The sequence below is a fragment of the Lentzea sp. NPDC092896 genome (assembly GCF_044754905.1).
Classification (GTDB): domain Bacteria; phylum Actinomycetota; class Actinomycetes; order Mycobacteriales; family Pseudonocardiaceae; genus Lentzea.
Genome location: NZ_JBIVPX010000002.1, coordinates 550,459 through 1,011,831 on the forward strand (window position 1 = coordinate 550,459; position 461,373 = coordinate 1,011,831).

General features: G+C 70.2%; 365 protein-coding genes and 2 pseudogenes (2 of these 367 cut by a window edge). 205 read left to right on the forward strand and 162 right to left on the reverse strand.

The window, feature by feature from the left end:
- The 3 genes in view from ACIQF0_RS13780 to kstD are tightly spaced (each overlapping or abutting the next) and all read left to right on the forward strand, a layout consistent with a single transcriptional unit that may run on beyond the window.
- Window positions 1-259, forward strand: the 3' end of a protein-coding gene (locus ACIQF0_RS13780; RefSeq protein ID WP_401028934.1) for an acyl-CoA synthetase. The gene continues 1,256 nt to the left of window position 1, outside the view; the window shows 259 of its 1,515 coding nt (coding positions 1,257-1,515); the start codon falls outside the window, past its left edge; the stop codon is at window positions 257-259.
- Window positions 252-704, forward strand: a complete 453-nt coding sequence (locus tag ACIQF0_RS13785) for a pyridoxamine 5'-phosphate oxidase family protein (protein WP_401028937.1) — start codon at window positions 252-254, stop codon at window positions 702-704. The genes ACIQF0_RS13780 and ACIQF0_RS13785 overlap by 8 nt, the downstream gene beginning before the upstream one ends.
- Window positions 701-2,407, forward strand: coding sequence for a 3-oxosteroid 1-dehydrogenase (kstD, locus tag ACIQF0_RS13790; RefSeq protein WP_401028940.1), 1,707 nt, complete (start codon window positions 701-703; stop codon window positions 2,405-2,407). The genes ACIQF0_RS13785 and kstD overlap by 4 nt, the downstream gene beginning before the upstream one ends.
- Here kstD and ACIQF0_RS13795 read toward each other — a convergent pair.
- The 3 genes from ACIQF0_RS13795 to ACIQF0_RS13805 all read right to left on the reverse strand — a co-directional run bounded on the left by ACIQF0_RS13795 (window position 2,404) and on the right by ACIQF0_RS13805 (window position 4,981).
- On the reverse strand, window positions 2,404-3,126 hold the full coding sequence (locus tag ACIQF0_RS13795; protein ID WP_401028943.1) for an HAD family hydrolase: 723 nt from the start codon (window positions 3,124-3,126) through the stop codon (window positions 2,404-2,406). The two genes, kstD and ACIQF0_RS13795, sit on opposite strands and share 4 nt — an antisense overlap.
- A gap of 204 nt (window positions 3,127-3,330) precedes the next feature.
- The gene (locus ACIQF0_RS13800; protein WP_401028946.1) at window positions 3,331-4,095 is read right to left on the reverse strand and encodes a hypothetical protein; all 765 of its coding nucleotides are present in this window, start codon (window positions 4,093-4,095) and stop codon (window positions 3,331-3,333) included.
- A 94-nt stretch (window positions 4,096-4,189) separates the two neighbouring features.
- Window positions 4,190-4,981 carry a crotonase/enoyl-CoA hydratase family protein gene (locus tag ACIQF0_RS13805; protein ID WP_330275067.1) on the reverse strand — a complete coding sequence of 264 codons (792 nt, stop codon included), beginning with the start codon at window positions 4,979-4,981 and terminating at the stop codon, window positions 4,190-4,192.
- A 74-nt stretch (window positions 4,982-5,055) separates the two neighbouring features.
- Here ACIQF0_RS13805 and ACIQF0_RS13810 point away from each other — a divergent pair, with 74 nt between their 5' ends.
- The 3 genes from ACIQF0_RS13810 to ACIQF0_RS13820 are packed head-to-tail and all read left to right on the forward strand — an operon-like array spanning window position 5,056 to window position 8,727.
- Window positions 5,056-6,642, forward strand: coding sequence for an acyl-CoA synthetase (locus ACIQF0_RS13810; RefSeq protein ID WP_401028950.1), 1,587 nt, complete (start codon window positions 5,056-5,058; stop codon window positions 6,640-6,642).
- Window positions 6,623-7,714: an NAD(P)H-dependent flavin oxidoreductase gene (locus ACIQF0_RS13815; RefSeq protein WP_401028953.1), complete on the forward strand. Its 1,092-nt coding sequence runs from the start codon at window positions 6,623-6,625 to the stop codon at window positions 7,712-7,714. The genes ACIQF0_RS13810 and ACIQF0_RS13815 overlap by 20 nt, the downstream gene beginning before the upstream one ends.
- A 47-nt stretch (window positions 7,715-7,761) precedes the next feature.
- Window positions 7,762-8,727 carry a hypothetical protein gene (locus ACIQF0_RS13820; protein ID WP_401028956.1) on the forward strand — a complete coding sequence of 322 codons (966 nt, stop codon included), beginning with the start codon at window positions 7,762-7,764 and terminating at the stop codon, window positions 8,725-8,727.
- On the opposite strand, the gene ACIQF0_RS13825 is transcribed toward ACIQF0_RS13820, so the two are convergent.
- Both ACIQF0_RS13825 and ACIQF0_RS13830 read right to left on the reverse strand, forming a co-directional pair.
- A complete protein-coding gene (locus tag ACIQF0_RS13825; protein WP_401028959.1) occupies window positions 8,728-9,639 on the reverse strand; it encodes an acyl-CoA dehydrogenase family protein in 912 nt (303 codons plus the stop codon).
- Between the two features lie 22 nt (window positions 9,640-9,661).
- Window positions 9,662-10,822, reverse strand: coding sequence for an acyl-CoA dehydrogenase family protein (locus ACIQF0_RS13830; protein WP_401028962.1), 1,161 nt, complete (start codon window positions 10,820-10,822; stop codon window positions 9,662-9,664).
- A 45-nt stretch (window positions 10,823-10,867) separates the two neighbouring features.
- Here ACIQF0_RS13830 and ACIQF0_RS13835 point away from each other — a divergent pair, with 45 nt between their 5' ends.
- The 12 genes from ACIQF0_RS13835 to ACIQF0_RS13890 all read left to right on the forward strand — a co-directional run bounded on the left by ACIQF0_RS13835 (window position 10,868) and on the right by ACIQF0_RS13890 (window position 22,430).
- On the forward strand, window positions 10,868-11,059 hold the full coding sequence (locus ACIQF0_RS13835; RefSeq protein WP_191295569.1) for a ferredoxin: 192 nt from the start codon (window positions 10,868-10,870) through the stop codon (window positions 11,057-11,059).
- 80 nt (window positions 11,060-11,139) lie between these two features.
- A complete protein-coding gene (locus ACIQF0_RS13840) occupies window positions 11,140-12,225 on the forward strand; it encodes a Zn-dependent alcohol dehydrogenase (RefSeq protein ID WP_401028965.1) in 1,086 nt (361 codons plus the stop codon).
- Window positions 12,226-12,249: 24 nt separating this feature from the next.
- Window positions 12,250-13,098, forward strand: a complete 849-nt coding sequence (locus ACIQF0_RS13845) for an SDR family NAD(P)-dependent oxidoreductase (protein ID WP_401028968.1) — start codon at window positions 12,250-12,252, stop codon at window positions 13,096-13,098.
- A gap of 8 nt (window positions 13,099-13,106) precedes the next feature.
- A complete protein-coding gene (locus ACIQF0_RS13850; RefSeq protein ID WP_401028971.1) occupies window positions 13,107-14,612 on the forward strand; it encodes an aldehyde dehydrogenase family protein in 1,506 nt (501 codons plus the stop codon).
- Complete coding sequence (locus tag ACIQF0_RS13855) at window positions 14,613-15,362, forward strand: glucose 1-dehydrogenase (protein WP_401028973.1); 750 nt, start codon at window positions 14,613-14,615, stop codon at window positions 15,360-15,362.
- A gap of 82 nt (window positions 15,363-15,444) precedes the next feature.
- Window positions 15,445-16,917 carry an alpha/beta hydrolase gene (locus tag ACIQF0_RS13860; protein ID WP_401028976.1) on the forward strand — a complete coding sequence of 491 codons (1,473 nt, stop codon included), beginning with the start codon at window positions 15,445-15,447 and terminating at the stop codon, window positions 16,915-16,917.
- Window positions 16,918-16,995: 78 nt separating this feature from the next.
- Window positions 16,996-18,093 (forward strand): acyl-CoA dehydrogenase family protein, encoded by a 1,098-nt coding sequence (locus ACIQF0_RS13865; protein WP_401028979.1) that lies wholly within the window; start codon window positions 16,996-16,998, stop codon window positions 18,091-18,093.
- Window positions 18,090-19,064, forward strand: coding sequence for an LLM class F420-dependent oxidoreductase (locus ACIQF0_RS13870; RefSeq protein ID WP_401028982.1), 975 nt, complete (start codon window positions 18,090-18,092; stop codon window positions 19,062-19,064). The genes ACIQF0_RS13865 and ACIQF0_RS13870 overlap by 4 nt, the downstream gene beginning before the upstream one ends.
- Window positions 19,061-19,504: a winged helix-turn-helix transcriptional regulator gene (locus ACIQF0_RS13875; protein ID WP_401028988.1), complete on the forward strand. Its 444-nt coding sequence runs from the start codon at window positions 19,061-19,063 to the stop codon at window positions 19,502-19,504. The genes ACIQF0_RS13870 and ACIQF0_RS13875 overlap by 4 nt, the downstream gene beginning before the upstream one ends.
- A 15-nt stretch (window positions 19,505-19,519) precedes the next feature.
- Window positions 19,520-20,641, forward strand: coding sequence for a MalY/PatB family protein (locus tag ACIQF0_RS13880; RefSeq protein ID WP_401028991.1), 1,122 nt, complete (start codon window positions 19,520-19,522; stop codon window positions 20,639-20,641).
- A gap of 68 nt (window positions 20,642-20,709) precedes the next feature.
- Window positions 20,710-21,660, forward strand: coding sequence for an ATP-binding cassette domain-containing protein (locus ACIQF0_RS13885; RefSeq protein WP_401028994.1), 951 nt, complete (start codon window positions 20,710-20,712; stop codon window positions 21,658-21,660).
- Window positions 21,657-22,430, forward strand: coding sequence for an ABC transporter permease (locus tag ACIQF0_RS13890; RefSeq protein ID WP_401028997.1), 774 nt, complete (start codon window positions 21,657-21,659; stop codon window positions 22,428-22,430). Before ACIQF0_RS13885 ends, ACIQF0_RS13890 begins: the two co-directional genes overlap by 4 nt.
- A 24-nt stretch (window positions 22,431-22,454) precedes the next feature.
- On the opposite strand, the gene ACIQF0_RS13895 is transcribed toward ACIQF0_RS13890, so the two are convergent.
- Window positions 22,455-25,493: a BTAD domain-containing putative transcriptional regulator gene (locus ACIQF0_RS13895; RefSeq protein WP_401029000.1), complete on the reverse strand. Its 3,039-nt coding sequence runs from the start codon at window positions 25,491-25,493 to the stop codon at window positions 22,455-22,457.
- 30 nt (window positions 25,494-25,523) lie between these two features.
- Window positions 25,524-26,375: an aminoglycoside phosphotransferase family protein gene (locus ACIQF0_RS13900; RefSeq protein ID WP_401029003.1), complete on the reverse strand. Its 852-nt coding sequence runs from the start codon at window positions 26,373-26,375 to the stop codon at window positions 25,524-25,526.
- Window positions 26,376-26,398: 23 nt separating this feature from the next.
- Between ACIQF0_RS13900 and ACIQF0_RS13905 the strand changes: the two genes are divergently transcribed.
- On the forward strand, window positions 26,399-27,664 hold the full coding sequence (locus ACIQF0_RS13905) for a lanthionine synthetase LanC family protein (RefSeq protein ID WP_401029006.1): 1,266 nt from the start codon (window positions 26,399-26,401) through the stop codon (window positions 27,662-27,664).
- Between the two features lie 145 nt (window positions 27,665-27,809).
- Here the strand turns inward: ACIQF0_RS13905 and ACIQF0_RS13910 are convergent, their stop codons facing one another.
- The 7 genes from ACIQF0_RS13910 to ACIQF0_RS13940 form a co-directional block, all read right to left on the reverse strand.
- Window positions 27,810-28,814, reverse strand: coding sequence for an LLM class flavin-dependent oxidoreductase (locus ACIQF0_RS13910; RefSeq protein ID WP_401029009.1), 1,005 nt, complete (start codon window positions 28,812-28,814; stop codon window positions 27,810-27,812).
- A 45-nt stretch (window positions 28,815-28,859) separates the two neighbouring features.
- Window positions 28,860-31,673: a glycoside hydrolase family 2 TIM barrel-domain containing protein gene (locus ACIQF0_RS13915; protein ID WP_401029012.1), complete on the reverse strand. Its 2,814-nt coding sequence runs from the start codon at window positions 31,671-31,673 to the stop codon at window positions 28,860-28,862.
- A 5-nt stretch (window positions 31,674-31,678) separates the two neighbouring features.
- Window positions 31,679-32,506 carry a carbohydrate ABC transporter permease gene (locus tag ACIQF0_RS13920; protein ID WP_360039114.1) on the reverse strand — a complete coding sequence of 276 codons (828 nt, stop codon included), beginning with the start codon at window positions 32,504-32,506 and terminating at the stop codon, window positions 31,679-31,681.
- A complete protein-coding gene (locus ACIQF0_RS13925) occupies window positions 32,503-33,393 on the reverse strand; it encodes a carbohydrate ABC transporter permease (protein ID WP_401029016.1) in 891 nt (296 codons plus the stop codon). Before ACIQF0_RS13925 ends, ACIQF0_RS13920 begins: the two co-directional genes overlap by 4 nt.
- On the reverse strand, window positions 33,390-34,673 hold the full coding sequence (locus ACIQF0_RS13930; RefSeq protein WP_401029019.1) for an extracellular solute-binding protein: 1,284 nt from the start codon (window positions 34,671-34,673) through the stop codon (window positions 33,390-33,392). Before ACIQF0_RS13930 ends, ACIQF0_RS13925 begins: the two co-directional genes overlap by 4 nt.
- Window positions 34,674-34,762: 89 nt before the next feature.
- Window positions 34,763-35,746: a LacI family DNA-binding transcriptional regulator gene (locus ACIQF0_RS13935; RefSeq protein WP_401029022.1), complete on the reverse strand. Its 984-nt coding sequence runs from the start codon at window positions 35,744-35,746 to the stop codon at window positions 34,763-34,765.
- Between the two features lie 2 nt (window positions 35,747-35,748).
- On the reverse strand, window positions 35,749-36,618 hold the full coding sequence (locus tag ACIQF0_RS13940; RefSeq protein ID WP_401029025.1) for a LysR family transcriptional regulator: 870 nt from the start codon (window positions 36,616-36,618) through the stop codon (window positions 35,749-35,751).
- Window positions 36,619-36,696: 78 nt separating this feature from the next.
- Here ACIQF0_RS13940 and ACIQF0_RS13945 point away from each other — a divergent pair, with 78 nt between their 5' ends.
- The 4 genes from ACIQF0_RS13945 (at window position 36,697) to ACIQF0_RS13960 (ending at window position 40,902) form a co-directional block, all read left to right on the forward strand.
- Window positions 36,697-37,923: an aspartate aminotransferase family protein gene (locus tag ACIQF0_RS13945; protein WP_401029028.1), complete on the forward strand. Its 1,227-nt coding sequence runs from the start codon at window positions 36,697-36,699 to the stop codon at window positions 37,921-37,923.
- Window positions 37,924-37,991: 68 nt separating this feature from the next.
- On the forward strand, window positions 37,992-39,008 hold the full coding sequence (locus ACIQF0_RS13950; protein WP_401029031.1) for a sensor histidine kinase: 1,017 nt from the start codon (window positions 37,992-37,994) through the stop codon (window positions 39,006-39,008).
- On the forward strand, window positions 39,005-39,631 hold the full coding sequence (locus ACIQF0_RS13955; protein ID WP_401029034.1) for a response regulator: 627 nt from the start codon (window positions 39,005-39,007) through the stop codon (window positions 39,629-39,631). Before ACIQF0_RS13950 ends, ACIQF0_RS13955 begins: the two co-directional genes overlap by 4 nt.
- A gap of 140 nt (window positions 39,632-39,771) precedes the next feature.
- The gene (locus ACIQF0_RS13960) at window positions 39,772-40,902 is read left to right on the forward strand and encodes a glycosyltransferase 87 family protein (protein WP_401029037.1); all 1,131 of its coding nucleotides are present in this window, start codon (window positions 39,772-39,774) and stop codon (window positions 40,900-40,902) included.
- Here ACIQF0_RS13960 and ACIQF0_RS13965 read toward each other — a convergent pair.
- On the reverse strand, window positions 40,821-42,026 hold the full coding sequence (locus ACIQF0_RS13965; RefSeq protein ID WP_401029040.1) for a S8/S53 family peptidase: 1,206 nt from the start codon (window positions 42,024-42,026) through the stop codon (window positions 40,821-40,823). The two genes, ACIQF0_RS13960 and ACIQF0_RS13965, sit on opposite strands and share 82 nt — an antisense overlap.
- A 94-nt stretch (window positions 42,027-42,120) precedes the next feature.
- Here ACIQF0_RS13965 and ACIQF0_RS13970 point away from each other — a divergent pair, with 94 nt between their 5' ends.
- On the forward strand, window positions 42,121-44,586 hold the full coding sequence (locus ACIQF0_RS13970; protein ID WP_401029043.1) for a CHAT domain-containing protein: 2,466 nt from the start codon (window positions 42,121-42,123) through the stop codon (window positions 44,584-44,586).
- Between the two features lie 112 nt (window positions 44,587-44,698).
- Window positions 44,699-49,138: a fibronectin type III domain-containing protein gene (locus ACIQF0_RS13975; protein WP_401029045.1), complete on the forward strand. Its 4,440-nt coding sequence runs from the start codon at window positions 44,699-44,701 to the stop codon at window positions 49,136-49,138.
- A gap of 46 nt (window positions 49,139-49,184) precedes the next feature.
- On the opposite strand, the gene ACIQF0_RS13980 is transcribed toward ACIQF0_RS13975, so the two are convergent.
- The 3 genes and pseudogenes from ACIQF0_RS13980 to ACIQF0_RS13990 form a co-directional block, all read right to left on the reverse strand.
- The gene (locus ACIQF0_RS13980) at window positions 49,185-49,574 is read right to left on the reverse strand and encodes a carbohydrate-binding protein (protein WP_360039552.1); all 390 of its coding nucleotides are present in this window, start codon (window positions 49,572-49,574) and stop codon (window positions 49,185-49,187) included.
- Between the two features lie 24 nt (window positions 49,575-49,598).
- Window positions 49,599-51,407, reverse strand: a pseudogene (locus ACIQF0_RS13985) (glycoside hydrolase family 3 protein); the annotation flags it as partial.
- A gap of 131 nt (window positions 51,408-51,538) precedes the next feature.
- Complete coding sequence (locus ACIQF0_RS13990; RefSeq protein ID WP_401029048.1) at window positions 51,539-52,081, reverse strand: SMI1/KNR4 family protein; 543 nt, start codon at window positions 52,079-52,081, stop codon at window positions 51,539-51,541.
- A 64-nt stretch (window positions 52,082-52,145) separates the two neighbouring features.
- On the opposite strand from ACIQF0_RS13990, the gene ACIQF0_RS13995 reads away from it, so the two are divergent.
- Together ACIQF0_RS13995 and ACIQF0_RS14000 are read left to right on the forward strand one after the other, a co-directional pair.
- Complete coding sequence (locus ACIQF0_RS13995) at window positions 52,146-52,520, forward strand: nitroreductase family deazaflavin-dependent oxidoreductase (protein WP_401029050.1); 375 nt, start codon at window positions 52,146-52,148, stop codon at window positions 52,518-52,520.
- Between the two features lie 76 nt (window positions 52,521-52,596).
- Complete coding sequence (locus ACIQF0_RS14000; RefSeq protein WP_401029053.1) at window positions 52,597-54,630, forward strand: ATP-binding protein; 2,034 nt, start codon at window positions 52,597-52,599, stop codon at window positions 54,628-54,630.
- 97 nt (window positions 54,631-54,727) lie between these two features.
- On the opposite strand, the gene ACIQF0_RS14005 is transcribed toward ACIQF0_RS14000, so the two are convergent.
- Both ACIQF0_RS14005 and ACIQF0_RS14010 read right to left on the reverse strand, forming a co-directional pair.
- The gene (locus ACIQF0_RS14005; RefSeq protein WP_401029056.1) at window positions 54,728-55,822 is read right to left on the reverse strand and encodes a hypothetical protein; all 1,095 of its coding nucleotides are present in this window, start codon (window positions 55,820-55,822) and stop codon (window positions 54,728-54,730) included.
- Window positions 55,822-57,063 (reverse strand): nucleotide sugar dehydrogenase, encoded by a 1,242-nt coding sequence (locus tag ACIQF0_RS14010; RefSeq protein ID WP_401029059.1) that lies wholly within the window; start codon window positions 57,061-57,063, stop codon window positions 55,822-55,824. The genes ACIQF0_RS14005 and ACIQF0_RS14010 overlap by 1 nt, the downstream gene beginning before the upstream one ends.
- A 270-nt stretch (window positions 57,064-57,333) precedes the next feature.
- Between ACIQF0_RS14010 and ACIQF0_RS14015 the strand changes: the two genes are divergently transcribed.
- The gene (locus ACIQF0_RS14015; RefSeq protein WP_401029062.1) at window positions 57,334-60,297 is read left to right on the forward strand and encodes an AfsR/SARP family transcriptional regulator; all 2,964 of its coding nucleotides are present in this window, start codon (window positions 57,334-57,336) and stop codon (window positions 60,295-60,297) included.
- Window positions 60,298-60,898: 601 nt separating this feature from the next.
- On the opposite strand, the gene ACIQF0_RS14020 is transcribed toward ACIQF0_RS14015, so the two are convergent.
- The 3 genes from ACIQF0_RS14020 to ACIQF0_RS14030 are packed head-to-tail and all read right to left on the reverse strand — an operon-like array spanning window position 60,899 to window position 66,504.
- Window positions 60,899-63,772: an ATP-binding protein gene (locus tag ACIQF0_RS14020; RefSeq protein WP_401029064.1), complete on the reverse strand. Its 2,874-nt coding sequence runs from the start codon at window positions 63,770-63,772 to the stop codon at window positions 60,899-60,901.
- A gap of 51 nt (window positions 63,773-63,823) precedes the next feature.
- Window positions 63,824-64,045, reverse strand: coding sequence for a hypothetical protein (locus ACIQF0_RS14025; RefSeq protein WP_401029067.1), 222 nt, complete (start codon window positions 64,043-64,045; stop codon window positions 63,824-63,826).
- A gap of 56 nt (window positions 64,046-64,101) precedes the next feature.
- The gene (locus ACIQF0_RS14030; protein ID WP_401029070.1) at window positions 64,102-66,504 is read right to left on the reverse strand and encodes a type 2 lanthipeptide synthetase LanM family protein; all 2,403 of its coding nucleotides are present in this window, start codon (window positions 66,502-66,504) and stop codon (window positions 64,102-64,104) included.
- 467 nt (window positions 66,505-66,971) lie between these two features.
- On the opposite strand from ACIQF0_RS14030, the gene ACIQF0_RS14035 reads away from it, so the two are divergent.
- From ACIQF0_RS14035 to ACIQF0_RS14095, 13 genes are read left to right on the forward strand one after another with little or no spacing between them, the layout of a single operon-like run.
- On the forward strand, window positions 66,972-69,548 hold the full coding sequence (locus tag ACIQF0_RS14035) for a lanthionine synthetase LanC family protein (RefSeq protein ID WP_401029072.1): 2,577 nt from the start codon (window positions 66,972-66,974) through the stop codon (window positions 69,546-69,548).
- On the forward strand, window positions 69,545-70,273 hold the full coding sequence (locus ACIQF0_RS14040; protein ID WP_401029075.1) for a GNAT family N-acetyltransferase: 729 nt from the start codon (window positions 69,545-69,547) through the stop codon (window positions 70,271-70,273). Before ACIQF0_RS14035 ends, ACIQF0_RS14040 begins: the two co-directional genes overlap by 4 nt.
- Entirely contained in the window at window positions 70,270-71,850 is a 1,581-nt protein-coding gene (locus ACIQF0_RS14045; RefSeq protein WP_401029078.1) for a hypothetical protein, read from the forward strand. Before ACIQF0_RS14040 ends, ACIQF0_RS14045 begins: the two co-directional genes overlap by 4 nt.
- A complete protein-coding gene (locus ACIQF0_RS14050; RefSeq protein ID WP_401029081.1) occupies window positions 71,847-73,403 on the forward strand; it encodes an alpha/beta hydrolase family protein in 1,557 nt (518 codons plus the stop codon). Before ACIQF0_RS14045 ends, ACIQF0_RS14050 begins: the two co-directional genes overlap by 4 nt.
- Complete coding sequence (locus ACIQF0_RS14055) at window positions 73,400-75,058, forward strand: ATP-binding cassette domain-containing protein (protein ID WP_401029084.1); 1,659 nt, start codon at window positions 73,400-73,402, stop codon at window positions 75,056-75,058. The genes ACIQF0_RS14050 and ACIQF0_RS14055 overlap by 4 nt, the downstream gene beginning before the upstream one ends.
- A complete protein-coding gene (locus ACIQF0_RS14060) occupies window positions 75,051-76,775 on the forward strand; it encodes an ATP-binding cassette domain-containing protein (protein ID WP_401029087.1) in 1,725 nt (574 codons plus the stop codon). The genes ACIQF0_RS14055 and ACIQF0_RS14060 overlap by 8 nt, the downstream gene beginning before the upstream one ends.
- A gap of 9 nt (window positions 76,776-76,784) precedes the next feature.
- Window positions 76,785-77,666: a LysR family transcriptional regulator gene (locus tag ACIQF0_RS14065; protein WP_401029090.1), complete on the forward strand. Its 882-nt coding sequence runs from the start codon at window positions 76,785-76,787 to the stop codon at window positions 77,664-77,666.
- 57 nt (window positions 77,667-77,723) lie between these two features.
- Window positions 77,724-78,773: a tartrate dehydrogenase gene (locus ACIQF0_RS14070; protein WP_401029093.1), complete on the forward strand. Its 1,050-nt coding sequence runs from the start codon at window positions 77,724-77,726 to the stop codon at window positions 78,771-78,773.
- The gene (locus tag ACIQF0_RS14075) at window positions 78,766-79,722 is read left to right on the forward strand and encodes a glycerate kinase (protein ID WP_401029095.1); all 957 of its coding nucleotides are present in this window, start codon (window positions 78,766-78,768) and stop codon (window positions 79,720-79,722) included. Before ACIQF0_RS14070 ends, ACIQF0_RS14075 begins: the two co-directional genes overlap by 8 nt.
- Window positions 79,719-80,591, forward strand: coding sequence for an alpha/beta fold hydrolase (locus tag ACIQF0_RS14080; RefSeq protein WP_401029098.1), 873 nt, complete (start codon window positions 79,719-79,721; stop codon window positions 80,589-80,591). The genes ACIQF0_RS14075 and ACIQF0_RS14080 overlap by 4 nt, the downstream gene beginning before the upstream one ends.
- 39 nt (window positions 80,592-80,630) lie before the next feature.
- On the forward strand, window positions 80,631-80,933 hold the full coding sequence (locus ACIQF0_RS14085) for a hypothetical protein (protein WP_401029101.1): 303 nt from the start codon (window positions 80,631-80,633) through the stop codon (window positions 80,931-80,933).
- Entirely contained in the window at window positions 80,930-81,337 is a 408-nt protein-coding gene (locus tag ACIQF0_RS14090; protein WP_401029104.1) for a MerR family transcriptional regulator, read from the forward strand. Before ACIQF0_RS14085 ends, ACIQF0_RS14090 begins: the two co-directional genes overlap by 4 nt.
- A 42-nt stretch (window positions 81,338-81,379) precedes the next feature.
- Window positions 81,380-82,285, forward strand: a complete 906-nt coding sequence (locus ACIQF0_RS14095) for an arsenic resistance protein (RefSeq protein WP_401029956.1) — start codon at window positions 81,380-81,382, stop codon at window positions 82,283-82,285.
- Here the strand turns inward: ACIQF0_RS14095 and ACIQF0_RS14100 are convergent.
- Window positions 82,215-82,877: a TetR/AcrR family transcriptional regulator gene (locus ACIQF0_RS14100; RefSeq protein ID WP_401029107.1), complete on the reverse strand. Its 663-nt coding sequence runs from the start codon at window positions 82,875-82,877 to the stop codon at window positions 82,215-82,217. The two genes, ACIQF0_RS14095 and ACIQF0_RS14100, sit on opposite strands and share 71 nt — an antisense overlap.
- A 6-nt stretch (window positions 82,878-82,883) precedes the next feature.
- The gene (locus ACIQF0_RS14105) at window positions 82,884-83,465 is read right to left on the reverse strand and encodes an NAD(P)H-dependent oxidoreductase (RefSeq protein ID WP_360039037.1); all 582 of its coding nucleotides are present in this window, start codon (window positions 83,463-83,465) and stop codon (window positions 82,884-82,886) included.
- 134 nt (window positions 83,466-83,599) lie between these two features.
- Here ACIQF0_RS14105 and ACIQF0_RS14110 point away from each other — a divergent pair, with 134 nt between their 5' ends.
- The 5 genes from ACIQF0_RS14110 to ACIQF0_RS14130 all read left to right on the forward strand — a co-directional run bounded on the left by ACIQF0_RS14110 (window position 83,600) and on the right by ACIQF0_RS14130 (window position 88,186).
- A complete protein-coding gene (locus tag ACIQF0_RS14110) occupies window positions 83,600-85,057 on the forward strand; it encodes a sensor histidine kinase (protein WP_401029111.1) in 1,458 nt (485 codons plus the stop codon).
- Window positions 85,054-85,710, forward strand: a complete 657-nt coding sequence (locus ACIQF0_RS14115) for a response regulator (RefSeq protein ID WP_401029114.1) — start codon at window positions 85,054-85,056, stop codon at window positions 85,708-85,710. Before ACIQF0_RS14110 ends, ACIQF0_RS14115 begins: the two co-directional genes overlap by 4 nt.
- Window positions 85,711-85,786: 76 nt before the next feature.
- Complete coding sequence (locus ACIQF0_RS14120; RefSeq protein WP_401029117.1) at window positions 85,787-86,926, forward strand: alpha/beta hydrolase family protein; 1,140 nt, start codon at window positions 85,787-85,789, stop codon at window positions 86,924-86,926.
- Window positions 86,923-87,549 carry a DedA family protein gene (locus ACIQF0_RS14125; RefSeq protein WP_401029120.1) on the forward strand — a complete coding sequence of 209 codons (627 nt, stop codon included), beginning with the start codon at window positions 86,923-86,925 and terminating at the stop codon, window positions 87,547-87,549. The genes ACIQF0_RS14120 and ACIQF0_RS14125 overlap by 4 nt, the downstream gene beginning before the upstream one ends.
- A 10-nt stretch (window positions 87,550-87,559) precedes the next feature.
- Entirely contained in the window at window positions 87,560-88,186 is a 627-nt protein-coding gene (locus ACIQF0_RS14130) for a glyoxalase (protein ID WP_401029123.1), read from the forward strand.
- Here ACIQF0_RS14130 and ACIQF0_RS14135 read toward each other — a convergent pair.
- Window positions 88,154-90,808 carry a helix-turn-helix transcriptional regulator gene (locus ACIQF0_RS14135; protein ID WP_401029959.1) on the reverse strand — a complete coding sequence of 885 codons (2,655 nt, stop codon included), beginning with the start codon at window positions 90,806-90,808 and terminating at the stop codon, window positions 88,154-88,156. The two genes, ACIQF0_RS14130 and ACIQF0_RS14135, sit on opposite strands and share 33 nt — an antisense overlap.
- Before the next feature lie 107 nt (window positions 90,809-90,915).
- On the opposite strand from ACIQF0_RS14135, the gene ACIQF0_RS14140 reads away from it, so the two are divergent.
- Together ACIQF0_RS14140 and ACIQF0_RS14145 are read left to right on the forward strand one after the other, a co-directional pair.
- Window positions 90,916-91,989, forward strand: a complete 1,074-nt coding sequence (locus tag ACIQF0_RS14140; RefSeq protein ID WP_401029126.1) for a class I SAM-dependent methyltransferase — start codon at window positions 90,916-90,918, stop codon at window positions 91,987-91,989.
- Window positions 91,986-94,094: an alpha/beta fold hydrolase gene (locus ACIQF0_RS14145; protein ID WP_401029129.1), complete on the forward strand. Its 2,109-nt coding sequence runs from the start codon at window positions 91,986-91,988 to the stop codon at window positions 94,092-94,094. Before ACIQF0_RS14140 ends, ACIQF0_RS14145 begins: the two co-directional genes overlap by 4 nt.
- Here ACIQF0_RS14145 and ACIQF0_RS14150 read toward each other — a convergent pair.
- From ACIQF0_RS14150 to ACIQF0_RS14170, 5 genes are all read right to left on the reverse strand, one after another.
- Window positions 94,031-95,173 (reverse strand): VanZ family protein, encoded by a 1,143-nt coding sequence (locus ACIQF0_RS14150; RefSeq protein WP_401029131.1) that lies wholly within the window; start codon window positions 95,171-95,173, stop codon window positions 94,031-94,033. The two genes, ACIQF0_RS14145 and ACIQF0_RS14150, sit on opposite strands and share 64 nt — an antisense overlap.
- 30 nt (window positions 95,174-95,203) lie before the next feature.
- Complete coding sequence (locus ACIQF0_RS14155) at window positions 95,204-95,920, reverse strand: spermidine synthase (RefSeq protein WP_401029134.1); 717 nt, start codon at window positions 95,918-95,920, stop codon at window positions 95,204-95,206.
- A gap of 89 nt (window positions 95,921-96,009) precedes the next feature.
- Entirely contained in the window at window positions 96,010-97,047 is a 1,038-nt protein-coding gene (locus ACIQF0_RS14160; protein WP_401029137.1) for a right-handed parallel beta-helix repeat-containing protein, read from the reverse strand.
- Between the two features lie 32 nt (window positions 97,048-97,079).
- Window positions 97,080-98,303, reverse strand: coding sequence for a glycosyl hydrolase family 8 (locus ACIQF0_RS14165; RefSeq protein ID WP_401029140.1), 1,224 nt, complete (start codon window positions 98,301-98,303; stop codon window positions 97,080-97,082).
- A 154-nt stretch (window positions 98,304-98,457) separates the two neighbouring features.
- The gene (locus tag ACIQF0_RS14170; RefSeq protein WP_401029142.1) at window positions 98,458-98,826 is read right to left on the reverse strand and encodes a DoxX family protein; all 369 of its coding nucleotides are present in this window, start codon (window positions 98,824-98,826) and stop codon (window positions 98,458-98,460) included.
- A 110-nt stretch (window positions 98,827-98,936) separates the two neighbouring features.
- Between ACIQF0_RS14170 and ACIQF0_RS14175 the strand changes: the two genes are divergently transcribed.
- Window positions 98,937-99,299 carry a helix-turn-helix domain-containing protein gene (locus ACIQF0_RS14175; protein WP_360039002.1) on the forward strand — a complete coding sequence of 121 codons (363 nt, stop codon included), beginning with the start codon at window positions 98,937-98,939 and terminating at the stop codon, window positions 99,297-99,299.
- Between the two features lie 3 nt (window positions 99,300-99,302).
- Here the strand turns inward: ACIQF0_RS14175 and ACIQF0_RS14180 are convergent, their stop codons facing one another.
- Window positions 99,303-99,737 (reverse strand): cupin, encoded by a 435-nt coding sequence (locus ACIQF0_RS14180; RefSeq protein WP_401029146.1) that lies wholly within the window; start codon window positions 99,735-99,737, stop codon window positions 99,303-99,305.
- A 124-nt stretch (window positions 99,738-99,861) separates the two neighbouring features.
- Here ACIQF0_RS14180 and ACIQF0_RS14185 point away from each other — a divergent pair, with 124 nt between their 5' ends.
- A complete protein-coding gene (locus tag ACIQF0_RS14185) occupies window positions 99,862-100,539 on the forward strand; it encodes an alpha/beta fold hydrolase (RefSeq protein ID WP_401029149.1) in 678 nt (225 codons plus the stop codon).
- Here ACIQF0_RS14185 and ACIQF0_RS14190 read toward each other — a convergent pair.
- The gene (locus ACIQF0_RS14190) at window positions 100,518-101,102 is read right to left on the reverse strand and encodes a CGNR zinc finger domain-containing protein (protein ID WP_401029152.1); all 585 of its coding nucleotides are present in this window, start codon (window positions 101,100-101,102) and stop codon (window positions 100,518-100,520) included. The genes ACIQF0_RS14185 and ACIQF0_RS14190 overlap by 22 nt on opposite strands.
- 124 nt (window positions 101,103-101,226) lie before the next feature.
- On the opposite strand from ACIQF0_RS14190, the gene ACIQF0_RS14195 reads away from it, so the two are divergent.
- The 6 genes from ACIQF0_RS14195 to ACIQF0_RS14220 all read left to right on the forward strand — a co-directional run bounded on the left by ACIQF0_RS14195 (window position 101,227) and on the right by ACIQF0_RS14220 (window position 106,230).
- Entirely contained in the window at window positions 101,227-102,078 is an 852-nt protein-coding gene (locus tag ACIQF0_RS14195) for an alpha/beta fold hydrolase (RefSeq protein WP_401029155.1), read from the forward strand.
- A gap of 82 nt (window positions 102,079-102,160) precedes the next feature.
- Complete coding sequence (locus ACIQF0_RS14200; RefSeq protein ID WP_401029158.1) at window positions 102,161-103,600, forward strand: 2-hydroxymuconic semialdehyde dehydrogenase; 1,440 nt, start codon at window positions 102,161-102,163, stop codon at window positions 103,598-103,600.
- Window positions 103,597-104,313 carry a 2-keto-4-pentenoate hydratase gene (locus tag ACIQF0_RS14205; RefSeq protein WP_401029161.1) on the forward strand — a complete coding sequence of 239 codons (717 nt, stop codon included), beginning with the start codon at window positions 103,597-103,599 and terminating at the stop codon, window positions 104,311-104,313. Before ACIQF0_RS14200 ends, ACIQF0_RS14205 begins: the two co-directional genes overlap by 4 nt.
- A complete protein-coding gene (locus ACIQF0_RS14210) occupies window positions 104,310-104,735 on the forward strand; it encodes a RidA family protein (RefSeq protein WP_401029163.1) in 426 nt (141 codons plus the stop codon). The genes ACIQF0_RS14205 and ACIQF0_RS14210 overlap by 4 nt, the downstream gene beginning before the upstream one ends.
- Window positions 104,732-105,250 carry a 3-hydroxyanthranilate 3,4-dioxygenase gene (locus ACIQF0_RS14215; RefSeq protein WP_401029165.1) on the forward strand — a complete coding sequence of 173 codons (519 nt, stop codon included), beginning with the start codon at window positions 104,732-104,734 and terminating at the stop codon, window positions 105,248-105,250. Before ACIQF0_RS14210 ends, ACIQF0_RS14215 begins: the two co-directional genes overlap by 4 nt.
- Window positions 105,251-105,252: 2 nt before the next feature.
- Window positions 105,253-106,230: an amidohydrolase family protein gene (locus ACIQF0_RS14220; RefSeq protein WP_401029168.1), complete on the forward strand. Its 978-nt coding sequence runs from the start codon at window positions 105,253-105,255 to the stop codon at window positions 106,228-106,230.
- Here the strand turns inward: ACIQF0_RS14220 and ACIQF0_RS14225 are convergent.
- Window positions 106,227-107,147 (reverse strand): LysR substrate-binding domain-containing protein, encoded by a 921-nt coding sequence (locus tag ACIQF0_RS14225; RefSeq protein ID WP_401029171.1) that lies wholly within the window; start codon window positions 107,145-107,147, stop codon window positions 106,227-106,229. The two genes, ACIQF0_RS14220 and ACIQF0_RS14225, sit on opposite strands and share 4 nt — an antisense overlap.
- A gap of 111 nt (window positions 107,148-107,258) precedes the next feature.
- Here ACIQF0_RS14225 and ACIQF0_RS14230 point away from each other — a divergent pair, with 111 nt between their 5' ends.
- The 4 genes from ACIQF0_RS14230 to ACIQF0_RS14245 all read left to right on the forward strand — a co-directional run bounded on the left by ACIQF0_RS14230 (window position 107,259) and on the right by ACIQF0_RS14245 (window position 111,861).
- Entirely contained in the window at window positions 107,259-107,729 is a 471-nt protein-coding gene (locus tag ACIQF0_RS14230; protein WP_401029174.1) for a hypothetical protein, read from the forward strand.
- Between the two features lie 302 nt (window positions 107,730-108,031).
- Window positions 108,032-109,237 (forward strand): hypothetical protein, encoded by a 1,206-nt coding sequence (locus tag ACIQF0_RS14235; RefSeq protein WP_401029176.1) that lies wholly within the window; start codon window positions 108,032-108,034, stop codon window positions 109,235-109,237.
- Window positions 109,238-109,248: 11 nt separating this feature from the next.
- Entirely contained in the window at window positions 109,249-111,333 is a 2,085-nt protein-coding gene (locus ACIQF0_RS14240; RefSeq protein ID WP_401029179.1) for a tetratricopeptide repeat protein, read from the forward strand.
- A 9-nt stretch (window positions 111,334-111,342) separates the two neighbouring features.
- Complete coding sequence (locus tag ACIQF0_RS14245) at window positions 111,343-111,861, forward strand: flavin reductase family protein (RefSeq protein ID WP_401029182.1); 519 nt, start codon at window positions 111,343-111,345, stop codon at window positions 111,859-111,861.
- On the opposite strand, the gene ACIQF0_RS14250 is transcribed toward ACIQF0_RS14245, so the two are convergent.
- Window positions 111,832-112,680 (reverse strand): BTAD domain-containing putative transcriptional regulator, encoded by an 849-nt coding sequence (locus ACIQF0_RS14250; RefSeq protein ID WP_401029185.1) that lies wholly within the window; start codon window positions 112,678-112,680, stop codon window positions 111,832-111,834. The two genes, ACIQF0_RS14245 and ACIQF0_RS14250, sit on opposite strands and share 30 nt — an antisense overlap.
- 92 nt (window positions 112,681-112,772) lie before the next feature.
- On the reverse strand, window positions 112,773-113,891 hold the full coding sequence (locus tag ACIQF0_RS14255) for a carboxylesterase family protein (RefSeq protein ID WP_401029187.1): 1,119 nt from the start codon (window positions 113,889-113,891) through the stop codon (window positions 112,773-112,775).
- A 159-nt stretch (window positions 113,892-114,050) separates the two neighbouring features.
- Here ACIQF0_RS14255 and ACIQF0_RS14260 point away from each other — a divergent pair, with 159 nt between their 5' ends.
- Together ACIQF0_RS14260 and ACIQF0_RS14265 are read left to right on the forward strand one after the other, a co-directional pair.
- A complete protein-coding gene (locus tag ACIQF0_RS14260; RefSeq protein WP_401029189.1) occupies window positions 114,051-115,358 on the forward strand; it encodes an MFS transporter in 1,308 nt (435 codons plus the stop codon).
- A 24-nt stretch (window positions 115,359-115,382) separates the two neighbouring features.
- Window positions 115,383-116,285, forward strand: a complete 903-nt coding sequence (locus ACIQF0_RS14265) for a DUF1963 domain-containing protein (protein WP_401029192.1) — start codon at window positions 115,383-115,385, stop codon at window positions 116,283-116,285.
- 4 nt (window positions 116,286-116,289) lie between these two features.
- Here ACIQF0_RS14265 and ACIQF0_RS14270 read toward each other — a convergent pair whose 3' ends face one another.
- Entirely contained in the window at window positions 116,290-116,775 is a 486-nt protein-coding gene (locus tag ACIQF0_RS14270; RefSeq protein ID WP_401029962.1) for a glutathione peroxidase, read from the reverse strand.
- Window positions 116,776-116,789: 14 nt separating this feature from the next.
- Window positions 116,790-117,134, reverse strand: a complete 345-nt coding sequence (locus tag ACIQF0_RS14275) for a hypothetical protein (protein WP_360038948.1) — start codon at window positions 117,132-117,134, stop codon at window positions 116,790-116,792.
- A gap of 89 nt (window positions 117,135-117,223) precedes the next feature.
- Here ACIQF0_RS14275 and ACIQF0_RS14280 point away from each other — a divergent pair, with 89 nt between their 5' ends.
- On the forward strand, window positions 117,224-117,745 hold the full coding sequence (locus ACIQF0_RS14280; protein WP_401029195.1) for a M15 family metallopeptidase: 522 nt from the start codon (window positions 117,224-117,226) through the stop codon (window positions 117,743-117,745).
- Here the strand turns inward: ACIQF0_RS14280 and ACIQF0_RS14285 are convergent.
- Genes ACIQF0_RS14285 through ACIQF0_RS14295 form a run of 3 tightly spaced genes read right to left on the reverse strand, consistent with a single transcriptional unit; the run spans window position 117,742 to window position 119,939 of the window.
- The gene (locus tag ACIQF0_RS14285) at window positions 117,742-118,596 is read right to left on the reverse strand and encodes a PaaX family transcriptional regulator C-terminal domain-containing protein (protein ID WP_401029198.1); all 855 of its coding nucleotides are present in this window, start codon (window positions 118,594-118,596) and stop codon (window positions 117,742-117,744) included. The genes ACIQF0_RS14280 and ACIQF0_RS14285 overlap by 4 nt on opposite strands.
- A 15-nt stretch (window positions 118,597-118,611) precedes the next feature.
- Window positions 118,612-119,463 (reverse strand): fumarylacetoacetate hydrolase family protein, encoded by an 852-nt coding sequence (locus ACIQF0_RS14290; protein WP_401029201.1) that lies wholly within the window; start codon window positions 119,461-119,463, stop codon window positions 118,612-118,614.
- A 59-nt stretch (window positions 119,464-119,522) separates the two neighbouring features.
- Complete coding sequence (locus ACIQF0_RS14295) at window positions 119,523-119,939, reverse strand: RidA family protein (RefSeq protein ID WP_401029204.1); 417 nt, start codon at window positions 119,937-119,939, stop codon at window positions 119,523-119,525.
- Window positions 119,940-119,979: 40 nt separating this feature from the next.
- Between ACIQF0_RS14295 and ACIQF0_RS14300 the strand changes: the two genes are divergently transcribed.
- The 5 genes from ACIQF0_RS14300 to ACIQF0_RS14320 all read left to right on the forward strand — a co-directional run bounded on the left by ACIQF0_RS14300 (window position 119,980) and on the right by ACIQF0_RS14320 (window position 127,833).
- Window positions 119,980-120,462: a cupin domain-containing protein gene (locus tag ACIQF0_RS14300; RefSeq protein ID WP_401029206.1), complete on the forward strand. Its 483-nt coding sequence runs from the start codon at window positions 119,980-119,982 to the stop codon at window positions 120,460-120,462.
- Entirely contained in the window at window positions 120,459-121,358 is a 900-nt protein-coding gene (locus ACIQF0_RS14305) for an acyl-CoA thioesterase (protein ID WP_401029208.1), read from the forward strand. Before ACIQF0_RS14300 ends, ACIQF0_RS14305 begins: the two co-directional genes overlap by 4 nt.
- Before the next feature lie 25 nt (window positions 121,359-121,383).
- Window positions 121,384-122,970: an AMP-binding protein gene (locus ACIQF0_RS14310; protein WP_401029211.1), complete on the forward strand. Its 1,587-nt coding sequence runs from the start codon at window positions 121,384-121,386 to the stop codon at window positions 122,968-122,970.
- Window positions 122,967-125,312, forward strand: coding sequence for a bifunctional salicylyl-CoA 5-hydroxylase/oxidoreductase (locus tag ACIQF0_RS14315; protein ID WP_401029213.1), 2,346 nt, complete (start codon window positions 122,967-122,969; stop codon window positions 125,310-125,312). Before ACIQF0_RS14310 ends, ACIQF0_RS14315 begins: the two co-directional genes overlap by 4 nt.
- A gap of 199 nt (window positions 125,313-125,511) precedes the next feature.
- A complete protein-coding gene (locus tag ACIQF0_RS14320; protein ID WP_401029216.1) occupies window positions 125,512-127,833 on the forward strand; it encodes a hypothetical protein in 2,322 nt (773 codons plus the stop codon).
- A gap of 18 nt (window positions 127,834-127,851) precedes the next feature.
- Here the strand turns inward: ACIQF0_RS14320 and ACIQF0_RS14325 are convergent, their stop codons facing one another.
- From ACIQF0_RS14325 to ACIQF0_RS14335, 3 genes are all read right to left on the reverse strand, one after another.
- Window positions 127,852-128,484, reverse strand: a complete 633-nt coding sequence (locus ACIQF0_RS14325) for a LuxR C-terminal-related transcriptional regulator (protein ID WP_401029219.1) — start codon at window positions 128,482-128,484, stop codon at window positions 127,852-127,854.
- The gene (locus ACIQF0_RS14330) at window positions 128,472-130,436 is read right to left on the reverse strand and encodes a sensor histidine kinase (RefSeq protein ID WP_401029222.1); all 1,965 of its coding nucleotides are present in this window, start codon (window positions 130,434-130,436) and stop codon (window positions 128,472-128,474) included. Before ACIQF0_RS14330 ends, ACIQF0_RS14325 begins: the two co-directional genes overlap by 13 nt.
- A 768-nt stretch (window positions 130,437-131,204) precedes the next feature.
- Entirely contained in the window at window positions 131,205-132,548 is a 1,344-nt protein-coding gene (locus ACIQF0_RS14335) for an APC family permease (RefSeq protein ID WP_401029225.1), read from the reverse strand.
- A 111-nt stretch (window positions 132,549-132,659) separates the two neighbouring features.
- Here ACIQF0_RS14335 and ACIQF0_RS14340 point away from each other — a divergent pair, with 111 nt between their 5' ends.
- The gene (locus ACIQF0_RS14340; RefSeq protein WP_401029228.1) at window positions 132,660-133,133 is read left to right on the forward strand and encodes an Lrp/AsnC family transcriptional regulator; all 474 of its coding nucleotides are present in this window, start codon (window positions 132,660-132,662) and stop codon (window positions 133,131-133,133) included.
- Window position 133,134: 1 nt separating this feature from the next.
- Here the strand turns inward: ACIQF0_RS14340 and ACIQF0_RS14345 are convergent, their stop codons facing one another.
- Together ACIQF0_RS14345 and ACIQF0_RS14350 are read right to left on the reverse strand one after the other, a co-directional pair.
- Entirely contained in the window at window positions 133,135-133,872 is a 738-nt protein-coding gene (locus ACIQF0_RS14345) for an NAD-dependent epimerase/dehydratase family protein (protein ID WP_401029230.1), read from the reverse strand.
- The gene (locus ACIQF0_RS14350) at window positions 133,853-134,158 is read right to left on the reverse strand and encodes an NAD-dependent epimerase/dehydratase family protein (protein WP_401029233.1); all 306 of its coding nucleotides are present in this window, start codon (window positions 134,156-134,158) and stop codon (window positions 133,853-133,855) included. Before ACIQF0_RS14350 ends, ACIQF0_RS14345 begins: the two co-directional genes overlap by 20 nt.
- Window positions 134,159-134,258: 100 nt before the next feature.
- Between ACIQF0_RS14350 and ACIQF0_RS14355 the strand changes: the two genes are divergently transcribed.
- A complete protein-coding gene (locus ACIQF0_RS14355) occupies window positions 134,259-134,843 on the forward strand; it encodes a TetR/AcrR family transcriptional regulator (protein WP_360038905.1) in 585 nt (194 codons plus the stop codon).
- 1 nt (window position 134,844) lies between these two features.
- On the opposite strand, the gene ACIQF0_RS14360 is transcribed toward ACIQF0_RS14355, so the two are convergent.
- Window positions 134,845-135,702, reverse strand: a complete 858-nt coding sequence (locus ACIQF0_RS14360) for an NAD-dependent epimerase/dehydratase family protein (protein WP_401029238.1) — start codon at window positions 135,700-135,702, stop codon at window positions 134,845-134,847.
- 158 nt (window positions 135,703-135,860) lie between these two features.
- Here ACIQF0_RS14360 and ACIQF0_RS14365 point away from each other — a divergent pair, with 158 nt between their 5' ends.
- The 3 genes from ACIQF0_RS14365 to ACIQF0_RS14375 are packed head-to-tail and all read left to right on the forward strand — an operon-like array spanning window position 135,861 to window position 138,867.
- On the forward strand, window positions 135,861-136,937 hold the full coding sequence (locus tag ACIQF0_RS14365; protein ID WP_401029241.1) for a TetR/AcrR family transcriptional regulator: 1,077 nt from the start codon (window positions 135,861-135,863) through the stop codon (window positions 136,935-136,937).
- The gene (locus ACIQF0_RS14370) at window positions 136,934-137,536 is read left to right on the forward strand and encodes a transcriptional regulator (protein ID WP_401029244.1); all 603 of its coding nucleotides are present in this window, start codon (window positions 136,934-136,936) and stop codon (window positions 137,534-137,536) included. Before ACIQF0_RS14365 ends, ACIQF0_RS14370 begins: the two co-directional genes overlap by 4 nt.
- The gene (locus tag ACIQF0_RS14375) at window positions 137,524-138,867 is read left to right on the forward strand and encodes a PEP/pyruvate-binding domain-containing protein (protein ID WP_401029247.1); all 1,344 of its coding nucleotides are present in this window, start codon (window positions 137,524-137,526) and stop codon (window positions 138,865-138,867) included. The genes ACIQF0_RS14370 and ACIQF0_RS14375 overlap by 13 nt, the downstream gene beginning before the upstream one ends.
- A gap of 497 nt (window positions 138,868-139,364) precedes the next feature.
- On the opposite strand, the gene ACIQF0_RS14380 is transcribed toward ACIQF0_RS14375, so the two are convergent.
- Window positions 139,365-139,976 carry a histidine phosphatase family protein gene (locus tag ACIQF0_RS14380; protein WP_401029250.1) on the reverse strand — a complete coding sequence of 204 codons (612 nt, stop codon included), beginning with the start codon at window positions 139,974-139,976 and terminating at the stop codon, window positions 139,365-139,367.
- 193 nt (window positions 139,977-140,169) lie between these two features.
- Between ACIQF0_RS14380 and ACIQF0_RS14385 the strand changes: the two genes are divergently transcribed.
- The 3 genes from ACIQF0_RS14385 to ACIQF0_RS14395 are packed head-to-tail and all read left to right on the forward strand — an operon-like array spanning window position 140,170 to window position 143,439.
- Window positions 140,170-140,631 carry a hypothetical protein gene (locus ACIQF0_RS14385; protein ID WP_401029253.1) on the forward strand — a complete coding sequence of 154 codons (462 nt, stop codon included), beginning with the start codon at window positions 140,170-140,172 and terminating at the stop codon, window positions 140,629-140,631.
- A 46-nt stretch (window positions 140,632-140,677) separates the two neighbouring features.
- On the forward strand, window positions 140,678-141,997 hold the full coding sequence (locus ACIQF0_RS14390) for an NAD(P)/FAD-dependent oxidoreductase (protein ID WP_401029256.1): 1,320 nt from the start codon (window positions 140,678-140,680) through the stop codon (window positions 141,995-141,997).
- Window positions 141,994-143,439, forward strand: a complete 1,446-nt coding sequence (locus tag ACIQF0_RS14395; protein WP_401029259.1) for a cryptochrome/photolyase family protein — start codon at window positions 141,994-141,996, stop codon at window positions 143,437-143,439. The genes ACIQF0_RS14390 and ACIQF0_RS14395 overlap by 4 nt, the downstream gene beginning before the upstream one ends.
- On the opposite strand, the gene ACIQF0_RS14400 is transcribed toward ACIQF0_RS14395, so the two are convergent.
- Together ACIQF0_RS14400 and ACIQF0_RS14405 are read right to left on the reverse strand one after the other, a co-directional pair.
- Window positions 143,436-144,302, reverse strand: a complete 867-nt coding sequence (locus ACIQF0_RS14400; protein ID WP_401029262.1) for a MerR family transcriptional regulator — start codon at window positions 144,300-144,302, stop codon at window positions 143,436-143,438. The genes ACIQF0_RS14395 and ACIQF0_RS14400 overlap by 4 nt on opposite strands.
- Window positions 144,299-144,586 carry a WhiB family transcriptional regulator gene (locus tag ACIQF0_RS14405; RefSeq protein ID WP_360038877.1) on the reverse strand — a complete coding sequence of 96 codons (288 nt, stop codon included), beginning with the start codon at window positions 144,584-144,586 and terminating at the stop codon, window positions 144,299-144,301. Before ACIQF0_RS14405 ends, ACIQF0_RS14400 begins: the two co-directional genes overlap by 4 nt.
- A 146-nt stretch (window positions 144,587-144,732) precedes the next feature.
- Between ACIQF0_RS14405 and ACIQF0_RS14410 the strand changes: the two genes are divergently transcribed.
- Window positions 144,733-146,100, forward strand: a complete 1,368-nt coding sequence (locus ACIQF0_RS14410) for an alpha/beta hydrolase (RefSeq protein ID WP_401029266.1) — start codon at window positions 144,733-144,735, stop codon at window positions 146,098-146,100.
- Here the strand turns inward: ACIQF0_RS14410 and ACIQF0_RS14415 are convergent.
- From ACIQF0_RS14415 to ACIQF0_RS14430, 4 genes are read right to left on the reverse strand one after another with little or no spacing between them, the layout of a single operon-like run.
- A complete protein-coding gene (locus ACIQF0_RS14415) occupies window positions 146,078-147,427 on the reverse strand; it encodes a GH1 family beta-glucosidase (RefSeq protein ID WP_401029269.1) in 1,350 nt (449 codons plus the stop codon). The two genes, ACIQF0_RS14410 and ACIQF0_RS14415, sit on opposite strands and share 23 nt — an antisense overlap.
- Window positions 147,428-147,445: 18 nt before the next feature.
- Complete coding sequence (locus tag ACIQF0_RS14420) at window positions 147,446-148,333, reverse strand: carbohydrate ABC transporter permease (RefSeq protein WP_401029272.1); 888 nt, start codon at window positions 148,331-148,333, stop codon at window positions 147,446-147,448.
- A gap of 4 nt (window positions 148,334-148,337) precedes the next feature.
- Window positions 148,338-149,258, reverse strand: a complete 921-nt coding sequence (locus tag ACIQF0_RS14425; RefSeq protein ID WP_360038865.1) for a sugar ABC transporter permease — start codon at window positions 149,256-149,258, stop codon at window positions 148,338-148,340.
- Between the two features lie 9 nt (window positions 149,259-149,267).
- A complete protein-coding gene (locus ACIQF0_RS14430; RefSeq protein ID WP_360038862.1) occupies window positions 149,268-150,524 on the reverse strand; it encodes an extracellular solute-binding protein in 1,257 nt (418 codons plus the stop codon).
- A 203-nt stretch (window positions 150,525-150,727) separates the two neighbouring features.
- Here ACIQF0_RS14430 and ACIQF0_RS14435 point away from each other — a divergent pair, with 203 nt between their 5' ends.
- Window positions 150,728-151,762, forward strand: coding sequence for a LacI family DNA-binding transcriptional regulator (locus tag ACIQF0_RS14435; RefSeq protein WP_401029277.1), 1,035 nt, complete (start codon window positions 150,728-150,730; stop codon window positions 151,760-151,762).
- Between the two features lie 171 nt (window positions 151,763-151,933).
- Here ACIQF0_RS14435 and ACIQF0_RS14440 read toward each other — a convergent pair whose 3' ends face one another.
- Genes ACIQF0_RS14440 through ACIQF0_RS14450 form a run of 3 tightly spaced genes read right to left on the reverse strand, consistent with a single transcriptional unit; the run spans window position 151,934 to window position 154,922 of the window.
- Complete coding sequence (locus tag ACIQF0_RS14440) at window positions 151,934-152,401, reverse strand: MarR family winged helix-turn-helix transcriptional regulator (protein WP_360038856.1); 468 nt, start codon at window positions 152,399-152,401, stop codon at window positions 151,934-151,936.
- Between the two features lie 26 nt (window positions 152,402-152,427).
- Entirely contained in the window at window positions 152,428-154,455 is a 2,028-nt protein-coding gene (locus ACIQF0_RS14445; RefSeq protein WP_401029281.1) for a molybdopterin cofactor-binding domain-containing protein, read from the reverse strand.
- Window positions 154,452-154,922 (reverse strand): (2Fe-2S)-binding protein, encoded by a 471-nt coding sequence (locus tag ACIQF0_RS14450; protein ID WP_401029284.1) that lies wholly within the window; start codon window positions 154,920-154,922, stop codon window positions 154,452-154,454. Before ACIQF0_RS14450 ends, ACIQF0_RS14445 begins: the two co-directional genes overlap by 4 nt.
- 65 nt (window positions 154,923-154,987) lie before the next feature.
- On the opposite strand from ACIQF0_RS14450, the gene ACIQF0_RS14455 reads away from it, so the two are divergent.
- On the forward strand, window positions 154,988-156,013 hold the full coding sequence (locus ACIQF0_RS14455) for a hypothetical protein (RefSeq protein ID WP_360038847.1): 1,026 nt from the start codon (window positions 154,988-154,990) through the stop codon (window positions 156,011-156,013).
- Here ACIQF0_RS14455 and ACIQF0_RS14460 read toward each other — a convergent pair.
- Complete coding sequence (locus ACIQF0_RS14460) at window positions 155,949-156,713, reverse strand: GAF and ANTAR domain-containing protein (protein WP_401029287.1); 765 nt, start codon at window positions 156,711-156,713, stop codon at window positions 155,949-155,951. The two genes, ACIQF0_RS14455 and ACIQF0_RS14460, sit on opposite strands and share 65 nt — an antisense overlap.
- A 432-nt stretch (window positions 156,714-157,145) precedes the next feature.
- Between ACIQF0_RS14460 and ACIQF0_RS14465 the strand changes: the two genes are divergently transcribed.
- Complete coding sequence (locus tag ACIQF0_RS14465) at window positions 157,146-158,429, forward strand: RICIN domain-containing protein (protein WP_401029290.1); 1,284 nt, start codon at window positions 157,146-157,148, stop codon at window positions 158,427-158,429.
- Window positions 158,430-158,470: 41 nt separating this feature from the next.
- On the opposite strand, the gene ACIQF0_RS14470 is transcribed toward ACIQF0_RS14465, so the two are convergent.
- Genes ACIQF0_RS14470 through ACIQF0_RS14480 form a run of 3 tightly spaced genes read right to left on the reverse strand, consistent with a single transcriptional unit; the run spans window position 158,471 to window position 160,606 of the window.
- Window positions 158,471-159,490, reverse strand: a complete 1,020-nt coding sequence (locus ACIQF0_RS14470) for an NAD(P)-dependent alcohol dehydrogenase (protein WP_401029293.1) — start codon at window positions 159,488-159,490, stop codon at window positions 158,471-158,473.
- Window positions 159,491-159,496: 6 nt separating this feature from the next.
- Window positions 159,497-160,117, reverse strand: a complete 621-nt coding sequence (locus ACIQF0_RS14475; protein ID WP_401029295.1) for a TetR/AcrR family transcriptional regulator — start codon at window positions 160,115-160,117, stop codon at window positions 159,497-159,499.
- Window positions 160,118-160,150: 33 nt separating this feature from the next.
- Window positions 160,151-160,606: a nuclear transport factor 2 family protein gene (locus ACIQF0_RS14480; protein ID WP_401029296.1), complete on the reverse strand. Its 456-nt coding sequence runs from the start codon at window positions 160,604-160,606 to the stop codon at window positions 160,151-160,153.
- A gap of 186 nt (window positions 160,607-160,792) precedes the next feature.
- Between ACIQF0_RS14480 and ACIQF0_RS14485 the strand changes: the two genes are divergently transcribed.
- The 3 genes from ACIQF0_RS14485 to ACIQF0_RS14495 all read left to right on the forward strand — a co-directional run bounded on the left by ACIQF0_RS14485 (window position 160,793) and on the right by ACIQF0_RS14495 (window position 163,838).
- The gene (locus ACIQF0_RS14485; RefSeq protein WP_401029299.1) at window positions 160,793-161,620 is read left to right on the forward strand and encodes a hypothetical protein; all 828 of its coding nucleotides are present in this window, start codon (window positions 160,793-160,795) and stop codon (window positions 161,618-161,620) included.
- A gap of 80 nt (window positions 161,621-161,700) precedes the next feature.
- Window positions 161,701-163,197, forward strand: a complete 1,497-nt coding sequence (locus tag ACIQF0_RS14490) for a molybdopterin-dependent oxidoreductase (RefSeq protein ID WP_401029302.1) — start codon at window positions 161,701-161,703, stop codon at window positions 163,195-163,197.
- Between the two features lie 80 nt (window positions 163,198-163,277).
- Window positions 163,278-163,838, forward strand: coding sequence for a dihydrofolate reductase family protein (locus ACIQF0_RS14495; protein WP_401029304.1), 561 nt, complete (start codon window positions 163,278-163,280; stop codon window positions 163,836-163,838).
- A gap of 54 nt (window positions 163,839-163,892) precedes the next feature.
- Here the strand turns inward: ACIQF0_RS14495 and ACIQF0_RS14500 are convergent, their stop codons facing one another.
- The 3 genes from ACIQF0_RS14500 to ACIQF0_RS14510 form a co-directional block, all read right to left on the reverse strand.
- On the reverse strand, window positions 163,893-164,357 hold the full coding sequence (locus ACIQF0_RS14500; RefSeq protein ID WP_401029306.1) for a peroxiredoxin: 465 nt from the start codon (window positions 164,355-164,357) through the stop codon (window positions 163,893-163,895).
- Window positions 164,358-164,456: 99 nt separating this feature from the next.
- Window positions 164,457-164,777 (reverse strand): thioredoxin, encoded by a 321-nt coding sequence (gene trxA / locus ACIQF0_RS14505; protein WP_401029309.1) that lies wholly within the window; start codon window positions 164,775-164,777, stop codon window positions 164,457-164,459.
- Between the two features lie 14 nt (window positions 164,778-164,791).
- A complete protein-coding gene (locus tag ACIQF0_RS14510; RefSeq protein WP_401029312.1) occupies window positions 164,792-166,519 on the reverse strand; it encodes a cytochrome c biogenesis protein DipZ in 1,728 nt (575 codons plus the stop codon).
- Window positions 166,520-166,745: 226 nt separating this feature from the next.
- On the opposite strand from ACIQF0_RS14510, the gene ACIQF0_RS14515 reads away from it, so the two are divergent.
- Window positions 166,746-167,396, forward strand: coding sequence for a fasciclin domain-containing protein (locus ACIQF0_RS14515; protein WP_401029314.1), 651 nt, complete (start codon window positions 166,746-166,748; stop codon window positions 167,394-167,396).
- A 54-nt stretch (window positions 167,397-167,450) separates the two neighbouring features.
- Here ACIQF0_RS14515 and ACIQF0_RS14520 read toward each other — a convergent pair whose 3' ends face one another.
- From ACIQF0_RS14520 to ACIQF0_RS14540, 5 genes are all read right to left on the reverse strand, one after another.
- Entirely contained in the window at window positions 167,451-167,837 is a 387-nt protein-coding gene (locus tag ACIQF0_RS14520; RefSeq protein ID WP_401029317.1) for an NAD(P)-binding protein, read from the reverse strand.
- A gap of 44 nt (window positions 167,838-167,881) precedes the next feature.
- On the reverse strand, window positions 167,882-168,607 hold the full coding sequence (locus ACIQF0_RS14525; protein WP_401029320.1) for an anti-sigma factor domain-containing protein: 726 nt from the start codon (window positions 168,605-168,607) through the stop codon (window positions 167,882-167,884).
- A gap of 225 nt (window positions 168,608-168,832) precedes the next feature.
- Window positions 168,833-169,537, reverse strand: coding sequence for an ankyrin repeat domain-containing protein (locus ACIQF0_RS14530; RefSeq protein WP_401029322.1), 705 nt, complete (start codon window positions 169,535-169,537; stop codon window positions 168,833-168,835).
- A gap of 4 nt (window positions 169,538-169,541) precedes the next feature.
- A complete protein-coding gene (locus ACIQF0_RS14535; RefSeq protein ID WP_401029325.1) occupies window positions 169,542-170,498 on the reverse strand; it encodes a threonine/serine dehydratase in 957 nt (318 codons plus the stop codon).
- A gap of 20 nt (window positions 170,499-170,518) precedes the next feature.
- Entirely contained in the window at window positions 170,519-170,989 is a 471-nt protein-coding gene (locus ACIQF0_RS14540) for a molybdopterin-binding protein (protein ID WP_360038766.1), read from the reverse strand.
- 88 nt (window positions 170,990-171,077) lie between these two features.
- Between ACIQF0_RS14540 and modA the strand changes: the two genes are divergently transcribed.
- The 7 genes from modA (at window position 171,078) to ACIQF0_RS14575 (ending at window position 177,309) form a co-directional block, all read left to right on the forward strand.
- Window positions 171,078-171,884, forward strand: a complete 807-nt coding sequence (modA, locus tag ACIQF0_RS14545; protein ID WP_401029328.1) for a molybdate ABC transporter substrate-binding protein — start codon at window positions 171,078-171,080, stop codon at window positions 171,882-171,884.
- The gene (gene modB / locus ACIQF0_RS14550; protein ID WP_401029330.1) at window positions 171,881-172,678 is read left to right on the forward strand and encodes a molybdate ABC transporter permease subunit; all 798 of its coding nucleotides are present in this window, start codon (window positions 171,881-171,883) and stop codon (window positions 172,676-172,678) included. The genes modA and modB overlap by 4 nt, the downstream gene beginning before the upstream one ends.
- Window positions 172,675-173,718 carry an ABC transporter ATP-binding protein gene (locus ACIQF0_RS14555; RefSeq protein WP_360038760.1) on the forward strand — a complete coding sequence of 348 codons (1,044 nt, stop codon included), beginning with the start codon at window positions 172,675-172,677 and terminating at the stop codon, window positions 173,716-173,718. The genes modB and ACIQF0_RS14555 overlap by 4 nt, the downstream gene beginning before the upstream one ends.
- A gap of 102 nt (window positions 173,719-173,820) precedes the next feature.
- Complete coding sequence (locus ACIQF0_RS14560) at window positions 173,821-174,981, forward strand: NAD-dependent formate dehydrogenase (RefSeq protein WP_401029334.1); 1,161 nt, start codon at window positions 173,821-173,823, stop codon at window positions 174,979-174,981.
- Between the two features lie 11 nt (window positions 174,982-174,992).
- A complete protein-coding gene (gene cynS, locus ACIQF0_RS14565) occupies window positions 174,993-175,436 on the forward strand; it encodes a cyanase (RefSeq protein ID WP_401029337.1) in 444 nt (147 codons plus the stop codon).
- Between the two features lie 59 nt (window positions 175,437-175,495).
- Window positions 175,496-176,110, forward strand: coding sequence for a cysteine hydrolase (locus tag ACIQF0_RS14570; protein ID WP_401029340.1), 615 nt, complete (start codon window positions 175,496-175,498; stop codon window positions 176,108-176,110).
- A 59-nt stretch (window positions 176,111-176,169) separates the two neighbouring features.
- Window positions 176,170-177,309, forward strand: coding sequence for a molybdopterin molybdotransferase MoeA (locus ACIQF0_RS14575; RefSeq protein ID WP_401029343.1), 1,140 nt, complete (start codon window positions 176,170-176,172; stop codon window positions 177,307-177,309).
- Here ACIQF0_RS14575 and phzG read toward each other — a convergent pair.
- Window positions 177,298-177,924: a phenazine biosynthesis FMN-dependent oxidase PhzG gene (gene phzG, locus ACIQF0_RS14580; protein WP_401029346.1), complete on the reverse strand. Its 627-nt coding sequence runs from the start codon at window positions 177,922-177,924 to the stop codon at window positions 177,298-177,300. The genes ACIQF0_RS14575 and phzG overlap by 12 nt on opposite strands.
- Before the next feature lie 113 nt (window positions 177,925-178,037).
- On the opposite strand from phzG, the gene ACIQF0_RS14585 reads away from it, so the two are divergent.
- Genes ACIQF0_RS14585 through ACIQF0_RS14600 form a run of 4 tightly spaced genes read left to right on the forward strand, consistent with a single transcriptional unit; the run spans window position 178,038 to window position 181,719 of the window.
- Window positions 178,038-178,667, forward strand: coding sequence for a hypothetical protein (locus ACIQF0_RS14585; protein WP_401029349.1), 630 nt, complete (start codon window positions 178,038-178,040; stop codon window positions 178,665-178,667).
- A complete protein-coding gene (locus ACIQF0_RS14590) occupies window positions 178,664-179,821 on the forward strand; it encodes a PrsW family intramembrane metalloprotease (protein WP_401029352.1) in 1,158 nt (385 codons plus the stop codon). The genes ACIQF0_RS14585 and ACIQF0_RS14590 overlap by 4 nt, the downstream gene beginning before the upstream one ends.
- Window positions 179,822-179,874: 53 nt before the next feature.
- Window positions 179,875-180,648 carry an HD domain-containing protein gene (locus tag ACIQF0_RS14595; protein WP_401029355.1) on the forward strand — a complete coding sequence of 258 codons (774 nt, stop codon included), beginning with the start codon at window positions 179,875-179,877 and terminating at the stop codon, window positions 180,646-180,648.
- 48 nt (window positions 180,649-180,696) lie between these two features.
- The gene (locus tag ACIQF0_RS14600; RefSeq protein ID WP_401029358.1) at window positions 180,697-181,719 is read left to right on the forward strand and encodes an LLM class flavin-dependent oxidoreductase; all 1,023 of its coding nucleotides are present in this window, start codon (window positions 180,697-180,699) and stop codon (window positions 181,717-181,719) included.
- A gap of 10 nt (window positions 181,720-181,729) precedes the next feature.
- Here the strand turns inward: ACIQF0_RS14600 and ACIQF0_RS14605 are convergent, their stop codons facing one another.
- Window positions 181,730-182,491: an NYN domain-containing protein gene (locus tag ACIQF0_RS14605; RefSeq protein WP_093589054.1), complete on the reverse strand. Its 762-nt coding sequence runs from the start codon at window positions 182,489-182,491 to the stop codon at window positions 181,730-181,732.
- Between the two features lie 21 nt (window positions 182,492-182,512).
- Window positions 182,513-183,085 (reverse strand): TetR/AcrR family transcriptional regulator, encoded by a 573-nt coding sequence (locus tag ACIQF0_RS14610; protein ID WP_401029965.1) that lies wholly within the window; start codon window positions 183,083-183,085, stop codon window positions 182,513-182,515.
- Window positions 183,086-183,186: 101 nt separating this feature from the next.
- Between ACIQF0_RS14610 and ACIQF0_RS14615 the strand changes: the two genes are divergently transcribed.
- Window positions 183,187-184,074 (forward strand): DMT family transporter, encoded by an 888-nt coding sequence (locus ACIQF0_RS14615; RefSeq protein WP_401029362.1) that lies wholly within the window; start codon window positions 183,187-183,189, stop codon window positions 184,072-184,074.
- 2 nt (window positions 184,075-184,076) lie between these two features.
- Here the strand turns inward: ACIQF0_RS14615 and ACIQF0_RS14620 are convergent, their stop codons facing one another.
- Window positions 184,077-184,331, reverse strand: a complete 255-nt coding sequence (locus tag ACIQF0_RS14620) for a hypothetical protein (RefSeq protein WP_401029365.1) — start codon at window positions 184,329-184,331, stop codon at window positions 184,077-184,079.
- A gap of 149 nt (window positions 184,332-184,480) precedes the next feature.
- Here ACIQF0_RS14620 and ACIQF0_RS14625 point away from each other — a divergent pair, with 149 nt between their 5' ends.
- The 4 genes from ACIQF0_RS14625 to ACIQF0_RS14640 all read left to right on the forward strand — a co-directional run bounded on the left by ACIQF0_RS14625 (window position 184,481) and on the right by ACIQF0_RS14640 (window position 188,012).
- Complete coding sequence (locus ACIQF0_RS14625; protein WP_360038809.1) at window positions 184,481-184,873, forward strand: hypothetical protein; 393 nt, start codon at window positions 184,481-184,483, stop codon at window positions 184,871-184,873.
- 4 nt (window positions 184,874-184,877) lie between these two features.
- The gene (locus ACIQF0_RS14630; RefSeq protein ID WP_401029368.1) at window positions 184,878-185,735 is read left to right on the forward strand and encodes a hypothetical protein; all 858 of its coding nucleotides are present in this window, start codon (window positions 184,878-184,880) and stop codon (window positions 185,733-185,735) included.
- 67 nt (window positions 185,736-185,802) lie between these two features.
- A complete protein-coding gene (locus ACIQF0_RS14635; RefSeq protein ID WP_401029371.1) occupies window positions 185,803-187,182 on the forward strand; it encodes a flavin monoamine oxidase family protein in 1,380 nt (459 codons plus the stop codon).
- Window positions 187,179-188,012 carry a TetR family transcriptional regulator C-terminal domain-containing protein gene (locus ACIQF0_RS14640; RefSeq protein WP_401029374.1) on the forward strand — a complete coding sequence of 278 codons (834 nt, stop codon included), beginning with the start codon at window positions 187,179-187,181 and terminating at the stop codon, window positions 188,010-188,012. Before ACIQF0_RS14635 ends, ACIQF0_RS14640 begins: the two co-directional genes overlap by 4 nt.
- A 15-nt stretch (window positions 188,013-188,027) precedes the next feature.
- Here ACIQF0_RS14640 and ACIQF0_RS14645 read toward each other — a convergent pair whose 3' ends face one another.
- Entirely contained in the window at window positions 188,028-188,687 is a 660-nt protein-coding gene (locus tag ACIQF0_RS14645; RefSeq protein WP_401029377.1) for an epimerase, read from the reverse strand.
- 89 nt (window positions 188,688-188,776) lie between these two features.
- On the opposite strand from ACIQF0_RS14645, the gene ACIQF0_RS14650 reads away from it, so the two are divergent.
- On the forward strand, window positions 188,777-189,373 hold the full coding sequence (locus ACIQF0_RS14650) for a DedA family protein (protein WP_401029380.1): 597 nt from the start codon (window positions 188,777-188,779) through the stop codon (window positions 189,371-189,373).
- A 4-nt stretch (window positions 189,374-189,377) separates the two neighbouring features.
- Here the strand turns inward: ACIQF0_RS14650 and ACIQF0_RS14655 are convergent, their stop codons facing one another.
- The 6 genes from ACIQF0_RS14655 to ACIQF0_RS14680 are packed head-to-tail and all read right to left on the reverse strand — an operon-like array spanning window position 189,378 to window position 194,815.
- Complete coding sequence (locus ACIQF0_RS14655) at window positions 189,378-190,775, reverse strand: alpha/beta hydrolase (RefSeq protein ID WP_401029383.1); 1,398 nt, start codon at window positions 190,773-190,775, stop codon at window positions 189,378-189,380.
- Between the two features lie 54 nt (window positions 190,776-190,829).
- Entirely contained in the window at window positions 190,830-191,345 is a 516-nt protein-coding gene (locus ACIQF0_RS14660) for a hypothetical protein (protein WP_401029386.1), read from the reverse strand.
- Window positions 191,342-192,700: a hypothetical protein gene (locus ACIQF0_RS14665; RefSeq protein WP_401029388.1), complete on the reverse strand. Its 1,359-nt coding sequence runs from the start codon at window positions 192,698-192,700 to the stop codon at window positions 191,342-191,344. Before ACIQF0_RS14665 ends, ACIQF0_RS14660 begins: the two co-directional genes overlap by 4 nt.
- Window positions 192,697-193,464 carry an ABC transporter ATP-binding protein gene (locus ACIQF0_RS14670; RefSeq protein ID WP_401029390.1) on the reverse strand — a complete coding sequence of 256 codons (768 nt, stop codon included), beginning with the start codon at window positions 193,462-193,464 and terminating at the stop codon, window positions 192,697-192,699. The genes ACIQF0_RS14665 and ACIQF0_RS14670 overlap by 4 nt, the downstream gene beginning before the upstream one ends.
- An 8-nt stretch (window positions 193,465-193,472) precedes the next feature.
- Window positions 193,473-194,267, reverse strand: coding sequence for a zf-HC2 domain-containing protein (locus tag ACIQF0_RS14675; protein ID WP_401029393.1), 795 nt, complete (start codon window positions 194,265-194,267; stop codon window positions 193,473-193,475).
- On the reverse strand, window positions 194,264-194,815 hold the full coding sequence (locus ACIQF0_RS14680; RefSeq protein WP_401029969.1) for an RNA polymerase sigma factor: 552 nt from the start codon (window positions 194,813-194,815) through the stop codon (window positions 194,264-194,266). Before ACIQF0_RS14680 ends, ACIQF0_RS14675 begins: the two co-directional genes overlap by 4 nt.
- Window positions 194,816-194,960: 145 nt before the next feature.
- Here ACIQF0_RS14680 and ACIQF0_RS14685 point away from each other — a divergent pair, with 145 nt between their 5' ends.
- The 3 genes from ACIQF0_RS14685 (at window position 194,961) to ACIQF0_RS14695 (ending at window position 200,196) form a co-directional block, all read left to right on the forward strand.
- Window positions 194,961-195,707, forward strand: coding sequence for an ABC transporter ATP-binding protein (locus tag ACIQF0_RS14685; RefSeq protein WP_401029396.1), 747 nt, complete (start codon window positions 194,961-194,963; stop codon window positions 195,705-195,707).
- Window positions 195,707-198,169 (forward strand): ABC transporter permease, encoded by a 2,463-nt coding sequence (locus tag ACIQF0_RS14690; RefSeq protein ID WP_401029399.1) that lies wholly within the window; start codon window positions 195,707-195,709, stop codon window positions 198,167-198,169. The genes ACIQF0_RS14685 and ACIQF0_RS14690 overlap by 1 nt, the downstream gene beginning before the upstream one ends.
- A gap of 83 nt (window positions 198,170-198,252) precedes the next feature.
- Window positions 198,253-200,196: a tachylectin-related carbohydrate-binding protein gene (locus tag ACIQF0_RS14695; protein ID WP_401029402.1), complete on the forward strand. Its 1,944-nt coding sequence runs from the start codon at window positions 198,253-198,255 to the stop codon at window positions 200,194-200,196.
- Between the two features lie 38 nt (window positions 200,197-200,234).
- On the opposite strand, the gene ACIQF0_RS14700 is transcribed toward ACIQF0_RS14695, so the two are convergent.
- From ACIQF0_RS14700 to ACIQF0_RS14715, 4 genes are read right to left on the reverse strand one after another with little or no spacing between them, the layout of a single operon-like run.
- Complete coding sequence (locus ACIQF0_RS14700) at window positions 200,235-201,131, reverse strand: alpha/beta hydrolase family protein (protein WP_401029405.1); 897 nt, start codon at window positions 201,129-201,131, stop codon at window positions 200,235-200,237.
- Between the two features lie 50 nt (window positions 201,132-201,181).
- A complete protein-coding gene (locus tag ACIQF0_RS14705; protein WP_401029408.1) occupies window positions 201,182-201,784 on the reverse strand; it encodes an acetoacetate decarboxylase family protein in 603 nt (200 codons plus the stop codon).
- Window positions 201,774-203,417, reverse strand: a complete 1,644-nt coding sequence (locus ACIQF0_RS14710; RefSeq protein WP_401029411.1) for a GMC oxidoreductase — start codon at window positions 203,415-203,417, stop codon at window positions 201,774-201,776. The genes ACIQF0_RS14705 and ACIQF0_RS14710 overlap by 11 nt, the downstream gene beginning before the upstream one ends.
- A gap of 3 nt (window positions 203,418-203,420) precedes the next feature.
- Window positions 203,421-204,863: a flavin-containing monooxygenase gene (locus ACIQF0_RS14715; protein ID WP_401029414.1), complete on the reverse strand. Its 1,443-nt coding sequence runs from the start codon at window positions 204,861-204,863 to the stop codon at window positions 203,421-203,423.
- Between the two features lie 71 nt (window positions 204,864-204,934).
- On the opposite strand from ACIQF0_RS14715, the gene ACIQF0_RS14720 reads away from it, so the two are divergent.
- Complete coding sequence (locus tag ACIQF0_RS14720) at window positions 204,935-205,963, forward strand: AraC family transcriptional regulator (RefSeq protein WP_401029417.1); 1,029 nt, start codon at window positions 204,935-204,937, stop codon at window positions 205,961-205,963.
- On the opposite strand, the gene ACIQF0_RS14725 is transcribed toward ACIQF0_RS14720, so the two are convergent.
- The gene (locus ACIQF0_RS14725) at window positions 205,960-206,898 is read right to left on the reverse strand and encodes an EamA family transporter (RefSeq protein WP_360038674.1); all 939 of its coding nucleotides are present in this window, start codon (window positions 206,896-206,898) and stop codon (window positions 205,960-205,962) included. The genes ACIQF0_RS14720 and ACIQF0_RS14725 overlap by 4 nt on opposite strands.
- An 83-nt stretch (window positions 206,899-206,981) precedes the next feature.
- Here ACIQF0_RS14725 and ACIQF0_RS14730 point away from each other — a divergent pair, with 83 nt between their 5' ends.
- The gene (locus ACIQF0_RS14730; protein WP_401029421.1) at window positions 206,982-207,536 is read left to right on the forward strand and encodes a CGNR zinc finger domain-containing protein; all 555 of its coding nucleotides are present in this window, start codon (window positions 206,982-206,984) and stop codon (window positions 207,534-207,536) included.
- The gene (locus ACIQF0_RS14735; protein WP_401029424.1) at window positions 207,536-208,108 is read left to right on the forward strand and encodes a GNAT family N-acetyltransferase; all 573 of its coding nucleotides are present in this window, start codon (window positions 207,536-207,538) and stop codon (window positions 208,106-208,108) included. The genes ACIQF0_RS14730 and ACIQF0_RS14735 overlap by 1 nt, the downstream gene beginning before the upstream one ends.
- On the opposite strand, the gene ACIQF0_RS14740 is transcribed toward ACIQF0_RS14735, so the two are convergent.
- Window positions 208,059-209,462, reverse strand: a complete 1,404-nt coding sequence (locus ACIQF0_RS14740) for an aldehyde dehydrogenase family protein (RefSeq protein ID WP_401029427.1) — start codon at window positions 209,460-209,462, stop codon at window positions 208,059-208,061. The genes ACIQF0_RS14735 and ACIQF0_RS14740 overlap by 50 nt on opposite strands.
- A gap of 63 nt (window positions 209,463-209,525) precedes the next feature.
- Between ACIQF0_RS14740 and ACIQF0_RS14745 the strand changes: the two genes are divergently transcribed.
- Window positions 209,526-210,116 (forward strand): TetR/AcrR family transcriptional regulator, encoded by a 591-nt coding sequence (locus ACIQF0_RS14745; protein WP_401029430.1) that lies wholly within the window; start codon window positions 209,526-209,528, stop codon window positions 210,114-210,116.
- A gap of 2 nt (window positions 210,117-210,118) precedes the next feature.
- On the opposite strand, the gene ACIQF0_RS14750 is transcribed toward ACIQF0_RS14745, so the two are convergent.
- The 8 genes from ACIQF0_RS14750 to ACIQF0_RS14785 all read right to left on the reverse strand — a co-directional run bounded on the left by ACIQF0_RS14750 (window position 210,119) and on the right by ACIQF0_RS14785 (window position 217,980).
- The gene (locus ACIQF0_RS14750; RefSeq protein ID WP_401029433.1) at window positions 210,119-211,291 is read right to left on the reverse strand and encodes a putative glycoside hydrolase; all 1,173 of its coding nucleotides are present in this window, start codon (window positions 211,289-211,291) and stop codon (window positions 210,119-210,121) included.
- Between the two features lie 187 nt (window positions 211,292-211,478).
- The gene (locus ACIQF0_RS14755) at window positions 211,479-212,189 is read right to left on the reverse strand and encodes a type 1 glutamine amidotransferase domain-containing protein (protein ID WP_401029436.1); all 711 of its coding nucleotides are present in this window, start codon (window positions 212,187-212,189) and stop codon (window positions 211,479-211,481) included.
- Between the two features lie 24 nt (window positions 212,190-212,213).
- Window positions 212,214-212,579 carry a hypothetical protein gene (locus ACIQF0_RS14760; protein WP_401029439.1) on the reverse strand — a complete coding sequence of 122 codons (366 nt, stop codon included), beginning with the start codon at window positions 212,577-212,579 and terminating at the stop codon, window positions 212,214-212,216.
- Window positions 212,580-212,898: 319 nt separating this feature from the next.
- Entirely contained in the window at window positions 212,899-213,504 is a 606-nt protein-coding gene (locus ACIQF0_RS14765) for a hypothetical protein (RefSeq protein WP_401029442.1), read from the reverse strand.
- Between the two features lie 74 nt (window positions 213,505-213,578).
- On the reverse strand, window positions 213,579-214,529 hold the full coding sequence (ppk2, locus tag ACIQF0_RS14770) for a polyphosphate kinase 2 (RefSeq protein ID WP_401029445.1): 951 nt from the start codon (window positions 214,527-214,529) through the stop codon (window positions 213,579-213,581).
- A 34-nt stretch (window positions 214,530-214,563) separates the two neighbouring features.
- Window positions 214,564-215,340: a polyprenyl diphosphate synthase gene (gene uppS, locus ACIQF0_RS14775; protein WP_401029448.1), complete on the reverse strand. Its 777-nt coding sequence runs from the start codon at window positions 215,338-215,340 to the stop codon at window positions 214,564-214,566.
- A 5-nt stretch (window positions 215,341-215,345) separates the two neighbouring features.
- Complete coding sequence (locus tag ACIQF0_RS14780) at window positions 215,346-216,137, reverse strand: lipoyl protein ligase domain-containing protein (RefSeq protein ID WP_401029451.1); 792 nt, start codon at window positions 216,135-216,137, stop codon at window positions 215,346-215,348.
- Window positions 216,138-216,162: 25 nt separating this feature from the next.
- On the reverse strand, window positions 216,163-217,980 hold the full coding sequence (locus ACIQF0_RS14785; protein ID WP_401029454.1) for a sigma-70 family RNA polymerase sigma factor: 1,818 nt from the start codon (window positions 217,978-217,980) through the stop codon (window positions 216,163-216,165).
- Between the two features lie 212 nt (window positions 217,981-218,192).
- On the opposite strand from ACIQF0_RS14785, the gene ACIQF0_RS14790 reads away from it, so the two are divergent.
- Window positions 218,193-220,976: a BTAD domain-containing putative transcriptional regulator gene (locus ACIQF0_RS14790; protein ID WP_401029457.1), complete on the forward strand. Its 2,784-nt coding sequence runs from the start codon at window positions 218,193-218,195 to the stop codon at window positions 220,974-220,976.
- Here ACIQF0_RS14790 and ACIQF0_RS14795 read toward each other — a convergent pair.
- The 3 genes from ACIQF0_RS14795 to ACIQF0_RS14805 all read right to left on the reverse strand — a co-directional run bounded on the left by ACIQF0_RS14795 (window position 220,954) and on the right by ACIQF0_RS14805 (window position 223,372).
- A complete protein-coding gene (locus ACIQF0_RS14795) occupies window positions 220,954-221,364 on the reverse strand; it encodes a Calx-beta domain-containing protein (protein WP_401029460.1) in 411 nt (136 codons plus the stop codon). The two genes, ACIQF0_RS14790 and ACIQF0_RS14795, sit on opposite strands and share 23 nt — an antisense overlap.
- Window positions 221,365-221,425: 61 nt before the next feature.
- The gene (locus ACIQF0_RS14800) at window positions 221,426-222,367 is read right to left on the reverse strand and encodes a hypothetical protein (RefSeq protein WP_401029463.1); all 942 of its coding nucleotides are present in this window, start codon (window positions 222,365-222,367) and stop codon (window positions 221,426-221,428) included.
- Between the two features lie 84 nt (window positions 222,368-222,451).
- Entirely contained in the window at window positions 222,452-223,372 is a 921-nt protein-coding gene (locus ACIQF0_RS14805) for a DUF6891 domain-containing protein (protein WP_401029466.1), read from the reverse strand.
- Window positions 223,373-223,911: 539 nt separating this feature from the next.
- On the opposite strand from ACIQF0_RS14805, the gene ACIQF0_RS14810 reads away from it, so the two are divergent.
- The 11 genes from ACIQF0_RS14810 (at window position 223,912) to lnt (ending at window position 274,146) form a co-directional block, all read left to right on the forward strand.
- Window positions 223,912-250,422 (forward strand): non-ribosomal peptide synthase/polyketide synthase, encoded by a 26,511-nt coding sequence (locus ACIQF0_RS14810; protein ID WP_401029469.1) that lies wholly within the window; start codon window positions 223,912-223,914, stop codon window positions 250,420-250,422.
- 229 nt (window positions 250,423-250,651) lie between these two features.
- Window positions 250,652-262,369: an amino acid adenylation domain-containing protein gene (locus ACIQF0_RS14815; RefSeq protein ID WP_401029972.1), complete on the forward strand. Its 11,718-nt coding sequence runs from the start codon at window positions 250,652-250,654 to the stop codon at window positions 262,367-262,369.
- 12 nt (window positions 262,370-262,381) lie between these two features.
- Window positions 262,382-263,392: a guanitoxin biosynthesis L-enduracididine beta-hydroxylase GntD gene (gene gntD / locus ACIQF0_RS14820; protein ID WP_360038621.1), complete on the forward strand. Its 1,011-nt coding sequence runs from the start codon at window positions 262,382-262,384 to the stop codon at window positions 263,390-263,392.
- A 14-nt stretch (window positions 263,393-263,406) separates the two neighbouring features.
- A complete protein-coding gene (locus tag ACIQF0_RS14825) occupies window positions 263,407-265,251 on the forward strand; it encodes an ABC transporter ATP-binding protein (RefSeq protein WP_401029473.1) in 1,845 nt (614 codons plus the stop codon).
- Complete coding sequence (locus ACIQF0_RS14830) at window positions 265,244-267,028, forward strand: ABC transporter ATP-binding protein (protein WP_401029476.1); 1,785 nt, start codon at window positions 265,244-265,246, stop codon at window positions 267,026-267,028. Before ACIQF0_RS14825 ends, ACIQF0_RS14830 begins: the two co-directional genes overlap by 8 nt.
- Before the next feature lie 14 nt (window positions 267,029-267,042).
- Window positions 267,043-268,161 (forward strand): capreomycidine synthase, encoded by a 1,119-nt coding sequence (vioD, locus tag ACIQF0_RS14835; RefSeq protein WP_401029479.1) that lies wholly within the window; start codon window positions 267,043-267,045, stop codon window positions 268,159-268,161.
- Window positions 268,148-269,179, forward strand: a complete 1,032-nt coding sequence (gene gntD, locus ACIQF0_RS14840) for a guanitoxin biosynthesis L-enduracididine beta-hydroxylase GntD (protein WP_401029482.1) — start codon at window positions 268,148-268,150, stop codon at window positions 269,177-269,179. The genes vioD and gntD (ACIQF0_RS14840) overlap by 14 nt, the downstream gene beginning before the upstream one ends.
- Window positions 269,180-269,192: 13 nt before the next feature.
- Window positions 269,193-269,423, forward strand: a complete 231-nt coding sequence (locus ACIQF0_RS14845; RefSeq protein ID WP_360038608.1) for an MbtH family protein — start codon at window positions 269,193-269,195, stop codon at window positions 269,421-269,423.
- A gap of 152 nt (window positions 269,424-269,575) precedes the next feature.
- A complete protein-coding gene (locus tag ACIQF0_RS14850) occupies window positions 269,576-271,174 on the forward strand; it encodes a sigma-70 family RNA polymerase sigma factor (RefSeq protein WP_401029486.1) in 1,599 nt (532 codons plus the stop codon).
- A 67-nt stretch (window positions 271,175-271,241) separates the two neighbouring features.
- Window positions 271,242-272,690: a polyprenol phosphomannose-dependent alpha 1,6 mannosyltransferase MptB gene (gene mptB, locus ACIQF0_RS14855; protein ID WP_401029489.1), complete on the forward strand. Its 1,449-nt coding sequence runs from the start codon at window positions 271,242-271,244 to the stop codon at window positions 272,688-272,690.
- On the forward strand, window positions 272,677-274,146 hold the full coding sequence (gene lnt, locus ACIQF0_RS14860; protein WP_401029492.1) for an apolipoprotein N-acyltransferase: 1,470 nt from the start codon (window positions 272,677-272,679) through the stop codon (window positions 274,144-274,146). Before mptB ends, lnt begins: the two co-directional genes overlap by 14 nt.
- On the opposite strand, the gene ACIQF0_RS14865 is transcribed toward lnt, so the two are convergent.
- The 3 genes from ACIQF0_RS14865 to ACIQF0_RS14875 all read right to left on the reverse strand — a co-directional run bounded on the left by ACIQF0_RS14865 (window position 274,123) and on the right by ACIQF0_RS14875 (window position 277,231).
- A complete protein-coding gene (locus ACIQF0_RS14865) occupies window positions 274,123-275,028 on the reverse strand; it encodes a helix-turn-helix domain-containing protein (protein WP_360038597.1) in 906 nt (301 codons plus the stop codon). The genes lnt and ACIQF0_RS14865 overlap by 24 nt on opposite strands.
- Window positions 275,029-275,227: 199 nt before the next feature.
- A complete protein-coding gene (locus ACIQF0_RS14870) occupies window positions 275,228-275,686 on the reverse strand; it encodes a peptidase inhibitor family I36 protein (RefSeq protein ID WP_360038595.1) in 459 nt (152 codons plus the stop codon).
- 99 nt (window positions 275,687-275,785) lie between these two features.
- On the reverse strand, window positions 275,786-277,231 hold the full coding sequence (locus ACIQF0_RS14875; protein ID WP_401029496.1) for a phenylacetate--CoA ligase family protein: 1,446 nt from the start codon (window positions 277,229-277,231) through the stop codon (window positions 275,786-275,788).
- 134 nt (window positions 277,232-277,365) lie between these two features.
- Between ACIQF0_RS14875 and ACIQF0_RS14880 the strand changes: the two genes are divergently transcribed.
- The gene (locus ACIQF0_RS14880; RefSeq protein ID WP_401029499.1) at window positions 277,366-279,018 is read left to right on the forward strand and encodes a choice-of-anchor B family protein; all 1,653 of its coding nucleotides are present in this window, start codon (window positions 277,366-277,368) and stop codon (window positions 279,016-279,018) included.
- 50 nt (window positions 279,019-279,068) lie between these two features.
- Window positions 279,069-279,935 carry a hypothetical protein gene (locus tag ACIQF0_RS14885; RefSeq protein ID WP_401029502.1) on the forward strand — a complete coding sequence of 289 codons (867 nt, stop codon included), beginning with the start codon at window positions 279,069-279,071 and terminating at the stop codon, window positions 279,933-279,935.
- A gap of 20 nt (window positions 279,936-279,955) precedes the next feature.
- On the opposite strand, the gene ACIQF0_RS14890 is transcribed toward ACIQF0_RS14885, so the two are convergent.
- Together ACIQF0_RS14890 and ACIQF0_RS14895 are read right to left on the reverse strand one after the other, a co-directional pair.
- Entirely contained in the window at window positions 279,956-280,342 is a 387-nt protein-coding gene (locus ACIQF0_RS14890) for a peptidase inhibitor family I36 protein (protein ID WP_401029505.1), read from the reverse strand.
- A 79-nt stretch (window positions 280,343-280,421) separates the two neighbouring features.
- Window positions 280,422-281,624, reverse strand: coding sequence for an MFS transporter (locus ACIQF0_RS14895; RefSeq protein WP_401029508.1), 1,203 nt, complete (start codon window positions 281,622-281,624; stop codon window positions 280,422-280,424).
- A gap of 86 nt (window positions 281,625-281,710) precedes the next feature.
- Between ACIQF0_RS14895 and ACIQF0_RS14900 the strand changes: the two genes are divergently transcribed.
- Window positions 281,711-282,283, forward strand: a complete 573-nt coding sequence (locus ACIQF0_RS14900) for a TetR family transcriptional regulator (RefSeq protein ID WP_360038580.1) — start codon at window positions 281,711-281,713, stop codon at window positions 282,281-282,283.
- 26 nt (window positions 282,284-282,309) lie between these two features.
- On the opposite strand, the gene ACIQF0_RS14905 is transcribed toward ACIQF0_RS14900, so the two are convergent.
- From ACIQF0_RS14905 to ACIQF0_RS14920, 4 genes are all read right to left on the reverse strand, one after another.
- The gene (locus ACIQF0_RS14905) at window positions 282,310-291,237 is read right to left on the reverse strand and encodes an amino acid adenylation domain-containing protein (protein ID WP_401029512.1); all 8,928 of its coding nucleotides are present in this window, start codon (window positions 291,235-291,237) and stop codon (window positions 282,310-282,312) included.
- Window positions 291,230-293,173 carry a beta-ketoacyl synthase N-terminal-like domain-containing protein gene (locus tag ACIQF0_RS14910; protein ID WP_401029515.1) on the reverse strand — a complete coding sequence of 648 codons (1,944 nt, stop codon included), beginning with the start codon at window positions 293,171-293,173 and terminating at the stop codon, window positions 291,230-291,232. Before ACIQF0_RS14910 ends, ACIQF0_RS14905 begins: the two co-directional genes overlap by 8 nt.
- Complete coding sequence (locus ACIQF0_RS14915; protein WP_401029518.1) at window positions 293,170-294,387, reverse strand: cytochrome P450; 1,218 nt, start codon at window positions 294,385-294,387, stop codon at window positions 293,170-293,172. Before ACIQF0_RS14915 ends, ACIQF0_RS14910 begins: the two co-directional genes overlap by 4 nt.
- Window positions 294,388-294,652: 265 nt before the next feature.
- Window positions 294,653-295,876 (reverse strand): beta-ketoacyl-[acyl-carrier-protein] synthase family protein, encoded by a 1,224-nt coding sequence (locus ACIQF0_RS14920; RefSeq protein ID WP_401029520.1) that lies wholly within the window; start codon window positions 295,874-295,876, stop codon window positions 294,653-294,655.
- 407 nt (window positions 295,877-296,283) lie between these two features.
- On the opposite strand from ACIQF0_RS14920, the gene ACIQF0_RS14925 reads away from it, so the two are divergent.
- The 4 genes from ACIQF0_RS14925 to ACIQF0_RS14940 all read left to right on the forward strand — a co-directional run bounded on the left by ACIQF0_RS14925 (window position 296,284) and on the right by ACIQF0_RS14940 (window position 299,728).
- A complete protein-coding gene (locus ACIQF0_RS14925; RefSeq protein ID WP_401029522.1) occupies window positions 296,284-297,450 on the forward strand; it encodes a hypothetical protein in 1,167 nt (388 codons plus the stop codon).
- Window positions 297,451-297,531: 81 nt separating this feature from the next.
- Window positions 297,532-298,029, forward strand: a complete 498-nt coding sequence (locus ACIQF0_RS14930) for a SigE family RNA polymerase sigma factor (RefSeq protein WP_401029525.1) — start codon at window positions 297,532-297,534, stop codon at window positions 298,027-298,029.
- Window positions 298,026-298,658, forward strand: a complete 633-nt coding sequence (locus tag ACIQF0_RS14935; RefSeq protein ID WP_401029528.1) for a hypothetical protein — start codon at window positions 298,026-298,028, stop codon at window positions 298,656-298,658. Before ACIQF0_RS14930 ends, ACIQF0_RS14935 begins: the two co-directional genes overlap by 4 nt.
- Window positions 298,659-298,714: 56 nt before the next feature.
- On the forward strand, window positions 298,715-299,728 hold the full coding sequence (locus ACIQF0_RS14940) for an ADP-ribosylglycohydrolase family protein (RefSeq protein ID WP_401029531.1): 1,014 nt from the start codon (window positions 298,715-298,717) through the stop codon (window positions 299,726-299,728).
- Here the strand turns inward: ACIQF0_RS14940 and ACIQF0_RS14945 are convergent.
- From ACIQF0_RS14945 to ACIQF0_RS14960, 4 genes are read right to left on the reverse strand one after another with little or no spacing between them, the layout of a single operon-like run.
- Window positions 299,685-300,278: a hypothetical protein gene (locus ACIQF0_RS14945; RefSeq protein WP_401029534.1), complete on the reverse strand. Its 594-nt coding sequence runs from the start codon at window positions 300,276-300,278 to the stop codon at window positions 299,685-299,687. The two genes, ACIQF0_RS14940 and ACIQF0_RS14945, sit on opposite strands and share 44 nt — an antisense overlap.
- A gap of 15 nt (window positions 300,279-300,293) precedes the next feature.
- Entirely contained in the window at window positions 300,294-300,680 is a 387-nt protein-coding gene (locus tag ACIQF0_RS14950) for a hypothetical protein (RefSeq protein ID WP_401029537.1), read from the reverse strand.
- A 20-nt stretch (window positions 300,681-300,700) separates the two neighbouring features.
- Entirely contained in the window at window positions 300,701-303,259 is a 2,559-nt protein-coding gene (locus ACIQF0_RS14955; RefSeq protein WP_401029540.1) for a CHAT domain-containing protein, read from the reverse strand.
- Window positions 303,256-303,720, reverse strand: a complete 465-nt coding sequence (locus ACIQF0_RS14960; RefSeq protein WP_401029543.1) for a hypothetical protein — start codon at window positions 303,718-303,720, stop codon at window positions 303,256-303,258. The genes ACIQF0_RS14955 and ACIQF0_RS14960 overlap by 4 nt, the downstream gene beginning before the upstream one ends.
- A gap of 120 nt (window positions 303,721-303,840) precedes the next feature.
- On the opposite strand from ACIQF0_RS14960, the gene ACIQF0_RS14965 reads away from it, so the two are divergent.
- Entirely contained in the window at window positions 303,841-304,284 is a 444-nt protein-coding gene (locus ACIQF0_RS14965; RefSeq protein ID WP_360038551.1) for a YdeI/OmpD-associated family protein, read from the forward strand.
- A 6-nt stretch (window positions 304,285-304,290) separates the two neighbouring features.
- On the opposite strand, the gene ACIQF0_RS14970 is transcribed toward ACIQF0_RS14965, so the two are convergent.
- From ACIQF0_RS14970 to ACIQF0_RS14985, 4 genes are read right to left on the reverse strand one after another with little or no spacing between them, the layout of a single operon-like run.
- Window positions 304,291-304,734 carry a hypothetical protein gene (locus ACIQF0_RS14970; RefSeq protein WP_401029546.1) on the reverse strand — a complete coding sequence of 148 codons (444 nt, stop codon included), beginning with the start codon at window positions 304,732-304,734 and terminating at the stop codon, window positions 304,291-304,293.
- Complete coding sequence (locus ACIQF0_RS14975) at window positions 304,731-305,618, reverse strand: WXG100 family type VII secretion target (protein WP_401029549.1); 888 nt, start codon at window positions 305,616-305,618, stop codon at window positions 304,731-304,733. The genes ACIQF0_RS14970 and ACIQF0_RS14975 overlap by 4 nt, the downstream gene beginning before the upstream one ends.
- On the reverse strand, window positions 305,615-305,971 hold the full coding sequence (locus tag ACIQF0_RS14980) for a hypothetical protein (protein WP_401029552.1): 357 nt from the start codon (window positions 305,969-305,971) through the stop codon (window positions 305,615-305,617). Before ACIQF0_RS14980 ends, ACIQF0_RS14975 begins: the two co-directional genes overlap by 4 nt.
- 59 nt (window positions 305,972-306,030) lie before the next feature.
- Window positions 306,031-307,677, reverse strand: coding sequence for a hypothetical protein (locus ACIQF0_RS14985; protein ID WP_401029554.1), 1,647 nt, complete (start codon window positions 307,675-307,677; stop codon window positions 306,031-306,033).
- Window positions 307,678-307,834: 157 nt separating this feature from the next.
- Here ACIQF0_RS14985 and ACIQF0_RS14990 point away from each other — a divergent pair, with 157 nt between their 5' ends.
- Window positions 307,835-308,389, forward strand: coding sequence for an RNA polymerase sigma factor (locus ACIQF0_RS14990; RefSeq protein WP_401029557.1), 555 nt, complete (start codon window positions 307,835-307,837; stop codon window positions 308,387-308,389).
- Between the two features lie 28 nt (window positions 308,390-308,417).
- Window positions 308,418-309,440: a hypothetical protein gene (locus tag ACIQF0_RS14995; RefSeq protein WP_401029560.1), complete on the forward strand. Its 1,023-nt coding sequence runs from the start codon at window positions 308,418-308,420 to the stop codon at window positions 309,438-309,440.
- Window positions 309,441-309,501: 61 nt separating this feature from the next.
- Here ACIQF0_RS14995 and pip read toward each other — a convergent pair whose 3' ends face one another.
- From pip to ACIQF0_RS15030, 7 genes are all read right to left on the reverse strand, one after another.
- Window positions 309,502-310,464, reverse strand: coding sequence for a prolyl aminopeptidase (gene pip / locus ACIQF0_RS15000; RefSeq protein ID WP_401029563.1), 963 nt, complete (start codon window positions 310,462-310,464; stop codon window positions 309,502-309,504).
- A gap of 32 nt (window positions 310,465-310,496) precedes the next feature.
- Window positions 310,497-311,669: a hypothetical protein gene (locus ACIQF0_RS15005; RefSeq protein ID WP_401029566.1), complete on the reverse strand. Its 1,173-nt coding sequence runs from the start codon at window positions 311,667-311,669 to the stop codon at window positions 310,497-310,499.
- Between the two features lie 321 nt (window positions 311,670-311,990).
- Window positions 311,991-313,454 (reverse strand): family 43 glycosylhydrolase, encoded by a 1,464-nt coding sequence (locus ACIQF0_RS15010; protein WP_401029569.1) that lies wholly within the window; start codon window positions 313,452-313,454, stop codon window positions 311,991-311,993.
- Between the two features lie 10 nt (window positions 313,455-313,464).
- Complete coding sequence (locus ACIQF0_RS15015; protein ID WP_401029572.1) at window positions 313,465-314,439, reverse strand: arabinan endo-1,5-alpha-L-arabinosidase; 975 nt, start codon at window positions 314,437-314,439, stop codon at window positions 313,465-313,467.
- Between the two features lies 1 nt (window position 314,440).
- Window positions 314,441-315,880 carry a family 43 glycosylhydrolase gene (locus ACIQF0_RS15020; protein ID WP_401029575.1) on the reverse strand — a complete coding sequence of 480 codons (1,440 nt, stop codon included), beginning with the start codon at window positions 315,878-315,880 and terminating at the stop codon, window positions 314,441-314,443.
- Between the two features lie 11 nt (window positions 315,881-315,891).
- On the reverse strand, window positions 315,892-317,226 hold the full coding sequence (locus ACIQF0_RS15025; RefSeq protein WP_401029578.1) for an AbfB domain-containing protein: 1,335 nt from the start codon (window positions 317,224-317,226) through the stop codon (window positions 315,892-315,894).
- 20 nt (window positions 317,227-317,246) lie between these two features.
- On the reverse strand, window positions 317,247-318,929 hold the full coding sequence (locus ACIQF0_RS15030; protein ID WP_401029581.1) for an RICIN domain-containing protein: 1,683 nt from the start codon (window positions 318,927-318,929) through the stop codon (window positions 317,247-317,249).
- 525 nt (window positions 318,930-319,454) lie between these two features.
- On the opposite strand from ACIQF0_RS15030, the gene ACIQF0_RS15035 reads away from it, so the two are divergent.
- The 7 genes from ACIQF0_RS15035 (at window position 319,455) to ACIQF0_RS15065 (ending at window position 327,875) form a co-directional block, all read left to right on the forward strand.
- Window positions 319,455-320,312 (forward strand): hypothetical protein, encoded by an 858-nt coding sequence (locus ACIQF0_RS15035; RefSeq protein ID WP_401029584.1) that lies wholly within the window; start codon window positions 319,455-319,457, stop codon window positions 320,310-320,312.
- A 4-nt stretch (window positions 320,313-320,316) separates the two neighbouring features.
- Window positions 320,317-320,952, forward strand: a complete 636-nt coding sequence (locus ACIQF0_RS15040) for a TetR/AcrR family transcriptional regulator (RefSeq protein WP_401029587.1) — start codon at window positions 320,317-320,319, stop codon at window positions 320,950-320,952.
- Window positions 320,953-321,024: 72 nt separating this feature from the next.
- Window positions 321,025-321,732 (forward strand): hypothetical protein, encoded by a 708-nt coding sequence (locus tag ACIQF0_RS15045; protein ID WP_401029590.1) that lies wholly within the window; start codon window positions 321,025-321,027, stop codon window positions 321,730-321,732.
- Window positions 321,729-322,400: a DUF4166 domain-containing protein gene (locus ACIQF0_RS15050; RefSeq protein ID WP_401029593.1), complete on the forward strand. Its 672-nt coding sequence runs from the start codon at window positions 321,729-321,731 to the stop codon at window positions 322,398-322,400. The genes ACIQF0_RS15045 and ACIQF0_RS15050 overlap by 4 nt, the downstream gene beginning before the upstream one ends.
- A 101-nt stretch (window positions 322,401-322,501) precedes the next feature.
- Window positions 322,502-325,669: a S8 family serine peptidase gene (locus ACIQF0_RS15055; protein WP_401029596.1), complete on the forward strand. Its 3,168-nt coding sequence runs from the start codon at window positions 322,502-322,504 to the stop codon at window positions 325,667-325,669.
- Window positions 325,670-325,802: 133 nt separating this feature from the next.
- The gene (locus ACIQF0_RS15060) at window positions 325,803-326,966 is read left to right on the forward strand and encodes an LLM class flavin-dependent oxidoreductase (RefSeq protein WP_401029599.1); all 1,164 of its coding nucleotides are present in this window, start codon (window positions 325,803-325,805) and stop codon (window positions 326,964-326,966) included.
- 99 nt (window positions 326,967-327,065) lie between these two features.
- On the forward strand, window positions 327,066-327,875 hold the full coding sequence (locus ACIQF0_RS15065; protein WP_401029602.1) for an SDR family NAD(P)-dependent oxidoreductase: 810 nt from the start codon (window positions 327,066-327,068) through the stop codon (window positions 327,873-327,875).
- A gap of 4 nt (window positions 327,876-327,879) precedes the next feature.
- On the opposite strand, the gene ACIQF0_RS15070 is transcribed toward ACIQF0_RS15065, so the two are convergent.
- Together ACIQF0_RS15070 and ACIQF0_RS15075 are read right to left on the reverse strand one after the other, a co-directional pair.
- The gene (locus ACIQF0_RS15070) at window positions 327,880-329,292 is read right to left on the reverse strand and encodes an ATP-binding protein (RefSeq protein ID WP_401029605.1); all 1,413 of its coding nucleotides are present in this window, start codon (window positions 329,290-329,292) and stop codon (window positions 327,880-327,882) included.
- Window positions 329,292-330,959 carry an FAD-dependent oxidoreductase gene (locus ACIQF0_RS15075; protein WP_401029608.1) on the reverse strand — a complete coding sequence of 556 codons (1,668 nt, stop codon included), beginning with the start codon at window positions 330,957-330,959 and terminating at the stop codon, window positions 329,292-329,294. The genes ACIQF0_RS15070 and ACIQF0_RS15075 overlap by 1 nt, the downstream gene beginning before the upstream one ends.
- A 56-nt stretch (window positions 330,960-331,015) precedes the next feature.
- On the opposite strand from ACIQF0_RS15075, the gene ACIQF0_RS15080 reads away from it, so the two are divergent.
- Window positions 331,016-331,279: a UBP-type zinc finger domain-containing protein gene (locus ACIQF0_RS15080; protein ID WP_360038487.1), complete on the forward strand. Its 264-nt coding sequence runs from the start codon at window positions 331,016-331,018 to the stop codon at window positions 331,277-331,279.
- Between the two features lie 3 nt (window positions 331,280-331,282).
- On the opposite strand, the gene ACIQF0_RS15085 is transcribed toward ACIQF0_RS15080, so the two are convergent.
- Entirely contained in the window at window positions 331,283-333,229 is a 1,947-nt protein-coding gene (locus ACIQF0_RS15085) for an ABC transporter ATP-binding protein (RefSeq protein ID WP_401029976.1), read from the reverse strand.
- Between the two features lie 20 nt (window positions 333,230-333,249).
- Complete coding sequence (locus ACIQF0_RS15090) at window positions 333,250-333,840, reverse strand: TetR/AcrR family transcriptional regulator (RefSeq protein ID WP_401029978.1); 591 nt, start codon at window positions 333,838-333,840, stop codon at window positions 333,250-333,252.
- 311 nt (window positions 333,841-334,151) lie between these two features.
- On the opposite strand from ACIQF0_RS15090, the gene ACIQF0_RS15095 reads away from it, so the two are divergent.
- A complete protein-coding gene (locus ACIQF0_RS15095; protein ID WP_401029612.1) occupies window positions 334,152-335,621 on the forward strand; it encodes an amidase in 1,470 nt (489 codons plus the stop codon).
- On the opposite strand, the gene ACIQF0_RS15100 is transcribed toward ACIQF0_RS15095, so the two are convergent.
- Window positions 335,593-335,967 (reverse strand): peptidase inhibitor family I36 protein, encoded by a 375-nt coding sequence (locus tag ACIQF0_RS15100; protein WP_401029615.1) that lies wholly within the window; start codon window positions 335,965-335,967, stop codon window positions 335,593-335,595. The two genes, ACIQF0_RS15095 and ACIQF0_RS15100, sit on opposite strands and share 29 nt — an antisense overlap.
- A gap of 130 nt (window positions 335,968-336,097) precedes the next feature.
- Between ACIQF0_RS15100 and ACIQF0_RS15105 the strand changes: the two genes are divergently transcribed.
- The 4 genes from ACIQF0_RS15105 (at window position 336,098) to ACIQF0_RS15120 (ending at window position 340,627) form a co-directional block, all read left to right on the forward strand.
- Entirely contained in the window at window positions 336,098-338,845 is a 2,748-nt protein-coding gene (locus tag ACIQF0_RS15105; RefSeq protein WP_401029618.1) for a BTAD domain-containing putative transcriptional regulator, read from the forward strand.
- A 71-nt stretch (window positions 338,846-338,916) separates the two neighbouring features.
- Window positions 338,917-339,198: a DUF3040 domain-containing protein gene (locus ACIQF0_RS15110; RefSeq protein ID WP_401029621.1), complete on the forward strand. Its 282-nt coding sequence runs from the start codon at window positions 338,917-338,919 to the stop codon at window positions 339,196-339,198.
- Window positions 339,199-339,206: 8 nt separating this feature from the next.
- Window positions 339,207-340,109 (forward strand): class I SAM-dependent methyltransferase, encoded by a 903-nt coding sequence (locus tag ACIQF0_RS15115; RefSeq protein ID WP_401029624.1) that lies wholly within the window; start codon window positions 339,207-339,209, stop codon window positions 340,107-340,109.
- Window positions 340,109-340,627, forward strand: coding sequence for an oxidoreductase (locus ACIQF0_RS15120; protein ID WP_401029627.1), 519 nt, complete (start codon window positions 340,109-340,111; stop codon window positions 340,625-340,627). The genes ACIQF0_RS15115 and ACIQF0_RS15120 overlap by 1 nt, the downstream gene beginning before the upstream one ends.
- Window positions 340,628-340,636: 9 nt before the next feature.
- Here ACIQF0_RS15120 and ACIQF0_RS15125 read toward each other — a convergent pair whose 3' ends face one another.
- Window positions 340,637-341,569 (reverse strand): DUF1295 domain-containing protein, encoded by a 933-nt coding sequence (locus ACIQF0_RS15125; protein WP_401029630.1) that lies wholly within the window; start codon window positions 341,567-341,569, stop codon window positions 340,637-340,639.
- Window positions 341,570-341,630: 61 nt separating this feature from the next.
- On the opposite strand from ACIQF0_RS15125, the gene ACIQF0_RS15130 reads away from it, so the two are divergent.
- Window positions 341,631-342,206: a QsdR family transcriptional regulator gene (locus ACIQF0_RS15130; protein ID WP_401029633.1), complete on the forward strand. Its 576-nt coding sequence runs from the start codon at window positions 341,631-341,633 to the stop codon at window positions 342,204-342,206.
- A gap of 21 nt (window positions 342,207-342,227) precedes the next feature.
- Here the strand turns inward: ACIQF0_RS15130 and ACIQF0_RS15135 are convergent, their stop codons facing one another.
- The 3 genes from ACIQF0_RS15135 to ACIQF0_RS15145 are packed head-to-tail and all read right to left on the reverse strand — an operon-like array spanning window position 342,228 to window position 344,817.
- Window positions 342,228-343,397, reverse strand: coding sequence for an NAD(P)/FAD-dependent oxidoreductase (locus ACIQF0_RS15135; RefSeq protein ID WP_401029635.1), 1,170 nt, complete (start codon window positions 343,395-343,397; stop codon window positions 342,228-342,230).
- The gene (locus ACIQF0_RS15140) at window positions 343,397-343,591 is read right to left on the reverse strand and encodes a ferredoxin (protein WP_360038463.1); all 195 of its coding nucleotides are present in this window, start codon (window positions 343,589-343,591) and stop codon (window positions 343,397-343,399) included. The genes ACIQF0_RS15135 and ACIQF0_RS15140 overlap by 1 nt, the downstream gene beginning before the upstream one ends.
- Window positions 343,588-344,817: a cytochrome P450 gene (locus tag ACIQF0_RS15145; RefSeq protein ID WP_401029638.1), complete on the reverse strand. Its 1,230-nt coding sequence runs from the start codon at window positions 344,815-344,817 to the stop codon at window positions 343,588-343,590. Before ACIQF0_RS15145 ends, ACIQF0_RS15140 begins: the two co-directional genes overlap by 4 nt.
- Window positions 344,818-344,926: 109 nt before the next feature.
- Here ACIQF0_RS15145 and ACIQF0_RS15150 point away from each other — a divergent pair, with 109 nt between their 5' ends.
- Window positions 344,927-345,529 (forward strand): TetR/AcrR family transcriptional regulator, encoded by a 603-nt coding sequence (locus ACIQF0_RS15150; protein WP_401029642.1) that lies wholly within the window; start codon window positions 344,927-344,929, stop codon window positions 345,527-345,529.
- Here the strand turns inward: ACIQF0_RS15150 and rph are convergent.
- Window positions 345,526-348,048: a rifamycin-inactivating phosphotransferase gene (gene rph / locus ACIQF0_RS15155; RefSeq protein WP_401029645.1), complete on the reverse strand. Its 2,523-nt coding sequence runs from the start codon at window positions 348,046-348,048 to the stop codon at window positions 345,526-345,528. The two genes, ACIQF0_RS15150 and rph, sit on opposite strands and share 4 nt — an antisense overlap.
- 236 nt (window positions 348,049-348,284) lie before the next feature.
- Between rph and ACIQF0_RS15160 the strand changes: the two genes are divergently transcribed.
- From ACIQF0_RS15160 to ACIQF0_RS15205, 10 genes are all read left to right on the forward strand, one after another.
- Complete coding sequence (locus ACIQF0_RS15160) at window positions 348,285-349,322, forward strand: lysyl oxidase family protein (protein WP_401029648.1); 1,038 nt, start codon at window positions 348,285-348,287, stop codon at window positions 349,320-349,322.
- Window positions 349,323-349,375: 53 nt separating this feature from the next.
- Window positions 349,376-350,476 (forward strand): DUF5937 family protein, encoded by a 1,101-nt coding sequence (locus ACIQF0_RS15165; RefSeq protein WP_401029651.1) that lies wholly within the window; start codon window positions 349,376-349,378, stop codon window positions 350,474-350,476.
- Between the two features lie 93 nt (window positions 350,477-350,569).
- On the forward strand, window positions 350,570-352,117 hold the full coding sequence (locus ACIQF0_RS15170; protein ID WP_401029654.1) for an ABC transporter substrate-binding protein: 1,548 nt from the start codon (window positions 350,570-350,572) through the stop codon (window positions 352,115-352,117).
- Between the two features lie 21 nt (window positions 352,118-352,138).
- Window positions 352,139-352,969 (forward strand): ABC transporter permease, encoded by an 831-nt coding sequence (locus ACIQF0_RS15175; RefSeq protein ID WP_401029657.1) that lies wholly within the window; start codon window positions 352,139-352,141, stop codon window positions 352,967-352,969.
- A gap of 7 nt (window positions 352,970-352,976) precedes the next feature.
- Entirely contained in the window at window positions 352,977-353,918 is a 942-nt protein-coding gene (locus ACIQF0_RS15180; protein WP_401029660.1) for an ABC transporter permease, read from the forward strand.
- Window positions 353,919-353,927: 9 nt separating this feature from the next.
- Entirely contained in the window at window positions 353,928-354,785 is an 858-nt protein-coding gene (locus ACIQF0_RS15185) for an ABC transporter ATP-binding protein (protein WP_401029663.1), read from the forward strand.
- The gene (locus ACIQF0_RS15190; protein ID WP_401029666.1) at window positions 354,785-355,561 is read left to right on the forward strand and encodes an ATP-binding cassette domain-containing protein; all 777 of its coding nucleotides are present in this window, start codon (window positions 354,785-354,787) and stop codon (window positions 355,559-355,561) included. The genes ACIQF0_RS15185 and ACIQF0_RS15190 overlap by 1 nt, the downstream gene beginning before the upstream one ends.
- A gap of 22 nt (window positions 355,562-355,583) precedes the next feature.
- Complete coding sequence (locus tag ACIQF0_RS15195) at window positions 355,584-356,909, forward strand: alpha/beta hydrolase domain-containing protein (protein ID WP_401029669.1); 1,326 nt, start codon at window positions 355,584-355,586, stop codon at window positions 356,907-356,909.
- 98 nt (window positions 356,910-357,007) lie between these two features.
- The gene (locus tag ACIQF0_RS15200) at window positions 357,008-359,221 is read left to right on the forward strand and encodes a glycoside hydrolase domain-containing protein (protein WP_401029981.1); all 2,214 of its coding nucleotides are present in this window, start codon (window positions 357,008-357,010) and stop codon (window positions 359,219-359,221) included.
- Window positions 359,218-360,495, forward strand: a complete 1,278-nt coding sequence (locus ACIQF0_RS15205) for a glycosyltransferase (RefSeq protein ID WP_401029672.1) — start codon at window positions 359,218-359,220, stop codon at window positions 360,493-360,495. Before ACIQF0_RS15200 ends, ACIQF0_RS15205 begins: the two co-directional genes overlap by 4 nt.
- A gap of 24 nt (window positions 360,496-360,519) precedes the next feature.
- Here the strand turns inward: ACIQF0_RS15205 and ACIQF0_RS15210 are convergent, their stop codons facing one another.
- Window positions 360,520-360,855: a hypothetical protein gene (locus ACIQF0_RS15210; protein WP_401029675.1), complete on the reverse strand. Its 336-nt coding sequence runs from the start codon at window positions 360,853-360,855 to the stop codon at window positions 360,520-360,522.
- A gap of 247 nt (window positions 360,856-361,102) precedes the next feature.
- On the opposite strand from ACIQF0_RS15210, the gene ACIQF0_RS15215 reads away from it, so the two are divergent.
- On the forward strand, window positions 361,103-362,230 hold the full coding sequence (locus ACIQF0_RS15215; RefSeq protein ID WP_401029678.1) for a cellulose binding domain-containing protein: 1,128 nt from the start codon (window positions 361,103-361,105) through the stop codon (window positions 362,228-362,230).
- Here the strand turns inward: ACIQF0_RS15215 and ACIQF0_RS15220 are convergent.
- Window positions 362,211-362,903, reverse strand: coding sequence for an ABC transporter ATP-binding protein (locus ACIQF0_RS15220; RefSeq protein WP_401029681.1), 693 nt, complete (start codon window positions 362,901-362,903; stop codon window positions 362,211-362,213). The genes ACIQF0_RS15215 and ACIQF0_RS15220 overlap by 20 nt on opposite strands.
- Window positions 362,900-363,980, reverse strand: a pseudogene (locus tag ACIQF0_RS15225) (ABC transporter permease). The gene ACIQF0_RS15220 and the pseudogene ACIQF0_RS15225 overlap by 4 nt, the downstream one beginning before the upstream one ends.
- A 165-nt stretch (window positions 363,981-364,145) precedes the next feature.
- Between ACIQF0_RS15225 and ACIQF0_RS15230 the strand changes: the two are divergent.
- Window positions 364,146-365,339: a sensor histidine kinase gene (locus tag ACIQF0_RS15230; RefSeq protein ID WP_401029684.1), complete on the forward strand. Its 1,194-nt coding sequence runs from the start codon at window positions 364,146-364,148 to the stop codon at window positions 365,337-365,339.
- Window positions 365,336-365,974 carry a response regulator transcription factor gene (locus ACIQF0_RS15235; RefSeq protein ID WP_360038412.1) on the forward strand — a complete coding sequence of 213 codons (639 nt, stop codon included), beginning with the start codon at window positions 365,336-365,338 and terminating at the stop codon, window positions 365,972-365,974. Before ACIQF0_RS15230 ends, ACIQF0_RS15235 begins: the two co-directional genes overlap by 4 nt.
- On the opposite strand, the gene ACIQF0_RS15240 is transcribed toward ACIQF0_RS15235, so the two are convergent.
- Window positions 365,918-366,544, reverse strand: coding sequence for a TetR/AcrR family transcriptional regulator (locus tag ACIQF0_RS15240; RefSeq protein ID WP_401029688.1), 627 nt, complete (start codon window positions 366,542-366,544; stop codon window positions 365,918-365,920). The genes ACIQF0_RS15235 and ACIQF0_RS15240 overlap by 57 nt on opposite strands.
- Window positions 366,545-366,635: 91 nt before the next feature.
- On the opposite strand from ACIQF0_RS15240, the gene ACIQF0_RS15245 reads away from it, so the two are divergent.
- Genes ACIQF0_RS15245 through ACIQF0_RS15255 form a run of 3 tightly spaced genes read left to right on the forward strand, consistent with a single transcriptional unit; the run spans window position 366,636 to window position 368,967 of the window.
- Window positions 366,636-367,235 (forward strand): NAD(P)-dependent oxidoreductase, encoded by a 600-nt coding sequence (locus tag ACIQF0_RS15245; protein ID WP_401029983.1) that lies wholly within the window; start codon window positions 366,636-366,638, stop codon window positions 367,233-367,235.
- Complete coding sequence (locus ACIQF0_RS15250; RefSeq protein ID WP_401029691.1) at window positions 367,232-368,146, forward strand: SDR family NAD(P)-dependent oxidoreductase; 915 nt, start codon at window positions 367,232-367,234, stop codon at window positions 368,144-368,146. Before ACIQF0_RS15245 ends, ACIQF0_RS15250 begins: the two co-directional genes overlap by 4 nt.
- 35 nt (window positions 368,147-368,181) lie before the next feature.
- The gene (locus tag ACIQF0_RS15255) at window positions 368,182-368,967 is read left to right on the forward strand and encodes a hypothetical protein (protein WP_401029694.1); all 786 of its coding nucleotides are present in this window, start codon (window positions 368,182-368,184) and stop codon (window positions 368,965-368,967) included.
- A 49-nt stretch (window positions 368,968-369,016) separates the two neighbouring features.
- Here ACIQF0_RS15255 and ACIQF0_RS15260 read toward each other — a convergent pair whose 3' ends face one another.
- Entirely contained in the window at window positions 369,017-369,439 is a 423-nt protein-coding gene (locus tag ACIQF0_RS15260) for a PLAT/LH2 domain-containing protein (protein WP_401029697.1), read from the reverse strand.
- A 97-nt stretch (window positions 369,440-369,536) separates the two neighbouring features.
- On the opposite strand from ACIQF0_RS15260, the gene ACIQF0_RS15265 reads away from it, so the two are divergent.
- Window positions 369,537-370,433 carry an oxidoreductase gene (locus tag ACIQF0_RS15265; protein WP_401029699.1) on the forward strand — a complete coding sequence of 299 codons (897 nt, stop codon included), beginning with the start codon at window positions 369,537-369,539 and terminating at the stop codon, window positions 370,431-370,433.
- 79 nt (window positions 370,434-370,512) lie between these two features.
- Entirely contained in the window at window positions 370,513-370,977 is a 465-nt protein-coding gene (locus tag ACIQF0_RS15270) for a YybH family protein (protein WP_401029702.1), read from the forward strand.
- Here the strand turns inward: ACIQF0_RS15270 and ACIQF0_RS15275 are convergent.
- A complete protein-coding gene (locus ACIQF0_RS15275; RefSeq protein ID WP_401029705.1) occupies window positions 370,974-373,517 on the reverse strand; it encodes an NACHT domain-containing protein in 2,544 nt (847 codons plus the stop codon). The two genes, ACIQF0_RS15270 and ACIQF0_RS15275, sit on opposite strands and share 4 nt — an antisense overlap.
- A gap of 119 nt (window positions 373,518-373,636) precedes the next feature.
- Window positions 373,637-374,428 carry an alpha/beta fold hydrolase gene (locus tag ACIQF0_RS15280; protein ID WP_401029708.1) on the reverse strand — a complete coding sequence of 264 codons (792 nt, stop codon included), beginning with the start codon at window positions 374,426-374,428 and terminating at the stop codon, window positions 373,637-373,639.
- Window positions 374,429-374,522: 94 nt separating this feature from the next.
- Here ACIQF0_RS15280 and ACIQF0_RS15285 point away from each other — a divergent pair, with 94 nt between their 5' ends.
- Window positions 374,523-375,197, forward strand: coding sequence for a GntR family transcriptional regulator (locus ACIQF0_RS15285; RefSeq protein WP_401029711.1), 675 nt, complete (start codon window positions 374,523-374,525; stop codon window positions 375,195-375,197).
- 14 nt (window positions 375,198-375,211) lie between these two features.
- Here ACIQF0_RS15285 and ACIQF0_RS15290 read toward each other — a convergent pair whose 3' ends face one another.
- Window positions 375,212-376,276, reverse strand: coding sequence for an epoxide hydrolase family protein (locus tag ACIQF0_RS15290; protein ID WP_401029714.1), 1,065 nt, complete (start codon window positions 376,274-376,276; stop codon window positions 375,212-375,214).
- Window positions 376,277-376,364: 88 nt separating this feature from the next.
- Between ACIQF0_RS15290 and ACIQF0_RS15295 the strand changes: the two genes are divergently transcribed.
- On the forward strand, window positions 376,365-376,886 hold the full coding sequence (locus tag ACIQF0_RS15295; RefSeq protein WP_401029716.1) for a CGNR zinc finger domain-containing protein: 522 nt from the start codon (window positions 376,365-376,367) through the stop codon (window positions 376,884-376,886).
- Between the two features lie 51 nt (window positions 376,887-376,937).
- Here the strand turns inward: ACIQF0_RS15295 and ACIQF0_RS15300 are convergent, their stop codons facing one another.
- From ACIQF0_RS15300 to ACIQF0_RS15310, 3 genes are all read right to left on the reverse strand, one after another.
- Window positions 376,938-378,152, reverse strand: a complete 1,215-nt coding sequence (locus ACIQF0_RS15300) for an FAD-dependent monooxygenase (protein ID WP_401029719.1) — start codon at window positions 378,150-378,152, stop codon at window positions 376,938-376,940.
- A gap of 40 nt (window positions 378,153-378,192) precedes the next feature.
- A complete protein-coding gene (locus tag ACIQF0_RS15305) occupies window positions 378,193-379,623 on the reverse strand; it encodes an MFS transporter (RefSeq protein WP_401029722.1) in 1,431 nt (476 codons plus the stop codon).
- A gap of 168 nt (window positions 379,624-379,791) precedes the next feature.
- Complete coding sequence (locus ACIQF0_RS15310) at window positions 379,792-380,421, reverse strand: TetR/AcrR family transcriptional regulator C-terminal domain-containing protein (RefSeq protein ID WP_401029725.1); 630 nt, start codon at window positions 380,419-380,421, stop codon at window positions 379,792-379,794.
- A 68-nt stretch (window positions 380,422-380,489) separates the two neighbouring features.
- Between ACIQF0_RS15310 and ACIQF0_RS15315 the strand changes: the two genes are divergently transcribed.
- On the forward strand, window positions 380,490-381,614 hold the full coding sequence (locus tag ACIQF0_RS15315; protein WP_401029728.1) for a hypothetical protein: 1,125 nt from the start codon (window positions 380,490-380,492) through the stop codon (window positions 381,612-381,614).
- Window positions 381,615-381,635: 21 nt separating this feature from the next.
- Entirely contained in the window at window positions 381,636-382,817 is a 1,182-nt protein-coding gene (locus ACIQF0_RS15320; RefSeq protein ID WP_401029731.1) for a DUF5624 domain-containing protein, read from the forward strand.
- A gap of 7 nt (window positions 382,818-382,824) precedes the next feature.
- Here ACIQF0_RS15320 and ACIQF0_RS15325 read toward each other — a convergent pair whose 3' ends face one another.
- The 7 genes from ACIQF0_RS15325 to ACIQF0_RS15355 form a co-directional block, all read right to left on the reverse strand.
- Window positions 382,825-383,736, reverse strand: coding sequence for an NADP-dependent oxidoreductase (locus ACIQF0_RS15325; RefSeq protein ID WP_401029734.1), 912 nt, complete (start codon window positions 383,734-383,736; stop codon window positions 382,825-382,827).
- A gap of 67 nt (window positions 383,737-383,803) precedes the next feature.
- A complete protein-coding gene (locus ACIQF0_RS15330) occupies window positions 383,804-385,198 on the reverse strand; it encodes a PLP-dependent aminotransferase family protein (RefSeq protein WP_401029737.1) in 1,395 nt (464 codons plus the stop codon).
- A 38-nt stretch (window positions 385,199-385,236) separates the two neighbouring features.
- Window positions 385,237-386,394: a 4-hydroxybenzoate 3-monooxygenase gene (locus tag ACIQF0_RS15335; RefSeq protein ID WP_401029740.1), complete on the reverse strand. Its 1,158-nt coding sequence runs from the start codon at window positions 386,392-386,394 to the stop codon at window positions 385,237-385,239.
- 78 nt (window positions 386,395-386,472) lie between these two features.
- Window positions 386,473-387,243: an AraC family transcriptional regulator gene (locus tag ACIQF0_RS15340; protein WP_401029742.1), complete on the reverse strand. Its 771-nt coding sequence runs from the start codon at window positions 387,241-387,243 to the stop codon at window positions 386,473-386,475.
- Window positions 387,240-388,013: an SDR family NAD(P)-dependent oxidoreductase gene (locus tag ACIQF0_RS15345; RefSeq protein ID WP_401029745.1), complete on the reverse strand. Its 774-nt coding sequence runs from the start codon at window positions 388,011-388,013 to the stop codon at window positions 387,240-387,242. Before ACIQF0_RS15345 ends, ACIQF0_RS15340 begins: the two co-directional genes overlap by 4 nt.
- Window positions 388,014-388,119: 106 nt before the next feature.
- Window positions 388,120-388,935, reverse strand: coding sequence for an endo alpha-1,4 polygalactosaminidase (locus tag ACIQF0_RS15350; protein WP_401029748.1), 816 nt, complete (start codon window positions 388,933-388,935; stop codon window positions 388,120-388,122).
- Between the two features lie 140 nt (window positions 388,936-389,075).
- Window positions 389,076-389,906, reverse strand: a complete 831-nt coding sequence (locus tag ACIQF0_RS15355) for a DeoR/GlpR family DNA-binding transcription regulator (protein ID WP_360038366.1) — start codon at window positions 389,904-389,906, stop codon at window positions 389,076-389,078.
- A 265-nt stretch (window positions 389,907-390,171) separates the two neighbouring features.
- Between ACIQF0_RS15355 and ACIQF0_RS15360 the strand changes: the two genes are divergently transcribed.
- Genes ACIQF0_RS15360 through ACIQF0_RS15380 form a run of 5 tightly spaced genes read left to right on the forward strand, consistent with a single transcriptional unit; the run spans window position 390,172 to window position 394,977 of the window.
- Window positions 390,172-391,311 (forward strand): SIS domain-containing protein, encoded by a 1,140-nt coding sequence (locus ACIQF0_RS15360; RefSeq protein ID WP_401029751.1) that lies wholly within the window; start codon window positions 390,172-390,174, stop codon window positions 391,309-391,311.
- 1 nt (window position 391,312) lies between these two features.
- Entirely contained in the window at window positions 391,313-392,269 is a 957-nt protein-coding gene (locus ACIQF0_RS15365; protein WP_401029754.1) for an N-acetylglucosamine kinase, read from the forward strand.
- Between the two features lie 10 nt (window positions 392,270-392,279).
- Window positions 392,280-393,218, forward strand: coding sequence for a DMT family transporter (locus ACIQF0_RS15370; protein ID WP_401029757.1), 939 nt, complete (start codon window positions 392,280-392,282; stop codon window positions 393,216-393,218).
- Window positions 393,215-394,150: a 1-phosphofructokinase family hexose kinase gene (locus tag ACIQF0_RS15375; RefSeq protein ID WP_401029760.1), complete on the forward strand. Its 936-nt coding sequence runs from the start codon at window positions 393,215-393,217 to the stop codon at window positions 394,148-394,150. The genes ACIQF0_RS15370 and ACIQF0_RS15375 overlap by 4 nt, the downstream gene beginning before the upstream one ends.
- Window positions 394,147-394,977, forward strand: coding sequence for a class II fructose-bisphosphate aldolase (locus tag ACIQF0_RS15380; RefSeq protein WP_401029763.1), 831 nt, complete (start codon window positions 394,147-394,149; stop codon window positions 394,975-394,977). Before ACIQF0_RS15375 ends, ACIQF0_RS15380 begins: the two co-directional genes overlap by 4 nt.
- Window position 394,978: 1 nt before the next feature.
- On the opposite strand, the gene ACIQF0_RS15385 is transcribed toward ACIQF0_RS15380, so the two are convergent.
- Complete coding sequence (locus ACIQF0_RS15385) at window positions 394,979-396,103, reverse strand: FAD-dependent oxidoreductase (RefSeq protein ID WP_401029766.1); 1,125 nt, start codon at window positions 396,101-396,103, stop codon at window positions 394,979-394,981.
- A 73-nt stretch (window positions 396,104-396,176) separates the two neighbouring features.
- Between ACIQF0_RS15385 and ACIQF0_RS15390 the strand changes: the two genes are divergently transcribed.
- On the forward strand, window positions 396,177-396,866 hold the full coding sequence (locus ACIQF0_RS15390) for a TetR/AcrR family transcriptional regulator (protein ID WP_401029768.1): 690 nt from the start codon (window positions 396,177-396,179) through the stop codon (window positions 396,864-396,866).
- Window positions 396,867-396,875: 9 nt separating this feature from the next.
- Here the strand turns inward: ACIQF0_RS15390 and ACIQF0_RS15395 are convergent, their stop codons facing one another.
- On the reverse strand, window positions 396,876-397,466 hold the full coding sequence (locus ACIQF0_RS15395) for a TetR/AcrR family transcriptional regulator (protein WP_401029771.1): 591 nt from the start codon (window positions 397,464-397,466) through the stop codon (window positions 396,876-396,878).
- A 93-nt stretch (window positions 397,467-397,559) separates the two neighbouring features.
- On the opposite strand from ACIQF0_RS15395, the gene ACIQF0_RS15400 reads away from it, so the two are divergent.
- The 4 genes from ACIQF0_RS15400 to ACIQF0_RS15415 are packed head-to-tail and all read left to right on the forward strand — an operon-like array spanning window position 397,560 to window position 401,336.
- Entirely contained in the window at window positions 397,560-398,348 is a 789-nt protein-coding gene (locus ACIQF0_RS15400) for an SDR family NAD(P)-dependent oxidoreductase (protein ID WP_401029773.1), read from the forward strand.
- Between the two features lie 54 nt (window positions 398,349-398,402).
- Complete coding sequence (locus tag ACIQF0_RS15405) at window positions 398,403-399,128, forward strand: GntR family transcriptional regulator (RefSeq protein ID WP_401029776.1); 726 nt, start codon at window positions 398,403-398,405, stop codon at window positions 399,126-399,128.
- A 58-nt stretch (window positions 399,129-399,186) separates the two neighbouring features.
- On the forward strand, window positions 399,187-400,626 hold the full coding sequence (locus tag ACIQF0_RS15410; protein WP_401029779.1) for an NCS1 family nucleobase:cation symporter-1: 1,440 nt from the start codon (window positions 399,187-399,189) through the stop codon (window positions 400,624-400,626).
- Window positions 400,623-401,336 carry an aspartate/glutamate racemase family protein gene (locus ACIQF0_RS15415; protein WP_401029782.1) on the forward strand — a complete coding sequence of 238 codons (714 nt, stop codon included), beginning with the start codon at window positions 400,623-400,625 and terminating at the stop codon, window positions 401,334-401,336. The genes ACIQF0_RS15410 and ACIQF0_RS15415 overlap by 4 nt, the downstream gene beginning before the upstream one ends.
- A gap of 8 nt (window positions 401,337-401,344) precedes the next feature.
- On the opposite strand, the gene ACIQF0_RS15420 is transcribed toward ACIQF0_RS15415, so the two are convergent.
- From ACIQF0_RS15420 to ACIQF0_RS15430, 3 genes are read right to left on the reverse strand one after another with little or no spacing between them, the layout of a single operon-like run.
- The gene (locus tag ACIQF0_RS15420) at window positions 401,345-401,872 is read right to left on the reverse strand and encodes an SRPBCC family protein (protein ID WP_401029785.1); all 528 of its coding nucleotides are present in this window, start codon (window positions 401,870-401,872) and stop codon (window positions 401,345-401,347) included.
- Between the two features lie 34 nt (window positions 401,873-401,906).
- Window positions 401,907-402,566 (reverse strand): response regulator, encoded by a 660-nt coding sequence (locus ACIQF0_RS15425; protein WP_401029788.1) that lies wholly within the window; start codon window positions 402,564-402,566, stop codon window positions 401,907-401,909.
- Entirely contained in the window at window positions 402,563-403,714 is a 1,152-nt protein-coding gene (locus ACIQF0_RS15430; protein WP_401029791.1) for a sensor histidine kinase, read from the reverse strand. Before ACIQF0_RS15430 ends, ACIQF0_RS15425 begins: the two co-directional genes overlap by 4 nt.
- A 149-nt stretch (window positions 403,715-403,863) precedes the next feature.
- On the opposite strand from ACIQF0_RS15430, the gene ACIQF0_RS15435 reads away from it, so the two are divergent.
- From ACIQF0_RS15435 to ACIQF0_RS15445, 3 genes are read left to right on the forward strand one after another with little or no spacing between them, the layout of a single operon-like run.
- Entirely contained in the window at window positions 403,864-404,607 is a 744-nt protein-coding gene (locus ACIQF0_RS15435; protein WP_401029793.1) for an ABC transporter ATP-binding protein, read from the forward strand.
- A complete protein-coding gene (locus ACIQF0_RS15440; RefSeq protein ID WP_401029796.1) occupies window positions 404,607-407,018 on the forward strand; it encodes an ABC transporter permease in 2,412 nt (803 codons plus the stop codon). The genes ACIQF0_RS15435 and ACIQF0_RS15440 overlap by 1 nt, the downstream gene beginning before the upstream one ends.
- Before the next feature lie 38 nt (window positions 407,019-407,056).
- Window positions 407,057-408,481 (forward strand): alpha/beta fold hydrolase, encoded by a 1,425-nt coding sequence (locus tag ACIQF0_RS15445; protein ID WP_401029987.1) that lies wholly within the window; start codon window positions 407,057-407,059, stop codon window positions 408,479-408,481.
- Window positions 408,482-408,889: 408 nt separating this feature from the next.
- On the opposite strand, the gene ACIQF0_RS15450 is transcribed toward ACIQF0_RS15445, so the two are convergent.
- Complete coding sequence (locus ACIQF0_RS15450; RefSeq protein WP_401029799.1) at window positions 408,890-410,311, reverse strand: MFS transporter; 1,422 nt, start codon at window positions 410,309-410,311, stop codon at window positions 408,890-408,892.
- A 105-nt stretch (window positions 410,312-410,416) separates the two neighbouring features.
- Here ACIQF0_RS15450 and ACIQF0_RS15455 point away from each other — a divergent pair, with 105 nt between their 5' ends.
- Both ACIQF0_RS15455 and ACIQF0_RS15460 read left to right on the forward strand, forming a co-directional pair.
- On the forward strand, window positions 410,417-411,007 hold the full coding sequence (locus tag ACIQF0_RS15455) for a TetR/AcrR family transcriptional regulator (protein ID WP_401029801.1): 591 nt from the start codon (window positions 410,417-410,419) through the stop codon (window positions 411,005-411,007).
- Complete coding sequence (locus ACIQF0_RS15460; RefSeq protein WP_401029804.1) at window positions 411,004-411,909, forward strand: SDR family NAD(P)-dependent oxidoreductase; 906 nt, start codon at window positions 411,004-411,006, stop codon at window positions 411,907-411,909. The genes ACIQF0_RS15455 and ACIQF0_RS15460 overlap by 4 nt, the downstream gene beginning before the upstream one ends.
- Window position 411,910: 1 nt before the next feature.
- Here the strand turns inward: ACIQF0_RS15460 and ACIQF0_RS15465 are convergent, their stop codons facing one another.
- Window positions 411,911-413,041, reverse strand: a complete 1,131-nt coding sequence (locus ACIQF0_RS15465; protein WP_401029807.1) for a serine hydrolase domain-containing protein — start codon at window positions 413,039-413,041, stop codon at window positions 411,911-411,913.
- A 224-nt stretch (window positions 413,042-413,265) separates the two neighbouring features.
- On the opposite strand from ACIQF0_RS15465, the gene chvE reads away from it, so the two are divergent.
- Window positions 413,266-414,360, forward strand: a complete 1,095-nt coding sequence (gene chvE / locus ACIQF0_RS15470; protein ID WP_401029810.1) for a multiple monosaccharide ABC transporter substrate-binding protein — start codon at window positions 413,266-413,268, stop codon at window positions 414,358-414,360.
- Between the two features lie 43 nt (window positions 414,361-414,403).
- Here the strand turns inward: chvE and ACIQF0_RS15475 are convergent, their stop codons facing one another.
- Both ACIQF0_RS15475 and ACIQF0_RS15480 read right to left on the reverse strand, forming a co-directional pair.
- Complete coding sequence (locus ACIQF0_RS15475) at window positions 414,404-415,171, reverse strand: DUF1963 domain-containing protein (RefSeq protein WP_401029813.1); 768 nt, start codon at window positions 415,169-415,171, stop codon at window positions 414,404-414,406.
- Window positions 415,172-415,300: 129 nt separating this feature from the next.
- Entirely contained in the window at window positions 415,301-416,458 is a 1,158-nt protein-coding gene (locus ACIQF0_RS15480) for a mandelate racemase/muconate lactonizing enzyme family protein (RefSeq protein WP_401029816.1), read from the reverse strand.
- Between the two features lie 74 nt (window positions 416,459-416,532).
- On the opposite strand from ACIQF0_RS15480, the gene ACIQF0_RS15485 reads away from it, so the two are divergent.
- The 4 genes from ACIQF0_RS15485 (at window position 416,533) to ACIQF0_RS15500 (ending at window position 422,139) form a co-directional block, all read left to right on the forward strand.
- Window positions 416,533-417,273: an FCD domain-containing protein gene (locus ACIQF0_RS15485; protein WP_360038297.1), complete on the forward strand. Its 741-nt coding sequence runs from the start codon at window positions 416,533-416,535 to the stop codon at window positions 417,271-417,273.
- A gap of 203 nt (window positions 417,274-417,476) precedes the next feature.
- Complete coding sequence (locus ACIQF0_RS15490) at window positions 417,477-418,859, forward strand: extracellular solute-binding protein (RefSeq protein ID WP_401029820.1); 1,383 nt, start codon at window positions 417,477-417,479, stop codon at window positions 418,857-418,859.
- On the forward strand, window positions 418,856-420,865 hold the full coding sequence (locus ACIQF0_RS15495; RefSeq protein ID WP_401029823.1) for an ABC transporter permease subunit: 2,010 nt from the start codon (window positions 418,856-418,858) through the stop codon (window positions 420,863-420,865). Before ACIQF0_RS15490 ends, ACIQF0_RS15495 begins: the two co-directional genes overlap by 4 nt.
- On the forward strand, window positions 420,862-422,139 hold the full coding sequence (locus ACIQF0_RS15500) for a mandelate racemase/muconate lactonizing enzyme family protein (RefSeq protein WP_401029826.1): 1,278 nt from the start codon (window positions 420,862-420,864) through the stop codon (window positions 422,137-422,139). The genes ACIQF0_RS15495 and ACIQF0_RS15500 overlap by 4 nt, the downstream gene beginning before the upstream one ends.
- 1 nt (window position 422,140) lies before the next feature.
- On the opposite strand, the gene ACIQF0_RS15505 is transcribed toward ACIQF0_RS15500, so the two are convergent.
- Window positions 422,141-422,881, reverse strand: coding sequence for a ribonuclease activity regulator RraA (locus ACIQF0_RS15505; protein ID WP_401029829.1), 741 nt, complete (start codon window positions 422,879-422,881; stop codon window positions 422,141-422,143).
- Between the two features lie 448 nt (window positions 422,882-423,329).
- Window positions 423,330-424,472, reverse strand: a complete 1,143-nt coding sequence (locus ACIQF0_RS15510) for an epoxide hydrolase family protein (protein WP_401029832.1) — start codon at window positions 424,470-424,472, stop codon at window positions 423,330-423,332.
- Window positions 424,473-424,535: 63 nt separating this feature from the next.
- On the opposite strand from ACIQF0_RS15510, the gene ACIQF0_RS15515 reads away from it, so the two are divergent.
- The 4 genes from ACIQF0_RS15515 to ACIQF0_RS15530 are packed head-to-tail and all read left to right on the forward strand — an operon-like array spanning window position 424,536 to window position 427,185.
- Window positions 424,536-425,492, forward strand: coding sequence for a helix-turn-helix transcriptional regulator (locus ACIQF0_RS15515; RefSeq protein ID WP_401029835.1), 957 nt, complete (start codon window positions 424,536-424,538; stop codon window positions 425,490-425,492).
- Between the two features lie 58 nt (window positions 425,493-425,550).
- Entirely contained in the window at window positions 425,551-425,841 is a 291-nt protein-coding gene (locus ACIQF0_RS15520) for a metalloregulator ArsR/SmtB family transcription factor (protein WP_360038278.1), read from the forward strand.
- On the forward strand, window positions 425,838-426,230 hold the full coding sequence (locus ACIQF0_RS15525) for a VOC family protein (RefSeq protein WP_401029839.1): 393 nt from the start codon (window positions 425,838-425,840) through the stop codon (window positions 426,228-426,230). Before ACIQF0_RS15520 ends, ACIQF0_RS15525 begins: the two co-directional genes overlap by 4 nt.
- Before the next feature lie 52 nt (window positions 426,231-426,282).
- Window positions 426,283-427,185: a DUF1963 domain-containing protein gene (locus ACIQF0_RS15530; RefSeq protein ID WP_401029842.1), complete on the forward strand. Its 903-nt coding sequence runs from the start codon at window positions 426,283-426,285 to the stop codon at window positions 427,183-427,185.
- 12 nt (window positions 427,186-427,197) lie between these two features.
- On the opposite strand, the gene ACIQF0_RS15535 is transcribed toward ACIQF0_RS15530, so the two are convergent.
- Window positions 427,198-428,334 (reverse strand): serine hydrolase domain-containing protein, encoded by a 1,137-nt coding sequence (locus ACIQF0_RS15535; RefSeq protein ID WP_401029845.1) that lies wholly within the window; start codon window positions 428,332-428,334, stop codon window positions 427,198-427,200.
- A gap of 137 nt (window positions 428,335-428,471) precedes the next feature.
- Between ACIQF0_RS15535 and ACIQF0_RS15540 the strand changes: the two genes are divergently transcribed.
- Together ACIQF0_RS15540 and ACIQF0_RS15545 are read left to right on the forward strand one after the other, a co-directional pair.
- On the forward strand, window positions 428,472-429,698 hold the full coding sequence (locus ACIQF0_RS15540; protein WP_401029848.1) for a sensor histidine kinase: 1,227 nt from the start codon (window positions 428,472-428,474) through the stop codon (window positions 429,696-429,698).
- On the forward strand, window positions 429,695-430,378 hold the full coding sequence (locus ACIQF0_RS15545) for a response regulator (RefSeq protein WP_401029851.1): 684 nt from the start codon (window positions 429,695-429,697) through the stop codon (window positions 430,376-430,378). Before ACIQF0_RS15540 ends, ACIQF0_RS15545 begins: the two co-directional genes overlap by 4 nt.
- Window positions 430,379-430,382: 4 nt before the next feature.
- Here the strand turns inward: ACIQF0_RS15545 and ACIQF0_RS15550 are convergent, their stop codons facing one another.
- On the reverse strand, window positions 430,383-430,955 hold the full coding sequence (locus ACIQF0_RS15550) for a helix-turn-helix domain-containing protein (protein WP_401029854.1): 573 nt from the start codon (window positions 430,953-430,955) through the stop codon (window positions 430,383-430,385).
- Window positions 430,956-431,003: 48 nt separating this feature from the next.
- On the opposite strand from ACIQF0_RS15550, the gene ACIQF0_RS15555 reads away from it, so the two are divergent.
- The 12 genes from ACIQF0_RS15555 to ACIQF0_RS15610 all read left to right on the forward strand — a co-directional run.
- A complete protein-coding gene (locus ACIQF0_RS15555) occupies window positions 431,004-431,861 on the forward strand; it encodes a class I SAM-dependent methyltransferase (RefSeq protein WP_401029857.1) in 858 nt (285 codons plus the stop codon).
- A 26-nt stretch (window positions 431,862-431,887) separates the two neighbouring features.
- Window positions 431,888-433,345, forward strand: a complete 1,458-nt coding sequence (locus ACIQF0_RS15560) for an MFS transporter (protein ID WP_401029860.1) — start codon at window positions 431,888-431,890, stop codon at window positions 433,343-433,345.
- Window positions 433,338-434,516 carry a serine hydrolase domain-containing protein gene (locus tag ACIQF0_RS15565; protein ID WP_401029863.1) on the forward strand — a complete coding sequence of 393 codons (1,179 nt, stop codon included), beginning with the start codon at window positions 433,338-433,340 and terminating at the stop codon, window positions 434,514-434,516. Before ACIQF0_RS15560 ends, ACIQF0_RS15565 begins: the two co-directional genes overlap by 8 nt.
- Before the next feature lie 119 nt (window positions 434,517-434,635).
- Window positions 434,636-435,826 (forward strand): cytochrome P450, encoded by a 1,191-nt coding sequence (locus ACIQF0_RS15570; protein WP_401029865.1) that lies wholly within the window; start codon window positions 434,636-434,638, stop codon window positions 435,824-435,826.
- Between the two features lie 304 nt (window positions 435,827-436,130).
- The gene (locus ACIQF0_RS15575; protein WP_401029868.1) at window positions 436,131-439,220 is read left to right on the forward strand and encodes a BTAD domain-containing putative transcriptional regulator; all 3,090 of its coding nucleotides are present in this window, start codon (window positions 436,131-436,133) and stop codon (window positions 439,218-439,220) included.
- A gap of 190 nt (window positions 439,221-439,410) precedes the next feature.
- Window positions 439,411-440,451 carry a hypothetical protein gene (locus ACIQF0_RS15580; RefSeq protein WP_401029871.1) on the forward strand — a complete coding sequence of 347 codons (1,041 nt, stop codon included), beginning with the start codon at window positions 439,411-439,413 and terminating at the stop codon, window positions 440,449-440,451.
- Between the two features lie 84 nt (window positions 440,452-440,535).
- Complete coding sequence (locus ACIQF0_RS15585; RefSeq protein ID WP_401029874.1) at window positions 440,536-440,727, forward strand: hypothetical protein; 192 nt, start codon at window positions 440,536-440,538, stop codon at window positions 440,725-440,727.
- 186 nt (window positions 440,728-440,913) lie between these two features.
- Window positions 440,914-442,491, forward strand: coding sequence for a thioesterase domain-containing protein (locus ACIQF0_RS15590; protein WP_401029877.1), 1,578 nt, complete (start codon window positions 440,914-440,916; stop codon window positions 442,489-442,491).
- A complete protein-coding gene (locus ACIQF0_RS15595; protein WP_401029880.1) occupies window positions 442,488-442,751 on the forward strand; it encodes an acyl carrier protein in 264 nt (87 codons plus the stop codon). Before ACIQF0_RS15590 ends, ACIQF0_RS15595 begins: the two co-directional genes overlap by 4 nt.
- A 6-nt stretch (window positions 442,752-442,757) precedes the next feature.
- On the forward strand, window positions 442,758-444,743 hold the full coding sequence (asnB, locus tag ACIQF0_RS15600; protein ID WP_401029883.1) for an asparagine synthase (glutamine-hydrolyzing): 1,986 nt from the start codon (window positions 442,758-442,760) through the stop codon (window positions 444,741-444,743).
- A gap of 13 nt (window positions 444,744-444,756) precedes the next feature.
- A complete protein-coding gene (locus ACIQF0_RS15605) occupies window positions 444,757-453,927 on the forward strand; it encodes an SDR family NAD(P)-dependent oxidoreductase (protein WP_401029886.1) in 9,171 nt (3,056 codons plus the stop codon).
- 31 nt (window positions 453,928-453,958) lie between these two features.
- Window positions 453,959-461,373: the beginning of an SDR family NAD(P)-dependent oxidoreductase gene (locus ACIQF0_RS15610; RefSeq protein ID WP_401029889.1), read on the forward strand. It continues 15,859 nt past the right edge of the window; 7,415 of the gene's 23,274 nt are visible here — the first part of the coding sequence; the start codon lies at window positions 453,959-453,961; its stop codon lies off the right edge, out of view.

Sequence of the window (461,373 nt, forward strand, 5' to 3'; positions counted from 1 at the left end):
CGAGCTCATCTGCCATCCCAAGGTCGCGGACGTGGCCGTGTTCGGTGTGCCGCATCCGGACTGGGGCGAGGCGATCAAGGCCGTCGTGCAGCCCGCCGATGGCGTTGAGGCTTCGGAGGCGTTGACGGAGGAGATCCTGGAGTTCGCGCGTTCGAGGCTCGCGAAGTTCAAGCTGCCGCGCACGATCGAGTACATGGCTGAGTTGCCGCGCGACCCGAACGGCAAGCTGTACAAGCGAAAGCTGCGCGACCGTGCGTGACGCGATCAAGATGTCGGCCGAAGAGGTCGAGGCTTTTCTGGGTGAGCAGAAGACGTTGATCGTGGCCACCATCGGCCGCAACGGGTTGCCGCACCTCGCACCGATGTGGTTCGCGTGGGTGGACGGCGCACTCGTGTTCTGCACCGACCGCAAGTCGCAGAAGATCGTGAACCTGCAACGGGATCCGCGGTGCAGCGTGCTGGCCGAGGCGGGGAAGACCTACGACCAGTTGCGCGGCGTGCACATGGAGGGCGTCACCGAGTTCACCGAGCTCGGCCCTGTCGTGGACGCCGTGGTGGCGCGCAACTTCGGCGAGGTCGGCGACGATCCCGATGCTCGTGAGGCGTTGCGCAAGGCCATGTCGAGGCGCGCCGCCGTGATCTTCCGTCCGACCAAGACCGCCAGCTGGGACCACCGGAAGACGATGTCTGGAGTGAACCCGTGAACCTGAACCGCCGTCAGGTGCTCGCCGGAGCCGGTCTCGCACTGGCCTCCGGACTCGTCAAACCGTCGCCGGCCTCCGCCGACCTCGGCGAGTTCGACGTCGTGGTGGTCGGCGCCGGCGCGGCCGGCATGACCGCCGCGCTCACCGCGGCCAAGCGCGGACTGAGCTGCGTGGTCGTGGAGAAGGCGCCGACCTACGGCGGTTCCGCCGCCCGGTCCGGTGCCGGCATCTGGATCCCCAACAACGAGGTCATCCTCGCGGCCGGCATCCCGGACACGCCCGCGAAGGCCGCGCAGTACATGGCGGCGGTCGTCGGCGACATCCCGTTGGTGCGGCAACAGGCTTACCTGTCCCACGGGCCGCAGATGATCTCGTTCGTCATGCGCAACAGTCCACTGAGGTTCCGGCACATGGACGGCTACAGCGACTACTACCCGGAATACCCAGGTGGCATCGCGAAGGGCCGCTCGATCGAGCCCGAGATGATCGACGGCCGGATCCTCGGTGCCGAACTCGCGAACCTGAACGCGCCCTACCTCGCCACCCCGGCGGGCATGGTCATCTACGGCGCCGACTACAAGTGGCTGGCGCTGGCCCTGGTCAACGCGAAGGGCGCAGCCACGGCCGCGGCGGCCTTGGCGCGAGGCACGGCAGCCGCTCTCGCCGGCCAGAAACCTCTGACGATGGGTCAGGCGCTGGCCGGTGGTCTGCGGGCGGGGCTGCAGCAGGCGAACGTCCCGGTGTGGCTCAACACCGGCCTCGAAGACCTGGTCGTGGAGAACGGCGCCGTCAAGGGAGTGCTGACGTCACGGGGCGTGGTGCGTGCCCGCCGAGGCGTGATCATGGGCTCCGGCGGCTTCGAGCACAACGCGGCGATGCGTGCCCAGTACCAGCGCCAGCCGATCGGTACGCAGTGGACGGTCGGCGCGAAGGAGAACACCGGCGACGGCCACCGCGCCGGCCAACGCGCAGGCGCCGCGCTCGACCTGATGGACGACGCCTGGTGGGGCCCTGCCATCCCGACGCCGGGTTCCCCGTACTTCTGCCTCGCCGAACGCACGCTCCCCGGCGGTCTGATGATCAACGCGGCGGGCAAGCGGTTCGTCAACGAGGCCGCGCCCTACAGCGACGTCGTGCACGTCATGTACGACAAGAACGCCGCCGACCCGTGCATCCCGGCCTGGCTCGTCGTGGACCAGAACTACCGCAACAGGTACCTGTTCGCCGACGTGGCACCGACCCTGCCGCTGCCCGACGGCTGGTACCAGTCCGGCGCTGTCGTGAAGAACTGGTCCCTGGACGGCCTGGCCTCGGCCATCGGCGTCCCGGGGACGAACCTGAAGTCGACCGTCAGCCGGTTCAACGGCCAGGCCATGACGGGCCGCGACCCCGACTTCAAGCGCGGCGACAGCGCCTACGACCACTACTACACGGACCCCGCGGTCTTCCCGAACTCGTGCCTCGCGCCGTTGTGGGCGCCGCCGTTCTACGCCTTCAAGATCGTGCCCGGCGACCTCGGCACGAAGGGCGGCCTGGTCACCGACGCGCGGGCGCGCGTGCTGCGGCCGGACGGTTCGGTGATTCCCGGGCTGTACGCGGCGGGCAACGTCAGTTCGGCCGTGATGGGGCACAGCTACGCCGGGGCGGGGTCGACGATCGGGCCCGCCATGACGTTCGGGTACATCGCGGCCAACGACGTCTAGGAACAGCGGCAGAGGGCGGGCACGTCCGCGAACCGCACCTCGTCGGTGATCTGCACGAACGGCCAGCCACCGGTCTCCGCGAGCAGGAGATCGGTGGTCGTGCTGTCGCCCGCGACAAGACATACCGTCCGGCCGTCCGTCAGCGCGGTGCGGACGGCCGCGGTGAACTCGGCGGTGCCCTTCGGGTGCCCGACCTCACCGGAGACGAACACCCGCTCGAACCGGTCGCCCAGCCCGGACAGCTGTATCTTCGCGCGCTGGAGCGACCGGCAGCCGTCCGTGGCGAGCCACAGCTCGTGGCGTTCGCGCAGCGAGTCCAATGCGGACTCCACACCGGGGAACGGTCGCACCAAAGCCCTGCGCAGCCTGCGGAACGCCAACGCGGCTTCTGCGGCGTCGGCGGCACTTCCCAGGTCGTCCAGAGCGAGCCGCCACGCCCGCACGTCGTTGCCCACCAACGCCCGCACGGTCTCGGGCGGCATCGGCAGTTCGTGGAAGTCCGCCCAGAGCGCCTCCCAGGACGCGACCCGTTCGACCTCGCGATGGGTGATCTGCCGGTTCTCGCGCCACTCCCGGCGGGCGGCGGCCAGCACCGCGTCGACGGCCTGCTCGGTCGCGGTGATCGCGAACTCGTCCAGCACGGCGGCGATGGCGGCACGCGCGGCGGCGCCGTCCGGGATCAGGCAGTCGTCGAGGTCGACGATGACGACAGGTCTCACGAATCCGATGCTAGTGGCGTGACTCAGAACGTTGCCGGGGGAATTCGCGCTCAGCAGGGCGCCTCGCGGCACCGCCCCCACGCCCCCGTACAACCATTACGAGAACGTGGGGGCGGCACCACGATGCACCCGTCTGACCGCGAATTCCCCCGGCAATGTTCTGAGCCACACCACTAACCACGTCCGTCCCGTGCCGGGCGAGGTTCAGGCCGACTCCCACACGGTGACCTGGCCGGTGATCGCGCTGCCGTCCAACGCGGTGACGTCGATCCGGAAGATCCGGCCCTCGGGGGTCTTCCCGCAGACCCGGCTGCCCACGACCACGTTGTCCGCGTCCAGCGTGGCGTTCGTCCCGAGGTGGGCCACGCACTCCTGGTGCCCCGGCACGCCGTCGCTGTGCCACTCCGCCAGCCAGTAGCCGGGATCGCCGTGCAGGCGGGTCGGGGTGAGTGCCCAGACGTTCGACTCCGGCACGTCGCGCGGGGTGGCGGGGTCCAGGTGGAAGCTGCCGAACCGCAGCTCGCCGCTGAACCGCACGCCGGTGCTCAGTGGTGCGGCCACGGCGGCCTTGCTCGTCGTCGTGGGCGCGGCGGTGACCGCGGTGCCGCCGGCCGTGCGTGGAGTCGAAGCGGACGGCACCGGCCGGTTCGCACCGGCCATGGGGGTGGGAGCCTGCGCGACGGCTGCGGAAGGCGGTGGCGTTGTCGCGCCGTTCTCCACCGGGACGGAGCTCGCCTCGGCCACCGGTGTCTCGGTGATCGGTTCGTTCGGCGACACCAGCTGGACGACCGTCAGCGTGGCACCCGCGACGACCGCCACCGCGGGCGCGGCCAGGTACTGCACCGCCTTGAGCCAGCGGGGCCTGGCCGGCTCGCCGAGGTACACGTCACCCATCGACGTGGCCTGCAACGACGTGCCGTGGACATCCCCGCTGATGTCGTTCTCGGCCGACTGATCGGAGTGTTTCAAGACCTGCACCTGCCCCGGACCGCGGATGTTGATACGCAGATCGGAGCAGTCCCGCGAAGTGTTACGGGCACGAACGAATTGGTTCGGGAGCTGTCTACCGGCCCTTGAACTCCGGCTTGCGCTTCTCGGAGAAGGCGCGGGGTCCTTCCTTGGCGTCCTCGCTGGAGAACACCTCCATGCCCAGTCGAGCGTCCACTTTGAACCCGTCGTTCTCGTGCATGGCCTCGGTCTCCCGCATGGTCTGCAGGATCTTCTGGACCGCGATCGGCCCGTTGGCCGTGATCAACGCGGCGAGTTCCATGGCCTTGTCCAGCGCCTGACCGTCCGGCACCACGTGGCCGATCAGCCCGATCTCCTTGGCCTCGGCCGCGCGAATGTGCCGTCCTGTCAACAAAAGGTCGGCCGCCACCGTGTACGGGATCTGGCGCGGCAGCCGGACCGCCGAGCCGCCCAGCGGGAACAGGCCCCAGCGCGCCTCGGAGACGCCGAACCGCGCGCTCTCGCCGGCCACGCGGATGTCCGTCGCCTGCAGGATTTCCGTGCCGCCCGCTACGGCGGGTCCTTCCACCGCCGCGATGAGCGGTTTCGTCAATCGACGACCTTTCAGCAGTGGTTCGATGACGGAGAAGTCGAACTTGCCGGCGTTCTCGCTGGGGTGGTTGGACGTCATGGCTTTCAGGTCCGCGCCCGCGCAGAACGAGCCGCCCGCGCCGGTGAGGATGCAGACTCGCACGTCCGGATCGGAGTCCACCCGGTCCCACGCCTCGCGCATGATGGCCAGCATCGGGCCGGACAACGCGTTGCGAACCTCCGGGCGGTTCATCGTGACGACCAGGACGTTGCCGACCAAGTCCACCAACGCATGTGGTTCCGTCGTGGTCGTCATTCACGCGCCTCCTGGATCGAGTCTGACCGCACGGGGGATTGTCGAGAACAGTAACACGTTCTACTTTGCTCACCATGGCCCTCAACGTCGCAGACCTCGTTGAACACGCCGCCGACACCGTGCCCGACCGGACCGCGCTCGTGTGCGGGTCCAAGAGGGTCACCTACGCCGAACTTGAGGCGCGAGCCAACAAACTGGCTCACCACCTGGCAAAGAACGGCGTGACACAGGGTGCGCACGTGGGGCTCTACGCGCGCAACTCGATCGAGCTCGTCGAGGCCATGCTCGCGGTCTTCAAGCTGCGCGCCGTGGCCATCAACGTGAACTACCGCTACACCAAGAACGAGTTGCAGTACTTGTTCGGGGAAGCGGATCTGAAGGCACTCGTACACGATCGGCGGTACTCGCCGTTGGTCGCGGAGGTCGGCGTCCCCGGCCACTCGGTCGTGATCGACGACGAGACGGAGGAATCCTTCGCCGGCGCCGACTACGAGACCGCGCTGGCCGAGGAGTCACCCGAGCGGGACTTCGAGCCGCGCAGCCCGGACGACCTCTACATCCTGTTCACCGGCGGCACGACCGGCATGCCCAAGGGCGTGATGTGGCGGCACGAGGACGTGTGGCGCACGCTCGGCGGCGGCATCGACTTCGTGACCGGCGAGCGGTTGACGGACGAGTGGCAGCAGGCCAAGTCCGGCAAGGACTACGGGCTGGTGCGACTGTGCCTGCCGCCGTTGATCCACGGCGCGGCGCAGTGGGCCGTGCTCGGCGCGTTGTTCAGCGGCAGCACGGTGGTGCTGGTGCCCAAGTTCGATCCCGTCGAGATCTGGCAGGTGATCGAAAGGGAAAAGGTTCAGGTCGCCGCCATCACCGGCGACGCGATGGGCCGGCCGTTGATCGAGGAGTTCCAGCGCGGCTCCTACGACGGCTCGTCGTTGTTCATCCTCAACAGCAGCGCCGCCCTGTTCTCCTACACCGTCAAGAGGCAGTACCAGGAGCTCCTGCCGCATACGACACTGCTGGAGTCGATCGGGTCGAGCGAGACCGGGTCCACCGGCATCGGCGCGGTGCCCAAGGAGATCGTGAAGACCGACGGCACCAAGGTGAAGCTCAACGAGGACACCATCGTCATCGACGAGGACGGCAACAAGCTCGAACCGGTGCCCGGCGTCATCGGCAAGCTGGCGCGCGGCGGGCACATCCCGATCGGCTACTACAAGGACCCCGAGAAGACCGCGCGGATGTTCGTCGAGGTCGACGGCAAGCGGTTCACGGTGCCCGGCGACTTCGCCCGGTTCGAGGAGGACGGCGACATCACGTTGCTGGGGCGCGGCAACACCTGCGTCAACACCGGCGGCGAAAAGGTGTTCCCGGAAGAGGTCGAGGGAGTGCTGAAGTCGCATCCGGACGTGTTCGACGCGCTCGTGATCGGCATCCCGGACGACCTGCTCGGCCAACGGGTCGGCGCGATCATCCAGCCACGCGACGGCGCGACGCCGACACTGTCCGAACTGGACGCTCACGTGCGCGAGACCCTGGCGGGCTACAAGGTGCCGCGGTCGTTGTGGCTCGTCGGCGAGATCGGCCGCACCCCGAGCGGCAAACCCGACTACCAGTGGGCGAAGCGCCACGTGGAGGACCATGCGCACCAGCCTGTGTGACGAGCTGGGCATCGAGCACCCCGTCTTCGGCTTCACGCCGTCCGAGCACGTCGCGGCGGCGATCAGCAGGGCGGGTGGGCTCGGAGTCCTCGGATGCGTGCGGTTCAACGACGCGGAAGACCTCGACCGCGCGTTGACGTGGATGGACGAGAACACCGACGGCAAGCCGTACGGCGTCGACATCGTCATGCCCGCCACCGTGCCGAAGGAAGGCACGCAGATCGACCTGGCCGGACTCATTCCGCAGAGCCACAAGGAGTTCGTGCAACAGACGCTGCTCAAGCTCGGCGTGCCCCCGCTGCCCGAAGGCGAGGGCGGCGAGGGCGTGCTCGGCTGGCTGCACTCGGTCGCTCGATCGCACGTCGACGTGGCGCTGGAACACCCGATCCGGCTCATTGCGAACGCCCTGGGCTCACCACCCACCGACGTCATCGAACGGGTGCACGCGGCCGGAGTTCCGGTCGCCGCGCTGGCGGGCAAGGCGGAGCACGCGCGCCGGCACGTGGCCAACGGCGTCGACATCGTGGTGGCGCAGGGCTACGAGGCCGGCGGCCACACCGGTGAGGTCGCGTCGATGGTGCTCGTGCCGGAGATCGTGGACGCGGTGGACGTCCCGGTGCTCGCCGCCGGTGGGATCGGCTCAGGACGCCAGGCCGCCGCGGCGATGGCGTTGGGCGCCTCCGGCGTGTGGATGGGTTCGTACTGGCTCACCACGACCGAGTACACGCTGGGGAACACCAGCACGAAGGAGGCGTTGCTCGCCGCCGGTTCCAGTGACACCGTCCGCACCCGCGTCTACACCGGCAAACCCGCTCGGCTGCTGAAGACGCGGTGGACCGAGGCGTGGGCCGAGCCGGGCGCCCCGGACCCGTTGCCGATGCCGTTGCAGAACATCCTGGTGAGCGAGGCGCACCTGCGGATCGCCCGGTCCGACGACCCGTCCGTGGTGTCGATGCCGGTCGGGCAGATCGTCGGGCGGATGAACGACGTGCGCCCGGTCGCGGACGTGATGGCGGATCTGCTTCGCGAGTACGGGGAGACGGTCGAGAGGCTGACGAAGCTGTCCCGCTGAGCCGTATGGTTTCTCCCATGCCTGGGGGCTGGGCTAGGGGGAACATGATGCGGAGACGTGCTTTTGGCGTGCTCTTCAGCGGGTTGGTGCTCGGGGCCACGATCGTGGCCCCGCACGCGTCGGCCGAGCCGTGCCGGTGGGTCGCGCGCGACCTGCCGGTGCCGGAGGGCTCGGAGTTCGCGAGGACCAGTGGGAGCAGTGACAGCAACCGATTCATCGTCGGCGAGGCGAAGGTCGGTGAGGACTTCGGCGAGAGCGGGCTGCTCTGGGACGACGGCGCGTTGACCCGGCTGGCTTCCGCGGGATCGGACCTGATCGCGGTCCGTCCCAGGGACGTGAACGACAGCGGGCTCGTCGTGGGCCGCCAGAACCTCCTGCTCGAGCAGCGGTCGCTGGCCTTCCTCTACCGCGACGGTGCCTACGAGATCCTGGAGACCCCTGCCGGTCACAGTTCTCAGGCGAAGGCCGTCAACAACGTCGGTGACGTGGCCGGTGAGGTGTGGAAGAGCGACACGCCGAACGACCGCCAGGTCGTGGTGTGGCCTCACAACGGACCCGCGAAGGGCTTCCTGTCCGGGCCGGCCGTCGGCATCAGCGACGACGGCAAGCTCGTGCAGGTCGCGGGCACGTCGGTCTTCGTGACCGACGTCGTGAGCGGCCGGCAGGCGGAACTGCCCGACATGAGTCCACCGGTGGTCTTCGACAACGATCGGGTGCTGTACCCCACCTCGTCCGGCCTCGGGGAGTGGAACCTCGCCGGCGAGCAGGTCATGACCTGGGAGGGCGGCACGTGGCCGTCCGGCAGGTCCGCCAGCGGTCACCTGGTGTTCGGTTACGCGAGCGGCGTCGCGAGTCTGTGGCAGGAAGGCATCCGGTTCGCGTTCGACTCGGAGAAGCAGCCCGTGTTCGCGCAGGCCTACCACGGCGACGTCACCGACGAGGGCGTGCTGATCGGTACCTACGAGGGTTTCAGAGGGAGCTCGCACCCCGCGCGGTGGTTCCGGTGCGGCTGATCACCACGTCGCACTGAGTTTGAGGAGCTGGGCGGTCGCCCCGCCCAGCTCGAACTCGTTGCGCTTGGCCGCGGTGAAGTACCTGTGCACCTCGTGGCTCATGTCGATGCCCGTTCCGCCGTGCACGTGCACGGCGGTGTGTGCGACGCGGTGCCCGGCGTCGGCGGCCCAGAACTTCGCGGTGGCCACCTCTTCGGAAGCGTCCAGGCCTTCGGAGAGACGCCAGGCCGCTTGCCAGAGCGTCAAACGGATGGCCGCGACGTCGATGTACGCATCAGCGAGCCGTTGCGCCACGGCCTGGAAGCTGCCGATCGACCGGTCGAACTGCACGCGGGTCCGCGCGTACTCGGCCGTCAACTCCAGCGCGCGTTCGGTCACGCCGAGTTGCAGGGCGCACAACCCCAGCGTGTACCTCGTGATCAGCCAGCCAGGGGAGAGGCCGGGCACCAGCTCCCCGCCGGAATGCGCGAACGATCCCGCGTCCGAGCCGTCGACCAGTTCCTGCGGGGTGATCTCCAGCTGGTCCGCCTCGACGAGGAACACCTGTTCGCCTTGTGTCACCAGGAAAGCGGCCGCCGTGCTCGCGAACGGAACTGTGGTCTTCACACCGTCGGCCTCCGAAAGCGCCACGGACAGCACGGTTCCGGGTGTCAGCCAGCGTTCGCGTTGCGCGGTCGTGCCGAACTCTGCGAGCGCCGACGCCGCGATCGTCGCCGGCAGGTAGGGCACGGGGGAGACGGCGCGGCCCAGTTCGATCAGCACCGAGCACTGCTCCAGCACGCCGAACTCGTCGGGCTGCTCCGGCACGACCCCGGACTTCACCAGGTCGAGCCACGGCGAGTCCGACGAATCGAGGATCTTGCGGGTCAACGCGGCGAGTTCGCGTTGCGCCTCGGTCAAGGTGAAGTCCACGTCGTCTCCCTACCGAAGCGATTTATCGGGGCACCGCGGGCAAGCCGAGGCCCACGCGCGCGATGATGTCCCGCTGGATCTCGTTGGTGCCGCCGCCGAACGTCAGGATCAGCGACGACCGGTGCATGCGCTCGACCCTGCCGTGCAGCAGCGCTCCAGGTGAGCCGGTGCGCACGATTCCGTTGGCGCCCAGCACCTCCATCAGCAGCCGGTAGCCCTCGGTGGCGAACTCGGTGCCGAACACCTTGGTGGCGGACGCCTCCGCGGGCGACGGGGCCTCGTCGCCGCCGGACGCGATCCGCCAGTTGATGAGCTTGAGGAACTCGGTCTTGGCGTGCACGCGGGCGAGGTGCAGGCGCACCCACTCCTGCTGCGCGGCACCGGTTTCGTCCGCCCATTGACGAACTTCGCGCAGCGCGGTCTGCAGGGGCGCGGCCGAACACAGGGCGACGCGTTCGTGGTTGAGCTGGTTGGTGATGAGCTTCCAGCCCTTGTGCTCCTCGCCGATGAGGTTCGCCGCCGGCACGCGCACGTTGTCGTAGAACGTGGCGCTCGTGGTCGGGCCGGACATCGTCGGCACCGGCGTCCAGGAGAAACCGGGCGCGGTGGTCGGCACCATGATGATGCTCAGACCCCTGTGCCGCTGCGACTCCTGGTCCGTGCGGCAGGCCAGCCACACGTAGTCCGCGTACTGGATGAGGCTCGTCCACATCTTCTGGCCGTTGATCACGTACTCGTCGCCGTCGCGGACGGCCCGCGTGCGCAGGCCGGCGAGGTCGGTGCCCGCCTCCGGTTCGGAGTAGCCGATCGCGAAGTGCAGCTCGCCGGACGCGATCTTCGGCAGGTAGAACGCCTTCTGCTCGGGCGTCCCCATGGACATGATCGTCGGCCCGATGGAGTTCAGCGTCAGGAACGGCACGGGCGCGCCGGCCGCCGACGCCTCGTCGAGGAAGATCAGCTGCTCGATCATCGGACGGTCGCGGCCGCCGTACTCCCGCGGCCAGCCGATGGTCAGCCAGCCGTCGAGCCCCATCTGGCGGACGGTGTCCTTGTAGGCCTCGCCGTCCCCGTAGTCACCGCCACCGGCGAGGCCGGCCTTGCGTTCGGGCGTCATGAGCGCGGCGAAGTACGCCCGCAGCTCCTGGCGCAACTGCTCCTGTTCGGGCGTGAAACCGATGCGCATGACCGCTACTCTAGAACAAGTTCTACTTGATGTCAGGAGGCCGCGATGAAGGTCGGCGTCGACCCTTCGCTGTGCGAGGCGCACGGGGAGTGCATGTCAATCCTGCCCGAGGTGTTTGACCTTGACGACGATGAGGTTCTGCAGATCCGGGACGGTGAGCTGGCCTCGGGTGAGGAGGCTCCGGCGGAACGCGCCGTGGCGTCGTGCCCCAAGGGCGCACTGAGGCTCTCACGCTGATGGGCCTTGTCACGAAAGAGAACAGATTCTAGTGTGCGACGGGTAGTTCGACCGTGTGAGCTCAGCGAGGAGTGATACCGGTGAAGGCTGCCGTGCTCAACCAGGTAGGCGACGACAAGCTGGAGCTCCGCGACGACGTGACCACCACCCCGGTGGGGCCGCAGGAGATCCGCATCAAGATCAAGGCCTGCGGGGTGTGCCACAGCGATCTGTCCGCAATGGACGGAACGTTGCCGGCCCTCGCGCCGGGCGTCGTGGGCCACGAGGGCGCCGGTGAGATCGCCGAGATCGGGAGCGCCGTGACGTCGCTCGCGGTCGGCGACCACGTGGCGATCACGTTCGTGCCGCCGTGCGGGAAGTGCGCCCAGTGCGTCACGGGCCAATCGCATCTGTGCCTCGTGCACACCATTTCGGCGTTCACGTCACCGAGGTTCGTCGTCGGTGGCAACCCTGCCTTCGGCTACGCGGGCCTCGGCGCGTTCGCCGAGGAGATGGTCGTGCCCGCCGACGCCGCGGTGAAGATCGACGACGACGTTCCGTGGGACGTCGCCGCGCTGTTGTCGTGCGGCATCCTGACCGGTGTCGGAGCCGTGCTCAACACCGCGAAGGTCGAAGCGGGCGCCAGTGTCGCCGTGATCGGCTGCGGTGGTGTCGGTGTCGCGGTGATCCAGGGTGCGCGGCTCGCTGCCGCCGCACGGATCGTCGCGGTCGACCCGGTGCTGGAGAAGCACGAGGTGGCGCGGAAGTTCGGTGCCACGCACGCGACGACGCCCGACGGCGTCGCGGACCTGAACAACCAGCTCAACTTCGGCATGGGCTTCGACTACGTGTTCGACGTCGTCGGCCTGCCCGCGACCATCCGGCAGGCGTGGGACCTGACCCGCCGCGGTGGCCACACGGTCGTCGTCGGCGCCGGCCGGGCGGACGCGATGGTGTCGTTCAGCGCCCAGGAGCTCTTCCTGCACGACAAGACCCTGCACGGCTCGTTCTACGGGACGGCGAACTTCCGCCGGGACATCCCGCGCATGATCGCGCTGTGGCGGCAGGGCCGGCTGGACCTCGAAGGCATGATCAGCAAGAGGATCCGGCTGGAGGACGTGAACGAAGGCCTGCAAGCGCTCAAGGGCGGCGGATCCCTGATCCGCCAAGTGATCCTCTTCGACTGACACACCTCTTTCTGGGAGTCTTCTGTGGACCTTGCGGGGAAGGTCGCCGTGGTCACCGGCGCCGGTGCCGGGCTCGGCCGCGCGGAAGCGCTGGAGCTCGCGAGAGCCGGTGCGTCGATCGTGCTCAACGACCTGCCGGGATCGGCCGACGCCGCTGCGGCCGAGATCGAGGAGCTGGGCGCGAAGTGCGTCGTCGTCGAAGGCGACGTGGGCGAGCGGAGTACCGCCGATGCCCTCGTCACCGCCGCGATAGAGCAGTTTGGCGGGCTGCACGTCGTCGTGAACAACGCGGGTGTGCTGCGCGACCGGATGCTGTTCAACATGTCCGACGAGGAGTGGGACCTGGTCGTGCGAGTGCATCTGCGCGGCCACTTCCTGTTGTCGCGCAACGCCGTCTCGCTGTGGAAGCAGCAGTCGAAGGCGGCGGGCGCACCCGTTTACGCGCGGATCGTGAACACCTCCTCAGAGGCGTTCCTGCTCGGCTCGGAAGGCCAGGCCAACTACGCGGCGGCCAAGGCCGGCATCGCGGCGCTGACGGTGGCGACCGCCCGTGGCACGAGTCGCTACGGCGTGCGCGCCAATGCGATCTGCCCGCGCGCCCGCACGCAGATGACAGCGCACGTGTTCGGCGACGCGCCGGAGGGCGACGACTCGCTGGCGCCCGAGCACGTCGCGAAGTTCGTGGCGCACCTGGCCGGACCGTCCGGCGACAAGATCAACGGACAGGTCTTCGTCGTGCACGGCGGCATGGTCGCGCTGATGGCACCACCGACGGTCGAGCAGAAGTTCGGCGCGTTCACCGATCTCGACGGCCACTTCGCCGATCGCGATCCACAAAGGACTTTCGCCTGCACGGAAACGATGGATCTGTAGGAGGAGCTGTGCCGCTCACCGTCCAACCGCATCGCGAGACGCTGGGCCTCAAGGACGGCCGGCTCCTCATCGGAGGCGAGTTCCGCGAGGCGGACGAGACCTGGACCCACCACCACCCCGCCACCGGTGAGGAGATCGGCAGCTTCGCGGTCGCGTCGGCCAAGGACGTGGACGCGGCCGTGCTCGCCGCCCGCAAAGCGTTCGACGAGGGCCCGTGGCCGCGAAGCCGGGCCGGCGAGCGCATCAAGATCCTGCGCAGGTACGGCGACCTGATCCGCGAGCACGCGGACGAGCTGCGCGGCCTGCAGGCGCTGGACAACGGCGTACCGCTGTCGTTCGGCCAGATCTACGCCACCTCGGTCGGCATCGCGGCGGACATCTTCGACCACCACGCGGGCTGGATCGACAAGGTCGGCGGCCAGACCCTGCCGCCGTACCAGGGCGGCGACCACCTCGCGATGACGTTCCGCGAACCGGTCGGCGTCGTCGCGGCGATCCTGCCGTGGAACGCGCCGTTCGTCCTCTTCGCGCAAAAGCTCGCACCCGCGCTGGCCGCGGGCTGCACGGTCGTGGTGAAACCGTCGGAGTTCGCGTCGTTCTGCGTGATCCGCATGGTCGAGCTGCTGATCGAGGCGGGGCTCCCGGAGGGCGTGGTCAACCTCGTCACCGGCCCCGGCAACCCGACCGGTGAAGCGCTGATCACCCACCCCGGGGTCGACAAGATCAGCTTCACCGGCAGCCGCACCGTCGGCCGCCGGATCGTCGAGGCCTCCGCCGGCACGATGAAGCGCGTGTCCCTGGAACTGGGCGGGAAGTCGCCGGCGATCGTGTTCGCGGACGCCCCGAACGTCGGCCTGGCCGCGATGACCTGCATGGGCATGGTCACCATGGGCCTGTCCGGCCAGGCGTGCGTCGCGCACACCCGTGCGTTGGTGCAACGGGACGCACAGGACGAGTTCATCTCGATGGCGCAGATGCTCGCCGGCGCGGTGACGTTCGGCGACCCGTTCGACCCCGCCGTGCTGGCCAGCCCGCTGATCAACGCCAAGCAGCTCGAACGCGTGCTCGGGTACATCGAACGCGGCCAGGAGGACGGCGCCCGCCTCGTCACCGGCGGCACGCGGCTCGACGGCGACTACGCGTCCGGGAACTTCGTGGCACCAACGATCTTCGCCGACGCCACCAACGACATGGCGATCGCGCGGGACGAGATCTTCGGCCCGGTGCTGACCGTCGTTCCGTTCGACGACGAAGCAGAAGCCGTCCGCATCGCGAACGACACCGAGTACGGCCTGGGCGCCGGCGTCTACACCAACGACGTGCGCCGCGCGTTCCGCGTCTCGAAGGCCTTGCGCGTCGGAATGGTCGGGATCAACGGGTTCCAGCTCGAACCGCACATCCCGTTCGGCGGCTACAAGCAGTCGGGCCTCGGCCGGGAGGGCGGGCAGAGCGCCTACGAGGCCTACACCGAGCTCAAGACCGTGATGATGCCGCTGACCGACGAGATGATGTAGATGCGGCTGGAAGGAAAGGTGGCCCTGATCACCGGCGCGGCCCGGGGTCAGGGCGCGGCCGCGGCCCGCAGGTTCGTCGCCGAGGGCGCACGGGTGATGATCACCGACGTCCTCGACGACCAGGGCAAGGAACTCGCGGCCGAACTCGGCGCCGAGTACTGCCACCTGGACGTGTCGTCGGAGGACGAGTGGGCCGAGGCCGTCGCGTTCACCGTGCAGACGTTCGGCGACATCACGGTTCTCGTGAACAACGCCGGAATCCTGCACTTCTCCGCGTTGGCCGAGACGAAGCTCGCCGACTACCAGCGGGTGATCGGCATCAACCAGGTCGGCACGTTCCTCGGCATGCGCACGGTCGTCTCGTCGATGCGGGCCGCCGGCGGTGGTTCGATCGTGAACGTGTCGTCGGTCGAAGGTCTGGGCGGTATGCCGTATCTGGTGGCGTACACGGCGTCCAAGTTCGCGATCCGCGGCATGACCAAGGTCGCCGCGATGGAGTTGGGGCAGCACGGGATCCGGGTGAACTCCGTGCATCCCGGCGCCATCGACACCCCGATGGTCAGCGAGGCGCTGGGCCGGTCGATCGACGTCTCGCCGATCGGCAAGAAACTGGCGTTGCGGCGGATCGGGCAGCCCGAGGACGTCGCGAACGTGGTGTTGTTCCTGGCCAGCGATGAAAGCGCTTACTGCACGGGCGGTGAGTTCGTGGTGGACGGAGGGGCGACGGCGACGCACGCGCTGAGCGGCTGACTTCCGTACGCAGGCAACCCGGTTGATCTCCCTGGCGTCTTCATGACCGAGAGATCGAACCTGGGGAGCACATTTGAGATCAATGCTGTTGACGGCCGCGCTGCTCATCGGGCTGGCGCCGGTCGCGCTCGCCGCGGAAGAGGCGCAGACGCCCGTGTTGTCCTGGCAGGACTGCCAGGACGGGTTCCAGTGCTCGACCGCGAAGGTCCCGCTGGACTACGACCAGCCGTACGGTTCGAAGATCGACCTGGCGCTGATCAGACTGCCCGCGACGGATCCGTCGAAGCGGATCGGCTCGCTGTTCGTGAACTTCGGCGGGCCCGGGGCGTCCGGTGTGGACAGGCTGCGGGGTCGCGGCAAGTGGGAGTGGCTGTTCTCGCCCGAGCTGCGGGCGCGGTTCGACGTGGTGTCGTGGGATCCGCGCGGCATCGGCCGTTCGGCGACCGTGCGCTGCTTCGACAGCGTCGAGGAACAGCAGTCGTTCCTCAACTCCATCCCGGTGTATCCGGACACCGCGGCGGAGGAACCCGCCTTCTACGACAGCTACCGCGAGTTCGTCCGGCGCTGCGAGGAGAAGTCCGGCGACCTGCTGGACCACGTCTCGTCGGCGAACACGGCTCGCGATCTCGACCTGCTGCGCAAGGCGGTGGGCGACCAGAAGCTGACGTACCACGGCATCTCGTACGGCACGCACCTCGGCGCGATCTACGCGAACATGTTCCCGGACAAGGTTCGCGCGCTCGCGTTCGACGGCTCGCTCGACTTCATCGGCAACGCCACCGGGCACGGTGACCAGGGCACGACCGTGCCGCTGGACACCCGCCAGGACGTGCCGCGCGGTGTGGCCGAGACGTTCGACCAGTTCCTGAAGCTGTGTGCCGCTCCAGGAGCCCAGTGCGCGTTCGCGGGCGGAGACCTGAAGCAGAAGTGGGCGGACCTCGTCGGGAAGGTGACGGCGTCTCCGGTGACCACGCCGGACGGGCGGTTCGACCGCGTGTCGCTGATCAGTCTCGTGTGGGACGCGCTGGCGCAGCCGGACACCTGGCAGGACACGGCTCGCGTGCTGCAGGGGGTCTGGGAGGCGCCTGCTTCGTTGACGGCGTCGGCGGACTACGTCACGAACCGGTTCGAGGGCTTCAACGCCGTCCAGTGCTCGGACAGCGACTTCCCGCGCGACCCGGCCGCGTACTCGAAGTACGGCAAGAGCGAGGACGCACGGGTGCCGTACTGGGGTCGTGCGGTGGTGTTCGACATGATGGCCTGCGCGTTCTGGCAGGGCCGTGACGACGACCGCTACACCGGTCCGTGGAACCGCAGGACCTCGGCGCCGATCCTGTTCATCAACAGCAGGTACGACCCGTCGACGCCGCTGCACGGTGCTCGTGACGGTGCGGCGGAGATGGCCCGCACCGGGTTCCTGACCGTCGAGGGGTACGGGCACACCTCCATGTACGTGCGCAGCGCGTGCGCGGAGAAGGTGAAGCGGGAGTACCTGTTCACCGGTGTGCTGCCTGCTCAGAAGACGTGCGGCATCGACAAGTCGCCGTTCGCCTGAGAGATCCTTGCGCCTCCCGTTCTGATCTGACTACGGTAAGGAAACTGAACCGGTAAGAAATCTGAACTGGGAGGCGTCGTGGCCGACGTGCGGACCGTCACCGACCTGGCGCGAGAGGTCGCGCCGAAGACGGAGGCGGGCCGCACGCTGGCTCCCGAACTGGTGGAGGCGATCCGCGAGCAGGGCCTGTTCCGGCTGGGCGTCCCGCGTTCGCTGGGCGGGGCAGAACTCGCACCGGCCGAGACGTTGGCCGTCGCCGAGACCATCGCCCGGGGTGACGCCTCTGCCGGGTGGTGCGTGTCGATCGCGGCGACCTCCGGCCTGCTGGCCGCCTACCTGCCGGAATCGGGCGCCGAGGAGGTGTTCGGCGATCCTCGGTCGGTCCCGGCGGGGGTGTGGGCTCCGAAGGGGCGTGGTGTCGCGGCCGACGGCGGTGTCGTGGTGTCCGGGCAGTGGTCGTTCTGCTCCGGGATCGGGCACGCCGACTGGTTGTTCGCCGGGTTCGTGCTCGACGGCGCGCTGAGGGTCGCCGCGCTGCCGAAGGCGTCGCTGGAGGTGCTCGACACCTGGCACACCACCGGGTTGCGCGGCACCGGCAGCCACGACTGCGTGGCACGAGACGTGTTCGTACCGCACTCGCGGATCCTGTCCGTTTTGGACGGACCGCTGCGGGATGGCGCGCTGTACCGCTTCCCGGTGTTCGGTTTCTTCGCCGCGTCGGTCGCGGTCGCGGCTCTGGGCAACGCTCTCGGCGCCTTGGACGACTTCGTCGCGCTGGCAGGCCGCAAGCCGCTCGGGTCGAGCCGCACCCTGGCCGAACGTGGCTCGACCCAGTCCGCCGTGGCGTCGGCTTCGGCGTCGTTGAAGGCTGCTCGTGCGTACTTCTACGAGGCGATCTCGGAGGCCTGGGAAGCCGCGCAGAGCGGTGAGCCGGTGCCGGTCGAGGCACGGGCCGGGGTGCGGCTGGCCGCCACGCACGCGACTCGGACGGCTCGCGAGGTCGTCTCCACGCTGTACGACCTCGCCGGTGGCGGCGCGATCTACGACGGGGCGGCGATTCAGCGGCGGTTCCGGGACGCGCACACGGCTTCCGCGCACTTCCAGGTCAACACCGCGTCCTTCGAGTTGCCGGGCAAGGTGCTGCTCGGGGTGCCCGCGCGGACGGAGCAGCTGTGACGTCGGTCGGGGTGGTCACGCCGTTCTGGCTCGACCGGCCGCCCGCGGAGGCCTTGGACATCGCTGTCGTCGCCGATGAGACCGGGTTCGGGACGTTGTGGATCGGAGAGATGGCGACGTTCGACGCGTTCGCTCTGGCCACGGCTGTCGGGCTGCGCACGTCGACCATCTCGGTGAAGATCGGGCCGCTCGCGGTCGGCGTGCGGAGCCCGGTCGCGCTGGCGCTGGGACTGTCCACCGTGGTCGCGATGACCGGGCGGCGGGCCGGGCTGGCGCTGGGGGCTTCGAGTCCGCGGATCGTGACCGAGTGGCACGGCCGGGACTGGGAACCGGTGCGGCGGACGCGGGAGACGGTCCGGGACGTGCGGGCGATCCTGGACGGGAACCGGGTCGCCGGTTTCCGCTTGCAGCAGCCGGTTCCCGGGACGCCGATCTCGGTGGCGGCGTTCGGGCCCGCCATGACTCGGGTGGCGGCCGAGGCAGGGGACGAGGTGGTGCTCAACCTGGTGAGCGCCGACCACGTCGCCCACGTCCACCAGCGCCTCGCCCGGCCTGCCCGCGCAGGCATCGAAGAAGGGTCAGGGATCCCGCTTGCCCCTCCGCCTCTGGCCGTCTGGATCCCCGCCGCCCTCGACCCCGGCCCCGCCACCCTGCACCAACTCCGCGCCCAGCTCTCCGTCTACATCTCCCCGCCCGGCTACGGCGAGATGTTCACCGCCCTCGGCCACGGCACCCTGGTCGAGCAGGCCAGAGCCGGCAGGCCGCGTGCCGAACTGGCCCAGGCCATCCCCACGGAGCTCATCGAGGCGGTGGGCGCGATCGGCTCGGCCAGCGACATCGCCCGCCGCGTGGACGAGTACTTCGACGCGGGCGCCGAGCACGTGGGCCTGGTCCCGGCGACGGCAGAGGATCCGGCGGGCCGCGGGCTGCTGACCACGCTCTCCCCACTGCTGACGAAGGGACGCCGATGATCGACTCCGACGCACTCGACCGCCGGTTCCGCGGCGAATCGGTCGGGCGGGCGCTCGATCTCGTGGGGGAGAAGTGGACGCTGCTGATCCTGCGCGAGGCGTTCTTCGGCGTTCGCAGGTACGGGCAGTTCGTCCGCAACCTCAACGTGCCGCGGCCCACGTTGTCCGCTCGGCTGAAGACGCTGGTCGAGGCCGGGTTGCTGCACCGCGTGCCGTACGCGGAGGACCGCGAGGAGTACCGGCTCACCGACGCGGGGCTGGAGTTGTTCCCCGCCATCGTGATCCTCATGAAGTGGGGCGACAGGCACGTGCCGGACCCGGACGGCCCGCCGGTCGTGCTGGAGCACAGCAGTTGCGGGAAGCCCGCCGACGCGTTCCTCGCGTGCCGGTGCTGCGGCGAGGAGATCACCGCGCACAACGTGACGGCACATCCCGGGTGACCTACGTTGGGGCACATGCTGAACCCGCTGAGCCAGGTGTCCTTGGAACGGTTGCGGCGGCGCAAGAGCGTCAAGTGGCGGGAGTACCCGGACGACGTGCTGCCGCTGTGGGTGGCCGAGATGGACGTCGACCCGGCTGAGCCGATCAAGCAGGCCATCGTCGACGCTCTCGAGCTCGGCGACACCGGCTACCCTGCCGGCACGGACTACCCCGAGGCGCTCGCGGCGTTCGCGCACGAACGCTGGGGCTGGGACGGGATCGCCGTGGAACGCACGGCGCTCGTGTCCGACGTGATGCTCGGCATCGTCGAGCTGATCAAGCTGGTGTCCGGGCCCGGCGACCCCGTGATCGTCAGCCCGCCGGTGTACCCGCCGTTCTACCTGTTCGTCAGGAGCACGGGCCGGGCCGTCATCGAGGCGCCGCTCACGAACGGACGCCTCGACCCGGCCGTGCTGGAGCGGACGTTCCAGCACGTCAAGGCCGACCACCCGGTGTACCTGCTGTGCAACCCGCAGAACCCGACCGGCACCGTCCACACCCGTGACGAGTTGACGGCGCTCGCAGGACTGGCGAAGAGGTACGGCGTCCGCGTGATCGCCGACGAGATCCACGCGCCGCTCGTGTCCCAGAGCACGAAGTTCGTGCCGTACCTGAGCGTCGACGACCAGGGGATGTCGCTCATGTCCGCGTCGAAGGGCTGGAACCTGGCGGCGATGCGCGCGGCGGTCGCGGTCGCGAACACCGACGAGCTGACAAAGCTGCCGGAAGAGGTCAGCCACGGGCCGAGCCACTTCGGCACGATCGCGCACACGGCCGCGTTGCGCCACGGCGGCGAGTGGCTCGACGCGCTGCTGGCAGGCCTCGACGAGAACCGGACACTGCTGAAGAACCTGCTCACCGAGCACCTGCCCGAGATCGGCTACGAGCCCTCCGAGGCGACCTTCCTGGCGTGGCTGGACTGCCGGGCCATCAGCGACGACCCGGCCGCCTTCTTCGTCGAACGGGGACGGGTCGCCCTCATGTCCGGCGCCGGGTTCGGCAGCGGCGGGGAGGGCCACGTCCGGCTCAACATCGGCACCTCGCCCGAGATCATCACCGAGGCGGTCACGCGGATGGCGGCCGCCGTCAGACGCTGACAGCGGTCTGACAGCGGTCTGCCAGCGCGGTGGCGCACAGTTCCTCCCGACACAGGGAGGGACCAACGATGGCGCTGGCGATCAGGGCAGAAGGCCTGGTCAAGCACTACGGGGAGACGAAAGCGCTGGACGGCGTCGACCTCGAGGTGCCTGAGGGGAAGGTCGTGGGGGTGCTCGGGCCGAACGGCGCGGGCAAGACCACGGCGGTGCGGGTGCTGGCGACGTTGCTGCGCCCGGACGCGGGGCACGCCACGGTCCACGGGCACGACGTGCTCAAGGACCCGAGGGCGGTCCGGTCGCTGATCGGACTGACCGGGCAGTACGCGTCGGTGGACGAGGACCTGTCCGGCACGGAGAACCTCGTGCTGCTGGCCCGGCTGCTGGACTTCTCCCGTGCGGGGGCACGGGCGAAGGCGGCGGAGCTGCTGGAGCAGTTCGAGCTCACCGACGCCGCGGGGCGCGCGGCCAAGACGTACTCGGGAGGTATGCGCCGGCGGCTCGACCTCGCGGCCAGCCTGGTCGGCAACCCGTCCGTGCTGTACCTGGACGAGCCGACCACCGGGCTGGACCCGCACGCCCGCAACGAGGTGTGGGCGGTGGTGCGCAAGCTCGTCGCGAACGGCGTGACGGTCCTGCTCACCACGCAGTACCTGGAAGAGGCCGACCAGCTCGCGGACTCGATCACCGTGTTCGACCACGGCAAGGTCGTGGCCGAGGGCAGGCCGGACGAGCTGAAGCGGCGCGTGGGCGGGCAGACGCTGCAGGTGCGGCCGACGTCGTTGCGCGATCTCGACGTGGTGTACCGGATTCTCGGTGACCTGACGGGGGTCCGGCCGACCCGCGACGACGACACGGGGCTGCTGACGGCGCCGGTGAAGGACCCGGTGCTGCTGTCCACTTTGGTCCGCAAGCTCGACGACGCCGGCATCACCGCCGACGAACTGGCGTTGCGGCTGCCGTCGCTCGACGAGGTCTTCCTCGCACTCACCGGCAAGCAGAACGAGGGGAGCCTGGTATGAGCACGATCGCGTTGGACAGGGGAGTGCGCCACGGCTTCTCGCTGGCCTGGCGGGGAATCCTCAAGATCCGCAAGAACCCCGAGCAGCTGGCGGACGTCACGCTCGCACCGATCATCTTCCTGGTGATGTTCACGTACCTGTTCGGTGGCGCGCTCGCCGGCAACACGGACGCCTACCTGCAGATGCTCGTGCCGGGCATCATGGTGATGAACATCCTGCAGGCCAGCATGACCGCGGGCGTGCAGATGAACACGGACGTCTCCAAGGGCGTGTTCGACCGGTTCCGCTCGATGCCGATCGCGCGTTCGGCGCCGTTGGTCGGGGCGGTGCTCGCGGACATCGTCCGGTACGTCGTGTGCATCGTCGTGCTGCTGGTGGTCGCGACGGTCATGGGCTTCCGGGTGCAGACCGGCCCGGCGGAACTGCTGATCGCGGCGGCGCTGACGATCCTCTTCGGACTGTGCTTCTGCTGGGCGTCGGTGTTCGTGGGCATGCTGCTCAAGACCCCGCAGGCCGTGCAGGGCATCATGTTCGTGCTGATCATGCCGTTGACGTTCGGCAGCAACGTGTTCGTCGGCACCTCGACGATGCCGGGCTGGCTCAAGGCGTGGGCGGACATCAGCCCCGTCAGTCTACTCTCGGACGCGCTGCGCGGACTGCTCAACGGCGGCGCGATCGCCGGGCCGCTCACCGGTTCGCTGATCTGGATGGCCGCCGCGGTCGCGGTGTTCTTCCCGCTGGCGATGTGGGCCTACCGCAAGCGCGTGTGATCTCTTCGAAGGAACGGGCGGGTGTCAGCTTTCGCTGATGCCCGCCTCTTCGCGCACCTGGTGCAGCGCCTCGGTCTTGGTGATCGTCAGCGGCTCGGGCTCACCCAGTTCGGCGACCATCCGCCGCACGTCCGGGTCGCCCATGTCGAGCCGGCCGCGGATGACCTGGGCGAGGGCGAGCAACCGCGCCGCCGCGTCCGCACGGCCCTGCGCCTGCCGGATGCGCGCCAGCAGTTCGGTCACCCCGGCGAGATCCGGCATGTCGCCGCGGTCCGACGTGGTGCCGACCGCGATCGCCGCGGACGCCTCGGCCACGTCCGGCCTGCCCTCGGCGAGCGAGATGCGCGCGTCCAGGATCGCCGACCACTCCGTCACGAACGGGCCGAGCGAGGCCGAGATCGTGGCGGCGTCCTTGAACCGCTCACTGAGCTCGCGTGCCTCCCGCGGCCGGTCCGAACGCAACATGACCTCGGCCTTCGCATAGCCGATCATCAGGTTCAGCTGGTCGTTGCCGGCGTCGTGGACGTACTGCTCGGCCTTGGCGACCTCGCGCGCGGCCGCCTCGTTGTCGCCGAAGCGCGCGTACTCCACCGCGAGCCGCCATCGTTGCTGCACGGTGTCTTCCACCGATCCCAGCTCCCGCGCCACCTCCAGCCCCTGCTGGTACAGCGCGATCGCGGCCAGGTTGTCGCCGGTGTGCGAGATGAACGCGGCCTTCATGCCGAGCGTCATCGCCGAGCCCCAGCGGTCGCCGACGGCCACGAACTGGTCGTACGCCCGGTCACGAGCCCGTTCGGCACCGGCGAGATCGCCGTCCTCGGTGAGGATGAAGCTCATCGCCCAGTCCGCGCCCGCCCGCGCCCACGCGTCCTCGTTGGCCGCGGCGCGCCGCACCTCGCGGCGGGCCAGTTCCTTGTTCTGGCTCAGGAACGCGAGCATCGGCAGCGCGATCGCGAGCGACGGGTACTTCTGGGTGGCGCCGGTGTTCACGCAGTCCTCGATGACCTGCGAGGCCTCCATCGGTTCCGGCAGGCCGGGGATCGCGGACATGATCATCCGCATCGCCCGGAAGGTGGCGACGACGTCGGCCGGTAGATCGTCGGCCAGTGCCAGCACCTCGCGCACCGACCGTTCCGAACGCTCGTTGTCGCCCTTGATCAGCCAGTACCAGAACACCCCGCCGAGCAGGTCCGCCGCCAGACCGGCGTCGCGATCGTCGATCGCCCCGCGCAGCGCGGCCACGACGTTGTCCTGCTCGGCCTGGTAGACCTTGATCGCCTCGATCTGCCGCGCGGTGCGGACGAACGGTTCCCAGCGCACCGTCAGGTCCCGGTAGTAGCGCCGGAACCTGCCGACGAACTCCAGCTTCTCCCCGGACGCGTCGAGCTGCTCGTCGGCGTACACCCGGATCGTTTCCAGCATCCGGTACCGCGCCTCGCCGTCGAGCTCGATCACGTCCACAATGGACTTCTCGACCAGCGACGTCAGCACGTACAGCGCGTCCTCGCCGCAGACCGCCTCGATCGCCGCGAGGTCGGCGCCCGCCGGGAACACCGCGAGCCTGCGGGCGAGCACGAGTTCGTCCTCGGTCAGCAGGTCCCAGCTCCACTCCACGACCGCGCGCAACGTGCGCTGGCGGGGCAGCGCGGTGCGGCTGCCCGAGGTGAGCAGCCGGAACCGGTCGTCCAGGCGCTGGGTGATCTGCCGGATCGTCATGGACCGCAACCGGGCCGCCGCCAGTTCCAGCGCCAGCGGCATGCCGTCGAGCCTCCGGCAGACCATCCGGACGTCGTCCACAGTGGACTCGTCGAGCCGGAATCCCGGCTTCACCGCCTCCGCCCGGTCGAGGAACAGCCGCACCGAGCCGAATCCGGCCACGTCCGCCTGCCCGTTCGGCACCGCCAGCGGGCCGATCGGGCACAGCGACTCGCCGTCGATCGCGAGCGGTTCCCGGCTGGTCGCGACGACCTTGAGGTTCGGCACCCGGCGCAGCAGCTGGGTGGTGAACTCCGCGGCCGCCCCGATCAGGTGCTCGCAGTTGTCCAGCACCAGCAACGACTCGCCGGCGCCGAGCACCTCGGCGATGCGGTCCATGCCCTCGTTGGGCCGGCGCATCGGGTCGCCGCCCATCCGCAGCTCGAACGCCTTGAGCACCACACCCGGCAGGTCCTCCGCCTCCCGGATGCCGGCGAGCGCCGCGAACCACACGCGTCCCTTGCCGTGCAACGGATGCCGCGCCGCGATCTCCGTGGCGAGCCGCGTCTTGCCCGCGCCGCCCGGCCCTACCAGCGTGACCAGCCGGACCTGACCGAGCAGCCCGGAGATCTCCGCGAGTTCGTCGTCGCGCCCGACGAAGCTGGTGAGCCGCACCGGCAACCGGTCGACGACCGCCCGCGGCCCGAGTTCGCCGCGCAGTGCGGCGAGATGGACGTCCTGCAACTCCTGCGACGGGTCCACACCCAGTTCGTCGGCGAGCCGCCCGCGAACCTCCGCGTAGACGTGCAGAGCGTCGGACTGCCTGCCCTGCGCGCACAACGCCCGCATCAACAGCCCGGCCAGCCGTTCCCGCAACGGGTGCTTCTCGTGCATCGCCGTCAGCGCGGCGACGTCCAGCTCGCCGGTCTTGAACCGGTCTTCCTCCGCGGAGAGGCGCGCTTCCTCGAGCCGGGCGGCGGTGGGTGCGGCGAACGGAGCGTCCCGCACGTCGGCCAGCGCGTCACCACGCCACAGCCCGAGCGCCTCGTCCAGCCGTCCGGCGGCGCGCAGCCGTTCGAACCGGAAGACGTCGACGTCCTCGGTCGCGACGCCCAGCCGGTACCCACCCGGCTCCAGCGCGACGGGACAGACCTTGCGCAGCCTCGACACGAGCGACTGCAGGGCGTTCACGGCGTCGGCGGGCGGCTGCTCGCCCCACAGGTCGTCGATCAGCGTCGTCGTCGGCACGGCACGGCCGGGGTCGAGCGCGAGGCGGGCCACGAGCATGCGAACGCGGGCACCACCGATGTCGACCGGTGTGCCGTCCTCGGCCTCGACACTCGTCGGCCCCAGCAATGCCACACGCACAGGTCAAGCTTCCCAGATCACGTGCGGCGATCAGGCGAGAACACCGAGTGCGCGCCTCAGCGCGCCGGTGATCATGCTCTCCATCGCCTCGTCGGTGCTGCCGCGCGGCACCCGTTCGACGAGCATGATCGAGTAGAGATAGGCCTGGTAGGCGGCCAGCCGCAGGCGTGCGGAGCCGGTGAACTCGAAGCCGTAGCCCCGCAGGAGGTCCTCGTCGTCCTCGATGGACCCGAACAGCGCGAGCGACACGAACTCCGCGACCGGGTCGCCCCAGAAAGCGCGCTCGCCGTCGACGAGTCCGGTGAGTCCGGTGTCGGCGAGGACGTTGCCGTCCCAGAGGTCGAAGTGCACCAGCGCGGGCCGTTCCACCTCGTCGAAAGCCTTGGCGTGCCGGTGCAGATCAGCGGCCGGGAGCGGCACGCCGTAGCGCTGGGCGTCGGCTCGCACCGCGTCGAACATTCCGAAGAACGCCTCGGTCCACGTCGCGTGCAGGCCCAGTTGCGGATAGCCGAAGCCGGGGCCCGTCACCTCGTGCAGCGCTCTCACGGTTCGTCCCAGCTGACGGCGGAGCAGCGGGCGGTCGACGTCGGACCGGCCGAACACCGGCTCGCCCGGCAGGCAGGTGGCCAGCAGCGCCGTGTCGTCCGCGTAGACGACCTCCGGTACCGGCGCGACCTTGGAACCGAGCGTGCAGAACATCGCCTCGGTCCGCGTCAGGTGCCGCTCGTAGGTCAGTCCCGGCTGGTCGCCCGGCGACACCTTCAGCACGAAGTCGCCCTCGCGCGCCGAGACGCGGAACACCGAGTTGTAGGTGCCACCGCCCAACGGTCTGGTCGTCGCGCCGGTGAGCCCGGCGGCCTCGAGGATTCGCTGCACGATCACCTCCGCCAATGTAATGATCGAGCATGGGGACGTACCGGGGGACCGCCGAGGCCGCTTGGCGATGGGTGCTGGATCAGGTGCGCTACGACGACGTCGTGTCGATTCCGGCGGCCGTGGGCGAGGAACTGGATCCGGAAGACCGCGACGGCATGTACGCCGGTGTCGGCGGGCTGGCGCACACGCTGGCGGAGATCCGTCAGGTCCGCGAGTGGACCGCCGAGGAACGGCGGCTCGCCGACGCCGTCGCGGAGCAGGTGCGTGCGGGCGTCGACGCGGCGACGGACTGGTCGTTCTTCGGCGGACTGGTCAGCGCGATCGGGGTGCTGACCGCGCTGGACGCTCCCGGCTCCGGAGCGGCCGTCACCAAGCTGCTCGAACTGTCCACACCGGACGGCTGGGCGCACGAGTACTACAGCCCGCCGCGATACCAGGAGGGCGCGCGCCCTCACGACCTGACGCTGGGAACGGCCGGGGTGCTGCTCGGCGCGGTGTGGGCACGGCGTCACCGGGTGGAGGGCGCGGAGAAGCTCGCCGGCGTCGCGGCCGAGATCCTGCTGGCCGAACGCGAGGAGGCGCCCGGCGGGCTGAACTGGCGTGCGGTGCCGGTGCGGTTCTGCGTCGTGCAAAGGGAGATGCCGAACTTCTCGCACGGCCTGTCGGGCATCGCGGCGGCGTTCGCCCTGGCCGGTGCGGAGTTCGAGCGCCCGGACCTGGTCGAGGCCGCCACCGCCGGCGCCGCGCACCTGGTGACTCTGGCGGACACCTCGGACGGCGGTTTCCGCGTCCCGATGCGCCTTCCGCAGCTCGAGGAACTCGAACGGTTCTCCTACGGCTGGTGCCAAGGCCCGACCGGCACCTCGCTGCTGTGGCCGGCGTTGCGGCACGCGGGTGTGCCCGAGGTGGCCGGCGTGGACGTCGGCGAGTGGCGTCGCCGGTGCCTGCACAGCGTTCGCGTCTCCGGCCTGCCCGAACGGAAGTACCCGGGCTTCTGGGACAACGACGGCCTGTGCTGCGGCACAGCGGGCGTCGGCGACGTGTTGCTCGACTCGGGACAGCACACGGACTTCGCGCTCCACCTGGCGGACGTGATCGTGGAGCGCGCGATCCCGGACGGCGCGGGCGTGTGCTGGCGGTTCACCGAGCACCGCAACGAGGACCCGCTGTTGCCACCTGGCATCGGCTGGATGCAGGGCGCGGCGGGCATCGCCGGGTTCCTGTTCCACGCGGCCCGCGTGGCAGAGGGCGACACCAGGTCCGTGCCCCGCATGGACACCTGGTGGGCGCGCTAGGGCCTGTGTCGAAATCTGATCCGTGATAGCCGGGCCCGAGGCGGCCCCTGGCGGCACGGCCAACACCGGTACGCGGGCCATTCGGCCGCACCACCAGGAACCACCTCAAGCGCAGTTCTCATCGAGACAGACTTCGACACAGGCCCTAGGCGGCTGACCAGCCCAGTTCCGGGCCCAGCTTCGTGGCGATGTCGGTGAGGATCTGCACGTAGTCCTCGTGCGCGAAGCTGAACGGCAGCGCGAACGCCACCTCGTCGACCTCCTGGAACCCGAGGTGCGCGTACAGCTGCTCGGCGATCTCGGCGGACGTGCCGATGATGTCGGGGGCGAACATGTACTTGCGCGGACCGAACGTCTTGCCGGCGCGCGCCGCGCGTCCCTCGACGTAGGCCTCGTACTTCGCGCGCTGCTCGGCGGTGGCCGAGTCGGTCGGGATCACCACCAGGCCCTGCGACACCCGGTTGCCGCCGTGCTCGCGGAACGTCCTGATGTGCGACAGCTGGGTCTCGGCGAAGTCCTCGGACAGTTCGGACTGGGCCACGTTGCTGGTCAGCAGGTTCAGGCCGTGCTCGCCCGCCCACTTCGCCGAGCGCAGGCTGCCGCCGCCGTACCAGATCCGGTCGCGCAGGCCCTGGGCGTGCGGCTGGACGCGGTCCGACCAGACCTCGATGCCCTCGACGCCGCTGAACGACGCGACCTTCTCGCCGCCCACGAAGTCCAGCAGCCGTTGCACGCGGTCGTAGCTGAAGTTCTCGACGTCCGCGGTCTCCGGGTAGAGCGCGTGCTTGACGTCGTCGTAGTGCATCGGAGGCCCGACGCTGATGCCGGGATTCAGCCTGCCGCCGGACAGCACGTCGACCGTGGCCAGGTCCTCGGCGAGCCGCAGCGGGTTCTCCCATCCCAGCGGGATGACCGCGGTGCCGAGCTGGATCCGGCTGGTCCGCTGGGTGGCGGCGGCCAGCACCGCGACCGGCGACGAGATGCCGAACTGCAGGTGCCGGTGCCGCACCCACGCGCTGTCGAACCCGAGCTCCTCGCCGAGCACGATGACGTCGAGCGTGGATCGGTGGCCCGCTCCAGGGTCCTTCTCGTCGAACAGGCCGATGGTGAGAAAACCCAGCTTTCGCAACGGCTCTGACTTCCGCGGCACGGAACCCTCCTCGATCCAGGTCTCCTTCCCAGTTTAGGTGACGTCTCAACTACGTCCAGATGCTGGAACGAACGTGACCGCGAACGACGCCTTCCGCGCGTGCAGCCGGTACTGCGGCAGCACGCCCGGCCCGCACGACGCCGTGCCCAGGCCGTGCTGGGCGAGGTCGAGGTTCAGGTGCACGCGGTCGCTGGGCTTCAGGTCGGACGTGTGCCGTGCGGCGTCGAGGTCCTCGCTGGTCCAGCGGCGGGCGGTGAAGTCGAACACCGGCTCGCCCTCGACCCTCAGCGCGCCGATGCGCAGCCAGCGGGCGTCGGCGCGGTTGCCGTTCTCCTGCGGGAACACGTACGGCGTCTGGAGCGCGTCCACGGTGGAGGAGAACCGGCCGACGCGGGCGGCCTGGCGGCTGTCCGCGTACGCCTCGCCGGGGCCCGTGCCGAACCACTCGACGGCGTCCGCGCCCGGTAGTGACAGGCGCAGGCCGAGACGGGGGAGCGTGCACGGCCACTCGCCGTCCGGGGTGACGTCGACCTGGAGCCGCAGACGGTCGCCGTCCGCGGTCCAGTGGTAGTCGGCGAGCATGCCGAAACCCCAGGCCGGAGGCGCGACACGGGTGCGCACGAGCAACCCGGGCCCGTGGACGATCTCCACGACCCGGTGCTGGAGCCGGTGCAGGCCCGCCGCGCGCCACGCCCGTTCCTCGGGGTGGCCGGAACCGCGGTCGTTGTCGGTGGGGGCACGCCAGAGGTCCAGGCGGGGGCCGTCGAGGGTGAGGTCGCCGAGTTCGGTCAGCCGGCCGGTGACCGGGTCGAACTCGCCGGGGCCGAGTGTGAGGGTGCCGCCGAGGTGGAGGGGTTCGGTGCCGGTGGCCGGGGAGGAGGGGGCGGCCGGGGAGGAGGGGGCGGCCAGGGAGACGGCGATCTGGCCCCAGGCGATGACGTGGCCCGCGTCGGCCCAGGTGGTGGGGGCGGCCAGGGAGGCGCGGACGGTCAGCCAGCCCTCGCCCGACACCAGGGGGAGTGGCGGGAGTGGCAGGTCGAGGTGGTGGCCGGGGGCCGTGTCCGCGGGGGCGCGGGTGAGCGAGGCGTCGGCCGGCGCGGGGCCCGTCGAGTTTCCCTCGGCCACCCCCAGCGCGCCTGAGGCGACCTCCACCCCGTCGTCCTCGTACACCCAGTCGAACCGCAGGTGGCCCAGCCCGACGTGGTCGTAGAGGCTCTCGACCCGGATCCCGGCGTCGCTGCCCGTGATCCGCACCGGCTCGAAGACCTTGGCGAACTCCAGCAGCCCCGGCGACGGCGTCCGGTCGGGGAACACCAGCCCGTCGATCACGAAGTTGCCGTCGTGCAGCGGTTCGCCGAAGTCGCCGCCGTACGCGAAGTGCCCGTCGCGTTCAATCCCGTGGTCGATCCACTCCCAGATGAACCCGCCCTGAACGTGCTGGTAGCGCTCGAAGAGCTCGCGATATTCGAGCATTCCGCCCGGCCCGTTGCCCATGGCGTGCGCGAACTCGCACAGCACGAACGGGAGGCCGTGCGGGTGCTCGCGCCCGATCTGGTCAACCTCCTCGTGCGAGGCGTACATGCGGCTGTAGACGTCGACGTACTCGCAGGCGAGGTCGCCCTCGTAGTGCACCGGCCGGGACGGGTCCCGGTCGCGAGTCCACGACGCCATCGCCGCCAGGTTGCGACCGGTGTGCGACTCGTTGCCCAGCGACCACAGCACGATCGACGGGTGGTTCTTGTCCCGCTCCACCATCCGGCGCATCCGGTCCACATAGGACTTGGCCCAGCGCGGATCGTCGCTGGGATTGCCGGCCCAGTCCAGCTCGCCGAACCCGTGCGTCTCCAGGTCGCACTCGTCGATCACCCACAGCCCGTACTCGTCGCACAACGACAGGAAGTACGGGTCCGGCGGGTAGTGGCTGGTGCGCACGGCGTTGACGTTGTGCCGCTTCATGAGCAGCACGTCCTGCAACGCGACCTCCCGTGGCACGGCGCGGCCGGACCGGGGGTGGTGCTCGTGCCGGTTGACGCCCCGGAACACGATCCTGGTGCCGTTGACCTTCAGCACACCGTCCTCGATCACGACCGTCCGGAACCCGATCCGCACCGGCACGCGTTCGACCTCGGTGTGCACGACCCCGTCGTACAGCCGGGGGCTCTCCGCGCTCCACGGTTCGACGGGCAGCGAGAACGACTGTCCCGGCAGGAGGTTGCTCACCTCCAGCTCCGGCACGGAGAGCAGGCCGCCCTCGACCGACAGCGTCCCCGACCCGGTGACGTGGTCGTAGGAGGCGTGGATCTCGTAGTCGGCGACACCACCGCGTGGCCGCGACAGCAGCGCGACCGAACGGAAGATCCCGGACATCCACCACATGTCCTGGTCTTCGAGGTAGCTGCCGGCCGACCACTGGTGCACGCGCACGGTCAGCACGTTCCCCGAAGGGCGGAGCAGGTGTCCTACCTCGAACTCCGAGGGCAACCTGCTGCCGCGGGTGACCCCCAGTTCGACGTCGTTGAGGCAGACCAGCCCGCACGAGTCGATACCGTCGAAGCGCAGCGCCGCCGGTTCGTCCGGCCAGTCCGTCGGCAGGTCGAACGTCAGCCGGTAGTCGCCCGCGGGGTTGTCGGAGGGCACGAACGGCGGCTCGACCGGGAACGGGTAGCGCACGTTCGTGTACGCGGGCGAACCGTGTCCCTGCAACTGCCAGTGCCCTGGCACGGTGATGGTGCCCCAGTCGCCTTCGTCGAGACGGAAGCTCCAGGTCCCGTCCAGCGACAACGAGGCCGCGTCCGAGGTGAAGAACGCACGCGGCGGCAGAGAACCGGTGCCGGGACCCATTTCCCCGAGGTAGGACAAGTGTTTCAGCCCTTCACTGCGCCGGCGGCGATGTTGCGGATGAAGTGGCGTGCGCCGATCAGGAACACGATCACCAGCGGCACGATCGCCACCAGCGTCCCGGCCATCACGACGGCGTAGTCCTGCAGGTACAGGCCGTTGAGCTGCGCCAGCGCCACCTGGAGCGTCACGTGGTTCGAGTCGATCAGCACGACCAGCGGCCACAGGTAGTCGTTCCACGCGTTGACGAACGTGAAGATCCCGAGGAACGCCAGCGCGGGCCGCAGCACCGGCAGGCCGACCGACAGGTAGGTGCGGAAGAAGCCCGCGCCGTCGACCCGCGCGGCCTCCAGCAACTCGTCCGCGATGGCACCGCGGGCGTACTGGCGCATCCAGAAGATGCCGAACGCGTTGGCCGCCGCCGGGATGATCAGCGCGTTCAGGCTGCCGACGAGCCCGAACTTCGCCATCAGGTCGAACTGCGGGATCGCCGAGAGCTGCGTCGGCACCACGAACGTCGCCAGCAGGATTCCGAAGAGGACGTTGCTGCCGGGGAAGTCGTACTTGGCGAACGTGAAGGCCGCCAGCGAGTCGAAGAACAGCACCAGCACCGTGATCGCGATCGCCACGACCAGGGTGTTCAGCACCGACCCGAAGAAGTCGACCTTCGCGAACACCTCGCCGATGTTCTCGGCGAGATGCCCTCCGAACCAGAACTTCGGCGGCGACGAGTAGATGTCCGCGGTGGTGTTCGAGGCCATCACCGCGAGCTGGTAGTAGGGGAACAGCGTGATCAGCGCACCGACCACCAACGCGCCGTAGGTGAGGAGGGTGCCGGGTTTCGTCCGGTTCACTTGTCGCCTCCGTTCACACGGGCCGGGCGCTGCACGAGCCGCCAGTTGAGGATCGAGAACAGCACCACGACCACGAAGATGCCCCACGCGATGGCGGCGCCGTAGCCGAAGTCGTTGTCCGCGAACGCGGTGTTGTAGAAGTAGAGGACCATCGTCATGCCCGCGCCCTCGGGCCCGCCGCGGTCGCCGAGCAGGATCTGCGACTCGGTGAAGATCTGCAGGCCGCCGATCGCCGACATCACGACCGAGAAGAGGATCACCGGGCGCAGCAACGGAAGCGTGACGCGGAAGAACGTCTGCACCGGGCCGGCGCCGTCGAGCTTCGCGGCCTCGTAGACGTCCTGGGGGAGTGCCTGCAGGCCCGCCAGCAGGATGATCGCGTTGTAGCCCGTCCAGCGCCAGATGATCATCACCGAGATGGCGGTCCTGATCGCCCAGGGATCGGTGAGCCACTGCACCGGATCCACGCCGATCAGACCCAGGAACCAGTTCAGGACACCGAACTCGCTGGAGAAGAACGAGCCGAACACCAGCGACATCGCCACGATCGACGTGACGTTGGGCAGGAAGTACGCCACCCGCAGAAAACCCTTGTGGCGCACCGAGGAGTTGAGCCCCAAGGCGACGAGCATCGACAGCACCAGCATCGGGATCGTCGACATCACCCAGATGATCAGGGTGTTGCCGATCGCGTCCCAGAACGCGGTGTCGGTGAGGAGGAACGCGAAGTTCTCCAGCCCGACGAACTTCATCTCGCTGACGCCGTTCCAGCGCTGCAACGACAGCCACAGCGAGTACACCACCGGGTAGACGCCGAAGATCGCGAACAGCACGAAGAACGGCGCGATGGCCAGGTACTGCGGAAGGTACTTCCACTTGCGGTTCACGCGAGCACCCCCTGCCGGCGCAGCAGCCGTTCGACCGCGGTCCGGGCGTCCTGCCAGGCCTGTTCCGGGTCTTTGCCGGCGCTCTCGACGTTGGTCAGCTCGTCGGTGTAGGTGTCGGAGATCGTGATGTCCCACGGCGAGAAGTAGACGGGCTGCACCTTCTCCGCGATCTCGCCGAACACCTGGATCGTGGCCTGCCCGCCGAAGAACTCCTCCGCCGCCAGGACTTTCGGGTCGGAGTAGACGGCCGGACTGGACGGGAACAGGCCGAGTTCCAGGTAGGTCGTCGCCTGGTTCTCCGGCGACATCAGCCACTTCACGACCTCGTAGGCGCCTTGCGGATCGGGGCAGTACCTCGTGATCGCGAGGAACGACCCGCCCTGGTTGCCGGGACCGCCGGGCGCCTGGCACACGTGCCACTGGCCGGACGTGCTCGGCGCGGACTGCTTGAGGTTGCCGGTGATCCAGGAGGCGTTGACGAACGCGACCTCCTTGCCGTTGGTCCAGGCCGCGCGCCGGTCGACGCCCTCACCGGTGGCCGAACCCGCGTAACCCGCCGTGAGTCCCAGCTGGAACGCCTTGACCGCGCGGTCCCAGGCCCGCCGCACCTGCGACTGGTCCTCGAGGTAGCGGTTCTGCCGGTCGAGGTACTTCTGCTTCTCCTGCGCGAGCGAGTACGTGAACACCATCTTCGTGTCGGTGATCAGGTACCGGCCGGGCAGCTTCTCCTTGACCCGCTTCGCGAAGTCGAAGTAGTCGTCCCAAGAGGACAGTGCGGCGGCCACCGCGTCCGGTTCGCTCGGCAGGCCGGCCTCGGCGAACAGGTCGTGCCGGTAGTAGAGCGCGGCCGGGCCGGTGTCGATCGGGAAACCGAGCTGGAACCCGTCGGGGCTGCGGCCCGCCTGCCACTTCCACGGCAGGTAGCGCGCCTCGTCCTGCTTCGCGCCGAGCGCGTTGAGGTCGGCGAACCGGTCCGTGGCGGAGAAGTAGGTGGAGATGCCGTCGCCGAGCATCGTGATGTCCGGCAGGTAGGCCTCGCCGGACAGCGCGGCGAGCAGCCGCCGGTTCAGTTCGCCGCTCACCTTGGACGGCGTGAGGTTCTGGGCGGGGAATCGCCGCACGGCCTCGCCGAGCACCTTCTCCGACAGGCCGTTCGTGGAGTACCAGAGCGTGATCTTGCCCGGGTTGGCCGTGGTCGGGCTGGTGCAGGCGGTCGCGCCCAGTGCGGTGGCGCCGAGTGCGGCCGCGCCGGTCAGGAACCTGCGTCGAGTCAACGTCATCGGGGACCCTCCGGAGAGCCCGTGAACGCTCCCGTGAGCGTTCACGGATTGCCGCGAATGATGAGCTGAACGGGTGACCCTGTCAAGGGTCAGGCAGATTCGCGCACTAACAGAACGGCGCTGACCAGCAGTTCTTCATCGGGCAGCGAGGGTTCGCCCGCGACCAGCCGCCCGGCCTGCGCTATCGCGAGCGCGCCGATCCGGCGGGTGTCGAGAGCGACGCTCGTGAGGGCCGGATCGACGACGGTGCCGAGCTGCAGCCCGTCGAACCCGATCACCGCGAGGTCGCCGGGCACCGCCTTGCCGAGCCTGCGGGCCGCCTTGAGCGCGCCCATGGCGATGATGTCGTTGTAGGTGAACACCGCGGTGAGGTCGGGATGCTGCCCGAGCAGTTCGTTCAACGCCTCGGCGCCACCGTCGGCCGACTGCACGGCGTTGCCGACCACGGGAGCGTGCAGCCCATGCTCGTCCATCGCGTCGGTGAACCAGTCACGGCGCAGGCTCGGTTCGGCGCGGCCCGCGTGGTCGAGCATGCCGATCCTGCGGTGACCTGCGGCGACGAGGTGGTCGACGGCCTCGTGCACGCCCTTCTCGCCGTCGATGCGGATCGAGCTGAAGCGCGGCGAGCGGTGGTCACGGCCGATCAGCACCGCGGGCATGCCGCCGAGGTGCCGGTCGAGTTCGGCTTCGTCCAGGCTGAAGTAGCCGACCACGGCGTCCACCTGCGCCACGACGACTTCGAGCGTGCCGCGTTCCTCGGTGATGCTGTCGGCCGTGTCGTAGACGATCACGTGCCAGCCGCGGGCGCGTGCGGCCTCCAGCGCCCCGGCCGCGACCTCGGTGAAGAACGGGTTGAGCAGGTCGGGGATGACCAGGCCGATCGTCGTGCTGTCCTGCCGCACCAGGCCACGGGCGAACCGGCTCGGCCGATAGCCCAGCTCCCGCGCCGCGTCGAGAACGCGTTGCTTGGTGCCGGCGTCGATCTCGCCCTTGTCGTTGAGCGCCCGCGACACCGTCTGGCGCGAGACCCCGGCGACCCGCGCGACGTCGTTGATCGTGACGCGCTTGCTCATGATCACCTCTCGTCCGACTGCGACCGAGTATGCAGGGCGTCGAGCACCACGGTGATCGCGGCGCGCGAGTCGCGGCGGACCGCAGCGGTGATCCTCCGCGTCACCGGGAGCTCCCTGGTGACCACGTCGAACCGCCGGTCGACGGCCAGCGCGGGCAGCACCGCGACCGCCAGCCCCGCCTCGACGTGCTTGAGCGTGAGCATGTAGTTGCTGAACCGCCCGACCACCCTCGGCTCGAACCCCGCCTGCCGGCACAGCCGCGTCGCGAGCTTCGCCATGTACGAGCCGGGGATGTCGAACGCCCACGGCTCGTCCTTGCACGCCGAGATGTCCGCCGCGGGGTGGTTCGGTGGCGTGACCAGCACGATCGGGTCCTCGCCGAGCGGCACCACGTCGATGTCCCGCGGCACGGGCAGCTCGACGAAGTCGGTGGTCGTGATGATCACGTCCACCTCGCCGGCGAGCAGCGCGGGCATGCTCGCGTGCGGTTCCAGTTCCACGATCTCGACGTCGAGGTGCGGGTGGTCGAGTCGTTGGATCGCGGGCACGGCCAGGGTGTGGATCGAACTCTGGAACGCGCCCAGCCTGATGAGACCGGACGGCTCCTGGCTGAGGCCTCTGAGCTCGGCCTCGACGGCGTCCATCTGGTCGAGGATCGACCGTGCCCGCCTCGCCAGGATGTGCCCGGCCGAGGTGAGCCGGACGCGCCGCCCGGTCCGTTCGATCAGCTGGGTGCGCGTCTCGCTCTCGAGCACCGCGAGCTGCTGCGACACGCTCGAAGCGCTCAGGTTCGCGGCCTGCGCCACGGCCCGCACGGTGCCCAGCGCGTCGAGTTGGCTGAGCAGGCGCAGGCGCCACGGGTTCAGCGTCATGTTGTGCAGTATTTCCGAACAGCGAGCGTGGAATTGTGAGATGGACCTGATGCTCACCCGCTCGTAGCGTTTTCTCCCATGGACACCTTCTGGGACGACGTCGACCGCCACCTCGTCCGCTACGGCGGCACGTTCACGCGCGAGATCATCGACAGCGCGTCGGGGAGTTTCCTGTTCACCGAGGACGGCCGCCGGATCCTGGACTTCACGTCCGGGCAGATGAGCGCGATCCTCGGCCACTCACATCCGCGCATCGTCGAGACCGTGCAGCGGCAGATCGCGAACCTCGACCACCTGTTCAGCGGCATGCTCAGCCGCCCGGTGGTCGACCTGGCCCGCAGGCTCTCCGACACGCTGCCGGAGTCGTTGTCCAAGGTGCAGTTGCTGACCACCGGCGCCGAGTCGAACGAGGCCGCGCTGCGCATGGCCAAGCTCGTCACCGGCAAGCACGAGGTGGTGGCGTTCGCGCGCTCCTGGCACGGCATGACCGCCGCCGCGGCCGCCGCGACCTACAGCGCGGGCCGCAAGGGCTACGGCCCCGCCACGCCCGGCAACTTCGCGATCCCGGCGCCGTCCGGCGACTGGCAGGCGCAGCTCGACCTGGCGTTCGACCTGATCGATGCCCAGTCCGTGGGCTCGCTGGCGGCGTGCATCGTCGAGCCGATCCTGAGCTCGGGCGGGATCCTCGAACCGCCGCCGGGCTACTTCGCCGCGTTGTCCGCGAAGTGCCGTGAGCGCGGGATGCTGCTGATCATGGACGAGGCGCAGACCGGCCTGTGCCGCACCGGCAACTGGTACGCGTTCGAGCGCGACGGCGTGGTGCCGGACATCCTGACGTTGTCGAAGACCCTGGGCGCCGGGCTGCCGCTGGCCGCCGTGATCACCTCGGCGGAGATCGAGGCCGAGGCGCACGCCCGCGACTACCTGTTCTTCACCACGCACGTCTCGGACCCGCTGGTGGCCGCTGTCGGCAACACCGTGCTGGACGTGCTGATCGAGGAACGGCTGGACGAAAGGGCGGCCAAGCTCGGGGCGTTCCTGCGCAACGGGCTCGACGACATCGCCTCGCGCCACTCGCTCGTGTCGGACGTGCGCGGGCGTGGGCTGCTGGTCGGGCTGGAGATCGCGGACGAGTCGCTTTCAGCGCCGATCACGCAGAAGTGCCTGGATCTGGGGCTGCACATGAACATCGTGCAGATCCCGGGGATGGGCGGGGTGTTCCGGATCGCGCCCGCGCTGACGGCGTCGGAGGAGGAGCTGGCGATGGGCCTGGGCATCCTGGACGAGGCCATCGGCTCGGCCTGACCACTTGGCCACCTGCCTCGGCTGGAAGGTCGAGGCAGGTGACAGGCCCTGCTCGTACGATCGCGGGCGTGGGGGAACAACGCAGCCGGCCGATGATCATCGCCACCGTCGTCGTGTGCGCCGCCGTGGTCGCGGTCACCGGCCGGATCATCGGTTTCGACCGGGCACTGCTCCTGGTCAGCGGCCCCGGCGTCGGCGAGACGCGGTTCGACGACCCGTCGTACACGATCGTCGAGACGGCGGTCGTACTGGTCCTCGTGTTCGTGCACGCGTGGCGGACACGCCTGCTCGTGGCCATACCGTCGATCGTGGCGCTCGCGCTCGTCCTCGAACACGCCGCGTTCTACCGTCCCCACATCTCGTTCTCCCGCGCGGACGCCGTTCAGCTGATGCTGATGCTGATGATCGTCACCGTCGCCGCCGGGCTCCTGTTGCGGATGCGGGAACGATCGCGGGCGGCGCTCACGGCGGCGGCCGAGGACCAGGCGCGGCGCGACGAACGCCTGGACATGGCGCGTGAGTTGCACGACGTGGTGGCGCACCACGTCACGGGCATGCTGGTGCAGGCGCAGGCCGCGCTCGTGGTGGCGGCGCAGGACAAGGACAAGGCGTGCGCGATGCTGCCCGGCATCGTCGAGGGCGGCACGGACGCGTTGGGGGCGATGAGCGCGATGGTCAGGACGTTGCGGGACAACGGCGCCGCGACTGCGACCAGCGATCTCACCGCCGACCTGCACCGGCTCGCGGAGCGGTCGGGACTGCCGGTGCGCACGACCATCGAGCTGGCCGAGGACGTGCGGCCGGAGCTGGGGCGGTCGGTGCTGCGGCTGGTGCAGGAGGCGTTGACCAACGTCCGCAAGCACGCCTTCGACGCCACGAGCGTGCAGGTGGAGGTACGCCTCACCGGCGAGGCCGTGCTGCTGTCCGTTGTGGACAATGGAACGGTGAGACCGGCGCAGTCGGGCGGGTTCGGGCTGGTGGGCATGCGGGAACGGGTGCAGGAGCTCGGCGGGCGGTTCTTCGCGGGTTCCACCGGGGAGGGCTGGCTGGTCACCGCCGAACTGCCGCGCGAGGTGCGCGCGTGATCTCCGTGCTCATCGCCGAGGACCAGGACATGGTGCGGGCCGGGTTCCGGCTGATCCTGGAGGCGCAGCCCGACATCACCGTGGTCGCGGACGTGGCGGACGGGATCAGCGCCGTTCAGCGCGCCCGTGAGCTGGAGCCGCGGGTGTGCCTGGTGGACGTGCGGATGCCCGGTCTCGACGGGCTGGAGGTGACGCGCCAGCTCGCGCCGCACACCCGTGTCGTGGTCGTCACGACGTTCGACAGCGACGAGGTGCTGAACAAGGCGCTGGACCTCGGCGCGTGCGGGTTCCTCACCAAGGACGCGAGCCCCGGGCTGCTGGCCGAGGCGGTCAGGTCGGCGGCGCGCGGCGACGTGCTCGTGTCGCCCCAGGTCGTGCTGCGGGTGTTGCGACGGTCGGTGCCGCCGGTCGCGAGCGCCGACGCGGGCGTGCTGAACGAACGTGAGCTCGACGTCGTGCGGCGCGTCGCGCAGGGCCTGAGCAACAACGAGATCGCCGCCGCGATGAAGGTCTCCGTGTCGTCGGTCAAGGCGTATCTGGCGTCCGTGCAGACGAAGGTCGGTGCGCGCAACCGCGTCGAGATCGTCGCGTGGGCGTTCCGCGCGCACGTGGTGGCCAGCTGACCATGGCCGGATGGCCAGTCTCCGGTCAGTGGCTGTCCGGACGGCCATGATCTCGCGGCTTCGCGGCCGATCCTGAGGCACCCGCTCCGCCAGCAGGCTCGTCCACAACGGATTTCGTTGCGGACGAAGGGTTCTGAACTGTGCTGGATCAGGTGCGGTGGGCTCGTGGCCGGCGGATCTGGGCCGTCGTGGTCGCCGGGCTGCTCGCGTGGGTGTTCGTGCGGAGCTTTGGTTCCGGTCTGCTGGACCTGCGGGTCTACCTGGCGGGCGGCGAGGCGTGGCAGGCGGGTACGGATCTCTACAGCGCGGATTTCCAGGCCCCCAAAGGTCTTCCGTTCACCTACCCGCCGTTCGCGGCGCTGCTGTTCAGCGGCCTCAGCATCTTTCCGTTGCCGCTCAACGCCGTGCTGTTCACCGCGGCGGGCATCGCGCTCTTCACCGCCGCGTGTGTCGTGGCGGCGCCGAGTCTGCGGACGGGCTTGGGCCTGGCCGCGCTGGGGCTGCTGCTCGAACCGTTGCGCGGCGGCCTGGACCTCGGCCAGGTGAACATGATCCTGATCGGCCTGGTCGCCGCCGACTGCCTGCTGCCGCGCACGCCGTGGCCGCGCGGTCTGCTCGTCGGGCTCGCCGCCGCGATCAAGCTGACCCCGGCGATCTTCGTGCTGCTCTTCCTGTCCCGCAGGCGATGGCGGCCCGCGCTGACCGCCGTGGCGACGTTCGCGGCGTGCAGTCTGCTCGCCTGGGTGCTCGCGCCGGGCCAGTCGAAGCAGTTCTGGTTCCACGCGATGTTCGACCCGGAACGCGTCGGCGGCCTCTCCTACAGCGCGAACCAGTCGTTGCGCGGCCTGCTGTTCCGGCTCGGCGCGCCCGAGCCGGCGTGGTTCGCCGCGGTCCTGGCAGTGCTCGCCCTGACCGTCTGGTTGCTGCCGCGACTGCGCGACGACCTCACGGCCCTCGTCGCCGTCGCGGCAGCGGGTCTGCTCATCTCGCCGGTGTCCTGGTCACACCACTGGGTGTGGATCGCGCCCGCACTGCTGTTGCTGCACGGCTGGGTGAGGATCGCGGTCGTGGCGGTGTTCGCGGTCGGCCCGCACTGGCTGCTGCCGACCGCGGGCGACCGTGAACTGGAGTGGACGTGGTGGCAGCACCTCGTCGGCAACACCTACGTCTGGCTGGGTCTCGCGTTCCTCTACTGGTGCGCCGCCTCGGTGTCACGCGGCCAGACGAAGTCGTCGACCAGGGGACCGGCGACCACGCGGGCCAGCGCCTGAGCGGTGTCCATGCCGGACTCGGGCATCCGCGCGGCGATGAGGCCGCCGAGGTACGCGGCGGCGCAGGACGTACCTCGCCACGTCGCGTACCCCGTGGTGAGGTCTTTGGCGGGGTCCCCCTTGAGCATCGTCACCGTCGCGGAGTCGAGATAGGTGCTCGTGAACGTGTCGCCCTCTTCCGGCTGAACGATGTGCGTCACCCACGGCAGGTCAGGGCTGTAGTGCGTGGTCGGGTCCGGGTCGGACGAGACGGGCACGCCGGCGGCGATGACGCCGGGCAGCGCGGCGGGCCACGTCGCGGAGTTGCGGGTGATCAGCGTGGACGAGGTCATGCCGAGAAAGCCCCCGTGGTTGCCGGCCGCCGCGACGATGGCGATGTGCGGGCTGAGCCGTTCGACGGCCCGTTCGAGGATCAGCGGCGGCCGGCCGTCGTGCGTGCGGCAGCCGTTGGCCATCACGATCAGGTGGACGCGGTCCTCCGGTTTGTCCGCGAGGAACGTCGCGAGCTTCTTGACCACCTCCCACGCCTCGGCCTTGCCGTCGGGACGCAGCGCGGCGCGCGCGACGACCGTGGCGCCGGGTGCCTTCTTGAGGATCAGCCCGGCGACGAAGGCACCGTGACCCTCCTCGAAGTAACTGGTTCCCAGCCGATCTTTGGTGAACCAGTCGTCCTCAGCGGCGAGGACGGAGTCCGTGAGCTGCGCGTGCTTGTAGATCTTGGTGTCCACCATGCCGACGCGCACGCCCTGGCCCGCGTCGCCCTCGAGCCACGGACCGTCGTGGTCGGCGGCCATCGGGTTCCAGAACGCCTGGCTCTTGGTCTGCGGGTAGGCGCCGAAGACGCTGCCCATCTTCCGGTTCTTGCCGATCACCGGTGTCCAGCCGCCGCTGCTTCCCGCGATCCGTGCGCGCACCTCGGTGAGCACCGGGTCGAGATCGGTGACCGGGTCCTGCGTGTCCCCGTGTTTCAGGGTGAGCAGTGTCAGGTCGAACTCGGGTATGGCGTCTTTGACGGCGTCCTCGACGTGCAGTTCGCCGAGCACGTGCCGCACGGCGCCGAGGTGGTGGGTGTCGACGACGAGCTCGTCGAGGACGGCGGTCGTGTTGTCCTGTTCGGGGTTCATCTCAGCCTCCGATAGGGGTCTCCGGTGAACCGATGCCGGAACGCCTCGCCGTGATACCTGGCGGAGTACGTCCTCGCCGTGCACATTGGTCATCATGCTGGCGGGATCGGTGTTGCGCGCGGCGCGCGAAGCGATGCGGCTCGCCGACGTGGACCCGATCAGGGCGATCCCGCTGGCAGCACAGGTCGTGGGGAACGCCCGCGCCGACGTACCCGCCCTGGCGCTGGCCGAGCAGGCGTGGGGCCACGCGCTGGGGCAGACCGGCCAGGTCGGTGAGGCGGTCACGCACCTGCGCCGCGCGGTGCGGCTGGGGACGGGCAGGGCGGCGGCCGAGAGCCGGATGAAGCTCGCGTTCGCGCTCGTGCAGCAGGGAAGACCCACGGCCGCGCTGCGTGAGGTGGACTTGGCCGTTCCTCTGCTGGGTGCGCGCGCTCGGAGCCAGCGCGCCGTGATCCTCTACCACCTCGGCAGGCTCGACGACGCCTTCGCCGACTACCAGGCGGCCGACCGCGCACTGCGCCGGGGCGGCGAGAAGCTGGCCGTGCAACGGAATCTCGTCAACCGGGGCATCGTGCAGGCCGAGCGCCTGAACTTCGCCCACGCCGTGAAGGACCTGCTGGAGGCCGAACGGCTGGCGCGCGACCTCGGCCGTGACCTCGTGGTCGGGATCATCGCCGAGAACCTGGGCTTCGTGGAGAGCCGCCGTGGTGACGTCCCGGCCGCGCTCGCGCACTTCGACCGGGCCGAGGAGATCATCAGCCGGCACGGCGGCCGGCTCGCGCCCGTTCTGTTCGACCGTGCCGAGTTGCTGCTGTCGGTCGGGTTGGCCGGCGAAGCGCGGGAGCACGCTTCGCAAGCGGTCGCGGCGTTCCGTGCAGAGGGACGGCGGCTCATGGTCCCCGAGACGTTGTTGCTGCTGGCCGACGCGGCGTTGCTCGGCCGCGACTGGGCCGCCGCCGGCCGGCACGCTCGCGCGGCGCTCGCGCAGTTCGTCCGCCAGGGCCGCGACCAGCACGCCGCCTTCGCGCGGGCAACGGTGCTGCGCGCCACGCTGAGCGCCGGAAAGCCGTGCCGGATCAGCGATCCCGACGCGATGGTGACCGCTCTGCACGGCAGGCTCGCCGTGCAGGCGCACATAGACCTCGCCGTGGTCGCCGGGCGCCGAAGGCAACCGGCTCGCGTGGTCGCGCACCTGACCACCGCGAGCCAGGCGCGGGCTCGTGGCCCGGCAACGTTGCGGGCGCGTGGCTGGTACGCCGAAGCGCTGCTGCACGAACGCACCTCCCCGCACCGCGCCACGGCCGCCGCCAGGCGAGGCCTGCGCGTCCTCGACGAGAACCACGCGGCCCTCGGTGCCGGCGACCTCCGCGCCCACTCGGCCACCCACCGCGCGGACCTGGCCGAACTGGGACTGCGCGTGGCACTGAGGTCCGGCGACCTCGCCGACGTCTTCGAGTGGGCGGAACGCGGCCGCGCGAGCCGCTTCCTGCACCGCCCGGTCCGTCCACCGGACGATCCCGAACTCGCGGCCCTGCTGCAGTCGTTGCGCGCCACGAAGCTCGCCCACCGCCAGGTGGAACTGGAACGCCGGATCAAGAACCGCAGCCGCCTGCTCCGCGCGACCGGCCCCGGCCCGTCCGAACCGGTGCGCCCAGCCGACCTGGATCTCGGCGGCCGGGTGCTCGTCCAGTACGTCGAGGCCGACGGCGACCTGCTCGCGTTGACCCTCACCGACCGGCGCCTGGACCTGCGCGTCGTGGGCCCGGTGCGCGAGGTCGCCGATCTGCTCGAACGCGTGCCGTTCGCGTTGCGGCACCTGGCCCGCCGCCCGAGCCCGGGGGTCCTGCAGCTGCTGCGCACCACGACGTCCACATTGGACTCACTGCTGCTGCCGCGCTGCGACAGGCCGCTGGTGGTCGTGCCGACGGGCCTGCTGCACAACGTCCCGTGGTCGACTTTGCCGTCGTGCCGCGGAAAACCGGTCGTCGTCGCACCCTCGGCGACGTCGTGGCGCAGCGCCGCGTCCCGGCCTGCTCGCCCGCGCACGTTCGCTGTAGCCAGTGGCCCAGGACTCCCCGGCGCCGAGGAGGAAGCGCAGGCCGTCGCGGACCTCCACGCCGTCGCGAGTCCGTCGAACGCGACCGTCGACGACGTCCTGAAAGCGCTGGCCACGGCCAGCACCGTGCACCTGGCCGCGCACGGCCGCCTGAACCCGGACAACCCGCTGTTCTCCGCGCTGTCCCTGCACGACGGCCCACTCGTGGTCTACGACGTCCAGCGCCTGGAACAGGTACCGGACACCGTGATCATGGCCGCGTGCGACGTCGGCCGCTCGGTCGTCGTGTCCGGCAACGAACTCCTCGGCCTCGCCGCCACGTTCCTCGAACGCGGGACCGCGCAGCTGATCGCCCCGGTCGTGCCGGTGCCGGACGCCGAGACCAAGGACCTGATGCTCGGGGTGCACCGCCGGTTGCGCGAGGGCCGTTCGCCGGCCCAGGCGCTCGCCGAGGCGCAGGAGGAACTGGACCGGCCCAACGGGTTCGTGTGCGTGGGGGCGTGAGCTGAACGGGGCTCCCACCTGGGGATGATGGGCCGAACGGCTCCGTGTGCGCCGACTCCGGGAGCCGTAGCATCCCCACTCACTGCGCGGATCTGCCAACTGGGGGCGTGAGATGCTGCGAGTTCATCGTGCTGTGTTCGTGATGGTGTTGATGGCCGGGCTGGTCCCGGAGGTGGTGTCCGTCGCGACCGCGGCACCACCACCGACGACCGTGCCGAACGCGGCGCTGAACGCCAAGTGGAACACGTACGGCAACCAGGGCGGCCATTGGACCGGCGGCGACCGCACCGCGTCCGTGCCACTGCCCGACGGGCGCACCGCGTGGCTGTTCTCGGACACCTTCCTCGGCACGGTGAACGCCGACGGCAGCCGCCCGGCGAACTCGCCGATGGTCCACAACACGATCGTCGTCGAGCAGAACGGCCAGCTCGGCCCGACACTGCACGGCGGCACGCCCGCGGCACCGTCCTCACTGGTCGAGATCGCGGGCTCGTCGCTGTCGCACTGGGTCGCGGACGGCATCGTCGAGGGCAACACCCTCAAGGTGCTCTACATGCAGATCGAGTCGACCGGCGGCGGTGTGCTCGACCTGAAGCTGAAGGGCACCGCACTGGCCACCTTCAGCCTGCCGTCCCTGAGCCTCACGGGTGTACGCACCCTCCCACTGGGCGACAAGATCGCATGGGGCCAGGACGTCATCACCGAGGGCGGCCGCACCTACGTCTACGGTTCGGAGTCCAACGGCGACGAACCCAAGCGTCTGCACCTGGCCCGCACGACCGGCCTCGACGGCACCTGGGAGTTCTGGACCGGCTCGGCGTGGTCGGCCCGCGAGGCGGACTCCGCGCGGCTGTTGACGGGCACCGGCACGGCGTTCTCGGTCACGAAGGTGGGCGCTGAGTACGTGCTGATGACGATCGACGGCAACCTGACGTTCAACCCGACCCTGGTGGCGTACACGGCTTCCGCGCCGACCGGCCCGTTCGTCAACCCCCGCCCGCTGTACGAGGCACCGGAGGCGGGCGCCGACGGCAGGCCGGTCATCGTCTACGACGCGACCGTTCATCCACAGCTCGGTCAGAACGGCACACTGGTCGTCTCCTACAACGTCAACAGCCTGGACGCCGCCGACACCAAGGCGGACGCCCGGATCTACCGGCCCCGGTTCGTCGACGTGACGTGGCCACCGCCGGCGCCGGACCCGTCCGGACTGCCCGGTGCGCCGGGAGGGCTCGGGGTGCGTGACGACAACGACGGGGGAGCCACGCTGTCCTGGCAGCCGGTGTCCGGTGCGAGCTACCGGGTGTACCAGCGGGACGTCACGAACGGCCAGGAGTTCTTCTCCCGCCATCCCAAGGCGTACACGGGGACGACCGCCGCGGTGCCGTTCCTGCGTGACGGTCACACCTACGAGTTCCGCGTCACCGCTCAGAACGCGAACGGCGAAGGCCCGACGTCGGCCACCCTCAGCCTCACGGTGAGGGTCAAAGCGCCCGAACCTCCGGCGAACCTGCGTGCCGCGGCGAACGACTCGGGCGGTGTCGCGCTGTCGTGGGATCGCAGCACCAGCCCGGGTCTGCTGTGGTACCAGGTGTTCCGCACGGACGTGACGAACGGCCCCGGCACCGGCGCGCCGGTGTACTTCCCGGACTCCGGGTCGGCCGCGGTGACGGACGTCGACCTCGAACACGACCACGTCTACGAGTACGTGGTGGTGACGAACCGTTCCGGTCAGGCGAGCGCGCCGAGCGCCGCCGTGCGCGCGACCGCCCGCTACGCCAAACCCGGTGTGCCGGCCAACCTCCGCGCCACGCCCCGGTCCGACGGCAAGATCAGCCTGAGCTGGGACGCGCCCGCGCCCGGCGTCTGGTACTGGGTCTACCAGCGCGACATCTCCGACAACCCCGCGAACGCGTTCACGAAGTGGCCGTTGCCGATCGCCGGCGAGACCACGATCGACGCGGACTACCTGACGCACACGCACACCTACGAGTTCAAGGTCGCCGCCACCAACCGCGGCGGCGAGGGTGCGCAGTCGGCGCCGGTCCAGGCCACCTCGCGGATGGCCGCGCCACCCGCGCCCACCGGCCTGACCGCGGTCAGCAACGGCGACGGCACGGTGAAGCTCAGCTGGACCCGGCCGCCGAACACCTGGACGTGGATCCTCCAGCGCGACGTGACCGAGGGCGACACCGAGTTCTACCGCTGGGATCTGCCGGTCGCCGACAGCGACACCGCGACCGCCGGCTACCTCGTGCCCGGTCACACCTACGAGTTCAAGGTGGCCGCGACGAACCAGGCCGGTGACAGCGCGGCCTTCTCCAACGCCGTTCAGGTGGTCGCCGACGTGGCCGCCCCGCCGCCGCCGGTCGATCTGATCGCGACCGCGGCCGCCGACGGCACGATCAGTCTCAAGTGGACGGCGCCGCGCGACCAACTCTGGTACTTCGTGTACCAGCGCGACGTCACCAAGGGGCAGAACGAGTTCACGAAGTGGCCCTACCCGGTGACGTCCGGTACGACGGCGACCGCGGCCTGGCTCGACCACCTGAACGTCTACGAGTTCAAGGTGACCTCCGCCTTCGCGGGCAAGGAATCCGCGTTCTCCGCCCCGGCCCGCGCGACGTCGCGGGTCCAAGCACCCTCCGTCGCACCCACGGGCCTGAGCGCTCTCGCCCGACCGAACGGCAGTGCGTTCCTGCACTGGGACAGCGTCGGCCAGAACATCGGCTACTTCGTCTACCAGCGCGACGTCACCGCCGGCCAGGCCTTCTTCCGCTGGGGTCTGCCGTTGAGCGCGACCCAGGGGGTGGCCGATCCGCTGATCAGCGGCCACGTCTACGAGTTCAGGGTCGCCGCCGCGAACGCTGGAGGTGAGGGTCCGCAGTCCGCGCCGATCCAGATCACCGCGCACGGCGGCACGCCGGCCGCCCCGTCGCTCTCGGTCGCGCCCGGTGACGGCAAGGCGACGCTGACGTGGAACTCCGTGCAGGCGGGCGCCTACTACTTCGTGCACCGCAGGAACGTCAGCGCGGGGGAGGGCTTCACCAAGTTCCCCCTCCCGATCCAGGAGACCTCGTTCGCGGATGCGTTCCTGATCAACGGAGACACCTACGAGTACGTCGTGTCCGCGTCCAACGAACACGGCGAAGGCCCCTGGTCCAACTCGGTTCAGGTGCGCCCGCTGCCACCCGCTCCCGCCGCGCCCGCGTGGCTGACGGCGGCCGCGGGCGACGGGAAGGTGACGCTGAACTGGGCGGCGGTGCCTGGGGCCTGGTACGTCGTCGAGCACCGCGATGTCACCGCGGGCCAGCAGTTCCGTTCCGCGCAGACGCTCAGCCCCGCCACGTCGTGGGTGCACACGTACCTGACCAACGGCCACACCTACGAGTACCGGGTGCGCGCCACGAACATCGCCGGTGACGGTCCTCCCACGGCCGCCCAGCGGGCGAGGCCGATGCCGCCGTTCCCGTCCGCGCCCAGCGGCCTGGTCGTCCAGTCCGTCGGTGACGGCACGGTGAACATCGCCTGGCAGGCCAGCCCCACCCCGTGGGTCGGTTATGTGGTGGAGACCAAGGAGACGAGCGCGTCGTCGTGGCGGCAGTTGCCCGCGAACTGCTGTTCCCACCAGAGCATGTGGCTGACGAACGCGGTCGGCTACCAGTTCCGCGTGCGAGCCACGAACATGAGCGGTACCAGCGCCTCGACCAACACCGTCGAGGCGACCCCGATGCCGCCGTTCCCCGCCGCGCCGTGGGGTGTGAGCGCGAGCAAGGGATCCGCCGCGGGCCAGATCAACCTCTCGTGGAGCCCGAGTTCGACCCCGAACGCCTGGTACTGGGTCTCCTACCGGCAGGCGGGCCCGCCCACGACACCGCAGCAGCCCTGGTACGAGGAGTGGACGACACTGCCGTACCCGTTGCCGCAGACGTCGATCACCGTGACCGGGCTGGCGTGGCAGGAGGTCTACGAGTTCCAGGTGCGGGCCACGAACGCGGCCGGCACGAGCGGCCGCACCTCGGTGCCGTGGGCCATCGCGCAGACGGCCGGGACGGCGACCTGGCGCCCGGCGAACGAGGCCAACGGGTCCAACGCGAGAGCCAGGGAGCTCACCGCGGGCAAGGACTGCGGCTACACCAGGTACCAGCGGGTCTGCTACAACGCGCGCGGATTCTTCAGCCCCGACAACCCGATGACGGTCGGGGACTACCTGCTCTACAACCGCAGCCGCAGTGTCCTCGAGACCCAGCTCAGGTGCGAGTCGATCAAACGTGCGGACATCCGCAAGACCGCGTGGCCGATGCCGGCCCAGCACCTCGAGTCCGGGTTCCCGCGGTTCGAGGAGCACGAGAAGATTCACTCCGACCAGTGGGCCCAGTACCAAAGCGTGCACGCGTTCCTCGTGGCCTACGGCGCCGCCGAAATCGAGCCGCCGAACGATTTCGAGGTCGGCGCGAACCTGTGGTGGGGCGGGTATCGGGTGACCTGGAGCGAATCGCCGACCGCGGGGGTGCAGCCGGGGTGCGAATGGCTGTACAAGGAGCAGAGGTAGAGCTGAGCGGCCCGTCCGGTCTGGACGGGCCGCTCAGCCACATCGCCTAACGGGCGAACTGGAACCAGTTCACGTTCGCCAGGTCACCACCCGTGCCGCCGGTCGCCACCAGGTACAACCGGTGCACCCCGGTCGCGCCGGACGCCGTGGCCGTGCGGCTGGCCCACGTCTGCCACCCACCCGTGCCCGCCGCCGAGACGGTCGCGACCAGCGGGCCGGTCGGGCTGTCCAGGCGGTACTGCAGCGTGCCGTTCGCCGTGGAGCCGGAGGCGAGCCGCGTGGTCACCGAGGTCGGGGGAGTGGCGCCGAAGTCGACGTCCGCGTAGGCCACGTAGTCGCCCGGCGTCAGGTAGCCGACGTTCTGCCCGCAGCCCGAGTCGGTGCACCGCTCGACCTGCGTGCCGCTCTGCTCGTCGTAGTACGAGGCCCCGATCAACGCGTACGCGTTCTGCGTGGCCGGGAACTGGGCGCCGAAGCCGTACGGGAACAGCGGTGCCTTGCCGTCGCCGACGTTGATCGGCTGCTGCGAGGCGCTCTGCATCCACGTGAACGGCAGCGTGCCGGTCGGCTTGTAGTCGCCGAACAGGACGTCCGCGACGCCGTTGCCCTCGGTGCCGGGCAGCCAGGCCGCGACCAGCGAGTGCCACTGCGGCAGCTGGGCCGCGATGTCCAGCGGGCGGCCCGAGACGAGCACCACCACGACCGGGACACCGGTGGCGCGCAACGTGTTCAGTGTCGCGATGTCCTCGGCGTCGAGGCCGAGGCCGCCGGGCCGGTCGCCCGCTCCCTCGGTGTACGGGGTCTCGCCGACGACGGCGATCGCGGCCTGGTACGTGCCGTCGATGCCGGTGCCGTTGCGGTTGTACGTCACCGTGGTCGAGGTCGACACGGCCGAGCGGATGCCTTGCAGCACAGTGGTTCCCGGCGTCACCGCGCCACTGCCGCCCTGCCAGGAGATCGTCCAGCCACCGCTCTGGTAGCCGATGTTGTCCGCGCTCTTGCCCGCCACGAAGATCTTCGACGCGGTCTTGGGCAGCGGCAGCACGCCGTTCTGGTTCTTCAGCAGCACCTGCGACTTGCGCACGGCCTCACGGGCCAGTGCGCGGTGCGCGGCGTTGCCGACGGTCGGCGTGTAGGCGCGGTCGGTCAGCGGCTTCTCGAACAGGCCGAGCTCGAACTTCTTGGTGAGGATGCGGCGGTTGGCGTCGTCGATGCGCGACATCGGCACGCGGCCCGCCTGCACCTCCTGCTTGAGGTAGGTGATGAACTGACGCCACGCGGTCGGCACCATGATCATGTCGAGGCCGGCGTTGATCGAGTCGCGCACCTCGGCGGCGGTGAACCCCGCCTGGCCGTCGATCTGGTCGATCGCGTTCCAGTCCGACACGACGAGGCCGCTGAAACCGAGCTCGTTCTTCAGCACGTCGGTGATCAGGTACTTGTGGCCGTGCAGTTTCGTGCCGTTCCAGCTGCTGTAGGTGATCATCACCGAACCGACGCCCTTGGCGATGGCCTCGCGGAACGGCGGCAGGTGCGTCGCGCGCAGCTCGGCCTCGCTGACCTGCGTGTTGCCCTGGTCGGTGCCGTTGGTCGTGCCGCCGTCGCCGATGTAGTGCTTGGCCGTGGCGAGCACAGAGCCGGAGTCCGACAGCTTCGAGCCCTGCAGGCCGGTGATCATCGTCGTCATCGACGTGGCGTCCTGGGGCGTCTCACCGAACGACTCGTAGGTGCGGCCCCAGCGGTCGTTGCGCGCGACGCACAGGCACGGCGCGAAGTCCCAGTCGATGCCGGTGCCCGACACCTCCTCGGCCGTGGCGCGCCCGATCCGCTGCGCCAGCGCCGGGTCGCGCGTCGCGCCCAGGCCGATGTTGTGCGGGAAGATCGTGGCGCCGACGACGTTGTTGTGGCCGTGCACGGCGTCCACGCCGTAGATCATGGGAATGCCCAGCGGTGTCGCGATCGCCGCGCGCTGGAAGTTGTCGTACATGTTCGCCCACGACGTGGCGTTGTTCGGCGACGGCGCGGAACCGCCACCGGACAGCAGCGACCCGATCCGGAAGTTCGTCAGGTCGGCGTTGCTGACCGCGTTGCGCTCGGCCTGCGTCATCTGCCCGACCTTCTCGTCGAGCGACATGCGGCCGAGCAGGTCGGCTACCCGCGCCGGAATCGGCTGCGTCGGGTCCTTGTAGATCGGGTCGGCCGCGGCGGCCGTACCGGTGGGGATGACGGCGGCACTGATCAGTAGTGCGGCCGCGAGGAGCTTTCTCACAGGGCAGACCTCCGGGGGACGAGGTCCTGTTTACCTTGCGGCACAACAGGGTTCGCCGAGCGTAACCTGCGTTCACAAAGTGGTATAGACCATCGGGGAACCGGAACGAGGACCGGTTCCCCTGCCCGCCCCTAACGGCACCAGGACTGCACGGTCTCCGCGAAGTCGGGGAACTCGGCCCGCGCCGCGGCCAGCACCTCGGCGGGCGTGTGCGGCTCGACCCCGGAGTACTTCTCCGCGACGGCACGCAGTTCCGCGTGCGGCACACCGGTGTCCGACCCGAACTCGACGGCCTCCTGCGGCCCCACCCCACCCGCGAGCAACCACAGGAACTCGCCCAGGCTCGTCGCCACGGGCCCGACCTCGCCCTCCGACCCGAAGAACACGACGGGCTGCGCGGTCAGCGGCCCCTCCCGCACCAGCCACAGCACGGCCAGCCCGCCGGTGCCGTCCTGCCCGAACGGCCGGAACGCGTCGCCGTCCAGTTCCTTGTTGCCGGTCCACGACCTGATCCAGTCGGTCGTCTCCTCGGCGGAGTCGAACTCCTGGTAGGGCTCGTAGTCCATGTTGCCGGGCGAGGGCTCGTCGGCCTTCTCGTCGTACTCCCAGGGGAAGTCGATGCCGCTCAGCGCGGCCAGTGCGGCGGGGAAGTCCCGGTCGTCAGTGATCTCCACGCGCGCACGCTACTTCAACAGATCGTCCGCGAACGGCGTCTTGGGACGAGGAGAGGAGTCCGACATGCCGATGCCCAGATGGTGGGGCCACATCAACAAACGCGTGTTCAACCCGCGCGCGATCAAGAGCGGCAAGTGGGCGGTGCTCACGCACGTGGGCCGAAGCTCGGGAATGCCCTACCGCACCCCGATGGAGGCGCACCCGGTCGACGGCGGCTACCTGGTCGTCCTGGTCTACGGATCGAACTCGGACTGGGTCCGCAACGTCATGGCGGCCGGCCGTGCGCGGCTGACGGTCGACGGCGAGGAGCTCGAACTGACCACACCGCGCGTGGTCGGCGAGGCGGAGGCGTTCGCGGCACTCGCCGACGAGGTGAAGCGGCCTCCCAAGGCGCTGCGCATCAAGGAGTACCTGAGGATGGACCTCGCCGCGACGTGACGCGCCGCAACCCGAGTGATGGCTGATTTGGCAGCCCTCCTGGCCGTAGCTTGGACGGACGGGGAGGTCGGGACCAGTGCGAAATGTGATGTCGGGCAGTGCGGGCAGGGTGGTGCAGGCGTCGTCGATCGGCACGGTGCACCTGCACAACCAGGAGCCGATACCCGTGCCGTTCCAGCTGCCGCCCGCGCCGCGCTGCTTCGTCAGCAGGCAGGACGAGCTGGCGGCGCTGGAAGGCTGGCCGTTGCTGGTGATCAGCGGCCCGGGCGGGGTGGGCAAGACGTCGCTGGCGTTGCGGTGGCTGCACGATCGGCATGAGGAGTTCCCGGACGGCCAGCTCTACGTCGACCTGGGCGCGCACTCGCCGGACGGGCCGATTGCGCCGGAAGACGTGCTGGAGTGGTTCCTGCACGCGTTCGGGATGCGGGACGTGCCGGTGTCGCTCGCGGCCAGGCAGGCGCTGTTCCGCTCGGTCACCGCGGGCCTCGCGTTCTCGGTGCTGCTGGACAACGCCGTGTCGTCCGCGCAGGTCAGGCCCCTGCTGCCGGCTTCGGGCACGGTCGTTGTCACCAGTCGCTGGCGGCTGAGCCCGCTCGGCACCGACGGCGCGCGGTTCGTGGAGGTGGAGCCGCTCGGCCAGCGGGATTCCGTGCGACTGCTCGAACAGCTCGTCCAGGACCACCGGCTCGCGGCCGAACCCGACGCCGCAGGCGAACTGGCCAGGCTCTGCGGCGGCCTCCCGGTCGCGCTGTCGGTGGTGGGCGCGCGGCTGTCGGCCCGGCCGCGCCGGTCGGTGGGACGGGAGTTGACCGAGTTGCGCGACGACCGGCTGCCTGAACTGGACGAGGACGCGTCGGTCGCCGCCGTGCTCGACCTGTCCTATGTGGACCTGCCGGTCCGGCAGGCGCGGCTGTACCGGCTGTGCGCCTGGCTGCCGGGGACCGGGTTCGGTGCCGAGCCGGCCGCGGCGATGGCGGGCGAGCAGGTGGACGACGTCGCGGAGGCGCTGGAAGAGCTGGTGGAGAAGAACCTGCTGACCGAGACCGCCGACAACCGGTTCCGCTTCCACGACATGCTCCGGACCCACGCGCGCACCAAGGCCGACCCCGCCATCGAGGAGGGACTCCGGCGGCTGATCGAATGGTGTGTCGCCACCGCGGTTTCCGCTGATCTGGCCGTGATGCCGGGGCGTCAGCGGATCGGTCCCGCCTACCGCGAGGCCGTGCCGATGGCGGCCGGCGCCGCCGAGTGGCTGGAGCTGGAACGGGCGAACCTCGTCGCGGCGATCAGGTGCGCGTACGACCACGACTGGCCTGACCTGGTCTGGCAGCTGTGCGAGGCGATGTGGCACCTCTTCCTCAAGGGCCACCACTACGCCGACTGGGTCGAGACCCACCGGCTCGCCATCCCGGCGGCACGGGAGTCGGGCAACCCGGTGGCCGCGGCGAGGCTGGGCACCCGGCTCGCGATGGCCTACCTCAACCTCGGCCGCCACGACGAGGCCGTGACCGAACTCGACGCCGTGCTGGCTGCGGGCCTCACGGATCCGGTGAGCGGGCCGTCGGCGCTGTCGTTGCTCGGCAGGGTTCATCTCGAACGCGGGGACCCCGCGGCCGCGCTCGACTGCTATCGGCGGGTGCTCGAAGCGCGGTCCGGACCTGGTCGTGAGCGCGGCGTCGCCATGGCGCGCAGACGGATCGGCCAGGCGTTGATCGAACTGGGCCGCGCGGACGAGGCGGTCGTGGAGCTCGAACTGGCCGAGTCGCTGCTCACCGACCCGGTCGAACGGGCGCGCGTGCGGACGTTCCTCGCAAGGGCCTGTGCCGACGCCGGCCTGCACGACCGCGCTCGGTCGTTGCTCGACTCGGCGAGCAACGACCTGCGCACGTCACCGTTCGACCGCGCGGACGCCCTGGTGCTGCTGGGCACGCTCGCGGACGACCACGACCAGGCACGGGAGCACTACCTGGCCGCGCTCGCGTGCTTCCACGATCGGGCCGATCCCGCCGCCGTCCGCGTCCGGGACCTGCTGGAGCGGCACGAGCACCGCCTCGCAGCCGACGTGATCCCGGAGCAGCCGACGGGCGAGCAGCAGCGCGACCCCCGCTGACGGCATCGGCGGGCACACCAGGACGTCCGCGACGGCGACCCACCGCGCTCGGGCGCCGGTGTGGACCACGAGCAGGTCGCCGGACCGCGTGACGCCGTCAGGCACGGTGCACCGGAACCGGTTCGGCGAGGCACTCCCGTCCGGGCTCCGCCAGACCGAGCAACCGGTACATCGTGCGGCGGAGCACAGCCGCCGCCTCGCCGGGCCGTGAGCTGATGGTCAGCGGAACGCGCTGTGCCTGCTCCGCAACGGGTCTGCTCTCGTCGAGTCGCGGTGCCCGCCGGGCGAGCAGATCGGCGAGGCTGTCCGCGCGGACCTGCGGCGTGCCCGCGAGGACGATCGGCACGCCGGCGGCCGCGGCGTACTGCGTCACCGAACCGGCGTCCCCGACGACGGCATCGCTCGCGACGACCATCGCCCGCCAGCCTTCCTCCGGCGGCACGATGATCAGTCCCGGGCAGTCGGCCAGCCACGCGCGGACCTGCCACGCGCCGTGCACCTGCCAGATGTTGGGGTGCAGGATCGCCGCCGTCCGGCTCTGTCGCGCCAGCCCGCGGTACAGGGCGATCCGGCTGCCGAACGTCGACCGCGCCGACCAGGTCGAGGTGATCGTCACGAGCGTCTCGTCCGGCGCGATGCCCGCGGCGGCCCGGTACTCGTCGCGCAACGGCAGGCTCGCGCGCAGCCGGTCGAAGCAGATGTCGCCCGCCACCACGGCGTGCGGCAGTGCCTCAGGACAGGCGTCCGCCAGCAACGCGAGTTCGTCGTCCAGTGCCAGCACGATCGCCGCCGGCACCACCCGGCCGCCGCGGGTGAGCGAGGCCCGGTCGAGACCGTGCCCGTGCAGCCGCTTCGACTTCGCCGCGCTCGCGCCGTGCGGCAACGTCATCACCGGGCCGTGCACCAGGTCGGTGCCCTGGCGACTGGCGGCGACGACCAGGTCGAACCGGTGCCGCAGCGCGTTGTCCCACGGCGTCATCGAAACGCCTTGTCCCGCAACGAACTCTGCAGTGCCCGGCGGCGATCCGGTGGGCACCGTGCACACGACCTGCACCCGTGGATCGCCCGCGAGGAGCGGCAGCACGTCCATCAACCGGGTGCCCGCGACCAGATGCGGCACGAGCACGAGCACCTGGCGGCATTCCGGCACGGTCACCCGCCGTGCGGCGCCCAGCCCGAACGGCTCCCACATCACGCCACCTCCACAGGGGCGCCCGACGAGCAGTCGAAGACCGGCACGTCGTCGCGTCGCACCGGCTCGTGCGCCGCGTGCTTCGTCATGATCAGCACGATGTCGGCCGGTGCGTCGACGGGCTGGGAGAGGAGCGTGGCCCCGTTGTCGAGCACGAGGCTCGGCACGTACGGGTCGTGGTAGGTCACGTCCGCCTCGGCGGCCAGTTCGTTGATCACCCGCACCGCCGCGGACTGCCGGACGTTCGCGGTGTCCGGCTTGTAGGTCACGCCCGCGACGAGCACCCTGCTGCGCCGCAACGGAGGCAGCCCGCGCGCGGCGAGCGCCTCCCGCACCCGGTGCACGGTGTGCGCGGGCATCGCGTTGTTCACCGCGATCGCCGCGTCGACCACCGGCGAGTGCAGCCCGTGCCGGCGCGCGCTGGCCGTGAAGAACCCCGCCGACACGGGAATGCAGTCGCCGCCCGCGCCCGGCCCTGGCCGGTGCCGCAGAAACCCGTACGGCTTGCTGCCCGCGGCCTCCAGCACCTCCTCGACGTCGACCCGCTGCGCCCGGCACAGCGCCGCGAGTTCGTTCGCGAGGGAGATGTTGACCATCCGGAACGTGTTCTCGAAGATCTTCACCAGTTCGGCGGCGCGCGTCGAGCTGACGGCCACGACCCGGTGCGCCACCCGGCTCACGAAGCGCACCGCGAGTTCCGTGCAGCGCGGCGTGTAGCCCGCGACGACCCTCGGGACCGTGTCGACGGCGACGTTGCCGGGATCCGTGCGCACGGGGGAGTGGGCGAGGTGGAAGTCGAGCCCGGCGCACAACCCCGACACGGCCGCGATGCGCGGCAACACCACCTCCTCGACCGTGCCCGGCGCACAGGTGCTCTGCACGATCACCAGAGCCCCCGGCCGCATGGCCTTCGCGACGTCGTCGGCCGCCTGCGCCAGCAACGACACGTCGAGCCTGCCGTGCCGATCCGCCGGCGTCGGCACGCACAACACGTAGACGTTCGAGTGTGGAATTCCTTTTGTGTTGTTCCGCAACAAAAGCCGTCCGCTCGCCATAGCGGAATTCAGCTCGTGGTCCGCGACCGTGGTGAGCCCGCAACCGGGCCGTTGCTCGCTGATCTCCCGGACCCGTTCCGCACTAGCGTCCACTCCGAGAACGGTCAGTCCCGACCGAGCGGCGGCGACGGCGGTCGGCAATCCGGTGAAGCCGAGTCCGATGACGGTGATGTCGATGATGTCCACAACACACCTCCCAATGGGTTTGTGGACACCAAGGTGCGCCGCGACTCTGCCCGAATTGCTTTCCGTGCACCGCTCATGCGCTGAACGCGCAGGTGAAACGGCATGGCGCCGCAATCGGGGAAGCGTTTTCCATGCGCGCTGGACTGCCTGCGGTTTCAGAGTGCTTTCAGTACGCCGATCGGGCTTCGAATTCGCAACATCGCTGGAAAGCCCCCGGCGTTGGGAGCACACTGCTCACGGGAGAGATGCACCTGGCGAGGGGTGGCGCGGGTGGAGATCGCATTCAGGATTCTCGGGCGCACAGGCCTGAGGACGGCAGACGGCTTCGTCCTGGACTGGGGGAAGCCAAAGGAGCGTGCCGTTCTCGCGGTTCTGCTGTTCCACGCGGGCAAACCGGTAACGGTGCGCGCGCTGGAAAAATGGGTGTGGTCGGCCGACGACCTCCCGAGCAAGCCGTACCCGACCCTGCAGACCTACATCGCCCGCATCAAAGCGGCCCTGCGCGACGCCGGCCTGCCCGCGGTGATCTCCAACGTGGAACGCGCCTACCAACTGGACGTGGACCGCTCCCTGATCGACTTCTACGCCTCTGCGGAGCTGTCGCGAAAAGCGAAGACGGCCGCGCACGAGTCGCCGCCGGATCACGACAAGGCGTGCACACTCGCCGAGGAGGCCATCGAACTGTGGTCCGGCGAGCCGCTGGCCGATCTCGACAGCGATCTCGCGTCCGACCGGCGCCGGGTGCTCGTGCGTGACCACTACCTGACGACCTTGAACGGTCTGCTCTACAGCCTCGGCAGGCTGGGCAGGTTCGAGCGGATGCTCACCCATCTCAACGAAATCCAGCCCGAGCATGATCTCGACGTCATGCTGGCCCGGCACCGGTTACGTGCGTTGTACGGCCTTCGCAAACGAGTGGAGGCCGTGAGCTACTACCTCGATGCCCGGCGCCGCATCCAGGCCGAGATCGCCGACGGCTCCGAGGAGGAACTTCGCACGTTGCACGAGGAGCTTCGCGAGCAGCACGCCCGGCAGACCGCGCCGTCCTCCGCGCCGCCGGGGCCGCAGTACCTGCCGCACAACGTCGATGTGTTCACCGGTCAGTCGGATCTGCTGGCACAGCTGAACAACCTGATCCTCCCGCATCCGCAACCTCGCTTGATCTCATTGGACGGTCCGCCGGGAGTCGGCAAGACCACCCTGGCCGTCCACTGGGCGTGGTCGGTGCGCGAACGGTTCCCGGACGGCCATTGGTTCGCGTCGATGGATGGTGTGGCGCACGGCCCGAGGGTCGAGGCGGCCCAGGTGGTGAAGGAACTGCTCGCCGAGTTCGGTGTCGCGGCCGACTCGATGCCATCGCTGGAGGCCCGAACAGCACGCCTGCGGGAGCTTCTCGCCAACCGGCGCATGCTCGTGGTCTTGGACAACGTGGCGGACACGGACCACGTTCGCCCGCTGCTGCCCGCCCTGTCGAACTGCGTGGTGCTCGTGACCAGCCGTTCGCGCTTGAGCGAGCTCGCACTGCGCGACCGCGCCCGATGTCTGACCGTCGATCCGCTGGGACAGGATGAAACCGTTGACTGGCTTCGGAATCGGCTGGGTTCCAGGGCTTCGTCCGATCCCTCGGCGGTGGTGAGGCTGGCCGAGCTGGTCTACGGCATGCCGCTCGCCATGGGACTCGTCGCGGAGCAGGTTGCGGCACAACCTCGTCGCTCACTCGACGACTTCGTGCGAGTGTTCGCCGCGGACCGCGCGTTGCTGTCATTGGGAAGCGGGTCAACGGGAAGCATTCGTGCTGCCTTCCAGCTTTCCTACAGCAGCCTTTCGGACGAGCAGGCGAGGCTTTTCAGGCTGCTGGGTCTGCACCCGGTGCGCGAGGTGTCGCTCGACATCGTCGCGGCGCTCATCGGGGCCGAACGTGAGGAGGCGCGGCAGCTCGTCGAGTCGCTGGCGTGGACGCGGCTGGTCGAGCCGACGGACGGTGATCGCTTCAGCATGCACGACCTCCTGCGCCAGTATGCGACAGAACGCGCTGAGCAGGACGAAGATCCGGCTGCACGGGACGCGGCGATGGCCAGGATGACCGCGTGGTACACGCACACCGTGCATCACGCGGATCGTTGTGTGGTCGGCTTCCGGGAGGAAGTACCGATGTTGTCGTTGCCTCCTGGTGTGACACCACGTGACTTCGCTCATCAGGACGAGGTGCGGCGGTGGTGTCTTGAAGAGGAGGGCGCGCTCGTCGCGGTCGTGCGCGGGGTGGCTGACCCGGAACACGTCTGGCGCATGGCCAACGGTGTGGGGGAGCTGCTGCTTCGCTACTGCCGTCATGACTCCGTCGTCGCGGTGATGCGGGCTGGTGCGGCGGCTGCACGGAAGTTCGGTGGCACCGGAGTCGTGGTCGACACGCTGCAGAATCTGGGCTTCGTCCACATGGCCGGGCGCGACTTCGAGTCGGCGGACCGGTGTATCCGGGAGGCTCGCGAGATCTTCGGCGACCGGGACGACCCGGAAACGCTCGCTGTGCTCCTGCGCAACCAGGCGGAGTGCCTTCGTGGGGTGCACAACGCGACTCGCGCGATCGAGACGTACCAGGAGGCTCTCGCGCTCGCCGTCACCGACGACACGAGAGCGGGAATCCTGCACAGGCTTGGCAAGGTGTGCGCCAGAGTCAATCGGATCGACGAGGCGACGTCGCACCTCTACCAGGCCCTGCATCTGAGGGAGAAGATCGGCGACGTGAAGGGTCAGGCCGACAGTCGCAGGCAGCTCGCCCAGCTCTCATTCGACCTCGGCAAGCCGCTCGGCGCACTGGGCGACTGCCACCTTGCGATCGGCCTGTACCAGCAGGCGCACTTCGTTCCCGGCGAAGCTCGGACCCTCGTCCTGCTGGCGGCGATCGTCAAAGCCGACAACCTCGACCTGGGTCGGCACTACGTGACCCGTGCGATCGAGCTGTCCAGGGGACTGGATCGCCAGGCGGAAGCCATGGCCCTGGACGTTTTGGGACAGATCGAGTGGCGAGCAGGGGAGCTGGAGCCGGCCGTCGAGCGGTGGGAGGCCTCCTTCGCCGCGTTCGTGGACGTCGGAGATCGCCGCGCGGACGTGATAGCCGCCCACCTGGAGGAGCTCGCGCAATTCACGCAGCCCGCGGTTCCGCATTCGCGTGATCAATCCGAGGCCGCGGAACCTCTCGGCGGCGAATCGCGCACCAACCTCTTCGAGGTGGAATAGACGCGCTCGTCACCACAATGGGTGTCCGTCATTGGGCAACTCGTCCTACGGTGAGTTGCCCAAATTGCCTCGAAATGACGGCATGTCGTTGCCGGAAGGGCGATGTGGATCTTGGAGGGCGGCCCGCTCCGTGTGCTGGTGTCGCGCTGGGTAGGGGCGGTGTGAAGCAGCTCACGCGACTGAATAAGATCATCTGGTCGGGGGTCCGTCCCACGAACAGAGGATAAATTGAACAGACGTTCAAGGACCGCGTTGATGGTCGCGTTGGGCCTGCTCGGGGCCGTGCTTGTAGGCACGACCGCCGAGTGGCCGACCGTCGGCTACAGCGTGTTGGCTACCGTCTACAGCGTTTGGTCCATGAAGTTCGGCTGAGGTCCAGTCGTCGCGTAGCAGGCGGCAACTCTCGGCTCGGCTTCAAGCCCGGCTCGCGTCAAGCGGGCCGGGTTTTCCATGTTACGGGTCGTGCCGCGACACTTGGTCACTTCTCGTGGCAATTCAGCAATTTGTGTCTGATTAACTATTTTGATCACTGTCTAAGCCTTCGGTGCCCGGTAAACGGTTATCCACAGGCCTGCGGTGATAGTGCATTCACATGGCCGCGTCAGTCGGAATGCTCCGTCGCGAGCTTCCCCAGCGCCAGCCGGTTGGTCAGCCCCGTCTTCGTCAGCAGGCTCGACACGTGCTTCTCCACGGTCCGCCGCGACAGGTGCAACTGCGCCGCGATCTCGTTGTTGGCCAGCCGCACCCCGAGCAGCCGCAGCACCTCGTACTCGCGCACGGTCACGCCGGCCAGCCGCAGCTCGTCCGGCACCTCGTCGACCCCGGACCGGCGCTGCGTCACCCGCACGCCCATCAGGCGCAGCTGGGCGCGGCAGGCTCCGGCCACGGCCGCGATGCCGGCGTCGTGGAAGTGGTGTTCTGCGCTGCGCAGCCAGGTCTCCGGGTCGCCCCAGCCGTCGCGGACCGCGGCCTCGGCTACCAGGCGCAGGCCCAGGTGGCGGGCCATCGGGTAGGGGTGGCCGACGTCGCCGCTCTCCTGGACCTGGGCCAGGGCGGCGTCCTTGTCGCCTTCGGCGCCGGCCAGGACGGCGGCGGCCAGCAGTGCGAAGTGGTGGTCCCAGCGGAGACCGGCGGCGGGATCGGCTACGACGGAGTCGTACTCGGCGCGGGTCAGGTCGCCGTCCACGGCCCTGAGCAACAGGGAGAGGCCCAGGCGGCCGGTCAGGTGGTAGGTGGTCGGGGTGGCGCGTTCGGCGGCCAGCGCGAGTGCGAGATCGGCTCGCGCCCTCGGTCTGTCCTCTTCGAGGAGCGAGCAGAACGTCGCCGCCAGGCCGTGCAGGCGGGCGGTGTGTTGCTCGCCGCCCGGTTCGGACAGCACTGACCAGGCCTCGGTCAACGTCGTCCGGTCGCCGCGGTGGCCTGCCAGGACGGCTCGCAGTACCGCCATGAACTGGCTGATCTCCTGCAGTCCCAGGCGTTTCGCGGCGGAGGAGACGTCGTCGACGACCAGGGAGGCCGCCGCGAAGTCGGCGCGCAGGACCAGTTGCAGGCCGATGTTGACCTCGGACTGGTAGCGGGCGATCACCGCGCCGATCCGGGACGCCAGGTCGCGGGCCTGTTCGAGACGGCCGAGGTCGCCGGAGCGCAGGGCGTCGTCCAGGCCCAGCCTCACCAGAGCGTGGATCTCCCAGATCGGCAGGTCGTGCGCGATGGCGAAGGCCCGGCTGCGTTCCAGGTACGCCGTGGCGCGGGCCGGGTCGCGGCGGCGGGTCAGGGCTCCGAGCAGTTGCCACGCCTGGCAGGCGACGACGGGCAGCGGGACGCGTTCGGCGACGGTCGCGGCTCGCAGCGCGGTCTCCTCGGCGCGTTCGAGGCTGCCCGGTTCGGAGCGGTCCAGTTCCAGGTGCGCGGCCACGACGTCCACGGGCGCGCACTCCTCGGGTGGGGCGTCGCCCAGCAACGCCCGCGCGATCTCCACCTGGGCCAGGCCGTCGGACGTGCGGCCGGCCAGGTTCGCGGCCCACGCCAGCTGCGTGTGCAGGCGGGCGCGGTGCGGGCGGTCGAGGCCCGAGCTGTCGAAGCTCATGGCCAGCGCGCGGTCGACCTGGCCGGCCTCGGTCAGTGCCAGCAGCTGGGCTTCGAGCGCCTCGAAGCGTTGGACGGGGTCCTCGACCAGTTCCAGCGAGCGTTCCAGCAACGTGACGGCCGACTGCGCGGCGCCCTGGGCCAGTGCTCGCCGCCCGGCCTCCGCGTAGAGCGCACCGGCGGCGGCGGTCTGGCCGGCCGCCTCGCGCAGCGTCGCGCAGAGGTGGCACCAGTCGCCGGGCACGCCGGGGTAGCGCTTCTCGACTGCGTCGGCCGCGCGCCGGGCCAGGGACGACTGGACGTCCTCGGGGATCAGGGTCAGGACCGCGTCGGCGACCAGCGCGTGCGTGAAGAGGTACCAGTCGGGGGTGTGGTCGTCGGGGCCGATCAGGTGCGCCACGGGTTCGCTCTGCAGGTGGCGCAGCAACGTCCGGTAGTCGAGGCCCGTGACCTCGCGGACGACGGTGAGCGGGAACCTGAGGCCGATCACGGCCGCGACCGACACGAACTCGCGCGCCTGGTCGTTCAGCCGGCCGAACCGGCCCGCCACGCTGTGCACCAACGCGGACGGCGGCACGCCCGCCTCGCCCATGCTCCAGACGTCCCCGGTCCGCACGAGGTGTCCGTCCGAGACGATCTCGTCGAGCAGTTCCTCCACGAACAGCGGAAGCCCGCCGCTGCCCGCCCACAGCAGATCCAGTGCGGGCGCGGGCAAAGCGCCCTCCAGACACGCACCCGCAAGCACGGAAACCTGCTCGTGCTTGAAACGCCGGAGCTCGATGAGCGTGGCGGAGTCGCGTTTGCTGGTGGCGCGGGCGAACTCCAGCGCCGCGCTGTCGTCGTCGCGCATCGTCGCGAGCAGCAACGTCGGCTGGTGCGAGATGTTGTCGATGACGTATTCGAGCACTGCCAACGTATCGGGGTCGGCGTACTGCAGATCGTCGATGACGACGGCACATCCGCCTTCACGGCCCACGAGTTCGGTCAGCCGCAGCACACCCTCGGCGAGCACGATCAGCGAGCTGCTCGACGCGTCGTCGGAAGCAGAACCCCAGTCGGGGTTGAGCCGGGCGAGTGCCGGACGGTAGGGGCCCAGCTCGTCGATGTCGACGGTGGTGCCCAGGCGCTGCAACGACAGCAACGCCTCGCTCAGACAGCGGAACGGGATCGTGCGGCTCATGGCGCTGCCCCGGCCGCGCATGATGCTCATTCCGCTCTGGTAGGCGAGGTCGGTCGCGGCGGTGGCGAGCCGGGACTTGCCGATCCCGGCTTCACCGGTCAGGAAAACGACCTGACCCCTCCCCGCAGCGACTTTCGCCAACGTCGTCCTGATCAGTCCCAGCTCATGGTCTCGACCGACGACGACTGGTGCACGTAATGCCACTCGCACATGAGATCACGACCTGCCACGAAACGGTGACATACGGTCAGAAATCGGGCGTCAGTTTTCCGGACGGCAACACGTGGAACCGTTCCCACCGCCGTTGACGGACACGACCGAGTCGAGCACGACGTCGGCGCTGGTCGGCGCCGCGGCGCTCGGACCTGCGGCGATGACGCCTGCGGAGAGGACGACGCCCGTCAGCGCGGCGATCCGCAGGCCGATCTTCCTGGTGGTGGCCCGAGTCGAGGCGGACTGGTCGTGGGTCTCCGAGAGTCTCATTGCTTCTCCTGTTGGTGAGTAACGGTTTCTTGCACGACCCCGGTGAACGGGGAAGATCAGTTTCCCGGCTCGAAGCGCAGGACCGACGGCGTCCGCTCCGGGAATCCCAGGCGCAGCAGGCCGATCCCGAGTCCGGCGAGTCCGGTGAGGAGTCCGGGGGTGGGCACGCGGTCCGGGGTGACGCAGCGGGGACCGTCGCGGCGCAACGTCGCCAGCACTTCGCCCGTACGGCGGTGCCGGGTCGCGGCGGACCAGCCGCCGACCGACACGTCCGCATGGCCGAGTTCCCCGTGGCACAAGGACAAGTCGTCGTCCGTCCATTTGGAAGCATCGTGCTGGCACCACCGGTCGGGTCCGGCCGGTCCGTCCGGGTACCGCTCGGCCAGCTCACGTGCGTCGGAGCAGCCGATTTCCGCGTCCAGCGCCCGCATCGCCGCCGCCAGGCCGTGTTCCGGTTCGAACTCCGCCGCGGCACTTGCCAACCGAACGGTCGCGCGGGCCCAGCGAGCGACCTCGTCGTCGTCGAGCAGCGTGGCGATTCTGGCGAGCCCGTAACCGATTCCGGCGAACCCGGTCAGGCCGCCGGAACCGACCGCGGCGATGAGGTCGTCGTTGCCCCTGAGCGCGGCCAGCAGGTCCGGCACCGTCGCGAGTGCACGGCGGGCGACGTCGGTGTAGCGGCAGACCTCGCTGATCCGGCCGAGCTGGGCCAGGAACAGCGCCACTCCCGTGTAGCCGTGCGCGAGTCCGGCGCCCATCGGCAGCACGAGCCACCGCGTGTCGCCCACGGGTTCGAGACCGATCCAGTTGATCCGCTCGGTGCCGTAGCTGGTCGTGACGATCCGGTCGGCGATCGTGCAGGCCGCGGACAGCACCTCGTCCGTGCCGACGGCGTGCTGCCGCACCTTGCCCGGCCCGGCTCCGGTGACCGCGACGCGGCGGGTGGCCAGTGAAGCGGCGATCACCCATTCCTGGTCGTCGCGGTCGAACTCGTCGAACGCGGACAGACACGCGAGCGCGTCCTCCAGCCCGGACGTGGCGAGCACTCCGGGAAGCTTTCCCTTGGCGGACACCAGGTCGTGGCCGTCCGCGCGGGTCGTGAACAGCGGGACGTCGCCCGTATCGAGTTCGGCGGCCTCGAGCTCGGCCAGGCCGGGCAGGAAGTCCGTCGCGCAGGCCGTGGTGAACGCGGCGAGCCGGACGTCGGCGTCGCGCAGGAACTCCGGTCCGCGGGCGGCGGCGAGGAGACCCGCGTACTGGGCCGTCGGCCGGGGCACGATCCGCACCGGCACCGAGGCGCACCCGGCCAGCAGGGCGGCGAACTCCGCGCTGTGCAAGGAGATCGCGTCGTAGGTCTGCCGGAACCCGGACAGCACGGCGTCCGCGTGGTCGGCGGCCTCGACGGGCCGGCCCTGCCACGTCGGGCGGTTCGCGGCGCCGATCACGAACTCCGGCCTGAGGACGGCGCGCATCCGGTCGGTGCCGGCGTCGAGCCATTCCGTTGTGGCGCTGGAGGTCTCCTGGCCGGCGTCGCCGCCGACGCCGGAGATGTCGACGAGCCCGTGCCGTCCGGCGACGGCGGGCAGCAGACCGGTGCGCGCGACCGAACGGCCGAGCGCGACGACGGCGGGATCGGGCCGTTCTCCTGGCAGCTGGGCCTGGAAGAGGGTCTCCACGTCGATCAGCAACGGCTGGTCGGCGCGGGTGATCACGTTCTGGTGGTGCATGTCCGTGGCGCGCAGCAGGTGCAGCACCGCGAGCAGTCCGCCGAGCCGCAGGAAGTACGTCGTGGCGTCGTCGCGGGGCAGCGGGGCCGGCTCGACGTGTTCGGTCCAGCCGTACCCGTCACCCGGTACCGCCCTGACGGTCGCGAGACCGAGGTCGACCAGGTCGTTCACCAGCTCGACCACGTGCGCGAGCGCGAGGTGGGCGTCGACGCCGCGCGGCTTGTAGACCAGCCGCTGCCCGTCCGCGAGCTCCAGGACCGTCGTCGCCCGTCCTCCCCGGTGCCGATCTCCGCCGGGACGGGCGGCGACGAGCGCGGACTTCGTGTCGAGCAGCGTGCCGGTCAGACGGTCCTGGTCGGCCGCGTAGCGCGTGGCGAGCTCGGTGATGATCTCGACCGCGGTGTCGCGTTCGCCGTCCAGCTCCCGGACGAGCACCGGGTAGTGCTCGACGTGGGCACGGGTGAGGAAGTCCTGGAACCGCTCGTGCTCGTCCGCGCCCTTGAGGCCGTCGGCCTGCCCCAGCTCGTGCACGAGAACCGGCGCCGCGAGGCGGGTGAGCCGGCTGGTGAGGAGCTGGGCGCACGAGGCGACCAGTGCGGACGGGTCAACGGCGGTCTCGGGCAGTGCGGCCAGTGCGGCGTGCAGACGGGCGCTCGCCGCGGCCACCCAAGGCTCCACGACGTGCGCGAACACGTCCGTGGGAGCGGGTGTGACGCGGCAGGCGATCTCCATGAGACGAAGCGTGCCAGGGCTCTACCGACGGGTCATGGGTGTAGAACACCACCATTGGCCCGCCGCTGCGCATGGGCCATTACGCATGCTCACCCATGCCGCTCGCGAATCGCTTGAGCGCACGCCGGTCGCACCCCTGCCCGCAGTGGCCTCGAGCTGCGTTTTCCGAATGGTGGTGGCCGCCACGGATGAGGTTTTCGCTGGTGGAGGGCAGATTTTGGGCCAGGCCGCAACGGGGCCTGAAACACCGAGAACCACTACACGGAGGTGCTTTCCGATGGAGAAGATCGTCGACGCGACCGACCTGCTGACCATGGGCTTCGAGGACGACGCGCTGCTGATGGAGGACAACTCCCTCTGCACGCTCTGCTCCTGGACCTCGAGCCAGAACTGACCGGATCTCCGGTAATGCGGTGGGCCGCCTTCGGGCGGCCCACCGCAAGTCCCCTCTCAGGCAGGTGAGTGTCATGCGACGACGCGTTGCCCCGGACCCGATCCGGCGCGAGGCCGGCGAGATCGCCGCCGCCTGCGCCGACACCTACACCGTGCGCGGTGAGCCGTTCTGGTGGCACTTCGACCCGGTGGCCGACCGTCCGGCCCGCCGCCAGGGCTGGAAGATCCACGTGAGCGCCTCGCCCCTGCACGCCGCCGAGGTGTTGCGCCGGGTGGCCGCCGTCGTCGTTCCGCTGTCACTGCGCTGGAAGGCCGCGCGGTCCGTCGACAAGCTCATGGACCTCAGCTCGCCGCCCTCCCCGCTGACCCAGTCCGGCAAGTTCATCACCATCTACCCGGAGTCGGACGTCGAGTCGCTCGCGGCGGCGTTGGACGCGGTCACCCGCGAGTTCGACGCGCCCGTCGTCCCGTCCGACCGCCGGTTCCGGCCGCACAGCAACGTCTACCTCCGCTACGGCGCGTTCGTCGGGCAGAGCGTCTTCGATCCTGCCGAGCAGAGCCTGAAGTACGTGCTCGTCGACCCGTCCGGCCGCCGAGTGGAAGATCGGCGCGCGCCGGGCGTGGCCGCGCCGGACTGGATCGACGACCTGGTGCCCGCGCGGACGCGGGCGTTCCTGGCCAGGCCCGGCAGCGGGCTGTTCGGGCGCGAGATCGTCGTGCAGGGGGTGCTGCGGCAGTCGGTGAAGGGTGGCGTGTTCCGCGTCCTGCACCGAGGCGTGCCGGCGGTGCTGAAGGAAGCCCGGATCGGGACCACGCCCGACCGGCTCGGCCGGGATTCGCGCACCGCTCTGCGCAACGAGTGGCAGCTGCTGCGGGCGTTGAGCGGGTCGGGGCTGGCGCCTGAGCCGCTGGCGTTCTTCCACCAGGAGGACAACGCGTACCTCGTGCAGGAGTTCCTGCCGGGACGGACGTTGCGGGCCGAGGTGGAGCGCCGGAACTACCGTTCGGAGGTGTCGCCGGCCTCGCTGCTGGAGCTGCTGGACGGGGTGCGGCGGCTGGTCTCCGCGGTCGAGGCGCGCGGGATCCGGCTGCTCGACCTGACGCCGAACAACATCATGGTCGACGGGGACCGGCTGGCCGTGATCGATCTGGAGCACGCCGGGCTCGTCGACTCGCCGGAGCCGCCGTTCGTCGCGCACACGCCTGGATACGTGCCGGCTTCCGCGCCTTGGGCCGCGGACACGGAGTACGCGCTCGCGGCTGTCGGGCATTACGTGCTGACCGGCATCGATCCGTTTCTGGGGCGGGACGTCGACTACGCCTCGCACCTGCCGGCTGTGCTGGACGCCTTCGCCCCGGCTGGGGTGGACGCGGCGCTGGACGAGATTCGCACCAGGTTGGGTGACGGAGCGGAATCGATTCACCCTCGCCCCCTCCGGGGGGTGCGTGAGGCCCCCACTCCCATCATCTCAAGCGGGTCTGACAGTTCTGGCGACGCCGATTCGACGGTCGAGGAAGCCGTCGAGGCCGGTGAGGAGCTCGTCCGCCTCGCCGAGTGGGATCGGCATCCCTGGCCGTGGCCCCAGCGCTGGGCTCCCGGCTCGATGCACCCCGCCTCGTTCATGGCGGGCACGGCCGGCATCGCGCGCTTCTACCTCGACCTGGCGGAAGCCACCGGCGACAGGACGTGGCTCAAGCACGCCGACAAGCTCCTGACCTGGACCGTCGAGAACACCCCCGTGGTCCCCGGCCAGACTCCGCCCGGCCTGTACTTCGGCCTCGGCTCACTCCCGTGGCTCATGACCGACCTGGCGCGGGCCGGCCACGAACCCGAGCTGTGGCACCAGGAAGCGCTCAGGTTCGCCGACGAACTCGCGGCGATCGACGTCCACGGCTGGGACATCACCCACGGCTGGGCGGGCGTCGGGCTGGCGCGAACGGCGTTGCTGCGCGCCACCGGCGAAGGAGCGGACGAGGTCTCGAGGATCATCGTCAAGATCCTCGCCGGGGTGTCGACGAAGGACGGCATTCCCGCCTGGCCGAACAACGGCTCGGCGTTCCACGGGTTCGCGCACGGCAGCGCGGGCGTCGCGTACTTCCTGCTGCACGCCGGACGAGCCGTGGACGATCCGGTCGCGGTCGATCTGGCCGTCGCCACCGGGCGTGCGCTGCTCGCGAACGCGGTGCCCGCCGCGCGAGGCCTGTCCTGGCCGCACAAGCCGAACAGCGACACCGTCTGGTCGCACTGGTGCAACGGCGCTGCGGGCGTCGGCATCCTGTTGCACGCGCTGGCACGGCACACCGGGGACGACGACCTGACCCAGGGCGCGATCGAGGCGGGCCGGGCGATCACGACCGCGCGGCCGTTCGGGAGCACGTGCCGGTGTCACGGGCTGGCGGGGGACGGGGACTTCCTGCTCGACCTGGCGGCGGACCACGAGGAGTTCCACGAGGGCGCCGTCCACATCGGACGCAAGCTCGACGCGCTGCGGTTCCGGCACGGGTTCGCCGTCAAGTGGGCGCCGGAAGGTCTCGGCGTGCCCCGCCCCGACTACATGCGCGGCTACACCGGCGTGCACGCGTTCCGGCTTCGGCTCGCGGGCCACGTCGCCCGTTCGCCACTGACCCTGCGACTCGAGGAGCGACCGTGAACCTCACCGACCTCCTGGTCCACGAGATGGTCGTGGACTGGGGACCCAACCGGCGCGTCATCACCAAGCGCAACGGCGAGACCGTGTTCGAGTGCGTCGTGCGGCCGGCCCCCGGCCTCACGTACGTCACGGAATGCCTGCCGCAGCGCGACGACCCGGCGACCGTGGCGCACCTGGCCGAGGTGCTCGCCCACCTCCAGGGCCTCGGGATGAACGACATCGTCGCGGTCCACCCGGAGTTCTGGGACGTCGGCGGCACCGACTGCGGCCGCATCGTGCCGATGTGGCTCAAGCTCGACAGCGAGATGATCGCGTCATTCGAGCGGGCGCTGCCGGTCGGATACCGGGTCGCGCCGTTCACGGACGAGCTGCCGGGCGACGACCGCGACCGCGGCGTGTTCGAGGAGATCGTGTCCGGCCAGTACGGGCCGCTCATCGAGGACGCCAGCCTGCGGATCGTCGCGGACGGCACCCGGGGCGCGATCGCCGTGTCGGAGGACCGGGGCGTGCCGCTGATCGGGCACCTCGTGGTCGACTCCGGGCAACGGGGAGCGGGCCTCGGCAAGACGTTGCTGGTGCGCAGCATGCTCGCGCTCGCGTCCGCCGGTTACGCGGACTGCCGCCTCAACGTCATGGCGGAGAACTTCACCGCGCGCCGGCTGTACCGGTCGATCGGCTTCGTGCAGGACCGCGCGACGCTCAAGGCGAGCCGGGTGACGTCATGAGCGTGACGGTGCTGTCGGTCGAGTCCGCGTGGATTCCCGGCGTGCTGGCCGACCTGCGCGCGCGGCACGGGAAGGTCCGCTACTACCTGTCCGCTGGACGGCCGTTGTGGCTGAAGGAAGACGGACCCGCTGACCTGACCACGGCGTTGCTCAGGTGCCACGACGAACGGGAGGCCCGGCTGCGTGCCGAGGTCAGGGCCGTGCGTGAGTGGTTGGCCGAGGGCGGCAAGCGGGCCGTGGTCGTAGAGCTGTTCGGTGCGCCGACGCACGACGACGTGAGGTTCCTGCAGGAGTGCCGCATGCGACTGATGCGCGGGGAAGCGCAATCGGTCACCGTGCTCCGGCACATCCGCAGCGCGCTGCCGGTCGAAGGCGACGAGATCCTGGCGATGCTGCGCCTGGCCGGGGGAGCGGTGCCGGAGAACGAGTTCCGCGCCTGGCAGGCCGCCCACGGCTGGGACGACTCGCTCGTCCACGCCGTGACATCCACGAGGGACGGTCTGCGCACCTGCGCCACCCCGGTCGCGCGCCCGTTGCCGATCACTCCGGAACTGGCCGCGGAGGTCGTCACGACCTCGTCCGCGCCGCTCTCGACGGCCGCGCTCCTCACCGACCCGGTGCTGGCGTTGAAAGCCTTCACCGCCGGTGCCGCCGCCGAAGCCGCCGGTCAGGGGCGCGTCCTCTCGCGCTACGCGGGCAACCTCTACCGGCGCGCGCTCCGATCCGACGACATCCCGCACGGCACGGCCGCGAGCGCCTACCTGGCGGCACTGGTCGCGGACCGCCGCCGGGTCTCCGGCGCGCTGGCCGGCCTGATCCTCGGTCAGGCCGCGAAGTGGGACGTCGCGCCGGCGCAGCAGGCGATGCTCGCCTACAGCCTCGGCCAGTTGCTCGCCAAGGACCCCGACCCGGCCGAGCGCGCGTCGGCCGCGCGGTGCTTCGCCCGCGCCCGTGAACTGGATGTTCCGGCCACCCAGGTCGCCGCGTCGTTCAACGGCGCCGCCCTCGCCCTCTACCGCGACCGCGACTTCGACGGCGCCGTCACCAGCATGCGGTCCGCGCTGAAGCTGCTGGAAGGCCACGACACCGTTGCCGACCAACAGGTCCAGCTCCTGACGAACCTGGCCAAACTGCGCCGTGGCACCCCCGAGGCGATGGGCCTGTACCGGCAGGCGTGGGGCATCGCGGACGACGTCGCCAACGCCACCTACGTCGCGTCCGACCTCGTGCGGGTGCTGCTGGACGCGGGGGAGGAGGCCGAGGCGGAGACCGTCGCCACGCGCCTGCTCGACCTGTTCGACCGCGCGGCCGACACGAACCAGGCGAGCGAGAAGGCCGTCTCCGCGGTCTGCTTCCGGCTGGCCGACCTGCGACTGGCCGCGGGCGCGACCACCGAGGCGGCCCGCTGGTACCTCGCCGCGGTCAGCCGGATGCGCCGCGGCGCGCCGGACGTCGTCGACGCGGTCCTGCGCAACCTCGGCGAACAGCCCGAAGCACTGCTGCGGGAACGCGCCGCGCACGCCGTCGTCGCTGAGGACCTCCTGGCACTGCGAGGTTTGCTGGCCGGTGCGGCATGACGCTGCTCTCGCCGGGCGGCGACCTCCTCGCCCTGACGCGACCGGGCGAGGTGGGCCTGGTCGCGGTCGCCCCGGACGGCAACGCGGACCTGGCCGCGACGGACTGGATCGCGGCCGGCGACTGGCACCTCGCCGGCTGGGCCGCCCCGACCCTGGTCGCGTTGCGCCGCCGCGGCGAACTGGGCCTCCTGGACACCGACCGCCGGATGCTGACGTCATCGCATCCGGTGGTCGGGCGCACCCTGCGGTACGACGGCGAGGAAGCGCTGATCGCGGTCGTGCGCGACGGCCGCCCGATGCTGTGCGTGCACCGCCCCGACGACGGTGGCTACCGGCTTCTCGACGGCACCGAGGGAGTGCGCTCGGTCGCCGCGTGGGACCGGAACACCCTGGTCTTCACCAGCGACCGGGGCGTGACGCTGATCCAGGACGGCGAGCGGATCGACCTCGACGCGGTGTCGGCGGCAGGGGAGGGTCCGCTCGTCGCGTTGACGGGAGAGGGCGAAGTGCCGGGCGTACTGGATCTCGCCACCGGCCGGACTCGTTGGTGCGAAAAGGGAAGCGGGGGCATCGCGGTCTCGCCGTCCGGCCTGCTGCTCACGATGGCCTGGACCGACCACCGGTACGTCTACCGCGTGCTGGATCCGGATGGTCACATCATCGGAACGCCGGTGCCCGACCACGGCATCGCCACCGATCTGACCTTCACCGCCGACGAACGCCACCTGCTCGGCCGCCACCAGTCCCCGGCCGCCTCACCCGCGCTCGTCCGCTGGGACATCCACAGTGGACGAATGGAGCCGTTGCCCGGCCAACAGCGCGAAGAGATCACCGTCCGATGGCGTCACCGCGAATCGGCGCAGTCGCCGGAATGGCTCTACGAACCGGAGAACGGGCACGGCGGCGTGGTGCTGCACCTGCACGGCGGCCCGCGCAGCCAGCTCAGGCAGATCCACGAACCGATGATCGCCGCGCTGGTCGACGCGGGCTGGACCGTCATCGGCATGAACTACCCCGGCAGCTCCGGCTACGCGGACTCGTTCCGCGACGTCGTGGTCGGCGACTGGGGCGGCGCCGACGTCGCGGCCGTGGTCGCCCGGCTGCGCGAACTGCGCGGCGACCGGCCGTTGTGCCTGTACGGCCAGAGCTACGGCGCCTACCTCGCTCTGCTCGCCGCCGCACCCGGCCTGGTGGACGCCGTCGCGGTGTGGGCACCGGTCACGGACCTGAACGCCTTGCTGGAGTCCGCTACCGGACTGCACCGCCAGTGGCTCAGGACCGAGCTCGGCGCGCTGGCGGAGGAGCCGGACGAGCTGCGTGAACGCAGTCCGATCCACCGGCCGTTCAGCGCGCCACGGCTGCTGGTCGGGCACAGCGAAGGCGACGACCGGGTTCCGGTGGGTCAGTCCCGGGCTTTCGTGGAGCGACTGGGGGCTGAGCGCTACGTGGAGCAGCAGGGGAACGGCCACGAACCGGCGGACATGGCCGCGTGGACCGCTGCCGTCGTGGCGCACCTGGTGGCCCACACCGTGCGTGAGGAGGTGTCGGTGTGAAGACGTTGCTCTGGCAGGCAGGCCGCTGGCGGTTCGCCCTGTTCTGCGTGCTGGCGGTGCTGCAGGGCCTCGCCCCGGCCGCCGCCATCGCCGCGTCGGGCGTGCTCGTCGCCGGACTCCCGGACGACCCCGCGCAAGCCGCTCTCGGGCTCGCCCTGTTCGGCACCGCACTCCTCGTCGGCACCGTGCTCTCCGCGGTCCTGGACCACGAAGCAGCCGTTCTCGACGGCCGGTTCGCCCGCACGATCCACGACACGGTCGCCGGCGCCACCCTTCGCACGAGCGCCGCGAACCTGGCCGACCCCACGACGACGAAAGAACTGGGCGCGCTGGCCGAGTTCGAACGGGTCGACGGCTTCGTCGGCACCGTCACCGCCCTCAAGGAACTGCTCAGGCAACGCGCGACCGGCGTCGGCGCGGCCGTGGTGCTGGCGACGTTCGCCTGGTGGGCGCCGATCGTCATGTTCCTGGGCTGGCGTGGCCTGAGCTTCGGCGTGCGGAAGTGGCTCGACCACGGCATGACGCTCGGCGCACAGCAAGGCGAGAACGCGATGCGCCGCGCCCGCTACCTGCGTGGCCTCGCCGTGGACAGCCCCGCCGCCAAGGAGATCCGCGTGTTCGGCCTGGCCGGGTGGCTGGTGCCGCTGTACCGCGACTCCTATCTCGGCGCGTTGGAGGTCGTGTGGGCGGGACGGAAGCTGGGCATGCGCACGGTGTTCGCCGCGACCGGCGGTGTGCTGCTCGCCCATCTCGTCGTCCTCACCGCGATCGCCCGGACCACCACCACACCGGCGGAGATCGTCGTCTACGCCCAGGCCGTGCTGTCCACGAGCGCGCTCGGTTACGTGTTCGGTGCCGAGATCCCGCTGGCTCGCGCCCGCAAGGTCGCGGAACTGGCCAGGACACTCGCCCGGCGCCTCACCGCGGCTCCCGCGCGACCGCAGGTGACCGCGCACGCCATCCAGCTCACGAACGTCCACTTCGGATATCCCGGAAAGCCCGTCCTGAAGGGAATCGACCTCACTGTTCCGAAAGGACAGTCGCTGGCCATCGTCGGCGAGAACGGCGCGGGCAAGAGCACGCTCGTCAACCTGCTGTGCGGCATCTACCAGCCGGACAGCGGCGAGATCGTCATGCCCGGCAGGGTGAGCGCGATCGTGCAACGGTTCACCCGCTTCGAACTCTCGCTGAAGGACAACATCGGGTTCGGCGAGGGAGGCGCCGAAGAGGCACTGGAACGGGCCGGCGGCAGCGGCCTGCTCGACGACCTCCCGCACGGCTGGGACACGGTCCTGTCGTCCTCGCACCCGGACGGCCGCGACCTCTCCGGCGGCCAGTGGCAGAAGGTCGCGCTGGCCAGGGCGCTGCGGGCGGTGGAGTCCGGCACCCTGATCATGGACGAGCCCAGCGCCAACCTGGACGTGCTGGCGGAGGAGGAACTCTTCGCCCGCTTCAGCGAACTGGCCGGCGAGATCACCACCATCCTCGTGTCGCACCGGCTGGCGTCGGTGAAGCACGCCGACCGCATCGTCGTCATCGCGGACGGCCGCATCGCCGAGGACGGCACCCACGCCGAACTGATGGCGGCGAACGGGCAGTACGCCGCGATGTACTCCCTGCAGGCAGAACGGTTCGCGGAGGTGAGCCATGCGTGAGATCCGCGTCCTGGTCGCGATGGCGTGGCGGGTGGACCGCGGGCTGACCCTCGCGATGATCGCCGAGCCGTTCGGCAACACCCTCGTGCTGCTGTCCGGGCTGTGGCTGGCGATGCTCACCAACGGCGTGACCCAGAACGACACCCGCCAGGTCGTCACCGGCGTCGCCGCGCTCGTGCTCGGCGCCGGACTAGGCTGGCAGCTCGACCTGTCGGCCAGCCAGTGGCGGATGGTGCTGGGGGAGAAGGTCGCGCACGCCTTCGACACCGAGATCGCGCGGCTGTCCGCCGAACTGCCCACCCTCGAACACTTCGAACGCGCCGAGTACCAGGACCAGCTCGAGATCCTGCGGCAGCGCCAAGGTCAGCTCGGCAACTCGATGAGCGCCCTCGCCGTCACGATCAAGGCGATCTGCGCCGGGCTCACGGTCCTCGTCCTGCTGGTCGTCGCGCACCCGGCGATGCTCCTGCTGGTGCTGCTCGCGTTGCCCGCCCTGCTGATCACCAGAGTCCAGCAGCGGTGGCGGGCACGGGCGGAGGACGAGTCGGCGTTGCCCGGCCGCACCGCCCGGCACCTGCGAACCGTTGCCCAGGACCGGGATGCCGCCGTGGAGATCCGGCTCTTCGGGCTCGCGGACGACCTCGAACGCCGCATCGGCACGCTCTGGAGCGCCCAGCGCCGGCCGATCGAGCACGCCGAACGCAAGGTCGCGCTCCTCTCGCTCGCCCAGCAGGTCCTCTACGTGATCGGCGTGATCGCCGCTGTCGGATTCGTGCTGCACCAGGCGATCCAGGGCAGGTCCGCGCCCGGTGACGTCGTGCTGGCGATCTACCTCGGGCAGCAGGTGCAGACCGCGGTGATCTGGCCGATCCAGGCCGTCGCGGGTTTCGGCCGCACCCTGCACACCGTCAGCCGCTTCCTCTGGCTCGCCGACCACGCCCACACGGCGTCCGGGACCGAACGCGCGCCCGAACAGATCGTCCAGGGCATCCGGCTGGAGAACGTGTCCTTCCGCTATCCCGGCACCGAGAAGTGGGTGCTGCGCGACGTCTCGCTGACCATCCCGGCGGGCGCGGCGCTGGCCGTCGTCGGGGCGAACGGCGCCGGCAAGACCACCCTCGTCAAGCTCCTGACCAGGATGTACGAGCCGACCGAAGGCCGGATCACGGTCGACGGCGTGAACCTCGCCGACCTGGACGTCCACGAGTGGCGCGCCCGGCTCGCCGCGGCGTTCCAGGACTTCGCCCGCTTCGAGTTCACCGTCCAGCACGCGGTGGGCGTCGGCGACCTGGACCACCTCGACGACACCGGGCACGTCCGCAGCGCCATCACCAGGGCCGGCGCCGACGTGCTGGACCAGGACGCCCAGCTCGGCACGTCGTGGGGCGGCACCGACCTCTCCACCGGCCAGTGGCAACGGATCGCGCTCGCCCGCGGCCTGGCCAGAACCGGGCCGCTGGTGCGGTTCTTCGACGAACCGACCGCGTCGCTGGACGCGTTCACCGAGGACGCCCTGTTCAACAGCATGACCAGTGCCACCGACGGCGTGATCACCATCCTCGTCACGCACCGCTTCTCCACCGTCAGATCGGCGGATCTGATCGTGGTGCTGGCCGACGGAGGCGTCGCGGAACTCGGCTCCCACCGGGCACTGCTGGCCGAGAACGGCCGCTACGCGCGGCTCTACCGGTCGCAGGCCAACGCGTTTGCCGATTAACCTGCGGGAATGGACGTCCGGCAGCTGCGTTACTTCCTCGCCGTCGTGGACCACGGCAGCGTGAACAAGGCCGCCGCCGCCCTGTACGTGGCGCAACCGTCGCTGTCCCAGGCGATCCGGGCGCTCGAACGGGACCTCGGCATCGACCTGTTCCGCCGCGTCGGCCGCCGCCTGGTGCTCACCGACGCCGGCGAGGCGTTGATCGCGCCCGCACGGCAGGTCGTCCGCGTGCTCGCCACCGCACGGGCGAGCGTCGCCGAGGTCGTGGACCTGCGGGTCGGACGGGTCGAGATCGCGGCGATGCCGTCGCAGTCCGTCGAACCGCTCGCCCGGATCATCAAGGCCGTCACCGAGAAGCACCCCGGCCTGTCCCTGTCGGTGCGCGCCGCCTTCACCGCCGAGGACGTCATCGACGAGGTCCGAAGTGGACGGACCGAGCTCGGCCTGCTCGGCGCCGGCGAACCGCTCGCGGACGCGCGAGTCCACGTGCGACAGTTCGGGCGGCAGCGGTTCGTGCTGGTCTGCCCGGCTGACGGCCCGTTCGCGCCGGACACCGTCGTGCGCCACGAGGACCTGGCAGGGCAACGGCTGATCGTCGGCCAGCCCGGCACCGGCATGCGGCGGGTCGTGGACGAGATCCGCGCGGGCGGCGTGGAGCTCACCGAGGTCGTGGAGACCGAGCACCGGGAGGCCATCCTGCCGCTCGTGCTCGGCGGCGTCGGAATCGCCGTGCTCGCCGAGTCGTGGGCGCCGCTCGCGAGCCAGGCCGGAGCCCTCGTGCTGGCCCTCGAACCCGCCCGCTATCTGCACCTGGCGCTGGTCACGGGACTGGGCGAGCTGACTCCGGCGGCGAGCGCGTTCCTCGACGTCGCTCATAGCCTGAGCCTCTAACGCTGGGTGGACCTGCGTCTTGGACGCGGTCCGGGCGGCGGTGGTGTAGTCGGGTTCATGGTCACTCATCGCATCGCGCTCATCCCGGGGGACGGCATCGGCCAGGAGGTCACGCCGGCGGCCTGCCGGGTGCTCGACGCCGTCGGCAGGCGGCACGGCATCGCGTTCGCCTACGACGAGTTCGACTGGTCCTGCGCGCGGTACGTCGAGCAGGGCGCGATGATGCCCGCCGACGGGCTCGACCGGATTCGGCACCACGACGCGGTGCTGCTCGGAGCGGTCGGCGATCCCGCGGTGCCGGACCACGTCTCGTTGTGGGGCCTGCTGATCCCGATCCGGCGGAGCTTCCGGCAGTACGTGAACCTGCGGCCGGTCAAGGTGTTCGAGGGCGTGGAGAGCCCGGTGCGCGGGGCGGGCGCGATGGACCTGGTCGTGGTCAGGGAGAACGTCGAGGGCGAGTACAGCGAGGTCGGCGGCCGGTTCGGGCGGGGGTTCCCGGAGGAGATGGCCGTGCAGGAGTCGGTCTTCACGCGGGCCGGGGTCGAGCGGATCGCCGAGTACGCGTTCCGGCTGGCGGGGCAGCGGCGCGGGCACGTGACGTCGGCGACCAAGTCGAACGGCATCGTGCACACCATGCCGTTCTGGGACGAGGTGGTCGCCCGGACCGCACTGTCCTTTCCGGACGTCGTGGTGCGCTCCGAGCACATCGACGCCTTGTGTGCCAAGGTGGTTCTCGATCCGGCGCGGTTCGACGTCATCGTCGGCTCGAACCTCTTCGGCGACATCCTCAGCGACCTCACCGCCGCCGTCGCGGGCAGCATCGGCATCGCGCCGTCCGCGAACATCAACCCGGAGCGCGACTTCCCGTCGATGTTCGAACCGGTGCACGGCTCCGCGCCGGACATCGCGGGCAAGGGCGTGGCCAACCCGTTGGGCGCGATCTGGACCGCCGCGCTGATGCTCGACCACCTCGGCCATCCCGAGGCCGCCGCCGAGGTCGAGCGCGCGATCGCGGACGTGCTGGCGTCGACTCCCGTCCGCACGCCGGACCTGGGCGGCACCGCCTCGACCGACGAGTTCACGAAGGCGGTGCTCGACTGTGTCTGAGCGCCGCGTCGTCATCGCGCCGGACAAGTTCAAGGGCACGCTGACCGCGCTGGAGGTCGCGCAGGCGCTGGCTGCCGGCATCGGGAACGCCCGGCTCGCACCACTGGCGGACGGCGGTGACGGCAGCGTCGACGCCGCGGTGCGGGCCGGGTTCGAACGCCGGACCGTCACCGTGCGGGGTTCGTTCGGCGAGCCGGTGATCGCCCCGCTGGCGGTGAAGGACGACACGGTTCTGGTCGAGGCCGCGGCGATCTGCGGGCTCGGCGAACGTCGTGATCCGCTCGCCGCCAGCACGTTCGGCGTGGGCGAGGCGATCCTGCACGCGCTCGACTGGAACCCGAAGGCCATCGTTCTCGCGGCCGGGGGCACCGGGACGGTCGACGGCGGCGCCGGCATGCTCGCGGCACTCGGCGGCCGGGTGCCGGAGGTGGAACTCGTGCTCGCGAGCGACGTCGACAACCCGTTGATCGACGCCGCCACCGTCTACGGCCCGCAGAAGGGTGCCGGCCCGGCCGAGGTCGCGGTGCTCGTGGAGCGGCTCACCCGGCTCGCGCAGGAGCATCCGGAGCTGGCGTCGCGACCGGGCGCCGGTGCGGCGGGTGGACTCGGCTTCGCGGCGTTCCAGTTGGGCGCCCGCTACCGTCCCGGCGCGGAGTTCTTCCTCGAGCTGGCAGATCTCGACCTCTCGGCCGACTTGGTGATCACTGGTGAGGGCAGCCTCGACGCGCAGACGTTGTCCGGCAAGCTCCCTCTCGCCGTGGCCAGGCGCTCGAATGCCCCGGTCATCGCCGTCACGGGCCGGTGCCTCCTCACCCCGGCCGAGACGAGGGCCGCCGGTTTCGCCGCGGTGTACGCCCTTGCCGACCGCGATCCTCGCTGTGCCACCGATCCCGACCTCAGCCGCCGCCTCCTCACCGAGATCGGCCGTGAACTGGAGCTGTCGTCATGAGCGTCCCGCTGCCCTTCGACCACCGCACGATCGACGCGGATGGCGTGAACATCCGGTGCGCCGTCGCGGGTGACGGTCCGCCCCTCCTGCTCCTGCACGGCTATCCGCAGACGCACGTGATCTGGCACCACGTCGCGCCGAAGCTCACCGCGGACTTCACCGTCGTGCTCACCGACCTGCGCGGCTACGGCGACAGCGACAAGCCGGCCCCCGGCCCCCGCGATCTGGAGTACTCCAAGCGAGCCATGGCCCGTGACCAGTTGCTGGTGATGAACGCGCTCGGCTTCGACCGGTTCGGCGTGGCCGGTCACGACCGCGGCGGCCGGGTAGGGCACCGGCTCGCCCTGGACGCGCCCGAGGCCGTGTCCGCGCTGGCGGTGCTGGACATCGTGCCCACCCGCCACACGTTCGAACACGCGGACAAGGACTTCGGCCTCGGCTACTTCCACTGGTTCTTCCTGGCGGCGGGCAACGGCATCCCCGAACACCTCATCGGCGCCGACCCGCGGTTCTGGATCACCACCCGCATGAACGCGCGCCACCACGGTGGCGCGCCCTTCGACCCGGCCGCCGTCGAGGAGTACGTCCGCTGCTTCTCCGACCCGGCCGCGATCGCCGCGTCCTGCTCCGACTACCGCGCCGCCGCGGGCATCGACCTGGAGCACGACAACGAGGGCGGTGTGATCGAGGCACCACTTCTCGCGTTGTGGGGCTCACACGGCTTCGTGGGGCGCCACTACGACGTTCTGGACGTCTGGCGGGAGTACGCGCGGGCCGTGCGCGGCTTCGCGTTGCCGTGCGACCACTACCTACCCGAGGAACGGCCCGACGAGGTGGCGGCCGCGTTGAGGGACTTCTTCCGGTCCTGACTTGCATCCGGTGCCCAGGTACGGGTTTACCTTCGAGGTATGAGCGAGAGTTGGGCGCCCGAGGCGTGCACGTTGCCGACGGCGGAGAGACCGTTCCGCGTGGCCGAGTTCGACGAGCTGCTCGCTACCGCCGTGCGGCACCGTCCAGAGAGGACGCGGCTGGTGCTGACCCTGCAACCACGGCCGGAAGTCGCGGCCCGCGCGGCGGATCTGGCGGTGCGGGAGACGGGGTGCTGCTCGTTCTTCACGTTCGAGCTCACGGCGACTGGAGGCGGCCTGAGCCTGGCCATCTCGGTGCCGGACGCGCAGGCCGAGGTGCTCGACGCGCTGGCGGCGAGGTGAACGCGCTGCGCACCGGCGAGGTGGCCGCGGCGGCCGGGGTGAACCGGGAGACGCTGCGCTACTACGAGCGGGTGGGCCTGCTGGCGCGGCCGGACCGTTCACCGGGCGGGCATCGGCTGTACCCGCGCGAGACCGTGACGGTCATCCGGGTGATCAAGGCGGCGCAGCGGCTCGGGTTCACCCTGGACGAGGTGGCCGAACTCCTCGCCGTCGGCTCCCGCCGCCCTGGCCTGCGGGACCGTGCAGAGGTGAAGCTCGGCGAGGTGGAAGCGAAGATCGCGGACCTGGCGGTCGTCCGCGACACGTTGCGCGCGGCGATCTCCGCCGGTTGCGACGACCTGGTCGCCTGCTCGCACACGCCGTCGTGCCCGCTGCCGTTCGCCGGTCTGGCGCTATCGTCCTGATCAACTGATCGGGAGGGCGATGTGCCGGGGCTCGTCGCGGGCATGGAACGCCATCAGATCGCCGTCTACCTGGGCGCACTGGCCGCGGGTGGGGCGGCCGGGTGGGCCGCTCCTGGCGCCGGGCCGGTGCTCGAACACGCCATCAACCCCGTGCTGGCGGCCCTGCTGTACGTGACGTTCCTGCAGGTGCCCGTGGCCGAGCTCGGGCGTTCGCTGCGCGCGGGACGGTTCCTCGGCGCCGCACTCCTCGTGAACTTCGCGGTGGTGCCGTTGGTGGTCGCGGCCTTCTTCACGTTCCTGCCCGCTGATCAGGCGATCAGGCTGGGCGTGCTGTTGGTGCTGCTCACGCCGTGCGTCGACTACGTGATCGTGTTCAGCGGTCTGGCGGGCGGCGACAGTCAGCGCCTGCTTGCCGCCACACCGCTCCTGCTGATCGCGCAGATGGTGTTGTTGCCCGGTTATCTGCTGCTGTTCCTCGGTACCGGCCTGGTGGTCGAGCCCGGGCCGTTCGTCGAGGCCTTCGTGGTGTTGATCGCGATTCCGCTGGCGCTGGCGTGGCTCACTCAGGCAGTGGCGGGGGAGCGGGTCGGCGCGATCAGCACCACGATGGTGCCGTTGATGGCCGCGACTCTGTTCGCCGTGGTGGCGTCGCAGGTGCCGAAGCTCGGCGACGACCTCGGGCAGGTCGTCGGCGTGGTGCCGTTCTACGTGGCGTTCCTGGTGGTCATGGCGTTCGCCGGGGTGGCCGTCGCGCGGGTGTTCCGGCTGGACGTGGCCGCCGGGCGGGCGATCGTGTTCACCGGGGCCACGCGCAACTCGCTGGTCGTGCTGCCATTGGCACTGGCGTTGCCGGACGACCTCGCCGCCGTCGTGGTGGTCACGCAGACGTTGGTGGAGGTGGTCGGCATGGTCGTCTACGTGCGGGTGGTGCCGCGCCTGCTGCCGTGACGCGCTCGGCCAGGACCTGCCAACCGGCGCCGAGGGTGTGCACCAGCCGGGTCGGGTCGGGCGTGTCGTCCGGGGCCTGCAGGTAGAGCAGGATCGGGCCTTCCAGCGCGGCCACGAGCTGTAGCGCGAGGATGCCGCTGCGCGCGTCCACCGGGCAGGCCTCCGCCAGGAGCATCTGGACGTGGAACAACGACGGGCTCTCGCTGGGGATCGGCTGGGCGGTGTCCAGCGAGGCGCGGGCCAGCGCGGCGTGCTGGACGAGGAACTCGAGCCGCGCCCGGCCGTACGCGACCAGCCGCTCGACCGCCGGTGCGCCGGGCCCCAGCGGTGGCGGCCCGGTCATCACGCGGTGCTGGAAGCGCTTCTCCTCCTCGTCGAACAGGGCGAGGAAGATGCCCGCACGAGTGCGGAAGCGGCGGAACACCGTGCCCTTGCCGAGGCCGGCGCGTTCGGCGAGGCCGTCCATGGTGACGTTGCAGGCACCGAGTTCGGCGACCATCTCGCGGGCGACCTCGAGCAGATGGGCGCGGTTGCGCGCGGCGTCGGCCCGAACCTCGCGGGGCCGGGCCAACGACAGCGCGACGGGTTCCACGGAACGTCAGGCCTGCTGCGCGGCGAGCTGACGGTCGCGCAGCGGGGCGAGAGCGCTGCTCCAGGCCACGAGCTCGTCGAACATCGTGGACAGCGTCGCCACTTGGAAGTCGGACGGGTGGAACTCGGTGAAGTTCGTGAACTCGGTGAACATCGACAGCGACACGCTCGTGCGCACGTCGGCCAGCTTGAGCTCGCCCGCGACGAGACGGAGGTGCTCCACGGCCCTGGCGCCACCCACGCCGCCGTAGGAGACGAAGCCGACCGCCTTGTTGTTCCACTCGGCGAACAGGTAGTCGATCGCGTTCTTCAGCACGCCGGACGTGGAGTGGTTGTACTCGGGCGTGACCATGACGAACCCGTCGAACTCGGCGATCTTCGCCGACCACGCCTTGGTGTGGTCGTGCTGGTACTGGCCCATCATCGGGGGCATCGGCTCGTCGAGGTGGGGCAGCGGGAAGTCCTTGAGGTCGACCAGTTCGAACGTCGCGTCGTCGCGCTGCTCCGCGTGCTCGAGGACCCACCTGGCGACCTGCTCGCCGTTCCGGCCGGGGCGGGTGCTGCCGATGATGATTCCGATGTGCGTCATGTCCTGAAGTCCTTTGCCGAGACCATCTTGGGGTTAAGCGGACTACACCCCGTTTCTGTAAATGGACTCTACCCCGCTTCCTGTCGTCCAGCTCGGTGCCGTAGGTCACAACGGCCGTCTTCTACGATGAACAGATGAGGGGCGGCTGGGGGCTGCGGTGGCGGGAAGCCGCGTTGTGGGTGGTCCTGGCGGTGCCGCTGGTGGCGGAAGCGTGGGACGGGCTGATCGCCGGTCTGGTCCTGCTGACCGCCGCGGTGCTGCTCTTCCGCCGGTTTCCGGTGTGGACGCTGTGCGCGCTCGTCACCGCCGCGGCGATACCCGCGCTGGTCCTGGCGCCGACCGTGACGAACCCGCCGTGGGTCTGGCCGTTCCTCGCGGCCGGGGTGTTCGGGTTCCGGGCCGGGCGGTGGGTGCCGGAACCGGTACTGGTGCCGCTGGCGGCCGTGGTGCTCGCCGGACTGCCGGTCAGCGTGCTGGCGGACGGCTCGGTGCGCGGCGGGTTCGGCGTGCTGTTCGGGGTCTACGACTGGTTCCTGCTGGTGCTGATCGTGCTGGTCGTGGTGCTGGGACCGTGGCTCGCTGGCCGGTACCTGCGGTCGCGCGCCGCACTCGTGGCGGCGGGGCAGGAGCGGGCCGCGTTGCTGGAACGGGCTCGGATCGCCAGGGAGATGCACGACTCGCTCGGCCACGAGTGGGGGCTCATCGCGTTGCGCGCCGCGGCTCTCGAGGTGGCCCCGGACCTGGCCGAACGGCATCAGGTCGCGGCCGGCGAGATCCGGGCGGGGGTCGCGGCGGCGACCGAGCGGCTCCAGGAGATCATCGGTGTGCTGGGTCCGCGGGACGAACGGACCGGCGTCGGCGAACTGGTCGAACGCGCGGCAGCGGCGGGCATGGACGTCACCTGGAGCCCGGCCGAGCCGTCACCGGAAGCCGTCGAACGCGCCGTGTGCCGGATCGTCCAGGAAGGACTGACCAACGCCGCCAAACACGCGCCCGGAGCACCGGTCAGCGTGCGGGTCGAACGCTCGTACAACAGCACGACCGTCACCGTCGCAAATGGACCGGCGACGAGGAGTTCCGTTGCGACGAGCGGAGGTGCCGGACTGGCAGGCCTGACCGAACAGGCCACGCTGCTGGGCGGCACGCTCACCGCCGAACCGCACGAAGGCGGGTTCGCACTGGTGGCGGAACTACCGCACGACGCACGGCCGGCGACCGTCAGCGCACCGGCTCGCCGGAGCCTGATCCGCGTGGCCAGGAAACCACTCCTGATCGGCACCTCGGTCGCCGTGCTCGCGATGGCGCTCTACGCGGTGGTCGGCGCGAACAACAGCCTCGATCCCGAGGTGTTCGACCAGATCCAGCTCGGCGCGCCGCGCGCGGACGTCGAGGCCGTGCTGCCACCGTTCCAGATCCTGGGGGACTCCGAACGCATGCTGTCCGACCCGCCGAAGGGCGCCGACTGCCGCTACCACTGGTCCGCCGTGCAGACCGACGACCGGCTGTTCTTCCGCCTGTGCTTCGCAGAGAACCGGTTGGTGCTCAAGGAAACCGTGCCGCGCAGCGCCATCTCGGCGGAGGTGACGGGGTGATCAGGGTCCTGCTCGCCGACGACGAGCCGCTGACCAGAGCCGGTGTCCGGGCCGTGCTCGGCGCCGACCCGGAGTTCGAGGTGGTGGGCGAGGCGGCCGACGGGCGCGCGGCCGTGGAACTCGCTCAGGCGCACCGGCCGGACGTCGTGCTGCTCGACATCATGATGCCGGGCATGGACGGCCTCGCCGCCGCAGCGGAGATCCGCCGCACCGTCCCGTCCACCGGCGTGATCATGCTGACGACGTTCTCCGAGGACGAGCACATCGCCCGCGCGTTCGACGGCGGTGCCAGCGGATTCCTGCTCAAGACAGGCGATCCGAGGGAACTCTTCGCGGGCATCAGGGCCGTGGCGGAGGGGGCGGCGTACCTGTCGCCGAAGATCGCGCACTGGGCGATCCGGCGGCTGGGCGGTGAACGGGAGACCGGCGCGGCCCGTGCGCGAGACCTCGTCGCGAGGCTCACCGATCGCGAACGGGAGGTGCTCGCGCTGGTCGGCGCCGGGCTGCCGAACGCCGAGATCGCCCGGCGCCTGCACGTCGTGGAGGGCACGGTGAAGGTGTTCGTCGGCTCCATCCTGCGCCGCCTGGAGGTGCCGAACCGGGTGCGGGCGGCGATCATCGCCTTCGAGGCGGGGCTCGTCGCTCAGGGGTGATCTATGCCTTTCGGCCAGTCCCCACGACAGCCTTCGGCAGATGCCGGTCGGTGGTGGTGATCGACAGGCTGGCCGCATGAGAACCAGGTACAAGGCCGTCGTCGGGGCGGTGGGGCTGACGGCGGTGATGGCGGTTCCCGCCGCGGCCGAACCCGTCGCGCTGGCACTGCCGAGGCCGTCCGGGCCGTTCCCCGTGGGCACCACCGAACTTCACCTCGTCGACCACTCGCGCACCGATCCGTGGGCGCCGGGCCGGTCACGGGAACTGATGATCTCCCTGTGGTACCCGGCGATGCCCGCGCTCAAGGCCCCGTCCCGCCACCTCAGCGCGGGGATCGCGGCGTTCTACGACCAGACCGCCGGTCCCTCGGCCGGGCTCGACCCCGGTGTCGCCGACTTCGCGCGTACCCGCACTCACGCGCGGACCGCCATCGCCCTGCCCGGCCGTCGCCCCGTGATCCTGTACTCGCCGGGAGGCGGGCAGTCCCGCTCGTTCGGCACCACGCTGGTCGAGGACCTCGCCAGCCGCGGCTACGTCGTCGTGACCGTCGACCACACCTTCGCCGGACCCGTGGAGTTCCCGGACCGCGTGGAACTCCCGGTGAGCCGCGCGGACACGGCGTTGATGATGCGGGAACGGGTGCGCGACACCAGCTTCGTGCTGGACCGGCTCGGCTCCACGGCCCTCGCCGGCGCGATGGACTTGGAGAGGGTCGGCATGGTCGGCCACTCGATGGGCGGGTTCACCGCCGCCGAGGCCATGCTCACCGAACCGCGCATCGACGCGGGCGCCAACCTCGACGGCAGCATGGACCCGAACTCCGGCCAGGCCAGCGCGCGGGGCGCTGATCGGCCGTTCCTGCTCATGGGTGGTGGGACCAGCGGCTCGGACAAGCACCCGCACAACCACGCGCACGCACCGGACTGGGCGTCGTTCTGGGCGAACTCGACCGGCTGGAAGCGGGACGTCTACCTGCCAGAGGCGGAACACGCGAGCTTCACCGACGCCCAGGTGCTGCTGCCGCAGATCGATCAGAAACACCCGCTGCCCGCTGACAAACTCGCGGCGGCCATCGGCACCGTCGACCCGCGCCGGAGCCTGACCGCCCAACGCGACTACCTCGCCGCGTTCTTCGGCCTGCACCTGCGCGGGCAGCACACGACCCTGTTCGACGGCGACTCGCCCGCCCACCCGGACGTGAGGCTCGTCCCGTGACCGCGTTCCTCGACTGGCTCGCGCAGCTGCCGCCTGCCTGGGTGGTCGTCGCCGCCGGACTGCTCGTCTTCGGCGAGTGCACGCTCGGCCTGGGGTTCATCGCTCCCGGCGAGACCGGTCTCTTCGTGCTCGGCACGACCGCCACCAGCCCGTCCGCGTTCGTGGTGATGTGGCTGGTGACCACGGTGTGCGCGGTGGGAGGCGACTCGGTGGGGTTCCTGATCGGCCGGCGCTACGGCGCACGGCTGCGCGAGACGCGGATCGTGCGGCGGCACGGCGCGCGGCACTGGGACCGTGCAACGGACTTCCTGCGCAGACGGGGAGCGGTCGCGGTGCTGATCGCGATCTTCCTCCCGGTGCTGCGCACCCTGCTGCCCGCCGCGGCAGGAGCGGCCGGGCTGCCGTACCGGACGTTCCTGCCCGCCGTTCTCGCCGGCGCCACGGGCTGGTGCGCGCTGCACATCGGACTCGGCGCGGCGGCGGGGGAGACCGCCCGGCGGATCGAGAAGCTCATCGGCACCGGGAGCACGGTCGCGGCCGTCGCCGTGGTCGTCGTGGTGGCGGTGGTGCTGCTGCGCAGGCGGTCAGGAATCGAGAAGCAACGGTCGCGGGGTGGCGCCTAGCGTTGCCGGCATGACCTCATTCGACGCGATCACCCTCGAAGTGGCCGACCTCGCGGCCGCCGAACGCTTCTACGCCAACGCTTTCGGGCTCGGCTCCCGGCTGCGGCTGCGCGAGAGCCAGGAACCGGCCACCGGCTTCCGCGGCTTCACCCTGTCCCTCACGGTGGCGCAGCCCGCCGACGTCGACGTGCTGATCGGCGGCGCGATCGACGCCGGCGCGACCGTGCTGAAGCCCGCCGCGAAGTCGATGTGGGGCTACGGCGGGGTCGTGCAGGCGCCGGACGGCACCATCTGGAAGGTCGCGACCTCGCAGAAGAAGAACACCGGCCCGGCCACCGGGCAGATCGAGGACGTCGTGCTCCTGCTCGGCGCCAACGACATCGTCGCGAGCAAGCAGTGCTACCTCGACCAGGGCTTCACCGTCGAGAAGAGCTTCGGCCGCATGTACGTCCAGTTCGCCTCGGCCGGTGCCGTGAAGCTCGGGCTGTACCGGCGGCGTGCCCTCGCGAAGGACGCCGGGGTGTCGCCGGAGGGTTCCGGCTCGCACCGGATCGAGATGGTCGGCGCCGGTCGCTTCGTCGACCCGGACGGGTTCGCGTGGGCGTCAGGGCAGACGGCCGGCCAGCTCGGCGCGTGAGCGGATGCCGAGCTTCGTGTAGACCTTGCGCAGGTGGTACTCGATGGTCTTGGGGCTCAGGAACAACGCGGCGGCGACCTCGCGGGTGGTTCTGCCCTCCGCGAGCAGCAGTGACACCTGCAACTCCTGGGGCGTCAGGGTTTCGCCCGGTGTGCGGCGCTTGATCGTCTCGCCCGTCGCGCCGAGTTCGACCGCGGCGAGATCCGCCCACCGGGCCGCGCGGAGGTTCTCGAACGTCTCCAGCGCGGCGTGCAGGTGCGGCCGGGCGTCGACCCGGCGCCGGGCCCGCCGCAGGCGAGCACCGTAGGCGAGACGGGTGCGCGCGGTCTCGAAGTCGTCCAAAGTCCTTTCGTGGAACCGCAAAGACGCCTCGAAGTGCGTGTCGAAGGCGGGACTGAGCATGCCGATCGTGCGTTCGGCGCGTCCCATCGCCCACGGCTGGCCCTTCGCGGCGGCTTCGGCACGGTAGCGCCGCGCGACCTGCCAGGCGTCCTCGTGCCTGCCCAGCCGCACCAACGCGTCGGCGCGTTCGGGCGCGGGGGACAGGTCCGGGTCGGTGAGCTTGAGGTCGTCGAGGAGGGTCGCGAGTTCTTCCAGGTGTGCCAGTGCCTTCTGCGGATCGCCGAGCCCCAGTTCGAGCTCTCCCAAGGCGAACAGCGACCAGACCCGTCCGATGTGGATGTCGCGGGAGCGGCAGAGGGGCAGCGCCTCCGCGACGAGCGTGCGGCACCGCGCCTCGTCGCCCAGTCGTGCCCGCAGCCACGCCAGGCCCGCCAGGCACATCGCGAGGTCGGTCTCCTGCCCGGTCTCCCGCGCCAGCCGGGTCGCCTCGTCGTAGGTGGCCTCAGCCCGCACCCACTGGTTGGTGGTCGCCTCGTCCCTCGCGACGTGGAACAGCAGCGACGGCAGGGTTCCCACAGCCGCCTCCGCACGTGCCCGGCCGACGATGCGCCGGAGTTCGGCGCCGGAGTCGGCGTCGCGCAGGAACAACGGCCCGATCATCAGCCACCACAGCCTGCGCCGGTCGTCTCGCCACTCGTCGGAGGCGGCGAGAAGGCCGGTGGCGGACCGGATCTGGCCGGCGCCGCCCTGGTTGGCGAGGATCCGCGCCACGCCCGCCGCCATCTGACCCAGCCCGAGTGCCCGCGGTGTCGTCACCTGCCCGAGCAACTCCTCGATCTCGTGGGCCAGCGCGATCGCGGACGTGGTGTCGCCGAGGTAGAAGCAGGCGTTCACGGCGTCGGCCAAGAACACGACGCCTTCCTCCGGGTCACCGGACTGACGGGCGGCGGTCCAGCAGAGGTCGCGGGCCTCGGTCAGCGAACCGGTGCGCGCCGCGATCGCCCCGCGCAGCTCCAAGGCTCTCTGCTCGTTCGACCCGCTCTCGTCGAGCAACGCGACGGCGCGCGGCGTGGTGCCGGCGAGCCAGGCCGACTCCGCCGCCGTCACGCACAGCAGGGCGTGCCGTTCGACGTCCGGGCTCAGGCGCGCGGCCCGTTCGTACGCGGCCGCGGCGACGTCGTGCGCACCGCGTTCGTGGGCCCGCTCCGCCGCCCGTTCGAGGAGATCCGCGACGTCCGCGTCCGGTCCGACGGACGCCTCGGCCAGGTGCCAGGCCTGCCGATCGGCGTCGTGCGGCCCCACGGCTTCCGCCACCGCGCGGTGGATCGACCGGCGCCGCTGCGGATCGCAGTCCCCGTACACGGCGGAGCGGATCAATGGATGACGGAACTCGACGTGCCCGTCGGTGATCCGGACCAGTCCGGCGCTCTCGGCCTCGGCCAGCGAGCCGACGGTGACACCGAGCGACCGGCACGCGTTCGCGACCACCCGCAGGTCGTTGCCCGCCACCGCGGCGACGGTCACCGCCGCACGCCCGTCCTCACCGAGCGACCGGGCCTGCGCCGCGAACTCGTGGGCCAGCGCCGCCGACACCGGCAGCGGAGCCTCGGGAGAGACGTGCTCCAGCCGGTGCGCGGCCAGTTCGATCAACGCCAGCGGGTTCCCGGCCGTCGCGCGGTGCAGCCGCGCGATCAACTCGGGTGACAGGGCTGTGCCGGAACGGCTCGACACCAGCTCACCCGCGGCGGCGAGATCGATGCCGGACAACGGCAGCGCGGGCAGTCCGGGATCAGGGGAGCGCGTGGTGGCCAGCAGCACGATCGGGTCGGCCTCGAGCCTGCGTGCCGCGAACGCCAGCGCGTCCGCCGACGGCCGGTCGACCAGGTGCAGGTCGTCCAGCAGCACCGCGACCGGCCGTTGTTCGGCGAACCGGCACAGCAGGCTCAGCGTGGCGGCCCCGACCGCGAACCGATCGATCGCGGGCCCGGGACTCAGTGCGAGCGCGACGGACAACGCCTGCGCCTGAGGTGCCGGGATCTCGTTGAGACGGTCGAGCGCGGGCCGCAGCACCTGGTGCAGGGCGCCGAACGGGATCTCCCGCTCCGGCTCGCTCCCGGCGGCCTGCAGGACGGTCATGCCGGTGGCGCACTCGGCGGCGAACCGCAGCAACGCGGTCTTGCCGACACCGGGCTCGCCGGTGATCGCCAGGACGCCGCCGTGCCCGAGCCGGGCGCTCGCGACGAGCCGCTCGACCTGTCGACGCTCGGACTCGCGTCCCATCAGCACACGGGGGAGTGTAAGCAGACTCCACGCCACTAGGTGGGGCACCTGATGCGACCGTCCCGTTGGCGCTCATAGGTTCCGACCCTCACCGGAGGGAAGAGCAGATGACGACGACAAGACCCGAGGTAGACACCGACAAGCTCATGCAGTTCGTGTTCCGCGCCGTCGACGAGGTGGGCGCCACGCTGAACGCCGCGCTCGTCGTCATGGGCGACAAGCTCGGCTACTACCGCGCGATGGCGTCCGGCGACCCGATCAGCCCCGCCGAACTCGCCGACCGCACCGGCACCGCCGAGCCCTACGCGCGGGAGTGGCTCAACGCCCAGGCCGCCGGGAGTTATGTCACCTACGACCCCGCTACCAGCCGATACACGCTGCCGATCGAGCACGCGGTGGCGTTGACGGTCGAGGACAGCCCCGCGTTCCTGCCCGGCATGTTCCAGATCGCGCTGGGCACCGTGCACGACGCCGGACGGGTGCTGGACGCGGCCCGCAGCGGTTCCGGGGTCGGCTGGCACGAGCACAACACCGACGTGCACCTCGGCTGCGAGCGGTTCTTCCGGCCGAACTACGCGGCGAACCTGATCGAGGGCTGGCTGCCCGCGCTCGACGGCGTGACGGCGAAGCTGCAGGCCGGTGCGAGGGTCGCGGACGTCGGCTGCGGCCACGGCGCATCAACGATCCTGATGGCACAGGCGTTCCCGAAGTCGTTCTTCACCGGGTCGGACTACCACCCCGAGTCGATCGCGATCGCCCGCGAACGGGCGGCGGCCGCCGGAGTCGGCGATCGGGTGACGTTCGAGGTCGCCTCCGCGAAGGACTTCAGCGGCAGGGACTACGACCTCGTGACCATGTTCGACTGCCTGCATGACATGGGCGACCCGGTCGGGGCGGCACGGCACGTCCGGGACGCGGTGGCGTCCGACGGCACGTGGATGATCGTCGAACCCATGGCGGGCGACCACGTCGAGGACAACCTCAACCCCGTCGGCCGCACCTACTACGGCTTCTCCGCGCTGCTGTGCACGCCGGCCTCGCTGTCGCAGGACGTCGGACTCGCGCTCGGCACCCAGGCCGGGCCCGCGCGCATCCGCGACGTGGCGGTGGCCGGCGGGTTCACCCGGTTCGCCGGGGTGGCCCAGACCCCGTTCAACCAGGTCCTCGAAGTCCGGCCGTGAAAGCCGAGCCGCGCCCGGTGCGCGAGGCAGACCAGGCGGGGTTCGCCGAACGCGCCGGGGTGCGGCTCGCGTTCCGGGTCTACGACAACCCCGGCAGGCCGACGGTGCTGATGATGCCGACGTGGTCGATCGTGCCGTCGAGGTTCTGGAAGGCCCAGGTTCCCTACCTGGCCAGGCACTTCCGGGTGGTCACCTTCGACGGACGGGGGTCCGGCGACTCGGACCGCCCGGCCGGCGGTGAGTCCTATGTGGACGCCGAGTGCGCGGCGGACGCGATCGCCGTCCTGGACGCGACGAACACCGAACGGGCCGTGCTGGTGGCGTTGTCGCGCGGGGACGCCTGGTCGGTGCTCGCGGCCGCGCACCACCCGGACCGGGTCTCCGGCATCGTCGTGATCGGCCCGGCCAGCGGTTCGCTCATCGGCGCGCAGGCGCAGGAGAAGGCGGCCTGGGAGGCGGTGGAAGGCGGCACCAAGTACAACCGGCACCACTGGCTGAACGGCGGCTACGACGACTTCGCCGACTGGTTCTTCGCGCGGATGTTCCCCGAACCGCACTCCACCAAGCAGATCGAGGACGCCGTGCGGTGGGCGCACGAGGTCGAGCCCGCCACGCTGGTCGACACGACGATCGGCCGGAACAGCTCCGCGTCCATCGAGGACGACTGCCGCAGGGTCCGCTGCCCGGTGCTGGTGATCCACGGAACCGACGACCGCATCCGCCCGCACGCCATCGGGGAACGCCTTGCCGAGCTCACCGGCGGTTCGCTGGTGCTGCTCGACGACTCCGGGCACGGCGTGCACGCCCGCGACCCGGTGCGGATCAACCTGCTGATCAAGGAGTTCGTCGAGCGCGTGCACCCCGTGGCCCGGCGCACGAGGTCGTCCAGGGCGATCACCAGGCCACCGCGAGCGCTCTACCTGAGCTCGCCGATCGGCCTCGGCCACGCCCGCCGCGACCTCGCCATAGCGTCCGAACTGCGCAAACTGCATCCCCGCCTGCAGATCGACTGGCTCGCGCAGCACCCGGTCACGGAGGTGCTCGGCCCGGCGGGGGAGCGGATCCACCCGGCGTCCGCGTGGCTCGCGAACGAGTCGGCCCACGTCGAGGACGACGCGGGCGAGCACGACCTGCACGTGTTCGAGGCGTTCCGCCGCCTGGACGCGGTGCTGGTCAACAACTTCATGGTCTTCAACGACGTCCTCGACGCCGAGCCGTACGACCTGGTGATCGGCGACGAGGCCTGGGACGTCGACTACTTCCTGCACGAGAACCCCGCCCTGAAGCGGTTCTCCTTCGCCTGGCTGACGGACTTCGTCGGCTGGCTTCCGATGCCCGACGGCGGCGCCCGCGAGCAACGCCTGACCGCCGACTACAACCTCGACATGATCGAGCAACGAGCCCGCCTGCGTCGCGTACGTGACCGGTCGGTGTTCGTCGGCAACCCGGACGACGTGATCTCCCTGCCGTTCGGCGAGGGCCTGCCCGCGATTCGCGAGTGGACGGAGCAGAACTTCGACTTCTCCGGCTACGTCACGGGATTCGACCCGCCGGACGAACGCGAGCGCGCCGCGTTGCGCAGGCAGCTCCGCGTCCGCGACGACGAGAAGCTGTGCGTGGTCACGGTCGGCGGCTCAGGAGTGGGGGAGTCGTTGCTGCGGCGAGTGCTGGACGCCGTGCCCGCCGCAACTCGACGGGTACCGGGTTTGAGGTTCCTCGTCGTCACCGGACCGCGCATCGATCCGGCCTCGCTGCCGAGCCACCCCGGCGTCGAGATCCGCGGCTACCTGCCGGATCTGCCGCGGCACCTCGCCGCGTGCGACCTGTCGGTGGTGCAGGGCGGCCTGACCACGTGCATGGAACTGACCGCCGCCCGGCGCCCGTTCATCTTCGTCCCGCTGCGCCACCACTTCGAGCAGAACTTCCACGTCCGGCACCGGCTCGATCGCTACGGAGCGGGCCGGTGCATGACCTACGAGGAGGTCGTCGATCGCGAGGTGCTGGCCACGGCCATCGCCGAGGAGGTCGGACGCGAGACCGCCTACCGCGCGGTCGAGTCCAACGGGGCCTCGGTCGCCGCCTCCCTGCTCGCCGAACTGTTGTGAACAGCGGGCAGGTCGCGCGTCCGTGCGGCGTGCTCGTGCCAGCCGCGCTGGTCCCGCCGGAAGACCGGGAAGACGAACGCCCCGCCGACGTACAACGCCACGACGACCAGGTCCCACCAGCCGATGTCGATCAGCGGCGACACGACTGTCGCGTAGGCCATGAAACCGGTGAACCCGAGGAGTTCGCGCAGCGCGAGCTGGGCCGGGTTGGCCCGCGACCCGTCCTGGGAGCGGATCCGGTAGTGCAGCAGGATTCCGCCGATCGTCATCCCGTTCGCCGCGGCCGGCAGCACGACGCGGAACGCCACGAGCACGCAGACGGCCCACAGCGGGTCCGAGTGCAGCACCAGCTTCGCGATCACGATCACCAGGACGAGCTCGGAGACCAGCCCGATCAGCCTGCGCGGCAAGGTGACGGTGCCGATCGGCGCCGCCGCCTCGTCCGACGAGGGCACCCTCGGCACCACGATCGCGGCCGGTGCCAACATCCACCCCAGCAGACCGCCGAAGGTGTTGGAGATCAGGTCGTCGACGTCGGCGATCCGGTACGGGCACGGGTAGAAGCCGAGGTTGCCGGTGTACTGCACGACCTCGATGGCCAGCGACAGGCCCATGGCGATGGCGATCACGGCGAGCGGCCCCTTGCCGTACGCCTTGCGCAGCACCACACCCAGCGGGACGAACAACGCGACGTTGAACAGCTGTTGCAGGAACGCCTGCGACCGCACCATCGCCCCGATGCCGGAACGTCCGTACGCCGCCATGTTGTTGTTCATGTCGGTCACCCACTGGAACGGGACGGTGGACAGCATCTGGTCGCCCGTGCACAGCTTCGCCACGTCCGACGGGAACGGCAGGAAGATCAACGCCAGCGCGACGAGCCCGTAGGCCAGCAGGCCGTACAGCACGAAGGCCCTGCGCGGCTCCACCCGCCGGAATCGGAAGTAGTGCAGCAGCACTAGCGGAACCAGAACCAGCAACCCGACACCCACGAACGCCAGGAAACCGGTCCGGGCGGTCTCCCAGTACGACGCCATCATGAGCGATCCAATGCCCGCGAACGGCTGCGGCCAAACCAAGATTCTCGAAGATAGGGCGAATGGACGCGGTCAGCCGCGCTTCGCCAGGTAGACCGTGTTCGTCGAGTCACGGCCCTGGATCGGGTTGGGGAAGCTGACGACCTCGGCCCGCACGTCGGTGAAGACCGTCGCGAGAGTGGCGACGTACTCGTCCTCGGGCGGGTCGTTGGACCACAGCGCGAACACCCCGCCGGGGCTGAGCAGGTCGCTGATCCGCCGCACGCCTTCCGGTTCGTAGAAGTCGGCGTTGCTGGGGTGCAGCAGGTGGCGCGGGGAGTGGTCGATGTCGACGACGATGGCGTCGAACAGCCTGCCGGGCGCTTCCGGGTCGTAGCCCTGCCCGGATCGGGTCAGGTCGAAGAAGTCACCGTGGACGAGCCGGCAGCGCTCGTCGGCCGCCAGCGTCTTCCCGGCGGGGATGAGGCCCTGCTGGTGCCATTCGATGACCTCGCCGAGGGCGTCGACGACCAGCAGCGCGCCGACCCGCGGGTCTTCGAGCACGGTCTGCGCGGTGTAGCCGAGTCCGAGGCCGCCCACGACCACGTTCAGGCCGTCCCCGGACAGTTCCGCGAGTGCCAGCCGGGCCAGTTCGACCTCGGCGACGACGAAGAGGCTGGACATCAGGAACTCTTCGTTGAGCTTGATCTCGTGGATCTCCCTGCCGGTGCCGGGTTCGAGCCGGCGGCGGAGGGTGAGCTCACCGAGCGGGGTCTGGCGGTAGTCGAGTTCCTGGAACCGAGCACTCATGCGACGGCACGGTACCCCGTGGACCTGGACCCGATCGGGTGAGCACTGTCCTGCGGGTTCGACGAACCCGCAGGACAGCCGCGTAGCACCTACGGAGTGACCTTCGCGTTGGTCAGGCCCTTCTTGGCGCCTGCCACGGTGTTGGACGCGTGGACCACGTTGGGATTGCTCGCGCACTGCGACAGCGTGGTGATCTTGATGGCGTACTCGCCGGAGCCGCCGACGTCCGACCTGTTGTTCTTCCAGGTGTTGCCGCACCCGCTCGCGCCGCCGGTGATCTGGTGCGTCTCGTAGCCGTTGGCCAGGGTGCCGGGCTTGCTGAACGTGCCGGTGTTGTTCTCCAGCAGGTAGCCGGAGCCCTTCACGTCCACCCACGAGTCGGCGGAGTGCTGGCCCGAGATCCCCTTGCCGTTGAACGTGTTCCCGCGGATGACGCCCTTCTGGGTGCCCTCCTTGACGTCGACGTGCTCGGCGGTGACGTTCGGGCCGATGGTGTTGTTCAGCACCTGGACCCGGTCGCTCCTGTCGACGCCGCCGCTGTTGCCGTGACACTCCCAGTTGGACTCGGCGGATCCGATGTAGACACCTTCGCCGAACCCGATCTGGACCAGTCCGGTGTCGGTGACCGTCGAGTTGCGGATGATGCTGTCGGCGGAGGACTTCCGGAAGTGGACGCCCTCCTCGTCGGTCTTGCGGACGGTCACGCGGTCGATCACCGTGTGGTGCGAGTTGTCCGCGACGATGCCCTTCTTGGACTCCACGACCGTGAACCCGGTGAGGTTCCAATAAGGCGCGTCGACCAGCCAGAGCCCGTAACCGGAGTCGTAGCCCGGCGCGGGGGCCGGGCAGTCCGGCGGGTCGCCGGCTGGACCGTCGTTGATCAGCACCGCGCCGGCCGGACCGGTGAGCGTGATCGGTTGCGCCGACGTTCCGGCCTTCTGCGTGACGAACGAGCCGCGGTACGTGCCGGCCGCGAGCGAGATGGTCGTGCCGGGCGTCGCGCTCGCGAGCGCTGCCTTCAGCTGAGCCGCGGTCGTGACGTTGACCGTCGCGGCCTGAGCGGCGGGCGTCCACTGCGACGCGATCACCAGTGCGATGGCCGCGGCGCAGGTCTTTTTGGGGGACAAGGGGAACCTCCGGTGGGGGCGGCGGAGGGTGATCAGGGAGCGATGAAGTTGCCGGACAGGATGATCAGCACCTGAAGGTTGATACCGGTGCCGTAGTAGTCGTTCTTGTCCGGGCTGAACTTGGTGATCTGGGTGAACAGCTTGTCGAGCCACACCTGGCTGCCCGGGTCGTTCATCGCGGCCACGGCGAACGGCGCGGTGAAGCAGGGGTGCTCGCCCGACTCGGTCGCGGTGCCGTCGAGCTTGAAGCCCGAACCGATCTTGGCGGGGTCACCGCCGGTCTTGGTCTGGATCCAGGTGTTCATCTTGCGGACCTGGGCCTGCGCGGCGCTGCCGGACGCGGTGATCGCGTCGGCGCCGAGCCGCCACGGGTCGCGGCAGGCGTTCCAGCTGTAGGCGCCGTCGTACTCGCCCTCGAGGAAGTTCGCCGGCGCGGGCTTGATGCTGCTGTTCGTGTTCACCACGAAGTCGGGCAGCAGCCCGGTCTTGCTCGAGTACTGCGACTGGATCTTGGTGACCGCGCTCTCGTGCGTGGTGCGGATCGTGGTCCAGGTCGAGTCGCCGGTCGCCTTGGCGAACGCGCGGAAGTGGCCGGGCATCCAGTCCGACGAGCGCGAGCTGTTCTTGTACTCGGCGTCGTTGCCCCAGTCGCCCAGGAGCACGTACTTCGAGCTGGAGTTGACCTCGGACTTCTTGATGGCGTTGATGACCCGCTTGGCCTCGGCCAGGTAGTTCACCGACCCCGTGCTGCCCCACACCTTGTCCGCGACGAGCAGGCCGTACGCGATCTCCAGGTCGCCGTCGGTGGCGGAGTCGCTGCCGTTGACGCTCTTGCAGTTCGCGTCCTGCTCGGCCGCGTGCAGGTCCTTGTTGTTGACCGACGGGTGCGCCTTGACGAACTTGAGGATGCCGTCGAAGATCGCCCGCGCCTGGGTGTCCTTGCCGCCCATCATCGCGGCGATCGTCATGCCGTAGCCCTCGCCCTCGGCGACGTAGGCGTGGTCGGCGTCCTTGGACAGCACGGCATAGGTACCGGAACCGCACTTGGTGCTCAGGAAGTTGGTCTTCCAGAAGTTCCAGTACTTCATCAACGCGGCGTCCTGGGTCGCCTGGTCAGCCGACGGGCGCAGCGTTCCCGGGACGTACGGGGAGGCCGCGGCCTTCGCCGCCACCGGAGCGGCGATCGCCGAGTGCGCGGAGATCAGACTGGTGGCGGCGACAGCGGTCAAAGCCAGTGCTTGCAGGGTTTTGCGCATGTGTCCCTCGCTCGAAGTGGCCGTTTTCTCTTGGAGGGCGGCGATTTTCGTGAGCGTGACACACGTCTAGACCTCTGGTCAATATGATAGGAAACTTTACATACTATAATGCGAAATGTCTGCTCTGAGCGCTTTCGCGGCGATTGCGGTGAGTTCAGCCGGCGAAACGGCCGATCGCGACAAATGCGGCCAACAGCAGCAGGATCACGTTGACGGGCAACGACTTCGTGTCGCCGATCTTGACGTGCGCCCGTGCGGCGAAGACCTGCACGATGACCAGTCCGACCGCCGCGATGGGCGTCAGGATCGGGGCGATGCCGGTCAGCCACGGCAGGATCAGGCCGAGCGCGCCGAGCACCTCGACGGCACCGATTCCCTTCAGGCCCGTGTCGGTGACGTCCTTCGCCCAGTCGAAGTTGCCGGACGCGATCATCTGCTCGCGCGGCCGCACCAGCTTCATGACCCCGGCGCCCAGGTACAGCGCCGCCAACAGGCCCTGGACCACCCACAGTGCGATGTTCATTCGAACTCTCCAATCCTTACCTCTTGTGCGTAGCCTCATGATGTGTCTGCAATGAGGGCGTCGCAAAAGGCACACCGATGTATGTGTCCAGGACGGGAGGTCCGGCTGTGATGGGGTTCACTCCCGGCGGCAGCTGTCCGCCGCCGATGAACGACGGGGGCGCGGTCCGCGAGGTCCTCGACCGCATCAGCGACAAGTGGAGCCTGCTGGTCGTCGGCGCGTTGTTCTCCGGCCCGCTGCGCTTCGGCGAGCTGGAGAAGACGGTCACCGGCATCTCGCAGCGCATGCTCACGCTGACGTTGAAGCACCTCGCCGAGGACGGCCTGATCAGCCGCACGGCCTACGCGGAGGTACCGCCACGGGTCGAGTACGAGCTGACCGAGCTCGGGAAGACGTTGGTGCCGCTGGTGATCGCGCTCGCCGAGTGGGCGCTGGAGCACCGCGACGAGATCAACGCGAACCGCCGCCGGTAGTCCTCACTCGAAGGAGCAGCCGGGGTTCGGCGTGCTGACGGCCAGCGGGTTGCCGGCCGGGTTCTCGTAGAACACGGTCAGCACCAGCGGGGTGGCCGCGAGGTTTCGTCCGATGTGGACGTACCCGGTACCGCTGCGTTCGCTGATGAACTGACCCGGCCGGTACACGCCGTCCACCGCGCAGTCGGAGTCGTGGTGGGTCAGCACGCCCTTGGTGACCACGCCGCGCACCGGGCCGGGGTGGTAGTGCCAGCCCGTGGCCCCTCCCGGCTCGATGGTGATCTCCCTGATCACGTACTGGGTGTCGCCCACGGTCTGGTCGAAGATCGTGACGGCGCTGACCCCGTGACCCGGCGTCGCACCCGCGACGGCCGGTGCCGCGGTGGCCGCGAGACCGACGAGCGCCGTGACCAGAGCGAGCCGGCTGATCGTCCGCATGGGCGTCTCCTCAGACGTGCGGGGGTGGCGGCACTCCGGCCGCCGGCGTGATCGATCTTAGCCGGGTCCGGTTCGGCGCGAGGCGTGCCCGTGAGACGATTCCGGCTTCCTGGTGGGAGAACAGATGCACTTACCCGACATCCTTCTCGTTCACGGCGCGTGGCACGGTTCGTGGTGCTGGGAGCTCGTGGTCGAGGAGCTGCGCCACCTCGGCCGCACCGCGCACACCGTCGACCTGCCCAGTTCGGGCTCGCCCGCCGGGCTGCACGAGGACGCGGAGGCCATCCGGCACGCGATCGCGGCGATCGACCGGCCGGTCGCGGTGGTCGGGCACTCCTACGGTGGCTTCCCGGTCACCGAGGCGACGGCGGGGTCGGCCTTCGTGACGCGGCTGGTCTACCTGGCGGCGTGGATGCTCGAAGCGGGCACGTCGATCGGTGAGGCGGCGGGCATGCCGCCGTTCGAGACCGAGTTCGTCGCTCCGCCGCCTGATGCCGTCGCCCAGTTCTACGGCGACGTCGATCCCGTGCTGGCCGAGCGTGCCGTCGCGATGCTGCGGCCGCAGAGCGCCCGTTCCGCCTCTGACCGGCTCAGGGCCGCCGGCTGGCTCACGATCCCGTCCACGTACCTGGTGTGCGACAACGACAAGACGATGCCGCCGGCGTTGCAGGAGGAGCTGGCCACCCGCGCGTCGGTGGTGCACCACCTGCCGACGTCGCACTCGCCGTTCCTGTCCACGCCCGCCCCGCTCGCCGTGCTGCTGCACGAGGCCACGAAGGATCAGGCGCGCGTGCGTTCGTAGTGCCGCGCGACCCGGGCCCGGTTACCGCACACGTTGGCGGCGCACCAGACCCGGCGCTTGTTCTCCGCCAGGAAGACCATGGAGCAGGCCGGGTTGCCGCACGCGCGCAGCTTCTCCATCTGCACGGGGTCGGCCAGCAGCCGGATCGCCTCTCCCGCGATCGCGGCCAGTGCCGGATGGCCGTTGTAGTCGTCGTGCCACCGGATCCCTGCCTTCGCCGCGGCTCCCCAGCCGTCGAGCCGAGGGCTGGTCGGAACCGCGGCGGCGACGGCGTTGAGGTCCGCGATCAGCGCCGGATCCGGCGCGCGCCCGGTCAGGTGAGCGTCGAACAGTTCCTGGAGCACTGAGCGCAACCGGCGGGTGGCGCTCATCGCCGGTGGTGGTGCGGCGGGCAGCCGGTCCGCCTGCAGCGCCCACCACTTCGCGTGCTCGGCCTCATCCGCGAGGAAGTCCCTGACGGGGTCGAGGCACAACGCCTGCGTGTCCACCAGGTCGAGCGCCACGAGCGGCTCGGCACCCATCGGGAAGCCCGCCGCCTGGAACTCGGACAGGGTTGTGGCCACACCGTCTCCTAATGGTTGAACTGATGAGTGAGACGTTAGCAGATTCTCCTCAGGAACTCTTGCAGCGGCGAACCTAACGTGTATACGGTCGTTCTACCCATTAGAACGAACCGAGGAGAACGAGATGCCCGCGATCCGCCACCACCACGTCGAGGTCGACGGCCTGAAGGTGTTCGTCCGCGAGGCGGGTGACGCGAGCAGGCCCACCCTGGTGCTGCTGCCCGGTTACCCGTCGAGCACTCGTGCCTACGTGCGGCTGATCGACCGGCTCGCCGCCGACTGGCACCTGGTCGCGATCGACTACCCCGGCTTCGGCTCGTCCGACCCGCTGCCGGAGAGCCCGACCTTCGACCGGCTGGCCGAGGTCACCGGCAAGGTCATCGATCTGCTCGGCGTCGGCGACTACGCGGTCTACGTGTTCGACTTCGGCTCCCCGGTCGGCTTCCGGATCGCGCTGGAGCACGACCAGCGGGTCAGGGCCGTGATCACGCAGAACGGCAACGCCTACGAGGAGGGCTTCGGCCCTGATGTCGAGGGCTTGAACGGCTGGTGGAGCGACAGGGCCGAGCACCAGGACACCGTCGACTGGGTCGTCAGCCTCGCGGGCACTCAGCACCAGTGGCTCACCGGCGCGAAGAACCCCGAGCACATCGACCCGGAGCAGGCGCTGGCCGACCAGGCCGTCATCGACCTGCCGGGCCGCGCCGAGTACATGAAGGCGCTGCTGTGGGACTACCAGACCAACCCCGGCCGCTACCCGTCCTGGCAGGCCTGGCTGCGCGAACGGCAGCCGAATGTTCTCGCCATCTGGGGACGCAACGACACGTTCTTCATCGCTCCCGGTGCCGAGGCCTACCGCCGGGACGTGCCCTCCGCCGAGGTCGTGCTGCTCGACACCGGCCACTTCGCGCTGGAGGAGGCGGCCGACGAGATCGCCGCGCACGTGAACACGGTGCTGGCGAAGACTTTCGCCTGACCTGACGCTATAGCCGGGCGGGCATGACCGGCCGCGAGAACGGCATTGGCGGAGCATGGCGGCGCTGCCCACAGTGGTGGTCATGGAAATGATCCGCAACTTCGTCGGTGGCGCGTTCGCCGAGCGGGACGCGGCCTTCGGTGACGTCGACCCGGCCACCGGCAGGACGCACGCGACGGTGCAGGCCGCCGACGCGCCGCTGGTCGACCGGGCGGTGGCCGCCGCGCGCACGTCCGGCTGGGACCGGGTGCCGGTGCGGGAGCGGGCGGCCGTGCTGCGACGGTGCGCCGACGGCATCGAGGCGCGGTTCGAGGAGTTCGTCGCCGCCGAGGTCGCTGACACCGGCAAACCGGTGGCACTCGCGCGGGAACTCGACGTGGCGAGGGCGGTGCACAACTTCCGGACCTTCGCGGACGTGGTGTCCGCGGCCGGTCAGGAGTCGTTCCTCACCGATCTCGCGGACGGCAGGCAGGCGCTGAACTACGCCGTCCGCAAACCGCTCGGCGTGGTCGCGGTGATCGTGCCGTGGAACCTCCCGCTGCTGTTGCTGACGTGGAAGGTGTCGGCCGCGCTCGCGTGCGGCAACAGCGTCGTGGTGAAGCCGAGCGAGCTGACCCCGGCCACGGCGACGTTGCTCGCCGAGGTGCTGCGCGACGCGGGACTGCCCGCGGGCGCCTACAACGTGGTGCACGGTCACGGTGACATCGGTGAGCTTCTGGCCGGACACCCCGGCATCGACGGGGTGACGTTCACCGGTTCCACCGCGACCGGCACTCGTGTCATGCGGACGGTCGCGCCGCGCGTCCGCCCGGTGTCGTTCGAACTCGGCGGCAAGAACGCGGCGATCGTGTTCGACGACGTGCACCTGGACGAGGCGCTCACCGGGCTGGGCCGGGCGATCTTCACCAACACCGGCCAGGTCTGCCTGTGCACCGAACGCGTCTACGTGCAGCGGGCGATCTTCGCCGACGTCGCGGACGGGCTGGCCGAACGCGCGCGAGCGCTCAAGCTCGGTGATCCGTCCGATCCGGACACGACCACCGGCCCGTTGATCTCCCAGCAGCACCGGCGCAAGGTGCTCGACCACCTCGCGCTGGCGGAGGAGGCCGGCGCGAAGGCGATCACCGGTGGCGGGATTCCCGAGATGCCAGAGGGTTTGCGGGACGGTTCGTGGATCGAACCGACGCTGTGGACCGGGCTGACCAACGCCGACCGCGTGGTGCGCGACGAGATCTTCGGCCCGGTCGCGGCGCTGATCCCGTTCGACACGGAGGAAGAGGCGATCGCGCTCGCCAACGACACCGACTACGGCCTGGCAGCCTCGGTCTGGACGAACGACCTGCGCCGCGGCCATCGCGTCGCGCAGGCGATGAACGTCGGCATGTCGTGGGTCAACACCTGGTTCCTGCGCGACCTGCGGTCACCGTTCGGCGGCATGGGCATGTCCGGGATCGGCCGCGAGGGCGGCGAGTCGTCGTTGCACTTCTACACCGAGCCGACGAACGTGTGCGTGCAGTTGTGAACCACGCCGAGACCCTCCACAAAGCACAGACGACCGCGACGGCGATCTCCAGCTTCGGAGATCTCACGGTGGAGGACGCCTACGCGGTCCAGCACGCGCTCATCGCCCTGCGGGAACGCGACGGCGAGTTCATCACCGGCGTGAAGCTCGGCTTCACCAGCGAGGCGAAGATGAGGCAGATGGGCGTGTCCGAGGTGATCGTCGGCCGGCTGACGAGCGGGATGTCCGGCCGGACGAGCGAGAACCTCATCCACCCCAAGGCCGAACCGGAGATCGCCTACCGGTTGTCCCGCGACGTCGACGGCACCGTCCCGATCCTGGAGTGCGTGGACGCGGTCGCCGCCGCGATCGAGATCATCGACTCGCGGTACGAGCACTTCCGCTTCACCTACACCGACGTCATCGCCGACAACACCTCCGCCGCCGGGTACGTCATCGGACCGTGGCAGGCCATGACCGACGTCGGCGACCGCGCCGTGCGGCTGACCGCGGGATCGTCCATTGTGGAAGGCTCCACCAGCGCGATTCTGGGCGACCCGGCCAACGCGCTGGTAGCCCTCGAAGAGGTGGCACGGAAGCGGAACATCCCGTTGAAGGCCGGGTACGTGGTGCTGGCAGGCGCGGCGACCGTCGCCCTGCCGCTGACCGGGGGACAAGTCGAGTGTTTCATCGACGGGCTCGGTCCCGTCTCGTTCGAAGGACGGCCGCGATGACCGCACGCACGATCACCGGACTCGCCCGCCCGCGTGGCCGGTTCCCGCACGTCAAGGTCTCCGGCGACCTGGTGTTCGTCTCCGGCACCAGCTCCCGGCGCCCCGACGACACGTTCGCCGGCGTCGAGGTGGACGAACTGGGCACCACGAACTTGAACGTCCGCGCCCAGACCAGGGCCGTGATCGAGAACATCGCCACCATCCTCGGCGAGGTCGGCTGCACGCTCGCCGACGTCACCCAGGTCACCACGTTCCTGGTCTCCATGAACGACTTCGGCGGCTACAACGAGGTCTACGCCGAGTTCTTCGACGAGACCGGACCGGCCCGCACGACCGTCGCCGTGCACCAGCTTCCCCATCCGCACCTGCTGATCGAGATCCAGGCGATCGCCCGCCTGCCGCGTACCGAGGAGACTCGATGACTCTGCCGCCCGTGATCAACTTCCAGGCCTGGATCGCCGAGAACCGGCACCTGCTCAAGCCGCCGGTCGCGAACAGGACCATGGCGCTGGGCGACGACTTCATCGTGCAGATCGTCGGCGGCCCCAACAGCCGCACCGACTTCCACCACGATCCCTACGAGGAGTGGTTCTTCCAGATCAAGGGAGACATGCACGTCGACGTCATGACCAAGGAGGGTCCGCAGACCGTGCACATCCGCGAGGGCGAGACGTGGCTGCTGCCCGGCAACACCCCGCACTCGCCGCAGCGCCCCGACCCGGACTCGATCGGCCTCGTGATCGAACGCGTCCGCGAGGAGGGCACGCTCGAACGGTTCCAGTGGTACTGCCCGAGTTGCTCGCACCTCATCCACGAGATCGAACTGCAGGTGCGCGACATCGTGGCCGACCTGCCGCCGGTGTTCGAGAAGTTCTACGCCTCCACCGACAGCCGCACCTGCGAGAACTGCGGCGCCCTGCATCCCGGCAAGGGCTGACCATGGGCCTGATCGACGTCCACACGCACTACGTTCCGCAGGGCTGGCCGGAACTCCCCGGCGCCGGAGCACCCTGGCTGCGGCTGGAATCGGCGTCCGACGCCATGATCATGATGGGCACCCGCGAGTTCCGGCGGGTCCAGTCGAACTGCTGGGACGCCGAACTGCGACTGGCCGACATGGACGCGGACGGCGTGGACACCCAGGTCGTCTCGCCCACGCCGGCGTTCTTCTCCTACGGCGCACCGGCACCGCGGGCCGCCGGGATCGCCCGGATCTTCAACGACCTCGCGCTGGACATCTGCGCACCGGCGCCCGATCGGCTGATCCCGTTCTGCCAGGTGCCGTTGCAGGACCCGGACGAGGCCTGCCGGGAGCTGGAACGCTGTCTGGCGAACGGACATCGCGGCGTCGAGATCGGCAACCACGTCGGCGACGACGATCTCGACAGCGAGGGCGTGGTGACGTTCCTGCAGCACGCGGCGTCGCTCGGCGCGCCGGTGTTCGTGCACCCGTGGGACATGGCCAGCACGCCGCGCAACGACCGGTGGATGGCCCAGTGGCTGACCGGCATGCCCGCCGAGACGCACCTGTCCGTGCTCGCGCTGATCCTCGGCGGCGTGTTCGACCGCATCGACTCGCGGCTGCGCATCTGCTTCGCGCACGGCGGCGGCTCGTTCGCGTTCTGGCTCGGCCGCACCGAGAACGCCTGGCACCAGCGCCACGACGTGATCGGCACCTCGCAGTACCCGCCGTCGCACTACCTGGACCGGTTCTACGTCGACTCGGTGGTGTTCGACGAACGCGCGCTGCGGCTGCTCGTGGACACGGTCGGTGTGGAACGGGTGGTGGTCGGCAGCGACTACCCGTACCCGCTGGGAGAGCGCCCGGCCGGCGGGGTCGTGGCGAAGAGCGGGTTCCTGACCGACGAGCAGCGCGCGTTGATCGAACGTGGCAACGCCGAACGGTTCCTCGGCTAGCTTCTGTCCATTTCGGACGCGATCTCGGTCAGACAGTCGATGAACGCCTCGGCGGACGGGCTCAGCGTGCGGGACGGCAGGGTGAGCCCGACGCTGTGCCCGACCTGGTCGAGCTTGACCGGCAACCGGGAGAGCCGGGCGTCGTCGACCGTGATCAGGCTGGGCAAAGCGGCGATGAAGTCGTTCTCCAGCAACAGTTCCCGCACGATCAGGAACGACGTCGTCTCCACTCGGTTGACCGGCAGCGCGATCTCGTGGCGCGCGAAGAACTGCTCCAGCTCCCGCCGCAGCACCGTCTCCGCGCCCGGCATGATCCACGGGTACTCGCCCAGCTCGGCGGGCCCGACCTCGCGGCCCGCCAGCGGATGCGTCGCCCGGACGACCAGGTGCACGGCCTCGTCGTAGAGCTTGCGCCGTTCGAGCTGCTCGTCCGACGGGGCCGTCAGCCGTCCCACGATCATGTCCACGCGCCCGGCCGCCAGCTCGACGAGCAGCGGCTCGGGCGCGGCCTCGCGCACGACGACGGTCAGGTTCGGCCGCCGCCGCTTCATCGCGGTGATCGCGCGCGGCAGCAACACGTTCGTGCCGGCGAGGTGCGTGCCGACGACCACCGTGCCTCGTTCGGCCTGCGCCAGTTCGACCAGGTGCCGGCCCGCCTCGTTGAGCTGCGCGAGCACGGCCCTGGCGTGGTCGCCGAACGCCGACCCGTACACCGTCGGCGTGATGCCGCGCGGGCCGCGGTCGAACAGCGTGACGCCGAGGATCTCCTCCAGCTCGTGCAACCCGCGCGTGACGACCGGCTGGGTGACGTGCAGTGCCGCCGCCGCGCCCACGACCGTGCCCTGCCTGAGCAACGCGTCCAGCAGCACGAGGTGGCGCAGCTTCAGCCTGCCGTCGAGCAGCTTCGGCGTTTTCATGATCCGACCCTACGCCTCTGACCTCGCGATTCAAGAAAATCCGCAAGGAGTCCGCAGCACCGGCTCTCCATCGTGATGACACGGCATTTCGCCGTGCGACGAGGAGGGGACATGTTCAAGAAGATCACTGCGGCTCTCGCCGTGGCGGGGGCTGTTCTGGTGGGCCTGGCGGCACCGGCGTCGGCGGGAATCGAGGCGAACCCGGACTGCCAGAACGACAACGGCTTCCAGACCGTCGTCGGCACCGGGCCGATCAAGTCCATCTCGACCGGCGACCGCATCGGCACGATCTACCTCTGCCGGCAGGGAAGCCTGTACTTCGCGTTCGCCCTGTACGAGCAGACCTTCGTCACGAACCAGACGGCGCAGGTCTGGCTCCAGCGCTACGACAACGGGAACTGGGTCGGCGAGGTCAACTGCGACACCGAGCCCGGCGGCAACCAGCACATCAAGGCGGGTGAGCGTCGCTGCTGGACCCCGAACCTGAACGGTGACGCCGCCAGGTACACGTTCCGCGCGCTGTCCGAGAAGTACATCGGCAACAACCTGATCGCCAAGGGCGCGACGGCAACCCGGCGCTGATTCGAGCAATACTGCCCATTCGATTTTCATTGCTCAGGCACGGCTAAACGATTTTGGAGCGCTCTTGGTGCTTTCTTGGAGTGCGCGGGCAGACTCCTCGATGTCAGTTGCACATCGGAGGGAGGAGCACTCATGGAGAAGACCAAGGCCAAGATGAAGCGAATCACCATTCGCAAGGTGGGTCCGGTTCGCCTCACGGCGGCCGCCTGCTCGCAGTACAACGTCAAGCCGGTCTAAGGCGCGACGCGGATGCGCTGGGTCCCGAGCCCAGCGCATCCGGCCTGACGCCGGGGAGGAACGTCGTGAGCGAGATCGATCTGGACCGGTCGGTGCCATTGCACCCGCTGGTGTTCCTGGAGGACGGCGACGAGGTGACGATCGGTCGCCCCGACGTCGATTCGTACGGCATTTTCCCCGGTGAGGGCGCCGCGCTCGTGCGCAGGCTGGTCGACGGCGACACCCCGCGCGAGGCCGCTGAATGGTTCGAGCGCGAATACGGGGAAGAAGTCGACATCGAGGACGTCGTCGCGGGCCTGGACGAACTCGACCTCATTCGCAAATCCGGGGAAATCGCCACCGAGACGGCGCCGGTGCGTTTCAGCGGTCTGGGTGCCGCGTTGTTCTCGCCGCTGGCCTGGTTCGGGTACGCGGGTGTGGCCGTCTGGGGATTGTTCGCGATGGTGTTCAACGCGGACCTGCGGCCGACTTATCACAACATCTTCTTCTCCGACTACTACATGGTCATCCAGGTCGGGCTGTTCCTCGCCGCGATTCCGCTTCTTTTCCTGCACGAGTCCTTTCACGCGCTGGCCGGACGCCGGCTCGGCGTCCGTTCGAGGCTGCGAATCGGGCGACGGCTCTACTTCATCGTGCTGGAGACCTCGCTCGACGGGCTCGTGGCGGTACCGCGCCGCCAGCGCTACCTGCCGATCGTCGCGGGACTGCTGGCCGACGTGCTCGGGATCGCCGCGTGCACCATCGCCGCCGACCTGACGCGGCACGCCGACGGCACGCTGTCAGGGCCAGGGCGGTTCCTGCTGGCCGTCGCGTTCGCCGCGCTGCTCCGGGTCATCTGGCAGTTCTTCCTCTACCTGCGCACCGACATCTACGTGCTCGTGAGCACGGTGCTCGGCTGCGTCGACCTGCACGGGGCCGCGCTCCTGATGGTCCGCAACAGGGTCCGGCGGCCGTTCGGCAAACCGGAGACGGACGAGTCGGCGCTGCACCCGGTCGACCGCAAGGTGGCGCGCTGGTACTCGTGGCTCGTCGTCGTCGGCTACACGGCCAGCCTCACGACGTTCGTGCTCGCCGGCGCTCCCGTGCTCTACCGGTTCGTCACCGGCGTCATCGGGCGGCTCACGGGGGACGGGGTGCCCACAGCCCAGTTGCTCGACTCGATCGTCTTCGGCGGCGTGGCGATCGCGCAGTGCGCAGTGCTCGGCTGGCTCATGGTCCGGGAACGCGTGCGGGCACGCCGGGACCGTCGTCTGCACCACGTCATTCACTGAAAGGACGCACCATGGACAGCCGCTACTGGATCCGCGCCGACCGGCGGCGCGACCGGGCACACGCCCTCGCCGCACTGGAACTGCCGCCGATCTGGGCGGTCCTCGACGCCCACCGGCGGCTGCGCGGACCGTACACGGCGGCAGGGTCGTTGCTGCGCCAGATCGCCGACGACCTGCTGGAACGGTGCCCTGAGCTGGGGGTGCGGCACAACATCGAGCTCCTCACGACCACGCCGGAACTCGCCGGCAAGGTGCCGAGCGCCTGGCACACCCTCGAATGGGCCGTGCAGGACAGCGAACGCACCCGCTACTACTCGCGGCTGCACACCCGCAACATCGCGAACGGCCTGGCCGAACTGCTGCGCGACTACCTCACCGCCCTGGGCGGCGGTCCGCGCACCCTCGTGATCGAGAACGCGCACGAGGCGGACGCGTCCGACCAGGAGTTCATCGCGGTCCTGTTGCGCCGCAGCGACATCCCGGACCTCACCGTGGTCGTCGGCACCAGCCGCGCGCCGCTGACCGACCCGCTCGGCGAGATCGACGTGTCGCTGGCGCAGACGATCGCCGCACACGCTCAGGTCGTCGACGCCGAGCCGGTCGCGGAGAAGGCTCTCGAAGGTGACCTGGCACAGGCCTATGTGGACAGTGACGGCACCGCTGACGACCCGCGCGTGCTCGCCGCCTACCTGGAACTGCCTGCCGAAGCCCGTGCCGCGCTGCATGACGCCCGTGCCGAGAAGCTCGTGGCGTCCGAGGAGTTCTCGTTGCACCTCGGCGCGATCCCGTACCACCTGGAGCACGGCGGCGATCCGGCCGGAGCGGGCGCGAAGGCGTTGCGCGTCGCGTTGGACCACTGTCACAAGGTCGGGCTCTACCAGGCCGCGGCGGACCACGGCCTGCGCGGGCGGGCGGCAGCGGATCGGGAGGCCGACCCCGACCTCTGGTGGCACCTCACGTTCCAGACGGGCATCGTGCTGGCGGCCGTCGGGCGGGCCGCCGAGGCCGAGACGCTCTACGTCGAGGGACGCGCCGCCTCCACGGACGCGGCCATCCACCTCGAACTGGCCTACTCCACGGCCATGCTGCACGCGCGGCACTACTCGGAGGCCGAGCGCGACTACGTTCGCGCACGGGCGTGGATGAACCTGGCGATCGCGATCGCGTCCCAGCTCACCGACCCGAAGAAGGAAGCCTTCCAGTCGGTCTTCACCCGCAACGGACTGGCGCTGGTCGAGGTGCGCGAGCAGAAGCCCGAGGTGGCGCTCGCCCTGGTCAACGACGGAATGGCGAGGCTCGACCGCGACCTGGAGCCGGACGAGCACGTGCTGCACCGCCTGGTGCTGCGCTACAACCGGGCGCAGGTCTACGGCGCGATGGGCCGCCTGGACGACGCGCTCGCCGACTACAGCTACGTCCTCGAACGGGATCCGAACTTCCCCGAGCACCACTTCAACGTCGGCAACGTGCTGCGCAGGCTCGGCCGCGACGAGGAGGCGATCGAGGCCTACCGCGAGGCACTGCGCCTCTCGCCGCCGTTCCCCGAGGCGTACTACAACATCGGCGACGCACGGCTCGCGCTCGGCGATGTCGAGGGCGCCATGACCGACTTCGGTTACGTCATCGAGCTGGACCCGCGGCACGTCGACGCCAGGATCAACCGCGCCGGGTACCTGCTCGAGGCCGGCGACGTCGAAGGGGCGTGGCGGGATGTCGCCGCCGCTCTCGAACTGGCGCCGAACAACGCACTCCTGTTGTGCCTCAAGGGCCAGCTGCTGGTCGAGCGGGACGAGTACACGGCGGCGTCCGAGGCGTTGGCGGAAGCGGTGCGGCGCAACGACCGGCTCGCGGAGGCGTGGGCGATCCGCGGCACGATCGCCGTGGCGTCCGGTGAACTCACCGACGCGATCAGCTACCTGAGCCGCGCCATCACGCTCGACGACAACCCGGAGGCCCGCTACAACCGCGCTGTCGCCTACGAGGAGTCCGGCGAACTGGACGCGGCGATCCTGGACTACGACGCGGTGCTCGCGGTGACCGACGACGAGGACGCCCGGCAGCGCAGGGAACTGTGCGCCGCGGCGTCGGCCAGGTAGGAGAACGCCGTGACAGCAACGGAGAACGTGGCCACCGCAGTACCGGCGGCCACGTTCACCGACGCCATGAGCCGGCTGGTCTCCGGACTCGCCGTGGTCACCACGCGCCAGGTGACCGGCCGTCCGTGCGGGCTGCTCGTGTCCTCGATCTGTTCGTACAGCGTGGATCCACCGTCCGTGCTGGTGGTGGTCGACCACGCATCTCGTTGCTGTGAGCCGTTGACGCGCTGTGCGGAGTTCGGTGTGCACGTGCTCGGCAGCGCCCAGGAGCGCACCGCGCGGACGTTCGCGAGTCGTGGTGCGGACAAGTTCGCGGACATCGCCTGGGAGTGGGACGGAGCCGTGCCCCGGCTGTGTGCGGCGCCGATCTACCTGCGCTGCACCGTGACCGCCGTGTTCGATCACGGTGACCACACCGTCCTGATCGGCGAGGTCACCCGCACCGAGGTGAGGGAGGCCGAGCCGCTCGTCTTCTACCGCCGCCTGTTCGACTGGCGGCTAAGGGGAAACGGTGTGCGCCAGCTGTAGTCCGGTGAGCACCCGTTCGTGCCGGTGTCCCCGGTCGAACGGGTCCTCCCCGTTGAGGATGAGCTGGTGCATGGCGCGTAGCCGGGGCCCTGGCTCGATTCCTGCCTGGTTCGACAGCAGCCGGTACGCCCTGGCGTAGGCCGTCAACGCGTCGGCGCGGCGTTCGGCCTGGCACAGTGCGAGCATCAGCTGCTCGTGGAATCGCTCCCACAGCGGGTATGTCCGGCACAGCTCTTCGAGGTCGAACACCGCCAGATGCCCGTCGCCGTTGCAGAGCATGACGTCGAACCTGTTGCGCAGCACCTCCAGGTACTCCCGTTCCAGCCGCGAGATGTCGTGGTCGAACATCCCGGTTTCGCGCAGGTCCGCCAGCGGGGCACCCCGCCACAGGCCCACCGCCACCGCGAACGTTTCCCGTGCCCGCGCGCAGTCGCCGGCCGCCATCGCCGCCTGGCCCTGTTTCGCCAGCTCCCGGAACCTGGTCAGGTCGAGCTGATGCGGTTCCAGGCAAAGGACGTAACCGGACGGTCGGGTGTTCAGGATGGGATGCGACGTTCGCGAACTCACCCAGCTCGGCATGAGCACTCGGCGTACCGCCGTCACGTACCCGTGCAGCGCGGCGACGGCCGACCTGGGCGCACCCCGCGACCACAGTTGGTCCACGATGCGGCTGGTCGGCACGAACTCGTTGGCGTGCAAGGCGAGCAGCGCGAGCAATGCCCGTTGCTTCGGTGCCGACGGCGTGCAACGGCGGTTGCCTCGCGACACTTCGAACGTGCCCAGGACCCGGAACTGCGGCGGTTCGTCTCCCGGTGCCACGTGAACGCCACCTCCCGGTATGTCCGACTCCGAGAGTGTTCACCAGCCGACGGTCTTTGAGGTAGTGGTGGCACCGAAACTGCCGGTTCGACCTATGTCGTGGTGGACCAGGTGACGGGTAGCGAGTCGACAGCGCGGGGGATCCCCTTCCTGGCAAAGGAGATCCAGGACTGCCGCAACCGCCGTCCCAGCCGATCCACGTCCTCCCAAGGCATGTCACCGAGCAGGGGCGAGCCGGCCCACGCCCGTGCGCACCCCAGCAGGAGCGGCAACTCGACGCAGTGCGTCGCCCCGTAGGCGGAACCGGCTGGGCGCCAAGCGTTGTAATACGTGAACACCTTCGCTCCACGCGATTTGAGACGGCGCGTGAAGTCGTGGCCCGCGAACAGACCTTCCTCGCGTGCTCCGCCGAATGCCGTCATCTCGTCGGCGTTCCACCCGTGCACGATCTCGACATCGGTCAAGTCCGATTGTGTCCACGGTGTTTTGACCGGCCGGAACGGCATGGCCACACCGGTGTGGCGCCGTACTACGGCGGCCTGGGCCGCCAGGATCTCGGCGGGGGAGCAGGAGAACAGGTCACCTCCCAGCAGGTCGGAGAACGCCGTGCCGGTCGCGGAAGCCTCGGCGCGGGTGAGCGGCGCGACGCCGTGCGGTGCGCTCTGCAGGACGGCACGCCGGAAGAGTAGTTCGGGGTGGTCCAGCAGCAGCTGGACGGACATCGCGCCCGCGGACTGCCCGAACACCGTGATGGCGTCCGGATCACCGCCGAACCGGGCGATGTTGTCGCGGACCCACCTCAGGGCCTCCACCTGGTCGAGCAGGCCGAGGTTGCCGTCGCTCACGCCGTCCGCGACGAGAAAACCCAGTGCGCCCAAACGATAGTTGACGCTGACCACCACGACGTCGCCCTCTTCGGACAGGGCTGACCCGTCGTACCAGTCCAGCAGGCCCGCCCCGCTGCTGAAACCGCCACCGTGCAGCCACACCAGCACCGGCCGTCCGCCGTCGTCCGGCGCCGGGGTCGTGATCGAGAGGTTCAGGCAGTCCTCGCCCTGCGGCGGGGTGTCGAGCGGCGGGCCCATGACGGCGTCCAGGCGTGAGCGCGGCTGGGGGCAGATCTGGCCGCTCGACTCCGCGGACGGCGCCCTGGAGGGTGCGCCGAAACGAGAGGCGGTGGCGTAGCGGATCGGGCCGATGCGGACTGTCACCCGTCCACGGTCAGGCCAGTCGCCATGCATCGCAAATGCGGATTCAGGCTGCCGGTATAGCCGTGCGGGCATGGCTGGTGAGCCGATCGGCATTTGTGCGGCACTGCGGCCCAGGTCACGCTTCCGTCCAACACCGTCAACCGACCTGGGCAGGCCAACATGGGTGAACGAGCCGCCACGTCGCAACGGAAGGTCGCGCTCGCGACACTCACCGGCGCGACCCTGGAGTGGTACGACTTCTTCTTGTACGGCACGGCTTCCGCGTTGATCTTCAACAAGCAGTTCTTCCCGTCGCTCTCACCCGCCGCGGGCACGCTCGCCGCGTTCAGCACGTTCGCCGTCGGGTTCATCGCCCGGCCACTGGGCGGGCTGGTCTTCGGCCACTACGGCGACCGCATCGGCCGCAAGATGACACTCGTGGTGTCCCTGGTGCTGATGGGCATCGGCTCGACCCTGATCGGCGTGCTACCGGGCTTCGCCACCATCGGCGTGTGGGCACCGATCCTGCTGGTCGCGCTGCGCGTGGTGCAGGGCATCGGCCTGGGCGGCGAGAACGCCGGCGCGAACCTGATGGCCCTCGAACACGCGCCGTCCGACCAGCGCAACCGCTACGCGGGCTTCCCGCAGATGGGCACGCCGGCCGGCCTGGTGCTGGCCAACACCGTCTTCCTGGTCACCAGCACCGTGCTGCCCGCCGCCGCCTTCACGTCGTGGGGCTGGCGAATCCCGTTCCTGCTCAGTGCCGCGCTCGTGGTCGTCGGCCTGGTCATCCGCATGCGCGTGACCGAGACACCATCGTTCGCGAAGGCCGTGCAGCGCAACGAGATCGTGCGCTTCCCGCTGAAGGAGGCCCTGTCCGTCGGCGCCGTTCGGCTGGTGCTGACCCTGGTGCTCAGCATCGCGAACTCCGCGGTGGCGTACCTGTTCCTGGTGTTCAGTCTTTCCTACGGCACCGCGCAGCTGGGCCTGAACCGGCAGTTCCTGCTCATCACCGTGACGGTGTCGGCGGTGCTCTGGCTCGGCACCATTCCACTGTGGACGTCCATAGCGGACCGACGAGGCCGGCGCGGCATGTTCGTGTGGGGCTCGGTGGCGCTGCTGGTGTGGGCGGCCGCGTTCTTCCCGTTGCTCAACACGAAGAGCCCGGCCGTGATCGTCGTCGCCCTGCTCGGCATGGGCCTGATCATCCCCGTCACCCACTGCGTGCAGGGAGCGATCGTCGCCGACACGTTCCCCGCCAACGTGCGCTACTCCGGTTCGTCGCTCCTGCTGCAGTTCGCGGCCCTGCTCGGCGGTGGTCTCGCGCCGCTGATCTCGACCGCGATCCTGAACGGGACCGGCGCCACGACCGGCGTCAGCGCTTACATCACCGCGGTGTGCGCCCTGAGCCTGCTCGCCGCGGTGCTCGCGTTCCGCACGGCGCCGGTCCCCACGAGGATCGACGCTCCTGTGTCCGCCCGGCTGTGACGCGGTCTGCGATCATGCTCCGCCATGGACCGCTACGAACAGTTCCGGCACGCGGCGATCGACCGGGGTCTGCCGGAGGACGAGGCCGCCGAGTTCGCCGCTCACCTCCGCTTCGAGATCCGGCTGGGCGCCGGCCCCGACGAGAAGGTCGTCGCGCAGTCAGGAGGACTTCCGCGGTTACCGGTCGGCGTGGAGTGGCCGGCTTCCGGCAACGGCTCCCCGCTGCCGTTCATCGCCTCGATCGACTGCGGGCTCCTCCCGCGGGCGGAGGGGCTGCCCCTGCCGGTGGACGGATCGCTGCTCCTGTTCCTGCACCACGAGGAGGACGTGGAAGCGGAAGCCCACACGAGTGAACCTGACCACGCACGCGCCCTGTACGTCCCGGCCGGTGCGGACACGGCGGTCGCGTCCCCGCCGCCCGACCACGCGACCAGGGCGTTGTTCTACGAGGACGACACTCCGTTCCTCCTGCCGGAGGGCCAGATGTCCGCCTGGATCCAGCCGGTCCTGCCGGACTGGATCGAGGCCGAGGACCCGGAGTCCGAACCGGAAGCGGTGAAGCAGCTGCTCGACGAGCTGAAGCACGTCGACGAACTGTGTGAACTGGTCGACGAGCTGTGGCCGGAGCCGGACGGGAGCTGCTTCCTGCGCCTCGGCGGCTACTGCGAGGAGATAGGCGGCCAGAACCCGCCGTGGACGCAGATGGCGGACGCCCACCTCAGGAACAGCGCCGCCGCCGGCCTCCGGGGGCCGGAGCGGTTCCGCCTGCTCCACGAGGAGGAGCACCGGCTGATCCGGGAATGGGTGCCGCTCGCCCAGTTCTACACGACGAGCGACCTCTACTACGGGTGCTTCCTGATCAGCTTCGACGACCTCGCGGCCGGGCGCTTCGACCAGATGCGCTCGTTCACGATGTTCACCGAGTAGGCGGCTAGCGCAGAGCGGCCTCGATCGCCTCGGTGATCGAGGCGTCCTCGGGCTCGGTGCGCGGGCGGAACCGGTGGAGCACCTGCCCGTCGCGCGAGACGAGGAACTTCTCGAAGTTCCACTGCACGTCACCGGCGGTGCCGTCGGCGTCGGCGTGCTTCGTGAGCTCCTGGTAGACGGCGTGCTGACCGGGGCCGTTGACCTCGATCTTCTCGTACAGGGGGAACGACACCCCGTAGGTGGCCGAGCAGAACGTGGCGATCTCCTCGGACGTGCCCGGCTCCTGGCCCATGAACTGGTTGCACGGGAAGCCGACCACGGAGAAACCTTCGGTCCCGTACTTCTCCTGCAGCCGCTCCAGACCCGCGTACTGCGGGGTGAGGCCGCACTTCGACGCGACGTTGACGACGAGCGTCACCTTGCCCCGCAACGCGCTCAGGTCGCCGGGCTCACCCGCGAGCGTCTGGACCGGGATGTCGTAGATCTCCATGCCACCAACGTAGTTCATGTCTTCTTGGGCCCGGGAGTGGGCACGATCCGCGCGCTGATCGAGGGCGGGGGAGCGGCGAGCCCAGGTCCGCCCGCGTCGACCCAGTCGATCACGCCCCGCACCGCGTCGTCGTCGAGCACGGACCCGACCCACACCGGCTTGGCCCCGGCTGCGCGCGCGGTGCGGCTGGGCTGCACGACGACCACGTTCGACACCTCGCACGCGTCCAGGCAGTCGGCGACCCGGACGTCCGCGAGCTTCTCGCGCAGCGCCTGGAGCTGGCGGTCGTGGTCGACCTCGGGGTGCTTGCGCTCGGTGCCGCAGCAGCACCCTCGGCAGACCGTGATCCGTGACGTCATGATCACCGTTCTACCCAGTCGACGGTTCGTTGCACAACGATCACGTTCCGCTGGCAGTCCGGGGACATGGCTGCGTCAAAGTCGAAGTCGTGGCTGGTAAAGGAAGTTGGACGGCGCTCCTGCTCGTGATGGTGACGGCTTGCACACCCGCGGGACCGCAGTCGAAGAGCGCGCCGCCGCGGGTGACCGAGGACGGCGGCATCCCGAAGAACGAGAGCATCTCGCTGGACGACGACAGGCACGCCGCCATCGCGAACCTCGACCCCGCGCTGCTCACCGCGATGCGCAAGGCGGCGGTGGACGCGAAGGCGGCCGGGGTCGAGCTGCGGGTGACGTCCGGCTGGCGCAGCGCCGAGTACCAGCAGCGGCTGCTGGACGAGGCCGTCGAGCTCTACCGCAGCGAGGAGGAGGCCCGGCGGTGGGTGCTCCCGCCGGAGAAGTCGGCGCACGTCACGGGCAAGGCGATCGACATCGGGCCGACGAACGCCGACGACTGGCTCATCCAGCACGGCGCGGACTACGGGCTGTGCCAGGCCTACGCCAACGAGATGTGGCACTTCGAGCTGCTGACCACTCCGGGCGGTCAGTGCCCGCAGCCGCAGTCCACCTAACGGCCGTGGATCACGGCCAGGGCGTGCTCCCGCGCTGGTGCGCTCAAAGTGGTGTTGAGCTGCTCGAACAACGCTTCCGCGGTCACGCCGTTCCATCCCGGAGGCAGCAGTGACAGGGGAAGGCCGGGGTCGCTGTAGGGCAGCCGCCGCCACGCGGTCAGCATCGGCACGTACGTCTGGAAGGCCTGCTCCGGTGACAGCACTCCGGCGTCGAGGACGGGGCGGTGGCGGCGCAGGAAGTCCGCGTACAGGTCGGTCAGCTCATCGAGGTCCCACCAGGCGCGGACCTTCGAGCGCAGGTCGCCGAACGCGAAGTGCCGGCCGCTGAAGATGTCCACGTACTCGGACAGGCCTCGGCGCTCGAGGGTGCGGCGGGTCTCGGTGGCGAGGTTGCCGGGCGCGATCCACACGCCGGGTGCCGTGGTGCCGAAGCCGAGCTGGGTCAGGCTGGTGCGCAGGGCGTGGCGCTTCTCGCGTTCGGACTCGGGCACGGAGAACACGACCACGAGCCAGCCGTCCTCCGCGGTGGCGCGGCGGCGTTCGAAGATCCGGGTGTCGCCCTCGGCCAGTGTCTCCAGGGTGGTTTCGGCCAGGGCGTAGCCGGCGCCGGCGCGGCGTTCGGCGCGCACCACGCCGCGGCGCTTCAGGCGGGAGATCGACGAGCGCGCGGCCTGGCCCTCGACGCCCAGGTCTGCCATGAGCTGCACGACGGACGCCACGGACAGCCAGTTGTGCTCGCCGCGCGCGTAGAGGCCGAAGATCGTGATGATGAGCGGGCCGAGCCGGTCGCGGCCGGCGGGAGCCGCGGCTTCCACGGTCATGTCCGCGACGTTCAGTGCCCTCTCCCTCACCTTGATCAGCCGAGCTTAACTCGTGCCGAGATCGGTCAGCGTGACGGTGTTGCGCAGTTCGCCGAGGCCGCTGACCCGCGTCACGACGACGTCGCCGTCGCGCAGGAAGAGCTGCGGCTCGCGGGCGTTGCCGACACCGCTGGGCGTGCCGGTCAGGATCACGTCGCCGGCGCGCAGGGTCATGCCGTGGCTGAGCTCGGCGATGATCTGCGCGAACGAGAACGCCATCTGCGCGCTGGTCGCGTCCTGCAGCAGCACGCCGTTGACCTCGCACTGCACCCGCATCGCGGTGAGATCATCGACGGAGTCGATCGTGGTCAGCCACGGGCCGAGCGGCATGGTGGCGTCGAGGCTCTTGCCCTTGAGCCACTGTCCGCCGTGCGCGCGTTGCAGGTCGCGCTGCGAGACGTCGTTGGCGACGAGGAAGCCGAACACGTGGTCCAGCGCCTTCTCCTCCGGGATCGACCGGCCGTCGCGCCCGATGACCATGGCGATCTCGGCCTCGTAGTCCCACTTCTGGGACAACGACGGGTCGTAGGCGATGCCGTCGGACGGCCCGATGACGGTGTCCGGGCCCTTGGTGAAGAAGGTGGGGCGCAGCGGCCGTTCCACCGGATCCTGGCCCTCGCGCCTGCCCGCGGACTCCTCGAAGTGGTCCCAGTAGTTCCAGCCCGTGCACAGGATGTCGCGGTTGAAGCGGTGCAACGGCGACTCCAGCCGGACCGACGCCAACGGCAGCACCTCGGCGGTCTCGATCGGCGCGCCCCGCACGACGTCGTCGACCGTGCACGACAGCAGCGCGATCGACTCACCGTCCACGACACCGCCACGGCGCACGCCGTCGACGGTCACTGAAGCCAGCTTCACCCGTGAACCCTCCCCGAATATGGCGTTCATGTTTCGTAGATCATGAAAACGCTATCGATTCAGCTGGGCCTGACCAGCCGCTCCTCCGGGATCACGGCGACGCCGAGGATCTCGATGAGGGCCTCCGGCTGCCACAACGCCGTGCAGCCGATGCCGGCCATGGCCGGGTAGATGGCTCCGGCGAGCTCGCGCCACACCTTGCCGATCTCCCGGCCGTGGGCCTGGTAGTCGGGGATGTCGGTGAGGTAGATCGTGATGCTGACCAGGTCTTCCGGCTCGCCGCCTGCCTCGCGCAACGTCGTCAGCACGTTGCCGAACGCCTGGCGGAACTGCTCGACGATGCCGCCGGGAACGATCTTCATGTCGGCGTCCAGGGCGGTCTGCCCGCCCAGGTGGAGGGTGTTTCCGGCGAGCGTTCCGTGGGAGTACCCGCTTGGGGCGGGCAGGCTGGCCGGGTTCACTGCTACAGGCCTCATGCGTATTGACAATATCTGACGGCGGTGAAGAATGCGATATATGGAGCCCGACCTCAGCAAGTACCGGCTCGAAGGCGACAACTCGATGTACCGGCTGCCAAGCGGACTGGTCGCGCCGGTCGTGACGCGCGGCGGTGCCGAGAACCCGGACACCGCGAACTCCGGTGGCGCGATCCGGATCTCGGGCGTGAGCATCCAGCACACCCCGGCCACACGGCTGTGGTTCGGCAAGGTCACCAACGAGCCCGGCTACCGCTCGGTCTCCCACCACCACGGCGAGGCCGAGACCGGCGGGTACGTGCTGTCGGGCCGGGCGCGGATCTACTTCGGCGAGAAGTTCGAGGACTACCTCGACTTGGAGGAGGGCGACTGGGTGTTCGTCCCGCCGTTCATGCCGCACATCGAGTGCAACCTCGACCGCAACAACCCGCTCACGTGGATGACCACGCGGACGCCGGAGAACATCGTCGTGAACCTCGACGACGTCCCGGACGACGAGCTGCGCGACTGGCTGACCCGATGACCGCCGGGACGACTTCCGCGATCTTCACCGAGGCCATCACGCTGGAGAAGGCCGAGCCGGAGCACTTCGACCTCGCCTTCACCGCGGTCACCCAGCCCTGCCCGTGGCCCAAGGCCTACGGCGGGGACCTGGTCGCCGCCGCCGCGGCCGCCGCCATGCGTTCGGTCACCGACGGCAAGACGCTGCACTCGATGCACAGCTACTTCCTGCGCCCGGCCGACATCGGCGCGCAGGTCCGCTACGAGGTCGAACTGCTGCGCGACGGCCGCGGGTACAGCACCCGGCAGGTCCGCGGCTACCAGAACGGCAAGCCCCTCTACGTCTGCCTGGCCAACTTCGCCGCGGGCGAGCCGAGCGGCAGTTTCCAGGCCGGGTTCACCGACGACCTGCCCGGTCCCGAGGAGTTGCCGAGCTCGGCGGACTTCCTCGCCGAACGCTCCGGCGGCTCGATGACCGAGGAGTCGAAGGCGTACTGGGCGGGGGGCCGCAGCTTCGACATGCGGCACGTGCCCGGCCCCGTCTACCTCGCGGTCGAGGGCGAGAAGGTGCCGCACCAGGCCGTGTGGATCAAGCCGTTCGACCCGCTGCGCCCGGTCGACGGACTCACCGACGCCCAACGGGACCTGGCCGCGCTGGCCTACGTCTGCGACTACACGATCCTGGAACCCGTCCTGCGCGTGCTCGATCTGCCGTGGGCCCAGCCGGGCCTCGTCACCGCGAGCCTCGACCACGCCATGTGGTTCCACCGCGAGGGCCCGATCGGCGACTGGCTGCTCTACGTGCAGGAAGCCGTCGCCGCCGACGCGGGCAGGGGCCTGGGCTACGGCCGCTTCTTCACCCGCGATCAGCAGCACCTCGCCACCGTTGCCCAGGAGGGCATGATCCGCGCTTCCTGACCCGCCGCCCGCGGAAGGACTCACCATGGACACCTTCGCTCGCGACCACCTCCCACCTGCGGCGTTATGGCCGACGATCGAGTTCACGACGCCGGAGCTCCAGTACCCGGACCGTCTCAACGCCGCCACGGAACTGATCGACGTCCCGGCGGCGAGGTACGGCGACGACCGCCCTGCGTTGCGCACGCCCGCCGGTGAGGTCTGGTCCTACGGCGAGCTGCGGACGCGTGCCAACCAGATCGCGCAGGTGCTGATCGAGGACTTCCGTCTCGTCGCAGGGCAACGGGTTCTGCTGCGCTCACCCAACAACCCGTGGACCGTGGCCGCGTGGCTCGGCGTCCTCAAGGCGGGTGGCGTGGTCGTCACGACCATGGCCGCGCTGCGCACCCGCGAACTCGCGCCGATCGTCGAGCGGACCCGTCCGTCGATCGCCCTGGTGGACCAGCGGTTCGCGGAGGACGTGCAAGCCCTGCCCTCGCTGACCGTGGTGGCGTACGACGACCTCCAGGTGCTCGCCGCGGTCAAGCCGGGGGAGTTCACGGCCGTGGACACCGCCGCCGACGACGTGGCGCTGCTGGCGCCGACGTCCGGCAGCACCGGGTCACCCAAGATCACCGCGCACTTCCACCGCGACATCCTGTCCATCGACAACACCTTCGGCCGGCACGTGCTGCGGCTGGCCGAGAACGACCTCGTCGCCTGCACCGCGCCGTTCGCCTTCACGTTCGGCCTGGGCATGCTCGTCGTCTTCCCGTTGCGGGCCGGTGCCTGCGCGTTCCTGACCGAGGCGGCCACGCCGGTCCAGGTCGCGGATCTGGTGCAGGAGCACGGAGTCACGGTGCTCGCGACGGCCCCGACGGCGTACAAGGCGATCCTGCGTGATGGCACGGAGGGAAAACTCGCCGGACTGCGGATCGCGGTGTCGGCAGGCGAACACATCCCGCAGGAGACCTGGCGACGGCTGCGGGACCGGCTCGGGCTGCGGGTGATCGACGGCATCGGTGCCACGGAGTTGTTGCACATCTTCATCTCCGCGGCCGGCGACGACATCCGGCCCGGTTCCACCGGCAGGCCGGTGCCGGGCTACCGCGCCACCGTGCTCGGCCCCGACGGCGAGGAACTGGGCCCTGGCGTGCCTGGACGGCTGGGCGTCATCGGCCCGGTCGGCTGCCGCTACCTCGACGACGAACGGCAGAAGGACTACGTGGTGGGCGGCTGGAACGTCACCGGCGACGTCTTCCACCGCGACGAGGACGGCTACTTCCACTACCACGCCAGAAGCGACCACATGATCGTGTCATCCGGTTACAACATCGGCGGCCCAGAGGTCGAGGAGGCCATCGACACCCACCCGGACGTGCTGGAGTCCGCCGTCGTCGCCAAGCCCGACGACGAACGCGGCTCGGTCGTGTGCGCGTTCGTGGTGCTGCGCGACGGCACTCTGGGCGATGACGCGAAGGCGCGGGAGATCCAGGACCACGTGAAGCGGACCATCGCGCCCTACAAGTACCCGCGCGAGGTGCGGTTCCGCACGTCGTTGCCCCGCAACGCGAGTGGAAAGCTGCAGCGCTTCACGCTCCGCAAGATCGTCGAGGACGAGGTGCCGTCATGAAGATCGCCATCGTCGGCGGTGGGCCCGGTGGCCTCTACTTCGCCGCGCTGATGAAGCAGCTCGACCCCGCGCATGACGTCACCATCTGGGAACGCGACGCAGCCGACGTGACGTTCGGCTTCGGCGTGGTGTTCTCCGACGAGACGCTGGGCGGGATCGAGAACGCCGACCCGGAGTTCGCCGACGCCATGGCACGCCGGTTCGCCCGGTGGACGGACATCGACATCCACTACCGCGGCGAGAGCCACACGGTCGGCGGGCAGGGGTTCGCCGCGATGAGCCGCAAGGAGCTGCTCGGCCTGCTCCAGCGACGGTGCCGCGATCTCGGCGTGGTCGTGCACTTCTCGACCCCCGCGCCCGCAGTCGGCGTCCTGCGGTCGGAGTACGACCTCGTGGTCGGCGCGGACGGCGTCAACTCGTTGGTGCGGCGGTCCTCCGACGTCTTCAACTCCACTGTGGACCAGCGGCACAACAAGTACATGTGGCTCGGCACGGACCTGGTCTTCGAGGCGTTCCAGTTCTTCATCAAGGACACCCCGTGGGGGACCATGCAGGTCCACGGGTATCCCTACTCCGACACCGGTTCCACGTTCATCGTCGAGATGCACGAGGACGTGTGGCGCCGCGCCGGTTTCGACACCGGCCAGGAGTTCCCGCCGGGCGCCTCGGACGAGCCCGCCGTCGACCGGATCCGCGACCTGTTCGCCGAGGAACTCGACGGACACCAGGTGTTCGCCAACAACTCGAAGTGGCTCAGCTTCACCACCGTGCGCAACGAGCGCTGGCACGACGGGAACCTCGTCCTGGTCGGCGACGCCGCGCACACCGCGCACTTCTCGATCGGCTCGGGCACCAAGCTCGCGATGGAGGACTCGCTCGCCCTCGCCGCGTGCCTGCACGAACACCGCGACGTCGAGACCGCGCTGACGGCCTACGAGACCGAACGCCGACCCGTCGTGGAGTCCACCCAGCGCGCCGCCCAGGCGTCCCTGGAGTGGTTCGAGAACATCGGCATGTACGCGGACCAGGAACCGACCCGGTTCTGCTTCAACCTGCTCACCCGGTCCCGCCGCATCACCTACGACAACCTCCGCACCCGCGACTCGGAGTTCGCCGACCGCGTCGACGCCGCTTTCGCCGCCTCCCAGGGACTCCAGACCACGGCGCCCGCGATGTTCCAGCCATTTCGGCTGGGGCGGCTGGAGCTCAAGAACCGCGTGATCGTCTCGGCGATGGACATGTACTCGGCCGTCGACGGCGTGCCGGGCGACTTCCACCTCGTCCACCTGGGCTCGAAGGCCATGGGCGGGGCGGGCCTGGTGATGACCGAGATGGTCTGCGTCTCCCCGGATGGTCGCATCACGCCGGGCTGCACCGGTCTGTGGACCGACGAGCAACGCGACTCGTGGGCGCGGATCGTCTCGTTCGCGCACGAGCGGAGCACCGCCCGGATCGGCCTCCAGCTCGGCCATTCCGGCCGCAAGGGCTCGACCCGCCTGATGTGGGAGGGCATGGACGAACCGCTGCCTGAGGGCAACTGGGACGTCGTCGGCCCGTCACCGCTGCCGTACGGCCCTGGGAACGCCGTTCCGGGCGAAGTCGACCGCGAGCGGATCACCGCCGAGTTCGTGGCGGCGGCACAACGAGGTGCCGAAGCGGGCTTCGACCTGCTTGAACTGCACTGCGCGCACGGCTACCTGCTGTCCTCGTTCCTCTCGCCGATCGCGAACCAGCGCACCGACGAGTATGGCGGCACCCTCGCCAACCGCCTGCGGTTCCCCCTGGAGGTGTTCGACGCCGTCCGCGCGGTCTGGCCCGCCGAACGACCGATGATCGTGCGCATCTCCGCGACCGACTGGATCGACGGCGGCAACACCGAGCACGACGCCGTGGAGATCGCCCGTGCGTTCATCGCCCACGGTGCCGACGCGATCGACGTCTCCACCGGCCAGGTCACGGCGGACGAGCGCCCGGCGTACGGCCGCAGCTACCAAACGCCGTTCGCCGACCGGATCCGGCACGAGGTCACCGGTGCGGCGGTCATCGCGGTCGGCGCCATCGCCTCCTACGACGACGTCAACTCCATCCTCCTGGCGGGCCGCGCCGACCTGTGCGCGCTCGGCCGCACGCACCTCTACGACCCGCACTGGACCCTGCACGCGGCCGCGGAGCAGGAGTACCGGGCCGAGTGGCCGGTGCAGTACCGGGCGGGCAGCCGCAAGCCGCCGTCCGCGCGCACCGACGCCGTCCGGCCGAGGTTGTCGCTGCTGCGGGCCGACCCTCCAGATCGGAACGTGCACCTGCGCTGGACCCCGCACCGCGAGCATTCGGTTCTCGGATAGGCACTTCAGGCGCGTTCAGGTGAAACTTCATTCGGCTATGAATTGGAATCTGTTGTCCGGTCACATGGTGCGCGCGTCCGCATTGGTCTGATGGGGCAGACCTCCCACGCACGCGGGTGAGGGGGTGTTTGGAGCAGTGGCGCGGTCCCTAGCGTCGGCGGAGTTTCCCGAACTCCGCCACCGCTGAAGGGACCTGCTCGTGCGAAGACGTTTGCCGGCAATGCTGCTAGCGGGCGTGCTCGCTGGCAGCACGCTCACGGCCGCCGTGCCCGTGGCCGCCCAGCCACCCGTGTCCACACTCACCAAGTCCGTGCAGGGCGTGTCCGATCCCGCCTCCCACGGCGACAACGCCACCTGGGTCGTGTCCTATGCGAACGGCGCCAACGGTGCCGCCACGATCACCGACCCCATCGGCCCCGGCCAGACCCTCGTGTCCGGCTCGCTGCAGGTGCCACCGGGCTGGACCGGCACCGAGGGCAACCCCGTCACCGCCACGAACCCCAACGTGCGCAACGGTGGCAAGGCGCTGTCCAACCTGCTCACCCCTCCCGTGCAGGCCAGCGCGAGCAGCACCGGTGGTGACGGCTTCATCCCGATCCTGCAGCGCACGCCGGACGGCCGCCTGCAGGCGTGGAACGTCTACCACCACGTGGGCCCCGCCGCCCCGAAGCTCGTGTGCACCGATCTCACGACCAGTTCGCTCTGTGCGGGCGGTCCGTGGCCGAAGCCGCTCAACACGGCGCCCGGTCCGTTCGGCACGGGCAACACCGGTGACATCGGCAGTCCACTCGAACCGCAGTACGTCCGCGACGAGGCGAATCCCGCTCGCGTGTACTACTCGGCCGTCACGGCGTCCTCGATCGGCGTCGCCTGCCTCGATCTCGCCGCGCCCGGAAACTGCGGGTTCTGGCCCCTGATGCCACGGGCGGGGCAGAACGTCGAGATGGCGGGACTCGTCCAGGTCGGCGGAAACCTCTACGGCGTCGCGACTTCCGGCAGCGTGGTGTGCTGGACGATCGCCACGCAGAGCGCGTGCGGAGGCCAGCCCTACGCGTCGATCGTGCCGTTCACCAGCAGCAACAACTACTATCTCGGCGCGCTCACCGTCGCCGGGGGCAAGATCTTCGCCTCGTCGTCGCCGTTCGGCGGCGGCATCCCCAGGATGGGCTGCTTCGACCCCGGCACCAACGCCGCGTGCGCGGGCTGGGCCTCCCCGAAGCAGATCGGCCCGTCCGGCAACTACACCTACAACGCCTACACCGCTTACAGCACAACAGGTGCGGAGATCGGCGCGTGCTCCAGCACGACGGGCCAGAACGGCACCACCTGCTACGCGATCGACGGCTCGTCCCTGCCCACGCCGTCGGCGTTCGCGGGGCTGGAGAGCGGCGTCATCTCGTTCAACCCCGAGGTGGTGCGCACCGGCAACCGCGTCCGCAGCTTCCTCGCCATCTGGGGTGGCCCGTACGTGGGCGCCTCGGTGTGCCACGACTGGAGCACCGGGACCTCGTGCGCCGGCGTGCCCGCGCGCATCACCCATCCGACCGCCAACAACGGCGTGACGAGGGACTACGGCTACGCCTATGACGCTCCCACCGGTTGCATGATCGGGCTGGGAGACGCGGGCGTGCTGTTCTCGATGGATCCTGACACGGGGGCGTCGCCGTGCGTACGCAGCGGCGCCTCCGTGTCGCTCACCCCCTCGCAGTTCTACTGCGACGGCAAACCGCACACCACCACCTACACCAAGGCGCGGCTCGTCGGCGTGACACCGGCGAACGTGAACCTCGGCGCGTCCACCGTGAAGGCCGTGGACGGCGGCGGAAACCCCGTCACCGTGCCGAGTTTCGCCCCTGACGGCACGGTCGACCTGACCGGTGTCACGGCCTCTTCGCTGACGCTGACGGCGTCGCTCGTGCTGAACAACGCCGCGGACTTCGGCGGCGGCAACCAGCCGTCACTGGCCGTGGAGTTCAGCGGCGACGCGCCGCAGGTGTGCTTCCGCACCACGATTTCCGCGGACTGCCCGGTGACGTCCGTCGCGAACACCGCGAACGGGACCGACCCGACCGGCGCGTTCTCGTCCAACACGGTGACCCGTCAGGTCGCTCCGGGTTCGGCGTGCATGCCGAACGTGGTGGTGAACAAGGAGATCTGCGGTTCGTACACACCCGCCCACTGCAAGGCGGGCGGCGCCGGTCCGTGGGCCAAGCAAGCACCCGTGGGCGTTCTCGGCCTGCTGAACGCCACCGCGTACTGGCGGATCACCGTGACGAACAACGGCCCGATCCCGGTCGTCGACGCGTACGTGGTCGACGACGTGGAACCGGCCTGCCAGACCGGGCCGTTCACGCTGCAGCCCGGTGAGTCGAAACAGGTCCACTGCTCGACCTACGCGCTGCTGTCGCTGTTCCCCTTGACCAACAAGGCGAAGGCGAAGTACACGCCGGTCAACTCGACCCGCGTGTACAGCGACTGGTCGTCCGCGAAGGCCTGTTCGCTGCTCTGCGTGCTGAACTGAGTCGCCAGTGGAGGAGCATCAGCCGTACTCGGCCAGATAGGTCAGGACGGCCAGCACCCGGCGGTGCTCCTCCACGTTGGCGGCCAGCCCCAGCTTGGCCATGATGCTGCCGACGTGGGTCTCGACGGTGCGTTCGGTGAGCCAGAGCCGCCGCGCGATCGCGACGTTCGTGCAACCCTCGGCCATCAGGCCGAGGACCTCGCGTTCGCGCGGGGTGAGTGACCCGGTGGCGGGCCGGCCGAGCAGCCTGCCCACCACCTCGGGGTCGAGCGCCGAGCCACCGGCGGCGACCCGCGTGATCGACTCCAGGAAGTCGTCGACCTCCAGCACGCGATCCTTGAGCAGGTAACCGAATCCGCCCTGGCTGACCAGGTCGACGGAGTGCCGCGTCTCGACGTGCTGGGAGAGCAGCAGAATCCCGACACCGGGCTGGGCGGAGCGGATCCGCCGGGCGGCCCGTGCGCCGTCGTCGGTCAGGTCGGGTGGCATCCGAACGTCCACAATGGCCAGATCGGGCTCCGCCCGCGCCACCACGGCGACGAGGGTGTCCGCGTCGGCGGCGCGGCCCACGATGTCGTGGCCCGCGTGGGAGAGCAGGCTCGCGAGCCCTTCCCGGAACAGCGTCGAGTCCTCGCCGATCACGATGCGCATGGCAGCACCGCCTGGATCGTCGTGCCGGTACCGGGTGTGCTGTTGAGCCGCAGCGATCCGCCCAGCGCGGCGACGCGGTCGGCCAGCCCGGCCAGTCCGGAACCGCCGCGCGGATCGGCGCCGCCGCACCCGTCGTCCTTCACCCACACGTTCACCTCGTCCGCCTGCTGCGTGACGCGGACGGTGATGGCGCTGGCGTGCGCGTGCTTGGCGGCGTTGGTGATCGCCTCGGCGGCGACGAAGTAGGCGGTGATCGCGATGTCGTCGGCCAGTGGTTCCTGCATGATCTCCAACTCCACCGGGACCGGCAGCTTGTTCGTGAGCGCGGCGAGCGCGGAGTGCAGCCCGTCGTCGAGGCTGGTGGGACGCAGGCCGTGGGCGATCTGCCGGAGTTCGGCGATGGCGGTGGCCAGTTCGGCGACGCCCTGGTCGAGCAGCGCGTGCACGTCGACCGAACCGGTGGGCAGCTGCCGTTGCGCGAGCCGCATCGCCATGCCCAGCGACACCAGCCTTTGCTGGGCGCCGTCGTGCAGGTCGCGTTCGAGCCGGTGCCGTTCGGCGTCCCCGGCCTGGATGATCCGGGTGCGGCTCGCCTCGACCTCGCGCAGGGCGGTGGCGAGCTCACCGCGCAGCCGGGCGACCTCGACCAGGCTCGCGGCGGCGGTCGCGACGACCTTCAGCACGGCCGGGGTGGTGCCGGACGCCGCGAGCACGCCGATCTGGGTGCCGCCCAGGGTGATCGGCACGAGTCCGGTGTCGGTCACCGGCGCGCCGCTCGTGTCGATGAAGCACGTCGACGCCGGCAGCAGCAGCCCGACCTTGAGCGTGGGATCTCGCAACGCCGTGCGCAGCGTCGCTTCGAGCTCTTCCGGTTGGGCGGCTTGCGTGTGCACGCGGTGTTGCAGGTCCTCGATGGCGAGCAGAGCGGCCCTGGTGCGGGGGAAGAGCCGCCGGTCGACCTCCCGTTGCAGACGCCTCCGGACGGGAGTGAGCAGCACCGCGCAGACCGCGGTGGCGCCCGCCGCCGCGGCGGGGGAGTCCTGGCCCACCACGAGGCCGAGGGTGAGGGCCGACAGCGCGTACGCACCGATGAGGACGAGCAGGACGATCGTGTAGCTGATGGTGTCGGCCAGCACGCGGTCCACGTCGTAGAGGTCGTGGCGCAGCATGGCCACTCCGACCGAGCAGAACAGCGCGAAGATCGTGACGATGCCGAACACCGTTGCCACGACACCACTTCGACTGGTCACGACGATCTCGGCGAGGCACACGACCGGGTAGGCGGTCACGGCCAGCCCGGCGAACGCGAGCCACTTCAGCTGTGCCCGGACGATTCCCCGGGACGCGCGGAACCGCACCACCAGCGAGACACCGGCCGCGAGCAACGTCAGGATCAGCCCGATGTTCACGACATAGCTGAGGACGTGGACCACATCGGACGGTGGACCCCAGGGCTTGGCCAGCCCTTCCATCGGTTCGGTGAACGGCTCTCGTGGCGTCGCGCCGAACGCCTGCTGGGCCAGCGCCAGCACGACGATCAGCGGCGGCAGGAACGACCATCGTTTCGCAGGCAGCGTGCCGTCCGGGAAGTGCAGGAGCAGCAACGCGACGGCGGCGAGCAGCCACCAGCCGCTCTCGTTGAGCACCGCTACCACGCGGGAGTCCAGCGGCACCGAGGCCGAATCGGCGAGCCAGGCGCCGTAGTAGACGTTTCGCGCGGCCAGGAAGACCACGATCGCCCCGACCCAGGCGAGGAGCGGGCCCACGGGGTTGGCGCGCACCCGGAACTCGATCGTCACGCCGAGCGCCGCCATCGCCAGGCCGAGTGTCGCGAAGCCGGCGAACGGGCCGGCCAGGTCGCTCGGCGTGCGGAACAGCAGCCAGCCCGCACCCGCCGTCATCAGGACGGCGATGCCCAGAAGCGCCAGTCCTGCCGGCCTCGGCCACGTCATCGCCCCAGGGTAAGGCCGGTGTGACGGCCTGGCTTCAGTGCTGGCACGGAGAACGTGTCCGGGGTCGGTACCGATGTGTCCGGTGCCCCTCCGCCGGTTGCATGGCACCACCGAATCCGGTGCGGGGCGAGGACTGACGTGGTCGGCGCCCTCCGCCGGTTGGCACCACCGAATCCGGTGCAGGGGCGAGGACCGACGTGTCCGGTGTCCTTAGCCGGTCGCGTCGAGCCACCCGATCTCCTTGGAAGGGCAGGGACCATGTCCGTCGACATCACCGCGGCGCCCGACACCGCCGCGAGCTCCACGCGGGGACGCGTCGCCGTCCTCGCGGTCGTCCTGGGTGTCACGTCCGTCGCCGCCGTCGCGGGCGGACTGCTCTGGCCGGAACCGGCGGGCGGCGGCGAGACCTACTCCTACGCCGACATCGCGGCCCATCGCGACCTGTGGTGGACGCTGCTCACCGGTCTCGCGGCCATGCAGGTCCTCAACATCCCGTTGCAGGCGCTGGCGACGCTGTTCCTGGTCCGGCGCCGCGGCGGCGCCTGGGCGACCTGGGGTGCCGCGCTCATGTGGATCGGCGGCGGGCTGCAGGGTGCCGGGGTCGCGGGCTGGGCGGCGGCCTACTTCTTCCCGACCGATCCCGGACTCGACGCTGCTGTCGGCGGCGCGGTGATCCAGGCGGCCAACAACGACACCGCGCACCTCTTCGCGTTCATGATCCCCGGTGCCGCACTGGTGTTGCTGGGCACCGTTCTTCAGTGCGTGGGTCTATTCCGCTCGCACGCCGTCCCGAAGTGGGTGCCCATCTCGTTGCTGTTCGTCGTCATCACCTTCGTGGTGCCCGGCAACGGCCTGGCGGGCCTCCTGACCAGCATCCCGATGGCGGCCGGCGCGATCGGTCTCGGCTACCACGCCTGGCGTGCGGCGGAGTGAGGCCAGCCAGGCGACCACCGCGACCGCGACCGCCGGAACGGCCGCGGTCGCGGTGAACGCCAGGATGGCGAGGACGATCACGAACGCGGCCGCCGCGGCGACGCGCACCCCGCCGGACAACAGCTTCCACGCGGCGGCCGTGCACCCGAGGTACACCACCAGGAACATCGCGCTCGGCACGGCCACCAGCGACTCCAGTTCCAGGACACCGGCGCCGAGCAGGCTGATCAGCACGCCACCGGACCCGAGGATCGCGACGTTCAGCCAGCGCGGCGGAGTGTCCAGGTCCTCGTCGTGCGACGTCAGCGTGCGTGCCAGGGTCGCGGCGCCGGAGACGTAGGCGTTGATCGTGCCGATGGTGAGGACGACCGCCGAGACCGAAGCCAGCACCACGCCAGCCGGTCCGACGGCGAGCACCAGGAGTTTCGCGACGGGAGTGGAGCTTCCGGCGTCCGGGCCCAGCGCGGCGACGGTCACGGCGGCCAGCGACAGGTACAGCAGGCTGGTCACGGCGAGCGTGATCGCGACGATGCGCGGTAACTGGCGACGCGGGTTCGTCAGTCGCGCGGTCAGCGGTGCGGCGGCCTCCCAGCCGACGAACGACAGCATGAGCGGCGCGGCGGCCGAACCGGCGGCGGCCCATCCGTGCGGTGCGAAGGGCGTCCAGTTCTCGGCGTGTGCCGCGAACGCGCCGCCCACGACGCTGATGGCCACGACCGCGAGAAGCAGCAGCACGAGTCCGAACTGGACGGTGGACGACGTGCGCAGCCCGCGGGACGTGATCACCAGAACCGCCACCAGGATCACGGCCGCGATCAGGCACGCCGTCACCCGGCCCGCACCGGCGAGTTCCGCGACGTAACCGCCGCCGATCACGCAGACGATCGGGGCACCGGCGATGATCCCGGCCAGGAACGACCACGACGTCGCCACCGAGGCCCTGCGGCCGAGCCCGAGCGCGACGTAGCCCTGCACTCCGGATGCTGAGGGCATCCGGATGCCGAGTGCGGCGAAGACCCAGCCCAGCAGGCCGGAGAGCACGAGCAGGGCGGCCCAGGTCAGGACGGACGCCGGGCCGGCGACGGCCGCGGTCAGGCCGGGCAGCATCAGCAGACCGGGGCCCAGCAGGGCGCCGACGTACATCGCCGACCCGCGCGACACGGTGAGTGGTGAGGACATGCCTGAATTCTGAAGCGCGGAACGAGACAGCCGCTGCGAACTTGAAGCGTCTGAGGCTTGGTACACGCAACTGAATTGCGCAGATTCGAACTATCCCCGAATACTGTGCGCATGGACCAGTTCGACGCTGTCGACCGGGCGATCCTGCGCCGGCTCCAGATCGACGGCCGGGTGCCCAACAACGAACTCGCCGAAGCGGTGCGCCTGTCACCCTCCGCGTGTCTGCGCCGGGTTCGCGCGCTGGAGAGCGCCGGGATCATCGCGGGCTACCGGGCCGAGCTGGACCGCGCGAAGGCGGGCCTGGGCCTCACGGTCTTCCTGGAGCTGAAGGTCAACGGCCACTCCGCGGAGACGGCCCGTGAGGTCGAGGAGGCCCTGCTGGCGATCCCGGCCGTGGTGGCGTGCCACCTGGTGACGGGATCGGCCGACTTCTTCGCCGAGGGCGTGCTGCCGGACCTGCCTTCGTACGAACCGCTGCTGCTGAACCACGTGCTGGCCATCTCGGCGGTGGTCGACGTGCGCAGCTCGTTCGCCATCCGGACGATGCGGTCCCGGGGTCCGCTGCCCGTCGACCACCTGAGGTGAGCTAAGCGGTGACCGCGCCGTGGGCCAGGAGGCTCTCGGCCGTCTCGGCGATGCTGTCCTCGATCGGACGCGGCTTCCAGCCCAGCACTCGTTCCGCCTTGGCGCTGGTCGCGTTGAAGTCCTGCCCCAGCTGAGGGCGCAACGCCCGCATCTGCGGGTTGACCACGGCCATCGCGCGGGCGACCGCCAGCGGGATCTCCTTGGTGGGAGCCTTGGCGGCACGCTCGCCGAGCCGTGCGCGCAGGATCCGGGACACCTCCACCATCCGGAGGCTGGGCCCCGCGGTGGCCAGGAAGCGCTCGCCGTCGGCGGCCGGGTCGGTCATGGCACGCAGGTGCAGGTCGGCGACGTCCCGCACGTCGACCCAGCCGATGCCGAACGGGGGACAGGCGGGCAGGGCGCCGTCGAGCATGCCGCGGATGGTGCGCAGCGAGGGCGGGTCGTCCGGACCCAGGACCGGGCCGATGACCGCGACCGGGTGCACGGCCACCAGTTCCAGGCCATCGCCCTCGGTCTCGACGAACTTCCAGGCCGCGCGCTCGGCCAGCGTCTTCGACTTCTGGTAGGGCGGGATGCCGCCGTCGACGTTCGTCCAGTCCTCCTCGGTGAACGGCGTCGAGCGCTTCGGATGTCCGTACGCGATGGCGCCGAGCGCGCTCGTGAGCACGACCCGCTTCACGCCCGCGTCGCGGGATGCCTGCAACACCCGCAGCACGCCGTCACGAGCGGCCGAGATCATCTCCTCCTCGGTCGGTCCCGTGGCGCAGCGTGGGCGACGCGACGTGCAGGACGTGGTCACAGCCCGCGACCGCCTCCGTCCAGCCCTCGTCACTGCTGAGGTCGGCGCGCACGACGGTCAGGCGCGAGTCCTCGAAGTCGGTCGCCCCGTGCAGCAGGGCTCGCAACCCGGGTTCCCGTTCCAGGTCGCGGACCGTGGTGCGGACGTCGTGACCGGCCTGCAGCAGCGCGAGCGCGCACCAGCTGCCGATGAACCCGGTTCCGCCGGTGACCAGCACGTTCGACATGGATTCCTCCTCGAAGCCAACTTGCGGAGAATCCTCCGCAAGTGCTTCCGAAACTAGCGGAGGATTGTCCGCGAGTCAATCGCAGGGCATCATCGACGGCATGGACGACCAGGCGCCGGGCACGTACGGCACGCAACGCAAGGCCGCCGCGCGCAACCGCGTCGCGATCATCGAGGCCGCCCACGAGCTGTTCGCGGAGAACCCGCTCGTGACGCTCAGCGAGGTCGCCAAGCGCGCGGGGGTCGGCGCGGGCACGCTGTACCGGCACTTCCCGACCCGCGAGGACCTGATCCTGGCGGCCTACCAGCACGACATCGAACGCATGACCACCGCTGCCGACGAGGTGCTGACCCGCAACCCGTCGGCGAAGGCGGCGTTCGTGGAGTGGTTCGAGATGCTGTCGGCCTACATCCGCCTCAAGCACGGCCTCGGCGACGCGCTGCACAGCGAGGCGGCCCAGGAGATGGTCCGCGCGTCCTGGGGGCCGGCCACCGCCGCGGTCACGAAGCTCGTCGGCGCCTGCGTGGCCGAGGGCACGATCGCCCCTGGTCACGACCCCGCGGACATCATCATGCTGATGAGCTTCCTGTGGCGGGTCCCGAACAACGACGCCGGTGTGGCCCAGGGACGGCGCCTGATCGCCGCCGTGTTCTCTGGCTTGGAGAACGCGCCCAAGCCGCTCTGACTCAGCCCTGCGCGAAGATCGCCAGGGGGTCGGTGTGCCGGGGCGTCCAGCCGAGTTCGGCCTGGGCGCGTGCCGGGGTGAACCGCTGGTCCAGTGCGAACGCGTCCGCGATCGGGCCCATCTGTGCGCGGGCGTCGTTCAGCGAGAGTGAGATGGTCTTGCCATCCAGGCCGGCGCCGTGACTGATCGCCGTGGCGATCTCGTGCGTCGTCGGGTCCACTCCGCCGACGCCGTTGTACACCGATCCGGCCTTGGCGTTCAGTGCCGCGACGTACAGCTCCGCCAGGTCGTCGACGTGCACGAGCGACCAGTGGTTCGTGCCGTCGCCGAGGTAGGGGATCGCGCCGGATTCCTTGCCCGGCTTGGTGAAGAAGACGTCGATCAGGCGGTTCTCCCCGCCGTACAGCAGGCCGGGCCTGATCACGACCGGCCGGCCGCCGTTGTGCGCGCGTGAGAGGACCTTCTCCTCGACCTCCTCGCGCCACGCGACGATCGACGGCGGGTTCCAGGCGGCGTCCTCGTCGGCGATGCCGTCGGTGTCGCCGTAGACCCAGGTTCCGCCGGTGTGGACGTAGGTGCCCGCGCCGACGCCGTCCTGCATCGCGGTGGCGGCGGCGAGGTCGGCCTCCGCGCTGTCGGCCTGCGCGAGGTGGATGACCGCGTCCGCGCGGCTCGCGGCGGTGGTGAGGACGTCCAGATCGGACAGTCCGCCGCTCACCGGCGTCGCGCCCGCCTCGCTCATGGCCGCCGCTGACCTGGCGGAGCGGGCGAGTGCCTCGACGACGTGCCCGTGGCGCAGGAGAGCCGCGACCGTGGCCTTGCCGATGTAGCCGGAGGCCCCGGTGATGAACACCTTCATGGCGATTTCCTTCCTTCGTGGTGCCTCCAGCCTCTGCGGACTTCGTCGGGCCGTCCAAGACTTGCTGAGTCGTCCTCAATGCCCACAGGGCATCGCGCTCAGAGGTTCGGGTAATCTGGATGATGAGAACATCCCAAATGTGATCGGCGGGAGTGGCGATGGTTCGGCTGACTCGGGTGGAGCAGCAGGCGCGCACGCGTGCCGCGGTGCTGGCGGCGGCGCGGGAGGAGTTCGCGGAGCACGGCTTCGTGCCGGCCAAGGTCGACCGGATCGCCGAGCGGGCGGAGCTCACCCGCGGTGCGGTGTACTCGAACTTCCCGAGCAAACGGGCCCTGTACCTGGCCGTGCTGATCGACCAGATCGAGAAGGGCGCATCCGGCGAACCGCAGGCGTCCGTGTCGCCGTCGTCGAGGGTCGACGCGCTGGGCGTGTTCGCGAGGGTCTGGCTCGAACGCCTGCCGCTGGTGGGCGACTCGGCGCCGGGCGGGCGGCTGCAGTCGCGTTCGCTGGACGGCGTGTTCGAGGACGAGCACGGTCCGGCGGTGCTGGCGCAGGTGGCGCGGCTGGAGGCGTTGCTGCTGGCCATCGCCCTGGAACGCGGCGCGCCGGAGCGGCGGGTACGGCTGGCCGAACTGGTGCTGACGGTGCTCGACGGCGCGGGGCACCGGGCCGAGACGTCGCCGGGGTTCGGCGACCCGTTCGACGTGGCGCACGCGTGCAGGCACCTGGGCACCATCGACCTGAAGGACACCTGGGCTCCTCCGCACCTGCCCTACGTCGCCCCGGCGCGGACGTGCGCGGACGCCTGGACCGCTCCCGAAGGCCTCGTCGACCGGATCAGCGGTGATCCGGTCGACCTCTCGGACGGTCTCGTGGTGGTGCTGGGCGCGGCGCGGCTCGGTGCGGCCGAGGAAGCGGTCCGGTCCGGGAAGCCCGGTGAGCAGGTCACGGTGGTCGTCGTCACCGGCGACGCGGAGGAGACCGGCCGTCTCGTCCGGCTCCGGGTGACCGATGCCGTCGGCTGCCTGCGCAGGGTGTTCGCGCCCGATGTCTGGCCGCACGTCCGGCTGGTGCTCGACGACGCCGCGCTGGTGGCGTCGTCGATCGGCCTCACGAATCCCGGCGACGACACCGAGTCCGCGGTCAGCGTGCGCGACGGCGTGATCGTCGCCCGCGCTGACGGCCGCGGTGCCGGCTATGCCGCCGGTGCGCGCAGGCGGGAGGCGACGGCGTGAGCGCGAACCTGTTGGTGCTGCACGCGTTGCGTTGTGTCGGCACCACCGGACTCACCAGGGTGGCTTCGTTCACGGGGCTGGAGGAGTCCGAAGTGGAGTCCGAGCTGATCGACCTCGCGGTCGCCGGTCTCGTGACGCACCACAGGGGCTTCGGAGGGTGGGCGTTGACCGAGTCCGGCCGGGCCGCCGACGCGTCCGGCGTCAAGGCCGAACTGGAGTCGGCCGGCACCCGCCCAGCGCTGACCGAGGCGTTCGACGCGTTCCTCGTGCTCAACCCGGAACTGCTCGACCTCTGCACGGCGTGGCAGGTTCGTTCCGCGGACGGTGTCGTCAACGACCACACCGACGAGGTCTACGACGCCCGAGTCCTGGCCTTGTTCACCGACTTCCACGCGCGCGCCGTCGTGGTCATCGCCGCACTGGCCGCCGCCGTGCCGCGGTTCGCCCGCTACGACCCGCGCCTGACCGAAGCCCTTGCTCGCGCGCAAGCGGGGGAGCTTGACCACCTGGCCGACACCATCGACTCGTTCCACACGGTGTGGGCGGAACTGCACGAGGACCTGCTCGCGACGCTGGGAATCGCCCGATGGGCTGGGTGAGGCACCTCGACGCCGAGCTGGCCGAACCGCCGGAAGTGCTGGGAGGCAAGGCTCACGGCCTGGTGCTGCTGCACCGTCTGGGCCTGCCGGTGCCCGCGGGTGTAGTCGTCACCACCGAGGCCTGCCGCGCCTTCCTCCGCGACGGCCGGCTTCCCCGCGGGTTGCGCGAAGAGCTGGCGACCGCCGTCGAACCGCTCGGAACGTCGGTCTCGGTGCGCTCCGGCGCAGCGGTGTCGATGCCGGGCATGATGGACACGATCCTCAACCTGCAGCCCACCTCCGAGGTCCTCGACGACGCGGTGAAGTCGGTGTTCGCGTCATGGGACACGCCCCGCGCCCGCACCTACCGCACCCTGCACGGCATTCCGCACGACCTCGGCACCGCCGTGATCGTGCAACGGATGGTGTTCGGCGACCGCGACGACCACAGCGGCTCCGGAGTCGCCTTCAGCCGCGATCCGGACACCGGCGCCAACGTCCCGTTCGGCGAGGTCCTCTTCGGCCACCAGGGCTCCGACGTCGTCTCCGGCCGCTCCCTGACCCGTCCCCTGCACGACCTGGCCGACCGCGAACCTCTGGTGTGGCAAGGCCTTCGGGCCGCACTGCACCGCCTCGAACAGCACTACCGCGACGCCTGCTACGTCGAGTTCACCTATGAGTCGGGCGAGCTGTGGCTGCTGCAGGTGCGGCCGGGCGGGTTCACCGGAGCCGCCGCCGTCCGCCTCGCCACTGACCTGGCCGACGAAGAGGTGATCAACCGCGACGAGGCACTGCTGCGCGTCTCGCCCCAGCACCTCCGCCACGTGCGCACGTCCCGCATCGCCCCAGATGCCGACGTCATCGCACGCGGGCTGGGCGTGTGCCCGGGAGTGGCGTCGGGCCGGGTCGCGGTCACGGCCGACGAGGCGGTCCGGATGGCGGCAGGCGGCCCGGTCGTCCTGGTGAGGCCGGAGACGTCGCCGGACGACATCCGCGGCCTGGCGGCGGCCACCGGCATCGTCACCGCGCGGGGAGGCCCGGCCAGCCACGCCGCGGTCGTCGCGCGCTCGATGGGCAAGCCCGCTGTCGTGGGGGTCGCCGACCTCGGGGTCGGCACCGGCTCGGTGACGGTGGGCGGGCGTGTTGCCGGCGTGGGGGAGCTGATCACCATCGACGGGACCGGGGGCGAGGTCGCTCTCGGCCGGCCTCACCTCATGACGGCGGCCGAAGACCCTCACCTGCACCGGCTGCTCGACTGGGCGGACGAGGTGTCGGGGGACCGGTCGGGCCGCGGTGAGGCAGAACGCCTCGCCGCTGCGCACGCCGCGCTCCGGAGCTGTCGGCCGGATTGATCGTGTGCTGTTGTGGCAGGCCGGTGACGTTTTCGGTGCGGCGGGCGGGCGGTGACGTGTGCCGGTCGACCTCGATGAGGAGGAACGCCTCGCCGCTGCGCACGCCGCGCTCCGGAGCTGTCGGCCGGATTGATCGTGTGCTGTTGTGGCAGGCCGGTGACGTTTTCGGTGCCGCGGCGGGCGGTGACGTGTGCCGGTCGACCTCGATGAGGCGGGACGTCTCACCGGTGCGGGCGGCAGCCGGGCTGGTCGCTGCCGCGGCGGGCAATGGGAGCCTCGGCGCCGGCCCAGGTGCGCCGGGTTCGAACGAGCCTCGCCGTCGCGCAGGCCGTGCTCCCGTGCCGGCAGCCGGGCGGGTCGGTGGCGGCTCCGCCCCGCACCTCGATGCCGCGGTGCGCTCGACTACCTCGGCGAAGCCGGCGCTGAGGTCGTCGCGCGAGGCGGGCATCCGGTCTCGCCGAGGTGAGCCGGGCGGCTTCAGCGCTGCGGCGGGGTGGTCACGGCCGTGGTCCCGGGCCGAAACCCGTCCAGCGCAGTTCCTCCGGCAGGTGACTCATGTCGTTGTACAGCACCAGGGTCGGCGGAGTGCCGGTGCGCTGCTGGATCACCGTGAGCGCGGTGTTGCCGCAACTCATCGCCAGCCAGCGGGCGGGCGGGGCGTCGAGGGCGTCCCGCACCAGCCAGGCCACCTGGTAGGCGTGCGTCACCAGGACCTCGTGCGACTCGGTCTCGGCAGGGCGGGCGAACCGCTCCACCAGTGCCTGTGAGAGGCGTGCGCCGGCGGCGGCTTCCGCCGCGTCGAAGCCGTCGAAGAAACCGGCCCACGTCGCGGGCATCACCTCCGGCACGTGCGGTACGTGGTCCACCAGTTCGGCCGCCTCGGCGACCGCGGCGTTCGGCAGGTGTTCGGCCAGGATGCGCGCGGTGCCTGCGGCCCTGGCCAGGGGTGAGTGCCACACGGCGTCGATCGGCAGGTGGGCCAGGCGCTCGCCGAGCAGGTGCGCCTGCCGGGAGCCGGTGCCGGTCAGTTCGCCGAACGGGTCCGCCGCGCCGTGCCGCACGACGTAGAGGTGCCGAGTCGCCATGTTCGCCCACTCCCAGGTTGTCAACATCCGGATGTTAGCAACATCTGAAACTCCGGTGAGGCGTCCCCAATGCGCTGCTGCGGACGGGTGAACTGCGAGCTGCTCGTCATGCAGCGTGTTTGAGGCCGTTCGACCATGTCTCACATGGAACGGCACTGAAGTCGTGCGCGGGGGCGCATTCCAGTCGGGGCCGACTGTGTGAGGAGGCAGTGAGTCGATGCAGCGGCTCGACGACGTCCAGGCCAGGGAAGTGACCCTGGCCGCGGTGGGCGCGGTCAACAGACGTGATCAGCTGTGGTCCATCGAGGCCGTGCGGTGCCTGGCATCGGAGGAGCGGACGAGGATGGTCGCGATCGACACGTGCGCGGCGATCCTGTTGCGCGGCGTCCCGCGCGGATCGCTCGATCCGTCCGTCCGCATTCCGATTTCCGTGCCCGCGACGCGAGGAGACGAGAACCAGGCGCAGGCCACTGAGGCCGCCGAAGCGGTGCTGAGCGGCCTGGCGTGCGGTGACGACGGACGTGTCGCGGTGGTGCTGGGGGTGTTGACGGAGGAACAGCGGTTCGACGCGGTGCTGGTGCTGGTGCGCGCCGCGGCGGCGTGGATCGACACCTACGTGGGCATCGACGGCGACACCGTGGACGCCTACTACGCGATTTCCAAGGCGGAGATGACCTGATCGCAGCCAGCCAACGAGCGCGGTCCGTCTGTTGTGCGGACTCGCCGTGGCGCCCATACGGTCGTTGCGTGAGATCGGTGATGCGAAGCCCGTACGAGCGCACGATTCCGTCCGATGTGGACGAACAGACGCGCGCCCGGCGCTGGAGGACGCTGTGATCGTCGTGGTGGGAGCCGGACTGGCGGGCCTGAACGCCGCGCTGGAGCTGGCCGCGGCCGGCGTCGAGGTCACCGTGCTGGAAGCGGGTGACGAGGTCGGCGGTCGCGTGCGGACCGACGTCGAGGACGGCGTGCGGTTCGACCGGGGCTTCCAGATCATGCTGCCCGCGTATCCGGAACTGGAGCGGCTCGGGCTCGATCCGTTGCCCCTCAGGCACTTCAGGCCCGGCGCGTTCGTGCACGACGACGGCAGGCACGACCTGCTCGCCGATCCGCGCAGCGGGCCGTCCGCGTGGGACGGCTTCCTGCGCCAGCACGTCCTGGGCGTGCGGGACGTGGCGGCCGTCGCCCGGTTCTCCGGCCCGGACGCCTTCGGACCGGCGCGGCCGTTGCTCACCGCCCAGGACCGCACGACGAGCGAGGAACTGCGGCGGCTGGGGGTGTCCACGCGAGCGGTGGAGGCGGTGTTCCGGCCGTTCCTGTCCGGTGTGTTCCTGGAACGGGAGCTCAGCACGTCGTCGAGGTTCTTCCACCTGGTGTGGCGCAGTTTCGCCCGAGGCGGCGCGGCTGTGCCCGCACTCGGCATGGGAGAACTGCCGAAGGCGATGGCGGAACGCCTGCCCAGCGACGCCGTCAGGCTGGAGACCGCTGTGAGGGCCGTGCACGACAACGGCGTGGACCTCGAGGAAGGCAGCCGGATCGCCGCCGACGCCGTGGTGGTGGCGACGGACGGCACGACCGCGGCCCGACTGCTGCCGGGACTGGCCGAACCTCGCTGGAACGGCGTGACCACGTGGTACTTCCGCCCGCCGAGGTCACCGCTGCGCGACGGCTGCCTGGTCGTCGACGCCGGCGGTGGCCCGGTCGTGAACACCGCGGTGATGTCGGAGGTGTCGCGCCCGTACTCGCCGCACGCTCCACTGGTGCAGGCCTCGGTGCTCGGCGAAGCCGGCGAGCAGGCCGTCCGGGCGCACCTGGATCGCCTGTACGGCACGGACACCAGCCGGTGGGAGGTGCTGAAGCGGTACGACATCCCGCAGGCGATCCCCGCGATGACGGCGCCGCATCGCCTGAAGCAGTCCGTCCGCGCGGGTGGCCGTCGATACGTGTGCGGCGATCATCGCGACACCAGCTCGATCCAGGGTGCCCTCCACTCGGGACGCAGAGCCGCGCACGCCGTGCTGGCCGACCTGCGCGGTGATCAGTGACGACGTTGTTGCTGTTCGGCGACCAGCTCGGACCGCAGTTCCACACCGGCCACGACGAGATCGTGCTGATCGAGTCGGCCGCGGCGTTGCGCCGCAGGCCGTACCACCGGCAGAAGCTGCACCTGGTGCTGTCCGGCATGCGTCACCTCGCCGCCGAGCACCCGGACCGCGTCACGCTTCTGCGCGCGAACACCTACGGCGAGGCCATCCGCGACCTGAACCGCCCGCTGGTCGCCTACCAGCCGGGTTCGGCCGCCGCGCAGAGGATGCTGACCGAACTCGGCGTGGAAGTGCTGCCCACCCCCGCGTTCGCGTTGTCCCGCGACGAGTTCACCGCGTGGGCAGGGCCACGCGAGCGGTTCCTGATGGAGGACTTCTACCACTACCAGCGCACCCGGTTCGACGTGCTGATGGAGGGCGACGTCCCGGTGGGCGGCCGCTGGAACTTCGACACCGAGAACCGCGAACCGCCGCCGAAACGCGGACGGCTCGGCGTTCCGGCACCGTGGTGGCCGCAAGAGGACGACATCGACGCGCAGGTGCGTGCCGACCTCGACGCGATGGACCTGCCCGCGGTGGGCAGGGACGGCCCGCGCCGCTTCGCCATCACACGAGAAGAAGCGCTCACGGCGTTGGAGGTCTTCCTGCGCGACCGCCTCCCGCACTTCGGCCCGCACGAGGACGCCGTCCTGACCAAGGACTGGACGATGGCGCACTCGCTGCTGTCGGTGCCGCTCAACCACGGACTCCTGCACCCGCTGGAGGTCGTCTACGCGGCGGAGGACGCCTACCGCGACGGTGCCGCGCCACTCGCGAGCGTCGAGGGGTTCGTCCGGCAGGTGCTCGGCTGGCGCGAGTACGTGTGGCACCTGTACTGGCACCTCGGTCCGGAGTACCAACAGCGCAACGGTTTCCGCGCCACCGCCGGGCTGCCGTCGTGGTGGGCGGAGCTGCGGCCGGCCATGGTGCGCGCGGCGTGTCTGCGCACCGCTCTGGAAGGCGTCCGCGACCACGGCTGGGTGCATCACATCCAACGGCTGATGGTGCTGGGAAACCATGCGCTGCAACGAGGTTACGACCCCGCCGCGCTCAACGACTGGTTCGTCACGTCCTTCGTGGACGGCTTCCCGTGGGTGATGCCGGTCAACGTCATCGGGATGAGCCAGCACGCGGACGGCGGCGTGATCGCGACCAAGCCGTACCTCAGCGGCGGCGCCTACCTCAACCGGATGACGGACCACTGCGGCACGTGCTGGTTCGACCCGAAGCGGCGCACGGGCGAGCGCGCGTGCCCGTTCACCGCCGGGTACTGGGCGTGGCTCGACCGGCACGAGGACCAGGTGAGCGGAAACCACCGCATGGCGCGGGCCGTGCAGGGGCTGCGTCGCATCGCGGAACTGGACGAGGTGCGCGTGCGGGAACGCGACCGCGAGATCTTCTAGGAACCGGTGCGGTCCACGACCAGCCGGATCGCCTCGGTGAGGGTCGCCGGCCGGTGGACGTACGACGGCAGCTCCAGGCCGTCCCACCCGGCCCCCGCGACCGCGAGCACCGTGCCCGGTCGCGCGCCGAACTCCTCCAGCGGTACCCGCAACGCCAGCTCACGCCGGTGCGCCCAGACCAACGCGACGGCGGGCCGCAGCCTGGTCACCGCGTCGTACAAAGCATCGGCCGGCACGCGGGCTCCGAGATTGCGCCACGTGCGGCCCTGTTCGGACAGCGCCGCGCCGAGTGCCTCCAGCGGCAGCCAGTGCTGCTCGTCCGGTGCGCACGACAGCAGCGCCGAGAGCACCCCGGGGCCGCTCGCGCGAGGGATCCCGCGCAGGGCGAACAGCACGCTGCCGCTGGCCAGGTGCTCGATCTCCACGCCCTGGCCGGTGTCGGCGACCAGTTCGCCGAGTTCCACGAGCGCGGGGACGAACACGGCCTCCCAGGCGGAGACGACGCCGTGGTCGGTGATGAGCTGGTCGGCGAGGTCGGACATCGTCGGTTCGTCGAGACGTTTCGCCGCGGCCAGCAAACTCCGCTGCGCCGAGATCGCGTTCTGCCAGGTCAGCGGGGAGCGTGCGACGCTCGGCCGGGTCTGGGGTTCGTGCCGTGCCAGCACGGCGGCGGACGACGCTGCGACACCCTGACCGGTCAGCACGACCATTCTGCGCAGCACTTCGACGTCCGCGTCCTCGTAACGGCGGTGGCCGCCGTCGGTGCGGAGGGAAGGGCCCAGCCCGTAGCGCTGGTCCCACGTCCTGAGCGTGGTCGGGGCGACGCCGAGCATCCCCGCCACCGCGCGCGGTGTGTAGGTCACGTCCTACGGGCGCGTTTCGCGAGCATCGCCCTCAACTCACTTTCCCCGAGTCCACCCCAGATGCCGAAGGTCTCTTGTACCTCCAGCGCGTGCGCACGGCATTTTTCCATGACCGGGCAGCGCTGGCAGATGGCCTTCGCCGCGGCCTCGCGACGGTCTCGCGCCAGGCCCCGTTCGTTGGGCGTGTGGAAGAAGGAGGCGCTGTCCATGCCGCGGCACAGGCCTTCGAGCTGCCAGTCCCACGACTCCGCGACCGGCAGGGGCAACCGTGACAGTTCGGGCATGGCGCACGTCCTCTGAGTTCGGCCCGGGGTGGGAGGTCAGCCTAAAATCGACTCAGAAACGACGCAAGTCGAGAGGTCACCATGTCGGGTGAATCTCGTAAGGTGGGCCGCTCCACTGCAACGCCGGAGGGGGCATCGTGCGGTCGGTGAGGCGGGCACTGGCGACATCGGTCGCAGCCGTGGTTCTGGTGCAATCAGCAGTAACGGCACATGCCGAACCTGAGCGGCCCATCGTGTGGGCGGCGTGCCAGGACAACCCCGAAGGCGAGTGCGGGACGTTGAACGTCCCGTTGGACTGGAACAAGCCGAACGGCCGGCGCATCGACATCGCGATCGCACGGCACGCCGCCACCGATCCGGCACGGCGGGTGGGCGTGCTGATGGTCGACCCCGGTGGGCCTGGAGGATCGGCGGCCGAGTTCGCACTCTCCGGCCTGTTCAGCCCGGAGGTCCGGGCCAGGTTCGACATCGTCGGCATCGACTCGCGCGGCACCGGGAACAGCCTCGCGTTGCGCTGCGCCGACCTCATGGACGGGCAGCCGTCGACCTACCCGCAGGACGAGGCCGGGTTCGCCGCGCTGCTCACGCACAACAAGAACGTGCTCGAGAAGTGCCGTGCGCGCAGCGGGCCGATCTTCGACCACGCCGACAGCGCCGCGATCGCGCGGGACATGGACGCGGCGCGGCGGGCGCTGGGTGAGCGGAAGATCAGCTACTTCGGGCTGTCGTACGGCACGGTGTTCGGGCAGATGTACGCCGAGAGGTTCGGCGGCAAGGTCCGCGCGATGGTCCTCGACAGCGTGGTCGACCACAGCGTCGACGCCCGGCGGTTCGTCGGGGACCGGGCGGCCGCCGCGGACGACTCGTTCCGCGAGTTCGCGAACTGGTGCCAGAGCTCGACCGACTGCGTGCTGCACGGACAGGACGTGAGAGCGGCCTGGGAGGCGGCACTCGTCCGCGCCGACGGCGAGCCGGGAGGGCGGCAGGGGCTGATCGACTCCACGTACTTCGCGCTGCGCGGCCCTGACTGGCTCTGGGCCGCCGACCTGATCGCCGGGCGGACGCTGCGGACCCAGGCCTTCGAACCCAACTACGAGTCCGTCCGGCTCGCCACCGTCTGCCAGGACTTCTCGCTGCGCGTCAGGAACTTCCGGGACTACGAACGGCTGCGGGCCGAGGAGCTGCGCCGTTCACCGATCATGCGCGGCAACCTCCTCGGCCACGACGAGACCGCCGCCTGCATCGGCGTCCCCGGACCGCCCGCCAGCCCGCCCCACCGCCTCGACATCGGTGACGCGCCGAAGATCATGGTCCTCAGCGCGAAACACGACCCGACGACGCCGTACGAATGGGCCGTCAACATCCAACGGCAGGCGCCGCGCAACACCGCGTTGCTGACCTACGAGGGCTGGGGCCACATCGCCTACCCCCGCAGCGCCTGCACGCGGGCCAACGTCGACGCCTACCTGCTCGATCTGACGACGCCGGCGGTCAGCTGTCCTGCCGTGCCGTAGAGATGAACGAGCGGTACCAGTGGTAGCTGGCACGCGGAGTGCGCTGCAACGTCTGGTAATCGACGTGGATCAGGCCGAACCGGTGCTTGTAGCCGTGCGCCCACTCGAAGTTGTCGAGCAGTGACCAGCAGAAGTAGCCGCGCAGATCCACCTCCGCGGCTTGTGCTGCCGCGATGTGGTCACGCAGGTAGGAGATGCGTTCGGTGTCCTCGAAGCCCTCCGAATCCGGGTAGACGCAGCCGTTCTCCGTGACGTAGACCGGCGGCAGGCCGGGGTGCCGTGCCTTGAGGTCGGTCAGCGCGAACGTGAGCCCGGCGGGTTCGACGGGCCAGCCCATGCCGGTGCGCGGGACGTCCGGGAGCTGGGTCGTGTCGACGCCGATGTCGTGGGCCGTGCGCTTGGCCGGGTCGGGCTCGCGGTGCGGCGCGTCGGCGACGTGCAGCCGGTAGTAGTAGTTGAGGCCGACGTAGTCCAGCGGCTGGCCGATGATCGCCAGGTCGCCGTCGTGCCGGAACGAGAAGTCGCTGATCTCGCCGAACATCGACGTCATCTCGTCCGGGTACGCCGAACCGAACAGCGGGTCGGTGAACTGTCGCCGCAGCAGGCAGTCCTGCCGGCTCGCCGCGGCGACGTCGGCGGGGGAGTCGCTGACCGGCACGGTGGGGGACTGGTTCAGCACGATGCCGAACTCGCCACCGGTGCCGTTGGCGCGCATGGCCTGCACCGCGAGCCCGTGCCCCAGCAACAGGTGATGCGCCGCCGCCAGTGAGCCGTGGCCTTCGCGGGCGCCAGGTGCGTGGCGTCCTTCGCCGTAGCCCACGACCGAGGAGCAGTAGGGCTCGTTCAGCGTGGTCCACTTGGTGACGACGTCACCGAGCGCCTCGTGCACCAGGGCGGCGTAGTCGGCGAACCGGTGCGCGACGTCGCGGTTGCGCCACCCGCCCTGGTCCTCCAGCGCCTGCGGCAGATCCCAGTGGTACAGGGTCAGGAACGGCTCGATCCCGTTGTCCTGCAACGTCTCCACGAGTCGTCGGTAGAAGTCGAGGCCGCGCTGCTCGATCCGTCCGGTGCCCTCCGGCAGGATCCGCGACCACGACACCGAGAACCGGTACGCGTCGACGCCGAGGTCGACGAGCAGCCGCACGTCCTCGGCCCAGCGGTGGTAGTGGTCCGCCGCCACGTCCCCGGTGTCGCCGGACGCGACGGCACCGGGCACCTGCGCGAAGGTGTCCCAGATGGACGGACCGCGGCCGTCGAGCCTGGCCGCCCCTTCGATCTGAAAGGCCGAGGTCGCCACGCCCCAGCGGAAGCCGGCCGGAAAACTCACAACAGTCTCCAAAGAAGGTCAGCCCTTGACGGCACCCGACATGATGCCGCCGACGATCTGGCGGCCGAACAACAGGAACACGAGCAACACCGGCACCGTGCCGATCGTCGCGGCGGTCAGCACGAGCGTGTAGTCGGTGGTGTAGCCGCTGGCCAAAGTGGACAGAGCGGTCTGCACGGTCGGGTTCTCCGGCACCAGCACCACGAGCGGCCAGAAGAAGTCGTTCCACGCCTGCATGAACGTGAACAGCCCGAGCACCGCCGCGGCAGGACGTGCCGCGGGCAGTGCGACGTGCCAGAACAGCCGCAGCGAGTGACACCCGTCCATCCGGCCTGCCTCCAGCAGCTCGTCCGGGATCGCCCGCTCGAAGTACTGCCGCATGAAGAACACGCCGAACGCGGTCACGAGTCCCGGCACGATCACGGCGTGGATCTCGCCGGCCCAGCCGAACTCGCTCATCATCATGTAGAGCGGGATGATGCCGAGCTCGGTCGGGATCGCCTGCGTGCCGATGATGAGCAGCAGCAACACGTTGCGGCCGCGGAACTTCAGCTTGGCGAACGCGAAGCCGGCCAGCGTGGAGAACAGCACCACCGAGATGGTCACCGTGCCCGCCACCACGATCGAGTTCATCAGCGCCAGCGCGAAGTCGGTGGTGTCGAAGACGCGCGCGATGTTCGCGAAGAGGTGGCCGCCCGGCACGAGGACGGGCGGCACGCTGTCGATCGCGTCCGGTGTCTGCGAGGACACCACGAACGACCAGTACACCGGGAAGGCCGACCCGGCCAGGATCGCGATCAGCCCGGCGTACGTCCACGGCCCGGCCACGCGACGGGCCAGTCTGCGCGCCCGCCCCGCGGGGCCGGTGGGCCGCACCGGCGCGGGACGTTCCAGCACAGCGGTCATGGGGTCACTCCGTCCGGATCCGTTTGGTCACCAGGTAGCCGAGACCGGCGACGATCACCGTGGCGATGGCCAGCACGACGGCGATCGCCGAGCTGTAGCCGAAGTCGTAGTTCGTGAAGCCCTGCTCGTACAGGTACAGCGCGGCGGTCTGGAACTGCCGGTCGGAGCCGCCGGTCGCGGCCGCGGCGCCGGGGTTGAACAGCAGCGGTTCGGCGAGCAGCCGCATGTTGCCGGTGGTCGCGATGATCGTGGAGAAGATGATCTGCGGCCGCAGCAACGGCACGGTGATCCGCCAGAACTGCTGCCGCCCGTTCGCACCGTCCAATGTGGCCGCTTCGTACAACGTCGACGGGATCGCCTGCATGGAGGCCAGGAAGATCAGCGCGTGGTAGCCGGTCCAGCGCCACACCACCATCACGGCGATCGCGATGTGCGAGGACGCCGTGCCCGCCTGCCAGTCGATGTGGCCCACGCCGAACAGTTCCAGTACCCAGTTGATCAGGCCGAAGTCCCGGCCGAACAGCTGCGCGAAGATGATCGTCACGGCTGCCACCGAGGTGATGTTCGGCAGGATGACGCCCATCCGGAACAGCGTGCGCGTGCGGACCTTGCGGTTGAGCAGCTGCGCGATGAAGAGCGCGAACAGGATCTGCGGCACCGTCGTCAGGAGCCACAGGCTGAGCGTGTTGCCCATGGCGTTCCAGAAGTACGGGTCCGCCATGAGCGCCGCGTAGTTGTCGAACCAGACGAGGCTCGCCGCGTCGGACTCGAGCAGGTTGCGGTCCTGCAACGAGACCCAGACGGTGTAGAGCAGGGGGAACAGCCCGAAGACACCGAAGATCAGGAAGTAGGGCGCCACGTACCCGTACGGTGCGAACTTCGTGTCCCAGCGGTGCCTTCTGGCCGTCTTGTCGATCAGGACCATGTCAGCTCGTCACTTCTGGACGTCGCCGACGAACTGGCGCCACGAGTCCTCGCCGTTCTGCTTGCCCTGTTCGACGCGCTGCATGGCGTTGCCGATCGCGGTCTGGATGTCGCCGGCCTTCGGCCCCTGGTACTGCGGGTTGAGCTTCTTGGCCGCGTCGGTGAAGAGCTTGCCGATCGGCGCGTCGTTGAAGTACGGGTTCTTGTAGTCGACGATCGACGGGTCGTCGTACAGCTTCGGGATCGACGGCAGCAGCCCGGCGCTCTTGAACACCTTGGCCTGCTGCTCGGGCGCGGTCAGCCACGCCGCCAGTTCCACGGCCTTGTCGACGTTCTTGCCCGCCTTGGGAACCGTGAGGTACGAGCCGCCCCAGTTGCCGCCACCGCCGGGCACGGAGGTGACGTCCCACTTGCCGGCCGCCTCCGGCCCGGCCTGGTCCTTGATCTTGGCCATCTGCCAGGCAGGGCAGGTCACGGTCGCGAACTGGCCCTGCTTGAAGCCCGTGTTCCAGACCGGCGTGGAGTACAGGAGCTTCGAGGACAGGCCGGACTGCACGCCGTCGACGACGAGGTCCCAGCCCGCCTTGATCTCCTTGTTGTCACCCACGACGATCTTGTCGGTCTTGTCGTAGTAGCCGGTGGAGGCCTGGCCGACGATCGCGTTGAGGACGGTCGGGCCGCCGTCGAACCACTTGACGCCCTCGGGGGCCTTGGCCTGGAACGTCTTGCCCGCGGCCATGAAGTCCTGCCAGGTCGGCCACAGCGCCGCGACCTGGTCGCGGTCGGCGGGCAGCCCGGCGTTCTGCAGCAGGTCGCGGCGGTAGCAGATGGCCAGGCCGCCGATGTCGGTGCCGTACCCGATCTGCTTGCCGTCCTTGCTCAGCGACGCCTCCCACTTCCAGGCCAGCCAACGGTCCTTGAGCTCGCCGCCGCCCTTCGTGTTGAGGTCGACGAACTTGTCCGGCGTGGCCTTGAACTGGTTGACGTATCCCGTGTCGACCGCCTCGATGTCCGCCGCACCGCTGTTGGTCGCGAGGTGCGCGGCGAGGTTCTTGTGGTGGTCGGAGTAGGAGGCGGTGCGGTCGGTGATCTCGACGTCCGGGTGCGTGCTCGCGTACTCCTTGAGCAGCTCGGCGTAGCCGAAGTTGCCGAACAGGCCGATGGTCAGCTTCGTCTTGCCACCGGACGCGGTGTCGCTGCCGCAACCGCTGAGCACCATGGCGGTCGCCAGCGCGACGCAGCCGATGGCGAGTGCTTTGGGGCGCATTTTCCAGGCCTCCGTTGGTTTTTGGGCGCGCTGAAGCAGAAGAAGTGCTTCGTGGAGAAGGTGTGTGGCGCCAATGACAGCGGTGTTACGCGGTGTCCGTCAAGTAACGAGATGATAAACAGATCAACTTCGGCACCCGTTTGACTAGGGGAAGTGCTGCTCGTAGGGTCTATGTAACCGCTTACGGTAAATCGGGAGGTCCGATGGCGACCGGGCGAGAGATCGCCCAGCTCTGCGGCGTGTCCGTGGCGACGGTGTCGCGCGTCTTCAACCAGCCGGAAACGGTGAACGAGGAAACGCGTGAACGCGTGCTGCGCGTCGCGAAGGAGCTGGACTACCGGCCCAACGAGTCCGCGCGGGCGTTGTCGACGAAGCAGTCGACGATGATCGGCCTGGTCTGGGACACCGACCACCGCAGGCCCGGCTGGCGGCACCCGTACCTGCAGGACCTGCTGATAGGGCTGAAGTCCGCGCTCAGCGCGCACGGCTACCACCTGCTGATGCTCGCGACCAGCGGCGACTCCCGCGAGGTCGGCGCGTCGCTCGCGGACCCGGTCGGTTACGTGAACATGACCCGCCGCCACCACCTCGGCGGGCTGGTCCTGATCGACAGCGGTTCGGACGCAGCCGCGTTCGAAGCCTTCGCGCAGTCCGGATTTCCGTGCGTCGCGCTGGACGTGGCCGTCGACGGACCCCGCGCCACGTACGTGACGTCGGACAACGAGGGCGGCGCGCGGTCGGCCGTCCAGCACCTCGTCGGTCTCGGCCACTCCCGAATCGCCACGATCACCGGCCCGCCGGGCAACCAGCCCTCCGAGGCCCGTGTTTCTGGCTACCGCAAGGCGTTGCGGGAGGCGGGCGTCGAGCCGCGCGACGACTACGTGGTCGCGGGCGACTTCTACCGGGCGAGCGGAACCGCGGCCCTGCAGCGGCTTCTGGCGCTCGACGAGCCGCCCACCGCGGTCTTCGCGGCCAGCGACGAGATGGCGGTCGGCGCGCTGCTCGGCGCCCGTGCCGCCGGCCTGCGCGTGCCCCAGGACCTCGCGCTCGTCGGGTTCGACGACATCGAGATCGCCTCGGTGGTCGACCCGGCGCTGACGACGGTGGCGCAGGACAAGCCGGGGTTCGGGGTGGCGGCAGCGAAGACGATCATGGCCATGATCACCGGTGCCGGGCGCGAGGAGCCCGTGGTGCTGCCGACCCAGCTGGTCGTCAGGGATTCCTGCGGAGCGCGTTAGGTCGCGACGTGCGGGACGTGGTTCCGGTCGTGTTCCGCAGGTTGGTTCGGTGATGGGCGCGGGCCAGGGGCCCGAAGGCGGTGGCGCCGCAGCGCCCTCGTACCGGGCGTGTTCGGGTGCTGCCTCCGGGGCCCTTGGCTGCCACTGTCGCCGGACGCGACCTGCGGGGTTCTAGTCCCTGGTGGACGTCGCGGCCGCGATGAGGGCGATCAGCTGCTGCCGGAAGTGCTCGTAGTCGTCCACGGCGCCGAGCAGCGTGTCGGACTCGCGTTCCTCGCGGCGGGCGGCGGCGAGGGCCCGGCGGCCTGCCGGGGTGATCTTCACCGACGTGCGCCTGCGGTCCTGCAGGTCCTGGCTGCGCACGACGTGGCCGCCGCGGTCGAGGTGTTCGATGGTGCGGCTCATGGTCTGGTCCGTGACCCGGCACAGCACGGCGAGCTCGCGCTGGGAACGTGGTCCGTCGGCGAGGTGGTGCAGGGTGATCATGCCCGCGTGGGTGAGGCCGCGGCCCGCCAGGAAGTCCTCGAAGCGCTTCTCGACCACGCGCGCCGCGACCGACAGGAGCCTGCCGGTCGGCCAGGAGTCGACGTCCACCTGGTCCGGGCGGTCTGGCACCGCCGGCTCGTCTCCTTCGGCCACGGCGCCATCATCCCAGACCCACCCGATCACCCCACGTCGGTCCCGAACGGCATGCCCGTCACCGGCGTGTCGCCCGCGAGTGCCGCCGCGATGGCCGCGGCCGCCGGCGGGTAGGCGAGTTCGCCGAGGCCGCCCAGCGGAGCGGTCGACGGCACGATCGTCACGTCGATGTCGGGTGTCTGGTTGATCCGCGCCCACCGGTAGTCACCGAACGACGACTCCGCGACGTGTCCTTCCCGGACGGTGATCTGGGCGCCGAGCACAGTGGACAGTGCGTCGGCCACACATCCCTCGACCTGGGCGCGGACCCCGGACGGGTGCAGTGCCACGCCGACGTCCACGGCCGCGTGCACGCGCAGCACCCGGCGCGACGCCGGTTCGGCGACGGCGATCACGGCGATCGCGGAACCGTACTCCTCCAGGCAGGCCACGCCCCGTGAGGTGCCGGGCGCGGGCGGTGTGCTCCAGCGGGCGCGGTCGGCGACGGTGTCGAGCACCTTGTGCAGCCGGGAGCCCGCGGGCAGCAGCGTCCGGCGCAGCGCGACCTGGTCGAGGCCGGACCTCGTGCCGATCTCGCTCAGGAAGTTCTCCTCCGCGTAGAGGAACTGGCCCGCGTAGACGGACCGCCAGAACCCGGTGCGCAGCGGCGCGGGCCGCACGGTCACCGTGACGTCGCCCGGCACGGTGTAGGGGAAGTGGTCGCCGCTCGCCTTGATCAGGGCGGGGTTGGAGAAGATGGGCAGGACGGTCAGCGGCCAGGTGGCGACCTCGTGCGCCCTGCGGACGGGAAGGCCGTCGGCGCCGATCTCCGCGGACATCCTGTGCACCGACATCGGCCGGTAGGAGTCGTTGCGCATGTCGTCGGCACGCGTCCACAGCACTTGGACAGGGGCGCCCGCGCGTCGTGAGCAGGCCACCGCCTCCAGCACCGGATCAGGCTCGATGCGCCGCCCGAACGCACCGCCGGACGCCGCCGTCTCCACCCGCACGGCCGTCGCGGGCAGGCCGAGCTGGCGCGCCAGCTGGGTGCGCAGGCTGCCGGGGTCCTGCGTCGGCGCCCAGATGGTCACGCCATCTGGACGAACGTGGGCGGTGGCGTTCATCGGTTCCATCGGCGCGTGCGCGAGCAACGGCATCTGATAGACCCGCTGCAGGCCGTTGATCGGACTCTGCGCGGGCAACGCGGAGTGCAGATCGGCGAGCCACGCGCGGCTGTCCGCACCGGGTGTGCCGCCGCGCCAGGTGATCCGCAGCGCGTCACGTCCCCGCAACGCCTGGTGGGTCGACCTGGCGATCACCGCGACGCCACCCTGCCCCTCCGCGGGCGAGGTGAGCGTCAGGACGTCGACCACGCCGGGCAGGGCTCGGGTCGCGGTGTCGTCGATCGTGTCGGGAACCGCGCCGATCCACGGCGGCCGCGCCACGACCGCGACCATGCCACCGGGAGGCCGGGAGTCGATGCCGTAGCGGACGCGGCCGGTGACGACGTCGCGCGCGTCCACCCGGCCGCCACGGGTCTTGCCCAGCAACCGCCACTTCTCCGGCGGAGTGAGCTCGACGGGCACGGTCGCGGGATCGAGGGCCGCGGCGCCGCGCACGAGCGCCCGGTACGGCAGCCGGCCCCGGCGCGGATGGCACACGGCGCCGTCCTTCGCCGTGCACTCGCTGACCGGCACGCGCCAGCGTTGCGCGGCGGCGGTGACGAGCAGGCAGCGCGCGGTCGCGGCGGCCGTGCGGATCGGGGTGGAGAGCTGGCGCACGGACGTCGAGTTGGCGACACCCTGCGAGCCGAAGCGCTCGGTGTCACCGTGCGCCTGTTCCAGCGTGATGTCGCCGGCCTCGACCGCCAGTTCCTCGGCGACCATCAGCGCGACCACGGTCCGCACGCCCTGACCGGTGTCCGGCCGGGGCACGGTCGCGGTGATCCGGCCCGCGTCGTCCAGCCGCACGAACACGTTCGGCACGAGGCTCCCGGCGGCGAGCGCGGGCACCGGCACCGCGACGACCAGCGCGCCGACTCCCGCGCCGCGCAGCAACGTCCGCCTGCTGATCATCGTCCCTCCCGCATGATCCGGCTCGCACGGCGCACGGCGTCACGGATGCGGGGATAGGTGCCGCACCGGCACACGTTGTCGCGCAGGGCCTCGTCGATGGCCGCGTCGTCCGGGTCCGGATCACGGGCGAGCAGCGCCGCGGCGGCCATGACCTGGCCGGGCTGGCAGTAGCCGCACTGCGCCACGTCGAGCTCCCGCCACGCCCGCTGCACCGGGTGGTCCCCGTCGCGCGACAGCCCCTCGATCGTCGTGATCCGGGACTTCGCGCTGTCCGCGGCGGTGCGCACGCAGGGCCGCGCGGCCTGACCGTCCACATGGGACGTGCAGGCACCGCACAGGCCGACCCCGCACCCGTACTTGACCCCCGTCAGCCCCAGCTCGTCCCGCAACACCCACAACAGGGGAGTGTCGCCCTCGACGTCCACCTCGTGCCGTTCACCGTTGACGCGCAACAGATATCGGGCCACCGCGCTGCCTCCTGATTTGCTCAGTGCGCTGAACGTATCACGACAGACCGTGCATAATGCTCAGCATGCTGAACGATCTGCGGCGGCCCGGTCGGGGTGTTCTGGTGTGGGGTGTGGTGGCGAGCGCGCTGCTCACCGGCCTGGTGTGGGTGCTGGGTCAACGGCTGCACGGCATCGCGTTGCTGCCCGACCAAGGAGCCTCCTGGTACTACTGGAAGCTGCCGGATCCGACCTTCTGGACCAGGGCGTCCGCCTGGTTGGGCTACGCGGCGCACCAGCTCGTGTCGTGGGGCCTGATCTACTACGCGCAGACCAGGGTCCGGCGCTACACCACCGGCCTGCACCGCCTCAACGTCGTCGCCCTCGCCGCGAACGGCGCGTTCGTCGGCCTGCACGCCCTGCAGACGCAGGTGTTCTACGACGGCCTCGCCCAGGACGTCTCCATCTTCAGCTCGCAGGGCTCCGTCGTCCTGCTGCTCGTGGTCGTCCTGCTGATGGAGAACCGCCGCCGCGGCCTCGTGCTGACCTGGTCCGCGCCGATCTCCGCGCAGGTGGTCGGGTTCGCCCGCCGCTACCACGGCTACCTGTTCAGCTGGGCCGCGATCTACACGTTCTGGTACCACCCGATGGAGTCCTCGAGTGGGCACCTCATCGGGTTCTTCTACATGTTCCTGCTGCTCGTGCAGAGCAGTCTGATGTTCACGACATCCCACACGAACCGCTGGTGGACGCTGACCCTGGAGCTGCTCGTGGCCGCGCACGGCACGCTCGTCGCGGTGATGAACTCCGGCCCGAACGGGATGTGGCCGATGTTCTTCTTCGGGTTCGTGGCGATCTTCGTGCTCACCCAGATGCACGGCGTCGGGCTCAGCAGGGGAGTGAGGTGGTGGATCGGCGGCACGTACGTGGTCGCCGCCCTCGCCGTCTACTCCTGGCGAGGGCTCGGCAGGATCGACGAGGTCGTGCGGATCCCGCTGATCGAGTACCTGCTGGTCGCGGTGCTCGCCCTGCTGATCTGGGCGGGCGTCAGGCTGGCTCGTCCGGCTGCGACACCGACTCCAGAAGCTTCGCCGCCACGTCGCGGAGCTTGACGTTCAGCCGCTGCGACTCCGCCACGAGCAGCGCGAACGCGTCGTCGGCGGTGCACGTGTGCACCGCCATCAGCACACCTTTCGCCTGGTCGATCACGGCACGCGACCCCAGGGCCCGCTCCAGTTGCCGGACCTGGCCCTGCGAGTGCCGCCACCGCTGGGAGCTGGTGATCGTGGCGGACGCGGCCGTGGTGAACAGCCGCATGAGGCCTTCGTCGAACGGGTCGAAGGCCGCCGCCGTGTAGCTGTAGATGTTGAGCGTGCCGATGTGCCGCGCCTCGGCGTCGTCCGAGGCCGGCAGCACGACCGGCACCGACAGGTACGCGCGCACACCGGCGGCCTCGGCGGCGGCCTCGAACTCGGGCCACGAATCGCGGTGCTCACCGATCACCGCGCGCACGGGCGTCAGGTTGAGCGCCGACTCCAGGCACGGCCCGCGCCCGGAGTCGTACTGCTTCTGGTCGAGCTCGACGAGCCGCTGGTCCGTGGCCGCCGCCGTGTGCGGCTTGTCGTCCGTGACCACGGAGACGGTCACCGCGTCGGCGTCGGGCACGGCCCTGGCCGCGGTCTCCGCGACCCGCTGCAACGCGTCCTCGATCGACTCCTCGCCGGTGAAGGCGTCGTGCAGCTGTGTCAGCGCCTCGGTGGTCTCGTCGAGGCGCACGACCGGATCGGGGCGTTCGCCGTCGACCGATCTCACCGATCCTGATTGCACGTAGTCCGCCATGCCGCGGCGCCCCTTCGTCGCTCTGTGGAGTGTCCACGGGCGCCAGCTGCTTGACGCGCGTTCAGCGCATCGTACGGCCACGGGCAACGCGCGGTCCGGAACGGACGCACTGGAACCGGCGCCGGCGGCGGGTCGCTGCAAGGTCTCAACTTCCCGTGCCGACGCCGGCCGGACCACCCGAGGGCGGTCCTCCGGTGCGAACACGCGCGTGTTCGACGATGTGTCAGTACCCCGCCGCGGCCCTGCTCACACGGGTGCCGGTCCGCCGGTTCGCGAGTCCGGCGCGGTCGCGTTCCCGGTCGCGGTATCGGCACGCAGAGGTCTGGACCACCTGGCTCCCGCTGTGCCTTAATCCGAGTGTCGGTCGCCCGGTGCCCTCCCTGCAGTACCGGAAAGGAACCCCCTATGCCCAGAGGCTTCTTCACGCGTGCCTGGAAAGCGCTTGCCGCCGCCGTCGCGGCGGCCGCGCTGGTCGCCGGTCCCACGGCCGTCACGCCGCAGGCCGAGGCCGCCGCGCCGTTCAAGGTCCTCGCCTTCTACAGCGAGGCGCAGGACCAGGCGCACCGCAGTTTCCAGCGCGAGGCCAACGTGTGGTTCCCGCAGCAGTCCGCGGCCAACGGGTTCACCTACACCGCGACCAAGGACTGGAACCTGCTCACCACGATCACGCCCGGCCAGTACCAGGTCGTGATGTTCCTCGACGACAAGCCGCACACGCAGCAGCAGTACGAGGGCTTCAAGCGCTACCTCGACGCCGGCGGCGCGTTCTTCGGCTTCCACGTCTCGGCCTACTCCGACTCCGGTGACCAGGCCTACACCCGTTGGTACCACTACGACTTCCTCGGTTCCGGCCACCTCGCCGACAACAGCTGGGCGCCGACCGCCGAGACGTTGCGGATCGAGAACAAGGGCAACCCGGCCACCGCGAACCTGCCGGACACCATCCTGTCGTCGGCCAGCGAGTGGTACGCGTGGGAGAAGAACATCCGGCAGAACCCGAACATCACGGTGCTGGCGTCGCTGGACCAGTCGACGTTCCCGGTCGGCGACAACCCCGGCGAGATCTGGTACTCCGGGGATTATCCGATCATCTGGACGAACAAGAACTACCGGATGCTGTACGCGAACTTCGGCCACAACAAGATGAACTACGCCACGGACACCGCGCTGTCGTCGACATTTGAGAGCGCACAGCAGAACAAGCTGATCCTCGACGGGCTGCGCGGCCTCGGAGGTGGCGGCACGGGTGATCCCGGTGGCATCGACCCCGCCGCCTGGTACCCCGTGGTCAGCAAGGCGAACGGCAAGTGCGTCGACGCGAAGGCGGCGGGGTCGAGCAACGGCACGGTGATCCAGCAGTACTCCTGCAACGGGACCACCGCGCAGCAGTTCCAGTTCCAGGCGACCAGCGGCGGCTACGCGCGTGTCAACAACCGCACGAACGCCGCGCTGGTGCTCGACGTGTCCGGGGTGTCGCTCGCCGACAACGCGGGCGTGCAGCTGTGGACGTACGGCGGCGGGAACAACCAGCAGTGGCAGGCCGTCTCCGAAGGCGGCGGCTACTACCACCTGGTCGCCCGGCACAGCGGGAAGTGCCTGACCGTTCCCGGTGGTTCGGCCGCGGACGAGGTGCAGCTGGTGCAGGCGGCGTGCAACGGCGGCGCCGCGCAGTCGTTCCGCGTCGCCTGACCCGCACGACCGTGCTCCGGGCCGGCGAGGCCCGGAGCACGTCAGGCGAACTCGACGACCGCCCGGTACCGCAGGCTGCCGTCGCGGACGCGGTCGAGTGCCCGCTCGAAGTCCGCGGCCGCGAACGTCTCCACCTCGGGCCGGATGTCGTGACGGGCGGCGAAGCCGAGCATCTGCCGGGTCTCGGTCACCGTTCCGACGATGCCGCCGACGACCGCCTTCGCCTCGGACACCAGGCCCAGGGCGGACAGGGTGATGGGGTGCGTGGGCATGCCCGCGACGCACAGCCGGCCCTGAGGGCTCAGGATCGCGAGGTAGTCGTCCCACGGCAGGTCGGCGGAGACGGTGGACAGGACGAAGTCGAACGAGCCGGCCGCCGCTCGCAGCGCTCCCGGCTCGCGGGAGGCGATGAAGTCCGTGGCGCCGAAGCGTTCGGCGTCGGCTCGCTTGTCCGATGTCGTCGAGATCGCGGTGACGGCGCAGCCCCACCTGGACAGGAACTGGAGGGCCAGGTGGCCCAGGCCGCCGATGCCGACCACCGCGACGCGCTGCGTGGGCAGGACCCCGTTGGCCAGCAGCGGTGAGAACACCGTGGTGCCCGCGCAGAGCAGTGGCGCGGCGTGCTCGGACCGCATCCCGTCGGGGATCGGGTGGACGTGCCGCCAGTCGCTCGCCCGGACGTGGTCGGCGAACCCGCCGCGGTCGCCGCGCAGGACGAGGGCGTCGCGGCGGGGACACAGGTTGGTCCGGCCGCTGAGGCACCAGTCGCAGTGGAAGCAGGACCCCGCGAGGGCGCCGACGCCGACCCGTTGCCCGATGGGCAGGGCATCGGGATTCACGGCGTCACCGACGGCCACCGCTTCACCGACCACCTCGTGTCCGGCCACGGCGGGGAACCGGCCGAGTCCCCACTCGTCGTCGATCGCGGCCAGGTCGGTGTGGCAGATGCCGCCGTGCGTCACGCGGACGTCGACCTCGTTGGGCCCCAGCGGTTCCGCGGTGTACTCGTAGGGCAGCAGAGGTGCGCCGGCTTCGTGTGCCGCGAACGCGTGGACCTTCATGCGACGTCAGGTTCCTTTCGATGGGCCGAGGGTCATGGAGGCGAGGACGATCTCCTGCGCCGCGCGGATCGTGGCCGGGAGGGCGGCCGGATCCCGGCTGATGCGGTCGATGCCCGCGCGCATCGCCCCGGACAGCAGTTCCACGGTGAGCCGCACGTCTTCGACGCCGTGGAACTCACCGCTGGAGAGACCGTCCTCGACGACGTTCTCCACCTGGACCACGAGCGCGGTGAACGGGTTGTCCGGCCCGTCCGGCAGTTCGGCCACCAGCGAGCCGGAGTTCGGGAGGAACATCAGCCGCATGGCGTGGTTCGTGGACGCCGACAGGATCGCCTCGACGATCTCCCGCAGCCGGTTCGCGGCCGGTTCCGGTGAGCGCGCGGCGATCGAGGCCACCTGCTCGGCCAGGGGACGGCTCGCCCGGCGGGCGAGTTCCAGGACCAGCGTGCGCTTGTCGGCGGCGTAGTTGTAGAGGGTGTTGCGCGCGAGTCCCGCCCGGGTCGCGATGTGGCCCATGGTGATCGACTCGTAGTCGCGTTCGAGCAGCAGGTGCCGCAGCGCCTCGGTGAGGTCCGCCCACACCATCTCGTGGTGTTCCTCGATGGTGGCGGCGCGAATCCGCGGCATCTGATCGTTCTCCTCGGTCGTGGGAACCGTCCGCTACCGCGCGGGCGCGACGTCCGGCATCGTCGGCTGGTTCTCCTGGTGGATCGCGGTCAGCTTGACACGGTTGAGCCGCCAGCCCTCCGGCGTGCGGACCGCCTCGTTGTCGTAGAAGCCGACGACCAGCCAGGGAGCGGCCGCGAGTCCGTCCGGCAGCCAGTGCTCGGCGCGGACGTGCGCGTGGATCTTCGCGGTGTCGCCGTCGAGGTCGACCACGTGACCGGTGATGGCGTGGTGCGTCGCCTTGAACGGCGCGAAGCTGGCGCGGAGGGCCTCGACGTAGTCGCTCAGCGGGACCGTCATCACCGGCATGCCCGTCACGGACTCGAAGTCGAGCGTGAGCACGTCGGTGAAGACCCGGCCGGGCAGGGTCGTGAACTCCTTCAGGTCCGCGATGTCGGCGTAGTGGCTGATCAGTTCGACGAGTTCGGCGCGATCTTCGAGCGTGCTCACGGTGACTCCTGACTTTTACGACAACCTGTCGCAAAAGATTACGACAGGTTGTCGTAAACGGCAACCGGGAACGCCCGATCCGGCTCCGGGCGGCACCCGCGCCGTGTAGAACGACGGTGGCGGATCGCTGCGGGGATGGGCCGGAGCGGGACGCCACGTGTGGGGGACTCCATCAACGGAGGACGAATGAGTCGACGAAGTGCGGCGGTTCTGGCGATCGCGGCGGCGTTCGGGCTGGGGATGCTGGTCCCCTCGGCGGCGCCCGCCGCGGCGGCGGAACGGTTCTGGGAGCTCCAGCTGAACCTGTGCAACAGCGGCGTTGCGGGGGTGAGCTGCTACGCGCAGGGCCGATCGATCATCGAGGGCGGCGACCTGATCGCGCGGCTGCGCCCGAACATGGTGACGCTGAACGAGATCTGCGCCAACGATCTGCCCGGCTACCTGGTGCCGTCGCTCGAGAGGGCGTGGCCGGGAGACCGGGTGTACTCGTTCTTCGCGCCGGCCCTGCGGCGGGACACCGGTGCACCGGTGAAGTGCGCCAACGGTCAGGACTACGGCAACGCCGTGATCGGTCGCGTGGCGGCGGCGAACTACCAGGGCGTGAAGACGTACAGCGGCAGGTACGCAAGCCAGGACGGCGGCAACGAGCAGCGGACGTACGCGTGTGTGTACGCGATCGGTGACCACCTGGGATGCGCGACGCATCTGTCGGCCAGCAGCGAACCGGTCGCCCTCGCGCAGTGCCGGTCCCTGCTGTTCGACGCCATCCCGCAGATCCGGGCGGCGGAGGGCGTGACGGGGAAGACGATCGTCGGCGGTGACTTCAACCTGGAGTACGACACCTCCGATCCGGAGAACGCGCAGAACTGCGTCCCTCCCGGCCACATCCGCAAGGGGGACAACGACGTGCAGCACGTGGTGTTCTCCAACGACATCGCGTTCGTCAGCACCTCCAAGTACGGCATGAGCCACACCGACCACGACGGATTCCTGGTGCGCCTGACCAAGCCGTGACGGCGTGAGCGTCGCCCGCCGTTCCTGGTGGGCGGCGCTCGTTCCCCAATCCGGTGCGCGGTCGGCTCCGAACCACTCGCGTGAAGGCAACACGAACGATCCTCATCGGCCTGGTGTCGGTGGCCGCGGCGCTGGCGGCCGGGCACCTCGTCGCGGGACTGGTGAGCCCATTGGCCTCGCCGTTCCTCGCGGTCGGGAACACCGCGATCGACCTGACGCCCCACCCGGTCAAGGACTTCGCCGTCCGCACGTTCGGCGAGAACGACAAGCTGGTGCTGCTCGGCGGCATGGCGGTCGTGCTGGCGGCACTGGGCGTGGTGGCGGGGCTGCTGTCCCGCCGCAGTCCCTGGCCCGGCACCGCCCTCGCCGGTGTGCTGGGACTGCTCGGGGTCGCCGCCGTGCTGGCCAGGCCGACCACGACCGCGTGGTCGGTGATCGCACCGCTGGCCAGTCTCGTCGTCGGGGTCGCGGCGTTCCGCTGGTTGTGGTCCCAGGCGCCGGTGGTGGTGCAGGGGAGAAGGAAGTTCCTGTTGTCGACGGCGGCGATCGCGGCGGGTGCCGGTCTCGCGGGGCTGGGCGGGCAGTTGCTCGCCGGACGCGTGGACGTCGAGGCCTCCCGGCGCGGCATCACGCTGCGACCTCGGGAGAAGGCACCGGAGATCCCGTTCGACGCCGACTTCTCCCGCGAGGGCACACCGACCTTCCTGACGCCGAACGACAAGTTCTACCGGGTCGACACCGCGCTCACCGTGCCTCGTCTGCGAGCGGAGGACTGGCGCATGCGGGTGCACGGCATGGTGGACAACGAGATGGTGCTCACCTACGACGACCTGCTGCGGCGTCCGATGGTGGAGAAGACCATCACGCTGGTGTGCGTGTCCAACGAGGTCGGCGGGCCGTACATCTCCACGTCGAACTTCATCGGCGTCTCCCTGCCCGACCTGCTGCGGGACGCCGGCGTGCGGTCCGGTGCCGACCAGCTCGCGACGCGCAGCGTGGACGGCTGGACGTGCGGCACCCCGGTCGAGTCGATCATGGCGCCCGGATCGAACGCGATGCTGGCACTCGGGATGAACGGTGAGCCGCTGCCGCTCGAGCGCGGCTTCCCGGTGCGCATGGTCGTGCCGGGTCTCTACGGGTACGTCTCCGCCACGAAGTGGCTGGTGGACATGGAACTCACCACCTTCGACGCGTTCGACCCGTACTGGGCGCAGCGCGGCTGGGGGAAGAAGGCGCCGGTCAAGGTCATGTCCAGAGTGGACCGGCCGAAGTCCTTCGAGCGGGTGCCGGCGGGCAGGTTCGTCGTGGCGGGCATCGCCTGGGCCCAGCACACCGGCATCGACGGCGTCGAGGTCCGCGTCGACGGCGGGCCGTGGCAGAAGACCACGCTGAGCACCGAGGTCAACGTCGACACCTGGCGGATGTGGCGCATCGAGCTGGATCTGAAGCCGGGCAACCACACCGTGGAATGCCGCGCCACCGACCGCAAGGGCTACACCCAGACCAACGAGCGCGCCGCCCCCATTCCGGACGGCGCGACCGGCTGGCACTCGATGGTCTTCACCTCGGTCGGCTGACGCGGGTGAGCTCGCACCGATGAGTTTCGCGCGGCGCGCCTGTCCACACGTCTCAGACCGACTGACGGAAGGATGGCGCCATGCGCAAACTGATCTACGGCATGAACCTGAGCGTGGACGGCTACGTCGCCGCCGCCGACGGCGACATCAACTGGGGCGTGTCGAGTGACGAGCTGTTCCAGTGGTGGCTCGAGCAGGAACAGGCGATCGACCTGTTCCTGTACGGGCGCGGGCTCTGGGAGATGATGAGTTCCCACTGGCCGACAGGTGACCAGAGGCCGGGCGCCACCGCGGCGGAGATCGAGTTCGCGCGGAACTGGCGGGACACGCCGAAGGTGGTGTTCTCCTCGACGATCGGCGAGGCCGACTGGAACACCCGCGTGGTGGCCGGCGACGCGATCGCCGAGATCACCCGGCTCAAGGCCGGGGACGGCGGTCCGATGAGGGTCGGTGGTGCGACGCTGGCCGGGGCGGCCATGCGGGCCGGCCTGGTCGACGAGTACGAGATCGTCACCCATCCGGTCCTGGTGGGCGGCGGCAAGTCGTTCTTCGGCACGCTGGACGGCGGGGTGAACCTGAACCTGGTGGAGACGCGGACGTTTCCCGGTGGGACGGTCCTCACCAGGTACGAGAGGCGCTGAGCGCGCTGGCCGCGGTCGTCCGCGGTCAGCGCCACACTCGTCTGCCGAGCGCGTTCAGACGCCTTTCGCCGCACGCTCTCGCAGCACTGCGAGAGCGGTGTCGGCGTGCACGGTGAACTTCAGCTCGCTCTTGATCACTTCGAGGATCCGGTGGTCGGTGTCGATGACGAACGTGTGCCGCTTCGCGTGCAGTGGGCTGAAGCGCCGCCAGACACCGAACCGCCTCGCCACGGCACCGTCCACGTCGGACAGCAGCGGGTAGCCGAAGCCGTTGGTGGCAGCGAACTCGCGCTGTCTGCGCACGGAGTCCGGGCTGATCCCGACCCGGTGGGCGCCGACTTCGCCGAACTCCTTCGCCAGGTCGCGGAAGTGGCAGCTCTCCGCGGTGCAGCCGCCCGTCATCGCGGCCGGGTAGAAGAACAGCACGACCGGGCCGGAGTCCAGGAAGCCGGACAGCGTGCGGGGATCGCCGTTGTCGTCGGGCAGGATGAAGTCCGGGGCGGTGTCTCCTCGTTTCACACCCGTTCTTCGAGGCCGGGAGCACTGCGGATTGGTCTCCCGGCACGACTCGACCCCGATGCCGCGAGGCCATCGGGGTCGAGTCGTCTCTGCTGGTGTTCAGAGCCAGGTGGAGAGCGCCTTGACGATGTCGGCGCGCTTGCGCGGTGCGGTGAGGGTCGCGACGGGCTGTCCGCCGGAGAACAGCATGAGCGTCGGGATGCTGAGAACGCTGTAGCGGACGGCGATGTCGGGATGGGCGTCGATGTCGACCTTCACGACGGAGATCTTGTCCTGGTGTTCCTCGGCGATGCCGGTGACGACCGGGCTCAGTTGCTTGCAGGGACCGCACCAGGGTGCCCAGAAGTCGACCAGTACGGGCTTGTCCGCGCCGAGGACGTCGGTGTCGAAGGAGTCGGTGGTGACGTCAGCGAGTGTCATGGTGGTGTTCCTGATCATCCGAAGGTGAAGGAGAAGGCCTGGACGCCGGGGCCGACGGTCGCGGTGAGCGAGCCGCCCTGGATCGTCGTCGTGGCGAGGAGCTGGTAGGAGTTGGGGGTGCCGTCGACCTGGACGGTCGTGGTCTGGCCGCCGTTCTGGACGGTGACGGTTCCCTTGCCGGACAACACCATCCGGACTTCCTTGGCGCGGTAGTTGAGCTTGATCTGCCCGGAGTCACCGGTGGGGGTGATGGACTGGGTGTCGAGTTTCCAGTCGCCGGCCAGCGCGAAGCTGTCGGTGCTCTGCTTGTCGGGGAACTGGAAGGCCTTCTCGCCGCTGGTGTACTCCTCGGTGCCGGCGAAGTTGACGCGTTTGGTCGAGCCGAGGTAGGTCTCAGGGGTGATGTCCCCGACGACGGGTGTGTCGTCCTGCAGTTCGGTGGCTGCCGGAAGTTTCGTCTCGGGGTTGGCGTCGGTGAGCAGTTGCCTGATCAGCTTTTCCGTCACCTGGTAGTCGCCTTCACCGAACTTGATGTGCCGCACGGTGCCCTGGGTGTCGATGAGGTAGTGCGCGGGCCAGTAGCGGTTGCGGTAGTTGGTCCAGGTGCCGAGGTTGTTGTCCAGGGCGACCGGGTAGGTGATGCCGAAGTTCTTCGCGGCGGCGGTGACGTTGCCGGGTTCTTTCTCGAAGGCGTATTCGGGGGAGTGGACGCCGATGACCTGCAGGCCGGCGTCGCGATAGGCCTTGTCCCAGGCGGCGACGTGCGGGATGGAGCGCTGGCAGTTGATGCAGGAGTAGGCCCAGAAGTCGAGCATGACGACCTTGCCCCGCAACGCGTTCAGTTCCAGCGGCTGGGAGTTGATCCACTGTTGGATGCCGGTGATGTCCGGCGCGGTGCCACAGCTCTCCAGCTCTGGTGCGCCGTCGGAGCACTTGTCGAGGTCCTTGTTCTGGTCGTTGACCAGTCCGCCGAGGTTGAGCGCCCGCTTGACCTGCTCGGAGTTGTTCACCTTGTCCTGCAAAGAGCTGGTGTAGTCCGGGATCACCCTCTGAAGCAGCTGAGGCAGGTTGAACACCAGCCCGAACGCCAGCGCGATCATGACAACGCCCGCGGTGATGCGGATACCGCGCTGACGCTTGCGGAACGACCGCACCCGCTCGGCGACCCGGCGCCCGGCGAGCGCGAAGATCAGCAGCGGGATCGCCGCACCGACGGCGAACGTGAGCGTCAGCACCACGGTCTCAGTGCCGATCCGGCCGGTGGAACCGGCGACGGTGATGGCGGCCAGTACAGGGCCCGCGCAGGGCACGTAGACGGCGCCGAGGGCGAGGCCGAGGGTGAAGCCGCCGCGGGTCGCGTCCGGGTTGCGTTGCGGGATCCAGCTGAACGGCTTTTCCAGCAGTTGTTCGAAGCGCGGCACGATGAGGCCGATGCCGATCAGGATGAGCACGACGATGCCGCCCCAGCGCAGGACGTCCTGCGGCAGGTTGAGCACGGTGAGCAGCAGCGACCCGAACAGGGTGACGAGGCTGAAGCTGACGACGAGTCCGGCGATGACGAGGTAGGGCCTGGTGCGGGAGGCCGGTTTGGTCGCCACGGCCACCGCGCCTGTGCCGGAGTCCGTCGCACGGGCGCTCTGGGTGCCGCCGGAGAAGAAGATGACGGGAAGGACGGGCAGGATGCACGGTGAGATACCGGTGACCAGGCCGCCGATCAGACCGATCAGTGCGAGGGTCGACATGTGGGGCCCTACTCGGGTTGACGGAACTGCGTGATGCCGCTGATTCGGCGCCGGCACGCGGCCGGATTGGCCACCGCTGCTGTCCACTGTGGATGATCGGGCTGTTTTGCCTGGTGGAGCGTGATTTCCGGATTGTTCGGTAACGGATCGATAACCACACCCATCCGTTCCCCCCGGGGTGGCGAATCACCGGCAACCGACCGAACACCCTTGGAGATGTCCTGTCATGAACAAGACCGTCCGCAACACCGTCCTGGCCGTCGGCGCCGCCTCGCTCGCCCTGTTCGGCGCGGCGTGCGGCTCGGGTGACATGGCCAGCAGTGGTACCTCGTCCAGTGCCGCGCCCACCTCGACCGCGACCTCGTCCGCCGCGATGGCCGACCCGGCCAAGGACCTCGTCGGCCCGGGCTGTGCCGACTACGCGAAGCAGGTTCCGTCCGGCGCGGGTTCCGTCTCGGGCATGGCCGCTGACCCGGTCGCCGTCGCCGCGTCGAACAACCCGCTGCTCAAGACGCTGGTCGACGCCGTGTCCGGCAAGCTCAACCCGAAGGTCAACCTGGTCTCGACGCTCAACGGCGCCGAGTTCACCGTGTTCGCGCCGGTCGACTCGGCGTTCGCGAAGATCGACGCCGCGACGATCGAGAAGCTCAAGACCGACGACGCGCTGCTGACCAAGATCCTGACCTACCACGTCGTCCCCGGCCAGATCTCGCCCGACAAGATCGTCGGCGACCAGAAGACCGTCGAGACCGGCACCGTGAAGGTCAGCGGTTCCAAGGACGCGCTGAAGGTCAACGACGCCAACGTGATCTGTGGTGGCGTGCACACCGCCAACGCCACCGTCTACCTCATCGACTCGGTCCTGCTGCCTGCGTAAGCAGTTCGGCAACACCACGAACTCCGGAAACAGCGATGCTGTTTCCGGAGTTCTTCACGTCCGCTCGTCGGGAGGTCTGATGTGGACGGACGTCGCGTCGGAGGACAGGAACAGCGAGTGGTTCTCCTGATCGCGGATGACGACGACGATCACGGCGTCGGGGTTGTACGGCCGCACGGCGCGCGTGATCAGGAAGGCGGCGAGGTCGTCCGGCACCGCGACGATGACCCGGTCGGCGGCGTCGATCGCGGCTTCGTCGAGCGCGCGTCTGTCCCGTCCGTCGCCGAGGATCGCGGTGGCGCCGTTGGCCATCGCCTCGACGACCGCGAACAGGTCGATGTCCAGCACGGTCAGCCGGGCGTCAGGCTGGGAGGCCAGCACCGAGTTCACGGCGCAGCGCCCGGTGTCGCCGTATCCGATGACGAGAATGTGATCGGTCACGACAGGACATTCGGTGCGCGGGTCGAACCGGATTGGCGTCCGGCTCAGTGAAGGTCGAGGGTGAGGACCGGTCCGCTCGTCGGACTCGGTGACCCGCCCAGCGGCTCGACCGTGAGGAGGGCCTCGCCGGCCCCCGCGATCCCGGTCACGAGCAACGACATCGCCGTGCCCGCCGGTCGCAGGGTTCCCGCTGATCGCGGGCCGTGGTCGTCCACCAGCCACAGTTGGTAGACACGGCCGCGCGGCACCGTGCGCAGGCCCTCCGCCAGGAACAGCAGCTCGTCGCGGGTGCGCGACATGGCCGCGGTGCCGGCGGACGTGGTGACGAGCCGCAGGTCCGGTGCCGCCAGGAGATCGCCGGTCCGGGTGTGCGGAGAGATGGCGACGGGGGCGATCCTCGACGCGGTCAACGCGCCGTGCACACCGGCCACCGCCGCGGCGGCCACACAGGCGGCCGAGATGAGCGCCGCCGCGTGCCGAAAGCCTTGCCGCCGCGAGAAAACAGTCCTGATCTCGGACTCCGGCGGAACTTGCCGCACCTGCCGGACCGCGCTCAGCAGCAGTGGCCGGAGGGCGCTCGGCACGACGTGCTCGACAGCGCTGCCCAGCCGGGCCGCGGTCTCGCTCAGCTCGGCCACCTCGTCCGCGCAGTTCGGGCACGCGCCCAGGTGTGCTTCGAACTCGACGCGCTCGGCGGCGGGGAGCGCGCCGAGCACGTGGGCACCGGTCAGCAGGTGCGGGTCGATCGCACGCGTTCTTCCCGGTTTCACGCCTCTGCTTCGAAGCCGTCCGATGAACGGATTGCTCGCGAAGATCAACCCAGGACCAGGTGGTCACTCCATCGGGTGGATCGGGCCGTCGCACCGATCCGATGTGGTGCCGCGGTGCGGATGTAGGACGCGCGGATCCGCCAGATGCGGTTCAGCCGGCTCGGGACGGCGCCACGCACGTCCCTGTGCGTCCGCAGACCGTGAAATCGGACGCACAGGGACGCGTCACCCCGCCTGCCTGCCGCCCTGACCCCGCAACCATTCCGCGACGTCCTCGAACTCGTTGCGCACGGCGGCGTCGAGCGGTGTGAAGCGCTCCCACGGCGGAAGCCAGTTCACGTCCGCGCCCAACGCCAGCAAGCGTTCCGCGCACTCCCGTCGACCACCGTGGCACGCGCCCCAGAACGCCGCGTTGACGTCTTCTTCCGCGGCACCGACCAGAAGGCGCTCAAGTCGATCGGACAACCCGAGCGTGGCGGCATCGGTCAACGTGACCGTCGCGCCGCGCTCCACGAGCCGGTGAGCCGCGTTCCACTGCGCGAACGCCCGTGCGTCGGCCAGGGGAGTGCCACCGCCGATCACCGCCCCGTCGGCGTCGATGTCCGCGCCGGCGTCGAGAAGCGCGTCGAGCACCACGACGTCATCGGCGCTCGCGGCCCAATGAAGTGGCGTCTCGTCGTGCGAACCCTGGAACCGCGCGTTGACGTCGGCGCCCGCGGCCACGAGCACCGCCACGGTCTCGGCACCGTGAGGGCATCGGGCGGGCCAGTCCGTCAGCACGTGCAACAGGGTCCGCGCGTTCCCGCCGTCATCGACGATCCGCGCGGTCGCCAGGTCGGCGTGGTCGGCCAGCAGTTGCCGCAACGTGGCCAGGTCGCCGCCGCGGACGGCGAGGACAACAGTCTGCGCGAGTGGATCGTCGTGTCGCATTCGTTCAGCCCTGCGTCCAGCGGACGACGTCCGCGAAGGTCGTGTTCCCGCCGCACACCACGACGCCCAGGCGCGCGTCCGGTCCGACCCGGTCGAGCACCGTGCGGGCCGCCGCCACGAGACACCCGGCAGCGGGCTCGGCCCACACCTTCTGCGTTTCCGCCAGCGTGATCGACCCCCGCACGGCGTCCGCGTCGGACACCACGAGGACGTCCTCGACCAGCGCGACGGCGTGGTCGTAGGTCAGCTGCGACACGTGCGGCGCCGAGAGGGTCGAGACGATCGACGTCGGCGCGATCTCGACGGGTCCGCCCGCGGCCAGCGCCCGGTGCATCGCGTCGGCACCCTCGACCTCGACACCCCACACCCGGACGCCGGGCACGAGCGCGTGGAACGCCGTCGCGACACCCGCGATGAACCCTCCGCCACCGATGCTCACCAGCACGTCGGTGACGTCCGGGGCGTCGGTCGCGAACTCCAGCCCCACGGTGCCCTGGCCGGCGACCACGATCGGGTCGTCGTAGGGGTGCACGAGCGTCGCGCCCGTCGTCACCAGGTCGTTGAGCAGCGCGAACGCCGCCGCCAGGCCGTCGGTGAGCCGAACGTCCGCGCCGGACGCCCGAGCGAGTTCGACGGAACGAGCGGGCGCGGAGGAAGGCATCACGACGGTCGCGGCCACGCCGAGTTCGTGCGCGGCGTCGGCCAGCGCGATCCCGTGGTTACCGCCGCTGACGCCGACCACGCCCGCCGCCCGTGCCTCGCTGGACAGCGAGAGGATCTTGGCGAACGCGCCGCGCGTCTTGAACGAACCGCCGCGCTGCAACAGTTCCAGCTTCACCGTCGTCGGAACGCCGAACAGCGCGGACAGGCCGGGGGAGCGCAGCGTCGGGGTGCGCAGCACGCGCCCGTCGAGCACCTCGGCCGCGGCCCGCACGTCTTCGATGGTCAGCAGATCCGCCATGCCGCCCACCCTAAGGGTCGTCAGGCGCTGAACCGGGAGATCTCCAGGCGGGCGACGTCGCGCACGTACCGGCTGGCCCGCCCGTCCCGCGGCGTGACGAGGGTCGGCCTGGTGAGCTGCCTGCCGTTGTACCGGGTGGCGAGCATCGCCGAGCACGCGCCGAACTCGGGGTCCACCTCCGCCCACGACAGCAGCACGCGGTAACCGTCGGCCGACGAGGCCACGACGACGAAGCTGAGCTTGTCCATCTTGCTGCCGCCGGACGTGCGCAGCGTGACCTTCGCGAGCACCTCGTGCAGCGGGACGCCCCGCACCTGGTGGACCTCGCGGACGCGGGTCGTCCGGTACTGGACGTTGACCGGCTCGCGGGCGTGCGCGTCGAGGTGGGACGTCTGGAAGATCCAGTCGTCGGTGATGTCTCCGGTGACCAGGACCTGGTCCTCGGACAGCGGCGTGCGCGGCGTTGGTATGCCTGCAAACGATGACGTCACACCCTCCACGGTACGACGAAGCAGCGATCCGCAGAAGCCTCTTCAGTCGAGGGATTGCATCCGTGAAAGCGGCATCTAAGATGTGTCAGTGCCGAATCTGCGGAAGAGCAAGTCCATCAGGGTCACCCTCGCGGTCGTCTCGGCCGCGCTGGTGCTCGCGGGGTGTGGGTCCGGCGGGCAGGCCGCCGCGCCCGCGTCGGGTTCGGAGGCGCCGAAGGTCACCGGTGACGTCACGGTGTTCGCGGCGGCGTCGCTGACGGAGACGTTCACCCAGCTGGGCAAGGACTTCGAGGCCGCCAACCCCGGCACGAAGGTCAAGTTCAACTTCGGCGGCAGCTCGGCGCTGGCCCAGCAGCTCAACCAGGGCGCTCCCGCCGACGTGTTCGCTTCGGCCGCCCCTGCGAACATGAAGCAGGTGACCGACACCAAGACGATCACGGACGCGCCGAAGACGTTCGTGAGGAACAAGCTCGCGATCGCGGTGCCGAAGGGCAACCCCGGCAAGATCGCCGGACTCGCGGACTTCGCGAACGCCGGGAAGAAGATCGCCCTCTGCGCGGAGCAGGTGCCGTGCGGCGCCGCGTCGAAGAAGGTCTTCGAGCTCGCCAAGATCACGCCCGCGCCGGACACCCTGGAACAGGACGTCAAGGCCGTGCTCACCAAGGTCTCGCTCGGCGAGGTCGACGGCGCGCTGGTCTACAAGACGGATGTGAAGGCCGCGGGCGACAAGGTCGAGGGCATCGACTTCACCGAGTCGGCGCAGGCGGTCAACGACTACCCGATCGCCTCGCTGGCGAAGGCGCCCCACGCCGCCGCGGCCAAGGCGTTCGTGGACTTCGTGCTGTCCGACAAGGGGCGCACGGTGCTGAGCGCGGCGGGCTTCGACAGCCCGTGACGCGCGACCGGGTGCGGGGACGGCTGCCCGTCGTCCTCGTCCTGCCCGCGGTGCTGGGGCTCGCGTTCCTGCTGGTGCCGCTCGCCGGGCTGCTGATCAAGACACCGTGGACCTCGCTGTCCACGCTGCTCAGCGCCGAGGTCGGGGAGGCGCTGCGGCTGTCGCTGATCTGCGCCTCGCTGGCGACGGTGCTGTGCCTGTTCCTCGGCATCCCGCTCGCCTGGCTGCTGGCGCGCTCCGGCCTGCCGGGACGCGGGTTCCTGCGCGCGCTCGTCACCGTGCCGCTCGTGCTGCCGCCGGTGGTCGGCGGTGTCGCGTTGCTGCTCGTGCTCGGCCGCCGCGGACTGATCGGGGAGCACCTCGACGCGTGGTTCGGCATCTCGTTGCCGTTCACTACGGCCGGAGTCGTCGTCGCCGAGGCGTTCGTGGCGATGCCGTTCCTGGTGATCTCGGTCGAGGGCGCGCTGCGGGCCGCCGATCCGCGCTACGAGGAGGCCGCGGCGACCCTGGGCGCCTCGAAGTGGCTGACGTTCCGGCGGGTGACGTTGCCGTCGGTGCTGCCGGGCGTGGTGGCGGGCGCGGTGTTGTGCTGGGCGCGGGCGCTGGGGGAGTTCGGAGCGACGATCACGTTCGCGGGCAACTTCCCCGGCGAGACGACGACCATGCCGCTGGCGGTCTACCTCGCCCTGGAAACGGATCCGGACGCGGCCATCGTGCTGAGCATCGTGCTGCTGCTGGTGTCCGTCGGAGTGCTGGCCGGTCTGCGCGACCGGTGGATCAGCGGGCCGACGTGACCCTGAACGCGGAGCTGCGCGTCACACGTGGCACCTTCTCCCTCGACCTCGACGTGACCATCGCGCCGGGCGAGGTCGTCGCGCTGCTCGGCCCGAACGGCGCGGGCAAGTCCACCGCGCTGCGTGCTCTCGCCGGGTTGCTTCCGTTGGACTCCGGGCACATCACGGTCGGCGAGTCCACTTGGGACGGCGAGGACTTCGTGCCTGCCGAGAAACGACCGATCGGCGTGGTGTTCCAGGACTACCTGCTCTTCGCGCACATGTCCGCGCTGGAGAACGTCGCTTTTGGACTCAGAGCCCGTGGCACTCGCCGGGCCGAAGCACGGGCCGAGGCGGCGCGCTGGCTCGATCGGGTCGGGCTGAACGGCCACGCGCAGGCGAAACCCCGTTCCCTGTCGGGAGGCCAAGCTCAACGGGTCGCGCTGGCCAGGGCGTTGGCGACCGGCCCCAGCCTGCTGCTGCTCGACGAACCACTCGCCGCGCTGGACGCGAGCACCCGCCTGCAGGTCCGTTCGGAACTGGGCCGGCACCTCGCCGACTTCGGCGGCCACACGCTGCTGGTGACGCACGATCCGCTGGACGCCATGGTGCTCGCGGACCGGTTGGTGATCCTGGAAGGCGGCCGTGCCGTGCAGTCCGGCCCGCCCGCCGAGGTGGCCCGCCAACCGCGCACCGACTACGTCGCCAACCTCGTCGGCCTGAACTTCTACCGCGGCAAGGCGTCGAGCACCGACGTCGACCTGGACGGAGGTGGCCGGCTCACGATTCCCATGCCTGTCAACGGTCCGGTGCACGTCGTGTTCCCGCCCAACGCCGTGAGCCTGCACGCTCAGAAGCCGGAGGGCAGTCCGCGCAACGTCTGGCCGGTCACGGTCGCCGCGATCGAACAGCACGCGCACACGACCCGGGTCCGCCTGGACGGCGCGCCGAACGTGCTCGCGGACATCACCACGGCCACGCTCGCCGACCTGCGGCTGCGTCCCGGCGACGAGTTGTGGGCGGCGGTGAAGGCGACCGAGACCCACGTCTATCCGGTGTGATAGCCGGCGGCTATCAGGCGATAGGAACGTTCGCTTGGACAGCGCGCCGATCCCGGGAGGAAGGTCGAGGCACCACAACGACTTCCGAACGGGAGACCTGCAATGGCGAAGGTCCTGTGCGTGCTCTACGACGACCCGGTCACCGGCTACCCCCAGACCTACGCGCGGAACGACCTGCCGCACCTCGACGGCTATCCGGGTGGTCAGACGCTGCCGACGCCGTCCGCCGTCGATTTCACGCCGGGCCACCTGCTCGGCAGCGTGTCCGGTGAGCTGGGGCTGCGCCAGTTCCTGGAGAGCCAGGGGCACACCCTCGTCGTCACGTCCGACAAGGAAGGCCCCGACTCGGCGTTCGATCGCGAGCTCGTGGACGCGGACGTCGTGATCTCGCAACCGTTCTGGCCCGCCTACCTCACGAAGGAGCGGCTCGCCCGTGCGCCGAAGCTGAAGCTGGCGCTGACGGCGGGCATCGGGTCGGACCACGTCGACCTGGACGCGGCGATCGAGCACGGTGTCACGGTGGCGGAGGTGACGTACTGCAACAGCATCAGCGTCGCCGAGCACGTGGTGATGTCGATCCTGAACCTGGTGCGCAACTTCGTTCCCTCGCACCAGATCGTGCTGGACGGCGGCTGGAACATCGCCGACGCCGTGGCCCGCTCCTACGACGTCGAAGGCATGCACGTCGGCACGGTCGCGGCCGGACGCATCGGTCTGGCGGTGCTGAAGAGGCTGGCGCCGTTCGACATGCACCTGCACTACACCGACCGGCACCGCCTGCCCGAGAACGTCGAGCGCGAGTACAACCTGACGTTCCACGAGTCGGCGGCGGCCATGGTGCCGCACTGCGACGTCGTGACGATCAACGCGCCGCTGCACCCGGAGACCGAGGGCCTGTTCGACGACGACCTGATCGCGACGATGAAGCGCGGCGCCTACCTGATCAACACCGCCCGAGCCCGCATCGCCGACCGCGACGCCGTCGTGCGCGCCCTGGAAAGCGGTCAGCTCGCCGGATACGCCGGCGACGTGTGGTTCCCGCAGCCCGCGCCCGCCGACCACCCGTGGCGCACCATGCCGCACCACGGCATGACGCCGCACATCTCCGGCAGTTCGCTGTCCGCGCAGGCCCGGTACGCGGCCGGCACCAGGGAGATCCTGGAGTCGTTCTTCGCGGGCACGCCGATCCGCGACGAGTACCTGATCGTCGAGGCCGGCAAGCTCGCGGGCACGGGCGCGCACTCGTACTCCACGAACAGCTGACCACCAGCCTCATGAACGCGAAAAGTGAGGCAGGGCAGGCGGTTCTGGCGGCGAAGGCCCGGCTCGGGCTGACCTGGTCCGCGATCGCGGAGGCGCTCGACCGGCCACTGGTGTGGACGACCTCGGCGTTGCTGGGGCAGCACCCGGTGCCGGCCGAGGTCGCGGGGATTGCGGGTGAGCTGCTGGAACTGACGGACGAGCAGGTCCAGGCATTGACGTCGCAGCCGAGCCGGGGTGCGCTGGAGACCGCGGTGCCGGTCGATCCCACGATCTACCGGTTCTACGAGGTCCTGCAGGTCTACGGGCCGACGATCAAGGAACTGATCCACGAGCAGTTCGGCGACGGGATCATGAGCGCCATCAACTTCCGGATGAACGTCGAACGCGTCGCCGACCCGGCCGGCGACCGGGTGGTGGTCACCCTCGACGGGAAGTTCCTGCCCTACCAGTGGTGACGCGCGAACACCCGGTTCGGTGATTGCCGCAGGACGGCGGCCGGACGTTCGATGAGGGCATGAGCGAACTGACGCTGGACCCCAGTACGACCGCCGTGGTCCTGATCGAGTACCAGAACGACTTCACCAGCGAGGGCGGCGTGCTGCACGGCGCGGTGTCCGAGGTGATGGACAAGACGGGGATGCTCGACAAGACCATCGCGGTCGTCTCGGCGGCCCGCGCCGCCGGTGCGACGATCATGCACGCGCCCATCACGTTCGCGCAGGGCTACCACGAGATCTCCGCGCACCCGTACGGGATTCTCAAGGGAGTCGTGGACGGCAACGCGTTCGTCAAGGACAGCTGGGGCGCCGCGATCACCGACGAGCTCGCGCCGCAGGCCGGGGACATCGTGGTGGAGGGCAAGCGCGGGCTGGACACGTTCGCCAGCACCAACCTCGACTTCATCCTGCGCAGCAAGGGCATCACGACGATCGTGCTCGGCGGGTTCCTCACCAACTGCTGCGTCGAGTCGACCATGCGCACCGGCTACGAGAACGGCTACCGCGTCATCACGCTGACCGACTGCGTGGCGGCCACGTCGGTCGCCGAGCACGACAACGCGATCACGTTCGACTACCCGATGTTCTCGCTCCCGGTCAGCTCCGACCAGGTCATCGCCGCGCTGGCCTGACCGGCGCCGGGTGAGGACCCGGTAACCGGACGGACATCCGCTTCAGGCACCGTGTGTGCATGCGTGTTCTGCAGGCGGATGTCCGTGAGGTGACATGGGAACGTGCGCGTGAGCTCGCGCACCAGGCGCCCGTCCCGCTGACGCCACGCCTGGTGAGCCTCGCCGAGGCCGCCGGACTGACCCTGGCCGCGGACCTGTGCGCCCGCACGCCGTTGCCCGCTTTCGACACCTCGGCGATGGACGGCTACGCGGTGGGCGGGCCCGGACCGTGGCAGCTGGTGGGACGTGTTCGCGCAGGTGAGCGCGGCGCCGACCTCCGTTCCGGAGAAGCGGTGGAGATCTCGACCGGCGCCCAGGTCCCGGTGGGTGCGACCGCCGTGCTGCCGGTCGAGGACGCCACCGTCGAGGGCTCGGCGGTCCACGGTCTCGCGGGCGGGCACATCCGCCGGACGGGCGAGGACTGCGTCGCCGGAGCCGTGCTCGCGGCGGCGGGAACCCGCGCCGGACCCGCGCTGCTCGGACTGGCCGCGACCGGCGGCCACGACGAACTGCTGGTCCGCCCGCGTCCGCACGTGCACGTGCTGGTCACCGGCAGCGAACTGGTGCACTACGGCACCAGTGGCGACGGCCGGGTGCGGGACGCGCTCGGCCCGATGCTGCCGTCGCTGATCACCTCGCTCGGCGCCGACCTCGCCGGCTTCGCGCACGTGCCGGACGAACCGGGCCTGCTCGCCGAAGTGCTCGCGGGCGTGACGGCGGACGTGGTCGTCGTGACCGGCTCCACCTCGGTCGGCACCACGGACCAGCTGCGCGGCCTCGTCGACGCGTCCGGCCGCTGGGTCGTGGACACCGTGGCGTGCAAGCCGGGACACCCGCAGCTCGTGGCGGAACTGGGCGGGCGGTGGCTCGTCGGGCTGCCCGGCAACCCGTTCGCCGCGCTCGTCGCCGCTCACACGGTGCTGGACTCGGTGCTGCGCGGCCTGACCGGTGCGCCGCTGCCGGTCCTCCCGCTCGTACCGGTCACGGGTGACGTGCGCGCGCCGGCCCAGGGCGTGCGGATCGTGCCGGTCACCTGGGACGGCCAGGTGCTCGCCGGTCACCGGGCCGCGTTCCTCGGGGGAGCGGCGGGCGGTGCCGCCCTGGCGATCCTCCCGGCCGGGTGGCGGTCCGGTGATCCCGCGCCGTTGCTAGGGCTGTAGCCGCTGCGGCGACCATCCGACGTCGGTGCGGGTGTAGCGCAGCCGTCGGTGCAGGCGGCTCGGTTTTCCTTGCCAGAACTCGATTTCCTCTGGGACGAGCCGGTAGCCGGTCCAGGTGTCCGGCCGCGTCAACGGATCGCCGCTCTCGACCAGGCGCCGCGCCCGTTCGTGCAGGGCGGCCTCGTCGTTCATGGGCGCGCTCTGCTCCGACGCGATCACTGCGGCCTGAGCGGCACGCGGCCGGTCGGCGAACAGCGCGTCGGACACCTCGGCGGGCAGGCGCTCGACCGAGCCGGTGACGCTGATCTGCTGCAAGGTCTCCCGCCAGTGGAACGTCGCCGCCGCACAGGGGTTTGCCGCGAGATCGCGTCCCTTGCGGCCGGCGCCTGACCCGGCGAAGACCAGCCCGCCGTCCGCGATCTCCTTGAACAGCACGACCCTGCTGGACGGACGGCCGCGGTCGTCGGCGGTGGCGAGCACCATGGCGAACGGTTCCCGCACCTCGCGCCGGACCGCCAGGTCGAACCACTCGCCCAGCAGGGCGATCGGGTCGGCGGGCGGCGCGTCGAACTCGGGCAGGACCAGCGTGTCGTCGCCGCTCAATGTCGCGCTCATGCTCCAACGCCAGCCAAAGCCGATCATGTGCCGGAAGCAACACGATCACGCCGTGCCGAGCCAGGCCATCTGTGGTCAAGTGATGCCGGGAACGGCCGTGAGAGGGGCTCTGGATGACGGACACAACACCGCGGGGGTGGGTGCCGGTCGAGCACCGGTTCCTCGGACTGGATCGGCGGACGTTCGCACCTGCCCTGAGCGTCCTGGTGATCGCGCTGCTGCTCCTCTACGGCCTGCCCGCCCTGAACGCGGCCATCCCGTGGCACAACGAGATCCGCGCCGGTGACGTGCTGGACCTCGGTGACGGCGCGACCGCCGTGCCGCCGGTGGGCTGGCAGCTGGAGAGCGGCACCCTGACCGGTGCCGGCTCGGCGTCGCCGTCCAGCCTTCAGGTGCAGCTGGCGGCGGGTGGCGCGACGATCTCCCTGCGGGGCACGTCGTTCACCGGGACCGCGGACGCGTTCCTCGACCAGGTCCAGCGGTCGGAGGGCAGCCCACCGGGGGTGGACGGGTCGCGCGGCACGGTGACGACTGCGAGTGGGCTGGTCGGCGTCGCGCAGGGCAGCAGCTCGCCGAACGGGGACGCGCTCGACGTCGCGTTCAAGATGGCCGCCGCATCCGGTGAGGCCGAGGCGGCGCCGGCGCTGCTGGTCAGGGTTCGCACGGCGCCGGGTCAGTTCGAGCGTCTGCAGGACACCGTGGCCACGTTCCTGCGCGGCATCACCCCTGGAGCGTCCCGATGACCACGACATCCGAAGCGAAGACCGCGCAGCTCGCCGCGATCGAGCAGTCGGGCTGGGGGGAGCCGTTCCGGTTCGTCCAGCCGCGCAACCTCGCGTTCTGGGTCTACCTGGTGGGAGTCGGCGGGGGTGCGCTGGCGGTGCTGCGCTACTTCGGTCCCGGCGCCCACTTCTACAGCCCGGCCCTGACCGGCGGTGTGGTGTTGTTCGGCCTGTACCTGGTGCCGTGGCTGCTGCTCCTTCGCCACCAGAACCGCTACACCGCGCAACCCGCCGCCCTCCTCGCGACGGCGTTCGTGTGGGGTGGGCTCGCGGCGCCGTTCTGGATCGCGCTGCCGGCGAACAACGCGCTGCTGGAGATCTGGACGAAGGTCGGGGGCACGGCCTTCGCCGCCGACTGGTCCGCCGGCCTCACCGCGCCGATCAACGAGGAGTTCGGCAAGGCGCTGGGGCTGGTCCTGCTGATCGGCCTCGCCCCGCGGCTGGTGCGCGGCGCCTACGACGGCTTCATCATCGGCGCGTTCATCGGCCTGGGCTTCCAGGTCTTCGAGGACGTGCTCTACGTCTACAACGGCGCGGCGCAGACGTTCGGCGCCGACCAGATCGCCTCCTCGTTCCAGATGTTCCTGATCCGCGGTGCGGCCGGCATCGTGTCGCACGCGTTGTTCAGCGCCATCTTCTGCGCCGGTCTGATGTGGGTCCTCGGCCGCACACCGGGCGAGCGCAACGTGCCGCGCGGCGTCCTGACCATGCTCACCGCCATGGTGTTCCACTTCGCGTGGGACGACATGGGCGGCCTGAGCGGCGGCAACGCGCTTCTCGCGGTCCTGCTCCCGTTCGTGATCGCGATCGTCGAGCTGCTCACCCTGTTCTACGTCGCGCGGCACGCGGCCAGGCAGGAGCGGATCTGGGTTCGCCAGTTGCTGCAGCCGGAGTCGGATGCGGGCGTCATCGATCCCGCGCTGCTCGCGGCGGTCAGTGGCGCCGGGAAGGATCGCAAGGCGTTCCGGAAGCTGGTGCACAGCCGGAGCAGGGCGCGGCACCTGCTGGACGCGGCGGCCGACCTCGCCCGCGACCTCGCCCACGCGCGGGGGAGCGAGACGAACGAGGTCGTCCACGCCCGCGCCGAACTGCTCCGCCTGCGCGCCGGACACTAGAACCCTTCGATGGGCCCTCTCACCATCCGATGGGAGGGCTTACCGTGGACGGCGTGACGACCACGGCGGAGGTTGTGAGCCAGGCGGACGACCGGATCCGACGCCTGGAGTCCCAGTTGGTCCGCGAGTTCCACGACGTGCCACCGAGCATCGTGCACGAGTGGATCGAACGGGCGCGGGCGCGGTTCGGCGGTGCCCGGCTGCAGGACTACGTGCCGTTGTTCGTGGCCCGTGAGGTGCGAGCCTCCGCACGGGCGTTCCCGACGCAGGAGACGCCGGGGACGTTCCTGTCGAGCTGGGCGCGGAACACGGCACGCCGCCTGCTCGCCGCGGAGCTGCCACGCCGTTGGGCGCACACGGCCGGTGTGGCGCGTCGTGCCGAACACGTGGCACGGGTGCTGCCCGAGGAGGAACGCGAGCTGCTCGTGGCGGCGGCGTGGGTGCACGACATCGGCTACGCGGCCGAGCTGACCGACACGGGTCTGCACTCGCTCGACGGGGCGCGCTACCTGCGCCGGGCCGGCGTCTCGGACCGGATCTGCGGCCTGGTGGCGCACCACTCCGGCGCGGCCGCGGTCGCCGGGCTGGTCGGGCTCGCCGACGGCCTGGGCGAGTTCCCGGACAACCGCGGCCGGCTCCGCGACGCGCTCTGGTACTGCGACATGAGCACCGGTCCGGACGGCCAGCCGACGACGGTGCACGGCAGGCTGGCCGAGATCCGGCAGCGCAGGGGCCCCGACGACCCGGTGGTCCGGGCGCTCGCGATCAACGGCGACGAACGTCTGGCGGCGGTCCGGCGCACGCATCGGCTGCTCCGCCGGGCGTGACGCACGCGTCATGGGCATTTACTTGAAGATTGAACTATCTTGTACGGCATGAAGAAGATCGGTTTTCTGTCGTTCGGGCACTGGACGGACAGCCCGCACTCGCAGACGAGGTCGGCGGCGGACACGTTGCTGCAGTCGATCGACCTCGCGGTGGCCGCGGAGGAGCTCGGCGCGGACGGCGCCTATTTCCGCGTGCACCACTTCGCACGGCAGCTCGCCTCGCCGTTCCCGCTGCTCGCCGCGATCGGCGCGAAGACCGACCGCATCGAGATCGGCACCGGCGTGATCGACATGCGCTACGAGAACCCGATGTACATGGTCGAGGACGCCGGCTCGGCCGACCTCATCGCCGGCGGAAGGCTCCAGCTCGGCATCTCCCGGGGATCGCCCGAGCAGGTCGTCGACGGGTGGCGGCACTTCGGCTACCAGCCCGCCGAGGGCCAGACCGACGCCGACATGGCCCGCATGCACACCGAGCTGTTCCTGAAGGTGCTGGAAGGCAGCGGTTTCGCGGAGCCCGCGCCCCGCCCGATGTTCCCGAACCCGCCCGGTCTGCTGCGCGTCGAACCGCACGCGCCGGGCCTGCGCGACCGGATCTGGTGGGGCGCAGGCTCCAACGGCACCGCCGTGTGGGCGGCGAAGCAGGGCATGAACCTGATGAGCTCGACGCTGAAGTTCGACGAGGGCGGCGCGCCGTTCCACGTCCAGCAGGCCGATCAGATCAGGGCGTTCCGCAAGGCGTGGACCGAGGCCGGCCACCAGCACGAGCCGCGGGTCTCGGTGTCGCGCAGCATCTTCGCGCTCACCACGGACCTCGACCGCGCGTACTTCGGCGCCGACGGCAGGAGCACCGACTCCATCGGCTTCATCGACGGGCCGAACAAGGCGATCTTCGGCCGGTCCTACGCCGCCGAGCCGGACGTGCTGGTCGAGGAGCTCGCGGGGGACGAGGCGATCGCGGAGGCCGACACGCTCCTGCTGACCGTGCCCAACCAGCTCGGCGTCGAGTTCAACGTGCACGTGCTGGAGAACATCCTCACGCACGTGGCGCCGGCGCTCGGCTGGCGTTGATCGAAGCAGGTCACCGTCGGCGGTCGCGCACGTAGACCGCCGACTGCTTGCCCTCGCGCGGCCCGCGGCGGTCGACCTCGAACAGCGTGGTCGCGGTGATCAGGTCGCTGAGCTTCGAGTAGCCGTAGGTGCGGGAGTCGAACTCGGGGCGCTGCTTGGTGATGATGCTGCCGACGGCGGAGAGCGTCGCCCACCCGTCGTCGTCCGACGCCGCCTCGACGGCGTTGCGCAGCAGCTTGACCAGGGTGGTGTCGCCCTTGAGCTGGGCGGCGGAGGTCGTCGACTTCGGCAGCAACGGGGTCTCGGCCGGGGTAGCGGCCTCGGGGTAGGCGAGGTTCTCGACGTAGATGAACTTGTCGCAGGCCGCGACGAACGGCTTCGGCGTCTTGCGTTCGCCGAAGCCGTAGACGGTGAGGCCGGACTCGCGCAGCCGGGCGGCGAGGCGGGTGAAGTCCGAGTCGCTGGAGACGATGCAGAAGCCGTCGAAGCGGTCGGAGTAGAGCAGGTCCATCGCGTCGATGACCATCGCCGCGTCGGTCGCGTTCTTGCCGGTGGTGTACGCGAACTGCTGGATGGGCTGGATCGACTGGGCCAGCAGGTGGTCCTTCCAGCCCTTCAGGCTCGTGCCGGTCCAGTCGCCGTACGCGCGCTTGACGTGCGCGGTCCCGTACTTGGCGATCTCGGCCAGCAGCGCCTCGGTGATCGAGGGCTGGGCGTTGTCCGCGTCGATGAGCACCGCGAGTTTCACGGCGCTCTCATTGGCAGTGGCCACGCTTTTGGTCCGCCTTCGTTCTCAGGTGTTCAGCAGCCGGCTCAGCCACGTCAGCGAGTCCGTGATCTGGTGCGGGGACAGGCCGCGCCGTCGTTGTTCCTGGTAGAGCTCGGGGGCCAGCGGCGCGAGCAGCACCTCGACCAGGCCGTTCGGGTCCGGCACGGCGGCCTCGGTCAGGAGCGCCAGCACGTGCAGCCGCCAGAAACCATAGGCGCCGGTGCGGAAGCGGGCGTCGCCGGTCTCCGCTCCGAGCGCGAGGTGCAGGTGTCGTTCGAGCAGACCCGTCATGGCCGTGTAGAACGCCGCGAGCCGTTCGGCCGGTGGTGCGCCGGGGCCCAGCGGCGGGGGACCACCCATCAGTTGTTCCTGCAGCACGCGTTCGTGCTCGTCCAGCAGGGCCGCGGCGACGGAGGCCGGGTCCGGGTAGCGCCGGTACAGGGTGGCGCGGCCGACGCCGGCGGCGCGCGCGATCTCGTCCATCGTGACCTGGCGGGCGTCCTTGGTCGCGAACAGCTCCTCGGCGGCGGCCAGCACGCGCGCCCGGTTGCGCGCGGCGTCGGCGCGTTCCCTGGCCGGTGGCTGCCCGATGACCATGAACGGATCGTACGCGATCACCGAACAAGTGGACAGAGCGTCCACTTCGTGCCTACCCTGGCTTAGCGGACACTGTGTCCACTTGTTTGGGGGTTGTTGTCGTGTACTTCGCGTTATTGGGGTCAGCGCTGCTCGCCGGGTGTCTGCTCGCCGTGCAGGCGTCGGCGAACCTGCAGCTGACCAAAGCGGTCGGCACGCCGTACGGGGCGTCGACGCTGCAACTGGGCCTCGCCGCGGCCGTGCTCGCCGTGCTCGCGGTGGCGACCGGCACGATCGGCGCGGTGGCGCTGGTGCCCGACGTCGAGCCGTGGCACCTGCTGGGCGGACTGGCCAGTCCGCTCTACATCACCAGCGGCATCCTGCTGTTCCCGCGGCTGGGCGCGCTCGCCGCCGTCGGGCTCTTCGTGACGGGTCAGATGTTCGCGTCGGTGGTGCTGGACCTGTTCGGACTGTTCGGCCTGCACCAGAAACCGCTCTCCGCGGGCATCGTGATCGGCGCGGTGGCCGTGCTCGCGGGGATCACCGTGATCGCCCGGCCGAAGACCAGGCACGTGGGCTGGATCGGACTCGGCGTCGTGGCGGGTGCCGTGCTCCCGGTGCAGGGGGCGATCAACGCCCGGCTGCGCGCCGACCTGCACGCGCCGATCGCTGTCGCCCTGATCAGCTTCGCCGTGGCGACGCTCGCCATCGCGGTGGTGCTGCTGTTCAACCGCACACCGTCGCCGGCCCTGGCGCCCCTCAGGGACATGCCGTGGTGGGGCTGGCTCGGCGGCGGGTGCGCGGCGGCCTACGTCACCGCGACGTTCCTGCTCATCCCGGAGATCGGCGCCGCGACCACCGTGGTGCTCACCGTCACCGGGCAGCAGCTCGCCTCGGCGTTGATCGACCACCGCGGGCTGTTCCGGATGCCGCGCAGGCCGTTCACGTCCGGTCGCGTGACAGGGCTTTCACTGCTCGTCGCCGGCTCGTTGCTCGTCCAGTTCGGCTGAGGTCAGCAGCTGGTCATGTAGTAGTAGCAGTGGACCTTGGCGACGATCGTGTGATCGATGTCCCGCACGGTGATGCGGACGTTGGTGATCCCGCCCGCGACGTTCGTCGTCAGCGTGAACGGCTTGTAGCCGACCGTCCGGCCGCCGAGGCCTCGCTGGTCCAGCTCCTTCCAGGTACCGGAGTCGACCAGCGTTCCAGCGGTACCGGGGAACAGTGCGGTGAGGGCCTTGACGGACGGCTCGCGGGTTTTCTGCAATCCGCAGGTCAGGCCAGGTTCCTGTGGGGCAGGACGCCGTACGTTTCGGTTGTGACACCGTCTCGACACGATCGTCCAAAGCAACACGAACGCCCGGTGCCCGCATTACGGTGGTGATGGGAAAAGCCGTGAGAGAGGCGGAACCGGGCGTGACGTCCTGGGTCGAAGTGATCAACTATGTTCGGCTGCGGTACGAGGTGCTGGAGGAGTCCGACGCCTGGCTGCGCTTCCGGCTCGCCACGGACGGCGAGCGGACGCAGCAGGTCTCCGTGCACCACCTGCCGGACCTCGACGGCACGGCGTGGGTGGAGATCTCCTCGCCGGTCGGTCGTGCCGCCGACCTCGACCTGAACCGGTTCCTCGAACTGGCGGGCGAGCCGCAGGTCGGTGGAGCTGCCGTGGTGGACGGACTCGCGTTGCTCAAGCACGTGGTGCCGCTGGAGGACCTGAGCGTCCGCGAGGAGTTCGAACGCCCGCTCGCGCTGCTGGTCGGCCGTGCGGACGCGATGGAACACCAGCTGACGAGCGGCGACCAGTTCTGACGTGATGGCGGAGGCCGCGGCCTGGGCCGGGCAGCGGGTGGCGATGGTCCGCGACGACCCCGCCGGCCGGCTGGCGTTGATGGAACGCTGCTACTACGGCCCGTTCGGCCAGGCGCCCCAGCACCTGCCGTTCCGGCGGGCGGCGCGGTCGTTCATGCGCTGGCAACTGGGGCGTGGCGTGCTGCAACCGGCGTTCCACGCGCGGCCGGGCAGTCCGTGGTGGCGTGCGGTGAACGAACGCATCCTGCGCGACGGGTGTGAGGCGGTCGGTCTGAGCGGTGGGCTGGGTGGCCCGCCGTCGTCGCACTCGGCCGCCCAGTGGCTGGCGTTCGCGCTCAACCCCACCGCGGAGGCCTGGTACCGCGCGCACAACGGGAGCGTGGTCGCGGCCTACCTGGAGCACCGCGGGCTCGCGGAGGCCGAGAGCGAGCCCGAGCGGTTCTTCATGAACGTCATCCTGTGCCGGGTGCTCTACACGCACGCCCTGGTGGCAGCGCCGCGGATGTCATTGGGCTGGTTGCGCGCGCTCGCGCCGTTGCTCGGCGACCCCAGGCTGGGCATGACGGGGATCTTCCTGCAGCTCTCCCGCGTGCTCCCGGAGGAGTACCCGCTGCGCGACGACGTCCGGTACTACCTCGCCCAGGAACACGGGTTCGCGCGGCTCGTCGACTTCGGCATGATCGTGCCGAGGATGCAGCGGCTCTACGAGTGGTCGGCGCGCGAACTCGCGGAGCCCGGGCTGCTCGACTGCGTTCGCGACGGCGCCCTGACCTACGCGTGGCCGTTCGAGGACCGGCACGTCTGGGATCCGCCCAGATCGCTCGTGCTGCCCGTGATCCACCGAATGCTCCCGCCCCGTTAGTCAGCCGAATCGCAATTTTCCCGGCGGAGCTTGACTGCCGGGTCAGCGTTGCCCAATCGTGTGCGGCGTGACTGGACTGGAGCAGCGTTCTGCCGACGTCGTGATCGTCGGTGCCGGCTACGCGGGGCTGGCCGCCGCGTCCCGGCTCACGGCCGCCGGACTCACCGTCGTCGTGCTGGAGGCCGCTGATCGTGTGGGCGGCCGGGTGTTCAGCGAGGTGTTGTCGTCCGGGGTGCGCGTGGACCACGGTGGACAGTGGATCGGCCCGTCGCAGAAGCGTTTTCACGAGCTCGCGGCCAAGTTCGGCTGCGCGACGTTCCCGACGTGGGAGACCGGCGAGCACGTCGAGATCTGGCACGACGACACCCGCTCCGACTACTCCGGCGCCGTGCCGAGGTCCGGTCCCGGCATCGACGACTACCACCGCGTCGTCAAGTCGCTCGACGATCTCGCGCTGACCGTCGACCTGCAACGGCCGTGGCTCACACCGCGGTTCGCCGAGCTCGACGCGTTGTCCGCAGAGGAGTTCTTCGGTACGCAGACCAGCGACGAGGACGCGTTGCGCAGACTGGCTCTCACCGTGCAGGGCGTGTGGTGCTGCGAGCCGCGGGAGATCTCGTTCTTCCACGTGTTGTTCTACGTCGCTTCGGCCGGCGGGTTCGGGCAGCTGATGGACACCGCAGGAAGCGCGCAGGAGTCCCGTTTCTCCGATGGCGCGGACGCGCTCGCGCTGGCGTTGGCCAAGTCGATGCCCGGTGTCGTGCGGCTGGACGAGCCGGTGCGGGAGATCCGGCACGTTCCGGACGGCGTCGAAGCGGTGACCGGCAAGGGAGTGGTCCGCGCACGGCGTGCGATCGTCACCGTGCCGCCGGCGGCGTTGGGGCGGATCTCCTTCGAACCCGCACTCCCGCAGGCGCGTCGCGGCTGGACCGGGCACACGCCGATGGGACGGGTCGCGAAGATCCACGCGGTGTACGAGGAACCGTTCTGGCGCAAGAAGGACCGCTCCGGCATCGCGACCCTCTACAGCCGCAACCCGGTGGGCGTCGTGTTCGACAACTCGCCCGAGGACGCGTCACGGGGCGTACTCGTCGCGTTCGTCTACGGCGACCGAGTGGACCGCTGGGCCGCCGCGCCCGACACCGTCCGGCGTGCCGACGTCCTCTCGGCGCTGGCCGAGGTCGCCGGACCGCGAGCGCGCATGCCCATCGACTACGCCGAGATGGCCTGGTCCGAGGACGGCTGGACCATCGGCGGCTACGCGTGCTTCGTGTATCCCGGTGGCTGGACCGAATACGGTGAGCACGGCTGGCGTGCCCCTACCGGCAACGTGCACTGGGCCGGCACCGAGACCGCGTCGGTCTGGAACGGCTACGTCGACGGCGCGATCACCTCCGGCGAGCGGGCCGCCGATGAGGTGATGACGGCGTTGAAGAATCCCAGATGACCGGCTTGTCCTCGCGCGTGCGGACGGCGCTGCGGGCGGTCACGCTGTCGCAGCGCGAACTGGCCGTGCGCATCGGGATGGACCCGACGGCGTTGTCCAAGGCCCTGCGCGGCACGAGGCGGCTGCGCGACGAGGAGATCGCGGCCATCGCCCAGGCCTGTTCCGTGACGGTCGCCTACCTGACGCGGGGCGTCGGCCCGGAACCCGTTGTCGCCGATGGTGTCCGCGAGCGCGCGGAGGCCGTGACGGCGCAGCAGCGCCGCGACCAGATCCTCGCCGCCGCCACCGTGTTGATCGCCCGGCGCGGCTACCACAACGTGCGCGTGTCCGACATCGCGCGCCACTGCGGCACCAGCAGCGCGACCGTGCACTACCACTTCCCGACCAAGGAAGCGGTCCTGCACGCCGCGATGGAGCACTACGCCCGGAGCTTCCGCGCCCGCGTGGAACGGGAGTTCGGCCAGGCGACCTCGGCGCGCGACAAGCTCCGCCGCCTGGTCGAGGTGCAGCTCCCGCTCGCCACCGACGACGTGGACGAGTGGTCGGTGTGGGTCCAGTTCTGGAGCCAGGCGATGCTCGAACCGCGCCTGCGCCCGGTCCAGCGACTGGTCTACGCGGACTGGCGCCGCATCGTCGTGGACCTGCTGGGGGAGTGCCGCGAGGACGGCCTGTGCGGTGGCGCCGACGTCGAGGCCCTCGCCGATCGCTTCATCGCGATGGCCGACGGGCTGGCGGTCCAGATCCTCGCGTCGTCGACCGAGATGCGGTCGGACCGCATGCGCGACCTGCTGCTGCGGGCGTTCGAGCCGGATCTCGTCCTCTGCGGCTGAGATCTGACGTGAGGCTCACTCTCCCGCGAGCCGGTTGATGGCGCCGCTGGTCAACGTTCGCGGCCCGGCACCGTCCATTCGGGACACCGCGATCATCGCCTTGCCGATCGCGCCCGTCGAGGTCGTCGTCTCCGGGAACATCTTCTTGAGCAGGGGGTAGAGCCAGGCCGTCGCCGCGTAGACGGCGCGCACGGCCTTCACACGCGGATGGGCCCCGTACATCGGCTTGATGTAACCCGGCCGGAAAACGTAGGTGTGGAACGGATACGCCAGCAGCGCTTCCTCCGCGCGTGCCTTCACCCGCGCCCACATGAGGCGCGAGCCGGGCGAGGCGCTCGCGCCGGACACGTAGACGTAGGTCAGTCCGGGGTTGAGGAACGCGTCAGCCGCCGCGACGGCGTAGTCGACGGTCACCTTCGCGTACTCGGCCTCCTCGACCCCGGCGGACGGCACGCCGATGCAGTAGAAGCACGCGTCGACCTGACCGAGACGGGCCGCGACGGGCCGGAAATCGGTGAAGTCGTCGTGCAGGACCACCTCGAGCTTCGGGTGGGTGATCTCCAGCGGGCGGCGGGAGATCACGGTCACCCGCGTCACCGAGGAGTCGTTCAGGCAGCTGTGCAGCACGCCGTGGCCGACCAGTCCGGTGGCGCCGAGCAGTACGACGTTCGTCAACGGATCCCTCTCCCGAAGTTTGGTTAGCCATTCGGCTAATGAACAAGCTACCGTAGTGCGCATCGACCGGCCACTTGAGGGAGTTCGGGATGCAGGCGTGGTTGTCCGAAGTGCCGGTGGCGGTGGTGTACGTCGCCGTGTTCCTCCTGATCGGCGGCCAGTTCCTGTGCCTGCCCCTGCCCGGCGGCGTGGTCCTGACGACGGCGGCCCTGCTCGCGGTCCAGGGCTCGGCCGACCCGGTGGCGGTGAGCGTGGCCGCGACGGCCGGGGTGCTGGCCGGCAGCGCCGCGGGCTACCGGCTGGGACGCCGCGGCGGCCGCGCGGTGCTGGAGAAGCTCGTGCGGCGGTTCCCCCGCGTGCTGTCCCAGAACCGCGTCGCCGCAACGGAAGGGCTGTTCGAGCGCTGGGGTGCCTGGGTGGTCGTGGTCAGCTGCTTCTCGGCGGTGCTGCGGATGATCGCGGCTCCGTTGGCGGGCACCCTGGCCGTCCCGGCGCGGCGGTTCGCGCTCGCCATCTCGGTGAGCGCTCTGCTGTGGTCGTTCGGCACGACGCTGGGGATCTACTACGCCGGGCGCGTGGCGGAGGAGTGGATCAACGGGTTCTCCGCGGCCGGCCTCGTGATGCTGGGCGTGGTGGCGCTGGCCTCGGTGCCGTCGTGGTTCCGCCGCCGCGCACGTACTCCTTGAGTCGTCAGATCGCCGGGCAGCGCAGGCCGTCGCGCGGCACGGTGCGGTCGAGCAGGTAGGCGTCGGTGACCGCGCGGGTGCACGAGGTACGGGTGTAGACGCCGTGGCCGGTGCCCTCGTAGGTCACGAGCGTCGCCTTGCCGCGGGCTTGCCGGTGCACGCTCACCGCGCTCTCGTAGCCGGTCGCGGGGTCGTGCAGCGAGTTCAGCATCAGGACCTGCTGGGCGGTGGCTGGACGCCAGGGGCGGGCGGGGTTGAGGGTCGGTCCCTGCCAGCCGGCGCACCAGGTGAGTGCCTGGTTCCAGATCGGTGAGGCCTGGACGTTCGGGGCGGCGGCACGGACGCGGGAGTCCATGGCGGCCACGTCGGCGGCACTGGCCGGGTGGCCGGTGAAGTCCTGGCACAGCACGGCTTGGGTGCGGCGGGTCGCGGTGCCGAAGCTCGCTTCCGGCTGGGCGGCGAGGTCGGTGAAGTACTGGCCCATGCGCGGGAAGTCCGGTCCGTAGCCGAAGCGGACGGTGCGGTTGGCCAGTTCGGTGGGCGTCAGCGGCTGGTCCGGGGCGCCTGGGACGTGCAGTTCGCCGCGGGTGGCTCGGGATCGCAGGTCGGCGTAGAGGGTGGGGATGTCCTTGCCGTGCAACGCACACGTCGGTGTGGCGCCGCACCAGCGGACGAACTCGGTGAAGATGTCCTCGCCCGCGCGGGCGCCGGCGGCCAGGAGGCCGTCCAGTGGGAGACTGGCGTCCACGACGCTGTCGATCACCATGGCGCGCACGTGTTTGCCGTACCGCTCGGCGTACTTTTGGCCGTACAGCGTGCCGTAGGACATGCCGTAGTAGGTGATCTGCTTTTCTCCCAACGACTTGCGCAGGTCGTCCATGTCACGCACTGCGCTCTGTGCGTCTACGCGGTCGAACACGGGGCCGGTGCGTGTGCGGCAGTCCTCGGCGAGGCGGTGGTTGTATGCGGTGAGCTGGGCGAAGCGTTCCGGGGTGTCCGGGCGGCCGATGGGGTAGGGGAGACCCACGGCGGAGGTGTCGCAGTAGATCGGATTGCTGTCGCCGACGCCACGTGGGTCGTAGCCGACGACGTCGAACCGGGCGAGCACCTCCTCGCTGAAGACCTTCGGCGCGTCCTTGGCGTACTGGGCGGCGGATCCGCCGGGGCCGCCGGGATTGACCATCAGCACCCCGATGCGGCGTGCCGGGTCGGTCGCCTTGCGGCGCGCGACGGCCAGTGCGACCTGCGGGCCGCCTGGGTCGTCGCGGTCGACGGGCACGGTGAGCGTGGCGCAGTCGGCTTCGGGAACGTCCGGGCACGGCTGGAACCGCAACGCGGGAGTGGCTGACGCCGGGGTGATCGGTATCAGCGCCAGGGCGAGGGCCATCGCGAGAATCTTCATGTCCCGCAAGACGATCCGGGTCCCACTAGAGGTTCTGAGATGTGACTCTAGTCACTATTGCTTCAGTGGTGACCGAATCAAAGCGTAAGCGGTCGTACCTGCCATGCCGAACGCCACGGCTGACCACATCGCCGCGACGGAACCGGTCGGGGCGAGCAGCCAGCTGTCGGCGAAGAACGTGACGGTGAACCACGCGAACGGCAGCGTCCACGCCAGGTAGCCGCCGAACAACGCGGCACCCAGCGCCGCAAGTCCGGCCAGGCCAACAGATCCGCGCAGCACGAACGACAACGGCGAGATGGAGCTGACGAGCGCGGTCGTGACGGCGACGATCGCGACGACGTGGGCCGTGCGGTACACCGGCCACGGCCAGGCGGACGTGGCGTCGAGGTCGGCGTCCTGCCCGCTGAGTCCGACGGCGAAGGCGGAGACGGCGGTGGTGATCGCCAGCGCCGACCACCGGGCGTCCGCGACCGGAGCCACGGCGTGCACCAGCAGGCAGCAGAGTGCCGCGACCGCAAGGGATGCCGGGATCTGGCGAGATCGCGCGAACAGCACCAGCGCTCTCACCCCGTGCCGCCCGTGAGCACCGCGAGTTGGTCGCCCTGGCAGGACAGGCCGACTTGGCGGGCCGTGGTCACCCGCACCAGCTGCTCGTCGGCGGGCAGGGAGCGCAAGGCCGTCAACGCACGGCCGGCGGGTTCGGCCGCGCCTTCGCGGATGAAGCGGAAGTCGGGCAGCGGCTTGAGCTCGCCGGTGAACCAGGCGGCGACGGCCGTGCGCGCGGCGGCCTCGCGGATGACCTTCTCGTCGCCGTCGAGGTCGCTGAAGCAGGTGGGGGTACCGGCGCCGGCCACGAGCGCGGCGAGCCAGTCGCTTGGCGTGGCGAACCTGAACGGGTCGCCGTTGAAGTGCACCGGCACGACGTCGGCGGTGCGCGGGATGCCGCCCTGGTTCTGTGCGGGGTAAGGGACTTCACGAACGGACGTCGGTGCGTCCGGCAGTTTCGCCAGCAGTCGCAGCGCTTCCTCGGCCACCGGTGCGAACGAGTCCAGTGTGGACTCGTGCATGCGGCTCAGGCACACGTTCTCCCGGCACACCGAGGCTGAGGCGGCCTCGTTGAGCACGAACGTCCTGGCAGGGAGAAGCGGGAGCGCGATGGCGGCGGAGACGAGCACCGGAGCCAACGCGAGCACTCGCAGGCGCGTCGTGGCGGCGGCGTACAGGCCGAAGCCGGTGAGCGCGATGCCGGTGAGCCAGATCGCCTGGCCGGTGTTCGCGGCCGTGGCGACCGTGTCGTAGACGTTCCGCATCGCGCCGAGCGCGGGGGAGAGCAGCGTGATCTGGTTCGGCACCACGACTTCCGGCTCGCTGACCGGGTCCTGGGAGACGGTCAGGAACACGAGTGCGATCAGTGAGCTCAGGGCGAGCAGTGGCGGTGTGAGCACCGAGGGGAAGACGCGTGCGACACCCATGCCGAGCCAGCCGCCGGCGACGACGGCGAGTGCGCCGACCGCGGTGATCGGGAGCCAGGCGAGGTGGAAGTAGCCGCCGTGCGCCACGACGAGGGTGGCGCCGAGCGCGAACACCAGCAGGTACGCGGCGACGAGGCAGAACGCGAGCGCGCCCGCGGTGGCGGCGGCGCGCTGCCAGGCGGGGCGCGCGGTGGTGGCGAGGAGGTCCTCGGTGCCGGCGCGGTGGTCGCGCAGGCCCGCGATCGCGCCCGCTCCGACGACCATCGGCCACAGGAACACCAGCAGGAAGCGCACCCACTGGGCGGCCGAGTGCCACTGCTCGTCCCACGCCTCCAGGCCTTTCCACCACGGCGCACTCAGCGAGTAGAGCAACGTCACCGCGGCGCCGACCAGGACCAGGCCCGCCCACGGCGCGATTGAGCGGCGCAGTTCGACGCGCAGTGCCTTCACCACGATCCCTGTCGCTTCGGGGCGGCGAGGAGCGCTGTGTAGCCGCGTTCGATGGCGCTGGCACCCGCGTGGTCGTCGGTTCCTGCGGCGGCGAGCTTGGTGGGCGTGCCCTGGAAGACGAGTTTGCCGTCGGCGAGCAGCACGACGTCGGTGCACGCGGTGGCGACGTCCTCGACGAGGTGGGTGGACACGATCACGCAGGCGTCGGTGCCGAGTTCGACGAGCAGTTCGCGGAACCGCATGCGCTGCGCGGGGTCGAGCCCGGCGGTCGGTTCGTCCAGCAGCAGGATCTCGGGGTCGTTGACGATGGCCTGGGCGATGCCGGCGCGCCGCACCATGCCGCCGGACAACGTCTTCAGGCGGTCGTCGGCGCGGTCGGCGAGCCCCACGCGTTCGACGGCGCGCTGGACGGCGGCCGGGATGTCGCGGGCAGGCATCTCCTTGAGCCAGGCCATGTACTCGACGAACTCGCGCACGGTGAACCGCCGGTAGTAGCCGAACTCCTGGGGCAGGTAGCCGATGCGGCGGCGCAGTTCGCGCAGGTCGAGGCCGCCGAGCAGGGTGAGCGTGCCGGACGTGGGGCGCAGCACGGTGGCGAGGGTGCGGATCAGCGTCGTCTTGCCCGCGCCGTTGGGGCCGAGCAGGCCGTGCACGCCGCGGCCCATGGTGAGGGTGACGCCGTCGACGGCCATGCGCCTGCGCCCGACCCTGACCGCGAGGTCGTGGGCGGCGATCTCCCAGGCGTACGTGGTGGGGGTGGTCATGTCGTTCCTCATCGGTTGGCCCGCAGGCGGGTGAAGTCGGTCCTGCGCAGGGCGATCACGAGCAGGCCGAGCGCGAGCGCCGCGGCCCACACCGGGACGGCCGCGGGCGCGAACGCGACGGACGTGCGGCTCAGCACCACGGTCGGGGCGACGATCGCGACGGCCCACAGCGCGATCAGGGCGATCGCCGCGCGGGTCACGCCGACCAGCCCGCCGAGCGCGAGGGTGCCCGCGGTGAACGCCAGGCACGGCAGCAGCCATTGCGCGAGCGAGGCACCGCTGGACCATCCGGCCGCCAACAGACCCGGCACCATCACGGCGAGCACGGCGGCGGTGCGGCGCAAGACCAGCGGCAGTCCGGCGCGGGGCGTGGCGGTGGCGAGTTCGTACGCCGGATCCAGCGCCCTGCTCCAGGACGCGGCGACGCCCAGCACCGGCAGCACCGGGGCGACGAGCAGCACCAATGAGACGCGGTCGGGCGAGAGAGAGGTGAGCCGGTCGAGCAGCACGGCGATGAAGGTGACGACGAGGATCATCGCGAGCCACGGTCCGGCGGCGGGCGACACCCACCCGGCGAGGCGGCGGCGCCAAGGCCGTGTGGGGGCCATCTGCGGGGTGTGGTCGAGCAACGGCGCCAGGTCCAGCCACACCGCGTCGGCCACCGGTTCGGGTGCCAGCCGGCCTCGGCACGGCGCACAGGTCTCCAGGTGCGACTCGACGGCCCACAGCTCGTCGGCGGGGATGTCCTCGTCGCCCCGCGCGTAACGGAGCAGCAGCTGCTCTCCTGGGTGGTGCGCGGTCATGACAGGGCCTCCCGCATCGCGATCCTCGCCCGCCTGGCGCGGGTCTTGACGGTGCCTTCCGGCACCCCGAGCAGCACCGACGTCTCGCGGACGGTCAGTCCGTCGAGCACCATCGCCTGCAACACCTGCCGCAGTTCCGGGGCGAGCCTGCGCAACGCGTCGCCCACCTCGTCGCCGACCACGCCTTCGAGCACCTCGTCCTCGGCGGCACGGGTGGCGGGCTCGGCCGCGGCGGCGCTCGGCGGCTGGGCGTGGTGCGCGCGTCTGCGGAACGCGTCGATGAGCCTGCGGGCGGCGATGGTCCACAACCAGCCGACCGCGGTGCCGTCGGTCGCGCTGCCCGCGAAGGCACTGGCCGCCCGCCACACCGCGAGGTAGGTCTCCTGAAGCACCTCGGCGACGATCTGCTCGTCGGAGCACCGCCGCCGCAGCCGCACCGTCAACCAGGGTGCGCTGCGGCGGTAGAGCTCCTCGAACGCAGCGCGGTCACCTCGTGCGACACGGCGCACGAGCTGCTCCTCGTCGAGGTCGGCGGGCTTTCCCCGGATCGCTCTCACACTCCGCAAGACGTCGGTGTCGCGCGCGAGGTTCTCACCTCGCTGTGGCGTGCGTCACAAATCCGCTCCCGGAGAACCCAGCCGGGCGGCGTCGCCGTCTGGCCGCTCGAATCCCGGAGAGAGCGGAGCCTGTGCGATGACAGTGTCCCCAGTGGAGGTTCGCGGGGCGGTTTCGTCCCACGAACTGGTGAAGGTGTACGGCAACGGACCGGCCGCGGTGCGGGCGTTGAACGGGGTGAGCGCGGAGTTCCGCGCCGGGGAGCTCACCGCGATCATGGGCCCGTCCGGGTCGGGGAAGTCGACGCTGCTGCACTGCCTGGCAGGCCTGGACACCGCCGACTCCGGGACCGTCCACCTCGGCCGCACCGAGCTGACGTCGCTGGGCGACAAGGCGCTCACCCGGCTGCGGCGGGACCGGATCGGCTTCGTGTTCCAGTCGTTCAACCTGCTGCCGACGCTCACGGCCGAGGACAACATCCTGCTCGCGCTGAGGCTGGCCGGCCGCACCGCCGACTGCGAGTGGTTCGCACGGGTCGTCGACATGCTCGGCCTGCGGGACCGGCTGCGGCACAAGCCGAGTGAGCTGTCCGGCGGCCAGCAGCAACGCGTGGCGTGCGCACGGGCGTTGGTCGGCAGGCCGGACGTGGTGTTCGCCGACGAACCGACCGGCAACCTCGACTCCCGCACCGGCGCGGACGTGCTGGCGTTCCTGCGCGCCTCGGTGAGCGAACTGGGGCAGACCGTGGTGATGGTGACCCACGACCCGATCGCCGCGTCCTACGCCGACCGCGTGGTGCTGCTCGCCGACGGCGGGGTGGCGGGCGAGATCTACTGGCCCACGCAGGAGTCCGTGCTGGCCGCTCTCTCGACGTTGGGGGCGTGATGCTGCGAACGACACTGGCCGGAATCCGGGCGCGGTTCCTGCGCCTGGTGCTGTCGTCGATCGCCATCGTGGTCGGCGTGGCGTTCGTGTCCGGCACGATGGTGCTGGCCGACGCCCTGCAGGCCACCCTGCGCGATGAGTTCGCGCGGTCGGCGCGCGGCGTCGACGCGGTGGTCGAGCCGGAACGCGAGGCGGTCCTGGACGTCGCGGCGATCGCGCGCGTCGAGGGGGTCGCGGCCGCTGCTTTGCGGCAGACCGTCGCGGTGCCGATCGTGGGCGCGCAGGGCCGTGCCGACGAGGCCGACCTGGTGGAACTGGCGGCCGACCCGTCGTTGCGCGCGCAGGAGGTGGTGCGGGGCGCGTTCCCCGCCGCCGGGCAGATCGCGGTGAGCGAGCAGACCGCCCGCGATCGGAACCTGAGCGTGGGCGCGGAGGTCGTGCTGCTCGGCCGGGACTCGGCGCCGGAGCGGTTCACGGTGAGCGGCGTCTACGACACGGGCACGGCGGAACGACCCGGCACGGCAGAGCTGCTGCTGCCCGGCATCGCACGGTTCGTCGACCCGGCCGAACCCCCGTACGGCGCGCACGTGGTCGTGCGTTCGTCCGGAGTGGACCAGTCCGTGCTGGTCGAACGCCTGCAAACGGCGCTGGGACAAGACTTCTACGTGAGCACCGGTGCGACGTACACGGGGATGCTGCTCGCTGCACAGGGCGGAGACGACATCGCGATGGCGATGAGCCTGTTCGCCGTGGTCGCGCTGGTGGTGGCGGCGATGGTCGTGATGAACACCTTCACGATCCTGATCGCCCAGCGCACCCGTGAGCTGGGGCTGCTGCGCAGCATCGGCGCGGGACGCGGGCAGGTCTTCCGCTCGGTGCTGCTCGAGGCGGCGGTCATCGGGATGGTCGCGTCCGTGCTCGGCCTGGCCGTGGGCGTGGGGCTGGCGGCCGCGCTGCAGTCGGTGCTGGGGTCGTCGCCCGTGCGGCTGCCGGTGAGCGGCCTGGCGGTGGCCGCCGCGTTCGCCGTCGGTCTCGGCGTCACGCTGCTGGCGGCGTTGCTGCCGGCGCGCCGGGCGACGAGGGTCGCGCCGATGGAGGTGCTGCGGACGCAGGTCGACAGCCGCGAGGAGGTGTCGCGCACCGGACGCGCCCGCGTCGTCGTGACCGGGGTCCTCGGCTCGATCGCCACGCTGTTCACCGTGCTGGCGCTGACCCAGTCGTCGGGGCCGAAGCTCGCGATGGCGTTCGCGATCGGCGCGGGCCTGTTCCTGCTCGGTGCCGTGGTGACGGCGGGCCCGTTGCTGGTCGGACCCCTGATCCGCGGGCTGGGCGCGGTGCCCCGTGCGTTGTTCGGGGTCCCCGCCGCACTGGCCGCGGGCAACGCCGGGCGCAACCCCCGCCGCACCGCCGCCACCATGTCGGCGCTGCTGGTCGGCGTCGCGGTGGTGTCCATGCTGACGGTGCTGGCGACCTCCGTGAGGGACACCAGGGACAGCACGTTCGCCGAGCAGTTCCCCGCCGACTACGAGGTGAGCAGCGCGGTGCACGACCGGCCGCTGCCCGCGTCGCTGCTCGACCGCGTCACGGCGCGTCCAGGCGTCGAGGCGGCCGGTGCGGAACGGACGGAGCACTTGGTCGTCGCGGTGGGGGACAGGAAGCTCACGATCGGACTGGCCGCGGTGACGCCGTCCTCGCTGGGCACGCTGATCCGCCCGGAGGTGGTGCGCGGGGACCTGGCCGCGGTGCGCGGCGACGGCATCGCGCTGACCGAGGAGGTCGCGCGCTCGCTCCGCGCCGACGTGGGCACGGTGGTCACCTCGACCGTCGGCACGGTCTCGCACGACCTGCGCGTGGTGGCGCTCACGAAGTCCGGACCGGGCCTGGACGCCTACGCCGACCTGGCGACGTGGCCGGGACAGGGCGTGCAGACGATCTCGGTGAAGATGGCTCCCGGCGTGGACGGCAGGACGGTGCTGAACTCGGTCGTCGAGTCCGTGCCGACCGCGAAGATCACCAGTTTCGCCGACACCCGCGCCGAGTTCACCGCCCAGATCGACCGGCTGCTCGCGTTCGTGTGGGCGATGATCGGGCTCGCGATGCTGACCGCGTTGCTCGGCATCGCCAGCACCATGACGTTGTCCGTGTTCGAACGCACCAGGGAATCGTCCTTGTTGCGCGCCTTGGGTTTCACGCGCGCGCAGCTGCGGCGGATGCTCGTCGTCGAGTCGATCCTGATCGCGTTGTCGGGCGCCGTGCTGGGTGCGGTGGCCGGAGCGGCGTCGGCGGCGTTGCTCGTCGTGGCGGTGTCGCGTGACGACGACCTGCGGATGACGGTGTCCGTGCCGTATGGACAGTTGGCGGCGTTGTTCGTGGCCGTCGCGGTCGCCGGGGTGCTCGCGGCGGTGCTGCCGGCTCGGCGGGCGGCCTCGGTGTCGATCGTCGCGGGCATGTCCGATCGTTGACGCCGATCACGACTTGTCGGAATTGTCGGTGCCGCGTCGTATGCTCCCTGCCGTTCGCAAAGGACCGCCTGGGGGAGTTCACCGTGCGCAAGAAGCTGAGACCGTTCGTGCTGTCCGTGGCGTTGGCGGCGAGCGTCGCCACGGCGGTGACCTCCGGCGCGGGCACGGCGTCCGCCGGGCTCTGCGGTGCGGTGTCGAACGTCTTCACCATGCAGGCCGACGGTGACCTGTGGCTCTACCAGCACTCCGGACCGAGCACCGGGGCCGCCACCTGGGCCGGTGCCAGGCAGGTCGGCTGGGGCTGGGGCGGTAAGACGTTCGCCGGGCCGAACGGCTGGCTGTTCAACATCACCACAGGTGGTGAGCTGCGCCGGTTGAGGTACAACGGCAGCGGCTGGGACACGTTCCCCGGCGGCGGCCAGTACGACACCATCGGCTGGGGCTGGCAGAAGTTCGTCGAGACGGCGAACCGCGGCAAGATCACGATCGACTCGGACGGCTCCCTCTACACACTCGAGGGCGACCAGTTGCGCTGGTGGTTCTTCGACCAGCAGCAGCGGGCGTGGACGCCGGACAGCGGCCGCGTGATCGACAAGGGCTGGAGCCGGTTCACCGCCATCGCCGCCAGTGGTCAGGGCGGCCTCAAGGGGCGCGACGCTTCCGGCGTGCTGCACCACTTCCGCTACGACCGGGTGAGCGAGCGGTTCGCGCTCTACGAGACGTGGCAGCACAACCTGACGTGGCAGACGGGCACCAAGCTCTTCTCTCCCGGTGGCGACATCTACTACACCGTGCGCCCCGGCTCCGGTGAGCTGATGTGGAACGACTACTCGGAGTACTCCAGCGACGGCTGGCGGACCTCGACCGGTGCGGTGATCGGCTACGACTGGGGCACCGACGTCGACATCACGGCGACCACCTCGGACTGCCGGCAGAACGGCTACTGGTTCCCGCGGAACCCGGTGGTCGAGGACCAGAGCGCCATGCCGGTCGCGTACGTGAGCCCGAGGGGCGCCGCACACCTGGTGCGGGTGCTGCCCGACAACCAGCTCACCGACCTGCGCGACACCGGCTTCGGTTACTGGGCGTTCGAGCCGTTCAGCGGCGAGTACACCGGCACCTCGAACGTCGTGCCCGGCGCCGAGTCCGGCACCGAGGTGTTCGGCAGCACCCGGCGGCCGGGCGGTGACGTCGTGCTGACGACGCTGGGCAACGACGGCCGGTGGCGGGTCCAGTCGCTCAAGGGCGCGATGAGGGTCGCTCCCTCTCTGGTACGGCGCCCTGACGGCACCCTGGTCGTCTACGCGATGGGCGACAAGGCGAGCGACGGCGGCCCGTGGGAGGGCCAGCTCTACTACCGCGAGCAGCTCGCCAACGGTGACTTCCTGGCGTGGAAGCGGTTCAGCGACGGGCTCCACACGGAGACGGTGAGCGTGATCAACCGGGGCGACGAGGTGACGATCGTCGGACGGACCGTCGGCGGCTTCACCAGCTGGTACCGGACCGGGGCAGACGGCGTGCCCGTCGATCAGGGGCGGCTGCCCCACTACGTGAGCCCGAGGCCGAAGCTCGTGGCGACCCCGCAGAGCCGCATCCTGCTCGTCGACGTCAGCTGGGCACCGGGTGAAGGCGTCTTCGTGCTGCCGGAGTGGCCTGACCACGCCGGTTTCGAGCCGACCAGGACGAATTTGCCGGCACTGCCCGGCTCGCCTGCCTTGGAGGGCAGCCAGGTCGACGCGGTGGTGTTGCCGAACGGAGGGCTCGCCGTGTCGCTGACGGCCGCCGGCAAGGTCTACGTGACCACGTCGAAGGGCGCCGCGGACGGCACCGAGTTCCACCCGTGGCAGCAGGTGAGCGCCGAGGGGCTGAACATCGAGTTCACCGAGCCGACCAGCATGCGGATGGACACCGGGTACCTGTCGGTGGTGGCCGTGACCGGCACGGGCTCGTACTGGCGGTTCGCCGCCGGGGTCCCGCAGGATCCGGCCACACCACTGTCGTGGTTCACCGGCAGGCAGCTGGCCTGACCGGAGGAGGCCCCCAGGTCTGGGGGCCTCCTTCTCGGTTACTCGGTTCCCTCGAAGGTCACCGCCGCGTCGGTGCGGGCGGGCTGGCCCCAGACGAAGTCACGGGCCGCCGCGTCGCCCGCCAGGTAGTGGCGGAACCACGAGGTGAGCACCCGCTTGGCGGCGACGAGCTGAGCCGCCCTGGTGACGGAACCGTTGTCGCAGAACAGTCCCGAGGAGTCCATGAAGCCGCAGTGGAACCCGCCGGTGACGGTGCGGAGCTGCTTCGACGGTGCCTTCGCCGCGAACATCGGCTGCTGGTGTTCGCCGACCGGCGTGATGGTGTCCTGCGAACCGGCGAGGAACTGCGCGGGTGCCTTCAGGGTGGCCGCCGCCGCCTTCGCGGACGGGTTCGTCTCCGCCGCCGCGTAGGTCGAGATCGCCGTGATCTTCGGGTTGCGCGCGGCCGCGAGAACGGCGGCGCCTCCGCCCATGGAATGCCCCGAGACACCCAACGCCGTTGTGGTGATGTGGTTCTGGAAGCGGGAACCCGCGGTGCCGTCCTGCGCGACGAGCCAGGTGAGTCCGGTGTTGAGGTCGTCGGCGAAGGCGCTGTGGCTGGGGCTCAGGCCGCCCTGGGTGGTGGGCACCACGACGACGAAGCCCCACGACGCCAGGTGGTTGCTCGTGCTGGTGTACTTCGACGTGGCCTGGAAGAAGCCGTGCCCGAACGCGATCGCGGGGAACCTGCCGGTGGCGACCGGCTGGTTCACGCCCGCCGCCGTCGCCGGGTAGTGCACCCGCGCCGGGACGGACCTGCCGCCCGCGACGGCCGTGACATCGCTGTACGCCACCGGAAGCGAGCCGGGCAGGCCGTAGTCCGGTGGCGCGGCTAACGCTGCCGGCGTGGCCAGGGTGGAGGCCATCAGGGCGAGCGTGATCGCGAGAACTCGCATGAGCTGCTCCTCGTGATATCGGTCCGCGCGGCACTTGTGGTGCCGCGTCGTCAGGGTGAGCCGAATCGCATGTGCAGGTCGGTGACGTACAGGTGCAGCCGCGGCTTGGCCGCGTTCAGCCAGCCGAGTCCGCTGCCCGGCGTGATCCGCCACCGCAACCGGGTCAGGCCGGCCCTGGCGGAGGTGCGCAGTTCGGTGCGCTTGCCGCCGGACTGCCAGACCGAGGTGGTCAGCCGGACGGGAAACCTTCGTGACGACCGGCGGGTCTCGTCCGCGGCGGCGATGAGCTCGTCGTCGTGCGCTGTCGCGGCGAGCGGTTCGGTGGAGAAGGTGAAGTCCGCCAGCAGCTTCGGGATCGCCCACATCGCCCGCGCGCCCCGCTGGGACGTGGTGTCGTCCACCCAGATGTCCAGAATGGACAGACCGGGACGAGCCTTGCGGCGCACCAGGACCGCGGCCATCAGCTCGTGGTAGGCCAGCACACCGGGCGGCTGGTAGTCGACGAACGCCGACACCACGACGACGCGGCCGAACAGGGTCAACGGCACCACGTCCGGAGATGGCAGGGAGATCGCCGAACGTGGTGCCGTCCACACGGTGAGCCAGCCCCGCCCGTGCAGGTCCCACGGTTCAGCGGGCCACTCACTCGACATCGGACACCTCCTGGCGCAGCGCACCGGGCGCGGTGTGCGGAACGGCCGGGCTCCGCGGTGCCACGGCGGCCACGCGCCGGTACGCGGCACCGGGCTCCGGGCGTGGATCGGGCTCGCCCTTGTTGGGCCACAACGACATCGCCCGTTCCGCCAGCGCGGTGATGGTCAGCGCCGGGTTCACACCGAGGTTGGCGGGAATCGCCGACCCGTCCACGACGTGCAGGCCGGGGCAGCCGTACACCCGCTGGTACGGGTCGACCACGCCGGTCGCGGGGGAGTCGCCGATCACGCAGCCGCCGATGAGGTGGCCGGTCAGCGGGATGTTCACGAGGTCGGTCCACGCTCCTCTGGCGGCGCCGCCCGCCTTGGCCGCGAGCCGCCGCGCCACGTCGTGCCCTGGTGGGATCCAGGACGGGTTCGGCGCGCCCTCACCCTGTCTCGTGGTCATCCGCCCGCGTCGCCACACGGTCGTGAGCGAGTTGTCGAGGCTTTGCATCACCAGCAACGCGATCGTCTCCTCCGACCACGCGCGGGGAGTGTGCATCCGCAGCACCGAGCCGCGTTCCCGCACCAGCTGGGCGAGGCCGCGGCGCAACCTCGCCGGGCCACCGTCGACGAGCGTCGTCATGAGCAACCCCATCAGGTTGCTGCCCCTGCCGTACCGGACCACCTCGACGTGCGTGTCCGCGTCCGGGTGGATCGACGAGGTGATGGCGAGGCCGCGGGAGTTGTCCACCTGCCCGCCGGGCACCCTCACCGCCACCACGGCCTCGGAGTTGGTGCGGCACAGGAAACCGAGCCGGGACGACAGGTTCGGCAGCCCGCCGCGATCGCGGATGCGGTGCAGCAGGCGTTGCGTGCCCAGCGACGCCGCCGCGAACACGACCTGACTGCTGGTGAACGTGCGCGTCGCCCTTCCTCCGGTGCGCCGCGCCACGACCCGATATCCGTGCAGGTGAGGCCGCACGTCGACGACCGTGGTCAACGGCCACACCTGCGCACCGGCCCATTCGGCCAGGTGCAGGTAGTTCTTCGGCAGCGTGTTCTTCGCGTTGTGCCGGCACCCGGTCATGCACGCGCCACAACCGACGCAGGTGCCCCGCCGCGGACCGGCGCCGCCGAAGTAGGGGTCCGCGCCGCTCGGTCCGAAGTGGACTCCCACGCGGGAGGACCGGAACGTCGCCCCGACACCGAGATCCGTCGCCACGTCGCGCAGGAGCCGGTCGCCGGCGGTCCGGCACGGGTTGTCGACCACACCTAGCATTCTGGCCGCCTGGTCGTAGTGCGGTGCCAGTTCGTCCTCCCAGTCGGTGATGTGGCCCCACCGGGGGTCGCGGAAGAAGGGCGGCGGTGGCCGGTACAGGGTGTTGGCGTACACCAGTGATCCGCCACCGACGCCCGCGCCGCTGAGCACGGCGACGTCGCGCAGCGGGGTGATCCGCTGGATGCCGGTGCAGCCGAGGCGTGGGGCGAACAGGTAGTCGCGCACCTGCCAGGACGTCTCCGGGAACTCGTCGTCCGCGAAGCGCCGCCCGGCCTCCAGCACGCCGACGCGGTAGCCCTTCTCGGTCAGCCGCAACGCGGTCACCGCGCCGCCGAACCCCGACCCGATCACCAGCACGTCGTAGTCCACGGGTCACACCTCCGCGGCCGTGCGGGCCGGTTCGTGGTCCGACGGCCGCAGACGGGTGCGGCGCAGGTACTCCAGGGTGCCGCCGGGCCAGTTGGTCGTGATCGTGCCGTCGTCCGTCCGGTACCACGACGAGCACGTGCTCCACACGCTCTTGGTCAGCCTGGCGGTCATCTCCTCGTCGAACGCCGCCGCGACGTCGCGCCGCACCTCCAGCGTCGCCGCACCGGTCTCCGCGAGGTGGCGCACCGCGGACACCACGTACCGGCACTGCGCCTCGATCATGGTGATCACCGAGTTGCCCCCGAGGTTGGTGTTCGGGCCGTAGATCAGGAAGAGGTTCGGGAAACCAGGCACGGTGAGGCCCAGGTGGGCCCGCGGGCGTCCGCCCCACGCCTCGGTGAGGCTCCTGCCGTTCCTGCCGGTGATCCGCACCGCCGTCCCGAAGCCGGAGACCGCGAACCCGGTGCCCCAGATCAGCACGTCCGCGGGGTGGTCGCGGCCGTCGGCGGTGCGCAGGCCGTGCTCGGTGACCTCGGTGACCCGCTCGGCCACCACGCCGACGTTCTGCCTGGTGAGAGCCGGGTACCAGTCGTTGCTGAACAGCACCCGCTTGCAGCCGGGCTGAGTGTCCGGCCGCAGTGCCGCCCTCAGTGCGGTGTCGCGAACCTGGAACCGCCGGTGCGTCGCCGCGACGGCCGAGACCAGGTGGCGCGAGAGCCGTCCGGCGGTGAGCAGGCCGGTCAGGAGTTCGCCGGTCAGCCACACACCGGCTCGGGCGGCCCGCAGTCGCGTGGGGTGCGATCGGCCGGACAACCGGGCGTCGGGTTTCGGCAGCACGTGCGGGGCCGACCGCTGGAAGACCGTCAGGTGCCCGGCGAGAGGCGCGATCTCCGGCACGAACTGCGCCGCGCTCGCACCCGTGCCGACCACGGCCACCCGCCTGCCCCGCAGGTCGACGTCGTGCCGCCAGCGGGCGCTGTGGAACACCTCCCCGGCGAAGCGGCCGAGTCCGGGCAGCGCCGGGATCGACGGCGTGGTGAGCTGCCCGGACGCGCAGACCAGCACGTCGGCCTCGACGACATCGCCGTCCGCCAGAGCGACGCTCCACCGGTGTCGCGACTCGTCGAACGTCGCGGCCACCACCTCCGCGCCGAACCTGATCCGGTCGCGCACCACGGCCGCGGTGTCGCGCAGGTAGCGCAGGATGTCGGGCTGCGTCGCGTACCGGCGCGGCCACGAGGTGCTGGGAGCGAAGGAGTACGAGTAGAGCGACGACGGCACGTCGCACGCCGCGCCCGGATAGGTGTTGTCCCGCCACACCCCGCCGACCTCGGTCGCCCGCTCCAGCACGGTGAACCGCTCGAACCCGGCTCTGCGCAAGGACAACGCCACGCCCAGCCCGCCGAATCCGGCACCGATGACGACCACCTCGGGGTTCGCTGTCACCTCACCGAAGCTAGGAACAACCACCCGTTCGCACCAGGACAACACCGGCCGCGAAGTTGACAATCGCGGCCATGACGTCGTTGGCCGAGCCGGTCGTCCGGCACTGGGACTTCCCGCGCGGCATCGCGAGCGTCGCGCTCCTGGTGCGCTTCGGCGCCGAGCACGGGGTGCCGCTGGACGGCCTGCTCCAGGGCAGCGACATCGACCCGGCCCTGCTCGCCGACCCGGTCGCCGAGATCGAGGCGCACCAGGAGCTCACGGTCGTGCGCAACCTCGCCACCCGGCTGCCGCACGCGGGCGTGGCCGTCGGACGGCGTTATCACGCCACGACGTTCGGCGTGCTGGGCTACGCGTTCCTCAGCGCGGCGACCCTGCAGGACGCGATCACCACCGCCCTGCGTTACCTCGATCTCAGCTTCGCGTTCACCGCGCCGTCCGCCGTGATCGACGGCGACCGGCTGGTGCTGGCGCTCGACGCCGGCGCGGTGCCGGGCGACGTGGCCGCATTCCTCGTCGAACGGGACCTCGCCGCGATCCACACGGTCGTGGGGGAGCTGATGACCGGTGCCGTGCCGGTGCTGGGCGTCGACTTCACGCACGCACCACCCGAGGACGTGCGCGAGCACCAGGAGGTCTTCGGTGTCCGCCCGCGGTTCGGGGCGGACACCGACCAGTCCGTTGTGGACGTCGCCGTGCTGACCGAGGCGCTCCGGCTGGCGAGTCCGGAGACGACGGCGGCGTGCGAGGAGCAGTGCCGCACGCTCGCCACCCGCCGCCGGGAAAGCCCCGGGGTCTCCCAGGAAGTGCGGCGGCTGCTCGAGTCCTCGGTGAGGTTCCAGGAGACGATGCCCGTCGTGGCCCGTGCGCTGGGCATCAGTCCGCGCACCCTGCGCCGCCGGCTGGCGACGTCCGGCACGAGCTACCAGGCGCTGCTGGACGAGGTCCGGGCGAAGCGGGCGGTCCGGCTTCTCGCGCGCGGCGAGATGTCGGTCGAGGCGGTCGCCGACCAGCTCGGTTTCGCCGAGGCCGCGAGCTTCATCCACGCGTTCCGGCGCTGGTTCGGGGTGACGCCGAGCAGGTACGGCCGGCCACGTCGTTAGACCATCGCCGGTGCGACGACGGGCTCCACCTTCTGCCGTTCGGCCCGGACCGACGCGATGCCGCCGAGGATCAGCAGGCCACCGAGCAGCTGCAACGGCGCGAGCCCCTCACCCAGCAGGAGCCAGGCGAACAGCGAGGCCGAGACGACCTCCAGCAGGGCGATGAACGACGCGAGCCGCGACCCGAGGATTCCCGAGGCGGTGATGCCGCTCGCGTAGGCCAGCGCCGTGCCGACGACCGCGACGACGAGCAGCGGCACCCACCAGGCCGTGGGAGTGCCGAACAGGGGCACGTCGCCGAACGTGGCGGTGAACGGCAGCAGACCCGTCGCGCCCACGATGGCCAGTACGGGCGCGGCCAGCAGCAGTCCGGCCCCGGCCAGCGCCACCGGCGGCAGGCCGTTGTTGGGGCGTGCGGCGACCACGAAGTAGACAGAGCAGCCGATCGCGGCACCGAACGCGGCCGCGAGGCCGATCGGGTCCACGGCCTGGATCGCGCCGGGGCCGATCACGAGCACGAGACCGCCGACCGCGAGCACGGAGCCGACCAGGACGACGGGCGCGGGCGTCTTCCTGCTGACCGCCCAGGTGAAGCCGACCAGGATGAGCGGCGCGAGGAACTCGATGAGCAGCGCCGTCGCGACCGGGATCCGCTGGATGGCAGCGAAGTAGAGGACCTGGGTGATCGCGACGCCGACCAGGCCCATGCCCAGCACCGGCCACCGGGCCTGCCACAACAGGGCCCATCTGCCGCGCATCAGGACGATCACGAACGGCAGCAGCACCAGCCCGGCGGTGAGCGCACGGGCCGTGACGGCGGCGGCGGGGGACCAGCCGGCCTCCAGCAGGGGTTTGACGAACGCGCCAGAGGTGCCGAACGAGATGAACGAGACCGCGGCCGCGATCAGGCCGGTGGACTTCGACGGACTCCCCATGGTTGCCTCCCGGCGCCGAACGATGTCATGGCCTAATCTGGCTGATACCCCTGACGCTAGGCCGGTCTTGGTAAGGAGTCAATTTGCGTTTTGCCCCTGACACGGAGGAGTCGCTGGCGTTCGTCGTAGCGCTGTGCAACACCGACCCGTCAGCGTCGCGGACCAGCGAGGACGAGCTCGGCACCGTCGCGCAGTTGCAGGTGCTGCTCGGCCAGTTCCACTACACGGGCCGCATCGACGGCGACGAGGTGGAGTTGAAGGACGTCCATCGGACCCGTGCGCTGCTCAGGCGCGTGTGGTCACTCGAGCGCGACGACGCTGTCGAAGCCGTCAACAAGATGCTGCGCGACGCCAAGGCACTGCCCCACCTCGTGCGGCACGACGATCTCGACTGGCACATGCACGCCACCGAGCCCAGCTCGCCGCTCGCCGAACGGATGCGGGTGGAGGCCGCGCTCGCCCTCATCGACGTGATCCGAATGAACGAGACGGACCGCCTGCGGGTCTGCGCGGCAGACGACTGCGAAGGCCTCCTGCTCGACCTGTCCCGCAACGGCCTCAAGCGGTTCTGCAGCGTGCGGTGCGGCAACCGGATGAACATGATCGCGTTCCGCGAGCGCAAGGCGGATGGTCGCTGATGCAACCGGACATCGACGTCGGCGACAGGCTGATTTTGCGGCCGTGGCGGGAAAGCGACGCCGACGCCGTGCTGAAAGCCTTCAGCTGCCCCGAAATCCAACGGTGGCACGTGCGGCGCATGGACACGCGCGACGAAGCCCGTGACTGGATCGCGGGCTGGCCGGCGCGCTGGGACGACGGGACGGCCGCCAGCTGGGCGATCAGCCGCGACGACGAACCGGTCGGCCAGGCCGGTCTGCGGAACCTCTCGCTGCACGAAGCGTCGGCGGCCCTGTCCTACTGGGTGTTGCTGGAAGCCCGCGGCGCCGGGATCGCCGCTCGCGCCGCACGGGCCCTGACCGACTGGGCGTTCGAAACCCTTGGCCTGCACCGGGTTTCGCTGGAGCACTCGACGGCCAACGCGGCGTCGTGCCGCGTGGCCGCCAAGCTCGGGTTCCCGGCCGAGGGGACGTTGCGGGGCTCCGGACGGCACGCGGACGGCTGGCACGACATGCACCTGCACGCCCGCCTGCGGACCGACGTCAGCCCCGGCGCATCAGGCGTTGGGCGAGGCGCGCGCCCAGGCCGGTGAACGGTGGCTGGGCCAGGCGGAGCGTGTCGAGCGCGAGCGGCTTGCGCAGCACAGGCTTGAGGTGCGAGAAGGCACGCCACGAGTAGGGCCCGTGGTAGGCGCCGATCCCGCTGGCGCCGACCCCGCCGAACGGCAGGCCGGTCGCGGCCACGTGGATCAGGCCCGCGTCGTGGACCACCGCGCCCGACGACGTTCGCTGCTCGAACAGGCGGCGGGTGCGGGCCGACGAGCTGAACACGTACAGCGCGAGCGGCTTGTCCCAGTCGTTGACGACGTCGATCGCCCGCTCGGCCGACTCGACCGCGACGATCGGCAGGATCGGGCCGAAGATCTCCTCCCGCAGCACCGGATGAGTCGCGTCCGGACCGACGGCACGGCCTTCGGTGACGACGACCGTGGGTGCGATGTACCGCTCGGAACGGTCGTGCTCGCCGCCGACCACGACGTCCGTGCCGTCCAGGAGGGACACGAGACGATCGAACTGCCGCTCGTTGACGATGCGGCCGTAGTTCTCGCTCGTCCGCGGATCGGAGCCCCACAGGTCCTCGATCGCCCTGCGGAACGCCTCGACGAGCGCGGGGACGCGGTCCGGCGTGGTCATCACGTAGTCGGGGGCGACGCAGGTCTGGCCGGCGTTGGTGAACTTCGCCCACATCAGGCGGCGTGCGGCCTGGTCGAGGTGGGCGTCGTCGTCGAACCAGGCCGGCGACTTGCCGCCCAGTTCCAGCGTCACCGGAGTCAGGTGCTCGGCCGCGGCCCGCATCACGATCCGGCCCACCGCGCCACTGCCGGTGAAGACGATGTGGTCGAACCGCTGGGCCAGGAGTTCGGTTGTCTCCTCGACGCCGCCCTCGACCACGCGCACGGCGCCGTCGGGGAAGTACGCGGGTACGAGCCTCGCGATCAGCGCGGACGTAGCCGGTGCCAGCTCGCTCGGCTTGAGGACGGCCGTGTTGCCCGCGGCCAGGATGCCGACGAGCGGGTCGAGCAGGAGTTGCATCGGGTAGTTCCACGGAGCGATCACCAGCACCACGCCGAGCGGTTCGGACACCAGCCGCGCCCGCGCCGGCCACAGCGCGAGTGGCACCGGGCCGCGCCGGGAACGGGTCCACCTCCGCAGGTGGCGCAGTGTGTGGTTGATCTCCGCCAGCACCACGCCGATCTCGGTCAGCTGCGCCTCGCCGGCGCCCTTGTGCAGGTCGCTCCACAGGGCGGCCTCGAACTCCTGCTGGTTCTCGGTGACCAGCGCGCGCAACGCCTGGAGAGCGGCGGCCGGGGAGCGGGTGGCGCCGGACTCGAAGACCTTGCGTGCGTCGGACACGAGCGCGGGGATGGCACCTGTCGTCGTGGGCATGCCCCCACCCTAGCGCATTCCGAAACAGATCCTTTTCGTTTCTCGACCGGTACAGTGGACCGGGTGACGACGAAGGCCGCGCAGGGGCGCCCGAAGGACCCGAGGGTGGACGCGGCCCTGATCACCGCGGCGATCGAGGTCCTGAACGAGTCGGGCTGGGCCGCGTTCACGACCACCGAGGTCGCCCGGCGGGCCGGCGCCTCCACCGCGTCCCTCTACCGCCGCTGGCCGTCCAAGCAGGCACTCGCCGGAGCCGTGGCCCGGCACATCACCCAGGCCGAACTGAGCGGGATCGACACCGGTGCCCTCGAAGGCGACGTCCGGGAGCTCCTGGCGCGCAAGCGCAGGATTCTCGAAGCGGCCACCGGCCCCGCGCTGCTGTCGCTGATGGGCCAGGCCGCGCACGACCCGGAACTGCGGCAGATCCTGCACGACGACGTCTACCTCGCGGTTCGCGAGCAGCTGACCGCCCTCATCGCCGCAGCCGCCCGCCGAGGGGAGGTGGCCGGGAGCATCGACGCCGCGCAGATCGACGTCCTCACGCTCGTGCTGATCGGCACCGCCCTGGCCCGATCGGTCTTCATCCAGACCGACGCCCCGCACGCCGCCGAAGCCGAGCTCCGCATGCTGCTCGCCGTGATCACCGGGGCCTGACCTCAGCAGTTCGCCCGCAGCAGCACGCCGGTGGTGCCGGGCAGGCTGACCGAGGTGACGGACTTGCCGTCGTGGTCCTGGTAGGTGCGGTTGAGCGAGACCGCGGTCTCGGGGCTTCCGGTCGGGTTGGCGTTGACCAGTGCCATGCCGCAGGTGAAGTCCCTGCGGTAGACCTTGTCCGCGATCGCCCGGTAGGCGCCGGCCGGGTGCCCGAGGTTCCAGTCGTACTCGGGGTGCCACGGCGCCGGGCCCGCGTAGCCGTCGGTCTTGGCGATCTCGGCGATCGAGGCGTGCCCGTTGGTGGTCATGAACAGGCTGGCCAGCGCGTACCGGAAGGCCTTCGTGTCGCCCGCGTCGAAGTGCGGCTGCACCCAGGTCATCTTGCCGCTCGTCTCGTTGGCGGCGATCTCGGCGACCTGCCTGCGCCAGCCCTCCGGGTAGTCCTCCAGCAGCCTGTCGCTGGAGAACGTCAGCCACCACTCGTCGAACCCGCCGTCGAGGTAGGCGCCGTACGCCTCCCAGCCGCCCGCGTGCAGGCGCGCGTTGGTCAGGTTGGCGACCGAGAGCAGTCCCGCGGCCGTGAAGCCGGTCCGGATCTCGGCGAGCATGCCCTTGTAGGCCTCCTGGAACGACGCGTTGTCCGGATACTTCGCCGGGCACACGCCGGGATGGTGGGCGTCGCACGTGTACAGAGCGTTGTCGAGGAACACGCCGTCGAACCCCGTGGATTTGGCGCTCGTCACGACGCTGCTGACCCAGGCTTTGCGGTAGCCGGGACTTCCGACGTCCATCTGTTCGTGGCCCTCGTAGCCGGCGTAGGAGAGTTCCTCTCCGTCCGGTCCTTTGAGGAACCAGTCCGGATTGGACGCGCGGACGGCGCAATAACCCAGTCCGGTGGGCAGTTCGGCGTCGTCCCTGCCCTGCTTGCACGCGTAGGAGCGGGTGGACGAGAGGTCTTTGTAGACGTACACCCTGACCTTGGGGTTCGCGGCTTTGAGCTTGCGCAGGAGATCGCCCTCCCACGCGTTCAGCACGACGTGCGCGCGGCGTTTGGCCTCGGTGGCGATCGTGGCGTCGTCCACCGGCGTGCTGTTGAGGTGCAGCCAGAACGACTGGGTGCGTGCCACGGGTGCGGCCTCGCCCGTGGGGGCGGTGAGACCGAAGAGCAGTGCCACTATCGGCAGAATTCCCCGTACTTTGCCTGCTTTCTCCAGCATTGTTCCTCCCGCTCGGAAGATCTGCGGGTGGAGTACCCGTTCCGAGACGCGGGGGTGTCGCTGAAGCTGGAAATCACCTGTTGCGGTGCGAAGTGGTGAAGAAATGACACCGTGCGTACGACCGTCCGACCTGGACGGGTGACCGTCAGCCGAGGAGTTCGGCGAACGTCCTCGCGAACAGGTACGCGTCGCCCGGCCAGCGCGCCGACACGTAGTCGCCGTCCCGCACCACGAACGCGGGCCCGTCGTCGGTGGCGGTGCCGCGCCTGCTCAGCTCGACCGGCCCGCGCTCGAACACCGCGCCCGACGCCACGACCTCGTCCTGCACGTACGCGGGATAGGTCCGGTAGTACCGCCCGCGCAGCCACGCCGTCGAGAAGTACGCGGCCCGTTCCATGTACTTCGGCAGGCAGGTGGTGCGGCGCCCTGCCAGCACCCCGGCGCGGGCGAGCACGAGCACGCCGTGACAGATCGCGCCGACCGGCCGTCGCAACGCCCAGAACCGCGCGACGACCTTCTGGAGTTCCACGGACCCGAGGTACTGGCGCATGCCGGGCGCGTGCCCGCCGGGCAGCACCAGCCCGTCGAACTCCTCCGGCACCACCGACCCCCACGCGAGCGGCGCGCGGTAGGCAGGCGAGTCGAGCAGGTCGCGGTAGAACGCCTTCGGCTCGGGCTCGGCGCCGAGCTTGCCGAACACGACACCGCTCAGCAGCAACGGATCGGCCCGCGGCGCGGTGCCACCGCGTTCGGTCGCGAAGACGACCTCGTGCCCGGCGTCGGTGAGCACCCGCCACGGCACCGCCACCTCGGTGACGTCGAAGTCCTGGTCGGGCAAGGGAAGCAGCACGCGCATGGGCTGATCCTGCCACCCGCCGGTTCAGGCCTCGGGGTTCACCTTCGTCGCGAGGAAGCCGAGGCCGGCCGTGGCCGCCAGAAACCCTCCGGCCAGTTCGTTGCTGCCCCGGAAGTAGATGACGACGGTCGCGACGAAGCAGGCGACGGCGAGCACCGTCAGGACGACGCCGCCGATCCGCCGGATCCGTTGGGACGGCGGCAGCGGAACCGTTCCCTCGGGAAACCCCCGGTAGGGGAACGGTCCTGGCCGGAACCGCCAGCCGTCCTCCCGGTGCCGCACGACGTCCGGGTGCTGCCGGGCGTACCGCAGGCGGCGAGGTGCGAGCCTGCCGAACGGCAACCAGGCCTGCCGGATCGCGATCCACCCGGCGGCGGGCAGCAACGCCACCGCCGCTCAGATCGCCATCGCCGCGCTTCTCGCCGGACGTGATTCCCAGCAGGTCGTCCAGTTGACCGCTGGCGGCGTAGGCGATCACCGCGGCGATGGCGAGCACCAGGGCGAGCTGTTCGATCATGTGGCCGGTGTGGCAGCGGGCGCAGCGCGGCACGAGCACGACGTCGCTCTGCCACCTCGTGCGGATCACCACGACCCAGCGGGTGAGGCCGGTGTCGACGTTCTTGTGGAACCCGATGGCGCGGTCGTGCCCCCGGTGGTGGGCGGTCCGCCCGCAGAACCAGCACTCCGGCGTCACCCGCCTCACCCTGGGTCAGGGCAGGCTGGTGATCACGGCGCCGTGGTCGTCCAGCACGCGAATGCTCGGGACGTCCTGTGCGTCGACCGAGATCACGATGCGAGGCCGGCCCTTCGAGTCGTTGAGCGCGAGCACCGCTCCGTCCGCCGTGGACCAGACCAGCTCGACCCTGGTCGGCATCGGCGGGGTCTGCTCGACGGGCGACCGGGGGTCCGGCATCTGCTTGAAGAACAACGCGGTCGCGCCGTGCTCGCCCTGCCACGTGGTGCCGAGCGTGAGTGCCTGCGCGTTGACGTAGTCCAGCGAGAAGCTGGCCGCCGAGGCCCCGGCGACGACGCCGCCGCGTTCGTCGCCGTTCTCGTCGTTGAAGATCAGGTAGGTGCCGCGCTCGGGTCCCTGGCGCTGCTCGGCCGGGATCACCTTGCCGCCGATGAGCACGGGCGGGCGCCTCGTGTCCGCGAGCAGCCGTTGCCGGCCCCGGTTGTCGCGCACGGTGAAAGAGTCGCGGACTTCCTCGCCTCGAGAATCGGCGGCCTGCGAGGCGGCCGGAGTGACGACGGTGGCCGCGGCGGCGATGGCGGCGCCGCGCAGGGCGGTGCGCCTGGACAACGGTGAGGTCATGCGGGCAGTCAACCGGCGCCGGCGCTGATGATCACTGGGGCGGACCCGAGTCGTCGTGGTGGGGCTGCCCCCAGTCAGGGATGAAGTCCCGGGCCGTGCTCCGCGTGGGGGGCGATGGGGGTGGGGCTGAGCGCGGTGTCGTCCTCGCCCTCCTCCAGCAACGTCGCGGCGGCGCCGACGACGCGCACGTCCGGGGTGCCGATCACGCCGGAGTCCTTGTCGGCGTAGTCGAAGCGGGCGAGAACGCTGCGCATGGCCTCGACGCGGGCCCGTTTCTTGTCGTTGCTCTTGACCACCGTCCACGGCGCGATCTCGGTGTCCGTGGAGCGGAACATGGCGACCTTGGCCTCGGTGTAGTCGTCCCAGCGGTCCAGCGACTTGATGTCGTTGGGGCTGAGCTTCCACTGCCGCACCGGGTCGATCTGGCGGATGACGAACCGGGTCCGTTGTTCCTGGCGCGACACCGAGAACCACAGCTTCACCAGCAGCACGCCGTCCTCGACGAGCATGCGTTCGAACTCCGGCGCCTGCTGCATGAACAGGTCGTACTCGGCCTTGGTGCAGTACCCCATGACGTGCTCGACGACGGCGCGGTTGTACCAGGACCGGTCGAACAGAACGATCTCTCCGGCGGTGGGCAGCTCACGGACGTAGCGCTGGAAGTACCACTCGCCGCGTTCCCGTTCGCCCGGCTTGTCGAGGGCGACCGTGCGCGCGCCGCGAGGGTCGAGGTGTTCGGTGAACCGCTTGATGGTGCCGCCCTTGCCGGCGGCGTCGCGCCCCTCGAAGAGGATGACGAGGCGCTGCCCGGTCTCGGCGACCCAGTGCTGCAGCTTCAGCAACTCGATCTGCAGCAGCCGCTTGAGCCGCTCGTACTCGGGGCGGGGCATCCGTTCGGTGAACGGGTAGTTCTCCCGCCAGGTGAGCACCTCGCGTCCGTGCGCGTCGCGCAGGACGGGCTCGTCGGCGTCCGGGAACTCGGCGGTGTAGCCCTCGGCGAGCAGTTCTGCGGAATCGACAGTCACGAATTCGTACATACCCGACGTAACGCCGGTGAAACTACGCGGCGCGGCGGCGGTGCCTGGCGGCGTACGAGCGCAGCGCGCGCAGGAAGTCGAGGTGGCGGAAGCCGGGCCAGTGGACGTCGCAGAAGTACAGCTCCGCGTAGGCCGCCTGCCACAGCAGGAAACCGGACATGCGCACCTCGCCGCTGGTGCGGATCACCAGGTCGGGATCGGGCCGCCCGGTGCCGTGCAGGTGCCGCGAGATGTCGTCCGCGGTCAGTGTCGAGGCCAGTTCCTCGAGGCTCGTCCCGGTGGTGGCCTTGTCGTCGAGCAGGGAGCGCACCGCGTCGACCAGTTCGTGACGGCCGTCGTAGCCCACGGCCATGGTCAGGTGGAACTCCGCGTCACGGTCCCGGGTGTCCTCGACGGCGAGCTTGAGCGCGTTCCTGGTGGAGTCCGGGAGCAGGTCCAGGCGGCCGGCGACGTGGACCTGCCAGCGGTCCGACTCGACGGCCCTGCGGACCACGATCCGCTCGATGACGTCCAGGAGGAACCGGGTCTCGTCGTCGTCGCGTTTGTGCAGGTTGTCGGCCGACGCGAGGTACACGGTCATGTGGTGGACGCCGATGTCCTCGCACCAGCCCATGACGTCCTGCACGTGCTCGGCGCCGTGCTGATGGCCCAGGCTCGCGTGGGCCAGGCCTGCCTGCCTGGCCCAGCGCCGGTTGCCGTCCATGATCATTCCGACGTGTCGTGGCAGCGGCGCGTGTCGCAGCTGCCTGCGGAGCCGGCGGGTGTAGAGATCCTGCAGCACGTCGCGAATGATCTTCACCCAACTCAAGCTAGCACTGGGTGCGCCCGCGTCCAGTCGTCGACGTGGAAGGGCGACGTGCCGTCCGGCGTGGCGGTCGACGCGTGCGCCACGATCTCGGCGGGCAGCTGTCCGTCTGTCATGTCGAGCCGGTCGCGGTAGTCCGTCACGAACGCCGCGGCGACCTCGTCGGCGGTCAGCGCGGGGGCGTAGTCGGCCAGGCCCGCGATGGAGCTCTGCCGCAGGTCGTAGCCGAGCGCCTCCGACACGTCCGTGATCACCGCGCGCACCCGGTCCGAGACGGCGACCTGCACGACCGTGCTGAACAGGGAACCGGTGGCGGTGACGCGCTGCGCCGACCCCACGACCTTCGTGTCGCCCTCGACGTTGATGCTGAACTCGCCGGGGCAGTACTCGCCGTCCACCTCACCGATGCGCGCGTCGACGTCGCCGAGTTCGCGCAGCACCCGGACGTGGCTGTCGGCGTTCGCGGCGAAGGTCGAGCGGCCGGCCTGGCGGATGTCCGTGGTGGCGTCGAGGTGGTCGATCACGACGGCGCCGCTGTCGTAGGCGACCATCCGCCCGCCCGGCGACCGGACCACCGGCTCGAAACCGGCTTCAAGGGCCAGCTCGGTGGCTTTGGTGATGCCGGGCGAGCGGAGGTCACGGCCGCTGAACGCGACGGTCGGGCTTTGCGGCACGTAGATGTGGACGAGCTGCGACCACGCCGCGTTGGGTGTGCGCAGCAGCAGTGCCGGGATCACCAGTTCGGTGACGGCGCCTCCGGTGCTCCCGGAGACCAGCAGACGTGAGGTCACGCCGTGATTCTCGACCACGACCTGCTCAGCCCGCCTCGCGGTACGCCTTGCCTGCCTCGTTCGGGGTGCCGCCAGGGGCGTAGAGGCCGGTGCCGGGCTTCTCTGCGGGCAGCGCGAACCAGGCGTAGCGCTCGACGTACGGGAGGCCCTCCATCATTGCGCTGGAGCCGCGGGCGAACGCCGCGAGCTGGGCCTGGGTGGGAAAGCGCGCCGTGCCGCCCGAGAAGTCGATGAGCGCGTACTCGGTGAGCCACACGGGTTTGCCGTACCGCGCGTGCACCGCCTCGAGGTAGTTCTTCAGGTGACCGACGGCGGCGTCGCTGAAGTCCGAGCCGTACCAGTGCACCGCGATGAAGTCGACGCGCAGTCCGCGCTGGGCGGCGCCGGTCATGAACCGGTCGAGCCAGCCGCCCGCCTTGTCCCCGCTGTGCGCGACGGCGGGGCTGCCGAGCCGCAGACCGGTCGCCGCGAGCTTCGGCCACAGGTCCAGTGCCTGTTCCGGGGTCATGTTCGCCTGCTCGGGGAAGTCGGGCTCGTTGAACCCGAGCAGCACCTTGCCGTTCGCCTTGGCGCGGGCGAGGGTCGCGTCGTCGGTGAACTTCGTGCCCCAGATCATCGGCACGAACTCGACGTTCGGCGGCGTCGCGATGCCGTCGGTCTGCGCCGCCCAGTTGTAGTACCAGCCCGCGCGGACGTCCGTGAGCGCCTTGCCGACGCCGTCGAAGTTCCAGGTGCTGACGCCCTTCTTCACCGACGCCGTGACGGGAACGGCGGGCGGTGGGGGCTGCACGGCCGTCGACGTCGAGGGTGGCGCGGAGGAGGAGGTCGACGACGGGGGAGCGCTGGTGGGAGGCGGTGGTGTGGACGTGGTCTGGGTGACGGCCGGGATCGCCCGTGCGACCGGTTCCTCGCCGGACGGCAGCACGGCGACCACAACCCCTGCGATCAGAACCGTGGCCGCCGCGGCCGCGATCGACTTGGCCAGCGTGCCCTTGAGGAACAGGCCGATCTTGCCGCCGGTGGCCGGGGTCGCACTGACCGGGGAGACGACGAGCGTGGACGGCTCGAACCCGAAACCGAACGCGGCGGGCAGCGGTACCAGCGGCAGCCGGGCGAGCAGCCCTTCGACCGCAGCCAGGTCGTACCCGCACCGCTCACAGCGGACGCACTCCCGGCTGTGCCGGGCGATCCGCTTGCGCCACAACGGGCTGGCGGCGCCGTCCCACTCGGCGACGACCTCGGCCAGGTCGGGACAGCGCGGCGTGCGTTCCAGCGTCCGCACGACGATGCGCGCGGCGTCGAGCTGGGCCTTGACCCGCTGCACCCGCACGGCGGTGTGCTGCGGGGTCAGTTCCAGCGCGTCGGCTACCTCCGTGCGGGTCAGCCGCCCGGCCGCCTCCAGCCACCACAGCGACAGCAGCTCGCGCTCGTCCTCGCTGAGCCACCGCGTGGCCGCGACGACCTCGCGGCGCTGCCCGGACAGCTGCAGGCGCATGATCGTGAGGTCGACGAAGTCCGCGCCGGGGTCGGCGACGTCCTGCGGGACCGGACCGGTGACCGGCACGCGCTGACTTTCGCGGTGCCGCAGGCGGATCTGGTTCATCGCGATCACGACGAGCCACGACCGGAACCCGGCGGGATCGCGCAGCCCTGGCAGCCCGTGCACGGCGCGCAACATGGTCTCCTGGACCACGTCGTCGGTGTCCGCGTGACCGCCGAGCGCGTGCCCGACGATGTTGTAGACCAGGGGCAGGTACCCGCTCACCAGGTCGTCCAACGCGCGCTGGTCGCCGTCGCGCGCGGCCACCACCGTCGCGACGCCGGGTTCCTCCGGTGCTGCCATGCCCACCTCACTTGCCGGTCCGGGGTCCTCTGACCAGGAGATGTCCCCTGCGTCCGGCGATAACAGAAACTTCCTGGGCTTTCTAGCCGACGGCGGTGGTTCGGACCAGTGCCGGGTCGCGGACGCCACCTCGCGCGGCCGCGGCGAATTGCCGGTTCCGTCCCACGATCAGCGCTGCCACCAGGCAATTGAGCGGGCTAACGTAACGCGATGTGCGGCGAACAGGTGGCGAGGTAAGGATCCTTGGGCCGGTCGAGGTGTGCGGCCCGCACGGCCGCGCGGTGCTGACCGGTGCCCGGCAGCGCAGCATCGTCGCGGTGCTCGCCCTGCACGCGGGCACGCCGGTCGCCGTCGACCGTCTCGTGGACGTGCTGTGGGGAGACGATCCGCCGCGCACGGCCGTGAGGTCGTTGCACAGCCATGTGGCGCGTGTGCGGCAGGCGCTCGCCGACTGCGGGATGCCCGGCGCGCTGATGACCAAGCCGGGCGGGTACCAGCTCGACGCGTCGGTCGACGCGGCGGCGTTCGACCGGACCAGGGACCTGAGCCTGTGGCGCGGTGAGCCGCTCGCGGGCACCGAGCTGTTCGGGTGGGGGCGTGCGGAGATCGATCGGTTGCGGGAGCAGCGGATCGCCGCGCTGGAGGCGTACTGGGGTGATCGGCTCGACCGGCCGAACGCGATCGAGGAGCTGGAACGGCTGGTGGTCGGCCATCCGACCAGGGAACGGCTCGTCGGCCTGCTGATGCGGGCGTTGCACCGCGACGGCAGGCACGCCGACGCGCTGGAGGTGTTCCGAAGACTCAGAGACCGGCTCGCCGACGAACTGGGCGTCGATCCCGGGCCTGACCTCCTCGCGCTGCACACCGCGATCCTGCGCCGCGATCCCGTGCTGCACAGCGCGAAACCCGCCCAGCTGCCGGCCCGCGCCGGGCACTTCACCGGCCGCGCGGCCGAGTTCGCCGCCCTCGCCGGCCTGCCACCGATCGTCGTGGTCTCCGGTGTCGCCGGGGTCGGCAAGACCACGTTCGCCGTCGAGTGGGCACGACGGGTCGCCGACCGCTTCCCGGACGGGCAGGTGTTCCTGGACCTGCAACGCCTCACGCCCGCCCAGGCGTTGACCGAGATGCTGCACAGCCTCGGCGTTCCCGCGGACCGGGTCCCCGCCGACCCGGCCGCGCTGTACCGGACCCTGTTGCACGGCAAGCGAGTCCTCATCCTGCTCGACGACGTCCGCCGCGCGCGGGACGTGCTGCCGCTCGTGCCCGGCGACCAGGGGAACCTGCTGCTGATCACGAGCCGCGACGCGCTCTCCGCGCTCGGCACGCGCCACGCCGTGCACACGGTGAGCCTCGACCTGCTCAGCGAACCGGAGGCGCGTGACCTGCTGGCCGACATCCTCGGCGAGCCCAGGGTGAGCGCGGAGTCCGCAGCGACCGCGGACCTGGTTGTCCACTGTGGACGGCTGCCGCTGGCGTTGCGCATCGCGGCCGCGCGGCTCGCGATCCGGCCCGGCAGGCGGATCGCCGATCTCGTGCGCGAGCTGACCCGCAACGACCCGCTGGACGTGCTGACGGTCGACGGGGACGACCGCACGGTCCGCACCGTGTTCGCCAGCGCGCACCGCACGCTCAGTTCGCAGGCGGCCCGGCTGTTCCGCGTGCTCGGCGAACATCCCGGGGCGAACTTTCCCGCGGACCTCGCCGACGCGATGGGGCCGGGTCTCGACGAACTCGTCGCGTCGCACCTCGTCAGCGAGATGGGCAACGGCCGGTACGCGCTGCACGACCTGATCCGGCTGTTCGCCCGGCAGAGCGGCGACCTCGGTGACGGGGTGGAGCGCCTGCTCGACCGCTACCTCACGATCGCCCACGCCGCGGGCGAGGTCCTCAACCCGCGCCACGACCTCGTGACCCGGCCGCACTGCGACGACCTCCCGTTCGCCGCCGACCGCGTCGAGGTGCTCGCCTACCTCGACGCCGAACGCGACAACGTGCTGCACGTGATCCGGATGGCGGCACGGCTGGGTCTGCACCGCGAGACGTGGCAACTGGCGTACCTGCTGACGAGTTACTTCGAGGCACGCGGCAACTGGGCGGCGCGCGTGGAACAGTGCGAGCACGCCGTGACGGCAGCCCGCGCGATCGGTGACCAACGAGCCGAGGCCGAGATGCTGCGGGGACAGGGCATCGCGCTGCAGATGACCTCCCGCATCGCCGAAGCCATGGTGGTGCAACGGCAGGCGCTCGTCCTGGTGCGCGAAGCCGGTGACCTGCGCGGGGAAGCACGGCTGCACAACAACATCGCCAACGCGCACTCCGAACTGCGGCAGTTCGACCTGGCGCTGGAGTCCTACCGCGCGGCGATGGAGGTGCACGGCGCGGCGGGGGACGAGGTGGGCGTGGCGCTGGCGCGCCGCAACCTCGGCTACACCTACGTCCGGATGGGCAAGGCGGACCTGGCGGCCTCACCGTTGTTCGCGGCCCTGGAAACGTTCCGCGCCAAGGAGAACCCGCGGCTGGAGGCGGCGACGCTGATGTCGCTCGGCAACGCCTTCCACCAGCTCGCCGACCTCGAACCGGCGCTGCGCTTCTTCGGCGACGCGCTGCGGATCAGCCGCGAGATCACCGACCACCGCTTCGAAGCCGACGCGCTGACCGGCCTCGGCGTGACCCAGCTGGCGCTCGGAGATCCCGCCGTGGCAAGGGAATGCCTTGCTGGCGCGTTGGTGGTGTGCCGCGCTCTCGGTGACGGGCACCGCGAGGCGTCGACGTTGCGCGAACTGGCCGAGGCCGACCTCGCGCTCGGCGACCTCACCGCCGCCCGCGACCACCTCGCGGCCGCGCTGACGGCCAGGACCCAGGCGCCGGACGAGTTCGAGCTGGCCCAGGTCCACCGCACGTTCGCCGGCCTGGAGGGCCGGAGTGGGCGGTGGACCGAGGCCGCACGGCACTGGGCTCAGGCCGTCACCCTGTTCACTTCCTGCCGGCGATCGTGAACACGGCCACGCGCTTGCCGATCTGGCCAGGCTGCACCGACGTGATCTCCAGCGTGAACTTCTTCTGCTGCTCCGTCACGCGCAGCACCTTGTACGGCACACCGGCCTGGCTCTCGCCCGCCTTGATGGTGACCGTTCCGCGTGGCTCGGCCTGGTAGTCCTCACCCAGCTTCGCGGTGCCGTCGACGAACCTGTACGTCACCTGGATGTTCTGCTTCGCCTTGCCGTCGCGCAGTTTCAGGACCGCCGTGTACGAGTCCGCCGACTCGTGCACGGGCCCGTCTATCGCGTCCACGACGTCGGGGCAGTTCGGCGGCTCGCAGTCCGCTGCTCCGTGTGCGGGCACGATCCCCAGCAGAAGCAGCAACAGCACCATGATGGTCTTCATTGACAACCCTTTCGGTGGGTCCGTCTCCGAACAACGGAGACGGACCCACCGGGGTTGATACTCAGTCCTTCTCGTTGATCAGGTATTGCGCTCCGCCGAGATCCGTGCCCTGGACGTCGACCTGGCGCACGTGCAGCTCGGCCGGACCGGCCTCCTTGTCGGTCGCGAACGTCAGCGCCGTCTCGATCCGCTCGTCGCCCTTGAGCACCAGCCCGTCGATGCTCGCCTTGGTGTCGACGAGCTGGAACTGCGTCTCACCGACCTGCTTCACGCCGGTGAGCCGTCCGCCGGCGGCCTTCCACCGCGCCGTGAGCTCCTGGCCGAGGTCGATCGTCGCGGTGCCGGCGAACGGCCGGGGCTGCTCGAAGATCAGGTTCTGCCTGGCGTCGGTGCGCTCCGGGTTGCCGATCGTGTACGGCACGCGGATGGGTTCGAACGGGCGGACCCGCACGGAGTCGACGTTGCGCCACGCGATGTTGTTGTTCCGCTGCGCGTTGAGCTGGGTGTTGGCGCCCTCGGCGAACGTCATCGGGTCCGCGTTCGACACCCAGCGGGCGAGCAGGCAGAAGTGCGCGGGGCCGGGCACGTTCCAGCCGGGCCAGGTGATCATGACGGTGGTGCCGCCGACCGGCACGGACGAGCCCGCGGTGCCGATGTAGGTCCAGCCGCCCGGCCACGCCGTGCCGCCGCCGAGGTTGCTGCGGTACAGGTGGAGGTTGCCGTCCACGAAGCCGATGCCGCCCGGCTTGCGTCTCAACGTGACGAACACGTAGTTGTTGACGCCCACGACCGGGTTCTGCGACACCGCACACAGCACCGGCGTCGAGCACACCTTGATGTCGGGGCTGTAGTAGATGCTGCCGGCGCTGGGCTCGTTGCCGACGTCGCTGACGTTGTCGCGCACGAAGACGTCACGTTGGAACGGCGTGGCGCTCGCGGCCGGTGCGATCAACGCCGCGGCCGCCAGCAAGCCCGCCAGCACCGTTGCCAGTTTGGCTTTCACCATGTCCTCCATCGGTTGTGGTCTGCCGATGAAGGAGTACCGCCGTGCTGTTGTGGCGAGGTTGTCGTGCTGTTGTCCGCGGATTCAGCCGACCAGGCGGCGGCGCCAGTCCAGCGGCGTGACCGTGATCGACCGGCCTGGGTCGCGGTCCCACCGGGTGTGCAGGCCGGCCGCTTCGAGGGCGGCCACGACCTCGTCGCCGATGGCCGTGGTGGTCTCGGACGATCCGTCGAAGCCGCCGTAGAGGAGCGTCAGCCCGTGACCGGCCGCGGCGGACTCCGTGCACTGCGAGTGGAAGTAGACGAACCCGCGGGCGCCCGGCCTCGCCTCGGCGCCGATCTCCGCCTGGCCGCAGCCGCGGCAGCAGGTGAAGTTCTCGCGGGCGGTGATGCCGTTGTGCTGCAGGGCGGTGAACGCGCGGGTGAGCCGTTCGGGGTCGGTCTCGCCCTGCCACGACCGCTGTTCCGCGACCCGTTCCAGCCACAACCGGTCGGCCAGCGCCTGTGCCTGTTCGCGCGACACCGGCCGGCGGTCCTCGGTGACCAGGTACTCCTCCGCGAGCTCGGCCAGTTCGGCACGGGAGCAGTAGCCACCGGCCAGTGCCTCGCGGACGCGGGTCTCCAGCTCCTCGTGCTCCTTGTCGCCGAGGTCGAGTGGCGGCGCCTCCTGTGCGGGCGGCAGGCCCAGCGGCGACCAGGACAGACCGCTGTCCCACCCGGCTTCCCGGCGGGCCCAGCCGGTGAGCGCCGCGATCACGGTGGCGGGCTGTCCGACCGTCGTCTCGAAGTGCCGGTCGGCGCTGCCGTCGCGGTGCTCCACCGAGTAGTCGCCGCCGGCCGCGTGCCAGATCTGGGCGAAGACGTCGGGCAGGTCCGGCAGCCGCTGGATCACCAGGAACCGGTCCCCGTCGCCGCCGATGCGCCCGACCAGTCCCGCCAGTTCCTCGGCGGACACGCGGACGTGCCGTTCCCCGGTCTCCGTCCGCACCACGATCTCCAGCAGCATGCGGAGACTCTAACGTGATCGGCTTTTCTTATCGGTCCGATTGGAAGTATTTATTTTAAGGCTATAGCACATTGCGGTGGCCATGCGGCGTTCGGTGAGCGGCCATCTCATTTGGCCTTGAGTGGTGCAAAGCCCTGCGAAATGGAGTTGTCGTCGTGTAGTGGCCAAAAGTCGATGTATTTTTCTCCGGTGATCACTACGAGTGTTGGGTCGAGTGCGGGACGTGACGAAATGCGCCTGTGGTGACGCGTGCGTGTATGTGTGGGTCGATGAAATTTGTATGATCAAAATTGGACTGTTCGGCGGATTCGTGCTGGTTCTGGCCCTGGTTAATCTGCGTCAGTCCACTTCAGGTGGCACGGGGGTTCTTCGGGGTGGGTGCTTGCTGCGGTTGAACGAAAATGGTGCCTGGAATTCGCGGTAGGGCATCGCGTTGTTCAAGTCCGTGTTTCGGAGTGCTCCTCCGTTCGCTGTATCTACGACCTCAGTCCGTGCTCCGTGGTAGCGGGGCGGGTTCTTACTTCGGAGGAGCGGTTTCAGTGGTCGAGGGGGGTGCGCCTGGCGTTCGGCACTCGCTGACCGCGGCGCAGGTGGACATGTGGTTGTCGGCGGAGCTGTCGGGGGACGCTCCGGAGTTCAACCCTGCTCAGTACGTGGTGCTTCGCGGTCCTCTCGACGAGGAACTCCTGCGCGCGAGCGCCCGCGTCGTGGCCGGGGAGACCGATGCCTATCGGCTGTTCTTCGGCGAGCACGCGGACGGTGCGCCGTGGCAGGCGTTCGCGGACGAACTGCCCGTCGACGTGCTGCCGGTGGTGGATCTCCGCGGGCAGGACGATCCGGCGGCCGCGGCGCGGGCGTGGATGCACGCCGACGGCGCCCGGCAGGTCGACCACCGCACGGCACCGCTCTGGCGGTGGACGCTGCTGCGCGTCTCCGACGGCGAGAACTGGTGGTACCACCGGGCGCACCACCTGATCTCCGACATCTTCTCGTTCAACCTGCTCACGCAACGCGTGGCCGAGGTTTACTCCGGCGAGCACCGGCCGCGTTACTTCGGTGCCTGGGCCGACGTCGTGGCCGAGGACCAGGCGTACCGGCGGTCCGCGGACCGGGCCGCTGACGAGCGGTACTGGCTGGACTCGGTCGCGGACGTGATCGGTGACCGCCAGGACGAACGCCGCCCCGAACGGCAGCGGCCCTCACGGCGGCGCACGGTCGCGGTCGACGCGGCGCTGCGCGGTGCCGTTCTCGCACGCTGCGCCGAACTGGGTCTGCGCGTCCCGCACTTCCTCGTGTCGGCGTTCGCCGCCTACCAGCGGCAGCTGACCGATCGCGACGACGTGGTGTTCAGCCTCCCCACGGCCGCCCGCCGCACCCCGCTGGCCCGCGCGACTCCTGGGTTGCTGGCCGGCGTCGCACCCGTGGTGCTGCATCTGCCGGACGGCACGACGATCCGGCGGCTCGCCGACGCGACCACCGCGCGGCTGGCCGAGATCACCGCCCACTCCCGCTACCGGGGCGAGGACCTCGCCCGGCAGCTCGGGGTCACCGGCACCGGCGCCTGGTTCGGTCCCACGCTCAACGTGGTCGACTTCAACCGGCCGCGTTCTTTCGGTCCCTCGGTGCACGCCGACGCGCCTCGCAACCTGGCGGTCGGTCCCATCCGGGACCTGACCGTCACGACCTACGGCTGGTCTCGCGGAGACCAGGCGTGGCTGGACGTCGACGTCGAGGACGGCGTGGCCGCCGACGCCGAACTGGCCCTGCACGAGGAACGGTTCCTGGACGTGCTCGACCGGCTCGCCCGCGGGCCGGTGGACAGCGCGGTGTCTTCGTCCACTGTGGACCTGCGCCGCACCGGGCGTTGGGGAGCGGGGGCCGCTGCGGACAGCACCCCGAGCGTTCCCGACCTCGTCGCGGGCCACGTCGCGGCACAGCCTGAGCAGCCCGCGGTCGTGTGCGGCGAAGACCAGATCTCCTTCGGCGAGCTCGGAGAACGATCCGGCGCGCTCGCCGCGCGGCTCCAGCAGGCCGGAGTGACGGTCGCGTCGCCGGTTGCCGTGCTGGTGCCGCGGGGGCTTGAGCTGGCTGTGGCGTTCCACGGCGTGCTGCGTTCCGGGGGCGTGTACGTGCCGGTGAACCCTGGGCTTCCCGCTGAACGGCTGGCGTTCCTGCTGGCTGATGCCGGTGTGGTCGCTGTGGTCACGACGTCGGCCCTGGCGGGGGAGTTGACCGGGTTCGCCGGCGAGGTGCTGGTGCTGGACGACCTGGCTCCGGCAGATGCCTTGCCGGTACCCATCGACTCCTCTGCGTTGGCATACGTGGCTTACACCTCTGGATCGACGGGGCGGCCCAAGGGCGTGGCGGTCACGCACGCCGCGTTGTCGTCGTACGTCGCCGGCTGGCGCCACGCGCTCGAACCGTTGGGTGGACCCGGCACCGTTCTGTCGATGTCGGGCCCTGGGTTCGACGTGTCCATCGGCGACATGACGCGGGCGTTGGCGTTCGGTCAGACGGTGGTGTTCCTGCCGCACGACGAGGTCGTGTCGGTCGAGTCCCTGCACCGGACGTTGCTCGGCCACGAGGTCGAGGTCGCCGAGATCGTGCCCGGCATGCTCCTGCGCGACCTCGCCGCCCACTGTCGGGAGGCGGGGCCGGTCGAGTCGCTGCGCCTGGTCATCTCCGGCACCGACATGTGGACGTACGACGCACTCGTGTCCGCCGTCGCGGACGTGGCGCCCAATGCCCTGCCGGGCAACGTGTTCGGTGTGACCGAGGCCGCGATCGACTCGATCTTCCACCCCGTGACGGCCCGGCCGGAGCACGAGGGCGAGATCGTGCCGATCGGCGGGCCACTGGCCGGTGTCGACGCTTTCGTCGTGGACGGCTTGCTGCGGCCGGTGCCCGTCGGCGTCGAGGGCGAGTTGCTGGTCGGCGGCGCCGGTCTGGCGCAGGGGTATGTGGGCCGCCCGGATCTGACCGCGGAACGTTTCCTTCCCGACGTGTTCGGCGGGTCCGGCGGACGGTTGTACCGCACCGGTGACCGGGCGCGGTGGCGTGCCGACGGAGTGCTGGAGTTCCTCGGCCGGGTGGACGAGCAGGTGAAGATCCGTGGTTATCGGGTCGAGCCGGGCGAGGTCGAGGTCGTGATCGGCGATCACCCCGGTGTGCGTGATGTCGTTGTGGTGGCGCGTGATGGCGGGCCGCACGGCGGTAAGCGGCTGGTCGCCTACGTGGTGGCGGAGGACGCCAGTGGGCTGGAACTGCGGGCCTGGCTGCGGGAGCGGGTGCCGGATTACCTCGTGCCGTCTGTGTTCGTGTCGTTGGAGCGGTTGCCGCTGACGCCGAACGGGAAGGTCGACCGCCGGGGTCTGCCCGACCCCGAACCCGAGACGAGCGAGGCCTACGAGGCGCCGCGGACGTCCATTGAGGACATCCTGGCGGCCGTGTGGTCGCAGGTGCTGGGTGTCAGGCGCGTCGGCGTGCACGACAACTTCTTCGAACTGGGCGGCGACTCGATCCTGAGCCTGCAGATCGTGGCGCGCGCCCGTGCCGCCGGTCTGGGGCTCGGCGTCGCCGAAGTGCTGTCCCACCAGACGGTCGCCGAACTGGCGGCCGTCGTGCGCGAGACCCCTGTGGTGACGCTGGCGGAGCAGGGCGTGGTCACCGGACCGGTGCCACTGACGCCGATCCAGCACTGGTTCCTGGCGCAGGACGTCCAGGACCGGGACCACTGGAACTGGTCGGGCGTGTTCGAGCTGGCGCCCGGCACCGACCCGGATCGACTGAGCCGGGCACTCGATGCCGTTGTGGCGCACCACGACGCGCTGCGGATACGGTTCGCGCCGGAGAGCCAGTACAACGCGCCGGTGAGCAGCGGTTTCCTGCGTGTCGTCCAAGGTGACGTGGTCGCGGAGATGACCGTGGCGCAGAAGTCGTTGCGGCTGGCCGATGGTCAGCTGGTGGCGGCGGTGTTCTTCGATCGTGGTTCGGAGCCCGCGTGGCTGGGGCTCGTCGTTCACCACCTGGTGATGGACGGCGTGTCGTGGAACGTGCTGCTGGAGGATCTCGGCACCGCTTACAACGGTGGCAAGCTCGAGCCGAAGACGACTTCGTTCCAGCAGTGGGCCGAGCGGCTTCAGACGTTCGACCCCAGCGGTGAACGGGACCACTGGGTCGCTGCGACATCGGACGTGGTCGCGCTGCCGATCGACGGCGACGGGCCCAACGACGAGTCATCCGCGCGGATCCACACGACGGTGCTGGACGCCGGGACGACCGCCGCGTTGCTGGGCGACGCGCACAAGGCGTATCGCACGCAGGGCAACGATCTGCTGCTGGCGGCCCTGGTGCGCACGCTGGGCCCGTGGGCGGGCACTGACGAGCTCACCATCGACCTGGAGAGCCACGGTCGCGAGGCGATCGCCGACGGGATGGACCTGTCGCGCACGGTCGGCTGGTTCACGTCGATCTTCCCGGTGCGGCTGAGCCGGCACGAGGATCTTGGTGAGACGGTGAAGGTCGTCAAGGAACAGCTGCGCGCTGTACCGCGCCGTGGTGTGGGCTATGGCGCTTTGCGTTGGCTGCACGGTGAGCTGGTCGATGCGCCGGAACGGCCGGTGCTGTTCAACTACCTGGGATCGGCCGCGGGCACCGGGGATCTGCTGCGCCGTGAGCTGCCCGCGAACTTGCGAGGCGCCGCGACCGCCGGGCGTGGCACCCGGTCCCACGTGCTGAACCTCGAGGTGACGCGCACCGCCGACGGGCAGCTTCAGGTCGAGTGGCACTACAGCGCCGGCCTGCACGAGGCGGCGACGGTCGAGCGGCTGGCCTCGGCGTACCAGCGGGAACTGGAGGCGCTGGTCGCGCACTGCCGGTCCGGGGTCTCCGGTGTCACGCCGTCGGACTTCCCGCTGGCGTCGTTGGCGCAACACGAGATCGACCGGCTGGCGACGCGGTTCCCAGGACTGGCGGACGTGTACCGGTTGGCACCGGTGCAGTCGGGCATGCTGTTCGGGGTCGTGGGTGCGCCGGTCGAGGAGGACGGGCTCTATTGGGGCCAAGGGATCTACGAGCTCACCGGCACCGTCGACGCCGACCGGCTGGCCGGCGCGTGGCGTTCGGTCATCGCCCGGCAGGCGGCGTTGCGCAGCGGGTTCGTGTGGGAGGGCGTCAGCGAACCGGTGCAGGTCGTGCTGGCCGATGTCGGCGTTCCGGTGGAACTGCGCGACTTCTCCGGGCTGGACTCGGACACCCAGCACGTCCGGCTGCGCGAGTTGCTGGCCGAGGATCGGGCGCTGGGCTTCGACCTGGCCGCGCCGCCGTTGACGCGCCTGTACCTCGTCGATCGGGGTCTCGGGCAGTACTGGCTCGTCTGGGGGCTGTACCAGGGTTTGTGCGACGGGTGGAGTCTGCCCGTCGTCCTGGACGAGGTGCTCGCCGCGTACGACGGCTCACCGCTCGCTCCGGCGCGGTCGTACCGGGAGTTCATCTCGTGGCTGGACCGGCGTGATCCGGGCGAGTCCGAGGCGTTCTGGCGGTCCTGTTTGGACGGTTTCGAAGCGCCGACGCCGTTGCCGGTGGATCGCTTGGCGGCCAACCACTACGCACAGGACCGGCGGCGGACCGCGCTGACCGCGGACGTCACAGCCAAGATCGTCGACCTGGCCCGTCGTGAGCGCGTGACCCTGTCCGCGGTGGTGCAGGCGGCGTGGGCGAAGGTGCTGTCGGCGACCTCGGGTGAGGACGACGTGGTCTTCGGCCTCACGGTGTCGGGCCGACCGCCTGAGCTGGCCGGGGTCGAGTCGACCGTGGGCCTGTTCATCAACACGTTGCCGGTACGGGTCGTGGTGCCCTCGGACGTGCCGTTCACGTCGTGGCTGCGTGCGTTGCGGGACAACCAGGGTGCCCTGCAACGGTTCGAGTACACGCCGCTGGTCGACGCGCAGCGCTGGTCGTCCGTGCCGGGCGGCCGCGCGTTGTTCGACAGCATCGTCGTGCTGCGCAACTATCCCGGCGGCCAGACCCGCGTGGCCGACTTCGAGCTGTCGCCGTTGCTCGACTCGGTGGAGCAGGGCAACTACCCGCTCACCTTCGCGGTCGACGTGGACACCACGCTCAAGATCGAGGCCGAGTTCTCCACCGCCGCCTTCGACGCCGCGACCGTTGAACGCGTCCTCGACCAGCTGATGGTCGTGCTCACGGCCGTGGCGGAGCGGCCTGACCTGGCGGTGCGGGACGTCCCGTTGCAGCGTCCGGAGCAGGCCGCCGAGTTGGTGGCGTGGGGAGAGACTCCCGAGCCCGCCGTCGAACGGCCGGTGCCGGACCTGATCGACGACTGGGCCCGCATCTCGCCCGAGGTCGCCGTGGTGTGCGGTGCGGAGAGCCTGACGTTCTCCGACCTGGGTTTCCGGGCTGAAGCACTGGCCGGTCGGCTCCAGGACGCCGGAGTGACGGTCGGTTCGAAGGTCGCCGTGCTGGTGCCGCGGGGGATCGAGCTGGCGGTCGCCTTCCAGGGCGTGCTGCGCAGTGGTGGCGTGTACGTGCCGATCAACCCCGGGCTTCCCGCCGAACGTCTGGCGTTCCTGCTGGCTGACGTCGGCGCGACGGTAGCGGTCACCACTTCGGCCCTGGCCGGTGAGCTGGCCGGGTTCGCTCGGGTGCTGTTGCTGGACGACGAGTCTCCCGGTTTCGGTGCGTTGCCCGTGCGGATCGATCCCGATGCGTTGGCGTACGTGGCTTACACGTCGGGCTCCACGGGCCGGCCCAAGGGTGTGGCGGTGACGCACGCCGCGTTGTCGTCTTACGTGGCGGGCTGGCGGGAAGGGCTCGCCGACCTGGGCGGTCCGGGCACGGTGCTGTCGATGTCCGGTCCTGGGTTCGACGTGTCGATCGGGGACATGACGCGGGCGCTGGCGTTCGGCCGGACGTTGGTGTTCTTGCCGCACGACTCGCACGTGACGGTGGAGTCGCTGCACGAGACCTTGGTGGATCACGAGGTCGAGGTCGCGGAGATCGTGCCGGGCATGCTGTTGCGCGACCTGGCAGCGCATTGCCGGGAGGCCGGGCCGGTCAAGTCGCTGCGCCTGGTGATCTCGGGTACGGACATGTGGACGCATGACGCGTTGACGAGCGCCGTTGCGGAGGTGGCGCCGAATGCGGTGCCGGGCAACGTGTTCGGGGTGACCGAGGCGGCCATCGACTCGATCTTCCACGCCGTCACGGAGGACCATCCTGCCGCCGTCGTGCCGATCGGTACGCCGCTGGCCGGGGCTCGGGCCGTCGTGGTCGATTCCACGATGCGGCCGGTGCCGGTGGGCGTTCCCGGTGAGCTGCTGGTCGGTGGTTCCGGTGTGGCGCAGGGGTATGTGGGCCGGCCGGATCTGACCGCGGAGCGGTTCGTGCCCGATGTGTTCGGTGCGTCGGGTGGGCGGCTTTATCGGACGGGTGACCGGGCTCGGTGGCGTGCGGACGGGACGATCGAGTTCCTGGGTCGTGTGGACGAGCAGGTGAAGATCCGTGGTTATCGGGTCGAGCCGGGCGAGGTCGAAGTCGTCATCGGTGATCACCCTGACGTGCGTGATGTCGTTGTGGTGGCTCGTGATGGCGGGCCGCACGGCGGTAAGCGTCTTGTCGCTTATGTCGTTGCCGAGGGTGAGTTCAGCGGTTCGGTTCTGCGGTCGTGGTTGCGGGAGCGGGTGCCGGACTACCTGGTGCCGTCGGTGTTCGTGGCCCTGGAACGGTTGCCGCTGACGCCGAACGGGAAGGTCGACCGTCGAGGTCTGCCCGACCCCGAACCCGAGACTCCCGCTGAGACGTATGTCGCGCCTCGGAACGTTGTCGAGGAGACGCTCGCGGCGGTGTGGAGTGGCGTGCTGGGTGTCGACCGTGTTGGCGTGCAGGACAACTTCTTCGAGCTCGGTGGCGACTCGATCCTGAGCCTGCAGATCGTGGCTCGTGTTCGCGCGGCTGGTTTGGGTGTCGACGTGGCGGACGTGTTCGCCCACCAGACGGTCGCCGAACTCGCTCTCGCCGTGCGTGAGACGCCTGTGGACTCGTTGGCGGAGCAGGGGGTGGTCACCGGTCCGGTGCCGCTGACGCCGATCCAGCACTGGTTCCTGGCGCAGGACATCCCTGATCGCGACCACTGGAACTGGTCGGGCATGTTCGAACTGGCTCCTGGCACCGATCCTGGCCGGGTGGAGCAGGCGCTCGACGTTCTCGTCGCGCACCACGACGCGCTGCGGATCCGGTTCGGTGCCGACCAGCACAACGCTCCCGTCGGCGGCGGTGGGTTCCTGCGTGTCGTTGCCGGAGACGAAGACGTGGTCGCGGAGATGACCGCGGCGCAGAAGTCGTTGCGGTTGGCCGATGGTCCGCTTCTGGCCGCCGTGTTCTTCGATCGCGGCTCGGAGCCAGCGTGGCTTGGTTTGACCGTGCATCACCTGGTGATGGACGGCGTGTCGTGGAACGTGTTGCTGGAGGACCTCGACACCGCGTACCGCTCGGAAGCGTTGGGGCCCAAGACGACCTCGTTCCAGCAGTGGGCCGAACACCTGCTGGAGCTGGAGGCCGGCGGGGAACGGGACCACTGGGTCGCGGCGACGTCGGACGTGGTCGTGCTGCCGGTCGACGGCGACGGCCCGAACACCGAGGCGTCCGGTGCCGTGGTGAGCACCTGGCTGGACGCCGACACCACCGCCGCGCTGTTCGGCGAGGCGCACAAGGCTTATCGGACGCAGGCCAACGACCTGCTGCTCGCCGCCCTGGCGAACGTGCTGGGGGAGTGGGCGGGCACCGATCACGTCACGGTCGACCTGGAAAGCCACGGCCGTGAGGACTTGGACCTGTCCCGCACGGTCGGCTGGTTCACGTCGATCTTCCCGGTGCGGCTGAGCCGGTACGCGGACGTCGGTGCGACCGTGAAGGCCGTCAAGGAGCAGCTGCGTGCGGTGCCGCGTCGTGGTGTGGGTTACGGCGCTTTGCGGTGGTTGCAGGGGGAGTTGGCCGATGCTGTAGATCGGCCGGTGTTGTTCAACTACCTGGGCGCGTTCGACGCGGTCGACTCGGTCGGGCTGATCCGCCGCGAGCTTCCCGCCGAACTGGCCGGCCCGATGCAGGGGCCTGGTGGATCGCGGGCCTACCCGCTGCAGTTGGAGGTCGTCCGCGCGGACGACGGCCGGTTGCGGATCGACTGGCTGCACAGCACGAACCTGCACGACTCGGGCACCGTGGAGCGGGTCGCTGCCCGGTACGTCGAGGCGTTGCGCACGTTGGTGGCGCACTGCCAGTCCGGGGTTTCCGGATTCACTCCGTCGGACTTCCCGTTGGCTTCGTTGACGCAGAACGAGTTCGACGGACTGGCCGGGCGTTATCCGCTGACGGACGTCTACCGGTTGTCGCCCGTGCAGTCGGGCATGTTGTTCGGCGTCGTGGGCTCTCCTGTCGACGGCCTCTACTGGGGGCAGAGCGTCTACGACCTGGCCGGTCCTGTCGATGCCGAGCGATTGGCGCAGGCGTGGCGTTCGGTGGTCGGCCGGCATGCGGCTCTGCGCAGCGGGTTCGTCTGGGAGGGCGTCAGCGAACCGGTGCAGGTCGTGCTGGCCGACGTCGACGTTCCGGTGGAACTGCGCGACTTCTCCGGGGTGGATCCAGACACTCAGCACGTCCGGCTGCGTGAGTTGCTGGCCGAGGATCGGGCGTTGGGCTTCGATCTGGCCGCTCCGCCGTTGACGCGGTTGTACCTGGTGGATCGCGGCGAGGGCCGGTCGTGGCTGGTCTGGGGGCTGTACCAGGGTTTGTGCGACGGGTGGAGTCTGCCCGTCGTCATGGACGAGGTGCTCGCCGCGTACGACGGTGCGTCGCTCGCTCCGGTGCGGTCCTACCGCGAGTTCATCGCGTGGCTCGACGGACGCGATCCGGACGAGTCCGAGGGGTTCTGGCGGAAGAACCTGGACGGGTTCGAGGCGCCGACGCCGTTGCCGGTGGATCGGCTGGCGGCCAGCCACTACGCGCAGGACCGCCGCAAGACCGTGCTGGACGAGGGCGTCACCACCAAGCTGGTGGAGTTGGCACGGCGTGAGCGCGTGACGTTGTCGACGGTCGTGCAGGCGGCGTGGGCCAAGGTCCTGTCCGCGTCGTCCGGCGAGGACGACGTGCTGTTCGGCCTGACCGTCTCGGGTCGTCCCGGTGAGCTGGCCGGCGTGGAGTCGATCGTCGGGTTGTTCATCAACACGCTGCCGGTGCGGACCGTGGTGCCTTCGGACGTGCCGTTCACGTCGTGGCTGCGCGAGCTTCGGGACAACCAGGTCGCGCTGCAGCGCTTCGAGTACACGCCACTGGTGGACGTGCAGCGCTGGTCTGCGGTGCCGGGTGGCCGCGCGCTGTTCGACTCGATCGTCGTGTTCGGCAACTACCCCCACCGGGAACTGCCGGACGACCTGTCCGCCGTGCCCGACGGGTACGCCAGCGTCGACTCGGTGGAGCAGGGCAACTACCCGCTGACCTTCGCGGTCGACCTGGAGCGCACGTTGCGGGTCGAGGCGGAGTTCTCGACGGCCGCTTTCGACGCCGTGACGGTGGAACGGATCCTCGACCAGTTGGTGGTCGTGCTCACGGCGGTCGCGGAACGGCCCGATCTGGCGGTCGCGGACGTGCCGCTTCAGCGTCCGACGCAGGCCGCGGAGTTGGTGGCGTGGGGTGAGACCCCGGTCCCGGTCGCTGAGGCGCCCGTGCCCGAGCTGATCGCCGGATGGGCCTCGGACGAGGTCGCGGTGGTCTGCGGCTCGGAGAGCTTGACGTTCGCCGAGCTGAGCACGCGGGCCGATGCGTTGGCCGCTCGGCTTCAGCAGGCCGGTGTTGCGGTGGAGTCGCCGGTCGCCGTGCTGGTGCCGCGCGGGCTTGAGTTGGCTGTCGCGTTCCAGGGCGTGTTGCGTTCTGGTGGTGTGTACGTGCCGGTGAATCCTGGGCTTCCTGCTGAACGGCTGGAGTTCCTGCTGGATGATGCCGGGGTGGTGGCGGTGGTCACCACCCCGGCTCTGGTGGGGGAGCTGGCCGGGTTCGGCGGGGAAGTCCTGCTGGTGGACGGTGCGGCCGCGGACTCCGACTGGCCACCTACCCCGATTGATCCCTCCGCACTGGCGTACATCGCCTACACCTCCGGCTCGACCGGCCGTCCCAAGGGCGTGGCCGTCACCCATGCCGCTCTTTCCTCCTACGTGGCGGGGTGGCGCGATGGTCTGGCCGCGTTGGGCGGGCCTGGACCGGTGTTGTCGATGTCCGGTCCTGGGTTCGACGTGTCCATTGGGGACATGACGCGTGCCTTGGCGTTCGGTCAGCGGGTGGTGTTCCTGCCGCACGACGAGCACGTGTCGGTGGAGTCGCTGCACGCGACGCTGCTGGAGCACCGGATCGAGGTCGCCGAGATCGTGCCGGGCATGCTCCTGCGTGACCTGGCTGCGTACTGCCGGACCGCGGGTGCGGTGGAGAGCCTGCGTCTGGTGATCTCGGGTACGGACATGTGGACGCACGACGCGTTGACGAGCGCCGTTGCGGAGGTGGCGCCGAATGCGGTGCCGGGCAACGTGTTCGGTGTGACCGAGGCGGCCATCGACTCGATCTTCCACGCCGTCACGGAGGACCACCCTGCCGCCGTCGTGCCGATCGGTACGCCGCTGGCCGGCGCTCGCGCGGTCGTGGTCGACTCCGCGCTGCGGCCGGTTCCCGTCGGGGTTCCTGGCGAACTGCTGGTCGGTGGCGCCGGTGTCGCGCGTGGCTACCTGGGACGTCCTGACCTCACGGCCGCGCGTTTCGTGCCCGACGTGTTCGGCGCGGGCGGCCGGTTGTACCGGACCGGTGACCGGGCTCGGTGGCGCGCGGACGGGACGATCGAGTTCCTCGGCCGTGTCGACGAGCAGGTGAAGATCCGTGGTTATCGGGTCGAGCCGGGCGAGGTCGAAGTTGTCATCGGTGACCATCCCGGTGTGCGTGATGTCGTTGTGGTAGCGAGGGATGGTGGACCGCACGGCGGTAAACGCCTGGTGGCGTACGTGGTGGCTGAGGACGCTAGTGGTCTGGAGCTGCGCTCGTGGTTGCGTGAGCGGGTGCCGGACTACTTGGTGCCGTCGGTGTTCGTGTCGTTGGACCGGTTGCCGCTGACGCCGAACGGGAAGGTCGATCGGCGTGGCCTGCCCGACCCGGAACCTGACGTGACGGGGGAGGCTTATGTCGCGCCCCGGACCGCCGCTGAGGAAACTCTGGCGGCCGTGTGGAGCGGCGTGCTGGGCGTCGACCGTGTCGGCGTGCACGACAACTTCTTCGAGCTCGGTGGCGACTCGATCCTGAGCTTGCAGATCGTGGCCCGTGTTCGTGCGGCTGGTCTGGGTGTCGAGGTGGCGGACGTGTTCGCGCACCAGACGGTCGCCGCGCTGGCGGGCGTCGTGCGTGACACGCCCGTGGTGACCCTGGCCGAACAGGGTGTGGTCACCGGTCCGGTTCCGCTGACGCCGATCCAGCACTGGTTCCTGGCGCAGGACATCCCTGACCGCGACCACTGGAACTGGTCGGGCATCTTCGAACTGGCCCCCGGCACGGATCCTGTGCGGCTTGGCCGGGCGCTCGATGCCGTTGTCTCCCATCACGACGCGTTGCGGATCCGGTTCGGTGCCGGCCAGTACAACGCGCCGGTCGGCGGCGGCGGGCTCCTGCGAGTCGTCCAAGGGGACGTGGTCGCGGAGATGACCGCGGCCCAGAAGTCGTTGCGGCTGGCTGACGGACCGCTCCTCGCTGCCGTGTTCTTCGATCGCGGGCCGGAGCCCGCGTGGTTCGGGTTGACCGTGCATCACCTGGTGATGGACGGCGTGTCGTGGAACGTGGTGCTGGAGGACCTCGACACCGCTTACAACGGCGGCAAGCTCGGGCCGAAGACGACGTCGTTCCAGCAGTGGGCCGAGGTCCTGCAGGACCTGGACGCACGGGCCGAGCGGGAGATCTGGCAGGCCCAGACCGCTGACGTCGTGGAACTGCCCCAGGACCACCAGGGACTCAACACTGAGACGTCGGCCGGTGTCGTGCGGACGTGGCTGGACGCCGGCACCACCGCGGCTTTGCTGAGCGACGCCCACCGCGCCTACCGCACCCAGGGCAACGACCTGCTGCTGACCGCTCTCGCCCAGGCGTTGGGGGAGTGGACGGGCACCGGCCACGTGACGGTGGATCTGGAGAGCCACGGCCGTGAGGCGGTGGCGGACGGGGTGGACCTGTCGCGCACCGTCGGGTACTTCACGTCGATCTTCCCGGTCCGCCTCACGCACGAGAGCACTCCGTCGGCGGCGATCAAGGCCGTGAAGGAGGAGCTGCGTGCGGTGCCGCGTCGTGGTGTGGGTTACGGCGCTTTGCGGTGGTTGCAGGGGGAGTTGGCCGATGCCGTGGATCGGCCGGTGTTGTTCAACTACCTGGGCGCGTTCGACGCGGTCGACTCGGTCGGCCTGATCCGCCGGGAACTTCCCGCCGAACTGGCCGGTCCGAGCGGGGGACCGGGCGGGACGCGGTCGCACGTCCTGCAGATCGAAGCCCAGCAGGACGTCGAAGGACGCCTGCGGTTCGAGTGGCATTTCAGCCACAACCTCCACGACACCGCCACCGTCGAACGGGTCGCGGCCCGGTACGTCGAGGCGTTGCGCGCGTTGGTCGAGCATTGCCGTTCTGGGGCTGCGGGCTTCACGCCGTCGGACTTCCCGTTGGCGTCGCTGGCTCAGCCCGAGATCGATCGGCTGGCCGAGCGGTATCCGCTGGTGGACGTGCACCGGTTGGCACCTGTGCAGTCGGGCATGTTGTTCGGTGTCGCGGGTTCTCCCGTCGACGGCCTCTACTGGGGCCAAGGGGTCTACGACCTGACCGGTCCGCTGGACTTCGCGCGCCTCGCCGATGCCTGGCGGTCGGTGATCGCTCGGCATGCGGCGTTGCGCAGCGGGTTCGTGTGGGAGGGCGTCAGCGAACCGGTGCAGGTCGTGCTCGCGGATGTCGACGTTCCGTTGGACCTGCGCGACTGGTCTCGTCTCGACGACGTTGAACAGCAGGAACGATTGCGCGAGTTGCTGGCCGAGGATCGGGCGCTGGGCTTTGATCTGGCTGCTCCGCCGTTGACGCGGTTGTACCTGGTGGATCGCGGCGAGGGCCGGTTGTGGCTGGTCTGGGGGCTGTACCAGGGTTTGTGCGACGGGTGGAGTCTGCCCGTCGTGATGGACGAGGTGTCCGCCGTCTATCAGAGCAAGTCGCTGGAGCCCGTGCGGTCCTACCGGGACTTCATCGCGTGGCTGGGCCGGCGTGACTCGGCCGAGTCCGAAGGGTTCTGGCGCACGTACCTGGGCGGTTTCGAGGCTCCCACGGCACTTCCGGTCGATCGGCTGGCCGCGAGCCACTACGACCAGGACCGGCGGCGCACGCACCTGGACGAGACCGTCACCGCCAGGCTCGTCGAGCTGGCCCGCCGCGAGCGCGTGACGTTGTCGACGGTCGTGCAGGCGGCGTGGGCGTTGCTGCTGTCGACGTACTCGGGTGACGAGGACGTGGTCTTCGGCCTGACCGTGTCGGGACGTCCGGCGGATCTGGCCGGGGTCGAGTCGATGGTCGGGTTGTTCATCAACACGCTGCCGGTGCGGGCCGTCGTGCCCACCGACACGCCGTTCTGCGCGTGGCTGCCTGAGTTGCAGGACAATCAGGTTGCGCTGCAACGGTTCGAGTACACGCCGTTGGTGGACGTGCAGCGGTGGTCTGCCGTGCCGCACGGCCGGGCGTTGTTCGACTCCATCGTGGTGTTCGGCAACTATCCGCAGGAGGAACTGCCGGAAGACCTGGGCGGGGTGCAGGCCGCGGACTCGGTGGAGCAGGGCAACTACCCGCTGACCTTCGCCGTGGACCTGGAGCGCACGTTGCGGGTCGAGGCGGAGTTCTCGACGGCCGCTTTCGACGCTGTGACGGTCGAACGGATCCTCGACCAGCTCACGGTGGTGCTGACCGCCGTGGCGGAACGGCCCGAGCTGGCTGTGCGGGACGTACCGGTGCAGCGTCCTGAGCGGGCGGCGGAGTTGGTGGCGTGGGGCGCTACCCCCGTGCCTGCTGCCGAACGGCCGGTGCCGGACCTGATCGCCGGATGGGCCTCGGCCGAGGTCGCCGCGGTGTGCGGTGATGAGCAGCTGACGTTCGCCGAACTGGGTGCTCGGGCGGATGCTCTGGCCGCTCGCCTTCAGCGGGCCGGTGTTGCGGTCGGGTCGTCGGTCGCCGTGCTGGTGCCGCGTGGGCTTGAGCTGGCGGTGGCGTTCCAGGGTGTGCTGCGTTCCGGTGGCGTGTACGTGCCGGTGAATCCTGGCCTGCCTGCTGAACGGCTGGCGTTCCTGCTGGCCGATGCCGGAGTGGTGGCGGTGGTCACGACTTCGGCTCTGGTGGCGGAGCTGGCCGGGTTCGACGGGGAAGTGCTGCTGGTGGACGACATGTCCGCCAACGCCGGCTTGCCGCCCACCCTGATCTCCCCGTCCGCACTGGCGTACATCGCGTACACGTCGGGTTCGACCGGCCGCCCGAAGGGTGTGGCCGTCACCCATGCCGCTCTCTCGTCCTACGTTGCCGGTTGGCGTGACGGGCTGGCCGCATTGGGCGGACCCGGCACCGTTCTGTCGATGTCCGGCCCTGGGTTCGACGTGTCCATTGGCGATATGACGCGGGCGTTGGCGTTCGGCGAGCGGGTGGTGTTCCTGCCGCACGACGAGCATGTGACCGTGGAGTCGTTGCACCGCACCTTGCTCAACCACGAGGTTGAGGTCGCGGAGATCGTGCCCGGCATGCTCCTGCGCGATCTGGCGGCGTACTCCCGGACCGCGGGCGCGGTGGAGAGCCTTCGCTTGGTGATCTCGGGTACGGACATGTGGACGCACGACGCGTTGACGAGCGCCGTTGCGGAGGTGGCGCCGAATGCGGTGCCGGGCAACGTGTTCGGGGTGACCGAGGCGGCCATCGACTCGATCTTCCACGCCGTGACCGACGATCATCCGGCGGCGGTGGTGCCGATCGGCACGCCTTTGGCCGGCGCACAGGCGTTCGTGGTGGACGGGTCGTTGCGGCCGGTTCCGGTGGGTGTGCCGGGTGAGCTGTTGGTGGGTGGTTCCGGTGTGGCCCAGGGGTATGTGGGCCGGCCGGACCTGACCGCGGAGCGGTTCGTTCCCGATGTGTTCACCGGCTCCGGCGATCGTCTATATCGGACGGGTGACCGGGCTCGGTGGCGTGCGGACGGGACGATCGAGTTCCTGGGGCGCGTGGACGAGCAGGTGAAGATCCGTGGTTATCGGGTCGAGCCGGGCGAGGTCGAAGTTGTCATCGGCGATCACCCCGGTGTGCGTGATGTGGTTGTGGTGGCACGGGATGGTGGACCGCACGGCGGTAAGCGGCTTGTTGCTTATGTCGTTGCCGAGGACGCGAGTGGTCTGGAGCTGCGTTCTTGGTTGCGGGAGCGGGTGCCGGATTACCTGGTGCCGTCGGTGTTCGTGTCGCTGGAGCGGTTGCCGCTGACGCCGAACGGGAAGGTCGACCGTCGCGGTCTGCCTGACCCCGAACCCGAGACGACCGAGGCTTACATCGCGCCTCGAACCGCTGCCGAGGAAGCCCTGGCCGCAGTCTGGTCGAAGGCCCTGGGTGCGGAACGCGTTGGTGTGCATGACAACTTCTTCGAGCTGGGTGGCGACTCGATTCTGAGTCTGCAGATCGTGGCTCGCGTTCGGGCGGCTGGGTTGGGCGTGGACGTGGCGGACGTGTTCGCCCACCAGACCATTGCCGAGCTGGCTCTTGCGGTGCGTGACGCTCCTGCGGTGACGCTGGCCGAACAAGGTGTGGTCACAGGTCCGGTGCCGTTCACGCCGATTCAGCGGTGGTTCCTGGCACAGGACATTCCGAACCGCGACCACTGGAACTGGTCGGGTGTGTTCGAACTGGCCCCCGGCACCGATCCCGAACGCCTCAGCAAGGCACTCGATGCCGTTGTGGCGCACCACGACGCGTTGCGCATCCGGTTCACGCCGGACAGCCAGCACAACGCGCCGGTCGATGGCGGCGGGTTCTTGCGGGTTGTCCAAGGGGACGTGGTCGCGGAAATGACCGCGGCGCAGAAGTCGTTGCGGCTGGCGGATGGTCCGCTTCTGGCTGCCGTGTTCTTCGACCGCGGCTCGGAGCCTGCTTGGCTCGGTTTGACCGTGCATCACCTGGTGATGGATGGCGTGTCGTGGAACGTGCTGCTGGAGGACCTCGACACGGTCTATCGGGGTGGAGAGCTCGCGCCGAAGACGACGTCGTTCCAGCAGTGGGCGTCGCAGCCGCAGGACGATGACGGCGAACGCGACCACTGGATCGCGGCGACCGCGGACGTGGTCGAGCTTCCCGCTGACGGTGACGGTCCGAACAGCGCTGCGTCCGAGGCGATCGTGCAGTCGTGGCTGGATGCCGAGACGACCGCGTCGTTGCTGGGCGAGGTGCACAAGGCGTACCGCACGCAGGGCCACGACCTGCTGCTGACCGCGCTCGCCCAGACGTTGGGCGAGTGGGCCGGCACCGGCCACGTCACGGTCGACCTGGAGAGCCACGGTCGCGAGGGCGCGGATCTGTCACGCACGGTCGGGTGGTTCACGTCGATCTTCCCGGTGCGACTGAGCCACCACACCGATCCCGGTGCGGCGATCAAGTCGGTGAAGGAAGAGCTGCGGGCGGTGCCGCGTCTCGGTGTCGGCTACGGCGCTTTGCGTTGGCTGAAGGGTGATCTGGCCGAGGCACGGCCCAGGCCGGTGTTGTTCAACTACCTCGGCGCGCACGACACGAACGATTCCACCGGCCTGATCCGTCGAGAGCTGGACGGCGACCTGGCCGGGCCGGGTGAGGGCGAAGGCGGGACCCGCTCGCATCTGTTGCAGCTCGAGGTGCAGCAGACCGCTGACGGGCGGCTGTCCATCGAGTGGTTCCACTCGACCAACCGGCACGACACGGCGACCGTCGAACGGGTCGCCGCCCGGTACGTCGAGGCGTTGCGCGCCTTGGTGGCGCATTGCCGTTCCGGCGTCTCGGGCTTCACGCCGTCGGACTTCCCGCTGGCGTCGTTGGCACAGGGCGAGATCGACGGGCTCGCGGGGCGTTATCCGCTGACGGACGTGTACCGGTTGGCGCCGGTGCAGTCGGGCATGTTGTTCGGCGTCGTGGGCTCTCCTGTCGACGGCCTCTACTGGGCGCAGAGCGTCTACGACCTGGCCGGTCCGATCGACGGGGAGCGGTTCGCGGCGGCGTGGCGTCAGGTGGTCACCCGGCACGCGTCTCTGCGCAGCGGGTTCGTGTGGGAGGGCGTGGCCGAGCCGGTGCAGGTCGTGCTCGGCGACGTCGAGGTGCCGTTGACGGCCCACGACTGGTCGGGTCTCGACGAGGCCAGGCAACAGGAACAGCTCCAGCACCTCCTGGCCGACGACCGCGCGCTCGGCTTCGACCTCGCCCGGCCGCCGTTGATGCGTCTGCACCTCGTCGATCGGGGTGACGGGCGGAACTGGCTGGTCTGGGGCCTGTACCAGGGATTGTGCGACGGGTGGAGTCTGCCCGTCGTGATGGACGAGGTGTCCGCCGCCTACCAGGGCGGCGCCCTCGAACCCACCAGGCCCTACCGGGACTTCATCGCGTGGCTGGACGGACGTGACCCGGCCGAGCCGGAAGCCTTCTGGCGCACCTACCTGGAGGGGTTCGAGGCGCCGACGCCGCTACCAGCGGACCGGTTGGCCGCGAGCCACTACGACCAGGACCGCCGCCGCACGCACCTCGACGACGACGTGACGGCCGAACTGGTGGCGCTGGCCCGGCGTGAGCGCGTCACGTTGTCGACGGTCGTGCAGGCCGCGTGGGCCAAGGTCCTGGCGGACACGTCCGGCGAGGACGACGTGGTGTTCGGTCTGACCGTGTCCGGTCGTCCGGCGGATCTGGCCGGGGTCGAGTCGATGGTCGGCCTGTTCATCAACACGCTGCCGGTGCGGGCCACCGTGCCCGCGGACGTGCCGTTCACCTCGTGGTTGCACGACCTGAGGGACAACCAGGTCGCGGTGCAACGCTTCGAGTGGACGCCGCTGGTGGACGTGCAGCGGTGGTCTGCCGTGCCGCACGGCCGGGCGCTGTTCGACAGCATCGTGGTGTTCGGCAACTACCCGCAGGAGGAGCTGCCGGAAGACCTCGGTGGCTTGCAGGCCGTCGACTCGGTCGAGCAGGGCAACTACCCGCTCACGTTCGCGGTCGACCTGGAGGCCACGCTCAAGATCGAGGCGGAGTTCTCCACGGCCGCTTTCGACGCCGCCACGGTCGAACGAATCCTCGACCAGCTCGCGGTCGTGCTGACGGCGGTCGCGCGACGGCCGGACCTGCTCGTCCGGGACGTCCCGCTGCACCGCCCGGCCCAGGCCGCCGAGATCGTCCGGTGGGGCAGCACCGCCACGCCTGCGGTCGAACGGCCGGTGCCGGACCTGATCGCCGGATGGGCCTCCTCCGAGGTTGCGGTGATCTGTGGCGACGAACGGCTGACGTTCGCCGAACTGGGCACTCGGGCCGACGCCCTCGCTGCTCGGCTTCAGCAGGCCGGGGTGGCAGTGGGGTCGCCGGTCGCCGTGCTGGTGCCGCGCGGGATCGAGCTGGCGGTCGCCTTCCAGGGTGTGCTGCGCAGCGGTGGCGTGTACGTGCCGGTCAATCCTGGCCTGCCTTCTGAACGGCTGGCGTTCTTGCTGGCTGATGCCGGGGTGGTGGCGGTGGTCACGACTTCGGCTTTGGCAGGCGAGCTCGCCGGGTTCGGCGGGGAAGTGCTGCTGGTGGACGACGTGTCCGCGAACGCCGCTCCGATCGGCCTTTCCGCGGGCTCCGCCCTGTCGCCCACCTCAATTTCCCCGTCCTCGCCGGCGTACATCGCGTACACCTCGGGTTCGACGGGCCGGCCCAAGGGCGTGGCCGTCACCCATGCCGCACTTTCCTCTTACGTCGCCGGCTGGCGTGACGGGCTGGCTGAGTTGGGCGGTCCGGGCACGGTCCTGTCGATGTCCGGTCCGGGTTTCGACGTGTCCATTGGGGACATGACGCGGGCGTTGGCGTTCGGTCAGACGGTGGTGTTCCTGCCGCACGACGAGCACGTGTCGGTCGAGTCGTTGCACCACACGCTGCGCACGCATGACGTGGCGATCGCGGAGATCGTGCCGGGCATGCTGCTGCGTGATCTGGCGGCGCACTGCCGCACTGCCGGACCGGTCGAGAGCCTGCGTCTGGTGATCTCCGGCACGGACATGTGGACGCATGACGCGTTGACGAGCGCGGTTGCCGAAGTGGCGCCGAATGCCGTGCCGGGCAACGTGTTCGGCGTGACCGAGGCGGCCATCGACTCGATCTTCCACCCGGTGGGCGAGGACCATCCTGCCGCCGTGGTCCCGATCGGCACTCCGCTCGCGGGCGCACAGGCGTTCGTGGTGGACGGCTCGTTGCGGCCGGTGCCGGTGGGTGTGCCGGGCGAGTTGCTGGTCGGTGGTGCCGGTGTGGCCCAGGGCTATGTCGGCCGGCCTGACCTGACCGCCGAACGGTTCGTGCCGGACGTCTTCGGCCTGGCTGGTGGCCGGCTCTACCGCACGGGTGACCGGGCGAGATGGCGTGCGGACGGCACGATCGAGTTCCTGGGACGGGTCGACGAGCAGGTCAAGATCCGCGGCTACCGGGTCGAGCCGGGCGAGGTCGAGGTCGTCATCGGCGACCACCCCGGCGTGCGTGATGTCGTTGTGGTGGCACGGGATGGCGGACCGCACGGAGGCAAGCGGCTGGTCGCCTACGTGGTGGCCGAGGACGCCAGCGGTCTGGAGCTGCGCTCGTGGTTGCGGGAGCGGGTGCCGGACTACCTGGTGCCGTCGGTGTTCGTGGCCCTGGAGCGGTTGCCGCTGACGCCGAACGGCAAGGTCGACCGGCGAGGTCTGCCCGATCCCGAGCCCGAGAAGACGGGAGAGGCGTACGTCGCACCTCGGACCGCCGCCGAGGAGACCCTCGCCGCGGTGTGGAGTGGCGTGCTGGGCGTCGAACGCGTTGGTGTGCATGACAACTTCTTCGAACTCGGTGGCGACTCGATCCTGAGTCTGCAGATCGTGGCCAGGGCCCGTGCCGCCGGACTCGGCATCGACGTGGCGGACGTGTTCGCCCATCAGTCGGTGGCCGAGCTGGCACCGGTCGTGCGCAACGCCCCGGAGACGACCCTTGCCGAGCAGGGTGTGGTCACCGGACCGGTGCCGCTGACGCCGATCCAGCGCTGGTTCCTGGCGCAGGACATCCCGAACCGCGACCACTGGAACTGGTCGGGCGTGTTCGAACTGGCCCCCGGCACCGATCCCGAACGCCTCAGCAAGGCACTCGATGCCGTTGTGGCGCACCACGACGCGTTGCGCATCCGGTTCACGCCGGACAACCAGTACAGCGCGCCGGTCACCGGCGGGTTCCTGCGCGTCGCCGAAGGGGACGTGGTTGCGGAGATGACCGCGGCGCAGAAGTCGTTGCGGCTGGCGGATGGTCCGCTGCTGGCGGCGGTGTTCTTCGATCGCGGCTCGGAGCCTGCTTGGCTGGGGTTGACCGTGCATCACCTGGTGATGGACGGCGTGTCGTGGAACGTGCTGCTCGAAGACCTCGACACCGCCTACAACGGCGGCAAGCTCGGGCCGAAGACGACCTCGTTCCAGCAGTGGGCGTTGCAACTGCAGGAAGATGACGCCAGCGGCGAACGCGAGCACTGGGTTGCGGCGACCGCGGACGTGGTGGCGCTCCCGGCCGATGGCAGCGGTCCGAACGCGGACACGTCCGAGGCGATCGTGCAGTCGTGGCTGGACGCGGACACGACCGCGACTCTGCTCGGCGACGCGCACAAGGCGTATCGCACGCAAGGCAACGACCTGCTGCTGGCGGCCCTGGCCCAGGCGCTGGGTGAGTGGGCCGGCAGCGATCACGTCACCGTGGACCTGGAGAGCCACGGCCGCGAAGGCGCGGACTTGTCGCGCACCGTCGGGTGGTTCACGTCGATCTTCCCGGTGCGACTGACCAACGAGCGCGACCCGGCGAAGGCGATCAAGTCGGTCAAGGAACAGCTGCGGGCGGTGCCGCGTCGTGGCGTCGGCTACGGCGTGTTGCGCTGGCTGCGCAACGAACTGACCGAAGCACCGGCCAGGCCGGTGTTGTTCAACTACCTCGGGGCGCACGACGCCAGCGACGACGCGGGACTGATCCGCCGCGAACTGGACGGCGACCTGGCCGGGCCGAGCGAGGGCGAGGGCGGGACCCGCTCGCATCTGTTGCAGCTCGAGGTGCAGCAGACCGCTGACGGGCGGCTGTCCATCGAGTGGTTCCACTCGACCAACCGGCACGACACGGCGACCGTCGAACGGGTCGCGGCCAGGTACGTCGAGGCCTTGCGCGACCTGGTCGAGCACTGCCGGTCGGCCGCAGGTGGGTGCACGCCGTCGGACTTCCCGCTGGCCACCCTCACCCAGGCCGAGGTCGACGGGCTGACGAGAACCCGTCCGTCCCTTGTGGACGTCTACCGGCTGGCGCCGGTGCAGTCGGGCATGTTGTTCGGTGTCGTCGGTGCCCCGGAAGAAGGCGACGGGCTCTACTGGGGTCAGGGCGTCTACGACCTGGCCGGTCCGATCGACGCCGGACGGCTGGCCGAGGCGTGGCGTCAGGTGATCAGCCGGCACGCCGCGCTCCGCAGCGGGTTCGTGTGGGAGGGCGTCAGCGAACCCGTGCAGATCGTGCTGGCCGACGTCGAGGTGCCGCTGAGCACCCACGACTGGTCGGAGCTGGACGAGGCCGCGCAACAGGAACGGCTCCAACGCCTTCTGTCCGACGACCGTGCGCTCGGGTTCGACCTGGCGCGGCCGCCACTCACACGCCTGTACCTGGTCGACCGGGGTGACGGGCGGAACTGGCTGGTCTGGGGCCTGTACCAGGGTTTGTGCGACGGGTGGAGCCTGCCCGTCGTGATGGACGAGGTGTCCGCCGCGTACCAGCGGCAGGCGTTGGCGCCGGTGCGTCCGTACCGCGACTACATCGCCTGGCTCGGCCGGCGTGATCCCGCTGCCACCGAAGGGTTCTGGCGCACCTACCTGGACGGGTTCGAGGCGCCCACGGCGTTGCCGGTGGACCGCCTGGCCGCGAGCCACTACGCCCAGGACCGGCGGCGCACGGACCTCACCGAGGACGTCACCGCGAGGCTCGTGGAACTGGCCCGGCGCGAGCGCGTCACGTTGTCGACGGTCGTGCAGGCCGCGTGGGCCAAGGTGCTCTCCGCGAGTTCGGGTGAGGACGACGTGGTGTTCGGCCTGACCGTGTCCGGCCGTCCGGCTGATCTGGCCGGGGTCGAGTCGATGGTCGGGTTGTTCATCAACACGCTGCCGGTGCGCGCCGCGATCCCCGGCAGGACGCCGTTCGCCACCTGGTTGCACGAGCTGCGGGACAACCAGGTCGCGCTGCAGCGGTTCGAGTTCACGCCGTTGGTCGACGTGCAGCGGTGGTCCGCCGTGCCGCACGGCCGCGGGTTGTTCGACAGCATCGTGGTGTTCGGCAACTACCCGCAGGAGGAGGCACCCGCCGACGCCGGCGAGGACTGGGCCGACGCCGTCGAGTCCGTCGAGCAGGGCAACTACCCGCTCACCTTCGCGGTCGACCTGGAGGCCACGCTCAAGATCGAGGCCGAGTTCTCCACGGCGGCGTTCGACGCCGCCACGGTCGAACGCGTTCTAAACCAACTGGTCGTCGTCCTCACCGCCGTCGCTCACGAGCCGGAACTGCCCGTCGCCGAGCTGCCGTTGCAGCGTCCGGAACAGGCCGCTGAGCTCGTGGCACAGGGTGAGACCTCCGTGCCGGTCGCCGAACTGCCGGTGCCCGAACTGATCCACGGCTGGACGCAGACCGACGCCGTGGCCGCGAAGTGCGGCGACGAACGCCTGACGTTCGCGGAACTGGGTGCGCGCGCGGACGCGTTGGCTGCCCGGCTCCAGCAGGTCGGCGTGGTGGTGGAGGCGCCGGTCGCGGTGCTGGTGCCGCGCGGGATCGACCTCGCGGTGGCGTTCCAGGGTGTGTTGCGCAGCGGCGGCGTGTACGTGCCGGTCAACCCCGGCCTGCCCGCCGAACGTCTCGCGTTCCTGCTCGACGACGTCGGTGCGGTCGCCGCGGTCACGACCACGGAGCTCGCCGGGGAACTGGCCGGATTCGACGGCCAGGTGCTGGTGCTCGACGGTGCCACGGCAACGGTTTCGGTCGATGCCCCGAGCCCTGACGCGCTGGCGTACATCGCCTACACCTCGGGTTCGACCGGGCGACCCAAGGGCGTGGCCGTCACTCACGCCGCTCTCTCGTCCTACGTCGCGGGCTGGCGTGACGGCCTGGCCGAGCTCGGCGGGCCGGGTCCGGTGTTGTCGATGTCCGGTCCGGGCTTCGACGTGTCGATCGGCGACATGACGCGGGCGTTGGCGTTCGGGCAGACGGTGGTCTTCCTGCCGCACGACGAGCACGTGTCCGTGGAATCGTTGCACAGCACGCTTTCCAACGACGGCGTGGCGATCGCGGAGATCGTGCCGGGCATGCTGCTGCGTGATCTGGCGGCGCACTGCCGCACCGCGGGGAAGATCGAGAGCCTGCGCCTGGTGATCTCCGGTACCGACATGTGGACGCACGACGCGCTGACCACGGCGGTTGCCGAAGTGGCGCCGAATGCCACACCCGGCAACGTGTTCGGCGTGACCGAGGCGGCGATCGACTCGATCTTCCACCCGGTGGGCGACGACCACCCGCAGGCGGTCGTGCCCATCGGCACGCCCCTCGCCGGAGCCCGCGCCGTCATCGTCGACGACGCCATGCGTCCGGCACCCGTCGGCATCCCGGGCGAGTTGCTGGTCGGTGGTCCGGGTGTGGCCCGCGGCTACGTGAACCGGCCTGACCTGACCGCCGAACGGTTCGTGCCCGATGTGTTCGGCGCGACCGGCGGTCGGCTCTACCGCACGGGCGACCGGGCGAGGTGGCGCGCGGACGGCACGATCGAGTTCCTGGGACGGGTCGACGAGCAGGTCAAGATCCGCGGCTACCGGGTCGAGCCGGGCGAGGTCGAAATCGTCATCGGCGACCACCCCGACGTGCGTGATGTCGTTGTGGTGGCACGGGATGGCGGACCGCACGGAGGCAAGCGGCTCGTTGCGTACGTCGTCGCGGAAGGCGAGTTCAGCGCGAAGGACCTGCGGTCCTGGTTGCGCGAGCGGGTGCCGGACTACTTAGTGCCGTCGGTGTTCGTGGCGCTCGAAAGGCTGCCGCTCACCCCGAACGGCAAGGTCGACCGCAACGGCCTGCCCGACCCCGAGCCGGAGACGACGGCCGAGGTCTTCGAGGCACCGCGAACGTCCAATGAGGACGTTCTGGCCGAGGTGTGGTCGCAGGTGCTGGGTCTGGAACGCGTCGGCGTGCACGACAACTTCTTCGAACTGGGCGGCGACTCGATCCTGAGCCTGCAGATCGTGGCGCGGGCCCGTGCGGCCGGTCTGGGTGTGGACGTGGCGGACGTGTTCGCCCACCAGACCATCGCCGAGCTCGCACCCGTCGTGCGCGACACCCCGCAGGTCATGCTCGCCGAACAGGGGGTCGTCGCCGGTCCCGTTCCGCTCACGCCGATCCAGCACTGGTTCGTGGAGCAGGACATCCCCGATCGCGACCACTGGAACTGGTCGGGTGTGTTCGAGCTGGCCGCCGGCACCGATCCGGCGAAGCTCGCGCGGGCGCTCGACACCGTGCTCGCCCACCACGACGCCCTGCGGATGAGGTTCCGCCAGGACGGGGACACCTGGGTGCAGGACAACGACGGTGTGCTGGACGGAGTTCTGCGCGTCGTCACCGCCCAGGACGACGACGAGGTCATCGCGCACATGACCACGGCGCAGACGTCGTTGCGCCTGGCAGACGGTCCGCTGGTGGCCGCGCTCTACTTCGACCGCGGCACCGGGCCTGCGTGGCTGGGGCTCACCGCGCACCACCTCGTCATGGACGGCGTGGCGTGGAACGTGCTGCTGGAAGACCTGGACACCGCCTACCGAAGCGGATCGCTCGGGCCGAAGACGACCTCGTTCCAGCAGTGGGCCGAGGTGCTGCACGACGACGATCCATCAGCCGAACGCGATCACTGGGCCGCGCAGACCGAGCGGGTCACCGCGATGCCCGTCGACAGCCGCGGTGCCAACACCGAGGCGTCGGCCGACACCGTCCGCACCTGGCTCGACGCGAAGTCCACCGAGGTGTTGCTGGGCGAGGCCCACAAGGCCTATCGCACGCAGATCAACGACCTGCTGCTCGCCGCCCTGTTCAAGACCCTGGGCGAATGGGCCGGCAGCGGCGACGTCACGATCGACCTCGAGAGCCACGGCCGTGAGGCGATCGCCGACGGCGTCGACCTGTCCCGCACCGTCGGGTGGTTCACGTCGATCTTCCCGGTGCGCCTGCGGCACGGCCGGCCGTCCGACAACGGCGAGCTGATCAAGGCGGTCAAGGAACAGCTGCGCACCGTGCCGCGCCGCGGTGTCGGATACGGGATTCTCCGTTATCTGGAACGCGACGAACGAGTGGTCTCGGCATCCGAACGACCCGTGTTGTTCAACTACCTCGGCGCATTCGACGCGGCGGGCGACGACGCGGTCGGGCTGATCCGCCGGGAACTGCCCGCCGATCTCTGCGGGCCGACGGAGAACGAACAGGGAAACCGTTCGCATCTGGTGCAGATCGAGGCCGAACAGACATCGGACGGCCGTCTGCTGGTCGAGTGGTATTTCAGCACCAACGTGCACAGGACGGCGACCGTCGAACGGCTCGCGGCGCGTTATGTGGACGTGCTGCGGGAGTTGGTGGAGCACTGCCAGTCAGGGGCCGGCGGCGTCACTCCGTCCGACTTCCCGCTGGCCAACATCGATCAGGCGAGTCTCGCCGCCGTGCTCAAGCAGATGGGTGGGTGATCGGCAAGACCTCGGGGGGCATCCAGCGCACTGGTTCGCCGCGATTGGGCCAGTGAATTGCACTGAGTTCGAAAGCTCTATTCGGCGTGCCATTTTAAATGCGCGATGATCCTTGTTGATGACCCTCATGCGGATGTCCTATGGGCTGCATATCCGAATTCCTTGTCCTTTAAATGTCCGTTGTGTAAAAAGTATGTCAGGGGAGGGGCGAGCATCTGTGATCGAAGACATGTATCCGTTGGCGCCTGTTCAGCAGGGCATGCTTTTCCATGTCCTGGAGGCGCAATCGGAAAAGGGCGTCTACTGGGCGCAGGGGCTTTACGAGTTCGACGGGGTTCTTGACGTCGGTGCGATGCGGCGCGCCTGGGAGCTGGTGGTCGACCGCCACGCCGTGCTGCGCACCGGTTTCGTGTGGGAGGGCGTGCCCGAGCCGCTCCAGGTCGTCATGAGCGGCGTCGAGGTGCCCTTCGAGGTGCACGACTGGACCGCCGTGACCGACCGGAAGGCCGCGCTCGACGACCTGCTCGCCCGCGACCGCGCCCAGGGCTTCGACCTCACCAAGCCGCCGCTCATGCGCGTGCACCTCATCCACGACGGCACCGGCCACCACCGCATGGTGTGGGCGCTCTACTCCGGACTGTGCGACGGCTGGAGCGTGCCCGTCGTCCTGGAAGAGGTCGGCGCCACCTACGACGCACTGTGCCGCGGCACGACGCCGGCCCTCGAACCCGTGCGGCCGTACCGGGACTTCATCGCCTGGCTCGGCAAACGCGACCGCGCCGAGGCCGAGTCGTTCTGGCGCGACTACCTGGCCGGCATCGACGCCCCGACGGCGCTGCCCGTCGACCGCTCCGTGCGTGACCACTGGGCGCAGGGCCGCCGCCGCGCCGAACTGCCGGAAGCCCTGACCACCGCGATCATGGACCTCGCCCGGCGGCGGCGGGTCACGCCGTCGACCGTGATCCAGGCGGCGTGGGCGCTGCTGCTGTCCGCCTACTCCGGCGACGACGAGGTCGTCTACGGCCTCACCGTGTCCGGCCGCCCGGCCGACCTGCCCGGCGTCGAGTCGATGGTGGGCGTCTTCATCAACACGCTGCCGGTGCGCGTGCGGATCTCGTGGGAGCGCTCGTTCGCCGACTGGCTGGGGGAGCTGCAGGAGAACCAGATCGCGGTGCAGCGCTACGAGTTCACCGCGCTGCCGGACATCAAGCGGTGGTCGGACCTGCCGCACGGCAGCGGTGTCTTCGACAGCATCGTGGTGTTCGGCAACTACCCGCAGGCCCTGCTGTCCGAGGAGGAAGAGGAGAGCGACGACGAGGACCGCTTCGGCGCGGTCGACTCGATCGAGCAGATCAACTACCCGATCGGTCTCGCGATCGACCTGGAGGACACGCTCAAGATCGAGGCCGAGTTCTCCACCGGCGCGTTCGACGAGACCACGGTCGACCGGCTGCTCGACCAGTTGCAGGCCTTGCTGGCCACCGCTGTCGCCCGTCCCGGCCAGCTCGTCCGCGAGGTGACGCCGACGGCCGTCAGCTGGAGTGCGGGGCCTCGGTTCGACGAGCCGTTCGTCGGCTTGGCCGAGCGCTTCCGCTCGGCTGTCACCGAGTTCGGCGACCGGGTGGCCGTGCGTGACGGTGGCTCTGAGCTGACCTACGCCGAACTGGGCGAACGAGTGGCGCGGGTGGCGTCCGGACTGCGTGCCGCCGGTGTCGGTGTGGAGACGCGGGTCGGGCTGTGGTTCGAACGCTCGGTGGACCTGGTCGTGGCAATCCTGGGTGTGGTGCAGGCAGGTGGCACGTACGTGCCACTGGATCCCGCGTTGCCGCACGGCCGGTTGCGTGATGTGCAGGTGGCTGCCGGGGTCGAGCTGGTCGTGTCCCGTGGCGACTACGCGCTTGACGGTCCGCGGGTTGTCGAGTTCGCGGAGTTGACCGGGTCTGCCGAGTGGCCCGAAGTCGTTGCCACGCCTGATCGTCTGGTCTACGTGATGTTCACGTCGGGCTCGACCGGTGTGCCCAAGGGCGTGGAGGTCACCGAAGAAGGTGTCGTGCGGGTCGTGCTCGACCCCGCCGTGGTCGCAATGCCCGGTGACGTGGTCGCGCACATGGCGGCGGTGTCGTTCGACGCTTCCACCTGGGAGATCTGGACGGCGTTGCTGAGTGGCGCGACGCTCGCGGTGGCTCCCGCGAACCTGGCCGAGCGACTGGACGTCGCGAAGCTCTACGCGCGGCACGGCATCACGTTGTCGTTCATGACCACCGGTCTGTTCCACCAGCTGGCGGACACCGATCCCACCGTGTTCGCCGGGCACCGCCTGGTGCTGGCCGGTGGCGAGGCGATGTCGCCCCTCCAGGCGCGCAAGGTGCTCGACGCCAACCCGGCCGTGGCGATCTACAACATGTACGGCCCGACGGAATCCACGGTGTACGCGTCGTTCCACGACATGCACACCGGGCGGCTCGGTCCGTCGTCGGTTCCGATCGGAACCGCGTTGCGGGGATTGCGTTTCTACGTGCTGGACCGCTGGCTCCAGCCGACTCCGGTCGGCGTGCCGGGCGAGCTGTACATCGGCGGCACCGGGCTGGCGCGTGGCTATGCGGGCCGTGCAGACCTGGCCGCGGAGCGGTTCGTAGCTGACCCGTACGTGCCCGGTGCCCGCATGTACCGCACCGGCGACCTGGTGCGATGGGGCGCGGACGGCGCGGTCGACTTCGTTGGCAGAACTGACAACCAGGTGAAGATCCGCGGGTTCCGGGTGGAGCCGGGCGAGGTCGAGCACGTGCTCGTCGGCCACCCCGAGGTCGCCAACGCCGCGGTGATCGTCACCGACAAGCGCTTGATCGCCTACTTCGTGGGCACCGCCGACTCGGCCGACCTCCGGCGCTTCCTCGCCGAACGTCTGCCCGAGTTCCTGGTGCCGTCCGCGATCGTGCCGCTCGACGAGTTGCCGTTGAACGCCAACGGAAAGCTCGACGTGCGCGCGCTGCCGGACCCCGGCGCGCCCGAGACCACGACCGCGTACCAGGCGCCCAGCACGGAGGCCGAGCGCACGCTGGCCGAGGTGTGGTCCCAGGTGCTCGGCGTCGAACGGGTCGGCGTCCACGACAACTTCTTCGAACTGGGTGGCGACTCGATCGTCAGCCTCCAGATCGTCGCGCGGTCCCGTGCCGCGGGTCTGCGGCTGGAGATCGCGGACCTCTTCACGCACCAGACCGTGCACGCCCTTGCCGCCGGCAGCACCACGTCCGAGCCGACTGCGGTCGACCAGGGCGCCGTCACCGGACCCGTGGCCTTCACCCCGATCCAGCGCTGGTTCCTGCGCGAGGACCTGCCGCAACGTGACCACTTCAACTGGTCCGGCATGTTCGAGCTGGCACCGGGCACGGACGCGGACACCATGCGGGCCGCGCTCGGCACCGTCGTCGCTCACCACGACGCCCTGCGGCTGCGCCTGCGCGGCGACGCCCAGGAGAACGCGCCGGCCGAGCCCGCAGACCTGGTGACCGTGCTCAGGACCGACCTCGACGAGGACGTCATCGCGGCCATGACCACCGCGCAGACGTCGCTGAGCCTCACGGACGGCCCGTTGCTGCGCGCCGTGTACGTCGACCGCGGCGATCAGCCCGCGTGGTTCGGCCTCACCGTGCACCACTACGTCGTGGACGCGGTCTCGTGGAACGTCCTGCTGGAGGACCTCGACACCGCGTACTCCGCCGGCGTCCTCGCGCCGAAGACCACCTCGTACCAGGAGTGGGCCGCCGCGCTGGAGGCGTTCGACCCTCAGGACGAGCTGCCCTGGTGGCGAGAGGTCGTGCGGACGACCACGGCCGTGCCCACCGACCTCGGCGGCCCGAACACCGAGGACTCGACCGAGTCTGTGCGCGTCTCGCTCGACGAGGCACGCACCTCTGTCCTGCTCACCCAGGCTCACCGCGCCTACCGCACCCAGGGCCACGAACTCCTGCTCGCCGCGTTGTTGCAGGTGCTCGGGCGGTGGACCGGTGTCAACGCCGCCGCCATCGACCTGGAGAGCCACGGCCGCGAGCCGATCGCCGACGACATCGACCTGAGCCGCACCGTCGGCTGGTTCACCGCCATCCACCCCGTCGGGCTGCACTACACCGACCTCGGTGACATCGCCGGCGTCGTCAAGGCGGTCAAGGAACAGCTGCGGGCGGTGCCTCGCCGCGGCGTCGGCTACACCGTGCTGCGCGAGCGGGACGAGCAGCTCCGTTCCGCGCCGGACCGGCCGGTGGTCTTCAACTACCTCGGTGGCGTCGACGCCGTGGAGGACTCGGACGGGGGCCTGTTCGCCCGCGAACTCTCCGAGGACCTGTGCGGCCCTGCCGAGGGCGATGGCGGACTGCGCTCGCACGTGCTCGGCGTCGAGGTGGCCCAGGCCGCCGACGGGACGCTGTCCGTGGAATGGCAGTACAGCACCAATCTCCACGACCGCTCGACGATCGAACGGCTCGCCGTCGCGTACGTGGAGGCGTTGGCCGCCCTCGTCGATCACTGCCGGTCGGGCGCACACGGACTGACGCCGTCCGATGTCCCGTTGGCGTCGCTCTCGCAGTCCTCTTTGGACGCTCTGGTCGCGCGCACGCCTGGACTGGCCGACGTCTACCCGTTGTCGCCGCTGCAACAGGGGATGCTCTTCCACGCCGTCGAGTCGCCGGACAAGGGCGTCTACTGGACGCAGGACGTGCGTGAGCTGACCGGTCCGCTCGACGTCGACGCGATGCGTGCCGCTTGGCAGCTCGTGCTCGACCGGCATCCCGCACTGCGCACCGGATTCGTGTGGGAGGGTGTGCGCGAACCGCTCCAGGTCGTCGTCGGTGACGTAGAAGTGCCGTTCGAGGTGCACGACTGGACGTCGGTCACCGATCCCGACGCCGCAATCGAGGAACTGCTGGCCGCCGACCGCGCTCGCGGCTGCGATCTCGCCGCCGCACCACTGCTGCGGGTCGTGGTCGCGAGTGGACGTGACCGGCACTGGATCCTGCTCGCGTTCCACCACCTCTACGCCGACGGGTGGAGCATCCCTCTGCTCTGGGACGAGGTCACCGCCGCCTACCAGCGCGAGCCTCTGCCGCCGGTGCGTCCGTACCGGGACTTCATCGCCTGGCTCGGTCAGCGCGATTCCGCCGAGGCCGAGTCGTTCTGGCGCGAGTACCTCGCCGGGTTCGACTCGCCGACGCCGCTGCCGGTGGACCGCGTCGTGCGCGAGCACTGGGCTCAGGACCGCCGCGAGCTGGCGCTGCCCCGCGATGTCACCGGTGCGCTGGTCTCGTTGGCTCGCGACCAGCGGGTCACCCTGTCGACGGTCGTGCAGGCGGCGTGGGCCGTGCTGCTGTCCGCCTACTCGGGCGAGGACGACGTCGTGTTCGGCCTGACCGTCTCCGGGCGCCCGGCCGACCTGCCCGGCGTCGAGTCGATCGTCGGCCTGTTCATCAACACCCTGCCGGTGCGCGTGCGGGTGGCGTGGGAGACGTCGTTCGCCGACTGGCTCGGCGAGCTGCAGGAGAACCAGGTCGCCGTGCAGCGGCACGAACACACACCGCTCGCCGACATCCAGCGCGTCGCCACGGGCGGACTGTTCGACAGCATGCTCGTCTTCGGCAACTACCCGCAGGGCGCGGCGCCGGAGGAGGGCGAGGAGCACCCCGAGGAGCTGTTCGCCTCGACCGACTCCGTCGAGCAGATGCACTACCCGATGATCCTGGCGGTCGACCTGGAAGCGACGCTGAAGGTCGAGGCCAACTTCTCCAGCGGCGCGTTCGATCCGTCCACTGTGGAGCGGCTGCTCGGGCAGCTCGCCGAGGTGCTCACCGCCCTCGCCCGCCGACCTTCCGCCGTGGTGCGGGAGGTGACGCCTTCGCCCGTGACCGGGTGGGGTGTCGGGGCTGCGGTGGACGAGCCGTTCGTCGGCCTGGCGGAGCGGTTCCGGCTGGCCGTGGACGAGTTCGGTGACCGGGTGGCCATCCGCGGTGGCTCTGAGCTGACCTATGCCGAGCTGGGCGAACGGGTGGCGCGGGTGGCGTCCGGCCTGCGTGCTGCCGGTGTCGGTGTGGAGACGCGGGTCGGCCTGTGGTTCGAGCGGTCGACGGACCTGGTCGTGGCGATCCTGGGTGTGGTGCAGGCGGGCGGTACGTACGTGCCGCTGGATCCCGCTCTGCCGCACGGCCGGTTGCGTGATGTGCAGACGGCTGCCGGCGTCGAGCTGGTCGTGTCCCGTGGCGACTACGCGCTTGACGGTCCGCGGGTCGTCGAGTTCGCGGAGTTGACCGGGCCTGCCGAGTGGCCGGAACTCGTTGCCCTGCCAGAACGTCTGGTCTACACGATGTTCACGTCGGGCTCGACCGGCGTGCCCAAGGGTGTCGAGGTCACCGAGGAAGGCGTGTTGCGAGTCGTGCTCGACTCCGCGGTGGCCGCAGAGCCCGGCGATGTCGTGGCGCACATGGCCGCGGTGTCGTTCGACGCGTCGACGTGGGAGATCTGGACGGCGTTGCTGACCGGCGCCACCCTCGCCGTCGCTCCGGCCGACCTGGCCGAACGACTGGACGTCGCGAAGCTCTTCACCCGGCACGGCGTCACGTTGTCGTTCATGACCACCGGCTTGTTCCACCAGCTGGCGGACACCGATCCGGCCGTGTTCTCCGGACACCGGCTGGTGCTCGCCGGCGGCGAGGGGATGTCACCCGTCCAGGCCCGCAAGGTCCTCGACGCCAACCCCGCCGTCGAGATCTTCAACATGTACGGCCCCACCGAGTCCACGGTGTACGCGTCGTTCCACGACATGCACACCGGACGGCTCGGACCGGCGACAGTGCCCATCGGCACCGCGTTGCGTGGCTTGCGTTTCTACGTGCTGGACCGCTGGCTCCAGCCGACACCGGTCGGAGTGCCGGGAGAGCTGTACATCGGCGGCACCGGCTTGGCCCGTGGCTATGCAGGTCGTGCCGACCTTGGCGCGGAGCGGTTCGTCGCTGACCCGTACGTGCCCGGCGCCCGGATGTACCGCACCGGTGACCTGGTGCGATGGGGCGCGGACGGCGTGGTCGACTTCGTCGGTCGCACTGACGACCAGGTGAAGATCCGCGGGTTCCGGGTCGAGCCGGGCGAGGTCGAGCACGTGCTCGCCGGTCATCCCGATGTCGCCAACGCGGCCGTGGTCGTTCGTGAGTTGCGGCAGGGCAAGCGGCTCGTCGCCTACGTCGTGGGCACCGCCGAGGCCGCTGAACTTCGCGGGTTCCTCGCCGAACGCCTGCCCGAGTTCCTGGTGCCGTCGGCGATCGTGCTGCTCGACGAGTTGCCGTTGAACGCCAACGGAAAGCTCGACAAGCGCGCCCTGCCGTTGCCCGAGGCGCCGGACAGCGGCTACGAGGCGCCGGCCACCGATGCCGAGCGCACGCTCGCGGAGGTGTGGTCGGAGGTGCTCGGCGTCGAGCGCGTCGGCCTGCACGACAACTACTTCGAGCTGGGCGGCGACTCGATCATCAGCCTCCAGATCGTGGCCAGGGCACGGGAAGCCGGGCTGGAACTGAGGATCGCCGACCTCTTCACGCACCAGACCGTCCAGCAGATCGCCCTCCACACGGGAGTCGCGGCCAGCTCGCAGGTCACCGCGAAGCCGTTGGCCGATCTGGAGCCGCTCAGGGCACGGGTGCCGGGACTGGTCGACGCGTATCCGTTGTCGCCCATGCAACAGGGCATGCTCTTCCACGTCCTGGAGGCGCCCGCAGACACCGCGGTGTACTGGGCGCAGGACGTGCGTGAGCTGCGCGGACCGCTCGACGTGGCGGCCATGCGGGAGGCCTGGCGGACCGTCGTGGGACGGCATCCCGCGTTGCGCAGCGCGTTCATGTGGGAAGGCGTAGAGGAACCGCTGCAGGTCGTCCTCGGCGAGGTCGACGTGCCGTTCGAGGTGCTCGACTGGACTTCGATCGCCGATCCCGGTGCCGCGCTGGACGAACTGCTCGACGCCGACCAGCGGCGTGGGTTCGACGTCACCACAGCGCCGTTGCTGCGCGTGTACGTGGCGGACCGGGGCGATCGCCAATGGGTCGTGTTCACGTTCCACCACCTGTACCTCGACGGCTGGAGCATCCCACTCGTCTGGGACGAGGTGTTCGCGGCCTACCAGCGGAAATCACTGCCGCCCGTGCGTCCGTACCGCGACTACATCGCGTGGTTGCAGGAACAGCCGCCCGCCGACGGCTTCTGGCGCGAGTACCTGGACGGCTTCACCTCGCCCACGGCCCTGCCCGTCGACCGCACCACCCGCGTGCACTGGGAACAGGGCAGGCGGCTCCGCGAACTGCCCGAGAACATCGCCCTCAAGCTCGAGGGCCTGGCACGGCGTGAGCACGTCACGATCAGTGCCGTCGTGCAGGCGGCGTGGGCGTTGTTGCTGGCGTCGCACAGCGGCGAGGACGACGTCGTCTTCGGCCTCACGGTGTCGGGACGCCCGGCCGAGCTGGCCGGGGTGGAGTCCATCGTCGGCCTGTTCATCAACACGCTGCCCGTGCGGATCAAGGTCCCCGGCGACCGCACCCCGTTCGACCGGTGGCTGCGGACCGTCCAAGACGGACAGGTTGCCGCGCAACGGTTCGAGCACTCGCCGTTGGTCGACATCCAGCGAACGGCCGGCGTGCCGAGGCTGTTCGACAGCATCGTCGCCGTCCAGAACCTGCCCGGCGGATTCGACGACGGCGACGACGCGGACGAGTTCGACTCGCCGGCGCTGCTGGAACAGGGCCGCTATCCGCTGAAGCTCGTCGTGGACGTCGACGGCCAGCTCGCGCTGCTGTGCGAGTACTCCACCGGAGCGTTCGACGACGCGACCGTGGAAGCGTTGCTGGACCAGCTCGAACGCGTCCTCACCACCGTCGCCGTCCTGCCCGGCACGCCGGTGCGCCAGATTGCCCTGCTCGACGCCGGTCAGCGCGCCGAGGTGCTCCGGTGGAGCTCGCCGGAGTCCCGCGAGATGCCGGAAGCGCACCTGGCCGCGCTGTTCGGACGCCAGGTCGTGGCCCACCCGGACCGTCTGGCGCTGCGTGGTGGCTCCGAACTCACCTACGCCCAGCTCGACCGCAGGGCATCTGGTGTCGCGGAGTGGTTGCGCGCCAACGGTGTCGGCACGGGCACGCGCGTCGGTCTCCACCTCGACCGGAGCCCCGAGCTGATCATCGCCATGCTCGGTGTGATCGGCGCGGGCGGCACCTACGTCCCGCTCGACCCCTCCCAGGGCACGGCGCGCCTCGCCCAGATGATCGAGACGGCAGGCGTCACCCTCGTTGTCACGACAGGGGAATGGCCGCTCGACATCCCTCGCGTCCGCGTCCTGGAACTGACCGGGGCAGAGGCCGCAGGGCCGCTGCCGGTCGTCGGTGGACCGGCCAGCGAGCTGTACGTGCTGTTCACGTCGGGCTCGACGGGCGTGCCGAAGGGCGTCTCGCTGACCCACGAGGGCGTGGCCAGGGTGTGCACCGACCCGGCCGTGCGGGTCGAGGCAGGCGACGTCGTGTCGCACCTCGCGGGCATCGGGTTCGACACCGGCGCGTTCGAGATCTGGCTGGCGCTGCTCAACGGCGCCACGCTCGTCGTCGGACCCGCGGAACTGGCCGAACGGATGGACGTCGGCAAGTTCCTGCGCGAGAACGGGATCACCGCGTCCCTGCTCACCACCGGCCTCTTCCACCAGCTCGTCGAGACCTCGCCGGACGTGCTCGACGGCCTGCGCCTGCTCGTCGTGGGCGGTGACGCCCTGCAGGCCCAGCACGCCCGCACGGCCCGCGAACGCCGCCCGGACCTGCGGATCGTGAACGCCTACGGGCCCACCGAGACCACCATGACGTGCACCGTCCACACCCTCGACGCCATCGGCACGCAGGTGCCGATCGGGCGGCCGTTCGCGGGGATGCGGGCCTACGTGCTCGACTCGTGGCTGCAGGTGCTGCCGGCCGGTGTGGCGGGCGAGCTTTTCGTCGGCGGCCCCGGCGTGGCCCGTGGCTACGTCGGCCGCGCGGACCTCACCGCCGAGCGGTTCGTCCCCGACCCCACCACGCCCGGGGAACGCCTGTACCGCACCGGTGACCGGGCCCGCTGGCGCGCCGACGGCACGCTGGAGTTCCTCGGCAGGGCCGACGACCAGGTCAAGATCCGGGGCTTCCGGGTCGAGCCCGGCGAGGTCGAGGCACTCCTGGCATCCCACGAGAAGGTACGGGCCGCAGCTGTCGTCGCCACGGCGTCCGGCATCGGCAAGCGGCTCGTGGCCTACGTGGTCACCGACGCCGACACCGCCGAGCTGAAGGCATTCCTGCGCGAACGGCTGCCCGACTACCTGGTGCCGTCGGCGTTCGTCGCCCTCGACGCGCTTCCCCTGACGCCCAACGGCAAGCTCGACCGCCGCGCCCTGCCCGAACCCGCCGCACCGGATTCGGACGGCGTGTACGTCGCCCCGAGCACCGACGCGGAACGGGCGCTGGCAGGCATCTGGACGAAGCTGCTGCAGGCCGATCGCGTCGGCGTGCACGACAACTTCTTCGACCTGGGCGGCGACTCGATCGCCTGCCTGCAGGTGGTGGCACGGGCGCGCGCAGCGGGTCTGGGACTCGCGGTGGCCGACCTGTTCACCCACCAGACGATCGCCGAACTGGCGACCGTCGCCACGGTTCCCGTTCTCGTGCACCAAGGTCCGGCGACCGGACCCGTGCCGCTCACACCCATCCAGCGCTGGTTCACCAACGCGACCATCGACGACCCGAACCACTGGAACTGGTCGGGCCTCTACGAGCTCGAACCGAACGCCGACACCACCCGGCTACAAGCCGCGCTCAACACCCTGGTGACCCACCACGACGCCCTGCGCACCCGCCTGCACGACGGGTACCAGCAGATCGTCGAGCCGGGCGAGACGGTCGCACTCACTGTCGTCCAGGGTGATGTCCAGCAGCACATGGACGCACTGCACCGGTCGCTGGACCTCGCCCACGGGCCGCTCGTGGCCGCGATCCTGGTGGACCGCGGCGCCGAACCCGCGTGGCTCGGCCTGGTCGCCCATCACCTGGTGGTCGACGGCGTGTCGTGGAACATCCTGCTGGAGGACCTCGACGCGGCCTACCGCGGCGAACCCCTGCCGCCGAAGACGACGTCGTTCCGGCAGTGGGCGGAGTCCGTCGTGGACTTCGCGGGCAGCGACGAGGTCCGCGCGGAGCTGCCGTACTGGCTCGGCCAGGCGGAGACCGGCTTCACGCTGCCGGTCGACGCCACCGGCGCCAACACCGAGGACTCCGCCGCCGTCGTGGAGGTCGCGATCGACGCCGCGGGCCTGCCGAACGCGCAGGTCCTCGACGTGGTCCTGGCCGCGCTGCACCAGACGCTGGGGGAGTGGGCCGGCACCGGCACCGTCGTCGTCGACCTCGAACACCACGGCCGCGAAAGCCTGGCACCGGGCACCGACCTGTCACGCACGGTCGGCTGGTTCACCTCGGTCCACCCGCTGGTGCTCCAGCACGACGACCTGAGCGACGGCACAGGTGTCATCGACGCAGCACGCGAAAGCCGGAAATCCGTGCCACGCAACGGAGTCGGCTACGGCGCACTGCGCCACCTCACGGCCGACGACCCGGACGTGCGCCGCCTGCGGGCCGCGCCCGATCGGCAGATCAACATCAACTTCACGGCGTCGCTCGACGCCGTGAACGACGACGAGCAGGGGCTGGTCGTCGCGGAACTACCGGGTGACCTGTGCGGTGAAAGCACAAGTGGGGGCTTGCGCCCGTACGCACTGCACCTGGAGATCGAGCGCACCGGCGAGGGAGAGCTCCTCGTCGAGTGGCACCACAGCACGAACCTCCACCGGACCGAGACCGTGTGGCGGGTCGCCACCCGGTTCCGGCACGCCGTGGAGGGCTTGCTCGAAGACATGAACAGGAATTGAGGGGAGCAGTCCTTGTCCACGCCCAAGAGGACCTACCACCTGTCGGCTGAAGAGGCCGCCGAGGTCGAGAACCTGACGCTGCGGATAGCCAAGGAGTACACGGGTCCGGAGGACGAACAGCTGCTGCGCGACCTGCCGCTGCTCGCCACCGAACTGCCCGTGGGCCAGCGCCGTTTCCTGCGCGACTTCGCGCTGGAGGACGAGCTGGGCTACTGCGTGGTCCGCGGTCACGTCTTCGACGACGCGCGCATCGGCCCGACGCCGCAGCACTGGCGCGGCCGGCCGACGCCGACCCCGGAGTTCGCCGAGGAGATCCTCCTGCTGCTGCACGGGTCCCTGCTCGGGGAGCCGTTCGGCTGGAAGACCCAGCAGGACGCCCGGCTGGTGCACGACATCTTCCCCATCAAGGGTTTCGAGACCGAGCAGATGGGGATCGGCAGCACCGACACGCTCACGCTGCACACCGAGGACGCGTTCCACCCGTGGCGCGCCGACTACCTGCTGCTGGAGTGCCTGCGCAACCCCGACGGGATCGCCACGATCGTTTCGGAACCGGACCTCAGGCTGCTCTCCGCCGAGCACCTGGAGCTCCTGCACGAGCCGAACTTCCTGATCCGGCCGGACGACTCGCACCTGGCGAAGCACAACGTCACCCTGGGCGTCGACGCCGAGTTCTCCGAGATCGCCGAGATGAAGGCCGACGACAACCGCGTCGCCGTCCTCTACGGGTCGCGCAAGCACCCGTACATGCGTCTCGACCCGTACTTCATGGAGACGCCGAAGGACCCGGCCGCGGCCGCCGCCCTGAACGCGGTCAACGAGCTGCTGGAGGCGTCCTGCCTGGACGTCGCCCTGGAGCCCGGTGACGTGCTCATCATCAACAACCACCGGCTTGCGCACGGACGGCAGGCGTTCCAGGCCCGTTACGACGGCACGGACCGTTGGCTCAAGCGCGTCAGCATCACCACCGACCTGCGCAAGTCCCACGAGCGGCGCGCTTCGGCGACCGCCCGGCTCATCTGACGGATACGGAACCCATGCCGAACCCGCTCCACAACCTCCCGCCCACAGCCAAGGGCATCGTCGCCGTCCTCAGAGTCCTGCCGCGAGTCAGCCGGCCGCGCACGGCGCTCCTGGCGGGCGGGGTGGTGGTGAGCGCTGTTCTGCCCATCGGGATCGCCGTCGTCACCGGTCTGCTCATCGGCGCCATTCCCGTCGCCGCCAGGGAAGGCGCTGGCTCACCGGCCGCCGGTCGGGTGGGCGCGCTGCTGATCGCCGTCGCGATCGCGATCCTCGTCGAGCGCCTGACTTCGCCGTTGCTGCGGGCCGCCGTGTCGACGCTCGGCCGTGACGTCGATCGGTACCTGCAGGAGGTCGTGCTGAACGCGCTGGCCCGGCCTCGGGGCATCGCGCATCTCGAAGACCCGAGCGTGATCGACGAGGTCCGCATCGTGCGGGGCCTCGGCATGAGCGCGCACCGGCCGGGACAGACCGTCGAGGCACTGCCCGAGGTGCTCACGTCGTGGCTGCGGGCCATCGGCTCGGCGGCCGTGCTCACCTGGTTCCACTGGTGGCTCGGCCTGCTGTGGCTCGTGGTCTGGCCGATCATCGTCTACCGCATGCAGCGCGACTACCTGCGGGTCGGCGAGGAGGGCTTCGGGCAGAGCGCGCAGCTGCGCCAGGCCGAGTACGTCCGGGACCTGGCACTCGATCCGCCACCCGCCAAGGAAGTACGTCTGTGGGGCGTGCTCGACTGGCTCGTCACCCGCTTCGACACGTTGTGGCAGGCGGGAATCGGGCCGATCCGGAAAGCCCGCCGTCCCCGGCCGGGCATGGTGCTCGGCTCCGCGTCCGCGATCCTCGTGATCAACGTGCTGTCGTACGGGCTTCTGGCCTACGCGGCGGTGCGGGGTGACCTGACGCTCGCCGCTCTCGCCGTGTTCGTGGGGGCACTGGCCGACGCCAACGAGTACGCCGTCGGCGACGAGCACCTGTACCTGTCGAACGCCGCCGTCACCGTGCCCAAGGTGCTCTCGCTGGAGAAGCGTCTGGCCGGAGACTCCGCGGAGCCAGGTCTCCCGGTCGGTGCGGACGTGCCGGCGCAGGAGATCCGGTACGAGGGAGTGCACTTCCGCTATCCCGGCACCGAACGGGACGTCCTCACCGAACTGGACCTGGTCATCCCCGCCGGACAGTCGCTGGCGATCGTCGGCGACAACGGCGCGGGCAAGACGTCGCTGGTGAAGCTGCTCGCCGGTTTCTACGAGCCGACCGGCGGCAAGATCAGCGTCGACGGCACCGACCTCGCGAGCCTCGACCCCGAGGCGTGGCGCAGGCGGGTGGCCGTGCTGTTCCAGGACTTCACCCGCTACCACCTGCCGGTGCGCGACAACATCGGCCTCGGCGCTCCCGAGCACGCGGGCGACGAGGACATGCTGCGCCGCGCCGCCGCACGGGCCGGGATCGGTGACCTGGTCGAGTCGCTGCCGAACGGCTGGGACACCGTGCTGTCGCAGGCCTACACCGACGGCGTGGACCTGTCGGGCGGGCAGTGGCAGCGCGTCGCACTGGCCCGCGCGATGTTCGCCGTCGAGGCGGGCGCCAAGGTCCTCGTGCTCGACGAACCCGCCGCCGCACTCGACGTGCGGGCGGAAGCCGAGCTGTACGAACGGTTCCTGGACCTCACCCAGGGGCTCACCACGATCCTGATCTCGCACCGCTTCTCCACCGTGCGGCGCGCGGACCGGATCGCGGTCGTGTCCGGCGGTCGCGTCATCGAGTCCGGTGGTCACGACGAGTTGATGGACCAGGACGGCCGCTACGCCCACCTGTTCCGCCTTCAGGCAGAGCGGTTCCAGCCGGTCGGAGGCACCGATGCGTGACACCTGGCGGGCCTTCGTCACCACCATCAGCTTCGGGTTCCGCGCGGCGCGCTGGTATGCGGTCTTCCAGATCGTCACGGAGATCGCGCTCGCGCTGACCGGACCCCTGATCGCGTACGGGGCCAAGGTTCTCGTCGACTCGGCCTCCGCGGGCGACCTGAACCGCGCGCTCACGGCCGGGCTCGGCATCGCCGCCGCCACCGGGCTGCTCATCGTCGGCCAGTACTACAACGCCCACTGCGTGTTCGCCGTGCTCGAACGCACCCAGGCGTTGTCCGACCGGACGTTGATGCGGCTGCTCGGCGGAATCGACAGCCTCGCCCCGCACGAGAACCCCAAGTACCTCGACCAGATCCAGCTGTTGCGCGAGGAACGCGAGAGCCTCGCCGAGATGACCAACGCCACGGCCGGGCTGATCAGCGCGTTCGTCGGCTTCGGCACCACGGCGCTGCTGCTCGCGGACGTGCATCCGGCGCTGATCTCGCTGGCACTGCTGGCGTTCATCTCGCTGTGGATCACCAGCCGGGCCAACGACCTCGCCGTCGACGCCCAGGAGGACACCGGCGAACCCGAACGGCTGCGCCGCCACCTGTTCGACATCGGCACGACCGCCGGTGCGGGCAAGGAACTGCGCGTCTTCGGGCTGACGGGTGAGCTGATCCGCCGTCACCACGAGGTGTCCGACGAGGTGCTCGACACGCGCAACCGGGCCGCCTGGCGTGGTGCCGCACTCAAGAGCATCGACGCCGTGATCAACGCGGCCGGGTTCGTCGGCGCCATCGCACTGGTGGTCTGGCTCGCGGTCAAGGGTCAGGCCACGCCCGGCGACGTCGTCATGGTCGTCGCGCTCACCATCGAGATGGCCGCGGTCGTCGCCACGTCCGTCGGTTACAGCGGCGACTTCCTGTGGTGCCTCAAGCAGGCCCGGCGCTACGTCTGGCTGGAGCGCTTCGCCGCTGCCGCCGGCAAACGCGTGGAAGAGCCCGCCGCGCCGCCCGCGTCGTTGAGCCACGGCATCGACCTGATCGACGTCACCTACCGCTATCCGGGCAGTGAGCACGCCGTGCTCGACGGCGTGTCCATGCACCTGCCCGCCGGGTCCGTGGTGGCGCTGGTGGGGGAGAACGGCGCGGGCAAGTCCACGCTCGTGAAGCTGCTGTGCGACTTCTACGAACCGGACGGCGGCGAGATCCAGATCGACGGCGTCGGCCTGAACCGCATCCCCGCCCGCGAGTGGCGGACCCGGCTCAGCGGCGCGTTCCAGGACTTCGTGGAACTACAGCTCGCGGCCCGCGAAACCGTTGGCGTGGCGGACATTCCGCGAATCAACGACGACGCGGCGCTCAACGGCGCTCTCGGCCGGGCCGGTGCGACGTCCGTTGTGGACGGTCTGCCGCGCGGCCTCGACACCCAGCTGGGCCGGGCGTGGGACGGCGGTGCCGAGCTGTCCGGTGGCCAGTGGCAGAAGCTGGCGCTCGCCCGCGGCCTGCTGCGCACCGACCCGTTGCTGGCGGTGTTCGACGAGCCCACCGCCGCGCTCGACCCGCAGACCGAGCACGCGTTGTTCGAACGGTTCGCGGACGCGGCTCGTGCCGGAAAGTCGAGAGGGACGGTGACTCTCCTTGTGTCGCACCGCTTCTCGACCGTGCGCATGGCCGACCTGATCGTCGTCCTCGACGGCGGCCGCATCCGCGAGATGGGCAGTCACGAGCACCTGATGGCCCACCCCGACCTCTACGCCGAGCTGTACGACCTGCAGTCCTCGGCCTACCGCTGAAAGGAGTCGCCCTGATGAAGTTCGAACCAGCGCCCCTAGAGGACTGGATGCGTCTGTACTACTTCGCCGTGGACGACGACATCGGCAGCAGCGGGGTCGAGGACTACTCGCTCGCCGACCTGCGGGCCATGCTCGGCATCAGCCACGACGAGCTCGACGCCGTGGTGTTCCGCGACAGCACGTCGTTCGGCAGCGAGGAAGTGCGCACGGCCATTGCCCAGCAGTGGGGGACCGGCGACGCCGACAAGGTCATGGTCACGCACGGCGGCAGCGAGGCGATCTACCTCGTGCTCAGCACGTTGCTCGACCCGAGTGACGCCGTCGTGGTCACCGAACCGACCTATCACACGCACACGTCCATCGCCCGGTCCATGGGCTGCGACCTGCGCGTGTGGCCGTTGCGGCCGGAGAACGGCTTCCGCCCCGACCTGGACGACCTGCGCGCGGTGATCGGCGGCGCCAAGGCCGTCGTCGTGAACTTCCCGCACAACCCGACCGGCGCGTCGCTCACCCCGGCCCAGCGCGACGAGTTCGTCGCGATCTGCGCCGAGGCCGGCGCGTACCTGGTGTGGGACCAGGCCTTCCGCGAGATGGTCGTCGAGGGCGAGCCGCTCGTGGATCCCGTGCACGACTACGACAAGGCCATCTCCATCGGCACCCTGTCGAAGGGCTACGGCCTGCCGGGTCTGCGCGTCGGCTGGGCGATCGGGCCTGAGGACGTCCTGCGCGGCACGCTCGACCTGCGCGACCGCATGACGTTGCACCTCTCGCCGTTGGTCGAGCTGCTCGCCACGCGCGTCGCACAGCACGCCGACCTCCTGGTCGGCCCGCGCATGGCCAACGCCCGCAACAACCTGGGCCTGCTGCGCAAGTGGGCCGCCGAGCACCCGGACCTGATCGACCTGCCGGAGCCGATGGGCGGCGTCACCACGTTCCCGCAACTGCTCGGCCAGACCGACACCACCGATTTCTGCCACGACCTGGCCCGTGAACACCGCACGCTGCTCGTCCCCGGCTCGTGCTTCGGGGACCCGACCCGCGTCCGGCTCGGCTATGGCGGTGCACCCGCCGCGTTCACCCGCGGCCTCGACACGCTCGCACTCGTAGGGGAGAAGGCCCGTGTTCAGAGTTGACCTGTCCGCATCAGACCTGGCCGAGGCCGACGCCCTCGTCGCCACCTTGGCCGAGCAGTACCAGTCGGTCGAGAACCCGGCGTTCGTGCGCGAGGCCACCGCCATCGCCCACGAACTGCCCCGCGCCCTGCGCGCGGGCCTGCTGGAGTTCCGCCTCACCGAGCCGCACCCGTTGTGCGTCGTCGGCGGTTACGTGATCGACGACGACCGCATCGGCCCGACGCCGGCGCACTGGAAGGACTGCGGCGGCGAGGGCAGGCCCACGCTCGCCGAGGACCTGTTCTTCTACCTCTGTGCGTCGCTGCTGGGCGACCCCATCGCGTGGTCCACCCAGCAGGACGGCCGGCTGCTGCACGACGTGTTCCCGATCAAGGAACACCAGTACGAGCAGCTCGGTTCCGGCAGCGAGGAACTCCTCACCTGGCACATCGAGGACGCGTTCCACCCGATGCGCACCGACTACGTGGGCCTGATGTGCCTGCGCAACCCCGACGGCGTCAACACCACGTACGGCTCGCTGGAAGGCATCGACCTCCCGGCCGACGTCGTCGAGGTGCTGCGCCAGGACCGCTTCCCGATCCGCCCGGACCGTTCCCACCTCGCCGCCAACCGCCAGAACGACGAGGGCGACGAACAGCTGCGCCGCCTGCGTGACCGCAGCTACGAGTGGATCTCCGGTCTGGACGCGAACCCCGAGCCCATCGCGGTGCTGTTCGGCCCGCAGGAGGACCCGTACCTGCGCCTCGACCCGTACTTCATGGAGGTCCCGGCCTCCGACCCCGAGGCCGCCGCCGCGCTGGACACGATCGTCAAGGCGATCGACGCCAACATCGCGGGCTACGCCCTCAAGCCGGGCGAGGTCCTGTTCCTCGACAACTACCGCGGCACCCACGGCCGTGAGCCGTTCACCGCCCGTTTCGACGGCACCGACCGTTGGCTGACCCGCCTGAACATCGCCCGCGACCTCCGCAAGTCGCGTGCCCACCGCCGCACCGCGAACGACCGCACCATCTACTGAAAAGAGCAAACCGATGCGCACGAGCCCTTTTGACGACGAGGACGGCCGCTTCTTCGTGGTCGTCAACGACGAGGGTCAGCACTCCCTCTGGCCGGCGACGCTCGCCGCCGTCCCCGACGGCTGGACCGTGGCCCACGGCGAGGACACCCGCCAGTCCTGCCTCGACTACGTGAACCAGAACTGGACCGACATGCGGCCGCGCAGCGTGCGCGAGCAGCTGGACCGGCAGGCCGCCGGCAGGTGACGGGACAGCGCGGCCCCGGGCGGGGCCGCGCGTCGCCCGCGAAGGCATCCTCATAAGTGACCTGGGTCACTTATGGGCCCGGTTTCTGTGACCTGAGGTGAGACTCGCCGGTCTCCCATGGCGTGCAGGACAAGTCGGCGAAGGGTGCGGAAGTGACGGGTCGGGAGTGGCTGGGGCAGGTGGACGCGGAGCAGGTGGAGGCCGCGCGGGCCGGTGATCGGGCGGCGCTCGACGCCGTGGTCGCGGGCTGCCTGCCGCTGGTCTACAACGTGGCCGGTCGGGCGCTGCACGCCGACGCCGAGGTCGACGACGTGGTTCAGGAGACGATGGTCCGCGTGATCCGCGGCATCGACGCGCTGCGGGAGCCGGACAGGTTCCGGTCCTGGCTGGTGGCCGTCACGATCAACCAGGTCCGCGAGCACTACCGGCGCCGCGACCTGGCCCCCGCCCCGCTGGAGGAGTACGACCGCGCCGATCCGGGTGCCGAGTTCGTCGAGGTCGCCTTGTCGCGGCTGCACTTCGCCCAGCAGCGCCGGGAGGTCGACGAGGCCGCGCGGTGGCTCGATCCCGGTGATCGCGAACTGCTGGCGCTGTGGACGCTCGAACGCGTCGGGCAGCTGACCAGGGCCGAGGTGACCGATGCGCTCGACCTCGGCGCGCACACGGTCACGGTGCGGGTCAGCAGGCTGAAGGGCCGCCTGGAGACGATCCGGCACCTGGTGCGCGCGTTGTCGGTGGAACCGCGCTGCGCCGGGCTCGACCGGGCCGCGCAGGGCTGGAACGGCGAGCCGAACCCGTTGTGGCGCAAGCGGCTCCTGCGGCACGTCGACGAGTGCGGCCGGTGCCGGCGCGGCGTGGACGACGCGATGCCGGTCGAGCGCATCCTGACCGGTGCCGCGCTGCTCGTGGTCCCGGCCTCCTACCTGCCGCGACTGCTGGAGAGCCTGCGGGACGTCACGCCGGAGGCCGTCGCGTACGGGACCGACCTCGGGCCCGATCCCACCCACGCCGCCCACCTCGCGGAACCCACCGGCGTGTTCGGCAAGCTCGCGGGCATCGCCAGCGGCAAGCCCCTCCTCGTGGCGGCGGGTGCGGCCGCCGTGTGCGCGCTCGTCGGCGTGGTCGGCACCGTGGTGCTGCTGCCGTCCGACCCGCCCGCCGCCGTGGCCGGGCCGAACACCACCCAGGGGCTTGCTCTCTCCACGTCCTCGTCGCAGGCACCGGAAACGACGTCGAGCGCGCCGTCGTCGTCGGCTGCCACCACCACGACAACGACCACCACCACGACCACGACGACGCCGCCACCCGAGCCTCCTCGCGCGGCCACCCCGGAGGAACGCGTTCTCGCGCTGATCAACGAGACCAGGGCGAAGGAGGGCCTGCCCCCGCTGTCGGTCGACCCGGCGCTGGTCACCGCCGCCGACCGCCACACCAGGGCGATGATGAGCAACGGCTGCGGCCTGTCGCACCAGTGCCCCGGCGAGAGCGGCCTCGGCGAACGCAGCACCGCGGCGGGCGTGAAGTGGAGCTCCATCGCGGAGAACGTCGGCATGGGCGGTCCGGTCAAGGACAACGTCGAGGCGATCTCCAAGATGGCGCTCGGCCTCACCCAGGGCATGATCGACGAGAAGCCGCCGAACGACGGCCACCGCAAGAACATCCTGAGCAAGTCGTCCACGCGCATCGGCATCGTCGTGATCCGCGACGCCAAGGGAACCGTGTGGATGACGCACGACCTCGCCGGAAGTTGACCCGCAACAGACATTTAAAAAAGATCATCCTGAAGTCGTACGTGGGAACGCGACCACAGTCGGACGCGTGACGATCCGTCCGGAAAGCACTGTCTCTCCCGTGCAGACCGTCACCTACCGCTGGCCCACCGCGGTCACCACGGACACCCCGGAACTGTTGCGCTGGACGGGTTTCGGCGGCGCGCTCCTGCTCACCGCCGGTGCGTGGGCCGTGAGCGCCAGAGCAGGGGGACTGGCGCTGGGTGTCGCGATCGCGGGTGCCGGACTGGTCGTGCTGGCGTGGACGCTGCTCGGCCGCACCAGGCCGGACGCCCCGTGGCTGCGCCGGACGCTGGCGTGGTGGTGCGGGCCGCTGCTGGTGGCCCCGCCGCTGTTCAGCGGCGACGTCTTCAGCTACCTCGCCCAGGGCGAGGTGGCGGCGAACGGTCTCGACCCGAACGTCGTCAGCCCGGCCGTCGGCGCGAGCGCGGAGGCGGTGGCCCGCGTCGGCGTCTACTGGCGCGAGACGCCGTCGCCGTACGGGCCGCTGTTCACCACGGTCGAACGCTCGATCACCCAGGTCACAGGCGGGGATCCGGTGGCGGGCATCGTGGCGTACCGCCTGGTCGCCGTGCTGGGCCTGCTGCTCGTCGTGTGGGCGGTGCCGCGGCTCGCGGCCATGACCGGCGTTCCGGAGCGCATGGCGTTGTGGCTGGGCGTGATGAACCCGTTGGTGCTGTGGCATCTCGTCGGTGGCGTCCACAACGACGCGTTGATGCTCGGCCTCATGCTGTCGGGCACCGTCATCGCGTTGCACGCACTGCCCGAACTGAAGTGGTGGCCGTTCACGGCCGGTGTCGTGCTCATCGGGCTGGGCGCTCAGGTCAAGTTGCCGGCACTGGTCGCGCTCGCGGTCATCGGCACCGCGCTGGCCCGCAGGCTGGGCGGCGGCTGGGTCCGGTTCGTCGCCGCGGGACTCGGCATGGTCGTGGCCGCCGTGGTGGTGTCGGTCGTGACGTCACTGGCGGGCATGTCCGGTTTCGGCTGGGTGCAGGCGCTCGGCACGCCGTCGAAGGTCAACAGCTGGATGGCGCCGACCAACTGGCCGGGCTATCTGGCGGGTGCGGTGTTCGGCCAGGAAAGCGGTCAGGCGATGATTTCCTCGGCACGGATCGCGGGGCTCGTGCTGATCCTGTGCGGGGTGGCGGTGGTGATCGACCGGCAGCTGCGCGGCAGGGTCTCTCGGGTGATGGCGCTGGGGATGATGATGAGCCTGATCGTGGTGCTGGGGCCGGTGATCCAGCCGTGGTACCTGCTGTGGGCGGTGCTGCCGCTGGCGGCGTGCCTGCCGGTGGGGAAGTGGCGGACCAGGGTGGCCGTGCTCGCCGGGGTCTTCGCGCTGCTGGTGCCGCCGCTCGCGGGCAACTTCGCGGGCCGCGTGCCCGAGCTGGTCGGCGCCTACGTCCTCGGGATCGCCCTGGTCGGTGGCGCGTACCTCGTCCTGCGCCGGGCGAGGGTGTCCGTTGCGCAAGCCTGACCTCGCTCGCTACGGCGCCGCCGCGCTGGCCGGCGGCGCGCTGGCCCTGAGCTTTCCCCCGCGCACGCTCTGGTGGCTCGCCGTACCCGCGTTCGTGGTGCTGTGGCTGGCACTCAAGGGCGCGGGCGCCCGTCGCAGCGCGGGCCTGGGGTTCGTGTTCGGGCTGACCTTCTTCCTGCCGCACCTGTGGTGGATCCAGCACTTCCTCGGCGACGACTTCGGGCCGTGGCCGTGGCTGGTGCTCAGCGCTTTGATGGCGTTGTTCATCTGCGCCGTCTGCGCGCTGTTCCCGCTGGTCTCCCGGCTGCCCGCGGCACCGGTGTGGGCCGCGCTGCTGTTCGTGCTGCAGGAGACCGCGCGCGGGCTGATCCCGTTCAACGGCTTCCCGTGGGGCCGCGTCGCGTTCGGCCAGGTCGACGGCCCGTTCGCGCGGCTCGCCGTGATCGGTGGCGCGCCGCTGGTGACGTTCGCGGTGGTCTTCACCGGGTTCGGCCTGGCCGCCTGGTTCCCCAGGTGGACCCGCGCCTGGGCGTTGGTGCCGATCGTCGCCGCGCTCGCGGTGAGCCCGTTGATCTCGATCGAGGCCCAGACCGGGCAGCGGACCGTCGGTGTCGTGCAGGGCAACGCCCCCGACGTCGGCCTCGGTCTGCTCACCGAGGGCGCCACCCTGCGCGCGAACCACCTGCGCAAGACCGCCGAACTGGCCGCGCTGGTCCGCGGCGGCGCGCTGCCGAAGCCGGACCTCGTGGTGTGGCCGGAGAGCGCGACCAGGACCGGTGATCGCGACCCGGTGCTCGACGGCGCGATCGCCGATCTCGGCGTGCCGACGCTGGTGAGCGCGTTGCGCCACGGGCAGAACTCGGTCATCGCGTGGGACCCGGAGACCGGGGCGGGCAAGTCGTACGCGAAGCAGGAGCTCGTCCCGTTCGCCGAGCACATTCCGCTGCGCCCGCTCGCCCGGATCTTCACGCCGTTCGCCGACCAGCCGGACCTCGACGCGGGCACCGAACCCGGCGTGCTGGACATCGCGGGCACGCGCGTGGGCGTCGGCATCTGTTACGAGGTCGCCTACGACTACGTGCTGCGTGAGAGTGCGGCCGAAGGCGCGCAGTTGCTGGTGGTACCGACGAACAACGCCTGGTACGGCCGCGGCGAGATGACCTACCAGCAGCTGGGGATGGCCCGGCTGCGCGCCATCGAACACGGCCGCGCGGTCGTCGTCGCGGCGATCAGCGGCGTGAGCGCGGTGGTGCGCCCGGACGGCAGCGTGGTGCAGTCGACCGGGATGTTCACCGACGACCTGATGGTGGACACCGTGCCGTTGCGCACGGACCTGACGTTCGCGACGAGGTTCGGCGGCGCGATCCACGTCCTGCTCACGGGTGCGGCGCTGGCCGCGTGCGTGATCGGGTTGTGGAGGCGCCGCCGTTCCTCAGTTCTTGCCGAGCAGGGCTGACCCCAGCAGCGTTCGCTGGTGCAGCACGGACAACCCCTGTCGTTCCGTCGTCAGCAACCCCGCCTCGCGCAGCACGGTCGTGTGCCGGCTGACCGACGACGGGGACGCCCCGAGGCGTTCCGCCAGTTCGGTCGTCGTCGCCCCGGCACCGACCGCCGCCAGCACCGCTGACCGGGTGCTGCCGAGCAACGCCGCGAGCGCGCCCTGCTCACGTCGTCCGCTGTCGAGCTGCCGCTGCCAGGTCCAGTCGTGGTGCAACGGGTACACCACGGTCGGCGGGAGCCCCGGATCAGCGAACGCGACAGGAGTGCGGCGGCAGAAGTACGACGGCACCAGCCGCAGCCCACGCCCGTTGAGGTGCAGGTCGCGGTCGTGCGCGTACTGGACCTCCAGCACCGGCGCCCGCCAGTTCATCAGCGGGAACATGCCCCGCAGCAATCCCTCCACGTTGCACGCGACACCGTTGCGGTGCACCCGATCGGTCTCGACGGCCTCCTCGATCAGATCGCTGTACGGCTCGATCACCGCGCGGTGGTAGCGGGTGAACGCCTCGGTGAGCTCCAGAAGGGACTCGCCGTCGCCCGCCGCGAGTGGACGCGTCCACTCCGGAACCGGCCGCACGTCCTCCAACAGCCCGAACTCCTCTCGCAACCGGTGCCGCGGCGTGGACCGGATCGCGGCGAGCGCGCTCCCCAGGCCTTGCGCACCCTCCGGCGGCGTGAGGAAGTCAGGGAAGTACGGCCCCAGCGGGGCGAGCACGGACAGCATTCGGACGCCGGACGTGATCACCTGCCGGTCGCCGTTGCGGCGGATGTGACGCAGCCACGGCTGCAACAACAACCCGCTGTCCAGTTCGGTCAGCCGAAGCCAGCTGAACACCATTTCCCAGAGTGGATCCACCCTTTCCGCTACCTGCGTACGCTCCAGATCGCCAGGCGAAAAATGGATGCGCAACACAGCAACCTCCCCAGGCCAGGTCACCGCGCACAACAATACTGGGCGTGTCACTCCGCCGAATTGCGCAACGAAAACCGGACGCGGGACCAGGGGCCCGCGCCCGGTTCTGTGCTATCTGGTCAGATCAGCCGCAGCTGGTGCTGACCCACTGGTGCGAGCGCACCTGGTAGGTGCCGGCGAGGTCACCCTTCTGACCTTGCCGCGTGCAACCGATCGAGTTGTTGTACCCGGTGTTGCGGTAGAACCTGACGCCCGTGGCGGAAGACGTCCCCCGGTTGTAGACGGACTTGACCTCCTTGGTCGTGGCCCAGGAACACTTGTAGGTTCCCGCGGTCCAGTCCGAGTCCGCCACGTCCCACATGCACCGGCCACCGGTTCCGCCGAAGCCGTTCCAGAAGCAGATGTTGCCGGTGTTGCAGTCCCAGGCCGCGAGCGCCTGACCGGTCTCGGAGTCGAACGCCGCGCCCACAGCGGCGGCCTCAGCGACCGGAGCCTCCGCCTGCGCACTCGGGGCAGCGAGAGCGACGGAGAAGAGCATGGCGAGCGGCATCAACGCCAGCAAAATACGCCGAACGAACCTCAAAGGATTCCTCCCTAAACCCGAAATGAATTCGGCCGTCGTCACCATAGGCAGAGAGAGGATCGGGAAGAAAGCTATTGCTCCGTGGCGCAAAAGCACATTTCAGGGTCGTCGGGTGTATCTGTGTTTCACGCCGGCCGGGAAGTACTCCGGATCTCCCGCCGGGCGCAGCACGACCTCGGGCAGCTGCCGCTCGGCCGGGACGTAGTGCGCGAACTCGCTGTTGAGCCGCAGCAGCTGAGCCCGCACCGCCTCCGCGATCACCGCCGCGTCCGCCGTCGCGCCCGGCGCGGTCTCGACGGTGATCCGCAACAGCCGATCGCGATCTTCGTTCTCGACCGACTCGATCACGAACTTTCCCGTCACCACGTCGCTGATGCCGGGCTGTTCCAATCCGACGGTCACGTTCTCCGGGTAGACGTTCGCGCCGAAGAACGACACGGTGAACAGCGACCGCCCGAACAGGTAGACGAACGGCAGCGCCGGGCCCGGCGGGGGAGTGAAGCCGTTGCGGGCGCAGTACGCCAGCAGGTCGGCGTGTTCCAGGATCCCGCCCTCGTCGGCGATCCGGTAGCGGAGCAGCGGGATCCCGCCGTCCGCGGTGAACACCAGCGTGCCGTCGTGCACCTCGAAGAACCGGCTCGCCGGGTCGTACTGCACGAGCGTGGGCAGCCGCGAGTCGCCGAAGACCTCCCGCGCCTTCTCCGGGTGGCCGGCGAAGAACCGGCGGATGCCGGCGGACAGCGCCGTCTCGTTGCCCAGCACGCCGGAATCCGCTGTGCCGTAAAGAGAAGCGACGTCACTGATCGGGTCCGCGATTCCAGCCCGCCGGGAAACCAGGTCGCGCCACTGCTCGCTGAACACCTCGCCCGCGAGCACGAGCTTGATCCGGTACGCGGGCCAGTCGACGCCCTGCGCGAGCCCGGTGTCGACGACGTCCTTCACGAACGGCGGGTAGCCCAGCAGCACGACCTGCTCGAAGTGCGGCGCCAGTTCCGGCAGCACCCGCAGGATCTCGGCCTTGTTGTTGCCCGGCGCCACGACCGTGATCGGGCAGCCCTTCGCCGCGAGGTGCCGCACGCAGGCCTGGGTGAACAGCCCACCGACCCACGTGCCGAGCGGGAAGCACACCACCGCCAGCGTCCTGCGCTCGTCCGCGAGGAATCCGTCCACCAGCACCTGCTCGAACCGCCGCGCCACGTGCAGTTCGTCCTCCAGCGACCGCGGCCAGATCGTCGGCCTGCCACTGGATCCCGACGACACGGCGATCATGTCGCAGTCCTCGAGCCGCCCGCCGCGGCACAGCTCCGGCAACGGGTACCGCTCGTGGTAGTTCGCCTTCTCGAGCAACGGCAACCGCTGGAAGTCCTCGAACGTCTCGATGCTCGCGGGCTCGATCCCGTTCTCCCGCAAGAGCTTCTGGTACGCGGGCACGGTCGCGGCCGTGTGCTGGAACAGGTCGAGCACCCAGCTCGCGGACTTCGGCTCCGCGGGAGCGAAGAAGTCGTCGAACGCCTGGCGCACACGGGTCTGCCGGCTGCTGTCCATCGCCCGAGCGTATCGATCTGATCCACGTTCCACCCGAACCAGACGAACGACGGTTCACGGGCAGTGCCCACCGCTTCTACCGTCTGTGTCTGACCGGGAACCCCTGCATCCCCGGTCGTGAGGAGTACAACTTCATGAAATCCCTGCGCACGGGGGCGCTGGCCGTCTTGACGGCCTCAGTGGTCGCCCTCTCGATGACGGGCGCCTCCGCCCACGACCCGAACACCGCCGAGGGACAGGCGGCGGCCAGAACGTTCCTGGCCGACCACCTCCCCGCGGACCGGCACGCGGTCACCGGCCAGGCCGCCGGAGTCCCGTGTGTCGACGGCAAGGCCGACATCTACCCCTGCAAGAACGTCGACCTGCTCAGCGTGCTGCCGCTGTCCGCGATGGGCGGTGGCAACGGCAACGACGTCTGGGGCTGGACCGACCCGTCCTCCGGCAAGGAGTACGCGATCGTCGGCCGCACCAACGGCACGGCGTTCGTCGACGTCAGCACGCCCACCGCGCCCAAGTTCCTGGGCAACCTGCCGTCCAACGGCGGCAGCAGCTCGTGGCGTGACATGAAGGTCTACAAGGACCACGCGTTCATCGTCGCCGACTTCATTACCGGCCACGGGATGCAGGTGTTCGACCTGACCCGGCTGCGGACGATCACGACGCCGCAGACGTTCACGGCCGACACCCTGTACAAGGACTTCGGCCCGGCGCACAACATCGCCATCAACGAGGAGACCGGGTACGCGTACGCGATCGGCTCCAACACGTGCAGCGGCGGCCCGCACATGGTCGACATCCGCACGCCGAAGTCGCCGAAGAACGCCGGCTGCGTCGCGCAGGACGGCTACACGCACGACAACCAGTGCGTGATCTACCGCGGCCCGGACACGACCTACCAGGGCCGGGAGATCTGCTTCAACTCCAACGAGGACACGCTGACGATCGTCGACGTGACCGACAAGGCCAACCCGGTCCAGATCGTGCGCAAGGCCTACTCCGGCGCCCAGTACTCGCACCAGGGCTGGCTCACCGAGGACCAGCGCTACTTCCTGCTCGACGACGAGCTGGACGAGTCGCGCGGCACCGACAAGCGCACCAAGACCTACATCTGGGACCTCGCGTCGCTGGCGAACCCCGTGCACACCGGCGTCTACAACTCGCCCGCCACGGCCATCGACCACAACCAGTACATCAAGGGCAAGTACTCCTACCAGGCCAACTACCAGGCCGGGCTGCGCATCCTCGACGTCAGCGGCATCGCCTCGGCGCAGCTGACGGAGGCCGGGTACTTCGACATCTACCCGGCGGCGAACGAGGCGAAGTTCAACGGCGCGTGGAGCAACTACCCGTACTTCGCGAGCGGCATCGTTTTGGTCAACGGCATCGAGCAGGGCCTGGTCGTGGTCAAGCCCAACCTCGGTGCCGTCGAACCGCCTCCCGCCGGCGGTAGGTTCGAGAACACGGCCGACGTGTCCATTCCGGACGCGGGCGCCGCGGTCACGTCACCGGTCACCGTGACCGGCGTTCCCGGCAAGGCGCCGGGAGCCCTCAAGGTGAACGTCGACATCAAGCACCCGTACCGCGGTGACCTGGTGATCGACCTCGTCGCGCCGGACGGCACGGCGTTCCGGCTCAAGGGTTCCAGCAACGACTCCGGCGACAACGTCGTGGCCACCTACGAGGTGAACGCCTCCGCCGAGGACGCCGCGGGCACGTGGCAGCTCAAGGTGCAGGACCTCTACCGCTCCGACGTCGGCTACGTCGACGCGTGGAGCCTTCAGTTCTGAGACGAGGCCGTGGGTGGCCTTCGCCGGCCACCCACGGCTCAGGAGTGGTCATGCGCAAACTGAGCTTCGCCGACTGGTTCTTCGCCCTGCTCGCCGTCACCGTGGTGGCGGGCGGCGGGGTCATGCTGTTCGCCCGGTCCGCTTCGCCCGTGCAGCACCAGAACATGGGGCCGGTCCTGCCCGCCGCGCACAGCGACGGTCTGTCCGAAGTGGAGAGCGGCTACCGCTTCGACCGCGTCACCATGCCCGAGTCCCGCGGCACCGCGGTGCCCGTGGCGTTCCGGATCCTCGACGGCGCGGGCAAACCGGTCACCAGGTTCCTGGACAACCAGACCAAGCAGATGCACTTCTTCGCCGTCCGCGAGGACATGAACGTGTTCGAGCACCTGCACCCCGTGCTGGACGGCGACACCTGGCACACCACCCTCTCGCTGCCCGACGGCGGCGCCTACCGGATGTTCGCGGAGTTCGTGCCGCTCGACACCGCCGACGCGCGGCACCCGGTCGTGCTCGGCGTGCCGTTCAGCGTTCCCGGCGACACGACACTGGCCCCACTGCCCGCCCCGTCGGACGGAGCCACGACCACCGACGGCTACACCGTGGTGCGGGTGGACTCCCCGGCACAACCGACGCCGATGAACCCGCACGTGCTGCGCCTGTCGATCCGCGGGCCGGACGGCAAGCCGGTCAGCTCCCTGGAACCGCACCTCGGCGCCAACGGACACATGACCGGCTTCCACACCATGCTGCTGTCGGCGACGCACCTGCACCCGGTCGAGCTGGCAGGCATTCCGCTGAACAACGGCGAACTGAGCTTCCAGGCGGTCTTCGCCGACCGGGGCGAGTACCGGTTGTTCCTGGAGTTCGCCCACGGCGGCAAGGTGCACCGGACGGCCTTCACGGTCGACGTCGGCTGACCCCCCGGAGCGACGTCAGTTCATCGGCACGTGCCGCGCTTGACGGAGCTGTACGCGTCGTTGTGCGGGAAGAACCCCCACGTCCCGCTGTCGGACTGGTAGCGCTCGCCCTGGTAGTTGGGCTCGGTGAACCAGCAGAACGAGGCGCCGCTCCTGTTCCAGCCGGACGTGATCCGGTTGTCCATGTACCCGCCGTTGAACTGCGCCAGGTTGGGAATGCGCTGCTGGAGGGCCACGTACCGGCCCCCGCCCTTCTCGTGCTCGAACCCGCACATGTGCGACGGCGGGCACTCCGAGTACGCGGTGACGCCGATCTCGCCCGCCTGCGCGGTTCCCCCGGTCAGCGCCGTCGCGGCAGCCAGGGCGACTGCGACCCCGGCGATCGTCTTCTTGATGTCGAACACCATTCCTGTTCCCCCTCAACGGTTTTCGCTTGCGAGAACCATGATCCGGGGGAGTGTGGACGAGGAACAGCTCACCAACCGGTCACCTGTGGCTGCTCGCCGTCGCGAACGCACCACCGATCGCCGCGGTCGCCAGCGCGATCAGGCCCGCGAACAACGACAGCACCCCGGTGAACCCCCATCCGGCGATCACGCCGACCAGCACGGGCCCCAGGCTCGCACCGACGAAGAGCAGGAACGCGTACAGCGCCACGGCCGCGCCCTTGGCCGGACCGGCCTGTCCGGCGATGACCTCGATGAGCGCGGGTGAGGTGGCGGCCACCGCGGCCACGAAGAACAGCAGCGAGACGCCCAGCGCGACCACGTTCGTGCTCCACAGCGCCGCCACCAGCACGGCCACGAGCGCCAGCACGCCACCACCGACCACCCGCACCGGCTGGGACAACCGCACCAGCCGCGGGGTGAGCAGCGGCACGGCGACCACGGCGGGCAACGCACTCGCCCGCAGGATCAGCAGAGCGGAAGGATCACCGGCGACCGCCGAGGGGCCGGCGAGGGTGACCATCGTGTAGATCCCGACGAAACTGCCCATCAGCACCATCGCCAGCACGTAGCCGACGAGCAGCCGAGGCCGCGCGAGCAGGCCCGCCATCGCGGCGAAAGCGGCTCCCGGACTCGGCACGGCCCCCGGCGTCGCGGGGCGCAGCACGGTGCGCACCACGGGCACGCACGCCGCCATCGCCACCGCGCTCACCAGGAACACCGCCTGCCAGTTCAGCGCGGAGGTGATGAGCTGCGCGGTGATCTGCATCAGCACGGTCGCCGCGATGGAACCGCCGGTGATCCACGTCAGGGCCACCGCACGGCGCGAAGGCTCGATCCGGTCGGTCACGTAGGCGAAAGCCGCCGGCACGAAGCACGCGGCGGTCGCGCCCTGCAACACGCGCAGCACGCCGACGAACAAGAGGTTCGGGGCGAGGGGCACCAACGCGGTGGCGACCGCCGTCGCGACCAGGCCCGCGGTGATGACCGCACGCGGCCCGTACGAGTCCGTGGCCGGGCCGGCGACCAGGAACCCCGCCGCGTAGGCGATCCCGAAAGCGGACGCCAGCCAGGCGAGACCACCGGCTGTCGTGCCGTACGAGGCCGCCATCGGGGGCAGCATCGCGATCACCGTGTACATCTGGCCGACCACGAGGATCCCCAGTGGCGCGAGCAGCCACACGGTGGGCGCGAAGGGCGCCCACGACGGGTCCTGATGCGTGTCGGTCTCCGTGGTCGTCACGCGCCCAGAGTGCCCAACCAACTTGTTGGTTGTCAAATGTGGAGCACCTCCCGACCGTTAGGTCGAAACTGTCTAGAATATGCCGGGTGAGTACTCGAATTCCCTTGTCCACACGCCAGAAACTGCTGGTCGCAGCCCGTGACGAGTTCGCGGAGCACGGGATCGCGGGCGCACGTGTGGAGCGGATCGCCACTCAGGCGGGCGTCAACAAAGAACGCCTCTACAGCAATTTCGGCAACAAGGAAAAACTGTTCGAGGCAGTGGTCACGTCAGCACTCGCCGAACACACCGAAGCGGTCGGCCTGCCCGGCGGCGACCTCCTCGCCTACGTCGAGCGGCTCTACGACTTCCACCAGGACAACCCGAAGGTGCTGCGCCTGATGCTCTGGGAGGCGTTGCACTACAGCGACAGCCCCCTGCCCGACGAGGAGATCAGGAAGAGCCACTACGCCGAGAAGGTCGAGAGCCTCGCCCAGACCATGGGCACGGAGTCGCACACCCGCGCCGCCGTCACGATGCTGTTCCTGATCGGTCTCGCCGCGTGGCCCGCCGCCGTTCCGCAGCTCACCAGGACGATCTTCCCCGACCCCGAGGACCGGTCCGAGGTGCGGGCGCAGGTGCTCGACCTGGCCCGCAGGATGCTGCAGAACGAGGGCTGAGCGCGCTCAGCCCTCGTTCGCTCTTCTCAGCTCAGCAGATGCCGCACCGTGTCCGCGAGCACCTCCACGTGCTCGCGTTGCAGCACGGTGTAGTGGTCACCCGGCACGACGTGGTGCTCGAACTGGCCGTCGCACAGCGCCCGCCACTCCCGCACGACGTCCGGGTCGGCCCCGGACGCGGCCTGCACGAAGTGGACGACGCCGCCGAACCGGTCCGGCCGGTACGCGTACAACGCGCGGGCGTTCGCCTCGAACCGTTCGCACACCGCCTCGAACTCGCTGAACGCGACGTCCCGCGGCAGGACTCCCGCCGTGCGCAGCGCGTCGAACAACTCCCGCGCCGAACCGAGGTTCTCCCCGTGCCACGGCACTCCGGCGAGACCGGCGAGATCCCGGCCGAGCCACGACCACAGCACGGCCTGGTCGATCACCGCGGCGGCGAGCCCCGACGGCGACTCGGCGACGTCGAGCGCGAGGACGAAGTCGACCTCGCACCCGGCGGCCTCGAGTTCGCGGGCGATCTCGATCGCCAGCACCCCGCCCATCGACCAGCCGCCGATCCGGTACCGCGTGCCGGGCACCTCCTCGCGCACCGCCCGCGCGTACTCGGCGGCGAGCTCGCGCAGGCCCAACGCGTGCCCGTCCGGGCAGCGCAGGCCGTGGACCGGCTGATCCGGTCCGAGCCGCGCGGCGAGGTCGGCGTAGGACAGCACCTCCCCGCCGATCGGGTGCGCGAGCACCAGCGGCACCGCCGAACCCCGCGGCTGGATGGGCACCACCACACCGGAGGGAACCGCGTCGGACAGCCAGCGGGCGAGTTCGCGGACCGTCGGCGCCGCGAACAACGTCGACACCCGCATCTCCACCCCGGTCGCCTGCCGCACCAGCGACACGAGTCGCACCGCCTGCAGCGAGTCACCGCCGAGGTCGAAGAAGTCGTCCGTCACGCACAGCTCGCCGGTCCCGAAGAACTCACGCCACAGGCCGAGCAGCAGTTCCTCCTCGGCGTCGGCCGGTTTCACCGGCTCCGCCTCCTGCACGACCGGCAGCGCGCTCAACGCCGCGCGGTCGACCTTCCCGTTGGCCGTCAACGGGAACTCGTCGAGCACCGCGATCGTCGACGGCACCATGTACCCCGGCAGCGCGTCCGCCGCGGCGGCCCGCACCGAGGCAGCGGTGGTGCCCTGGTCCGCCAGCACGTGCGCCGCCAGCCTGCCGGTCCGGACGGTCGCGACGGCCGCACGCACCCCGGTGCAGGCTTCCAGCGCCGCCTCGACGTCACCGAGTTCGATGCGGTGCCCGCCGATCTTGACCTGGGTGTCCTCCCGGCCGAGGAACTCGATCTCCCCGCTGGGCAGCGTCCGGCCGAGGTCGCCGGTGCGGTACCAGCGGCCACCGGTCGCCGGGTCGATCACGAAGCTGCTCGCCGTGCGTTCGGCGTCGCCGAGATATCCCCGCGCGACGCCGACACCGCCGATGTAGATGTCGCCCACGGCCCACACCGGCCGTGCGCGCAGTTCCGCATCGCCGACGTACACGTGCTGGTTGCGCATGGACAGGCCGTACGGGATCGACGCCAGTTCGGCGTCCTCCGGCCGGATCCGGTGCCAGATGGACCAGATCGACGCCTCGGTGGCTCCACCCAGACCCCACACGGTCGCGTCCGGGAACAGCCGCTGGACGTCGGCGGGCAACGTGACCGGAATCCAGTCACCGCTGAGCAGCACCGCTCGCAGCGGTATCTCCGCCGACCGGGCGTGTTCGCAGAGCATGGCCATCAGCGCGGGAACGCTGTTCCACACCGTCACGCCGTGCGCGGTCATCTGCCGCAACCACGCGGCCGGCTCGCGTTCGTCGCCGGCCGCGGGCAGGACCACGGCCCCACCTGCCGACAGGGGACCGAACAGGTCGTACACCGAGAGGTCGAAGTTCAGCGCGGACAACGCGAGCACGCGGTCAGAGGCGGTCAGCGTCAGCTCGTCGTTCACGTCGCGGATCGTGTTCACCGCCGCTCCGTGCTCGATCATCACGCCCTTCGGCACGCCGGTCGACCCCGACGTGTAGATCACGTACGCCAGGTCCTCCGGTCCGACCGCGGGGTCCGGCAGCCCTTCGGCCAGTGCGTCCGGCTGGGGCTGGATCTCCCGCACCCACACGCTTTCCGGCCACTCGACGCGGTGCCACGGCTGCGTCAGCGCCGCCGTGATCCCGGCTGATTCCAGCACGCCCCGCAGGCGCTTCGCGGGCCACCGGGCGTCGATCGGGACGTAGGCGGCGCCCGCGCGCAACACGCCGAGGCATGCCACGACCTGTTCCCAGCCCTTGTCCATCACCACCCCGACCAGCGATCCGGGACCGTGCCCGCGCCGGACCAGTTCGGCCGCCACCGTCGACGCCTCGGCCGCGAGCTCGCCGTAGGTCAGCGTCCGCGCGGCGGAGATCACCGCGACGGCGTCGGGGGTCTTCTCCGCCTGCTCGAAGAATCCCTTGTGCAGCAGGGAATCTCCGTCGGCCTCGGGGATCTCGACGGTCGGTGCCGAGGCGATCGCCCTGGCATTCCACGCATCGGCGTCGCACAACGCCAGGACCGCGCGCTCGTACTCGGCGAGCATCGCGTCGACCAGCCCGTCCGGGAAGACCTCCTCGACGACGTCCCAGTTCAGCCGCAGCGCACCGGCCTCCTCCACGGCCTGGTGGTCGAGCGTGACCTGGGGCGTCCGCACGCCGCTGGCCACGGTCGTGCCGCTGTCGCCCAGCCGGGAGAGCGCGCCGATCAGGCCCGCCGCGCCGTCGTGCGTGGCCTGGACTCCGCCGAGCGTGGAGGTGAAGACGACCGGCATCCGCGCGCGGCCGGCACCACCGTCGAGGCGGTTGAGCTCGCGCATCACGTCGACGCCGGTCCACGCCGCGTGCTCCATGTCCTGCGCCAGTTGCCGTTGCACCGCGCGGGCGCGCTCGGCGAAGGGCGCCGCCGCGTCGGCGCGCACCTCCAGCAGCGACGTCGAGGAGAAGTTGCCGACGACCTGGGACAGGTCCTCGCCCGCGAAACCCCGCCGGTTCGACACCAGCACGTTCACCGCGAAGTGCGGGCTCTTCGCCCACATCGCCAGCACGTCGCAGTACGCGGCGCAGATCGCCGCGGAGGGCGTCACGCCGAACGCGGCGGCGTGCTGCTTGAGCCTCGTCCACAACGGGGTGGCGAGGACGATCGACCGGTGGCCGAACACCGGCGCGGTCACCTCGCTCAGCCGCACCGCGAGCGGCAGGTCGGGTGCGGCCGGCAGCGTCGCCAGCCGGTCCCGCCAGTACTGCCGGGCGGCGGCGATCCGGTCCGACGAGCGGAACTCGCGCAGCCGTCCGGTGTACTCGCGGAAGGTGGCCCGCGGAGCCTCTCGAACGCCCGCGGGGTCGTGGTAGAGATCGGCCCACTCGTTGAACAACGCGGCCGCGCTGGTGCCGTCGCAGATCAGCACGTCCACTCCGAAGTGGAGCCGGGTCACCCGGTCGTCCAGCCTCGTGGCGGTGGCACGGAACAACGGCCATCGAGTCCGGTCGAACTCGTGCGTCTCGAGGTCCGCGCGCACCGTCTCCAGGCGCGCGGTCCGGTCCGCACGGCCTCGCAGGTCCTCGACCTCGATCGAGTACTCCGGCACCGCGTCGAGCACGCGGAAGTGCCCCTCCTCGGAGAACACCGCGCGCAGCATCTCGTGGCGCCGCACCATCAACCGGAGCGCGCGTTCGGCCGCCGCCACGTCGAACCCGGTGAGGTCGGCCTCGATGTGGATGTAGGTCGACACGTCACCGAGCTCGAACTCCGGCGAACGGCCCGCGACGTACGCCTCCTGCAACGGGGTGAGCGCGTACCTGCCGTCGTCGACCGCCTCGGGCACGGCGGTGTCGCCGGCCTCCGGCTCCGGTTCGCCGACGAGTTCGGCGACGTGCGCGGTGAGCGCCTCCGGGGTCGGGTGGTCGAACACGGCGGTCGCGCCCACCCGGACACCGAGCCGCTTGCCGACCCGGCCGCGCAGTTCGGTCGACGTGAGCGAGTCGAAGCCCATCTCGAAGAAGGAACGGCGCACGTCCACCTTGTGCGGTTCGACGCCGAGCAGCCCGCCGACACACCCGGTCACCACGTTCCGCACCACCGCGAGCCGGTCCTCCGCCGTCACCGCCGCGGCGAGCGAGGCCTGCGCGTCGTCGGTCACCGCGACCGGGGCGGGTTCCTGGCGTCGTGGCCGCAGACCCGTCAGGAGCAACGGCACGTCGGTCAGGCCGGACACGTCGAGCTCCGCCGCCACCACGAGCGAGGCGTCCACGGTGAGCGCGGCGTCGAACATCGCGAGTCCGGCCGAGACGGGGAACGGCACGATCCCGTTGCGCCGCAACCGCTGCAGGTCGGCGTCGCGGAGATGTCCGGTCATCCCGGAAGCCTGTTCCCACAGTCCCCACGCGATCGAGATCGCGGGACGGCCCCGCTGCCGGCGCCACGCCGCGAGCTGGTCGAGGAACGTGTTGGCGGCGGCGTAGTTCGCCTGCCCCGGCCCTCCCAGCACGCCGTACACAGACGAGAACAGCACGAAGAAGGCGAGCGGATCCTGAGCGGTCAGCGCGTCGAGCACCACCGCCGAGCCGGCCTTGCCGCGCAACACCTCGTGCAGCTGGTCGTCGGTCATCGTGGCGATGGTCGAGTCGCGCAGCACACCGGCCGCGTGCACGACGCCGACGATCGGTCCGCCGGCGCGGATCTCGGCGAGTGCCCTGGCGGTCTGTCCCGCGTCGGCGACGTCGGCGATGGCCACCTGGACGCGTGCGCCCAGCGCCGTCAGCTCGTCGCGGAGTTCGGTGATCCCGGCGGACTTCCCGCCGCTGCGGCTGACCAGCGCGATCGAGGTCGCGCCCCGTTCGGTCACCAGGTGGCGGGCGATCTCCCGGCCGATCGTGCCGGTGCCTCCGGTGATCACGACGGTGCCTTCCGGGCACGCGCCGGGGTCCCCGGTCACCGAGAGGGGCACGATCCTCGGTTCGAGAATTCCGCCGGCACGGACCGCCAGCTGTGGTTCGTCGCGCCGCAACGCGTCGGCGAGCGCCGCGGTCCCGTCGCCGGCGTCGACGATCCGGAACACACCGGGGTGCTCGGACTGCGCGGACCTGACGATGCCCCACACCGGGCTCGTGCCGAGGTTCAGCTCCGTGTCACCGGGGACGGCGACCGCCGCCCGCGTGACGAAGACCAGCCGGCCGGGGTTCTCGCGGGCCAGCCACTCCCGCACCAGACCCAGCACCCGCGCGGCCGCGGCGTGCGACTCGTCCTCCGGGCACGGCACGACGACCTGCCAGTCGTCCTGGGTGGCGGCGGTGATCATCGCGGCCTCGGCGAGCGTGGCGACCGAGACCTGCGCGTGCTCGCGCACCGCGGCGCACAGCGGGTCGTCTCCGGCACCGACGACGCAGAGCCGCGCCGTCGTCTCCGCGGCCTCGGGCTCGGACCAGTCCAGCCGGTGCAACCGGGTGGACCGGCCACCGAGCCGGCGGACCACCACCCGGTCGATCGACAGCACGACGGCGCCAGTGGAGTCGAGCAGTGCCAAGGAGATCTCGTCCGCGCCACCGCGCCGCGCGACGACGGTGCAGGCGTCGCCGAGGCGGTCCCGGTGCGTCCGCACCCCGGCGAAGAGGAACGGCACGACCAGACCCTTGTGAACGCCACCGAAGAGCCCGCAGCCGAGCGCGGCGTGCAGTGCCGAGTCGGCCAGCGCGGGGTGCACGACGAAACCGCCGTGGTTCACCAGCGCCGACTCGGGCAGCCGGATCTCGGACGTGACGACGTCACCGCCGTCGCAGGCCGTCCGGACGGCTCGGAACGCTTCGCCGTAGCCATATCCGGCGCCGGCGAGGGCGGTGTACATCTGGTCCGGAGCGACCCCGCGGCCCTCCAGCGGCGCCGCGGCCGACGCCGGACCGGGAACGGTGAGCACCGCCTCGCCGTGCTTCACCCAGTCACCGCCCGCGGTGCGCGAGTGGATCGTCGCGACGCGGTCGGGGGTCACGGCCACCTGCACCTCGGCCGGTGAGCCGTCGCACGGCACCACGAGCGGGTCGTTGAGCACGAACTCATCGATCGCCGCGTACCCGGCATGCGCGCCCGCGTGCAGAAGCATCTCCACGAATGCCGTGCCGGGTAAGAAGATCGCGTCGTTCACCCGGTGGTCCATCAACCAGGGATGGCTGCGCAACGACAGTTGCCCGGACAGCAGCCTCGTGTCGTCGGGCAGCACGACGACGGACCCGAGCCACGGGTGCGGGGCCGGTGCGGACGTCCGGGCCAGCGCGACGGGCTGCTCCGGTGCGGACAGCCAGAACCGCCTGCGCTCGAACCGGTAGGTGGGCAGGTCGACCCGTCCGGCCAGAGGCAGCAGCTTCGCCCAGTCGATCTCGTGTCCCTGGACGTGCGCGCGCCCGGCCGCCTCCAGGAAGCGTGCGACACCACCGCGGTCGCGGCGCAACGTCGCGCAGACCGGGGCGTCGCTGCCCTCGGCGGCCAGCACGGCCTCGATCGCACCCGTCACCACCGGATGCGGGCTGATCTCCAGGAACGCGTCGTACCCGCGTTCGGCCAGCAGCGCCACCGTGTCCGCGAACCGGACCTGACTCCGCAGGTTGCGGTACCAGTAGCCGGCGTCGAGTTCGTCGCCACGCACCGGTGCGGCGTCCACAGTGGAGTAGATGGCCACGGGGGAGGCGGCCGGTTCGATCTCCCGCAACGCCTCGACGATCTCCGCACGCAACGGTTCCACCGCCGGCGAGTGCGAGGCGTAGCGCACCGGCACGCGCCGTGCGTACACGTCCTTGGCCTCGCACAGCGCCAGCACGCGTTCCGCGCCCTGCTCGTCGGCACCGGCGAGCACGAGCGACCGGGGTGCGTTGACCGCGGCCACGACGAGGTCCGCGTTCGCCTCGGCGATGATGGCCGCCGCCTCGGACTCGGTCGCGGCGACGACCATCATGCCGCCGCTGCCGCAGGCCCGTTCGATCGCCTGACTGCGGCCGGCCACGATCCGGGCGGCGTCCCGCAGGCTGAGCGCGCCCGCCACGTGCGCCGCGGCCACCTCGCCCTGGGAATGGCCGATGACGGCGGCGGGTTCGACACCGGCGTCGCGCCACATCGCGGCCAGGCCGACCATCACCGTGAAGATCATCGGCTGCACGACGTCCGTCGCCTCGGTGTCGAGACCGTCGGCGAGCGCGTCGCACAGGGAGAAGCCCAGGTGCGGTGCGAACGCCGCCGCGCACTCCTGGACCTTCGCCAGGAACACCGGCGAGGTGGTGAGCAGTTCGGTGGCCATGCCGGCCCACTGCGAACCCTGACCGGGGAAGACGAAGACGGGCCTGCGCACCCGCCGCGCCTCACCGGTCACGACGGCCTCGTTCGGCGTGCCGGCGACCAGGTCGCGCAGGCCCGCCAGCAGTTCCTCGCGGTCACCGCCCACCACGACGGCGCGGTGCGCGAAGTGCTCGCGCTCGGACGCGAGCGACCTGGCCACCGCCGCGGGCGGATGGTGCAGCACGTCGGCCACCGAGGCGGCCTGGGCGCAGAGCGCCTCGGTGGTCTTCGCCGACAGCGTCAGCGCGACCGCGCCGGCCGCGGGAGACCCGGCTTCTGGTTGCTCCTCGGCGCTTTCGAGGATCACGTGCGAGTTCGTGCCGCTCACCGCGAACGCCGACACCGCGCACCGGCGCACACCCGCGCGGGCGGGCCACTCACGCGCCTCCGAGAGCACGTCCACGGTGCCGGGCCACGGAACGTGCGAGTTGAGCTCCTCCACGTGCAGCGTCTTCGGCATCACGCCCGCCCGCATGGCGAGCAGGCACTTGATGACGCCGCCGACGCCCGCGGCGGCCATGGAGTGGCCGATGTTGGACTTCAGCGACCCCAGCCACACCCGGTCGGAACGGTCGCGGCCGTAGGTGGCGATGATCGCGCCCGCCTCGACCGGGTCACCGAGCTTGGTGCCGGTGCCGTGCGCCTCGACGAGGTCGACGTCCTGCGGACGCAGGCGCGCGTCGGCCAGCGCCTGCTCGATCACCTTCGCCTGGGCCTTGCCACTGGGCGCGCTCAGTCCGTTGCTCGCACCGTCCTGGTTGACGGCGGTTCCCCTGATGACGCCGAGGATCCGGCGGCCGAGCCGGCGGGCCTTCGCCAGCGGCTCCAGCACGAGCACACCCGTGCCCTCGGCCCACGACGTGCCGTTCGCGGTGTCGGAGAACGTGCGACATCGGCCGTCGGGGGACAGGGCGCGCTGCCGGGAGAAGTCCAGGAACATGCCCGGCCCCGCCTGCACGGTGCTGCCCGCCGCCAGCGCCAGATCGGTCTCCCCGGTGCGCAACGAGCGCACGGCGGTGTGGATCGCGACCAACGACGACGAGCACGCCGTGTCGATGGTGATCGCCGGTCCCTCCAGGCCGAGCAGGTAGGAGATCCGGCCGGACGCGACGCTCGGTGAGGTGCCGGTCGCCATGTAGCCGGACGTCTCGCCCTGCCAGCGGCCCAAAGGCATGCCGTACTCGTTCGGCATCAGGCCGACGAACACGCCGGTGCGCGAACCCTTGAGCGAGGACGGCACGATGCCCGCGCGTTCGATCGCCTCCCACGCGACCTCGAGCAGGACGCGGTGCTGCGGGTCCATGCCCAGCGCCTCGGCGGGCCTGATGCCGAAGAACGCCGCGTCGAACGTGTCGGCGTCGTGCAGGAAACCGCCCTGTCGCACGTAGGTGGTGCCGGGGCCGCCGTCGGGGTGGTGGATCGCCTCCAGGTCCCACCCGCGGTTCTTCGGGAAGTCACCGATGGCGTCACGTCCTTCGGCGACGAGTTCCCAGAGATGTTCCGGTGTGTCGGCGCCGCCGGGATAGCGGCACGCCATGCCGACCACTGCGATCGCGTCGTCCACGTCAGGCACAGCTCGCCTCCATCATGGTGTTCACATGCGTTGTCAGGTCGTCGATCGTCGGACAGTCGAAGATGTCCGTGTCGGCCAGCGCGAGGCCGGTCGAGGTGTTGATGCGGTCCACCAGTTCCATCTGGGCCTGGGAGTCCACGCCGAGGTCGCGGAACGCCACTCCGCTCGTGCCTCTGGGCAGAGGTTCTCCGAGCAGGTCGCCGAGTTCGCGTTCCACCAGCGAGCGCACCCGCCACGAGCGGTCCGGTGCGTTCCGCCACTCGTCGGCGAACGCCGGCTCCGCGTCCGGTTCCGGCGTGCTCGCCACCGGCAGGTCCGGGAGAACGGGAAACTCCGTGCGGTCGAAGGGATGTGTGGGCAGCGAAGGAACCTTGCGCGCGGCGCCGAGCAGGCCCAGCACCGCGGCGGGATCGCCGGTGGCCAGGTGCTCACCGGCGGCGCGGAGGACCCCGGCGTCAGCTGCCCAGCCCCGTGGCACCGCGAAGCTGTTGCCCGCCAGCACACTCGCGAGACCCTGGCGGAGTTCGTCCCAGGTGGACCCGACGACCACCGCGCGGTGCTCCCAGCGGGTGCGGTGCAGCAGCGTCCAGGCCACGTCGGCCGGCGTGTGATCGCCGGGGTCGTGATCGATCAGCCTGCGTGCCAGCTCGCCGAGCGCGTGCGGAGAACGCGCGGACAGGCACCACACGACGTTGCCGGACCACGCGTCCTGTTCGACGACGGGAGGGGGACCGACGACCACGTGAGCATTCGTTCCCCCCATGCCGAACGAACTGACGCCGATCACCTCGTGCGGCCGCAGCGCGAGATCTTCTGGCTGTGCGACGACTTCGAGGTTCAGCTTGTCCAGTGGAAGGGAGGACCTCGTGAAGTTCAGGCTCGGTGGCAGCACGGCGTGACGGATCATCAGGCACGCCTTGAGCAGTCCCGTGACACCCGCCGCCGACTCGAGGTGCCCGACGTTCGTCTTCACCGAGCCGACCTTGACCCGCCTGGCCCGCCCGATCGCCGCACCGAGCGCCTGGGCCTCGACGGGGTCGCCGGCCGGGGTGCCGGTGCCGTGCAGCTCGACGTAGGCCACGTCCTCCGGAGACACCCCGGCGGCCTTGTGCGCGGCTTCGACGAGGTCCTGCTGCGCGTCCGCGGACGGCGTTCCGAGCAGATCCGGTCCGCCGTCGTGGGCGGTGGCGCTGCCGCGGATCACGGCGTGCACGGCGTCGCCGTCGCGCAGCGCCGCCTCCAGCGGCTTGAGGACGACGAGACCGCCGCCCTCGCCGCGAACGTAACCGTTGGCGCGCTCGTCGAAGGTGTGGCAACGGCCGTTGGGGGAGAGCCCGCCCCACAGCTCGATCTGCTCGGTGACCTCGCCCAGCAAGTTGAGGTTCACCCCGCCGGCGATCGCCGCGTCGCACTCGCCGGTGCGAATGGCCGACACCGCCCGATGCACGGCGACCAGCGACGAGGACTGACCGGTGTCCACGACCTCGCTCGGCCCGCGCAGGCCGAAGAAGTAGGAGACGCGGTTGGCCAGCATCGAGCGGCTGGTGCCCATGTGCCCGTGGCGGTCCAACGCCCCGGAGGCGAGGTAGCGCTGGCGGAAGTCGTCCGCGCACGCACCGACGAACACGCCCCAGCGCGAGGCTTTGACGTCCGCGGTGCTGACGGCGGCGTCCTCGACGCACTCCCACGCCAGCTCCAGCAGCAACCGCTGCTGCGGGTCCGTCCAGGTCGCCTCCCTGCGGGACATGCCGAAGAAGCCCGAGTCGAAGGCGTCGAGCCCGTCGACGAACCCGCCGAACCCCTGGCGGCCCTGCCACCGGCCCTCCGGCACCTCGGTGACGCTGGACCGGCCCGCGACGAGGTTGCGCAGGAACTCCGCGGGGCCGGCTGCACCCGGCACCCGGCAGGACATCCCGATCACGGCGATCGCGCTCATCGGGTCACCTCGGCCGGGCCCGGTCCGACGAGCAGGTGCCGCACGCCGCGGAACGTGGGGCTCGGTTTCCACTCCAGGTCCGCGCGGGAGGTCCGGATCTCCAGGGCGGGACAGCGTTCGATCAACGCCTCGAACGCGACCTCGGCCTCGACCTTCGCGAGGTGCTTGCCGATGCAGTTGTGCACGCCGCCGCCGAAGGCGATGTGGTCGCCACCGGGCCGGTCGAGGTCGAACGCGTCCGGTGCGGCGAACCTCTCGTCATCCCGGTTCGCCGCCGCGAACGCGAGGAACACGATCGAGCCCGCCGGGATCCGCGTGCCGCCGACCTCGACGTCCTCGCTCACGTAGCGGTAGAGCGACAGGTTGAACGGCGACTGGTGGCGCAGCATCTCCTGCACCGCACTGGGAAGGAGCGCCGGATCGGCCCAGAGACGTGCGCGCACAGCAGGGTCGGCGTCGAGCGCGAGCAGGCCCGCCGCGAGCAGGTTCGCCGTCGTCTCGTACCCGGCGACCAGCAACGCGTAGGCCTGGGAGACGGCTTCGCGCTCGGTGATGCCGGGATGCCCGGCCAGCAGGGCCAGCACGTCCTCGTCGCCGGAGTTCCGCTTGGCCGCCATGAGATCGCGCAGGTAGCCGGCCATCAGCCCGGCGTCGCGCTGGAGAGCGTCCCTCGACGCCGCGCTCGTGATCGTCTGGGCCCACGACGAGAACGTGTGCCGATCGGCCACGGGCACACCGAGGAGCCCGCAGATCACCTCGATCGAGAACGGCAGCGCGAAGTCCTCGACCAGATCGAACTCCGGCTGTCCGGCCACCCGGTCCAGCACCCGGTGTGCAACTGCGCGCACGTCTTCACGCCGTGCCGTCGCCGCCCGCGCGGTGAACGCGCCGTTGAGCGGCTTGCGCAGCCGGGTGTGCTCGGGCGGGTCGTTGTTCGCCATGTTGTCGTAGAGCACGGAGTCCTGGCCGGCGTGGCCGAACACCGCCATCGCCCTGTCCAGCTCCTTGCGGAACCGGGGATCGCCCAGCGCGAACTCGATGTCGTCGTACGAGGTCAGCAGCCATGCCCGCAGACCGGGCGGCAGGTAGGCCATGCCGGTCTCCAGCACCACCTCGACGGGCCTGTTGCCCGCCTTCCTGATGGCGGCGTACACCGGATACGGATTTCCGAAGAACTCGCCGTCCAGCACCAGCGGGTGCGTACGGCTTTGCACAGGCAGAATCACGGTCCCCCGATCATTCGGGCATGACGGTGAGGACCTGCGTCAAATGAAAGGGGACGCATCCGTGGAACTCGACCACGAAGTGCGCAACCCCATGCCCGCCCCCACCGGCATGCAGAAATGAAGAACTATCAGCAGCCGCACAACGGCGGCACCCCGAACCCAGCGGACACTACCACTCGATTCCTGTCGCGACCAAGAATGACGAAGGTCACGGCAGGACGTTCCGGTCGAACAGCAGAAATCCTATTTCAGCTCACACCGCCGGTCCGACGACCAGCGACACATTGTGACCACCGAAGCCGAACGAGTTGGCGAGCGCGCATTTCCATTCACCGCGCCGTTGCTCCCCGGTCACCACGTCCAGGTCGATCTCCGGGTCCAGCTGCTCCAGGTTGCGCGTCGGCGGCACGACCCCGTCGCGCAACGCCAGGATCGACACGATCGCCCCGAGCGCGCCGGACGCGCCGAGCAGGTGCCCGGTCATCGACTTGGTGGCCGTCACCACGGGGTGGGTGCCGACGGCCTTCGCGATCGCCTGTGCCTCCGCGAGGTCACCCTGCGGCGTCGACGTCGCGTGCGCGTGCACGTGCCCGATGTCCGCGGGCTGCAGACCACCGTCCGCCATCGCCTTGGTGATGGCGCGCACCTGACCGTCGGTGTCGGACGCGGTGATGTGCACCGCGCTCGAACTGATCCCCGCGCCGAGCACGGCACCGTGCGCCCTGGCTCCACGCGCCTTGGCGTGGTCGGCCCGCTCCAGCACCATCACCGCGGCACCCTCGCCGAGCACGAAACCACTGCGGGTGGCGTCGAACGGCCGGCAGGCCTTCTCCGGCGTGGCGTTCTCCGTGGACAGCGCCCTCATCTGCGCGAAGCTGGTGATCGGGAACGGGTGCACGCTCGCCTCGGACCCGCCCACGACGACCACGTCCGCCCGGCCGGAGCGAATCAGGTCGAGTCCGAGCGCGACTGCCTCCGCGCCGGAGGCACAGGCGCTGACCGGCGTGTGCGCGCCGCCGCGGGCGTTGAGCTCCATGCTCACCCACGACGCAGGACCGTTGGCCATCAGCATGGGAACCGTGTTCGGCGACACCTTCCGCGGCCCGGTCGTCTCCAGCACGCGGTTCTGCCCGAGCAGCGACAGGACGCCCCCGATGCCGGTGCCGATCACCACGGCGAGCCGCTCCGGGTCGACCTCGGGCGATCCGGCGTCCGCCCACGCCTCCTTCGCCGCGACGATCGCCATCTGCTCACAGCGGTCCAGCTTGCGGGCGTGCACTCGCGGCAACGCCTCGGCCGGATCCGCCTTCACCGCCGCCGCGATCCGCACCGGCAGTGAATCGGGCCAGTCGTCGCCGCTCAGCGTGCCGATTCCGTTCTCGCCGGCACGCATCGCCGTCCACGTGCTGGCAACGTCATTCCCCAACGGCGTCGTGGCCCCCAGGCCGGTGACCCACACGCCCGCGTTCGTCGGCATGGCCGGGACGATACCCAACCATCCGGTTGGTTGGCAACCTCAAGCAATCCTCAAGTGATTTCCGCGTGGAAATGTTGAATTCGCGTCGGTCTTTATCGATGCGGTTCGCGCTGCGCTTTGCGTCCACGTGTTCGCGGAATCTTCTCCGGGCACGAATTCGTGTTTCGAAGTACGCCGGGATTCCAGTTCGTGTGGAACTCCGACATGAGTCCTTTGTGGACAGCGGTGCCCGCTTGGTCGTTCGGCTGTTCAGCGGATTGCGGCCCGGTGCGTCGACTGGACAATGGGTGACCGTTCGCGTTCGGCAAGGCCGACGTGAACGGACTGCGGGGTTCATCAAGCAATCTGGGGGATTGCATGTTCTCGTATCACAGAAGGTTTGGCATGCCGTTTTGACGGTGACCGCGGTGGGGGTTCTGGCGGCTCCCGCGGTCGCGGCGTCGCCGGCGATCTCCAAGCCGGTCGCACCCGAGGCGGACGTGTTCGCCGGAATCGATCCGAAGGTCGCCGACGCGATGCGGCGGCAGGTCGCTCCCGGCGAGGCCTACAAGGTGATCCAGCCGGTGGTGGAGCAGGAGAGTTCCTCCGGCTACATGAGTTCCGTCGTGGAAGGCGGCACCCTGGTCGTCTGGTGGAAGGGCGATGTGCCGGCAGCGGTCGAAGCGGCCGTGGAGAAGGCCAGGGAGATCGCGCCCGTCGAGATCCGTTCCGCGAAGCACTCGCGGGCCGAGCTCGACGCGGCGGCGGACGAGGTGGCCGGGGTGAGGGCCGCGGCCGGAATTCACACGGTCGCGATTCGCGCCGACGGCAGTGGCATCACGGTGACGAAGGTGCCCGGCTCCGGGCCGGCGGTGCTCGCTGACCTCGGCGTCCCGGTGGAGACCAGGTACGACGAGACGCCGAAGTTCATCTCCCGCCAGAACGATTCCGCGCCCTACTGGGGTGGGGGCTGGGCGCTCAACGCGAACGGCCGCGGGGACTGCTCCGCCGGCTTCCCCGTGACCAACGCGGCGGGCGGACAATGGATCATCACGGCGGCCCACTGCGGCACGCCACCCGACGTGATGAGGGACGGCGGCAGGGACGAGATCGGCCGAGCCTCCGTCGAGAACTGGCAGCACGACATCCTGCTGGTCACCGCCTCGGTCAAGGGGGCGGGCCAGGGCTACGTCTACACGGGTGGATCGCTGGACGGCGGCAGCGTCCGCATCGGTGGCTGGCAGGACTCGCTGCCGGGTGAGTACTACTGCCAGTCGGGTGCCAACAGCGGCGCGAACACGGGTGCCCAGGTGTGTGGTCTGAGGGTCGAGTCGAACTTCATGCGGGTGGTCTGCGGCGAGGACTCGGACGGTGACGAGTACTGCGCCACGGATCTCGTGGCCGCGAGGAACGACAGCGGGGCCAACGCGGCCATCTTCGGCGACAGCGGCGGTCCCGTGTACGGGCTCACCACGGACAACAGGGCGATCGCGCGTGGTACGAACACGGCGGTCGGGGACAACTTCAAGGTCGTGTACTTCCAGGACTGGCGCACCATCTGGAACGACTTCGGGGTCTACCCGATCACGCCGTGACGTGTCGGCACGGGCGGGAAGATTTCTTCCCGCCCGTGTCAACCTGGCTGTGGGCCCAGGTCGTCCTAGGCCGGAGGCGTGATGCGTACTGATTCGGGCGGTGAGCCGGCCTTCGCCGAGTTCGTCTCGGCGAGGGCCGACTCTCTGCTGCGTGCGGCCTGGCTGCTCACCGGTGATCTGCACAAGGCGGAGGACCTGCTCCAGACGGTGCTGACGAGGCTGTGGCAACGCTGGGACCGGTTGGACAACGCGGACGCCTATGCGAGGCGGATGCTCTACTCGACCTACCTCACGTGGTGGCGGCGACGCTGGCGCTACGAGGTGCCGACGGAGGTGTTGCCGGACGTCGCGGACGGCAGCGAGATGGAGAACGTCGCCGTGCTGCGCGCCAGCGTGTGCGCGGGTCTCGCGCAGCTGAGCAAGCGCCAGCGGGCCGTCGTGGCGCTGCGGTTCTGGGAGGACCTCTCGGTCGAGGCGACGGCGGCCGTGCTCGGGTGCTCGGCCGGGACGGTCAAGACGCACACCGCGCGTGCTCTTGCCGTGCTGCGGGCCGACGAGGTGCTGGGAGGAATCCGATGAAGGAACTGCTGTCCGCGGTGATGCCCGACCTCGAAGCCGTTCCGGACCGGCATCTGCGGGTCATCCGGCGCGCCCGGGAGATCCGCCGCAGGCGCGTCGTCGCGGGCGCCGCGGCCGTGGTCCTGCTGGCGCTGGGCGCCGTCGCGCTGCCTCGGTGGATCTCCTCCGGCGAGGCGAAGGAACCGTTCGCGGCCGTCGGTGCATCGGCGCCCTGTCCCCGAACGCAGGCACAGCCGGGACGGGCAGGAGACGGGCTTCTCGCGCCACGAGGTGCCACGTCCGCGACCCTGTGCGCGCACCAGCGCGGCGAACCGATCGGAAGTGAGCGGGAGTTCGTGGTCCGGGGGACCGTGGGGAACGACGCCGACGCGGTCGTCGACGCGCTCGATTCGCTGCCCGCGGCGAAACCAGGCGACAACTGCTTCCTGTCGGGACGGCCTCAGTACCTCCTCGTGCTGGACTACCCGGATCGGGCCGCCACCGTGGTCGTCGAGGTGCACCAGGGCTGCGGCCGCCTGCTGAACGGGAAGGTGGTCCGCGCCGGCGACGTCGAGGATCCCCTCAACGCGTTCGCCGAGGTCTTCCGCGAGCAGGGCGGGGAGATCGCTCCGCCTCCCTGGAAGTGGTGACGTCACGGCGCCTGTTGGCGAGCGCGTGCACGGCGTCGAGGACCGTAGGGTGAACTGTGGACCGAATCGCGGGATCGTTGTACGGGTTGGCCTTCGGGGACGCGCTCGGCCGGCCGACGGAGTTCCTGACCGTCGCCGAGATCGACCGGGAGTTCGGTCCTGCCGGGCCGGACGACCTGGCGGGTGATCCGGCGTTGGTCACCGACGACACGCAGATGGCGCTGGCCGTCGCGTGGGCGCTGCACGGCGTCGACCGGTACACCGCTGACGTGCTGGAGCCGCGGTTGCGGGAGCGGTTCGTGGCGTGGGCGCACAGTCCGGAGAACGACCGTGCGCCCGGGATGACGTGTCTGCGCGCGTGTGGCGGACTGGCGGAAGGCGCGCCGTGGGTGGAGGCGACCATCGCGGGGTCCAAGGGGTGCGGCGCGAACATGCGGGTGACACCGGTGGGTTTGCTGCCCGGCCTCGATCTCGACGTGCTGGCCGGGGTGTCGCAACTGCAGGCCGCGATGACCCACGGCCATCCGACGGCGCTGGCCGCGTCCGAGCTCACCGCCTACGCGACGCGCCTGCTGGTCGACGGCCTCGCCCTGGCCGACGTGCCCGCCGCGCTGCTGGCCCGCTGTCGTGCACGGCGCTCGTTCTACCTGGAGGAGTGGCTGGGATCGCTGTGGCGGATGCCGGGAGCGACCACGCCGGCCGACTTCATCGCCCGCGGCTGGGACGAGTGTGCCGCGGTCCTGGAAGTGTTGGTGGCCGCCCTCGCTCGGCCCGACGACGGCCTGGACGCGTGCCTGGCCACGGGCGAGGCCTGGATCGCCGAGGAGGCGCTGGCGACCGGGCTGTACTGCGCGATCCGGCACGCCGACGACCCGGTGCGAGGCCTGGTGCGGGCCGCGCGCACCAGCGGCGACTCCGACTCGATCGCCGCGCTGGCCGGAGCGTTCACGGGCGCCGCGCACGGTCTGGCCGCCTGGCCTGCGGACTGGGTCGCTCGCATCGAGTACGCGGACCAGCTGGCCGCGCTCAGTTCAGGCTTTCGAGCCAGCGGAGCCACGTCTTCCGCGTGACGTTGTGCTCGGGGCGGTCGGCGAGGTGGAGGAGGAATCGGGCGCGGAGCACGACGAGAGGATCGTCCGCGCCTGCGAGAGTCGTCAGCCGGTCACGGAATTCCGCGTCGGCGACATGGCGAACCAGGAGCGCGTACATCCAGTCCTTGCACCGATACGGGCGGTGCAGCACGTCGACCAGCAGATCGGCGGCCTCCGGCCTCGCCTCCGCCGGTACTCCCTTACGCCCCAGGCGCTCGAGCACGCTTTCCTTGCCCGACCACGGTGACCACCCGGCCGCCGCACGCCATTCGTCGGGGAACCGTCCCTCCCACCGCAGGTACAGCGCCACGAACGGCCATTGGTCCAATGTGATGGTGCCCCACGGTTCCCTGTACCAATGGGCGGTGAGGTACCAGTAGATCGTCCGCTCACCGTCGGACCCGTAGGACAGACCTGACTCTCTTGCCACCAGATCCCGGTGCCGTGCCAGGGCCCGGCTGCGGAGGACGTCGTCCTGGGCGATCAGGTCGAACATCCAGGCGTCAGCGTCAGGTACGTCGAGCTTCATCGGCGGAGACGGCGTTCAGCGGCCGGTGGTGAGCTCGTCCGGCGGATCGCATTCCCGCACCACCCACTGGGCTTTCGCGTTGTCCCACGAGATCCGCAACCACCCGGAACCGCGCGGGGGAAGCCGGACCTGCTTCAGCCGTTCGGTCATCTCGGGGGTCATCCGGGACGGCATCCGCAGCACGACCCGCGTGTCGTCGGAGAACAGGGTGACCGTGCCCGCCTCCTTGATCTCGTTCTTGGTCTTCTTCTGGTCGGGCCTGGACAGCAGCTCCTTGATCTTGGCGTAGACGTCCTCGCCGCTCTTCGTGACGATCGCCTGGACGAACGGCAGCAGCACCGAGCCCGCGGCCGCTCCCATCAGGGCGTCCAGGAAGCCGCGATCGGACTCGTGTTCGGTCATGTCGACCATGATGCCGGAGATCAACCTCCCACGTGCACGAACGGCGCCCACCGCGCGGCGGGGTGGGTGGCGCGGATCTTCAGCACGGCCGTGTGCAGGGCGATCGCGGGGGACGGGGTCTCGGCCAGTGCGTCGTAGTAGTGACTCGCGACCAGTTGGGAGGTGCGGTCGCCGACCCGCCAGAGCGTTCCGATGACGTGCTGAAAGCCCGCCATGTGGAAGGCGCCGGTGATGTGCGGGGACTCGTCGGTCAGCTCCGGTGGCGCCGCGCTGGTCTCGCACGCCGACAGGAACGCGATCTCCGCACCGGCCAGGCGCAGGCGGGCGATGTCGTTGACGCTCAGGGGTTTCTCGAGGTGGTCCCAGAGCACGAGGCGACCTTCGCCGTCGATGTCGGCGCTCCTGGCGTGACACGCGAAATGCACCCAGCGGTGGCGTGGCAGGGCTTTCAGGACGGACCGCCGCAGGGCGCGGTCCGCGGTGAGGACGTGCGGCCTGGCGAACCGGGTCGCGATGTCGTCCGCCTCGTCCTGGGCGGCGGGAAGGTCGGGCACGCCCGGCGCCGACGGCACGGCCACGATCAGCGGGGAGTCCGGCCGGCTGATCGCGGATGCCTGCCACACCGTCGCGAGGCTGCGCAGTGTTGGTGTGTAGGACGATACGAACCTGTCCATCAGGTCACCGGCGGCGTGCAGCGGCAGCGCGGTCAACGGGCCCGTCGGCATCCACCACAACCGGGCCGGAGCGTCGTGCAGCGGCAGCCGGTCGACGATCACCTGCCGCAGCCAGGACAGGACGGAGTCGATCTCGTCGGCCGGGCTGAGGCGGAACCGCTCCGCGCGGTCCGCGAGGTCGGTGAGTTCCAGTTCCGGCAGGGCTACCGGCACGATGGTCCGTCCGGCGATCAGCAGAGCGTCGGACCGCAACGCGCTCACGTTCACGACGACGACCAGGCCGCGGTCGGCCGAGTCCGCGAACTCCTCCACCGCGGGAGGCCGCAGGAACCGCGCGAAACCCGGGAGCGACCGGATGGAATCGACCAGGTCGTGCCACTCCTCGGTCAGCGCGTGCCGGCGTTCCCCGCTCAACCCGGCGGCCTGGACGAACGCACCGCTCGGGGCGTCGAGCGCGGTTCGCAGTTCGTCGAACCGCCGCGCGAGATCGGGGTGCTGCTCCTCGAGATCGGTCACCTCGGTCCTGGCGTCGAGCGCGTGACCGATCATCACACCGCGGCCCTGTTCCAGCAGCGCCACCGCGAGCGACGGGTCACCGGCCTGGATCGCGCAGGCCGCGGCGTCGGACGCGAGCCCGGCGAACGCGGCGAGCGCCTGCTCCCGGTCGGCCTGGGTGACGTGCCTGGGTGCGGTGCGCGGCAACAGTTCCACGGCCAGCCGGAACGCTTCCAGCGCCGCCGGCCAGTTCCGTCGCGCCGCCATTTCGTACGCCCACAGCCGTGCCGCCTCCACTCGCACGCGAGGCGGGAAATCGGGTTCCTCGGCGACCTGCCGGTACAGCGCGAGTGCCCCGGCACGATCATCGACGAACGCGAGCGCGAGGCCGTGTTTCAGCAACGCGTCGGCACGGGTGGGATGTCCGTGCGGCGTGGACCGGACCGCGTCCTCGGTGGCACGGGCCAGCCGGTTTCCCTTGCGGCGCACCAGGAACGGCAGGCCGGAAGCCCGATCGGTGCCGAGCCGGTGTGGCGCCCGCGCACCGCGGTGCGACGACACCAGCGCCAGCCGTCGGCACTCCGCGAGTACAGCCGAGCGTTCGGCGCGGTTGGGATGACCGGCCGGACTTTCCTTCAGCGCCTGGTGAACGAGGTCGGTCGCGGTGCGCAGGTCCTGATCGCGTCCCGTCGCGCTGTGGCGGGCGAGCAGGACCAGTGCGAGGTTGGACTGGAACCGGGCTCGCAGCGCGCGCGTCCGCGCCCCTGGCACCACGGTGCCGGCCAGCACCACGGCTTCGTCGATCAGGCCGATGTCGCGGGTGGACTGGAACCGCAACCGCAACGCCTCCGCCAAATTGGACTTGGCGTTGACCAGGTCGTCGCTGCCCGCGTCGGCGGCGTCGACGGCCTGGCGGAACAACGAGATCGCGCGGTCGAGCGCGGTGCTGTCGCCGGAATGCAGGTGCACGGTGAGCAGACCGTCGGCGTGGTTGTTCAGCCGCGCGGAACGCCGCCGGTGGTGCGTGGGCGTCACCTCCACCGCACGACGGCTGGCCTCGGCCGCCTCCACGACGTCGTCACCCGATCCCGTCGCCCTCCAGCGCACCCGCAACGCTCCCGCGAGGTTCGCCAGGTACGAAGGCAGGCGCTCGGCGTCGTCGGGATGCCGGCCGATCGCCTGCCGCAGCCCGGTCACCGCCTCGTCGAGGTCACCTCGATCGCCGAGCACCTCGTAGCGCGACCACAGCGCGATGGCGAGACCGTTCGCGACGGCCCCGTCCAGGCGGGTGGACGCCAACGCGCGGAACCCGTTGATCGCGGCCTCGAGCTCGGACAGCTGTCCCGTCCGTTCGAAAGTCCGGAAGTGGTCGCACGCAAGCTCATAACCGCCGTCGTCCCACAGGATCATGCGCGCTGGTGCCGGGCGCAGTCCGCCGCTGTGACCGGGTCGCCGTGCCCCACGTGGCACTCGGCCATCCACCTGCCGACACCGATGATCAGCGGCATGGTCCCGAAGGGAGTGTCGAGCGACGGCGACCGGCCGATCGCGGGACAGGGCAGCATTCCCTGGTCCAGCACCGACAGGTACTCGCGGCGGACCCGTTCCACCCTCTCGTCACCGAGCGGGAGCACGTCACCGATCTTCGAGACGGCGAGCAGGACGGCGCAGTGCGGGCAGGCGTTGCCGTCCTCGTCCGGCACGATCCGGAACGGCTTCCTGCGGTCGCCGCGGGGTTCCTCCCACTTGACGATCACGGTGCCGCCCACCTGGTACATCAGGTAGAGGTGCGTCATGTCGGGGCGGATTCCTCGCGTCACCGCGTCCGCGAAGCCGCGCACGGTGACCTTCCGCGTTCCCCGTCCGAACATCGGCCCACCCCTCTCGACACCGGTCGATCACACTACGTGAACACCCGGATCGTGTGGGACGAAACAGCCCAGTCCGTGCCTACTATCCGGGTGAACAGCCGATCTCCCGGAGGAGGAACCTTGACGCGCCACACGTTCACCACGCTGGTCGAGCTCAACGGCAAGACCGCGACCGGGCTCCGCGTCCCCGCGGACGTGGTCGAGGCGCTCGGGCAGGGCAAGAAGCCCAGGGTCGCGGTGACCATCGGCGTCCACACCTACCGCAGCACGGTGGCGGTGTACGGCGGCGACTTCATGCTGCCGTTGAGCGCCGCCAACCGGGAGGCCGCGGGCGTCGCCGCCGGGGACACCGTCGAGGTGACGCTCGAACCGGACCTGGCGGAACGCACCGTCGAGGTGCCCGGCGACCTCGCGGCGGCGCTCGACCGGGATCCCGCGGTTCGTGCCGCGTTCACCGCGCTGTCCTACAGCAACCAGCGGCAGCGGGCCGAAGCCGTCGCGGCGGCGAAACAACCGGAGACCCGCGCGCGACGGATCGAGAAGATCATCGCCGAACTGTCCTGACGTGGCCTAGAACGCGTCCTCGGTGAAGTCGCTGGGCGCGTCGTCGTCGTAGTCGCCGCGCGACGGCCGGGCGCGCTGCTGACCCGCCACGATGATCTCGTCGAGGTCCTGGCCCTCCTTGATCGCCGTGTACGCCCGCTTCAGCGACGGCGTGCTGGTCTGCATCGCCCGTTGCACGTCGGGATCGTGGACGGCCCTGCCGGACGCGATGTCCCGCCAGCTCAGCTGACCCGCGTCGACCTTGCGCTGCAGGTCTTTCAGCGCGTTCGGCGCGTCCTTCGACCGGGCGTGCTTCTCGATCGCGGCGATGTCCGCGGGGGACAGGTCGGTGCCGCGGGTCTGCACCCGTGAGGCTTCCAGCGCGACCTTCTCCAGCTGCGAGCCCTTGGCGTCGAGATCCTTCTGCCACGCCTGCAACTGCTGACGAGCGCTGTCGTACGGGAACGTCATTCCGCACCGCCCGAACTCGATGTGCTGGGCTCCGCCCAGCGCTCTTCCTTCAGCGCGTCGGTGTACTTGGTTCGTGCCTTGTACCCGTTCTTGGCCATGCCCCACGCGCCGCTGCCGACGGCGGCCGTGCCGTCGCCGAACTTCTCCGTGCCGTCCTGCCACGTGTCGACCACGTCGAAGAAGTCGTTGACGTCCCGCACGTCGGGGATCTTGGCCAGCGCGGTGCCCCACAGCTTGATGCCGTTGATCATGCCCTTGACGCCCTCGATGAGCGTCTGCATGGACTGGATGAGCTTGCGCACCTGGTCGACGATGTTGACGACGTCGTAGACCATCCACACGGCACGACCCCAGCCGACGAGCGGGATCCACGCGGTCATCGCGGCCTTCATCAGCTTGTCGCAGATCTTGTCGAGCAGGGTCAGCGCGAGCTTCGCGGCCGACCGGCAGGAGCTCGCCATGTTCTTGAAGCGGTCACCGATGAACTTCGCGACCTGCGAGTCCCACTCGATCGCCGTGGTCCACGTGCGGCGCATGCGGTTCTCGAAGCTCTGCGCGGCACCGCCGTCCCAGCTCGGCGCGAGCTCGTCGATGCCGTTGTTCACGTTGTGCCGCACGTTGTCCAGCGCCTTGGCGACCCGGTCCCACGCGGCGGCGTTCGCGTCGATCTTCTCGAAGTCGCCCGCCAGCGGCATGACCAGGTCGCGCACCAGGTCGTCGCCGGTGACCTGCTGGTAGATCCAGTTGACGCCCTGGATCTTCCACCCGGCTGCCTCGATGAGCTCCTTGACGGTCTGCCGTCCCGGCCGGTCGTCGGGTGCGGCACGCAGCGCGACGTTCGGATCCTCGACGTCCTGATATCCGTTGCACACCGGGCCGGTCATTCGCCCACCCCCAGGTACCGCGCCAGCCAGGACGGCGGCTCCGACTTGCCGCCCGCGGTGTCGATCAGGCAGACCCCGATCTCGTCCGCCTTCTCGTAGGCGCGGGCCGACTTCACCAACGACTCGGCGTCCTGGCTCATCTTCTCGTTGGCGGCCTCGAGCGTCTCGCCGTAGAGCTGCGCGACCCCGGTCACGACGGGGTCGAGCAGCGACAGCAGCCCGGTGAACCCGGACGTGTCCCCACCCTTGACGATCGCGTGCTCCCGGATCGTCAGGAAGTGCTCGGCCTGACGTTCGAGCAGTCCGCTGTAGCCGCGCAGCTCATCCGGCACGACGTGGAACTTCTCTCCCATGGCGGTCATGATGCATGCCGCAATGTGCGGGTCCGTCGCATTTGACGAAAAAACCCCATTTACATCATGAATGACCGCGCCTCCGCCGGGAGCACCTCCGCAAGTTCACGAAGCAGCGGCAGTGGAACCTTGGAGTACTCCGGGAAACGGTGGTACGGCTTGATCATCGGGTGGAAGCGCGCCGGCAGCTCGCCGGACCGGGTCAGCGCCGCCAGTGCCGTGCCGATGCGTTGAGCGGGAACGCCGAACGCGAGGTCGTAACCGTCCACTTCGGACACCTTCGGCAGCCACTCGTCGAGGAACGCCTCCGCCTGGTGGCGATGACCGGCGAGTGCGTCGGCGAAGATCGAGCACAGCGCGAGTGTCACGGCGTTCTCGCGTTCGTCGCCCTGGAAGTGGCGCACGGTCAAGGTGATCGACTCCGCCGTTCCGTCCGGTTGCCGGGCGGCGAACACCTCGCCGAGCGCGGCCCACGCGTCCACCTCGGCCAGGGCGGCGAGCGCGGACTCCCTGTCGTCCCGGGCGAGCAGCCCGTCTTCCAGCACGAACCACAGCGGCCCCCGGGACGTGCGCCGGCTCAGTTCGCCGCTCGCGGTGCCGAGCAACCGATGCGCCGCGGCCACCGTTCCGGGCACGTCGATCCAGAGGTAGTCCGCGTCCGCGCCGCTGATCGCGTCCGGCGCGGCCCGCAGCGAGGTCTCCAGGGTCGTGCGCTGAGCCGCCGTCAGTTCCTCCGGCGACAACGGGCGATAGACCGCGCCACTGGGACGGAACTGCCGCGCCATCCGCTCCAGCAACCGGCTGTGCAGGTTCGGCCGGCTGTTCCCGGGCGCCGCCAGCAGCCCGTCGTCGTCCGTGCCGAAGGTCCACGCGGACGTGGCCAGTTCGGCGAGGTCCGCCGTCCACGCGTCCCGCACCGGATACTCGCCCTGCGCGAGGTGGTGCAGCAACGCCAGTGAGTCGTCGTCGGCGAATCCGGAGTAGACCAAGCACGCCGCGGCGGCGCCCCGCACGTGCAGCGACGGGCTGCCGGCCATCAGATCCCGTGCCGCGCCAACATGATCCACCCTCGCGCTGCTGCGCTTCGCGCCGCCAGGACTGACGCCGTTGTCCCGCGCGGCGAGGAAACCGTGGGCCAGGCACAGACCGGCGGTCGCGTCCGGTGTGAGCGGAGGAAGCCCCTTCGGTTCCCGGCCCAGCAACACCAGCAGCCGCAACGCCTCGTCGTCACCGGTCCGGGTCCACATCGCCTCGACGTCGCCGGCGAACTCCGCGACCACTCCCGCGTACTCGCTGGTGGCCTTGCCGACGTCGTCGGGCCGCGCCACGAAGTGCGTCTCGCCGACGGCGATCCGGGCCAGGAACGCCAACGCCATCGCGTTGTCCCGGCGAACCAGGTCGGCCAGGAACGGGACCGCGGCCTCGGACGCCGAGTAGACCGAACCCTGGTGCGTGGTGGCCGAATACAGGCCGTACACACCGAAGTTCCGATCGCCGTCATCGTCGCTCGTGAGCGCCTCGATGAACAACGGCGTCTCGTCGGCCGTGCCGTACGCGTCGTCGAGGGCCGCCCAGTCGACGTCGTGCAGTCCGGCGGGCGGTGCCGTGCGGCCGCGCAACGGCGGCCGTTCCCCGTCGCTCTCGTCCTGGGACTCGTCGTCGAACTCCGGCGCCTCGAAGGCAGGCAGGTCATCAGCGTCGAACACGGTTCATCCCACCAGGTCGAGGAAAGTGGCGTGGACGCTAGCAGGGTCCGCCCCGCGCTGAACAGCGACGTTCGTCAGGCAGCGAAGCAACCTGAACGCTTTCGGCCCGCGTTGGCAAAGACGGGGTGCAAGGGCGAAGCGAAAACCGAGGAGCTTCATGTCGTCAGACGCGGAACTGATCGGCAGATCGCTGCGCGGAGACACCAATGCCTTCGTGGAAGTGATCAGTCGCCACGAGACCGCGATCGGGAACTACCTCGCGCGCCGAGTGGGGAGGCAGGCCGCCGAGGACGTGCTCGGCGACGTGTGGGTGGCGGCCTTCGAATCCCGTGCCACCTACGACCGTTCCTACCCGGAAGCCAGGCCTTGGTTGTACGGCGTCGCACTGAACAGGTTGCGGCGGTACTGGCGGTCGGAACCGGCGGAGGAACCGGCGCCGGACCTGACCCGTCTGGCGAGCGACTGGGATCCCTGGCCGGAGGTCGACGTCCGCGTGGACACGCAGGCGTTGCTGCGCAGGGCGCTGGCCCGGCTCAAACCGGAGGAACGGGAAGTGCTGGGGCTGGTCGCCTGGGAGGACCTGACCGTCGCGGAGGCCGGGCGAGTGCTCGACATCCCGGCGGGCACGGCCCGCCGCCTGTTGCACCAGGCGCGCAAGACGTTGCGTGAGACCCCCGAGGTGGCCGCGCTGCTGCAAGTCCCGACAACGTGAAAGACACCCCATGGACGAAATGGATCTGATGAAGAATCTGCGTGAAGTGCCGTCCCCAGGTCCCGAGGCCTACGACCGTGCTCGCACGGCGCTGCACACGGCGATGACGGAACCCGTTGCCGCGGTCGTGCGACCGAAGCGCTGGTTCTCCTGGCCCAAGGTCAGCGTTGCCGCGGTGGGCGCGGCAGCCGTCGCGGCGGCGGTGGTGATGGGCACGACGGGTGGCGCCGCTCCGGTCGGCCCGTCCGACGCGGCTCCGCAGGTGGTGGTCGAGTCACCGCTGGTGAAACTGGCCGGCGAGGTCAAGGCCGCCGCGCAGCCCGGTGACTCGTCGCTGGTCATCACCAAGAAGATCGCGCCGGACGGCTCGCTGTACGTCGTCTACACCGTCTACACCGACAAGGGTCAGGTGTTCCACGGAGACTCGGCGCAGACCCTGTCGGCCGCGGCGGCCAAGGGGGACGACGCGGCCCGTCCGTACGACCAGAAGGTGATGGCGGCGGCCCGCCTGGCCGCGAGCGGCGACGTGGAGAAGGCCAAGGCCGAGATGGTCTCCGCGGCCGGCAACTTCCTGGGAGTCGGCCTGAGCCCCGCGGAGGCGGAGAAGGCGTGGGCGGACGCCCAGGCGAAGACGGCCGAGATGTTCCGCGAGCTCGGCAAGGAGGGGTTCGTCCCCAGGCCGCGGCCGACGGGTGTGGAACTGGAGAACCTCATCGGCAACCACCTGTGGAGCAACACCACGTACGCGCTGTTCGTCGGCGCCGCCAACGCCGAGGTCCGCGCGGGTGTGCTGAAGCTGCTCGCGAGCATGAAGGAGGTGACCGTCGGAGAGACCGACGTCAACGGCCAGCGCGCGCTGACCCTCACCGGGAACGCGGCCATTCAGGGCGGCGGCGGTTCGCAGGTGATCACCGTCAACGCCGACAACGGCCTGCCGATCAGCTCCGAGGTCGTCCCGGCCAAGGACTCGGCGGACCCGTCGAAGCCCTCGATGGTCAACTACAAGTCCTCCCGCGTGAACCTCGCCGACGTGGTGGCGGGCAAGATCTGATCCACCCGCCGAACCGTCCGGGGAGGGCCGAGATCACGTCGGCCTCCCCGGACGGGTGCGTTCAGGCGAAGCGGTCCGTGGCGGCGATGATCGCCGCGGTCATGCCGCCGCCGCCGTGACCGGTGTCGTCCAGCACCACGAGCTCGCTTCCCGGCCAGGCCCGGTGCAGCGCCCAGGCCGTGCCGAGCGGAGCGCTGACGTCGTGACGACCGTGGATCAACACGGCGGGAATCCCGTGGAGCCGTTCGACGCCGCGCAACAGCTGCCGCTCCTCCAGAAAGCAGCCGTGGGACCAGAAGTGGGTCACCAGGCGGGCGAAGGCGAGCTGGAACTCCGGATCGGCGACCGACAGAAAAGGGGCGGCGTCGGGGGCCAGCGACATGTGCGTGTCCTCCCACAGGCACCACTCGTGGGCGGCCGTGGCACGGACCTCGGGGTCGGGATCGTGCAGCAGCCGGCTGTACGCGGCCGCCAGGTCGCCGTCGCGTTCGGCCGCGGGCACGGCGTCGCGGAACCGTTCCCATTCGCGAGGGAAGACGCGGCCCATGTCCCGGGTGATCCAGTCGGTGTCGCGGTGGTCGCCGTCGGTCACGGCCGCGAGCACCAGCTCGGTCACCCGCTCCGGATGTGCCTGCGCGTAGGCGAGAGCGAGGGTGACGCCCCACGAGCCACCCTGCACCAGCCAGCGCTCGACTCCCAGGTGGACCCTCAGCGCCTCGATGTCGGCGACGAGGTGCCGGGTGGTGTTCGCCGACAGGTCGACGACCGGGTCGGTCGCCGAAGGCGTGCTGCGCCCGGCGTTGCGCTGGTCGAACTGGACCACGCGGTAGCGGTCCGGGTCGAACAGGCCCCGCTTGCCGGGAGAGCTCCCCGATCCGGGACCGCCGTGCAGCACGACGGCCGGTTTGCCGTGGGGATCGCCCGACACCTCCCAGTACAACGAATGGCCGTCGCCGACCTCCAGCATGCCTGACTCGTGCGGCTCACTCGCTGCATAACGCCCGTCGTCGGATGTGCTCGCCATGCGGACATGATCGCGCAGCGGTGCCTGGCGCGTCAGTGGTCGTACATGGTCTCCAGTGCCGCGCGGCGGGTGGCGACGTCGTCCGGATCGTCGCCGAAGACGAGCAGGTGCAGCGTGGTCTGCTTGATCGGGGCGTCGGTGCGGCGGGTGTCGTGCCCGCCGGTGACGAGGAGTCCTCCGCGCAGCAGCGCGGGTCGCAGCGCGGCGAGCAGCGCGGCGACGGAGGCGGTGGTGGTGATCTTCGTGGACTCCGACGGGCGGTCCAGGGCGTCGGGACGGATGGTCTGCAGCGCCAGCAACGGGATGGACCCGCTGGTGATGCGGAAGTTGAGGTCGAGCATGACGAGTCTGCCGTCGTGGGTCTCGGCGCAGTCGAGGCTGCACATGCCGCGGTAGCCGACGTCGGCCGCGCGCTGGGCGATCGCCAGGCACTCGACGAGCAGGTCGGCGGGCAGCGGGACGACGAGCCCGAACCGGCCGCCTGTGTAGATGCCGTCGGCGTCGACGCGCTGGTCCGTCACGGCGAGCAGGCGGGCCTGACCGTCTGCGGCGACGTAGAGCTGGACGCCCCAGTTGCGGTGGATGCTCAGGTACTCCTCGACGACCACCTCGGTGAGGAGGTCGGTGAACGCGGGGAGCTCCACCAGGTCCCCTGCCCGGTGCAGGTAGACGTCGAGGCTGGCGCCGTGGGCGGCGTTGGTGGCGGCTTTGAGCACCCAGGACTTCTCGGCGGGGGCGGCCTGGGCGAGTTCGTCGGTGGTGACGATCTCGCGGCGGGCCTGGAAGCGCGGGGCGACGAAAGTGCTGATGCTGGCCTTGTTGTTGAGGTAGCCGACGAGTTCGGCGCTCTTCACGGAGCGTTCGTCCGGGTACAGGCTCGTGGGCTGCGGGTATTCCATGGACAGGCGTAAGCCGTCGCTCAGCGCCTCGGTGACGCGGGTCGCGAACTCGGCCTCGGTGCGGAACTCGCGCGGGTCGGTGCAGACGGGCAGGCCGCCGTCGCGCAGGGCGGCGATCAGGTTGGGTTCGGTGCCGCCCGCGCTGCTGATGACCGGGGTGCCGGCGGCGACGGCGAGGGGGCGGGCGGACAGGACGTCGCGGGTGTTCCGGTGCCTGCTCGAGGGCACCGCCGGTTCCTGGGCGGGGCGTGCGCAGACGGCGATGTCAGGGCCGTAGATGTCGGTGAGCGTGCGGGGAGCGGCCAAGGTCGGCGTGAGCGCGGAAGCGGTGATGGGAGATCTCCCTCGTGGGGTCGTGCGGGAGCCCGGTCCTGGGCGTGGAGTGGTGCGAACTGACCGGGAGCGGTGAAACGCGCCTGGATGAGGCGGCGTCCGCTCCGGGGTGAAGGGCGCGCCTGCGGGTGTGGACCCGAGGCGGGCGGAGATGTCCACTCTCTCACGTTTCGCGAGGTTGGGGGTGATGCCGTCGGCGCGGTGACGACCGGCACGCCGCTGAGCGGGAGCCGGTTGGGCCGGTTGCCGCCGTGCGCTGCGAGCCAGGGGACCTTCCTGGCTCGCGGCGCGTCCTCAGGCCGGCTCTCCCGACGGCGCGGGGACCTGCGCGCCGAGCGGGACCGGGGTGCCGAAGTTCGGGGTGCCGTCGGCGTTCCAGGTGAACTTCTGCGCGCGCGCCGACCGCTCCATGCCGCAGCCCGCGGAGGCACTGGTGTTGCCGTGGTAGACGATCCAGTCCTCGGTGCCGTCGGGGGACTTGAAGAACCCGTTGTGGCCGGGACCGAACACCCCGTGCTCGTCGTTGCGCTGGAACACCGGGTCGGGCGACTTCGTCCAGTGCGCGCGGTTGAGCGGGTCGGACCCGGTGAGGGTGAGCAGGCCGAGCTTGTAGTCGGGGCCCCAGCAGGCGCTGGCCGAGTACACGATCATGGTGCGGCCGTTGCGGTACAACGGCTCCGCGCCCTCGTTGACCGGCGCGGTCTGCCGCTCCCACGCCAGGGTCGGCTGCGAGATGGTGCGCCGTGCGCCGCTGATGGTGTACGGAGTGGACAGTGGTGTGATGGTCAGGCTCTGGGTGCCGTCCATCGCGCTGCCCATCAGGTACAGCTTCCCGTTGTGCTGCAGGATGCTCGGGTCTAGCTCCCAGGTGTTGCCCAGGTCGGCCTTGAACGTGTACGGGCCCATCGGGTCGGTGCCCGCGCTCTCCAGCACGTGCAGGCGCTGGGTGGGGTTGTAGTCGGACACGTTCTGCCCGGCCACGTAGTAGAGGTACCACCGGCCGCCCAGCAGGTGGAACTCCGGTGCCCACATGTTGCAGCACCCGTTGGGCCGGCCGGAGAGGCTGAACACCACGGTGTCCGCCGCGCTCGACAGGCCCGCCAGCGTGCGGGAGCGGCGCATGGTGATGGTGGAGTTCCACGTTGTGGTGGCCAGGTAGTAGTAGCCGTTGTGGAACTGCAGCCACGGGTCGGGGCCGCCGTGCTTGATCGGGTTGGTGACGTTCCCGGTGGCGCCGATCCTCACCAGCTGCCACTGCTGGTTCGCACCGCCGGTGTCGGGCCACTGGATCACCTGTGCGCCGTTGGCGGCGGAGAAGTCGAGGACGTCGACAGCCTTGCCGCTCGCCCGGCTGAGCAGCCGGACGTGCCCGTCCGGCGAGTCGGCCAGGCGGAACTGCTGACCGGCGCGGCCGGCGTCCGTCGTCTGCACGAGGCCGGCCCGGTCCGCGGTCGAGACGAAGTCCAGGACCTTGCCGCTGTGCCGTGACTTCACCCGGTAGTAGCCGCCGCCGGAGTCGACGAACTGCCACTGCTGCCAGGCGCCGTCGTTGCGCGCGTACTGCGAGATCCGGGCTCCGTCCGCAGTGGACAGGTCGTAGACGTCCAACGCCTTACCGCTGTTGCGGTTGACCAACGCGTACGACGCGCTGGTGTCCACGACCGCGGCGGCCGCCACCGTGGGCACAGCGCTCGTCATGCCGCCCAGCAGGAGGACGGTGGCGGCCAGAACGGTGCTGCGCAAGCCGATCGAGGTCAAGGTCTGCTCCCTAGCGCAGGTACGGCCAGCCCGCCGAGTCGAAGGCCAGCAGGTTGATGCCGAGTCGCGACGCGCCGGTGTCCGTGTAGTAGTGGTAGACGAGGAGGTCGCCGTCGACGTCGGCGAGGACGTCCTGGTGCCCCGGCCCGTGCACGCTGCCCTGACCGGCCAGGATCTCCGTGCCGCCGCCGGAGTTCAGCGCGGTGCCGTTGCGGGCGACGTAGGGCCCGGTGACGCTGGTGGAGCGGCCGACCATCACCCGGTAGGTGCTGGACGCGCCCCGGCAGCAGTAGTCGAACGAGACGAAGAGGTAGTAGTACGCGCCGCGTTTGACGATGTTCGGCGCCTCGATCGGACCGCCGTTCCTGCCCGCGAGGGACCGGACGACCGAGTCGGACCGCAGACCGGTGGACGGGTTGAGCGCGACCATCTTGATGCCGGACCAGAACGAGCCGAAGCTGAGCCACCAGCGGCCCTGGTCGTCCACGACGAGATCAGGGTCGATGGCGTTGAAGTCGTCCGACGTCCGGGTCTCGACGACCAGGCCGCGGTGGGTCCACGTGCCGGAGTCGCCGCTCGGACTGGTGGCGAGGAAGATCGCCGACCGGTTCGAGCCGAACGTCGAAGCCGAGTAGTACAGCCAGTACCGTCCGTCGCGATAGGACAGATCCGGCGCCCAGAGGTTGCTGCTGCCGCCGGTGTAGGGCGTGGTCCACGACGCGCCGCCGGGAAACACCGAACCGGCGTTGCGGAACGCGATCCGGTCGGTGGAGGTCTTCAGCGCGATGCCGGTGCCGGTGTGCGCCACCAGGTAGCTCCCGTCGGCGCGCCTGACCACGCTCGGGTCGTGCACGCCGACGTCACCGGTGACACGGCCCGGCAGGGGATAGGCCGACGCGGGCGGTGCCGTCGCGACCGCGGTGGTCAGGACCACCGCCACGGCCACCATCGCTCTTCTCAGTGAGGTCGTCCTCGAAGCGCTCATGTCACTCCAGTACGAACGTCGCGTCTGCCCGGCCCTGCGCGTCACTGACCGCCTGCAGGTAGAGCAGTCCGTTGCTGACGCGGATGTGGCGGCCGGGGAAGTTCACCGACTCGAACGACACCGCCGACGCGGCCGCGAGTCCTGCTCGCTGGGTGAAGCTGGCGTCGTTGCGGAACAACGTGCTGCCGTCGCTTCGCTCTACCCACAACTCGTTGTCGCGGTGCCGCAGGTAGTAGCCGGGGAAGTTGGTCGACTCCAGCGACACCGCGCCGGATCCCGCCAGCCCCGTGACGAGCTTGAACTGGGAGTCGGCCAGCGGGGACACGGTCGCTTCCAGACGTGCTCGGTACTCCCAGTGCCGCACGAAGCGGTCGGCGGCGGCATAGGACCTGAGCCTGACCGGGGTCGGCCCGTCGGCGACCGGGATGCCGAGATCCGGTGAGCCGTCGGCCTTGTAGTAGACCTTCTGCACGCGCGTGCGGCGGTTCGGGTCGTTGAGCGGGTCGCCGCTGATGTCGCGGTAGCTGCGGTCGTGGTAGACCATCACGTCGCTGCTGCCGTCCTCGGACACCGTGAACGAGTTGTGGCCGGGCCCGTACTGCCCCGTCGCGTCGTTGCTGGTGAACACGGGGCCGGTGCTCTTGGTCCACGAGGCCGGGTTGAGCAGGTCGGCCGACGCCGAAGCGGTCAGCAGGCCGAGGCAGTAGTTCGCGTCGGTGGCGCTGGCCGAGTAGGTCAGGAAGACCTTTCCGTTGCGCTGCAGGACCGCCGGGCCTTCCGCCACCTTGTACCCACGGGTCTCCCAGGCGAGCGCCGGCACCACCAACCGGGTCACCGAGCCGGTGATCGTCCACGGGTTCGCGCCCATGCGGGCGAGGTAGACGTTCGAGTTCGTGGCGATTCCCGGTTCCTGCTGCGCCCAGGTGAGGTACCGCACGCCGTTGTGCGTGAACGTGGAGGCGTCCAGGGAGAAGGTGTCCCACGGGGTCGTGATGCGACCGCGCTCGGTCCAGGATCCGGTCACCGGGTTGGCGCTCGAACTCTCCAGCACGTACATCCGGATGCGCCAGACGTCGTCACTGCGGCCCGCCGCGAAGTAGACGTACCACTTCCCGTTGATGAAGTGGATCTCCGGTGCCCAGATGTGGGCGGCCATCTCGCCGCTGGAGTGCTTGCGCCAGATCACCGTCTCCGCCGCCGAGGCCAGTCCCTGGATCGTGGTCGCGCGGCGCAGGACGATCCGGTCGTACTCCGGAACGGTCGCGGTGAAGTAGTAGAAGCCGTCGGTGTGCTTGAAGACGTGCGGGTCGGCACGCCGTTCCGCGATCGGGTTGGTGTAGCGCACCGCGGGCGTCGCACCCGCCTGCGGCACGGGCATTCCGGCCACGCAGGTGACGGCGGCGAGCACCAGCACGGCCAGGCGGAGGAGAACCGTCTTCATCGACTGTCCTTTCAGGCCAGTGGCGCGGTGACGGTGAAGGACGCGTCACCGGCGAACGCCGAGTCCGAGGTGCGCCAGTCGACGCGCAGTTCGTAGTTCTGGTGACGCAGGTACCGGCCGGGGTGGGAGTAGGACTCGAACGACGTGCTCCCGCCGCCCGCGAGACCGGTCCGGCCGCAGAAGGTGGCGTCGCGGGCGAACACCGCGTCACCGCTGTTGACGTCCAGCCGGACGCGGAAGTCGTAGTGCCGCAGGTAGCGGTCCGGGTGGTTCACCGAGCGCAGTGAATAGCAGCCCGCGTTCGCCAGACCGGCCACGACCGTGAACGTCGCGTCCTGGCGCACCGGAAGCGTGCTCGACGAGCTCACCGGATCGACGTGGGCGAGGTTGTCGCGGTGCCGGACGTACCGGTCGGGGAAGTTGACCGAGCGCAACGACCGTGCGCCCGTCGCCACCGCCGTGCCGTCGCCGGAGTCCTCCCGCAGCACCGTGAAGTGCCGCGCGGTGCCGGACAACCCGGCCAGTTCGGTCTTGGCGCCGAAGCTGCCGAGATCCGTGCTGTCGGCGTAGAAGTAGCGACGCTGGCCGTACTGGTCGAAGTAGATCCGCCACCGGCCGTCGGGCAGCCGCACGAGCGCGGGCCCTTCGAGACCGGAGCCCCAGCCCGCCCAGTTGCCCGTGCCGGCGAACGTCCACGGCCCGTTCAGCGACGTCGCGGTGGCGTGCTCGACGTACTTCGTCGTCTCGTTCTTGAGGAAGTTGTGGTAGGTGCCACCGACCTTGACCAGGAAGCTGTCGATGAAGTTGGCCGGGATGCCCAGCGGGACCGGGCTGCTCCACGCCGACAGGTCCGCGTTCGTCGCGGTGATCCGGTACGGGCGGAACTGTCCCGCCGTTCCGGTCGTGGACGCGGAGAAGACCACGTGCACGCTGCCGTCGGAGTCCTTGAACCACTCCGGCGCCCACGTGCTGCCGGTGGCGCCGTTGAGTCCTACCCGGACGGTGCGCAGGAACGTCCAGTTCACGTAGTCCGCGCTGCGGGCGAAGCCGATGGTGTCGCCCGTCCAGTTCGTCGTGTGGACGATGTAGTAGTAACCGTCGGTGTGCCGCAGGACGCTGGGATCGCGGATCAGTCCCGACGGCGGCGTGTAGGCGTTCGCTTTGACCTGGGTGAAGCCCGTCGCGTTCGCCGAGTCGTAGACGTACATGTTCGACTCGCTGCTGTTCGTGAACGCGGTCATCAGGTAGTGCGGCACGGGCCCGGCGGCGGAGGCCACCGGACCCGGGACGACGACACCGGCGACGAGTGCTGCGGTGACAGCGATCACCGGCAGGGAGAGACGCATGGACCGGCTCCTCGGTGTGGTCAGAACGCGACGGGCTTGCCGCCGAGGGTGACGACGAGCCTGCCGTCGGAGGCGAACGACCAGCCGAGTGCGCCGGTGTAGCCGGAACAGCGGGAGCCGTTGGTGCCCGCCCAGAACTGGTTGGAGGAGTCGGAGTCGCCGACCACCTTGTCGTTGCTCCCGCTGCTGCCGCGGCAGGAGGTGTTGGTGCGGAACACCGAACTGCCCGCGTCGAAGGAGAAGTTGCGTTCGTCGTTGTCGATGCTCAGGTTGCTCGACACGGCCATGGAGCCGAGGTTGCGGTTGTAGGTGAAGCCGTGTTTGCCGTTGTCGTAGGCGATCGTGCGGGTGATCGTGTGGTTCACGCCGATGTCCTCGCCGCCCAGCTTGAAGCCGTTGCGGTCGCCGTTGCCGGCCTGCCCGCCGTTGCTCAGGGTGCCGTTCTCGTAGGCCAGCGAGTCTTCGATGGTGACGGCGCCGATCGGGCCGGTGTCCGACTTGGTGTAGAGGTCCCACCCGTCGTCGATGTTGTTGTGCGCCACCGAGTAGCGGAACACGTTGCCGGGTCCCGACGTGAGCTTGGCGGCGAACCCGTCGGCGTCCTCGCCGTCGGAGTCGGCGTTGTCGTGCGACTCCGCGCCGAGGATGAGGTTGTGGGACGGCCACTGGTCCTTCGGGGTGCTGGACAGCGTCCGGGAGAGCTGCAGGCCGGTGTCGCGGTTGAACCGGGTGATCGTGCGTTCGAAGATGTTGTAGCTGCCGCCTACGAAGATGCCGTTGTCCCCGGCGCGTTCGACGATGACGCCCTGCACGTGCCAGTACGAGCCGGTCACGGCGAGGCCGCGGTTGGCAGGGTCCTCGGTCTGCGCCGAGAAGTTCAGCACCGGCTTCTCGCCCTGGTAGGCCGCCAGCTTCTTGCGGGCGCTCGCGGTGCCGTTGTTGGTGGGCGGGATCGTCACGGTCTGCGAGAAGCTGTACGTGCCACCGCGCAGGAAGATCGTGCCGCCCGCGGCGACGCGGGGGAGTGCGGACGTCAGCGTGGTCGGGTCGGAGATCGTGCCGGAAGCACCGTCACGACCGGCCGGCGACACGTACAACGCGTTGGCGGGCGGCGTGCCGGTCGTCGTGGTCGTCGTCGTGGTCGTAGTGGTGGTGGAAGTGGTCGTGCTGGTCGGACCGCCGGCCGGTGTGAGCGTCCACTGCTTGGTGGCGGCGCTGTCGCAGGAGTTGGTCTGCACCAACGCGTCCGGCGTGGTGGCGTTGTCCTTGACGTTGAGGCACTTGCCGCCGTTGGCGTTGACCAGGCGGTGGTCGCCGCCGTTCGGGGTCAGCGCCCAGACCTGGCTCGTCGCGCCGGTGCACGCTTCGAGCTGGACCGGTTTGCCCGCGCTGGTCGACGCGTCCCGCACGCCGGCGCACAGGCCTCCCGCGGTGATCCGCACCCCGCCGCTGACCTCGGTCAGCACCCACTCCTGGCCGGCGCACGCCTGTTGCCGCAGCTGCGTTCCGCTCGACGGGCTCGTGCCCGCGTCGAGGCACTGGCCGCTGCCCGCGTTCTTCAGCACGTAGGTGCCCGCGACGTTCGCGTTCGCGGCGATGGCGGGCCACGCGGCGAGCGCGGTGACCAGTGCGACGACCGCGCCACCCGCCACCAGCCCGGCGCGAACACGGCGTTGCCGCGCGAGCTTTTCCGAAATGCCCATGAGGACTCCGCTTCTCAACGCTGAGAGAAAGGATTTCCGTTCGGATGTGCGGCGGGTTCTCGCCGGATGTTATGAGCGTTCTCCGGGCCAGGTCAAACGTCGAAAACGGGCGAGTCCAGTCGATGTTCGTGGTCGAATCAATCGAATGGCCAGGTCACCGCCAATCGAATCGATCAACGGGTGTGAGCAGGAAATATCCGCTGGTCACACTCGTGAACGGAATGGGTCGTCCCCGGGTTCATCACCATGAACTCGCGGTGGTTCGGTGTTCCGCCTCACCGCGGCGGACGGCGACGTACTCCGCACGCAGTGGCCGCCAGCAGGACCAGCAACATCTCGATCAGGCGCACCGACAACAACGAGGTCTCCACCGTGATCTGCATCGGATTTCCTTTCATCCGTTTTCCCCGTGGTTTCACGATGAGGCCTGCGGTCGTGCGCGTCATCCTCCTGTTCAGGAGGTGCGGAGAGCGTTGCCGGTGGTCCGGACCCTGTGCTGGAATGAGGTGATCTCCAGGGGGTCCTGTGCGCTTCAACGACGAAGTCGACTGGCCGGAAGTGTTCGGGGAGCACATTTCCCGCCCCAGCCTCGCCGATCCCCGCAATCCGCGGCGCTCGGTCTACGTCACGACGATGGTGTTCCTGGAAGGCGGGCTCGAGGAGATCGACGACCAGCTGTCCGGCCGCAACTCGCGCAGTCGCGACGAACTCGCGGGCGCCCGGTTGACGCGCGAGATCGTGGTGCGTCGTGCCGCCGGAGTCGCCGCAGAGCTGTCCGGCGTCGCCCACGTCGGCGAGGGCGCGTTCCGCGATCGCTGGCCGGGGCCTGGTGGCATGGCGAACTTCTTCATGTGTCTCATCAAGTACACGTGCACGGCGCCGCGCTGGAGCAACTTCCTCGACTACGGCCCGCGCCGTGCGCTGGCCGAACTGCCGAAGGTGCGCGACGGCGGGCTGGATCTGACCGATCTCATCGCGAAGATCGCCACCCACGACCTGCGGATGCGCAGCCGGCTGGCGAGATACTGGCTGTTCCAGCTCTCGCTGACGATCGACGCCAAGTGGCGGTCCGTCGCCACGAAGGCCTACCGGGAGATGCTGGAGGCGTACTCCACGCGGTGGGTGCCGGTGTACGAGGAGGGCCTGCGGCTGTTGGACGTGCGGTTCCGGCCGGGCGTCACGGCGCGGCAGCTCTGTCTGATGATCTCCGCGCAGACGTCGGGTTTCGCGCAGCAGGTCGCCGGTGCCGGTGACGACACGGGGGAGAACCGGGAGCTCTTCGTGGCGTCGGTGCAAGCGATGATCTTCGCCGCGCTCGATCCCGGAGACGGGCACGGGATCGCGGAGGCGCTGCGCCGGCGTCTTCGCGGGCCTCTACGGTGATGCCGTGGCCGACACCCGACAACGCCTGATCGACGGCGCGATCGAGACCATCCGCACGCACGGCCTGATCGGCACGACGGCGCGGAGCATCGCGGCCACCGCCGAGGTCAACCAGGCGCTGGTCTTCTACCACTTCGGCACCGTCCACGACCTGCTCCAGGCCGCGTGCCTCGCCGCGACGCAGGCGAGGGTCGAGCTGTTCGCCGAACGCCTCGACCAGATCACCGACCTGCGGCAGCTTCTCGCGCTCGGCCGTGGCCTGCACACCGAGGAGCGAGCCCAGGGCAACGTCATGGTTCTCGCCCAGCTGCTGGCGGGCGCCCAGACCGACCCGAAACTCGCCGAGGCCACCGCGGCGTCCCTGCAGTTGTGGATCACGCCGATCGAGCGCGCCCTGACCAGGTTGCTGGCCGGCTCGCCGATGGCAGAGTTGATCGACACGGCGGGTCTCGCCCGCGCGGTGAGCGCCGGGTTCATCGGTCTGGAGCTCTACGAGGGCGTCGACCCGGACGGGGCCACGGCGGCGTTGGACGCGCTCGACCGGCTGGCCGTGCTCATCGAGGTGGTGGACGACCTCGGGCCGGTCGCACTGCGCGCCCTGCGCGGCAAACTCCGCAAGACGGCCAAGAAGGTGCGCTAACACACATTTGAGCATCTGCTCAAATGTGGCTACCCTGCTGTTTGAGCAGATGCTCAAACAGCAGGGGGTCTCATGGCGCGGCGAACTCTCTACGTGGAGACGGTGATCCAGGCCGACCTCGACGAGCTCTGGCGGCGGACGCAGGAACCGCGGCAGCACCAGCGGTGGGACCTCCGGTTCACCCGGATCGAGAACCTGCCGAAGGCGGAACCGGACGCGGCACAGCGCTTCCGGTACTCCGTCCGCGTCCTGCCCGGCCTGACGGTGGACGGCACCGGCGTCAGCGTCGGCGAGCGCACCAAGCCCGACGGCTCACGGACCTCGGCCCTGCGGTTCAGCTCGGCGCATCCGTTGTCCCTGATCCGCGGCGGGTCCGGCTATTGGCGGTACGTCCCGACCAGCGCCGGGATCCGGTTCCTCACCGGGTACGACTACCAGCCCGGCTGGGGCCGGTTGGGGGCGCTGGCCGATCGCCCGTTCCGCCTCCTGCTGGGGTGGGGCACCGCCTGGTCGTTCGATCGGCTCCGGCTGTGGCTGGAGCGCGGCGTGCCGCCGGAGGTGTCGCTCCGGCGAGCCCTGCTGGACGCCGGAACCCGGCTCGCCGTCTGTGCCGCCGCCTGGTGGGCCGCACCGGTCGTGCTCGCCGCGGCCGTCACCCTCGCCGCCCTGCTGGCCCCGCCGTCGCCGTCCACCCCGGCCGCCAGGAGGTGCCGGCGGAATCCACCGGACCGCCGTTCGTCGACGGCGCCCTCCACCCTGTCCACCTTGGAGCACCCATGACGTCGATCTTCCAGCGGGCCCTCGGCGACGACTTCGACCGCCTGCACCCGCAACTGCGACGCCGGTTCGGTTTCGCCAGTGCGGACGGCGTCGCCTGCGTCGGCACGGGCACGATGGACCGGGTGTGGCACGGCCGCGGGTTCACCCGGCCGTTCCTCTGGCTCGGAGCCCAGCGCCACATCCTCCTGCCCGCCCACGGCCGCGACATCCCGTTCACCATCGAGAACTACCCCTACCGCGACTCGCTCGGCAGGGAGACGGTGACCTTCGTCCGCACCTTCACCTTCGACCGGCCCCGTCGCTGGGACGCCACGATGATCTACAGCCCCGAGCGGGAGTCCGTTGTGGACTACCTGGGCACGCACCAGCACGTCTCCGTCGACCTGCACATGTCCGTCGACGAACGCGGCGGGCTCCTGATCCGCAGCGGGGAGCAGCGCTTCCACGAAGGCCCGCTGCACTTCCGCATCCCGGACCTGGTGACCGGTACGGCGGAGGTCCGCGAGTCCTACGACGACGAACTGGGCCGGTTCCGCATCAACGTCGAGGTCACCAACCACCGGTTCGGACCGCTCTTCGGCTACCACGGCACGTTCACCTGTGCCTACCCCGAAGGCGATTCCGTGCCGGACGCGATCAGGCCGGTGCGGGAGCAGGCAAGGGTCTGAACGGAGGTATAGACCAATACTGGCAACTGGCAAGCCGTGGAAACCCGTCGTGGAGCCAGTAGATCTCAGGGTGGGCGCCAGAGATCTACTGGAGGGGGCGTATGAGCGACAGGTGGAAACGGTCCGTCGCGGTCGCCGTGATCGCGGCGACCGGTCTGGTCGGGCCAGGAACACAGGCACACGCCGCACCGGTCACGCCGGGCGGCCAGGGACGCACGATCACGCTGATCACCGGTGACCAGGTCGTGCTCACCGGCTCCGGGCACGCCGAAGTGCGTGCGGCCGAAGGAAGAGAGAAGATCGGCTTCGTCACTCGGACCGACGTCGACGGCGACGTCAGCGTCACCCCGTTCGACGCACTGGGCATGCTCCGGTCCGGACAGCTCGATCCCCGGCTGTTCAACGTCACCGAGCTCCTCGACAGCGGCTATGGCGACGCCGAGCGCGGCGACATCCCGCTGATCGTCACTCAGGCAGGCACCTTGAACGCGCGCACAGTGCGTGAACTGCCGAGCGTCGGCGGCGTGGCTGTGGTCGCGGCCAAGGGCACGGCGTTCTGGAACACCCGCGACGCCACCAGGATCTGGCTCGACGGTCCGGTGCACGCGGTGCTGGACAAGAGCGTTCCGCAGATCGGTGCGCCGGCCGCCTGGCAGGCGGGCCACACCGGGCAGAACACCAGGGTCGCCGTGCTGGACACCGGCATCGAACCCACCCATCCCGACCTCGCCGGCGCGGTGATCGAGGCGAAGGACTTCACCGGCAGCGCCAGCGGAACCGTGGACAAGCACGGACACGGCACGCACGTGGCGTCCATCGTGACGGGCGACCACACCACGTACAAGGGCGTCGCGCCGGACACGAGGCTGCTCGTCGGCAAGGTCCTCAACGACGCCGGCAGCGGCACGGAGTCCGGGATCATCGCCGGGATGGAGTGGGCCGCCGCCAACGGCGCCCAGGTGATCAACATGAGCCTGGGCAGCGATGCCCCCAGTGACGGCACGGACCCGTTGTCGCAGGCGGTCAACCAGATCACGGCTCGGACGGGCGCCCTGTTCGTGATCGCCTCGGGCAACAGCGGACGCACGCCGGGTTCGCCGGCCGCCGCGGACGCCGCGCTCACCGTCGGCGCGGTCGACCAGGCCGACGCACTGGCCGACTTCTCCAGCCGTGGCCCCAGGTCGCGCGACAACGCCATCAAACCGGACATCACCGCGCCGGGCGTGGCGATCGTCGCCGCGCTGGCGAAGGACAGCATGATCAGCCGCCGGTTCCCGCCGGTGGGGGAGGACCACGTCGCGCTGGACGGGACGTCCATGGCCACCCCGCACGTGGCAGGCGCCGCCGCGATCCTGGCCGGTCAGCACCCGGACTGGAAGGCCCCGCAGCTCAAGGCGGCCTTGATGGGCAGTGCGAAGCCGAACCCGGCGCTGACCGTGTTCGACCAGGGCGCAGGACGGGTCGACGTCGCCAAAGCGGTGACAACGACGGTGCACGCGTCCGTGGGGAGCATCAACAACGGCATCGCGCAGTGGCCGCACACCGACGACGCGCCGATCGCCACCGCGGTGACCTACCGCAACTCCGGTACGTCACCGGTGACCCTGAACCTGGCCGCGGAGGTCAAGGGCCCCAACGGGAAAGCCGCTCCGGCGGGGATGTTCACCGTCGCCCCGGCGACCCTGATGATCGCGCCCGGTGCGACCGCCCAGGCCACGGTCACCACGAACACGAAGATCGACGGCGCCGACGGGATCTACAGCGGTGTGGTCACCGCCGGGGACGTCCGCACGCCCATCGCCGTCACGCGTGAGGTGGAGAGCTACGACCTCAAGGTGAACGTGCTCGGTACCGACGGCAAGCCCACACCGGACTACGCGTTCCGGCTGGTCGACCTGAGCAAGCCGGAGATGCGGGTGCCGTACGACGCGTCGGGGTCGCTGACGGTCCGTGCGCCCAAGGGGCACTACTACTTCGAGTCGCAGGTGTCCACATCGGACGGTCGGCTGTCCGTCGCGATCGAGCCCGACGTGAACCTGGGCGCGGCCACCGCGATCACGGTCGACGCGCGGCAGGGCAAGCCGGCCGGACTCGTCCTCGATCGGCGCGATGCCAAGGCCGGCGAGAGGTTCGTGGAGTTCGCCCGCTCGACTTCGTACGGTGGCAAGGACTTCCTGCGCACCAGGATCAGCCCGCCGGAGTACGGCGACGTGCTCGTCAGCCCGTCGAAGACCTCGGCGCCCGGCCAGTTCCGGTACTCGGCCGGCGGCAGGTTCGCCGAGCAGGACGGCATGGGGAGCTTCGACGCCAGTCCGTACCTCTACAACGTGCGGGGCGACGTCAACGGACGCATGCCGGCGGATCCCGTGCTTCGGGTGCGGGACAAGGACCTGGTCAAGGTCCGCACCACGCACGCCGCCACCGCGCCTGGCACCCTCGGCAACCGTCAGGGCATGATCACCAAGCCGCTGCCGTTCGCTCTCGACGAGTTCTACTCGCCGGAAACGCCGTGGCCCACCGAGTTCACCGAGATGACCGCCGAGGGGGAGTACAGGTCGCGCCTGTTCTCCAGCACCCCCAAGAGCTTCCCGCGGGTGAGGACCGCCACGGACTCGTACAACCTGGGGGTGTTCGGCCCCGACCTGCCCTCGAACCCGGACCGGCCGTCCCGGTACGCGGGCCGTTCCGGCGACACGATGGTCTTCCAGATCCCGCTGTTCGCCGACTCCCGCGACGACCGCGAAGGGTTTTCCGCGCACACCGGGAGTTCCACGCTGTACCGGGACGACGTCGAGATCGGCAGGATCAACAGCACCAGTGGGCTCTTCGAGGGAGGGCCGGGGAAGGCCACCTACCGGTTGCACACGGAGGCGACCAGGGACCGCGCGCTGACCAGCAAGATCGTCGCTGACTGGACGTTCGCGTCCGGCACGGTCGCCGAAGGCCCGGCCCAGCCGTTGCCGTTGATGGCCGTGAAGTTCGCGCCCGCCCTGGACGGGCACAACCGGGCGAGCCGATCGTCGTCGACGATCGTGCCGGTGTCGGTCAACCACAACACCGGCGTCGACGCCAAGCCGACCGGCGTCCAGGTGTCGCACGACCGGGGCGCGACCTGGCGAGCCGCCCCGCTGTTGTGCCGTGACGGCAAGTGGTTCACCGTCCTGAACCACCCGAAGGGCGCCACCTCGGTGTCGCTCAAGGCATCGGCTCGGGACACCGCCGGCAACTCCGTCAGCGAGACCGTCGTCGACGCGTTCCTCCTGAAGTGACCACGTCCGGCGGGGGTGCCCAGCGGCACCCCCGCCGGACTGCTCCGTTCGAGGATTTTGTATTGCCCGCGTAACGACCTGATCGCTCACAGAGACATCAGCCTTGGTGTCCACGTGAGGTGAGGGTGTGCTGATGAAGATCGATCTGTTCAACGAGATCCAGAACCCAGGCCCTGCCCCCGAGCAGTTCCGCTTCCGCCAGGCCCTCGACCAGGCCCGACTCGCCGACGAGCTCGGCTACGGCTGCTGGTGGCAGGTCGAGCACCACGGCGCCGGCGAGTTCAGCCTGTCCTCCGCCCCCGAACTGGTGCTCGCCGCCCTGTCCCAGCAGACCTCCCGGATCCGTCTCGGCCACGCCGCCGTGCTCGCACCCGGCCGCTTCAACCACCCGATCCGCGTCGCCGAACGCGCCGCCACCCTCGACCACCTGAGCGGCGGCCGCGTCGAGCTCGGCCTCACCCGCTCCACCATCCCCGAGTGGAACCTCTTCGGCGTCCAGCCCGCCGACGCGCGCGCCCAGACCGCCGAGGCGTTCGAGATGGTGCCGAAGATGTGGACCACCGACCGCTTCTCCCACAGCGGCGAGCACTACGACGTCTCCGACGTCTCGATCATCCCCAAGCCCCTGCAGACCCCGCATCCGCCGCTGTGGCAGGCCGCCGCGTCCCCGACGTCGTTCGAGGAGGCCGGTCGCCGCGGTGTGGGCGTGCTCGGCACCACGATCTGGGAGTCCATCGACCGGGTGGCCCGCATGATCGACCTCTACCGCGCGGCCGCCGCCGAGTGCACCTCGCCGGTCGGCTCGTTCGTCAACAACCAGGTCGCCTACTTCACGTTCGTGCACTGCGCCGAGACCGACGAGCAGGCCATGCGCAACGGGGCCGCGGCCGCCGCGGCCTGGTACACGGTGACAGCGCTGCGCTTCTTCAACGCCGCCGCCGAGTTCGCCGCGACCATGCAACGCCACCAGGACATCCTCGCGACCGGCGACGGCGGCCTCACCGGCGAGTTCCTGCGCGCCGAGGTGGACGCCGTCCCCACCGACGCGCAGCTCGTGATCGGCCGGATCATCCAGGGCGAGGACGTGCCGGAGGACGAGCTGTTCGAGGTGCTGTCGGCGCAGCAGTCGCTGATCGTCGGCAGCCCGGACACGTGCCGCAAGAAGCTGCAGGCGTACGCGGACCTCGGGATCGACCGGCTGATGTGCCTGCAGCAGATCGGGCCGATCGGGGCGGACGAGGTGATGACCAGCATCCGGCTGATCGGGGAGCTGATCCCGGAGTTCGACCGGTCCTGACGCCTCGTTCACGCCTCCGGCCCGGCCAATTTGCTTCGAGTCTCGAACTTGTTATGCTCGCTCGAAGATACTTCGAGACTCGAACGACTTGGGTGGGTCATGGACTCGTTGAACGGCATCACCGCGCTCGTCACCGGAGCGTCGAAAGGGCTCGGGCGTGCGTACGCGGTGGAACTGGCACGCAGGGGCGCCAACCTGGTGCTGGTGGCACGCGGCACGGCGGCGCTGGAAACCCTGGCGGCAGAGGTGCGGGCCGCGCACGGTGTGACGGCGGCGGTCATCGGCGTGGATCTCGCGGACCCTTCAGGCCCCGAGACCGTCGCCAAGGCCGTCGCCGGTCTCGGCGTCCAGGTCGACCTGCTGGTGAACAACGCGGGCTCGGGCTCGGCCGGCCGGTTCCTCGAGCGTCCCTTCGAACAGAGCACCCGCTCGGTCGCGCTCAACGTCGGCGCGCTGATGGAGCTCACCTACCTGTTCGGGCGCGAGATGGCGGCCAGGGGAGCGGGCGGCATCATCAACGTGGGCTCGACGGCGGCGTTCCAGCCGATGCCCTACCAGGCGAGCTACGCCGCGACGAAGGCGTTCGTCCTGTCGTTCACCGAGGCCGTCGCCGAGGAACTGCGTGGCTCCGGCGTTCGCGTCATGGCCGCGCATCCCGGAGCGACCGACACCGGCTTCTTCGACGGCACCACGGCCACGATGGATCCGCGCGTGACCGACTCGCCGGAGTCGGTCGCCGCCCGCACGCTCGACGACTACACGCGCGGGCGCGTCGCGTCCTATCCCGGCCGCGGCGTGAATCGGCTGACCACGCTGGTGTCGCGGGTGATGCCGCGCCGCACGGTCACCAACGCCGTCGCCGCGCTCAACCGCAAGCTCGGCCTCGACGTGGTCACCGACGTGCCCTGAGCTGTCACGGTCCCATCGCGTCCAGGGGCAGCACGACCTGGAACCGCGTGTCGCCCGGCGCCGACTCCACGCGGATGGAGCCGTGGTGCTTGTTGACCACGATCCGCCACGAGATCTCCAGCCCGAGCCCGGTGCCCTCCCCGACCGGCTTGGTGGTGAAGAACGGTTCGAAGATCCGGCTCTTCACCTCGGCCGGGATTCCGGGGCCGGTGTCGCCGATCTCGACGACGAGGTGCTCGTCCTGCCTGGAGGTCCGCACGGTCAACGTGCCCGAACCGCCCATCGCGCTCAGGGCGTTGTCGATCATGTTCGTCCACACCTGGTTGAGCTCGCCCGCGTAGGCGGGGATGTGGGGGAGCGTCCGGTCGTAGTCCTTGACCAGCCGGACGTCGCCGAGCTTGCCGCCGAACATGACCAGGGTGGAGTCGAGCAGCTCGTGCACGTCGACCACCTGGAACGGCGCGCGGTCCATCTGCGAGTACTGCTTGGCCGCACCGACCAAAGTGGACACCCTGGTGGTGGCGTCCTCGATCTCGTTCATCAGCATCTCGGTCTCGACCGTGTACCTGAGCCAGTGCACGGCCGAACCGGTGACCGCCGCCGGGCACGCCTTGAGCTCGCTCTCCAGCCACTCGACGTCCAGCCCGGCCGCGACCAGCACGGGTGCGACGTCCCAGCCGCCGCCGATGTCGTGGTCGTCGAGCCAGTCGGCGACCTCGTCCTCGGCGTCGCTGGCCTGCAGTGGACTGAGCTTCGGTGCCTTGGCGACCCGTTCGACCGCCTTCTCCTGAAGCTTCACCAGTGAGGGCAGCGTGGCCGGGTCGAGCGCTCCCTGCGCGAGAAGGGAGAGCTTGTGCCGCATGCCCGCGACCCGCTCGCGCAGTGCCGCGGTCGCTCGCACGGCGGCCGCGGCCGGGTTGTTGAGCTCGTGGGTGAGACCCGCGGACAGGGCGCCGAGCGCGGTGAGCCGTTCGTGCTGGCCCACCGTCGCCTGGGTGTTCCGCATGCCCCAGAAAAGGCCCTCCAGCAGGTGCATCGCCATCGGGAACCACGTGCGGATCATCGGCCCGAACTCGTCCGCGTCGAACTGCAGCATCGACGTGGCGGTGATCGACTCGACGGTCATCTGGTAGGTCGGCTGGTCGAGCTCCAGGTAGGCCTGGGTGGCACCGAAGTACGAGCCGCGCAGGTCGCTGCGGCTCACCTCGATCCGCTGGCCGCCGATGGTGCGGCACAGGGCGACCGTGCCCTCGAGCAGCACGAAGAAGCACGTCGCGGGCTCGCCTTCGGTGAGCACGGGCGTGCCCGCCGCGCGGGTCTCGATGTGGCCGTGGCCCGCGAGCCAGTCCAGCTGTTCCTGGTCGAGCTTCTCGAACAGGAACAGTTCGCGCAGGTCAGCCGCAGTGAGTCTCTCCATCACGACCTCTCCAGATAACGGTGGACCAGCGTGACCGCCATGGCACCCTCCCCGACCGCGGACGCGACCCGCTTCACCGAGTCCGCCCGGACGTCCCCCGCGACGAACACGCCGGGCACGTTCGTCTCCAGGTGGTACGGCGCCCGCTCGAGGTCCCACCCGGACGGTGATCCGCCGAGGTCGGGGCCAGCGAGGAGGAAGCCGTGCTCGTCGCGCTCCAGTGTGCCGTCCAGCCAGTCCGTGCGCGGGGCGGCGCCGATGAACGCGAACAACCAGCTCGCCTCGACGGTCGTCGTCTCGCCGGTCTTGTTGTGCAACAACGTCAGCGTCTCGAGGTGGTCCTCACCCGTGCCGCCGCAGATCTCGGTGCGCGTGCGCACCTCCACGTTCGGGATCGCCGCGAGCTGGTCGATCAGGTACCGCGACATCGACTGCTCCAGCGAGTCACCCCTGACCAGGATCACCACCTTGCGCGCGTGCCCGGAGAAGTAGACGGCCGCCTGGCCCGCGGAGTTCGCCCCGCCGACCAGGTAGACGTCCTGACCGGCGCAGTTCGGGCCCTCCGTGGTCGAGGCGCCGTAGTACACGCCCCGCCCGGTCAGCTCGCCGAGTCCGGGCGCGTCGAGCAACCGGTACGACACACCGGTGGCGAGGATGACGGTGTGGGCGGCGAGTTCGGTGCCGTCGCCGAACCGCACGATCCGCGCGGCACCCCGGCGCTCGAGCGCGACGACGTCGCGGGTGGTGAGCAGCTCGACGCCGAACTTGACCGCCTGCCTGCGGGCCCGTTCGGTCAGCTGCCCGCCGGAGACCCCGTCCGGGAAGCCCAGGTAGTTCTCGATGCGGCTGCTGGTCCCCGCCTGGCCGCCCGTCGCGATCCGTTCCACCAGGACGGTCCGCAGTCCCTCCGACCCTCCGTACACCGCGGCGCCGAGCCCGGCGGGCCCGCCGCCCACGACGATCAGGTCGTAGAAGTCGGCCGACGGCGTCGTGCTCAGGCCCACCTCGGCGGCGAGCTCCGCGTCCGACGGGTCGACGAGAGCCGTGCCCTGAGCCGTGACCACGACCGGCAGCGTCGTCCCGTCCTGATGCGCCGCCGTGAGCAGGCAGCGCGCCTCCGGCTCGTCGAGCGCGTGCCAGCGGAAGGGAACGTTGTTGCGTGCCAGGAAGTCACGCACCTCGTAGGAACGCGGCGACCAGCGGTGCCCGATCACCCGCACCCGCTGTGGTGGCTGCCGGTCGCTCACCGCCCAGGCCCGCAGCTGCTCGTCGAGCACCGGATAGAGGTTCTGCTCCGGCGGATCCCACGGCTTGAGCAGGTAGTGGTCGAGGTCCACGACGTTGATCGCCTGGATCGCGGCGTCGGTGTCGGCGTACGCCGTGAGCAGCACCCGGCGTGCCTGGGGGAACACGTCCATGGCCTGCTCGAGGAACTCGATGCCGCTCATCTGCGGCATTCGGTAGTCCGCGAGCAGCGCCGCGACCTCCTCACCGCGCAGCTTGATCTCGTGCAGCGCCTCCAGCGCCTGGGACCCGGACTCCGCCCGGACGATCCGGTAGTGCTCGCCGTACATCCGGCGCAGGTCGCGCGCGACCGCCCGCGACACGGCGGGATCGTCGTCCACCGTGAGAATCGAAGGCCGCGCGACGCGGCCGGCAGTCGTCATGCGCCCAGTCAAACACCAGAACTTGTCGATGACAGCAACAGAGGTACCGTCGTGCCGTGGCAACTACTTGCGAACACGTCGCCGAACTGGGCGCGGAGCCCACTCCCAGCACGCTGGAGGGGTGTGAGGACTGCCTGGCCGTCGGCGGCGGGTGGGTGCACCTGCGCCTGTGCCTGGGGTGCGGCAAGGTCGCCTGCTGCGACTCGTCGCCCGCCAAGCACGCCTCGAAGCACTTCGCCGACGAGGGGCACCCGATCATGCGCTCGTTCGAGCCGGGGGAGACCTGGCGCTGGTGCTTCGTGGACAACACGGTCGTGTGATCCTCAGCCGGGCACCTCGTCCAGGTACGCCTGAGCCTGCAGCGTGAACAGCTCGGCGTACCCGGCCTTGGCCGCCATCAGTTCCTCGTGCGTCCCGTACTCGGCGACCTTCCCGTGCTCCAGCAACAGGATCCGCTCCGCCTGTCGCACGGTAGAGAACCGGTGCGAGATGTACAGCGTCGTGCGGCCCTCCGACAGCTCCCGCAGTCGCGAGAACAGGTCGTGCTCGGCCCGCGCGTCCAGCGCCGACGTCGGTTCGTCGAGCACCAGGATCGGTGCCTCCCGCTGGAACGCCCTGGCCAGCGCGATCTTCTGCCACTCGCCGCCGGACAGGCTGACGCCCTGGTCGAACCAGCGGCCCAGCGGGCTGTCGTAGCCCTGGGGCAGCCGCTCGATCCGCTCGTCCGCGCCGGCGCGGCGGGCCGAGTCCTCGATGTGCGGCCGGTCTTCCAGTCGCGTCAGGTCGCCGAGGCCGATGTTCTCCGCGGCCGTGCCCTGGTACGTCACGTAGTCCTGGAACATGGCGCTGATCCGCGTGCGCAGTGCGTCGGGGTCGTACTCGCGGATGTCGACGCCGTCGAGCAGGATGCGGCCGCCGGTCGGGTCGTAGAGCCGGCAGAGCAGCTTGAACAACGTCGACTTGCCCGCGCCGTTGCGGCCCACCACGGCCACCGTCTCGCCGGGCCGGATCTCGAAGCTGACGGCGTCGAGCGCCGGCTCCTCGGCGCCCGGATAGCTGAAGGTCACCGAGTCGAACTCGATGTGACCCTCCACTGTGGACGGCATCGGTCGTGGTGACGCCGGCGCCGTGATCTCCGGTTCGGTGTCCAGGAACTTGTACAGCGTGTCGAGGTAGAGGTTGTTCTCGTACATCCCCGAAAGCGCCGTGAACAGCCCGGACACCGACGCCTGCACGGACGCCGCCGCGGCCGTGTACAGCGCCAGATCTCCCAGCGTGAGCCGGCCGCCGACCGCTTCCAGCGCGATGTACAGCGTGATGGCCGAACCCGCGGCCGTGCTCAGCAGTCCCCACGACGTCGAGCTGATGTTGCGGTTGACCGTCAGCTTCCGCTGCCGCTCGTAGGAGACGGTGCCGAGCCGGCGGAACCGGTCGACGAAGTACGGGCCGAGCCCGAACAGCTTCGTCTCCTTGGCGTAGGTGTCCGTCGTGACCAAAGAGGACAGGTAGTCCATCCGCCGCTTGATCGGCGACATCATGAAGGTCAGCCAGAACGCGCGTGAGCCGTACTTCGACTGCGAGATGAACGCCGGGATCGGCGCCACCAGCGCTACCAGGGCCAGCAGCGGGCTGATCGAGACGAGCAGTGCGATCATGCTGCCGAACGTGATCAGCGTCCGCAGCAGTCCCAGCGCGGAGTTCATCATCGACAACGGCCGCGTCGGCGCTTCCTGCGCGGCCTGACGCAGCATGTCGTACGACGTCGAGCCCTCGAAGTAGGCGAGGTGCAGGTCGCTGGCGTGCTGCATCACCCGGTGGCGGATGGTCAGCGTCATGCGTTCCTGCAGCAGTGCCTGCGCGATCGACGTCAGCGCGCTGCTGACCGCGGTCGCGCCGAGCACGCCGAACTGGAGCAACGCGACCTTCGCGATGTCACCCGTGGTGCCGGTGTGCTGGATCGCCGCGACGACGGAGTCCAGCAGCAGCTTCGCGATGTACGCGGTCACGGTCGGCAGGAGTCCCGACAGGAGCGTGATCAACGCGAGCAGGATGGTCAGGGTCGGGCTGGCCTGCCACGTCAGCCTCGCGACCTTCGGCAGGCCGCGGACGGTGCCCGCCACGGACGTCTTCGCGCGCTTCAGCCGGGAGCGCAGGTCCTTCGGTTCGTCGTCCGGTTTCGGTTCCGGAATGTCGACGGGTCCGGTGAGTCCGCTCTCCGGCACCGTCGTGGCGCGCCGCCGACGGCCGCGCCGGCCCAGCATGAACTCCATGCCGCCCCCGCCGCCCGGGATCATTCAGCCTCCACGGCGCCGTGCAGGAAGAAGTCGACCACCTGGCGCGTGGTGGGCGCGTCGACGTCCGCGGCCAGCCGGCGGCCGCCGAACAGCAAGGTCAGGAAGAGGGCCGCGAGTTGCTCCGGTGGCAGCCGCAGCCGGTCCTTCTCCGGCGTGAACAACTCGACCATCGCCCCTCGGATGGCGGCCATCGACTCGCGGCGCCCGCCCTTCCAGCTGCCGCGCTGGTCCTTGTGGCGTTGTTCGGGGTCGCGGTGCTTGATCCGGCCGGACGCGTGCAGCGCGCCCATCAGCGCGCCCATCCGCTCGAGGTGCGCGCCGAGCGCTTCCGCGGCTTCGACGAGCCGGTCTTCCAGGGGCTGCTCGACGGGGATCTCGGCGATCGCGTCGAGCACGTGGTCGGGTCGCAGTGCCTCGGCCGTGCACGCGTCGAACAGCTCGTCCTTGTCCTTGAACGCGCGGAAGATGGTGCCCTCGCCGATGCCGGCTGCGCGGGCGATCTGGCTGCTGGTCACGTTGGCGCCGTGCTCGATCAGGAGCGGCAGCACCGCGTGCACGATCATGGCGCGCCGGTCCTCGGCGCTCATGCTCGGCGCTCTGCGCCGGGTCTCGGGTGCTGGTGTCATGCGTCCATCATGCGGAGTGAGTGCTCACTCCGTCAAACGAGTATCGACGCCCCGGCGGACGAACCACCGTTCCGCGGCAATCCGCGGTGGCCTGATGTGGTGAGACGTCGATCCCGTTGCGTGATGCCGCATTTCATGGCTTCGGTGGGGGAGTTGGCCCGCTTTCGGAGCTGTGAGCTGCGGTGATCTGCCTTCTTCGTTCGAATTTTCGGCATTGCTGTTTCGTGAATCGGGATTTCGTGCCCTCTTTGGCAGGTCGTTAGCTTCGATTCATGGAATGGAGCTTTCACTCGGCCGAAGAACTCGTTGCCGCGATGCGCGCCGGTGCGGTGACGTCGGTGGACCTGACCGAAGAGGCGATCGCCCGCATCGAGCGCGACGACGAGGTGATCAACGCGATCTGCGTGCCGGACTTCGACCGTGCGCGGGCCACCGCGCACCGAGCCGACCAGGCCCGCGCACGTGGTGAGGACCGGCCGCTGCTGGGCGTTCCGGTGACGGTCAAGGAGTCCTACGACATGGCCGGGCTGCCCACGACCTGGGGCATCCCGGCACACCGGGACCACGTGCCGGAAGAAGACGCGGTGCAGGTGTCACGGCTCAAGGCCGCGGGCGCGGTGGTGCTCGGCAAGACCAACGTGCCGTTGGGGCTGCAGGACATCCAGAGCTTCAACGACGTCTACGGGACCACCACCAACCCGTGGGACCACGGTCGCACGCCCGGCGGATCCTCCGGTGGATCGGCGGCGGCCCTGGCGTCCGGGTTCGGCGCGTTGTCCATCGGCTCCGACATCGCCGGCTCGCTGCGCACCCCCGCGCACTTTTGCGGCGTTCACGCGCACAAGCCGACGCTCGGACTGGCGGCCAGCCGGGGCATGGTCGCGCCTTCCGAGCCGGCGTTGCCCGTCGACCTCGACCTCGCCGTCGTCGGTCCGATGGCACGCACCGCTCGCGACCTCGCGCTCCTGCTCGACGTCATGGCCGGACCGGACCCGCTGACGTTCGGCGTGGCCCACCGCGTGGCACTCCCGCCCGCCCGCCACGAGCGGCTCCGCGACTTCCGGGTCCTGGTCCTCGACGACCACCCGCTGATCCCGACCGGGTCCGCGGTGCGGGCGGGCGTGAACCGGGTGGCCGCCGCGCTCGCCGACGGCGGCGCCCGCGTCGAACGGCACAGCCCGTTGCTGCCCGACCTGGTCGAAGCCGCGACGCTCTACATGCGGTTGCTGGTTTCGGGCTCCGTCGTGCGTTTTCCCATCGGATCGCACGAACCGAGCGCGGACGACCAAAGTCTTCACGCCGTGCGGCTGCGCGCCATGGTGTGCAGCCACAGCGATTGGATCGAGGCGAACAACCGCCGCGAGGTCCACCGCCACGGCTGGCGGCGGCTGTTCGCCGAGTTCGACGCCGTGCTGTGCCCGATCACGCCGACGCCCGCGTTCCCGCACGACCACCACCCCGACCCGATGGAGCGGCGCATCGACGTCGACGGCGTCGAGCACCCGTACTTCGACCAGCTCGTCTGGGCCGGCCTGGCCACCATGCCCGGCCTGCCCGCCACCGCCGTTCCCGCGGGCCTGTCACCCGAGGGCCTGCCGGTCGGAGTGCAGCTGATCGGGCCGATGTTCGAGGACCGCACCCCGCTGCGGCTGGCCGAACTGCTCGAGCAGGGGCCTGCCCACGCGAGGCAGGCCCCTGCTCAGTTCGTCAGGCCTAGCAGCCGCCGGGGCGGATCGAGCTGATCTTGTCGCTCATGTCGTACTGGGTGACGTTCCCGGTCCAGATGGCCGCGATGGGCAGGCACCGCCCCTTGAAGTTGGCCTCGGTGTAGACGGACCACACCTGTCCGGTCCGGTTCCTGATCGACGAGGTGATGTTGTCGAAGTCCAGCGGCAGCGTGCGCTTCTCGGCCTTGTGGCCCGTCACCCTTCCCTGTCCGTCGACGTGCTCGAACAGGCAGAAGTTGCCGGCCCCGCACCGGTCGAACCCGGACGCGGCGGGCGCGGCGGACGCCGTCGCGGCGCCGCCGATCGAGATCAGGCCTGCCGCCACCACTGCCGCGGCCGCGATGAATCGGTTGTTCTTCACGAACTTCCCCCTCTGTGGATCCGCATGTCAGATCCCGTCACCACGCTGCAGGGACCCGTCCTCACCTCGTCATCGCGCCGTCCTCCCGCAGGTCAACTGGCTAGGATCGTCAGCTGGGGGAGGGGAGTCGATGGACTTCTGCGTGTTGGGGCCACTGGAGATCTGGACGGCAGGGGGACGGCTGGCGCTGCCGGGCACGCGGCACCAGCGGGTGCTGGCGACGCTGCTGCTGACTCCGGGCGCGGTCGTGCCGATGGCGCGGCTGATCGAGTCGACGTGGGAGGACGAGCCGCCGGCGACCGCGACCAAACAGGTGCAGAACTGCGTGTCGGCGTTGCGGGACCGGCTGGGCGACGCCGAGCAGCGGCTGATCGTCACCGATGGTCCCGGCTACCGGCTGGTCGTCACCGACGACCAGGTCGACCTGCTGCGGTTCGCGAAGCACGTCGCCGAGGCGCGCCGGCAGGCCGGCATGGGCGCGTTGCGCGACGGGGTGCGCGAGATCAGGACGGCGTTGAAGCTGTGGCGCGGCCCGGCGCTCGACGGACTCGGCGCCGGCGTGCTGGCCGGGCGCGCGGCGCGGCTCGACGAGCAGCGCCTGGACGCGTTCGAGTCGTGCGTGGACTGGCAACTCGAGCTGGGGCAGCACCGCGAGGTCATCGACGAACTGGCCGAGGTCGTGGCCGAGAACCCGTTGCGGGAACGGCCGCACGCCCAGCTCATGCTCGCCCTCGACCGCGCGGGGCGGCAGGCCGACGCGCTCAGGGTGTTCCAGCAACTGCGCGCCGGACTGGCCGACGAGCTGGGCATCGATCCCGGCGAGGACGTCCGGAAGCTGCACGAACGCGTCCTCCGCGGCGAGAACCGGCAGCAGCGCGCGACCCCGGCACCGGCCGACGACCTGGACCGCGCGGCGAAGGAACTCGCGGCGGCGATCACCCGGCAGTGGACGGCGGAGGCCGAGATGCGGTCGTTGCGACGACCGAAGCCGGTGCCGCTGCGCTGGTCGAGCACCGAACGCGAGGTGGCGGCCTCGGCGTCGGCGGTGCTGGGCGAGCGTCCCGGCACCGGCTCGGAGCGGCTGGTGCTCAGCGGCGACCTGACCGACGTCGTGGCCAAGTTCCGGCAGGTCCCGTCGCGGCAGCTGGTCGTGCTGGGCGAGCCCGGTGCCGGCAAGTCGGTGCTGGCCATCCTGCTCACCCTCGGCCTGCTCGCCGACCCACCGCCGGGGGAACCGGTGCCCGTGCTGCTGACGCTGGCGTCGTGGAATCCGCACCACGAGCACCTGGACGCCTGGCTGGCCCGGCGGCTGGTCGAGGAGTATCCGGGGCTGGCCAACACCGCCGTCTACGGCCGGGACGCCGGGCTGCGCCTGGTGCTCGAAGGCCGGGTCGTCCCCGTGCTGGACGGGCTGGACGAGACCCCGCCCGGCCTGCACACGGCCGCGATCGACGCCCTCGACCAGGCCGTCGGCTCCGGCCGGCCGCTGGTGGTGACCTGTCGCGGGGCCGAGTACGAACTGGCGGTGCGGGCCGCGGGCTCGTTCCTGACCAGGGCCGCCGTGGTGGAGATCGAGCCGGTGGAGATCGAGGACGCCGTCGAGTTCCTGACCGCGCGCCGACGTCCCGGCGAGACCCGCTGGCGGCCGCTGGTCGAGAGGCTGCGCCGGGAGCCGGCCGGAGCGCCGGCCCAGGCGCTGCGCACGCCGTTGATGGTCGACCTGGCCAGGAGCGCCTACGCCAACCCGGCCACGGACCCGGCCGAACTCTGTGACACCGCACGGTTTCCGGACCGCGCCGCGATCGAACGGCACCTGCTCGACGCGTACCTGCCGTCCGTGTACGCACGCCGTCCGTCCCCGCCGGCCAGGCTCGGCGAGCCGCGCGACTACGACCCGAAGGACGTCGAGCGCTGGCTGTCGTTCCTCGCCCGGCGGCTCGAACGCGACCGCACCCGCGACCTCGCCTGGTGGCGGCTGGACCGGGCGGTGCCGCGCCACGTCGTCGGCCTCTACCTCGGCCTGCCGCCCGCGTTGCTGATCGCGCTCGCCGGTGCCCTGGCCGCGGACCCGGTCACCGCGGCGATCTACGGCGTCTCCTTCGGCGCCGCCGGCGTCGTCACGCACGGCATCGGCCGCAGGCCCGGTCCGCAGCGGGTCGAGGCGACCTTCACCGGGATCGCCGGCAGGTTCGCCCGCCGCTTCGCGGTGGGCGCGGCGGCCGGAGCGTGCCTCGGCTTCGGCTGGTCGCTGCCCGCCGGGGTGATCGGGCTCGTCGCGGTGGTGTTCGGCCTGGCCGTCGGCGTGCACGTCTGGCTCGGCACGCCGCTGGACGCCAACCGGGTGTCCAGCCCCGGCACCGTGCTGCGCCAGGACCGCGCCGCCGCTCTGTCGTTCACGCTGGCGTTCACGGTGTCGCTCAGCCTGTTCTACGGCCTCGCGCTGCGCCTCACCCAGGACGAGCCGACCGTCCAGTTCCTGGACGGCCGCTTCGACGTGGTGCTGAGCCTGGCGGGAGGCGTCGCCGCCGCGCTCCTCGGCCGGTACTTCGCGCCGAAGCCGGGCACCGTCACGTACGGCGTCGCCGGGGCGCTGATCGGCGGCCTGGTGATCACGAACGTGCCCGGCGTGGGCCAGGCAGTGGCGGCCGGAGTTCTGTTCGGGCTGGCAGTGGGGCTCAGCGTCTGTCTGTCCCGCGCGTGGGGCGCCTTCGGCTGCACGCGGTTGTGGCTGGCCGCTCGCGGCCACCTTCCGTTGCGATTCATGGCCTTCCTCGACGACGCGCACCGCCGTGGCGTGCTGCGACAGGTCGGCGCGGTGTACCAGTTCCGGCACGCCCGGCTGCAGGAGAGGCTCTCCGGCCACGAGTCCGCGCGATGATCGGGGAACCTTGGGCCGTCTCGTGCGTTGGCGTTGGTGACACCCTGAGCACCCCAGCGGGAGGACCGGGAATGAGACTGCCGGACCGCGAACAGCAGGAACTGGACGAGATCGAGCGCCGCCTCGCCGAGGACGACCCCAAGCTGGCCGCCAAGCTCACCCGCCCGGCACCGAGGGTGCCGCGCCGGACCTTGGTCGTCGCCGGGCTGCTGCTGACCTATGCGGCCGGGCTGATCGTCGTGATGGCCGGAGTGACGCTGTCCTCCGTGGTGCTCATCGCGCTCGGCGCCTGCGTGGTCCTCGGCGTGTTCGCCTGGTTCGCCGTGCGGGTCTGGCGCGGGCACCGCGAGTAGCTCCAGTCGTGGGGGTGCTGGAGATCTCGGACCTGGTGGCGCAGTGGGACGAGCGCACCGGCGAGCGCGTTCAGGTCCGCAGGGCTGACGTGGTCGACCGCCTGCTCGCGGCCGGGGCCGGACGAGCCGCCCGGATCGTGCGGCGGATGCCCGTGACGGGGGAGTTCCTGGACCCCGTCGCGGTGGACCGGATCCTGATCCGCGTGCACACCGAACTGCAGCGGCTCAACGAAGAACTGCACATGGCACAGAGGTTCGCCGAGTTGCTGGTGCCGATTCTGGCCGTCCTCCGGGCGACCGGAAGCCGCCTGCGGGTGGTGGACATCGGGTGCGGTGTGGGGTTCACGGTGCGAAGCCTGGCCGCTTCGGGTGTGCTGGGGGCGGACGTCGAGCTGGTGGGCGTGGACTTCAACCACGCCCTGGTGGCCGAGGCGACCCGGCTGGCCGAGGACGAGGGGCTTCCGTGCACCTTCGTCCGCGCGGACGCGTTCGCGCTGGCCGAGGGCGCCACCGTCTACCTGTCGTGCGGGGTGCTGCACCACTTCGCGGCGGACCGGCTGCCCGAGTTCTTCCGCGCCCAGGACCGCGCCGGTGCGCTGGCGTTCATCCACTACGACATCGCCGCGACCCGGCTGGCACCGTTGGGCGCCTGGCTGTTCCACCGCGCCAGGATGCGGGAGCCGCTCGGCCGTCACGACGGGGTCGCGTCCGCGCAGCGCGCACACGGCGACACGGTGCTGCTGTCCGCTGCCGCGGCGGCGGACGGGATGGACGCGTTCCTGTACGAGTCGTTCCGGCACACCAACCCGTTCTGCGCGGCGATGAGACCGGTCGTCGGCCTCCGCCCGGCGCTGGTCGACGACGTCCGTCGAGCCCTGGGACGGCGCGCACGGCGTCTGGTCGCGGGTTGATGGCCGTGGTGGTGCCGTTCGTGCTGGGACTGCTCGCGCTCGTCGACGGGGGTTTCGCGGGTTTCCGCGCGGCGACCGGCCGCAACGCCCGGATCGACAAGCGCTCCTACTACCTGCTGGCGGCACGCCGGGGCCTCACGGGCGGGACGATCTTGCTCGGGCTCGTGGCACTGCTGGTCGCGGTGACCCTGGCCGGTTCGGCGGACCCTGGCGCCCGTTACGACGAACTGGTCCACACGGGTGTGCGCATGCTCCAGGTCGTGGTGCCGTTCGCGGCACTCGTGGTGGTCTCGCTGCTGGCGTACTGGGTGTTGCCGATGCGGGAGAGCACGTTCGTGATCCTGATCGGCCTCGGCCCGTTCACCCTGATGCGGCCCGCGATCGTGCTCGGCGCCGCGGTGTGGTCGGTGGCGGGATCGGCCGACCGGCTCGCCTGGGCGGTCGCCATCGCGGCCGCGGCGGGGGTGCTGGCCGTCGAACCGCTCGTCCACCGCCGCTGGTACCGGGCGCCGGTGTGACAGGCGGCGCTACCGCGCGCCCTGCCGAGCGGTCTTGACCGGGCCGGGGAAGAACATGTTGGTCCTGGCCTGGTAGAGCGCGTAGTCAGGGCGCTTGCGAAGGCTGTAGTGCTCGGCGGGGCGCGCGCCCGTGTGCTTGGTCAGAGTGACGTACAGCGTCCAGGAGGCGAAGAACAGGCCCAGGGTCAGCAGCGCCCACACCAGCGGCGTGGTGTCGTGGAACCTGGCCGGCAGTGACGGCAGCGCGAGCAGGACCAGGGCGTTCCACTGCATCCACTGGAAGAAGTAGTTGGGGTGCCTGCTGTAGCGCCACAGCCCTCGGTCACAGGTACCCCGCGTGCCGCCGGCGGCGAACCGCTGCTTCTGCCGGTCCGCCACCGACTCGAGCACGTAGGACGCGGCCCAGAGAGCCAGAGCGGCGCTGGACCAGACGGACAGCGGTCGCTCACCGGCGGCGACGAGGAAGGCGGGGACGGCCAGCACCGACGCGTTCGCCAGTCCCTGCAACCAGATCTCGTACTGGACGGACCACGTCTCGCTGCGGAATCCCTGCCGTTCCCAGCGTCGCCGCTGGTACTGGTAGCGGGGCAGTTCGATCTTGGGGGAGCCGGGCGTCCACCACCCGTGCCGCACGGTCAGCACCAGGCTCCACAGACCCATCCGCGCCCCCATGGCCAGGTAGGCGAGCGCGACCGCGACCAGCGGAACGCTGAGCCGGTCGGCGGTGAGCAAGGTGACCAGGCCGATGGCCACGAGGCCCCACGGCCAGGCCACGTCGACGTACGACACGTGCCGCGTGAGGTACCCCGGGACGGCCGCCGCCAGGGTGAACAACACGACCTGTGCCACCAGGTTCCACCAGGCGGGTCCCGCGGTGGCCGGGGCCAGCAGCAACGCGACTCCGACCAGGACGAACGGCAGCATCGACCAGACCCGCCGCATGCGGTCCTCCTCGCGCAGGGTGAGACATTCGTTCTGATTGTCTCAGTGAGACACTTTATACATGCTGTCTCACGCTGCGGCCAACGTGAACCTGACCACCGAGCCCGAGGTGGATCCGGTCATCGTGCACGCGCTTCGGCAGTTCCTCCGCGAGAGCCGCATCGACATGGGCGAACTCGCCACCGAGGCCGGCATCGGCCGAGCCACGCTCTACCGCCGGTACGGCGACCGCGACCACGTGCTGGGCGAGGTGCTGTGGGCCATCACGCAGCGGGCGTGGGCGCGCCTGTGGCTGGCCAGCCCGCAGCGGGGAATGGCCAGGGTGATCGCGGTGCTGGACCAGGCGATGCGCGACACCGTGGCCTCGCCGGCTCTGCGCGCCCTGCTCGAACGCGATCCCGAGACCGCGCTGCGGGTGCTGACCTCGCAGCGGGGAGTGGTGCAACACCGCCTCGTGGCCGGACTGGCCGACCTCATCCGCGCCGAACGAGGCGACGACACGTCGGAGATCCCGCCGACGAAACTGGCCTACGCCGTGGTCCGGCTCGCCGAGTCCTTCTGCTACTCCGACGTCATCACCGGCGCCCCGCCGGACATCGACACCGCCACCGAGATCATCCGCAAGCTCCTCGGCTGAAGGCCTGTCACCACGGGCCGTTCAGGCAGCGGTCGCCGGGGCGATCAGCTGCCGGTCCTGGCGCAACTGCCTGGCCATGTTCCAGCCCAGCACGCCGACGACCCGCCCCTGCGCGACGTAGTGCGCCACGAACTTCCGCTCGTCGAGCCGCCCGTGGACGACAGACGTCTCCGCGCCGGCCGGGAAAACGCCGTACGCCTGGACCTTCACGTCGAACTGGTCGGTCCAGAAGTACGGCACCGGGGCGAACGGTGTCCGCGCGCCGAGCAGGGCGCGGGCCACCGCCATGCCCTGTTCGGTGGCGTTCATCCGGTGCTCGACGCGCATCAGGGTGCCGAAGTGAGGGTTGAACCAGCGGGCCACGTCGCCGGCCGCGTACACGCCGTCGACGGCGCGGCAGGTGGCGTCGCACACCACGCCGTCGTCCACCGGCACCCCGGAGCCGGCGAGCCAGCCGGTGGCGGGCACCGCGCCGATCGCCACCAGCACGACGTCCGCCCGCAGCACGGTTCCGTCGGTCAGTTCGACTCCGGACACCGCGACTTCGCCGTGCAACGCGGTCACGCCGGTTCCGGTGCGCAGCCGCACTCCCTGTTCCTCGTGGAGCTCGGCGATCGCCGAAGCGACTCGTTCGCCGAACTGGCGCACCAGGGGCAGCGGCAGAGGGTCGACCAGCGTCACGTCGAGCCCCAGCCGCCGGGCCGACGCGGCTGCCTCGGTGCCGAGGAACCCCGCTCCGACGACCACGACGGCGGACGACCGCAGCAGGTCGCTCCGCAGCGCCAGCGCGTCGTCGATGGTCCGCAACACGTGCACCCCGGCGAGGTCGTGGCCGAACGGCAGTGTCCGCGGGGCCGTTCCGGTGGCGATCACCAGGCCGTCGTAGGCGATCTCCTCGCCGTTCGACAGCGCGACCGTGCGACGGGCGAGGTCCAGTCCGCTCGCGGCACTCCCGAGTTTCAGCTCGATGTCGTGGTCCACGTACGCGGAATCGGGCCGCAGCACCGTCTTCTCCGGTTCCCACGTGCCCGCCAGGACCTGTTTGGACAGTGGCGGCCGGTCGTAGGGGAGCACCTTCTCGTCGCCGACCAGGGTGAGCCTGCCGGTGTAGCCCTCGCGGCGCAGCGTCTCGGCGGTGGTGACGCCGGCCGCCGAAGCGCCGACGACGACCACCCGTTCGAGGTTCCCCACTACTTGTCCACGACGATCGCCAGCGCCGGGCACAGCAGGGCGGCGTGCTCGGTGGCCGCCTCCAGTTCCGCGGGCGGGTTCTCCACCAGCAGGACCACCATGCCGTCCTCGTCGCGCTGGTCGAACACGTCCGGTGCCGCGAGCACGCACTGGCCCGCGCCCACGCAGGCGTCCACGTCGATGCGGACCTTCATCGGTTGTCCTCGCTGTCCCAGGTGACCGGCAGCGACCGCACGCCGTAGACCAGCGCGTCGTTCTTGAACTCGATGTCCTCGAACGGAACCGCGAGTCGCAGCGTCGGGATGCGCTGGTGCAGCCGGGCGAACACCTCCTGCAGCTCGACCCTGGCCAGCTGCTGGCCGAGGCACTGGTGGATGCCGTAGCCGAACGCCAGGTGCGCGGTCGCCTCGCGCCTCAGGTCGATGCGGTCGGGGTCGGGGAACACCGACTCGTCCCGGTTGCCCGCTGACAGCGCGGCCACGAGCCACTCGCCGGCCTTGATCGTCTCGTCGCCGATCGTCACGTCGCCGGTGGCCTGCCGCAGCACGCCGAACTGCACGATCGACAGGTACCGCAGCATCTCGTCGACGGCGGTGCCCGCGAGCCCCGGATCGGCGCGCAGGGCGGCGAGCTGGTCGGGCCGGCGCAGCAGCGCCAGCGTGCTGAGGCCGATCATGTTGGCCGTGGTCTCGTGCCCGGCGATCAGCAGGGTGATGCCGAGCGTGACCAGTTCCTCGACCGACAGCTCCTGGCCGTTCTCGCGAGACCGGACGATCAGCCTGCCCAGCAGGTCGTCGCTCGGCGCCGCCAGCTTGGTCAGCACCAGCTGGGTCATGAACCCGACGACCTCCTGGTTGGCCTGCTGCAGCGCGTCGGGGTCGCTGTTCGTGCCGATCAGCACCGCCGTCTGCTCCTGGAACCGGTCGCGGTCGGCGTAGTCGACGCCCAGCAGCTCGCAGATCACCAGGGACGGGATCGGCAGCGCGAAGTCCGCCACCAGGTCGACCGGGCCGGTGCGGGCCAGCAGCGCGTCGAGGTGGTCGTCCACCAGGCCCTGGATGTAAGGGCGCATGGCCTGGATCCGCTTGACCGTGAACTCCGGCGTCAGCAGGCGCCGCAGCCGGGCGTGGCCGGGGCCGTCCATGTTCAGCAGACTGCCGGGCGCCACCGGCCGGTCGAGCAGGCCGTCTGCCACCACGTGTGTGGACGGGGCGGCGTGCGAGCTGAGGTTGGGATTGCCCAGCGCCGCGCGCACGTCGTCGTACCGGCTGACCACGCGGGCGTCGACGCCGACCGGACACGCCACCGAGGCCGTGCCCTCTTGGGCGCGCAGCTCGGCGTACTCGGCGGGCGGGTCGAACGGGCAGCCGGAGTCGCGTTCGGTCGGGAACTCCCGAGAAAAAATGGCAGTCGCTGTCATATGACCGAGACTGCCAGATGGCATGGCATGCCGCAACCGCGTGTCATATGGCAGTGACTGCCATGTGGCAGTGCTACCGTTCGCGGGAGACGGGGCAGGGAGGTGCGCTGTGGGCTTGCGCGAGACGAAGATGGAACGCACTCGGAGGTTCATCGCCGAGTCGGCGTTCGACCTGTTCGTCGCGCAGGGGTACGACGACACCACCATCGAGCAGATCGCCGCCGCGGCCGAGGTCGGCACGCGGACGCTGTACCGCTACTACTCCACCAAAGAGGCGCTGGTCGTCAGCTTCGTGGAGAACGGCCTCGACGCGGCGATGGACGCCTTCCTCGCCCAGCCCGACGAAACGCCGCTGTCCGAGGCGCTCTACGGCGTCGTCGACAGCGTCGAGCAGACGATCGGGGCGAACTCGGCGCGCCTGCTCGCGCTGTACGACATCTTCGACAAGACCACGGGGCTGCGGGCCGGCCTGGCCGACCTGTGCTGGAGCTGGCGGCAACGGCTGGCCGAGGAGATCCTCCGGCGGGAGGGCGGGACCGGGGACGTTCTGCACGCCGCGCTGACCGCCGCGAGCACCATGAACGTGATCGAGGTCGTCGTGCAGACGTGGACCTCGAACGGCGGCAAGGCCGACGTCACTGACATCACCCGCGACACGCTCGACCTGTTGCACACCAAGGCGATCCCGTTCCCCAGTCCCGCGGCTCGCTAGCCGGCCGGAAGGATCTCGACGAACCCGTCGGTCCCGTTCACCCTGATCCGCTGGCCGTCCTGGATCGTCCGGGTGGCCCGGTCGACGCCGACGACCGCCGGCAGTCCGTACTCCCGCGCGATCACCGCGCCGTGCGTCATCATGCCGCCGACCTCCGTCACCAGGCCCGAGATCGCCACGAACAGCGGTGACCAGCTCGGGTCCGTGTAGGCGGTGACGAGGATGTCGCCCGGCTCCAGGTCGGCGTCCGCCACGTTCAGGACGACCCGGGCTCGTCCTTCGACGGTCCCGCCGGAGACGGCCAGGCCGGAGAGCGCGCCTTCCGGCAGGTCGTCGCGCCGGTAGCTGCCGCTGATGGCCTCGCCGTCGGAGGTGAGCACGCGCGGGGGAGTGAGCACCTCGTACGACTTGAAGGCGTCCCTGCGCTCGTGGATCACCTCGCCGTAGCTCTGGCCGGTGCGCGTCAGTTCGAGAAGTTCCTGCAGTGTCAGGAAGAACGCGTCCTCTTCTGACTCCAGCAGGCCTGCGCCGGCGAGACGTCCGGCTTCCTCCAGCAACGCCAGCTTGTAGACGAAGTAACGGCTGATCATCCCGTACTTCGGGTACTCCCGGTAGCCGATGAACGTGCGCACGCGGTCGATCATCCGCTTGGTGTCGGCGGCCTTCTGCTCGCCGTCGGGAAGAACGAGCAGGCGTTCCAGGACCTCCTGCTCCTTCTTCCACGCCTCCTGCCGGCCCTGGTCGAAGCGGAGTTCGGCGGCGCCCTGCTCGAAGTTCCGGACGTTGGTCAGGATCATGGGCAGGAGCGCGGACGGTCGCTCGCTCCACCGCGTCCTGGTGATGTCGATCTCGCCGACGCAGCGCACGCCGTACTTGCCGAGGTAGTCCTGGACGGCGTCACGTGCCTCCGAACCGCCGGGGAGCCCGGGCAGTTCGTCGAGGAAGTCGTCACCGGCGCTCTGCAGGAACGCGACGACCTCGGGGTGCGGGCGGATCGCGTCCGCGACGTCGAGCAGCGCCAGCCCCATCTCGGACGTGACGTTGTGCGGAGCGGACAGCGTCAGGGTGTCGGCGGCGTTCTTCTCGCCGAGCCAGTCGAGCAGGTTCTCGTTGAGCCACCACGTCGCCTGCATCCCGGCCATGATCACCTGGTTGCTGCGCGGGTCGAACAGGATCCGGCGCAGCTCCTCGAAGTCCGCGAGGACGAACTCGATCAGGTCCGATCCGGACTTCCCCTTGATCTCGCGCTCGAGCACGGCGACGGACGCCTCGGCGTTCCCGATCAGCTCGGTGACGAGGTCCGGATCGGTGTCGATCTCGGCCTGCGCGGTGCCGGGGAACGACGGTGCGGCGCCGTCGCCCGCGGGGACGAAGCCGGTGCGGCCCAGGACGGTGCGCAGGGCGTCGCCCATCAGCGGATCGGACTTGTCCGCGACGTCCAGGAACGCGGCGCTGCTCTGGGGCGAGGCGAGGATCGGGGTGACGTCGACGAAGAGCCGCCCCGCCGCGATCGCCATCGGCCTGGGCGTCGTCAGCTGCCAGACCGAGAGGCCCAGCGGCTTCATGGCGTCGGTCATCATCTGCTGGTGGCCGACCGAGACGTAGACGTGGTTGTCGTCGTCGGCGGTCTCAGGGACGGGGAACAGCGTCGTGATCGGCCTGCTCTGGACGATCTGGAACTCGTCGCCCGCCAGGCACCACTCGATGTCCTGGGGCCCGCCGAAGTGCTCCTCGATCCGCCGGCCGAGCCGAGTCAGCCGCACCACCTGTGCGTCCGTCAGCGCCGGTTGCCCGGTGGCGACCGTCTTCTCGATGATCTCCTCGTCGAGGACGCGGTACATGTCCGCGTTCACCAGACCGGACACGAAGGACTCACCGAGCCCGAAAACCGCCTCCACGCAGGAGATCCGGCGGCTGGACGTGACGGGGTCGGCGGTGAAGAGAACGCCGGCCGAGTCCGCGGAGACCATCTGCTGCACGACCACCGCCATCCGCACGTCGCGGTGGTCGAAACCGTTGCGCAGCCGGTAGGTCACGGCGCGCTCGGTGAACAGCGAGGCCCAGCACCGGACGACGTGCCGCAGAACCTCCTCCGTTCCCACGACGTTCAGGTAGGAGTCCTGCTGGCCCGCGAACGACGCGGTCGGCAGGTCCTCCGCCGTCGCGCTCGACCGGACCGCGCAGGGGGTGTGCTCGCCGAGCAGCGCCAGCGCCCCCGTGATCGCCGCCGCCACTTCGCCGGGCATGTCGAGAAGTTCGATCTCCTGACGCACCTCCGCACTCCGCGCGGCGATCTCCTCCCGGTCGTCCGCTGCGAGGAGTCCCAACCGGTCGAGTCGCTCGCCGATCGACGGCGCCTCCCGCAGAACCCGGTCGAACGCTTCAGTCGTCACGCAGAAGCCGGGAGGAACCTGGACGCCCTCGAATCGCGTGAGCTCTCCCAGGTTCGCTCCCTTTCCGCCACAGAGCGAAATTCGCGTGCTGTCGACTTCATCGAGACCGACCACATAGCCGCTCATCCGTTCGTTTCCCCCGATTTCTCGTCTCGCGCACTGGCACGAGCTTTGCTTCAGGCGGGAGATTGTGCGCGACGAACTGGGTCTTGCCGCAAGCCCAGGGGTGCGCTATATGTTGAAGTGGGGAGAGGGGATCTTCCCGTTCTTCGTCTCTGGCCCTCGCGAATCGTTCACTCGGCCGGGTACACCTCACGCCAGTGCGGGGGAGACGGCCGTGTCCGGCTCTAGCCTTGTCCGCCGTGGGTTCTGGTAGAAGGTGGAGCGCGGCAGCGTTGACGTTGGCGCTGGCTCTCGCGTCAGCGCAACCGGCTCGGGCGGACGAGCCCCTGCTTCCCGACCTCCGCCAGGCGCCGGTCGGGTGTGCCGGTGGCTACGGCGGCGATCCCTCGCTGTGCCGCGACTGGGACGTCTGCCTGGTCGCCGATGCCCAGGCGCCCAACGGGGAGTGCGTGACGTCCGGTGAGATCCGGGCCGTCCGGATCCGGTTCACCACCGCGATGGACAACGTGGGCGAAGGCCCGTTGATGCTGCACGGCCGCCGGCCCAACCGGACCTCGGACGAGATGTCCGTGCGTCAGGCGTTCCAGACTTCGCGCGGTGGACCGATCCCCGGCACTTACGACGATGCCCGGCGCGCCACCGCCACCTCGATGTACTACGAGCCGACGCCCACGCACCTGCACTGGCACCTCATGGGGTTCGCTCGGATGCAGTTGCGCACGCCGGGTGGCAGGACGGTGGTCGCCGACCGCAAGAACGGCTTCTGCCTGGGCGACCGGTACCGGAACGCCGACGCGGGCCCGCTGCCCGACGCGGCCAGTCCGGAGGGCCGGCTCGCCGAACGCCTGAAGAAGAGCAACTGCGGCAGGAACGACCCGGACGCCACCGAGATGTTCGAGGGCATCTCCGCCGGCAGCGGCGACGACTACCGCAAGGGCGTCGACTTCCAGTGGCTCGACCTCACCTCCGTCGCGTCCGGCACCTACGACCTGGTCAACACGGTCAACTCCGACCGCACGCTCGTCGAGTCCCGCTACGACAACAACTCCTCGTCGATCTCCATCTCGGTGCAGTGGCCGGACGGGGCGAAGCGGCGGCCCGCGGTGATCACCGCGGCCCCCGCCGTCACGTTGCTCCGGAGCTGTCCCGGACAGGAGCGGTGCTCGGGACAGCTCCGGACGGACGACCTGCTCGCCCGCGCCCGCAGCGGCCCGATCCGGGAACCCGCGCCGGGCAGGCCGGAGTGCGCGGGCTGCTGCTGTTGCGACTGCCGCTGAACCGGGCGTTCGCGGAATCCTGATCGGACGGTCGCGGCCTACACTCGGTCGTCATGTCCGTCCTCCTGCGACTGCACGGTGTGCGCCCGGCCGAGGTGTCGGCCCGGTGTTCGGCGACCGCCGAGCTCATGGCGTGCCTGCACGTGCTGGCGGAACCGGGCCATCACCCGGACCGGGGCACGTGGGCGCGCAGGGTGCTCGCGGACCTGCCAGGACCGGCGGCGGCGGAGTGCGTCGCGTTCGCCCCGCTGTGGGCCCGGTTCCGCACCCGGCTGATGCTGCCGCTCACGTCGGCGGGTTCCGGCGATCTGGAGGCCGAGCTCGCCGAGATAGCGGATCTGGACCTCGGCGTGTTCATCCAGATGGCCGGGATGGCGATCTTCGGGCTCCGGCAGAACTTCGGCTGGCCGCTGGACGACGCCGTCAGCGCGCAGGCGTTCGTCCGGGCGTGCGGGGAACGGTCCACGCGGCGCGGCGTGCTGGCCGGTGAGCTCGTGGCCGATCCGGAGAGGTTCCGCGTCCGGTTGCTCGGGCTGCTGCACGTGGCGTCGGAGACGTTCTTCGGGGTGATGTGGCGCCGGCTGCGGCCCGCTCTCGAACGCTCGGCGGAGCGGGTCGAGGCGTCGCTGCGCACGGAGCCGTTGCCGCTGGTCGTGGGGTCGCTGTCACCCAACGCCGTCATCGACGTCGCCGAGCACACCGTCGAGTTCAGCAAGCTCCAGCAGGCGGCCGTGACGGTGCGGGGGCGCGGGCTGGTGCTCGTGCCGTCCCACTTCGGGCACCCGCACCTGCTGGTCAAGGACGAGAAGCTGAAGAACTGGCCGCAGCAGCCGCCGGTCGTCGTGCAGTACCCGGCCGAACAGCACGGGCCGCGCGGAGCGGACACCCTCGACAAGATCCGGGAGCGGATGCTCGTGCTCACCGACGCGGGCAGGCTCGAGATCTGCCGTCACCTGATCAACGAGCAGTGCACCACCACCGAGCTCGCCTGGCGGACGGGGATGACGCAGCCGCAGGTGTCCCGTCACCTGCGGCGCCTGCGCGAGGTCGGGCTGGTCGTGTCGGCACGGCACGGGCGCACCGTTCAGCACCGCATCCAGACCAGCAGGCTCTACGGTATCGGCTACGACCTGGTCTCCGGCATCGTCGGCTGACCATTACCGCACCCCCGGTAACTCACGGCTCTTCGGCACGGGCACGGACGCATACTTGGCGCCACTCGCCGCCCGACGTCCCCAGGAGTGCCGATGAAGACGCTTCGCCGCCTGCTCGCCGCAGCGCTCGTGGTGTCCACAGTGGCCGGATGCGCCGCCAAGGCCACTGTGGACACGACCCCCCCTCGCCGCGGCGGGGAGCTGGTGATCGCGAGCATGCCCACCGCGCTCGACCCCGTGTACTCGACGCTGCGGAGCAACTGGCTGGCCGCCGCGACGATGTGCGAGGGGCTCTGGGAGAACGACGCCCGCATGGGCGTGCACAACGGCCTGGCCCAGGACTACGAGTACGACGGCGCCACCACCTACACGGTCCGCCTGCGTGGGGGAGTCACGTTCCACGACGGCCAGCCGCTGCGCGCCGAGGACGTCGTGGCGTCGCTGCGGCGGTACGCGGGAAGCAGCCCCGGCGCGACGTTCGGCAAGATCCTCGACACCGTCTCCGCGGCCGGCGACCTGACCGTCGTCATCAAGCTCAAACAGCCCAGCTCCGCGGTCCCCGCGCTGCTGTCCACTCCGGACACCGCCGCGTACGTCATGCCCGCGCGGCTCGTGGCCGGCGTGCCGCCGAACAAACCCCTGCCGCGCATCGTGTGCACCGGACCGTACGAGCTGCGCGAGTTCGTGCCCGACCGGCAGGTGGTGCTCGACCGGTTCGACGGTTACCAGGCGCGCGCCGAGCCGTCGGACGGTGCCAGCGGCGCGAAGACCGCCTACGCCGACCGCGTCAAGTTCGTGCCCTACAACGAGTCCAACGTCCTGAACCAGCTGCGGACCGACGCCGTCGACATCGCGCCGTCCGGGCCGCTGATGGACCAGCTGCCGAGCTACCGGCGTGACGACAAGCTGAACCCCGTCGTCGTGCCGGGCGGCCAGTTCCGGCTCGTGCAGTTCAACCTCAAGCAGGGACCGGCGACGAACCTGGCGTTGCGCCAGGCCGTTCAGCGCGCGCTGGACCCGAAGCAGATCGCCCTGCAGAGCCTCGGCTCCACCGAGAACTTCCTCGACGACTCCGGCATGTTCCTGGACACCTCGCCGTGGCATTCGACCGCGGGAAGCCAGATCTACCGGGCGGCCCCGGACGTCGAGGGCGCGCGGAAGGCGTTGGCGGAGGCGGGCTACGACGGCACGCCGTTGCGGGTGCTGTACCGGCCCAGCCGCGACCCGCACGCCGAACTGATCCGGCAGCAACTCGCCGCCGCCGGGATCACCGTCTCGCTCCAGGCCACCGACGAGACCAGCTTCACCTCGCGGCGCGCCGACCCCGCGCAGTGGGACATGTTCCTCGCGACCGGCACCAGCTACTCCGACCCGTTGACGGTGGTGTTCTTCAGCTCCGGCTTCCCCGGCTGGTGGAACACGCCGGCGAAGAACGCGCTCATGAACCGCATCCTCTCCGGCGCCGACGAACCCGCCCGGCAGGCGGCGTGGACCGAACTGCAGGAGCTCGTCTGGACGGATCTTCCGTTCGTGAAGCTCGGCTTCGAGGGCAACCTCGCCGTCACCAGCACGCGCATCGGCGGGTTCACGCCGGCGCTCGGCACGGTCCGCGGCTTCTACAACGTCTGGCTCGGTCGCTAGCCCTCCGTACGAAGGAATCCCATGCTGCGACAACGTTTCCGAGACCTGATGCGCGACCGGACCGCGATGGCGGGGGCCGCACTGCTCGGGCTGATGGTCGTGCTCGCCCTGCTGGCCCCGCTGCTCGGCGGCGACCCCTACCGCGTCGATCCCACCAGCACGTTGCGCCCACCCGGCACTGGCCATTGGTTCGGCACCGACGAGAAGGGCCGCGACCTCTGGACGATGGTGGTCCACGGCGCGCGCACGTCCCTGGGCATCGGCGCCGTCACCACCGCGCTCGCCGTCTGCACCGGCTACGTGCTGGGTGTGCTGTGCGGGTACTTCCGCTGGGTCGACGCCGTGGTGATGCGGGTGGTGGACGGCCTGATGTCGTTCCCCTCGATCGTGCTGGTGATCAGCCTGGTCGGGGTGCTCGGTGACGGCGTCGCCACGATGATCACCGGGCTGACCGTCGTGCTGATCCCGATGGTGACCCGCGTCGTGCGCGGTGCGGCGCTCGCGGTGAAGGCGATGCCGATGGTGGAGTCGACGACCTCACTGGGATCGCGGACGAGCTGGGTGCTGCTCCGCTACGTCGCGCCGGAGGCGTTGTCGGTGACGATCGTGCAGGCGGCGCTGGCGTTCTCGGTGACCGTGCTGTCCGTGGCGGCGCTGAGCTTCCTCGGCATCGGGCTGCCTCCCGACGTGCCGAGCTGGGGCACCAGTCTGTCGGCTGCCCAGCAGTACTTCTACTCGGCCTGGTGGATCGGGGTGTTCCCGGGCCTCGCGATCGTGCTGACCGTGCTCGGGCTCGTGCTGCTCGGCGACGGTCTGCGCGACGTGTTCGACCCCCGGTCGGCGAGGAAGTGAGAACCCCGTGACCAACTACCTCCTCAAGCGCCTCGGCGCGCTGCTGCCCACCGTCGCCGTCCCGATGGTGCTCCTGTTCGTCATGCTGCGCCTGGCCCCCGGCGACCCGGCGGCGGCCATCGCGGGCGACGCCGCGACCTCGGAGGAGATCGCGGAGGTCCGGACCAGGCTCGGGCTCGACGCCTCGCTCTGGGAGCAGTTCCTCACCTGGCTCGGCAGGGTCGTGCGGCTCGACTTCGGGAACTCGCTGTTCGCGGATCAGGCGGTGTCGGGCCTCGTGGCCGAGCACGCGCTGGTAACGGTGCAGCTCACCGTTCTCGCGCTCGCCGTGGCGGTGCTGATCGGCCCTGCCCTCGGCATCGCGGCGGGCACGCGCAGGCACGGCCTTCTCGACCGGGTTCTGGTCTTCGGGTCGTCGGTCGGGATCGCGTTGCCGAGCTTCTGGCTCGCCGTTCTGCTGATCGCGGTGTTCGGGGTGGTGTGGCAGGTCTTCCCGGTCGCGGGGTACGTCTCGTTCACCGAGGACCCCCTGCTGTTCCTGCACCACCTGGCGTTGCCGGCGATCTCGCTGGGACTGCTGGAGGCGGCCACGCTGTTCCGCTACAGCCGGGCCGGGGTGCTGGACTCGCTGCACCAGCCGTTCGTGACGACCGCGCGGTCGATGGGACTGCCCGAACGCACGGTGATCCGCAAGTACGTGTTCCGCGCGGCCGTGGTGCCGATGGTGACCGTCGTCGGGCTGACCACCGGCTCGCTGATGGGCGGGGCCGTGGTCACCGAGTCGATCTTCTCGATCCCGGGTCTTGGCCAGTTGCTGCTGACCGCGGTGCAACGCCGCGACTACCCGGTCATCGAGGGCTGCATCTTCTTCATCGCCGTGGTCTACGTCCTGCTCAACCTCGTGATCGACCTGCTCTATTCGCTGCTCGACCCGCGCATCCGCTACTGAGGAGTCGGCGTGCACACCACAACAGAGCCAGTACTGCGCGTGTCCGGGCTCTCGGCGCGCGTCGGAGACCTGTCCTTGGTCAGGGACGTCGGCTTCGAAGTCCACCGTGGACGGACGCTCGCCGTCGTCGGCGAGTCCGGATCGGGCAAGAGCATCACCGCCGCCGCCGTGATGGGCATCCTGCCGCCCCAGATCACGGCGGAGGGCTCGGTGTTCTTCGACGGCACGGAGCTGCTCGGCGAGCCGGCGAGACGACGCCGTGCCCGTGGGGGAGCGGAGATCGGTTACGTGTTCCAGGAACCGATGAGCGCTCTGCACCCGTTGCTGCGCATAGGAACCCAGATGATCCGACCGCTGCGCCACCACCTCGGGCTTGGTCGCCGGGAGGCCCGAGATCGTGCGCTGGAACTGCTGGAGCAGGTCGGGCTGGGCGGAGAGCGGAAGGTGCTCGACGCGTACGTGCACGAGCTGTCCGGCGGCATGCGGCAACGCGTCATGATCGCCATGGCGATCTCGTGCGGGCCCCGGTTGCTGCTCGCCGACGAACCGACGACGGCGCTCGATCCCACCGTGCAGCAACAGATCCTGCGGCTCCTCGTGCGGCTGCGCGAGGAACTCGACCTCGCCCTCGTGCTGATCAGCCACGACCTCGGCCTGGTCGCCCGCTACAGCGACGAGGTGCTGGTGATGTACGACGGACGGGTCGTCGAACAGGGCCCCACCGCGCAGATCCTCGAGCAGCCGGAACAGCCCTACACCCGCGCGCTGATCGACGCGGCGCCCCGGCTCGGCCGCCGCGTCGACCGGCTGCCGACGATCGACCGCGCGGTGCTGGACCAGACCCGTGCGATGGCGGGAGGCGCGTGATGGACGTGGTGCTGGACCTCGACGGTGTCGGCAAGGACTTCGCCGCCGGACCGTTCTTCGCGCGCCGCCGCACGGCCGCCGTCACCGAGGTGAGCCTCCAGGTGCACGCCGGCCGGACCGTCGGCCTGGTGGGGGAGTCGGGCAGCGGCAAGTCGACGCTCGGCCGCATGGCCGTCGGCCTGCTGACGCCGGACCGCGGCCGGGTGACCGTGCACGGACAGCCGCTGTCTTCGTTGACACCGAAGAAGATGCGCCCGTTCCGGCGGACGATGCAGATGGTCTTCCAGGACTCGTCCAACTCGCTCAACCCCCGGATGACCCTGGAGGACCTGCTCGTCGAACCGTTCCGCGCGCAGGACCTGCACACCCGCGGCGAACGCCGGCACCGCGCCGCCGCACTGGCCGACGAGGTCGGGCTCGCCCGCAGCGGCCTCGCCAGGCTGCCGCACGAGTTCTCCGGCGGCCAGCGGCAGCGCATCTCGATCGCCAGGGCCCTCGCGCTCGAACCGGACCTCCTCGTCGCCGACGAACCCGTCTCCGCCCTCGACGTCTCGGTCCAGGCCCAGATCCTGAACCTGTTCAAGGACATCCAGCAGGCGCGGGGCTTCGCGATGCTGTTCGTCTCCCACGACATGGCGGTGGTCGAGTTCATCAGCGACCAGGTCGCTGTGATGCGCGCCGGCGCGCTCGTCGAGTTCGGCAGCCGCGACGAGATCTTCGACTCCCCGCGCGAGCCCTACACGCGGACTCTGCTCGACGCCGCACCTTCCCTGTGACGGCACAGAAGAAAGGACCTGCATGTTCGTCAACGCGGCCATCGTCACCGGCCCGCACCCGGACGTTCCCGGCTCCCGCGCCGTCGTGCTGGAGCCCTACGGCACCGACCGTCTGGCGCGCTACGACTACGTCCAGGAGGAGTACCTGGTCTCCGGCGAGGCAGCCGGAACCCCTTACGGCACCAGGATCCTGATCCGCCGCCCGGCTGACGCGGCCCGGTTCAGCGGCACCGTGATCGCCGAGGCGAGCCACATCTGGGGTGGCACGTCGGTGTGGCGTGCGATCAACCGGTTCGTCATGCGGAACAACCACGTCTGGGTCGAGATCGACTCGCAGGCACCGTCGGCGATGGGCCTGATCGCGGGAGCCGCCCCGGACCGGTACCGCACGTTCACGTTCGCGGAAAGCCCTCTCTCCCAGCAGTTCGCCGCCACGATCCCGTTCTCGCCGGACGCGGACTACGCCGACGTGGTGGCGGAGTACGACAGCTTCATGCGGCGGTGGTGGGACGCGACACCGCAGTCCCCGGAGATCCTGGCCCAGGTCTCCGCCGCGTTGCGCGAAGGCCTGCCCGGCAGCGGGATCAAGGCCCGCAAGGTCTACCTCGGCGGCATCTCGCAGACCGGCGGCGTCGTGCGCGAGTTCGTCCGCCACCACCACAACCGCCTGCGACTGCCCGGCGACGCCCCCGCGTTCGACGGCTACCTGCCGGGAGCGTCCGGCGGCCCCGCCCTGCCCGACGTCGACGTCCCGGTGATCGAGGTGCTCGGCGAGGCGGAGTTCCAGAGCGTCCGCCGCCGCTGCGGAGTGGGCGGCCAGGTGCGCGGCCTGAGCCACCGCCGTCCCGACAGCGCGAGCTTCCGCCTGTACGAGGTGGCCGGCATGGCCCACCGGGAGACCAGGGAGATGTCCGCCGCGGACCGCGAACGGCTGGCCGGCTGCCCGCTCCCGTCCGGTGCGAGGTGGAGCACCTTCCCGAACAGCCACGTCCACCACGCGCTGTGGCAGGCACTGCTGGACTGGTCGGACACCGGCCGCGCACCGGCCCCGAGCAAGGTGCTCGCCACCGAGGGGGACACCGACGAGATCCTGCGCGACGAGCACGGCAACGCACGCGGCGGCTGGCGCACCACCTACGTGGACGTGCCCACGTCCACGCTGACCGCCGCGACCCCGCTCGGCCGTCCCAGCTGGTACCACGGCAACGAGATCCCGTTCGACCCCACGACGTTCGAGCAGCTGTACGGCGACGTCGAGAGGTGGCAGCGGAAGGTCGCGGACCGGCTGGAGCAGTACCTGCACGAGCAGACCTACCTGCCGATCGACGCCGAGGAGCTGCGGCGCTGAGCACCTCCGCACACGTGGTCACTGTTCACGTCGCTGAAACCAACGCGATACAGGTGCTCCCATAGTGTCTCGCCATCCTCGACGAAATTGATCCTTTCATCGGAACGGCTGCCACCTCACTGCCCGCGGCGCAGGGGCTGGCGGCCACCTGGTGGTGGCCGAAAGCGCAGGTCGGCAACACCCATCCCGGCGCGACGTCGCCGCTCGGCATGGTGTCCGCGTGCGCCTACTCCGGTGCCTATCCGACCGGCTACGGCCTCTACATGAAGAACACCGAGGGGCAGCCGGAGGAGCTGTTCGACCGGCTGCAGGCGTCCGGTTTCACGCACTTCCAGCAGTCCGGCACCGGCGCGATCCGCAAGTACTACAACTACGTGCGGGTGACCCCGATGGTGCAGCCGCTGGACGTCCTCGGCGAGGCCTGGCCGCTGCACGACGAGACCGCTGAGGCCGGGTACTACGCGGCCACTCTCGACACCGGCATTCGCTGCGAGGTCACCGTCGGCGCCAAGGTCGCCGTCCACCGCTACGTCTTTCCCGAGCATCGCAGCGCACGGGTCGTCGTCGACCTGTCCAGCGGTGGGCTGGCCATCGACCTCGGCCGCACGGTGCCGCTGCGGGCGCACGTGGAAAGCCTCGGCAACGGCCGCGCCCAGGGCACGGTGGTCGTCGAAGGCGTGCCGCTGTCGGTGTACATCAGGGTCGACAGTCCTGGCTGGCGGCAGATGCTCTGGCACGACCGCCGGCTGATCGAGGGCGGCACGCGGCTCGACTTCGACCGCATCAGGCAGACCACGCTGCGCCCGTTCGGGATGCTCTACATGGGTCCCACCACCGCCGGGCAGAGCGTCGAGATCCAGATCGGGTTCTCGCTGCGAGGCTGCGACCAGGCCAGGGAGAACCTGTATCGCGAGTGCGGTGACGGGCCGACGGCGTTCGACCTCGTCCGGGCGCAGACCAAGGCCCGGTGGCGCGACCACGTGGGCCGGGTGGAGGTCGAGGGCGGGTCACCGGCCAGGCGGCAGGTGTTCGCGACGGCCCTGTACCACTCGCTGATCAAGCCGTGCTTCGCCGACGACGAGAGTCCGTTCTGGCCGTCCTCCGGGCCCTTCGTGTTCGACATCTGCACGATGTGGGACATCTACAAGACCCAGCTGCCGTTGCTCATGGCCATCTGCCCGGACAAGGCGGTCGATCTCCTGGAGTCGCTGATCCGGGTCTGCGAGGAGGAAGGCAACTTCCCCATCGGCTACCGGATGGCCCGCGGCGCGGACAGGTTCTTCCGGCAGGCGAGCGCGTTGGTCCACACCGCGCTGGCCGACGCGCACGCCCTCGGCCTCGGCGACCTGGACTGGACCTGGGCGCTGGTGCACATGTACGACGACCTGCGCCGGATGTACGGCGAGGACTTCTACGAGCACGGCGTCGTGCACCCGATCTCGCACACGCTCGACCTCGCCTACGCCTGCCACTGCACCTCCGGCGTCGCCCGGTCCCTGAACGACGTCCAGCTCGCCGACGACCTCGACGCGCGCAGCCGTCTGTGGTCCAACGCGTTCGACCCGGCCACCGGCCTGCTCCTCGACTCGTCGTTCTACGAGGGCGGCAAGTGGAACTACTCGTTCCGGCTGCTGCACGACATGGCCGCGAGAATCGCGATGGTCGGCGGGAACGAGGCCTTCGTCAGCACGCTCGACGCGTTCTTCGGGTACGGCGCCCCGCGGGTGGCGCAGCCCGGCAGGCAGCCCGGCGCGGCGGAGATGGCGGCCGGCTACCTGCTGAACCGGTTCGAGGGGCTGAACAACGAGCCGGACATGGAAGCGCCGTGGTCGTACCACTACGCGGCCCGGCCGGACCGCACGGCCGAGATCGTGCACGCGGCGCTGACCTGGCAGTTCGGCACCGGTCGCGGCGGCCTTCCCGGCAACGACGACTCGGGCGGGCTGAGCTCCTGGTACGTGTGGGCCTCGCTCGGCCTGTTCCCGGTCGCCGGGCAGAACCTGTTCCTCGTCAACGCGCCCGCCTTCAGCCACGCCACCCTGCACCTCGGCGACCGCGACTTCGTCGTCGAGACGCGTGGCCACCGCGAGACGTCCATCAGTTCCGACGGGGTGGAAGAGCACCCGCCGCCGCAGTACGTGCAGTCCGCCCGGCTGAACGGCAAGCCGCTGGACGCGGCGCACCTGCGTGCTTCCGACGTCCACGCCGGCGGCCGGTTGCTGCTCGAACTCGGCCCCCAGCCCTCGGAGTGGGGACGCAAGATCCTTCCGCCGTCAGTGTCCGACCCGCTCGGAAAGGGGGCTCGCACATGAGCAGGCCACACCGCCGTCTCGTCATCGTGGTCCGGGCCGACCCAGTCATCTGCGGTCACTCCGGAGAAGCCCGCAACCTGGCCGAGGCCGCGCTCACCCGCGGTTTCGACGACGTCCGGTTGCTCACCTGGCCGATACCCCTGCTGCAGGCGGCAGGTCTGCCGCTCAAGCCGCTGGACCGGATCCTGCCCTACAGCGAGGGCATCACCGTGGAACGGCCGGAGCCGGTCGGCGACTACCGCGTACCCGACGGCCGCTACCTGGCCGGGCTGACGGGACGCCTGGTCGAACTGCTCGCCGAGCCGGTCCCGACCACCTGCGTGTCGATGTACCTGGCTCCCCACGACGCCGTGGTGCGCGACGCCGTCGACGCGGCCCGCGCGGCCGGCTACGCACCTGACGTCCACACCATCGCGAAGGCGGTCGGCTCGGACGTCACCAACGTGATTCGCTCCTGCCTGAAGGAGAGGCGGTTCGGGGCGGCCGTGGTCCTGTTCACCCGGTTCCTCGCCAACGACCAGGTGATCGCCGTGTCGGAGTACACCAGGCAGGAGATCATCGCCTGCGCGGAGGCCGTCGACGCGCACTGCGGCACCAGGTTCGCCCGCCAGTGCGTGCGCCGGATAACGGTGAGCTACCCGCCGATCGACACCTCGGCCTACCTCGACCTCGATCCGGCACTCGTGGACGCCGCCCTTTCGCGACGCGGCCTCGAACGGGACGGGTACGTGCTGTTCCTGTCCCGGGTGACCAGGGCCAAGGGCATCTACGACCTGGTGGACGCGTTCGCCCAGAGCGAGGCGCGGTCACGGCTGAAGCTCGTGATCGCCGGCAACGGCCCAGAACTGGAGCACCTCCAGGCGATCACCCGGCACGACGACCGGATCATCTTCCTCACCGACGTGGAGGACGAGGAGAAGCCGCTGCTGATGAACGGCTGCGCCGTCTACGCGCTGCCGACCAAGCCCGAACCGGACTTCGTAGAGACCTTCGGCATCGCGCTGACCGAGAAGATGCTCGCGGGCGGCGGGCCGGTGATCACGACCACCACCGGAGGCGTCGGGGAGGCGGTGGGCGGGACGGCGATCCTCGTCGAGGCCGGGAACGCCGCCCACATCGCCGCCGCGATCGACCGGGTGGTGCTCGACATGTCGGCCGAGGAGCGGCAGGTCATGGCGGACCGGGCACGCGAGCACGCCCTGTCCTTCGATCGCGTGCGGGTGTTCGACGGTCTCTTCGCCGCGTCCAACCCGCCTGTCGTCCTGACGGGCTGAACCCCCGCAGCCTCGGTGTTTCTCCTACCGCTGGCCGCGGTACTCGCGCGCCTTGCCCATGATCCACGTGACGGCCTCCGCGGACGACAGCCGTCCGCGCGACCCGTGCAGCAGCAGAGGAGCGTCGCGCCAGACCCGTGTCCACGCGTCGAGCGCGGCCTGGTCGGCCTGGCCGTCCTCCCGGTGCGGTCCCCCCAGGACCAGGCGGTAGAACGGCACCGCCAGAAGGTCGTAGACCTGCCCGAACGCGGTCCGGTCGCCGCCCGCGACAGCGGTCATCAGTTCGCCCAGGCCTGTTCGTTCATGAGCGGACGTGCCGTTCGGCGTCTGTGCGCCGGCCGGGCGCGATCGTGAGCTCACGATGTCCTGAATCTCCTTGAACCGCAGGCGGGCGATGCTCGCGAGGCCTTGCGCAGCAGTGCTTTCGCCGCGCCCGCACCAACGCTATTGCCGCGCACGGCGGCCTGCATGACGGCCGGCCGGTCCAGCGGAGTGGTGCGGCTCACCTGGGCTCGTGAGCCGGGATGAACGCCATCGCCGGGGCAGGCGTATCCCCCTGCAGGGCGTCGCGCACCGTGGTGCCGGGGCCACCGAAGGAGGAGCACGGATGAATCCCACCGCTCACATCGCCTTCCGCGTCGCCGCCGCGTTCGTGGTGCTCGGGCTGGGCGGGGCGTTGATCTCCGCGCTGGTCGGCCTGGTCCTGGCGAACGTCGGGCCCGCGGCGGGCGCGAGTGTCTCGCTCTGCGCCAAGGACGGCGTCGTTCCGGCTGGAGGCAAGGACTACCTCGCCCAGAACAACGTGTGGAACGCCGCGACGCCCCAGTGCATCACCGTGGGGGACCAGTCGTTGCGGATCGAGAGCGCCGGGCACGACGTGTCGCCGGACGGCGCCCCCGCTGCCACTCCGTCGTTGCTCAAGGGGTGTCACTGGCAGGAGTGCACCGATGTCGGCGGCCTGCCGGTCCAGGTGTCGGCGATGCCGCGCGTCACGAGCAACTGGGTCAGCAGTCAGGTCGACGCCGGGGTCTACAACGCCGCCTACGTGGTGTGGTTCCACAGCGGGCCGGTCGCCGAGGGCACGCCGGACGGTGCCGAGATGGTGATCTGGCTCCGCAGCCACGGTGGTGTCCGGCCAGGTGGTGTTCTGCTGGCGCGGGAGGTGGCGATCTCGGACGCCCGGTGGAACGTGTGGCTGGCACGTGACCAAGGGCGGGTGCGCATCACCTACGAACGCATCGGTGAGGCCACCGCCGTCAAGGACCTCGACATCAGCGCGTTCACCGGGGACTCCGTCGGACGCGGTGTGGTCTCGCCGGACTGGTACCTGATCGCGGTCGAGGCCGGGTTCAACCTGTGGCGTGGTGGCGCGGGCAACGCCATCGAGAACTTCTCCGTTTCCGTCGACGACCAGAAGCCCAGGAGGGCACTGGGGACCGCCGCTCCCGCGCCGTGTTTCGCCGCCCTGAACGTGGAGGAGACCTGGACGGGCGGGTTCCGCGCGGTCGTGGAGGTGACCAACGTCGGGGACTCGCCGGTCCAGGGCTGGATCCTCGACTGGACGTTCCCCGACGGCCAGCACGTGGAGAAGGCGTCCGCGGCTCAGGTGACCCAGTCCGGCTCCGCGGTCCGCGCGGTCGGCAGCGCGCTCGAACCGGGGAGGTCCACCAGCTTCGACGTCGTCGGCAGTGGCGTCTCGCCCGGCATCGTGTCGATCACCTGCACACCTGCCTGAGCGCGCTGGGGCTGAGGCGGCCGTCGTGGACCTCGGCGATCTGGTCCACGCCGGTGAGGTGGCCGCGGTCGTGGGTGACCAGGACGGTGGCGGTGGCCCGCTGGTGGGTGAGCCGGGTGAGGAGGTCGAGGACGGCGGCTCCGCGTTCGTGGTCGAGGGCGCTGGTGGGTTCGTCGACCAGCAGGACGGTGGGGGCGTTCATCAGGGCGCGGGCGATGTTCACGCGCTGGCGCTGGCCGCCGGAGAGCTGGTGCGGGCGGCGTTGTGCCTGCGGTGCGAGGCCGACGGCGTCGAGCAACTCCAACGCGCGGGCGCGGGCCTTGGCCGGGGAACGGCCGTCGATCTGGGCCATGACCTGGAGCTGTTCGCAGGCGGTGAGGGCGGGCAGCAGGTTGGGCTGCTGGAAGACGATGCCGATCTTGTGGCGGCGCAGGTCGGTGAGGTCGCCGCGGGTCATGCCGGTGGTCGTGGTGCCGTCGACGGTGACCGTGCCGGAGTCGGGGGCGATGAGGGTGGCGGCGACCGCGAGCAGGCTGGACTTGCCGGAGCCGGAGGGGCCGACCACGGCGGTCAGGCTTCCTCGGGGGACGTCCAGGGTGACCTGGTCGAGCGCCGTGAGGCGGGACTCGCCGTCGGGGTAGGTGAGGGTGACGTCCGTCAGGGTGAGGCTCATCGGGTGCTCCCCAGGGCGGTCAGCGGGTCGACTGAGGTGATGCGGCGGATCGCGAGCGCGGCTCCCAGCGCACCGAGCACGACCATCACCGCGGCCGGGACGAGCACGGTGGCGGGGGTGAGCACGAACGGGACGGCGGAGCCGGCGAGGGCGGCACCGAGGCCTGCGGCGAGGCCGGTGCCGAGGAGGGTTCCGCCCGCGAGCAGGACGACGGCCTGGCCCAGCGCGTCCTTGAGCAGCCCGGCCGTGGTGGCGCCGAGCGCCTTGAGGACGGCCACGTCACCGCTGCGCTGGATGGTCCAGACGGTGAAGAAGGCGCCGATGACCAGTGCGGAGATGGCGAACAGGAAGCCGCGCATCAGCTGCAGGGAGCCGTTCTCGGAGGCGTAGGAGCCGATCGCGGACAGGGAGTCGTCCGTGGAGACCGTCCTGGTGCCCGCGGCGCGGTCGGTGGCGGCGAGATCGGCGCCGGAGGTCGTGGTCAGGGCGATCACGGTCCCGAACTGGCTGCTGGACGGGGGCGCGGTCGCCCGCCAGACGTCGAGGGTGGTCCAGATGACCGGGGTGTGGCTGAAGGACGCGTCACCGGACACCGCGGCCACGCTCAGCTTCCGTCCACCCACGGCGATGCTGTCACCGGACTGGATGCCCAGGTCGGCGGCGGCCGCGGTGGACAGCACCGCGGACTGCTCGGTGAGCTTCCCGCCGTCCGGGACGAGAGGAGATCCGGTGAGCACGCCGAAGACCGAGACACCGGCGCTCCGGTCGCCCGCGGTGGCCTTGGTGGTGGTGATGCCCAGCGGTTCGGCGGTGGTGACGCCAGGGGCGGTGGCCCACTGCCGCCACTGCGCCTCGGTGACGGTGGAGTCGGCGTAGGACAGCCCCTGATCACCGCTGGGCGCGGCGAAGGCGATCCGATCGGCGGGCAGGCCGGTGATGGCGGAGACGTTCTGCCGGCCGAGTCCGGCGGTCAGGCCGGACAGCAGCCCGACCAGCAGGGTGATCAGCACGATCACGGGTTCCCATCAGGGCGAAACGCCCCTTGGCGAACCGGAGTTCTCTCCAGGCGACGAACAAGGCCTCTGTCCTCACAGCGGGGGATCGGTACGTCTCCACGGTCGCCGCCGGCACCCTGCCGCGGCATCTGGCCGTGGATGGCACTTCCCGAGCCGGAAGACAGCGCCCCGCCTACACCTTTCGACAGAGGCGGCTCCCGCTGCTCGGACGTAGCCTGGACGCACCGTGAACGCCGCCGCTCTGACACCGACCAACCGGGTGCTGACCTGGTGCCTGCACCTCCTGTTCCTCGCCCTGCTCGTCCTGGCGATGGCACGGGCCGTGGCCGGGGGACACCCTCGGGCCACGGCGATCGTCGTGGTCGCGGTGGTCTGCGGCGCGATGTACGCGGCCGGACCGGCGCTACCCCGCGTCCGCACGTCCCGGCTCGCCGCCGCGCTGTGGCTGGGCGCCGTCAGCGCCGTGTGGCTGGTCCTGGTGGTGCTGACCGCCGACGGCGTGTGGGTGGCCTTCCCCCTGTACTTCCTGCAGCTCCACCTGTTGCCGCGCCGGGCGGGCCTGGTCGCGGTGATCGCCACGGCGCTGGCCGCGGTCACCGCCTTCAGCGCGCACCAGGGCGTCTTCAACCCGGCCGCCGCGATCGGCCCGCTGCTCGGCGCCGCCGTCGCGGTCGCCGTCGTCCGGGGCTACCAGGCGCTCTACCGGGAGAGCGAGCAGCGCAGGCGCCTGATCGAGGAGCTCACCGCGACCCGCGCCGAGCTGGCCCGCGCCGAGCACACCGCCGGGGTGCTGGCCGAACGGGAACGCCTGGCCCACGAGATCCACGACACCCTCGCCCAGGGGCTGTCCAGCATCCAGCTGCTGCTGCGGGCCGCGGAACGGCAGCTGCCCGACGCCTCCGGCAACGCCGCCCGCTACGTGGACCAGGCCCGCCAGGCCGCGGCGGACAACCTCGCCGAGGCACGCCGTTTCGTCGCCGCCCTCACCCCGCCCGCCCTCGACGACACCACGCTGGCCGGTGCCCTGGAACGCCTGTGCGCCACCACCAGCACCCGTCACCGGATCACCGCGCGGTTCCACCTCACCTGCGATCCGGTCCCGCTGCCGACGGCACACGAGGTCGCCCTGCTGCGCATCGCCCAGGCCGCCGTCGCGAACACCGTCCGGCACGCGGGCGCCACCACCGTCGAGATCACCCTTGGTCACCTCGGCGACGAGGTCGCGCTCGGCGTCGTCGACGACGGAACCGGCTTCGACCCCGAGCGCCTGCTGGCTCCCGATCCCGGCGAGGGAGGGTTCGGCCTGGCGGCCATGCGCGCCCGCGTCCGTGCGCTGGGCGGTTCCCTCACCGTCGAGTCGGCCCCCGGCCACGGCACCGCGCTGGCCGCCCGGCTTCCCCTGCCGGAGGCCCTGTCATGACCGGCACCCCGATCCGCCTCCTCCTGGCCGACGACCACCCCGTGGTGCGCGCGGGTCTGCGGGCCGTGCTGGAGACCGAACCCGGCCTCGTCGTGGTCGCCGAGGCCGCGACCGCCGAAGCCGCCGTGGCGCGCGCCGGCGAGGGCGACATCGACGTCGTCCTGATGGACCTGCGGTTCGGCCCCGGAATGACGGGAGCCGAGGCGACCGCCGCCATCACCGCTCGTCCCGGCGCGCCCCGCGTTCTCATCGTCACCACCTACGACACCGACGCCGACACGCTGCCCGCCATCGAGTCGGGCGCCACCGGGTACCTCCTCAAGGACGCCCACCCCGACGACCTGGCCGCCGCCGTCCGCACCGCCGCCGCAGGACGGACCACCCTCGCCCCCACCGTCGCCGACCGGCTCCTGAACCGGATGCGCCTGCCCGACGCCGCGTTGACCCGCCGGGAGATCGAGGTGCTCGGCCTGGTCGCCGACGGGCTGTCCAACCGGGCCGTCGCGGCGCGCCTGCACCTCACCGAAGGCACGGTGAAGTCGCACCTGGCCCGCTGCTACACCAAACTCGGCGTCGACTCACGCACCGCCGCCGTCGCGACCGCGACCGACATCGGCCTGATCCGCCGCCGGTGAGGGTGACGCGGTCCAGGTCCCGATCGCGTTCAGCAGGTGGTCGATCATCGCGTCGGTGACCGGGCGGCGCTCGAACATGCTCCGGAACACCAGGGGGCCGATGAGGAACGCCGGGGCGTCCAGCAGGTCGGCTGACGCCTGAAGCTCGCCGGTCCGTGCCGCCGAGTCCAGGGCCGTGCCGAGCTGGCCGCTGATCGTGGCGATGAGCTGTTCCCGCCGAGCGGTCGCGTCGGGCTCGTCCGGTGCTCCGTGGAACAGCGCCGCGGTCACCGCCTGGATCTCGGGCAGGGCCAGTTCGTCCGCGAGTGTGCGCATCTGCCGCGCCAGCCAGGGGCGGACGGGCGGGACGGGGTCCCGGAAGAACGGCATCCGGACGCCCGCCATTGTGTCGTCGAGCAGCAATTTCGGCTGTGGCCAGTGGCGGTACACGGTCGCGCGCCCGACTCCCGCGCGTTTGGCGACGTTCTGGTGGGTGACCGCGGCCGGACCGTCCTCGCGGAGGAGTTCCCGTGCGGCGGAGAGGATCGCCTCGCGGCTGCGGGTGATGCGCGGGTCGGTGGAGTCGGCCATGGCGACATCTTATGAGACAACTTGACTCAGAGGCACGCGGGACGGCAGAGTGGAACTTATGAGACAAGATGACTCACAGAGTTCCCGATTGGTGGTCCTGGGTGCGAGCGGTGGCACTGGAAGGGCTGTCGTCGACGTCGCGTTGCGCGCCGGGCACGCCGTCACCGCCGTCGTGCGCCGCAGCGACGCGATCCCGTCCGCGCCCGGTCTGACCGCGGTGGTGCTTCCGGTGCTGACCGATCTGGCCCACGTCGTCGCCGGCCACGACGCGGTCATCAGCGCGCTCGGCACCAACGACCCCGGCCCGTCCACGGTCTGTTCGGACGGCATCCGCGCCGCGTTGCTCGGGATGAAGGCGGCCAACGTGCGCCGCCTCGTCGCTGTGAGTGCACACGGTGCGGCGGAGAGCCGCGACCGGTCGCTGTACTCCCTGCTGCTCTGGGCGTCGGTCAAGCACAAGATGCGGGACAAGGAGGTGATGGAGGCACTCATCCGGCAGTCCGATGTGGACTGGACGATCGTCCGCCCTCCCGCGCTGAAGGACACCCTGGCGACCGGCGGCTACCGCACGGGCAACGATCTGCGCATCACCGTGACCTCCTCGGTGTCGCGCGCCGACCTGGCCGACTTCCTCGTGCGCGAGGCCGTGCGACCGGCGTTCGTCCACCAGACCCCGAGGATCGCCGCATGACCGTCCACAGTGGTCTGACGGACCTGAGCGGCCAGGTCGCGCTGGTGACCGGTGGCGCCGGCGGAATGGGCAGGGTGATCACCGCGGAGCTGGTCCGCGCCGGCGCCCACGTCGTGATCACGAGCCGCGACGGGGAACGCGGGGAAGCCCTGCGGCGCGAGATCGGCGCCGACCGGGTGGAGGTGCTCACCGGCGACCTGTGCGTCCGCGCTGACGTGCGCCGGCTCGCCGCCGAGTTCTCGCGACGTCACGACCGGCTGCACCTGCTGGTCAACAACGCTGGGGCGCACTACCGCGACCGGCGCCTGACCGTCGACGGCGTGGAAGCGCATCTGGCCGTGAACCACCTGGCCGGGTTCACGCTCACCTACCTCCTGCACGACCGTCTCCGTGCCGCCGCGCCCAGCCGTGTCGTCAACGTCGTCTCGGCGACCATGTCCGACACCCGAAGCGTGCCGCTGTTCGGCAGGCCCCGGCCGGTCCCGCTCGACCTGGCGGGCGTCACCGACCTGCGCGAGCTCAATCCAGCCGAGGGCTTCGCGCCGTTCACCGCTTACGCGAGGGCCAAGTTGCTGAGCACGATCTGCGGCTACGTCTTCGCCGACCGGTGGCAGGACGAGGGCGTGACGGTGAACGCCGTGCATCCCGGACTCGTGAGCACGAGCATCGTCGACGACATCACGCCCGCCGTGCTCACACCGTTCCGGTCGCTGATCCACAGTCGTTTGCTGACACCGGAAGCAGGCGCGGCGGCCGCGCTGCGCCTGGCCACGGATCCCGGCCTCGCGACCGTGACGGGCCGCTATTACGTGCGGGACAAGGAAGAACGGTCGCCCAGCGTCTCCTACGACCCCGCCACGCGCGCCAAGGCCTGGCAGCTCAGTGCCGACTGGGCAGCGCTTGGCGGCTGAGCAGACCTGTCGGTACCCCGCGCTACGGTGCCGCCGTGAATCCCAGGAACGCGAAGATCCTCGACCAGATCCGCACCGAGGCGCTCACGCGGAACATCCCGGAACCCGATGTGGACCGGTGGCTGGAGCTCGTTCGCCCGTCCGCGCTTCTGACACTGGACGGGGACGGGCCGGTCGTGGGCCGGTTCGGCGGTCCGATCATGCTTCCCGCCGGTGTCGAGACGCAGGAGTACCCGCTGGTCGCGACCATCGACTGCGCCGCCCTTCCCCTGGACGCGACGGATCTCCCGCTGCCGACGGACGGCAAGCTGTTGTTCTTCGGCTATCCGGAAGAGCCGGGGATGGGCGAGGTGCTGTACGTGCCGGAAGGCGCGGAAGTCGTGGAACGGGAACTGGATCCTGAGTCCTACCCGGCTTGCAGCGACCAGTTCGAGGAGATCTGCGACGAGTACCCGCAAGGCGACATCCACCTCACGGCTGATGTGTCCCTGCCGTTCGTCGGCACGGTCGACGCGCCACCGCCCGTCTACCTCGTGCCGGTGCCGGGGCACCCCCACTCCGAGGCGCTGGCCGAGGTGTGGGCGGACCAGTGGGGCGGAGCGACCCTGGTGCTGGGCGGGTACGGCACCGACAACAACGGGTGTGCCGCGGCCGAGATCGCCGTCCTCGGTGCTGTCGCCGACGAGGACCAGGTCCTGTTGCTGGAGTTCAACGTCTACCGGTCGGGCGGGGGAGCCGGCATGTTCTGGGTGATCCGGCGCGACGACCTGGTCGCACGACGCTTCGACCGCACGCAGGTACTCCTGGACTGGAATCCCTGAGAGCACATGCGGGCGCGAGTTCCACTCGCGCCCGCACCGGGTGCTCAACTCATACGCAGGCGTAGAACCGCGTCAGGCTTTCCTGCGGGAACCACTCGTTGACCGCGCAGTGGTAGACCCTGCCGGTGGCTTCCTCGTGGATGTCGACGTACTCGGCGTACCAGGCGTCTGACTCCCGGCCGCTCTTGCCCAGGCTGATGTAGCCGATCGTGCCGAACGACGGGTGCCGGTACGGCCCGAACGTCCACGTCTCGCCGCGGTGGAAGTCCCGGTCGAACTGCATCGGCGCGGACTGGCCCTCGGTGCCGAACATCGTCACCCGGACGGCGTCGTCGGTGTCCGCGTTAGACAGGTTGCCGGTGCGGAAGGTGAGGTAGTAGGTGCTGATGCCGTCGGCCGAGGCGGGAACGACCGCGGTGAGCGAGCCGAGGACGACCAGTGCCGCGGAGAGCAGCACAGTGCGGATCTTCATCTTCTCTCTTCCTGTAGACGTGAACCGTGACGCCGATACGGTCGCGCGCGACGGTGGCCGGTCAGTGGTCGTCCAGCGGCCGCCTAAGCTCGCGATCATGACGAAGCACGGGTGGACCGCCGACGACCTTCCCGACCTGACCGGTCGCACCGTCGTGGTGACCGGTGCGGCCAGCGGCGTGGGCCGCGGCACGGCGACCGCCTTCGCCGCCGCAGGGGCCCGCACGGTGCTCGCGGTGCGCGACGTCGCCGCCGGCGAACGGGCGGCGGCCGCCATGTCCGGCACCACCGAGGTCCGTGAACTGGACCTGGCGAACCTGGCGTCGGTGCGCGCGTTCGCCGAGGGCTGGCAGGGCGGACTCGACGTCCTGGTCAACAACGCCGGGGTGGCGATGACCCCGCACGGCCACACGGCGGACGGGTTCGAGCTGCAGTTCGGCACCAACCACCTCGGCCACTTCGCGCTGACCAACCTGCTGCTGCCCTCGATCACCGACCGAGTGGTGACCGTGGCCTCCGGCGCGCACAAGGCGGGCGTGCTCGATCTCGACGACCTCGACTTCGCCCGCGCCGGCTACACCCCGGTGAAGGCCTACGGCCGGTCGAAGCTGGCGAACCTGCTGTTCACCCTCGAACTGGAACGGCGGTGCCGCGAGGCCGGATCGTCCGTGCGCGCGCTGTCGTCGCACCCCGGCTACTCGGCGACCAACCTGGGCACGAAGGGCCGCAACCCGCAACTGGTCAAGATCGTGCACCTGGCCGGGCGTTATCTCGCGCAGACCGAGGCCCAGGGCGCGCAGCCGTCGTTGTACGCGGCGACCCAGGACCTGCCAGGCGCAAGCTACGTCGGCCCGGACGGACGCTTCGAACTGCACGGCCACCCCGCGCTGGTGGGCCGGTCGGCGGCGGCCAGCGACCCGGTGCTGGCGCGGCGGCTGTGGGAGGCGTCGGAGCGGCTCACCGGGGTGACCTTCCCGCTGACCGCGAAGCCCTGAGTTCGCCGCCCTGCCCAGGGTTCCGGGTGGGTGTGACACACCCTGCCGGAAATCCCGGTCCGGTCCTAGCGTCGAGATCATGAACGACGAACAGGTGATCGCGGAGCGGCACGGCCGGTGGGTGTTCGGCTGGGACCGCCGCGAAGGAGACGAGCCCTTCGACTTCGGACGCGTCTTCGGCGAGTTCTACGACTTCGGCTCACCGGCCGTCCGCCTCTACGACGACTTCGACCCCGGACACAGGGTCGCGACGACCGCCGCCGGCTACGGCGCGATCTGGGAGCCGGCCTTCCGCGACATGGTGTCCGCGCACCACGCGATCGACGACGGACCGCACGTCGTCGCGTCGGGCGATCTGGCCGCGTCCACCCTGAGGTTCGTGGCGCGGATCGCGAATCCCGGTGGCGTCACGGACATCCGGACCACGACCTCGCTCGTCTGGCACCGGATGCCGGACGGGTGGCGGATCATCCGTGAGCACAACTCCACGGAGGTCCTGTCGCCGGGCGAGCTCGACGGGCGTGTCGGCGGCGACGTCAGCTAGTCGACCGCTCTCAGCGCGCGTGCGCTGCGATAGAAGTCCTGCTCTGTCAACGTCTTCAAGACGGCGGCTCGCCGAGCGGCGAGGTCCTGGTCGTCTCCGGCGGAGGTGGCCTTGAGGGCGGAGATCGCGTCGTCGAAGTATCTCTGGAAGTAGCTGAGCCGAAGCGGCGGCTCCGCAGGATCCTTCAGGAGTGCTGCCAACAGCTCTCCCAGCGCCACCGCGCTGGCTGCGGCGTGCGGAGGAAACGCGGCTGTCGCGATCAGCCGGTGGACGGCGAGCAGCACGTCGAGTGTCTCGGAGTTCTCGTTCGATTCCGAAACCGCCGGAGAACCGTCGCCAAGGGATCTGACGATCTCCACCGCGGTAGGTGTCCACACCGAAGCCGGTAGGAAGGAGCTCGCGAACGTCAGAACGCGGATCACGTTGTCACCGGGTCGTCCCCGTCTCGCCCTGGCGAGCAACGCCTCCGGTCGCAAATCGGCGGCCGGGAGGCCATCCGAGGCGTAGCGACTGCTGACGTGGGTGGGTTCGAGCGTCGCGAAGTACTCGAACAGCAGCCGGTGGGCGAACATGTGGCCGTCGCCCACCTTGAGCATCAGCATCCGCGATTCCGCGAAGTCGAGGAAGGCGGTCTGCCGCCACGGGACGACGCCGGCCCCGGCCATCACGGCGCGGCTGCCCCAGTGCCCGAGCAGGGCTCGGCCGCAGTAGAGGTAGCCGCACGCCAGACCGAACACCGCGCCTGCGAGCACTTCCATCGCGCCCCAGTGGCTTTCCAGCACCAATGCCGCCAGTGTCGACACGCCCACGGTGATCAGGCAGAAGAACCACCACGTGTCCCGCAGCGCGTCGCCACCGCGCCGCGTTCCGCCTGCGTAGATCTCCAGCTCGGAGAAGAAGGGGGCGGGCATGATCAGGCCGAGTAACAGGCCCCACAGAGCACCGATTCCCAGCATCCCGAGCATGAGATCGAGGAAGGACGCTCCGAACAGAACGCCGACGATTCCCACCGGCACGCTCGCGATCAGAGCCAGCGCGCCACCGAGCACCGGCAGGGCCACTGCCAGGACGATCCCGAAGGCGATCCAGGAGATCAGGACGAGAAAGACACGTCCGCCGAACGAGTCACCCTCGACGAGAGACACGTTCGGCGGGCTGCTCGATTTCATGATCATGCCGTAGACGATCGCGGTGAACAGCCCCGTGCCCAGTCCTGTGACCGGGTGGACGACCACAGCGATCGGCAGCCCTACCGCGCCGCCCAGCAACACCGAGCCGAGCAGTGCCGCGAGCCGGTTCAAGCGACGGCGGTGCGTCGGAATGAGCCATCTCGTGCTGATGAACTCCGGTCCGTAGAACATCTCGAGCCGTTCCGCGAGCGAACGGGCGATGTAGGCGAGCCAGCGCACGGTCTGTTCCGGCGTGAACCCGGCAAGCTGTCCCTTGCGGCGCAAGGTGCGGTCCACGAAGGCCTCCAAGAGGTGGCGTTGTCCCTCCTCCAACGAGCCCGCGCGACCCACATCGGCGGCGGGGCGTCCTTCGTAGGCACGCACCGCGACGCTCAACAGGAACGGCGTGCGCAACAAGTCCCACAGCACTGGAGCTTCTGCGAGTGCCTGGCGCAATCCCGCGAGCGCCGACCCGAAGCGCTTCAGGTACTTCATCGTCTGGGGCTCGCTCAACGGCTGGATCAGAACGGCCGCCCCGAGCGAAAGCTGATACCCCAGCGCCTCGTAGTCCGCCAGGCGACTGGTGACCACCAGCGGGAGCAACTGATGTCCACTGTGGAACTGATCGATCGCACGCGCGCAAGCCAGTCGCCGATCCGATGACACCTCGTCGAGACCGTCGAGCAGAGGAAGGATGCGATCGTTGGCGACCCAGTGCTCGGCCAGGTCTGGCGAGACGCCGTAGAGCCGTCCTCGCAACTCGTCGACCAGCCACGCTCGCAGCGGTTTGCCGCTCGAGGCCCACGAGGTCAACGGGAACACCACGGGAATCGGTGCGGTGTCGTCACGAGCCGCGGCGTCGAGCAGTTCCTCCAGCAGTGTCAGCAACATCGTCGTCTTGCCCGCGCCGGGCGCACCCAGCACCAGCAGTCCGTCGCTCATCGCGATGACGTCACGAAGGCTTTGGCCGGCCGTCAACACCCGGCGGCCGGCCTCGGGCGTGTCGAGCAGCACGTCCCACGGCCTGACCAAAGCCTCCGGCCGATCCTCCAGGCCCAGGTCGACGAGCGTCTGCCGGTACACCGAGCGCGCCAGCACGCCGTCGATCCATCGGGTGCGGACGTGGGCGAGCATCCGTTCGCGGTTGTAGGCGGCCCGTTCCGGGGTGACCTCCCGTGGTGTGCCCGCACGGTGCAGGCTGATCGCCAGCCAGACGCCGCTGACGACCAGCAGGCCGAGCAGCGGCCACGCCAGCCACAGGTGCGGCTGCCACTTCTCGGGCATGCGCTCGGTCGCCACATTCGTGGCGATGGCGGCGAGCGCCGCCACCAGGTTCGTGGCGACGATGAGCCACAACACGCCGTTGCGCATGTTCGTTCAGTCGCTCGGCTCTCAGGCGCCGTTACACGTAGTGACCAGTGATGACACTGGGGGCATGCGTGCCCGGCCGGAACGATCCCGTTCACGCCGATGAAGCTTCTGCGCCGCGCCTAGCTCTGGACGCGGGCGATGAGGTCGCGCACCGTGGCGAGGACCTCGTCCGGGTGGTCGAGGTGGACGCTGTGCGTCGCGCCCGGCCAGGCCGCCACGTCCGCGCCGAGTGCCGTGGCGAGCCGGTCGTGGGCGAGGCGGACGGCGTGGTCCGGCTTGCGGTCGGCCGTTACCAGCACCGAGGGCAGGCGGGGGAGGTCGGACTCCCGCACGCCGCGGGAGATTTCCGTGATGCCGTGGACCGCACGGGCCAGCGTTCGGATGTCCAGGTCCGCGGTGCGTTCGAGTGCGGCCAGGCAGTCGGGCCGCAGATCACGTCCTCGCGCGGATCGGAGGGCCGCGGATCGGAAGGTCGCGGCCAGGGGGCGGCGCAGTCCTGGCACGGCTGCCAGCTTGCCGAACAGGCCCATCATGCGTTCGAGGCCGGCGCACACGCCGGGATCGTTGATCGGCGTCGGGTCCAGCAGGACCAGGCCCGCTACCTGCTCGGGGTGGTCGCGCGCGAGCAGTACGGCCACGGCGCCGCCGAGGCTTTGCCCGACCACGACGACCGGGCCGCAGCCCAGCCGGTCGACGAGGGCGCTCAGGTGGGCCGCGGCGTCTGCCAGCGATCCGTCCTCGGCGTTCGTGCCGGTGCCTGGGCGGTCGTGCACGATCACCCGCGCGCCGGGGTCCGCTGTCAGGCCTTCCGGCAGGCCGGGGAAGAAGCCGTCGCAGGCCTCCGCGCCGCCGGGTAGCAGCAGCACGGGCGTCCCGGCCTCGCCGTGGACCTGGACTCCGTCGATCTCCACACGCACCCCTTGCTGTGCCGAACCGGTTCGTCCCGTCGATTGTGACACAATCCAATCGGGTACTGTGACACCCCTTGACGACGTGAGGGGTGTCATGGCCGGGACGCAGGCCGCGCCGGAACGGATCGCCGCCGCGGTGCGGGGGGAGTTGCTCGACGGGGTGCACCCCGTGGGCACCCGCTTCCGCGAGGAGGACCTGGCGGAGCGGTTCGAGGTCGGCCGGTACACGGTGCGCTCTGCGCTGCGGCTGCTCGTCGAACGCGGGCTGGTCGTGCACGAACGTCACCGCGGCGCCGTCGTCCCGCAGCTGAGCAAGGAACGCATAGACGAGGTCTTCGACTACCGCAAGGTGCTCGAGCTCGGCGCGCTGCGCATGGCCCTGGCCGCCGGTGCGGACCTGGGGCCGGTGGTCGCCGAGGTGGAACGCCTGGAGGCGCTGGCCGAGCGGACGACGCGGCCGTCGTGGCGCGAGCTGACGCGCGTGCACAGCGCCATCCACACCGCGATCGTCGCGGCGGCCGGCAACCGGCACCTGCTCGACAGCTACCAGCGCTGCGAGGACGAGGTGCGGCTGCTGCTCACCTTCGTCCGCCCCGACTTCGACGTCGTGAGGATGGCGGCCGTGCACCGCGGGCTGGTCGAGAAGCTGCGGCTGGGCGGGGAGGCCGCGGTGGACGCGCTGACCGAAGACATCGACCACACCGGGCGGGCCGCGTTGCTGGTGGCGCTGCGTCGCGCCGAGGAAAGCGCCCGCCTGCTCGGACACTGAACGGAAAAGCGCTCTCAGGCGAGAGAGATCGCGGTGCGGACTCCGGCGGCGTACCGCTCCGGGCACTCCCACGCCGCGAAGTGCCCACCGCGGGTCTCCTCCACCCAGGAACGGACGTCGAAGAAGCGCTCGGCGAACTCTCGTGGCGCGTTGACGAGGTCCTTGGGGAAGATCGTGAACGCCGTGGGCGCGGTGATCGGCTCCTGTGGCCTGGTCGCTTGCGCGTACGGGGTGAACGAGGTGCCGATCGAGCCGCTCACCCAGTACGCCGTGATCCACGTCAGCAGCTCGTCGTAGGTGAACACCGTCGTGACGTCGCCGCCGCAGTCCGTCCACGCGCGCAGCTTCTCCACCAGCCAGGCGGCCAGGCCCGCCGGTGAGTCGCCGAGTCCCACCGCCAGGGTGTGCGGTTTGGTGGCCTGCTCCCGCATGTAACCACCTTCCTGCGCCTGCCAGCGGTGCCCGTGCCGCACGTAGGCCTGCTCGGCGGGGGAGAGGTCGTCCGGGAGGTCCACCAGGAACCGGTACTGGGACACGTCGGTCAGGTGCAGGGCCGCGACGTTGCCGGGATGCGTCGCGGCCAGTGCCTCGGCCACATCGCACCCGACGTCGCCCGCGGAGACGACGTAGCGGTCGTATCCCAGTTCCGCCATCGCCGCGGCGACCACCTCCGCCATGGCCGCGGCCGACATGCCACCGCCGGGCACCGGAGCCGCGAACGGAAATCCGGGCAGCGCAGGGACGACCACGTTCAGATCCGGCAGGAGCGGCAGGACCCTGTCGAACCGCAGCACCGAGTCGGGCCAGCCGTGCAGCAGGACGACCGGGACGTCGTGCGTCGTGACGCGCTGGTGGATCAGCCGGACCGGGGCGGCGGTCCGCGTCCACGGCAGTGCGCGGATCCGTGCTTCGTGCACCCGCCAGTCGTAGTGCTCGGCCCAGTGGGAGAGCAGGCCGGCCAGGAAGTCGCCGTCGACGCCACGCTCCCAGCCGAGGCCAGGCGGTAGCGCCACGCGGCGGTAGGCACGGAGCCGGGCGCGCAGGTCCTCCAGCACGGGCTCTGGGACGGTTTCGAGCATGACGACCTCCGTTCCGTGAGACACCATTGAAAGCTAACAGTGGTGTCTGAGGCATGCAACACCAGTCTCGTGCGACAATGGTGTCGTGATGTCGTTGCAGGTGATCGAGGACTTCCTCAACACCGTCGATGAGCGGTCGTTCACGCGGCACGGAGAAGCCCACGTCCCCGGCGAACGGCTGACTGATCCGCAGGCGCTGGCGGACTGGCTGGCCGATCGCGAACTCGCGCCGGGCGGTGCTCCGGTGCAGATGACGGACGTGGAGGCCACCATCGCGCTGCGCACGGCGCTCCGGCAGGCGCTGGTCGCCGGTGGCGAGGCCACGACGGCACTGCGGGACTACCCCCTGGTGCTCGTGCCGGACGGCTCGGGCGGGCTCCGCGTCTCCGTCACGTCCGGCAGGCCGTGGCTGGGCGCCGTCGTCGAGACGGTGGCCACCAGCGTGGCCAGAGGGGACTGGAAGCGGGTCAAGCTCTGCGCCGCACCGGACTGCCGGTGGGCGTTCTACGACGTCTCGCGCAACGGCGGCGGCCGCTGGTGCACGATGGAGATCTGCGGCAACCGCCAGAAGACCCGCGTCTACCGCGAGCGTCGGCACGGCGCTTCCTGAGGCCCTCTCGCCCCGCGACGCCGGACGAGAGGGAGGTTCCACACAGGACGGTCAGGCGACGTGAGCGATGTCGACGTCCCTTTCCTTCGTCGCCTTGCTGTTGCGCCTCAGGAAGTGGACGGCGTCGCCGATCACGGGGAGCTGGATGCCGCGGGCGATGACCGGCCGCAGCGCAATCTGCCGTTCGCTGTCCGGGGTGAAGAACGAGCGCTGGTCGAGTCCCGCCTCCTGGTACCTCGTGATGTGCGGGCGCAGTTGTGCCTCCCAGGCCCGCAGCGCCGGGCGGACGTCGTCGCGGTGCCGCTGCAGCATGGAGCCGAGCAGGTCCGCGCCGGCGAGACCGGCGGAGACCCCCATGCTGGCGTAGAGGCTCACGCACCACGCGCTGTCGCCGAGCAGCACGACCCTGCCCCGCGACCAGACGTTCAGGCGCGCCTGCTCCACGGCGTCGAACAGGAAGGTGTCGGCCCGTTCCAGCGCGTCCATCGCCGGCCCCAGCACCGGGCCCGCCTGCTCCGGGCCGAAGGCGTCGCGGATCCGGTCGACGGGCCGTCCGATGAACTCACCGTCCACGTCGTCGGTGCGGTAGGAGAACAGCACGCTGTGCGGCTGGTCCTCGAACGGGAAGAGCCACATCGCGCGGTTCGGCTCGAAGAACGTGAAGCCGTGCTGCGGGTCGAGTCCGTCGAGGGGCTGGGACAGGGTGAAGGCGGAGATCATGTAGCCGAGCCGGTGGAGGTGGTCGTCGTGCGGCCCGAAGACGAGCCGCCGGACCGAGGACCGCAGGCCGTCGGCCCCCACGACGAGGTCGAACCGCTCGGTGGTCGTGGCACCGTCGTGCGTCAGCGTGACGTCGACACCGGAGCCGTCCTGCTCGATCCGCACGGGCTGGGTCCCGTACCGGATCTCGACGTCCGCCGGCAGCGTGGCGAAGGCGGCCTGTTCGACGTCGCCGCGCAGCATCAGCCGGGGGCTGCCGGGGATGCTCCCGAACCCCAGACCGGGCTTGCGCTCGCCCTCGCGGTCGATCGTGAAGGTCACGTTCGCGCGGGCGGACCGGTCGGGGATGGCGTCGAGGAAACCGAGCCGCCGCGCGGCGGCCTGCCCGGCGCCGAAGACGGCGACGAAGTAACCGCCCGAACGGCGGCTGGGCGCGCGTTCCACGACCACCGGTTCCCATCCGATCTGGCGGAGGCGGATCGCCGTGGCGATGCCGCTGATGCCCAGACCGACGACAAGGGCTCGCTTCGTGCTGGAAGAGGACATGGCTTTTCCTTTGTGTGTAAGGGGGTTGGTTGGTGCTGCTTCAGAACTGACGGCGGCGTGCCACCAGGAAGAAGGCCAGGACGACGGCGACCGCGAACACGCCGACCGAGACCCCGATGTACCCGTGGACGCCCGTGGCCGAGTTGACGACGGTCCCGTCCACGACCACGTCGGTGGCGGCGAGCACGGCGGCGCCCACGAAGCTCATGACCACGGAACCGGTCGCGCTCATGACCGTCACCAGGCTCGCGGTGACGCCCTGGCGCTCCGGCGGCGCGAGCACGGCCGCCATGTTGAAACCGGAGACGAGCAACGTGCCCAGGCACAGGTTCAGCAGGACCGCGAAGGCGATCGCACCGTGGAACGAGGACGCCCCGCTGAACATGCCGACCGCGCCCACCGTCCCGGTCACCACTCCCGCGGCCAGTGCCGCGGACGGGTCGAACCGGGCGGCGACCCAGCCGGAGATCAGGCCTCCCGCCATGATCCCGATCGCCGGAATGCCGAACAGCAGGCTGAGCGAGCCCCTGGCGTCGAACCCGTACCCGAGCCGCTGGTCCGGTGAGACCTGGGCGATGACGCTCAGCAGCTGGTCCATGCACTGCACCGCGCCCGTGCCCAGCACCACCACCAGGAGCGTGAGGACCAGCGGCCGCCCCAGGTTCCGGACGTCGATCACGGGTTCCGGCACCCGCCGGGCCGTGCGGAACCACCCGGCCAGCGCGGCCACGCCGGCACCGAGCAGGGCGAGCGCGCCCGGACCGGACCAGCCGAGGTCCGGCACGAAGCTGATGTACGCGAGCAGTGCGGTCACGCCGCCGCCGAACAGCACGGCGCCCGCGATGTCGACGCGTCCCGCAGTTCTGGTGGCCGGTTCCGGGACGAGGGAGCGCACGAGGACAACGGCGATGACCGCGAGCGACGCCGACACCAGGAACACCACCCGGAACCCGGACTGGGCGACCAGCTGCTCCACGGACACGTTCACGACGACGCTCAGGACGCCGGCACCGGTGGTCACCGCGCCCACCGCCGTCATCGCGACCCTGGGCGTGCAGAGGTCTCGAACGATCGCGACCGTGAGGAAGACCCCGGCCACCGCGGCGCCCTGCACCAACCTGCCGAGCACGAAGAGCCACAACGTGGGGGCCAGCAAGCAGATCAGCCCACCCGCGCAGGCGACGAGCAGTGCCACCACGAGCATCCTGCGCTTGCCGTGGATGTCCGCGCTCTTGCCGAACAACGGCGCCAGCATCGCCCCCGCGAGCATGGCGCTGGAACTGATCCACGCCGCCTGGTCGGTGTGGAAGTGGCCCAGGATCTGGGGAAGCACGAGCATGGGGGTGACGATCACGGTGTCCGCCAGGACGTTCGCCAGGAGCAACACGGCGATCTGGCCGGCGAGACGGCGGTTCCACCGGGTGTGCCACACCTGTTCAGGCGGATCGAGGACGCTCGGACTGTTGTCCACAAAGGCTCCAGAAGTGGGAGTGCGCGCGAAAAAGCGCGCGCCGAAGACGGCGAACGAGTGTTCTGAGGTGAAATGGGCGTGCGTCATCGACCGATGAGCACGACTCGATCTTCGAGGTGGTCGGTGCGCGTCGGAATCAGTGAAGTTGTTGTGCGGCGGAGAAAATCGTCAGGCGTGCCGGGCGGCCAGTCCGTCGAGAACGACGGCGAGGTGGCGTTCGAACCGCTGGTCGCCGTGGTCGTGCAGGTGCCCGGCGGCCTTGGTCAGCGGCGCGCGCTCGCCCAGCCAGGCGTCGCGTTCCGCGAGTGAGTACCGCGTGGGATCGACCTCGGCCGACTGGAGCCGTTCCTGCTCCTCGATGACGAACCCGACGACGAACGCGAGCACCACGTCCAGGGCGTCGTCGGCCTCCGCGAGGGTCAGCCCCGCCTCGGTCCAGCTCCGGTACAGGGGCTCCTTCATGACCACCACCTCGGGATCGGAGACCCGCGCACCGCTGAAGATGCGGGCGCCGTCCCGGTGGCGCAGGTACTCGGCGCGGAGTACGCGGGCGTAGGCGGCGAGGTCGTCGCGCCAGTGCGCACTGGCGGCCGGCAACGCCTCCATGATCCGGCGCAGGACCGTGGTGCTCATCTCGTCGAGAAGTTCCTGCTTGTTGCGCACGTGCCAGTACAGGGCAGGGGCGCGGACGTCGAGCCGCTCCGCGAGCGCACGGACGGTGACGCCCTCGAGGCCCTTCTCGTTGAGCAGCTCCAACGCCGCCGCCACGACCTTCTCACGGGTGATCCCCTTCGGCATGGTTGACAACTTATCAAAGTTAAGCAACGGTTGGCCGCAGCCAAGTTAACTTAGTTAAGGAGCCTACCGTGACGAACGCCGGACCGGTCAACCCGAAAGCGAAGATCCTTTCGGAGCACCAGCGTCTTGCGACGTCGGGCGCTCGCGGTGCGCACGTCTTCCGGACCGGGGACGGGCTGCACCTCGTCGTTCCCCAGCTGGCGGAGGACGTGCCGGGACAGGTCGCGGACATGAACGGCGGCGACGCCGACGTGGACGCCCTGCTCTACCGCTGGGAGGGAGCGCGGTTCGTCGAGGTGGACCGCCTGCCGTGCCCGAGCGGGGAGGACGCGGTGAGCTTTCGCAGTGGAGGGAGGACCTATCTGGCCTTCGCGAACCTCCGCACCGGAAGCGGTCCCTACGACACCGACGTCAGGTCGCTCATCTACCGCGAGGACGAGGGGGAGTGGATCGTCGACGAGACGGTGCCGACCTTCGGAGCCAAGCAGTGGCACCACTTCCTGGTCGACGACCGCGAGTTCCTGGCGCTGGCACAGGGTCTGACCGTTCCCGGCCTGACACACCGAGGTCACGGACGATCGGTCATCTTCGAGCGGATCGACGGACGGTGGCAGGAGTTCCAGGTCCTCGGCGGGCGGTGGGGCTACAACTGGGCCCACTTCCGCATCGGCGGGCACCACTTCCTGGGCTACGCGGACCACGTCTCGCCGAGTGTCGTCTACCGCTGGAACGGACAGTCCTTCGTGCCCTACCAGACGTTCGCAGAGCGTTTCGGCCGGAGTTTCCTGCACTTCTCGCGGGACGGCGGCGAGTGGCTCGCCTTCGCGTGCATCGACGGCGACTCGACGCTGTACCGCTGGAACGGTGAGCTCTTCGAGCGCCACCAGTCACTCGGTGGCCCGGGAGGTCGCGAGTTCGAGCTCTTCCGCCACGGCGACGACCTGTTCCTCGTCCGCGTCTGCTTCGTCCTGGGTGGACCTCCGGCGCCCAGGACCGACCTGATGTCCCAGCTCTACCGGTGGGAGCACGGCAGGTTCGAGGTGATCGAGGAGTTCCCGACCTCCGGTGGGACCGACGCGAGCCACTTCGAGGCCGACGGCAGGAACTTCCTGGTCGTGGCCAACAGCCTCACCCCGGACGTGCGCTTCCGCCAGGACTCGGTCGTCTACGAACTCTCACTCGGCAAGGCCTGAACCTCACCCAAGGAGAAACCCGTGCACTACAAGCCCAACTCCGACTTCATGCGACTGTTCGAGCTGTTCACCGCCGCACCGGACAGCATCGGTCACACCCTGCAGCGGCAGCTCGGCGCGGCCCGCGCGGACACACCGCTGCTGGTGGCGACGGGCACCGACCTGGTGCTGTTCCCCGGCGGCGGACGCCCGCCCGCGACGGTCAACTTCCGGATCTCCACCCGAGGGTTCTTCGAGATGACCGCGATCTCCCACCTCGGCATCGCGATCCCGTACCTCGCCCGGCTCCGGGAGCTCGGTGATCCCGGCTGGGAGACCGCGGCGAGGGACCTGGTCGCCCAGTGCCGCACCGTCGGGGAGTTCAACGACGTCTCGTACTGGCGCGACGAGGTCGCGGTCGCCGCCTGGCGGGGACGCGAGGAGAAGATCGCCGACCTGGTCGACTACACCTGCTCGACGACCGCCGACTACCTGGAACGGGCGATCGCCTCTCCGGAGCTGCTGGACTTCGAGCGCCTGCGCGCGACCCTGCTGGAGGGCGAAGGCCCGGACGCGGTACCGGTGCCGTTCAACGACATGATGGCCGCGACGTTCGCACTGTCCGCATTGGACGGAATCCACCGGACCCTGAAGTGGCTGTCCGAGCAGGACATCGCGTGGCCGGAGCTGATGGTGATCATCGCCGGCCGGGCGGGGCGCTTCAGCGCGGGCCTGACGTGGGAGACCAACAGCCTGTGCCCGCTGCTCCACGAGGCGTCGGGCCGCGAGCTGGACCCGGCCAAGCTGATCATCGCGCCGTTCGCGCCGGCCGTCGAGATCGAGGAGCTCGCCGACCGCGAGGCCTGCGCCCGCGCCGAGCAGCTGTACCGCAAGATCTGGTACAGCTCCCTGTCGTCGGTGGAGATGAGCCGCGTCATGTGGCCTGACTACCCGGCGTTCCGCAGGACGATCGACCGGGCGCCCGTGGTCGACGACGACACGCAGGTGATCAACGCCATGCCGGTGGTCCGGTCGGTCGACGACAAACGCGCGATCGTGTCGCGGCTGCGCTACGTGATGGAGGACCCGGCGGCACAACTCGCGACCGCCGGCTCCCAGTTCATGCTCGACCAGTTGAGCGCCAACGGAAACCGGCCCGACCTCGTCGAGATTCCCGGCTTCACACACACCACCTATCCGGCCGGGACCACCGTTCGTCGCTGAACCGCCGTCAGTCGACCACGATGATCGACTTGCCGCCACCGCGTCCCGCACCGAAGGCGGCCGGTGCTTCGGCCAGCGGGTACTGGGAACCGACCAGAACGCGCAGGCTTCCCTCGCGGACGAGCTTCGCCAGTTCGGCCAGCCGGTAGCGGTCCGCCTCGACGACGAAGAAGATCGTCCGGCCGTCGCGCGGCCTGGCCTTCGCAGGCTCGTTGATGGTGACCAGGGTGCCGCCGGCGCGGACCAGCCCGGCCGAGCGTTCGAGGATCTCCCCTCCGAAGACGTCGAGGACCACGTCGACCTCGCCGACGTCCTCCAGGCGTTCGGTCTGCAGGTCGACGAAGGTGTCGGCGCCCAGGTCGAGTGCTACGGCTCGGTTGCCGGCGCGGCCCGTTCCGATGACTCGCGCTCCCGCCCTGCGCGCGAGTTGCACGGCGATCGATCCCACCCCGCCCGCCGCGCCGTGGATCAGGACGGTCTGCCCGGACTCGAGACGGCCGTGGTCGAACAGCGCCTGCCACGCGGTCAGGCCGGAGATCGGCAGGGCGGCGCCGACGGTGTGGTCGACGTCCGCGGGCAGCGGCGCGAGGTTGCGGGCCTCGACGGCGGTGAACTCGGCGAGCGATCCGTCGCGGGCCCAGTCGGCGAGCCCGAACACCCGCTGTCCGACGGTGAGCCCGGTGGTGCCGTAGCCGAGTTCCGCCACGACGCCGGACAACTCGTGACCGGGCACGCTGGGAGTCCGATCGCGGCCGGCCCGGTCGGTCCAGGTGCCCGGCCAGTCCAGTTCGCCGGGGGTGAAGCCGGCCGCGCACACCCGCACGACGACGTCGTTCTCCGCGGCGTGCGGGTACGGGCGGTCGGTGAGGGTGAGACCACTGAGACCGGCTGCCCGGTCCTGGACGGTGATGGCTTTCATGACTCCGAAACTAGCCCGGTTTCGGCTCGGAACCTGGGACCACTTGGCGTCCCGGAACGGGGACCAGTCACCGGAGAGTGCGAACAAGGGCGTCCAGCGTGCCCGCCCAGGCACTGGGGGAGGGCGCGGCGAACCCGATGATCACGCCGTCGCGGTTCGAGGTGGATCCGGGGTGCCGGAAGCGTTCGAGGGGCTCGATCGCCAGCTGTTCGCGGGTGGCTCGGCGCACGAGTTCGGCGCCGGTCCGGCGGGGCTGTTCGAGGAGGACGTGCAGCCCGGCGGACATCCCGGTCACGTGCGCGGCAGGGGAGTGCCGGCTGATCGTCTCGACCAGTTGCCGACGTCGCCGGTCGTACTGGGAGCGCATCGCGCGGATGTGCCGGTCGTACGCTCCCGACGCGATGAACTCGGTCATCGCCAGTTGGTTGACGAACCCGACGGAATCCTCTGATTCCCCCTTCTGCGCCGCGATCGAGCCGACCAGGTGGTCCGGCAGGACGAGCCAGCCGAGGCGCAGGCCCGGCGCCAGGGACTTGCTCGCGGTGCCCAGGTAGATCACGTGGTCGTGGTCCAGTCCCTGCAACGCGCCCACGGGCGACCGGTCGTAGCGGAACTCGCCGTCGTAGTCGTCCTCGATGACCAGCGTGCCCCGCCGGCGGGCCCAGTCGACGACCGCCGCCCGCCGGTCGGAGTGCAGTGCCACGCCCAAGGGGAACTGGTGCGACGGCGTCAGCAGAACCGCGCCCAGGTTCCGATCGTGGTCGAGCGCCGACAGTTCGGCACCGTCGGCGTCGACCGCGATCGGGACTGCTTCGATCCCGGCCTGCAGCAACGCCAGGCGCTGGGTTTGGAGACCGAACTCCTCGACCGCCACCTTCGTGACTCCCGCGCTCGCGAGCGCGGCGGCGACGAGCCGCAGGCCTTCCGCGGCCCCGCTGCACACGATGACGTTGTCCGCCCGTGCGCGCAGGCCTCTGGCACGGGCGAGATAGCGGGCGAGGACGTCACGCAGTTCGCTCATGCCGTGCGGATCGGTGTACCCGAAGGCGTCGAACGGTGCGGTGCTGACTGTGCGCTTCACCGCGCGAATCCACTCGTCACGCGGGAAGGACGACAGGTCTGGACGGCCGGGCCGCAGATCGTGCACCGGCCGCGGTGGTGCCGCGGGCGTCCGGGGCCTTGCTCGGTCGCCCACGAGCTCCGCGGAACGCCGCGCCACCTCGGTACCGGAACCGTGCACCCCGGTGAGCCATCCCTCGCTGATCAGCTCCGAGTAGACGCGGACGACGGTGTTGCGGCCCAGCCCGAGGTCGGTCGCCAGCACGCGGCTCGACGGCAGCCTCGTCCCCGGTGCCAACCGGCCGGTGCGGATCGCCTCGCGGAAGGCGTCCATGAGGCCGGCGCGGTTGCGGCCGACGTCGCCCAGATGCAGGTCGAGGCCGCCGGCCGGTCGATCGGTCACGTCGGAGAACGATACGACCCGTTCCCGGACGTGGCAGGTCAGCTCGTCGTGGCGACGGGCTGCAACAGCGTCTCGAGGTTGACCCTGGCGATCTGCCTGCGGAACTCGCCCCGGTAGGTGCTGTCGCCGGAGTCGTGCATGGTGTCGGTCATCCAGATCGCCGACTGCTGGCGATTCCAGATGTGGCGCAGGCAGGTGTCCGAGTACTCGTCGAGCAGGTGCGAGTCGCCCACGTCGAGGTGGCGGATCAGGGCGTGGGCAAGGGTTTCTGCGTCGTGCAGTGCGAGGCTCATCCCTTCGGCGCTCATCGGGGAGATGATGTGCGCGGCGTCGCCCAGGAGGTAGAGCCTGCCGTAGCTCATGGGGCTGAACACGATGCCGCGCAGGGGAACGATCTGCTTGGTGGCGACGGGGCCCGGCTTCACCGGGCGCCCGAACCGGTGGGCGAGTTCGCTCCAGATCCGCTCGTCCGGCCACTGCTCGACGGTGTCGGTGAGCGGGCACTGCAGGTAGACGCGACTCTTGCCGGGGCCGCGGGTGATCTGCGCGGAGAAGCCGCGGGAGTGCACCGCCATGACGGCCAGGGGGTCCGCGCCGACCTCGGCGAGGACGCTGAGCCAGGCGTAGCCGAACTCGTGGGAGTCGCAGGTCAGGACGTCCGCGGGGATGGACTTCCTGCTGACGCCGTGGAAGCCGTCCGCGCCGGCGACGAACTCGCAGCCGATCGTCCTGACGGCGCCGGAGGGGTCGCGGTAGCGGACCAGGGGCCGGCCGGTGACGTCCTCCAGCGCGACGTCGGCTGCCTCGTAGCGGAGATCTCCGCCTTCGCGCAGGAAGATCGCGGTGAGGTTCGTGACGAGGACCTGCTGGGGGCAGAAGATCGACTCGTCCTCGTCCTCGTCGTCCCCGTGTTTCCACTGCCGCGTCTCGCCTTCGATCAGCACCGGTAGGTCGGACGATTCCGTGAAATGGCTGGGGGAGTCCGCGAAGGCCTCGTCGAGCCCCCACTGCCGGAACGTGCGCACGCCGCTCGCTTCGAGGGATCCTGCGCGTTGCCTGCGCTCGATGTGCCCACGGCTGTGCTTCTCCACGATGACGCAGCTGATTCCGCTGCGCTGCAAGAAGTTCCCGAGCGCGAGGCCGGCGACACCGCCACCCACGATGACGACGTCCACGTTCGTGTCTGCTTCGTTCATGTCCTCCACTGTGGACGCCGAGGCTGCCGCGTCCCACCGGTATCGAGACAGCGGATACCGGAAAGCCGCCAATCTCGGCTAGCCGTGCAGGCCCGCCTGGTAGCGGCCGGGGGTCTGACCGACCACCGAGCTGAACGCGTCGATGAAGCTGGAGGGGTTCGACCATCCGCACGTGATCGCGGTATCGGTGACCGAGACACCGTTCGTGAGGTGGATGACGGCGTGCTGCACGCGCAGGACGGTGCGCCAGCGGTGGAAGCTCATGGCGAGCTCGGAGTCGAACAGGCGGCTGAGCGTGCGTTCGCTCGCACCTGCCTCGCGGCCGAGTTCGGTCAGCGTCGAGGTGCGGCCGGGGTCGGCGTGCAGGAGGTCGGTCACCGCGCGCAGCCTGGGGTCGTGCGGTTCAGGCAGGTGCAGGGACAGCTCGGGTGTCTCGACCAGTTCGTCGATCACGACCTCGAGCAGCCGGGCATGTGCGCCGGGACGGGACTCCGGGCGGTCCGTCAGCGCCAGGACCGCCTCCCGCAGCAACGGGCTCACCGCGAACACGCTGGGGTGCGGCACGAGCGCGTCGCACAGGGCCGCGGGAACGACCAGGAGACGCACGTCGGTCCGGCCGTAGAAGCGGTGCGAGTGCTCGAACCCCGGCGGCGTCCAGGTGGCGCGGTTCGCCGGCGCCACCCATGTTCCGCGCACGGTCGACGTGGCCAGCGCTCCGGAGGCGGCGTAGACCAGTTGCCCGTCCGCGTGGGAGTGGACGTCGATGTGGAAGCCGTGGTCGAGCCAGCCGCCACCGCTGGGCACGGCGTCCGTCAGCGCCGCGTCCCACGTCTTCCCCGGCGGTGTCATCGCAGGTACGAGGCTCCGTTGAGGTCCAGGACCGCCCCGGAGGACCAGACCGCCTCTGGAGAGGCCAGGTGGACGATGGCGGAGGCGATCTCCTCCGGCGTGCCGACCCGGCCGAACGGGCTCTGGTCGCGCACGGCGTCGCCTTCGTCGCCGGCGAGCTTCGACGCCTGGCGTTCGGTGGCGACGAACCCCGGTGCGACCGAGGTGACCGAGATCCGGTGAGGTGCGAGCGCGATCGCGGCGGACTGGCCGAACGCCTGCAGCGCGGCCTTGGTCGCACCGTAGGCGGGGTAGTCGGGTTCGCCGCGGAACGCGCCGCGCGAGCCGACGTTGACGATGCTGCCCGGCGCACCGCGGTCGATCAGGTGCTGCGCCACCGCCCAGGTGACGTTCACCGCCCCGAGCAGGTTCACGTCGAGCATGGACCGCCACGCGTCGGCCCACCCGTCCCAGGAGGTCTCTCCGATCCGGTGGCGGTTGGCCGGACCTGGTGCCACGGCGGCGTTGTTGACCAGCACGTCCACCGTGCCGAGTCGCTCCACCGCCTCCGCGACGAGCCCTCGGGCCACCTCGGGGTCGGCCAGGTCGCCTCCGATGACCGCGTGCCCGGTCCCCGCGAGCTGGGCGACGGTCTCGTCGGCGTCCTCGCGTCGGTTGCCGTAGTGCACCGCGACCCGGTACCCCTTCCCGGCGAACGCCACGGCGGTGGCGCGGCCGATCCCCCTCGACGCCCCGGTGACGATCACGCCTCCGGTACCGCGTTCCGACATCCCCGTCCTCCTGGCCTGTGGTCCGACTGCTCCGAACCGCAGCGTATGCGCACGTCGCGGCCGCCCGGAATCCGTGCGGCCGCGACGACGAACGAGCGTGTGGACGTCAGCAGGTCTTGCGGAGGTATCCGCTGGAGCCGGCGGGCACGACCATCACGTCGCGGCGCACCATGCTGATCTTCGTCTTCCACTCGGGACAGCCCTTGGACATGCCGGAGGCGGTGTACTCCACGTTGACCACGCGGTTGCCGAACGGGCCGGCGTAGTCGCCGCACTCCTCGTACTCGCCGCATTCCTCGGTGACGGCGAAGTCCAGACCGTTGGCGGTGCGGTTGCCGGCGAGTTCCGGGGTGTTCTTCTGGGCGATGGCGAGGTTCTTGCTGTGGGAGTAGGCGGACAGGAGCTTGATGTACTCCTGGGCGTGCGTGGTGGTGATCAGGTTCTTCGACCGGGAGAAGCTGTCGTAGTTGTCGGGCTCGACGGCCTGGTAGCCCTTGGCGGCGCAGGTGTCTATCCAGGTCTTGACCTTGGCGGCGACGCGGCTGCGCTTGTCCGCGGTGCGCAGGTCGAGCAACGTCTCGTGCCAGTCGGGGTCGACGACCTTCTTGCCGCTGGAGTCGCGGAGCAGCAGGTCGCTCTGCCAGTCGCCGTCCTGACCCTCCTGGGCCTGGAAGGCGTTGAGGTAGCAGATGTTGTAGAGCCCGGCCGCAGGGGACGCGGACATGTCGCGGCTGACGATCTGCACCCCGGACGGCGGGGTGTAGGCGCCGCCGATCTGGTAGTCGAACTTGCCGGCGAGCGGTGGTAGGGGGACCGCTGCCGACGCGGGTGCGGCGGTGGCCGTGAGCGCTGCGAACGCCAGGGCTCCCGCCGCGGTGACCGCCGCTAATCGTCTGCCGTGCAAGGGAGAAAGACGCCTCATGCCGACTCCGTCGTCGTTGGGCGCATCAGGATGCGCGGTGAGGAGTGCCGGCCGGTGCGGCCGGTGTAACGGCGAAACGTAGGCAGCCCAACCGAAACGGTCAACGAAGTGCGCATCCGTGATGAGCGTTTCCCACCGTCCTATTTGGTCTTCACCTCGACCACGGTGACGCGCACTCCCGCGGCCCGGATCGCCGCGACCGCCGCCGGATCGGCGGACAGGTCGGTGATGACCTCGTGGACGTCGTGGATGTCGGCGATGCGGGCGAGGGTGGCCTTGCCGAGCTTGCTGCCGTCGGCCATCACGATCACCTGCTTGGCACGGCTGAGCATGGCGCGGTTGGTGCGGGCCTCGTTCTCGTCGTGGGTGGTGATTCCGGCGGTGACGTCGACGCCGTCGACGCCGATGAACGCGGTGCCGATGCTGATCGACGCCAGGACGTGCTCCGCCCACGGACCCACCAGTTCGTAGGACTGAGGTCTCGCGACGCCGCCGACCACGACGAGCTTGTGGCGCGGGTGCAGTGCCAGTTCCATCGCGATGTTCAACGCGTTCGTCACGACCGTCAGATCGCCGCGGTTGGGCAGTTCCTTGACGAGTTCGCTCGTCGTGGAGCCGCCGGTCAGGGCGATCACGTGCGGTCCCGGCGGCAGCAGCCGGACCGCCCTGCGCACGATCGCCAGCTTCGCGTCACGGGAACGGCCTCCGCGGTAGCGCACCGGGACCTCGTTCACGCTGCCCTGCGGTTTCGCGCCGCCGTGGGTCCTGGTGAGCAGCCGCTGCTCCTCCAGCTGCGCCAGATCCCGGCGCAGGGTCGCGGAGGAAACGCCGAATCGCTCACGGAGTTCACCGGCCTGCAGCGAGCCGGTTTCCCGAAGCATCCGGAGTATTTCGGACATGCGTTCAGCGCGCGTGGTTCGCCTTTTCCGCACGCGGGTGCCGGACGCGGCGGAATCCGTGGAGTCGGCCATGGAGCGGAGCCTACGACAGATCATCCGAGTGAGCGGTTGTGCACGCGGTGCTCACTCGACTGGACCGCTGAACTGGGGCCACTCGGCCAATCGCTCACCTGAAACGCTCATTTCAAATGTTCATTTGAATGCAGAACCTTGCCGCCGGCGCGACGGCGACCGTACGAATGCAGCCATCGCCGGATCGGCGGAGAGCCTGAGCCCCAGGGCGATCGGCGGCATTCGAAGAAGGCCCCCGGACGTGTTAATCGGAAGGCAACACACCATGACCGTTAGTGAGAGTGGGCTCGGCAGCAGCTGGACCGCGAGGGAGATCTGGCAGCAGCCGACCACCTGGCCGCGCGTGGCGGGAGTGGTGGAGCGACTGCGTCCGCGGGTCGAGGAACTGGTGAGCGCGGCGCTGTTCGAGGCGAGTCCGCGGATCGTGCTGACCGGAGCCGGCACCTCGGCGTTCATCGGTGAGCTCGTGGCTCCCGCGCTGGCACGACACCTCGGCAGGCAGGTGGAGGCGATCGCCACCACCGAGATCGTCGCCGACCCGCGCGCGGTGGCCGCGGACGACCGCCCGATGCTGCTCGTGTCCTTCGCCCGCAGCGGCAACAGCCCTGAATCGCTTGCGGCGGCTCAACTCCTGGGGAGCCTGACCCCCTCACTGCGGCACCTGGTGATCACCTGCGACTCCCGGGGAGAGCTGGGCCGGCAGTGGGACGGCGACGAGAACGCCGTCGTGATCGCGCTGCCGGAGGAGACGAACGACCGCGGCTTCGCGATGACGTCGTCGTTCACCGGGATGGCCCTGGCGGCGCTGCTGGCCTTCGGTCTCGACGTCGACGTGGAGGAGCTCGCGCGAGCCGGTGCCGGCGTTCTCGGCGAGGCCGCCGAGCGCGCGTCCGCGATCGCCGGCGCCAAGCCGTCCCGCCTGGTGTACCTGGGTTCGGGGGCGTTGCGCGGCCTGGCCAGGGAGTCGGCGCTCAAGTGCCTGGAACTGACGCGCGGCGAGGTGGTGGGGATCGCCGACTCGTCGCTGGGCTTCCGGCACGGGCCGAAGTCGGTGCTCGACGACCGCACGATCGCCGTCGTCTTCCTCTCCACGGACCGGTATGCGCGTTCGTACGACGAGGACATCGCTCGCGAGCTCGTCCTGGCGCTCGGCCCGAACCGCGTGATCGTCGTGGGGGACGCGGACTCCGGCACGTGCGGGGGAGCGCAGGTGTGGCCAGTCCCGGGGCTGGCGACCGCGCCCGCCGCGGTGTGGGCGCTGGCCGCGGTGATCACGGCCCAGACCACGGCGCTCGCCTGCTCGCTGGCACTGGATCTGACGCCGGACAACCCGTTCCCCGGCGGCGAGGTCAACCGCGTGGTGCGGGGAGTGGTCATCCACGAGTTCGTTGAGGGAGTGAGCTGACATGTTCCTCGGTGTCGACGGTGGGGGTACCAAGACCGCGTTCTGCCTGGTCGATCTGGACGGCGGGGTCGTCGCGGAGGCCAGGACCGCGAGCGTGTACTACCTGGGCGACGGCGTGCAGATCGTCGAACCCCTGCTGCGCCAGGGGATCGCCGAGGTCTGCCGCATCGCGGGCATCTCGTCCGACGGCATCACCTACGCGTTCTTCGGCCTGCCCGCCTACGGGGAGATCAGCGCCGACGTGCCCGTGCTGGACGCCGTGCCGTCGGCGATCCTCGTCGACGGGAACTACCGCTGCGGCAACGACATGATCTGCGGCTGGGCGGGGTCGCTCGGCGCGGTGGACGGCATCAACGTCGTCGCGGGCACCGGCTCGATCGCCTACGGGGAGAACGAGGGCAGGCAGTGGCGCGGCGGCGGGTGGAGCGAGCTGTTCGGTGACGAGGGCTCGGGTTACTGGGTCGCTATCAACGGCCTCAACGCGTTCAGCCGCATGGTGGACGGCCGCCTGCCGGCCGGTCCGCTGGTCGGTGAACTGCGTCAGGCGCTCGATCTCGCGGTCGACTTCGACGCCATCGACGTCGTGGTCAACCAGTGGCAGGGGGACCGCGGCAGGATCGCGAGCCTGAGCAAGGTCGTCGTCAGGGCGGCCGACGCCGGGGACGCGGCCGCCACCGAGATCCTCCGGCAGGCAGGACGTGAGCTCGCACTGCTGGTGAACGTCGGCCGTGACGCTCTCGGATTCGGTGCCGCACAACAGGTTCCGGTGTCGTACTCCGGCGGCGTGTTCGGCTCGGCGCTCGTGCTGGCGTCGTTCCGCGAGTCGCTCACCCACGACTTCGACCTGCGCGAACCGCTGTTGGAACCGCACATCGGTGCCGCGCTGCACGCGGCACGCCTGCACGGACACCCGTTGCGGGCCGAGCAAATCCACTCTTCCGCCGCGCTCTCCCTCTGAGGAGCTCACGATGACCGGATCTGGCGTGTCCGCCCCGACCCTCCGCACGACCAACTGGATCCCGTACGCGGGACTGCTCGTGTTGTTCTGGGGCGTGTGGGGTGCTTTCTCCGCCCTGCCCACCAAGCTCTACGCCTACCCCGACCCGATGATCTACGTCGTGTGGGCGTTGACGATGATCATCCCCGCCTGGTTCTCGTTGCGCGGCAAGAAGTTCGACCGCAGCCGCACCGCCACCGGATACGGGCTGCTGATCGGTCTGACCGGAGCGGGCGGGCAGCTGTTGTTGTTCAAGGCGCTCACCATCGGGCCCGCGTACGTCATCTTCCCGATCATCGCGTTGTCCCCGGCGATCACCGTGCTGATGGCGTTCGGCCTGCTGCGCGAGCGGCTCGGCGCGCTGTCCTGGATCGGCGTGGTGCTCGCACTCGTCGCGGTCGTCCTGTTCTCCGTGTCCACCGGCGAGGGAGGCGACAGCGGGTGGTTCTACCTGCTGCTCGCGGTGCTGGTCTGCGTCGCCTGGGGTGTGCAGGCGTTCTTCATGCGCAAGGCGGCGATCGCCGGAGTCGACGACGCGTCGACGTTCGGCTGGATGACCATCAGCGGGCTGGTGCTGATTCCGGTGGCACTGCTGATGATGGGCGGTCTGCCGCTGGACTTCCCCTGGCAGGCACCGGCTCTCACGGCCGGCACGCAGGTGCTGAACTCGATCGGCGCGCTGTTCCTGGTGATGGCGATGAGTCGCGGCAAGGCCTCGATCGTCGCGCCCGTCACCAACGCGCTGGCTCCCGTGCTGACGATCGTGTTGTCCCTCATCGTGTTCGGCGCACGGCCCAGCGCGTTCCAGGTGGTGGGCATCGTGCTGGCGCTGGCCGGCTCGACGCTGATGGTCTACCGCGCCGAGAAGAGCAGCGAGACCGTTCCCGGCGCAGTCGAGGCAGCGACGTGACGAACCGGATTCTCACCATCACGCTCAACCCCGCCATCGACGTGACCTACCGCGTGAAAGCCCTGCGCGTCGGCGAAACCGTCCGCGTGCCGGAGGTCCGGTCACGGGCGGGCGGCAAGGGCGTGAACGTCGCGGCCGTGGTCAAGGCACTGGGCGGGGACAGCATCGCCCTGGCACTGACCACGACCGCGGCACCCGACGAGTTCCGGTCGGGGTTGGAGGAGCTGGCGATCACCCATCGACTCGTGCCCGCCCTCGCCTCCGTGCGGCGGACCGTGGCGGTCGTGGCCGAGGACGGCACCACCACGTCGTTGCAGGAGAACGGTTTTCCGGCCGTCGAGGGCGCGGAGGAGGCGATCGCCGCCGCGCTGCGGGACGAATTGAAGGCCGGAGCGGGCGCTGTGGTGATCTCCGGCAGCGTTCCGGCCGGGATGAGCCCGGACGTGCCCGCACGGCTGACGAAGCTGTGCGCCGAGTTCGACGTGCCGGTCATCGCCGACGTGTCCGGACCCGCTCTGCGCGCGGTCGCGCCCAGCGGAGCGGTGCTGATGCCCAACCAGGACGAACTGGCGGAGCTCGACGGACGGACCGGCGTCGCCGCCTGCCGGGACCTGGTGGCCGGGGGAGCGGTCGCTGTCGTGGCGACGGCCGGACCGGACGGAGTCGTCGCGGTGACCGCGGCGGGCACCTGGCAGGCCTGGCCGGTCGAGGTGGTCTCCGGCAACCCGACCGGAGCCGGCGACGCGGCGGCCGCCGCACTGGCGCTCCACCTGGCCGAAGCGACGCGGGTGGAGGGCGTCGACTGGGTCGCGGCGCTCGCCGACGTCGTCGCGACCTCGGCCGCGGCGGTGCTGCGACCGGTGGCCGGCGAGATCGACCTGGCGGCCCGAGGCCGCTGGATCCCCCTGACGACGGTGAAGGAAGTTCGATGATCGAGGACTGGACCACGTTGTTCGGCGAGAGGCGTGCGGAGCGACGCGCGGTGGGCGCGTTCAACGCGATCCTGATCGAGCACGCCGAGGCCATCGTGGCGGGCGCCGAGCTGAGCGGGCTCCCGGTGATCCTGCAGATCTCACAGAACGCCGTGCGCTATCACGGATCGCTGGCGCCCTTCGCGCTCGCGTGCCTGCGGCTCGCTTCCGAGGCGAGCGTGCCCGTACTGGTCCACCTCGACCACGTCGAGGACGAAGCGCTGATCCACGAGGGACTCGAGCTGGGCATCACCTCGGTCATGTTCGACGCCGCCAAATCGAGTTACTCCGAGAACGTGGCCAGGACGCGGGCCGTGGTCGAGCGCTGTCACGCCGCTGGATGCCTCGTGGAGGCCGAACTGGGCGAGGTCGGCGGCAAGGACGGTGCCCACGCTCCCGGTGTGCGCACCGATCCGCGCGAGGCCGCGGAGTTCGTCGCCGCGACCGGTGTCGATTCGCTCGCGGTGGCCGTCGGCTCGTCGCACGCCATGGCGGACCGCAGCGCGGTGCTCGACGAGGACCTGATCTCCGCATTGGCCGAGTCGGTCCCGGTGCCGTTGGTGCTGCACGGCTCGTCCGGGGTGAGCGACGACGGCCTGCGGGGCGCGGTCGCGAACGGCATCGTCAAGGTCAACATCGGTACCCGGCTGAACCAGGTGCTGACCGAGGCGGTCCGTGCGGTGCTGGGGGAACGCGAACTCCTGACGGATCCACGCCGCTACCTCGCTCCCGGCCGTGACGCGGTGCGCGACGAGGTGGCCAGGCTTCTCACGGTGCTGGCGAAATGAGTTACTCGGCGCCGGTGAGCAGGCTGAGGATCGATCCCGGTGTGCCCGCACCGCAGATCAGCTCGAAGTCCCGGCGGGCCTCCTCCGCCTCCGCGGTGCTGCGAACGAACAGTTCCGCCTCGTAGGCGGCGAGAGCGGCTTCGACGTCGCCCGGACGTGCGGCGAGGAACCGGCCGAGCTCCGCGCCGTCGAGCATGGCGAGGTTGGCGCCCTCGCCGTTGGGCGGGGAGAGGTGTGCGGCGTCGCCGAGCAGGGTCACGCCCGGTACGCGCTGCCAGCGGTGCTCGGCGGGCAGCGCGGTGATCGGGCGCAGGACCGGCGGGGTCTCGCCGTCGGTGATCAGTGCGGTGAGTTCGGGTGCCCAGCCCTCGAACTCGGCCGCGATCGCCGCGGTCGCCGCCGCCGGGTCGGTGAAGTCGATCGCCGCGAACCATTCCAGCGGCTTCTCGAGTGCCACGTACGTGTGCAGCACGTCGTTGCTTTCGCGGTGGGCCTGGATGCCCTTGCCAGGCGTCGGCGCGGACATGCCGCCGGCGCCGACGGTCGCGGCGCCGGCCGGGTGACGGGTGTCGGCGTCGTACAGGTAGGTCTCCACGTAGGACGTGCCGTAGTACTCGGGCTTCGCGGCCGAGAGCAGCGGCCGGACCCGCGACCACGCGCCGTCCGCACCGACGAGCAGGTCCGTCGTCACCGTCGAGCCGTCGGCGAAGGTCACCTCGTGACGTCCTCCGCCGAGTGGCGCGACGGCGGTGACCTTGTGGCCCCACCGCACCGTGCCCTCCGGGAGGGACTCCAGCAGTATTCGGCGCAGGTCGCCGCGCAGCACCTCGGGGCGGTGGCCGGTGCCGTCGTCGGGCAGGTCGAGCAGGACGGTGCCGTCCGATCCGAGGACCCGGTGGGCTTCGGCGCCCGCGTGGATGATCGCGTGGAACTCCTCGGTGAGTCCCGCGGCCGCGAGTGCGATCTGCCCGTTGTGTTCGTGGATGTCGAGCTGCCCGCCCTGGGTGCGGGCGGTGGGGGAGGCATCGGCTTCGTACACCGTCGACGCGATGCCGTTGACGTGCAGCACGCGAGCGAGGACGAGCCCGCCGACGCCTGCTCCGATGATCGTGACTTCCGTGCTCATGGCACTCCTCCAAGATTGGAACGTTGTTCCATTCCATCTTGGAACGACGTTCCAGACGTGTCAAGATGAGTGCGTGACATCACGGACCCGGCGCACGGACGCCCTCTCCCGCGAGCGGATCGTCGAGGCGGCGGTCGAGCTGCTCGACTCGGCCGGCGAGAGCGGGCTGACCTTCCGCGCCCTCGCCGAACGTCTCGCCACCGGCGCTGGAGCGCTCTACTGGCACGTGGCGAACAAGGGGGAGCTGCTCGACGCGGCCACCGAGGCCGTCGTCTCCGTCGCGCTGTCCACGCCGCCCGTCAGCGGGGACACGCCGGGGGAGCGGATCCGGGCCGTGGCACTCGGCCTCTACGAGGCGATCGACCGGCACGCCTGGCTCGGCGCCCAGCTCGCCACGCAGTTCGCGCGCAATCCGCTGAACGCGGTGGCGCCCCGCGTCTGGGAGAGCTTCGGCCGCCAGGTCCGCACGCTGGGCGTGCCCGAACCCGCCTGGTTCCACTCGACCTCGGCGCTCGTGAACTACGTCCTCGGCGCGGCGGGCCAGAACGCGGTCAACGCCGGCGGCGCGCAGGGCCGGACCGGTGACCGCGGCACGCACCTCGACTCCGTCGCGACGGCGTGGGAGCAGCTCGATTCCGAGAGCTACCCCTTCGTCCGCGCCGTCGCCGGCCAGATCCGCGACCACGACGACCGGGAGCAGTTCCTGTCGGGGGTCGACATCGTGGTGGCCGGGATCGTCGCGGTGCACGGGCGCGTTCTGTGAGCCGGTGCGTCAGCCTCGGGCGGTGCCTCCCAGAGCGCCGACGACGGTCCTGACGACCAGTTCGGCCCGTGACGCTCCGGCCGCGACGAGGTCCGGGGCGTTCTCGGGCAGTGTGTGAACCTCGTGCAGCAGGGCGAGGTAGACGTGGCGGCACCAGTCCGCGCCGACCGCGGTGATGTCTCCCGCCTCCCTCAGGCGTGCGAAGACCTGTTCAAGCCCGGCCGCGACCTCGGGGCTCAGTCCGGAGTGGCAGCCTTCCTGGTCGCTGGCCAGTTCCATCGCGAACCGATGGCTGACCTTGAGCTCGAAGACGATCTCGGTCAGCCGCTGGAACTCCAGCAGCGGAGACACCGCGTGCGTCCGCGCCTGCTCCAGCGCGCTGAGGTAGCGCTGGTTGAGCTGCTCGGACAACGCCTCCAGCAGCGCCAGGCGTGAGGCGAACCGGCGATGCACGGTGACGCGGGTCAGGCCGGCCGCCTCGCCGATGCGCTCCAGCGACGCGGAGGGATCTGCGGCGAGCACGTCCTCCGCGGCGGCGAGGATCCGCGCGGTGTTGGTTTCCGCGTCCGCCCGCAGGCGCCGCGCAGTCGTCTCAGCCACCAGCAAATGATACATGGCTGTCACAGCTATTGCATATCCGTGACAGCCGTGTATCACTTAATGGGGAGAGAACACCGCAGAGAGGAACCAGTCGTGGACCTGCAACTCGAAGGCAAGCGCGTGCTCGTGACCGGGGCGAGCAAGGGCATCGGGCTCGCCGTAGTCCGGGCGTTCGTCGCCGAGGGCGCCTCCGTCGTCGCCGCCGCGCGCCGCAACACCGCCGAGCTCAAGGAGACCGGCGCCCACTTCATCCCGGCCGATCTGTCCACTCCGGACGGTCCGCGCGAACTGGTCGAGGCGACGCTGGCGCTGGACCCGCGGCTCGACGCGCTGGTCAACAACGCCGGCGGCGGTGACGTGCCGGACGGGATGTTCGAAGATCCGTTGAGCGGAGACGACGACACCTGGACGAACGTGTTCGCGCTGAACCTGGGCAGTGCGGTGCGCACGACCCGTGCCGCGCTTCCCGCGTTGATCGAAGCCAAAGGCGCCGTGGTGAACATCAGTTCCACCAGCGCCCGCGACCCGCACACCGCGCCGTTGCCCTACTCGTCGGCCAAGGCGGCGCTGAACGCCTTCACCCGCGGCCTGGCCGAAGCGGTCGGCCGTGCGGGCGTCCGGGTCAACGCCGTCACCCCCGGCGGCACGCGGACGAACATCATGCTGAGTCCCGACGGCTACCTCGCGGGCGTCGCGGCGAACATGGGCATCGAGCACAGCGCGTTGCTGGCGGCGTTGCCCGACCAGTCGGGCATGCTCACCGGCAGCCTGATCGACCCGGACGAGATCGCCCGCGCCGTGGTGCTGCTGGCCTCGCCGACGATGCCGAGCGCCGTCGGGTCCAACTGGACCGTGCACGCGGGCTCGGTCAAGAGCGCCTGAGACGGGCGTTCCCCGAAGGTAGGACGGCGGCTTTGCTGACGCTACCGTGGCCCGATGCGGGCGCCCAGGAGAAGGTCCATCGTGGTGGCCAAGCTGGAGGCCGACCGCGGTGACAGCGCGCAGGCGGCCATCCTCGCCGAGTTGCGGCGGTGCCTGCTGGACGGCGTGCCGCCCGGCAGCGCCATTCCGCTCGACGAGGTGGCCGCCGTGTTCGGCGTGAGCCGGATCCCCGTGCGGGAGGCGCTCAAGACGTTGATCGGCGAGGGCCTGGTCGAGCACCGGCCGAACTTCGGCTACACCGTCGCGAAGCTGACGCCAGGGGAGTTGCACGAGCTGTACGTGGTGCGGGGCGTGCTCGAAGCCGCGGCGCTGGGGGCCGCGGTCTCGCGGGCGCGACCGGCCCACGACGAGCAGGCCCGCGCCGCGCACGCCGCACTGGCCGACGCGCTGGCGGCCGGTGACGTGCGGGCGTACCACCGGGAGAGCCGCCGGTTCCACCTCGCCCTGGTCTCGCCGAGCGGGATGAAACGGCTGCTGGACATGTTCGAGTCGGCCTGGAACCTCACCGAACCGTTGCAGCCCATGGCACACGTGCGCGAGGCGGAACGCGTGGCGCTGCACGCCGACCACGAGGGCATGCTCGCGGCGTTCGTGGCACGGGACGCGACAACGCTGGTGGAGGCGGCCCGGACGCACCACGACCGGCTGCGGTCGTCGCTGGCGGCCGTGCCGAGGGACACCGGCCTGTTCGCGGACGGGGAAGATATACGTTTCCCGTAGCAGCCGGGAAACAACTCCTTCCTACGGTGGCGTCACCCCACCAGGCAGGAGCGCGGCGATGACAGCGACAGCAACGAACGCGGAACGCAGGCTCGCCTACGACCCGAGGCTGACCAACGCCGATCTGGCCCCGTTGGAGAAGCAGACCTGGGGCTCCTACAACATCTTCGCGTTCTGGATGTCGGACGTGCACAGCGTCGGCGGGTACGTCACCGCGGGCAGTCTCTTCCTGCTGGGCCTGAGCGGCTGGCAGGTGCTGGTGGCGCTGGTGGCGGGGATCGGCATCGTGCACTTCTTCTGCAACCTCGTCGCGAAGCCCAGCCAGCAGACCGGCGTGCCGTTCCCGGTGATCAGCCGCAGTGTGTTCGGCGTGCTGGGGGCGAACGTGCCCGCGGTGATCCGGGGGCTGATCGCGGTGGCCTGGTACGGCATCCAGACCTATCTGGCGTCCGCGGCTCTGGACGTGGTGCTGCTCAAGCTGTTCCCGTCGTTGCTGCCGTACGCGGACGTGCAGCAGCACGGGTTCCTGGGGCTGTCCGCGCTGGGCTGGGCGTCGTTCACCGTGCTGTGGTTCGTGCAGGCGGCGGTGTTCTGGACGGGAATGGAGACGATCAGGCGGTTCATCGACTTCTGCGGCCCCGCCGTGTACGTGGTGATGTTCCTGCTCGCCGGCTACCTGATCGCCCGCGCGGGCTGGGGAGCGATCGACTTCAACCTCGGCGGCGTGGTGCACACCGGCTGGGCGTCGTTGCCGGTGATGTTCGGCGCCATCGCGCTGGTGGTCTCGTACTTCTCCGGACCGATGCTCAACTTCGGCGACTTCTCCCGCTACGGCAAGTCGTTCGCGGCGGTCAAGCGCGGCAACCTGCTCGGCCTGCCGGTGAACTTCCTCGTGTTCGCCGTGCTGGTCGTGGTCACCGCCTCGCTGACCGTGCCGGTGTTCGGCGAGCTGCTGACCGACCCGGTCGCGACGGTCGCGCGGATCGACAGCACGTTCGCCATCGTGCTGGGGGCGTTGACGTTCAGCATCGCCACGGTCGGCATCAACATCGTCGCCAACTTCATCTCGCCCGCGTTCGACTTCTCGAACGTCAACCCGCAGCGGATCAGCTGGCGCGCGGGCGGCATGATCGCCGCGGTCGGCTCGGTGCTGATCACGCCGTGGAACCTCTACCACAACCCGGCGGTGATCCACTACACGCTGGAGACGCTGGGCGCGTTCATCGGCCCGTTGTTCGGCGTGCTCATCGCCGGGCACTACGTCGTGGCACGGCAGCGCGTCGACGTCGACGACCTGTTCAGCATGTCGCCCACCGGGAAGTACTGGTACCGCAAGGGGTACAACCCGAAGGCGATCATCGCGACCGCCGCCGCCTCGCTCGTGGCGATGGTGCCGGTCCTGCTGCCCGCGCTGTCGGACGTCGCTCCCTACAGCTGGTTCGTCGGCATGGCACTGGGCTTCGTGGTGTTCACCCTGCTGTCACGGGGAGACCGGTGAGGATCCAGGTCGTCAATCCCAACACCAGCGCGGCCATGACCGAGACGATCGGCCGCGCGGCCGCCGCGATCGCCGCACCGGGCGTGGACGTGCGAACCACGTGTCCGTCAATGGGTCCGGCGTCGATCGAGAGCCACTACGACGAGGCCCTCAGCGTGCCGGGTCTGCTGGCCGAGATCGCGTCCACGCGGGCGGACGGCTACGTGATCGCCTGTTTCGGCGATCCGGGCCTGGAGGCCGCTCGCGAACTCGCGGACGGTCCCGTGGTCGGCATCGCGGAGGCGGCCATGCGCACCGCGGCCTTCCTCGGCCGGGGGTTCAGCGTCGTCACGACGCTGGACCGGACCCGCGGCCGCGCCTGGGACCTCGCCCACCGCTACGGCGTGGCGGGGTTCTGCCGAGGCGTGTCGGCCTGCGACGTGCCGGTGCTGGAGGTGGAGGCCGCGGTGGACGCCGTGGTCGCCGCCTGCCGTAGAGCGGTGGCGGCGGACGACTCGGACGTGGTGGTGCTCGGGTGCGCCGGCATGACCGCCCAGCGCGCCGAGATCGAGCGCCGGGTCGGCCTTCCCGTCGTGGACGGCGTCCAGGCGGCGGTGCTGCAGGTGGAATCGTTGGTGCGCATGGGTTTGCGGACGAGCGGGGCGGGGGAGTTCGCCGCGCCGCCGACGAAGCCCTACTCCGGCCTCCTCGAACCGTTCACGACGGCCTGACGGGCGGTTCAGCCCGTCGCGTCGCGGACGTCCTGCCCGTGCTCGGCGAACGCCTTGAAGTCCTGCATGTGTTGCAGCGACTGCTTGCGGAAGCTGCCGGGCATCAGGAGCCCCACCAGCCGCATCAGCAAGCCGCTGAACCGGTACTCGTTCTCGCTCACCCAGAGCGTCGACTCCGGGCCGGTCTCGGTCAGGCGCTCGCGCGCGGCGCTCCACATGCCCTTGCCGACGATCTCGCGTTCGAAGTGGACGACGCTCTCCTTCGGGATCCCGTGCAGGTCCACGGGTTCCCGGCGCGTGATGGTCTCGGTGGCCTCGAACTCCTGCTGTCCCATCCGCATCACCACTCGCGACTTCGTGCCGACCTGCCCGTGCTCCCCGTTCAGCGGCTCGTGCAGCACCAGGCCGCGCAGCCAGTTCGGCAGGTGCCGCGGGTCGGCGAGCAGCTGGGCCACCCGCTCGCGCGGCAGGGCGATCTCCAGCGAGACGGTGTACTTCATGGCGGAGCGCTCCAGTTCTCGGGGAAACGGACGCACGCTAGCAGCTCCGCCCTGGTCAGAGCCCTTGCGGTCAACCGGTGACGACGCCCGTGCGCCACGCCCAGGCCGCTATCTCGACGCGGTTGCGGACGGCGAGCTTGCGTTGCGCGTTCGCCAGGTGCGTCTTCACGGTGGCGACGGAGACGTACAGCTCGGCGCCGATCTCGTCGTTGGTGTGGCCGTTCGCGACGAGCTTCACCACGTCCAGTTCGCGGTCGGTCAGCGGTTCCGGCAGCGGCCTGTCCACAGTGGAGTCCTGCCGCGCCGGCGCCAGCTTCGACAGCAGCCGCACCGTCACGGCCGGGGAGATGAGGCTGGTGCCGGTGGAGGCGGCGCGGACCGCCTCGATCAGCAGAGCCGGTGACATGTCCTTGAGCAGGAAGCCGCACGCGCCGTTGCTCAGCGCGCGGTACACGTACTCGTCGAGGTCGAACGTGGTCGCGATGAGCACGTTGAGAGGTGCGTCCACACCGGGCCCTGCGAGCAGCCGCGTCGCCTCCAGGCCGTCGAGCGCCGGCATCCGGATGTCGAGCAGGCAGACGTCGGGGCGCAGGCGGCGGGCCTGTTCCACCGCGCGCTCGCCGTCCGCGACGCTCGCCACGACCTCCATGTCGGGCTGCGTGCCGAGGATCATCCCGAACGCCGAGCGGATCATCTCCTGGTCGTCGGCGATCAGCACCCGGATTGTCATGCCGTGGAGGATGGCAGAAGCGCTGTCACTGCCCACCCACGACCCGTCGGGCCCGCGGTGAGGCTGCCTCCCGCCGACTCCACCCGTTCGGCCAGGCCTACCAGGCCGAAGCCGCCCTTGGGCAGGCCGTTGTCACCTGCCTGGCCGTCGTTGGTGACGCTGATCTCCACCTCCTGGCCCCTGGCACGGGCGCTGATCATCACCTGACTGACGCGGGTGGCGTGCCTGAGCACGTTGGTGAGCGCCTCCTGCACCACGTGCCGGGCGGCGTCCACAGTGGAGGTGGGCAGGTCGAGGGAGGCGATCGCCGGGTCGACGTTCGTGCTCACCGGCGCACCGGCGAAGCTGGTCGCGAGATCGGTCACCATCAGCGTGAGCGCTTGGTGGGGGTGCATCGGGGTGTTGTCGTCGCGCAGGACGTCGACCATGGTCCGCATCGACGTCAACGCCTGCGAGCCCGCCCGTTCGATGCCGTCGAGCATCTTGTCCAGCACCACCGGGTCCGGCAGTTGCCCGCTGCCCGTGGCGAAGCGGACCGCCTGGGTCTGCACGACGATCGCGGTCACGTGGTGGGCCACGAAGTCGTGCAGGTCGCGGGCGTACTCCAGCCGTTGCGCCTGCCGGGACAGCTGGAACGAGTCGGTGCGGCTGCGGTCGTACAGCCGCATGACCAGGCCGAGCAGCAGGACGAACGCGAACACCACGGCGATGACGAACGCCATCAAGGGGGTGTAGGCGGTGTCCAGGTCCTCCAGGCGCAACGGCAGTGTGGTCGCGGCGAGGCCCAGCAGAAGGCACAGCCCCGCCGCGCGCCAGGCCGGGAACACCAGCAGGGTCCGGACGCAGAGGCACGCGAGCCCGATGAGCTCGAAGAACCCGAACGTGTTGTCGAGGTGACCGGGCAGCACGGTCGCGCACACGACGGTGAAGGCGATCGACAGCGTCCCGATGCCCGCCACGGCGCGTGCGGGCAGGTCGCGCGTGAACAACGCCACCGAGGGCAGGATCCCGCAGATCACCAGGCCCACGGCCCCGTACACGCTAGGTGAGCTGAACGCCTCGACGACCAGCACGGCGCCCCCAGCCGCGACGATCAGCCAGAAGACGACGCGTTGCCACCAGGTGAGCCGCGTCAGGATGCCTGTCATACCGGCGACGGTAGGTCAGAGCCGCGGCCAGACGCCTCAACCTTTTGGTGGAGCCGCGCCGAGATCACTCAGCAGTGCGATGGATCCGCGCGGCGTCTTGCGCCAGCAGGCTCTGGACCGTTCCCCGAAGTCGACGAGAACGGTGTCAGATGGATCAGCGAACGGTGGCGGTGGCCGACCGGCTGGGCAAGGTGTACGGGTCCGGGCAGGCCGCGGTGACGGCGCTGGCCGAGGTGTCCGCGCAGTTCCGGCGCGGCGAGTTCACCGCGGTGATGGGGCCGTCCGGCTCCGGCAAGTCCACCCTCATGCACTGCCTCGCGGGGCTCGACACGCCGACCTCGGGCAAGGCGTGGGTCGGTGGCGCCGACCTCGGCTCGCTGAAGGAGGCCGAGCTCACTCGGCTGCGGCGGGACAAGATCGGGTTCGTCTTCCAGTCGTTCAACCTGCTGCCCACGCTGACGGCCTGGGAGAACATCGTCCTGCCGCTGACGCTCGCCGGGGTGAAACCGGACCAGGACTGGACGCGGCGGGTGATCGACGCGGTCGGGCTCGGTGACCGGCTCGGGCACCGGCCCTCCGAACTGTCCGGCGGTCAGCAGCAGCGCGTGGCCTGCGCGCGGGCGCTCGTGTCGCGGCCGGAGATCGTGGTGGCCGACGAACCGACCGGCAACCTCGACTCCCGCAGCGGTGCGCAGATCCTGGGGCTGCTGCGCCGGTGCGCGAAGGAGTGGGGACAGACGGTCCTGATGGTCACGCACGACCCGATCGCCGCCGGCTACGCGGACCGCGTGCTGTTCCTCGCCGACGGCCGGATCGTCGACGAGATGGCCGGCCCCACAGCGGATCTGGTGCTGGACCGGATGCGCCGCTTCGACGGCCAGGCGGTGCGCTGATGATCCGCGTGGCATGGCGGTCCATGACGGACAACCGGATGCGCTTCCTCCTGCCGGCGATCGCGATCGTGTTCGGCGTCGCGTTCGTCACCGGCTCGCTGGTCTACGGCGACACCGTGCGCGCGGCGGTGGAAGGCGCCCCCAAGGACTTCGACGTGCAGGCCGAGCAGCGGGACAACGAGGCGATGTCCCCCGCTACGGCCGAACGGCTGCGCGGCGTGCCCGGGGTGGGCGGCCTGCACCTCGTCGCCGAGGGCCCGGCGTTCCTGGTCGGCAAGGACGGGACGCTCGTCGGCACTCGGGGATCCGACGGCGGGGTCAACTTCGACCCGCAGCGCCACAAACTGACCAGCGGCGCCGCTCCGGCCGGACCGGACGAGGTCGCGCTCGACAAGTGGTCCGCGCAACGCACGGGCTACCAGGTCGGCGACAAGATGCGGGTCGTCGTGGTGGGCACGGCGCGCGACGTCCGGCTGACCGGTGTGTTCGACTTCGAGAGCACCGAGATCGTGCAGGGCGGCACGCTCGTCGCGTTCGCCGACGCCACCGCGAGGGAGCAGTTCGCCCCCGGCAACGGCGGCTACACCTCGGCGTTGCTCACCGCGGCGCCGGGCACCGGTCAACAGGCATTGGCCACCGCGGTGGTGAAGGCGTTGCCCGAGCTCCGCTCGTACACCGCTGACGAGCTGACCAGGCGCGAGGCGAGCTACGGCGACAAGCTGACGATGATCCTGCTGATCTTCGCGGGCGTGGCGCTGTTCTCGTCGGCCTTCCTGGTGGCCAACACCTTCACGATGCTCGCCGCCGCCAGGGCGCGCGAACACGCGCTGCTGCGGGCGATCGGTGCCGGGCGGCGGTACGTGCTGCGCATGGTCCTCACCGAGGCGTCCCTGCTGGGCGTCGTCGCGACCGTGCTCGGCTACCTGCTGGGCGTGGGTGGCGCGGCCGCGTTGAAGTCGCAGTTCGCCGTCTTCGAAGGGGCACCCGTCCCGTTGCGGCCGTTCACTCCGGCCACGCTCCTCGCGGCGTTCGGCGTCGGACTCGGCGTGACCCTGCTGGCCGCCTACCTCCCGGCTCGCCGGGCCGCCGCGGTCCCGCCGATCGCGGCACTGCGCACCGGTCTGCCCCCGACGGGGAAGTCGTTGCGCCTCAGGAACATCACGGGTTTCGTGGTCACGGCGATCGGCACCCTGATGGTCGTGCTCGGCCGCGGTGAGCAGACCATGATCTACCTCGGCGCGCCGGCCATGCTGATCGGACTGATCATCCTCACGCCGTTGCTCGCCGCGGGTCTGACCTCCGTGCTGCGCCGCCCGTTGACCCGGTTCGCAGGCCTCACCGGCACCCTGGCCGTGGAGAACACGCGCCGCAACCCGCGCCGCACCGGCGCGACGGCGAGCGCGCTCATGATCGGACTGTCGGTCTGCGCCGCCGTCACCGTGCCCATCGCCTCGATCTCGGCGAAGAGCGCGGAGACCGCGAAGGCCTGGAACAACGCGGACATCCGGGTGGAGGCGCTTCCGTTCGCGGAGATCAGCCCGACCATCGCCGACGAGATCGCGAAGATTCCCGGCGTCGAGCACGTCACGGCGTTGCGCCAGGCACTGCTGCCGCTGGACAAGGGGACCCTGCAGGTGACCGGGGTGAACGCCAGATCGATCAGCGCGCTCGTGCCGCTGACGGTGCGCGAGGGCTCGCTGGACCAGCTCGGTACGGGTATCGCGGTGCAGAGTGGTGTCGCGGCGGCGCACGGCTGGACGGTCGGTTCCAAGGTGGGCAAGGAGAAACCGCTCACGGTCGTGGCCACGTTCGACGCACCCGAGGAGTTCGGCGCGGACGCCCTCGCCGACACGGCGAACATCCCGGCGGGGGAGGGGTGGAATCGCGAGGTGCTCATCAAGGCCGGTGGATCGGCGGAGAAGGTGCGCGACGACATCCGCACCGCGCTGGACAACCCGGTCCTCGTGGTGCAGACGCGCGACGAGTACGTCAAGGCGCAGGCCGCGCAGTTCGACCTGTACCTCAACATCCTCTACGCGATGCTGAGCGTCTCGGTGCTGATTGGGGCGATGTCGGTGGTCAACACCATGACGATGTCCACAATGGAACGCATCCGCGAGATCGGCCTGCTGCGCGCAGTCGGGCTCGGCCGGTCCCAGGTGGGCGCCGTGCTGCGGATCGAGTCGGTGATCATCGCGGTGATCGGTGCGCTGGTGGGCGTCGTGTCCGGCTGCGTGATCGGGGCGATGACGGTGAGCGGACAGGCGAACACCACCCCCGTGCTCCCGTGGGACCGGCTGGCCGTGTTCATGGCGATCACCGTCGCGATCGGTGTCGCCGCGGCCTTCGTCCCTGCCCGCCGCGCCGTGCGGATCCCGATCCTGACGGCGATCAAGACGGACACCGAGTAGTCATGTCCGCGAACCTGAGGAGGAAGACCTTGCGTCCCATGCTGTCCGTCGTCGTGCTGACGACCTCCGTGCTCTGCGCCGGTGGCGTCGCTTCCGCCGCGGAGCAACCGGACTGGAAACCGTGCGCGGCGGTGGCCGCCGGGTGGAATCCGGCCGACCAGCGCACCGAGTGCGCGATGGTCCGGGTACCGCTCGACCACGCGAACCCCGGCGGGCGGCAGATCGAGATCGCCGTCAGCAGGCTCAAGGCCACCGGTGACAGGACCGGTGCGATCCTGGTGAACCCCGGCGGCCCCGGCCAGCAGGGCGTGACGATGCCGAGCCATCTCGCCGCGAGCAAGGCCGGTGGGCTCCACGTCCGGCACGACCTCGTCGGCTTCGACCCGCGCGGCATCGGTTACAGCACAGCCGTTCCGTGCGAGCGCGACGAGACGCAGCCGGACCCGTCGCTGTCCCCGGAGGAACGCGCCAGGTTCGCCGCCGAACGCGACGCCAGGCGCAACCGCGAGTGCTTCGACCGCGACCCGGATCTCGCCCGCTCCATGACGACCCAGAACGTCGCCCGCGACATGGACGTCATCCGCGCGGCACTCGGCGAGACGAAGATCGGCTACTACGGGATCTCCTGGGGCACCGGGCTCGGCGCGATGTACCGGACGCTGTTCGACGATCGCGTGGACCGGATGCTGCTCGACTCCGTCGTGCCGCCCGTGCTCGACGTGCGGACGATGGACGACGGTCAGGCCAACGCGGGGGAGAACACCTTCCACGAGTTCGCCGCCTGGATCGCCCGCTACGACGCCGTCTACCACCTCGGCGCGACCCAGACCGCGGTGGCGCAGGCGTTGCTGGACCTGCGGGCCGAACTGACCGCCCACCCGCGCACCATGCCCGACGGCAGCGTCGTCGACGGCGACACCGTGAACATGATGTACGCCAACCCCCGCAAGGAATGGGCGGGCCTCGCCGCTCAGCTCAGGTCCATCAAGGACGACGGAGCGGCAGCGGCGCCGTCACGGCCGGGCGGCCTCGGCTGGGACGCGGACGTCCACCGCTACGACCCGTTCCCGCAGACCGCGTTGCTGTGCAACGACTCGCCCAGCGCGCGCGACTTCGAGACGGTGTGGCGCCACCACGAGGAGCGCGTCGAACGCTTCCCGGTGGCCGGCCGGTTCGGCATCTACGAACAACGCTGCGTCGGCTGGCCGACGGAGGGAAGGCCGTGGGACCTCAAGGCCGGCAAGAGCCCGGTGCAGCTCGTCGCCCACCTCTACGAGCCGGTGACGCCGATCGGCTGGGCCCTGGAGATGCGTGGTCGCATCGGCGGCGACCTGATGACGATCGAGGACGACGCCCACGGCTCGCTGCAGGACCTGCCCTGCGCCGAGGCCGCGCTGACGTTCTTCGACACCGGCCGCACGTCGACGAACAGCTGCGCGGGCGCACCGGTTCCAGCGCCTTAGGTCAGGCGCCCGCCGACTCCCGCTGGATCAGGTCGGCGACGGCGGCCGGGCCGCTCGGGTAGGGAGTGGCTGGCGTCCCACGTCTCCGTGCGCGAGCAACGCGCGGCGAAGCGCCTGGCCGCCGGTTCGTCGACGTCGCCGTGGAGCGTCGCCCTGGCGTCGTCCGGGTCCACCCGAAGCCGTCCGGCACCACGACCAGTCCCTCGCCGGGGCGTCCGCGCGCAGCGTGGCCGGGGATTCGCCGACGTCGAGGATCCAGCTGCTGAGGAAGGTCAAAGCGGACGCCCCGGACACCGTCCCCGCGGTGACTCCTCCGAACGAATGTCCTGCCACCACAGTCGGCTCCGGCGAGCGCGAGATGATCGCCCCGGCCTTCGACGCAGATCGGATCATCGGGCAAAGCCAGGCTCAGCCTGCGGAGTTCGGTGCCGGTGCGGTCTTGGGGAGAAGGCGCAGCAGCGGCAGGCAGAGTGCGGTGACGACCATGACGGTGATGACGGCCAGGGTCATGGCGCGGTCGGGTGCGCCACCGTGGAGGTACACGGTGGTGACCGTGGCGGAGCCGAGTGCGGTGGCGAGTTGCTGAACGGCGGTGAGGGTGCCGCTGGCGCTGCCTGCCTCGGTCGGGTCGACGTCGCCGATGGTGATGTCGAAGAGCGTGCCGAAGCAGGCGCCCATGCCGATGCCGGCGAGCACACTGGCGGGTGCGAGTGCGAGGAGGGTGACGCTGGTGCCGCTGGTCATCACCAGAGCCAGCAGCCAGCCGCCGCCGGCGAGCGTGACGAGCATGCCGGCGAGGATCAGGCTCCGTCCCATCCGCGCGGCCAGGCCCATGCCCGCCCCGGCCCCGGCGATGATGCCGAGCGTGAGCGGGAGCATGCCCACGGCGGCGCTGCCGGGGCTCGCGCCCAGTGCCTGCTGGATGAACAGGGAGATGACGAACGCCAGTCCGTTGGTGACGGCGAAGAACATCAACCCGACGGTCAGCCCCGAGACGAAGCCCCTGTTGCGGAACAGGGACGGCTTGATCAGTGGCGCCGCGGCGGTGCGCTGACGGCGGGCGAACAGCAGCAGGAACAGCACACCGGCGGCGAGGGAGAGGACGGCGGGCAGGCTCCAGTCGGACTCGGACCCCTCGATGAGGCCGAACATCGTGCCGAGCACCGCCACGGCCAGCAGGCCGGCTCCGGTGCCGTCCACGGTGACGGAGCGGTCGCCCTGGGAGCGGGGGAGCAGGCGGGCGGCCAGCGCGATGCCCGCCGTGCCCAGGAGGAGGTTGACGAGGAAGATCGGGCGCCACGACAGTCCGGCGACGTCGGCCTCGATGACGAAACCGGCCAGCACGGGACCCGCGATCGTGGCGATGCCCAGCAGCGGGCCGAACAGGGTGAACGCGGTGCGCCGCATCTCCGGGGTGAAGTGGCGCGCGATGACCGCCATGCCCTGGGGGATGAGCAGAGCTCCGAACGCGCCCTGCAGCACCCTGGCGATGATCAGGACGGCCGGTGCGGGAGCCAGCCCGCAGATCGCGGAGGCGACGGTGAAGCCGGTCATCCCGATCAGGAAGAGCCGGCGCTGGCCGTACCTGTCACCGAGCCGCCCGCCGACCACCAGCAGGACGCCCATGGCCAGGGCGTAGGCGGCACCGAGCCATTTGATCAGGCCCGGCCCGCCGCCGATCTCCCCGGCGATGCTCGGCGCGGCGATCGTGGTGACCGTGGCGTCGATCATGTCGAGCGCGTCGGCGAGCAGGACCAGGCCGAGAAGTGCCCACATGACCGTCCGGCTCAGCGCCGTGCGGTCAGGTGTGGTGCTGATGGACGCCTGCATGGCGTGCTCCCGTGGGTCGAAGAGGATGTCTCCACGAGAAAAGCAGAACGATTCTATTTTCGCAATCAGTATGAGTTCGGATGTGTTCTAGGTTATCCTGGGTGCATGGTGACGACCCGTGGATCAACGCCCGGCCGGCGCGATCGGAAGAAGGCCGCGACCCGCCAGGCCCTGGCCGACGCGGCGCTGAAGCTCTTCCTCGAACGCGGCTACGACAACGTGACGGTGAAGGAGATCGCCGAGGCGGCGGACACCGCGATCGCGACGCTGTTCGCACACTTCCCCGCGGGCAAGGAAGCGTTGATCCTCGCGGACAGCGGTGAGCGGCTGGAGTCGCTGACGGCCGCGGTCCGCGAACGAGCGGACGGCACTTCCGTCCTGGACGCCCTGCACGCCTTCTTCGCGGCGCGAGGGCCGTTCAACGAGAACCTTCCCGAGGAGTACCGGGTCCGCATGGACCTGGTGCTGCGCACACCCGCGCTGTGGGCCTACGCCCGCACGGTGTGGGTCGCCTGCCAGGCCCCTCTCGCCGAGCTGCTCGCCGAAGCCGCCGGCCTCGACGAACCCGGCGACTCCGAGCACCTGCTCGCCCGCTACGTGCTCGAGACCCCTGATCTCGCCTCGTCCCGCCCCGATCGCCTGGCCGCTCTGGGTGAGGCGTTCGCCCGGCTCAAGCGAGGATGGCCGCAGCTGTGAATCCGCTTCGCGCCGAAGGAAAGAACGTGCTGGTCACCGGCGGCAACGCGGGCATCGGCTACTTCGTGGCCGAGCAGCTGGCCGCAGCCGGTGCCACCGTCGTGCTCGGCAGCCGTGACGGCGGCAAGGCGGCCGCCGCTGCCGCCGCGATTCGTGCCGAGGTGCCCGGCGCCGCGGTCCGTCACATGCCGCTGAACCTGGCTGATCTGCGCTCGCTGAAGTCCTCCGCGGACACCCTGGAACTCGATCGCCTCGACGCCGTGGTGCTCAACGCCGGTGTGGCGCTGGACTCCCCGGCCCGGCGGGAGAGCGTCGACGGCCACGAGCTGATGTTCGCCACCAACCACCTGGGCCACTTCGCACTCCTGCACTGGCTCGCCCCGATGCTCACCGCGGCTCCCGCCGCCCGCGTCATCACCACCGGCAGCTTCGCGGCCCGCTCCGAACGGCTCGACCTGGACGATCTGCAGTCCAGCGGGTCCTACGATCCCAAGAGGACGTACGGACGCTCCAAACTGGCGCAGATGAGCTTCGGGTTCGAACTCGACCGCCGTCTGCGTGCCGCGGGCAGTCCCTGGCTCAGCGTCGTGGTCCATCCCGGCGGTGCGCTGGACTCCCTGACACCCGCGCGAGCCGGAGTGCACACCCGCTCCACACCCCGGCGACTGCTCGGGCTGCCCGCGGGACTGCTCCTGCACGGCAAGGACGCCGGCGCCCGGCCTGCCGTCCTGGCCGCTCTTGATCCCGACGTCCGCGGTGGACAGCTCTGGGGTCCGCGCCAGTTCGGCCTGCGCGGCGCACCCCACGTCGAACAACCGCACGCGCACATGACCGACCCCGGCACCGCCGCCCCGCTGTGGACGAAGAGCGTCGAGCTGACCGGAGTCGACCCCGTGGCCTGACTCAGGCGATCGCCTCGTACACGGCGGAAACGTAGGCCTCACTGCGGTTCGAGCCGATGATGCCGGGCGCCATGCGGTTCATCGCGTACGAGATGGTGAGCCGGCGCTCGAGATCCATGATGATCATCGACCCGCCCCAGCCGCCCCAGAAACAGATCTTCCCGGCGGGGATCCAGGGGAGTGTCTCCTTCCTGGGCAACGCGAAACCCGTTCCCCAGCGGATCGGAATGCCGAGCACCAGGTCGACACCGTCGGCTTGGACCTCGAAGATCAGGTCCAGTGTCGCGTCGCTGAGGAAGCGGGTGCCGTCGACGCTGCCACCTCGGGAGATCACCGACAGCAGCCGGGCCACCGAACGGGCGTTGCCGTGGCCGTTCAGCGCGCCGATCTCCGCTCCGCGCCAGTCTGCGGTGTTGGCCGCGCCGGCGTCCACGGCCGGGCCGGCGAACGTTCGGGCCGCGACGCTGCCGGGCTCTGGCAGCCGCGTCGGCGGAGGCGGCGGGACGATCTCGGCGATGCGCGGCCAGTCCTCCTCCGCCGCGCCCAGGTGGAAGTCCGCCGCCAGCGGGCCGCTCAGTTCGTTCGCGACGAACTCGCGCAGCGTGCTGCCGGTGACCCGCCGGACCAGTTCGCCGAGGAGGTGGCCGTAGGTGGCCGCGTGGTAGCCGGATGCGGTACCGGGTTCCCACCAGGGTTCCTGGCTTGCGAAGAGCGCCGTCGTGTCCATCGGGTCGTGGAGATCGGCGAGCTTCACCGGTTGCTCCAGTCCGGACAGGCCGGAGGTGTGCGACAGGAGGTGGCGGACCTCGATGACGTCCTTGCCGCGGTCGGCGAATTCGGGCCAGTACCGGGCGACCGGGGCATGCGCGTCCAGCAGTCCGCGATCGATCAGCAGCAGCGTCGCGAGACTGGTGACGGTCTTCGTCGTCGACCAGACGTTGACGATGGTGTCCCGTTCCCAGCCGGCGGTTCGTGCGGTATCGCGGTATCCGCCCCAAATGTCCACAACAGACTCACCGTCGACGTCCACCACGAGGGAGGCGCCGAGCTCTTCGCCGGTGGCGAGGTTGTTCTCGAACGCGGCGCGCACGGCGTCGAAGCGACCGTCGTGTGAGCCGGAGGAGAGAGTCATGCCGTGAGGTTAAAACCTGACACCAGTGTCAGGTGCAAGAAGCGATTCGATAAGCGAATCGATGAGCCGGCAGGAGTGAAACGTCTTCGCGTCCATGCTTGATTCGGCCAAGTTCGGTTGTTAACGTCCACATCCGCTTGTGGCGCGGGTCACACCCGAAGCCGCGCTCTCGGCCTGCCTCGAACCGTGGCGACCGTCAACGTTGATCCACGCGAGGAGCCGGAATGAGATTCCCGAGGTTCGCTGTGCTGGCAGTCGCGCTCTTGGCGGCGGCGTGCGGCGGGCCAGCGGACGGGCAGCAGCCCAAACCCGGTGACGGTGCGCTCGTGGGCGTCACCATGCCCACGACCAAGTCGGAGCGCTGGATCAGCGACGGCGAGAACATCAAGCGCGACCTGGAGTCGCGAGGGCACCGGGTCGACCTGCAGTACGCCGAGAACGACGTGCCCACCCAGGTGAAGCAGATCGAGAACCAGATCGCCATGGGCGCGAAGCTCCTGATCATCGCTTCGGTGGACGGCTCCGCGCTGACCAAGCCGCTCGACACGGCCGCGAACGCCAGGATTCCGGTGATCGCCTACGACCGGCTGCTGCGCGGCAGCCCGAACGTCGACTTCTACGCGACGTTCGAGAACTTCCGGGTCGGCGTCTACCAGGCCGAGTCGCTGCTGACCGGGCTGGGCCTGCGCAACCCCGACGGCAGCCCCGGCCCCGCGGCGGGCCCGTTCAACATCGAACTGTTCGCCGGCTCGGCGGACGACAACAACTCGGCGTTCTTCTTCAACGGCGCCATGTCGGTGCTCAAGCCGTACCTCGACGACGGCAGGTTGGTGGTGCGCAGCGGTCAGACGGAGTTCCAGGCTGTCACGACCCTCCGCTGGGAAGGCGAGACCGCCCGCAAGCGCCTGGAGGAGATCCTCGGCACGAGCTACCGCAAGGCCAAGGTGAACGGTGTGCTCTCGCCCTACGACGGCATCTCCCTCGGCATCCTCACCGCGCTGAAGAACGGCGGCTACGGCCCCGAGTTCCCGATCGTGACCGGCCAGGACGCCGAGCTCGGTTCGGTGAAGTCCATTCTCGCCGGCGAGCAGTACTCGACGATCTACAAGGACACCCGCGAACTGGCGAAGGCCACGGCGTCGATGGCCGAGGCCGTGCTGAAGGACCGCACACCGCCACAGCTGAACAACCTCAACGACTACGACAACGGCGTCAAGGTCGTTCCGGCGTTCCTGCTGAACCCGGTGAGCGTCGACAAGGCCAACTGCCACAAGGTTCTCGTGGAGTCCGGGTACTACACCGACGACCAGCTCCGCTAGCCGTGAGCGTGGCGGTGACGTCACCGCCACGCTCACGTGCCGATCAGGGATTCCAGTACCGGGTGACGAAGACGCGGTCGAAGCGCCGGGCGATCAGGTCCTCGCGCTGCACCGCCCAGTGGACGGTGGCGCCCTCCCAGCCCTCGATGTCGGTGTGCCAGTCGGCGAGAAGCACCCAGTCCGCGAAGTGCTCCGACACCTCGCCGTCCACCTTGCCCGCCTTCTTGGCGCGCAGGGCCGTGCTGATGACCGACTCGACCGGGTCGCGGAGGTCCGTCACCTCCTCGGAGGCGCACCCTCCGATCTGGAGCGTCCCCCAGTCGCCCGCGTCGTCACGGGCCTCGCGGAGCAGTCCGACCAGTGCGGCCGAGTACGGGGGCCACTTCGAGTCGTTCCACATGTCGACGCTGAAGTCGTCGTCGCAGAAGTGGGGCAGCGACAGGTCCGCCGCCGCCCGCAGCGGTCCCCGCGGGTACTGCTCGATCATGTCGCGGTAGTCGTCCACATCGGCCCACCAGGACAGGTACCTGTCCCGTTCGGACACGGCGGTTCCGGCCGGGACGTGGACGGCGCTGCCGACGTTGCCGTAGCAGTCGTCGTCCTCGGGGAAGGCGAAGAGCAGCAGGTGACCGTCGGAAGGCAGGGGGAGTCCGGCGGCCTCGGCGGGAAGCGCCGCCAGGTCGAGGGACGCGACGTGGGGGTGGGAGGGGTCGGGGGCGTCGGCGGGGAGCAGGAGCGGACCGCCGAACTGGCCGACGACCGGCCCGTCCCCGCCGAGGTTCAACCGGAGGCAGGGACGGGCGACCGCCACCCACCGCTCCACCTCTTCGGCGGAAAACCCCTGTGCGACAGCCTTTTCACGGAAAGCGTCTAATCGATCTCGCGTTGGCGAACTCACCCCGGAGATCGTAGGGCCACCCCGTTCGCGATCTTCCGTCCGCTACTCGAACACTCCGTAACCGGCCACGGCGTGTGCCCGCACACCGTCCATGTCGAGCTCCACGCCGATACCGGGAGTGTCGGGCAGCGTGATGTAGCCGTCCTTCACGATCGAGCCGCTCCCGTCGGCGGCGTGGACGTAGCTGTCCCAGACCTCGCGTTCCTCGAGGGCGTGCCATTCCTGGACGAAGAAGTTGGGGATTGCTCCGCACAGGTGCGACGTGGCCATCGTGCCCAGCGGTGTCGACACCAGGTGCGGTGCGAACGGGATGTAGTGCAGCTCCGCGAGGTTGGCGATCTTCTTCGCTTCGGCGAGGCCACCGCACTTCGGCACGTCCGGCTCGATGACGTCCACGGCGCCGCGTTCGAGCAGGTCGCGGAAACCCCACCGCAGATAGAGGTTCTCGCCCGCGCAGATCGGTGTGCGGGTCTGCGCGCGCACCCGTGCCAGCGCGTCGACGTTCTCCGCCGGCAGCGGTTCCTCCAGCCACATCAGGCGGAACGGTTCGAGCTCCCACGAGATCCGGCACGCGCTCGGCACGTCGTAGCGGGCGTGCAGGTCGATGGCCAGGTCGACGTCCGGTCCGATCGCCTCCCGCACGGCGGCCACCCGTTCGGTCATCGAGCGCAGCTCGGCGTTGTTGATCGTGTGGTTGAAGGCGTCGAACTTGGCGGGGTGGTGGAGGTCGTCGATGTCGAACTTGATGGCGGTGAAGCCTTCGGCGACCATCCGCTGGGCCCGGTCGACGCATCCGGCGACGGAGCCCGCCGGGTCGTCGCCGTCGCCGCAGTCGGCGTAGAGGCGGATCCGGTCGCGGAACTTCCCGCCGAGCATCCGGTAGACCGGCTGACCCGCGGCCTTGCCCGCGAGGTCCCACAACGCGAGCTCGATGCCGGACAGGGCGATCACGAACACCCCGCCCTGGGGGCCCGCGAAGACCTTGTTGCGCCGCAGCTTCTCCCAGCACCGCTCGACGTTGCGCGGGTCCTCGCCGATCAGGAGGGGCTTGAGGTGGTTGATCATTCCGACCACCGCGCCGGCACCCGCGTCGGGATTGGCCTCGCCGAACCCGCTGATGCCCTCGTCGGTGTCGATCCGCACCAGGGTGGCCTCGCCGTGGTAGGCCACCACTGCCGTCGTGACGTTCACAATCCGCATTTGCTCTCCCAGCGCTGGGTCGTGCATATGAGACGGACTGTCGCTTTCTCCAACTTGTCCTATAAGCTGATGACATGCAAAGGGGACAAGAGTCTCCGGATCCTGTCAAGGTCCGCACTCTTCCGGTCCAGGTGGCGGCACACCTGACCCGCCGCATCGTCAGCGGCGAGATGGAGGACGGCCGGGCCCCGTCGGAACTCGACATCTCCCAGGAGTTCGGGGTGTCCCGCGTCGTGGCGCGGGAGACGCTCAAGATCCTCGCGTCGCTCGACATCGTGGACGTCGCACAGGGAAAGCGCGTCGTCGTGCGTCCCCCTGCGGAGTGGGACTACCTGAGTCCGTTGCTGATCGAGTGGCTGCCGTCGGAGACCGTCGGCGAGCTGTTGCAGGAGCTGCACCAGATGCGCGTGCTGCTCGAACCGGAACTCGCCGCGATGGCCGCGGCCAGCGCCACCGACGAGGCGCTGGACCGGCTCAGGGGCGAGATCGACCGCATGTCGGCGCTCGAGGCGGATCCCAACGCGTACCTCGAGGTCGACCACGAGTTCCACATGGAGATCTGCCGGGCCGCGGACAACCGCCTGCTCGACCGGATCATGTACTCGGCCCGCTGGCTCGGCACGGCCAGCCGGCGCATCACCAACGAGGCACCGGCCGCGCTGCGCAAGGCCACCGCCGACCACACCGAGATCTACGAAGCGCTCGTGGCGCGCGATCCCGACCGTGCCCGCGCGGCGATGCGCAAACACCTCGCCAACAACTCCAACCTCCTCGCGGAGAAGGAGCAGCAGACCAGGAGTGCCCGGCGGCGTTAGCGCCGCACGGCCATTTCGCCAGACAACGCTTCAGCAGTTCGGCGTCCTTCGCCGCATGAACGACCCGGCAGCGCGGCTCTCGCCCGCTGTCCCGCCGGTTGCAACGTCGCCCCCGTCGGTACGCGTCCGCATGGCCGGACGCGAGAGGAGTTGTTGTTGTCATGGAAGACAATTCTGGCTTATCACGGCGCACCTTCCTCGGTGTGAGCGCGCTGGGCGTGCTCGGTCTCGCCGGCTGTGGAGGCGGTACCCCTGCGGCGCCGCAAGTCGACGTCCAAGTGCCCCAGGCACTGCTCGACCAGGCCGCCTCGCTGCGCGGCGGACAGGTCGGGATGCTCTCGCAGAAGCTGTACTCGGAGTCCGCCAACAAGGCGCTCGACAAGTCGCTGCAGGTGTTCGCGCAGGCGACCGGCACCACCGTCCGCAACGACCTGGTCTCCGGTGACGCCGGGGACATGGTCGCGAAGATGGACGCCGAGGTGAAGGCGGGTACCAGCCGTGATCTCGCCTTCGTGAGCGACCGGCGGTTCGTCGGCCAGCTGCACAACCTCGGCGCCCTCACCGACGTCACCGACGTGGTCGAGGAGATGCGCAAGCTCTACGGGGAACCCGCGACGGAGGCGAGCACCTACTGCGTGTTCGACGGGCGCTGGTTCGCGATCCCGTACCACTTCATCGCCTCCGCGATGTACCTGCGCAAGGACTGGTACCAGGAGAAGGGACTCCAGCTCAAGCCCCACTACTCGTGGGAAGAGCTGCGCGACAACGCCTTGGAGGTCTCCGACCCGGCGAAGAAGCGGTTCGGCTGGGGCCTCACGGTCAACAGGTCCGGTGACGCCAACGGCTTCATCGCGAACGTCGTCAACTGCTACGGCGGCGCGATCGCGGACAACACCGGCACGAAGGTGGTGTTCAACTCGCCGGAGACCGTCGCCGCCGTCACGTTCATCGGCGACATCTACACGAACCCGAAGTACACGCCGATGCTGCCGCCGGGCATCGGCAGCTGGACCGACTCGAGCAACAACGAGAACTGGCTGGCCCAGATCCTGGGGCTCACGCTCAACCAGTTCAGCGTCTACGCCGACTCGAAGACCAAGAACAACCCGGTCTACGGCAACACCCACCCGTTCAACGGCGCCACCGGGCCGGCGCTGGACAAGCCGCTCGCGTTCGGCGAGTCCAACTCGTTCGTCGTGTTCAAGGGAGCGAAGAACGTCGACCTCGCCAAGCTGGTCGCGAAGTACATGGTGAGCGGGACCGCGCTGCTCGGTGTCGCGAAGGGAGCGCCGTGCCTGGTGAACCCCTCGTGGGACAAGGTCTGGGACTCCGATCCGTACTACACGACCGGTGACCAGGCGTTCCCCGCCCTGCGGGAGCAGACCCGCACGAAGCTCCCGGTGACCACCAAGACCGGGTTCGCGTTCCCCCAGGCGCCGAGCCCAGGCGAACAGGCCGCCACCGCCGCGTACGTGCTGACGGACATGATGCAGTCGGTCATCCAGGGCACCAAACCGGCCGACGCCGTCGCCGCGACCCACGCCCGGATCGTGCAGGTGTTCGAGCAGCAGGGCTACAAGCAGTGACCGTCGTCCGTGAGCGACCGGCGCCGGCCAGTCCGGCGCCGAGCGCGTCTTCGCCGTTCACCAGGTCGCAGCGGCTGCTCGGGCGTGACTGGCGCCTCGCGGCGGTGTTCATCGGGCCGACGCTGGTGCTGGTCGCGGGCCTGATCCTGTTCCCGATCGCCGACTCCGTCCTCACCAGCACCACGGAACGGCACGGCGCGGAGACGGTCTTCGTCGGGCTGGACAACTACACGGCCCTCATCAACGACTCCTTGTTCCACAAGGGAGTTCTCAACTCGTTCGTCTTCACCGCGTACGCCGAGATCTTCAAGGTCGTCCTCGGCCTGATCGCGGCGATGATGCTGCACCACATGCGCCGCGGCCGGGCGTTCCTGGCCGGGGTGATCCTGCTGCCGTGGGTGGTGCCGACGGTCGTCACGGCCTTCACCTGGCGGTCGCTGTTCGACCCGATCTTCGGCAGCGTCAACGTCCTGCTCACCGACTCCGGCATCGGGCCCGTCCTCGCCTCGATCGGGCTGGTCGACCGGTGGCCGGCGGAGTGGCTCTCGGATCCGGCGCTCGCGATGCCGTCGGTGATCCTGGTCAACGTCTGGAAGGGCATCCCGTTCTTCACGGTGACGTTCCTCGCGGGGCTCAAGGCCATCGACAGCCACCTCTACGAGGCGGCCATGGTGGACGGTGCCTCGCCGTGGCAGCGCTTCGTGAACATCACGCTGCCCGGTCTGCGTCACGTGATGATCGTGACGGTGCTGCTGTCGTCGATCTGGACGTTCAACAACTTCGACCTGATCTGGCTGATGACCCAGGGCGGGCCGGGCGACGCCACCGCCCCGTACGTGATGGTGGCCTACTCCAAGGCCATCCAGCAGCTGCAACTGGGCGCGGGCGCCGCGGTCACGCTGGTGATGCTGCCGATCGTCGCGATCCTCGTGGTGATCCTCGTGCGGATGATGCGCCGCAACGACCTTCCGGGCGCGGGCGACCTCGGGCGCAGGCGGCTGACCCCCGCGCAGCGCAAGGCGATGCCGTGGGTGATCGTCGTGGCGTCGGTGCTCCTGCTGGTCTGGGCTTCGCCGCACATCGTGTGGAAGGCCGCGCTCGTACTGGGCGTGTTCGTGGTGCTCGCGGCCGCGGTCGGACGGCTCGTCTCCGTGCTCGCCGCGCGGGGCAACCAGCTGGCCGCGCGGGTGGTCAGCGGCACCGGCAGCGGGGTCGCGCTCGTGGCGTTGCTGGCCTTCGTGCTCGCTCCGCTCTACTGGATGACGGTCACGGCCTTCAAGTCCGACGACCAGATCGTCGCGCGCACCGACGACCTGTGGCCGACCCCGTGGACCACCCAGCAGTTCACCAACCTGTTCACCGACAGGGCGTTCGGCACCTGGTACGTCAACACGATCATGGTGTCGGTGGCGTCCACCGCGATCGCCCTGGTCTGCGCGGCGCTGGCGGGCTATGCGTTGGCGCGGCTGAAGTTCCGGGGTTCGGAGAGCTTCACGGTGACGATCCTGCTCACCTACGTGATGCCGGGCGCGCTGCTGTTCATCCCGCTGTACCAGATGATGAGCGGGATCGGGCTCAACGACTCGTTGTGGTCGCTGGTGCTCGCCTATCCGACGTTCACCCTGCCGTTCGCGACGTGGCTGCTCGTCGGCTACTTCAAGTCGATCCCGGCCGACCTCGAGGAGGCCGCGCTGGTCGACGGCTGCACGCGGTTCGGCGCGTTCATCAGGATCGTGCTGCCGCTGGCCAAGCCGGGGCTGCTCGCGGTCGCGCTGTTCACGCTCACCAACGCGTGGAACGAGTTCCTGTTCGCCTTCGTGTTCATCACCAAGGACGACTACAAGACGCTGCCCGTCGGCATGCAGTCGATGATCTTCGGCGACGTCGTGCCGCAGGGACAGCTGGCCGCGGCCTCGTTGCTGATCAGCATCCCGGTCGTGGTCATGTACGGGTTCGGGCAGCGGTTCCTGACCGAGGGCCTCACCGCGGGAGCGGTGAAGGGATGAGCGAGACCCCGGCGATCACGGAGGAGCACGTCGCGACGGGATCCCGGCCGAGCGACCTGCGCATCACGGACCTGCGGGTGGCCACTGTGGCCGGGGTGCCGTTCCGCTCGTCGATCATCAGGATCGACACCAACCAGGGACTTGTCGGCTACGGGGAGGTGCGCGACCAGGCCAGTGCCACCTACGCGCTCGTGCTCAAGAGCAGGCTGATCGGCGAGAACCCCTGCAACGTCGACAAGATCTTCCGCAAGATCAGGCAGTTCGGGTTCCACGGCCGTCAGGGCGGTGGGGTCTCCGGCGTCGAGATGGCGTTGATGGACCTGGCGGGCAAGGCGTACGGGGTGCCCGCGTACGCGCTGATCGGGGGCCGGTTCCGGGACGAGATCCGCTGCTACGCCGACACTCCGTCGCTGCCGGACCCGCACGCGATGGGCGCCCGGCTGCTGGACCGCAGGCGGAGCGGGTTCACGATGCTGAAGATGGACGTGGGCATCGACCTGCTGTGGGACGTGCCGGGGGCGTTGATCGCGCCGCCGGGTGCCCGCGCGGACCTGACGACGATGCACCCGTTCACCGGCATCCAGGTCACCGCCAGGGGAGTCGACCACCTGGCGTCCTATGTGGACACGGTTCGCTCCGTCGTCGGCTACGACATCGCTTTGGCCGCCGACCACTTCGGCCACATCGCCCTCGACTCGTGCATCCGGATCGGCCGCGCGCTGGAGCCGTTCACGCTGGCGTGGATCGAGGACCTGATCCCGTGGCAGCTGACGGACCAGTGGCGTCAGCTCACCGAGGCCGTCGCCGTCCCGACGTGCACGGGGGAGGACATCTACCTGCTCGACGGCTTCCGGCCGCTGCTCGACGCCGGCGCCATCCGCGTCGTGCACCCCGACCCGGCGACGGCGGGCGGGATCGCGGAGACCAAACGGCTCGGCGACTACGCGCAGGAACGCGGGATCGCGATGGCGCTGCACCTGGCGGCGTCGCCCATCGCGACGATGGCGTGCGTGCACCTGGCCGCCGCCACGGAGAACTTCCTCGCACTCGAACACCACGCGGCGGAAGTGGAGTTCTGGAGCGACCTCGTCACCGGCCTGCCCCGGCCGCTGATCCAGAACGGCCACATCACGGTGCCGGACACGCCGGGGCTGGGGTTCGGCGACATCGACGAGGAACTCCTGCGACGGCACCTCGACCCGCGCGATCCGGTGTTCTTCGCCGAGACGACGCACTGGGACGCGGAGTCGAGCCACGACCGGCTGTGGAGCTGAGTCAGGCTCGGCCCTGCTCGGCGCGCCACCGCTCGTACTCGGGCCGCGCCTCGTCCGACAGCGGGTAGTACCGCCGCAGGTCGCCACCCTCGGAGAGCCGGATCCGGGAGAACTCCTCCCACTCCGCGTGCTCCTGGGCGACGGCGACGAGAGCGGGCGCGAGCTTGATCGGCACGACCACGGCCCCGTCGTCGTCGGCGACGACGATGTCGCCCGGCACGACGAGCGTGCCACCGCACGCCACCGGCACGTTGACGGCGGCCGGGACGATGTCGGTCTGGGCGTGGTAGTTCGGGGTGGCGCCGCGGATCCACAGCCCGAGGCCGAGCTGCTTGGCCTCGCCGGTGTCGCGCAGGCACCCGTCGATCACCACGCCGGCGCCACCGCGGCCCTTGAAGTAGGTCAGCATCATCTCGCCGAACACACCGCTGCTCATGTCACCGCGCGCGTCGACGACGATCATGTCGCCGGGCTGGGCGTGGTACATGACGTGCCGGTGCAGCTGCTTCTCCGGTTCCTCGTACTCGTCGACGGGGTAGAGGTCCTCCCGCTTGGGCAGGAACTGCAACGTCAGCGCCGGTCCCGCCACGCGCATTCCGGGCGTCACCGAGACCGGCCCGCGGATGAACGCGCTGCGGATGCCCATGCGGCTGAGCTCGGCGCTGGCCGTCGCACTGCCGAGGACCGCGAGGGCCGCGCTGAGTTCGGCGGGTGGGCGAACGATGTCGTGCGTCTCGACCACGTCGGTAGCTCCTCGGATCCGCGCTGACCGTAATCATCGGAGGGTTCGCTGAGATTCCGATCCTGAGCCTAGTCCAGCGAACCCCTGTGAGGTAAGGAAAATCGGCTGTGCAGTCTTCACAGAAGTACGCGATCGTCCACGGGGGATTCGACGGTCGAAGGTGCCTCCCGTGGTTCGCTCGTGGTGGGGGATTGTCCGGTCAACGTGCTGGGGGCATCTCGTCGTTGGTGTGGCCGTTCGGGCTCTGGCAGCGGACTGTCCACAGTGGAGTCACGCAGCGCCGTCCGCGCCGAGGTTCGGCCGGAGGCAGGGACGGAGGACAACCGCCCACCGCCCCACCTCCTCGACCGAAAAGCCTGGTGCGACACCCTTTTCGCGGAAAGCGATCAAACGATCTCGCCGTGGCGAACTCACCCCGGAGATCGCGGGACCACCGCCGGACGCGCGGTCAGGAGATGCCGCGGAAGAAGGCGCGGATGTCGTCCGCGAGCAGCTTCGGCTCCTCCATCGCGGGGAAGTGACCGCCCTCGGCGAACTCGCTCCAGTGACCGATCATCTTCCCCGGGTCCATCGCGCGGCGCACGAGCGGATGGGTGTCGAACACGGCCCATCCCGACGGCACGCCGGCGGCCATGACCAGGTCGAGTCCGGAGTGCTCCGACTCGTAGTAGAACTGCGCGCTCGACGCGCCGCTGCGGGTGAACCAGTACAGGCTGATGTTCGTGAGGAGCTGGTCGCGGTCGACCGTCTCGTCCGGGGTCCGGTAGGTGTCGCCGGTCCTGGTCCTGAACTTCTCGGCGATCCACGCGAGCTGACCGACCGGGGAGTCGGTGAGCGCCGCGCCGATCGTGTCGGGACGGTGGTCCTGCATCAGGAGATAGCCGCGTTCGGCCGTGTGCTCGGTGCGCATCGCCTCGATCTGGGCGGTCTCGTCCTCGGACAGGCCTTCGGGGAAGGGGAACTTGTCGCCGAGCAAGCCGAGCAACCGGGAGTCGACGCCGGTGTGCGTGCCGATGACGCGCTCGGGGTGGGTCGCCGCGAGCCGGCCGGTGGTGCCCGCGCCGACGTCGGTGCCGTGGGCCGCGAACCTCTCGTAGCCGAGTCGCGTCATGATCTCGGCGTAGGCCTCCGTCGTCCGCGCCAGCTCCCAGCCGGTCCCCGACAGCGGGGTGGAGAACCCGAAGCCGGGCAGCGACGGGATGATCACGTGGAACTCGTCGGTCAGCAGCGGGACGAGTCGCTGGTAGTCGACGAACGAGCTCGGCCAGCCGTGGTTCAGGACCAGCGGGGTGGCCTCCGGGTTCGCCGAGCGCACGTGGACGACGTGGAACGTCTGGCCGTCGACGACCGTCGTGAACTGGTCGTGCTCGTTGAGCTTCTCCTCCTGCGCACGCCAGTCGAATCCGTCGCGCCAGTACTCGGCGAGCTCCTTCAGGTACGTCAGCGGGATGCCGCGGCTGAAGTCGCTGCGATCGTCCCGGTCCGGCACGGGGTTCGGCCAGCGCGTGTGCGCCAGCCGGTTGCGCAGGTCGTCGACGTCCGCCTGCGGGATGTCGACGCGGAACGGCGTGAGTGCGTTGTTCTCGTTCATGACGCAGACGTTTTCAGGCAATGCGGCAGGATAGCTTCCGCAATTGCTGGAAGGATCGCGAACATGCTGGAGACCTCGGCCCGTCTGCTCGAACTGCTGTCGTTGCTCCAGCTCAAGCGCGACTGGACGAGCACCGAACTCGCCGGCCGGCTCGGCGTGAGCACGAGGACCGTGCGCGCGGACGTCGGCAAGCTGCGGTCGCTCGGGTATCCCGTGGACGCGCGTCCCGGCGTCGCGGGCGGGTACCGGCTGGCCGCCGGGACGGCGATGCCCCCGCTGCTGCTCGACGACGACGAGGCCGTCGCCGTCGCGGTCGGACTGGGTGTGGTCGCGACCCAAAGGCTTGGGGTGGAAGAGACATCGCTCACCGCGCTCGCGAAGCTGGAGCAGGTGCTGCCCTCGCGTCTGCGTCGGCGCGTGGAGTCGGTGCGCGAGGCGACGAGCGTTGTTCCAGGGGCCAGACCATCGCTCGACGTCTCCGTCCTGGGTGCCGTCGCCGCGGCGATCCGCGCTCACGAACGGCTCCGGTTCGGCTACACGAAGCCCGGCGGCGACGAAGAGGCACGCCACACCGAACCGCAGCGGCTGGTGAGCTGGGGAGCGCTCTGGTACCTGCTCGCGTGGGATCTCGACCGCGACGACTGGCGGGTCTTCCGCGTCGACCGCATGGTTCGGCAGGCGCTGACGGGTGCGCGGTTCCGGCCGCGCGCGATCCCGGAGAACGACGCCGTCGAGTACGTCGTCGCCCGCGTCAGCAAGGGGGCCTGGAAGTACCGCGCACGGGTGCTCATGCACGCTCCCGCCGCCGAGATCGCCGCGAAGATCCACATCCCGGTCGACGTCGAGGCGGTCGACGAGTCCACGTGCCGTGTCGACGTGGGTGCCGACGACCCGGACCGCCTCGCGCTGTGGATGGCACAGCTCGACGTCGACATCGAGGTGATCGACGGAGACGAGCTCGCGGAGGCGTTCGATCGCCTCGCGACGAGGTTCGGCCGCGGGGCCCGGCGTCTGAGCTAACGCGTGTCAGGCAAGTCTCCACTTGCAGGCAAGCGGAGACTTGCCTATTGTGCTGAACGTGGAAGGCGAGCTCTTCAAGGCACTGGCGGATCCGAACCGCAGGCTCATCCTCGACGAGCTGACCGAGCGCAACGGCCAGACGCTGTTCGAGATCTGCACCCGGCTGATCTCCAAGCACGGCCTGAGCCTGACCCGGCAGGCGGTCAGCCAGCACCTGGCCGTGCTGGAAGCGGCCGGCCTGGTCCGGTCACGCCGTGAGGGCCGCTACAAGTTCCACGACCTCGACACCGAACCGCTGGAGCACATCGTCGAGCGATGGCTCAGGCCGCGACCGGAGGACACCCCATGAAGATCCACCTGACCAGCGTCTTCGTCGACGACCAGGACAAGGCGCTCAGCTTCTACACCGACGTCCTCGGCTTCGTGAAGAAGACCGAGGTGCCGATCGGCGCGGACCGCTGGCTGACCGTCGTCTCGCCGGAAGACCCCGACGGCACCGAGCTGCTCCTCGAACCCGACGGTCACCCCGCGGTGAAGCCGTACAAGAACGCGTTGGTGGCGGACGGCATCCCCGCGACCCAGTTCGCCGTCGACGACGTCCGCGCGGAGTTCGACCGGCTGAGCGCGCTGGGAGTGAAGTTCACCCAGGAACCGCTGGACATGGGCCCGGTTACGACCGCAGTGCTGGACGACACCTGCGGCAACCTGATCCAGATCGTCCAGCACCTCGGCGGGTGAGTTCGGGACCGTTCGAGGGAGCGCTCCCACCGGTCTGCGATCATGCTGCGCCATGAATCGCTACGAGCAGTTCCGCAGCACCGCACTCGATCGTGACCTCCCCGACGACGAGGTAGGCAAGTTCGCCGACCAGCTCCGGTTCGCGATCTGGACGGGTGCGGCCGGCGCCGAGGACGAAGGCGTCGGGCAACTCGGGGGACTGCCCCGGTTACCGGTGGGCGTGGAGTGGCCGGGCGGCGGAGACCCGCTGCCGTTCGTCGGCTCGGTGGACCTCGCGGCCCTTCCCCGGGCCGAAGGGCTCGCCCTGCCGCAGGACGGCTCGCTGCTGTTGTTCCTGCACCACGAGGAGGACATGGAAGAACATTCCCCCGGTGCCGAGTCGCACTACGCGCGAGCGCTGTACGTCCCGGCAGGAACGGACACGGCGGTGGCGGCACCGCCGTCCGGCCACGACAGCAGGACGTTCTTCCACGAGGAGATCCCGTTCCTCATCCCCGAGCGCCGGCTCTCCGCGTGGGTTCAGCCGGTTCTGCCGGACTGGATCGAGGACCGCGACGTCGAGTTCCGGTCGGACACCGTGAAGCAGCTCTTCGACGAGCTGAAGCACATCGACGACCTGTGCGCGCTGGTCGGCGAACTCTGGCCGGCGCCCGCCAGGTCCGCCGCACTCCGCCTCGGTGGGTACTGCTCCGAGATCGGCGGCCAGGACGGCCCGTGGACGCAGATGGCGTCCGTCCACCTCGGCGACCGGCCTGGAGACGGCCCCGAACTGCACAGCGCGGAGTGGTTCCGCCTGCTGCACGAGGAGGCGGACCGGCTGAGCCGGGACTGGGTGCCGCTCGCCCAGTTCCACACGGAAAGCGACGTGTACTACGGGTGCTTCCTGATCAGCTCGGACGATCTCGCCGCCGCGCGCTTCGACCAGATGCGGTCGTTCACCATGTTCACCGAGTAGCGCGCACGCCGGTCACTTGCCGCACAGCGCGGTGGCGAACGTCGACATGATCGCGCCCGACGTCTCGGGCTTCACGGGGTAGGCGTTCACCGCGATGACGGCGATGCGGCCGTCCGGGCCGACGCCGGCCATCGACATGTAGCCGAAGGTGGATCCTTCGTGGCCCCAGTACTGGCCTCCGCAGGGGAGCGGCACGGTGAACAGGCCGAGTCCGTAGGACGCGTTCGCCACCCCGAGGTTCGGCGCGGGCACGGCTGACTTCATCGCCTGAAGCTGGGCGGGCGGCAGGATGCGGCCGCCCAGCAACGCGTCGTAGAACGTCGCGATGTCCCTCGACGTGGAGATCAGCCCGCCTGCCGCCCACGCGAGCGTCGAGTCGTAGTCGCTGAAGTCGATCACGCCGCTCTTGCCTGGTACGTAACCGATGGCGTGCGGCTGGGGGAGTTCGGTGTCGCCGCGGCCGGGGAGGTAGGTGCTGGTCAGGTTCAGGGGACGGACGACGCGCCGGTCGATCTGCTGGGAGAGGGTGTCGCCGGAGACCTTCTCGACCAGCATGCCGAGGACGATGTAGTTGGTGTTGGAGTAGGTCCATCCGGTGCCGGGGGCGAAGAGCGAGGGCTGCTGCACGGCGGTCGCGACCAGTTCGGCGGGATTCGCTCCCTGGTTGCGGAGGGTCTCCGGATCGATGCCGGCGAGCTTGCCCAGGTAGTTCGGCAGCCCGCTGGTGTGCTGGAGCAGGTGGCGGACGGTGATCTTCGTGCCGTCGTTGCCGTTGCCTGCCACGAGTCCCGGCAGGTACTTCTCGATCGGCGCGTCCAGGTCGACCTTGCCTTCCGCCACCAGTTGCAGGACCACGGTGGCCACAAAGGACTTCGTGATGCTGCCGGCCCGGATCCGGCCATCGGAGATCATCGGTGTCTTGTCGGCGAGGTTCGCGACGCCGCTGGTCGAGGTGCGCACCTGATCTTTGTCCCGCAGGAGTGCCTCGGCGCCGGGAACGCCGCCGGCCGCGGTGAGCTCGTCCAGTTCGGGTTGCACGACATTCCCTGCTTCCGGTGCCGCGGGGGCGGTGTCCGAACCACAGGACGACACGAACAGCGCCAAGCCGCAGGCGAGTGCGGCGAGCTTGCCGGTCACACGGATCTTCACGGGATGTTCCTTCCACGAAACGAACTGGTGGACGAAACGCTAGGGAGCCGGAACGCACGGATCGTCGCCCTGCGCCGTGATCATTTCTCCCCCTGCAGGGGGACTACTGGCGGTCCCGCGCCGGACACAATGTCCGGATGTTCAGCAGCGCAACGGCCTTCGGGAAGACGGCGGCTCGCCGGGTGCTCCGGTCAGGGGACGATCAGCCCGTGGCGCGGTCGCTGGCCCGGCAGTCGATCATGGTGGCGGCCGCGTGCCTGGTGACCGACGTGGTGAGCTTCGCGACGCGCGGGCCCGAACTGGGATCGGCGAACCTCCTGTTCCTGGCCGGAATCGTCGTCGCCGACGCGGCGCTGGCGACGGCGCCGCGGCTGTCCGGGTGGGTCGCGCTCGTCCACGCCGTCCTCGTCCCGGTGCTGGCCCTCGTCCTGCCCGGCCGCAGCGCGAGCACCGCCGGGCAGCTGGTCGCCGCCTATCGCGCGGGCGCCTGGTTGAAGGGCTGGCCTGCCAAGGGATCGCTCGTCGTCCTCGCGGCCGGAGTGTTGTCGTCACTGGTGATCAGCGGTTTGACCGCGCCCGTCACCGTGCTGTCGCTGGTGGTCGCCAACTCACTGCTGCCGTGGCTGGTCGGCCGCTACACCACCGGGCGCAAGGCGTACGTCGACGAACTCCGCAACCAGCGGGAGGCCGCCGTGCGGGACGCCGAGGCCGAGCTGAACCAGGCGCTGGCACGGGAGCGCGAGGCGATCGCGATAGACCTGCACGACGTCATCGCGCATCACGTGAGCGCGATCGGTGTCCACGCCACGGCCGCGCGGCTGAACCTCGACGGCGCGGGCACCGGCCCGGTGCGGACGTCGCTCGCCGCGGTGGAAGGGTCCAGCCGGGCGGCGATGATCGACCTGCGACGCTTGCTCTCGTTGCTGCACGAGGGCGAGGCGTCGCCGGACCAGCCAGGTCTCGCGAAGCTCCCGGACCTGTTCGACGGCGTGCGCGCGTCCGGGCTTCAGGTCAGCTTCGTCGTCTACGACGATCCTCGTCCGGTACCGCGCGGCATCGACACGATGTTGTACCGGGTGGTGCAGGAGATGATGACGAACGCACTGCGGCACGGCGATGGAGGACTGGCCCGGGTGGAACTCGAGTACAGCGGCGCTCACGTGTCGGTGACCGCGCGCAACCGGATCCGGTCCACTGAGGACAATGCCAGGGATGTCCCTGCGGGGCACCAGGGTCTGGGCGTCGGCCTGGACGGAATGCGCAAGCGGGCGGAGGCACTGGGTGGCTCCATGTCGGCGGGGCCGGCCGGGGACGGCCAGTACTGGGAGAGCACCGTGACGATGCCGACGGGAACCGGATCATGACCCTGCGCATCCTGATCGCCGACGACCACGCGGTGTTCCGATCCGGCCTGCGCGCGGTGCTCGACGCGCAGCCGGACATGGAGTGCGTCGCCGATGTCGGGGACGGCTACAGCGCGGTCGAGACGACCCGGTCCCTGCGCCCGGACGTGGCCGTCCTCGACGTGCGCATGCCCAAGCTGGACGGCCTCGCGGCGGCCCGCGAACTCCGTTCCTCCGGCACGCATCCGCTCAAGATCGTCCTGCTGACCACCTTCGACACCGACGAGTACGTCCGGACGGCGCTCGCCTCGGGCGTCAGCGCGTTCCTGCTGAAGAGCCTGCCTCCGGAGGAACTGGTCACCGCGATCCGCGTCGCGGCCAGAGGCGACACCTACATCGACCCGACGATCACCCGCAGGCTCGCGCCCCGGCTGGCCGAGACCCTGGCCGCGACCGTCCCGGCACGCAGCGCGGCGCCGGGACTTGAACGGCTCACGCCGCGCGAGCACGAGGTGTTCCTGCTGATGGCCGCGGGATTCACGAACGCCGAGATCTGCGACCAGCTCTACGTCAGCGGCGAAACGATCAAGTCGCACGTGTCGCGGGTGCTGGCCAAGCTCGACCTGAGGGACCGCGTGCACGCCGTGCGCTTCGCACACCACTACGGCCTGATCGAACCCCACAACACCTCTGGGTTGTGACGGCTCAAGGGTGGAGGTGGGCGCGTTCGCTGTTGTGGTCGAGGATGCAGAGGATCTCGGCCGGGCCGCGATCGCTGCGGACGGCGTGCGGGGTCATGGTCGAGAACGAGGCGGCCTGACCGGCCTCGACGCGGATGACTCGTTCGCCGAGGTAGAGCACGACGGTGCCGGACAGCACCGTGAACCAGTCCCTGCCGGGATGGACACCGAGGTCGTCGGGGGTGATGCCACCCGCCTGGTCGGTGATCCGCATCTTGGCGACGGTCAGGCCCGGCGGGCCGTTGTCCTTGCTCAGCAGCCAGGTGGTCAGGCCGCGGCTGTCGTCGCGGTCGGGGCGGATCACCACGTCGGAGTCGTCGGGGGACTCGACGAGCTCGTCGAGGGACTTGCCCAGCGCGGAGGAGATGGCGGTGAGCTGGTCGAGGCTCAGCCGGCGGTGCCCGGTCTCGATGCGGCTGAGCTGGGACGGGCTGATGCCCGCGCGTTCGGCGAGGTTGTCCAGTGACCAGCCGCGTGCCTTGCGCAGGGACCTGATTCGCATCCGAACGGTGACGTCCAACGTTGATTCTTGCTCCACCGGCAAGAGTGTATGACGCGGTGGCAATGATCGATCTACCTTCGTGGCATGAACACACACCGCGACGTCCACAGTCACATCGAGCACGAGCGAGCAGGTGGCTCCGACATCGCGCTGGCACGGCTGCTGGAACTGGACGCCGAGGTCCTGGCCTCCTACCTGGCGGAACTGACCGGCCGGCTCGCCGCTCTCGCGCACCCCGCCCCGGCGCGGATCCTGGACCTGGGCAGCGGCCCCGGCACGGGCAGTCTCGCCCTCGCCCGTCAGTTCGGTTCGGCGGCGGTGACGGCGGTGGACATCTCCCCGCAGATGCTGCACCGCCTGCGCAAGCAGGCCGCCGCGCACTGGGTCGCCGAGCGGATCAGCACGCTGGAGGCGAACCTCGACGAGTCCTGGACCGAGATCGGTGAGGGCGCTCCGTACGACCTGATCTGGGCCGCGGCCTTCCTGCACCACGTGACCGACCCCGCCCGCACCCTGGCGCGGGCGTTCGAGAACCTGCGGCCGGGCGGGCTGCTGGCCGTCACCGAGATGGACTTCTTCCCCCGTTTCCTGCCCGAGGACACCGGCATCGGCCGGCCTGGGCTGGAGGCCCGCCTGCACGCCGCCACGAACACCCAGCCACCCCACGAGTGGATCGGCCAACTCCAGGACGCCGGATTCACGATCGAGGAGCGGCGCCCGTTCGAGATCCGCCTCGACGGCACGCAGGCCGGGCCGTTGCTGAACGACTACGCCCAGATCTGCCTCGCGAAGCTGCGTTCGCACGCCACCGACCTCCTCGACGCGGACGACCTGGCCTCCCTCGACGCACTGCTGGACGAGACGCGGCCGCACGGCATCGCCCGTCGCGACGACCTGAGCGTGCGCACCACGCGCACCACCTGGATCGCCCGCCGCCCGTGAACCGCCGCGACGAACTGGAGTCCGCCATGAGCACCGCCGCGGTCCTCGAAACCGATGGTGCGACCGCGCCCCGCCGCGGACGAGTCCTCGCCGTGCTGGGCCTGGCCCAGCTGATGGTGGTGCTGGACACCACCATCGTGAACATCGCCCTGCCGTCGGCCCAGGCCGACCTCGGGTTCTCCGACGGCTCGCGGCAGTGGGTCATCACCGCCTACGCGCTGGCCTTCGCGGCGCTGCTCCTGCCGGGAGGACGGCTCGCCGACCTCTTCGGCCGCAAACCGGCCTTCCTGATCGGCGGGGCCGGCTTCGCCATCGCCTCCGCGATCGGCGGCATCGCGCCCTCGTTCGGCGTCCTGGTCACCGCCCGCGCACTGCAGGGCGTGTTCGCCGCTCTGCTCGCTCCGGCCGTGCTGTCGTTGTTGAACACCACCTTCACCGGGACGAGGGAGCGCGCCAGGGCGTTCGGCGTCTTCGGCGCGATCGGGGCCTCGGGCACGGTGCTCGGCCTGCTGATCGGCGGCGCGCTGACTCAGTTCCTGGACTGGCGCTGGACCATGTTCATCAACGTCGTCTTCGCCGCTGCCGTCGTCGCCGGAGGAACGCGGCTGCTGGTCCACACCAGGGACAGGGCCGGCTCCCGGCTGGACCTGCCCGGTACCGCGATGATCTCGGCGGGCCTGTTCGCCGTGGTCCACGGCTTCGCCAACGCCGAGTCGCACTCCTGGAGCTCGCCCCTGACCTGGGGATTCCTCGCCGCCGGTGTCGTGCTGATCGTGGCGTTCACGCTCTGGCAGCGTCGCTCGGAGGACCCGCTGCTGCCCCTGAGCGTGCTGCGGGACCGCGACCGGGCCGCGTCGTTCGCCGCTCTGCTGGTCACCGGCGCGGGCCTGTTCGGCGTCCTGCTGTTCCTGACCTACTACCTGCAGGCCGACCGCGGGTTCACTCCCGTCGCGACCGGTCTGGCCTACCTGCCGATGATCCTGGCGATGATGGCCGTCGCCCAGGTCTCCACCACGAAGCTCGTTCCCGCCCTCGGCGCAGGGAAGGTGCTGCCGGCCGGTTTCGTCCTGTCCGGCTCCGGCCTGCTCTGGCTCACCGCCCTCGACCTCACCTCCGGCTACTGGGCCAGCGTGCTGCCCCCGCTGATCGTCATCGGCGCCGGCCTGGGCGGCATCGTCCCGCCCGCGATGTCGTTGGCCACCCACGGCGTGCCCGCCCAGGACGCCGGTATCGCCTCGGCGACCGTCAACGTCATGCAGCAGGTCGGCGGCTCCATCGGCACGGCCCTGCTCAACACCCTCGCGGCCAGTGCCGCCCTCTCCTACCTGACCGGCAGGAACACGGCCGACCCGGCGGTTCGGAGCCAGGCCGCCCTGCACAGCTACGCCACCGCCTTCACCTGGGCCGCCGGGCTCTTCTTCGCCGGCGCCCTCATCACCGCCCTGCTCTACCGGCGGCCGGACAAGGGAAACACTCATGACTGAAGTCCACGGATTCGCCGACGAGGGATTCGGCCCGGTGGCCGACGCCTTCCGCGCCAACTTCGACGAGAACCTGGAAACGGGCGCCGCCGTCGCCGTGTACCGCGACGGCCGCCTGGTGGTGGATCTGCACGCCGGAGTCGCCGACGCCACCTCCGGTGAGCGCTGGACCGCGGACACCCTCGCGGTGACCTTCTCCGTCACCAAAGGACTCATGGCGCTGTCCGCCTACCTTGCCCAGCAAGAGGGTCTGCTCGACTTCGACGCGCCCGTCACCTCGCTGTGGCCCGAATACGCGGCCCACGGCAAGGAAGCCACCACCGTTCGCGACCTGTTCAGCCACCGCGCGGGCGTGGTCGCGATCGATGCCGACCTCGACCTCGACGACGTGACCCGCTGGACGCCCGTCGTCGCCGCGATCGAGGCCACCCGGCCCCAGTTCACCCCGGGAACGACGTTCGCGTACCACGCCCTGACCTACGGCTGGCTCACCGGGGAAGTCCTGCGCCGCGCCACCGGCAGGCTCCCCGGCGACCTGCTGGACCACTACCTGTCGGCACCCCTCGCCGCGCAGGCGTGGATCGGGCTGCCGGACGACCTCCACTCCCGAGTCGCCCGGATCGTGCCCGCCCCGGCCGACACCTCCCCGCAGACGGCCGAGTTGGTGCGGAAGATCCTCGCCATGCCGACGTTCGTCCGGTCGGTCACCCTCGGAGGCCTTCTTCCCCTCCGGCCCATCGACCCCGCGCACGGACTCGACTTCAACTCACCCGCGCTGCACTCCGCGCAGATCCCGGCTGCCAACGGCATCACCACCGCCCGCGACCTGGCCCGCATCTACAGCACGGCGGTCACGTCCACGCAGGGAATCGGGCCCTTGCTGACCGAAGAGAGCATCGCGGACGCGCTGACCCCTCGCTCGTCCGGCGCCTCGTGGCCAGGTGCGCTCACGCCGCCCGGCATCCGCTTCTCCACCGGCTTCCTCCTCGACGGTCCGGCCCGGTCGCTGCTGTCGGACACCTCGTTCGGCCACGACGGCGCCAACGGGGCACTGGCCTTCGCCGACGCCGGCGCGCAGGTCGGATTCGCCTACCTCAACAACCGGATGCCGGCGATGGTGGACGAACGGGCCGGTCGAATCACCACGGCACTGCGCGACGCGCTCAAACATTAGTACTAGTACCGGAACATCTGTGCCAGGAAGGCCGGACTCCCGTTGTGGCCGTTGACAATGGATCCGCTACTGCGAAAGCAAGCGGAATTCCGTTCCTGAGCACCGGGAAGTTGTGTGAGATGACCGAACTGATCTCCGACGAACTGCCACTGGGACGCGAGCACCCGTTCGACCCGCCCGCCGAGATCACCGCGATTCGGAACAGGGCTCCGATGAGCAGGCTGAGGTTCGCGGACGGTCACGTCGGCTGGCTCGTCACCGGCTACCACCAGCTGCGGGAAGTCTTCGGCAGCCCCAAGTTCAGCAGCGACAGGGACAACCACCACCTGCTCGACCCGCGGTTCCAGGGCTCCGACGATCCCGGCAACTTCGTCAGCCAGGACCCGCCGGACCACACCCGGCTGCGCAAGCTGCTGCAGGGCCAGTTCACCGTGCGCAGGATGAACCAGCTGTCCGGCTGGATCGGTGAGATCGTCGAGAACCAGCTCAGGCATCTGCGCTCGCTCGGCGACCGGGCGGACCTGGTGAAGGACTTCACCCTCCCGATCCCGTCACTGGTGATCTGCGCGCTGCTCGGCATCGACTACGACGAACGGCACCGGTTCCAGGGGGACACCGAGATGCTGGCGAGTCAGGACACCTCGCCAGAGGAGCTGATGGCGGCCCTGAACCGGATCAAGAGCTTTCTCCGGGAGCTGGTCGCCAGGAAGAAGGAGAACCCCGGCGACGACATGCTCAGCGGCCTGCTGGTCTCCGGGGGACCGACCGACGAGGAAGCGTCGAACATGGCGTTGCTGCTCCTCCTGGCCGGTCACGAGACCTCGGCGAACATGCTGGCCCTCGGCACTTTCGCGCTCCTGCAGCACCCGGACCAGCTGAAGATCCTCAAGGACGAACCGGAGATCGTCGACAACGCCGTCGAGGAGCTCATGCGCTACCTCTCGGTCCCTCACTTCGGACCGTTGCGCACCGCGCTCGAGGACGTGGAGATCGACGGGCACGTGATCAAGGCCGGCGACACCGTGCTGGCGCACCTGCCCACGGCCAACCGGGACCCGAAGAAGTTCCCCGGCAACCCCGACGAGCTCGACCTGCGCCGGGAGGGCCCCCACCACCACCTCGCCTTCGGCCACGGCATCCACCAGTGCCTCGGTCACCAGCTCGCGCGGATCGAGATGCGGACGACCTTCACCCGGCTGTTCCAGGAGTTCCCCGACCTCCGGCTGGACGTGGCGCCGGAAGACGTGCCGCTGCGCACGGACATGCTGCTCTACGGAGTCCACTCGTTGCCAGTGACCTGGTCGGCGTGAACGGCCGAGCCGGCGGCAGGTAGCGCGAACCCGCTGCCTGCCGCCGACGTCGCGCTGAGTGCGTATCGCATTTTCTTTTGGGATTTTCCCAGATCTTGTGCTCGGTTGAAATTGTGGCAGAGGCAGAATCTGGCAATTACCCAGTCTCTTGTGTGGCGGAGCGATGATCTGTTCGCATTGGTCGCCGATCTGTATTGTGTGTCGTAGTAGCTTCGGTGGTGGTGCAGGTCGATCGGCCTCGAATCCCGGTTCTCTGATCGAAATGCGTTTGGCTGCATGAGCCCGATCTGAGTGAGGTGACGATGTGACCGGCACGTCGAAAGGTCCCTCGTCGACCTTGCAACCGGCGGGTGAGCAGGGCCTGCGGATCAACCTGCTCGGTTCGCTCGAGTGCTGGGCTGGGAGTCGCCGGATTCATCTCGGTGGCCCCGTGCAGGAACGGGTCATGGTCGCGCTGCTGCTCGACGCCGGGCAGGTCATGTCGGTCTCGCAGCTGGTCGACTTCGTGTGGGACGAGGAGCCTCCCGCCACCGCGACCCACCAGGTGCGCAAGGCGGTCGCGCGGCTGCGTCAGCTGATCCCTTCCGGCGGCGAGCTGATCCTGACCGAGGGACCGGGTTACCGGGTCGAGCTGCCGGTCGAGCAGCTGGATCTCAAGGTCTTCCTGGACCTGCTGGAGAAGGCGGGACGAGCGACCTCCCGGCAGAGCTGGGAGGAGGCCGCCAGTCACCTGCAGGCCGCGGTGGCCCTGCGGCGGGGCGAGGTGCTCGCGGGCAGCGGTGGCCAGGCGATCCGGACGGCGGAGGTCGCGCTCCGGGAACGCTATCTCGACGCCGTCGAACAGCTCACCGATCTGCGCCTGGCCCGCGGTGAGTCCAGGGAACTCGTGAGCGAGCTCCGGGAACACGTGGCAGCCAACCCGTTGCGGGAGAGGCTTCGCTCCCAGCTGATGCTGGCCCTCTACCGCTGCGGCCGGCAGGCGCACGCGCTCAACGAGTACCAGCAGCTCAGCCGGTTGCTGGTGGAGGAACTGGGAATCGACCCCGGCCGGGAGCTCTCCGCGCTGTACGAGCGCATTCTGCGCAACGACCCGGCGCTCGGTGCCCCTGGGCCGGTCGAGACCCCGGTGGCCGAGAGCGCGCCGCACCCCGTCGCGAAGGCGGTGCCCAGGACGGCCCTGCGCTCGTTGCCCTACGACCTCACGGACTTCATCGGCAGAGAGCCCGAACTGTCGGCCTTGCAGGAGATCCTCAGCGAACCGGCCGGCCAGGGGCCGCAGGTCGTCGCGATCGACGGAATGGGCGGCGTGGGCAAGACGTCGCTGGCCGTGCGCTTCGCGTACCTGGCGGCCGACCACTACCCGGACGGGCAGCTCGCCCTCGACCTCTGCGGCTACACCGCCGGTGGCGCGCCGGTGTCACCGGCGATCGCCGCGGAGAAGCTGCTGGGCATGCTCGGTGTGGAGACCGACGCCCTGCCCTCCGAGGCCGACGCGCGGATCGCCCTCTGGCGGACGATGACGACGGAGAGCCGGCTGCTCGTCCTGCTGGACAACGTCTGCGACGTCGCCCAGGTGCTGCCGTTGCTGCCGCAGAGCGGTCAGGCGCTGGTGCTGGTCACCAGCAGGACGCGGCTCATCGATCTCGACGGTGCGCACTGGATGACCCTGGGGACGATGACGAACGAGGACGGCGCCGCGATGGCGGCCCAGGTGCTGGGCGGTCGCCGGGCGGCGGCCGAACCCGAGGCGGTGGCCGAGCTCGTCGCACTGTGCGGTCACCTGCCGCTCGCGTTGCGGATCGCGCTCAGCCGCCTCGGCAACCGGCCTCGATGGCCGATCAGCTATCTCGTCGACCGCATGAGCGACGAGTCCCGGCTCCTGGACGAGCTCAAGTCCGGTGAGCGCGGTGTGGACCTGTCGCTGCGGATGTCCTACGAAGGTCTCGCGTCACGGCACCGCACCGCTTTCCGGATGCTCGGGGTGTGCCCGGGTCGCGACGTCGACGTCTACTCGTCGGCGGCACTGCTCGGCATGTCCGCGCTCAACGCGGAGGCCGTTCTCGAGGTGCTGCTCGACGCGCACATGCTGAAGCAGCACGAGATCGGCTGCTACACGTTCCACGACCTGGTGCGCAGTTTCGTTCGCCAGCTCACCCACGCGGAGAGCGGGGACGAGGTCCTGGCGGAGACGCGCGCCGCGTTCGCGCGCCTGCTCGAGTACTACGTGCGGGCCACCGACCACGCGTGCGACGTGTTGTTCCCCGGCAGGGCGGTGCTGCGGAGCACGCCGATCGCCGAGATGTTCGAGCTTCCCCCGATGTCCACCGGCGAGGCCGCCCGCAAGTGGACCTACCGCGAGCAGGCCACCTTGCGCGAGGCGCTCGTGCTGGCCCATGAGCGCGGGTTCGACAGCCAGGTCGCCCGGCTGGCGCGCAACGTCGTGTTCCTGCTGGACGCGGACGGGCTCTCCGAGGAGTTCGCCGAGGTGGCGCGGCTGGCCGTCATCTCCTCGCGGAAGGTCGGCGACGCCGAACTGCTGCGGTTCAGTCTCTCGAACCTGGCGGTGGCCAACTGGAAGCTCGGCCGGCTGGCGGCGGGAATCGAGGCCGTGTCGGAGGCGCTGGCCGTCGCGAAGGCGATGGACGACCGCAGGGGCGTGGCGAAGGACACCGGCGTGCTCGGCCTGCTCGTGCTCACGTCCGGGAAGCACGACGAGGCCAGGACGTTGCTGGAGGAGGCCATCCGCATCAAGCGGGAGCTGGGTGCCGGACGCGCGGAGGCGGAGTCGCTGGTCAACCTCGGCACCCTGCACGAGCAGCGGGGTGACTACGCCGAGGCCATCGCCGTCGGCGAGCGCGCCCTGCTGCTGAACCGCGAGCTCGGCGTGCAGGAGAACGAGGTCGTCACGCTCGCCTACCTCGCGATGACCCGTCTCGCGATGGGTGACGTGGCCGCGGCGGACGCACTGCTGGCCACCGCGCGCGATCTCACCCTGACCGCCGGGGTCCCCGGCGACATCGCGCTCGTGTACGTCCTTTCCGCACTGGTCGTCCACCGTCAGGGCCGCACGGCCGAGGCCCGGCAGTTCGCCGCGCTCGGGCTGGGGCTGGGGCATCAGAAGGTGCGGTGGACACCGCTGCGGACCATCGTCATCGACAACCTGGCGGCCCGTCTGCACAGAGCTCAGGCGGAACTGGCCGAGGCGTGGACTCTGCACGAGCGCGCGCTCGTGCTCGCCACCCGGATCGGTTGCCGCATCGAGGAAGCACGGGCACTCATCGGCCTGGCCGAGATCTGCGACCGGCGGGGAGAGACCGACCAGGCCCGTTCGCTCGAGCGGCGGGCGAACGCCCTGTTCGAAAGCCTTGGCGTTCCTCAGGACGCGCGCATCTGACGGTGCGCTCCCACCCGGATTTACAACGGGAACGGATTGGTATCCGCTGAAGGCATTCTGGCTCACAAGCAGGTGTCAACAGCTGATGTGGCCAGACTTCGTCGGGCCTCACCGATCTGCTGAGGAGCGCGACGATGAAGTGGCGGCACATGAGCACTCGGCCCGATGGGGCCGGAAACGCGAACCGGAGATGAGCGCGGACACACGGCTGCTGCTGTGTTTCCCGTCGGTGCCGCTTGCGCGCAAGGCAGTGCGGAGCGGGGTCGACCTGCGGCTGGTGATCGCGGAGCACGAGCGGCAGGCCTTCGCGATGCTCGCGGTGGACCAGACCGACGTGGTCGACCCGAACGACAGGAACGCCGTGACGAGGACCGTCGCGAGGGTCGTCCGGGACCACCACATCACGCACGTCCTCGCCTCGGACGGATTCCCTGCGGCACAAACGGTTCCGGACTCCGCCGGTGCCGCCCGCGTCCTCGCCGAGGACGACAGGCTCGCGGAGGTGCTGGCCACGAGCAGGTATCCGATGATCCGCCGCGCCACCGCCGCCGGTGAGGACATCGCCGAGGCCGTCGCCAGGATCGGCCTGCCCGTGGTGATCCGCTCGGGACGAGGCGAGGTCGTGCTGCGCCGCGATGCCGAGCTGGCGGAATGGCTGCACGGCGGCGATTCCGGGCCGGTCGAGATCGCGCAGTTCGTCGTCGGGCCCGAGGTCGTGATCACCACGCTGACCCTGGACGGCATGCACCGCGTCGTCGGGGTCACGTCGAAGTGGGCCACGGGTGGCGGGGTGCGGTACCTGCATCCGGCGGAGCCGGTCGAGGCCGTGTCCAGGGAGGCGCGGGCGACCGTCGCGGCCGTGCTCGACCTGGTGGGATATGAGTTCGGACCCGCGGAGACGACGCTCGTGCTGTCCGAACGGGGTCCCCGCGTCGTCAGCGTCGAGCCGGGATTCGGAACCAGGACGATCACCAGGCTCATCGAGATCGCGGCGGGCGTCGACGTGCAGACCGAACTCTTCCGGGCGCTCGCGGGCGGCCAGGTTCGTCCGTCGAGCGCCCGCTGGTTCGCGGGTGCGGAGCACGTCCGCTCGGCCACTGAGGGTGCTGTGCACGTGGTGGCCGAGGGGCCGACACCGGAAACCGTCGAGGCGCTGCTGGACCGCGCCCGAGGTGTCGCGCTCCTGACGGATTCGCCACCGGATTCCCGCAGATCCGGTCCTACCGCGTAGGTACTGAAGCGGTATCCCCGGAAGGAACGGATCGGGAACCACGGCTGCGACAGTGGTTTCAGTCGAGCGAACGGGAGTGACAAAATGCTGAAGAACTCAACTGCGAAGCGCATCGCCGCCATCACGCGCTTCACCGGAATGAGCCTGGGTGTCGCGGCCGTCATCGCTCTGGGCGGTCCGGACTCCGGGGTCGAGGGCCCCAACGCGGTGCCGTCGGCCGCATCCGCGCAGGTCGTCGGCGCCGGCGCCGTTCAGGTCGGAATGATCGCGGCCTGAGTCGCCGTCCTGCCCCGGTTCGTGGCCGATCCTTTCTGATCGGCGAAACAATTCTCAATTCAGACCGCGGTAGAGCCATGCCCGAAAACGGTCTGGCGACGTTGTTTCCGGCCGAATGAGCCGGTCTTCCTCCCCGCTTTCGGGGAGAACTCTTCTGAACTCACTGATCCGAGAAGCGGAGCAGCAATGCCTGTCACGCACGGAGGTGGCGTCGCGCTCTTCCCCGGCCAGGGAACCCAGGCCAAGGGGATGGGGGCGGGACTCTTCGACCGCTATCCCGAGGCCGTCTCGCTGGCGAGCGACGTCCTCGGCTACGACATCGAGCGGCTGTGCCTCGAAGACCCGGACGGCCGCCTCGACGACACGCGCTACACGCAGCCCGCGATCTTCGTGGTGAACGCACTGTCCTATTGGGACAGCGTCGATCGCGGCGAACCGCCGGCGGGCGTGCTGCTCGGGCACAGCCTGGGGGAGTACAACGCCTTGCTGGCCGCGAAGGCGTTCGACTTCGAGACCGGCCTGAAGCTGGTGGCGCAGCGGTCCGCGTTGATGGGGGCCGAGCGAGGCGGCGCGATGCTCGCCGTGGTGGGTGCATCGGTGCAGCGACTCGAAGAGCTGCTCGCCGAGAACGAGCTCACGACCCTGGACATCGCGAACCGCAACACCCCCACCCAGAACGTGCTCTCGGGCCCGGCCGCCGACATCGACCGTGCCCGCGAAGTCCTTGCGGAACAAGGTTTGCGCGTGGCCAAGGTGCGCGTGTCCGCGGCCTTCCACTCGCGGTACATGAAGCCGGCGCGGGAGGAGTTCGCGGCGTTCCTGCGCGGATTCCGGTTCGCACCGCTGGCCGGCACGGTGATCGCCAACGCCACCGCCCGGCCGTACCGCGACGGCGAGGTGGCGACAACGCTGTCAGCCCAGCTCGACGGCGCCGTGCGCTGGTCGGACAGCGTCCTCGCGGTGCTGCGCTCGCAGCCTGCGGCGCGATTTCGGGAAATCGGCGGAGAAGGAGTCCTGACCAGGATGGTGCGCCAGATCGAGACCGCGCCCGTTCCGCGGACGGCAACACCCCGGCGGGTGTTCGCCATCGCGTTCGCGGGTGGCGACGAGAACTCCTACCGGCCGCTGAACGAGCACCTCGGCGACATCGAGCTGGTGACGCTGGAACGGCCCGGTCGCGGGCGGCGGCACTCGACGCCACTCGTCACCGATCCCGACGCGCTCGTCGCGGATCTGACCGGCCAGCTGCGGGACCACCTGCGGGACAACGCCGGCGAACCGTTCGCCGTCTACGGCCACAGCCTCGGCGCCAGGCTCGCTTTCCGGGTGTGCCAGCAGCTCCGAGCCGAGGGCCTGCCCGCACCGGTGCGGCTGGTCGTCTCCGGCGAGTGCGGGCCGTCCGTGCCCAGCCGGGAGCGGGACACCTGGCAGCTGACCGGGGACGCCTTCTGGGCACACCTCGACGAGCTCGGCGGCGTGCCCCAGCAGCTGCGCCAGTACGAGGACCTCATGGCGCACTACGAACGCGTGCTGCGCGCGGACTTCACCGTGCTCGGCCGGTACCGCCACCCGCACGAGGCGCCGCTGGACGTGCCGATCACGGTCGTCACCGGCGACCTCGAACCGTTCACCGAAGCGGACATCGTCGCGTGGCAACGAGAAACCACCGAACCACTGGTCCGTCACCGACTGCCGGGCGACCACTTCTTCATCCGCGCCCACTGGCCTGAACTGGCTCACCTGATCGAAGGAGCAACCCCATGACCGCCGAGCTGACCGCGGAGCTGAAGAGCTACCTCGAGAACGAGGCGCTGTTCACCTTCGGAGAAGAGATCACCGAGGACACCGACCTGTTCAAGGCAGGGGTGCTCGACTCGTTCGGCTACATCTCGCTGATGAACCACGTGCAGCAGAGCTACGGCGTCGAGCTGGGTGAGCAGGTGCTCGACGAGGTGCTGGTCTCGCTCAACGCGATCGTGAAGTTCGTCGAGGCCCACGTGCTGTCCGTCGTGGACGGTCGGTGACCGGGGATGTGTGGAATCGCAGGCGCCTACGCGGGCGCCCACCGGATCTCCGGTCATCAGGACCTGATCGCGGGGATGCTGCGCCAGATCGAGCACCGCGGCCCTGACGAGGCCGGGTGCTACCTGGACGACCGCCTCGTGATGGGCACGGTCCGCCTGAGCATCATCGACCTCAGCCACGGTTCGCAGCCGGTCGGCAGCGAGGACGGCCGGTGGTGGCTCTGCTACAACGGCGAGCTCTACAACTACCGCGAGCTGCGCGCGGAACTGCGCCGGCTCGGCGTGCGCTTCCGCACGGACTCCGACACGGAGGTCGTGCTCCAGGCGTGGATCACCTGGGGACGTGACTGCCTGCGGAGGTTCAACGGCGCGTTCGGTTTCTCCGTCTACGACTCGCTGACGGGCGAACTCACGCTCGTGCGCGACCGGTTCGGCAAGCGCCCGCTGTTCGTCGCGCGACACGAGGGGAAGTGGCTTTTCGCCTCCGAGATGAAGGCGTTCCTGGCCGTTCCCGGATTCCGGTTCTCCTTCGACTCCGAGCAGCTCGCGTCGATCTTCGCGACCTGGACGCCGCTGCCGGACCAGAGCGGGTACCGCGGCGTCGAGCAGATCCCGATGGGCGAGTTCCTGTGCCTGCGCGGTGACGAGGTCGAACGAGGCCGCTGGGCCCCGCTCGACCTGGAGCCGGGTCTGCCGCCGGACTCGGAAGAGGACGCGATCGAGCTGGTGCGGGCGGAGCTGACCGCGGCGGTCGACGTGCGGCTGCGCAGCGACGTCGAGGTCGGTGTCTACGTCTCCGGCGGGCTCGACTCGTCGATCATCGCCCACCTGGCGGCCGGACGGCAGCAGCACCCGCTGCGGACGTTCTCGATCGAGTTCGACGACGCCCAGTTCGACGAGTCGGCAGAGCAGGCGGCGGTCACCGCGGACCTCGGCACCCACCACCAGTCCGTGCGCGTGCGGGACGACGACGTGGTGCAGGCGTTCCCGGCCGCGGTCAGGCACGCGGAGGTGCCCGCGTTCCGGACCGCTTTCGTGCCGATGTACCTGCTCGCCGAGAAGGTGCGCGAGGCCGGCATCAAGGTGGTGCTGAGCGGCGAGGGCGCGGACGAGGCGTTCCTCGGGTACGGCATCTTCAAGGACGCGTTGCTGCTCGACTCCTGGCACGACCTCGACGAGCAGGCCCGCCTCGAGCGGATCTCGCGGATCTACCCGTACCTCCCGCACTTCTCCGGGGAGAACGCGCCGCGGCGGATGCTGGGGCTGTACCAGCAGTTCACCGAGGAGCACCTGACCGGACTGTTCTCGCACCAGATGCGGTTCCAGAACGGCAGGTTCGCCGCACGTCTGCTGCGCGGCGCCACCGAGCCGTTCGCCGCGGCGCAGCGGATGGTCGCGGCCGAACCGGACTACGCGGAGCTCGACGCCGTGCGCAAGGCGCAGTGGCTGGAGTTCCGCACGCTGCTGTCCGGCTACCTGCTCTCCACCCAGGGCGACCGGATGGCGCTGGCCCACGGCGTCGAGAACCGCTGCCCGTTCCTCGACCCTGCGGTCGTGGAGCTGGCCGCGTCGCTCAACCACCGCTTCGGCGACCCGTTCGACGAGAAGTACCTCCTCAAGCGCGCTTTCGCCGACGTGCTCCCGAAAAAGGTCATCGACAAGGGCAAGTTCCCCTACCGCGCGACCGACGGCGCGGCCTTCGTGCGTGCCTGGCCGGAGTTCCGCGACGTCCTCACCGACCCCACCACGCTCGACGCGATCGGCGTGCTCGACCCGCGGTTCACCCGCGCACTGGTCGACCGCGTCTTCACCAGTCCCGCCGAACGGATCGGGACCAAGGAGAACCAGGCCTTCACGCTGCTGGCCTCCCTGCACTGGCTGCACCACTGGTTCGTCCGCGGGCAGGCGTTCGACGCCTCGCCCCTGCGCGCCGGGCTGCACGTGGTCGATCGCCGCACGAGCGCGCTGCCGGCCGGACACGGCCAGGAATAGACGAGGAACTTCCATGACACAGCACACTTCCGGCGCGCAGGACACCGCGATCGCGGTCGTCGGACAGGCACTGAGGCTGCCCGGTGCGCGCAACGCCGACGAGTTCTGGGCGAACCTCGAACAGGGTCGCTCACTGATCAGCGAGGTGCCGGAGAAGCGGTGGCGCGCCGCGGACTTCGCGGGCGACCCGCGCCGCGACGGCGACAAGACGGCCAGCGTCTGGGGCGGTTTCGTCGACGACGTCGAGTGCTTCGACGCCGACTTCTTCAGCATCTCCCCGCGCGAGGCGCGGCTGATGGACCCGCAGCAGCGGCTGGCCCTCGAACTGAGCTGGCACGCCGTCGAGGACGCGGGCTACCGCGCCGACCGGCTGGCGGGTTCGCGCACCGGGGTGTTCATGGGGGTGTGTCACTGGGACTACGCCGAACTGGTCGAGCAGGAGCTCGCCACGATCGACGCGTACTACCCGACGGGTGCGGCCTACGCGGTCATCGCCAACCGCGTCTCGCACTTCTTCGACTTCCGCGGCCCGAGCGTCGTCAACGACACCGCGTGCGCCAGTTCGCTGGTGTCGGTGCAGCAGGCCGTGCAGGCGCTGCAGTCGGGTGACTGCGACCAGGCGCTGGCGGGCGGCGTCAACCTGGTGTGGTCGCCGCGGCACTTCGTCGCGTTCAGCAAGGCGGGCATGCTCTCCCCGGCCGGCCGGAGCAAGGTCTTCGACGCGGGCGCCAACGGGTACGTGCGAGGCGAGGGCGGTGGCGTCCTGCTGCTCAAGCGGCTCTCCGACGCGCTCAGGGACGGCGACGCGGTGCACGCGGTCGTGCGCGGCATCGGCAGCAACCACGGCGGTCGCACCAGCTCGCTCACCGTCACGAATCCCGACGCGCAGGCGGACCTGATCGTCGACACCTACCGCCGGGCCGGGATCGACCCGGCGTCGGTGAGCTACATCGAGGCGCACGGCACGGGAACGCCGGTCGGCGACCCGATCGAGGTGCGGGGTCTGAAGAAGGCGTTCGCCGAGCTCGGCGACTCGGGGGAGGCTCAGCACTGCGGCCTCGGCTCGGTCAAGACGAACATCGGGCACCTCGAAGGCGCGGCCGGCGTGGCCGGTCTGCTCAAGGTCATCGCTTCGATGAAGCACGGTCGTTTGCCGGCCACGGTCGGATTCGAGCGCCTCAACCCGCTGATCAGCCTGACCGGGTCGCCTTTCCACGTCGTCGAGACGCTGTCCGAGTGGACCGCCCCCGAGGGGGAGCCGCTGCGGGCAGGGGTGAGCTCGTTCGGGTTCGCGGGCACCAACGCGCACGCCGTGCTGGAGTCCGTTCCCGCTGCCGAGCCGACGGCACCGTCCTCAGTGGACGAGTGGCTGCCGGTGTCGGCCTGGGACGAGGACCGGCTGCGCGAGACGTGCGCCGATCTGGCGGCGTGGGCGCGCACCCGGCTGATGGAGGACGTGCCGCCCTCGTTGACCGACATCGCCCACACGCTGCGGCACGGACGTGTGCCGTTGCCCGTGCGAGCGGCCTTCCACGCGCGAGACCTGGCCGACTGGGCCGAGCAGCTCGAAGCGTTCGCGGAGAACGGCGAGCTGCGCGGGAACAGCGTGCGGGGACAGGCGGAGGACGAGCAGACCGCCGTGCTCGACGAGGACGACCTGACGGACCTGATCGCTGTCTGGCTTGAACAGGGCCGCACGGAGAAGTTCGTCCGTGCCTGGGTGCGGGGCCTCCCGGCCGACTGGTCGGCGTGGCCCGCGACCGGCAGGCGGATCCACCTGCCCGGCTACGCGTTCGCGCGCACGCCCTACTGGTTCCGGCCCCTGGAGGCCGCCGGTCACCCGTCGCTCGGGGCCGGCGAGGAGGAGAACGGCCGCTGGACCTTCCCGCTGACCTTCGAGGCCGGCCAGGACGTCATCCGCGACCACGTGGTGAACGGCGTTCCGGTCGTTCCGGGTGTCGCGGTGCTCGGTCTGGTGCTCGCCGCCGCCGAACGGATCGGCGGGATCGAGGTGCCGAGCGTGCGCAACGTCGGTTGGCTCCGGCCGCTGGCGGTCACGGGGGAGCGGCTGGTCGTGCGGCTGCGGCTGGAACCGCGGGACGGCGGTTTCGGCTTCACGGTTCTCGACGACGCCGGGAACCGCTACACCACCGGACATCTGACCGCGGGTCAGGCCGGTGGCGAGACCGCAGGGGAGCTCTCCGCCCGGTTCCCGCGTCCGGTCGACGTCGACCGCGGGTATGCGGCACTGCGCGCCAGCGGGATCGAGCACGGGCCCGCGTTGCGCGGCCTGGCAGAGGTGTCGCGCGGTGAGGAGGGTGTGCTCGCCCGGATCGAGGTGCCCGCTGTGGCCGCGTCCGGCTGGCTGCTGCACCCGGTCGTGCTGGACAGCGCGCTGCAGGCCGTTCTCGCCCTGGGCGCGGACGAGTCGGGCTGGCGCAACCCCGACGCGGTGGCCGTTCCGTTCGCACTCGACGAGCTGACGCTGCTGGCGCCGGTCGGGCGGATCACGCACGCCGTGCTGCGTGCCGCCGGTGACTCCAAAGTGGACCTGGACGTGTTCGGCGAGCACGGGACGTTGTGCGCCCGGCTGCGCGGCTACACGCATCGCCCGCTCGCGGCCAAGAAGTCCGACGTGGCCAAGACAGCCGAGGCAGCCAAGAAGTCCGAGGCAGCCAAGAAGCCCGAGGCAGCTGAGCCGGTGGACGGCACCCTCGTCGAGGCGCACCAGGTGTGGCGTGCCGCCGAGCCCGTGACCGGGAGCGCGTCCGCCGGACCGCTCGTCGTGCTCGACGCGGTGCTGGGGCAGGGCGTCGCCGGACTCGACGCCGAGATCCTGCCGCTGCCCAGGGAACTCGCCGACGACCCCGCGGACTCCGCGAAGGCCGTGTTCGACGCGTGCTATCTGCACCTGCGGTCTCTGCTCGACCGTCCTGGACCGGCCGGGCGGACGGTGGTCGTCGTCGCACCGGGTCGCCAGGACGACCCCGTGTTCGCGCCGCTCGCCGCGGTGCTGAAGTCGCTGCACAAGGAGAATCCGGCCGTTCGCGGCAAGCTCGTCCTGGTCGACGGCCCGGTCGATGCCGCGCGGTTCGAGAAGATCGTGCGCGCCGAGGCCGGTTCCGACGACGTGGAGGTCGCCTACGACGTCTCGGGTGGTCGCCTGACCCGTGAGACGGAGGAACTGCCGGTCACCGCTGGTGGCGAGTCGCTGCTGCGCGACGGCGGTGTCTACTGGATCACCGGTGGCGCGGGTGGCATCGGCCGCCTGATCGCTGCGCACCTGAGCACCCGGTACGGCGCGACCGTCGTGCTGAGCGGACGGTCCAGGAGCGCGGAGATCGCCGATCTGGGCGACCGCGTCGCCTACCAACAGGCTGACGTGACCGACTCGGTGAGCGTGCGTGCCGCCGCGAGCGCGATCAGCGAGCGCTTCGGCCGCCTCGACGGCATCTTCCACGCCGCCGGTGTGCTCGACGACGGCTATCTCGTGAAGACCCCGCTGGAGACCACCGCGCCGGTGCTGGCTCCCAAGCTGGCCGGCACCGCGCACCTCGACGAGGTGTGCCGCGAACACGGCGTCGGCTTCCTGCTGGTGTTCGGGTCGGTCGCGGGTGCGTTCGGCGGCGCGGCCCAGACCGGGTACGCGGCGGCGAACGCCTTCCTGGACGCGTGGGCCGCGCGGTCGTCCGGCCACGTCGTCCGAGCTGTCGACTGGCCGCTGTGGGCCGAGGGCGGCATGCGCGTCGACCCGGCGACCGAGGCCTATCTGCGCAAGACGACGGGCACCGTCCCGTTGCCGACCGCCGCCGCACTTGGCGCGCTGGAACGAGCGTTGGGCGTGGAGGCTCCCTCGCAGCGCATCGTGATGTACGGCGACGCGCCGAAGCTCCGCCGCTACGCGGGTCTGATCAAGGACGCACCCGTCCGGCAGCCCGCGCCCAAGGCCGCCGTGAAGTCCGAAATGGACGATCGAACGCTGAGCACTCGCACCGAGGAGCACCTGCGGCGGTTGTTCGCCGAGCTGACCGGTCAGGTACCGGAGCGCATCCGGGCCGACCAGAAGCTGGAGCGCTACGGCATCGACTCGCTCGTCATCGTGGACGTGACCAGCCGGCTGGAGGACGACTTCGGGTCGTTGCCGAAGACGTTGTTCTTCGAGCACGTGGACCTGCGCGGGGTGGCGGGGTATCTCCTCGCCGAGCACCGGTCGCGGCTCGTCGAGCTGTTCGGACCGGCGGAGCCGCAGGTGCCGGAGCCCGAGCTCGCGCAGGAGCCGGAGGTGTTGCCGGAACCGGTGACCGCTCCCGTGCCCGTCGCGCGGGTCGAGACCGTCGAACGACCGCGAGCCGAGCACGGCGACCACGACATCGCGGTGATCGGCATGTCCGGCCGCTATCCCGGCGCGGACACGCTCGACGAGTTCTGGGAGCTGCTCAGCGAGGGCAGGCACAGCTTCGAGGCACCGCCTCAGGACCGCTGGCGCCAGCAGGACATCTACTACGGCGAACGCGACGTGCCGGGCAAGTCCGTGGTCAAGTCGGGGACGTTCCTGCGCGACATCGACGCGTTCGACCCGCGCTACTTCTCCCTCTCCCAGCGGCAGGCCGAGCTGCTCTCACCCGAGGTGCGGCTGCTGCTGCAGGCGGGCGTCACGGCGCTGGAGGACGCGGGCTACTCCCGCGAGACGATCCAGCGCCGGTACCAGGGCGACGTCGGCGTGCTGGTCGGGTCGATGAACAACAGCTACTCGCTGTACGGCTTCCAGAACATGCTCCAGCGCGGCACGGCCACTAGCGGCAGCGAGATCGGCGTGTTCGCGAACATGCTGTCGTACTTCTACGGCTTCACCGGGCCGTCGATGTTCCTCGACACGATGTGCGCCTCGTCGTCCACCTGCGTGCACCAGGCCGTGCGGATGCTGCGGGCCGGCGAGTGCCGGATGGCCGTCGTCGGCGGCGTCAACCTGATGCTGCACCCCTACGACCTGATCGGCACCTCCCAGGCCCACTTCACCAGCAAGACCGCCGACCTGTTGCGCAGCTACGGCATCGGCACGGACGGCACGGTGCTCGGTGAGGGCGTCGGCATGGTCGTGCTCAAGCCGCTCGCCGAGGCCGTGGCCGACGGGGACCACGTGTACGGCGTGATCCGGGGCAGCGGCATGACCAACGCGGGCGTGCGCAACGGGTTCACCGTGCCCAGCCCGGTGCAGCAGGGCCGTGCCATCGAGAAGGCGCTGGACGACGCGGGCGTGGACGCCCGCACGATCAGTTACCTCGAAGGCCACGGGTCGGCGACGTCGCTGGGCGACCCGATCGAGATTCGGGGCGCCACCAGCGCGTTCCGCCGCGACACCGCCGACAAGGGCTTCTGCGCGCTCGGCTCGGTGAAGTCCAACGTCGCCCACCTGCTGTCGGGATCGGGAATCGTCGGCCTCACGAAGGTGCTGTTGCAGCTCAAGCACCAGACGATCGTGAAGTCGCTGCACTCCGAGACCCTCAGCCCGGCCATCGACTTCGCCGAGACGCCGTTCGTCGTGCAGCACGAGCGCACCGAGTGGGCACGTCCCGTGCTCGACGGGCAGACCGTGCCCAGGCGCGCCGGTGTCACGTCGATCGGGGCCGGCGGCGCGAACGTGCACATCGTCGTGGAGGAGCACGACGCAGTGGCCCAGCCGCCGGCGGAGTCCGGACTGCCACGCCTGATCGTCTGCTCGGCGGCCACTCCGCAGGCGCTGGGACGCGTGCTGCGCGACCTGCACGCGCACGTGGTGGCGTCGCGTCCTGGGTTGGACGGTCTTGCCTTCACGTTGCAGACGGGCAAGAACGAGATGTCCTCCCGCATCGCGTTCGTCGCCGCGGACGTCGACGCCGTCGCGTCGAAGCTCGCCGCCCTGTCCGAAGTGGACTGGACGAGCCCGGTCGTGCCCGCCGGCGTGTGGTTCGTGCCGAGCACGATGGGCGTGACCGATCCGCCGGACGAGGCGGACGCGGAGAAGGCGCTCAGCGGGACGGATCTCGGTGCGCTCGCGGCTGTCTGGACCGCCGGCGCGGCCGTCGACTGGGACGTGCTGTGGCCGCAGGCTGAGAGGCCCGCGAAGCTGTCGCTGCCCGGTTACCCGTTCGAGCAGGTTCGGTGCTGGTACCCGGAGTTCGACGACGCGCCGAGCGTGCTGAACCCCATCGCGTTCGCGCGGCGGGCCCACCCGTGGGTCGGCGTCAACGAGTCGGACCTGGACGGCGTTCGCTACCGGCTCGCGCTGCGCGGCGACGAACTGCTCGACTACGTCTACTCGGTGCGGCGCGAGAAGCGCTACGCCACGGTCGCGCTGCTGGACGGCGCGCTCGCGTTCGCCGAGGTCGCGGGCCTCGGTGACGGCTGGGCCGTGCGCGATGCGCGCTGGGCCGCGCTGCCCGATCCGTCTCAGGAGCAGGTGCTCACCTGGAAACTCGGCTCGAGCCGCGCAGAACTACATGACGCCGACGGCACCGTCGTGTTCGGCGCCGACCTCGTCGCTGCCACGGAACCGTTGCGGCAGAACGACTCCGTGATCGAAACGCCACTGTCGCTGGACGAGCAGGGGTTCTACGCGAAGCTCGGTGAGCTCGGCGTGGACACCCGGCCCTACGCCGGGGTGGTCGAAGGAGTCGCGGAGATCGGCGGACGGCTGCTCGTCCGCGTCGCGGAACCCGCGCTGTCCCAGGATCCCCACAAGCGGCGCGTCCGGATTCCGGCCTGGGTGCTCAACGGGCTGGTGCAGGGCGTGCAGTACCTCACCTCGGACGCCGACGCGACCGTCGTGAAGGTGCGTTCGGCGGAGGGCGCGAACCTCGGCCGAACCAGGGCGATCGTGCTGGAGGGCAAGGGTTCCGAGTTCGACGTGCGGTTGCTCGACGAGACCGGCGCCGTGCTCGGCCGGTGGGAGGGCGTGGAGTTCGGCAACGCGCCGGCCGCGGTGACGGACGCGAAAGACGGCCCGGACCGGGACCGCCTGACCGCCCAGGTCCGCGAGACCGTCGCCGCGCTGCTCAAGACCGACCCGGCCGACATCGACCTCGACACGCACTTCCCGGCGTTCGGCTTCGAGTCGATCAGCCTCGCCTCGCTCGCCCAGGAACTCGGCGGCAGGCTCGGCATCGACCTGAGTCCGGCGGTGTTCTTCCAGCACCCCAACATCCGCGGGCTGGTCGGCAGGCTGGCCGAGGAGGTCGGGACGTCCGCTCCGGCGGGGCTCGTTCCCGCTGTGCCGTCGTCGCTTCCCCAGGCCCTTCCGGCGGCGCTGCCTCCGGTCGAGCAGGAGACCGGCGCCGTCGCGATCATCGGTGTCGCAGGCAGGTTCCCCGGTGCGGACGATCCGGACGCCCTGTGGGAACGGGTTCGTGAAGGCGCGAATCTCGTCTCGTCGTATCCGGCTGACCGGTTCGACGGCCGTTACGCCGATGTCGTGGCACGCGCGGACTTCCCGAAGTACGCGGGGTTGATCGACGGCGTCGACCGGTTCGACGCGAGCTTCTTCTCGTTGTCCCGCCTGGAAGCCGAACTCATGGACCCGCAGCAACGGCTCGCGCTGGAGACGGTGTGGACCGCGCTGGAGAACGCGGGGTACTCGCCCGCACGACTGCCCGAGGACACCGGCGTGTTCTTCGGTGTGTCCGGTACGGACTACCACCACCTGCTCAACGCGAGTGGTGTCGAGCCGGACGGTTACACGGCGACCGGCAACTCGCATGCGGTGCTGGCGAACAGGATCTCGTTCCTGCTCGACGTCCGGGGACCCAGCGAGCCGATCGACACCGCGTGCTCCAGTTCGTTGGTGGCGCTGCACCGCGCGGTCGAGAGCATTCGGTCCGGGCGTTGCGCCATGGCGTTGGCCGGCGGAGTCAACCTCCTGCTGAGCGTCGACACGTTCGTTTCGACGCAGGCCGCCGGAATGCTCAGCCCCGACGGACGGTGCAAGACCTTCGCCGCGGACGCTGACGGATATGTCCGTGCGGAAGGCGTGGCGGCGGTGCTGCTCAAGCCGCTGGCCGCGGCACTGCGCGACGGGGACACCGTTCACGGCGTCGTGCTCGGTACGGCGGAGAACCACGGAGGCCGGGCGGCCACGCTCACCGCTCCCAACGCCTCGGCGCAGGCCGAGGTGATCCAGGCGGCCATGCGCGGCATCGACCCGGACAGCATCGGGTACGTCGAGGCGCACGGAACGGGCACCGCACTGGGTGACCCGGTCGAGGTCGACGCGCTCACCACCGCCTACCGCAAGCTCGGCGGCTCGGCCACGCGTCCTCTCGGCGCGGTGAAGGCGAACATCGGCCACGCCGAGGCGGCGGCCGGCCTCGCGGGTGTGGTGAAGGTGTTGCGGCAGATGGAACACCGCGAACTGCCGGCCGGACCGCACCTCGACCAGCTGAACCCGCACCTGAAGCTCGACGGCAGCGGTTTCGAGGTCCTGCGCGAGTCGCGGTCCTGGCAGCCGAAGACCGACGCTTCCGGCAGCGAGGTGCCGTTGCGCGCCGGTGTCAGCAGTTTCGGGTTCGGCGGGGTCAACGCCCACGTCGTCCTGGAGGCACCGCCGTCACGACCGGAACCTGGCTCCACTGCTGGGCCACAGGCGATCGTCCTCTCGGCCCGTGACGCGGATCGGCTGGCGGCTCGTGCCCGGGACCTGCGCGCCTTCCTCGGTGAGAACTCGCCGTCGCTCGCGGACCTGGCTTTCACCCTGCAGGTCGGCAGGGAGGAGATGGAGCACCGGCTGGGCTTCGTCGCCTCTGACGTCGCGTCGGTCGTCGCCGCGCTTGACGCTTTCCTCTCGGGCGGTGGCGGCCTGCACACCGGGAGCCTGCGCCGGGCGCGTGGTGCGGCCGTGCGTCGTGACCGCGAAACGGAGCCGGAAGTCGCTGCTGCCTTGCAGAGCGGTGATCTGGGCCGGGTGCTCGCGCTGTGGTGCGAAGGCCGTGCGGTCGACTGGGCGAGCCTGCATCCGTCCGGTGAACGGCGAGTGCTGCCGTTGCCCACCTATCCCTTCGCCCGCGAGCGCTACTGGGTGCCGGAGACGAGCGCTCCGCAACCCCCGGCCGTGCCCGTGACGGTGATCGCGCCCCCTTCCTTCGACATCGGTGCTCGTGCCGCACTGCTGGAAGCGGTCCTGGCCAACCGGGAGGTTCCCGATGCGCTCGCCTGAGCCCACCTCGTTCTCGGAAGGAACCCTCGTCGTGACCCGCAGCATCCTGCGCGTGCCCGTGTGGCGTGCCGGCCAGGAGGTCCCGCCGGCACCCGCCGGCGGCCGGCGGCTGGTCGTGCTGTGCGACCTGCCCGCGATCGACCTGCCCGGCGTTCAGACCGCCGAGGTGACCACCGGCGGCGACGCTCCGCACATCGCCTACGAGCGTGCGGCCGTCCGGTTGTTCGGTGAGCTCAAGCGGCTGATGTCCACTTCGGACGGACGCCAGTGCGTCGTCCAGGTCGCCTGCCGCGCGGACTCGCTCTACCGCGGGCTGCTGGGACTTCTGCGCACCGCAGCCCAGGAGGACCCTGGCCTGACCGTCCAGCTGGCCGAGTTCACCTACGAGCCCTCCGCAGCCGATCTCGTGGCCGCCCTGAACGGTCAGGGCGAGCACGTGCGGCACACCCCGGCCGGGCGCGAGACCGTGAGCTGGGAACGGGCGTCCGCTGTCGCGTCCCCGGTGTGGCGGGCCGGCGGCGTCTACCTGATCAGCGGCGGCGGGGGCGGGATCGGCCGCCTGCTCGCCGAGGACGTCGCCCGGCACGCTCCGGACGCTGTCGTCGTGCGGTGCGGACGGTCCGCTGTGGCGGACGGGCCGGGGGAGTACCACCGGGTCGACGTCACGGACGCGGCGGCGGTGCGCGAACTCGTCGCGAGCGTCGTCCGCAGGCACGGCCGCCTCGACGGCATCCTGCACGCGGCCGCGTTGCTCAGGGACGACTACCTGATTCGAGCGTCCTATCAGGACTTCCTGAGCGTGCTCGCGCCCAAGGTCGCCGGACTGGTGCACCTCGACGAGGCGAGCCGGGACCTCCCGCTCGACTTCTTCGCCGCGTTCTCCGCCGCCGCGGGGAACCTGGGCAACGCCGGTCAGGCCGCCTACACAGCGGCCAACGGCTTCCTCGACGCCTACTCGGCGCACCGGCAGGAGCTCGTCACCCGCGGCGAACGGCACGGGACGAGCGTCTCGCTGGCCTGGCCGCTGTGGCGCGACGGCGGCATGAGCGTGCCAGCCGAGGAACTTCCCGCGCTCACCGAGCGCTTCGGCCCGCCGCTGCCCACCGAGGCCGCGCTGGCCGCGCTGCACGGAGCCGTCGCGCTCGGTGCCACCCACGTCGTGATCTCCGGGGAAGGAAACGTGATGACCGGCACCGACGACCTCCACGGGCGGGTGCTCGGACGGCTCAAGAGCCTGATCGCCGAGACCGTGCGACTCGACCCCTCGACGCTCGACGCCACCGCGCCGCTCGACAGCCACGGCATCGACTCGATCACGGTCACCCGGCTGAACAAGCGGTTCGCGCGGTGGTTCGGCGCGCTGCCGAAGACCGTGCTGTACCAGTACCCCACGCTCACGGAGCTGACGGCGTACCTGGTCGAACGCCACCCGGAGGGCTGCGCGCGCTGGGTGGAGGACGCCGACGTTGTGGCTGCCGCGGACGTGGCGGACGTGGCGGACGTGACTGGGGTGACGGCAGGCCTGGCGCCCGCGCCCGTGGCGGAGGCTCCGCGTCACGCGCCCGTGGCAGAGACCCCGCGCCCCGCGCCCGTGGCGGGGGCGGATTCACGCCCCGCTCCCGTCGTGGAGGCGGCTTCACGTCCTGCGCCCGTGGCGGAGACCCCGCGCCCTGCTTCCGTGGCGGCGGCTTCACGCCCCGGACCCCTGGCTGAGGTCACCCCGCGCCCGGCACCCACCGGGCCGCGCCCCGACCCGGCCGGCGAGCCGATCGCGATCATCGGTCTGGGCGGCCGCTACCCCGACGCCCCGACCCTGGACGACTTCTGGGCCAACCTCCGCGCGGGCCGCGACAGCATCCGCGAGGTCCCGGCCCAGCGCTGGACGCTGGACGGCTTCTTCGAACCCGACCAGCAGAAGGCCGTCGACACCGGCACCAGCTACAGCAAGTGGGGCGGCTTCCTCGACGGCTTCGCCCGCTTCGACGCGGCGTTCTTCGGCATCTCCCCGCGCGAGGCCGCCGACATCGACCCGCAGGAGCGGCTCTTCCTCGAGACCGTGTGGTCCGCGCTCGAGGACGCTGGCTACACGCGGGACCGGCTCGCCACCCGGCACCAGGGCAGGGTTGGCGTGTTCGCCGGGGTGACCAAGACCGGCTTCGACCGCAACGTGCCGCCTGCCGTGAGCGGTCCGCGCCGGTCGCCGCGCACCTCGTTCGCCTCGCTGGCCAACCGCGTCTCCTACCTGCTCGACCTGCGCGGCCCGAGCCTGCCGGTCGACACCATGTGCTCGGCCTCGCTCACCGCGATCCACGAGGCGTGCGAGCACCTGCGCCAAGGCGCGTGCGAGGTCGCCATCGCGGGTGGGGTGAACCTCTACCTGCACCCCTCGACCTTCGTGGAGCTGTGCCGTTCCAGGATGCTCGCCGCCGACGGTCGCTGCCGCAGCTTCGGTGACGGCGGGGAGGGCTTCGTGCCCGGCGAGGGCGTCGGCGCGGTGCTGCTCAAGACGCTGGCGGCGGCCGAGGCGGACGGCGACCCGATCCACGCCGTCATCCTCGGGTCCGCGATCAACCACGGCGGCCGCACCAACGGCTACACCGTGCCGAACCCGCGCGCCCAGGCCGCCGTCGTCCGCGAGGCGATCCAGGCCGCGGGGCTCAAAGCGGGCGACATCGGGTACATCGAGGCGCACGGCACCGGTACGCGGCTCGGCGACCCCGTGGAGATCGACGGACTCACCCAGGCCTTCGAACCGGACGCGGCAGGGTCCTGCGCGATCGGTTCGGTCAAGTCGAACATCGGTCACCTCGAAGCGGCGGCGGGCATCGCCGGGCTGACCAAGGTCGTGCTCCAGCTGCGCAACGGCGAGCTCGTGCCGACGCTGCACGCCGAGCGCACCAACCCGAACATCGACTTCGCGGCGACGCCGTTCGAGCTGTCCCGTGAGGGTGGTGCCTGGCCGCGTCCCGAAGGCGGGCGCCGGATCGCCGGCATCTCCTCGTTCGGTGCGGGCGGTGCGAACGCCCACGTCATCGTCGCCGAGCACGTTTCCGTCGCGGCACCCTCACCCTCGAACGGGACTCCGGAACTGCTGCCGGTGTCCGCCCGCACCGCAGACGACCTGCGCGCCCGCGTGGCCGAGCTGGCGCAGTGGCTCGACACGCAGGAGACGCCGGACCTCGCCGCCATCGCGACCACCCTCCGCACCGGACGGGAGGCCATGACGGAGCGGGTGTGCTTCGTGGCACGGGACGCGCTGGAATGGCGTCGCCAGATCCGCGCGTTTCTCGCCGCTCCCGCGACCGACGCGTCCGGCGAGTCGTGGTGGCGCGGTCGCGTCGAGGCCAACAACGAGACGCTGGCCGCGCTGGCGGCCAAGCCCGAGCTGCGCGAGCTGATCGCGCACTGGCTCGCCAACGGCGGCCACGCCGAGCTCGCGTCCTTCTGGGTCAAGGGCACGCCGATCGACTGGTCCGAAGTGGACGGTGCGGGCGCGCGGCGCGTGCACCTGCCCGGCTATCCGTTCGCGGGCCCGGAGTTCTGGTTCGAGCCCGTCGCACTGCGGCCCGAGGCCGCACCCGTGTCGCGCCCGGCGCCGTCGGTGGACGTGGAGAGCGTGCTGCTGGCCGAGCTCGCGGAGATCCTGCAGATGCAGGTCTCCGAGATCGAGCGGCACCGCCCGTTCGCCGACTACGGCCTCGACTCGATCCTGGGCGTCAGCCTCGTGCACCGGCTCAACGACGTCCTCGGCACCGACGTCGACACCACCGACCTGTTCGACCACGGCACGGCCGAGCGCTTCATCACGTTCCTGGCCGGCTCCCGTCCGTCCGCCGCACCGGTCGCCGCCGCCACGTCCGCTCAAGACGACGCGATCGCGATCGTCGGTCTCGCCGCGCGGTACGGCGACGCCGAGAACCCGGACGCCCTGTGGGCGCACCTGGTCGCCGGCGCCGACCTGGTCGAACCGGTGACGCGCTGGCCGTTGCCCGCCGGGATCGCCTGCCGCACCGGCAGCTTCCTGCGCGACATCGACCAGTTCGACCCCGCCTTCTTCGGCATCTCGGGTGTCGAGGCCACGGCGATGGACCCGCAGCAGCGCATCTTCCTGGAGCAGTGCTGGAACGCACTGGAGGACGCGGGCTACACCGGTGGGCGCCGCCGCGGCACACGGGCCGGTGTCTACGTCGGCTGCTACGCGGGCGACTACTCCGAGCACCTCGGTGAAGACGCGCCCGCACAGGCGTTGTGGGGCACGATGGGCTCGGTCGTCGCGTCGCGGATCGCCTACCTGCTCGACTTCACCGGTCCGGCGCTCACGGTCGACACGTCGTGCTCCAGTTCGCTCGTCGCGATCGACCTCGCGTGCCGCGACCTGCTCGCGGGCACCGCCGACCTCGCCATCGCCGGTGGCGTCTTCGTCCAGAACACCAATCGGTTGTACCGGTCCGCCTCCGTGGCCGGGATGCTCTCGGCGTCGGGCCGCTGCCGCAGCTTCGACACCGGCGCCGACGGGTTCGTGCCCGGTGAGGGCGCGGGCGCGATCGTGCTCAAGCGGCTCGCCGACGCCGAACGGGACGGCGACCACGTCCACGCCGTCGTGCGCGCTTCCGGAGTAAACCAGGACGGCACCACCAACGGCATCACCGCGCCGAGCGCGATGTCCCAGGAACGCCTGCTGCGCGAGGTGCACAGCAACCTGGGCACCGGTGGCGTCCAGTTCGTGGAGGCGCACGGCACCGGCACGCAGCTGGGCGACCCGATCGAGTTCCGGGCGCTGTCGAAGGTCTTCGCCGGCGCACGGCCGGGCAGCGTCGCACTGGGATCGATCAAGTCGAACCTCGGCCACACGCAGTTCGCCGCGGGCGTCGCCGGTGTCGTGAAGGCCGTTCTCGCACTGCGGCACCGCACCATCCCGGCCACGCTGCACTTCACCGGGGCGAACGCGCGGATTCCGTTGCAGGGCAGCGCGTTCACCGTGCACACGGAGACCGTCGCCTGGCCGGAGCCCGAGCAGGGGCCGCGTCGCGCGGCCGTCAGTTCCTTCGGCGCCAGCGGAACCAACGCCCACGTCGTGCTGGAGGAGTACCAGCGCCGGCCGGTCGCGGACACCGCGGGGGAGCAGCCGTTCCTGCTCTCGGCCCGGTCGCCGGAAGCCCTGCGCGAGGTCGCCGCACGACTGGCCGCCCACCTGGAGCGCGAACCGCGCCTGTCCGCCGCGGAGGTCGCGTACAGCCTGGCGACCGGCCGCGCACCCCTGCCGCACCGCCTCGCCGTCGTCGCGTCGAGCACGACCGAAGCCTCGCAACGCCTGCGCGCCTGGCTTTCCGGCTCGACTGGTGCGCACCACGGCGAGGTCGCCGTCGACGCCGCACCGCGCGATGGCGTCCTTCCCAGCACGGCCAGTGAGCTGGCGTCCGCGTTCGTGCGCGAGAACCTCGCCGGCCTCGACACGGCCTTCCCGGCCGCAGTGCGGAGGATCGTTCCCTTGCCCACCTACCCGTACCAGCGGCAGCGCTACTGGCCCTCGCCCGGTGGTTCCGCCTACCGCACCCGGCTCACCGGCCAGGAGTTCTTCCTCGCCGATCACCACGTCAACGGCCGCGCCGTGCTTCCCGCGGTGCTGTCACTGGAGTTCGCCCGCCGCGCGGCCACCAGTGGCGCGTTCGAGGCGGTGGGCATCCGCGACCTCGTGTGGGCCAAGCCGTTCGCGGTCGGTGCCGAGGGCGCTGACCTGACGGTGCAGCGCGACGGCGACGGATTCCGCGTCTGCCAGGGTGAAACTGAGGTGCACGCCCAAGGCCGTTACGTCCAGCCTGGACCGGCCGAAACAGTGGCACTGGACGCCGTCAGGGCACGGTGCGGCACCCGGACGTTGAGTGCGGAGCAGTGCCGTGCGGCGCTCGACGCCGTCGGCATCGCTCACGGGCCTCGCCTGCGCGCACTCGAAAACCTGGCCATCGGCGACCGCGAGGTGCTCGCGAAGCTCGTCGTCCCGGCCGGTGCCCATGACGACGACCTGGCCGTCCACCCGGCCGTGCTCGACAGCGCCGTCCAGGCGGTCGTCGGCCTCTTCGGTGGCGAGAACGGCGAGCTCGCGGAGAGCAGCGGACGTCCCGCCCTGCCGTTCGCCATCGACAGGATCGACCTCCTCAGGCCGGTTTCCGGCACGATGTGGGCGCACCTGCGGCACACCGGCGGTGGCAGCGAAACGTCCACTGTGGACATCGACGTCTGTGACGAGTCCGGTCGCGTCGCCGTCCGCCTGCGCGGACTCGCTTTCCGCCGGGTCACCGAAGGACCCGGTCTGCGCACGGCCCTGCTCGCCCCGGTCTGGGACGCGGTTCCGGACGGCGTCGAGCTGGAGGCCGCCCTCGGCAGCCGACTGGTGCTCGCCGGTGGCGGGGCAGCGGACCGCAGCGCTTTCCTGGCCCGGTTCCCCGGAACCACCGTGCTCGGAACCGAGGAGCACCAGAGTCTTCCCGCCGACGCCGGCCACATCGTGTGGCTCGCACCGGAGACCGGCGGCACCGACGGCACGTTCACCGTCTTCCGCTGGATCAAGGCCCTGCTCGCTCAGGGTGCCGACGGCCGCGAGATCGGCTTCACCGCCGTCACCCGGCAGGCCTGCCGGGCGAACGACGACGAGACCGTGGACGCGACCCACGCGGGAGTGCACGGCCTGCTGGGTTCGGTGGCGAAGGAGTACCCGCACTGGCAGGTCAGGGTTGTCGACATCGCGGCAGGACAGGCGGTGCCCTTCGAGGCTGTGCTGAACGCGCCCGCCGCGGCACGAGGAGGCGTCGCGGCCCTGCGTCACGGCGAGTGGCTGCTGCCGCGGCTGGTCGAGGTGACCGCCGACGGACCTGTCGTCGCGCCGCGCGCACCCGGCGGAGTCGTCGTCGCCATCGGTGGCGCGGGCGGCATCGGCGAGGCGTGGACCGAGCACCTGCTGCGCCGCCACGGCACGCAGGTCGTCTGGATCGGCCGCCGTCCGCTCGACGCGGAGATCACCGCGAAGCAGGACCGCCTCGCCGCGTTCGGCCCGCCTCCCGGTTACGTGTCGTGCGACGCGTCCGATGTGGACGATCTGCGGCGCGCTCGTGACGAGATCGTCCGGAAGTACGGGCCGGTGCACGGCGTCCTGCACACCGCCATCGTCCTGGGTGACCGGAGCGTGGCGCGGATGGACGAGGAGCTGTTGCGGACGACCTACGCCGCCAAGGCCGGCGTGACCGTCGCACTGGCGGAGGTCTTCGCGGGCCAGCCGCTGGAGTTCGTCGTCTTCTTCTCGTCCATGCAAGCGTTCTTCACCGCCCCCGGCCAGGCCAACTACGCGGCCGGCTGCACGTTCTCCGACGCCTACGCAGGGGGGCTCTCCGCTCGCCTCGGCTGCCCGGTCAAGGTCATGAACTGGGGTTACTGGGGCAACGTCGGCATCGTGGC

Excerpts from the sequence above, each read along its gene's own strand:
- ACIQF0_RS13805 (WP_330275067.1), bottom strand. The coding sequence starts at position 4,981 with ATGACGACCACGACGGAACCACATGCGTTGGTGGACTTGGTCGGCAAC.
- ACIQF0_RS13810 (WP_401028950.1), top strand. The coding sequence starts at position 5,056 with ATGGCCCTCAACGTCGCAGACCTCGTTGAACACGCCGCCGACACCGTG.
- ACIQF0_RS13815 (WP_401028953.1), top strand. The coding sequence starts at position 6,623 with ATGCGCACCAGCCTGTGTGACGAGCTGGGCATCGAGCACCCCGTCTTC.
- ACIQF0_RS13820 (WP_401028956.1), top strand. The coding sequence starts at position 7,762 with ATGCGGAGACGTGCTTTTGGCGTGCTCTTCAGCGGGTTGGTGCTCGGG.
- ACIQF0_RS13830 (WP_401028962.1), bottom strand. The coding sequence starts at position 10,822 with ATGCGCATCGGTTTCACGCCCGAACAGGAGCAGTTGCGCCAGGAGCTG.
- ACIQF0_RS13835 (WP_191295569.1), top strand. The coding sequence starts at position 10,868 with ATGAAGGTCGGCGTCGACCCTTCGCTGTGCGAGGCGCACGGGGAGTGC.
- ACIQF0_RS13855 (WP_401028973.1), top strand. The coding sequence starts at position 14,613 with ATGCGGCTGGAAGGAAAGGTGGCCCTGATCACCGGCGCGGCCCGGGGT.
- ACIQF0_RS13860 (WP_401028976.1), top strand. The coding sequence starts at position 15,445 with ATGCTGTTGACGGCCGCGCTGCTCATCGGGCTGGCGCCGGTCGCGCTC.
- ACIQF0_RS13875 (WP_401028988.1), top strand. The coding sequence starts at position 19,061 with ATGATCGACTCCGACGCACTCGACCGCCGGTTCCGCGGCGAATCGGTC.
- ACIQF0_RS13880 (WP_401028991.1), top strand. The coding sequence starts at position 19,520 with ATGCTGAACCCGCTGAGCCAGGTGTCCTTGGAACGGTTGCGGCGGCGC.
- ACIQF0_RS13885 (WP_401028994.1), top strand. The coding sequence starts at position 20,710 with ATGGCGCTGGCGATCAGGGCAGAAGGCCTGGTCAAGCACTACGGGGAG.
- ACIQF0_RS13890 (WP_401028997.1), top strand. The coding sequence starts at position 21,657 with ATGAGCACGATCGCGTTGGACAGGGGAGTGCGCCACGGCTTCTCGCTG.
- ACIQF0_RS13905 (WP_401029006.1), top strand. The coding sequence starts at position 26,399 with ATGGGGACGTACCGGGGGACCGCCGAGGCCGCTTGGCGATGGGTGCTG.
- ACIQF0_RS13930 (WP_401029019.1), bottom strand. The coding sequence starts at position 34,673 with ATGACGTTGACTCGACGCAGGTTCCTGACCGGCGCGGCCGCACTCGGC.
- ACIQF0_RS13935 (WP_401029022.1), bottom strand. The coding sequence starts at position 35,746 with ATGAGCAAGCGCGTCACGATCAACGACGTCGCGCGGGTCGCCGGGGTC.
- ACIQF0_RS13940 (WP_401029025.1), bottom strand. The coding sequence starts at position 36,618 with ATGACGCTGAACCCGTGGCGCCTGCGCCTGCTCAGCCAACTCGACGCG.
- ACIQF0_RS13945 (WP_401029028.1), top strand. The coding sequence starts at position 36,697 with ATGGACACCTTCTGGGACGACGTCGACCGCCACCTCGTCCGCTACGGC.
- ACIQF0_RS13965 (WP_401029040.1), bottom strand. The coding sequence starts at position 42,026 with ATGAACCCCGAACAGGACAACACGACCGCCGTCCTCGACGAGCTCGTC.
- ACIQF0_RS13970 (WP_401029043.1), top strand. The coding sequence starts at position 42,121 with ATGCTGGCGGGATCGGTGTTGCGCGCGGCGCGCGAAGCGATGCGGCTC.
- ACIQF0_RS13975 (WP_401029045.1), top strand. The coding sequence starts at position 44,699 with ATGCTGCGAGTTCATCGTGCTGTGTTCGTGATGGTGTTGATGGCCGGG.
- ACIQF0_RS13995 (WP_401029050.1), top strand. The coding sequence starts at position 52,146 with ATGCCGATGCCCAGATGGTGGGGCCACATCAACAAACGCGTGTTCAAC.
- ACIQF0_RS14005 (WP_401029056.1), bottom strand. The coding sequence starts at position 55,822 with ATGTGGGAGCCGTTCGGGCTGGGCGCCGCACGGCGGGTGACCGTGCCG.
- ACIQF0_RS14025 (WP_401029067.1), bottom strand. The coding sequence starts at position 64,045 with ATGAGACTCTCGGAGACCCACGACCAGTCCGCCTCGACTCGGGCCACC.
- ACIQF0_RS14030 (WP_401029070.1), bottom strand. The coding sequence starts at position 66,504 with ATGGAGATCGCCTGCCGCGTCACACCCGCTCCCACGGACGTGTTCGCG.
- ACIQF0_RS14035 (WP_401029072.1), top strand. The coding sequence starts at position 66,972 with ATGCGACGACGCGTTGCCCCGGACCCGATCCGGCGCGAGGCCGGCGAG.
- ACIQF0_RS14045 (WP_401029078.1), top strand. The coding sequence starts at position 70,270 with ATGAGCGTGACGGTGCTGTCGGTCGAGTCCGCGTGGATTCCCGGCGTG.
- ACIQF0_RS14050 (WP_401029081.1), top strand. The coding sequence starts at position 71,847 with ATGACGCTGCTCTCGCCGGGCGGCGACCTCCTCGCCCTGACGCGACCG.
- ACIQF0_RS14060 (WP_401029087.1), top strand. The coding sequence starts at position 75,051 with ATGCGTGAGATCCGCGTCCTGGTCGCGATGGCGTGGCGGGTGGACCGC.
- ACIQF0_RS14065 (WP_401029090.1), top strand. The coding sequence starts at position 76,785 with ATGGACGTCCGGCAGCTGCGTTACTTCCTCGCCGTCGTGGACCACGGC.
- ACIQF0_RS14070 (WP_401029093.1), top strand. The coding sequence starts at position 77,724 with ATGGTCACTCATCGCATCGCGCTCATCCCGGGGGACGGCATCGGCCAG.
- ACIQF0_RS14080 (WP_401029098.1), top strand. The coding sequence starts at position 79,719 with ATGAGCGTCCCGCTGCCCTTCGACCACCGCACGATCGACGCGGATGGC.
- ACIQF0_RS14085 (WP_401029101.1), top strand. The coding sequence starts at position 80,631 with ATGAGCGAGAGTTGGGCGCCCGAGGCGTGCACGTTGCCGACGGCGGAG.
- ACIQF0_RS14095 (WP_401029956.1), top strand. The coding sequence starts at position 81,380 with ATGGAACGCCATCAGATCGCCGTCTACCTGGGCGCACTGGCCGCGGGT.
- ACIQF0_RS14105 (WP_360039037.1), bottom strand. The coding sequence starts at position 83,465 with ATGACGCACATCGGAATCATCATCGGCAGCACCCGCCCCGGCCGGAAC.
- ACIQF0_RS14110 (WP_401029111.1), top strand. The coding sequence starts at position 83,600 with ATGAGGGGCGGCTGGGGGCTGCGGTGGCGGGAAGCCGCGTTGTGGGTG.
- ACIQF0_RS14120 (WP_401029117.1), top strand. The coding sequence starts at position 85,787 with ATGAGAACCAGGTACAAGGCCGTCGTCGGGGCGGTGGGGCTGACGGCG.
- ACIQF0_RS14130 (WP_401029123.1), top strand. The coding sequence starts at position 87,560 with ATGACCTCATTCGACGCGATCACCCTCGAAGTGGCCGACCTCGCGGCC.
- ACIQF0_RS14135 (WP_401029959.1), bottom strand. The coding sequence starts at position 90,808 with ATGGGACGCGAGTCCGAGCGTCGACAGGTCGAGCGGCTCGTCGCGAGC.
- ACIQF0_RS14140 (WP_401029126.1), top strand. The coding sequence starts at position 90,916 with ATGACGACGACAAGACCCGAGGTAGACACCGACAAGCTCATGCAGTTC.
- ACIQF0_RS14155 (WP_401029134.1), bottom strand. The coding sequence starts at position 95,920 with ATGAGTGCTCGGTTCCAGGAACTCGACTACCGCCAGACCCCGCTCGGT.
- ACIQF0_RS14165 (WP_401029140.1), bottom strand. The coding sequence starts at position 98,303 with ATGCGCAAAACCCTGCAAGCACTGGCTTTGACCGCTGTCGCCGCCACC.
- ACIQF0_RS14170 (WP_401029142.1), bottom strand. The coding sequence starts at position 98,826 with ATGAACATCGCACTGTGGGTGGTCCAGGGCCTGTTGGCGGCGCTGTAC.
- ACIQF0_RS14175 (WP_360039002.1), top strand. The coding sequence starts at position 98,937 with ATGGGGTTCACTCCCGGCGGCAGCTGTCCGCCGCCGATGAACGACGGG.
- ACIQF0_RS14180 (WP_401029146.1), bottom strand. The coding sequence starts at position 99,737 with ATGCGGACGATCAGCCGGCTCGCTCTGGTCACGGCGCTCGTCGGTCTC.
- ACIQF0_RS14185 (WP_401029149.1), top strand. The coding sequence starts at position 99,862 with ATGCACTTACCCGACATCCTTCTCGTTCACGGCGCGTGGCACGGTTCG.
- ACIQF0_RS14195 (WP_401029155.1), top strand. The coding sequence starts at position 101,227 with ATGCCCGCGATCCGCCACCACCACGTCGAGGTCGACGGCCTGAAGGTG.
- ACIQF0_RS14200 (WP_401029158.1), top strand. The coding sequence starts at position 102,161 with ATGGAAATGATCCGCAACTTCGTCGGTGGCGCGTTCGCCGAGCGGGAC.
- ACIQF0_RS14210 (WP_401029163.1), top strand. The coding sequence starts at position 104,310 with ATGACCGCACGCACGATCACCGGACTCGCCCGCCCGCGTGGCCGGTTC.
- ACIQF0_RS14215 (WP_401029165.1), top strand. The coding sequence starts at position 104,732 with ATGACTCTGCCGCCCGTGATCAACTTCCAGGCCTGGATCGCCGAGAAC.
- ACIQF0_RS14220 (WP_401029168.1), top strand. The coding sequence starts at position 105,253 with ATGGGCCTGATCGACGTCCACACGCACTACGTTCCGCAGGGCTGGCCG.
- ACIQF0_RS14225 (WP_401029171.1), bottom strand. The coding sequence starts at position 107,147 with ATGAAAACGCCGAAGCTGCTCGACGGCAGGCTGAAGCTGCGCCACCTC.
- ACIQF0_RS14230 (WP_401029174.1), top strand. The coding sequence starts at position 107,259 with ATGTTCAAGAAGATCACTGCGGCTCTCGCCGTGGCGGGGGCTGTTCTG.
- ACIQF0_RS14240 (WP_401029179.1), top strand. The coding sequence starts at position 109,249 with ATGGACAGCCGCTACTGGATCCGCGCCGACCGGCGGCGCGACCGGGCA.
- ACIQF0_RS14260 (WP_401029189.1), top strand. The coding sequence starts at position 114,051 with ATGGGTGAACGAGCCGCCACGTCGCAACGGAAGGTCGCGCTCGCGACA.
- ACIQF0_RS14265 (WP_401029192.1), top strand. The coding sequence starts at position 115,383 with ATGGACCGCTACGAACAGTTCCGGCACGCGGCGATCGACCGGGGTCTG.
- ACIQF0_RS14270 (WP_401029962.1), bottom strand. The coding sequence starts at position 116,775 with ATGGAGATCTACGACATCCCGGTCCAGACGCTCGCGGGTGAGCCCGGC.
- ACIQF0_RS14275 (WP_360038948.1), bottom strand. The coding sequence starts at position 117,134 with ATGACGTCACGGATCACGGTCTGCCGAGGGTGCTGCTGCGGCACCGAG.
- ACIQF0_RS14295 (WP_401029204.1), bottom strand. The coding sequence starts at position 119,939 with ATGAGGCCTGTAGCAGTGAACCCGGCCAGCCTGCCCGCCCCAAGCGGG.
- ACIQF0_RS14300 (WP_401029206.1), top strand. The coding sequence starts at position 119,980 with ATGGAGCCCGACCTCAGCAAGTACCGGCTCGAAGGCGACAACTCGATG.
- ACIQF0_RS14305 (WP_401029208.1), top strand. The coding sequence starts at position 120,459 with ATGACCGCCGGGACGACTTCCGCGATCTTCACCGAGGCCATCACGCTG.
- ACIQF0_RS14310 (WP_401029211.1), top strand. The coding sequence starts at position 121,384 with ATGGACACCTTCGCTCGCGACCACCTCCCACCTGCGGCGTTATGGCCG.
- ACIQF0_RS14315 (WP_401029213.1), top strand. The coding sequence starts at position 122,967 with ATGAAGATCGCCATCGTCGGCGGTGGGCCCGGTGGCCTCTACTTCGCC.
- ACIQF0_RS14325 (WP_401029219.1), bottom strand. The coding sequence starts at position 128,484 with ATGCGCATCGTGATCGGCGAGGACTCGACGCTGTTCCGGGAAGGGCTC.
- ACIQF0_RS14330 (WP_401029222.1), bottom strand. The coding sequence starts at position 130,436 with ATGACGTGGCCGAGGCCGGCAGGACTGGCGCTTCTGGGCATCGCCGTC.
- ACIQF0_RS14335 (WP_401029225.1), bottom strand. The coding sequence starts at position 132,548 with ATGTCCTCACCACTCACCGTGTCGCGCGGGTCGGCGATGTACGTCGGC.
- ACIQF0_RS14340 (WP_401029228.1), top strand. The coding sequence starts at position 132,660 with ATGGACCAGTTCGACGCTGTCGACCGGGCGATCCTGCGCCGGCTCCAG.
- ACIQF0_RS14345 (WP_401029230.1), bottom strand. The coding sequence starts at position 133,872 with ATGATCTCGGCCGCTCGTGACGGCGTGCTGCGGGTGTTGCAGGCATCC.
- ACIQF0_RS14350 (WP_401029233.1), bottom strand. The coding sequence starts at position 134,158 with ATGTCGAACGTGCTGGTCACCGGCGGAACCGGGTTCATCGGCAGCTGG.
- ACIQF0_RS14355 (WP_360038905.1), top strand. The coding sequence starts at position 134,259 with ATGGACGACCAGGCGCCGGGCACGTACGGCACGCAACGCAAGGCCGCC.
- ACIQF0_RS14360 (WP_401029238.1), bottom strand. The coding sequence starts at position 135,702 with ATGAAGGTGTTCATCACCGGGGCCTCCGGCTACATCGGCAAGGCCACG.
- ACIQF0_RS14365 (WP_401029241.1), top strand. The coding sequence starts at position 135,861 with ATGGTTCGGCTGACTCGGGTGGAGCAGCAGGCGCGCACGCGTGCCGCG.
- ACIQF0_RS14375 (WP_401029247.1), top strand. The coding sequence starts at position 137,524 with ATGGGCTGGGTGAGGCACCTCGACGCCGAGCTGGCCGAACCGCCGGAA.
- ACIQF0_RS14385 (WP_401029253.1), top strand. The coding sequence starts at position 140,170 with ATGCAGCGGCTCGACGACGTCCAGGCCAGGGAAGTGACCCTGGCCGCG.
- ACIQF0_RS14405 (WP_360038877.1), bottom strand. The coding sequence starts at position 144,586 with ATGCCCGAACTGTCACGGTTGCCCCTGCCGGTCGCGGAGTCGTGGGAC.
- ACIQF0_RS14420 (WP_401029272.1), bottom strand. The coding sequence starts at position 148,333 with ATGACCGCTGTGCTGGAACGTCCCGCGCCGGTGCGGCCCACCGGCCCC.
- ACIQF0_RS14425 (WP_360038865.1), bottom strand. The coding sequence starts at position 149,258 with ATGGTCCTGATCGACAAGACGGCCAGAAGGCACCGCTGGGACACGAAG.
- ACIQF0_RS14430 (WP_360038862.1), bottom strand. The coding sequence starts at position 150,524 with ATGCGCCCCAAAGCACTCGCCATCGGCTGCGTCGCGCTGGCGACCGCC.
- ACIQF0_RS14435 (WP_401029277.1), top strand. The coding sequence starts at position 150,728 with ATGGCGACCGGGCGAGAGATCGCCCAGCTCTGCGGCGTGTCCGTGGCG.
- ACIQF0_RS14445 (WP_401029281.1), bottom strand. The coding sequence starts at position 154,455 with ATGATCAGCAGGCGGACGTTGCTGCGCGGCGCGGGAGTCGGCGCGCTG.
- ACIQF0_RS14455 (WP_360038847.1), top strand. The coding sequence starts at position 154,988 with ATGCTGAACGATCTGCGGCGGCCCGGTCGGGGTGTTCTGGTGTGGGGT.
- ACIQF0_RS14465 (WP_401029290.1), top strand. The coding sequence starts at position 157,146 with ATGCCCAGAGGCTTCTTCACGCGTGCCTGGAAAGCGCTTGCCGCCGCC.
- ACIQF0_RS14470 (WP_401029293.1), bottom strand. The coding sequence starts at position 159,490 with ATGAAGGTCCACGCGTTCGCGGCACACGAAGCCGGCGCACCTCTGCTG.
- ACIQF0_RS14475 (WP_401029295.1), bottom strand. The coding sequence starts at position 160,117 with ATGCCGCGGATTCGCGCCGCCACCATCGAGGAACACCACGAGATGGTG.
- ACIQF0_RS14485 (WP_401029299.1), top strand. The coding sequence starts at position 160,793 with ATGAGTCGACGAAGTGCGGCGGTTCTGGCGATCGCGGCGGCGTTCGGG.
- ACIQF0_RS14495 (WP_401029304.1), top strand. The coding sequence starts at position 163,278 with ATGCGCAAACTGATCTACGGCATGAACCTGAGCGTGGACGGCTACGTC.
- trxA (WP_401029309.1), bottom strand. The coding sequence starts at position 164,777 with ATGACACTCGCTGACGTCACCACCGACTCCTTCGACACCGACGTCCTC.
- ACIQF0_RS14510 (WP_401029312.1), bottom strand. The coding sequence starts at position 166,519 with ATGTCGACCCTCGCACTGATCGGTCTGATCGGCGGCCTGGTCACCGGT.
- ACIQF0_RS14515 (WP_401029314.1), top strand. The coding sequence starts at position 166,746 with ATGAACAAGACCGTCCGCAACACCGTCCTGGCCGTCGGCGCCGCCTCG.
- ACIQF0_RS14530 (WP_401029322.1), bottom strand. The coding sequence starts at position 169,537 with ATGCGACACGACGATCCACTCGCGCAGACTGTTGTCCTCGCCGTCCGC.
- ACIQF0_RS14535 (WP_401029325.1), bottom strand. The coding sequence starts at position 170,498 with ATGGCGGATCTGCTGACCATCGAAGACGTGCGGGCCGCGGCCGAGGTG.
- ACIQF0_RS14560 (WP_401029334.1), top strand. The coding sequence starts at position 173,821 with ATGGCGAAGGTCCTGTGCGTGCTCTACGACGACCCGGTCACCGGCTAC.
- cynS (WP_401029337.1), top strand. The coding sequence starts at position 174,993 with ATGAACGCGAAAAGTGAGGCAGGGCAGGCGGTTCTGGCGGCGAAGGCC.
- ACIQF0_RS14570 (WP_401029340.1), top strand. The coding sequence starts at position 175,496 with ATGAGCGAACTGACGCTGGACCCCAGTACGACCGCCGTGGTCCTGATC.
- ACIQF0_RS14575 (WP_401029343.1), top strand. The coding sequence starts at position 176,170 with ATGCGTGTTCTGCAGGCGGATGTCCGTGAGGTGACATGGGAACGTGCG.
- phzG (WP_401029346.1), bottom strand. The coding sequence starts at position 177,924 with ATGAGCGCGACATTGAGCGGCGACGACACGCTGGTCCTGCCCGAGTTC.
- ACIQF0_RS14585 (WP_401029349.1), top strand. The coding sequence starts at position 178,038 with ATGACGGACACAACACCGCGGGGGTGGGTGCCGGTCGAGCACCGGTTC.
- ACIQF0_RS14590 (WP_401029352.1), top strand. The coding sequence starts at position 178,664 with ATGACCACGACATCCGAAGCGAAGACCGCGCAGCTCGCCGCGATCGAG.
- ACIQF0_RS14600 (WP_401029358.1), top strand. The coding sequence starts at position 180,697 with ATGAAGAAGATCGGTTTTCTGTCGTTCGGGCACTGGACGGACAGCCCG.
- ACIQF0_RS14610 (WP_401029965.1), bottom strand. The coding sequence starts at position 183,085 with ATGGTCATCGGGCAGCCACCGGCCAGGGAACGCGCCGACGCCGCGCGC.
- ACIQF0_RS14630 (WP_401029368.1), top strand. The coding sequence starts at position 184,878 with ATGGCGGAGGCCGCGGCCTGGGCCGGGCAGCGGGTGGCGATGGTCCGC.
- ACIQF0_RS14640 (WP_401029374.1), top strand. The coding sequence starts at position 187,179 with ATGACCGGCTTGTCCTCGCGCGTGCGGACGGCGCTGCGGGCGGTCACG.
- ACIQF0_RS14650 (WP_401029380.1), top strand. The coding sequence starts at position 188,777 with ATGCAGGCGTGGTTGTCCGAAGTGCCGGTGGCGGTGGTGTACGTCGCC.
- ACIQF0_RS14655 (WP_401029383.1), bottom strand. The coding sequence starts at position 190,775 with ATGAAGATTCTCGCGATGGCCCTCGCCCTGGCGCTGATACCGATCACC.
- ACIQF0_RS14670 (WP_401029390.1), bottom strand. The coding sequence starts at position 193,464 with ATGACCACCCCCACCACGTACGCCTGGGAGATCGCCGCCCACGACCTC.
- ACIQF0_RS14675 (WP_401029393.1), bottom strand. The coding sequence starts at position 194,267 with ATGACCGCGCACCACCCAGGAGAGCAGCTGCTGCTCCGTTACGCGCGG.
- ACIQF0_RS14685 (WP_401029396.1), top strand. The coding sequence starts at position 194,961 with ATGACAGTGTCCCCAGTGGAGGTTCGCGGGGCGGTTTCGTCCCACGAA.
- ACIQF0_RS14690 (WP_401029399.1), top strand. The coding sequence starts at position 195,707 with ATGCTGCGAACGACACTGGCCGGAATCCGGGCGCGGTTCCTGCGCCTG.
- ACIQF0_RS14700 (WP_401029405.1), bottom strand. The coding sequence starts at position 201,131 with ATGCGAGTTCTCGCGATCACGCTCGCCCTGATGGCCTCCACCCTGGCC.
- ACIQF0_RS14705 (WP_401029408.1), bottom strand. The coding sequence starts at position 201,784 with ATGTCGAGTGAGTGGCCCGCTGAACCGTGGGACCTGCACGGGCGGGGC.
- ACIQF0_RS14720 (WP_401029417.1), top strand. The coding sequence starts at position 204,935 with ATGACGTCGTTGGCCGAGCCGGTCGTCCGGCACTGGGACTTCCCGCGC.
- ACIQF0_RS14725 (WP_360038674.1), bottom strand. The coding sequence starts at position 206,898 with ATGGGGAGTCCGTCGAAGTCCACCGGCCTGATCGCGGCCGCGGTCTCG.
- ACIQF0_RS14735 (WP_401029424.1), top strand. The coding sequence starts at position 207,536 with ATGCAACCGGACATCGACGTCGGCGACAGGCTGATTTTGCGGCCGTGG.
- ACIQF0_RS14740 (WP_401029427.1), bottom strand. The coding sequence starts at position 209,462 with ATGCCCACGACGACAGGTGCCATCCCCGCGCTCGTGTCCGACGCACGC.
- ACIQF0_RS14755 (WP_401029436.1), bottom strand. The coding sequence starts at position 212,189 with ATGCGCGTGCTGCTTCCCTTGCCCGACCAGGACTTCGACGTCACCGAG.
- ACIQF0_RS14765 (WP_401029442.1), bottom strand. The coding sequence starts at position 213,504 with ATGACCTCACCGTTGTCCAGGCGCACCGCCCTGCGCGGCGCCGCCATC.
- ACIQF0_RS14785 (WP_401029454.1), bottom strand. The coding sequence starts at position 217,980 with ATGGCAGCACCGGAGGAACCCGGCGTCGCGACGGTGGTGGCCGCGCGC.
- ACIQF0_RS14795 (WP_401029460.1), bottom strand. The coding sequence starts at position 221,364 with ATGAAGACCATCATGGTGCTGTTGCTGCTTCTGCTGGGGATCGTGCCC.
- ACIQF0_RS14805 (WP_401029466.1), bottom strand. The coding sequence starts at position 223,372 with ATGCTGCTGGAGATCGTGGTGCGGACGGAGACCGGGGAACGGCACGTC.
- ACIQF0_RS14815 (WP_401029972.1), top strand. The coding sequence starts at position 250,652 with ATGTATCCGTTGGCGCCTGTTCAGCAGGGCATGCTTTTCCATGTCCTG.
- ACIQF0_RS14825 (WP_401029473.1), top strand. The coding sequence starts at position 263,407 with ATGCCGAACCCGCTCCACAACCTCCCGCCCACAGCCAAGGGCATCGTC.
- ACIQF0_RS14830 (WP_401029476.1), top strand. The coding sequence starts at position 265,244 with ATGCGTGACACCTGGCGGGCCTTCGTCACCACCATCAGCTTCGGGTTC.
- vioD (WP_401029479.1), top strand. The coding sequence starts at position 267,043 with ATGAAGTTCGAACCAGCGCCCCTAGAGGACTGGATGCGTCTGTACTAC.
- ACIQF0_RS14845 (WP_360038608.1), top strand. The coding sequence starts at position 269,193 with ATGCGCACGAGCCCTTTTGACGACGAGGACGGCCGCTTCTTCGTGGTC.
- ACIQF0_RS14865 (WP_360038597.1), bottom strand. The coding sequence starts at position 275,028 with ATGGTGTTCAGCTGGCTTCGGCTGACCGAACTGGACAGCGGGTTGTTG.
- ACIQF0_RS14875 (WP_401029496.1), bottom strand. The coding sequence starts at position 277,231 with ATGGACAGCAGCCGGCAGACCCGTGTGCGCCAGGCGTTCGACGACTTC.
- ACIQF0_RS14880 (WP_401029499.1), top strand. The coding sequence starts at position 277,366 with ATGAAATCCCTGCGCACGGGGGCGCTGGCCGTCTTGACGGCCTCAGTG.
- ACIQF0_RS14885 (WP_401029502.1), top strand. The coding sequence starts at position 279,069 with ATGCGCAAACTGAGCTTCGCCGACTGGTTCTTCGCCCTGCTCGCCGTC.
- ACIQF0_RS14890 (WP_401029505.1), bottom strand. The coding sequence starts at position 280,342 with ATGGTGTTCGACATCAAGAAGACGATCGCCGGGGTCGCAGTCGCCCTG.
- ACIQF0_RS14910 (WP_401029515.1), bottom strand. The coding sequence starts at position 293,173 with ATGAGCGCGATCGCCGTGATCGGGATGTCCTGCCGGGTGCCGGGTGCA.
- ACIQF0_RS14920 (WP_401029520.1), bottom strand. The coding sequence starts at position 295,876 with ATGCCGACGAACGCGGGCGTGTGGGTCACCGGCCTGGGGGCCACGACG.
- ACIQF0_RS14930 (WP_401029525.1), top strand. The coding sequence starts at position 297,532 with ATGCGTACTGATTCGGGCGGTGAGCCGGCCTTCGCCGAGTTCGTCTCG.
- ACIQF0_RS14935 (WP_401029528.1), top strand. The coding sequence starts at position 298,026 with ATGAAGGAACTGCTGTCCGCGGTGATGCCCGACCTCGAAGCCGTTCCG.
- ACIQF0_RS14945 (WP_401029534.1), bottom strand. The coding sequence starts at position 300,278 with ATGAAGCTCGACGTACCTGACGCTGACGCCTGGATGTTCGACCTGATC.
- ACIQF0_RS14950 (WP_401029537.1), bottom strand. The coding sequence starts at position 300,680 with ATGACCGAACACGAGTCCGATCGCGGCTTCCTGGACGCCCTGATGGGA.
- ACIQF0_RS14955 (WP_401029540.1), bottom strand. The coding sequence starts at position 303,259 with ATGATCCTGTGGGACGACGGCGGTTATGAGCTTGCGTGCGACCACTTC.
- ACIQF0_RS14960 (WP_401029543.1), bottom strand. The coding sequence starts at position 303,720 with ATGTTCGGACGGGGAACGCGGAAGGTCACCGTGCGCGGCTTCGCGGAC.
- ACIQF0_RS14970 (WP_401029546.1), bottom strand. The coding sequence starts at position 304,734 with ATGACGTTCCCGTACGACAGCGCTCGTCAGCAGTTGCAGGCGTGGCAG.
- ACIQF0_RS14975 (WP_401029549.1), bottom strand. The coding sequence starts at position 305,618 with ATGACCGGCCCGGTGTGCAACGGATATCAGGACGTCGAGGATCCGAAC.
- ACIQF0_RS14980 (WP_401029552.1), bottom strand. The coding sequence starts at position 305,971 with ATGGGAGAGAAGTTCCACGTCGTGCCGGATGAGCTGCGCGGCTACAGC.
- ACIQF0_RS14990 (WP_401029557.1), top strand. The coding sequence starts at position 307,835 with ATGTCGTCAGACGCGGAACTGATCGGCAGATCGCTGCGCGGAGACACC.
- ACIQF0_RS14995 (WP_401029560.1), top strand. The coding sequence starts at position 308,418 with ATGAAGAATCTGCGTGAAGTGCCGTCCCCAGGTCCCGAGGCCTACGAC.
- pip (WP_401029563.1), bottom strand. The coding sequence starts at position 310,464 with ATGGCGAGCACATCCGACGACGGGCGTTATGCAGCGAGTGAGCCGCAC.
- ACIQF0_RS15015 (WP_401029572.1), bottom strand. The coding sequence starts at position 314,439 with ATGAGCGCTTCGAGGACGACCTCACTGAGAAGAGCGATGGTGGCCGTG.
- ACIQF0_RS15020 (WP_401029575.1), bottom strand. The coding sequence starts at position 315,880 with ATGAAGACGGTTCTCCTCCGCCTGGCCGTGCTGGTGCTCGCCGCCGTC.
- ACIQF0_RS15025 (WP_401029578.1), bottom strand. The coding sequence starts at position 317,226 with ATGCGTCTCTCCCTGCCGGTGATCGCTGTCACCGCAGCACTCGTCGCC.
- ACIQF0_RS15030 (WP_401029581.1), bottom strand. The coding sequence starts at position 318,929 with ATGGGCATTTCGGAAAAGCTCGCGCGGCAACGCCGTGTTCGCGCCGGG.
- ACIQF0_RS15045 (WP_401029590.1), top strand. The coding sequence starts at position 321,025 with ATGGCGCGGCGAACTCTCTACGTGGAGACGGTGATCCAGGCCGACCTC.
- ACIQF0_RS15050 (WP_401029593.1), top strand. The coding sequence starts at position 321,729 with ATGACGTCGATCTTCCAGCGGGCCCTCGGCGACGACTTCGACCGCCTG.
- ACIQF0_RS15055 (WP_401029596.1), top strand. The coding sequence starts at position 322,502 with ATGAGCGACAGGTGGAAACGGTCCGTCGCGGTCGCCGTGATCGCGGCG.
- ACIQF0_RS15060 (WP_401029599.1), top strand. The coding sequence starts at position 325,803 with ATGAAGATCGATCTGTTCAACGAGATCCAGAACCCAGGCCCTGCCCCC.
- ACIQF0_RS15065 (WP_401029602.1), top strand. The coding sequence starts at position 327,066 with ATGGACTCGTTGAACGGCATCACCGCGCTCGTCACCGGAGCGTCGAAA.
- ACIQF0_RS15070 (WP_401029605.1), bottom strand. The coding sequence starts at position 329,292 with ATGGAGAGACTCACTGCGGCTGACCTGCGCGAACTGTTCCTGTTCGAG.
- ACIQF0_RS15075 (WP_401029608.1), bottom strand. The coding sequence starts at position 330,959 with ATGACGACTGCCGGCCGCGTCGCGCGGCCTTCGATTCTCACGGTGGAC.
- ACIQF0_RS15085 (WP_401029976.1), bottom strand. The coding sequence starts at position 333,229 with ATGGAGTTCATGCTGGGCCGGCGCGGCCGTCGGCGGCGCGCCACGACG.
- ACIQF0_RS15090 (WP_401029978.1), bottom strand. The coding sequence starts at position 333,840 with ATGAGCGCCGAGGACCGGCGCGCCATGATCGTGCACGCGGTGCTGCCG.
- ACIQF0_RS15095 (WP_401029612.1), top strand. The coding sequence starts at position 334,152 with ATGGAATGGAGCTTTCACTCGGCCGAAGAACTCGTTGCCGCGATGCGC.
- ACIQF0_RS15105 (WP_401029618.1), top strand. The coding sequence starts at position 336,098 with ATGGACTTCTGCGTGTTGGGGCCACTGGAGATCTGGACGGCAGGGGGA.
- ACIQF0_RS15110 (WP_401029621.1), top strand. The coding sequence starts at position 338,917 with ATGAGACTGCCGGACCGCGAACAGCAGGAACTGGACGAGATCGAGCGC.
- ACIQF0_RS15120 (WP_401029627.1), top strand. The coding sequence starts at position 340,109 with ATGGCCGTGGTGGTGCCGTTCGTGCTGGGACTGCTCGCGCTCGTCGAC.
- ACIQF0_RS15125 (WP_401029630.1), bottom strand. The coding sequence starts at position 341,569 with ATGCGGCGGGTCTGGTCGATGCTGCCGTTCGTCCTGGTCGGAGTCGCG.
- ACIQF0_RS15130 (WP_401029633.1), top strand. The coding sequence starts at position 341,631 with ATGCTGTCTCACGCTGCGGCCAACGTGAACCTGACCACCGAGCCCGAG.
- ACIQF0_RS15140 (WP_360038463.1), bottom strand. The coding sequence starts at position 343,591 with ATGAAGGTCCGCATCGACGTGGACGCCTGCGTGGGCGCGGGCCAGTGC.
- ACIQF0_RS15145 (WP_401029638.1), bottom strand. The coding sequence starts at position 344,817 with ATGACAGCGACTGCCATTTTTTCTCGGGAGTTCCCGACCGAACGCGAC.
- rph (WP_401029645.1), bottom strand. The coding sequence starts at position 348,048 with ATGAGCGGCTATGTGGTCGGTCTCGATGAAGTCGACAGCACGCGAATT.
- ACIQF0_RS15165 (WP_401029651.1), top strand. The coding sequence starts at position 349,376 with ATGTCCGTCCTCCTGCGACTGCACGGTGTGCGCCCGGCCGAGGTGTCG.
- ACIQF0_RS15170 (WP_401029654.1), top strand. The coding sequence starts at position 350,570 with ATGAAGACGCTTCGCCGCCTGCTCGCCGCAGCGCTCGTGGTGTCCACA.
- ACIQF0_RS15175 (WP_401029657.1), top strand. The coding sequence starts at position 352,139 with ATGCTGCGACAACGTTTCCGAGACCTGATGCGCGACCGGACCGCGATG.
- ACIQF0_RS15190 (WP_401029666.1), top strand. The coding sequence starts at position 354,785 with ATGGACGTGGTGCTGGACCTCGACGGTGTCGGCAAGGACTTCGCCGCC.
- ACIQF0_RS15195 (WP_401029669.1), top strand. The coding sequence starts at position 355,584 with ATGTTCGTCAACGCGGCCATCGTCACCGGCCCGCACCCGGACGTTCCC.
- ACIQF0_RS15205 (WP_401029672.1), top strand. The coding sequence starts at position 359,218 with ATGAGCAGGCCACACCGCCGTCTCGTCATCGTGGTCCGGGCCGACCCA.
- ACIQF0_RS15215 (WP_401029678.1), top strand. The coding sequence starts at position 361,103 with ATGAATCCCACCGCTCACATCGCCTTCCGCGTCGCCGCCGCGTTCGTG.
- ACIQF0_RS15220 (WP_401029681.1), bottom strand. The coding sequence starts at position 362,903 with ATGAGCCTCACCCTGACGGACGTCACCCTCACCTACCCCGACGGCGAG.
- ACIQF0_RS15235 (WP_360038412.1), top strand. The coding sequence starts at position 365,336 with ATGACCGGCACCCCGATCCGCCTCCTCCTGGCCGACGACCACCCCGTG.
- ACIQF0_RS15240 (WP_401029688.1), bottom strand. The coding sequence starts at position 366,544 with ATGGCCGACTCCACCGACCCGCGCATCACCCGCAGCCGCGAGGCGATC.
- ACIQF0_RS15250 (WP_401029691.1), top strand. The coding sequence starts at position 367,232 with ATGACCGTCCACAGTGGTCTGACGGACCTGAGCGGCCAGGTCGCGCTG.
- ACIQF0_RS15260 (WP_401029697.1), bottom strand. The coding sequence starts at position 369,439 with ATGAAGATCCGCACTGTGCTGCTCTCCGCGGCACTGGTCGTCCTCGGC.
- ACIQF0_RS15265 (WP_401029699.1), top strand. The coding sequence starts at position 369,537 with ATGACGAAGCACGGGTGGACCGCCGACGACCTTCCCGACCTGACCGGT.
- ACIQF0_RS15270 (WP_401029702.1), top strand. The coding sequence starts at position 370,513 with ATGAACGACGAACAGGTGATCGCGGAGCGGCACGGCCGGTGGGTGTTC.
- ACIQF0_RS15275 (WP_401029705.1), bottom strand. The coding sequence starts at position 373,517 with ATGCGCAACGGCGTGTTGTGGCTCATCGTCGCCACGAACCTGGTGGCG.
- ACIQF0_RS15285 (WP_401029711.1), top strand. The coding sequence starts at position 374,523 with ATGGCCGGGACGCAGGCCGCGCCGGAACGGATCGCCGCCGCGGTGCGG.
- ACIQF0_RS15290 (WP_401029714.1), bottom strand. The coding sequence starts at position 376,276 with ATGCTCGAAACCGTCCCAGAGCCCGTGCTGGAGGACCTGCGCGCCCGG.
- ACIQF0_RS15295 (WP_401029716.1), top strand. The coding sequence starts at position 376,365 with ATGTCGTTGCAGGTGATCGAGGACTTCCTCAACACCGTCGATGAGCGG.
- ACIQF0_RS15300 (WP_401029719.1), bottom strand. The coding sequence starts at position 378,152 with ATGTCCTCTTCCAGCACGAAGCGAGCCCTTGTCGTCGGTCTGGGCATC.
- ACIQF0_RS15310 (WP_401029725.1), bottom strand. The coding sequence starts at position 380,421 with ATGCCGAAGGGGATCACCCGTGAGAAGGTCGTGGCGGCGGCGTTGGAG.
- ACIQF0_RS15325 (WP_401029734.1), bottom strand. The coding sequence starts at position 383,736 with ATGAAAGCCATCACCGTCCAGGACCGGGCAGCCGGTCTCAGTGGTCTC.
- ACIQF0_RS15335 (WP_401029740.1), bottom strand. The coding sequence starts at position 386,394 with ATGAACGAAGCAGACACGAACGTGGACGTCGTCATCGTGGGTGGCGGT.
- ACIQF0_RS15340 (WP_401029742.1), bottom strand. The coding sequence starts at position 387,243 with ATGACACCGCCGGGGAAGACGTGGGACGCGGCGCTGACGGACGCCGTG.
- ACIQF0_RS15345 (WP_401029745.1), bottom strand. The coding sequence starts at position 388,013 with ATGTCGGAACGCGGTACCGGAGGCGTGATCGTCACCGGGGCGTCGAGG.
- ACIQF0_RS15350 (WP_401029748.1), bottom strand. The coding sequence starts at position 388,935 with ATGAGGCGTCTTTCTCCCTTGCACGGCAGACGATTAGCGGCGGTCACC.
- ACIQF0_RS15355 (WP_360038366.1), bottom strand. The coding sequence starts at position 389,906 with ATGGCCGACTCCACGGATTCCGCCGCGTCCGGCACCCGCGTGCGGAAA.
- ACIQF0_RS15360 (WP_401029751.1), top strand. The coding sequence starts at position 390,172 with ATGACCGTTAGTGAGAGTGGGCTCGGCAGCAGCTGGACCGCGAGGGAG.
- ACIQF0_RS15365 (WP_401029754.1), top strand. The coding sequence starts at position 391,313 with ATGTTCCTCGGTGTCGACGGTGGGGGTACCAAGACCGCGTTCTGCCTG.
- ACIQF0_RS15370 (WP_401029757.1), top strand. The coding sequence starts at position 392,280 with ATGACCGGATCTGGCGTGTCCGCCCCGACCCTCCGCACGACCAACTGG.
- ACIQF0_RS15380 (WP_401029763.1), top strand. The coding sequence starts at position 394,147 with ATGATCGAGGACTGGACCACGTTGTTCGGCGAGAGGCGTGCGGAGCGA.
- ACIQF0_RS15385 (WP_401029766.1), bottom strand. The coding sequence starts at position 396,103 with ATGAGCACGGAAGTCACGATCATCGGAGCAGGCGTCGGCGGGCTCGTC.
- ACIQF0_RS15405 (WP_401029776.1), top strand. The coding sequence starts at position 398,403 with ATGCGGGCGCCCAGGAGAAGGTCCATCGTGGTGGCCAAGCTGGAGGCC.
- ACIQF0_RS15410 (WP_401029779.1), top strand. The coding sequence starts at position 399,187 with ATGACAGCGACAGCAACGAACGCGGAACGCAGGCTCGCCTACGACCCG.
- ACIQF0_RS15425 (WP_401029788.1), bottom strand. The coding sequence starts at position 402,566 with ATGACAATCCGGGTGCTGATCGCCGACGACCAGGAGATGATCCGCTCG.
- ACIQF0_RS15430 (WP_401029791.1), bottom strand. The coding sequence starts at position 403,714 with ATGACAGGCATCCTGACGCGGCTCACCTGGTGGCAACGCGTCGTCTTC.
- ACIQF0_RS15435 (WP_401029793.1), top strand. The coding sequence starts at position 403,864 with ATGGATCAGCGAACGGTGGCGGTGGCCGACCGGCTGGGCAAGGTGTAC.
- ACIQF0_RS15440 (WP_401029796.1), top strand. The coding sequence starts at position 404,607 with ATGATCCGCGTGGCATGGCGGTCCATGACGGACAACCGGATGCGCTTC.
- ACIQF0_RS15445 (WP_401029987.1), top strand. The coding sequence starts at position 407,057 with ATGCTGTCCGTCGTCGTGCTGACGACCTCCGTGCTCTGCGCCGGTGGC.
- ACIQF0_RS15450 (WP_401029799.1), bottom strand. The coding sequence starts at position 410,311 with ATGCAGGCGTCCATCAGCACCACACCTGACCGCACGGCGCTGAGCCGG.
- ACIQF0_RS15455 (WP_401029801.1), top strand. The coding sequence starts at position 410,417 with ATGGTGACGACCCGTGGATCAACGCCCGGCCGGCGCGATCGGAAGAAG.
- ACIQF0_RS15465 (WP_401029807.1), bottom strand. The coding sequence starts at position 413,041 with ATGACTCTCTCCTCCGGCTCACACGACGGTCGCTTCGACGCCGTGCGC.
- chvE (WP_401029810.1), top strand. The coding sequence starts at position 413,266 with ATGAGATTCCCGAGGTTCGCTGTGCTGGCAGTCGCGCTCTTGGCGGCG.
- ACIQF0_RS15480 (WP_401029816.1), bottom strand. The coding sequence starts at position 416,458 with ATGCGGATTGTGAACGTCACGACGGCAGTGGTGGCCTACCACGGCGAG.
- ACIQF0_RS15485 (WP_360038297.1), top strand. The coding sequence starts at position 416,533 with ATGCAAAGGGGACAAGAGTCTCCGGATCCTGTCAAGGTCCGCACTCTT.
- ACIQF0_RS15500 (WP_401029826.1), top strand. The coding sequence starts at position 420,862 with ATGAGCGAGACCCCGGCGATCACGGAGGAGCACGTCGCGACGGGATCC.
- ACIQF0_RS15510 (WP_401029832.1), bottom strand. The coding sequence starts at position 424,472 with ATGAACGAGAACAACGCACTCACGCCGTTCCGCGTCGACATCCCGCAG.
- ACIQF0_RS15515 (WP_401029835.1), top strand. The coding sequence starts at position 424,536 with ATGCTGGAGACCTCGGCCCGTCTGCTCGAACTGCTGTCGTTGCTCCAG.
- ACIQF0_RS15525 (WP_401029839.1), top strand. The coding sequence starts at position 425,838 with ATGAAGATCCACCTGACCAGCGTCTTCGTCGACGACCAGGACAAGGCG.
- ACIQF0_RS15530 (WP_401029842.1), top strand. The coding sequence starts at position 426,283 with ATGAATCGCTACGAGCAGTTCCGCAGCACCGCACTCGATCGTGACCTC.
- ACIQF0_RS15540 (WP_401029848.1), top strand. The coding sequence starts at position 428,472 with ATGTTCAGCAGCGCAACGGCCTTCGGGAAGACGGCGGCTCGCCGGGTG.
- ACIQF0_RS15545 (WP_401029851.1), top strand. The coding sequence starts at position 429,695 with ATGACCCTGCGCATCCTGATCGCCGACGACCACGCGGTGTTCCGATCC.
- ACIQF0_RS15555 (WP_401029857.1), top strand. The coding sequence starts at position 431,004 with ATGAACACACACCGCGACGTCCACAGTCACATCGAGCACGAGCGAGCA.
- ACIQF0_RS15560 (WP_401029860.1), top strand. The coding sequence starts at position 431,888 with ATGAGCACCGCCGCGGTCCTCGAAACCGATGGTGCGACCGCGCCCCGC.
- ACIQF0_RS15565 (WP_401029863.1), top strand. The coding sequence starts at position 433,338 with ATGACTGAAGTCCACGGATTCGCCGACGAGGGATTCGGCCCGGTGGCC.
- ACIQF0_RS15570 (WP_401029865.1), top strand. The coding sequence starts at position 434,636 with ATGACCGAACTGATCTCCGACGAACTGCCACTGGGACGCGAGCACCCG.
- ACIQF0_RS15580 (WP_401029871.1), top strand. The coding sequence starts at position 439,411 with ATGAGCGCGGACACACGGCTGCTGCTGTGTTTCCCGTCGGTGCCGCTT.
- ACIQF0_RS15585 (WP_401029874.1), top strand. The coding sequence starts at position 440,536 with ATGCTGAAGAACTCAACTGCGAAGCGCATCGCCGCCATCACGCGCTTC.
- ACIQF0_RS15590 (WP_401029877.1), top strand. The coding sequence starts at position 440,914 with ATGCCTGTCACGCACGGAGGTGGCGTCGCGCTCTTCCCCGGCCAGGGA.
- ACIQF0_RS15595 (WP_401029880.1), top strand. The coding sequence starts at position 442,488 with ATGACCGCCGAGCTGACCGCGGAGCTGAAGAGCTACCTCGAGAACGAG.
- asnB (WP_401029883.1), top strand. The coding sequence starts at position 442,758 with ATGTGTGGAATCGCAGGCGCCTACGCGGGCGCCCACCGGATCTCCGGT.
- ACIQF0_RS15605 (WP_401029886.1), top strand. The coding sequence starts at position 444,757 with ATGACACAGCACACTTCCGGCGCGCAGGACACCGCGATCGCGGTCGTC.